This window comes from Pseudomonas sp. NPDC088368, from assembly GCF_044753445.1.
Taxonomy (GTDB): Bacteria; Pseudomonadota; Gammaproteobacteria; order Pseudomonadales; family Pseudomonadaceae; genus Aquipseudomonas; species Aquipseudomonas bambusae.
In genome coordinates this window covers 1-395,732 of record NZ_JBIVNG010000009.1, presented here as the reverse complement: position 1 = coordinate 395,732, position 395,732 = coordinate 1, and the positions used below count along the sequence as shown (strand labels likewise).

Genomic DNA, 395,732 nt, shown 5'->3' with positions numbered 1-395,732 from the left:
GGAATCTAGGCACGTCCGTGACACTTACTGGGTATGGAGGCGGCAAAATTAGCTCTCTCTCATAAGCTCGCTCACACACCGGCCAATAAGCCCTCTGCTGTCTTCGATTACCCGCAAAGAACTCCGTAAGTTACTGGCCATGTTCGGATCAGGTTTGGAATCGAGGCACTCTACCCAGTCGACAAGGTCTGAGAGCGCCTCGGCCATCGCATGCTGGTTTTTGAGCACCGCGTGAAGAAGAGTGGTAGTCGCAGAGTGTTCGAGCATCGCGGTCTCCAGCACAGGTCATGGTCATGAACGTTGAGCAAAAGCTTAAGTCCATCCCTGACTTGGCTTAGAGGCATTTCGCCATCCATCACCTTGGAGAAGTGGTTCGGTACGAACGTTCCAGATAACGAGGACATTTTTCGTCATAGCTTTACACCGACAAGCGCATGGAGGGAAAATTCTTCAAGCAGCGCCGGGCTTCAGTAGGATTTCGGCGCTTGCCAACGGATGGTATGAATGGGTGAAAAACCTTAATGATCCGAAGAAAAAGCAGCCCTACTTCACCACTCTCAAAGAGCAGTTTCCTATGCTCTTCGCTGGGCTAGCAGAGGTACATGACGGCCTGGATCCAGATGAGCGTGACAGCTTTGTGATCTTTACTGCTGGCTCTGATTAGGGAATGGGGATATCAACGATCGGAAGCCGCCTGTGCTGGCACCGCAGCTCGCGCGGGAATGGATCGATCCGAACACCTCGCCAGGACGCGCTACAAAGATTGCGGTAGGAGGATTCCGACCGACCGCGGATTTCCATTGGTACCCTGTTGGTAAGGCAGTGGGAAACGTCAAAAATCAAGGTCAAGAGTTGATCGCGCCTTTACCCAAACATGATGAACAATGACATATTGTTCATCATTAACCGCTGGTTGGACCAGCCTTCAAGTTGCACTACGCGGAGCGCCTACGCGAGTTTGACCGCTTCGCGAATAGTCCCAGCGATCAAAGATTGCTTGCGTCCTTGCGATGTTGGACATCGGGGGGGATGACGGCAAAGAGGCCTTGTATAACCCCGCACTGGATGCCTTTCGACTCCGATACTAGGTGCCAAACTGCCACTCGTGAGCGCTGTCGCGGGCACAAAGATTGAGAATCCATTCTTTCGGGCGCAGGCTATTCTATGAAGACTGTGGTACAAACAGGCCGCTTCGGGGTTCACTACCTACCCTTAGGCTACAGGGCCCGAGCGGTCTATACAGTGCTCGCTAACATCATTGTCGTATCATCGCGCTCCTCAGCCAACCATGCATGACAATATCTCCGCATTTGCTGAAGCTTTTTCTTGTCAATGAAATAGTTATTTTCGGTTGTTCGTTTTTTGGATAACCCTAGTGAATTCAAGAAGTTCGTAACCAGCGCATGGTTCGCCCTTGGTGTCTCATTCTTCGGTACGATACTCACTAGCTCCAAAGCGTGAAACCCATAGCTATTAGAGCGTATCAGCGCCGCAGCCTCATTTACGGCAGCCTCTGTAATAATTCTAGATTCATCATCAGGTACAAGACACTTCATTGCTGAATTTATGCATTTACGCCTTTCGAATACATATTTCTTGGACCCCCACTCCTGACGGATAACTTTGAGCATATACGGTAAAAACTCTTGATCAGTAAGGAAGTGAGACGCAGCATTATTCAGCATTGATCGCCAATTTCTTTTAAGAATAAACCTTACGTCCTCCTCTACTAAAGAAGATGGGGATAGCTTAGTAATGGCAAAAAAGTCCGTCAAATCTTGATTATGAACAGTTTTGAGATCGACAGCTTTCTCATCTGGAAACTTAGATAACTGGATCAAGATATCTTCAACATGAGCATTGACTTGGGCCTCAGCCTCTTTCTTCTCCTGCTGCTGACGCAGGAGGAGATTTGTAGCATCAGTAATCATATTAGTAACCGCTATCCCGCTTCGCTCCATATTCATGGAAAACCATTGCGGAAAATTATTAAACTCTCTAGCGAGCTTCTGTTCTGTCTTGATAGCAAAAGAATCGAACGTTTGAACGCCCGTACAGATACGCCTCGCCCAATGCGATGCAGCTGTGGTTACATACTTGTAATTTTTTTCTATACCTACAACTATATTCTTCGCAGTCCTGTCCCGAGCCGTCATTTGCAGAGCTTCGTCTATACCAATCACTCTGAAAAACATGAAGAAATGGTGTGAAAAATATGATTCAGTGATCCCAATTGAAGACTGCATAGCTGATGTGTAAACAATAACATCATAGCTACGCATTTCAGAATTGGGGATTTCGAAGAACCGCCGTACCGGCTCTGTAGAGACCGTCTCAGCAGTAATAAGCAAGACACGCTTGCCTTTTTTCAATGCGGAATCAGCCTGTACTATAGCTTCTTTCCGGCTATCAACGCCTATCAATAACGGCGCCGTGCCCTGTAGGGCTTCTGCTATTGCATGCTTGACCTGATGTGTTGTCCCGACCTCCGCGAACCTTTCACTGCCAGTATGGGTCTCAGAAATGTAGGTGATTTTCCTACCACTTCTCTTGATCACCTCCAGCACTTCATCGTTGATGCAGGCATCAGCAAGGATCACTAACCTCGTTTTCTGGATCAGCTCGATCAAGCGCTCCCACACTGCAATTTGGTCGCCTTCAAAGTTCTTGTTGGCCACATGCCTTAAAACTTGAGCCGCTTCATCGATCACCAGAACATCGCTATCAGACAAATGAGCTTGGAATCTTCTATGAGTGCACCTATTGACAATCAAAGAAAGACCTTGAAGGGCATCCTCATTGCCGCTGACCTCAGGGTCTGTGCATACCTTTAATATACCATCAAATGTATTGCCATTCAGAATAGAGTGCCTATGCGTCAAAAATGATGCTTTACCCCCAGAAGAATTACTATTCTCAAGAACCTGCTGAATGAATGATTTGGTCTTGCCTCTCCCCATATCCATCATAACGATATGGATGCCACCGTCCCGAAATGCTTGGTTGGCAGCGCCTCTCAACCTAAAGCCGACCTCAGATAAAGATAAATCATGTCCCAAGAAGACCCTGGACATGCCGCCAAAATCCAAAGACCGTGTCTCATGAAATTCATCGTAAAGCGCGTCTAATGCTTTATGCATCAGCTTAGTAACGGAAATGGCGGCGCTACCAAAAACGTTACTGATTCTCACCTCAGCCGCATTCCTAGTCAACATACTGGGTACGCTGGCTGCTAAACCTCGCGCATATCGCTCCAAGTTTATTTTAAAGCCTGCCGAATAGGCTTTCTCATCTAACTCCAGTTGATCCTTCGTGGAGCATCTCGGATAAATACATAATTCATTGTGAAATTTCACTGCCAACCCAACATCTTCTGATCGGGCGAGTGCGCACATTGCCTCATAATCATCAGGGGTGGCGCGAACCAACACCTTGTTTTGAAACAGCTCATTTTCTGAGTAATATCGGACTATTCCTTGTACATCGTTACCGACCACTTTCACACAACAGTATTCCGGAATTATCTCATCAGAACCAATCAACACTTTACTGTTTGACGAATCACTTTCGAATAGAATGTGTTCAAAACTGCTACCTGGGGAAACGACTTTCATAAACGGACCACTTTATTATTATTTTTAATGACAGCATCACAGGCTGCCTATCCTGAAAACAAGGATATCATGAAAATTAGTAATTTTGTGGCACGTCACGAAAAAATTACAAGAAGTCAATAACACTTTACATAAATTAGAAAATATTAACTAAACTAATATTATTCGTGCTTAATGATCTTGCGTCTTATTGTGATGCATGCACCTCGGAACGTGATCGATGCAGCGCAATGCGGAGTGAGGATCTTTCACAGCAGGCTTGAGCCGTAGCAGGAAGGAAACGCAGATGCAAAGGACTCCAGCAATCCACATATTATCAAGACCCTCCCCTTCGTGCCACATCAGCACAGGCTCATCGGATCTGAGTCACCACATAGCTCATCGAGCTATCCCAGCAGGCAACGCGGTCAGCAGCACGGAAAATCCCGCTTCATATCCCTTAAGACTATAAGGGTAGTGGAATCTCAACCAAGCGTCGCTGGCCGTAAGGCTATGGTTGGCCATTATTCTTAGCGACTCAGCTTAACGCATGCCTGGAGCCAAGCTCCAAGAATGTTACCAGCCGATTGAGCCCCTGACTCTCACTTTCCCCCTAACAAATTGGTTGTGGGAAGTGAGATTTGACGCCTGCACGCCCCGACAACGGTCAGCCCCCCTGGGGATCTTCTGCGAAGCAGGTAAGGCGCAATCATCTCCAACCGCGTAAGTACGGCGCATACCCTGGAGCCACGCTCCAGGAACGTCACCAGCGGATTGGGCCCTGCCTCTCACTTCCTCCTTAACAAATAAATTGTAGGAAGTGAGATTTGACGCATGCGGTCCCGATCATGATCAGCCCCCTGGGCATCTTCTGCGAAGCGGGTAAGGCGCAACCATCTCCAACCGCTGAGGCATGGCGCATACCCTGGAGCCACGCTCCAGGAACGTCACCAGCGGATTGGGCCCTTGCCTCTCACTTCCTCTCTAACAAATTGATTGCAGGAAGTGAGATTTGACATCTGCGGTCCCGATCAACGATCGGTCCCCTGGGTCCATTCTGCGGAGCAGGTAAGGGATTCTCTTGGAGCCTGACGCACCTCCTGAAGCTACACCGCTTGAATGTTACCAGCGGATTATGGCCCTCATCCTCACTTCCCGCGAACAAATTGATTGTGAGGAGTGAGGCTTGACGTGCGTCCCCTAACCCTTGGGGCACCCTCTGCGAAGCAGGTGATCGATCATCAGTCTACAACATGTTGATCATGTCGAACCTCCAGATCTCTCCTCGGCTACTTTATGACCATGGCAGTCCTATGCTAGTAGCTCTCATGCCTCGGCTCTGCAAAAACGAATCAAGGATCAAGAGGGCCGAATCTGAATCGCTCTGAACTGAACGGGGAGACGTACGAACCTCACATAACCGCCCGGTTAATGGACAAGGTCATCAGGCCCAACATACTCAAATCCAATCTGATTCATGGATCCACTAGGTCCGGCTATTACCAGTCCCGATGCTTCAGGATTCGGTGTCCAGTCTAATTCCCCCACCTTCGAGAAATCCGCAGCGAACACGCTACGGGGATTTTGACCAGGCAGCCCGAAGCGAAGCACGCTGTCAGTTGCAGGAGCCTCTGATACCCATACTACGTTAGAAAGGTAGGACTTGACCGACCACGGCGTTGCCGGAGCCGTTCTGGTTGGATGCACGAACTCTTGCCAAAGGGAATGGGATTCAACAGTCGGCCAGGAAGGCAGCAGGCTATGTTCTAGCACCGCCGTGGTTTGTAACCATGCATGAAGGCCATGGGCTGAATTAAAACTAGTATCGGGCAGGCCGACTGCTGCGATGGCGCCGATACGAGAGCTGAACCCGCTTTGTATTAGGATGGCGGCGGATATGTTCAAGGTGCCGGTTTCTAGCGCGACCACGGGGTGTGCCAATGGAAAGTCGCTCAAAGATAACTCCTCAGCGAAAGGATCAGCGGATACCTCAGCACGAACACGCACAGCCTCCATAGCCCAAGGCAGGTTATAAACGAAAGCCTGCTCGATAAACTGGATTGTCTCATCGTCCGCCCCCAGCAGAGCGGCTCCGCTCAGCCAATCTCTTAAGATCTGTTTCCAGTCGCCGTGGAGCTTGTTTGGAGCGAAAGGCGGGATCGCGAATGCAATAGCGGCAAACGATTCTATAGCCTGGACCGCAAGGTCCGCGTCGTCTTGCTCGATCGCGATATTCGCCTGGAGAAGATAAGCCTCAAGCTCATTCGCCTTTGCATCCAGCTCTTTACCAGTAGCCAATCCAACCCCAGCTAGGAAATATCCCCGCCGTTGAGCAGGGGTCGTCTCACGCCAGATAACTTCGGCTCGCTTTACGAGACCACTCTTCAGGGCAATCTGATTTGGCTCTGTTTGACGAGCTAGCCGGCGAACAAAAAGCGAGTGCTCCAATGCTGCTTCCAACTTCGACTCGATCTCATCGTTTTCAATTTCCTCATCGCCCAAAAGGCTCAACAGAGCTGTATCAAGGCTCATCAGATAAGCCCCCCATTTCAGTCGCTGAGCCTGCTGCTCTGAGTCCTGCTCCGCGGGTATCTGAGGGAAATCCCAAGCTCCTTGCCCTGCCACGTAGTCGAGTAGCGTATTGAGATCAAAAGTGCCTAATTTGGAGGCCATACGCACGAGCAACGACATGATCAATTGTAAGAGTCCGCTCTCCATTTCACGGCCCTTCTGGCTGGACACGAGCGCATTCCAATCACGGCGCCGATTTCTGTGATTGTCGAACATCGGGTACAGCACCAACCCTTCGATGTCGATATATGCACGTCCAGCCCTTCCAACAACATTACGAAACTCTGAGATATCGATGGGCTCCCGGGTGCGATTCAGCCCATGAAATATCAGGCTAGTGGCCGCCAGATTTAACCCTTGCGCCAGTGTGGGGGATGAGACAGTGATTTTCAGCACCCCCTCCCTCACCAATCTTTCCACCTCTTTGCGATAGCTCGTCGGCAGCGCACCATGGTGGATGGCCACACCTAGCTTCAGGCAGGCCAGGATGTCATGGTCAGAACCGAACCATTCTGTGCCCACTGTGAGAGCAGTTGATAGGACGTCAAGCGAGACACCCAAGACTGAGCCTATATGCCCTCTTTTGTGCATTTCGATAATCCGGCGGGCAAAAGGCATAACTGAACGCCGCTGAGGACAAAAAATTAAGACAGTCTGTCCATCATCGACAAGCCTCCAAGCTGAAGCTAGGCACAATTCTGTCTGATCGGAAGGAAACAATTTTCTTGCCTTGCCTATGCTTGGTTTCCTCGCAACTACAAACTTAGGGATGAATGGCTTTTCGTCACCCACTGTGAAATTCAGTCGGCCATGATCGCCCTTCCAGTCGATCTCGCCATACCTCAATCGAGTTGGTCGCCAGCTTTGCTTAATCAGCCCATTCTCGCTGTCCATGGTGAGCCATGCGGCAAAATCCTCCAATTGATCACCATCGGGCAGAATCGCTGAGAGGCAAACAATTCTTCTCTGACGGGCGTCGGAGCGACGTAGGAGCCGCTGAATTTGAGCCTCATACCTCACTTCGCGCTCCCCCAGTCCGATCATATGTCCTTCATCTAGGACTACAAGACCTACATCATCCAGCAGTGAAGGGTCATTTCGGAGGGCAAAGTCCAGCTTTTCAGGAGTGGCTACAACAACGTGGGCGCTCCTTAGGGTGTACGTATCCTCACCGCTGACCCCAATACTTCCGTAAAGGCTAGAGACAGATTTACCTAAAGGGGCGAACGTTCGCCTTAAGCTTATCTCGGTCTGGGCGGATAGTGCGCGAAGGGGCGTGATGAATACTATCCGTTTATTTTCAGCCAAGCAGGTCAAGATACAAAGTTCAGCAATCCGGGTCTTTCCAGCACTGGTGGGCAGCGATAGCACAAGATTAGCATTGCTGTCGGTTACTAGCGCTGAGGCCGCAAGCTGTGACGGCCAAAGTTCGATCTCCGATTTATTTCTTTTGTAAAGAGATGCAATGAAGATTTTACGTAGATTTGACCAGCTTCCCGCTGCATCTCCAGGAGGAGAAACAGCAGGTAAAACCTTATGAAAGCTGGTATCCCATAACCCTCGAAGGAGATAACCTGCAATCCGATGAACCCACCACTGGGAGACCTTGTTAAGTTCGCCAGCGACCTCCAAACCACGATCAAGCCGGGCACATGCTCCATCTACAAGCAAGGCATTCCCACTTTCCAAGGCCGTGATGAAAATGGACATAGCTGCCATAAAATTATCTTCTATCGCCAAATCTAACGCTTGGCTAAGCGAGCTAGTATCATCGTCTGATGAATCCGCATCAGCCACAACAAATTTTGACAACTCGGTGATTATAGCTTGCTCATCGCCACGCTTAGATGAGAACCAACTCGATATTTCTCGAGCTAGGCCGGATAAATCTCTTAGCATCAATTTGCACAGTACAAGCTCGCTTATCGTGAGATTAGGCTTGGCCATACCTTGGTGCAGCAGAGAGTACGCCCGAGCCGAAAATCTTCCTAAATGATAAGCTGACGCCGCGATAAGCAGATGAAAATCTTTGTCTTCAGATTCAGGGCCTTTGTAGAACACTGTCTCAATTGCCTCCGCGGCAATTTCAAATGCAATACGAGCAGTTTCTGGCTCACCTCGCAGATCTAGGAAACGAAGCGCGTGCGACAAAAGTGAATAGCCATAAGACAACAAGTCATCCGACAAATCAGAGCTAAAATTTGGTGCCTCGTCAGGTAGTACCCCTTTACGCCATATCATTCCGCGAGACTGGCCACGCGCTAAGAGTTTATTGCGAAAACCTTGCTGAGTCGCCTGGTGAAGATGGAGACTAATTTCTTCAAGAGTACTTGCCATTACTTTGACACCATTTCAAATACAGATCGGATAAATTCCTGGTGCTTGTTGACGGTCAAAGCAACATATTGTTGTCGGACGATGCCCTTATAGCCGTTCAAATTTACGGTTAACAGGTTGCTCGGATTCCCTCCCGAAAAAGTAAAAAGCATATGAGTAACTTGAGAGTGCTTCAGCCCACCAATGAGCTGAGCTTTATCCAGCGCATCGCGAAGATCAACGTCACAAGCTTCACCGAGTCTATCCGCGACAAACGATATCGCATGGGGAGATGGTAATTCATTATTGTAAGACAGAGCAGCACGAGCTTCACCGATCACTGACGAGGTCATGGAAGCACGGCTTTTCACTTCAGCTTTGAGGATATGTAGCCCCCCCTTAGCATCCAGACGAAAGGCCAGGACATCTTCGCCCCGCATCGACATTTCACGATGATCTTTCCAACGTAGCCGTTTTATACCCCGTTTGAAATGTGTTGACTCTAGTACATACGCATTGCAGAGAATCTCGCCCAGATCCCCTGAGCGAATGGCTTTGGTCATCGGAAGTTTGGTGTTCAGGTAGTCGGATGCGGCGGGCTTACCGAGTTTAGCTAGAAGACCTGCAAGCCTGGAGGGTACGACATAGAAGCTGGGGAGCGCATCAGCAACAATCTTCACCGCTTGAGGAATTTTGGGAGATTGAGCATCTAGGCGATGCAGCTTATGAGCAGCAACCGCCGACTCCGTCTCAACGCACCACTCAACGAACCTGGTCATTCTAGCCTCGCAGATCAAAAGGTGGCTGCGCCACCGTCCATGGTAGGGGGAAGGCAACTCCCCGGTGCCACCATCCTATACGGCGGCGAGAGAGAAAAACCAGTAGCAGCTGTAATTTTATCGCGTATATAAATACTCGATCGAGCACGTTATTCGCCGCACACTACATACACTTGCAACTTGGAAGGATGTATAATCTAAAAAAAACAACAATAAGTCCAAGCATGAACAACAAATCAAACAACATCATTCATCTCCAATACCAACCTCGTCGCCTACTAGAAACAAGGACACTTCAACAGCACGATGTGCGGTCGTTAAGAGCTTCAGCTCAAAATTTAGAGCCCCAAAAAAAACGTAAGCATCACGACTATCCAAGGATATCGATTTTGCTCTCCTCAGCCAACTCACCAATATCCGGCAATAGGTCAGTACTCACCGCATCAGAGCTTTCTTCGATCTCAGGTATCAGCTTGTCGTCTCTTCTGGTGTGGCAGTGGAGCAGAAAGTTTGAGAAGGTCCTGCCATTCTTAGGAAAAGGGACATCAGCCACATATAAACGATCAGACATCGAGAGCTTCTTGGTTCAAGGCCGCGCTTACTGGACGGTAGAATCCAATCGAATCGGAAAAGCCTACAAACCAGGTCGATCTGCCAACCGACCCGGTTGACGGTTTCGAAAAAGTGACTAAGTTATCTGAACACTTGTTCTGCATCGACATTATCGGTGCGAACTAAACGATATCATATCATTTTCAAATCTAGCAGCTTTGAGGCTATCTCATGATCTTGTCGATTTCAGGGGAAAAAGGTGGAAGTGGAAAGACTACTCTTGCTTGCAATCTAGCAATTTGGGCTACTAAGCGTGGGCATGACGTTTTGGTTGTGGACAGTGACACGCAGACTTCAGCGAGTCGTTTCTTCGATCGTCGAGAACAAAGAGGCTTGTCCAAGGTGCCCTGCATTCAGAAAACAGGCGACTTGTATTCCACATTAAGAGACCTTAACAACAGGTTTGAAGTCGTGATAGTCGACGTCGGTGGCAGGGACAGTCGAGAGCTGCGCACAGCAATGTTGGCAGCCGATGTGATGGTGGCACCATACCAAGCATCTCAACTCGATCTCGAAACACTCCCCTATTTCGAAGAGGTAATCGAGGGCGCGCTGGCAATAAATCCAAATATGAAGAGCATGGGAGTGATCACCAGATCGCCAAATTACCCATCGCAACGAGAGTTGATGGACGCAAGAAGAGCGATAACACAGCTCAAATGGATTGCGCCGCTGAACCAAGTCATCAAAGATCGAAAAATATATAGAGATGCGTTTATTGAAGGCAAGGGCGTTATTGAGATGGCAAACCATAAGGCACGGGCAGAAATAGAACTGCTAGGTCAGGAAATACTGCAACGCATAGCTCAATGAATCGTCCTAATCGATCTGATATCAAATCATATCATCCACAGTGGAGTTATAGCATGTCATTCGATCTGACACCCACCAAAATCAATCCATCTCCTGCTGACATCGAACGTTTTGCATCCAAGGCCAAAATCAATCCTCCGCACTTTCCAGAAAGTTTGAGCAGTGAGACAACCACGCCTACAAAAAGGACCGAATCTATTTTGTTCAGATGTTCAAAGTCTGTATTTGAGGATATTGAGTTTGTGTTCCAACACACAAATATTAAAAGCAAGCAGAAGCTATTGGAATCACTAATCATACCCGAGGTAAAAAAAATGGCGCGGCAAATCAGACTACAGCAGACTGCGGATCATTCCATCGCCCGCCCGCATGATAATCTTCCGTAGACTCCGCCTGCATAACGTGACGTCGCGCAATCGGTCTTCTACCATTAGGGTTTCAGTGGAGGATTCGTATGGATGCGGGACTTCTGGACAATGCCTTGGGCACGATGTGCTCACTCCTCGACGCTGAAGGCGAGTCAGAGGCAGCTCACATCCTGCGAGTTGCTACCGCCCGATGCGAGGAGGTTGGCTATGATAACCTCAATGGGGGGACTGAGCTGTGGGACGTCATCCTTTCATTAGATACCACTGAGTATGCGAAGCTTGGGAACAGGCGCGAAAACCTCATTGCGAAGCTTGATCGCATCTTAAAGGAAGTAACCTCCAGCATCACCGACAACTGGTACTCGATCAAAATAGTCCCCCTCATCAACGTTAGGCCGGACTGGCGTGCCGCAGGCCCAACACTATCAACTGAAGCTCGTCGCGATATTGCTGACACGTACCGTAGTGGAGTGACTTGGTCAGGTGCGTTAGACGACGTCTCGTTTTTGAAGCGGCTTTACGACCTCCAAAACTTGCCATCAAACGACTCCCGCTACTCGTCAGCAGAAGGGGACATTCATCAGCACCGCATCAACAACGATGACTGGGACGACTCGTGGATATTCGATGACTCGCGATTTGGGCTGATGACAGGCTCCCCCGACAATTTTTTAAGATTTGTGTGCGAAACCATCAACCCTCTAGTTCGACCTGATCAAGGTGAAGCCAGGTTAATCGCTGAGGGAATGAACAACCAACTGCGCAGAGAAGGCTGGGAACTCGTAGAGCAACATCGGATGGGGGGGCGCTGGCGATACGCTGCACGTCGAGCCACTCAGCACAGTAGCCGAGCAATCAGCCGTGCCAAATCAGCAGCCGATGTTCTCGACGCAGATCATATGGAAACAGAGATCGAACGCTTGGAACGCGCTATCGAATCTGATCCAGGTCTCGCCATCGGGACAGCTAAAGAACTCGTCGAGAGCTGCTGCAAGTCAATCCTAACAATCCGCGGCATTTCGTTCACCAGATCTGCTGACGTTGGAGATCTCACCAAGCTCTTAGCAAGGGCTTTGGATTTAGTCCCCGATGGTATCTCCGATCAAGCGAAGGGCGCAGACAACATCAAAAGCATTCTCAGGAGCCTTTCCGCAATCCCCCACCACCTCGCACTGCTTCGAGGCCTCTATGGCAGCGGGCACGGTCGGGATGGATCGCACAAAGGCCTTGAAGCCCGTCACGCGCGCCTTGCTGTGAACGCAGCAGTGAGCTTCATCGACTTCGTAACCGAGACTCACAGACAGCGAGGGAAGTGATTACGGAAGCACTAGACCGGTGCCGTACCACTCTGCGGAATACTGCCCTCTTCTCATCCTAGCGAGTAAAGATCTGTACGGAGTGTTTCGGAGGCTGTGAAAAGATTCCAGAAACGTACCAATCGCTTTACGTGGAGGAGGATGCTCTGAGCTTGAGAACCGATCTTGAAGTGTTTTTTAAGATTGCCAAAGTGGGGATTCGTGCTATGACCATAAGGCGCTATCGTGCAGGCGAAAAAAAACCCGATCATGGGATCGGGTTTTCTAGACCTGTGGGATCATAGTGGGATCACCACGATCAACCGCCTAGTCATCAAGGGGAAAGAAAAACGCTCAACCCCTTTGAATATGGCGGAGAGATAGGGATTTGAACCCTAGGTACTGTCGCCAGTACAACGGATTTCGAATCCGTCCCGTTCGGCCACTCCGGCATCTCTCCAACGGCGCGCATCATAACAGCTTGTTAAAAAAACGCGAACCTTTTTCTCAAAATTTTCGCGTTTTTTCAGTCGCTTGCGGCGTTTCAACTTTAGAGCGGGACGCCGAGGCGGTGGGCGACTTCTTCGTAGGCTTCGATGACGTCACCGAGGCCCTGGCGGAAGCGGTCCTTGTCCATTTTCTTCTTGGTGTCTTTGTCCCACAGGCGGCAGCCGTCCGGGCTGAATTCGTCACCCAGGACGATGGAGCCGTCGCTGAACACGCCGAATTCGAGTTTGAAGTCGACCAGCAGCAGGCCTGCGTCGTCGAACAGTTTGCTCAGGACGTCGTTGACCTTGAGGGACAGTTCTTTCATGCGCGCCAGTTGTTCAGCGGTGCCCCAGCCGAACGCGACGACGTGGGATTCGTTGATGAACGGGTCGCCCTTGGCGTCGTCCTTCAGGAACAGTTCGAAGGTGTACGGATTGAGCTTGATGCCCTCTTCGACGCCCAGGCGCTTGACCAGGCTGCCAGCGGCGTAGTTACGCACGACGCATTCGACCGGGATCATGTCGAGCTTCTTGACCAGCACTTCGTTGTCAGCCAGCAGTTTGTCGAACTGGGTCGGAATGCCGGCCGCTTCGAGTTTCTGCATGATGAAGGCGTTGAACTTGTTGTTCACCATGCCTTTGCGGTCGAGCTGTTCGATGCGCTTGCCGTCGAACGCCGAGGTGTCGTTGCGAAACAGCAGGATCAAGCGGTCAGCGTCGTCGGTCTTGTAAACCGATTTGGCTTTGCCGCGGTAGAGTTCTTCACGTTTTTCCATGATGGGCTCCGCTTGCGAAATACTTGGGCCAGGTGCCCATTGAGAGTGATGTACGGGACGTCAGGCGATTTCACGCCAGTCGAGCCCTGAATCCTGATCGGCCAATTGTAGCCAGTCCGGGTCGCACCCGAGGGTGTCGACGAAACATTGCCGGGCAAGCTGCGGCAGGTTGTTCTTGCTGCTCAGGTGGGCCAGCACGAGGTGTTGCAGGCCTTGCCATCCCAGCTCGTTTACCAGACCCGCGGCCTGGTGGTTGTTCAAATGCCCGTACTCCCCGCCGACCCGCTGTTTCAGGAAGTAGGGGTAGTGCCCGCGTGCGAGCAGGTCGCGACAGTGGTTGGACTCGATCATAAGGGCATCCAGTCCGCGATAGCTGTCGAGCACCGACGGACAGTACGACCCCAGATCGGTCAGCAGGCCAAACCGCTTGCGTCCGTTGTTGAACACGAACTGCGTCGGCTCCAGCGCATCGTGGGCCACGGCGACCACATCGATGCTCAGGTCGCCAATCTGCACGCCCTGCCCGCCCGCCAGCCTGATACCCGCGTCAACCGGCTTGCGCATGCCGCGCAAGGTGCCGTCGCTGAGGTAGACCGGCACGTCGTAGCGCCGAGACAGCAAACCCACGCCATGCACGTGATCGGCATGTTCGTGGGTCACCAGAATGGCGCTCAACTGTTGGCCGCTGACGCCCAGCCTGTCCAGCCGACGCTCGGTTTCCCGCAGGGAGAAACCGCAATCGACCAGCACGTATGTGTCGTTGCTCGCAACCAGCGTGCCGTTACCCCGGCTGCCGCTGCCCAGAACCGCGAAACGCACTTAACCGAGGTTGTCTTGAATGACGCTCAACACGCGACGGGCGACTTCGACCGGCGCGACGGTGTTGATGTTCTTCTCAACGGTCACTTGGACGTTGTCACCGACCTTGCTCAGGCGAACCTGATAACGGTCGGCGCGGGCTTCTTTCTGTTCCTTGGTCTCTTCACTGCCGAACATGCGGCCGAAGAAGCCTGGCTTGTTCTCAGGCTTGTCGGCCTTTTCTGCCAGGTTGATGTAGTACAGGCCCAGGCTGCGGTTGATGTCTTCAACGCGCCAGTCACCCTGATTCAAGGCACGGCCCACGCTGGACCATGCACGATCGAGGTCGGCGCCCAGGTTCAGGACCGGGTTGCCGCTGCCGTCTTCGCTCAGGGCGACACGGCTTGGGGTGTCGTAGTCACGTGCAGCCAGCAGGGAGACCGAACCGCCCTTCTCGGCGGTACGGGTCAGGCTGGCGAGCATGTCGTCGGTCAGGACCGAATCCAGGCCCACGTTGGTGCTGCGCGACGGGAACGCAGGGTCTTCACTGCTGCCGGCCGGGCGCTGAACGCTGACGATGTAGACTTCACTGGTGTTGCGCTGCACGCCCGGTTCGATGCGAACGCGCACGCGGGTTTCGGTGTTGGCACTGTCGCCCGAGCCGCCCATGCGCTTGGCCACAGCAGCGGACAGTTCGTCCATGCGCTGCCAGGTGGTGTTGAATTCACCGGTTTGCGGACGATCTTCGGCGATGCGGAAACCGTTGTCTTCGAAGTACTGGTGAGCCACAGGCCAGACTTCGGCCGGGGCGCGCTGGGCCAGAATCCAGCGGTTGTCGCCGCTCTTTTGCAGGGTGTAATCACCGGAATCCTGAACAGTGGACAGCGGCTGCGGGCGCGGTACGTTGAACTCACCCTTCTGCGTGTCGTCGGCCACGTTACGCGGGATCGGCAGCAGAGGGTCCAGGCGTTTGGCTTCCTGGACGCCTTCCGGCAGTTGCATCGGGGGTTTCTGGGTCGCTTCCAGGTAATCGCTGCTGCGATCACGGAAGTACCCGTCCTGGCCAAACAGCCAACTGCAACCGCTGGTGCTGGAGATGATCAGGGCTAGTGCGGAAAGTCCGGCCAGTCGCTTCATTGCGTAGTGCTTCCTCATTAAACCAATACGCCGGACTGGCGCAGGGCCTGACGTACCGGCTCGTGGCAGGACTCGCTGAGCCAGGTGAGCGGCAGACGGATACCGTCCGGCATCAAACCCATTTCGTGCAGAGCCCATTTCACAGGGATAGGGTTCGATTCGATGAACAGGGTCTTGTTCAGCGGCATCAGTTTTTCGTGGAGCGCGCGGGCGGTGGTGGCGTCACCGGCGATGGCGGCCTTGCACAGGTCGGCCATGTCGCGCGGGGCGACGTTGGCGGTCACGGAGATGTTGCCCTTGCCGCCGAGCAGGATCAGCTCGACTGCGGTGGCGTCGTCGCCCGAGTAGACCAGGAAATCGCTGTCGACACCGGCGAGGATGTCCTTGGCGCGCTGCATGTCGCCCGTGGCTTCCTTGATGGCGATGATGTTCTTGACCTTGGACAGACGGATCACGGTCTCGGCCTTCATGTCGCAGGAAGTGCGACCCGGCACGTTGTAGAGGATCTGCGGAATGTCCACGGCTTCGGCGATGTGCTTGAAGTGCTGGTACAGGCCTTCCTGGGTCGGCTTGTTGTAGTACGGCGTCACCAGCAGGCAGGCGTCGGCGCCAGCGTCTTTGGCGTTCTGGGTCAGCTCGACCGCTTCACGGGTGGAATTGGCGCCCGTGCCAGCGATGACCGGGATACGGCCCGCGACCTGTTTGACGACGTGACGGATCACTTCAATGTGCTCGTTGACGTCGAGCGTCGCGGATTCACCTGTCGTGCCGACGGCCACAATAGCGTTGGTGCCCTCTTTCAGGTGAAAGTCCACCAGTTTGCTCAGGCTGTCCCAGTCAAGACGCCCCTGTGCATCCATAGGTGTGACCAGTGCCACCATACTGCCCGCAATCATGCAAACCGCTCCTGCCGGAAAAAGAGAGCGGTAATGGTACTGGCGCCATGATCCTTGCACAAGGCGAGCATTCCCCTGAGCGACGGTTTTCGCTACCCTTCTGTCTTTGATCGGTACTGGTCATCTGCGCAGCTCGTTCGACTGATCGCTTTCGTCGTTACAAAACCCGCTCCAGCCCCGCTCTCGCTCGATGTGACTGGCTCACGTCGGCCGCGAACGGCAACGGCCCGGGTCGATGTTGCGAGTGTTTCGTTCGCCGGACCCGCCGCACAAGCCAAGAATGTACCGACCGCTCATCGCTTAGGAATGCTGCATGTCGTCCATCCCCACAGTTCGCGAACAATTCCTTGTCATCAGTGCCCTTGGCGCCAACCCAATGGAGCTGACCAACGTCCTGTGCCGCGCCAGTCATGAAAACCGTTGCTCGGTGGTCAGCTCGCGCCTCACTCGCCACGGCGAATGCAGTGCCCTGATCCTGCAGGTCTCCGGCAGCTGGGACGCACTGGCCCGCCTTGAGACCGGCCTGCCCAACCTGTCGAAGAAACACGCCTTCACCGTCAACGTGGTGCGCAGTGCGACCCTGGAGAGCCGTCCGGAAGCCCTGCCCTACGTGGCGTACGTCAGCTCGGCGTACCGTCCGGACATCATCAATGAGCTGTGCCAGTTCTTCATCGACCACAACGTCGAGCTGGAAAACCTGATCTGCGACACCTACCAGGCGCCGCAGACCGGAGGCACGATGCTAAACGCGACGTTCACCGTGACGCTGCCGGCCGGCACGCAAATCAGCTGGCTGCGCGATCAGTTCCTGGATTTCGCCGATGCCCTCAACCTCGACGCGCTGATCGAACCATGGCGCCCGCAAGCACCGATGTAAGGAAACCCCAATGGCTGTAGAACTGGACACCCCCGTTGCCGACTTTCAGGTTCAGGCCACCAGCGATCAGGCCGTCAGCCTGTCGGCGCTGAAGGGTCAGCAAGTGGTCATTTATTTCTACCCCAAAGACAGCACCCCCGGTTGCACTACCGAGGGCCAGGGCTTTCGTGATCAATACGCCGAATTCAAGGCGGCCAACACCGTGGTCTTCGGCGTGTCCCGCGACAGCTTGAAATCCCACGAAAACTTCAAGGCCAAGCAGGAATTCCCCTTCGAACTGATTTCGGACAAGGACGAATCGCTGTGCCAGCTGTTCGACGTGATCAAGCTGAAGAAGCTGTACGGCAAGGAATACCTGGGCGTTGATCGCAGCACATTCCTCATCGACAAGAACGGCGTGCTGCGCAAGGAATGGCGTGGCGTGAAAGTGCCGGGGCATGTGGATGCGGTGCTGGAAGCTGCGCAGGTGTTGAATAAAGGCTGAGGCACTACGCCAAACCTGTAGGAGCGCGCTTGCCCGCGAATGCGGTGTCTTTGCAGCAAATTCGTCTCTGACACAACCCATTCGCGGGCAAGCGCGCTCCTACAGGGCTAAACGCGAGGCCTTACAACAACGGCGCCACCGTCGGTTCATTTCGTGGCCATGCATCCAGAACGGCCTTGAACAGCGTCGCCAGCGGGATCGCGAAGAAAATCCCCCAGAATCCCCACAGCCCGCCAAACAGCAGTACCGCGCAGATGATCGCGACCGGGTGCAGGCTCACGGTTTGCGAAAACAGCAGCGGCACCAGCACGTTGCCGTCCAGGGTCTGAATGATCCCGTAGACCGCCATCAGGTAAATGAACTGATCGCTCCAGCCCCACTGAAACAGCGCAATGAAAGCCACGGGCACTGTCACCACGACCGCGCCGACATAAGGCACCACCACGGAAATCCCCACCAGCATCGCCAGCAGCGCCGAGTAATTGAGGCCCATCGTGACGAAGGCGATGTAAGTCACCGCGCCACAGATGAAGATCTCGATGACTTTTCCACGGATGTAATTAGCGATCTGCCGGTTCATTTCCTCGGCGACGCGGGTAATCAACGTACGCTCGCGAGGGAGATACCCGCGGAACCAGCGGCCAATCATCCGACGGTCCTTGAGGAAGAAGAACACCAGAATCGGCACCAGCACCAGATAGATCATCATGTTGACCAGCAACGGCAGGCTGGACAAAGAGAACGTCAACGCCCATTGACCAAACTTGCCGATTTCGCCACGGGCCGCTTCGATCGCCTGCAAGACTTGCTCATCTGAAACCAGATGCGGATAACGCTCCGGCAGCAGCAACAGCAGCGACTGCCACTTGGCGAGCATGCCCGGCAATTCGTTGAACAGGGTGATCAACTGATGCCAGAGCAACGGCACCAGCACCAGCAGAAACAGCGCCAGCGCGCCCATGAATAATGCGAAAACCAATCCCACCGCGCCGCCTTCCGGCATGCGCAAGCGTTCGAGCTGCACGACCATGCCTTGCATCAGAAACGCCAATACCAGCCCTGCCAGTACAGGTGCCAGCATGCCCCCCAAGGTCAGAACAACCGTGAACGCCAGAACCAACAGCACCGCCAGCACAACGGCCTCTTCATCCGAGAAGTAACGCTGCATCCAGTCGCGAAGCACTTTGAACATCGATGAACCTTTGAGGCAAAAGGGGAGTAAGCGAAGGGGTAAAAACGGTCAGGCCTTGCGTAACCAGTACCGATAAACGCCGTCAGCAGCCTCTTCATGCAATAGCGCATGGCCAGACAGCTTGGCGAAGGTGCGGAAGTCACGCTGCGAACCCGCATCGGTCGCGGTCACTTTGAGCACCGCGCCGCTCGCCAGACGGTTGAGTTCCATCTTGGCCTTGAGCAGTGGCAGCGGGCAATTCAGACCACTGGCGTCCAGCTCGGCATCGCTCGTCGCGGGGCGACCTACAGCGTCAGACATCTTTTCTCTCCGGGTAGACACATCAAATCGCACAGAAAATGGCGCTGGTTGAAGAATCTTCTTACAAGTTTGCAAGAATACCCCACTCTGGTCAGCAAGCCATTGAGCCAGCTACAGTAACGCCTTTCTGTCTCAGAGTTTCGTGCATGAATTTTCTGCGCCCCACACTGCTGACGCTCGCATGCCTGCTGGCGACCCCTGCGTTCGCGGACGACCTGCCCTCACTGGGCGACGCCAGCTCATCCATTGTTTCGCCGCAACAGGAGCACGACCTGGGCCGCGCATGGCTGGGGCTGCTTCGCGCGCAAGTGCCTCAATTGTCCGATCCGCAGTTGAAGGATTTCGTCGAGACGTCGGTCTACCGCCTCGCTGAAACCAGTCAGGTGCAGGATCGCCGGCTTGAATTCATCCTGATCAACACTCCCGAAATCAACGCCTTCGCCGCCCCCGGCGGGATCGTCGGCGTCAACGGCGGTCTGTTCCTGCACGCCGAAACCGAAGGCGAATACGCGGCGGTACTCGCGCACGAGCTGGCTCACTTGTCGCAACGCCACTTCGCCCGTGGCGTTCAGGCGCAACAGCGCATGCAGGTGCCGGTAATGGCCGCCATGCTCGCCGGTATCGTCATGGCCGTGGCAGGTGCCGGTGACGCGGGTATCGCTGCCATTGCCGGGACACAGGCTGCGGCGATTCAGGAACAAGCGCGTTTTTCCCGGCAAAACGAGGCCGAGGCTGATCGCATCGGCATCATGAATTTGGAGAAAGCCGGTTACGACCCGCGCAACATGCCGACCATGTTCGAGCGTCTGGCCCGTCAATACCGCTACGACGCCAAGCCGCCGGAATTTTTGATGAGTCACCCGGTGACCGAATCCCGTATCGCCGATACCCGCAACCGTGCCGAACAGGCCAAACCGGGGGGCAAGGAGGACAGCCTCACTTACCAGTTGATGCGCGCGCGGGTCGTGTTGATTTATGAAGAAACACCGGGCATGGCCGCCAAGCGCTTCCGTGCGCAAATGGCCGAAAACCCGAAAAACGACGCCGCCCGGTATGGCCTCGCATTGGCGCAAACCAAAGCCGGTCAATTGAACGAAGCGAGAGACAGCCTCAAGCCGCTGATAGAGAAGGCGCCGGACAACATCACGTACAACCTGGCCTTGATCAACCTGGACATCACCAACAACCGGTTCCCCGACGCGCAGCAGCGGGTGAACCGGATGCTGGACCTGTACCCGGACGATTACCCGCTGAATCAAGCCAAGGTGGATGTGCTGCTCAAACAGTCCAAAGCGCCGGAAGCGCTGAAAGCTCTTGAAACGCTGCTCAAAAGTCGCTCCGACGACCCGGACATCTGGAGTCAGGTGGCCGATGCCCGTGGTCTCTCGGGCAATACCATCGGTTCACATCAGGCCCGCGCCGAGTATTTCGCGTTGATGGGTGACTTCAAACAAGCCGTTCAGCAACTGGAATTCGCCAAACGTCGGGCGAACAACAACTTCCAGCTGGCCTCAAGGATCGACGCGCGGCAGCAGGAAATCATCGCGCAAGAAAAGGCCGTCAAAGAACTCATGAACTAGGGGGAAGCAGCGGCGAGTTCCGAGCTTCAAGCCGCAAGAAAAAGCAGATTCGCTGCGGTCTTGCTTCAGGCGAGGGACTCGAATCTTGCGCTGCTTTCTCTTGCAGCTTGTAGCTTGTAGCTCGTAGCTGCTTCTTACGCGTTGCCTGAGAGTTTGAGCCGCGCCGCTTGGGTGAAATCCAGCATCCGCTGCAACGGCCGGACGGCCTGGGGGATGATCGCCGGGTCGACGAAGATTTCGTTAGTGCCCTCGCGCAGGCATTGCAGGGTGCGCGCCAGGGTATTCATGGCCATCCACGGGCAGTGCGCGCAGCTGCGGCAGGCCGCGCCGTTACCGGCGGTGGGGGCTTCGATGAAGATTTTGTCCGGGCACAGCTGCTGCATCTTGTAGAAAATGCCGCGGTCGGTGGCCACGATAAAGGTCTTGTTCGGCAGGGTCTGTGCAGCCTTGATCAATTGGCTGGTCGAGCCCACTGCGTCGGCCAGGTCGATCACCGACTCCGGCGATTCCGGGTGCACCAGAATGGCCGCGTCCGGGTACAGCGCCTTCATGTCTTCCAGCTGACGCGATTTGAATTCTTCATGGACGATGCACGCACCGTCCCACAGCAGCATGTCGGCACCGGTTTCACGCTGGATGTAGCGCCCCAAGTGTTTGTCCGGTCCCCAGATGATCGTCTCGCCGTTGTCCATCAGGCTTTCGACGATTTCCAGCGCGCAGCTTGAGGTCACGACCCAGTCTGCACGGGCTTTGACCGCCGCCGAGGTGTTGGCATAGACCACGACCGTGCGCTCGGGGTGCTTGTCGCAGAACGCCGTGAATTCATCGACGCCACAGCCCAGGTCCAGCGAGCAGGTCGCTTCGAGGGTCGGCATTAGAATGCGTTTTTCAGGTGTCAGGATTTTCGCGGTTTCGCCCATGAAGCGCACACCGGCCACCAGCACGGTCTTGGCTGGATGGTTCTTGCCGAAGCGGGCCATTTCCAGCGAGTCGGACACACAACCGCCCGTCTCTTCGGCCAGCGCCTGAATCACCGGGTCGCAGTAATAGTGGGCGACCAACACGGCGTCCTGAGCCTTGAGTTCAGCGGCGATCAGGCGTCGGTACTCGGCTTCCTCTTCCGGGGTCAGGGGTTTGGGCTGTTTGGCGTCTAGATGCGCCTGCACCAGAAGGCGTTCGGAAATCTGTGTCATGTTCGCAGGACCTGAATGCGCGTAAGCGCGAACGTCGAGTTTACACCTGAACAACAGGCAACAAAGGGAGCGGAAAACCCTCACGGTCATGAAGTTTCCAGCCTTGTGCACGCGTCGTGGCGCATGCATCGGTGAGATCTCGCCGCGCACTTTCTCAGGCTCGACACCTTCGTCTGAAGGCCCCGGCAGGAGGTGGCGCAAAGCGGCGGCGAATGTATCACGTAACCTGTTGAGCGTTCACTTACCGACGGCCGCGCCTCAGCCCAGGCGCATCGACAGCTCGACCTCATCGGCGAACGGGATCGACAGATACCCCAGCTCCACCGAGCGCACCCGTGCCAGGTAATCCGGGGCGTAATCGGCGTTGTCAGCGATGATCAGCGCGCCGGGACGCAGGCGGCTTTCCACCAGGCTCAGGATTTCCGGGTACAGGGCCTTGGCGCCGTCGAGCAGCACCAGGTCGATGGAGTCCGGCAGGTCCTGGCCCAACGTTTTCAGGGCGTCGCCTTCGCGGATTTCCACCAGATCGAGCAGGCCACCTGCAACCAGGTTGTCCCGCGCCTGGGCGACCTTGGACGATTCGAACTCGCTGGTGATCAACAGACCGCCGCCGTTATCACGCAGGGCCGCCGCCAGGTGCAGGGTCGAAATGCCGAACGACGTGCCGAATTCGACCACCGTGCGGGCTTTGCAACTGCGCGCCAGCATGTACAGCAAGGCGCCGGTTTCGCGGGACACGGCCAGTGGGAAATCCTTGAGACGGCCATAGAACTCCAGGTAATCGGTTTTGCTGCGCATCAGACGCGAAAGATCTTCCTGGGACAGCGTGGACAGCTCCGAGCTGTTCCTCGGGGATTGCTCGTCGGCAGCGGCGAACAGGCGCTCCAACAGTGGTGCGACAGGGCGAGTGGTTAACGTATTCATGGGATTCTCCGGTGTGAACGATGCGCAAATCACATCGCCGGAATAGAATGCGAGCAATCACTCACATTTGATAATCGCATTCCGGAGCCGCCGTGACCGATCCCCGCAAACCTGCGATTTCCCTGCGCAAACAGCCCAAACAGGCCCGCTCCGAAGCGTCGGTATCGATCATTCTTGAGGCCGCTGTTCAGGTTTTGGCCAAAGAAGGCGCGACGCGCTTCACCACTGCCCGGGTGGCTGAGAAGGCCGGAGTGAGCATCGGGTCGCTCTATCAGTACTTTCCGAACAAGGCCGCGATTCTGTTCCGCCTGCAAAGTGACGAGTGGAAGCAAACCACCGACATGCTCAGCCGCCTGCTGGAGGACAGCGCCACGCCGCCTTTGCAGCGACTGCGAAACCTTGTCCACGCATTCCTCCGCTCGGAATGCGAAGAGGCCGATATGCGTGTGGCCCTTGATGACGCCGCCCCGCTCTATCGTCACGCCCCGGAAGCCCGCGAGACCCGGCAAAAAGGTGAGCAGGCGATTGTTCGATTCATGCAAGAGGTGTTGCCAGACGCGGATGAAGCCCATCGGCAACGCGTCGGGGAACTGATCACGGCCACGATGAGCAAAGTGGGCAAGGCGTTTTCACAAACGCCGAGAACCGAGGTGGAAATCGAGGCCTACGCGACGGCCATGTCCGACATGTTCTGCGCGTATCTGGAACGGTCGGGCTAACGCTCTCTACGCGTCGGGGGCGAATCGGAATTGCCCCTTGCCGCGCCGCTTGGCGTCGTACATCGCCGAGTCCGCCGCGCGCATCAGGTCTTCAATGGTGCTTCCGCTCTCCGGCAGGCAGGCGATGCCGATGCTGGCCCCCAGGCGGAAACGGGTCTGGTCGGCAGACACTTGGGTGATGAGTTTTTCGGCCACCGCCGCCGCGTCCTCGGGGCCATTCACGCCTTCGATGATGACCGTGAACTCGTCACCGCCGATCCTCGCTAGTCGGTCGTAGGGCCGCAGACAGCCTTGCAGTTGCTGGCTGACCCAACGCAGCGCGTCATCCCCCCGGTCGTGGCCAAATTGATCGTTGATCTGCTTGAAGCCATCGAGGTCCAGGTACAGCAGCGCGCTCATCTTGCCAGTCCGTTGATTGCGGGAAATGGCAGCCTGCAACGCTTGCACGAACCCACGGCGGTTGAGCAATCCCGTGAGTGCATCCGTGATGGTCATGACTTCGAGTTGGTGGTGAAGCTCGCGCACTGCCGACATGTCCAGTGCCAGCAGGGTCATTGCGTCCTGCCCTTGAGACAGGGGCGAACAGGACAGCGCGACCGGGATGCTTTGCTCTTCGCGATTGCGCAGATTCGCGTCGTGCAGCCGAAGCCTTTCGCCGCGCTGGAAATGGTCGAGCCACACCGAGGTCTGCCAGTCTTCGTCGTGGGGTGTTTCGATCCAGTCGAGCAAGGGCGTGCCTCGCAGTTCGTCATCCTGACACCCCAGCATGTGGGTGATCGCCGGATTGGCGAACTGGATGAGGCCGTCGCTGCCCACCACCATGATGCCCTCGGCCGTGTTGTCGAGAATCGAGGCATTGAACGCCCGCTCCCGCTCCAATTGCCGACTGGTTTGCAGCAATCCTCGACGGTAACGGTCGTGCTCCAGCAGCACCCGCGCCTTGTGGATCAGCATCGTCGGCTGCACCGGTTTGGTCATGAAATCGACCGCACCGGCCGAATAGCCCTGATCGAGCACCTCGTCGGTCTGGCGCATCCCGGAGATGAAAATGATGGGAGTGAAGCGGGTGTTGGGGTCTTCACGCATTCGGCGGGCGACTTCGAAGCCACTCATCCCCGGCATTTGCACGTCCATCAACACCAGGCCGATCTTGCCGGATGCCATGCACGCCAGCGCCTTGGCCCCGGAATCGACGCAACGAACGGTTCTGTCGAGCTCTTCAAGCAGCTCCTGCATTTCTTCCAGATTTTCCTCCTGGTCGTCGACCACCAGGATTTCCAGCGCCTCGTCCTGCATCTGCTCACCACCTCCCTGTCACCCAACGTGTGCTGGCCAAATCACTGTTTGGCTAGCATAGCTGGGAGAAACGGGGCAGGCGTCTGTTTCGTACGTTATCTGATGATCGTCGACAGGCGCTCAGTCGTGCACGACTTCACGGGTTCAGCAGCCCCCGTTGGATCAAGCTGCTGGCCGTCGCGACAATCGCCTCTTCACTGGAACGCGGCGACCAGCCCAACAGGCGGATCGCCTTTTCACTCGTGGCATTCATGTTTCGGCCTAACAAGGTTGCGATGCCTTTTTGGGACGGGTCCGTCTGGGCTTTTAAACGGACCACCCAGTTTGGAATCTCGACCATCGGCACATGGCTCGCAGCAGCGCCCATGCGACGGCGCAGCACCTTGGCAACGTCGAGCAACCACAGGCTTTCCCCCGAAATGGCCAGAAAACGCTCACCGTTTGCCAAAGGATGGGTCATGGCGAGCAGATGAAGGTCTGCCACATCACGCACATCGACGAATCCACAATTGACCTTCGGACAGGCGCGCTGCCCGTTGAGCATGTTGGTCACCAGCCGAATGGAGTGCGAGTAATCCGGCCCCAGCACGGGTCCGAGAACCGCCGTCGGATTAACCGCCGAGAGTTCAAGGCCACCACCTTCCCGGGCGATAAAGGCCCAGGCGGCGCGCTCGGAGAGGGTCTTGGATTTCTGGTACGGCCAGACGTCCGCGTCCAGATTGCTCCAGTCCTTTTCGTCGAAGGGTCGATTCAACGGGGGATGTCCAGCACAAATGGCCCCGAACGCTGAGGTCAGGACAACGCGCTTGACGCCCGCGTCCCGGGCTGCACGCAAGACTCTCAGGTTGCCGTCCACCGCTGGCCTGATCCAATCGTCCTCATTGGCGTGGTCACCTGAAGGCGTTGGCGAGGCGCCATGCAACACATAGCTGCAACCCGCTGCCGCCGCTGCCCAGCCTCGATCTTCATTCAGGTCGGCCGTTACGAACGTCAGTCGCTCCCCCGCCTCGATGCCGCCTGTCTTGAGGTACGCCCTGACTTCCGCTTCTCATTCCGGCGAGCGAATCGTCGTGCGCACGCGATACCCTTCTTTCAGCAAGGCCAAGATGCAGTGTTGCGCGATAAAGCCGGTTCCGCCCGTCACCAATACCCCTTGTTCTGTCATGTACGTCGTCTCGCGTGGTCACTTGGAAAGTGCGTCAGCATGGACACTCCACGGAGAACTTTGAATAATCAGAAATACGCCTTACTTGCGCGAGAGTACGAATATGCGGGCTGACCCTTTTTCCGAGATCCTCAGTTACACCCGTGCTGAATCCGTGGTGACGGGCGGATTCACGGCGGGTGGTCCGTGGGCGATCCGTTTCCCGGCGCCTGACAAGATCAAGTTTTTTGCAGTGATGCGGGGCTTTTGCTGGGTGCACATCGACGGGCACGCCGAGCCGGTCCACTTCGGAACCGGTGATGTCGGTTTGCTGACCGCCAAACGGTCCTTTGTATTGGCCAGCGATCTGACGGTCGAGCCCCTTGATGCCATGAGCCTGTTCGGCGGCAATGCCAGCAACCGGGCGCAACTGGGTGACGGAGAAGACTTCTGCCACATCGGTGGCCATGTGCTGCTGGACACGACCAGCGGGGGGTTATTGGCGGATGTGCTGCCACCGTGGATTCGCGTGCCGGCGACTTCGCCTCATGCGCAGGCGTTTAGCTGGTTGCTGGACAGCCTGATCAATGAGCGCGCCACCGAACAACCCGGCGCCCAACTGGTGTCGGCGCAGCTGGCACAACTGCTTTTTATCCAGATTCTGAGAGCCCATTTGCAGTCGGGGGACGCGATGCCGCCCAGCTGGATGGGGGCGCTTTCCGATAAACGCCTCGCGCCTGCACTGCAATTGATGCACGAGGACCCCGCTCGGTCGTGGGGTCTGGAGACGCTCGCGAAAGCCTGCGCCATGTCCCGAACCACGTTCGTCGAACGCTTCCGGACAGTGGTGGGCGTCACGCCGATCACTTACCTCACGCAATGGCGGATGCGCCTGGCCGAACGGACGTTGCGACAGGAAGACAGCCCCATCGCAGCCATCGCGGAGCAAGTGGGTTACGCCTCCGAAAGCGCATTCAGCAATGCTTTCAAACGCCTGACCGGCCGCTCACCCCGGAGTTACAGGAACAACGCACGAGAAGCCGGTGGGTGATGTTCTCGTGGCGAATGGCAAGCGACGGTTACCGATCAATCCGCAACCGATACTGGAAAGCGTCACCCCGGTAATACAGGTATTCGAAATCCAGCGGCTGTCCTTCAGCGGTATGGGTCAGCCGTTCGATGCGCATGATCGGCGCTTTAGTCTTGAGACCCAGCGCAGCGGCCATGTGCGCAGTGGCTTCAATGGCGTCGATGGCCAGGTCCGCATGGCCGAGGGAGATGTCGAGGTCGTTTTCCAGAATGAGGAAAATGTCCCGAGTTGCAAGGTCGGCCGATGCCAGTCGGCGCCCGACCGTCTCTGGCAGGTAAGTGATTTCCAGCGAGACGGGCTCACGATTGACCAATCGCACCCGTTGAATCTCCAACACCGTATCGCCTTCGCTCAACTGCAGTCGCTGGGCCACTGTCGCGTCGGCGGGCACGTAGTCGAAGCCGCACAACCGGTTCACGACTTCGTACCCTGAATCCGCCAGCGCCTCCGCCAGCCCTTTGAGAGACGAGACGTTCTGAAACGCTTTGGGCTTGGAGACGAAGGTGCCCTTGCCGTGGATTTTGAAGATCAACCCTTCCATCTGCAGATCGCCCAACGCCTGCCGCACCGTGATGCGACTGACGCCAAACGTGGCACCCAGTTCGCTTTCCGATCCCATGCGGCTGCCCGGCTGAAAAGTGCCGTCCAGAATGCGCGAGCGAAGGTATTCCTTCAGCTGCGTGTAGAGCGGCACGGGCGAGTCGTGGGTCAGTTTTGCGGTCGAGTCGAGGGTCATAGAGGTCTGGCTTAGAGGCGATAACGCTCAGCGGTCATGTTCGTCGGGCAGGGTGTCGGACGAACAGGCGTCAATACAAGCTGCGCTAGCCTACCCCAGCCGGGCAGGCTTTTTCATCCTTGACGCATCTGTCAGCCACATTCAGATCGGCATACCCGGCTTGATATCGAACGCCTTTTGAACCAGCTCGGAACGTTGTCCCAGCCCGTCGGTGCTCTTGCGTGTCCATGCGGAATCGAGCTGCTTACGCTGCTGATCAATGATTTCCTTGGGTTCCACGTTCCGGTAGCTGACGATCTCACCGGCGATCACACCGATCGTGGTTGCAAACACTGGCTCGTGGTCGTATTGCTCGTGGGGGAACGCGAGCTTGCTGTAATCGAAGAGGCGCTGCGAAGGGTCATCCTGCCAGTTTTTCCAAGTCTCAAACATCCGGTCATTGAAGCCCGTCAGGAACGGACCGGGATTGACCGTCGCGACCTCGATTCCGAACTCTTTCAGCTCTTGGCTCATGGCCTCGGCAATCGCTTCGACCGCGTGTTTGGAAGAGGCATAGGCGCCAGCGAACGGATCGGTGGTCAGTCCTGCGACCGAGGACATGAACACGATCTTGCCGCGCTTCTTGGCCACCATTTTTTTTACGATCATCTGCGTGAGCATCAAGGGGCCGATGACGTTGACTTCATACTGACGGCGCAGGTTTTCCGCCGGGATGTCAACCGTGGCGCCGCCTTCCGAAATACCCGCATTGTTCAGCAGTACATCGACGTCCCACTCGGCGGCGTTGCGGCGATCCCCTTCATGGGTGACGTCCAGTTTTTCAATTCGAAGCTGCACGCCTCTGCGCTTGGCCTCCTGTTCCAGCGCATGCACCTGCGCCACGATTTCCACACCGGCGATGACGGACAGCCCTTTGGCAGCCAGCCTCAGGGCCACTTCATAGCCAAATCCGGTGCCTGCGCCTGTTACGAGAATGGTCATAACGATTTCCTGTCGTGAGCGTGAGAGAACCGGAGCATCGGCGCCGCAATCAGCAGAATGGAAGTGATGTGCAGCCTTCGAATACTCGTGTTCTCAATGGGTTTGGAGCGGGTCCAAAATAACGCTTGCCAGACAGATGACCGTGAAAGGGCTGAATGGATTCACTGAATATGCGCTTGAGGGATGAATGGACGCGGGGAAAAGCTGATCAGAACAGCAGACAGGAAGGGACGTCACTCACTCGCCCCTAGCTGCCTCAGACACCAGGATCGCCCTAGTTGGCCGCGCGGATGGCTTCGTTCGAACCAGCCTGATCGCCCTCAAAAAAAGCGGTGCCCTCGATGTGGTAGACCGTCGGCTCTTCCGAGAAATACGCCTCCAGCCCCTGCATGAACAACCGGTGATCTTCACTTTCCTCGAAACCCGGTGTGTGGTCCTGAAGTGATCGCCAACGCACGATCAGGTTGAATCGCTCGGGGGTTTCGATGCCTGGCGCGAGCAGGTGACCTTCATAACCCTGTGCGCGGGTCAGCAACGGAGCGACCTCGGCAAATGCACGTTTGAAGGGTTCAGTGCGCTCTTTATGAACAGGTAGCAACGCAATCTCGTAAATCATGATGGGCCTCGACAATGACGTGAACGTTTACAAGCGGGGTTACGGGAGAAGCGATGGCTCGACGGCGATCGCGATTTTTCCGAGAACGCCGTTGTTGGGCGTCTCCAGCCGGGCATGGGCGAGGGAAATGTCGGCGAGCGAATAGACGGCACCGACATGCGGCCGCAATTGCCCCCGCTCGACCAACGCGCTCAGTTCATCGAGCTTGCCGCGATTCTGTCGTGTGAACACGAAGTGATAACTGGCGTTTTTGCCCCAGGCTTGAATGACGTTTTGGGGTTGGGAGATGTCCACAATCGAGACCACGCGGCCGAGCTGCGCCAGCACATCGGGGCTGCGCGACAAGGTGTTGCCGCCGATGGTGTCGAACACGACATCCACGCCGCGACCTTCCGTTTCGCGCAGGATGGCGTCGACGTAATCTTCCCGTTCGTAGTCGATGACCACATCGGCGCCGACACTGCGGGCGAACTCAGCGTTGGTCTCGCGCACGGTCGTGAACACCTTCGCCCCCACGGCTTTGGCCAGTTGGATTGCCACATGACCGACGCCTCCCGCACCGCCATGGATCAGGATGCTTTCTCCCACTCTGAGCGCGGCACGCACGACCAGCGCTTCCCACGCCGTGCCGCCCACCAGGCTCAGACTGGCCGCTTCGAGGTGACTGAGCGAGGCAGGTTTCTTGCCGATGATGCTTTCGGCAGCGACGTGGTATTCGGCGTAGCTCCCCGGCCCGTCGAAGATTTGTGGGGTGTACCAGACCTCGTCTCCTGGCGCGAAGGCGGTCACACCCGGCCCGACAGCTTCGACGACGCCCGAGACATCGTGTCCGGTGATGGCGGGCCGTGGCACCAGGTCGGCGTAGTCGCCACGGCGGACCTGGTAATCCAGCGGATTGATGGACGTCGCGTGTACCCGAACCAGGACCTGTCCCGCGTTCGGCACAGGCGTGGGCACGTCGCAGAGTTCGAATGAATCGGGTCCGCCAAAGGCGTTAAGGACCATCGCTTTCATGGTAATTCCTCATATCTATAAAAAGGGATATCGAGATATCTCGATATATCGGGGTAAAAAAAACCTACAAGTCTTTCCCTATGATCTCGGCCAGCGCGCTGATGGTTGCTTCATTCCGTTTGTAATACGTCCACTGACCGATGCGCCGGACTTCGACCAGACCCACGCGTTGCAGCGTGGCGAGATAACCGGACACGGTCGATTGCGAGAGCCCGATACCCTCTTGAATGCTGCTGACACAAACGCCCACCGTGTGAACGTCCCCTTCATCCTGCGGAGGGAAGTTCTTCTCGGGGTCCTTCAAACCTTTCAGGATTTGAAGACGCGTCGTGTTCGAGAGGGCTTTGAATATTTCGATCAGTTCCATGCCGCGAGGATATCGAGATTTACCAATATGTCAATACGTTTCAAAGTCAGCGACCTGAATCGCGGGAGATTGAGCTCGGACAATTACACCCCATGTCATTGTGGCCACCCGCCCCGCTTCGCTACAGTCCTCTCCCCATCACCTGCGCCACAGGTCACGCCATGCCCACCGCCCGCCTCGCTCAAAACGTGTCGAAAGAATTGGGCAGTCTGTTGCGCTATTGGCGGGGGGTGCGCGGCGTGAGCCAGTTGGACCTGTCGCTGGACGCCGGTATTTCGCAACGGCAGATCAGCTTCATCGAAAGCGGGCGCAGCGTGCCCGGTCGGCAGACGCTGCTGGACCTGGCGCAATCCCTTGAAGTGCCTTTGCGTGAACGCAATCTGCTGTTGCTGTCGTCAGGTTACGCGCCGATGTATTCGGAAGCGGGCTGGAGTGCTCAGGAGATGGCGCGGGTCAGCGCGGCGGCGAGTCGCGTGCTGCTGCAACACGAACCTTTCCCGGCGCTGATCATGGACCGCTACTGGAACGTGTTGCAGGTCAGCCCTTCGACGCTGCACTTTTTTAACAGCTTCATCGACATGCAGGCCCGCACCGGACCACGCAACATGCTGCACTTGATCTTCGACCCGCAGGGCCTGCGGCCGCACATTGCGGATTGGGAAAATGTAGCGCGCAGCCTGATCCAGCGGGTACGTCGCGAGTCGCTGGGTCAGGTGATCGACCCTCAGACCCGGCAGTTACTGGACGCGCTGTTCGGCTATCCCGACGTACGTGCCGAGTGGTTATCCCAAGGCTTCTCGGGAAGCGAATCCGGCTTGCCCGTGGTGCCACTGGGGTTCATTCATGGAGGCGCAGTGCTCAACTACTTTTCGATGGTGAGCACGGTTGGAACCCCGTTGACAGTGGCCTCTCAGGAGCTGCGCATCGAGTGCCTGTTTCCGGCCGATGACGCCACTGAAGCCCTGCATCTGCAGCTCATGAAAACCATGACCAATGAAGACGCGTTGTCATGACCTGACAGGTAATTGTTGGCTCTGAGCCCCGTCCCTAAGCTGGCCACGTTGTTTTCCAAACCACTGGCTCGACCTCACAGGACACGCTCATGACGCACTTTCCCGTTTACACCCTCGACACAGCACCCGAACTTTCCCGCCCCGCTTTGAACGGGCTGGCTCAGGCCTTTGGCCGGGTGCCCAACATTGCAGGCGCCATGGCCGGCTCCAGCCAATTGATCAATGGATTGGTGGGCGTCTTCGGGCAAGTGCACGGGGGCAGTTTCACCGAAGCGGAAATCCAGGTGCTGCTCTTGACCAATGCCGTGACCAACACGTCCGCATGGGCGGTAGCCTTTCATTCGTTTCTGGCACTCAAGGAAGGTTTGTCGGAGACCGATGTGCAAGCCATTCGTCAGCGCCGGTTGCCCCAGGACGCCCGACACGCCGCACTCTCGCGCCTCGCGCGGGCGCTGATCGAAAACCGTGGGCATCTCGATGACGAAGCGAAAACGGCCTTCATGTCGGCAGGCTTCAATGCATCGCTGTTGCTCGAAGTCATTCTGGTGGTAGCGGCCTCGACGATGACCAACTACACCGCCAGCGTCGCCCAACTGGCGCTGGACGAGTTCCTCGAACCCTACGCCTGGAGCGCGTGAGACACGCCCGACAACCGATGGCCTCGACCCTCCCGGTCGAGGCCATCGCTCACGGCTTCACGCTTTCACGTTGCTGCGCATTCCACAGTTCCAGATTCGATGTGACGAGGTCTTGCGGGAGGGAACTGGCGACCAGTTTCTGCATTTCCTCCTTGATCCTGTTTCGTAAGGGTTGGGGCAGACACTGGGAGTTGGGTGACAGCGCCAAGTACAGCCCTTCCCGGCTGATCGGTGGCTCAAGGGCCTCTACGGCATCCTTGACCCCCAGTTTTTTCGCCAGGGCCCAGCCGGGAAACTGTTCGAAAATCACGAAGTCGTTGCGTTTGAGGATGAGCTTCTGGAACGCCTGATTCGCCGTCGGCACTGCTTCAAGGGACAGGTGGGCCTTCGCGTAATCGTCGAACGCCTGTCCGTAGCTGTTGTTGACGAGGGTTCCACCGTTGCGCCCGATCAGATCCGCCCATTCGCGGTAGGGGAACCCGTCGTTGCGCCGGACCCAAATCATGCTGGACGTATACAGAAACGGTGGGTCGACGAAATTCAACGTCCGAGCCCGTTCGGTGGTGAGGAAATACCCGGCCAACATGTCAATGCGGCCCGACCTTACCTCTTCCTGCGCCCGTGACCAGGGGCCTCCGTACAGGACGTCGATGCGCATGCCCAATTGCGTGCCCAAATGCTGGATCAGGTCGGCGTTGGCGCCAATGAGTCGATGAGGGTTGGCTGGATCGCGCCATAGGTAAGGCGGGTATTCGGCATTGCCGGTGGCGGTCAGATGATCACAGGCATCCTCGCTGAACGCCACGCAGGGAATCAGCAGCAAGGCGGCTGTGACAGACATGAACCCGCAGATACGACGCCCTATCATCCTGAACCTCTAGAGGGAAAACCCGAAGGCACGCGGTGTGCCGCTGCCATGTGACGCTCTCGAAAAATGTGCCCCCATCGCACTTGCAACTCACGTGCCGCCGCTTTCCAGCGACGGACGTTTCGGGAGGACCTTAGCCTGTCATGGCGGGGGTCCGGACAATCCGTCTGGGAGCTTAGCTCACAAGCGAATCCAAAGCATGAAGCCTTCATGGGGGCACTGATGTAAGACCCTTGCATCTAGGCTGGGCACGATTCAGCTCGCCAGATCATCCGTTGACTGCTTCACGCGCTCAAACGCTGCCCGCCCCTGCCGCCTGAGTCAGCAGCCAGTCGCGAAACGCCTTGATCTTCGCCAGCTCCGCCACCTCGGGGCGATGGACGATGTAGTAGGCGAACGCCAACGGGCGACTGGTTTTGCCGAAGGGGCGGATGAGGCGTCCGGCATCAAGATCATCGCGCAGCATCACGCTGCGCCCCAGCGCCAGCCCTTGGCCGTCGATGGCGGCTTGTAGCACTGCTGCCGAGTTGTTGATGCGCAGGCCGTGCTCCGCGTTGGGGGTCTGGTAGCCCGCAGCGTCGAGCCAAGTACGCCACGTTGGATAAGTGGGGTCGCCTGCCATCGACAGGTCATGGATCAATGTGGCGTCGGCCAGTGTTTCCGCCGACAACCGACCTCGCTTGAGCAGCGGATACGTGGGCGCGCAGACCGGGTACATCTCTTCATCCATCAGCTTGATCTCGGTCAGCCCAGGCCAATGGCCCGTGCCGTAGCGCACGCCGATGTCCGTGCCTTCGGCGATGAAATCCACGGGCCTGAGATTTGTGTCCAGCAGGACATCGGTCTGCGGATGCGAGCGCTGAAAGTCCTCGATGCGCGGTAGCAGCCATTTGGCCGCGAATGCCGGGCTCACGGTCACCGTCAATCCGGTGTTGAGCGAGCCTTCCTGCAAGCGCGCCAACCCCATCCGCAAACGCTCGAATCCTTCACGAATGTCCGGTAAGGCCTCACGGGCGACATCAGTCGGGACCAGCCGCGTACTGCCGCTGGACGCTCGGTTGAAGAGCGACACACCGAGCCACGACTCCAGAGAACGCACCTGTTGGCCCACGGCCGCCGACGTGACGTGCAGCTCCGCCGCCGCCGCTGAAAAACTCTGATGCCGGGCAGCGGCTTCGAACGCTCTCAGGGCATTGAGGTAGATGGGGGTGTTCATGAGTGAAAGATTTTCTTTAATGATGAAGAAAGAATTCTGGTTTGTGAGGCCCGCGACCGAAGCGAAGAATAGCAGTCAGAACGCCGCATTCCCTAGCCGATCGAACGACATAAAACCCATTCGACAACTAGGACGGCTTTCACTCACTCGCCATCAGGAACGCTCATCATGAAAAGATTTACTTCTAAGGTCGCCATTATCACCGGCGGTGGTTCGGGCATCGGCGAAGAGGTCGCACAACGGCTGGTGGCCGAAGGCGCAAGCGTGGTTATTACCGGGCGTGACGCCGCCAAGCTGAAGAAGGCCGCCACCCAGATCGACCCCACCGGCCAGCGCGTCCGCACGCTGGCGGCCGACATCGCCAATCCCTCCACTGCAAAGGCCCTCGTGGCGCTGGCCACCGCCGAATTCGGCGGCGTAGATGTCCTGATCAACAACGCTGGCGTGTTCAATCCAAAACCGTTTCTGGAGCTGGATGAGCAAGAATACGACGGTTTTGTCGACATCATCCTCAAAGGCAAATTCTTCATGGCCCAGGCGGCCGCAAAGGCCATGCAACAACGCGGCGGTGGCGTCATCGTACAGACCGGTTCGCTGTGGGCATTGCAAGCCATCGGTGCCACACCGTCGGCGGCCTACTCGGCAGCCAACGCAGGCGTGCACGCCCTGACCCGCAACCTGGCCATTGAGCTGGCGGCCTCCAACATCCGCATCAACACTGTGGCCCCCGCCGTGGTGGAAACGCCGGTCTACAACACGTTCATGGACGACGATCAGGTCAAGGCCGTACTGCCGACCTTCAATGCCTTCCACCCGCTGGGCCGCAATGGTCAACCGGCGGACGTTGCTGAGGCGATCCTGTTCATGGCGTCCGAACAGGCGTCATGGATCACGGGGACTGTGTTGCCTGTCGATGGTGGCGTGACGGCTGGGCGCATTTGAAGAAGGACGCATCGCTGGAAAGGTCCTGATCGCCACGACTGAAAACGCCCAACGGTGCCGACCATCCACATGTAACCGGTCAGGTATCAGCAGTCAGTTCTCGGGCGCGTTCCAGCGTGGTCAGCAAAGCGGCCTTGTACCCATTCTCGCTGTCAAACAGCTGCTGTTCTGCACCTTCCTCCGGCCCATCGGGTGTCTTGCCACGGGCCGAGGTAGCAGCTGACCTGGATGGTCGGTCACAACGTAGGTACGGTGCCGCCGTCGATACGGTGCTCGGACCCGGAGATTGAGATGGCCCGCGGGGATGCCAGGAAGGCGATGAGATCAGCAACCTCTTGAGGCTTGGCTGGCCTGCCGAGCGGAATTCCGCCTATGGATTGCATAACGATTCGCTTGCCCCCTTCGTAGTCGGTTCCAGCCTGGGCAGCCAGCCGTTCCGCCAGCCTCACGGACGCCTCGGTTTCAATCCATCCCGGCGCGACACTCAGCACCCGCACCCCTTTGGGCATCACTTCTTTCGCCAGGGATTTGCTGTACGTGGTGAGTGCTGCCTTCGCAGCGGCGTAAGCCGTGGTGGATTCCGGCAGAGGCATGATCCGTTGGATCGAACTGACGTGGATGATGACACCCGACCCCTGGGTCAGCATGTCAGGCAACAAAGCGCGGTCCAGACGGACTGCGGACATCAAATTCAAGTTCAGTTCATTTAGCCAATGCTCGTCAGTGATGGCGGCAAAGCCACCTGCCGGGGTATTCGAACCGCCGAGCACATTGATCACGATATCGACACCGCCCCAATCCTGAAGTACGCACTCTGCGAGGTGAGCCACGCCTTCAGATGTTGTCAGATCTGCACGGATGTAGGTGACGCCTTCTTCTGGTCGTGTTGCCACGTCGCGGGCTGCTGTAGCCACCCGCGCACCCGCCTCAACCAGGTTCTGCACGACTGCTGCGCCAAGGCCCATCGTCCCGCCGGTGACCACCGCCCTCAGGCCATCAAGTTGAAGATCGAAGCTCATAGTGTGATCTCCAGGTTTGCGATGAGGCCGCGCTCAAGACGAAACGAGAACTTGAGGTCGATCGGGCTGCCTGGAAAGTTACCGGCCACGTGGCTGTGGACAGCATGAATATTGTCCTCCCTCTCAATCAAGAACGGCTCCATGGTACAGGTGTAAAGGGTTGATACCTCGGCCTTCCAGGCCTTGATGGCGTCGCGGCCACTGTGGGTCTGGCCTTTATCTTTCACTACGCCTTGCGGTGTGAAACAGCTGGCAACAGCCTTGGGGCCTTGCGTATCCGCCGCGAAATACGCGGCGATGGGATCGGGGAGAGAAAGTGCTGACATGGTGAACGCCTTGATTGGGATGGCTCACAGAATGCATCCTGACGACCCTTTCAAGAATCCACTACAATCCGCATTGTCTATGTAGGGAGTGATGCATAATGCGCGGATCAGAATTTGCTGAGCTAAAAGCATTTGTCGCCATCGTGGAGCGTCAAAGCTTCGCAAGGGCCGCGGAGCATCTTGGCCTGTCACCCTCCGCACTCAGCCAGACCATCCGACAACTCGAAGACCGAGTCGGCGCACGTCTACTCAATCGCACGACTCGAAGCGTCGCGCCATCGGCAAGTGGCGAGCAGCTCTTCAGACGCATAGCCCCCCTCTTTCAAGAGATCGCAGTGGCCGTTGCAGAAGTCAGCGAGGCAACCGGGCAGATGAGTGGCACGTTGCGCATCAATACGTTGGGAATCGCAGCGAGGACCATCATTGCTCCCCGGCTTTCACGCTTCCAGCAAGCGCACCCGGGTGTGGTACTCGACGTCGTGGTTGACGATGCGCTGGCCGATATCGTGACGGGCCGATTCGACGCGGGCATCCGCGTGGGTGGGCAGCTTGAAAAAGACATGGTCGCTGTTCGGCTCACACCCGACTTGAAGATGGTTGCGGTGGCGTCGCCCGACTACCTCGCGCGTCGAGGTATCCCCCACTCCCCCGCTGATTTACACGAACACGCGTGCATCAACTGGCGGCTTCAGGCGGACGGCAGATATTACCGCTGGGAATTCAAGAAACGGGACCAGCAATTCGAAGTCGCCGTAAAAGGCCCCGTCGTGACCAATCACCCTGATATCGGCGTAAGTGCTGCGCTACAGGGTCTGGGCATTGCCTACCATTTTGAGCAGGATGGCGTGGCTGAGCTATTGGCCCAGGGAAAGTTGGTACAAATCCTTGCGGACTGGTCGATCACGCGCCCGGGGCTGTATCTCTACTACTCGAACAGGCGGCACCGCCCAGCCGCCCTCGGTGCGTTCATTGATTGCCTGTTGGATCGAAAACCGTTCGATCTTCCCTGACCAGCCTCGTCTTGAAATCGCCAATTACACTGTGATGTGAGCCAGGCAATGACAGAAAACCACGGCGCTGTCCGCGCCCCGACCACTCTGCAAACAATTATTCGGCGGTCAGGTTACGAGGGCGATTTTTGCCGCTGATAACAACACCTTCAAACCCGTCTTGCTCCGGACTGTGGCGTCGATTCGATGCCAGGGTTTGACACGTTTTCAGCGGCACGACGCGCATTGAACAAACGATTGAGTTCACCCAGGCTAACGCTGCGAAACCGTTCCACCAGCACCGACTCCGCTTCCCGCAATGCGTCGTCGACTGCCAGGTTGACCACCTGTTCGATCATGCAATCGGGGTTGGAACGCTCATTGCCGATGGCGAACAGCGAGGGCTCTCCGACTGCCTTATAGATATCCAGTAGCGTGACCTGCTCAAGATCACAGGTGATCACCCAGCCCCCACCATGCCCCTTCTCCGAATGAACGTAACCGGCGTCACGCAGGCCAGACATCGTTCTGCGAACCACCACCGGGTTCGTTCCAAGCATCTCGGCAATGCGGTCCGACGTGACGGGGCCGTCGTGCCGCGCCATGTGCACCAGGATGTGTAGCATTCGCGAAAGGCGGCTGTCGTTGCGCATCGTGTGCTCCTATGTTTCCAATACTTGGCAGAAGGCCTCGACTCATGATACTTGTAAAGTTACATGAATTTCGAGGACCGCGTGATGCGTGAATTTGAGAATCCCGATCACTGGGACGTTGCAGCCAAGCACTATCAGAAAACGGCGCACCCTTTCACTGCGCATTTCGCAGAGGCGGCGCTCGCACGGATTTCGCTGACGCCTGAGAGCCGCGTGCTGGATGTCGCCACGGGCACCGGAGCACTCGCCTTGGCAGCCGCACGAACCGGCGCACAGGTACTGGCCACGGACTTTTCCCCCGCCATGGTGGCGTGTGTGAAAAGCGCCGGGCTGGCCAATGTAGAGGGCCGAGTCATGGACGGTCAGTCCCTCGATTTGCCCGATGCCAGCTTCGATGCGACGTTCTCGATCTTTGGTGTGATCATGTTCCCTGACTGGCGCAAAGGCCTGGCCGAAATGCAACGCGTCACCGCCATCGGCGGATATGGCATCGTCGCGACGTGGCAAGAAAGGGGGGCTGCGACGTTTCTGTTGTTGGGAAATGTCAGGCGAACACTTTTCCCGGATCGCCAAGGCATGGCGATGCCCGAGGCCGTAAAAGCGTTGAGCGACCCTTTGGATTTTGCTCGCGAATTGATCGCCGCCGGGTTTCGGGACCCTGTCATCGAAAGCGTAACCCATCCGTATCAATTGGACGTGAAGTCGCTCGACAACCCCGACACACTGTTTGGAATGTCGCCCGACTGGACGAGCCTGACCGTTACAGAGAAGGCCGCAGTGATTGCGCACGTCAGGGAAATGGCTGGCGATGACCCCGTCCTGCTCATTCCCTCTACGGCATTGATCGCAGTGGCGCAGCGCTGACGATCAGAAAGGGTTGAATGCTGGGACGAGCGTCGTTGCCCACAGCAACGCGTCAGGCGCGACCCACGTGGGGCTCTGGGCAACAACGCCGACCATCAATACCGGTCTGTTCGCGACGACTGTTCATGACAAGGACGTCCTCGCTGCAGGGAACGGCCCTGGGGCTACTTGCCTTTCAACGGTTGGTGCCATCCCAAGGCTCCTCACGGCAAAGCCGGTTCTGCCAGTACATCTTCCACCAACCGGGTGAGCTGCACCGCGTGATTGAAACCGACAACTTCGGATGTCCCATCCAGAATGTCATCCCGCAACATGCTGTAGAGCCCCGCCACGTTGACGGCACTGTCCGAGAGCGCGGCTAACGGCCCTTCCTCAATGGTTTCGCGCTCGCCATCAAGCGACACGGTGATACGACCAGCTTGCAAACCCCGAGGTGCCCCGCCGTCAAGGCGCAGCGTGCCGCCCTCCCCGACGACCTCTAGATAGAAAGGCGTGGCATGTTGGCGCCCTCCCGACACTTCAACAGAAAAAGGCACCCCAGAAGCCAATCGACCTTGCACCAGCAGATGATCGAATGTACGGCGCTCAACCCGCTGAGGCGGTTCGCCCAGTTGAATGAACGGATATTGGCGGGAGGTCAGTGCAGAAATGGACGCCAGCGCCCCACCCAGCGCCATTACCAGATCAAGGGTATGGGCGCCTTGAATGGTCACCATGTTGGCGAAATTTGAAGGGTCTTCCAGATAGGCAAATTGCGGCGGCACGTCCGGTCCGAAGCCTGCGGTGGATGAGAATGCCCTCAAGCTCAACACGCGTCCAATCGCGCCCTTCGCCAGCCAATGCTGCGCTTTTTGTACTGCCCGGCTGCCGCGCAGTTGCAGGCCAATCGCATGTTTGACACCTGCCACGCGAGCAGCGTCGGCGATCTCGCGGGCTTCACACACGCTGAGGCCCAGAGGCCACTCACTGTAGACATGCTTGCCAGCTGCAATCGCCGCCAGCAAAAGGTCGCGGTGGTCGGGGACGCGAGTGGCAACCGTGACGATGTCGACGTCGGGATCATTGATCAGCGCCAAGCCATTCGCATAGCCCTTGGAAACTGCCAAGGCACGTGCAGCCTCGTCGGCGGTTTGCTGGTGTGTCGTGGCCACGGCGACCAATCGCATGCCGTCAATCGCATTAATGGCTGGAACATGTGCCTCGTGGGCCCATCCCCCTTTCATGTTGACGCCGATGATCCCGATTTTGAGTTCACGTGACATAGATACCTCCGCTGACTAGATCTGTTGGGTACAAGCTACGTCACACCGCTGGTTTGATTAAGATGTCAAAAACACTCATACCTGAAACCAGGAGTTTCGAATGAGCGACCGTTTAACCAGCATGGCGGTGTTCGTGAAGGTCTGTGAACTTGGCACATTTAGCGCCGCCGCCGTCACACTCGGGCTCTCATCGCAAATGGTGGGTAAGCACATACGAGAGCTTGAGACTCGTATCGGAGCGCCATTGATTCGCCGTACCACGCGTCGTCAGCACCTCACTGACGTCGGTCAACGCTTTTACGATCGCTGTCTGGTCGTGCTGGCGGAGGTCAAGGCTGCGGAGGCAGTCGCTGAAGAATTGAATGCCTCACCGCGAGGGCGATTACGTGTCAGCGCCCCCGTCGGCTTCGGTGCATGCGAACTCGCTCCCGCGCTGATGCACTTTATGGAGCGTTACCCGGAAGTCGAGATCGAATTGGCATTGACCGATCGCTTTGTCGATCTCGTGAAGGAAAACTTTGACGCCGTACTTAGGCTCGGCCCCATCGCCGATAGCGCTCTCACCGTTCGGCAGATAGCCCGGCACGAGCAAGTCCTGTGCGCGGCCCCTTCGTATGTTGCGCGCAAAGGCGCCCCGTTGACACATGACGATTTGCATCAGCATGACTGTCTGAGCTTCGTGAACGCCTCAGGCTTGCCCTATGCGAATTGGGTCTTCAGCAAGAATGGCATCGAGCACGCTATCAAAGTGCACGGCCGTTTCCAGGTGAATGACGGGCGCGTCCTGACGGCGGCAGCGATTGCAGGGCGCGGGATCATTCTTCAGCCCAAGGCAGTGTTGCGAGAGCATCTGCAGCGCGGAACCCTGGTATCGCTTCTTGATGACTACGTGGCCCCCAGCAGAGACATGGCGCTGTTGTTCTCATCCGCAAGGCCGCAACCTCCCAAAATGCGTGCATTCATAGACTTCATCGTGGCCCACTTTCCATCCGATTGATTACGGCGATGCAAGGCGCATAACGCTCAGGTTGACTGAGTAGGCTACTCCGTACGCCGACCACAGCATCGGTCTCAGCGGGACGCGTGAACAACCAACCTCCCAGCGCCCTGTTGCCCGTGTTCAGAGCGCAGATTGACCGGACTTTCTCAGGCGTTCGGGGCCCTGAGCCCGAGTCAATGTCCCACCCTTTCACACTCAATGTGTGATCTCTCCCCCTCACCCTTCGTCAAGAACTCGACCCCGTGCTGTCGTCGGGGATTGATAACAAGGCCTTCCATGCAAACGCTGTTGAACGAGATTCTCGACGAAGTGCGCCCCTTGATCGGCAAGGGCAAAGTGGCTGATTACATTCCCGCGCTGGCCGATGTGCCAGCGCAGCAGTTGGGGATTGCCGTGTATGGCAACGATGGTAGCTATCACTGTGCGGGCGACGCGCTGGTGCAGTTTTCGGTGCAGAGCATTTCCAAGGTGTTCAGCCTGGTTCAGGCCATCGGCCATTCGGGTGAAGCCATTTGGGAGCGGCTGGGCCATGAGCCCTCGGGTCAGCCGTTCAATTCGCTGGTCCAGCTGGAGTTCGAGCGCGGGCGTCCGCGCAATCCGTTCATCAATGCGGGAGCGTTGGTGATTTGCGATATCAACCAGTCGCGCTTCGCCGCGCCGACGTTGTCGATGCGCGATTTCGTACGACGGTTATCGGGCAATCCCCACGTGCTGATGGATGCCCGTGTGGCCGACTCCGAATATCAGTTCCGCGCACGCAACGCGGCTATGGCGTATCTGATGCAGTCATTCGGCAACTTCCACAACGAAGTCGAGGCCGTGCTGCGCAGTTATTTCAGCTACTGCGCGCTGCGAATGAATTGCCTCGATCTGGCCCGAGCGTTCTGCTTCCTGGCCAACGACGGGTTTTGCAAGCACAGCGGCGAGCAGATTTTGACCCGACGCCAGACTCAACAAGTGAACTCGATCATGGCCACGAGCGGGCTGTATGACGAAGCCGGTAATTTCGCCTACCGCGTGGGACTGCCCGGTAAGAGTGGCGTGGGCGGCGGGATCGTGGCCATCGTGCCGGGGCAATTTACGGTCTGCGTGTGGTCGCCGGAACTCAACGCCGCGGGCAACTCCCTCGCCGGCATGGCTGCGCTGGAGTTGCTGAGTTCGCGGATCGGGTGGTCGGTGTTTTGAGTGACGGCTGGCCTCTCTCCGGAAAGGGATCAGGCCGGTATCTCCTGGCAGTCCTCCCTCACTTTCTCAGGCTGTCGTCCAGCCAAGGATTGCAGGTGTGGGCACGCTGAAAGGTAAGCCGGTCGGTGTGTGTGTGTTTGGCAGCCGCCGAATTGCCCACCCGTTTACCAGCCGGTGCGGACAGCGATTTTGCCAAAGTGTGCACCCGCCCCCATCCGTTCATAGGCAGCTTTCAATTGGTCCAACTCGAAGATTTGATCGACCACGGGCCTGATGCGGTGGGCAGAGATAGCCCCAATCGCCGACGCCAGGTCGGCGACAGAGCCGCCATTACTGCCCTGCACCCGGATTTCCTTGAAAATCACAGGCATCAGGTTGGCCGGCTGCGCAGCGCCGTCCAGAAAACCAATGGCCGCGACAGTCCCCCCATGGCGAACAGCGGCCAACGACCGCTCGAAGCCCTGACCTCCCACCGGGTCGATCACCAGATCCACGCCCTGCCCTCCCGTTCGATCCAAGACAAAACGGTCCCAGTCCGGGCTTTCTCGATAATTGAATGTTTCATCAGCCTTGAGCATTCGGGCGCGTTCCAGCTTCTCGTTGGACGACGAAGTAATGATGACCCGGGCGCCACGAGCCTTGGCCAGTTGCAGGGCAAAGATGGACACGCCCCCGGTGCCCAGCAAGGCCACCGTCGAACCCGGACCTATGTGGGCGGTGTCGAGCGCGCGCCAGGCTGTCATGGCGGCAATGGGCAGCGAGGCCGCTTCTTCCCAACTCAAGTGATCCGGAATTTTCACCACGGTTGCGGCATCCAGCTCCGCGATCTCCACCAGCGAGCCACGGACGGTGGCGCCCCTCATCGGACCGGCCAGTTCAGCCGTGGCGCGGCCTGCAATCCAGTGAGGCTTGATGTGGATGACCACACGATCCCCCGCCTTGACCTGCCAGACATCCTCGCCTACTGCCACCACCTCACCGGCGCCATCAGCCAAGGGAATATTCGGATACACCGCATCGGGGTACTGACCATGAACGACCGCGATGTCGGCGAAATTCAAGCTCGCGGCCTTGATGCGAACCAACACTCTTCCGCGCCCCGGTTGAGCAGGGTCGGCCAGTTCGACCGGCAAGAACGCATCAAGTGACGGGGCAGTTAACTGTATGGCTTTCATAAGGCTCTCCAGAAATGACAGGAGGACATTATGAAATGCTGCGTTTTGAGACAGAATACGAAGATCCTACCGTTCATAGATGTGAAAAATGCAGGAATCCTTTTTCTCCGATTTGAATGAGCTCTCGGCGTTTGTTGCCTTGGCCGACACCGGATCGTTTTCAGCGGCGGGTCGACAAATAGGTCGGGATGCCACCGCGGTGTCCCGCAGGTTGAGTGCGATGGAAGCCCGCCTGGGCGTGCGTCTCGCCGACCGCAGCACCCGCAAAGTGGCGCTCACTGAAGCCGGTCAACGCTATCTTGCGCGGATCAGGCCATTGCTCGACGGGCTCCAGTCTGCGGGCCGGGAAGCGGCAGAGCAGGTCGACGGCCAAGTACGCGGGCATCTGCGGATCTCGTTGCCTGGCAGTTTTGCCAGGCGCTGGATGACGCCGCTGATCGTGGGGTTCCTGCGTGCACATCCATTGGTCACGATCGAAGCCGATACGAGTAACCGCTTCGTTGACCTGATCGGCGAGCACTACGACCTGGCGATCCGACTCGGCGTATTAGCCGACTCTCGACTGGTTGCACGCAAGGTGGCAGAGCGTCGCCGGGTCATTTGCGCATCACCGGCCTTTCTGATGCGACATCCCCACCTTCAGGCGCCTCAAGACCTCGCCGGTATTCCCTGCCTGTGCAACACCCGCAACAGCAATCCCTACCGTTGGGCGTTCACTCAGCCAGGACAGCGTCGCGAAGTCGTATCCGTTCGCGGCCTTCTTGCTTCCGAGGAACCTGAACTGCTGATAGAAGCCGCACTGGAGGGACTGGGTGTTCTGCACTCGACACGCTGGTACGTCGATGCCCACCTCAGGGAAGGCAGCCTCGTGGAGGTCATTCCGGACTGGCAACTGGATGACCGGGGGGCCGTCTATGTGATCACGCCCGCAACCTCAGGCACGCCCAACAAAACGCGGGCGTTTTCGGACTGGGTAGCGCAACACTTGGCGAGCGAGCTGGGATGAGGCTAGTTGTGGCTGCGATGGCGTGAACAGAGCGATATCCCAATTCTCCAAGGCCCGACGGCTTCGACGATCGGATGAGGAATCCCGTCGGGCGCAGTGGATCAGAGTTGCGCCAGCCCGCCGTCGACGGCCACTTCGCTGGCAGTCATGAAGCTGCTGTCCGACGAGGCAAGAAACGCTGCGGCAGCGCCGATCTCTGCGGGATCAGCCATGCGCTGGAGCGGGGTCATCGACGCGTAGACTTTCTGGCCCTCTTCCCCCAGCGCAGCCTTGGCGAGTTCAGTGGCCGTCGCACCGGGTGACAAGACATTGACCCGGATGCCGGTGCCTTTGAGGTCTTCGGCCCAGGACCGCGCAAGGTTGCGCACGGCCGCTTTGCTGGCGCTGTAGGCGCTCATGGCCGGGGCGCCGGTGGTGCCCGCGCTCGACCCGGTCAGGATAATCGAACCGCCTTCGCCCATCAGCGGCAGCGCTTGCTGGACAGTGAAAATCGTCCCTTTCACATTGGTGTCGAAGGTGTCGTCAATGTGCTCGGCGGTAATACTGCCGAGGGGCAGCGGGCTACCTGCACCCGCATTGGCGAAGACGATGTCGAGGGAGCCGCGCTCGGCTTTCACGGCGGCGTAAAGCCGGTCAAGATCGGCAGGATCAGACACCGAGCCTTTCACGGCGCGGGCGTTTGGGCCAAGCTCGGCCACCGCCGCGTCGAGCGCGTCTTGCCGACGACCGAAGATGAACACGAAAGCGCCCTCCTCGATAAAGCGTTTTGCGGCGGCGCGGCCAATGCCGGTTGCGCCACCAGTGATCACTGCGGTTTTGCCATTCAATCGGGTCATGTCGTGCATCCTTCAATGAGTTTCTGCTCAAGCCGAGGAACGGCTCGCTTGGAAATCAGGATGCGGCGCTGATAACCTAACGACAAGTATGCACATTTTGGTAAGTACCTAAAAAATGACGACATCACCTGAAATCTGCGACACCGGATGTGGGCTCAACGCCACGCTGCGCGTCATCTCCGGCAAATGGAAACCGTTGGTCCTTTTTTTCCTGCGGGACGGCGCGAAGCGCTACGGCGAGTTGAAACGGCTGATACCGGGCGTGAGCGACAAAGTGCTGATCCAATCGCTAAAAGACCTGGAAGCCGATCGTGTGCTGGCGCGAACGGACTATCAGGAAGTGCCTCCACGTGTGGATTACACCTTGACGCCGCTCGGCCGGAGTCTGGCGCAGGCGATCATTCCGCTGTGTACGTGGGGGACCGAGAATGCGGCGGAGATGGCGCGGATTTTTGCGGAACAGGATGCCGTGTCGTAACGAAGTGCTGGGTGAGCGCACTTCGGATAACCGGGCACTCACACGCTCATCCGGCATTGCGGTGCGCAAGGAATCGGGATGAAGGGCGTGAGTGTTGTGAACGCCCTGCTCCACCCGTGGTGCATGGCCCGTCTGTGCCCCTGGCGGGCATCTGACCCCTCAGGCCTCTCCACTCGCCATTTGGTAACCACTGAGATAGCCTGTGCTGCATCGCTCAAGCCGCGTGCAGCAATGCCGGGGTGGCAGGAGCTAGGCCTCCAATCGCAGCCCAGGTTAACTATGCCCTTCTCCACATTAGAAATACCGCGTGAGTTTTCCGAGGAATCCGAGAAAGTGTTCGGTGAATTCCAGCGTGGCATGGGTTTCCCGATGACACCCAACTTCATGAAAATGCATGGGCACTCGCTGGCGGCGGCAAAGGGAACATGGGGTCTACTGCAAGGCGCGATGTTGAGCGGAAACTTGCCGCGTGCCCTTAAAGAAATGCTCGTTGCGGCTGTCTCGCATGACCGTCAGTGCATGTACTGCGAAGCTGCGCATCTGGCGTGTTGCAGAAGCCTCGGAATCGACACCGCCACGCTTCAAGCCCTGGTCGAGAATGTCGAGGATCTCACCCCGGAAAAGGTCCGGGACATCATCCTTTTTGCGGTGAAGTGTGCACGCAACCCCCAAGTCATGACGCAGGAGGACTACGCGTCGTTGCACAGCCATGGCTTGAACGATGAAGACATCATGGAGTTGATTTCAGTCATCGGCCTGGCCGTGTACCTGAACATTGTGGCGGATGCCACCGGTGTAGCTCCCGACGACATGTTTTTCCAGATCTGAGATGGAGATCAGGGAAGCCCTCACGCGTCAAAGCTTGTTGCTGGAATTCATATCCGAGTGTGTGAGCTTACAGACCGTCCCGGAACTGACGAAGCTGGTCACTACCCGACTGCACTGGATTTGCGACTACGACACCTGCACAACGCTGCTACCCGACTTAGACGGCCTGTCGCTGTGGTCACAAGACCGGAAAGTCGGAGCCGCCGCTCAGATAGACGATGAGTCCTGTCTGTCGAGACATGGAACCGCGCTCAGAGACGCTATGGCGAAAGGTTCGCCGACCGTGGCGCACTACGATGACAGCGACATGTCGGTCGCAGCGCTGCCTTTGGGCTCACGGACGGAAGTCCATGGCGCGTTGTGCATCGCCCGGGCGGCAAAAGGATTTTCGCAAGGGGACATTCGCCATCTTCTGCATGCTTGCAGCGCTCTCGGCGGTGCCTTGGTGCGCATCGCGGCCCTTGCCGCCGAACGCAAGGCCGAACAGGCCGTCAAACTGGCGGAGTCCGAGCTTCGTGCCGCCGCCGAGGACCGGATGCTTCTGGCAGAGCAAATGGTTGGCATCGTGAGTCACGACCTGCGTAATCCGCTATCGGCCATCCTGATGGGAACGAGCTTGATCGGTATGGGCGAGGCGATTCCCGCCAAGAAACAGCGGGTGCTGCAAAACGTACAGAGCGCCACGCGGCGGGCACAGCGCCTTGTCGAAGACCTGCTCGACTTCACTCAAGCACGTGTCGGTAACGGGCTAACCGTACATATGGCTGATGTAGATCTGGACGAGCTTATGACTTCAATTGTCGATGAGCTTCGGCTGAGCTTCCCGAACGTGGAGCATCATCCCCCGGATAACCTGTTGGGGTGGGCTTACCTCGACGCGGATCGAATTCATCAATCCCTTGGAAATCTGGTTGCCAACGCTGCCATGTACGGAACAGCAAGAAAGACTGTCCGTCTCAAATGCGAAGTCACCACAGGAGAACTCATTTTCTCTGTCAGCAATGAAGGCGAACCGATTCCGGAGGACATGCTTGCGTCCATGTTCGAACCCATGATTCGAGGACACCAAAACCAAAACGAGCAGCATGGAGTGGGGCTGGGGCTCTATATCGTTCGAGCCATTGCCCAAGGTCATCGTGGGACAGTTGATGTGACGTCGAGCGCGGAAAACGGGACCTGTTTTTCAGTGTGCATACCGATTAATCGCTGCGTTGATGAGCGCCCATGAAAGGCGACCTTGAATTGACAGCGGCCGAAAACGGCTCCGAAAAATAGGCGCAGTATCGTTAGCGAAGAGAACAAATAGCTCTAAAGCGTCGCTAGAATTTAGCGGGTGGAAGGTTCAGTAGCTGCCAGGTGTGAAAGACGTTGGTGTGTGGGCCTACTTACGAAGAAATGTCATACAGACCACGACGGCTCGATGTTGCAGTGCTCAAAATCATGCTGGCGGTTTGCATCATCAGATCGATGCTCCACGGTTTTTGCAAGAAGGCAACGAATGGGGGAAGGTCATCGCCGACCTCGCTTCCATATCCTGTTGTGACGATGACCGGCATGTCTGGCCAGCGCTCGCTCACCATAAAAGCAAGCTCCCTACCGTCCAACTGCCCAGGAAGCGTGAAATCCGTTACCAGCAGCACACACTCAATTTTGGATTGCATGAGGTGTATTAGAGCGTCGTCGGCGGTTACAAACGCCGCACATTCAGCCCCGACATCCGTGAACATATCGACGAGGATGCTTTGCATCAGCGAATCATCCTCCACGATCACCACCTTCCCGGTGATCGGGCTGTAGCCATGCGAATCAGAAATCATAGGACTCCGGCTCGGCGGGAGCATCTGCTGGCAATGCAGGATTGATGGGAAAAGACGATACGACGGACCCGATGGATACGGGTATAAATCTAAGTATCAGTGCTGAACCGCCTTTAGCAGGACGTCCAACTGGGACCAAGGATGCTCTGTAGTCTCAAAATGGGAGCAGCCTGATAAATGCTGGAAGCGTGTGTTCTTGTCCTTCTCTAACTGCACAACCTCACATTTCCTGCATGTCACAACACCCAGAGCCAGTCGCCAACGTAAACTCCAGGTGATCAGTTCATCATTGAGCGTCACCTGATGTCTCCAAGAAGCGGGGGTATTAGGTTGATGTCTTGCTGAGCGTAAGGTTCCAACGACGATGGCTACCGTGTCGAAATGTTCAGCGTTCGGCTCCAAATACTCTCTTATCAAGTGAGCAAATGATCGGGCTTTAGTCCTACAAGGGGGATGTGGCCGTTGCTCCAACGATGGCTAGGAGACCTCGGCGGATAGTGGCCAATGAGATCAGTAGCCATTTCTTTGAGCAGCGAAAAAACCAGAGCTGACCAGCGTCCGCTTTGGGTCGATACCTGCCACTCAGGGCGCCGCCCCAATTTCACGAGCACTCATGGTTACGTAACGGCTCTCTCAAAATCACTGAGCGCCTGATTGACCTTGTATCGAAGCATCAGCGATGCAGAAAGCTTAACCATAGCTTCGAACAAGACATGCCCTGATTCGATCTCACACTGACCAACGCAATGCCCCGCATATTCGCCAGGTTCGTATGCGTAAACTGTGTAGTAAACCCTACCAGCCTTTCGATTCAATCCCGCCGTGATATGCGTGACCGCCCCTTCCCTCACACCTGATCCAGGATGTGAAAACTCCAAGACGTCTTCAAACGGAATAAACATCGCCGATGCGGACATCACAAAGAGACTCACGATATCCAACGCTTCTTCAACGTTTTCAATCTCAGCCACCGACGCATGAGAGCAGTGTTGAACCACGTGGTTCTCAAAACCCACACGACAATCGCCCTCTGATGTTATCCATACGCCAGAACGGTAAGAGAGCGGACACTGTTCCGCTCTTTTATCAGTCGCCCCAGCAACGTGCCGGTGGTATTGCGCGCAAGCGTCTGAACAAAGGCGACGTGGCTTTCAACCCACCGCCAGGTCTTTGAAATCCACTTCTCCTTTTTTCCAGAACCCCGCCGCCTGTACATCTTCAGCGTTGAATCCCCGCTCCCTGAGCAGATGCTGGCGGATCTTTTTGACTACCCCAGACTCGCCACCCACCCAAGCCCCGCCGGACTGGTTGGGCAGCGGTGAACAGCGGATTGCTTCGTACATGGTCGAGGCAGTCTCGGGGTTTTCAGCATCGCGGAGCAGCCATCGGATCACGGCGTTGGGCCGTGCCGGAAACTCGAGGATTTCGCTTTCTTTGCTCACTTCAACGAAGACATGGAGCTCTTTCTCAGGCGTGGTTCGGGCCATGATTGCCTGAATAGCTGCGAGTGCAGACTCATCGCCAGCAAGCAACAGCCAGCTTCCGGCATTGTTTTCGACGAGGCCTCCTCGCGGCCCCGATACGGAAAGGCGGTCACCGACGCGGGCGTTGGCTGCCCATTGCGACATTGGCCCGCCACAGTGGAGCGCTATGTCGAAGGCCATGCGCCGACTCTCGGCATCCCACTCACGGACGCTATACGCTCTGCCAACAGGAACACCCTCATTGCTGCCTTCAAGGAATAGCTTTACCCAGTGGCCAGGCCTTCCATCCGGGTAGTCGAACAGGCTGACGCCAGTAACGACTATTCGCCGCAGCAGGGGTGAGACTTCCAGCACTTCTACCACTTTCACTGGGCGTAGTCGGGCATGATGACGCAGGGGGCGAGTTGTCACTTCCATGTCTGGTAGTGACGTAAGTGCGGGGATGGGTCGTGACTTCATAATCACTCCGCCGATGCGCAGGGCCATCCCACAGGCACCCAATAACGTGGCCATCACCTCTGGCAATTCAGCCGGGGTTGGCTTCCCATGCACCTGAGATTTTTTGCGCGAAAATGAGCTCAGCGCTCCCAATAACTCCAGTTCATTTTGCGAAATAAAAGGTGAGCCTGGGCCGAGGAGTTCAAAGTCGGGGTTGTGCTCCTGTATCAATTTCATCAGCCGCGCGAACGCAAAATGATGCGCAGGATTCACCCCAAGTTCTTCGAGCAAGAATCCCGCCTGCTGGGGTCCGGCGCTTTTCCAGTCCAAGGCGCGTAGCGCTCTGAGCAATTTGACTTCTAAGGGGGAACAGTGGCGCCTGGACAGTAAAGTTCGCTGTTTTCGACTCTCCATCGGATCATTCCTCAATCTTGATCAAGGTTTGGCGGGATGACGAATTCATAAAAGTCTCCTGCCGCTCGGGTTACCGCGTCATTGATTATTGAGGCTTGAGTTTCGCGCAATAGTCGCGGGCAAACTGCGATGCAATGCGCCCCGACCGCGATCCTCTTTGGGTGGCCCAGCGGTTCGCATGGGTATGTGCTTCTTCAAAGGCCTTCTCAGGTACCCCATAGGTCGTAAGCCATTGATTGACCGCATTGATGTATTCGTCAGGGGAGAAGCTGTAGAAGGTAATCCAGAGCCCGAAGCGTTCAGATAAGGAAATCTTTTCTTCAACTTCTTCTCCAGGGTGGAGAGCGCCGTCTTCGCCTCGGATTCTGGACAAGTTGTCCGATGCTTTTTCGGCAATCAGGTGGCGGCGGTTGGACGTCGCGTAGATCAAGGTATTCGTGGACTGTCCCGCAATCGAACCGTCCAGTACCGTTTTCAATCGCTTGTAGCCGATCTCTCCCTCTTCAAAGGACAGGTCGTCACAGAAGAGAATGAATTTACCGGGCTGACTACTGACCAGTTCGATCACCTCAGGCAGGTCACCGATGTTTTCCTTATCGATCTCGATCAAACGCAAGCCCTGGCCATGGAATTCATTCAGGCAGGCTTTGACTAGCGATGACTTGCCCGTGCCTCGGGAACCCGTGAGTAAGACGTTGTTGGCTGGTTGGCCGGAAATGAAATTCTGCGTGTTGTCTCTTATCAGCTGAGCCTGGCGATCCACGTTTTTCAACTGGCTGAAATCGATCAGGCCCGGATGTTTGACAGGCAGCAGTACCGCATGGCTGACGCCCCGATGGGCCCTGTATTGCCATTGCCAGGCGATGACGTCGGGTTGCAGCGAGAATTCCGCACTGGGTGGGTGAGCGCGTTCGAGCGAATCGGCAATGCGCTTGAGCTGGATCAGTATTTCCAGTGAGAGCTGGTTCTGAGAGTCGACGGGAGTGTTCACGATGATTAGCACGCAGGTAGGGCGATGAGGCCTTACATCATGCTAAGTTGGCGAATATCCGTCTAACGCATAAGGGGCATGCATCGTCGAGTTATGGACATTTCCATCTCTGAGATTGCTCGGCAGCATCCGGACCAGAGCATCTACACGCTGGCCCTCGATCTCGCCAGTGGCACCAACATCAACATCCACCAACATCCGGAGGGGCAGCTCCTTTTTGCACCAGCGGGCGTTCTGGCTGTGACGACAAACGCCGGTTGCTGGGTAGTGCCTGGTGGCCATGCTCTGTGGATTCCCGCCAACGAACCTCATTGGACGCGCACCATCGGCAATTCCAGGATCAGAACCGTCTATCTCAGTGACGAGCGCTCGGCGGGGTTGCCCGTTGCCTGCACGCTGATCGGCATATCGGCCTTACTCCAGGAGCTGATTTCTGCCGTCCTGCTCGTGACAGGGCACGGCTCACGGGAAAGTCGTAATCATCATTTGATGGCGCTGCTGGTCGAGGAACTTGTGGCAGCGCCCACGAGCGCAAGACTTTTGCCGATTCCCGGGAGCAACAGGCTAAAGGACTTGTGCCGGACAATTTCAGCTAACGCTGCCTTGGACTGGGGCCTGGCGGAGTGTGCGCGGTTTCTGGGTATCAACATGAAAACCGTACAGCGCTGGTTCCAGACCGACATGGGCATCAGCTTTGGGGAGTGGCGCAAGCAAATCAGGCTGTTCGTTGCCCTGGAAAACCTCGCGCTTGCGAAGAGCGTATTAGAAGTGTCCCTCGACGCTGGCTATTCCAGCCCCAGTGCTTTTTCGGCCATGTTTCGACGCGAGTTCGGTATGTCGCCCAGTGCTTTTCAGAAAATCTGAAACGCAACTGTGCTGAGTAGCGCTGGCGGCGTGCAGCCAGGCTCCGCGAAGCAATAGGTAAATGATCTGATGGGGCCCGGATGGCGTCGGCTTCCGGCCCAGAGTGTGTAAAAACGTCACGAGCGATGATGAGGCAAGGCAAAAACAGGCGAAAAACGGCCGGGGTCGCGACCGACTCTAGGTGTTCTAAATGAGCATTTTTCGCATGTTTTTAACGCAGCATCATCAAGCGCAGTAGTTTTTACACAGTCTGGGCCAGAAGCGGACATGAGAACTCATGTATCCTTGCCCCGTGTCGCCCTATCAGAGATAGCCCATTGTCCCTCCCTTCAGAATCCCACGGTCACCACGCCCCCTCTTCAGAAAAAGCAGCTGAAAAGTTGGCCGAAGATCTGCGAAGAGTGGTGGGCAATCTTGTCCGGGAAGTACGCAGTGGATCGCAAACACACTCCTCGGCACAGTCTGAAACCTTGGGTTTGCTTGACCGTCATGGCCCAGCGAGCATTAGTGCGATGGCTGCGCATCGTCATGTCAAGCATCAAAGCATGCGGCTGGTTATCGCCCACTTGGAGCAACAGCAGCTGGTGACACGACGTCCTGATCCGAGCGATGCCCGAACGCAACTCTTCGAGCTGACCCACCCAGGTCGAGCCGCGCTCGAACACAGCCGCCATCAGCGAAGTGACTGGCTGGCTCGCCAGCTCAAGGACAAGACCACCGCGTCCCAGCTGCAAACACTCGAAGCAGCGGTCAGAATTCTGGAGCAACTGCTTGCCGCAGGCTCGAACGATCAATCAGCCTGAGCGCAAAGTTGCAAGCACACTCGGCAATGAATTGATCCCCCAGTGCTCGACATATTGACCATTGCGGATGCGAACGATGTCGATGACATCAATGGATACTGCACGTCCCGTTGCCGGCATACCGATAAGCGACCCGGAGTGGCAGCCGGTAATGCGCTTTCGGGTCGTCACCTTGTCCTCTTCAGCGACCTGATCCAGCACCTCGACCTGGAGGTCGGACAGAGCCGGATGCAGAACATTGTGAAAGGTATGCCATAGACCTTCCCGCCCGCTGTCCTGCCCTGCCGCTGCTGAATGGTTAATGAAATCCTGCGCAACGAGCATTTCAAACTCGTGCCGGTTGCAGTTCTCGATAACCTGATGGTTGAAACGATGGACGATAGCTTTGTTCACTGCCGACATAACAACCCCTGACGCCTGAATGTCTGGAAACCCAAATATATACAGTTAGACTGTATATATCTAGAGCATCCACGAGCCGTGTTCACTGACACACGCCAGGTTTTGATCCATCGCTGCCAGTTACGACCTTGTGCTTTGGGTTTCGACCATAGAGCCCTCAACCAATGCCCGGATCTCTGCGAAGGCATCCGAAGCCAGACTGGCCGGGACGCCCCAATAATCAAAGATTCCCCCCTCATCCTGGTGCTGGCCGCAAGTCACGAAAACGCCAGTCCCAAAGCGCTGTTTCAGTCGACTCGCCAACCAGCCAACGAACCCGCTGTTGTCGATACCGTGAGGAAAATGGAAACGGAAGACGCCAAACAGCTCCTGCTCGGAGGCTCTGCAGGGGACCAACTGACTCCACACCTTGTCATCTCGAACGAGCGCCAGTGCATCGGGATGTACGGCTCCTGGGAAAGATGACAAAGGAAACTCCAAAAACGCATACGTGCCGGTAAAGAATCGGACGCGCGCCTGGGTCATGACGCGTAATAGCCGACGCTCCGCATCCTCAGTCGTTTCGTGCGATATGTTCACCATTTCCATATCTCCGCTCTGTGAAGCGCAATGCGCTTGCGTTGATTGACCCGAGCGATGTTAAGCAGGAAGATTTTCAAGATAAATGCCCGACATAGAACAACATTGACAACCAAAGGTTGTAGATATGGATAAGCTGAAAAGCATGGCCGCCTTCGTCGCAGCAGCAGAGGCAAGCTCTTTCTCCGCAGCAGCAGCACTGCTAGGCGTCACTCCGCAGCTGATTGCCAAACAGGTAGGAAACCTGGAATCACAACTAGGTCTCAAGCTCATCACCCGGACCACTCGCCGTCAAAGCTTGACCGCCCTGGGTGAAGAATATTATTCGCGTTGCAAGGCAATCCTGAAGGATGTTGAAGATGCTGAAGCGCTGGCACTGGCGGCAAACTCCACGCCGCGCGGGAAGATCAGAATCAGCGCACCGTATAATTACGGCTCACATCGGTTGATCCCGTTCCTCACCCAATACCTGACGCGCTACCCCGAAACGGAAATCGAACTTGAACTGACAGACAGGTTCGTGAACATCGTGGAAGAAGGATACGAAGTCGTTTTCCGGCTGGGCAAACCGCAATTAGCCGACAGCGCTGCGTTGGTGCAGCGCGGTTTGAAACCTTTCAGGATGTTCGCCTGCGCATCGCCTGCTTATCTATCGCGCAAAGGGACCCCGCTCCACCCCGAGCAACTCGTGAACCATGACTGTCTGGGCTATCTATTTTCCGATCGAATGACGGACAAAGTCTGGCGCTTCACCAAAAATATGCAGGCGTTCACAATCCCCATTACCAGCCGACTGAAGGTCAATAACACCCTGGCCAAGGTCAATGCAGCATTGTCGGATTTCGGCATCACGCTCTGTGTAGAAGACGTGCTCATGCCCTATGTGCAACGTGGAGAGCTGGTTGTACTTTTCGAGGACTTCGAAGGACCTACCTACCCCGTCAATCTGATCTACCCCGCCGACCGTCGTCCCTCAGCAAAGGTCAGACGCTTCATCGACGAAGTCGTCGATGCTCTCGGCGTGCCGCAAGGCAAGCGCAGCGAGGGCTGATACCGAGCCTGCGTTTTTAGCAACCTCACCTGCCGGTGATGATGGCTATCTTGGCAACGTGAGAGCCTGACGCCGTCAGTTCACGAGTTGCTGCGCCAGGTATGGCTGCCAATTCCAGCTATCGGCCACCAGCAGACGCTGGCCTGTAGCTTTTCAGGATATTCACAAAGCGCGACAGCCTCGCCAAGACTTCCAATACCAAGACGGCTAAAAATGCAAAAGAGGCCCGGAGGCCTCTTTTTTTAGTGCACTGTGGCGCCCGGATCCCGGCGCAATTCACTTCACAGGCGGCATGTCGATGTCGGTGTCGTTGATGCGGTTGAAGGTATTGGTGAAGATGGTCAGCGCGATCGTCAGCGAGATTTCCGCCAGTTGCGCATCGCTGTAACCCGCCTGGCGGATTGCGGCAACATCCGCATCGCTAAGCGTGCCGCTGGTTTTCTGCAGCTTCAGTACGAAGCTGACCAGCGCATCGCGCTTGCTCTCCCCTGTCGAAGCGCCTTGGCGGATCTGGGTCAGTACTTGGGATGGCAGGCCGGTCATCTTGCCCAACATCACGTGGGCCGCGACGCAATAGTCACAGCCGGTCTGTTCGCTGACCAGCAATTTGATGGTTTCCAGGTCCTGCTTGCTCAGGCTGCCATTGGCCAGCACGCCCTCGGCGTTGAGCACAGCGGACAGTGCATTCGGCACCAAATGGCCTAACGCGGCAAACAGATTAGGCACGGTACCGCCGGCGATTTTCCGGACTTCGGCATAGACGTCAGCGGTGGCGCCAGTGGCAGTTGCAACAGCGGGGATTACGATGCGGCTCATGGTGAAACTCCTGCTCGGTGGGTTAGATGGCTCCACTTTATCCAGCACCCATGATCTTGTAGAGACTAAAATCTCTCACTATAGTGCTCATAAGTATCAACTACGGACATTGCCATGACCGCTTCTTCCCGCCAGCAGGACTGGCTCAGCCGACTGCTGGAGATGATTACCGTCAAAGGACGCCTGGAACTACGGTGCGCATACGGGGCGCCGTGGCAGGTCGTGTATGAAGACTCGGAACCGGGAGAGATGCCTTATCACGTGGTGATGCGCGGGTCGGCCATTCTCGAAACGCCGGGCCTTGGCGCGCCGCAACGATTACAGGCGGGGGACGTGCTGCTGATGCTGCATGGCTCTGAACACGTATTGCATGACGGCAGCGGCATCACGCCGCCCAAGGCGAGCTACCGTGATGAGCTCAATCTGGTGGTCAGTGAAAACACCGGAGGCGGTGAGCCGCTGGAAATGCTCTGTGGCCGCTTCGTGATCCGGCCGCCCCACGACCGCTTCATCAGGGATTATTTGCCGGGCCGCTTGATCGTCCGCACGGCGAGCCAACCCGCTGACACGCAGACCCACACGCAACTGACTCATCTGCTGGCCGTGATGCGGCAAGAGTCACTGGTCGCAAGCCTGGGCGGCAATGCCATGCTGGACGCCCTGTCTACCGCGCTGTTCACCATGACCCTGCGCCTGGCCAGCGAATCGGTGGATACCCCGGTGGGCCTGCTGGCGATGGCCGGGCACCCCAGGCTGGCACCGGCACTCACCGCGATCTTCAACGACCCGGCCCGCGCCTGGACGCTGCCGGAGCTGGCGGACCTGTGCAACATGTCCCGGGCGACCCTGATCCGTCATTTCCAGGACAAAGTGGGCAAGTCGGCGAACACCATCCTTACCGACGTGCGCATGACCATGGCAGCCAATGAACTCACCTCCACTACGCTGCCTACCGAGGCGATTGCCGAAGCCGTCGGGTATCAATCCGTTGCCGCGTTTCGGCGTGCGTTTACCCAACGCATGGGCATGACCCCAGGCGACATTCGCAGGTCCAGACACCTGGCCGCGACTCCGTGAAGGGGCCATGAACGCAAAAAGCCAGGTGCCACACCGCTTCGGTGGCACCTGGCTTGTCAGGCAGGATGTGCAGTCAACCTCAGACGGATTTCACCTCACCCCCGTCGATTCGCAACGCCGATCCGGTCATCCACTTCGCAGGCGGCGACACCAGGAACGCCAGCAGGTCGGCAATCTCTTCGGGCTCACCAAATCTCGAAATCCCGGCGTTCTGCGGAAACCTGATCGTCGCTTCTTCAACGCTCATGCCATTGGCAGGTGCCCATTTTTCCAGAAAGGAACGGCGGCGCCCCGTCATCACCGGCCCCGGCAAGACACTGTTGACCTGGACGCCGTCCTGGATACCGCGATCAGCGAACGCCTTGGCCAACGCCACAATGGCAGCGTTGATGGTCGCGACCGCTGCATAGCCGGCTTTCGGCGTATCCGCCGAGTTGCCGGACATCAATACCACCGAACCTCGCGATGCCTTGAGCGCAGGCCACGCCGCCAGCGTCATCCGCCGTGCGCCGTGCAACTTGAGCTCGGCACCGTTGTGCCACTGCTCATCGGTCATTTCGAACAGATCGATCTGAGGCACAGCCCCGGCGATGTTCAACAGGGCGTCAATCCTGCCAAACCGGGCCAGGGTTTGTTCAACCACTTCTGACGGCACACCCGGCGCGGAGATATCAGCGTCCAGCACCAGCGTTTGCACACCGATCGCCTCAACCTGCCGGGCCGTGTCTTGCAGGTTTTCGCGGTTTCTCGCCACCAGAACCAGTGCCTCAAAATCCTTGGCCAGGCGAAGGGCCGTGGCGCGACCGATCCCCTGACTTGCACCCGTGACAATCGCTACAGACTTCACCATCGCAACTTCCTCATTCAATGCATTGGGTAGGGATCAATCGACAACCACGACCATTTTCCCGGCCGCTTCATTGGCCTCCATGACACGGTGAGCCTCATGGATTTCCTCGAATTTGAAGACTCGCGTCGGTTTGACGTCGAGCCTGCCGGCGGCTGCCTCCTGGGCGATGGCCTGCAGCGGCACATCGGCCAACGGGAAGCCCTCGGTGCCGAAGACGAAGCTGCCAAAGAAGGTCAGATAGACGCCACTGGACATCTGCAACAGCGGATTGAAATCGGCGATGGGCTCAAGCCCGCCCAACCAGCCTGCCAGGCACACGCGCCCACCCCGGCGAACGATCGCCAGCGAATCGATCACCGTGCTGTTGCCCACCAGATCGAGTACTGCATCGAAGGTTTTAGCGCCCTTGATACGAGCGGACAGCTGCGGACCTTCCAGTTCCACAGCCACCGCGCCGAGGTCCTTGAGCATCTGCGCACGGTGCTCGCTGCGGGTCGTGGCGACCACGCGCGCCCCTGCGTTCACCGCCAGTTTCACCGCTGCCTGGCCGAACGATGAGGTCGCACCTCGAATGAGAACGGTCTGGCCTTTCTCGATCTCCAAATTGCGGAAAAGACAGGTCCACGCCGTGGCGTAGGTTTCCGGGATCGCTGCCAGCTCGGCCCACGGCAGATCGGCGTCGATCAAGGCCACGTTTGAAACCGGTGCGCGAGTGTATTGCGCGTAACTGCCGTTAATGGTTCGGCCCAGCCCTCCCATCAAGGCAGCCACCTTCGCCCCGACCGGGAATTCGCCACCGGGACATGACTTCACGATCCCCACGCACTCAATGCCGCTGACCGGTGCCGCTTCCGCCCATTCACCCCGACGCATGTGCATCTCGGCGTGATTGATGCCGAACGCCTTGATCTGGATGACGACGTGCCCTTCATTGGCGGTGGGCTCCGGGATGTCTTGATAAACCAGGCTGTCCAGACCGCCGAATTTCTCTAGAACGATCGCTTTCATAAAATTCTCCTGTAGAGGCCGTTTAGGCACCTGATCCGATTGGCTGGGTGAACGTCGCGTGGTCGCGTGAGAGGGAGCCCAACGGCGGTCGCCATGGAGCACCGGCCGAGCAACCTCTCTACTGCTGGCTTGGAGGTTAGTAACAGCCTAGTAACTTGTCAAACTTATTTTGAATGGTTACTAATTTCAACACCTAGAGAGAAAGCGAGCATTCGCTGAGCACCCATTTGGACGGTCTGGCGATGTTCACCGCGGACGCCCCGGCGCTGGTTTTCTTGGATTCCGTGCTTCACTGGCTTCGCCAGTCAGACTCTTTCAACTAAAGCACCCGCGGCAAGAAACGTCGGTGGTGCAGCATGGCGGTGTGCCGCAATCGCGCCAAGGCGGCGGCGCACCGCGGGCGCAAGAAGTCGGACGCGGTGTGATGGGAAATCCTGAAACAGGGGAAAAATAAATAACCTTTATAAATGCTTATAACAGGTTACTAAGCGTTTGATTCGCTGACAGCCGTAAAGCCGCTCTTCTCGAGTCGCTGCCATGGGCGGCGCATTCGCCCTTCCTGGATCAAAAGCCCATTCCGTCAGCTACCGCCCGGATTGATCTTTTCTGAGGATTTGAGACTTTTGAGCATCTTTTAGATATCTATCAGGCTTAGGGGTATTAACGATACGCCCTACCATGGCGTCATTGACCACTACCTAACACTCGATGGAGTTTCCAATGTCACGTACCCACATCCCGTTCCTGGCGCCTGCCACTCAGGCTGCCCACCTCGCAGCGCCAGGGAGGACTCAAGCATGAATTATCTAATCAACGTTCTCGGGCGCTCGGGCCTCATGAAGCGCGATCTCGACTACCACTTGCTCCGCGCCGCGATGGTGGTCATCTTCGTCTGGTTTGGCTATGACAAATGGTTCGTTGCCGAGATCACCGACTTGCTGCCGCTGATCACCAACGGCCCGCTGATTTCATGGACCATTCCGGTACTGGGCGTCAAAGGCACCAGTGTCTTCCTGGGCACAACAGAATGGACATTTGGACTGCTGATCTTCCTGGGTTTCTGGAACAAGAAGCTTGGAATACTGGGCGCCCTCGGCTCCTGCGCCACCTTCATCGGAACCGTTACTATCATACCGTTCGCACCCGGAGCCTGGCATGAAGGCGCCGGCGGTTTCCCAGCGATGACGATCGTGGCCGCGTTTCTTCTGAAGGATCTGGTATTGCTCACAGTCTCGGTCTACCTGCTTAGGCAGGACGTTGCCCGGCAGTTGAAGGTGGCTGAGCAGGCCGCCTCCGCTGCATCAGATCGTTCAACACATTAGACGCTGGGTTCGAGTTTCATGGGCTTCTGAGAGAGCGGTTTAACCCGTAGCTTTTGTTCCACCACGACCCCAAACGCGGTCGCCGGATAAAACATATCTACTCAAGAGGATGATGAAATGAGCCTACGTACCTATGAACCTCTCACTGCCGATAACGCTGCCCTCATTCTGGTCGACCATCAGGTTGGCCTGATGACCGGCGTGCGCGACTACTCGACCGGCGAACTGAAGCACAACGTAGTGGCGCTCGCTAAAGCCGCCCAGGCGCTCAATTTGCCAATCGTGGTGACCACCACTGCACGGGACAGCATGTGGGGTCCGACCTTTCCCGAATTGGTAGACGCATTGCCCGGTATCGAAATCATTGACCGCTCCACGGTCAACGCTTATGACGACGAACGCGTGGCCAATGCCATTGAAGCCACCGGGCGCAAGAAGCTGATCTTCGCTGGCATCTCACTGGAGGTCTGCGCGGCGTTTCCGGCGATGACAGCTGTAGCGCGGGGCTACGACGCCTATGTGGCAGTCGACGCATCGGGGACGTTCAGCGACACCAAGCATCAAGTCGGTCTGTTGCGCATGATGCAGGCCGGTGTGATTCTTTCTGACTATGCGACCCTGATGGTCGAGATTCTCAAGGACAACGGCAGGCCTGAAGCAGGTCCCGTCTATGGCGCACTCGACATGCCGTGGGCAACTCTGGTCGGGCAAATTGCCTCGGCGTACCGCGGCTGAAACGTCCTGGCCCCATTACTGGAAACACCCGCAATATCCCGGCACAATCGCACCTCAGCGTCCAACCATACGAACGATGAGGTGACGAGTGCTGGATCTCAACGACTTCTTTTTCTTTGTTCATGTGGTCGACCGGGGCGGATTCACCGCCGCCGGTCGAACCCTGCAAATCCCCAAATCCACGCTCAGCCACCGCATCCAGCAACTGGAGACCAACCTGGGGGTACGCCTGCTCAACCGTACCTCTCGCAAGTTCGGGATGACCGACGCCGGTGCGGATTTTTATCATCATGCCGTGGCCATGCTGCGTGAGGCCGATCTGGCGGAGAGCACGATCAGGCATCGTCTGACCGAACCGACCGGCACGATTCGTTGCACGGCGGGCAATGCGACGATGCAGTTTGCGATGTCGGAGATCATCGCCGATTTCCTGGCTCAATACCCCAAAGTCAACATCGTTTCCCACGCGGCAGACCGGACCGTCGACATCGTTGGCGAAAACTACGATGTCGCCGTGCGTGCCCATTCCGGCCCCCTGCCCGACTCCGACCTGGTGCAGCGTACGCTCGCGCCTGCTCCGTGGTTTCTGTTTGGAGGTGCCAGCTACCTGGACGCCAAGGGTGAACCTCAGACTCCCCAGGATTTACACAAACACCCCGCACTGTTCATGGCCCGATCCGGCGTAGCGCCGGTGTGGCGCCTGCGCCATGCACACCAGGCGAATGAGGAGGTGGTCATTCCCCTGGAGCCGAGACTCCAAAGCGACGACATGACCGGCTTGCAGCACGCCGCTATCAGTGGCTTGGGCATCGTGGCGCTGCCAGGTTATGTCTGTCGGGCAGCGGTGCGCTCCGGGGCGTTGAGGCGTGTGCTGCCGGAATGGCTTGCTGGAGACTCCACGATCACTGCGCTCATTCCTTGCCGACAGGGGCTTCTCCCATCGGTGCGAGCTTTCCTCGACCATCTGGCTAAAGAGTTTCCGAAAAAAGTACTGATGTAGATCGTCCAAGGTCATGGACGTTGAGTCCTGAAACCGACGGCTTCTCGGGACTCGGGTTCACCTCTAGATTGGCTATCAACAAGACGCCAATCAGAGGGCCGGATCATGAATCATATCGCCACGCTTGAAACCGACGTGCTGCTCACCCAGCGACTGGGACAGGTCGTTTCGGGCGTCACTCACACCATCGGCGAAGGCTTTACAGCACTGCACTTTTCAGAAGAAATGTTTGCCTCCCGCATGGATCCCCTGCTGATGGTGGATCATTTCGTCATGACGGCACCCACCTTTGCCCCGCATCTCCACGCCGGCATTTCTGCCGTCACGGCGCTGTTCGAAGATTCACAAGGTGATTTTCTAAACCGTGACACCCTGGGACATAACCTCGCCCTTAAAGCTGGCGATCTCTACTGGCTGGCAGCCGCGAGCGGCGCGGCTCATGAGGAAACGCCGGCAGCAAATGCCCGCGTCCATGCCTTGCAACTGTTCGTCAATCTCCCAGCTCATCTCAAGCAAGCACCGGCCCGCACGCTTCACGTCACAGCCGAGCAAGTTCCTGTCATTCACGAGCAGGGGCATCGCGTGCGAGTGGTGCTGGGGCACAGTGGCGATGTTAAAGGGGCAGAGGGAACACCTGAGCCCCTGACATTGCTCGATGGATTTCTGCAAGCGAACGGTGCGTTCACTCATGTGCTACCGCAAGGCTTCCAGGCCTGGATCTACGCGGTCGACGGCACTTTGTCCCTTCGCTGCCAGACCGAAGAGCGCAGTATTCCTGCCGGTCACGCCACCACGGTAAATGCGGGTGCGCAGAGCGAACTCGCGATGAGCGCGAGCGAACCCTGCCACTTCGTCCTGATCGCCGGCAAGCCAATCGGGGAACCGTTCATCAAACGTGGCCCGCTGGTGATGACAACCGAGGAAGACATTCGCCGAACCCTCGCCAAATACGCCAAAGGTGGCTTCGGACAGATTCCGACCTGACGCGCACCTGACCAAAACGCTGACCCGTCGCGCGATCTTCTCACCGCGTGCATGGGAAACCTTTGCCCTCAATTTGAAGAAGGTGACCAAACATGACGCCTACCAACAGCCTCCACCTTGAGCCCGCTCGCGTTACTACGCTGCGTATTTCGCCTGATGAACATTTACGTGAAAGCGCTTTGCGTGAACATTTTGCTCGGTTTTGGGCCACGATTCCGGGCGAACCCAGAGCGGTGTACGACGCCTTTATCGGCGCCACGCCACTCGCGGCGGATACATCCCTGCGCGCCGTAAACACCGCGACCGTGAACGGGTGGTGGGTAATACCCACCGACGCCCTCCCCGGCCAGATCATGCTTTACCTGCATGGCGGCGGATACGTTCAAGGCAGCGCTCGTGCCTATCGCGGCTTTGTCAGTCAGATCGCTCAGCGGACACGAACGGCGGCGCTGGTAATCGACTACCCGCTCGCCCCGGAAAGCACCTTCATTCAAGCCACCGACGCCGCGCTGGCAGCATGGTACTGGTTGATTGATCAAGGTTACACACGGATCGCAATGGTGGGGGATTCCGCCGGAGGTGGTCTCGCACTGGCGACACTGGCCACCCTATCCAAATCTGCCGGAGCCATTGCTCCCCTGGCAGGCGTGGTCTTTTCACCTTGGGTCGACCTGACATTCAGCGGTGCCTCAATGACCGACCCGAATGTGAACGACCCACTCATCGGCTATGCGTATCTCCAGCAATGCGCCCGCCAATACCTCGCCGGAGCCGATCCAGCGGATCCGCGAGCTTCGCCATTGCTCGCTGCCCTCGACAGCTTGCCGCCGCTGTTGATCCAGGCCGGATCCGACGAGCGCCTTCTGGACGACTCACGCCAGTTCGCCGCACGTGCAAGCCAGGCAGGGACGCAGGTCGAGCTGGAAATCTGGGAAGGCTTGCATCACGTGTTTCAGCTTGACCTCGCTCACCTGCACAGCAGCGCAACAGCGCTTGATCGGGCCGGAAGCTTTCTATGTCGCGCCTTCGACGCGGCGTGACCTCATTCATCCATCAGAAATACGCTCTCAAACAAGGAGAAAGACCATGACAACCGAACAGACTCTGGATCAAACATTCGACGTCATCATCGTGGGCGGCGGTTCTGCCGGGGCGGTGCTTGCCAACCGTTTGAGCGAAGATCCGTCACGCAGGGTCCTGCTGCTGGAGGCCGGACACGCCTATGCCTCATCCGAGTATCCAGACGTGCTCGCCAACGCCAACCGGGTCGGCGGTGATCCGGCACACGACTGGGGGTATCACACCTCCGATCACCTGGGCCTGGGTCACGACGTCAACGCACTGCGAGGCAAGGTCCTGGGGGGAAGTTCAGCGGTAAACGCCGCAGTGGCCATGCGTGCCCGTGCTGCGGATTTCGAGAACTGGACGCGTAAAGGCATCAAAGGCTGGACGTTCGATGACGTTCTGCCGGTATACAAGTCGCTGGAAAACACCCCCTCCGGCGATGACGCCTGGCACGGTCGCTCAGGCCCGTTCCCGATTCGTCAACGCACGATGGAAGAAAACACCCCTTCGATGCAGGCCTTCACGCTCGCTTCGCAAGCGGTGGGTTTGAAGCGGATCAGCGACTTTAACGGCGCGGAGCAAAACGGTGTTTCGCCCTACCCGCTGAACGTGGTGGATGGCCAACGCATCAATACCGGCATGGCCTATCTTACTGATGACATTCGCCGTCGCCCGAACCTGGCGATTATGGGCAATGCGGAAGTGGACCTGGTCACCTTCGAGGGGCTGCAGGCCACCGGTGTTCGTCTCAACGACGGCCAGACATTAACCGCCCGGCAAATCATCCTGTCGGCCGGTGCATTCGGTAGCCCGGCCATTCTTCTGCGCTCGGGCATCGGTCCATCAGCCCACCTTGGCGAGCTGGGCATTCCCCTCATCGTCGATGCGCCAGTGGGCGAAACACTCAAGGAGCATCCGTTCTATTACAACGTCTACGCGCTGAAGCCGGCCACTAACTCGATGATCCCCGCTGCGGGAGCAATCATCTGGACGCGTTCCAGTGAAGCGGAAGGCGACGCGCTCGATCTTCATATTTCAGGAACGCATATTTTCGATCCCGCACAGAGCCCCACCGGCGGTGCAATCGTTCTAGCGTGCGCCGTCACTTTGCCCAAGTCAGTCGGCTCAGTGCGCCTGGCCAGTCGCGATCCGAATGTTGCCCCGGTGATTCGCTATAACTTCTTTCAGGACCCGAGCGACCTGCGTCGCATGATGGAAGCCGTCAAGCTGTCCCGACAAATTGGCAGAACCGCTCCGTTCAGCAACACGGTCGAATTTGAAATGACGCCGGGCCCAGACGTTCAGGATGACGAGGCGTTGAAGCAGGCAATCATTGCCTCGGTGGACGGCTACGCCCACCCGACGTCAACAGTACCCATGGGGCCCGCCGATGATCCCGCCGCCGTGGTGGACGAAAACGGCGCAGTGCGGGGAGTAAAGGGACTGCATGTGATCGACGCCTCGATCATGCCAGAGATCCCATCGGTCGCGACCAACGTGACCACCATCATGATTGCCGAGGCCATCAGCAAAAAGCTTTGACACCCACTCAGTGAGAGCTCGCCATCGCGATGGCACCAAGTCTCGCGGTGGCAAGAGTCACGCGCAATGACAGGAGACCTATCATGCTGATTAACGCCGTGAGTACCTTGCAGATCGAAGGGTTACCCGGAATGAATGCGCAAATGGAAAGGCTGCTTTCGGCGGTCGTTCCCACACTCAAACAATTACCAGGTTGTCTGGGTTACGAATTCTTCCGAAACCCCTGTCATCCGCATGAATGGATCATTACCGGGTGCTGGGCAAATCAACAGGCCATGCACCAGCACTTCGAAGCCCCCTCAACCAAAATATTGATATGGGCAATCGCCAGCAAAGCCTGCGCTGTTCGGTTTGCAAGTTTTGACAATACTTCAAACGACTTGGGGTCATCATATGAGCATTAAATCCTCCCTCCCGACGACGTTGCCCGATGCAGCCCAGGCGTTTGGCACGCCCTCTCCAGAAACTCACAAAGGAAACCTCAGTTACCTGCCCGTCGCGTTGTTTGGCTCGGTCATGGGTCTGACGGGGTTATCGTCGGCGTGGAAGCTTGCGTATGAACTCTATGGTCTGCCTTTGTGGGGGTCGCAAGTGATCGGCGCCTTGGCCATCGTCGCATTTCTGCTAATGGGCACAGGCTACGCGATCAAGGCGGCGACCGGACTCAAGACAGTTAGAGCTGAGTTCCAGCACCCCATCGCCGGAAACCTGTTCGGAACCCTTTTCATCAGTCTGCTGCTGATACCAATACCGTTATCCGATTACAACTTGCCCTTGGCACGGGGAATCTGGAGCGCTGGCACGCTTGGCATGATCTTCTTTGCTTGGTTGATCATTTCCCGATGGTTAAGCCAACGCCAGCAAACAGCCCATGCAACGCCTGCCTGGATTGTTCCTGTGGTCGGTCTGATCGATATCCCGCTCGCGGTGCCAGCGCTCCACATGCAGGGTTTGGATGATCTACTCATGTTCTCCTTGGCGCTGGGCCTGTTCTTCGCCATCCCATTGTTCACGTTGATCATGTCGCGCCTGATGTTCGAAGAGCCTGTCAGTGCCGCGCTGCAACCCTCGCTCATGATCCTGCTCGCACCGTTCGCGGTTGGATTCTCCGCTTACGTCACCGTCGTAGGTGGCGTTGATCGATTTGCGAGCGCCCTCTATATGCTCACGCTGTTCATGCTGACCGTTCTTGCCGGGCGGTTACGCTATCTGGCCATCAGCTGTCCGTTCCGCTTGTCCTGGTGGGCTGTGAGCTTCCCGTTAGCGGCTGCCACCGTTACCGCGCTGCGATACGCAGCCTACAAGCCCAACTTGTTCACACACTCCGTGGCACTCACCCTGCTGGCAAGCGTCACGTTGATTTTGTTGTGGATGGCTCTCAGAACGGCGGTAGCGACTCTGCAAGGAAACCTGAAAGCGTTGGCGGGATAAGACCGTGAGGCGGGTTTCCAGGATATCGGTCGCGAGAGGCAGCTTCCGGCCAGAAGCGGTCATTTAATTGCCCGCTTTTGTCAAAAAAATGATTCGCAGCCTGAACGTCAGCCAATGGCCGGAAGTAGTCAGCAGCCATCGTGTGAAATTCACTCCTCATGAATGCCTGCCGGAATAGCTACGATTGATCATCTTCACGGTAGGCAACAAGAAATTCGTCGGATGCAACGAAGTCTGCCGCCGCTCGTAAAGCGGCAGCCGAATCGCTGCCCATGACCGCTTCGACGCGTTCGTTGGCAGTGGCCCAATAAACCAATGCGCGCTGCCACAGTTCAATGCCGTCCTGGGTCAGAAGCGCACGCTTGGTTCGCTTGTCATGTTCGTCAACCTTTAGCACCACCCAACCGTCCCTGATCAGGGGCTTCAGAGCGTGCGTGAGTGCAGAGATCTGAATGGCGAGTTTGACTGCCAGATCCTGCAATGTCGGAGCCTGCCCATCGTTATCTGCCTCCATCCTCACGATCTCGGTCAACAGAGAGACTTGGGTGGATTTCAGGCCTAAAGGCGCTAAAGCCTCGTCATACAAATTTCCCAGACGCCGAGCAGCAAGCCGCAGCGCTGTGTTCGTACAGACAAGCGATTGATATAGATTTTCTTCGCCCGTCGCGATTCTGGAGGACCGGGAAATCGCCGGTAGCTTGCTAGAAATTTTCGTCATGTCTGAATAATGGTTGAGCACAACACCATTGACAAGCCCTGCCTTTCAAGCAGATGCTTGAGCCCTCAACTTGTTGCTTGAGTACTCAACCTTGGAGATCACTATGAATTCGTCAAAAAAGACCGCCGTCGTCACTGGCGCCTCATCGGGTATCGGAGCCGTCTATGCTGACCGCCTCGCAGCGCGCGGATTCGATCTGGTTCTCGTGGCTCGTCGGGAAGACCGCCTGAATGCACTCGCCAATGACTTGGCCGAGAAGCACGGTATCAACGTGCGCACTTTGGTTGCCGATCTGGAGAAAGAAGCAGATGTCGCCAGAGTAGAAGAGGTGCTCACCCGTGACGACAGCGTGCAGATGCTCGTGAACAACGCGGGCGTCGCCCGGCTAAGTGCGTTGGCGGACACATCCGTCGATGTGTCTCTGTCGCAGATCGCGTTGAATATCGTCTCGTTGACGCGTTTGACCCACGCGGTTTTGCCCGCCTTCGTTGCACGCAACCAAGGCACCATCATCAATATCGCTTCGGTGCTGGCGGTGCATTCGTGGGAGATCAGTTCGGTTTATAGCGGGACAAAATCCTACGTGCTGGCGTTCAGCCGAGGGATACAGGACGAGTTGGCAAAAGCCCAATCAAACGTGAAACTGCAAGTCGTGCTGCCCGCCTCAACCGCAACCGAGATCTGGTCTGAAAGCGTGTCGGGTATTCCGCTGTCAGCACTGAGTCAAGACACCATCATGAGTACCGAAAACTGCGTGGACGCCGCGCTCGCCGGTCTGGACCACGGCGAAAACATTACCTTTCCCTCTGTCGACGACGAGAACTTATGGCGTGAATACGACAGCGCTCGCGGTGCACTCTTCGCCGCGACACAAACTGGCAAGCCCGCGTCCCGCTACCGCCTTTCTTGATAGCCAGAGCAACGGATCTGATGGACGTCGCCATCAGATCCATGCGCGGAATGCGCGCTTGCGCACTCGCGCGACGTCATCCGGGTTACACCGCCAACGTCGCCGCAATGACCTCGGCAATGGATTGCTGTCGCAGGCCGGCCTTCGAGTCGCTTTGCTTCGCTTCCAGCAGCACGAATTCAGCATCAGGCAGCGCAGGCAAAAAGCCTTTGGGCGCTTCCACCATGCCCGGTGCGATCATCGCCGAGGCATTGAGGCAGCCAATGCCCAGTCCTGCTCCCACAGCAGCCTGTAGGCCCGCGACGCCTGAGGCGATATGGGCGATGACATGAGGCCGACGGTGCGTGTCGAGTTGCTGACGTACCAGCCGATGCAGCGAACAGGTCTCGGGCAGCAAGGCGAGTTCGACAGGCTTTTGCTCGCAGGCCATCTTTTGTCCGTTGGCCATGACCCAAATCAAACGCTCTGTGCGAAGCACCCTTACGTCGCTGGGTGTTCCGGACGCAGACCCGACAATCCGCATCACGATCGCCAGGTCAAGCGCACCGTTGCGGTGGGCGGCCATGACTTCATCGCTTTTGCCCACCTGCGTGCGAATCCGTAAGCCCGGATGCTGCTGCGCGATCCGGTTCAGCAATCCCATGAGATGACTCGGTCTGAAATAATCCGAAATGCCGAGGTTAAGTTCGCCTTCCAGCGGAATGCCGTGCATGTCGCGCCATGCCGCATCGGCCAACGCGAGGATGTTGCGCGCGTGATCCACCATGCGCTCGCCCACAGCGGTCGTCTGCACGCCCATTTTGCTGCGAACGAGGAGTTGCCCACCGGCGGCCTCTTCAAGCTTTCTTATTTGCTCGCTCAACGACGACTGCGAGAGAAACCGGGTGGAGACAGCCGCTGAAATACTGCCCGCATCAACGACCGCCACCAGCGTTCTTAACTGCTCGAAATCAAAACCGCGCATATTCATCCACCCGATAAACCGATGACAACCATCGCATCATACGGCTTTTCCAATGGAACGGGTGCACACAGAATGATCGGCATCCACCCACCGAAAGGACACCGTCATGCCTTCGATCACGCTCCAGCTGTCCGGCCCACGCAATCCCGATCTCGGTCAAAAAGCGATGGCGCTGATTAATCAGCTCACTGCCGACGTATTGGGCAAACAACCCCAACTCATGGCAACGACCGTCCAATACGTGGCCGATGAAGACTGGTTCATCGCCGGACAACCCTTGTCAGTGACGCGGGGAAGTGCGTTTCACCTCGTCATCAGCATCACCGACGAGACCAATACCAAACAGGAGAAAGCACTGTTTCTCGCGGAGGTTCATGCCGGGTTGAAGCGCTTGATGCCCGACCTGCACGACGTCTCCTATGTGCATCTCGTCGATGCACGCGCGGCGGCGTACGGCTATGGCGGGCGCACCCAGGAATGGCGCCATCAGCAAGCCGGCGTTTGATTGAGTTCGTTCATGGCGCAGATCGACACCTGCGCCATGAGCGAGATCAGACGCACGTTTCGAGCCTGCCAGTGAGGACATAGCACCGATGATTCAGCCGATGTCGGCCTTCATAGCGATGTCCCATGTTCCGGCGCCGTTTTTTGCCAGGCCGATCATCATCAGACCGAGCCACTCAAGGGACTGGGCCATGTGCAAGCCGCCGACGTCCAACGGACGCAGGCCGAGATGTTCGAGGAAGGTCGAGACACGCGCCTTGGCATCCGCATCGTCCGCCGCGATGAACGCGTCAAGGCCTGCCTCTTTGGCGAGCACGTGGCCAAAGAGGGTATTGAAGGCTTTGACGACGTACGCGCCAGCGGGGGCGCGCTTGGCAATCTCCTGCGCGCCGGAACTGCCGTGAGGCGTCACAAGACCTGAGAGATCGGGAGCGACCGGGTTGGTGATATCGATGATCACCTTGCCATCGAGGGCTTTCCCGAAGTCGGCCAACACCGCCACCGCATGGGCATAGGGCACGGCGAGAATGACGATGTCGCCCGTCGGCGCGGCGCCGTAGGTGCCTGCGATTGCCCCGGCTGCGAGCGTGTCGACTAGCGCCTGCGCCTTGGTGGGATCACGGCTGACGATCTCCAGGGTGTAGCCAGCCTTGGCGACACGACCGGCAATCGCCGTGGCCATGCCTCCCGAACCGATGATGCTGATGGTGCTCATGTGCGTTCTCCGCTCTGAAATGGCTTTCTCTGCTGGACGGGCTATCCCGCCGCGCATGTCGCCGCCGGGTGCAATGCGATCCGACGACGCGCCGTTGGCTAATCAAACGATCGGGAAGTAATGACCGTTATCAAGATCGGCGAAAAGTCCGGGCTGGGTGGGTTCCCAGCCAAGGCGTTCACGTGTGATGGCGTTCGACGTCGGTGTGTCGAGCGTGACCAGATTCGCGAGGAATCCAAAATAGCCAGGCAGCATCAGCTCGTCCGCGGGAATAGGCACGGCTGGCAGATTCAACCGGGTGCCAATGGCTTCGGCGATCTGGCGGTACGGGACAGCCACGTCGGCAATCGCATGCCAGCTTTTGCCCGCCGCGCCTTTTTCCAGCGCCAGGCGAAACACGGTGGCGAGGTCACGTGCGTGCACGGCTCCCCAACGATTCGCGCCGTCTCCGGGGTAACCGACGACGCCCTTCTCCTTGGCCAGCCCGATCAACAGCGGAAGAAAACCCGCGTGATCAGTGGCGCTGTGCATGATCTCGGGGATACGCACAATCGAGGACCGTATGCCTTGTTTGGCCAGACCGATCACTGTGGTTTCGACGATATTTCGAACCCGCAGGGTGTTCTTGTAAGGATCGCCGCCGGGAAGGGGCAAATCCTCTTCAGTGGCCGGTCGGCCCAAGCCTTCCCAACCGGGCGAACCGACACTGCCAGACACAACCAGCGGCTTTGCGCTTCCAGCCAGCGCTTCGCCATAGGCAAGCATGATCTCAAGCTCCGCCGCCGCAACAGCATTGATCCCGCCGGTTGGCATCAAGTCCTGTCGATGCGCGACGTGAATGACGCCGTCGGATGCGGCAGCCGCTTCCTTCAACCCGTCGAGATCTTCGAGATGACCGCGACGAACCTTGGCGCCGAGCGCTGAAACCTGCGCCGCAGCCTTATCGGACCGAGCCAGGGCAGTCACTTCATGGCCCGCGGCGATAAGGTCGCCAATGATGTACGGACCGGAATGGCCGGTGCCGCCGGTAACAAAAACGTGCATAAAGATGCTCCTGATGGAGGGTGAAGTGCGCGAAAACGTTCGGGATGTGCGCATCGCGCATTTGCGTTTTCAGCTCTCTGCTGTCAGCTCAAGTCAGCCACGGGATGTGATGGCCGTTGTCCAGATTTTTGATTGGATCGGGCTGAACGAGCGCTTGAATCGCGAGAATCATGCTGAACTGATCACTTGCATAAAGCAAGTGATCGACTGAAATTTTACTTGCTCTATGCAAGCGATGCTAAGATCCGCCGATGAAAACGACACGTACAGAGACCTTCAGGTCTCACTGCGCGGTGAATTACGGTGTGGAGATATTCGGCGACCGATGGTCGCTGCTGATCATCCGCGACATCGTCTTCACCGGGAAAAAGACCTATGGCCAATTCCTCAAATCCGAAGAGGGAATCGCCACTAACGTTCTGGCTTCTCGCCTGGCCTTCCTCGAAGAGCAGGGGGTTCTCTCCAAGGAGCCGAATCCCGACGACAAGCGCAAAGACTTCTACTCGCTGACCGAAAAGGGCATCGACCTCATCCCGATCCTGCTGAACATCGTTCTGTGGAGTGCGAAGCACGATTCACAATCCTACGTACGCCCAGGCTCGAAGCTCTTCGACCGCTTGAGCGAGAATCCCGCGCAGGCAAGCGAAGAGGTGAAAGCGCTGCTGCGTGCGGGCGGATGCATCTTTCCGTCGGGTGACAAATGAGCGGTGGGCGCGTGGCGCTCATGACTGCAGGTTCGCTTCTTTAGGCGACAGCACGCTGTGCAAGCGTGGGAAACAATTTATCAGGGGGTCGCGGCGACGAAAAACACCACCCGCGCCGCAGAGAAGAAACACCCGCCGGATGGCAAGATGCTCGTCAAACCGGCTCATCGAGATAGGGTTTCAACACGCCTTCAATCCAGCTCATGAACGCACGCACACGCTGGGAAAGATTGCGCCGATGGGCGACAACGAGCGAAGCGGGAAGCGGCTCGGGCCGAAGGTCGGGAAGCACCTCCACCAGATCGCCGTTTCTGATGTGGTGCGCCAGGGCCAGATAGCCCGCCTGGATAAGCCCAATACCCGCCAGCCCCGCTGCATGGTAGGTCTGCACGCTATTGACCTGCATCACGCCGGGCAGCGCCAGCGATCCATACCCCTCACCCTCCGGATACTCCCACCCCATCAATCGGGCGCCGAAAGTGGGGGTGTAGTGAATCATTTGGTGCCCCTGGCGCAGCAGATCGTCGAGGGTCTGCGGTGTGCCGTACGTCGCCAGGTAGTGAGGACTCGCCGCATTCATCATGCGCAAACGGCCCAGTGAACGGGCGATCAGCGTGTCGTCGAGGATCGGCCCGAGCCGGATCACGCAATCGAACCCTTCCTGAACGAGATCAACCCGCCGATCGGTGCTAGACAACTCCAGCTCCAATTCGGGATTCGCCTTGAGGAACTGCGGCAGCGCGGGGATGACCACGGTCCTCGCCAACTCGGTCGGCATGTCGACACGCAATCGCCCCCTCAAAGGAGCGCCGTTGCTGGCGAACATCGATTGCATGTCCTGCGCATCGGCCAGAAGGTCCCGAGCACGCGAATAGAAAGCGCGCCCGTCCTCGGTCAGTTGCACGCTGCGCGTCGTCCGGTGCAAAAGCGTGGCGCCCACCTCACGCTCCAGTTCGCGAATGACGGTCGAGACTCGCCCCTTCTGAATGCCCAGGCTGTCAGCGGCTCGGGTAAAGCTCATCAGTTCCGCGACGCGGGCAAAAATCAAAAGTGTCTGGAGATGGGGCATTGTTCACCGAAATGAGAACAGAGCGTTCACGAGGGCATGATTTATAGCGTATTTCTGACTCAGTAGAGTAGCGCTCACGTTGTCCATCCTTCCACTCAACGTTAGAGAGCGTCCCCATGAATTCCCCTTCCACACCTGTTAGAACCGCCGTCGTCTATCACTCCGGCTATGGCCACACTGCGCGCATGGCCAGCGCGGTAGCCGAAGGCGCAGGCACTGGCGCTGTGTTGTTGGCCATCGACTCCGAGGGCAACCTTTCCGACGATGCATGGCAGACCCTGGCCAGCGCGGATGCCATCGTTTTTGGCTCGCCGACGTACATGGGCGGCCCAAGCTGGCAGTTCAAAAAATTCGCGGATGCTTCCTCCAAACCCTGGTTCGAAGGCGCCTGGCAGAACAAGATTTTTGGCGGCTTCACCAACAGCGCGAGCCTCAACGGCGACAAGCTCAATACCCTTGAATACTTCGTCTTGCTCTCAGGGCAACACGGCGGGATTTGGGTCGGGCTGGACATCAAACCGGCGAACCTCAAGGCCTCGAAGCGCGACGACCCGAATCGCATGGGCTCGTACATCGCGCCTATGGCGCAGACGCCTGCCGATGCGTCCCCTGACGAAATGTCCTCAGGAGACCTTGAAACGGCACGCCTGTACGGCGCCCGGGTTGCGCTGATTGCCGGGCAATTTCAGCTTGGGAAATCCCGGCCGGCCTGATTCAGCTCACCTGAAAAACCACCTGTCCTCGTGGCAGGTGATGGCATTCGGAAAATGGTCATTACCCCAGTTTCGCTCGACGGTATTCATCGGGTGTTTCGCCCGTCAGTTTCCGGAACATGCCGATGAACGCAGAGGAACTGCTGTAGCCCAGATCAAAGGCTATCGCTTCGACAGACGCGCCTTTACTCAGTTGTTGGTAAGAGCACATCACCTTCAACCGCTGCTTCCACTGCGACAAAGACATCCCCAAGTCGCGCTGGCAACGCCGCATGAGCGTCCGTTCCGTTGCATTGACGAGACGGGCCCAATCGCCCAATGAACGTCCATCGGCCGGGTTGTCCTCCAACGCCTTGAGAATGGGCGCTAGCGCCGGGTCGGTCGAACCCGGCAAATACGTGGCGACTCGCGACGTCTGTCGCATCTTGTCCAGCAACACAAACAGCAACCGGCTTTCCTCACTCGTTTGCACCAATCCCGGCGGTGACATTCGAAGCTCCTCAAGCAGCGCCCGGATCAACGGCGTGATGGTCAACGCACATGCGATCTGCGGCAGCTGGTCACACAAAGACGCCGTGACGTACACCGAGCAATGGCAGGCCTCCTGATGGTTCAGCGCGTTGTGCTCGACGTTGGGCGGCAGCCAGACACCGAACTGCGGCGGCGCAATGATGTGCACCCCTTCGACCATGATTTCCATGACCCCGCTGAAGGAATAAACGAATTCGCCCCACGGGTGGTGGTGAAAAGGATAAGCCGTGGACACCGGCATGTGCGCCGAGCGGAAGTACACGGGCGCGGGAATTTCATCGGTGAAAGGTGCGCGGACCACGTGGACCGGAGGCTTGTTCATGGCATAGGCCCTGAGGCTGGTGGCGATTGTCCGTTTCATGGGATCGCTTGTCGTTCCGACGCTATGTACCGGATTCCGGGCTATCGCAGACTGGAATCGCACATCAGACCCGGCGCAGGCGGCAGAGATTCCTTCTTTGCCGACGAGGCGACTGAAGCCGCTCTCCGCTGGGTCTGAAACCTCCACACCACTCGCTTACAGGAAGGTGGATGATGTCTAACAACCCGCTGGCTTTACCAGAAACGTTCGATTTCCACGGCCAATCCGTTCGCTGGGGGCGCATGGGGCACGAGGGCCCTGCCGTCGTCATGGTGCACGGCACCCCGTTTTCCTCATACGTCTGGCGACGCATCGCGCCCCTGCTCGCCGAGCATTATCAAGTCTTCTACTACGACCTGCTGGGGTACGGCCAATCGGAGCAAAGGGAAGGTCAGGACGTTTCGCTGGGTATTCAAAACGACCTGCTCGCGGCGCTCTTGGCGCACTGGGAAGTCGAACGCCCTCATGTTGTGGCCCACGACTTCGGGGGTGCGACCAGCCTTCGCGCTCATCTCTTGAACAAGGCCGAGTATGCGAGCCTGACCCTGATCGACCCGGTCGCCATCGCGCCTTGGGGCACACCGCTAATCAGGCATGTGCGCCGCCATGAACAAGCGTTCAGCGAGGCACCGGCCTATGTCCACGAAGCGATTGTGAACGCTTACATCAAGGGCTCGACTCACCGTCCGCTTCACGCAGAGGATTTTCAGGCCTACGTGAAACCCTGGACTGGCGACGTCGGACAAGCCGCGTTTTACCGTCAGATCGTGCAAATGGACGAGCAGTACACCGACGAAATCGAACAGCGTTTCGGTGAAATCAGCTGCCCGGTCTTGCTGTTGTGGGGCGAGCAGGACGACTGGATTCCAATCGCACAAGGCGACGAGCTCGCGCGTCGGATTCCAGGGATCACCTACGTTCGTGTGCCGGGCGCCGGGCATCTGGTGCAGGAAGAAGCGCCGGAAGTCATCGTGGCTCAGCTCTTCAATTTCTTCCGGACGTGATACGCGCCCCTGTGGACTCGCTTGAATCGGAATGCCATGCCGCGAACGTACCGCGCCATGGCATTTCGGCCTTTGCGGAGGGCCAATGACCCGTAGCACCGGATATCGCGGTCATCGCCGTTGCTTGAGCGATTGACAGCCTGACGAAACGCTCGCTATAACTACACCGTTGTACGACGACAGACGAATAATCGTCGAGTCACCTCTAAAAATAAAAATGTCGGTCACCACAATGAATTCGACCTGCTTGCTTATCTCAGCCCAAACCCCGTCTACGGGTTCTCTCCCGGCCGTTTGCTGCCCCGGAAAACGCCACTCGCTCAAAAAAGTTTCACGCGCTCGACTGCGAAGTGGTTAGACCTCTGACCTCCCTATTGCGATTCCGAGACGCCGGTCACCGCGTGCTCGCTGAACCGGTCGCGAGATCATCACCCCTCCAAAAATAATAGTGATGCCATGAATCTGAACGAGTCCACCCATCCGCAAAGCGTCACCCGGGCGGCCACACGGTCTGTCGGCAAATACCGCTGGACGATCTGTGCGCTGCTGTTTTTCGCCACCACGGTCAACTACCTGGATCGCCAGGTGCTCAGCTTGCTGGCCCCGGACCTGTCGACGGAATTTGGCTGGAGCAACACTGACTACGCCAACATTGCCTCGGTCTTTCAGTTCGTCTACGCCATCGCGATGATCTTCGCCGGTCGTGTCGTCGACAAAATCGGCACCAAAACCGCCTACGTCGTGGCGATTGGCGTCTGGTCCACGGGCGCCGTGATGCACGCGTTCGCGGTGCCGTTGGGGCAAGGCATTGGCGCGATCACCACGGCACTGGGGTTCGCTGCAATTCCGGTGTCCATCGCCGGGTTCATGCTGTCGCGGGCCGTGCTGGCCATCGGCGAAGCGGGTAACTTCCCGATCGCGATCAAAGCCACGGCCGAATATTTCCCGAAGACCGAGCGCTCGTTCGCCACCGGGATTTTCAACTCCGGCGCGAACGTCGGTGCGATCGCCGCGCCGATCTGCGTGCCGCTAATCGCTGCGGCGTGGGGCTGGGAATCGGCGTTCATCGTGATCGGCCTGCTCGGTTTCGTCTGGCTGGGCATGTGGGTGGCCCTGTATGAAAAACCGGATCAGCAAAAACGCCTGACCGCCGAAGAGCTCGCCTACATTCGCGGCGACGAACCCGAACCTGTCCAGGCTGCCCCGGTGCCGGGCGCGCCTGCTAAGAAGGTCTCGTGGTTCAAACTTCTGACCTATCGCCAGACCTGGGCCTTCGCTTTCGGCAAGTTCATGACTGACGGTGTGTGGTGGTTCTTCCTGTTCTGGCTCCCGACCTACCTGTCCGCGCAATACAACATGAAAGGCGCGGCCATCGTGATGCCGCTGTTCGTGCTGTACAGCATGACCATGGTCGGCAGCATCGGCGGCGGCTGGTTCCCGAGTTACTTCATGGCGCGGGGCGACAAGCCGTACGACGGACGCATGAAAGCCATGCTGATCATCGCGCTGTTCCCGTTGCTGGTGCTGCTGGCGCAACCGTTCGGGTACATCAGTTTCTGGGTGCCCGTGCTGTTGATCGGCATCGGCGCGTCGGCGCATCAGGCGTGGTCGTGCAACATTTTCACCACGGTGTCCGACATGTTCCCCCAGAAAACCGTGGCATCGGTCGTGGGCATTGGCGGCATGGCCGGCGGCCTGGGTGGCGTGGTCATGACCAAGATCGGCGGTTGGGTCTTTGACTATTACAAGTCGATTAACGACATCCACACCGGCTACATGATCATGTTTGCCATCTGCGCCCTGGCCTATCTCGTGGCGTGGAGCGTGATGAAAGCGCTGGTGCCGCGCCACAAGGAAATCACCGATCTCTGATCCCTTAGCCAACAAACCTCACGGTTGCCTCCGTGCCTACACAGGGATGCGTTTCGCATCCCACGACAACAACAAGGAAATATCGATGACCAAGTTCAAAGTGCTGGTGGGTTTTGTGTGTCTGTTTTCGGGTTACGTTGCTGCCGCCCCTTCTGCCGATGAGCAGAACGTGGCCAAGGCGGTCGACAAAATGACGCAGGCGATGCTGCACAAGGACACCAAAACCCTGGCGGCCCTGACCTCCGACAAAGTCACCTATGGCCACTCCAGCGGCAAGGTTCAGAACAAGGATGAATTCATCGCCGACATCGAAACCGGCCGCAGCGGCTTCAAGACCCTGCAGATGCTGAACCAGAAAATCACCATGGACGGCGACGTTGCACTGGTCCGCAACCACTTCTCCGCCCAGGCCGTGAACAGCGGCGTGGAAGTCCCGACCGAAATCGAAAACTTCCAGATCTGGCAGAAGCAGAAGGGCCAGTGGCTGTTGATCGGTCGCCAGGCGTACAAGTTCTAATCCCGCCCAATCGGTTCATCGGTGTGGCGACATTTGATCGCCGCGCTGACAGGCCTTGCAAACCCTTTTTGTCCAGACGCTGTGACACGCCGTCACAGCGTCCAGCTCTGTTCCTCATTCTGCGACACAGATCTTCGCCTGATGCGACTACCGCGGTGTGTTCCGCAATCGCACAGTACAGCGGGCGGTGAGCTTGCGCTTTCATCAGGCGCCAGCCCAGCTCAACTCACCCGCCCCCAATAAGAACGAGGAACCGCACACATGTCGATGGACAATTTTCCGGTCGGGCTGCAGATGGATGTCTCCTATCCCGATTTCCAAGTCAGCCTGACTTTGCTTTCAAACACCCAGCTGAGTTTCGAAATCAAGGAAGGGCCTTTCGCAAAGATAGAGCTCGTCTCCATTCATGTCGTGCCACTGGGCAACAGTATGTTCGCCGTAAGCTGGCAGGAAAAAGACGGCGCAACTGTCACGAACGTTCAGGACTATGATCGCGGCCACGTCCACTCTCATGCCACGCTGGCAAACGGCGCGTTTCTGCGAATGACCGGCAAGATGACCATCACGCGCCCCGCTGACCGTTCCCTTGATGACAGCCCCACCCGCAATAAAGCGTTGGTGCTGGAGGCCATGACCTCATTGTTTCAACGTCGTGACGCGTCGGCGGTCCGTCGGTTCTATTCCTCCCGTTACATCCAGCACAACCCCACCATCCCCCAAGGTCGAGATGCCTTGGAGGCGCTCGTCAGCAACCTGTCGGACGCGGTTTATTACGAGCCGGGGCTGATGGTGGCGGAAGACAATATGGTCGCCATTCACGGGCGTATCCGTGGTTGGGCAGATGTTCCACAAGTGGTTGTCGATCTATTCAGGATTGAGGACGGAAAGCTGGCTGAACATTGGGACGTCTTGCAAAACGACGCACCGGCAACCGCAAGGCTCAGCGATATTTCGATGTTCGATCCCCACGAAGCCACCCATCAGGTTTGAGCACAGTCGAGCATCGCGCTCGCCCCATAACAAGTGAGAGGCGGTGTGGCGAACGGCCGTAGCGCTGTCCGCGCCACACTTACGATCCTCTTCATTTCCCGATGCAGTACCTGAATCAAGGGACAGAACATGCCACTCAACACCTCAGCAGTTATCCCTCCAGCACCAATACGAATCGGCTACAGCCTGTCGCTGACAGGACCACTCGCGGGCAATAGCAAGTCGGCTCGACTCGCTCATAAGATTTGGCAAGAGGACATCAATCAGCGCGGAGGGTTGCTTGGGCGTCTCGTCGAGCTCGTTTGCCACGATGACGAGGGGATTGGGTCGAACGTTCCTGGCATCTACCAGCGCATGGTCCATGAAGATAAGGTCGATCTGCTCCTCGGCGGCTACGGCACCAATACATTGTTAGCGGCCATGCCATTCATCATGGAACAGCAGCGCTTTTTCGTAGGATTGATGGGCTTGGGCGTCAATGACACGCTGGCCTATCCGAACTACTTTGCGGTGATTCCCACAGGACCCGATCCAGGTGCGGCGCTCACCGAAGGTTTTTTTGAATTGGCCGCGGCCCAGACGCCGCGCCCCTTGAGCGTGGGGCTCGTTTCCGCCGACGCGGAGTTCTCATTGAATCCTGTCGTCGGCGCAAAAGCGAACGCCGAGAAATACGGCTTCAAGATCGTCCACGAAGCGACTTATCCGCTGGCGACCAAGGACTTCAAATCCGTCATTGATGCCGCTGCTGAAAGTCGATGTGACGTGTTGTTCCTCTGCTCATACCTTGATGACTCGATCGGGTTGGTGCGCGCGATTCACGCACACGCCTTTCGGCCGAAGATGGTCGGAGGCGCCATGATTGGCCCTCAGAATACGTCGGTGAAGACCACGCTAGGCCCCCTGCTCAACGGCTTCGTCAATTACGAATACTGGCAGCCTGTTCCTGGGATGATGTATCCGGGCGTCTCGCAATTCCTTGATCGTTACCAGGCACGTGCAGCCAAGGCAGACACCGATCTTCTGGGGCACTACATGGCGCCGCTGGCCTATGCCCAGTTGCAGATCGTGGCCCAAGCGATCGAGGCGACCGGCGGGCTGGACGACGCCCGACTCTCGGAGTACTCACGCAACGCTACGTTCCAGACCGTCATGGGGCCGGTCAGATTTGGGAAAAGTGGGGAGTGGGTGCAGCCTCGGGTGCTGCAAATCCAATTCCAGGGCATAACGGGTCATGGGGTTCATCAATTCCAGAATGGTTCGAGACAAGTGGTTGTGTCTCCCCACCGCCTTACGTCCGGGCCGCTGTGTTTCCCGTATGTAGAGAGTCTTTAGGGTACCGATCGACGGGGTGGGGAGCGGGAGGACGGAAGACACTGCTGTCGCCCAAAAACTCACTGAAGCGCGACCGCAGCCAACGCTCCGCTGGATCATTGTCAGCTACGGCGCGCCACACCAGCGACAGATCGTAGGCGTTCAGTTCCAATGGCACAGGCTCTGCCCGCACCCCACAACAGGCAGACATGGCTTTAGCCACATAATCCGGCACCACTGCGATCAGATCGCTGCCTGCCAACAACACGGCCAGCGCGCTGAACTGTGGTACACAAAGTACAACTGATCGGGTGCGAGATAGTTGTTTCAACGCGTGCTCAACATCGCTGATCAACGTGTCCATGGATGCAACTGTCGCATGGGGTCGATAGCAGAACTCATCGAGTTCCAGACACTTTGTTTGTGAGTCCGCTCTTAATACCATTGGCGTGATCGAACGTAAGAACTTACGTTTAGACGTCGCGGGTAAATCACAGGTATGGCTGATACCGACTGATATTGCACCGCTCACCAGCAAGCTCGAAATCCGAGTGCAGTCCGTATGATGAATGACCAGTTTTACAGTCGGCGCCTCCCTCCTTAATGTTCGCAGGAACGCCGGCAAGAGCCCATATTCGACATCGTCAGACATTCCAATATGAAACGTCCTCGTACTCTCTGCAGGATTGAAAGCGGACACTTGGCTGAGTGTGAGGGCAATCGTGTCGAGCATCGGCGTGAACCGCTCAAACAGATCCAGCGCCCGCGCAGTGGGCTCCATGTGGCGCCCATTCCGGATAAACAAAGGGTCTGCAAACATCGCGCGCAGCCGCCCCAATGCATTACTCACGGCAGGCTGGCCGAGAAACAGTTTCTGCCCGACACGGCTGACGCTGCGTTCAAGCATCATGGCTTCAAAGATGACCAGAAGGTTCATATCAGCCCGGCGCAGGTCATTTCGACTCAGCATTACACTCTCTCGAACAGTAAACGGAAAACTGTCTGAAGCGTTTATTTCTGACAGCAGAACACTTATTGGCGTGTCTGGACATTAATGAGGCTAGACCTTAACTGTATTGTCCCTCATGATCATCGCCATCGGGCCGTTAGTTAAGTTGGCTGAACCCCTTGGTCTTTGCGGCATACTTCATGGGCAGTGAGGATGCGAAAGAACAGCATTCTGCTGTTCTTCATCTTGAAGCGGTAGCACCGTTTCGAGGTTTTCTGTGTCGCAAAACCGGGAACGATGAAGTGGACATTGAAGCACTAGAGACATTTGTGGAAGTGGCTGATGCCGGCGGCGTCTCACCCGCTGCACTCCGCCTGGGACTGTCTAAATCAATCGTCAGCCGTCGGTTGATTCGACTGGAAACTGAACTGGGTATCCAACTCCTTTCTCGCTCAACCCGGGGAGCATCGCTTACGGAAGCGGGAACAACCTTCAGGGACTACGCAGCCAGAGCCTGCGCAGAGATCGAGACGGCCAAAGACATGATCTTGCCCACAGGAGAGCTGCGTGGCCGTCTTCGCATTGCCGCTCCGCTTTCCTTCGGGCCCACACACCTCGCACCGGTGTTCGCCGAGCTGGGAAGGCGCCATCCACGCCTGCACATTCAAAGCTGTTACAGCGACCGATTGGTCGACATTATTTCGGGGGGATATGACTGTGCCATCCGGCTCGGATACCTTCAGGATTCAAGCCTGATCGCAAGGCGGGTAGGCCCGATCCTAGGGAAGTTGGTCGCCAGCCCTGAGTACGTCGAAGCCCATGGAGCGCCTGAAGACCCTGCGGACATCCAGGCGCATGAGGCCCTTTTGCAGGGGACCGAGTCCTGGCAATTCATGGATGCCGAGAGAATCGTGACGGTCCGCCCCCAAGGGAAATTCAAGGCAGACAACGGCATGGCGCTGGTGGCTGCCGCGTTGGCGGGGCTGGGCATCGCGATGGTGCCTGAGGGTTTGATCGAAGAGCATGTCGCCGCAGGAGCGTTGGTGCCAATCATGCAGCGCTATCCCGTCCGCGAAGCAGGCATCTTCGTGGTTCGGCCACCTGGCCAGCCCCCCACGCGAAAGATGCGGGTGCTCACCGATATGCTGATCGAATGCTTCAGTGAACGGACGAAAATCGGAAACCCGAAGCCGACCTGAAATGCGGCAAGCCGGGTTGAGTTTCAAAGGCGCCTTGTGTCTGGCATGGCCTCTTGGGGCCATGTCATGACAGAAGGCACGCACACGCACCCTGCCGCGTGCGGCTCACGCCAAAAGATCAGGGCGTCACAGTGCCCGCAAAGTGCGGCGACGTGCCGAAGTATTCGATCAACAACTCGGTAAGAATGCGGATTTTCTGGGCAGGGTGCTGACCCGGTGGACGGACCATGTACGCGCCCGCTGGCGGAGGCGGGAAACGCGTCATGATCGGCACCAATGCGCCGGACATCACGCTGTCATAGGTCAGGCAATCGGGCAGGTAGGCGATCCCCACGCCTGCGACCGCCGCCGCCACGAGCGCCACACCGTTGTCCGCTTTGAACCGCCCCTGCGGGCGAACCGTGACGATTTTATCGCCGTCCATGAAGTGCCAGGTTTCAGTGCCGGTCATCAGTGCCTGGTGATTGATGAGTTGGTCTGGCGTTTCGGGAGCGCCGTGGGCCTGGACGTAACCCGGACTCGCCAGCAGCTTGGCGTTGATCGGGCCGATGCCCCGAGCGATCAAGCTGGAATCCGGCAGGTAGCCGACGCGGATCGCGCAGTCGTAGCCCTCGGCGATGAGGTCGACGAACCGGTCGCTGTAGCAGGTCTGGATATGCAGCTGCGGGTGGCGCCGGGCCATTTCCGCCAGCACGGGCGCGAAGTGAGTGGGACCGAACGACAACGGCGCCGCCACGCGCAATCGGCCGCGCAGGCTGCCAGCGGGCAGGATCGCCTCTCGGGCCACATCCATTTCAGCGCACACCCGCGCAGCGTGCTCGCGAAACGTGGCCCCCGCTTCGGTGAGCACGGCGCCACGGGTGGAGCGCGTCAGCAATTGCACGCCCAGCTCCGTTTCAAGCCGCATCAGCCGACGACTGACGATGGACTTGGAGACGCCCAGACGAGTCGCGGCCGGTGAAACGCCTCCGGCATCAGCGATTTCCACAAAGGTTTGAAGCTCTTCGATGTCCACTTCAGCGTTCCTCTTTCTGCGACACAGCTAATCACCAGACGCGACTACCGGTTCAGGTATTGGAACAGCACAGTACAGGCCCCTGAACAGCGTCGCCACAAGCACGCGTTGACGGGGGATTGATCCCGCTTATAAAGACAAAGGATGCTGCAATGACTTTTCGTAACGGTCTCGCTTCACTTCTCCGTCCGGAAGATTCGGTACTGGTGCTGATCGACCATCAGCCGTACCAACTCACCAACCTCAACAGCCACGAGCCGCAAATGGTGGTCAATAACGCGACCGCACTCGCGAAAGCCGCCAAAGCCTTCGATGTGCCGACCATTCTGACCAGCGTCATCGCTGAGCGTGGCGGCTACATCTTTCCGCAAATCACCGACGTGTTCCCCGGCCAGGAAGTCATCGACCGGACGTTCATCAATACGTGGGAAGACCCGAAAGTGGTGGACGCGGTCAAAGCCACGGGCCGCAAGCAACTGATCATCGCGGGGCTGTGGACCGAAATCTGCGTGGCCATGCCGGTGATTCAGGCGCTCGGCGAAGGCTGGGACGTGACGGTGGTCACGGACGCGTCAGGCGCTGTTTCCGTCGAGGCGCATCAGGTCGCCATTCAACGCATGATCGCGGCGGGCGCGAACATGATGACGTGGCTGGCGGTGGCAGCGGAGTGGCAAAGGGATTGGGCCCGGCTTGAAACCGCCGCAGCCCTGACAGGTGTGCTGCAGCAACACGCGGCGGGCAGCGGCATCGCGTACTTGTGGGAGCAGCAGTTGCTCAACACCCCCGTCCCGACTTCCGCAGGCTAAATCGAGCCGGGATGAAGGACGAGGGGACGAAAGCCTGGCCAACGGGTGTTCGTGACCAAACCTTCATCCCTTCTCTGAGACGTCTGATCGGCAGGCGGTCATCGCGACGAAGCGATCTGATGCCTTGATCAGTAAACCGGTATGACGTGAGGCGCTTCGATTCTGGCTTTGAGCCGGTCAACGAACGATTGCGCCTCCTCCATGCTGCGGAACTTCACGGCGTAATCGTTGAGCATCACCAGCCAGTCCGGACCACACACAGCCTTTTTGATCGCAATAACCATGCACAGATCTCCTCTAGGTCGTTCATCAGCACTCGAAGAGAACCGGACATCGCAACGAAGGTCAGTAAGGGGGCAGCTGAGTATGGATGCTCTGTTTCGTTGCGCCAGTGAAGGTTGGGTAAATTCGACAGATGACCGGGCCTACCGAGACCAGCGGGTTGTCAGGTCGATGCGCATGTCGTGCTCCAGTCTGGCGCTTCCGGGGGCATGGGTGATCCGTACATGAAGGGCGTCGGGTTCGACCGTTTCAATGACACCGCCCAGGATGCCCTCGCCGAACCCGATCGGATCGCCCGTTTTCACCGTCTCGAAAACCGAGGACGACGTGCAACCAATCGTGGCGGGCGTCTTGATGCTCCCTGATCGGTCCACCACCGCAGGCCGTCCGCTGTGAAGGTCCCGGGTCAGCGTTAGCAGGTCGCCTTCCCTCAGTTTGATGCGCTGTCTGGACTTGCGAGTGAAATCCGTAACGCGCACCGATTTCTTGCGGCCGTCACGTTTCTTCAGGTTCAGCGTCACGCCGGGCACCACGTAGGCGGTTTTTTCCAGCGTCGCCCAGCAGCCGGTCTCGGTCACCTCGGTAATGCGCATCCGCCGCTTTGACTCCCGCGCATCGCTGAACCCAATGACGTCGCCCGCCACCAGCTTCGACAGCCATTTGCGGGGCAGTTGGATCGCCTTGACCCCGGCAACGACCGCGTGTTCACCGGCGTGCAGCCACACGCGAGCGGGCATGACCACACGGCCAAACACATCCCGCGTCGGCCGAATGCGCAGAACAGCGGGCGGCGGATCAATCGCGCCGGTTCGCAACATCGGGCCTGGCAGGTCCACAACCACGGTTCCATGCTTGATCATCCGAGGGCCGCGCTCAGGGAGCTGTCCCTTGAACAGAGGCTGGACCTGATCATGCGATGAGTGCTCACGCCTGTCGTCGAAAGTGAAGTCGGCAGACTGAATGGCAGTCATGGTTGGGTGGTCATCTGTTGGGGCTCAGAAAACGCAGTGCGAGAAATACGGCAAACGGCAGGGCGGATGGCTGATTTATCCACGTTTTTGTCTCAGCACGATGGGAGCGTCCACCGTAATCGGCGCAGGTGACAATTTTCTTACCAGTGCCCGAATGGGAGGTCGATTGCCCACCGATTTAGACCAATGGCTGCCTCTCGTTCAAACGCGGGGCGCACCCGCCTCGGAATACAGAGCGACGCGTGGCCTCCTCACATCTGTATCTGTTCGCACCCACCCGCCTCGGGCACTCTAGAAGCCGTCGCTTTTGTTTGCCCGATACTCACCGCCCGAGCCGCCCCTTACGTGAAGGAGTACGCATGTCACCCGACGTTCATCACTTCCTGCTGGTGTTCACCGCCTACATCGTCGGCGCCGCCAGCCCCGGACCGAGCAACATGCGCATCATGGGTGTCGCCATGCACCAAGGCAGGCGATCAGCACTGGCGCTCGCGGCTGGCGTGATCAGCGGGTCGTTTTTCTGGGGAACGATGGCGGCCACCGGGATTTCCGCCTTGCTGACCCAATACGCTCAAGCGCTCGTGCTCCTCAAGGTGGCAGGTGGGGCTTACCTGCTGTTTCTGGCGATCAAGGCGGCTCGATCCGCTCTGACCTCCGATGAGCGTATCGCCCGGGTAGCAACAGCGACCCCTTCCCTTTCCCCGTCGAAGCTTTACCAGCGCGGACTGCTCATGCACATCACCAACCCGAAAGCGCTGCTGGGCTGGGTGGCGACGATGACACTGGGGTTGGGTCCAGACGCATCGTCGACAACCGTCGCTATTATCCTCGCCGGTTGCGCGGTGCTGAGCGTCACCATTTTCTGCGGCTACGCCATCGCGTTTTCCACCGGCCCCATGGTTCGCGGCTATCGCAAGGCTCGCCGATGGATCGAAGGTACACTCGCCTTTGTGTATGGCGCGGCGGGGATGAAGCTGCTGTTTTCTCGCGTTTGAGGTCGTGCACTCCGACCTGTTCCCCCCACAAGAGCATGTGATGAAGATCGTCGTTGGCACCCCTACTGATGAGCTTGAGCTCGCCTTCATGCCGCCCTTCGACTGGACGCGGATGCTTCGCTTTTTTTCCGGTCGAGCGACAGGCGGCGTGGAAACCGTTCAGGACGACATTTATTACCGGACCCTCGACATTGCCGGGGATACCGGCCTGCTGAGCGTGCGTCGCGACCCGCGCCGCAACGTGCTGATCGTACGCATCGATGGCGAAGCCAGCCGCCACTTGGGCACGCTGACGCCACGCCTCTCCCGTCTGTTCGACTTGCACGCAGAGCCGGACGCCATCCGCGAGGGCTTGAGCCAGGACCCGTGGCTCGCCACGCTGCTTGACGCTGCGCCGGGCTTGCGAGTGCCAGGCGCCTGGTCCGGATTCGAATTGGTGGTGCGCACCATCGTCGGTCAGCAGGTCAGCGTGAAGGCGGCGACAACCATTGTCGGACGACTGGTCGAGCGAGCCGGAACCACCGCAAGCGCGCCGGTTCACCCTCATACACCTTGGCATTTCCCCACCCCACGTGCGCTGGCCGAGGTGAATATGGACAAGATCGGCATGCCCACCAAGCGAGTGGCAACGCTGCAGAACTTCGCCCGGGTGGTGGCGGATGGCGAACTGGACATCGACGACGAACTGGATGTCGAGACGCTGCGCAAACAACTGCTCGACTTGCCGGGCATCGGGCCCTGGACGGTTGAGTACGTTGCGATGCGCGTCTGGCGAGATGCAGACGCATGGCCAGCGACTGACCTGGTGTTGATGCAAGCCATCACTCGCCGACTGCCGGAGTTGATCCGTAAATCCGATCAACTGAAACACTCCCACGGCTGGCGTCCCTGGCGGGCTTACGTGGCCATGCACGTGTGGAATGAAATCGCCGATCAGGCAGGCATGGCCAAGGGCGGCTAAGGAACCCTTAGGAAGGACAGCACGGCAGCACTCAGTGACGTAGAATCTTCCCGGACATCTGATATCCAAGACGTTAACCCCACGCCGCGAGCGCTAGACCGTGTCTGACCAACCTGACCCAAAGCCCTCCATCGACCTGAGCCTTCAGGGAGGCACTTACTCGCCTTTTGCGCTGATCGAGCGTGAGCGCAAGGTCCTGGGCCAGATCGCGTCAGGTATCCCGCTCGCCGACGTGCTGAGCAACCTCCTGCTGGCGGTTGAATCACAGAGCACCAGCATGATGGCCTCGGTGCTGTTTCTCAGTGAAGATGGCCAGTACATGCTGCACGGCGCGGCGCCAAGCCTGCCGACCACGTACAACGAAGCGATTCATGGCATTGCCATCGGGGAAGGGATCGGTTCCTGCGGAACGGCCGCAGCGCGAGGCACGCCGGTGTATGTCGATGACATCGCCACCAGCCCGTTGTGGGAAGGCTACGCCGACATCGCGGTCTCCCACGGTTTGCGGGCCTGCTGGTCAATGCCCATCAAAGCGGCAGACGGCGTCGTGTTGGGCACGTTTGCGGTCTATTACGCCGAGCCGCGCTCACCGACGCCTAACGATATCGAGGCCATTTCGGTCATCGCCCAAACAGCGGCGCTGGCCATTGAGCGGCATCGCGCGGATCAACGACTGCGGCTCAGCCAGGACGAACTGCGTGACCTCAATTCCCAGCTGGAAACCGAGGTCAACGAGCGCGTTACCGAACGCAGCCGCACCTGGCTGCTCAGCCCTGACCTGCTGTCCGTGATCAACGCACAGGGCATGATCGAGGCGTCGAACCCGGCGTGGACCATTGCCTTGGGCTGGTCGCCGGAAGAGCTGAAGACGGCCTTTCTGTCCTTCGTGCACCCGGACGATCTCGGCGCCAGCCAAGCGGTTTTTACGCAAGCGATCAAAGGCCGTCCTGTCTCACGCTTTCAAAACCGCTATCGGCACCGCGACGGCAGTTACCGTTGGGTGGCGTGGGTCGCCGTGCTGGAAGACGGGAAAATCTATTGCAGCGGTCGCGATATCACGACAGAAAAGGAACAGGCCGCCAACCTCGCGATGCGGACACGGGAACGCGACCGGGCGTGGGGGTTGTCACAAGAATTGCTGGTCATCGCATCGCCCAACGGCACGCTCGACGAAGTCAACGCACGCTGGACCGAACAACTCGGCTGGTCAGAGCGGGAGCTGGTCGGCACCACGTTTTCCGACTACACCCACCCCGAAGATCTCCTGGCGGCGCTTGCGGCGTTCACCGGGATTTTCGACAAGCCGCTGATCACGCCGTACGAATTTCGATTGCGGCACAAGGACGGCACCTACAAGTGGTTCAGTTGGACAGGGACGTTTCAGGACGGTCGCGTCTACGCGGCTGGCCGACATGTGACCACCGAGAAGGAACAGGCAGAAGCGCTGCGCCAGTCGCAAAAAATGGAAGCCGTTGGGCAGCTGACAGGCGGCGTGGCCCATGACTTCAATAACCTGCTGACCGTCATCCGCTCGTCCACTGACCTGCTCATGCGACCGTCGCTTACCGACGAACGAAGAGTGCGCTACGTGACGGCCATTTCGGAAACCGTCGACCGTGCGGCGAAACTGACCGGGCAACTCCTCGCGTTCGCACGTCGGCAGGCGCTCCAGCCCGAAGTGTTCAGTGCGTGTGACAACGTCCGGGCGATCTCGGCCATGATGGACACCCTCACGGGCTCTCGCATCGATACGCTCATCGAACTCACCGATGCGCCTTGTTTCGTGGATGCCGACCCCAGCCAATTCGACACCGCGCTGGTCAACATGGTCGCCAACGCACGGGATGCCATGCAGGGTGAAGGCAAGCTCTCCATCGCCGTGCGCGCCGTTGAATCCATCCCTGCCATTCGGCTCCACCCCGCGTCGAACCAGCCTTTCGTCGCCGTGTCCATAACCGACACCGGCTCCGGCATTCCCGCGACTCAGCTGGAACAGATCTTCGAACCGTTCTACACCACCAAAGGCGTGGGTGAAGGCACGGGGTTGGGACTCAGTCAGGTGTTCGGGTTTGCCAAACAGTCTGGCGGCGAAATCGCAGTCGTCAGCGAACTGGGCAAAGGCACGACATTCACCCTCTACCTGCCCCGCGTCGACGCGCAGGATCGAACCGCCGAGCAAGCGCTGCCCCATGCGGCACTCGAAGACGGGCACGGCACTCGCGTTCTCGTGGTAGAGGACAACGTCGATGTCGGCACCTTTGCGGTCCAGGCCTTATCGGAGCTGGGCTACGTCCCGACACTGGCTCGCAGTGCTCATGAGGCGCTGACGGCATTGCAGGCGGCTCCCGATGCATTCGATGTCGTGTTTTCTGATGTCGTGATGCCGGGGATGACCGGCATGGAACTGGCCCATCAACTGCGGGAGCAATTCCCGGATGTTCCCGTTGTACTGACTTCCGGCTATAGCCACGTCCTGGCGCAGAACGGGTCGGCGGGTTTTGAACTGCTGCACAAACCGTACTCCATCGATCAGCTATCACGCGTGCTCTTGAAGGTGTCGGCCAGAAGCTGAGCAGCGCGCAGACTGAAGAACGTTGGGCTCGACATCGTCAAGCGCGCCAGCAAGGGTGTTTTGTTGGGCGCTTTTCTACCATGATGGTGCACGTTGCTGTCCTCATTCCCGTGCCAGGCCCATCGATGACCTCCACAACTCCCGTCTTGACCCCGTTCAGCCGTTATCAAAAATTCGTGGTTGGCCTGCTGGCGACTCTGCAGTTCGCCGTCATCATCGACTTCATGCTCATGGCTCCGCTGGGGGCGATGATTTTGCCCGCACTGAGCATGTCCGCTCGCCAGTTCGGCATGGTGGTCAGCGCCTACGCTTTCAGCGCCGGGCTGGCCGGTCTGGTCACCGCAGGCTTCGCTGACCGCTTCGATCGCAAGAAACTCCTGCTGTTCTTCTACGCCGGATTCGTCATCGGCACGCTCTGGTGCGGCTTGGCCGCCAGCTTCGAAACCCTGCTGCTGGCGCGCATCGTCACGGGCATCTTCGCCGGGGTGATCGGCTCGACCGTGTTGGCGATTGCTGCCGATCTGTTTCCCCCCGAATCCCGTGGCCGGGTGATGGGAGTGCTGCAAACCGCGTTCGCCGCCAGCCAGGTCCTCGGTCTGCCGGTCGGCCTGTACCTCGCCAACCACTGGGGCTGGCACGCGCCCTTCCTGCTGTTGGCCGCAATGGGCGCGGCCGGTGGCGTGGTGATTCAACTGGCGATGCGCCCCGTGACCGACCACCTCGCCATTCGCCAGGAGCACACTGCCTTTCGTCACCTGTTCAACACCTTGGCCGCGCCCAAGCATTGGGCAGCCTTCGCCGCCACCGCCCTGCTGACCACCGGCGGCTACATGTTGATGCCGTTCAGCAGCGCCTTCACGGTCAACAACCTGGGCATCGACATCGCCAGCCTGCCCTTCGTGTATCTGTTCACGGGCTTGAGCACCATCGTCACCGGTCCCTTGATCGGCCGCGCTGCCGATGCCTTCGGCAAGTTACGCGTGTTCTACGTCGGCAGCGCACTGACCATCATCATGGTGACGATCTACACACACCTCTCCAACGTGCCATTGCCGTGGGTAATCGTGGTCAACACCGTGCTGTTCGTGGGCATTTTTTCGAGGCTGATTCCCTTCCAGGCCATGGTCGCTGGCGTGCCCGATCCCTCTCATCGCGGCGCGTTCAACGCTGTGAGCGCTGCCATTCAACAGCTGTCGGGAGGCTTTGCCTCGATGCTCGCCGGACACATCGTCCTGATTGGCAGCGACGGCAAATTGCAGCATTTCGACTGGGTCGGCTACATCCTTTCAACGACCACGGTCGTGGCCGCGTACCTTGTCTGGCGGGTGCAGCGGGATTTGTCGGCACGCAACGCGTGAGGATGACTGAACTGCGCGGGTGAGCGGCGATCAGTATCGTGTCGATCCTGAGAGGTGCGCATGAAAGTAATCACGCTGGTGCATGGCCGAAGCACCCATCTGGCCAATCTGATCGAGGGTCTGGAATCGTCCAGCCTCGTCCCGGATGGCCTGTGGATCGTGCACATGAACGAGCCGCTGGGTGCATTCAACAGTCAACGGTTTCCGATCCACACGTTGCAGGTGAATGAACCCGGCGGCCTGCCATTGGCCAAGGCGCGCAACAGCGTGATGGCCATTGACCCGGCAGCGTCATGGGTCTTTCTCGACATAGACTGCATTCCCGCACACGACCTGCTGGCTCAGTACCGGGATGGGCTAAAGCGCGCCCCCGACGCACTGCACATGGGTCAGGTGCGCTACCTGCCCGAGGGCGCCAATCGCTCCGGTTGGGATGAAGCGGCGCTTTACGAGCGAGGCGTCGAACATCCGCTGGCGCAGTTTCGTGAGGGGCCAGGCAGCGACCTTCCCTATCACTTGTTCTGGTCGCTGAATTTTGCCTGCCACGGCAGCACGTTCGGGCGCATTGGCGGTTTCGACGCGGGCTATACGGGCTATGGCGGCGAAGACACCGACTTTGCGTTCCGGGCGCGCCAGGAAGGTGTGGCCCTGCTCGACAACCCGGCAACGGCGTTCCATCAATACCACCCCACGTACGACCCGCCGTTGAATCACTTCAAGGATATCGTCACCAATGCGCGGCGCTTTCACAGACGCTGGGGTGTCTGGCCAATGGAAGGCTGGTTGCGCGCATTTCAGGATCTAGGCCTGCTGCGCTGGGACGATGGACGCGTTGAGATTATTCGGATGCCCTCTGCTGAGCAGGTGGCTCAGGCCCTGAACCCTAAACGCCTCGGCTTCTGATCACCCGTTCCAGTGTGCCCTCAATGAAACGGGCGGCACGTGCCGCGGCGTCTGCATCGGCCCAATCGCGCCAGCGCTCTGGATCAAGCTTGAGCGCTTCATTCAACATGTCGGGCCAATCCGTTGCGGGCGGCCATCCCTGTTCCAGCCCAATCGCCACCTTCAATTCATTGAGGCGCCGGGCCTGATGCCGTTGCTCGTCAAACGGGCGGTCTTCGGCGATGGCGACGAACCGGCAACCGAGTGACGCCGCCTCCCCCACCAGGCTATCGCTGGCGCTGCCGATCACGATTTCAGCGCTGCGCATTTCCTCCAGCGGATCAGGCACGGGGCCAAGCCAATGCAGGTTTGGGAGCGGCACACCGGGCGTCAGACCGCCAGCTACTCGAAAATGTCGGTTGGGACACTGGCGCGCCACATCCTCGATCAACGCCGCCGACAAGCCTGTGCCGCCCTGCCCGGTGATGATCAACACCTGGCCACGTTTTGCGGTGGTTAACGGCTTACCCGCAAAGCGCGACAGCCAGCCGCTGTAGACGGTTTTGTCACGCAGCCACTGCGGCGTATCTTGGGCTTCCATGCTCTGCGGATAAGGCGCCAGCAACGCGCTCGCGCTCTCATAGGCCAAGCGGTGAGCAGCGTCGTCCCGCGCGCCGTGCTGCCGCACGTAAATGACCGGAACCGCACACAGTCTTGCGAACACGGCGATTTCCACCGACACATCGACCACCAACACGCAGGGCCAATGCGCCGCAAACCACTGTGCGAGCATCGCCATCCGCTCGCGCACACCGTCCACCGCCAGCGGCGCGTAATGCAGGACATCGAAACGCTCGACGGTCATGCCTTGCGCCGTATCGCCCGGCAAGTCCAATCGCTGAACACCAATGGGCAATTCGACAGGCAATTGTGAGCCGATCAGCGTCACTGGCACGTTCAGCGCCCCAGCGATGCGCGCCGCTCGCACGCCATGACCCGCGCCATGATGGTGGACGTAATAGCCGATTTGGGGTTCAAGCATGGTGCGCGGCCATTTCCGTGAGTAAGGCTTCGTAACGGTCCAGCATCAGGTCGTGATTCCACAAGGCTTCAGCCCGTGCCCGGCAGGCTGATCGCGATTTGCCGCGAGCGACCACCATGGCGTCGGCCAGCGCAGCCACGTCATTGGGCGGCACCAGACAGCCCACTTCGTCGCTGATCAAATCCGCCATCGCGCCGCGATTGAATGCAGCGACCGGCGTTCCGCAGGCCAGCGCCTCAGCGACCACCAGCCCGAACGGCTCGTCCCAGCACGGCGTCACCAGCGCCACCGCAGCGCCCGCCAGTTCGACCGCCAGTTCGGCGCGCTGCAAATGCCCCAGGTACTCGACACCCGGCCCCAACCGAGGCTCGATCTGCTCCTTGAAATAACGCTCATCCACCCGCTGTCCCGCCAGTCGCAAAGGGATGCTGGCTTTACGCGCCGCATCGATGGCCAGGTGCGCGCCCTTGTCAGGTACCAATCGCCCCGACCACAGCGCGTGCTCGCCCACCACTCCCGCAGGCCGCCAGTGTTGCAAATCAATGCCGTTGGGGATCAGCGCGCACTGCGAGACCACATCACGCCAGCTGCGCGCATTCGCCGCCGACATCGTGCTGAAACGGCCGGTCTGACGATCACCACTCAATGCATTGATCATTTCGAAAAACGGCGGCGTGTGAAGGACTGTCAGCATTGGCGTGCGAATCAATGACGCCATGGTCACCGGCACGTAATGCAGGCTGTTGTTGAAGATCACGTCGAAGCCGTAATCGTCGATCTTTTGCATCACCTTCAGGTAGGCATGATGCTCCGCGACGTAGGCGCTGCTCAGGCTGGGGTGGCGGCATTGCTCCTCATCCGGAACGGCCACTGCCTCCAGCTCAGGCGCACTGCCGCCTCTGGCGAACAGGGTTACGGCATGGCCACGCGCACGCAAACCGAGGGTCACGTCGTGAGTGAACGCCTCCAGCCCGCCCGCAAAAGGCTGGCGTATGGGAAATTTGATGTGGGTGAGAATGCCGATGCGCAGAGGCCGATGCCCACCGGCAGTGGGTACAAGGGGAATCTTTGCCTGATCACTGCGCCACATGCCACGCCTCCTGATGATTATTGATTCAGGCGACGCAGAACGGGATTGGTTCCACGGGAATGCTGCATGGGACCAGTGCGTGATCCGCGACGCCCGCAGCCCCGGCTAAAACGGTGGGCGTCAGGGGCGACGCTGAGGCGGCAGCATCCGATCCAGAAGACCATCCCGGCGCACCGCGACATGCCAGACCGTCCCGGCCACGTGCAGGATAATCAGCCCATAGACCGCGAACTGACACCACACATGCACCGTGTCGCCGAACTTGCCCAATGGCTCGTTGTGGGCAAACCCGGGCAGCGAAAGGATTCGGAAAAACGGCACATCCTGACCGTTGCCCGCCATCAGATAACCCGTGACCGGCATGATCAATAACACGACGTACAGCAAACCGTGGGTGAGCCCCGCGAGCATCCGGGTGACCCGATGGATGTCATCGGGATAAACCGGCGCGCGATGCCGCCAACGCCAGGTCAGGCGAATCAACACCATGAGAAACACGCTGATGCCCATCGACTCATGGGCCATGTACCAGAACACCCGCACCGGCCCCGGCGGGAAATTCTCCGCAACCCAGACAAACGGCAGCAGGAAACATAAGGCCGCAACAGTCAGCCAGTGCAGGGCCTGAGCGACACCGGTGTATCGGTCCATGAAAAAATCTCGACGTTCGGGGTGGCAGGAGGGCTGAAGGTTAGCTCACGGGTGCTTTTCTGACCGGACTCGGACACCACAATTGCTCATATGTATCAGATAAATGGCCTGCCCTTCCTACAAGGCGTACCACACCTCGAAGTGGTTGAAGCGAACCTTCGTGGACAACTCCGGCCTGAGCTTCACTATCATGGGCGCCGTTGCGCGCTAAATGCGCGTTTAAATATCGGACATTGCTCAAGGGCGATGGCTGCTGAAGTCGACGACACTTGCCCCTGACTGATGATCTGGGGATCGTAAGGCGCGTTGAGCACTCGGGCTACCCAGCGACAGTATTGTGCGCGGGTGGATGAAGCCCGGGTGATCCTGCAGAGCACCAGCGTGCCGCTCAAGACCATCGCTCCCCCGTGCGGGTTTCGCGACGCCCAGCCTATGCGCAACGTCTTCAATCGCAGGTTGGGGGTGACGCCACAGCAGTTCAGGTCGCATTTTGCGGTGATGATCTGAGCCGGGTGCGGGAGGCTTGTACAGGTACTCGGGCGACCAGTCGCTTAGTCGATCCAGTGCACCTTGGTGAAAGCCATAGAGGGGAGTTGAGCGGGAACTGATGTTCTCAAGCGCGCAGACCACGAACCTCGACACGCCGGGGGCATTAGAGGCTCAGGGCGTGTCGGAAAATCACAGGCAGTGCGAAGAAATCTGCTTCATCCAGCAGAAACGAGCTTCAGGCCAATGACGCCAGCCAAAATCAGGACGATGCACAGAACGCGTGCCGGAGCCATGCTATCGCCAAGCAACAGCATGCCAAACACGGCAGTACCGGCAGCGCCAATTCCAGTCCAGACTGCATAACCAGTGCCCACCGGTAAACTGCGCAGCGCCAGCGACAGCAAGACCACACTCGTCAATCCACTGACGATTGTAAACAACGTAGGTCCGATTCGGCTGAAACCTTCGGACAGCTTCATGCTCAGCGCGAACACGATTTCCAGCACCCCCGCAAGGCTCAATAGTACCCATGCCATATTCGATCACCGGTTGACGGATACGCCAGGCTGATGAGCCCAACGTATCGTTGAAGAGGGTTAAACCCGGTTTAGGTCAGGCATTGGCCGGTCGACGCCGAAACGACACACCGAAACGGTTGAAGGCGTTCATCAGCCCGATGGCATAGGTCAGATCAGCAATACCTTTTTCGCCAAACTCGGCGAGGGCTGCCTGATAGTCGGCTTCCGGCACACCCGTTTCGGCGACGCGCGTCACACTCTCCGCCCAAGCGAGGGCCACGCGCTCACGCTGATTGAACAACTTGCCAGACTCAGACCAGACCGGGACCAGCAGCAGCTTTTCGGCGCTGACACCCAGCTTCTGCAGATCGCGGGAATGCATGTCGATGCAGAACGCGCAACCATTGATCTGCGACACTCGCAGGTAAACAAGGTCAATCAATTCTTCGGACAACCCGCACTTCTGCAACGTGACGTAGACGCCCCCGAATGCCTTGTAACCTTCGGGCGATGCCAGGGAGTAATCGATACGGTCGCTCATCATGAATCCTCGTCGTGGGCCAAATTAGGGAGGCCCATCGTGGACTCACTTGGCACAGCTCAGAAGAGCCAAGAAACGTCTTTTACATGAGTCCATGATGATCGATATCTACCTGTTCATGGACCAGTGCGGATGTCGATTCATGGACCTTCAGAGTGGGTCGAGCACTTCGTACAGTACGTGCTCTTCCTTCCTCCACGAGTCCGAATCGACGATGAACATCTTGCATATCAGTTGCAGCTCACGTGGCCCAGCATCGGAGAGCTCCAGGTTGGCTCATGCCATTCTCGATCAATTACTGCTAGACCATCCGGCAGCACGGGTCATTACCCGATTGATAGGCGGCAATACCATTCCTCACGTTGACGCCCATTATGCAGCGTCCCAACAAGCCTCCAGTGACGTGGCGGCAGAAGGGTCGACAGCCCTATCCGATGCCCTGATCAAAGAACTTGAGCAGGCCGACATGCTGGTGATCAGCACGCCTATGCATAATTTTTCCCTGCCCTCGGCACTCAAAGCCTGGATTGATCATATTGCCCGCGTCCGTCGCACCTTCAATATCGGGCCCAACGGAAAGAGCGGGTTATTGACTGACCGGCCAGTGTTTATTGCCATCGCGGCGGGAGGACACTTTTCCGGGGAGCGGGCACGCCAGCCGGATTTCCTGAGGCCTTACTTGCGCTCAGTGCTGAACATGATCGGTCTGCACGACCTGCATTTCTTCACCGCTGAAGGTACTGCCATGGGGCCAGAGGCGCTCAACGACGCCCGAAACGGCGCAGAAAGAGCGCTGCAGCTACATTTCTCTACGTCTACCCCAGCCTGATACCCCGATCATGACCCAATCAGCCCAGCGTTTCTCACCACTGGATCCTTCGTCGACCGAACCCATTTATCGGCAGATCTACTGGCGTGTGCGCGCAGCGATTGCCGACGGAGTGTTACAGCCGGGCGAGCGGGTACCAGCGGTCCGGGCGTTGGCAAAGGAATTGGGCTTGGCCAGGGGAACGGTGGACAGCGCCTATGGATTACTCACCGCTGAAGGTTATCTGCAGTCGCGCGGCCAGGCGGGCACAGTGGTTGCCGAAGGCATCTACCCGACAGGACTTGACGGCGTGGTATCTCACAAGGCGACGCTCGGCGAATTATCAACGATCAGGAATACGCCGACAGTACTGCCATTCCAGATGGCACTGCCAGCACTGGACGCGTTTCCTCGTAAGCTTTGGGCGCAACTGAGCGCGCGTTGCGTACGCGCTACCCGTGTACAGGACATGGCGAATCCGTCGTTGTACGGATTGCCTTCACTGCGCATGGAAATTGCCCGCTATCTGCAAGTGGCGCGTGGAATCCATTGCACGCCCGACCAAGTGTTCATCACCTCTGGCTATCGAAATGCGATGACGTTGATTGCCCACGCGCTCCTCGAACCGGGTGACCGAGTCATTATCGAGGACCCAGGCTATGTCCCGACGCGCCAACTTTTGAAGCATCTGGGTATGCAAAGCGTGCCCGTTCAAGTTGATGGCGAAGGTCTGCAGGTCGCGCAGGTCTCGCAACTTGCGGCGGGTGCACGGGCTGCGGTGGTCACTCCCGCGCATCAAAGCCCACTGTGTATATCGCTCTCGTTGCCAAGGCGCATGGCCTTACTGGAATGGGCCAATCGTACACAGGCGTGGATCATCGAGGATGACTACGACGGCGAATATCGTTATGTCAGCCGACCGCTGCCGGCACTCAAGAGTCTGGACCGTGGAGGGCGCGTGATCTATGCGGGCACATTCAGCAAGGTTCTGTTTCCGGGCATCCGTATCGGCTATCTGGTTGTGCCAGATACCCAAGTCAAACGATTCGAACACATTGGCGAGGTCTTTCTCGGGAGCTGCCCTGAACTGACTCAAGCCATCGTCGCGACGTTCATGAGCGAAGGACACTTCTCGCGACATATCCAGCGCATGCGCAGTTTGTACAGCGAACGCCGCAGAGCCACGATTGAAGGCTTGCGCAGGGCTCTCGACCCTCATGTGAATATCGATCAGCAGCCGGGCGGCATGCACCTGATTCTGCGTCTGCCCGAACACCGGGATGACTCGGCGCTCGCGGAGCAACTGAATAATGCTGGCATCTACGCGGAAGCCATGAGCGACTGGCATATCGAACATAACGGCAGTCCGGGTCTTTTGCTGGGTTTCGCGAACATCCCGACGGAGCAAGACGCGGAACTTCTAGGGAGGCGAATACTGCAGTTTTTGTGACGTTGACTTCTTTATCTGCGCGAGTAGAGCGCGGGTTGCATTTATCGCGAGGGTAGATATGAGCTTCCAGAACATTGCAGTTTTTTCTGGCTCTAACTTTGGCTTTCATCCGGCCTATACCAAAGGCGCCCAGGCATTGGGGCGAGAAATAGCCCGCCGAGGGCTGCGCCTGATCTACGGGGGTAGCGACAAAGGACTGATGGGTGTGGTCGCTGACAGTGTACTCGCCGAGGGTGGTGAGGTGATTGGGATTATTACTCACCTGCTCCACGATTTGGGTCATCTGCATACAGGTCTGACGCATCACGAAGTGACACCGGATATGCGCAGTCGAAAAGCACGCATGAGCGAATACGCTGATGCTTTTATCGCGCTACCGGGAGGTCTGGGCACTTTCGAGGAATTGTTCGAGGTGGCGACCCTGACGCAGCTGGGAGAGCACCGCAAAGGCGTGGGTTGCCTCAACATCAATCGGTTTTTCGAGCCCGTCCGACACCTACTGGACCACGCGGTGGATGAAGGCTTCATGAAAATCGAGCATCGCGACATGCTCCTCTTCGATGAGGGGGCCGCGGAACTCCTTGATGCCCTCCTTCACTGGCAACCGCCGGTCACGGGCAAGTGGATTGCTCCCCAACCTTAAAAGAACCGGCAGCTCACTGATCAGTTATGGGATCGCCAGATGAATATGTCAGTAGGACCGCAGCTCAATGCGGTCATTATTCGTAATGAAAAGAATGCGCCCCCGAAACTCAGCGCTTATTTAACCAATCAAGTGCTGCAGGAAATGGGAGAAAACAAAGGCGTTCTGGACACGGAAGCACTCGAAAAAGCCGGACTGGGAACCAGTTTTTCAGCGTTCGACATGACCTCAATCACACCGTCAGAAATGGGGCTCGTGAGCAAAAATCTTTGCCTTGGGGCTGATCGACAAAACGACCGCCAACTTGCTCATCTCTGCAGGCACCGACCTTGACTCAGTGGGCAATCCGAGTGCGCCAAACTTAAAGATGAATGCACTTGATTATTTCGCGGCACGTATCGCCTTTCTCCGAACGGCAAGCGTAAACAACGATCACTACGGCTTTCAGGTGGTCCCGGATTACATCAAGACGGTGTATGTGCTTCAAAACCTTGACGACTATGCAAAGTCCCAGCAAGGCCGAGATGGTACTCATGGGGGTGGGATACACATTAGAGCCTGATGCCACTGGAGGCATTGATAAATGTGGGCATGTTGGAAAAACCTGCCGACGATTAGGTCCTGGCCGACTCCGTCTGTATCGGCACACGCGACGCCATCTCAAGACCCAAGCACATGTTTCAAACTGCGAGCTGAGAGATCGCCAAGCCTCAAAGCACGTCGGGAGACGTGCCTGAGTCGGGACTGAATGCGTTACATCAGGATGGGTATTTGGTAGAGAGATTGTCGGCCAAGCAGCTTAACGTGCACATCGATCACGCCTTCACTCAGTAGGCGACTCAGTGTTTACAAACGGCGGTACGTTAGCCAAAGCAAGTTTTCTGCACTGCGTGACGGAGGGCGGACGACGGGCAGCCAGAGGCTCCAGACCCTGCCGCTGCCCTGTTTTGAGAGCCCGCTCGATGGCCATCGCGACTCTGACATCCCGCCATCCTTCTTCACCGTCAGGTTCAGGTGCCTGATCATTGAGAATGCAGCTGGAGAAGTACGCAGTCTCCCCTGCGAACTGGTCGACCACAGGATGTACGTGCTCTTGAGTTTTACCGTCTAGGGTAGCTCGATAGCTTATCGCAACCCCCTCCCCGTAGCCGAAGCACGGCGATGCTTCGATCTCGCCGTTGGTGCACACCAGTTGAAATCGCTCAGTGTCGGGAAGGCTGTAGCTCACCGTGAAATGTGCAAGCCGGTCTTCCGGGAATCGTAGCGAGACCGTCACAGTGTCCCATGAGTCCAACACTGAACCTGGGGTATTCGCTCCCAGGGCCATTACCTCAATGGGTTCTGAATTGAAGAGCTGACGCACCATATTTAGCGGATACGGCCCCATATCCAAGACCGGCCCGGCGGCAAAGCCGTTTTGCGAGCGGTGATTGGTGACCTTAACAATCTGCGTAAAAGTGGAGGTGAATAACCGGGGCTCACCGAACTCTCCCTTCCGCACCCGCTCAATCATTTCAAGCGTGCCAGGCTCGGTATGCAGGCGATAGGCGACCATCAATTTGGCATTGGAACGGCTCGCTGCGGCGAGTATCTCCAGGCAATCGGCTTCGGTTGAAGCCATGGGCTTTTCCAAAAGAACATGGATGCCGGCGTTAAGCGCAGGGATCACATATTGGGTATGCAGGAAATTCGGAGTCGCGACGTAGACAGCGTCGATTTCACCGGAAGCCAGAAGCTCGGGATACTCTTCATACGAATAAGACTTCAGGCCATAGATCGATGCCAGATCCTGTGCTTTGACCGAATCCCCCGTGACCAAGGCTGTCATCACTGAGTTATCCGTCTGGCCAACACCCGGCATGAAAGCACCTTGAGAAATTGAACCGCCGGCCACCACGGCATACCGGATCTTTCCATCTGAGCTGGGCATCACATTCTCCTGTCGAGTCTCAACTGATCACACAGGGAGTGGGCAAGTCTGGCGCGGCAAGGTTCCATTTTTGTCAGCGGTCAGCCGGGAGCTTCCTTCAAAAATTGCGGACGACCGAAGGTGATCCGGTGATCTTTTGCTCGGAACGATACCGCGCTGAGTCGATCAACTTTATTGACTGACTGAACACCAGGACTTCCTGACTACGTTCGAGTATTCCTGCATCCGATCAGGTGGAGCACACATCATGCAAACCATGGATGACTTTAAAAATTCCAGAGCTGTGGCCAGCTTCATTTCCCGCCCAAGGCTTATGTTGGGAATGGTGATTTTCTGCGTCGGCGTGACCCTGTTGATGGTAGAGACCGCCTCAACTCTGTACCGCTAACCCCTGATATGTCCTGTCGCTCACTTTCAGTGTGGGAGCACGGACACTCAGCGCTTACCTCTTCAGAATGTACTCACCAAAGGAATCACTTATGCCGTCCAAACGACCCTTCGCTGCTTTGGCTCTCACCCTGTTTTGCGCAGTTTCGAGCGTTTCTTACGCGGATGATGATCCTAGCGTTACGCTGAATCGTCCTGGAACCGGGGATAGGGAATACAAAGTTGGCGATCCCGTGCCCGATGAGTACCAGCGTGAAAGTATGGAGGTCAAAGACTGGAAAAGCCGGCACCTGAAAGCGCCATCCGAACACGAGCAATGGGTGCAGATCAAAGGCAAATATGCGTTGATCAGTGTCCCTACGGGCACCATCAAGGAGATGGTGGACAGATGAAGAGATGGTACGCAAGCACGCGTTTCTAACGCGTCTTCGTGTGGCGACTGAGCTGGGTGGGCGGACTTGCAGCGTTTTACAATGAGGCTCGCTCAGCAAAAAAAGCCCGTGCATGACACGGGCAAAAACGCTTGGCTCAGGCTACGACCGGCCAGGCAATCCTCGTTTGAAGCGGTGAACAGATAAAGCGGTGTGCAAGCCACGCACACTGGCGTTGGCCTGAGATTCAAAACTGCGGGCGCAGCGACCCAACTCGCTGGATATGAGCGCTTCTACACCTTGAGCTTTGATGGATGAACTTCCAGATTCAATGGCCATGATTTTTTCCTGATCGAAGCAGTCAAGAGGCCGGCAGCAACCACTGCTGCTGCCGTCTTTTCAGCGCTTATAGCGCTGGGTCGATATCTTTCTCAGATCCCTGACCCAAGCCAGAACCCAGATCTGCACCTGTTACAGGGTCAGACGCGAGATTGGACTTGGTACGCTCCTTGAGCATGGTCAGGGTCACCGAATCATCTTCACTGAGCTCAACCGTCGCCGTGCCATCCCCACCATCGACCGCTGGATGGGGGTTCTCGACATACTCGAATTCCGCATCGCTGTTCCAGGGCCCGCGCACATTCGGCTCGCCGTTGGACATGCTGAAGTAGGTGCGGCTGAATTCAGGCATGCCGGGGAGCTTGCCCTGCGGAAAGTTCGGCTGAATCGAATGCAGCGCTTTTTCGAACGACAGCTGGTGGGCGATTTCCCGCGTCATCAAAAAGCCCAGCGCTTCTTTGATGCCCGGATCGGTGGTGACGTTGATCAATCGTTCATAGACGATCTTCGCCCGCGCCTCGGCTGCGATGTTGGAGCGAAAGTCTGCGGTGGGTTCACCGATGGTATCGATGTACGCCGCTGTCCAGGGCACCCCTGCGGAGTTCACCAGCGGCGCGCCTCCACCGTACAGCAGGCTGGTGATGTGCGAGTCGTTGCCAGCACCATTGATATCCCGGTAGAGCTCACCCTCAGCCTGGACGCCCTCGGCCAGCTTGCCTTTGCCGCCCTTGTTCAGCATCACAATAATGGAGCCGATGATTTCAAGGTGACTGAGCTCTTCAGTGGCGATGTCCAGCAACAGATCCTTACGGCCTGGATCTTCTTCCGCCAACGCCTGTGTGAAATATCGCGCCGCAGCGGCCAATTCGCCCTGAGCGCCGCCAAATTGCTCCAGCAGCAGGTTGGCCAAACCAGGGTTAGGTTCAGCAACACGTACCGTATATTGAAGTCGTTTGTTATGTAAGAACATGGTATTTCTCCCATCCATAGCTTTTTAGCGAAAAAGATCTTCGATTCAAAATCGCTCACGGTTTTTTTTGTAAATCTACATCGGGCAACGCTTACAACGCATAACGAGGACTCACATCCCCATTAGCACTCCATCGAAATAACAGTCTCTATCGACCAGCGGCGGTAAACTCTGCACCTCACTATCAATATAAATCCAAATAAACAGCTATTCACTTAATCACTGTCAATCTGATTGGATAGTTCAGTAAGTTACAAAGTGCTCAGTTGCGGGTGGTACTCTATTTATGATCATTAAGGCGCCGCGATGAATTTTGCGCCCTGTTAATTAATCGACCTGACACAAACGACGGACGTTCTGGAAACTAAAGGCATTACCGACCAGTGGTTAGAAATGCCCTATAAACTCACCACTTACGAAATAGGGTGAACGTTCGTGATGGTCATCACTCACAAGCGCATGGGCGCTCATGCCCATCATGTACATGTAATGGTGAGGAAAATAAAAATGGCGAACATACTGAATACCTGCGCACTGACTCTGCTAATCGGATTGAGCACGCAAGGCGCCTTCGCGGCGCAGGACAACGATGATTTTGTGGAAGATGCTTCCGCCAAAGGCGTGGCTGAAGTGGAGGCTGGCAAGCTGGCACAGGAGAAAGGAAGCGCTGCAGATGTAAAAAGCTTCGCGGACATGATGGTCAAAGACCATACCGCCGCGAACGCCAAGCTCAAGTCCATTGCTGACAAGAAAAACCTTGAGGTCTCTGACAGTGCCGAGCTGGTTGACAAAGCAAAGGCGATGATCCTGGAACTGCGTAGCGCCAAGTCGTTCGATCAGGCTTATGCCAATAACCAGGTTAAGGCCCACGAAGCGACGATTGCCCTGTTCGAGGAGGAATCTTCCAACGGCAAGGATGCAGATCTGAAAGCCTTCGCCACCGAGACCCTACCGAAGTTGAAAGCCCATCTGGAGCATGCCAAGGCCTTGGCAAAGGCTCATGGTGGTGATGCCGCGAACTGAGACCAGATGCGCCGCCCTCTAAAGCACGGCGCATTTCCTCAACGTAGAAAAATGATTTTGCCATGCTCACTGCTTGGATCGACTTGGTTAGTCAGGTCACCAAGGGAGGAGCTTCGATGCGCTGCCTCGGCACCTGAGGCTCAACAATCATGGTGGATGCTCGCGACAACCTCTCCGGTTCTTACTCATTGCGGCCACCGATCTTCAACAACCGCTGCATGAGCAGCGCGTTGCCAAGTGCGGCATCGCGAGCAGTATTGTCGAAAATACACCAGGTCGGCACGTCCTCCGCCATCGCCTCAATCCTCTTCGCAAGATCTTCAAGCCAAGGCGTCTCATAAGCGCTGTAGTAAATTCTAGGTGCCCCGTGCAGGCGCCAATAGCGAACTCCCGGCCAACCACCAGGCTGCGCACCATTACTCAATCTGGCAGGATCAGCCGCCACTTGTCCTATGTGTTGCTCGACCAGTAACTGATGGGCGTTCACCCAGGACTCATGACGCGGCTCGATCACTACATACCCGGAAAAGCGAGCTCTCAATGAGTCGAAGAAACGGCCTGCGACTCGGGCGTCGAATGAGAGTGAAGGTGGGAGCTGGATCAGGAGGCAGCCGAGCGCGCTACCCAGTGCAGCGATCTCCAACAAGAATTTATCAAGCAGCTCCGAGCAGTCCACGAGCCGGTTCTCATGGCTGATCGACTTAGGGATTTTCACTGAGAAGCGGAAATCGCTGCCTACGGATGATGCCCACTTCACGTAGGTTGCAGGCCTGTGTGGGCGGTAGAAGGAGCTGTTGATTTCTGCAGCGCCCAACCGTAATGCATAACGTTCCAGATGCGTACCTTCGCCTTCAAACTCAGGGGCGAATTCCCGTGCGAGCTTCCAGCCAGCGCACCCTACGTAAATGTCTGCGGTTTTCAGAACAGTACCTGTCGCGCGTCACGCATAAAGATCTCAACCGTCGTGGGGCCAATGACTTCGAATTCGTTGAGCCCGGACTCAAACTCGGATCGGTCTTTGCCGGCCTCAAGAACCTTGCGTGCTCGTCCTATGAGGCCCACCAAATCCTTGACCGACCTTCGGCTGAGCTGTTCTCGTTATATTCATTTGAACCGACGAACAGTCTTGAACGAAGGGTTTCATAGCCAGCTGATTTTTCTCACAAGGTCTCGGTTATCCGAAAGCGTGAACTTAACCGACGCGCTATAGCTCCGCTCTTTAGAGGCCACACTAAACAGCGGAGAAAACACAATGCGAGCGCTCACCTATCACGGTGCCCATGACGTCAAGGTAGACACTGTCCCCGACCCGATCATCGAGGCGCCAGATGACATCATCCTGCGGGTCACCGCCACGGCGATCTGCGGTTCCGACCTGCACCTGTATCGCGGCAAGATACCGACCGTGGAGCACGGCGATATCTTCGGCCATGAATTCATGGGCATCGTCGAAGAGACAGGCTCAGGCGTGACTGCCGTCCAGCCGGGGGATCGCGTTGTAATTCCGTTTGTTATTGCCTGCGGAGACTGCTTCTTTTGCCAGCTGGATCTGTTCGCGGCCTGTGAAACGACTAATACCGGTCGTGGCGCGATCATCAACAAGAAAGCCATCCCGCCGGGCGCGGCGCTGTTTGGCTTCAGCCATATGTACGGAGGGATTCCCGGGGGCCAGGCGGAGTATGTACGCGTGCCGAAAGCCAACACCGGGCCGTTCAAGGTTCCGGGCACATTGGCGGATGAGAAGGTTCTGTTCCTCTCGGACATCCTGCCCACTGCGTATCAGGCGGTCACCAACACCGGCATCGGCCAAGGCTCCAGCATCGCCATCTATGGCGCTGGCCCCGTCGGGCTCCTTTGCGCAGCGGTTGCCCGCATGCTGGGCGCCGAGCGCATCTTCATGGTCGACCATCACGCCTACCGGCTTGCTTACGCGCAGCAGACTTACAACGTGATCCCGGTCAATTTCGATGAAGACGACGACCCGGCTGACACCATCATCCGGCAAACCCCAGGCATGCGCGGAGTCGATGGCGTGGTCGACGCCGTCGGCTTTGAAGCCAAAGGCAGCACCACTGAAACCATACTTGCCACCCTGAAACTCGAAGGCAGCAGCGGCAAGGCGCTACGCCAATGTATCGCGGCAGTCAGGCGCGGAGGCACCGTCAGCGTGCCGGGCGTCTACTCCGGCTTCATTCACGGGTTCCTGTTTGGGGATGCGTTCGATAAGGGGCTGACATTCAAGATGGGGCAGACCCATGTTCAGCGTTTTCTGCCAGAGCTGCTTGAGCATATCGAACTGGGACACATCGCGCCTGAGGCGATCATCACTCACCGAATGTCATTGGAGCAGGCCGCTGAAGGCTACAAGATTTTCGACAAGAAGCAGGAAGACTGCCGCAAAGTCATTCTGACGCCTGGCGGAAACGACATCGTGGTGCCGGAACTTGAAACCGCTGCTCCATCAACAACTGTTCCCGCCGTCTGATCGGCATCGGAGGTGTGATATGGAACCAACATTACTGTGGGTCGCCATGGGCGTGATCGTGTTGCTGGTTGACCTCTGGGCAATCGCAAGCGTCTGGCGTACGACCAAATCGTCGAGCACAAAAATGGGCTGGGCGGTCGTGATCGTCGCACTACCGGTGATTGGGTTGGCGATATGGGGCATTGCGGGTCCACGAGGCGTCGCGCAGCCTCCGACCTCCAAAGAACACAGCAAAGGGTGATTCGCTATGGCGTCCGCTGAGGATCAATCTCAGCGGACAGCCCTACTGACTTGAATCAAATTCAGCATGAACATCAGGCCTTGTCTTCCTTGGGAATGCACGGGACCCAATTTTTGTCATCGATGCTGTTCGTGTGGATACAGAACCTGGTGAGGGCCATTACCCGTCTCATCTAACAACGTATGGCCCCATCGCGAGGCGGGCCTGTGCCCACCTCGTTAGAACGCTTGCGCCGACCAAAGCGTCATTTTTTCCGGAGCGCCTGGATTAACTCGGGTTTGGTCATTTTCGAGCGCCCAGACACATTGCGAGGTCGCGCCTCTGTCATAAGGCTCGCTTTACTTTGACGTTCCAGTGATGACACCCATCGAGCCCCGCTCGTCGCTACCAGAGCACTTCTGCCACGCACTCTGCCTCTGAACTCTATACGCGGATGAACTGCGTTTAGAACGGAGAATTGCCATGTCAGTTGATAACAACGGGCCAGCCGCTGCGTATCCCGGCCCAGATGAAAAAGCGCCTGATACCGGGGAAGGTCATGACTCGGGCCTGGAAAAAACCACTTCAGAGCCGAAACGGGATTCGCAGGAACGGCCAGCGGACTGGAATCCCCCACCGGGAAATCCCGGCTCAGATCAGGATGCCCAGACTAATCGTGGGAACGGTGGTGCGACAGACGCTCAGGATCTGGGCTTCGACCCCGACTCACCTGACGTGTCCGACCCCCAGATTGATCCGCCACACCCCGCGCGTACGAGTAACGACCCTGCTCCATGACCCTGTGAATGCCCTCATGGCTGATGGGCCATTTCTCAATCGACCATCAGCCCTTCAGTTCGAGCCAGCTTTTCCATCAGGGCAAATTTTCTGGTGGTCTGAAACCGGGTCCATCTAATCAGGTCAGGCTTTGCGCCATTCCACGTTTGTGATGCCCTGTTTCTCTGCTGCCGGACCCGGGCAAAGGCTCTTTAAGCGCAGAAGCAATGCGCTTGTCCGATACGACCGCCATTACGTATCCACTCGCCGTTTGATAACCACTGGGATACCCCAAACCTACGGACGTGATGCAACCTCGTCCATATGATGGAGCAAATCCAGCGGGTCTTCGTACACCCTCAATGCCCCTGCCCGCTCCAGCTCACTGATGTCATAGCCACCCGACAACAGACCGATGCCAGTGGCCTTGCAACGTCTGGCGGCGAGCATATCCCAGATGGCGTCGCCGATGACCAGGCACTCTTCAACGGGGACTTCCAGGCGTAGAGCGCCAGCGATGAACAGGTCTGGGTCAGGCTTGCCGTATTTCACGTCATCGCGAGTAATCAGTGAAACATCGTCCAGCTTCAAACCCAGCGCCTTGAGGTTGATCGCTGCCGTCTCGTTGCCGCCGCTGGTTGCGATGCACCACTTCGATCCGCTCTGATCGAGTGATTGGAGTAACTCAATGGCGCCCGGCAGCGCTGTGATCTGGTCCTGCAGCTCGCGGTACGCTTTGGCGTGAAGATCGCTGAGTCGTTTGGCCTGCTCGGCGGGAATCTCCAGGCCCGTTTCCCGAGCCAGCGACTTGAGCATCAGCCCTCCGCTCATGCCAATTTTTCGATGGATTCGCCACATTGCCAATGGGATTCCCTCGGCGTCCAGCGCTTGTTTCCAGGCTGCCACGTTCTGGTAAACGCTGTCTGTCAGTGTGCCATCCAGGTCAAAAATGAAGGAGGTGGTAGGGCTCATGGTCATGCTCCGATGCGATGGCGTACGTACGTATTCGAGATCCCATGCATCCCGGCGTTCCGCGTTTCTTTGGCAATGGGAGTCGTCCAGCACAGATTCAACCCGGAGTTTCCCGTGCTGGCGTGGGAGCAGAAGGGATCTTGAGGACGGTGACGATAATCGCGCGATTGATGAGGTCATAACGCCTAGGTCGACCCGCAGCAAACAGCAGGACGCCGAGCCGGTTCAAAAGACCGTTGTCGAGATCGAACGAAAAGTTGCAGACAGCCACCGAGAGGAATGAGGCCATTGAGCGTCAGGCTGCCCTAAACGACGCTCGTAGGGTCAATACAAATGAGCTGCGATGAAAGAAAAACAGACGGGATCATACTGGCGGCTGTACCACTCGCCGTATGGTTTTCAAGCCAACCAGGACTCTACTTCTGCACCACCATACTCACTCTTCCACTGTTTAAGCGTTTTGTGATTTCCCCCCTTGGTTTCAAGGGTCTCGCCATTGTGAGGATTTTTGTAGGTCTTCACAGAACGCGGTTTGCGCGAGGATTTTTCAGGCGTGGCAACAGCAGCGTTCTTTTTCGCGGAAGTGCGCGGCTCAAGAATGGTGACGATTTCACGCAGACTGTAGCCATATTCTTGTAAAAGAGCCTTGAGCTTCGTCTCGAACTCGATTTCCTGTTTCAAGCCGTTATCATTTTTCAACGTCTCCAACTCGGCAAGTTGAGTCGCCAATTGCTGTTCGAGTCTTCGGAATTCCGCGAGTCGTGACATGGTGTTCTCCTGGTGGCCTAATGGGCGGTTCATGGAGGTTGAGTCTTTTACATGAATATCGTTCCCGCAATCACGCCATCCTGACAGTCGCTACAAAGGATCAAGATAGGTCGCGGGTGAGAAGACGAGTAGTGACTACCGCCCGCCCCGGGGCGCAGGCCGAGCGGCATAAATCACGCTGAGACTTCGCTGGCTAGCCGCTTCAATAGCGCTTGAGCCGCTGCTTGTGATGAAGCGGGATTCTGTCCGGTGATGAGGTGTCCGTCTTCGACCACGTAATTTGCCCAATCAGCAGCCTTCGAGTATTGCCCACCTTTGGCCTTCAGCATGTCCTCGACGAGGAAGGGCACGATCTTAGTGAGCCCTACGGCCTCCTCTTCCGAATTAGTAAAGCCGGTGACGTTTTTGCCCTGCACCACAGGGTGACCATCAGGAGCATTGACGTTCTTCAATACACCCGGCGCGTGGCACACGGCGGCGATCGGTTTGTTGGCCGCATAAAACGCTTCGATCAGGGAAATGGAGTCGGTGTCTTCGGCCAAATCCCACAGCGGGCCATGGCCACCAGGGTAAAACACTGCATCGAAATCATAGGGGTCAACTTCGCCCAAGGGCACGGTATTGGCTAACAACCCCTGGGCCTCGCTATCGGCACGGAAACGTCGAGTGTGCTCGGTCTGGGCGTCCGGTTCATCACTTTTAGGGTCCAGCGGCGGCTGTCCACCCTTGGGAGAAGCCAGGGTAATTTCGGCCCCGGCATCCGCAAATGTGTAATACGGGGCTGCGAATTCCTCCAGCCAGAAGCCCGTCTTCTTGCCGGTATCACCCAGCTGGTCGTGAGAAGTGAGGATCATGAGAATTTTCATACGCGCCTGTCTCCTTGCGATATGGGCAGTACTGAATCGCACCGCATAGTTGTCAGAGACGTTCACCACGCAGACGTTCACGTCGAATGACCGGAGCTCGTTCGGCCGCGTCTGCAAAGGTTCGAGGATATGCATGGAGGCGACAGGTTCGGTCATGCTGCGCCAGTCACAGCTCCACGTACGTCCCAAGCCTTGCTCCAGATAAGGTTGGCGATCAATACCGGCGCAGGAACTGCTGAATGCGCTCGCCGCTTTCCTCACCGAAGAACGCTTCAGTGGAGCAATCCTTGACCACCACACCGTTTTCCATGAACACCACACGGTCCGCTGCCTCTTGAGCGAAACGCAGCTCGTGGGTGACCACCAGCATGGTCATGCCGCTGTTCGCCAGCTCGCGCATGACGCCTAGCACTTCGTCACGCAGCTCAGGGTCCAGGGCAGAAGTTGGCTCATCAAAGAAGATCACTTCAGGGTCCATGGATAACCCTCTTGCGATGGCGACACGCTGCTTCTGGCCACCTGAAAGTTTGGCGGGATAACTGTCCGCTTTGTCCGCGAGACCGACTTGATCCAACAAATGCCGCCCTCGTTCAAGCGCCTGTGCCTTTGAAACCTTTTTCACGCTGAGGAGCCCCTCCATGACGTTCTCAAGGGCCGTCATGTGCGGAAAAAGGTTGAAGGACTGGAAGACCATGGCGGTCTTTTGCCTAAGTAGCGCCACTTGCTTGCGCGTTGCCCGGTCGAATCGACCGCTGCGCGGTATCTCCACACGATACCCGCAGACCTCCAGCGTCCCGGCGTCCGGTTTTTCCAGAAGGTTGAGAGAGCGCAGCAAGGTTGTTTTGCCTGATCCCGACGGACCGAGGATGACCACGACTTGGCCGGCCTGAACCTCAAGGTCAACGTTTTTGAGTACGGCCAGATCACCAAATGACTTGCTCAGGCCAGTAACGCGTACAGTGCTTGTGTTCATCGCATGTGCCTCGTCCAACGGCCTTCCAGCCAGGTTTGCAGGATGGTCAACACCTGATTGATGAGCCAGTACATCGCGCCCACCATCAGGAACATTTCCATGTATCGGAAGGTGGAAGCACCGATCTGCTCAGCCACTCTGGTCATTTCCATGACCGTGATCGTGGAAGCAAGCGAGGTGTCCTTGATCAACGCGATGAGCCGACTGCCCATGGTGGGTAAGGCGATTCGAAACGCCTGCGGAATGATGATCCGGCGAAGACAGGTCCAGTAGCCCATGCTCATCGAACTGGCGGCCTCCCACTGCCCACTGTCGACCGCGATGATGCCGGCTCGAAAGGTTTCGCTCAGATAGGCCGCCGAGAACAGCGTCAGTGCGAGCAGGGCCGAAGGGATCGGAGTCATCACGATCCCGTAATGCGGCAAACCGAAATAGATCAACAGTATCTGCACCAACAGAGGCGTGCCGCGGAAGATCGAGACATAACTGAAGGCGATCATCCGAAACAGCCGCACCGGAGAAATCCGCATCAGGGCAATCATCAAACCCAAACCAGTACCTAGGACAAAGGCACCCAGGCCTAACCCAAGGGTCGTCACGATCGCCTTTTGCAGTAGGGGCAGCGCCCGTAGAAAGAGATCCCACATTATTTATTCCTCTGCCAGCTCAGCGAGAGCAGCCTTGATTCCACTGGTCATGTGATAATCCGGCCCGATCCACTCCCTGGCGACAGCGTCCACCGTGCCATCTGCAACCATCGACTCGACGGCTTTGCTGACCGCGTCGCGCAAACTGTCTCGACCCTTGGCCATGGCAGGAGCAGACAGCTGGTACGTCAGAGGCTCACCCACTGCCTTGATGGGCAGGTTATTGACCTTTTTGTACTTCTCTCCGCCGAACAATGAAGACAGCACTGCATCAACCCGTCCAATTGCCAGATCGTTGAACACCAGCCCGCCGTTCTCATAGGCCCGGATGTCGGACGTGGTCATGTGCTTGCGGGCCCAGGATTCATTGCTGGTCCCCGACGTCACACCGATCGAGTGCGCTGGCATGTCCTTGATGCTATGGATGTCCTGATTGTCGTCGCGCACGAAGATGTAGAACTCTTCCACGCCATACGGGCTCGCGAAGTCGACCTGTTTTCTGCGTTCATCTGTGGGCGTCAGGTCGTTCATGACGAGATCGTATTTGTCGGCCTTCAAGCCTTCGACGAAGCTTTTGAAGCTGTCAGCGATGAACTCCACTTTCGCCACGCCAATGCGCTTGGCAACCTCTTTGGCGATGGCAACGTCGTAGCCTGCTGGCTTGTTGTCCTGCCCCAGATAACTCCAGGGTGGACTGGCTTGGGTGTTAGCGATACGAATAACGCCTCGCTCTCGCAGGGTTTGCAGGGAGTCGTCAGCCATGGCAACCGAGCAAATGCCGAAAGACATGATCATTGCCAATGCGAAACGAATGCCGTTCTGTTTCATTGTTATCCATCCTCATTTGAGTGTGCGGCCGCAGGGGCTCGCGGGAGTAACGGCAGAAAATTCTGGTCTGGCCGCCGCGTCTGAAGCGCAGCGTGCCTATACGTCAACGTACCCGGGCGTATGCCTCCAAGGCTTCGGCCAGGTCGGCGATCAACATCGACTCGTCTTCAAGACCGATCGAGATGCGCACGATGGGTTGATCTGTTGGTGAAAATTGCCGTGCCTGTTGCTGGGACGCCGGGTAGTAGGCAATCAGGCTGTGGGTACCGCCCCAACTCGCGCCGATGGGGAACCGTTGCAGGGCATTGAAAAATGCGCCGAAGGCACTTTCGTCGGCAGCTGGTTCCAGGATGATCGAGAGCAAGCAGCCGCTGCCTTCGAACTGGTTCTTCCACAGGGTGTGACCCGGGTCGCTTTCCAGCGCGGGGAAAAGCACTTGTCGTACTAGAGGCTGAGCCTCCAGCCAACGCGCCACTGCCAATGCCTTTCGGCTTTGCTCACGCAGCCGCAGCTCGAACGTTTGAAGCCCGCGCTGGACCAGGAAACAATCCTCAGGGCTGGTAGCCTGACCAAAGATGCTTTGAGTTTCCCGCAGCACCGCGTAGCGTTCCGGATCGTTGAGACTGACGGTTCCCATCAGCAGATCGGAATGACCGCCGAAGTACTTGGTCGCTGCTTGAACCACGAAATCCACGCCATGCTCAATGGCTTTGAAATAAAGAGGGCTTGCCCAAGTGTTGTCCATCATGGTCAGCACGCCGTGCTTTTTGGCGATGGCGGTGATCGCACCAATGTCCTGCATTTCCATGGTGACGGTGCCCGGAGCTTCCATGCAGATCATGCGGGTGTTCGTGCGGATCAATGCTTCAATTCCGGCGTCGATAGTCGGTGGATAGAACTCCACCTCAACACCAAGATGAGCCAGCCACTGGCGACCGAAAGTCTTGAGCGAGCCGTAGCAGGAGTCCGAAATAAGCAGATGGTCGCCTGCACGAACGAAGCCCATGACAGTGGTAATCAGTGCAGACGCACCCGTCGGCATGATCACGCAGTGGCGGGCGTTTTCCAGATCAGCGACTTGACGCTCGAGCGCACGAGTGGTTGGCGTGCCGGTAATTCCATAGCTGTAGCCGTCTGGCTGTCGGCTCTTACGGCTGACGAAGTCTTCGAACGAATCGAACACTACGGTCGAACCGCGCCATACACCTGGAGAGAGGCTGGCATAAGGGCTGCCGGCAGGATCTACAAGTTTCATCTAGGTACGCCTTGTTGGGTCAGGGACAATGAATCCTATTGTTCAATAGACCTGCCTTAGCGACTACACCTAGAATTATTAACTCAATAAGTAAAGGTTATAGGTTACTGCATGGGTGTCCGAGAAATTGAAGTCTTTCGAGTGGTCATGAACGCAGGAAGCACCAGCAAGGCTGCCAACATGCTCGGTATCTCCCAACCTGCCGTCAGCCAGGCGATTCGCAAACTCGAAACATCTGCCGGTCTCGCTTTCTTTCACCGGATTCGTGGCCGTCTGGTGCCCACGCAGGAGGCGCACGCGTTGATGGTGGACGTGGACAAACTCTTCATCGGGATGGATGCGATCGAACATCGGATCAAGACCTTGAAGCAGTTCGGCACGGACCGCCTGGCCATTGCCGTGCATCCGGCACTTGGTAATGCATTCATGCCGAGGGCTCTAGCATCGTTCGATCTGGCAGGGCGAGATATGAGGGTGTCGCTACGGGTCCTTAGCTCGCGGGAGGTGCATCAGGACGTGTCATCCGGTCAATGCGATTTTGGCCTGATGGCCGACGAGATGCCGGTCATGGGGTTGGAGCATTCGCCTTTTCTGGAATCGCCGGGTGTCATGGCCATGCCACCTGATCACCCGCTTGCAAAGCTGCCGGTGATCACTCCGAACGATATCGGCAACCACGACTTCATCGCACTCAATCCAGAAGACAGCAGCCGTCGGCGAATGGAAGCGGCGCTGGCCCCCTATGGCGTGACGCCGAATATCAGGATTGAAACGCCCTATGCCCATACCGTCTGCGAGATGGCGTTGCGCGGTATCGGGTTCGGTTTCGCCAATCCTGTCGCCGTCGTCGACTACATCGACCGTGGCTTGGTCATCCGGCCGTTTTCCCTGAAGGTGAACTTCACGAGCATCTTGCTTTTCCGACCCGGAAAACCCTTGGCGGACAACGCGCGAAAGTTGATATCCGCGCTACGCATCCAACTGTCAAAGGATTTGAAGCTTGTGGAAAACCATATGGAAAAGTGAGGCTTCGGAGTCAAGGTTTAAGCGTGAGTGATTGCATGGACTTGACGAAACCCGTTGGGATGGCTATCCGAGCCGCTAACGCTTTCAAATGGCCCAGGAAGTCGAATCTGGATGCAGCCTGAAAACGCTTCGCGGTGGCCGGTGCACCGCTCGAGCGAGGCTTTTTTCCGGGTGAGTGAGATAGGCCTGACCAGATAACGCTGGGCCCAGGCGATCTCTGAAGACCATGCGGACATGGCTAGACGGACGTAATCGAGACGACCTCGATGTACTTGAATTTCTTACGGGCCGCTTTAATCGCATCAAGCTCCGCCTGCAGCTTACTGAGCGTGTCGGCTTCGAAGACGAAAATCTGTGTCTCGCCTTCAAATTCATTTCCGACTCGCAGGGTCACCTTGAGCTTGGGTACAAATGTCTGAGGTGGTTTACGTTTTTTCGCCGCTACGGGTGGGGCAATAACGATCGACGACGGCTCTTCCGGTGCAGCTACATGGACCGGAGCTTCTGAGACCCCAAACAAGGCCCTTCGCATCTCTTCTTCAGTTAACTCTGTATTCACGAATCTATGTCCTGTCGATGTGTTTTTATGTACTCCCGCACCGGGCAGCCCACTTGATCATTTTGTCTCAGTCACGATGGTTGAGACCTATCGCATCACGACAGTTTCGCGACTCAATGCTCCCCTGCCTGAATGGCCAACACGCCCGATCCTTCATGCTGGGCGTTTGCCGGACAATCGTCAGCTTGGCCTTCTTTGGAGGCTCCTCTCGAGGCACCTCTCGAACAGTGTCGTGGAAGGTTACGACGTTGTGCGCACCTGTCGGGATAAAGTTTTGATCATTGAAGACCGTTTGCCGAGCTTGGTTAACGAATGTGCCGGTGTTTGGCGATTGGAGGTCTAACGATGGGCCGGGCCGTATGACCGAACCGCTGCTCATCTCACCTGAATCTCGCCCCGAGCGAAGATTTTCAGCCACTTGTAACGCGCTTCCGCGATCAGGCTCAGATCGATTCAAGAGGATAAACCCGCTTACGGCGGCGATGCATCCTGCTACTGCATAGGTGGCGAACCTCTGAATGCCACGCTTCTGTTGAGTTCTAAGAATTCGTTCCGGAGCATCACCGAAATCTGCTTTCATCCATGCACCTATCTATTTCTTCCCGGCACGTCGGCAACGCTCCGAACAATACCGGACCTCGTCCCAACATCGCGCCCATTTTTTACGCCAAGTGAATGGCAGTCGGCAGCAGGCGCAGGTTTTGACCGGAAGCTCGCTCTTTTTCAACTGTGCTCCGTCCTGATTGCGTGCATCTAATTCAGGTTTCTAAACGTAGATTTGACGCCACCTCTGAAACCATGAGACGTACCCTGCACATGAGTAATCTCCTTGTAGCGTTCTGCTTCGCCAGCATGGTTGTTGGCTGGCTGCTGTCATGGACATTCATTATGCACGTTATGAAATGATCGCTGACCGGCTTTTCCATTGGCTGACTATCGCCGACGATCAGCTGCGTCTCTGAACACCAGACACAATTGGCTGCACTCGTCTTCTGTAATAGCGTTTGCCAGATGCAAGCCTTCAGCAAAGCCAAGTCCTTGACCTTCAAAGTAACCGAACGCGTAGTCGCTGCTCGCTTGAGCGATCTGTACCAGGTAGGTCGCGGCGTGGTGATCGAACGGCTTTGGCAGCTGCAACACGTGTAATTCAGTCAGGGCCAACTGGCACAAAAAGGCGCTGAAATGATCATCCAAGGTCCTGACTTATTGAGAAGAATGTCCAAACTTGTTGTTGATTCGTTTGGCAATGTCGAGATGATCTTCCTCCAAAGCAAAATGCCCGGTGTTGTAGTGAACTATTTCTGCGCTCGGCAGGATGTCCTTGATGGCGTCGGCACCGCGTGGGGCAAAGATCGGGTCACCGTCCCCCCAGACTACCAGCGTCGGTGGATGCGACGCGCGCAGGTAAGCCTGCCACTTTGGATATAGGGCGAGATTGGAGAGGATATCCAGCTGCAAGTCTGTCATGGCACGTCGCTTATCGGGGTCACTCAAGGCGAGCGCGTCGTTGACCCAAGCGTCAGGGTTTAGGGTGCCAGGATCGCGAGCGCCATGGCGGTAGAGGAACAGATCCGTTGCAACGCTCACCCTAGCCTGTGCGGCGTCCCGCTTTTCCACTGGTTTCAGAATACTGGCGGCCTGAATGGCTTGAAGCCGTGCAGGCTGCCAGCCGTCCAACGTCATGGGCGTGTTCTGAATGACCAATCCGCGCACCCAATCGGGATGAAGCGTCGCGATGCGCATCCCAACGGGGCCACCGAAATCTTGCATGTAGATCACGGCGCTTCCTATACCCATTCGCCGGACGAATGTATCCACTGTTTCGGCGAGCACATCGAACGTCAGCGGATGATCTCCTGATGCGGGAGCATCGCTATTACCCATCCCAGGATAGTCAGGTGCCAACACGTGAAAATGAGCGGCCAGCTCCGGAATCAGGTCACGGAACATATGGGATGACGACGGGAATCCGTGAAGCAGCAGAATGGTGGGATTGCGTAGGTCACCAGCCTCCCGGTAGAACATTTTTCCGCCGTCTAAGGTGACGTATCGGTATTCAGTCTGGGCAAAGGCTGCGCCAGGAGAGACTGACAGCGTCAGCAGCAACGTCAGATAGGTTGCCCACGTAAAAAATTCGCTCCGCATCTTTTGCTCCTTCAGGTTTGCCCGGACCGCACCGCCTAGCCTCAGGCTGTGTTAGCCACGCACTCACGGCGCCTTGCAGGATTAAGGGTATCATGTTACTTTAAAAACATACCTACTGATAGATAGGTAAATGCTACTACTAATAGCTGTCAACGGCGATGACGCATAGATGGGTGCGGAAACGGGCTAGCGTTAAGGGCATGTTCCACGCCTCGCAACGGCAAATGGGCTGACGTCGAAGCTTGAGCTGTTCTTTATTACAGATGCACCCATCAACTAGACGCTAATAAGCTCTTGCTGATCCGGAGTCTGTTCCTTATGGATTTAAGAAACGGGTCGAGCACGTTAACCCGACTTTGGGCGATATTTACGCTGCGTCAACATGTGGAGATAATATGAGTAATTCAGTTGGGCAGTCATTAACTTCGGTAACTATCAAGTCGCCTGGGCCCAGTTCAAGTTCAGGTTCAACACCTCGCAACTCTTATTTGACGAATCAACTATTGCAGGAAATTGGAACGAAGCAAGGCGTACTCGATACAGATGCCATGAAAAAGGCAGGCTTGGGATCTAGTTTTGCTGATTTCGACATGACCTCCATCACACCGGCTGAGTTAGGGCTGGTCAGCAAAAACCTGTATGCACTGGGGTTGATCGACAAGACCACCGCCAATCTCATGATCTCTGCAGGCACCAACCTCGATTCGGTCGGCAACCCGATGACACCTGATGTAAAAATGAACGCTCTCGACTACTTTGCAGCGCGCATAAACAATCTCCGTAGCGCGAGCGTCGACAATAATGAATATGGATTTCAAGTCGTACCGGATTATATAAATACGGTGTATGTCCTACAAAACCTCAACGACTTTGCCAAAGATGCACGCACTGACAGCGGTACCCAAAGTGCGCAGTCTCAAGGCATCAGCATTCATGTGTAGCCTATGCGTCAGCAAACGCTCCGTTTTCCTATCCGTCCAGAGCAGACCAGAGAAAATGCCCCCTGGCATGGCGTTAACTTCGCGCAGCTGTTCTTTATCGTAGTCGTCCAAAAGCCACACCCGCGATCCAACTGAGCAGCTGAAACACTACGAAGCTGCAGGCAGCGATGAGTACAAAGCGTTTGACCCAGCGCAATATCAGGTGGGTATCGAGCAGAAAAAAAGCACTCCTCGTCCAACGCCATGGCCTAGAAGACCGGCCAAACCTGCCTCCCTGGATAAAGGCATGACGTGATCCCCCTCTCAGCTCGAGCCGTCGCTCCCCCCCGCCAGCAGCGATGATTGCGTTGCCTGAGCCTGGGACAATCCCTGCCATAGTGGACCAAACGCCGATTCGACAGGGTCCAACAGCGATCACGGCCACAGAGGTTGTTGGTTCAGAATCAAAATGACTGACGCATGTAGAAAGCCTCAACTCGGAGCGCTACAGCCTTGAACAGGCGCTGCTACCGGCCGGAACGGGTTTGAGCCATGAGTTAACGTGGGACGGTCCAGGGACCTGGTGCCCCACTTTCGTTCAGACGAAAAAAAACCCGAGAATTCACACTTACGTGGACCTCTCGGGTTTCGAAGATGGTGGGTCGTGTGGGATTCGAACCTACGACCAATTGGTTAAAAGCCAACTGCTCTACCAACTGAGCTAACGACCCGCTTCGTGGTGGCGCGTATATTACTGATTTTTCTCAGTAATTCAACACCCTTTTTTAAAAAAATTAAAAATAGCGCGTCGGGTCGGTGATTCCGGCCGCTGCGAAGCCTTCTGCGCGCAGGCGGCAGCTGTCGCATTTACCGCAGGCGCGGCCTTGATCGTCCGCTTGATAGCAGGAAACCGTCAGCCCGTAATCGACGCCCAGACGCGTGCCTGCCTTGACGATGTCGGCTTTGCTCAGCATCTGCAACGGGGCTTGAATGGTAAAACCTTGCCCTTCTACGCCCGCCTTGGTCGCGAGGTTGGCCATGCGCTCGAAGGACTCGACGAATTCGGGGCGGCAATCCGGATAGCCAGAGTAATCGACAGCGTTGACGCCAATGAAGATGTCACGTGCGCCAAGGACTTCGGCCCAGCCCAATGCCAACGACAGAAAGACCGTGTTGCGCGCGGGTACGTAGGTGACAGGAATGCCTTCGCCAGGCGTTTCAGGCACGGCAATGCTGCTGTCGGTGAGGGCCGAGCCGCCGATGCCGTTCAGGTTCAGACCGATCACCTTGTGTTCGACCACGCCCAGGTCGCTGGCCACACGCTCTGCCGCTTGCAGCTCGGCACGATGACGCTGGCCATAGTCGAAGCTCATGGTGTAGCAGGTGTAGCCGTCGGCTTTCGCCATTGCGACCACGGTGGCCGAGTCCAGGCCGCCAGACAGCAGGATTACCGCGCGTTTCTTAGTCATTGTGTGCTCACTCATCTCAGCGCCCCGGCTCATCGTTCCAGAGGATTTTATGGAGCTGCAGCTGCAGGCGCACCGGCAGGTTATCGGCAACGATCCAGTCGGCGAGGTCTCGAACGTTCAGATCGCGATGCACCGGAGAAAACAGCACTTCCCCTGCTCGACGGTCCAGACCGTACTGGATGATCTTTGAGACCGCCCAGTCGTAGTCTTCCCGCGAGCAGATGACGAACTTGATCTGGTCGTTCGGGGTCAGGAGTTCGATATTTTCATAGCGATTGCGCGCCACTTCTTTCGAGCCGGGCGTTTTCAGATCGACCACGCGGCTGACGCGAGGGTCAACCTTGGAAATGTCCAGTGCGCCACTGGTCTCCAGCGACACTTCGTAGCCGGCATCGCACAACCGCTGAAGCAGCGGAATGGCGTTGGGTTGGGCCAGAGGCTCGCCGCCGGTCACACAGACGTAGCGCGGGCGGTAGCTGGCGACTTGCTCCATGAGCGAATCGAGGGTCTGAATCGTGCCACCCGTGAACGCGTATTCGCTGTCGCAATAACCGCAACGCAGGGGGCAACCGGTGAGGCGCACGAACACGGTAGGCAAGCCTGCCGTGCGCGTTTCACCCTGTAACGAGTAAAAAACTTCGGTGATGCGTAATGTGTCTTGCATAGGGGCCACGGGCGTAACGGCTAAACAGGCCATCCGCCTCCGTCAGGCACTTCTGTGCACCCTGCGCTCGCAGAATCCAGAGAAGCGTATTCAATACCGGAATTTCGGGTGCGAGATTCTAACGAAAAAAGCCGCGCAACGCGCGGCTTTCTTGAATCGAGGGTCAATCACCTGGTGTCAGAGGCGTTGAAGATCGCGCTGAGCCAGTTGTGCTGCCGACGTCCCAGGGTACTGGGCAACGACCTGCTGCAGAATGCCTTTGACCTTGTCGGTATGACCCAGGCGGCGCTCCACATCGGCGAGCTTGTACAACGAATCAGGCACCTTTGCGTGCTTTGGGTACAACTGACTCACTTTGGCGAAGGCCTGACCGGCACCTTGCAGATCGCCTTTGGCCAGATTTACTTCACCCAGCCAGTACTGGGCATTGCCCGCGTATTGGCTATTTGGGTATTTACGCAAAAAAGCAGAGAACGCTTGGCTGGCCTTGTCGAAATCCTTGGCCTTGATCAGGTCGAAAGCAGCGTCGTAGTAGAGCTTTTCTTTCGCCGGATCACCCGGTTCTGTACTGGTCTGAGGCGCCTGTGCGGCAGAGGCGCCACCAGCAGGTGCTACAGGGGCTCCGCCGGCGTTGACGCCACCGTCGGAAGCTGAATTATTGGCAGGTGCGGCAGGTGCGCCACCCGCTCCGATGCGAGAGTCGAGGTCCTTGTAACGATCCAGCGCTTCTTGCTTCATCTGCTGGATATCGTTCTGCTGGACTTCAACGATTCCGCGCAAGCGCGAAATTTCATCCTGCATTTGTTGCAGCTGCATGAACAGCTGACCTTGCGCCGAAGGCTGGGCCGTAGCCCCACCTCCGGCGTAGGCGCCCGCCGTACCATAACCCGATGGCGGATAACTGCTGCCAGCAGAGCCAGAGTTGTCATCGACCACAGGAACCGCACCCATCGCTGCAAGAGGAAGGGTGAGAGCCAAAACGGTTAAAGCACGGCGGCACGTTCGCATGTCAAATTACTTACGCAGTTCGACGCGACGGTTTTGAGCCCAGGATTGCTCGTCGTTGCCGGTAGCAACTGGACGCTCTTCACCGTAGGAAACCAGTTCCAGCTGAGCTGGCGATACGCCTTGCAGAACCAGGTAGCGTTGAACGGCTTTCGCACGACGCTCGCCCAGTGCCAGGTTGTATTCGCGAGTACCGCGTTCGTCAGTGTTACCTTCCAGAACAACGCGAGCGCCGTTAGCTTTCAGGTCTTTGGCGTGAACGTCCAGAGCGCGCATGGCCTCTGGTTTCAGGTCAGAACTGTCGTATTCGAAGTAGAAAGTGGTGATTGCGCGCAGAGCAGCTTCTTCGCTCAGGCTGCCGTCAACAGCACCAGTGTTAGCGCCGTAACCAGCGTTTGGATCTACAGCAGCGCCTTGACCGGCATTGTCGCCGCCTTTGGACGAGCAACCTACAGCTACAGCCATGGCCAGAGCCAGCGCAGCAAATTTACCAAACTTCAGCATTTCCATCGTGAAACTCCTAATGAACCCCAGTGTGTTAAAGTAAAACGTAAAGCGCCGCGTCAGTTCAGCTAAGGGGACCAGGAAGGTTCTCTGACTTCGCCTTGAGCGGTAGGAAGCGGGAGCCTTACGCGTCCGTTAATGGACACGAGCATCAAGACTCCCCGGCCCTGCTGGCGGGTGGCGTAGATTACCATGGTGCCGTTGGGCGCAACAGTAGGCGACTCATCAAGGTTGCTGTCTGTGAGGATTTTTACGCTACCGCGCTGCAAATCCTGAGCGGCTACCTTGAAGTTGGTGAAGCCATCTTGACGATGGATCATGACCAGAGTCTTTTCATCAGCCGACAATTTAGGGTTGGCGTTGTAGTTACCGATGAAAGTGACGCGTTCAGCGCCGCCACCATTAATGCTCGTTTTATAGATCTGTGGTTTGCCGCCACGATCGGAAGTGAAATAAATGGTCGAGCCGTCTTTACCGAAGAAAGGTTCGGTATCGATGGACGAATCATTCGTGACGCGCGAAAGCTGACGCGACGCCAGGTTCATCACATAAATCTCAGGGTTGCCGTCTTTCGACAAGACCATGGCCAGCTTGCTGCCGTCCGGAGACCAGGCCGGTGCGCCGTTCAGACCTTCGAAGTTGGTGATTTGCTCGCGACGACCCGTGTCGATGTGCTGAACGAAGATGCGCGGACGCTTCTGTTCGAACGACACGTAGGCGATACGCTTGCCGTCCGGCGCGAAACGTGGGGACAGGATCGGCTCACGGGATTGCAGCAGTGTCACTGCGCGAGCACCGTCGTAGTCCGAACGTTGCAGCGTGTAGCGGGTGTTGTTCGTACCGAAACGCTCAGCGGTGACGTACAGCATGCGAGTCGAGAACGCGCCTTTGATGCCAGTCAGCTTTTCAAACGACTGGTCAGCGATGTAGTGCGCCATGTCGCGCAGTTGATCGGTCGTACCTGACACATTACCGGTAAGCACTTGCTGCTCGGTCGCGACATTGAACAACGCGTACTGGACCTGCAAACGACCGCCCGCAGGCGAAATGCTGCCGACCATCACGTACTGGGCACCCAGCGCTTTCCAGTCGCGGAAGATGACTTCGCTGGCCTGACTCGGCTGGCTGATCATGTTTTCCTTTGGAATCGGCGTGTAATAGCCCGAATTCAGCATGTCGTTGCTGATGATCTGAGCCATGTCTTCAGGCAGCACGCTACCGCCTTGCAAGCCGAAAGGCACGATTGCAATCGGCGTGGCGCGGTCACTGCCGCTTGTGACCAGAATGTTCTTTTCGTCGGCAGCGGCGAAACCCGCTGCACAACAAAGAACGACAAGCAATCCTCGAAGAAGGTTAATCACAAGGCTAGATCCTCAGGTGTGAATGTCATCTTGAATGAACGGTAAGGCGCGAAATCCGAAGGTTTCAGCCCCTGCATCTCTGTCAAACGACCAATGTTCTTGACCGCTGCTACTGCCGAACTGTCGAACGGACCATCGCCGCTGGACTTGGCCACGGTCACGGAGCTGATCGTACCGTCCGGCAACATGGCGATCTGCAACACGACTGTCATGCCTTTGCGCGCTGAAGGGGGACGTGCCCAGCCTTCCGCAGCTCGCGAGCGAATCAAGTCATCGAAGCTGCCAGCGACTTCATCACCCTTCTCATCGGCCAGCGCCTGTTGGCGTTCCGGCTTGTCGGAGAGCAGGTCGGCCAGTGCTTGCGCCTTCTTGTCTTCCGCCGATTTACGGGCAGCGTCCTGTGCCTTCTTCTTGGCGTCGTCTGCAGCTTTCTTCTTGGCGTCCTCAGCCGCTTTTTTCTTCGCGTCTTCAGCAGCCTTTTTCTTCGCATCGTCAGCCGCCTGCTTTTTCGCGTCCTCGGCAGCCTGTTTCTTGGCTTCTTCCGCGGCGGCGCGCTTGGCGTCTTCCTCAGCTTTTTTCTTCGCGTCGTCTTCAGCTTTCTTCTTGGCTATATCAGCCAATTGTTTCTCTTCTGCTGCTTTCTTCGCATCGTCTGCTTTTTTGGCTTCAGCTTTCTTCGCGTCGTCGGCCTTTTTGGCGTCTTCCGCTTTCTTCGCTTCCTCAGCCTTTTGCTCTTCGGCCTTTTGAGCGGCATCGGCTTTCTTTTGTTCCGCCGCCTTTATCGCCTCTTGCTCAACTTTTTTCTGTTCCATCTGCTCGACTTCCGTTTGTCGCGCAGCGGATTTCTTTGCCTCGCCAGCAAGCTTCTGGTTGGTCTGGGTCGTCGCCTGACTTTTCGACTTGAGCTGATACAGCGTGGCCTGAACGATAGGTTTCGACTCAGGCAGCTCCGGCGTCATCGCGAAGCTCACGAACAACAGACCAAAAATCAGGACGTGCAGTGCCACAGCCCAGACGGAGGGCCAGAAGTAGCTTTCCGAGGCTGACGGCTCTCGAATCGGCTGCATCAGGGCGCCTCGGTAATCAGACCAACGTTCCCGACTCCGGCCTTCTGCAACCCGCCCATCGTGCCCATGACAGAGCCATAGTCGACGGATTTGTCACCGCGAATGAACACCTGAGTCTGCTTGCCGGCCTCACGACCTGCCGCGATGATTTTGGTCACGGCACTGGTCAGTTGCGGCAAGGTCATGGCCTTGTCCATCTGCTTGTCGGTGTCGACTTCGCTGCCAAGGTTCCAGTAATAGGATTTGTCAGCCTTGATCGAAATGGTCAGGACCTGATTGTTGTTGTCCTGCGGCAAAGCCTCGCTGGAGACCTTGGGCAGATCGACTTTCACGCCCTGGTTAATCATTGGAGCCGTCACCATGAAAATGACCAGCAGCACCAACATCACGTCGATGTACGGCACCACGTTCATTTCGGCGACCGGCTTGCGTTTGCTGCGTCGACCGCGAGCGATTAAAGCCATTGGGAAATACCTGCTTAGTCTTCGCTGGTGTGCACTTTACGGTGCAGGATGGCCTGGAACTCGTCGGCGAATGTGTAGTAACGGCCGATCAGGTTCTCGCCACGAGCGGCGAAACGGTTGTAGGCGATTACTGCAGGGATTGCTGCGAACAGGCCGATGGCGGTAGCGATCAGGGCTTCGGCGATACCCGGTGCAACGGTGGCCAGGGTGGCCTGTTGAGCAGTGGCCAGACCACGGAAAGAGTTCATGATCCCCCATACGGTCCCGAACAGACCGACGTACGGGCTGGTGGAACCCACAGTCGCCAGGAAAGGCAGGCTCTGCTCAAGCTTTTCTTCTTCACGGGAGATGGCAACGCGCATGGCACGGGCCACACCTTCCATAACGGCATCGGGATCGACACCTGGCTGCTGGCGCAGACGTGAGAACTCTTTGAAGCCGGCGCGGAAGATCTGCTCGACGCCCGAATCCGGGTCAGGGTTGCTGCCCGCTTGACGGTACAGTTTGGACAGGTCGATACCCGACCAGAAACGCTCCTCGAAGCTGTCCAGCGCACGGCGCCCAGCGCGCAGCATCGAGCTGCGCTGAAAAATCATGATCCACGAAGTGACCGATGCGGCCACCAGGATCAGCATTACCAACTGAACGACCACGCTGGCATTGCTGACCAAACTCCACATGGAGGTATGGTCGACGACGTTAGCTTCCACGCTGTATCTCCTGCTCTGAAAGTGTTCCCGCGCCACTCTGACCGGCGAAGGCCGCGCGCAGAGTTTCGGGAATGGCCCGGGGTTTAAAACTATCGGCGCGTACGCACGCCACTAAAAACTGCCCTTCGCAGAGCAGCACATCATCCGCGGCCCGCCTGACATGCTGATGAAAGCGCAGACTGGCTCGGTTCAATTCGATCACTTCGGCGCTGACCAGGAGTTCGTCGTCCAGCCGAGCCGGTTGGTGATAACGCGCCTCACTGGAGTGCACGACAAACAACAGGTTCTCGTCACCGGCCATTGCGGATTGAGCAAAGCCCAATGCCCGCAGCCGCTCGGTCCGAGCCCGCTCCATGAATTTCAGGTAATTGACGTAGTAGACGATGCCGCCCGCATCGGTGTCTTCGTAATAAACGCGACAGCGATGTGCGAACGACTGACCCCCGTTTTGCGCGCGCATACTCTAGTGCTTACTCCTGTGGTTGCCAATCCGGCCAGGCAACTGTTTTTCATCGTTTTTCACCGGCAGGCACAAGGCACATTGCCGTGACAGCCCGTCTGACCACCAAACCCCGGAATAAATCGGTGAATCACACATTTATTCGTCGGTATCGTCCGCCAACTCATCCGTGACTGACCGCTCCCCCATTCTGGAGGGGATGTTCAGACCGAAGTGCAGGTACGCATGCCGCGTGACCATGCGACCGCGAGGTGTGCGCATCATATAGCCTTGCTGGATCAAATAGGGCTCCAGCACGTCCTCGATGGTGTGTCTTTCTTCGCTGATGGCGGCGGCGAGGTTGTCGACGCCCACCGGGCCACCATCAAACTTTTCGATCATGGTCAATAACAGACGACGGTCCTGATGATCGAAGCCACGCTCATCGACGTCCAGCAGGTTCAGCGCGAGATCGGCGATGGCCTTGGTGATCTCCCCTTTGGCGCGCACTTCGGCAAAATCCCGCACCCGGCGCAACAGCCGGTTCGCGATTCGAGGCGTGCCCCGCGCGCGACGGGCGATTTCGAAGGCCCCCTCGTCTTCGATGTGCAAACCAAGGATGCCCGCCGAACGGGAGACGATGGTCGCGAGGTCTGCGGTGCTATAGAACTCAAGACGCTGGACGATGCCGAAACGGTCACGCAGCGGATTGGTCAGCATGCCCGCGCGGGTGGTGGCGCCCACGAGGGTGAACGGCGGGAGGTCGAGCTTGATCGAGCGCGCCGCAGGGCCTTCGCCGATCATGATGTCCAGTTGAAAGTCTTCCATCGCAGGGTACAAAACCTCCTCGACGATGGGCGACAGACGGTGGATTTCATCGATGAACAGCACGTCGTGGGGTTCAAGATTGGTGAGGATCGCTGCCAGATCACCCGGCCGTTCGAGCACAGGCCCCGACGTGCTCTTGATGGACACACCCATTTCCTGAGCGATGATGTTGGCCAGCGTGGTTTTACCCAGGCCCGGCGGACCGAAGATCAGCGTGTGATCGAGCGCTTCGTTCCGTCCACGCGCGGCCTGGATGAACAGTTCCATTTGCTCGCGCACGGTGGGCTGACCAATGTAATCGGCCAGGCTCAGCGGCCGGATGGCGCGATCCAGTTGCTCGTCACGGTCGCGGCCAGTGGCGGCGATCAGGCGGTCGGCTTCGATCACTTACAACATCCCCTTGAGTGCGCGGCGAATCAGATCTTCACTGCTCAAATTCTTGTCTTTGATGGCGGTAATCGCCTTGCTGGCTTCTTGAGGCTTATAGCCCAACGACACCAAGGCGCTAATAGCGTCCGACTCAGCTGTAGCGACCTGCAACGGCGCGCCCGGCCCTTCAGACACCAGCGCGAACGTGCCCGGCAACGCATCCCAAGCCTTGAAACGGTCCTTGAGCTCAACAAGCAGACGTTCCGCTGTTTTTTTGCCGACACCCGGGACACGGGTCAACGCTGACGTGTCTTGAGCCTGAACACATCGAACCAACTCATCGACTTCCAGCGTCGACATCAACGCCAGCGCCAGCTTGGGGCCTACCCCGTTCAATCTGATCAACTCCCGAAACATCTCGCGATCACGCTTCTCGTAGAAGCCGAACAGCAGGTGGGCGTCTTCACGAACGACCAGGTGAGTGTGCAGCGTCACCGTTTCGCCCACATGAGGCAGACGATAAAGGGTTGTCATGGGGACTTCGATCTCGTAGCCCACGCCCCCAACATCGAGTACCAGATGCGGCGGTTGTTTCTCGACCAACGCACCGCGCAAACGTCCAATCACGTATCAGATCCTTTCCAGTAGCCGGTCACTGCGAGGAGCAGGGTGAAACCCTGATCGCCATCTTTGCAGGACTCAGAAGAGCTGCAAGTGAACATTTATATGTGAATGATGCCATCAGAGCCGCAGACGGCCACCCCGGCTCCGTGCCGTATTCAGGCCATGAGGGATCAGACTGGAACGAGTGTGAGCGTGGCACAAGGCGATCGCCAGGGCATCCGAAGCGTCTACCTGTGGCTTTTGGGTCAATTTCAACAAGTGCATGACCATCATCATCACCTGATCCTTGTTCGCCCCACCCGTACCGGCAACGGCCTGCTTGACCTGCGTGGCTGAATATTCAGCGATTTCCAGGGTTTCTTCGGCGGCGGCAACGATGGCGGCCCCTCGGGCCTGGCCGAGCTTGAGCGCGGAGTCGGCATTGCGAGCCATAAAAACCTTTTCGATACCCATGGTGACGGGACCATAGGTCTGAATCACCTCGCGCACCCCACGATAGACGATCTGAAGCCGTTCATGCAGCAAGCCGCTGCCCGTACGGATACAGCCCGAGGCCACGTATTCGCATCCCCGTCCAGTGTCACGCACCACACCGAAGCCGGTGATTCGCGAACCGGGGTCGATACCTAGAATAAGAGTCATAACGCCTGCAGCTTGAGAAGTGACGCGTACGTTTGAACGCAGCATAAAGGCAGAAGCCGGAGGCCGATAGCGATGAACGAATCAGCGCTTCGTGCCTCCGGCCTCATGACCCGGCCAATGTGAAGATCAGCCAAGCTGCTCCATCACGTCGTCCGGAATTTCTGCGTTGGAATAGACGTTCTGAACGTCATCCAGGTCTTCGAGCATATCGATCAGTTTGAGCACCTTCTCCGCCATTTCAAGATCCAGCACGGCGCTGGTGGTCGGCTGCATCACGATCTCCGCGTCTGCTGCCTTGAACCCCGCCGCTTCAAGGGCGTTTCGCACGGCATAAAAACCGGCAAATGACGTGAATACATCAATGGAGCCGTCTTCATGGGTCACGACGTCATCGGCGTCGGCTTCCATCGCGGCTTCCATCAGCGCATCTTCGTCGATACCCGACGCGAAGGAAATTTGTCCCTTGCGTTCAAACAGGTACGACACCGAACCGTCGGTGCCCAAGTTGCCGCCACACTTACTGAATGCATGACGCACCGCTGCTGCCGTGCGATTGCGGTTGTCTGTCATGGTTTCGACCATAACCGCCACACCGCCAGCGCCGTAGCCTTCATAACCCAGCTCGACCATGTCGTCGGCATCGGCAGCGCCCGCACCGCGAGCGATCGCACGGTCGATGATGTCGCGGCTCATGTTCGCACCCAGCGCCTTGTCCTGAGCCAGACGCAAGCGAGGATTCGATGCCGGATCACCACCACCTTGACGGGCAGCGACGGTCAGCTCACGAATCCACTTGGTGAAAATCTTGCCTTTCTTGGCGTCCTGACGCTCTTTGCGGTGCTTGATGTTCGCCCACTTGGAATGACCAGCCATAACACGCTCCAAACCTTGAAACACGCCCGCTCCCGCTCGATCACACGAACGGCAGCGCTTCACTCGAATTTGTGCCCCAAAGGGCAAGGGAGTCAGGGTGAATCGAACTAGCGATCCACCCTGCCCTTTTCGTTACTCGGCCTTTGGCGTTTCGCGCAAGCGGATGTGCAGCTCGCGCAGTGCCTTGGCATCGACAACGCCTGGTGCCTGAGTCATGACGTCCGCTGCACTCTGGGTTTTCGGGAAGGCAATGACTTCACGAATCGACTGCGCACCTGTCATCAGCATGACCAGACGATCAAGACCGAATGCGAGGCCACCGTGCGGCGGTGCACCGTATTTCAGAGCATCGAGCAGGAAGCCGAACTTCTCTTGCTGCTCGTCTTCGGAAATGCCCAACAGACGGAAGACCGCTTGCTGCATTTCTTTGCGGTGGATACGGATCGAACCGCCGCCCAGCTCCGTGCCGTTCAATACCATGTCGTAAGCACGCGATAGGGCAGTGGCCGGATTGGCTTCCAGCTCTTCAGGCGAGCACTTCGGCGCGGTGAACGGGTGGTGCAACGCCGTGAAGCTTCCGTCGTCGTTCTCTTCGAACATCGGGAAATCGACGACCCACATCGGGGCCCACTCACAGGTCAGCAGGTTCAGGTCGTGACCCAGCTTGATACGCAGGGCACCCAGCGCTTCGCTGACGACTTTGAACTTGTCGGCGCCGAAGAACACGATGTCGCCGTCGACCGCGCCAACGCGATCCAGGATCACGTTCAGGCTGGCTTCCGGGATGTTCTTGACGATAGGCGACTGCAGGCCTTCGACGCCTTTGGCGCGCTCGTTGACCTTGATGTAGGCCAAGCCTTTCGCGCCATAGATACCGACGAACTTGGTGTAGTCATCGATCTTGCTGCGCGGCATGCTCGCGCCGCCTGGAACGCGCAGCGCGGTCACGCGGCATTTCGGGTCGTTGGCAGGACCGCTGAAGACCTTGAATTCGACGTCCTTGAGCTGATCGGCCACGTCCACCAGTTCCAGCGGGTTGCGCAGGTCTGGCTTGTCGGAACCGTAGCGGCGCATGGCTTCTTCGAAGGTCATGTGCGGGAAGTCACCAAACTCCAGGTCCAGCACTTCCTTGAACAGCTTGCGAATCATGCTTTCGGTGAGACCAATAATGTCTTCCTCGTTGAGGAAGCTGGTCTCGATGTCGATCTGAGTGAACTCAGGCTGACGGTCGGCACGCAGGTCTTCGTCACGGAAACATTTGGCGATCTGGTAGTAGCGGTCGAAGCCAGCGACCATCAGCAGTTGCTTGAACAGCTGAGGCGACTGCGGCAGGGCAAAGAAGCTGCCTGCGTGGGTACGGCTTGGCACCAGATAATCACGTGCACCCTCAGGAGTGGCACGTGTCAGGATCGGGGTTTCAACGTCGAGGAAGCCGTTGCCATCCAGGAAGCCGCGGATGCTGGACGTGATGCGCGAACGCAGACGCAGCTTCTCGGCCATCTCAGGGCGACGCAGATCGATGAAACGATAGCGCAGGCGGGTTTCTTCGCCGACGTCGGAATATTCGTTCAACGGGAACGGCGGGGTTTCCGACTCGTTCAGCACTTCCAGCTCGTAACCCAGCACTTCGATGGCACCGGAGGCCATGTTCGGGTTGACGGCACCCGCTGGACGAGCGCGGACTTTGCCGGTCAGCTTGACGACGTATTCGCTGCGGACACGGTCGGCAATTGCGAAGGTGTCGGCGCGATCAGGATCGAAGACCACCTGGGCCAGACCTTCACGATCGCGGATGTCGAGGAAAATCACCCCTCCGTGGTCACGACGACGGTGGACCCATCCGCAAAGGGTAATTTCCTGGCCTTCCAGGCTTTCGTTCAGTTGGCCGCAATAATGGCTGCGCATCATGATCGTGTATTCACTTCTCGTAATTCGGAATTCGGTGGAGCTCTCGCCCGTCGCCAGTGGGCAATGGTGCAGGAGCCTTGGCATGCAGTTCAACCCGACGGTCTGTCCCTGCCTTCCTTAGTAAGGCGGGGGATTATATAGGGTTAATCAAGGCTGTGCAGCCGCGCAGGCGGATAGAGATCAAGATGTCGTCCGGAGCGCGGTATTTTGGCTGCCGGACGACTGTCGCAAGGAGTGCGCCCGCGGAGGACGCACCCGCAGAGAATGAGCGCCCTGGAGATCAGGCAGACGATAACTGGAAGCCTTCGGCCTTCAACAGATGCGTCACACACACCACGCGAATCAAACCACTGAAGTTCTTCACCCCGCCATAACGTAGGTGAACTTCCCGATCAACGTAGGACAGAACCGCGTTGATCGAACAACTATTGCAACTGGCTATCTCGGAAAGGACATTCCAGTACACACCCTCCAGCCGCAAACAAGTTGCAAGCCCATTGAGCCTCACCGACCTCGATTGCGGTTGCGCCAGATCCATATTGAAGCCCTCAACGAACGGATCATTCGGAACTCTGAAACATCGATGCACATCCTGTACCTCCCTTACGGTGTTTTGACTCATGAAATACCCCTTGATGCTATTTCGAACGCAACGATAGAAACATTTGAAATCAAATAACTGACATGCCTATCAAGCCCTATTCATAGGGGGTTCGCCAGCGGAAGCAGCACTTATGAGGTGTAGGACATCACCACAAACTTGGAGCGAAATTTGAGAAGCTTTAATTCGAGGGTGAGCGCCGACAACAGCAGGTATTAGATATATATATTTCTGCACCTTTGACAACTTATCCAGCATCGCACAAAAAACCGGCGGCCGAAATCCCAGACAGCAAAACTTAATCGATTCAGCGCACGTCATTCGCGCCTAACCCCTTAAGAAGTTCACGCACCGATCTAAAAAACTGGCGGAATAAAAGCGAACCAGGAGGGAAGCGAGTGGTGATTTACACCACTCGCGGACGCGGCTTACTTGACGTCAAGCATCGCGCGCAACATCCACGCGGTTTTTTCGTGGACTTGCATACGCTGGGTCAACAGATCGGCGGTAGGCTCATCGCTCACTTTGTCGAGAAGAGGAAAAATCCCACGAGCTGTACGCGTAACGGCCTCTTGACCACTGACCAATGAGCGAATCATGTCCTCTGCGGAGGGAACGCCTTCTTCTTCCTTGATTGAGGAAAGACGTGCATAGGTCGTGTAGGTGCCTGGCGCCGGGAAACCCAGAGCACGAATACGTTCGGCGATCAAATCCACCGCCAGTGCGAGCTCGTTGTACTGCTCTTCGAACATCAGATGGAGAGTACGGAACATCGGCCCGGTGACGTTCCAGTGAAAATTATGGGTTTTCAAATACAGTACATAAGTGTCTGCCAACAGACGGGAAAGGCCGTCTACGATGGACTTGCGGTCTTCTTCGCTGATTCCGATGTCGATTGCCATGCTACGTCCTCTTTATATGATGGTCGTTTTTAAAAAGTCTGTTCGCCACTCTAGCAAGACACGCGCAGCCGTGCAGCCACCTTGGCGCATAGCAACTCTGTAAAAACGGAATTCGTGTCCACGACCCAGACAGCTCTGAAACAAGCCTTTGACCAACGGCGACGATTCGAAGACAAATCGCCATCATCTTCTGCGATCAATGGCGCTAAGCGCTTGATTTGAGTAGCTCTGCGCTTTGCTGTTAAATACAGACGTGCCGCTACCGCCCGACTATCAGGTGGTAGCGCACAGGCTGAATCGGCATTCGTGCATCACGTCTCCTTTTTTTCAGAAGCGTACCGGAAGCCGCCAGCCTCATATCGTGATCCTTCTTAATGTGAGTCATCAAAATGTTGAAAATAGTCCACCTGCTAACGGGCGCAGCTGCCCTGCTGCTTTCATTCATACCCAGCCTGCGTAGTGAAGCGTTGTCTTCTTACCTGTCTCAACCCGACGCACTGTATCTAGCCCTTTTTGGCCTGATCAACCTCGTCATTGCTCCGGTGATCCCTTACTGGAACCGAGGCCCGCGTCATCAACTGCAAAATCTGGTCAGCGCCTTGCTGGTGCTAGCGGTCGTGCTACAAATCCTGACACTGCTGGTTCCACTTGAAACCATCGCAGGCCAACCTGCCGTTCTGGTCAGCTTGCTGGCCCTGGTAGTCGCGGTGGCCATTCACCTGGGGGTCAGCTTCTACAGGTCATCACCCTCCGCTGCGCAACAGCCGCACGAACCCGGCCAGCGCGATACCGGCACTGTGAAGTGGTTTAACACCTCTAAAGGCTTCGGCTTTATTTCCCGCGATTCCGGCGACGATATTTTCGTGCATTTTCGCGCCATCCGCGGCGAAGGCCATCGCGTGTTGGTCGAAGGTCAGCGGGTTGAGTTTTCGGTGATGAACCGGGACAAGGGCCTACAGGCGGAAGACGTCATTGCCGCACTGCCCCGCCGCTAACCACTGGCATAAAAAACCGCGCTCCAGGGCGCGGTTTTTTTTGCTCTTAATAATGAGGGGGAGGCGCTTCTTCCTCGAATGTGTCGAATTGCCCACCCATCTCTTCCTGACGCTTGATCAAGGCCGCCATCTGCAGCTGCATGCGTTCAAGACTGCGCTGCTGAGTCACCAACACATCGTTCAGCGCCTGAATCGTGTCATCCTGAAACGCCAGGCGGCTTTCCAGATCCATCACCCGGTCTTCAAGCGTCACGGGGCACCTCCAAGAAGGAAAGATCATGTGCGAGCGCCGCTTTCAACCGGGCGATCACGCCAGTTGCCTGCTCATGGGTATAAGGTACGCCGGGGTGCTTGCCCCAAACAGGGGCTGGCCAGGCAACATCACTCTTACGGCGTACGATCACGTGCATGTGCAGCTGACTGACAACGTTTCCCAGCGCAGCGACGTTCATCTTGTCAGCATCGAATAGCTGTTGAAGCGTTCTGGACAACGCCGTCGTCTCTTTCCACAACAGTGATTGTTCGTCATCTGACAACTGAAACACTTCACTTATATCCGCTCTGCGCGGGACCAGGATGAACCAGGGATATTGCGCGTCATTCGACAGCAGCAACCGACACAGGGGAAAGTCCCCTACCGGTAAGGTGTCCTGCAATAAACGTTGATCCAGAACAAACACGCATAAACTCCTGATCGCCGGGTTAGCTTTTAGTGTGCCGGAGTTACCCAACCCACCTTTCGATACCGCGCAGGATACTCGGGAATACTGCGCGAATCACGCCAGCTAGCGCTTCCCGCTCACTTTGCGGGATTGCTGTTGATTTTGAATCACCCTCGCCGCCCGAAAGCCCCGCACCTGCATTGGTCGCTTCAGCTTGCCGCGCACTGATAAGAGGCACCCTTCCCACCGTGCGAAGGTGTCCCTCAATCCAATAAAACAAGGGGGGAAGCCTTCCAATTCAAGCGCTTGACCAAATGGGCTCACCCGCTACGCTGACTTTCTGGTCGAGCCGTCATGGCACCGAGGACGCACGTACTAAATTCAGGCGAGGTTTCGCGCCAACGCACCAAAACGACTCACTCTGCGGACAGTTTTTGTAAGGCTTATCCGCGTTTTACCCACTTCATGACGGTAACAGGTAACGCCAGTGACATTTTCAGGCGGTAACCTCATGTGATCATCAACCACAAGCGTATTTTTTGTAATTTTTTAAGCCTTTTAAAACAATAGGTTACAAGGCAAATCGTAAGTATTTGCGTGCCCATGGACATTTTTTTCACAGGAAGGGGAACTTTGAGCATGGTTGTTGCTTTGTCACACACAGGATCGAAAAGTCAGGCGGTGAAGATCTGAAGCGTCGGTCAAGATGAGAATGGCGAGCATGCTTCTGGGGGCGTTCGACGGGACGGGATGGCTCTGACTGCAGAGGGGGCATTCCGACAGTCGAAAAGTACTGCGGTAGTTGTACGTCTTACAGACAAGGAGCTGTTCAGTAGCGACATGGACAGAGCTGTTTTGCGACATGGCCGTAAAGAATTTGAAAGGATAGGTTTGTAACTATCGCCAATAATGTCAGCGTGATATAAGTTTCGCCGACACCAAAAAGAAAGAGCCGTTCAGATAAAAAAACAGGTGAACGGCGGTACTCTTCTTAAAACCAAAGGAGCAAAGTCACGATGAGAGTGATGAAGTGGAGCGCAATCGCACTGGCAGTTACTGCGGCCAGCACCCAATTGGCATCGGCTGCGGCATTCGTAAGCGACCAGTCCGAAGCCACTGGTTTTGTTGAAGGTAGCAAGCTGGACGTCAAAGCCCGCAACTACTACTACAACCGCAACAAAACAGGCGGCGCCGTAGACGACAAAGACTGGACCCAAGGTTTCTGGGGCAACTTCAGCTCCGGTTACACCCAAGGCCTGATCGGTGTTGGTATCGACGCATTCGGTTACGCTGGCTTCAAGCTGGACGGCTCCGACAAATACTCCGGTTCGGGCAACCTGTCGACTGACGCAGATGGCCACAACCATGACAGCTTCGGCAAAGCCGGTGGCGCTGTTAAGTTCCGCGTTTCGAAAACCGAACTGAAAGTCGGTGATATGCAACCTCAGAACCCAGTGTTCGCAGTAGGCGGTTCCCGTCTGTTGCCACAAACTGCCAGCGGTCTGACCTTGCAGAGCAGCGAAATCAAGGGTCTCGACGTTGAAGCTGGTCGTTTCTACTCCGGCACTAGCCAGGACGAAACCAACCGTGACGGCGAAATCTGGGCAACCTACGCTGGCGTGACCTCCAAGTCCGCTACTTTCGGCGGCGGTAAATACGCGGTTACCGACAACCTGGGTGTTGCGTTCTACTACAACAAACTGGAAGACGTGTGGAATCAGTACTACGGCAACGTGAACTACGCCCTGCCGTTGACCGATGACCAGTCCCTGGCCTTCGACTTCAACTACTACAACACCTCGGATACCGGCAGCAAAAAGGCTGGCGATATCACGAACAACACGTTCTCGCTGTCCGCTGCCTACTCTTTCCTGGCAGCTCACACTGTGACCGTGGCCTTCCAGAAAGTTAACGGCAATACGCCGTTCGACTACATCGGTATCGGCGACAACAACCGCGGTGGCGACTCGATCTTCCTGGCCAACTCCATCCAGTATTCCGACTTTAACGGTCCTGGTGAGAAATCCTGGCAAGCTCGCTACGACCTGAACATGGCTCCGTACGGCGTACCTGGTCTGAGCTTCATGACCCGTTACATCAACGGTAAAGACATCGACGGCACCAAGATCGACGCTGGCAGCCCATACCAGGCTTACGGTTATGGTCCAGATGGCAAACACCACGAGACCAACTTCGAGGCCAAGTACGTTGTTCAGACCGGTCCTGCGAAAGACCTGTCGTTCCGTATCCGTCAAGCATGGCACCGTGCAAACGGCGACCAGGCCGAAGGCAACGTGGACGAGTTCCGTCTGATCGTCGACTACCCGATTTCGGTTCTGTAATAGAACTGTCTGACAGTCGTCGTAGAAAAGCCCGGCCTAGCGCCGGGCTTTTTCATTTGAGCGAAAGGCTTAATCCAAGCCGCGCTGCTGCCCTCTCGCCCTGTACTCGACCGTATCACCCCCGTACAATGCCAGGTCATTTCCCAGTCACAGCAACCGACAACGGCCGACCATGCGTACCAGTCAATATTTGCTCGCCACACAAAAAGAAACGCCAAACGATGCGGTCGTGATCAGCCACCAGCTGATGCTTCGTGCCGGCATGATTCGCAAGCTCGCCTCGGGTCTTTACACCTGGCTGCCCATGGGTCTGCGTGTATTGCGCAAGGTTGAGGCGGTCGTTCGTGAAGAAATGAACGCTGCCGGTGCACTGGAAGTCCTGATGCCCGGTATCCAGCCCGCCGAGTTGTGGCAGGAATCCGGTCGCTGGGAGCAGTACGGCCCTGAGCTGCTGCGCCTTAAAGACCGACACGATCGTGATTTCTGCGCCGGCCCGACCCACGAAGAAGTCATCACCGACCTGGCTCGCAACGAGTTGAGCAGCTATAAACAGCTGCCGATCAACATGTACCAGATCCAGACCAAATTCCGTGACGAAATCCGCCCACGCTTCGGTTTGATGCGCGGCCGTGAATTCATCATGAAAGACGCCTACTCGTTCCACGCGACCCAGGACTCCCTGCAGGAAACCTACGACCGCATGCACCAGGCGTACAGCAACGTATTCTCTCGCCTGGGTCTGGACTTCCGCCCAGTGGTGGCTGACAACGGCTCGATCGGCGGTGCCGGTTCCCATGAGTTCCACGTTCTCGCCGAATCCGGCGAAGACGACATCGTGTTCAGCGACAGCTCCGATTACGCAGCCAATATCGAGAAGGCGGAAGCGGTTCCGCGCGAGAAATCCCGTGCCGCAGCCACTGAAGAGCTGCGCCTGGTGGACACACCGAACGCCAAGACCATCGCTGCGCTGGTCGAGCAGTTCGGTCTGGCCATCGAAAAAACCGTGAAGACACTGGTGGTTCACGCCGCCGAAGAAGGCAAGTTGATTGCACTGATCGTCCGGGGCGACCACGAGCTCAATGAAATCAAGGCGTCGAACCACCCGTTGGTGGCCAGTCCTCTGGTCATGGCCAGCGAAGCTGAGCTGCGTGATGCCATCGGTGCAGGCGCGGGCTCGCTCGGCCCGTTGAACCTGCCACTTCCTATCATCATCGACCGCTCGGTTGAATTGATGAGTGACTTCGGCATCGGCGCGAACATCGACGACAAGCACTATTTCGGCGTGAACTGGGAACGGGATCTGCCTGTTCCGGAAGTCGCGGACCTGCGCAATGTCGTTGAAGGCGACCCAAGCCCGGATGGCCAGGGCACGCTGATCATCAAGCGCGGTATCGAAGTGGGTCACATCTTCCAGCTGGGCACCAAATACAGCGACGCGATGAAGTGCCAGGTGCTGGGCGAAAACGGCAAACCGGTCACCCTCGCCATGGGCTGCTACGGCATCGGCGTCTCTCGCGTGGTGGCGGCTGCCATCGAACAGAACAATGACGAAAACGGCATTATCTGGAGCGATGCACTGGCGCCTTTCCAGGTTGCACTGGTTCCGCTGCGTTACGAAACCGAAGCGGTGCGTGAAGCCACCGACAAGCTGTACGCCGAACTGACCGCCGCAGGCTTCGAAGTGCTGCTGGACGACCGTGACAAGAAAACCAGCCCGGGCATCAAATTCGCGGACATGGAGCTGATCGGTATTCCCCATCGCATCGTGGTCAGTGACCGCGGTCTGGCCGAAGGCAACCTGGAATATAAAAGCCGCACCGAGCCTGAAGCTCAGGCCCTGCCAGTTGCTGACGTGCTGTCCTTCATCAAAGGCCGTATCAATCGCTGAGCCGACGGCGCGCCCGCTTTATTGGGGCGTGCTTTCAGCGGCCTGTTCTGCCTCACCTGCACCAAGAGATCTCATGTTCAAGCGAAGTTCCACAAGCCTCGCGGGCGCCGCGTTGTGCGGCAGCCTGCTCGTCAGCGGTTGCGCCAATCATTTGTCTCAACGCAGTGAGCACGAAGAGCGCATTGACCGCAAACTGCTCGATCACAGTTTTCAAATCGACGTGGGCGAGCCCAAGACCTTAGAGCTACCGCAACGTCGAATCCGGATTCACGAACTCAAAACTTTCGACATCACCGAATACGACGTGACCCGTCATTACGATCGCTATACCCCGTATCAGCCTTGGCGTGAGATCTACGAGATCCCGTTGGGGGCCGTGGCGATCGTCGCTGGGGTCGGCGCCAACGTGGTGAACGTACTGACATTCGGCAGCCTGCCGGACAGCGTCACGAAGGATTGGCTCAGTTACGGGATTGCGGGCATCAACCCGTTCATGAACGCGCCCTCCCACGGTCGGGCTCAACAGAACCTGGCCGGTATTGACGAGGTGCAGCGGGATCATCGGGTCGAGCACACCAGCTTGCCCTGGAGTGAGAGCCCGGTTGAGATCAAGTCGAGCAAGGACACCAACGAGCTGAATACCGACCGTAACGGTGTGCTGCGTATTAATCTGCTGGACAGCCCGTTCGCCGAGCAGGATCTGAGCCACGTGACGCAATTGGGTCTGAAGGTTCAGGACGACGCGTCCAATGTGCAAGCTGTAGCCAGTTTGCCATTGAGCAAATCCTTGCGCGGCAAGTTGATCGAAGCGCACGGTTTGATCTACGACGACCTGGAAGATGACGAAGTGAGCCAGTGGGTGCACCGGGTCAAGCGTCTGTCTGAACTGGGTCTGGAAGAAGAAGCCAGCGATCTGGAACAGTCACTGATCGAAATGACTCGCAACGATCCACAGTTGCAGCACGAGTTTCTGCGCTCGTTGGCCAAGGATGCCGGCCGACTGGTTGCGGTACCGGCAGGCCGCGAATAACCCTGGGATCAGTCGAACAGTTGCAGTTGTTCATGGGCGCTTCGCAAGTCATGCAAGCGCACTCCAACTCCCAGCAATCGCACCGGTTTGTCGCCGCGTGCAAACGCCTGAGTCAGCAGTTGTTCGTAACTTTCCAGATCCCTGCCCGCCCCCGCCTGTTCGAGGGTGGTCTGCGTGAAGTCGTGAAATTTTACTTTCACGAACGGCTTGCCTGGCCGGTACAGCGTATCAATCCGGGCGATGCGCCCATTGAGGTTTTCCAACAGCGCCGGAAGCTTTTCCAGACAACTGGCCAGATCGGGAAGATCGGTATCGTAGGTGTTTTCCACACTTACAGACTGTCGACGACTGTCATTCTGGACCGGGCGCTCATCTATGCCGTGGGCCAGATTCCAAAGCCGTTCACCGAATGAGCCAAACTCGCGCACCAGCGCCAGCTTGCTCCAGCCACGCAGGTCCGCACAACTGATGATCCCTGACCGCCCGAGCTTGTCAGCGGTCACCTTCCCCACCCCGTGCAGCTTGGACACCGGCAACTCCGCGACAAAATCCTCTACCTGATCCGGCGTGATGACGAACAAGCCGTTGGGTTTCCGCCAATCACTGGCAATTTTGGCCAGGAATTTATTGGGCGCCACGCCAGCAGACACAGTGATGTGCAGTTGGTTGGAAACTCGCCGACGAATATCCTGGGCGATTCGGGTCGCGCTGCCACCGAAATGACTGCACTCGGAAACATCCAGATAGGCCTCGTCCAACGACAGCGGTTCGATCAGGTCCGTGTAATCGCGAAAGATCGTGTGAATTTCCTTTGATGCTTCTTTATAGGCGTCCATTCGCGGCTTGACGATGGTCAGGTCGGGGCACAGCGTTAGCGCATGTCGCGAAGACATCGCGGAACGGACGCCATACGCCCGTGCCTCGTAGTTGCACGTCGCAATGACACCACGTCGGTCTGCCGAACCGCCCACGGCCAGCGGCTTGCCCGCGAGGTTGGGTTCGTCGCGCATCTCAATGGCGGCATAGAAGCAGTCACAGTCGATATGGATGATTTTGCGCTGCGGCATGACGTGGGGTCGTAGGAAAACGGTCCGCCAGTATCTCACTGACGCATCCGTCTGACACTCATTGCACCACCGTTCGCAAAAATGTGACTGGGTCGAGTCAGACAGCAATGGGGCTGATACGCCCGGCTGGCCTGCCCCTGCTGTGCAATTTGAGCGAGGCGCCCACGCTAAGCTTTTGAAGAAAAAGCACTTTTTTCCGCCACACGCTTGACACCTTGGCGTTCCTCTGTAGAATGCCGCCTCACAGACGCGGGATGGAGCAGTCTGGTAGCTCGTCGGGCTCATAACCCGAAGGTCGTCGGTTCAAATCCGGCTCCCGCAACCAAACATCAAAAAAGCCACTCAACAGAGTGGCTTTTTTGTGCGCGTGAGAAAATCATCCGCGTTCATCTTAGTGAAATATCTTTCATCAATGATGGCGCCCTGACCTGCGGCGCCGTCGAGATAAAAACCTTGTCTGACCGCGAGTTAGGCATGCCGCGGTGAAATTGTGGTTATTTTGTCGATCCTGGAGTTTAAAGGTTGACACCTCGTCGATCGGCTGTAGAATGCCGCCTCACAGACGCGGGATGGAGCAGTCTGGTAGCTCGTCGGGCTCATAACCCGAAGGTCGTCGGTTCAAATCCGGCTCCCGCAACCAACGTTATAAAGAAGGCTACTCGAAAGAGTGGCCTTTTTTTTGCCCTGACGAAAAGGGCCGAACAGCATAGGTATTTGGCTGTCACATCACATTGTCATAGCCGATTGGTCTTTATCGGTTTGTTACCGTATGTTGCCGGTCGCGACAGAATTTGTGCCTTTTGCCGATACGTTTAGGAACAACCGAAACTAGACTCAAGGGTCACGAGACGTCGCTGCCGTATTCGCCCGTTAGACGTTGAAGCGCTAACATCCTGAATTATTTTTTGCGTAGGGATTGGTAACTTGGCTGTATACCCCCATTCTGTCGCGCACGATCCAAGGAGTGATTGATGCGCGCCAACCCGTCCGACTCAAATGAAGCAGTCCCGGAAACCCCTCCGGCTCCTCCTGCCCGACTGCGTGTTCGCGAACTGGTGAGCAAATATCGTCAACCTATCGGGCTGGCTGTCACCATTATCCTGTTCGCCCTCGCATTGATCGCCTGTCGGCACATGCTGACTGAACTCGACATTTATGCGCTGCAAGATTCGCTCCTTAGCGTGCCAATGCCCTCTCTGGCAGGCGCTGTTCTGGCAACGGTCATCGGTTTTACCATTTTGCTGGGCTATGAATGGTCCGCCAGTAAATACGCCAATGTGGAACTGCCACCCAAGTCGTTGGTGATGGGCGGGTTCTGTGCCTTCGCCATCGGCAATGCGGTCGGTCTTTCGATGCTCTCCGGCGGTTCTGTGAGGTATCGCCTGTACTCTCGCTTGGGACTGGGCGCAGGCGAAGTGGCGCACATGACGCTATTTGCCAGCCTCTCGCTCGGGTGCGCGCTTCCGCCATTGGCGGCATTGGCCATGTTAAGCGACCTGCCAGCCGCCTCCCTCGCGCTGCATTTGTCTGTCCCGGTACTGGCGACGATCGCCGTCGCTGTCCTCGCGCTGAGCCTGATCATCGGGGTGGCGGTCTATCGTCGCCGTCTCCCGGAACAGACCATCCCGCACAACCTGCTGGTGCGCGCGGGCCGTCGCACTCTGCGTCTGCCGGGTCTGCGCCTGACGCTGATGCAACTGGTGATTACGGCGCTGGACGTCGCCGCGGCGGCTGCAGTTTTGTATCTGCTGCTGCCGTCCGCGCCGCCTTTTGGTGCATTTCTATTGGTGTACCTGCTGGCACTGGCCGCAGGCGTGCTCAGCCATGTTCCCGGTGGCGTGGGCGTGTTCGAAGCGATCCTGCTCGCCGCTTTTGCTGATGAATTGGGCGCGGCTCCCCTCGCAGCGGCGCTGCTCCTGTATCGCCTGATCTACGTGGTCCTGCCGCTGTTGATCGCGTGTCTGGTGCTGCTGTTCAGCGAGGCCAAGCGCTTCCTGTTCGCGCGTCAGGCCATGCGCGTCGCTTCAGGCCTTGGCGCACCGATCCTGGCCTTGTTGGTGTTTCTCTCGGGCGTCGTGCTGCTGTTTTCTGGTGCGACCCCTGAAATCGACACACGACTGGAAAGCCTGGGCTTTCTGATCCCGCATCGGCTTATCGACGCGTCTCACTTCGGTGCCAGCCTGATCGGCGTGCTCTGCCTGTTGCTCGCCCAAGGCCTGCGCCGGCGACTGTCAGCGGCCTGGATGTTGACCACTATTCTGCTGTTCGTGGGTTCGATCCTGTCGATTCTCAAAGGCTTCGACTGGGCGGAAGCCAGCCTTCTTCTGCTGACGGCATGTCTGCTCGCTATATTCCGTCGCTCGTTCTACCGACCGAGCCGCTTGTTCGAACTGCCTTTTTCGCCCCTGTATCTGGTGGCGAGCATCTGCGTGCTGGGGGCTTCGTTCTGGCTGCTGCTGTTCGCCTATCAAGACGTGCCCTACAGCCATCAGCTGTGGTGGCAATTCACCCTCGACGCCGATGCCCCGCGCGGTTTGCGATCGGCACTTGGGAGCGCGGTGCTGCTGGTGATCGTCTCTCTGACGTGGTTACTGCGGACGGCTCGCCCACAAATCGATCTGCCAGATGAAGCACAACTGGCCAAGGCCGCCGAGATCATCAAAGCGTCCAATCAGCCTGACGGCGGGTTGGTGCTAACAGGCGACAAGGCTGTCTTGCTGCACCCGGATGGCAACGCGTTTCTCATGTACGCCCACCGCGGCCGCAGTCTGGTGGCGTTGTATGACCCCATCGGCCCGACCCAACAACGCGCCGAGCTGATCTGGCAATTCCGCGATCTCTGCGACGTGCACCACGCCCGGCCTGTGTTTTATCAGGTGCGTGCCGAGAACCTGCCGTTCTACATGGACATCGGTCTGACGGCGATCAAGTTAGGCGAAGAGGCCCGGGTCAACCTGCACGCGTTCGACATCGAAGCCAAAGGCAAAGAGATGAAGGACCTGCGCTACACCTGGAATCGGGGTGGTCGCGACGGTCTGTCACTGGAAATCTATGAAGTCGGCCAAGCGCCAATGGATGAGCTGAAAGTGATTTCCGATGCCTGGCTCACGGGCAAGAACGTGCGGGAAAAAGGGTTCTCGCTGGGCCGCTTCAGCCTGGATTACCTCAAGCATTTCCGCATTGCCATCGTTCACTTCCAAGGCAAGCCGGTGGCGTTTTCGAACCTGCTGGAAACATCCCGACAGGATCTCGCCAGTCTGGACTTGATGCGCTCGCACCCCGACGCGCCGAAGCTGACCATGGAATTCATGATGGTCGGCCTGATTCTTCATTATAAAAAGGAAGGCTACGCCCGCTTCAGCCTGGGTATGGTGCCGTTGTCAGGTCTGCAACCTCGGCGTGGGGCGCCCTTGACCCAGCGTTTGGGTTCGATGGTGTTCAGTCGCGGCGAGCAACTCTACAACTTCCAAGGCCTGCGTCGTTTCAAAGACAAATTCCAGCCTGACTGGGAACCTCGTTATATGGCAGTGCCCGCAGGACTCGATCCGCTGGTGGCACTGGCAGACACTGCCGCCCTTATCGCGGGCGGCCTGACTGGATTGGTGAAACGCTAATGATTCAACGCTACTGGCGCTTTTTGCTCGCAGCCCTGGTAATTCTGGTGGTGGCATTAGGATTCTGGCTGTGGAACCGCCCGCCCGCTCAGCCCACGCTGGAACGCATCACGCTTGGAGATGGTTCGGCCCTGATCCGTGCAACCCCGTCCACCAAGATCAAGACGCGCGTCGCCCTGGCTGCAACGACAGAAGATTCGCTGACCGATAAGCAAGTCCTCGCCTTGAGCTACGACGCCTCGGCGCAAGTCATTCAAGTGATCTTGCCGAAAGACGATTGCCTGCTGCAGGAGAAGGCCTTTAGCAGCGCGCTGCAAAACCTTGATGGCACACCGGACGTGGTCGCAGGGATCAGCGCGGGCGGCTCGGTCGCCTGGAACTGGTTGGCAGGTCAGAACAACGACAAGGCCCAGGCCATCTCGGTGAACTTCGTGCTCAATCAGCCGGACTGCAAGGTTCCGCCGCCTAAAGCCGCCGCCCATGGCAAATGGACCGTGGCGTGGAACGATGGCCCGGATGACGAGACCGCGGTCTTTGTGCGTGATACGCCTAACGCCGAAACCAAAATCAGCGACTACGACATCAAGTACCCGCAGATTCTGAACACTGAAGTCCGTCATCTGCTGATTGCCGATGACGCCAACGGCGGTCTCAACATTCCGGTGGTGGAAGTGCCTTCGAGCCAGCCATCGGATACGGTCACCCTGTTCCTCTCGGGGGATGGTGGCTGGCGCGACCTGGACAAGGATGTCGCTGGCGACATGGCTAAGTCCGGCGGCTATCCGGTGGTCGGCATCGACACACTGCGCTATTACTGGGAACACAAGTCGCCAGAACAGACCGCGACCGACCTGAGCGAACTGATGGCCCACTACCGGCAAAAATGGGGTGCCAAGCATTTCGTACTCGCGGGGTATTCGTTCGGCGCTGACGTGTTGCCAGCGATCTACAACCGCTTGCCGGAAGACGACAAAGGGCGGGTGGACGGCATCATCCTGCTTGCCTTCGCCCGCAGCGGCAGCTTCGAAATCGCCGTCGAAGGCTGGCTCGGTGCCTCCGGCAAAGAAGCGGCGACCGGTCCGGAAATGGCGAAGCTGCCAGGCGACAAGGTGCTGTGCGTGTACGGCGTGGAAGAGAAGGACGAGAGCGGCTGTACCGAAGCCACTGCCCCCGGCGAGAAGATCCAGCTGCCAGGCGGTCACCACTTCGACGAGAACTACCCTTCCCTGGCTAAACGTCTGATCGCAGTCATCGACAAGTGGAAAGGCAAGGAAGCGCCACCGACGGCTGCCAACGAGTAATCCAGGGCGCAAAAAAATCCCCGCACTCGAAAGACTGCGGGGATTTTTTATGGCCGACGGAGGCCCTCATGATTCAGCGACGGGCCCCATGAGTGGTGCCAATCATCTGTGGGAGCGAATTCATTCGCGATTGGCCAGCGCAGCCGATACACCTCTGTCGCCTGTCCCATTTTTCGCGAATGAATTCGCTCCCACAGGCGTACAGCGTCGGTTTTTTTGCACCGCAGCGCTGCACTCACCTTTGATGGCTTACATCTCCACCTGCGTACCCAGTTCGATCACACGGTTGTACGGCAGCTTGAAGAAGCGCAGGTTGCCGTTGGCGTTCTTCAACATGAACGCGAACAAGCCTTCGCGCCAGCGCGCCATGCCGGCCAGTTTGGTCGAGACCACGGTTTCACGACTGAGGAAGTAGGTGGTGCGCATCGGGCTGAAGTCCAGATCCGGCAGGTGACACAGCTTCAGCGCGGCAGGCACGTCGGGCTCGTCAATGAAGCCGAAGTGCAGAATGACCCGGAAGAAGCCTTCACCATACGCTTCGACTTCGAAACGTTGCGCGGCCGGAACCCTCGGGGTGTCTTCGTAGACGACGGTCAGTAGAACGACCTGCTCATGCAGCACTTGGTTATGCAACAAGTTGTGCAGCAATGCGTGAGGAACCGCGTCCGGACGTGCGGTGAGGAACACGGCGGTACCCTGCACGCGATGTGGCGGCTGCACGCGGATACTGCTGATGAAGATCGGCAGTGGCAGCCCGCCTTCGTCGATACGGTCCACCAGCAGCTGCTTGCCGCGCTTCCACGTGGTCATGAGGATGAACAGCGCAATACCCGCCAGGAACGGGAACGCGCCCCCCTGCACCACTTTCGGCACGTTGGCGGCGAAGAACAGGCCGTCGACGAACAGACAGCCCAACAGAATCGGGATCGCTACCAGCGGCGACCACTTCCACGCCAGCAGCATCACCGACGACACCAGAATGGTGGTGCACAGCATGGTCCCGGTCACGGCCACGCCGTAGGCCGATGCCAGCGCGCCGGACGATTCGAAGCCCAGCACCAGCAGGATCACACCCACCATCAGCGACCAGTTCACCGCGCCGATGTAAATCTGGCCTTGGGCATCGCTGGACGTGTGCTGGATATACATGCGCGGGATGTAGCCCAGTTGAATGGCCTGGAGCGTCATGGAGAATGCGCCGGAAATCACCGCCTGCGAGGCGATAATGGTGGCCAGCGTCGACAGACCGATCAATGGCAACAGCGCCCAACTCGGCGCCAACAGGTAGAACGGGTTACGCACGGCCTCGGGGTCCTCGATCACGAGGGCACCCTGGCCGAAATAGTTGAGAACCAGCGCCGGCAGCACCAGACCGAACCAGGCACGGGAAATCGGCTTGCGACCGAAGTGGCCCATGTCCGCGTACAACGCTTCAGCACCGGTCAGCGCCAGCACCACAGCGCCGAGAACGGCCACACCAATGCCGGGATGATCGATAAAGAACCGCACGGCCCAAGCCGGGTTCACCGCGTGCAGCACTTCGGGCTGCTGAACGATGCCATGAATGCCCAACACGCCAAGGGTGACGAACCACAGGACCATGATCGGGCCGAACATCACGCCGATCCGCGCCGTACCGTGACGTTGAATGAGAAAGAGAGCCACCAGCACGATCAATGCGATGGGCACGACCCAATGGTCAAGCCCGTCGAATGCCAGCTCCATCCCCTCGACCGCTGACAATACCGAGATGGCCGGAGTGATCATGCTGTCGCCGTAGAACAAAGCAGCGCCAAACAGACCAAACACGATCATCGTCGCTTGCAGCTTCGGGAATTTGGCGGAGGCGCGCCGGGCCAGCGCCGTCAGCGCCATGATGCCGCCCTCGCCGTCGTTATCAGCGCGCAGCACCAAGGCCATGTACTTGAACGAAACGACCCACACCAGCGCCCAGAAAATCAGCGAGAGAATCCCCAGCACCGAATCGTGGCCAGCTTGCACGCCATACCCGCCGACGAAGACTTCTTTGATCGTGTACAACGGGCTCGTACCGATATCGCCGTACGCCACCCCCACCGCTCCCACCAGCAGACTCAACGGCTTGACCGACGAATGCCCGGCCTCTGCCTGACTCGTTGCGTGACCCATTTACCACTCCTGAAACCATGACCCAAGCACCGCGGCGCGCTGCTGTCAGATTGACCCGCAGCGCACCTGTAAATTCCGATTCACCCGGCCGACAAGGGCCACCGGGTTCGACGCCGCGAAGCATAGCGCAGCACTCGTCGTAATTCTCGGTATAACGCTGGTCAATCGCCGGAGTCATCGCTAGAATTGCGCACTTTTTGATCAGAGGCGCACCAAGCGCCCAGTCAATGCCCAGGCCACACGCCGGGGCGTACCTACGCCGAGGTTAGTCAATGTCCACCGTCCCCACGTCTGCCGCCCCCAAGGTCGGCTTTGTCAGCCTTGGTTGCCCGAAGGCTCTGGTCGATTCCGAACGCATCCTTACCCAGCTGCGCATGGAAGGCTATCAGGTCGTGCCGACCTACGAAGACGCCGACGTGGTGGTGGTCAACACCTGCGGTTTCATCGACAGCGCCAAGGCCGAATCCCTGGACACCATTGGTGAGGCCCTCGCGGAAAACGGCAAGGTGATCGTCACCGGTTGCATGGGCGTGGACGAAAGCGTCATCCGCAACGTGCACCCGAGCGTACTGGCCGTGACCGGTCCGCAGCAGTACGAGCAAGTGGTCAACGCCGTGCACGACGCTGCGCCGCCGAAGCTCGATCACAATCCGCTCATTGACCTGGTGCCGCCGCAAGGCATCAAGCTGACGCCGCGCCACTACGCGTACCTCAAGATTTCCGAAGGCTGTAACCACAGTTGCAGCTTCTGCATCATCCCGTCGATGCGCGGCAAGCTGGTCAGCCGCCCGGTGGGCGATGTGCTCGATGAAGCCCAGCGTCTGGTCAAGGCAGGCGTGAAAGAACTGCTGGTGATCTCTCAGGACACCAGCGCCTACGGCGTTGACATCAAATACCGCACCGGTTTCTGGAACGGCCAACCGGTCAAGACCCGCATGACCGAGCTCTGCCAGGCACTCAGCTCGCTGGGCGTCTGGGTGCGTCTGCATTACGTCTACCCGTACCCGCACGTCGATGAAATCATCCCGCTGATGGCTGAGGGCAAGATCCTGCCGTACCTGGACATCCCGTTCCAGCACGCCAGCCCGAAAATCCTCAAGCTGATGAAGCGCCCGGCCTTCGAAGACAAGACCCTGGCGCGCATCAAGAAATGGCGCGAGCAGTGCCCGGACCTGATCATCCGTTCGACGTTCATCGTCGGCTTCCCGGGCGAGACTGAAGAAGACTTCCAATACCTGCTGGACTGGCTGACAGAAGCGCAGCTGGACCGCGTAGGCTGCTTCCAGTACTCGCCGGTCGAGGGTGCGCCTGCCAACCTGCTTGACGCCCCGATCGTACCGGACGACGTCAAACAGGATCGCTGGGACCGCTTCATGGCACACCAGCAAGCCATCAGCGCTGCACGGCTGCAAATGAAGATCGGCAAGGAAATCGAAGTGTTGATCGACGAAGTGGACGAACAGGGCTTCGTGGGCCGTTCGTTCTTCGACGCGCCCGAAATCGACGGGAACGTGTTCGTGGAAAGCGACCGCGACCTCAAGCCGGGCGACAAGGTCCTGTGCCGCGTGGTCGATGCCGACGAATACGACCTGTGGGCCGAGCCTGTCTAAGCCCCTCCGCGCTCCCTGCCTCATACACAACCCCGCCCTTCAAACGGCGGGGTTTGTTTTTTCTGGCTATCGTCACCACATCAGGAAAACGACAAGAAGAGGAGAAGAGGCAACATGACCCACCACTCGGTCATTTACCTGCCGAAAAAGCACGACTACGCCGAATTGACCCGCGTCTGGGAAGCTTCGGTTCGCGCCACCCATGATTTTCTGCCGGAAAATTACATCACGCTGCTCAGGAATCTTCTGGAGACCCAGTACCTGGACGCCGTGAACCTGTTCTGCACCCGCGACTCCCAGTTGCACATCACCGGCTTTGGCGGCACCACCCCCGGCAAGCTGGAGATGCTGTTCATTGCGCCGGAGTATCGAGGGATGGGGCTGGGCAAAAAGCTGCTGGATTACGCCATCGAGCATTTTCAGGTGACTGAACTCGACGTGAACGAACAGAATCCGCAAGCGTTGGGGTTTTATGAGAAGCAGGGATTCGAGGTCGTAGGACGCTCGGAAGTGGATGGGCTGGGACGCCCTTATCCGATGTTGCGGATGCGCAAGCCAAAGGAATCCCGCGGGTCAGGCGTCAGATAATTCTGACGCCCAACGCACGAGAGGTACTACGGTCATCAATCTTTTTTCGCGCCGGAACTGATGGTGCCGAAACGCTTATTAAAGCCTGCGATACGGCCTTCCGTCGTGGTTTTACGCGTCTGCCCGGTGTACATCGGGTGCGAAGCGCTGGACACGTCCAGAGCGACATACGGGTAAATGTTACCGTCGCTGTGCTTCTGCGTGCGGTCAGTGTCGACCGTGGAACCGATCAAGAAAAACACGTCGGCAGCGGTGTCGTGGAACAGGACCTGACGGTACTCGGGGTGAATGTTCGGCTTCATGGCGCTCTCCAAATGTAAGTGATCATGTAATACGTTATACAGTAACAATTACCAAAAGTTCAATCGCAACTTTTTTGTAACGGTTACAACTTTCGTCTTTGCTGAGGCCGCCAGTGCCGCTAAGGTTCGCGCCGCTGTCAAAAGCACCGCCCCGATACTGCCTCGGGAATGGAATAGATGAGTTACCAGGAGGTTGTGTAATGCCCATGATTGATCGCTATGAACTGTCCCTTCCCGGCCACATGCGGCTGATCGATGCACGAAGCGCGCTGAATTATCTGGAGCGCTTTATTCATGATGCCGATGGCCCGATCGACAGCAAGGTGCTGGCTGACAAGCTGGAGCCACTGGTCGAAGCGCTTCACGACGCGTCTGATGAAACGCGTCCGGTGGACGGAAGGGATGCGTTCGCGAGAGAAGTCTGCAGGCTGAACTACATCATGCTGTCCCTTCAGGAGCAGGAAGTCTTGCAAGAGATACGCAGCTGCACCGAAGAAGGGAGAGAAGAAATCTACGCGATGATCAGCGAAATTCAGGATCGTATGGCACAGCCTGATCCTCAGTAATCGCGTTCGAGCTTATCCCACTCGTCACGCCTATAACCCGCAGAGGAGACATTGAAAGCAACGAGGCGCGCCATTGCAGCGCGCCTTGCCTAAATCATGCCGCTTCCTGAAAGTCCATCTCGGGCGGCTGACGGCGGAAACCGCCTGTGAGCCACGCCAGGTAGATGCAACCCAGCGCCAGCCAGCTCAGGCCCAGGATAAGCGCCATCTTATCCAGGCTGACCATCAGCCAAAGACACGCCACCGCACCGATGAGTGGAAAAATTAAAAACAGCACGAACTCACGTAAACCGCGGTTCTTGGCGCCGATCCAGTAGTGGAAGATCACCGATACGTTGACGAGTGTGAAAGCCAGAAAAGCGCCAAAGTTGATGAAGGAAGTGGATGTCGTTACGTCCAGTTTCAGCGCCATCAGCGCCACCACGCCACACAACACGATGCTGTTGACCGGTGTGCCGAAGCGCTCACTGACGCGGCCAAAGAAAGAAGTCGAGAGCACGCCGTCCCGGCCCATCGCGTACAGCAACCGCGATCCGCTCGCCTGAGCAGCCAGGCCCGACGCGAACTGTCCAACCACCATGCCAATCATGAAGAAGCTGACGAAGAGGTCACCGCCGATGTTCTTCGCGATCTCGTAGGCCGCTGAGTCCGAGTTTTCGAACACGATGGAGGGATGCGCCAGTTGTACGAAGTAAGAAACGACGATGAAGATCAAGCCACCAATCAGCGTGATGAGCATGATGGCCCGGGGAATGGTGCGAACCGGGTCTTTGGTTTCTTCGGTGAGCGTACTCACGGCGTCGAAGCCCAGGAAGGAGTAACAGGCAATGGCCGACCCGCCCATGATCAGGGGCAACTTCATGTCCCCCGAGATAAATGGGGACAATGTCCAAAGAGGCGTACTCGCGTCTCCGGCGATGTAGTGAATGCACAGCACCACAAACGCTACCAACACCAGCATCTGGATGAGCATCAACAACGCGCTGACTTTATTGGCCAACTTCAAGCCAACGATGTTGATGACGCTGGTGATGATAATGAAGGCGAGTACCCAGACCGCCTGAGGCACTGACGGAAACGCAGACCCCAGGTAAGCGGCGCCGATGAGCCAAATCGCCATCGGAAGGAAGAGATAATCGAGCAGAACGGCCCAGCCAGCGAGGAAGCCCAGTTTGGGACTGATGGCCTTTCGCACGTAGCTATAGGCTGATCCCGCCACTGGATACGCAGCGGCCATGTGGCCATAGCTCAAGGCGGTAAAAAACATCGGAATCAACGCGGCCAGATAAGCTGCCGGCACCATGCCGTTGGTTGATGTGGCGAGAATGCCGAATGTTGCCAGAACGACGGTAGGGGTCATGTAGGCGATGCCAAAAAGCACCACCGCCCCCAATGAGAGAGTGCGTTGCAGACGAGCCATGAGCTGTTACTCCGGGATTATTGGTTTTATGGCAGAGAAAACTTCGGCGGAACAAAAACGTTATTTTTATCGGTGGACACTCATCGCTCTCACCTCGGAGTGAGAGCGATGAACGATTGAAGCCAGGCTCAGGGGATCAAGAGCTCCCGTAGACCGTTGGCATGCTCGATCACGTCGCCAGGAAGGCGTATGCGCTGATCATCCAGGTACCGATAGTCCTGACGCGCCGCCTGCAGTTGGCTGAAGTCGAGTTCAAGACTGAATTGGGATTCTTCACGCCCAGCTTCATGCAGAAGCGTGCCGAAGGGGTTGACCAACGCACTTCCACCCGCGAACACCAGACTGCCCGTACCCGCTTCTACGCGGTTGACCATAATTGCCAGCGTCTGATTCTCCTGCGCCCGCGCCATGATGGCGGTGCGGTGGACAGGACCGTAAGGGTCCATGTTGCCGTTGGTGACGATCAGGAGATCAACGCCCAATTGGGCCAGAGCCCGTGCCGTTTCCGGGAACTCGATGTCGTAGCAAATCAGCAGTCCTACGCGCACGCCGTTCCACTCACAGGTGGCGTAACGGTCGCCCGGAAGGAACACATTGCGCTCGGACGGCCATAAGTGGGTCTTGCGATAGCGAAGCGCGATTCCCTCGGGCGTGATCAGCAAGGTGGTGTTGTAGAACCGGCCTTCATCGTTTTCTGCAAAGCCAATGGCAACCGCGATATTTCGGGCGCGGGCGGCATCCTGCACCGCTTGCACGGTCGGACCGCTCACCGGTTCAGCAACGACAGCCACCGTATCCACGGTGGGAAAACCCATCAGGTACGTCTCTGGAAACACCACCAGTTGGGTGTCCGGATCGCAAGCGTTTATCGCTGCAAGGGCACGTTGCAAGTTATGGGCTGTGTCACTGTCCCGGCCCGACAATTGGGCAAATTCGACCTTCATGGGTTCTCCTTATCGAGTCACGCTGCCGATCCGGCGAAAAATGCTGGCCTGATCATTGGCTCTGCGGGCAGTATGCGCATCAGCATGTGTTACGGGGTATTACGCAGCTGTAGTAACCCAATAGGGGTAGTTCAATGACCATCGCACTTCAGGACATCGCCTGGCATCGCTCCGTCGCGCAGTTGATCGAAGCGCTGGACCGGCCGAATTTCTGGGCGCAACTGGTGCGCCTGCTCGATCAATACGTCAGTTTCGATAGTTGGGTAGTGCTGCAATTCAGCGCTGGCCAACGGCCTCTGGTCTTTGCCGAATCCCCCGGCGAGGACGGCAGCCCCGACCAGTTGTTTCAGGACTACCTCAAAGGTTTGTACCTGCTCGACCCCTTCTACATCGCCAGCCGCGAGCGCTCGCAAAGCGGCCTGTTTCGCCTGGCCGAGGTGGCGCCTGAACACTTCGAGTTGACCGAGTATTACCAGCGCTATTTTCGCTTGAACGTCGTGGCCGACGAGATCCAGTTCAACTGCCAGCTCGATGGCGACCGCACCCTTTGCCTGTCTCTCGGTTCGAAGCAACGCTTCAGCGCCGAACAGATCGCCCTGCTGTCGATGATTCAGCCGTGGGTCATTGCGCTGCTGCGTCAACGGCTGCCTTTGGAGTTGACAGAGCCGGTGTCGGACCACGAACCACCTGCCGCGCAACTGCCAGTCACTGACTGGCGCACGCAGTTGGAAGCGTCGGTCCTACAGAGCCGGGGCGCGCAATTGACGGCCCGGGAACTGGATGTGGGGCGCCTGATGCTCAGCGGCTGCTCCAGCAAGGAAATTGCGCGCAAATTGGATATATCCGCCGAAACCGTGCGCGTACACAAGAAACATATCTACAGCAAACTGGGGATCAAATCGCAATCCGAGCTGTTTTCGATTTTCCTTCAGGCCCAAAGCGCTTGAAGCAAAGCAAAGTCTTGCCGAACGAAGGCGCGGTACAGCGCTACCCCAATCACCGTGGAAAGACCTAAAGGATCGCCTATGAGCCTGTCCCTTCTAAGCCGTTACGCTTTTTTTGTCGGCTGCGTGCTGTTTACACTTTTGAGTCTCCCATTCCTGCATCACGAATGGCTGTGGCCCTTCACCCTCGTCACCGCGTTGCTCAGCCTGGTCGGTATTTTTGACCTGATTCAGGTGCCGCACTCGGTCCGTCGCAATTACCCGATCCTGGGCAATATCCGCTATGCCGTTGAAACCATTCGCCCGGAAATTCGCCAGTATCTGCTGGAGTCCGACAGCGACGCCCTGCCCTTTTCCCGCGCACAACGCTCACTGGTTTACGCCCGCGCCAAGAACGAATCGGCAGACAAGCCGTTCGGCACGCTGATCGACGTGTACCAGCCGGGTTTCGAGTTCATCAGCCACTCCATGCGCCCCGCACCCTTATCCGATCCGAACCAGTTCCGTGTCACGGTGGGCGGCCCGCAGTGCACGCAGCCGTACTCGGCGTCGATTTTCAACATCTCCGCGATGAGCTTCGGTTCGCTCAGCGCCAACGCCATTCGCGCGCTGAACAAAGGCGCCAAGCTGGGCAACTTCGCCCACGACACAGGCGAGGGCAGCATCAGCCCGTATCACCGTGAAAACGGTGGCGACCTGACGTGGGAGCTGGGCAGCGGCTATTTCGGCTGCCGCACGGAGGATGGTCGCTTCGACCCCGAGAAGTTCGCCAAACAAGCACAGGACCCGCAGGTACGGATGATCGAAATCAAGATGAGCCAAGGCGCGAAACCGGGCCACGGCGGCATCTTGCCGAAACACAAGGTCACCCGAGAAATCGCCGACACCCGCGGCATTCCCATGGGCGAAGACTGCATCTCCCCGTCGCGCCACAGCGCGTTTTCCACCCCGTTCGAGATGATGCAATTCATCGCTCAATTGCGTGAGCTGTCAGGCGGCAAACCGGTGGGATTCAAGTTCTGCCTGGGCCATCCGTGGGAATTCATGGGCATTGCCAAAGCGATGCTGGAAACCGGCATCCTCCCTGACTTCATCGTCGTCGACGGTACGGAAGGCGGGACAGGCGCGGCACCGGTGGAATTCACCGACCACATGGGCGTGCCGATGCGCGAAGGGCTGCTGTTCGTGCATAACACGCTGGTGGGCCTGAACCTGCGGGACAAGATCAAGCTCGGCGCCAGCGGCAAGATCGTCAGCGCCTTCGACATCGCCAGCGTGTTGTCCATCGGCGCTGACTGGGCCAACTCGGCGCGGGGGTTCATGTTCGCCATCGGCTGTATTCAGTCCCAAAGCTGCCACACCAACAAGTGCCCAACCGGGGTCGCGACCCAAGACCCGCTGCGCCAGCGTGCCCTCGTCGTGCCCGACAAGGCGCAGCGCGTTTACAACTTCCACCGCAGCACCCTGCACGCTTTGGCGGAGATGATCGCCGCTGCGGGGCTGGACTCGCCGTCGCAACTGGAAGCCAGACACCTGGTTCGCCGCCAGTCCGCCACGGAAGTGAAATTGTTCTCCGAATCTCACGTGTTCCTGAAACCGGGCCAGCTGCTTAACGGCATCGTCGACGACAGCTTCTATTCCCGCATGTGGCGCATGGCAAGGCCAGACAGCTTCGAGGCGAACGAGATCTAAAACCGCTCAAGGCGTCGGACAGGGTCTTGAGCCACCCTGCCTGACGTCGTAGAGCCGCAGCCGGTTATCGCCTCTGATCTGGGTGTCCGCCCATCGCCATTGACAGGGAAGCGTCAGCTGAAAATCGGTGGCATCAGCGCCATCCACCAGCCAGACACGAGCGGTGCCTGCCGGAAGGTGACTGAGGCTTTCGAGATAGAAATCGTCCTGGCCGGAAGCGTAAGGCGCCTTGAACCGGCAATACACCACGCACTCCGCTCCGCTTCCCTGTACCCGAGGCGCATACAGCAACGGTTTACCGGCGTGACGGCTGTAGTAAACAAGGCTTGGATACCAAAAGTAATTCAAGACAACGACTTGATCAGTCGGCTGGTAGCGGTGGTCGATCCATTCGGCGATCAGGTTGATACGCTCTTGAGTCTCATGGCCGTCGGCGTTGGTGGTGTCGTACTCCCCGTACAAGTTGCGCATGCCGAACGCCTCAATGCCGATCAATATGAGGCACCCGATCACCGCCAGCCCCGTCCGTGTGCGGGCCACGTCGTCCAGCGCAATTCCCACGACAATGGGCAATGCGAGCGCTGAAAACAAAAAGTAACGGGCGACGAACAGTGGCAACTGCCATGACACGACGAAAATCACCAGCAGTGGCGCCCACAGGTAGATCACCAACAGCAAGCTCAGGCGTTCGGGCCGCGTATCGCGCAGCAAACAGAAGATGCAGATACCTGCCAGCACCGGCACCGGCGCCCAGCGGGCCAGAGCAGGCCACTGCGCGCCATTCACCAGCGTCAGGTACTGCCAGAGCGCCGACGGGATTGCCGACAGCGTGACGGGATGAATCCAGCCAAGATTGCTGGACTGACCGAGTTGAGCAACGAACACTGGAAGCCAGGGCAGAAACAACAACGCAATCGTCAAATTGGCTAGCCACCATGCCGGCCGCAGAATGAGTCGAGGGGCTGTCTCATTGGGCATAGGGCGCATGGCCAGCAAGCACAACCAATGCGACAGTACGCCGAGAATCGCAAAGTAATGGGTGTATAGCCCGGCCGTAATCAATAGCGCGTAAATCACCAGAGGCATGTACCGCGACGGCGCTTTCATCCAGTACACCAGTGCGATCGTCGCCCCCGTCATCCACACGGCTAACAGCGCATACATGCGAACTTCATGACTGTATCGGACCGCGATGGGAAGCATGACGAGCAGAATCCCGGCGAAAACTGCAGCGCGACGAGTGCTCACCAGACGGGTCAGCCACATCCCCATGCCCACCGTCAGCACACTCGCGAAAGCGTTCAAGCCACGCATGGCAATCAGGCCGTCGCCCAACAACGCGATCCATCCCTTGAGCACGAGATAGTAAAGCGGGGGGTGCACGTCAGAGACCGAAATCGACCAGAGTTCGCCCAGCGAATGCGTGCTCATCACCCTGCTGAACGCTTCGTCATACCAGAGCGCAGCCCAGTCCAGCTGATACAGGCGCACTGCTGCAGCGGCAATCAAAATCACCCCCCACAGGCAGGCGTCGCGCAGGTCGCTGGAGTCGGAACGTCTCACCACGACGCCGTCATCCATTTGCGTCCTCATGCCTGATGATCTGCTTCACCACATACCGCGGCCGATGCTTGCTCTCCAGGTAAATCCTGCCGATGTACTCGCCCATAATGCCGATGCCGATCAGTTGTACACCGCCGAGAAAAAGGATCGACACCATCAGCGAGGAATACCCAGGCACTGGATTGCCTTTGAGGGCGAAATTCAGGATCAGGTACAGCGCATACCCCAAGGTGACCAGCGAGATGACGCAGCCCAGATAGGTCCACACGCGCAACGGGACCGTGCTAAACGACGTGATGCCATCCAACGCCAGATTCCACAGCTTCCAGACATTGAACGTGCTGCTGCCTGCGGCCCTTGGCGCGCGATCGTATTCGACTGTAACCGTATCGAATCCGGCCCATGACAACAGGCCTTTCATGAACATCTGCTGTTCGGGCATGCCTTTGATGACCTCGACGACTTTGCGATCCAGCAGCCTGAAATCACCTACATTTTCATCGATTCGCGTCGCTGAAATTCGACGCAGAATTTTGTAGAACAGCGCCGCAGAGCAGCGTTTGAAAACGCTGTCCGTGCTGCGATGCCGACGTTTGGCGAGGACCACTTCCGCGCCGTCACCCCACGCTTCGATCAGTTGAGCGATGACGCTGATCGGGTCCTGAAGATCGACGTCTACCGGAATCACTGCGTCGCCCGTGGCGTGTTCGATGCCTGCGAACATCGCCGCCTCTTTGCCGAAGTTGCGCGACAACGTCAGCAGCACGACGAGAGGGTCGCGCTGGGCAATGCGCTTCGCGATCCGGTTTGTCTGATCCTGGCTGCCGTCGTCGATGAACACGATTTCGACCGTCCAACGCCGCAGTTGCACATCCTCGCGGACCGTCTGGTAAAACAGGCCGATGGAACGTTCCTCGTTGTACAGCGGCACCACCAGCGAGACGTTCACAGGATGCGGTCCTGGAACACCACGTGGCGCGCGAAGGTATACCCCAACACCAGGCTCACGGCACAGAACACGACCAGCGTCACCACCGGTGCCCATGCCAACCCATCGCCCAAAGCGCCGATGCTCAGACTCACGACGCCCATGAATGCGCAGTACAGCCAATAACGGCGCCATGAGCGGTAGCTGTCGAAGGTGAAGCGGGCGTTGAGGAGAAAGGACATCGTAACGGCGGCAAGAAACCCGACCAGATTGCTGCGGGTCTGCGTCATGCCCCAAAGCGAGTGGCAGATCATAAAAATCAAGGCGTGAACGCCCGTATTGATTGTCCCGACCAAGCAATAGCGTGCCATCCCGTGCAGTGTCGTCATGATCGGCCGTCCGTGTTCGATACCGTCCTGGCCACTGCAGACCCGCACCGGCTGCGAGTCATGAACCTCCGTTTCTCAAGTGAAGCTTCTGCGGCGGTCAGCCGCATGACCGGTGGTCGGGTTCATGTTTTGGGGCCAGGCGCTCTGGTCCTTCGTCTGAGCTGTGCTGAAAACATTCTGTAATACCCGCCCTTTGCATTTCATGCCCGAAAGCGCCACCCTGCGCGCCGCCGATCAGCCCCCACTGGCGGTGCGGAACCAAGGCCAGGCATGGCCCTCTTCTTTAAACAGACTTTCAAAGAGCTCACCGTCATGACGAACGGACGCGACCATCGAATCGACTTCTTTCGAGGTCTGGCGCTGATCTTCATTTTTTGGGATCACGTACCGGAAAACCCCTTCGCGCAATTGACCCTGCGCAACTTCGGCTTCAGCGATGCGGCGGAGGTCTTCGTTTTTCTGGCGGGTTACGCCGCTGTGCTGGCCTATGGAAAAGTCGCTCAGCGTGACGGTTACGTGGTCGCGTGCATCCGCATCTTGCGCCGAACGTGGGTGTTGTACGTGGCGCATATCTTTCTGCTGACGCTGCTGATGGGGATCGTCTTCGTCGCCAACAACCATGTCGACACCCGTGACATGGTGCGCGAGATGGGGCTTGAGTATTTCGTCAGCAACCCTCAGCAGGCCTTGGCGGACGAACTGCTGCTGCGCTTCAAACCCAACCTGACCGACCCCTTGCCGCTGTACATCCTGCTGATGGGCACATTGCCGCTGGTGTTGCCGATCATGCTGCGCAATGCAGCTGTCGCGGTCGGCCTGTCGATTGCCCTGTACATGATGGTGCCGCTGTTCGGGTGGAACCTGCGCGCTTACGAGGGCGGCGGTTACTGGTACTTCAACCCCGTGGCGTGGCAACTGATTTTCGTCCTTGGCGGCGCGTTTGCGATGTACACGCAGCGGCCGTCGACCCCTGCCCTTCAACCGCGCCCACTCTGGCGTCAGCCGCTGTTTCTGATCGCAGGGGTCTACCTGCTGATCGCTGGCACCATCACCTTTCTGTGGAAGTTTCCCGTGATTCACGACGCTCTGCTGCCCAAGGCCTTTACCGACCTTATCTACCCGATCAGCAAAACCGACCTGTCGCCCCTGCGTTTGCTGCACTTCGTCGCGCTGGTGTACGTCGTGGCGAAAGCGCTGCCGTCCTCGCAGGCCTGGCTGAACAACTGGCCCGCCCAACAAACCTGCCGCATGGGCCGCTACTCACTGGAAATCTTCTGCCTGGGCGTACTCCTCGCGCCGTTGGCTGACGGCATCAACGCCCTGGCCGGTGACGTCTGGCAGATGCGCGTGATCACTGCATGGGTGGGGTTGGGCCTGATGCTGTTGCTGTCCAACTGGCTGGAACTGAACAAGCGCCTGGGCACTCCGAAAGTGCCTCAGGTGGCGGGGGTCTGACTTCGGGCGTGCGTAGGATCAGATACACGCCCGTTTACAAATTCCGCCCCCTCCCCGCCCAGCGTCTAAGCTTGTAGTCAGGTGCGATTAACAGGTTTAACCGGGCCAGCGATATGGGCGCTTTATGGCATTCCGATGCGAAGAAGGCTGCAGTCACGGCTGACAGTCAGGGGAACGTTCCAGAACCAACACGCCCGAGCCACTGGCGTCATGTGTGGCGAGTGCTGTTGCTTCTGTTGCTGGCGGGATTGGTGATCCTGGGATTTGCCGTCGCTTCGGAAGTGCGCAGTTCGAGGCTTCAGGCGCGAGAGTTCACCCGGTTGGCCCACGACCTCAAATACACGGTTGAGCCTGGCGCCAGCGATGCGATTCTCTATCCCGGCGACGGCCCGTTCGACAAACGCCTGGGCTATTCATCGCTGGGCGAATTCCTGCCCAAACTGCTCAAGCGCGATTACCGCATCACGGAACAGTCGCAATTTTCCCCTGATCTGCTCGCCTACGCCAAACGCGGCTTTTTCGTGCCTTACGAAGAAAAAAGCCAATCCGGCCTGACCATCGCCGACTGCCGAGGCGATGCGCTGTATCAGTTCACCTACCCCCAACAGCTGTACCCGACTTTCGCGTCGATCCCACCGGTGGTGGTCAATAGTCTGCTGTTCATCGAAAACCGCGACCTGCTCGACCCTCGGCAGCCCCTCGCCAACCCTGCCGTGGACTGGCCGCGCTTCCTCAAGGCCGCCGTGTCGCAAGTGGCGAAGATAGTCGGATTGCCAGGCCAGTCGGCGGGGGGGAGTACGCTGGCCACGCAACTGGAAAAATACCGCCACTCGCCGGATGGCCTGACCCAGTCGGGCGGCGAAAAGATTCGTCAGATGGTCTCTGCCAGCGTTCGCGCCTATCAGCCAGGTTCGGAAACGCTGGCAGCCCGCCAGCGTGTGGTCCGTGACTACCTCAACAGCGTGCCGCTGTCCGCTGTTCCGGGGCATGGCGAAGTGCATGGCATGGCCGAGGGACTGCGCGTCTGGTACGACGCCGATTTTGACCGCACCAACACACTGCTGGCTTCCCCCGCCAAAGACGCGAAGACCCTCGCCGCGCAGGGCTTGGCCCTGCGTGAAGTGCTGTCTTTGGTGATCGCGCAACGCAGGCCTTCGCATTATCTGGCCAAGGGTCGCAAGGAATTGGCCGACCTGACCGACAGCCATATCCGTCTGCTGGCGCAGAACAAAGTGATCGACCAGGCCCTCGCTGACGCTGCGCTGAATGCCACCGTGACCTATCGCGATTGGGTGCAGCAGCCGACCGTGCAGCCCATCGAAACCAACAAGGGCATTACCGTGGCGCGCACGCGTCTTTCCAACATGCTCAATCGTCCGCTGTACGATCTGGATCGCCTCGATCTGTCAGCGACGAGCACCCTGCAAAACGACCTGCAAGCCAGCGTCGGCCAATATTTGCGTGACCTTGCCAACCCGGAATATGCGGCAAAGTTGGGGTTACTCGGTGAGCATCTGCTGACCCCGGCCAGCACGCAAGCCGTGCGCTACAGCTTCACGCTGTTCGAGCGCGACCTTGATGGCTCGCGGGTGCGAGTGCAGACCGACAGCACCGATCAGCCGTTCGACATCAACGAAGGCAGCAAGCTGGAGCTAGGCTCTACAGCAAAGATGCGCGTGCTGACGACCTATCTGCAAATCATCACCGAACTGCACGACAAGTACGCGGGCATGAGCAACGCCGAGCTTAAGAAAGTGCCGGTCGAAGAACCTGATCGACTAAGCCGCTGGGCCTTGGATTATCTGATGCAGAACCCGGATCGTGACCTGTCGAAAATGCTCGCCGCCGCGCTTGACCGCAAATACTCGGCCAGCCCCGGCGAGAATTTCTTCACGGGCGGCGGTATGCATCACTTCAATAATTTTCGGCGCGAAGACAACGAGCGGAACCCGACCCTGCGCGACGCGCTGCGGGAGTCGATCAACTTGCCGTTCATTCGGCTGATGCGGGACGTGGTGCGCTACGTCACTTATCAAGGGCCGAACAACAGCGCGGTATTGATGAAGGACGACAGCGACCCCCGCCGTCAGGAATACCTGGCAGACTTCGCCGACCGCGAAGGCACGTCTTTTTTGCTGCGGTTCTGGAAACGCTACAAAAACAAAACCACGCAAGACCGCCTCGATACCTTCCTTGACGGCGTGCACCCCTCGGCCAGTCGCATGGCCGCCGTGCACCGCTACCTGCTGCCCAACGCCAGCCAAAGTGCGTTCAACGCCTTCGTTCGTGCTCACACCGTCGCAGATAAATCTCAGCCACCCGTTACCGAGAAACGGCTGGACGAACTGTATTTCGCCTACGGACCGGGCAAGTTCGACCTGCCGGATCAGGGCTATATCGCCCGCGTTCACCCGCTGGATCTGTGGCTGGTGGGCTACCTGCTGCAAAACCCCGACGCGAAGTTCAAGGATGCGGTCGCCGCCAGCCGGTTCGAGCGCCAAGAGGTGTACAGCTGGCTGTTCAAGAGCCGTCACAAAAGTGCCCGCGACAGCCGTATCCGGACGATGCTGGAGATCGAAGCGTTCCTCGACATTCATCAGCGCTGGCAAAAACTGGGCTACCCCTTCGACCATTTGGTGCCGTCGCTGGCCACCGCGATTGGCAGCTCGGGGGATCGTCCGGCCGCGCTGGCGGAGCTGATCGGCATCATTCAGAACGACGGCATTCGCCTGCCGGTGCTGCGTATCGACAGCCTGCATTTCGCCGCCGACACGCCTTACGAAACCCTGCTCAACAACAACCCGGAACTGGGCAAACGCGTGTTGCCGTCAGAGGTGGCGACGGCCATGCGCGAGGCGTTGTCGCAGGTGGTGGATGCCGGGACTGCACGGCGCGTGTCGGGCAGCTTCAAGACTGAGAATGGCACGGCACTGGCCATGGGCGGCAAGACCGGGACGGGTGACAACCGCATCGAAAGCTTTGGTTCGGGCGGCCGGATTCTGGCGTCGAAGGCGATCAACCGCACGGCCACGTTCGTGTTCTACATCGGCGACAACCACTTCGGCACCTTGACGGCCTACGTGCCGGGACGCGCCGCCGAGACCTTCAAATTCACCTCCGCCTTGCCGGTGCAGGTGCTCAAGGGCATGGCGCCGATTCTCAACCGCTACCTTGAACCGGGAACGTATACCCAGTGCAAGGCACCGCCTGCGGCGCAGATGGCGAGCACCCATTAAGCCCCCGCCCACGGATGGCCCCTGTAGGAGCGAATTTATTCGCGATTGGCCGGTACATCCGACACATCTCCATCGACGATAAGGACGCCTCGCGAATGAATTCGCTCCTACAGAGGTGGCCCATTTCGCAGTACCCCATTCGTAGCGCAAGCTTTAATCAGATGAGAACCGTTCGTCTTAACCCCTCTTGCAGATACATTAAGATATATCTTAAGGTATATCTAACACGTAACAAGAGACGACAAACGATGAGAGACCACTCACACCACCACCCCCATCATCATCGCCCTCACTTCGGTGAACACGGCGACGGTCGCGATGGATTCGAACAACGCACTGGCCGGGAACGCGGCGGACGCGGCCCTCGGGTGTTTGCCCCGGGCGATCTGAAATTGCTGCTGTTGGCGTTGATTGCCGATCAGCCCTGCCACGGTTATGACCTGATCCGCCAGATCGAAGGCCTGTTCGATGGCGCCTACAGCCCGAGTCCGGGCGTGATTTATCCGACGCTGACCTTCTTCGAAGAAAGCGAATGGGTCATCGGTGACGCCCAAGGCGGCAAGAAGCGCTACCGGATCACCGAAGCCGGCCAGCAGTTTCTGGTCGAGCAGGCGGTCGCCCTCGACGGCGTGAAGATGCGCATCCAGGTCAGCAAACGTTCGCTGCGTGGGCACGATCGTCCGCCAGAAATTCACGAGGCTGTTCACAATCTGCGTCACGCCCTGCAAATGCACCATGGTCGCTGGACCCCGGAAGAAATCATCCGCGTGCGCGACCTGTTGAACGAAACCGCAAAAGCCGTCGCCGATGGGCCCCACACTGCTTCGGAGAAATCCGTATGAATGCACCGCAATCGATCCATCGCGTCAGCCACGAAATCAAGCGCCGCAAACTCCAAGTGCTGCGCGTCGCCGACATCACCCCCCGCATGCGCCGTGTCACCCTGCATGGCCCGGAACTGACCGGTTTCATCAGCCTCGGCACGGACGATCATGTGAAATTGCTGTTCGCGACGACGCCGGAAGAACAGGCGGCGCTGGACAACTTCGCTCCCGGACCAAGTGCATCAGACGGCCCGCGACCTGCGATGCGCGATTACACGCCTCGTCGTTACGACGCCGAAACGGGCGAGCTGGACATCGATTTCGTGCTGCACGGCGATGGCCCTGCCGCGACCTGGGCGGCTCAGGCTGAAGCGGGACAGTTTCTGTACATCGCGGGTCCACGGGGCTCGATGATCGTGCCGGACATGTTCGACAGCTATCTGCTGATCGGCGACGAAACCGCCCTCCCCGCCATCGCCCGCCGTCTTGAAGAACTGGCGAGCAATCGTCGGGCGCTGGTGGTGGTTGAGATAGAAGACAAGGCTGAGCGGCAGGCGTTGGTGAGCAAGGCGCAGGTCGAGGTGATTTGGGTGGTACGGGGCGAGCAAGACCTGCTTGAGGTCACACGCCAACTGACCCTGCCCGAAGGTGATCTATACGCCTGGGTCGCAACGGAATCGACTCTGTCGCGCAAGGTTCGCCGGGTGTTGCTCGACGAGTTCAAGCTCGATGAAGCGGCGGTGAAAGCTGCGGGTTACTGGCGTCTGGAAGGGTCGGACGAGGAATAACCCTCCCCCCTTTACAAGCCTTGCAAGCGTGAACTCGCTCGCGATAGCGCCGTATCTGACACGTTGATCGTGGATGACGCACTGCTATCGCGAGCAACGCGGAGGCCTGCAGGATTCAGGGCGTTCTCATGCCCGCGACCTGTCGATCAACCAAATCACCCCGCCAATGCCCACAAACCCCGCCAAGACTCCGAACGCATTGATCAACGCGCGCTCGATCCCCAACGTGCCAATGTCCAGAAACGGGTAGAGGTAGTCACCGAACATGTTCCCGCGAAACAGCAGGTAACCAAAGTACAGCGTCGGGTACAGCATCCACATCAACACATGCTTCAGGCGCAACTCACCCTTGCTGACGTACAGCCACCAATAGCCGAGAAACGCGAGCGGCATGACGTCGTGCAACAACTCGTCGGCAAGCTTTTGCCAGCCTTCCGGGCTCCACAAATGCCGCAGCAACACGTTGTAGGCGATGCTCACCAGGAGAATGCTGGTGGTGATGCCCGCGCACACGGCAGGCGATCTGAAAAACCGGTGCCCGCTTGAATGCCGGTCCGTGATGGCGCAGGTCAAGGCGGTCGCCACCAGCGTGTTTGTCAGCACGGTGAAAAAACTGAAGAACTTCACCAAACCGCCGATCAGACTCGCCTGATCGGTCCATCGCCCCCAAAGAATCAGGTACAGCTGCACCGCCAGCGCGAACCAGCCGAGGAGCGCGGCGACGGTCGCGTAACGACGCTGACCGCGCGTGAGGTGCAACGTGGAGCTGTGCATTTTTTGATCGGTCCTGGAAGGTGAAAGCGCTCGATCACCAACGTTTGGTGCGCGCCAGTTTCACGTACAAGGATTCGACCTTCTCCCGCGCCCAAGGTGTCTTGCGCAAAAACGTCAGGCTCGACTTGATGCTCGGATCGCTTTTAAAGCAACGGATATCAATTCGCTCCGCCAGTCCCGACCATTCGTAATGCTCGACCAGCCTGTTGAGGATCTGCTCCAGCGTCACGCCATGCAGCGGGTTGTCGTTGGGTGTGGTCATGGCGGGCCTATGTGTCATCGGTGGGAGAGACGTGTTCGCGAGGTGCGCACCTTAGCGGAGCGGGCAATCGGTGTGAAGCGATCGTGCCGATAATTGAGCTACCGTTAAAGAGCGGCTATCTGTTGTCGTCCCAACGGACAGGGATATTCAAGGCAAAACCCTATCCAGGACGGAAACCATGACAGAAATGCTGATTTTAGTGGACGCCGATGACCATGAAACAGGGCACGGTGAAAAACTTAAGGTCCATCGTGAAGGCCAGCTCCACCGTGCCTTTTCCCTGTTTATTTTCGATATGAAAGGGCGTTTGTTATTGCAGCGACGCGCCAAGGGCAAATACCACTCGGGCCATCTCTGGACCAATACCCGTTGCGGCCATCCGCGGGCGGGTGAAAGCACAGATAGGGCCGCGACAAGACGTCTTGATGAAGAAATGGGCTTCAGTTGCGATGTAACGAAAGTTGCCACTTTCACGTATCACGCCGCTGTGTCCAACGACCTCATCGAGCATGAGTTCGACCATCTCTACGTGGGTGGCTACAGCGGCGAAGTGTTGCTCAATCCTGAAGAAGCCTCTGACTGGCAATGGATTGAACTGGATAGGCTCTTTACCTGGATGGAACAGGAACCGGAGCAGTTCACACCCTGGATCATCAGGATCATCAAGGGTCCCCATACTCCATTCGGGCCTGAATGGCTGAGAAGACACGCTGAGCAGTACACCTTCGATCACCTGATTCGTCTCCAGGCAAAACTGCTGATGCGTGTGTCGAAAACTTACGCGTTGGCGATTCCGCAGTTGCCCGCGCCGCTTGCTTGGGTGGTGACCTACGCTTACCTCCTTCTGCGGATCACCGACACGATTGAAGATGAACCCGCCCTCTCCCCGCAACAGATACGCACGTACGAGGCTGCGTTTGTCGCGGCGGTGAAAGGTCAGGGAGATGCCCGGCGTTTGCGGGATGAAGTCGCGGCTTTGCTGACCGAACAGACGGTTCCGGCCGAACACGCACTGATGCGGCAAATGCCATTGATGCTGGAAGTGCATCACCAATGGAGCCCGGCCCAACGAAAACATTTGCTCACGTGTCTGGAAATCATAACGCGGGGTATGGATGAGTTTTGCGACGTTGTGAGCGTCGAAGGACTTGAAACGTGCGACGACCTGGATCGCTATTGCTACTGCGTAGCCGGCTCGGTCGGCGAAATGTTGACCGAGCTTTTTATCGATTTCGATCCAACACTTCTGCCACGCCGTGACGAGCTGCTTCGCTTGTCGGTGTCCTTTGGTGCAGCGCTGCAACTCGCCAACATCATCAAGGATCTATGGGAAGACCGGGAAAGGGGTATGTGCTGGTGCCCCAAAGACCTGTTCGCCAAGCATGGCGTTCAGTTGTCGACCGTGCAGGCCGGGCAGCCCGATTTTGCTTTCGCTCGTGCGCTGAATGAACTCATCGGTACGACCCACGAGCACCTGCAACAGGCACTGAGTTACGTGCTATGCATCCCTTCACGACATACCGGTATTCGCCGTTTTGTATCGTGCACCCTCGGCCTGGCGTTGCTGGTGCTGGTCAAGGCGCACTCGAATCCTTTTTTCACTCCGGCGAGGAAGTAACGCCCACGCCTGCCGACGTAGCGCGGCTCATGCGTTTGATCCACCGGCGTCAGTTGCCTGATAAATACCTGCGGGCGCTTTTTTTGCGGGCATCTCTGGGACTTCCCTTCACGCCACTGGCCGCAAAATAACATGTGCTATCCCAGGAAAAATCAATCGAGCGCCCGCTCATACGAGTTGGCGTAAAGGCATTTCCTCCATCTCTGATACCAAAGTGATTGCATTTTTATTGTTATGTTATAACACTAACAGGCTGAACGCTTGAGTCTCACCCTGCCAAGGAAAATGCAGCATGTCCCGCTTCTCCAAATCCTCATTCTGGCGACTGACGCCGCTGGCCACTTCGTTGCTCATCGCTTCCCCGGTGTACGCCATCGAACTGGAACAACAAACCATCACCGCCAACCCGCTGGGCAGCGACCAGTTGGCATCGCCCAGCACTGTATTGACCGGCGATGAGCTGACGCTGCAACAGAAAGGCAGCCTCGGCGAAACCCTGAACAAGCAGCCAGGCGTGTCGTCGTCGTATTTCGGGCCGGGCGCCAGTCGGCCGATCATTCGCGGGCAGGACGGCGACCGGATTCGTCTGCTGCGTAACGGCGTCGGTGCGCTGGACGCGTCATCGCTGTCCTACGATCACGCGGTGCCGTTGGACCCGGTCAACGTTGACCGTATCGAAATCGTGCGCGGCCCGGCTGCCCTGCTCTATGGCGGCAGTGCCATCGGCGGCGTGGTCAACACGTTTGACAATCGCATCCCCACCGAAGCCATCGAAGGCATTCAGGGCGCGGGCGAATTGCGCTACGGCGGCGCCGACACCACGCGCAGCAGCGCGGGCAAGCTGGAAGCGGGCAACGGCACGTTCGCCTTGCACCTGGACGCGAACGCGCGCGAATTCAACGACCTGAAAATCCCCGGTTACGCCCGCACCGCCGATGAACGTGCTCGTGACCCGGATGGCGGCGACAAGAAGCACCGACTCGGCAACAGCGACGGGCGTCAGGACGGCGGTGCTGTCGGCGGTTCCTACACGTGGGACGACGGTTACGCGGGGCTTTCCTACAGCAATTACGACTCCAACTACGGATCGCCCGCCGAACAAGACGTGCGCATCCGCATGAAGCAGGACCACTACGCCTTCGCTTCAGAAATCCGCAACCTGTCGGGACCGTTCAGCTCGTTGAAGCTCGACGCCGGTTATACCGAATACAAACACATGGAGATCGAGGACGGCGAAGTCGGCACCACGTTCAAGAACAAGGGCTACGAAGCCCGGGTCGAAGCGCGCCATCAGCCGATTGGCCCGCTCAACGGGGTGATAGGTGCCCAAGTAACGCGCACAGAATTCTCGGCGCTAGGCGAAGAAGCTTTCGTGCCCCAGACCGATACCGATGCGGGTGCGCTGTTCATTCTCGAAGAGCTGCAAGCCACTGATCGTCTGAAGCTGAGTCTGGGCGGTCGCCTGGAGCACACCACTGTCGACCCGGACGGCAAAGGCAACGAACGTTTCGCCAACGCGGATCGCTCCAGCAGCTTCACGGCAGGCAGCCTGTCTTCTGGCGCGGTCTACACCCTGACGCCGATCTGGTCGCTGGCCGCGACCTTGGGCTACACCGAGCGCGCCCCGACGTTCTACGAGCTTTACGCCAACGGCGCCCACGTCGCAACCGGTACTTATGAAGTCGGCGATGCCGGTCTGTCGAAAGAGAAGGCGGTCTCCAGCGACTTGGCGCTGCGCTTTGACAACGGCACGCACAAAGGCAGCGTTGGTGTGTTCTACAGCCACTTCTCCAATTACATCGGCTTGCTGGGAACAGGTCGTACGCTGAACGACGACGGCGAGGAAGATGCCGACGGGATTCCGGAATACACCTATTCCGGCGTGCGGGCGCGCTTTGCAGGATTCGAGGCACAGGACCACTGGAAACTGGGCGAAAGCCGTTACGGAAAATTCGCCTTGGAGTTGTCGGGCGATTACACCCGCGCCACCAACCTCGACACCGGCGAAGCCCTGCCCCGTATCGCCCCTCTGCGCCTGAACAGCGGCCTGCTGTGGGAACTGGACAAGTGGCAGGCGCGCATTGATGTCGAACATGCGGCGTCTCAAGGTCGCGTGCCGGACAACGAAACCGGCACCGACGGCTACACCACCCTCGGCGCGAGCGCAGGTTACACATTCAACGTTGGCGGCAGTCAGTGGCTGGCGTTCGTCAACGGCGAAAACCTGACCAACCAGACCGTGCGCTACGCCAGCTCGATCCTGCGCGACATCGCACCGGCGCAAGGCCGAAGCATTGAAGTGGGGTTGCGCACGACGTTCTGATAGTCGAGCGCTGACATTCAAACGACATAGAACCTGTGAGAGCGAATTTATTCGCGATGGGTCAGTGCAGACGACACGTAGGTATCGCCTGTCCGATCTTTCGCGAATGAATTCGCTCCCACAGTTGGTCTCGCGTCAGGCCCCAAATCTGGCGGAGTACGCGGAACCTGTGAGTCCTGTATTCGGCACGGCTGCATAAAAATCTCAAAAAAACTTATCTGTACGCTTACTGCAAGGGTTGACCACACTCATCTGATCCGCAAGGTCCGCTAAACCCTCACCCCATATAAGGGACAGCGCTACCTCACTCCTGCACCACTGTTACGCCAATCGTAACTATTCATGTCGCAAATCCGTCTTTTTAAAAATTCGTTAGCCCCCTATCATCGCGCCACTCATAAAGCTGAAACGTTTAATCCGTCGATCTGTCAATCAATGCCACGCGACGTATTGACGCAGCAACTGCCTGCGCCGCACTCACATCACCAAGAAGAACTCATCGCCCATGCCTGCTCATTCGAAACGTTGCCCCCGTCTTCGCCCCTTTCATCATCACCACGCATTGGGGCTTGCGGCCCTGAGCCTGGCGACGTGCGCTCAAGCAACGCCTGCGTTCGACAGCGAGTCGCCGTGGATGCTGGGGGATTGGGGAGGCAAGCGCACCGAGCTGTCGCGACAGGGTTATGACTTCAAGCTGGACGCGGTGGTAGAAGTCGGCTCGAACCTGCACGGCGGCTACGATCACGACGAGGCGACCCGCTACGCCGACCAGTTCGCCCTCGGCGCGCACATGGACCTGCAAAAGATCTTCGACTGGCACGACGCCGAATTCCAGGTCACGCTGACCAACCGTAACGGCGACAACATCAGCAACGACCGCGTTGGCGACCCGCGCGTGGGCACAATCTCGTCGTCTCAGGAAGTCTGGGGCCGGGGCAATATCACGCGCCTCACGGACCTCTGGTATCAGCAGAAATTTTTCGACCAGAAACTGAGCGTCAAGGTCGGCCGTTTCAACGAAGGGGAAGACTTCAACACCTTCCCCTGCGATTTCCAGAACCTGGCGCTGTGCGGCTCGCAGGTCGGCAACTGGGGCGGCGGCATCTGGTACAACTGGCCCGTCGGCCAATGGGCGATGCGGGTCAAATACCAGCTCACCCACGAACTCTTCGTGCAAGTCGGCGCGTTCGAACAGAACCCGTCGAACCTGGAAAACGACAACGCCTTCAAGCTCAGTGGCAGCGGCACTCAGGGCGCCGTTCTCCCGGTCGAGCTGGTCTGGTCGCCGAATGTCAACGACCTGCCGGGCGAATACCGCCTCGGTTACTACTACAGCACCGCCGACAGCACCGACGTCTACAAAGACAGCCGTGGTCGCTATGCCGCGCTAAGCGGCGAAAATTACGCCTCGTCGTCGAGCAAACACGGCCTATGGCTGACCCTGCGCCAGCAAGTGACGAGCCAGGCCAGCGACAACAGCCGTGGCCTGAGCCTGTTCGCCAACGGCACCCTCCATGACAAAAAGACCAACATGATCGACAACTACGTCGCGTTGGGCGCCACCTACACCGGCCCGTTCGACGCGCGTCCCAAGGACGACCTCGGTCTGGCGGTCGGCCGCATCCACGTTAACCCGGCGTACCGCAAGAACACCCATCTGCTCAATCAGGCCAACGAGGTCAGCGGCTACAACGACCCGGCCTTCTTGCCTGTGCAAGACACCGAATACAACGCCGAACTGTATTACGGCGTGCATGTCGCCAACTGGCTGACCGTGCGGCCCAACCTGCAATTCATCCGCCATCCGGGCGGCGTGAATCAGGTAGACGACGCGCTGGTGGCCGGTCTGAAGATCCAATCCTCGTTCTGATTGGCCTCTTTAATCTTTCTGTATCCCTGTTGAGGAACTAGCGTTAAGGCCTTGGCTTCCAAGCCACAACGCTACAACGGATTTAGCGTCAACCACTTAATCGTTACGGAGTACGACACTATGAGCACTGACGGTGCTTTCGGTAAGGGTCGCCTGCTGCCGAGCTTGCTCGGGCTGGTGATTCTGATCATGGGCCTGGCCTTGCTGGCCGGGGGTATCAAGCTGCTGACACTGGGGGGGTCGCTGTACTACCTGCTGACCGGGATCGGCTTCATCATCACCGGCATTCTGCTGATTCAGGGCGGTCGCTCGGCACTGGGTCTGTTCGCGCTGGTGTTGTTCGCGAGCACGGTCTGGGCCTTGTGGGAAGTTGGCCTGGATTGGTGGCAGCTGGTGCCACGTCTGTCGCTGTGGTTCGTGCTCGGCATCGTGATGCTGCTGCCATGGTTCCGTCGCCCGGTCCTGCGTGGCCAGCCGGGTGGTCTACCGACCGTGGCGCTGAGCATCGCTGTCGTCCTGGCCGGCCTGACCGCCATCGCCAGCCAGTTCACCAGCCCCGGTGAAATCAAAGGCACGCTGGACCGCGATGACGCGGGCGTGGCGTACGACCCGCAGCCGATGCCCGATGGCGACTGGCAGGCGTATGGTCGCTCCGAACACGGCAATCGCTACTCGCCGCTGAAGCAGATCACCCCTGCAAACGTCGGCAAGCTGCAGGAAGCCTGGCGCATTCGCACGGGTGATCTGCCCAGCGCTGAAGACCCGGTCGAGCTGACCAACGAGAACACGCCGCTGAAGGTCAACGGCATGGTCTACGCCTGCACCCCGCACAGCAAAGTGCTGGCGCTGGACCCGGACACCGGCAAGACCATCTGGTCGTACGACCCGCAGATTTCCAAGGAAGGCGCGAAGAACTTCACCGGTTGGGCGCACATGACCTGCCGTGGCGTCTCGTACTATGACGAAGCGGCCTACGCTAAATCCGACGTCGGCGCCCCAGCCGCAGCGCTGTCAGCTGCTGGCACCGCGATTGCTGCGTCCTGCCCGCGTCGTCTGTACCTGCCAACGGCCGACGCCCGCCTGATCGCGCTGAACGCGGACACCGGTAAAGTCTGCGAAGACTTCGCCAACAAAGGTGCCATTGACCTGCGCGCCAACATCGGCCCGTTCACCGCCGGGGGTTACTACTCCACCTCGCCTGCGGCGATCACGCGCAACCTGATCATCATCGGCGGCCACGTGACCGACAACGAGTCTACCAACGAGCCATCGGGTGTGATTCGCGCCTACGACGTGCACGACGGCAAGCTGGTGTGGAACTGGGACCCAAATAACCCGGACGCCACGGCCCCTATCGCGGCCGATCAGTTCTACTCGCGCAACGCCCCGAACATGTGGTCGCTGGCCAGTGTCGACGAGAAATCGGGCCTGGTCTTCCTGCCGCTGGGCAACCAGATGCCTGACCAATACGGGGGTGACCGCACCCCTGGCGCCGAGAAATTCAGCGCCGGTCTGGTCGCGCTGGACGTCAACACCGGCAAAGTGCGCTGGAATTACCAGTTCACCCATCACGACCTGTGGGACATGGACGTACCGAGCCAGCCAACGCTGATCAACCTGAAAACCAAGGACGGCGTGAAGCCGGCCGTGATTCAGCCGACCAAGCAAGGCAGCCTGTACGTACTGGACCGTCGCGACGGCACCCCTATTGTGCCCATCGACGAAGTCCCGGCGCCGACCGGTGCCGCGCAAGGCGACCATACCTCGCCGACCCAGGCCCGTTCGCAACTGAACATGCTGCCGCCTGAGCTGACCGAGAAATCCATGTGGGGCGCGACCGCGTTCGACCAGATGCTCTGCCGCATTCAGTTCAAGGAGCTGCGTTACGAAGGTCAGTACACGCCGCCGTCCGAACAGGGCAGCATCATCTACCCGGGCAACGTTGGCGTGTTCAACTGGGGCGCCGTGTCGGTCGACCCGGTGCGCCAGCTGATGTTCACCAGTCCGAACTACATGGCTTTCGTCTCCAAGCTGGTGCCACGTGCCAAGGTGGAAGCGGGCAGCAAGCGCGAAAGCGAAACCAGCGGCGTGCAGCCGAACACCGGCGCGCCATACGCCGTGATCATGCACCCGTTGATGTCGCAGATCGGCATGCCGTGCCAGGCGCCATCGTGGGGTAACGTCGCTGCGGTGGACCTGACCACCAACCAAGTCGTCTGGAAACACAAAAACGGCACCAGCCGCGACAACACTCCAGTGCCGATTGGCCTGCCAGTGGGTGTGCCAAGCATGGGCGGTTCGATGGTCACGGCGGGCGGTGTCGGCTTCTTGGCCGGTACGCTCGACCAATACCTGCGCGCCTACGACGTGAAAACCGGCAAAGAGCTGTTCGCCGGGCGTCTGCCAGCGGGCGGCCAAGCGACCCCGATGACCTACACCGGCAAGGATGGCAAGCAATACGTGCTGATCGTTGCGGGCGGCCACGGTTCGCTGGGCACCCGAATGGGCGATTACATCATTGCCTACAAGCTGCCGGAGTGATCGGTTAGCGCAGCCATGATGTGAATGAAAAAGGCGGTCATCGAGAGGTGACCGCTTTTTTTGTTCAAGCGAGGCCTTGGTGCGGTTCAAGCTTTTAATTCTGGCCGAAGGAATGCTGAGGTGGCGCTATTTAGTCTTTTGATTCTGGCCGAAGGCCGTAGGAGTTGGCTTGCCTACGATCTGGCGCGCAGCGCCAGCAAAATTTAGCCTTTGGTTGTGTCAGAAAGACCATATTCTGCGGGTTTACGACTGCTGCGCAGCCGATCGTAGGCAAGCCAACTCCTACGGCCTTCGGCCAGAAACGGTACTTCGTCGGACGTGAAATCCTCTACTTCTCGATCACTTCTCCACGCTGGGGCGCCAATCGGGCGATCAACCGATTCTGTGTCGGCACCGGAATATGCTGCTCATCCATTGCGTCGATCAAATTCTCCACCAGTGCATTGAAATCGCTCCGACTGATGTTCATGCCTTTATGGACTTCAGGCAGCGCATCCCCCGAATAGGTACACGGCCCACCGGCCTCCATGCAGAACTTCTCCACCAGTTTGTCCCGCGCGCGAACGATGTCGACCTTCGCGAAATACTTGTAGATCCGATCATCCTGGGCGACATGCAACAGCATCCCCTCGACGATCCTTTGAATCCCGGCACGCTCACCCAACGCGTGATAGAGGCTGTCATCCTTGGGCGGTTGTTGAGCGCACCCAACCAGCAGGGCCAGTCCCCACATCCCCATCCACTGCAAAAGCCGCCTCATCAGAAGCTCCCCTGCACAGACAGGTAGGTGCCGTTCTGATTATCCAGCGTGGCGATTTCGCCCAGACGCGCGTAGGCCAGCACCACCGATACGTGCTTGTTCGGGAACCAGCCGACAAAGGCGTCGGCCCAATCGCTCTCACCGGCAAACGACAGGTTGTCCGGCTTCTCGCGGTACTCCACGCCCACTGCCCAGCGCGGGTTGAAGAGCATGACCACTGAGCCTTCCTTCAAAACACTGCGGGTGTCGCGCCGGTCGCCGCCGAACCCCAGCAGACCGGTTTCATTGGCCCGGCTGTAACGCACGCCACCGTTGACCACCACGTTGTAGCCAAACGCTGCGCCCATGAACAATCGGCTGGCAGTCAAATAGCCTTCCACGTCGGAATCGCGTTTCGCTCCGACCAGGCTGGGGATCAGGAAATCGTTCTGATGCTTGTATTCGAGGCCCAACGAGACTTGCGGCAGTTGGTCGTAGATCAAGTCCCCGAACAGGCGCACCTTGACCCCGAAAATGTCTTGGGTGAGGTTGTCTTCGGGCAGGCTGAGTTTGTGGACCAGCGAGCCCAGGTCAAATCGCTGATGGGCGTAGGACACTTCCACGCGATTGCCGTAGGACGCTGCCATACCCGCGACGTCCAGCGTGTAGTCCGGAAGGTTGATATGGGTGCCGAACAGGTTCGCCCCCCATTCGCCTTTCTCGTCGTAATTGCCAAGCACCGCCCACGGGATGATCCCGCCGCCCGCCGCGCCTTCGATGCTGCTCGCACCCCCGGTCGCAATCAGGCGCCCCTGCTCGGCCTCGACCACCGGCGCAATCATGCCACCGGTACCGCCCACCACACTTGCTAACACCACAGGGCTGAAAACAGCCGAGAGACGACGTGTCATAACCTTGAACCCGATCAGTGAATCATCATGCTGGGTGAACTGTGAGCCTTGGCAATCCAGGCCTCGAATGCCACCGCTGTGAGCGGGCGGCTGATCAAATAACCCTGTGCCGTATCGCAGTGCCACCGCTCCAACAGCCGCAGGCTGTGTTCGTACTCGACACCTTCAGCCACCACCTTCAGCCCCAGGTTGTGGCTCATTTCGATGGTGGAACGGACGATCACCGCGTCCTCGCTCGTCTCATCGAGATTGCGCACGAAGGACTGGTCGATCTTCAGTTCCTGCACCGGCAGCCGCTTGAGGTGCGCCAGTGAAGAGTAGCCGGTGCCGAAGTCATCCACCGACAGACTGATGCCGCATTCGCGCAGGCGATTGAGCACCTTCAAGGCATGCTCTGGCTCGCGCATCACGGCGCTTTCGGTGATCTCGAATATCAGTTGTTCGGCGGGTACGCGGTACAGCTTGAGCAGATCCGACACACGGTCCGCCAGATCACCACTGAGCAGGTCGTCCGCCGAAATGTTCACCGACAGCTGCACGTGCAGCCCGCGGCGCCCCCATTCTGCCAACTGACGCATCGCTTCCTCGATTACCCAACTGGTCAACAGCTGAATGCTGCCAGTGCGTTCGGCCAGAACGATGAACTCCGCCGGCGAGACGTTTCCGAACTGCGGATGCTGCCAGCGCAGCAGGGCCTCGGCCTGACGCGTGCGACCGTTGCGGATGTCCAGTTTGGGCTGGTAATGCAGCATCAGCTCGCCGTTGCGCGGGGCATGGCGCAGGTCGCGAATCAGGCTGATCTGACGCTGATGCGCCAGGTCGCGGCCGTCTTCGTAGACTTGCAGACGACCCGGCATCTGCGTGGCGTCCTGACGTGCAATAGCGGCGCGCCTGACCAGTTCGGACGGCGAGTCACCGTTGGCGGGATACGCCGCAATACCGATGCAGGCGTCCAGCGAAATGTCGTGATCGTGAATGCGTTGCGGTTTCAGGAGCAGACGCTGCAAGCGGTCGGCCACGGCAACCGCGCTGTCCACTTCGGCATTGTGGACCAGCAACAGAAATTCATTGCCCGACAAACGCGCCACGGTATCGCCGGGGCGCAGCGGCAGTTGCAGTTGCTCGCCCATCACTTGCAGCAACTGCTCGATGCCTTCCGGGCCGATGCTGTCGTTGATCGCACGGAAATTCTCGATCCCCAGGTAGAGCAGAGCCACGGCCCGCTCGGCCGCAATCGCACTGCCCAGACGCTCCATCACCAGCGCCCGGTTGGGCAGGCCGGTCAAGCCATCGTGCAGCGCGTTGTGCGCCAGTTGCTGCTCACGTTCGGCGATGCCGCTTTGCATCGAATTGATCGCGCCCGCCAGCAAACCCAGTTCATCACTGCGTTCAAGAGTCACCGGCGTGCCGTAGTCGCCTTCGCCAATGCGCTCGGCGGCCAGGGCCAGGGCACGAACCGGATGCGACACGCTGCGCGCCAGCAATAACGCGCCAATCAGCGAGCCGGCCAACGCCACGAGGGTGATCCAGAACAGCTTTTCATCCAGCGGCGCGAAAGCTTGCATGGCCTGATCGAGCGGGCTTTGCAGCAGCGCCACGACCTGATCGCCATTACTGTCGCCCGTGTTGCTCAATTCCAGACGTTTGCTGAGAAAGCTTTGATTGCCGTGTTCGGTCATGACCATCTGGCCGCGATCGGTGCTGAGCATCACCCCGCGAAGGCTGTCGTACAAAGGCTGCGGCTGGGTGCTGATGATCTGCCCCGGCAACTGATGCACCACCGACAGAAACGACACTTGCAGACCGCTGAGCGAGCGCAGTTCCTGGGCGAGGTCATCATCCATGCTGAAACCCATGACCACGCGAGCAATGGGCAGCGGCGCCATGACGGTGCTTTCGACCAGCAAGTGCGGTTTGCCCTGCAGCGGCACGATCAGCATCGACTGGTTATGGGACTTCAGGTCGCGCAACGCCTGGGTGTACGGAAACGGTGAGCCTTCGGGAATCTGCTCGACCGTGCTGGAGAGCACCTTGCCGTCCATGCCCAGCAGGAACATGTCATTGGCGTTGATGCGTGCGCCGTGGTTCTGCAGGACCGAGCGAATGGTCGCCGAGTCCGCCGACGCCACCGCATCGCGGAAACCGAAATCGCTGGACAGCAGTTGCACGGCGTCGCGCAACCGTTTGCCGCGCATCTCCAACAAACCCTCGAACACCCGCGTACCCACGTCCAGTTGAGCCTGGGCCTGTTTGCGCACAGCGTCCTGCGTCGCGGCCCGGACGGCCACAAACACGGCGCTGACCACGATCAACAACAGCAGGATCAGCACGCCGGCAATGCGTGCCTGAAAGCTAATTCGTCGTTTCATTCATGGGCGGCTTTATGAAAGGCATCGCCGAACGCGCTGGGCGGTGGCGTTGCAGGCATGTCATCACCCTTGGGCTGCACGGTAACGCTGAAACGCTTGTGCAGACCCGCGGCCGGAATGTCGATTTCGCCTCCTGGCACAGGCTGCATGTCAGGCGCCTGTGGATGCCACAGCGTCGCCACATAGTGGCCTGCAGGCATTTGGTCGAGAGTCAGCGTGCCTTTGTCATTGCTCACGCCGAACCAGGGATCGTCAGTCACGTAAACATAGCCGAGCATCCAGTCGTGGATGTTGCAGCCCAGTACGACTACGCCAGGCTTGTCGAACAGCACGGGCTCAGACGGCGTGCCGCCATACAGACGCAATTCGAAACGTTTGGCGGGGGAAAAGGAGTACACCTGGTGACGAATGTCGTCGCTGTTGGGGAATTTGATCTGCGTGCCGGTGCGCACTGCCAAGACATGCGGCGCGAAGCGCTGGTCGCGTTGGTCCATGTCGGCCTTGGGCGCAGGATCGGGTTTGCCCGCCGGGCCTTGAAGGGTCAGCACCACATCGCTCAGCGATTTGCCCTGCGCGTCGACGAATTCGGCAGTCAGGGTGGCGGCGTAGGCAGCCGAGCCAAAAAAAAGAGAGGCAGCCACCAGCAACGATGAGACAACAGGCTTCATACGCAGAATCCAGAACGCTTGGTCGGTGAAAGAAAAGCGCCGGCCCTGGCAATACATTGCTACGTCCCCACGAGCTTAACCGGCGCTTACCGGAAGATCACGCGATAAAAACAGGCACAACGCCATCATACATGGCTAACCGATGAAAGGCATAAATCGCACAGATCTTCCAATCGAACTCCATATTCAATGCTATCGACCATAACTATTGAAACCTGAGCCCGACCGCCCCATCTAAGCCTCATCTCCATTCATGCAGGTGCCCCATGAGCGACCAGCAAGCAGACAGCACTCATTCGTCCGATGATGACCACGAACACGAAGTCATCGGCTCAGATCGCAAAAGCCTCGCCCTGCCCGGCCAGAACCTTCCGGACCAGGTCTACATCATCCCGATTCACAACCGCCCGTTCTTCCCGGCACAAGTCCTGCCTGTCATCGTCAACGAAGAGCCGTGGGCTGAAACCCTGGAGCTGGTGAGCAAATCCGATCACCACTCGCTCGCCCTGTTCTTCATGGACACGCCCCCCGACGACCCGCGCCATTTCGACACCAAGGCCCTGCCCGAATACGGCACGCTGGTGAAGGTGCACCACGCCAGCCGCGAAAACGGCAAGCTGCAATTCGTCGCCCAGGGCCTGAGCCGTGTGCGCATCAAGACCTGGCTCAAGCACCACCGCCCGCCGTTTCTGGTGGAAGTCGAATACCCGCACCAGCCCAACGAGCCGACCGACGAGGTCAAGGCTTACGGGATGGCGCTGATCAACGCGATCAAAGAACTGCTGCCGCTCAACCCGCTGTACAGCGAAGAACTGAAGAATTACCTCAACCGCTTCAGCCCCAACGACCCGTCGCCGCTGACCGACTTCGCCGCTGCCCTGACGTCTGCCAAAGGCAACGAGCTGCAGGAAGTGCTGGATTGCGTGCCTGTGCTCAAGCGCATGGAAAAAGTCCTGCCGATGCTGCGCAAGGAAGTCGAAGTCGCGCGCCTGCAGAAAGAAATCTCCGCCGAAGTGAACCGCAAGATCGGGGAGCACCAGCGCGAGTTTTTCCTGAAAGAACAGCTCAAAGTCATTCAGCAAGAGCTGGGCCTGACCAAAGACGACCGCAGCGCCGACATCGAACAGTTCGAGCAGCGTCTGGAAGGCAAGACATTGCCGCCTCAAGCCCGCAAACGCATTGACGAAGAGCTGAACAAACTCTCGGTGCTGGAAACCGGCTCGCCGGAATACGCCGTCACCCGCAACTACCTCGATTGGGCCAGCTCGGTGCCGTGGGGTGTTTTTGGCGAAGACAAGCTGGACCTGAAACACGCACGCAAAGTGCTTGATCAGCACCACGCCGGGCTTGATGACATTAAAAGCCGCATCCTCGAATTCCTCGCGGTCGGTGCTTACAAGGGTGAGATCGCAGGCTCCATCGTGCTGTTGGTCGGCCCGCCGGGCGTGGGTAAAACCAGCGTCGGCAAGTCGATCGCCGAATCTCTGGGGCGTCCGTTCTACCGTTTCAGCGTCGGCGGCATGCGCGACGAGGCCGAAATCAAGGGCCACCGCCGTACCTACATCGGCGCCCAACCGGGCAAGCTGGTGCAGGCGCTGAAAGACATGGAAGTGATGAACCCGGTCATCATGCTCGACGAAATCGACAAGATGGGTCAGAGCTATCAAGGCGACCCGGCGTCGGCGCTGCTGGAAACCCTCGACCCGGAACAGAACGTCGAATTCCTCGACCACTATCTGGACCTGCGTCTGGACCTGTCGAAAGTGCTGTTCGTCTGCACCGCCAACACCCTCGACTCAATCCCCGGCCCGCTGCTCGACCGGATGGAAGTGATTCGCCTGTCGGGTTATATCACCGAAGAAAAACTCGCCATCGCCAAGCGCCACTTGTGGCCGAAACAGTTGGATAAGGCCGGTGTCTCGAAAAACAGCCTGACCATCAGCGACAGCGCCCTGCGCGCCGTGATTGATGGCTACGCCCGCGAAGCCGGTGTGCGGCAGTTGGAAAAACAGCTGGGCAAACTGGTGCGCAAGGCCGTGGTCAAGCTGCTGGACAACCCGGACACCGTGGTCAAGATCGGCCCGAAAGACCTGGAAGCCTCGCTTGGCATGGCGGTGTTCCGCAACGAGCAAGTGCTGTCGGGCACCGGCGTCATTACCGGGCTGGCCTGGACCAGCATGGGCGGCGCGACCCTGCCGATCGAAGCGACCCGCATCCACACCCTCAATCGCGGCTTCAAGTTGACCGGGCAACTGGGCGATGTGATGAAGGAATCTGCGGAAATCGCCTACAGCTATGTCAGTTCCAATCTGGCGAAATTTGGCGGTGACAAAGGCTTCTTCGATGAAGCGTTCGTTCACCTGCACGTGCCGGAAGGCGCCACGCCAAAAGACGGTCCTAGCGCGGGCGTGACCATGGCCAGTGCCCTGCTCTCGCTGGCTCGCAACCAGGCACCGAAAAAAGGCGTGGCCATGACCGGCGAGCTGACCCTCACTGGGCACGTGTTGCCGATTGGCGGGGTTCGGGAAAAAGTGATCGCGGCGCGTCGGCAGAAGATCTTCGAACTAATCCTGCCCGAGGCCAACCGCGGCAACTTCGAAGAACTCCCCGATTACCTCAAGGAAGGCATCACCGCGCACTTCGCCAAACGCTTCTCGGACGTGGCGAAGGTGCTGTTCTAAGCCACACACCCTGTGACGGCGCCCGCTCCCGGAGGTTTGACTCATGACCGGTGGGAGCGAATTCTTTCGCGATCCGTTCTTTCAGGCGATGCATGCGTATCGTCTGTTCGGGCCTCTCGCGAATGAATTCGCTCCTACCGGACGTGGACCGCCAGCAAGATCGTGGACTTCCCATCCCTGTCATTAGCATCCTCCCAGTCTTCGGTTATGCTCAGCCCCATGTCGCCTACGACCGGAGCCCTCATGACCCTTGCCCGCCTGCTTGTCCCACTCAGCCTGGCCCTGCTGGCCGCCTGCGCCCAGCAACCGAAACAGATCGTCTCCCTTGAAGACCAGAAAGACTGCCCGATCACCCTCACGACCGGCCAGACCCTCATGCTCATGCTCCCCAGCAATCCCACCACCGGCCATCGCTGGTTGATGCAGAACCCCGCCCCCTCAATCCTCAACGCGCTCGGCCCGGAAGTCTTCAACACCCCGGAAGCGGTCAACATGGTCGGCACCTCGGGACAGTCGGTCTGGCGTTACAAGGCCGCCAATGCGGGGACGGGCCATTTGATGATGGTGTATCAACAGCCCTGGGCGCCGGAAGTACGGCCGGAGCGCACGTTCGATTGCGCGATCACGGTGAAATGACTCTTCAAACCGAACGATGAGTTGAGGTTTCGGCATCGCGACACAATCGCTAAAATGCCGCACTTTTCGTTTTCCCTTCGGAACCGCCGTGAGCCAAGAACCCGACCGCCTATTCGCCCAACCGCTGGCCCAAGTGCCCGATTTCGCGTTCAACGAAGACGTGGTGCGGGTGTTCCCGGACATGATCAAGCGTTCGGTGCCCGGCTACCCGACCATCGTCGAGAACGTCGGTGTGCTCGCGGCGCAGTTCGCGCAGCCTCACAGCGTGCTGTACGACCTCGGCAGTTCCCTCGGTGCGGTCACGCAGTCCTTGCGCCGCCACGTGCGCACCGAAGACTGCCGCGTCATTGCCATCGACAACTCCACGGCCATGGTCGAACGCTGCCGCGAATACCTCAACGCGCAGGACTCCATGTTCCAGGAGCTGCTGCCGGTCGACGTGATCGAAGGCGACATTCTCGCCCTTGAATTCCAGCCCGCCTCGGTCGTGGCGCTGAATTTTACCCTGCAATTCATTGCCCCCGAGCAACGTCTGGAACTGCTGCGTCGCATTCGCCAGGCGCTGGTGCCAGGCGGCGCGCTGATCCTCTCGGAAAAACTGCGTTTCAACGACGGCGAAGAACATGATCTGCTGACCGACCTGCACGTGGCGTTCAAACGCGCCAACGGCTACAGCGAGCTGGAAATCGCCCAAAAACGCAGCGCCATCGAAAACGTGATGAAACCCGACAGCCTCGACCAGCATCGCGAACGCCTGTTGGCCGCCGGTTTCTCCAAAGTCGTGCCGTGGTTCCAGTGCCTTAACTTCGCCTCGTTGATTGCCCTCCCATGATTGATCTCGCACCGCTCGTTCGCCGTCTGGCGGGCACACCTTTGTACGGCTGGGCCCAAGGCCTACAGGCGCAACTTGACGCGAAAATGGAGAAAGGCCACGGCGATCTGGAACGCTGGCAAGGCGCTCTGAACGCACTGCCCGACCTGATCCCGAACCGCGTCGAGCTCAAGAATGATTTCACCCTGGAAGCCGATTGCGACGACGCCACCCGCGAGCAGACCCGAGCGGCCTTGATGGGCCTGTCGCCGTGGCGCAAAGGGCCGTTCGACGTGTTCGGCGTGCACATCGACACCGAATGGCGCTCGGACTGGAAATGGTCGCGGGTCTCGCCGCATCTGGATCTGGTCGGCAAGCGGGTGCTGGATGTCGGCTGCGGCAACGGCTATTACCAATGGCGCATGCTCGGCGCCGGGGCGGACAGCGTGATCGGCGTTGACCCGAACTGGCTGTTTTTTTGCCAGTTCCAGGCGATGCAGCGTTACTTGCCTGATCTGCCTGCCTGGCATCTGCCCTTCGCGCTGGAAGACCTGCCTGCGCGGCTGGAAGGCTTCGACACGGTGTTTTCGATGGGCGTGCTGTATCACCGCAAATCGCCCATCGACCATTTGCTGGCACTGAAGGATTGCCTGGTGAAGGGTGGCGAGCTGGTGCTGGAAACCATGGTCGTCGAAGGTGATGTGCACCAGGTGCTGGTCCCGGAAGACCGCTACTCGCAGATGCGCAACGTGTGGTTCCTGCCCTCGGTGCCTGCGCTGGAACTGTGGCTGCGCCGCGCCGGGTTTGTCGATGTGCGCTGTGTGGACGTGAGCACCACCACCGTTGAAGAACAGCGCAGTACCGAATGGATGAAGTATCAATCCCTCAGCGACTTCCTCGATCCGAACGATCCAGGCAAGACCGTGGAAGGCCTTCCCGCGCCGCGTCGGGCGGTGATCGTTGGGCGCAAGGCCTGACAGAGCACCGCTCCTTTATAAACCCAAAGCCACTGTGGGAGCGAATTCATTAGCGAAAGAGGGTTCGGTCAATGAAGATGCATTGCCCGTACCGCCGCCTCGCGAATGAATTCGCTCCCACAGGTATCGTGGTGTTTCAATAGCTCCCCGTGTGTATCAGCCCTTGGCAGCCGCCGCCAGAATCAACGCCTTCATCTCCGACACCGCCGACTTGAACCCCACGAACAACGCGTGGGCCACCAGCGCGTGACCGATGTTCAGCTCGTTGATGCCCTTGATCGCGGCCACCGCTTCCACGTTGTGGTAATGCAGGCCATGGCCCGCGTTGACGATCAGGCCCTGCTGGATGCCAAACGCCACGCCGTCCGCAATACGCTGCAACTCTTCCGCCAGCTCAGTCGGCGTTTCCGCATCGGCGTAACGTCCAGTGTGCAGCTCAATGGCGGGCGCCCCCACGCGAGCGGACGCTTCAATCTGGCGCTCGTCGGCGTCGATGAACAACGACACCTCACTGCCAATGGCCGAAAGACGCTCAACCGCTGCCTTGATCCGAGCTTCCTGACCCGCAACATCGAGCCCGCCTTCGGTGGTCAGTTCCTGACGGGTCTCCGGGACCAGGCAAATGTGCGCCGGACGAATGCGCTCGGCGAACGCCATCATCTCTTCGGTGACGCCCATCTCGAAATTCATGCGGGTCTGCAACACATCCTTGAGCAGCAGTACGTCGCGCTCCTGAATGTGACGACGGTCTTCACGCAGGTGAACGGTGATGCCATCCGCCCCCGCCTCTTCGGCATCCAGCGCGGCCTTCACCGGGTCGGGATAGCGGGTACCACGGGCCTGACGCAGGGTTGCCACGTGGTCAATGTTCACGCCGAGCAGAATGCGGGTGCTGTGGGTCACTTTGGTCTCCTGAAACGTGATACGGACAGGCAACAGGCCTGTCGCTGAATAAAAAGTCGTGTTGCTAGGGTTTGCGGAACAGCTCTCGACTCACCAGCGGGCGACCGCCCAGGTGCACGGCAAGCGCCTGACGCATCAGCCGTTTGGCAGCGGACAATGCACCCGGCGCGGTCCAGTCTGCTTCGGACATCGCCAACAGCTCGGCGCCCTGAAACAGACCGGGCTGAAACAGATACACCCGCTCAAGCCCGGCATCCACTTGCAGGCGGTACATGCCGTCGGCGGCCAGCGGGTCGCCATTGAGGTCCGCGTCGAGGGCAAAACCGTAACCCAAGTCGTCCAACAGGCGCCACTCGAAAGATCGTAGTAAGGGTTCGAGCGCCCGACCTTCCGCCAGTGCCACCAGTGTCGCGGCGTAATGCTCGAACACGCCGGGATGGGGGTCTTCGGCGGGCAACAGGCGAATCAGCAGTTCATTGAGATAAAGACCGCTGAACAATGCGTCGCCTTCCAGCCAGGCCGCAATACCCGCACCTTCCATGCGCCCGACATTCTTCAGCTCGCCACGCCCGCGAAACTCGACTTCCAGCGGCACGAACGGCCGCGCCAGCGAGCCCGCCTTGCCTTTGGCGCTGCGCAACACGGCACGCAAACGCCCCTGCGGCGTAATGAAGTCCACCAGTGCGCTGTTTTCGCGATAGGCCCGGCTGTGCAGCACATAGGCGCGTTGGCCGACGGGTGGGGTTTGGGACATTAAGATCTCATTGGGCTAATACGTATTTACCAACGCCGCAAACTACTGTGGGAGCGAATTTATTCGCGAATGGCCGGCACATCCAACACATGTCTATCGGATGGACCCGCGTCTCGCGAATGAATTCGCTCCCACAATGTTTAACGTCAACGCCTGAGCAGGCGTTACGCAGCCAACCCGTTACAGGTCGCCGTAACCCAACGAACGCAACGCGCGCTCGTCATCGGACCAGCCGCCTTTGACCTTGACCCACAGGTTGAGCATCACTTTGGAATCGAACAGCACTTCCATATCGCGACGGGCATCGGAACCGATGCGCTTGATGCGCTCGCCCTTGTCGCCAATGATGATTTTCTTCTGGCCATCACGCTCGACGAGAATCAGCGCATGGATGTGCAAGGTCTTGCCCTGCTGCTTGAATTCTTCGATCTCGACCGTGATCTGATACGGCAGCTCGGCACCCAGCTGACGCATGATTTTCTCACGCACCAATTCGGCGGCCAGGAAACGGCTGCTGCGGTCGGTAATCTGGTCTTCCGGGAAAAAATGATCGTTTTCGGGCAACTGCTCGGCGATGACTTTTTCCAGCGCGTCGAGGTTATGCCCCTGCTGTGCGGAAATCGGGATGATCTGCGCGTTCGGCAGTTGCTCCTGCAACCAGGACAGGTGCGGCATCAGATCAGCCTTGTCCTCGATGCGGTCGGTCTTGTTCAACGCGACGATCAGCGGGCCCGTCACGTATTGCACGCGCTCCAGCACCATTTGGTCCTCGTCGGTCCACTTGGTGCGGTCCACCACGAAGATCACCACGTCGACGTCTTTCAACGCCGCCGAAGCGGTTTTGTTCATGTAGCGGTTGAGCGCCTTGTCACTGTTCTTGTGCATGCCGGGGGTATCGACATAGATCGCCTGCACGGCGCCTTCGGTCTTGATGCCCAGCATGTTGTGACGAGTGGTCTGGGGCTTGCGCGAGGTGATCGCCAGTTTCTGGCCAAGGATGTGGTTCAACAGCGTCGACTTACCCACGTTTGGCCGGCCAACGATGGCGACATAGCCACAGCGTGTTGCAATTGAATCAGTCATTGCCATTCTCCACACCCAGGGCAATAAGGGCTGCGGCCGCCGCTACCTGTTCGGCAATGCGACGGCTGACACCTTGTCCCCGGCTTTTTTCGTTCAGTAAGGTGATCTCGCATTCGACGAAAAACGTCCGGCAATGCGGCTCGCCCTGAATATCCACCACTTCGTAGCGCGGCAATTCACAGGCGCGGGACTGGAGGAATTCCTGCAGTCGGGTTTTCGGGTCTTTGTTGGTGTCCACCAGCGTCAGGCTGTCGAACTCGCTGGCCAGCCAGGACAGCACGCGTTCGCGCGCCATGTCCATGCCGGAATCCAGATAGATCGCGCCGATCAACGCTTCGAGGGCGTCGGCCAGAATCGATTCGCGACGAAAACCGCCACTTTTCAATTCCCCGGACCCCAGTCGCAGGTATTCACCCAGATCGAAACCGCGGGCCAGCAAGGCGAGGGTCTCGCCCTTCACCAGACGTGCGCGCAAACGGGACAACTGACCTTCGCGGGCCTGCGGAAAACGCTCGAACAGCGCCTCGCCTGCCACGAAGTTGAGGATGGCATCACCGAGGAATTCCAGACGCTCGTTGTTGCGCCCGGCAAAACTGCGGTGGGTCAATGCCAGGACCATCAATTCCTGGTCCTTGAAGGTATAGCCGAGCTGACGCTCCAGGCGACTCAATGACACGCTCACGGTTTACCCACGCTGAATTCGCGGTCGAACTTGACCACCAGATCGATGTTCTGGATCAGTGGCTCACGCTGTTCGTATTTCAAATGGGCGAGGAACCTGTTGTTCTCCGTCGTCACGCTTAACGCCTTGTTCAAATCCAAATCCCGAATGTTGTTGACCTGCATGCCTTTGGCCACATAGTCATAAAACTCGCTGCTGTTGTTGATATCCGCGGTCTTGTCCGTCCCCGCGGCCTCGATGATCTTTTTCAGCGACATGTAATCGAGGTAATGCGGCACCAGCTTGGCTGCAGTACTCGCGGCAAATGCAACGAGGGCCAGCAATACCAGCCACCCAATGAACGACAAGCCTTTTTGCGAACCGGCAGAAGTCATGTTTGCCCTCAAGAATAGTCCGTCCTTGCTGTCAGCAAGGTGAGCCCTGCAGCATAGCTCGCTGAAATGACATACGGCGCTGTGTCAGACAGCGCCGCATAAGTGTCACTTGATCAAGCCGACCCGTGAGAAATTCGGGAAGTGGCTCAGTTTCGGCTCCGGCCAGCTCATCCAGACGGCAAAGGCCTTACCGACGATGTTCTTGTCGGGCACCATGCCCAGCTCGTCCTTGGGAATATTGGGGTCATCCCAGTAACGGCTGTCGTTGGAGTTGTCGCGGTTGTCACCCATCATGAAGTAGTGACCCGCCGGCACCGTCCACTCGTGGTCAGGTGGCGCGCGGTAACGGCTCATCTCCTGACGGATCTGGTGCTCCACCGCGCCCAGTTTTTCGTCATACAACTCGGCGCTGCCCAGCGTTCCTGGCTCTGAGCCGATGAGTTGCTTGGCGACCAACTGTCCATTGATGAACAACTGCTTGTCGTTGGTGTAGCGAATCACGTCGCCCGGCAGGCCGATGACACGCTTGATGTAGTTGACGTTCGGGTCGCTTGGGTAGCGGAACACCATCACATCGCCCCGCTGCGGGTCACTCACCGGGATCACCTTGAGGTCGATCACCGGCAGGCGAATGCCGTAGGAGAACTTGTTGACCAGTATGAAATCGCCCACATCGAGCGTCGGCTTCATCGAACCCGACGGGATCTGGAACGGCTCGACCAGAAACGAGCGCAGCACCAGCACGATAAACAGCACTGGAAAGAACGATTTGCCGTACTCGACGAGCAACGGCTCCTTGTTCAACTGCTCGACGACAGCGACATCCGGCTGGCTCACGCTGCCCTGATAATTCGCTATCGCAGTCCGCCGACGCGGCGCCAGTATGATCAGATCGAACAAGGCCAACAGACCGCAAACGAATACGGCAATGACCAACAACAGCGGGAAATTTAGTGACATAGGGCCTGACTATTCCAACCTGAGCACTGCAAGGAAGGCTTCCTGTGGAATCTCCACGTTACCGACCTGCTTCATGCGTTTCTTACCGGCCTTCTGCTTTTCAAGCAGTTTTTTCTTACGGCTTACGTCACCACCGTAACACTTGGCCAGTACGTTCTTTCTGAGCGCCTTGACGGTTGTACGCGCGATAATCTGGCCACCGATGGCGGCCTGGATTGCCACGTCGAACATCTGACGAGGAATCAGTTCTTTCATCTTTTCAGTCAACGCCCGGCCTTTATAAGCGGCGTTGTCCCGGTGCACGATCAGCGCCAGCGCGTCGACCTTGTCACCGTTGATCAGAACATCCAGCTTCACGAGGCTCGCCGACTGATAACGGTCGAAATGATAGTCCAGCGAGGCGTAACCGCGACTGGTGGACTTCAAACGGTCGAAGAAGTCCAGTACCACTTCGTTCATTGGCAGATCGTAGGTCACCTGCACCTGTGTACCGAGGAACAGCATGTCGTGCTGAACGCCACGCTTCTCGATGCACAGTGTGATGACGTTCCCCAGGTGCTCTTGAGGCACAAGGATGTTCGCCCGCACGATAGGCTCACGCATGTCTTCGATCGCGGAAAGATCCGGCAACTTCGACGGGTTATCGACGTAAATGGTTTCACCGGTCTTGAGCAGCAGCTCGAAGATTACGGTCGGCGCAGTGGTGATCAGGTCCAGGTCGTATTCGCGCTCCAGGCGCTCCTGAATGATCTCCATGTGCAGCATGCCGAGGAAGCCGCAGCGGAAGCCGAAGCCCAGTGCGTCAGAGCTTTCCGGGGTGTATTGCAGCGACGAGTCGTTCAGCGTCAGTTTCTGCAACGCTTCGCGGAAATCCTCGAAGTCGTCGGAGCTGACCGGGAACAGACCGGCGTAAACCTGGGGCTGAATGCGCTTGAAGCCGGGCAGCACTTCCACGTCCGGCGTCGAGCTCAAGGTCAGCGTGTCACCCACCGGCGCACCGTGAATGTCCTTGATACCAGCAATGATGAAGCCCACTTCACCGGCTTTCAGGTCAGCGGTCGCGGTATGTTTCGGGTTGAACACGCCCACGCTGTCGACCAGATGCATCTTGCCGGTGGACTTGACGAGGATCTTGTCGCCCTTCTTGACGCGGCCATGACGTACGCGCACAAGGGAGACAACGCCCAGATAGTTGTCGAACCAGGAGTCGATGATCAGCGCTTGCAGCGGGTCTTCGATGTTACCGGTCGGCGCAGGGATGGTCTTGACCAGACGCTCCAGCACTTCGTCGACGCCCATGCCACTCTTGGCGCTACAGGCCACGGCGTCTGTGGCATCGATGCCGATGATCTTCTCGATTTCGTCCTTGACGCGGTCCGGATCGGCCTGCGGCAAGTCCATTTTGTTCAGGACCGGCATAACTTCCAGGCCCTGTTCGATGGCGGTGTAGCAGTTGGCGACGGACTGCGCTTCCACGCCCTGACCGGCATCGACCACCAGCAGCGCGCCCTCACAGGCGGCCAGCGAACGGCTGACTTCATAGGTGAAGTCGACGTGGCCGGGGGTGTCGATGAAGTTCAGTTGGTAGGTGATGCCGTCCTGCGCCTTGTAATAAAGGGTGACACTGTGGGCCTTGATCGTGATGCCGCGCTCACGCTCCAGATCCATGGAGTCAAGCACCTGGGCTTCCATCTCACGTTCGGTGAGGCCACCGCACATTTGAATGAAACGATCAGCCAGCGTCGACTTGCCATGGTCAATGTGGGCGATGATGGAGAAATTGCGGATATGACTCAAATCACTCACGGATCAACACTCGAAAAAGGTTGCAGGCAGACTGCCCGCCGAAAAATAGCCGGGAATTGTACCTGAAGGAAGGCTGGGGCGTCACGTTGCACACGAGGACAGAGAGCCTTCCGACAGCGGGATACAAAAAAGGAGCGGCCAGGCCGCTCCTTTTCCCTGTCTGGCTGATTATTCCGCCAGTTTGAATGTGATGAACGTCGCACGGCCCTGACGCAGCACCCGCATCGACACCGAACGATTCTTCGGCAGGTCCTTGGCCACGTCGGTGAACTGCTTGGCCGAGGTGATGGCCTGGTTATTCAGGTGAGTGATCACGTCGCCCGTCTGGAGGCCGATGAGCGAAGCAGGACCGTCCTGAACATCCTTGATGGCAACGCCGCCTTTCAGGTCCATCGACTTCAGCTGCTCGGCGGTCAGGTCAATGACCGAAACGCCCAGACGGTTGCTGTTGCGCTCGACACCTGACTCGGAAGCGCCCATCTCCTCGCCTTCTGCTGGCAGCGCGCCAACGGTCACGGTGAGTTTCTGACGCTTGCCGTCGCGGATCACTTCCAGTTCGGCTTTGCTGCCGTCTTTCAGGTTGCCGATGAGGTGTGGCAAGTCTGCGGACATGACGATCGGCGTACCGTTGGCGCTGAGAATCACGTCACCGACCTGCAGACCGGCTTTGGCGGCAGGACCGTCATCCAGCACCTGCGCGACCAGGGCACCGGCCGGCTTGTCCAGACCGAACGACTCGGCCAGGTCCTTGTTCACTTCCTGAATCACAACGCCCAGCCAGCCGCGATTGACCTTGCCGTTAGCCTTGAGCTGGTTGGCAACGTCCATGGCCACGTCGATCGGGATCGCGAAGGACAGGCCCATGAAACCGCCGGAACGGGTGAAAATCTGCGAGTTGATCCCCACGACCTCACCGGCCATGTTGAACAGCGGACCACCCGAGTTGCCGGGGTTGATCGCTACGTCCGTCTGAATGAACGGCACATAGGTGTCATTCGGCAGGCTGCGGCCCTTGGCGCTGACAATGCCTTTGGTGACCGAGTGGTCGAAACCGAACGGCGAGCCAATGGCCAGCACCCACTCGCCCACTTTCAGCTTGTCCGAGTTACCGAGCTTGACGGTCGGCAAGTCTTTGCCATCGATCTTCAGGACGGCCACGTCAGTACGGGGGTCGGTGCCGATCAGCTTTGCTTTCATTTCGCTGCGATCCGAAAGGCGCACCAGAATTTCGTCGGCACCGTCGATCACGTGGTTGTTGGTCAGGATGAAGCCGTCGGCGGAGATGATGAAGCCCGAGCCCAGGGACTGCGCTTCACGTTGACGATCGCCTTTGCCCGAGCCTGATCCTGGCGGACGCGAACCCGGCGGCATGCTGCGCTCAAGGAACTCGCGGAGCATCGGCGGCAGGCCTTCCAGATCAGGCATCTGCCCCTTCGCCACGGAGCGGTCCGGCAGTTTCTGGCGGGTACTGATGTTGACGACGGCAGGCGAAGCCTGCTCCACCAAAGATGTAAAGTCCGGCAGGGCTTCTGCCTGCGCAGTGAGGACCTGACCGAGCATCAGCACGGCGGCCATCCAGGACAGATAAGTTTTCAAGCGTGGTATCGACATACGGCTCCCGTTCACAACGAGCATGGTTAAGCGGTACGAACCCAACAGGTTCGAGGAGCATCTGCATCTGGCAGTGTTGCTCAGAGCATCACTCTCAGCCAGTTTTACGCTCTTTCAGCTTTCTGAAAGCTGAAACAACAAAAGGCCAGAGCCAAGAGGCTGTGACCTATAGAAAAAAAAGAGTGGGATTGCAACCTGCAAAGCTGACCAAACATTTCAGCGTCTCGATCAAAGCCCGCGTTTGCGTGGCTGGCGGATGATAACGCCCTGCATGAAACCTTTTTCATGCAGGGCATACACCGGTTGGAGTCAGTTCTTGCTGGTCGCCCCGGACGCCTTGCTGCCAGCAGAGGAGGTGGCAGGATCATTGCGCATCGACAGGGCAATACGCTCGGCCGTACCGATCGGGATTTCGCCCACTACAGTCACCATTGCGTCACCCTTGGGGGTGGTCAAGCGACGTGAGACAGCGACAGTCGGGCCTAATTGGGTGCGAATGTCAGTCACCGCCGCGCCACTCACGGGCTCGATGAATACCGAGAAGCGGGCCAAGCCGTCGTCATACATGAGACTGGTGACCAGCGTCTTGGAGTCCGGATCTTTACGCGCAGCGGCGTTGCTGAGCTCAAAGCCGGGCGGCAACCAGTCGGAATGCCACGCGACTTGCTGCTTTTGCGGCTCCGGTTTGGTTTTCGCCACCGTAACGGTTTTGCAATCAGCGCTGGGCTGAAGCATCTGGTCCGTCAATGGGTCTGCCGAATTGAGCTCGGTAAACTGGAAACGCTCCAGCAGTTGCCCTTTGTCGCTCAACAACAGCGATTTGAGAGGCAATCCGGTCTGGTTATCCAGGTGCAGCTCGATGCCATAGCGATGCTGATCGCGGGGCGTCAACGTGACGACTGTGGCCGGACGTCCCGCGACACGGGAGCTTCCAGCCACCTTCATGTCATACCACGCCGACAGCTTTGCAGCATCGAAGGCGTGAGCAGGGGAGTCAGGGAGGTTCGACACGCCCGCCTCAAGGGTACCGCTGACGCATTGGGTTACCCCATCGACGCGCAGCACCTCTTGAGCGGAACCATCGAGCTGAAGCAAATGCTCACTGACCTTGCCATCGGCAACGCGATGCCAAATCCGGTGAGTAGAGAAACTTCCATTGCGTTCGTAAACGAAGGTGCCTTGAAAGCTTTGCTGCTGTTCTGCCTGCGCAAGACGCTTGAGCTGGTCTTGCGCATCATCGGCATGAACGGGAAGGACCAGCCATCCACCAAGCAGAAGCGGCACTAGAGGGATGGCGCGCATGATCCTCCTTAACGGTTTTCCAGGCTGGCGGCGCGTGCGTATGGCAGTGCGCTTTCAGTGCCTTTCAACGCAGCTTGCTGAGCATGTTGACGCAGATACCCAGGCAGACGCTGATCGTGCCAGCCAGCCTGATTCTGCAACACTCCGCTGGCCATCGGGCCCGGGGCTTGCTCGCTTTCGGTGTAACCCGCCAGCACCGCAGGGCCTTTTACTTGAGGCATTGCGATGTTGGTCGGCTGTGCCGATTGCTGCGCCAGTTGTGCACCAGCGATCTCGTCCTGGTTGTAAAGACGCACGCCAGCCAGCACGGCGACAGTGACCGAAGCGGCTACCGCCAAGCGTCCCAACGTACGCCAAGGACCACGACCGGCCTTCAGCGGGCTGACTTCGTCGGCAATCGCGGCGGAAACAGCAGCCGAGATGTCCAGATGAGGCATCAGCAGTTCTTTATGCATTGCCGCACGAGCAATTTGATAACGCGACCATGTGGCACGTGTATCCGCATCGTCGATTGCGTTGAGCACCCGACGTAATTCCAATTCGTCCGCTTCGTTATCCATCACCGCGGACAGCGATTCCTGCAGGGCTTCACGACTCATGGCGGTTCCTCTCATATGGCTATCGCCGCTGTCTCAGGTTTCCTGCAACAAAGGCTGCAGGGCTTTATCAATGGCTTCCCGAGCGCGGAAAATGCGAGAGCGCACGGTACCAACCGGACACTGCATCACGCTCGCAATGTCTTCGTAACTCAGACCGTCAAACTCACGCAAAGTTAGAGCTGTACGCAAATCTTCTGGCAGTAGCTGGATGGTCCGATGGACGGTGCCTTCGATCTCATCCCTTAACAATGCACGTTCCGGCGACTCGATGTCCTTGAGGCCATGATCGCCGTCGTAGAACTCCGCGTCTTCAGATCTGACATCGCTGTCCGGCGGTCGCCGACCTCGCGACACCAGATAATTCTTCGCCGTGTTAATGGCGATGCGGTACAGCCACGTATAAAACGCACTGTCGCCGCGGAAGTTCCCAAGCGCACGGTAAGCCTTGATAAAAGCCTCTTGCGCGACATCCTGGGCTTCGTGGGTGTCGTGAACGAACCTCACGATCAACCCAAGAATCTTGTGCTGATATTTCACCACTAGCAGATCAAAGGCTCGCTTGTCGCCGCGCTGTACGCGTTCGACCAGTTGCTGATCCTCTTCCTGGGTTAGCATGAACACTCCTCATAGAGCTCAAAGGAGTGTCGCAGAGGCTGCTTCACAGGCTTGCAAACATAGACTCGGGCTTTTCGCAAAAGTTCTCCCCCCTTCAAGCAAGTTTCCGGCGAGCGTCGGTAGCCCGCACGAAAAACGCAGCTCGAACCAGGTCGGCTGCGTGAATAATCTTGTCGTCGAAAGCGCTTGCGCGGAGGGATGAACCCTCTTTGCGCTACGCCGACGCTGTCCCTTTATCGGCAACCCTCTATTGAACGTGGGGCTTCATGAAAAGTTCCCATATTTCGTTGAGGGCTGTAAGACACGCACCGCAGGTTTGTAGGATCCAATTCGAACGCAGCGCTGACATTGAATTCGCCCGCCAAACGGTATGCACGGTGCCGCGGAGTAGCGCACAATCCGCCCCCGCTGTGATTCACAATTGCCATAAAATCCCAGCCATTGTGCCGTTACCACTCCTTACATACTAGTGGCCATATAGAAGCCGAGATAAGAAGAAATGAGCCGACACTTTCAGCACGACGTTTTGGTGATCGGCAGCGGTGCCGCCGGATTGAGCTTGGCGTTGACCCTGCCCGATCATTTGCGCATCGCGGTCTTGAGCAAAGGCAATCTGGCCAATGGCTCGACTTTTTGGGCGCAAGGCGGCGTGGCGGCGGTGCTGGACAACACAGACACCGTTCAATCCCACGTTGAAGACACTCTTAATGCCGGGGGCGGCCTGTGCAATGAGGAAGCGGTGCGATTCACCGTTGAACACAGCCGTGAGGCCATTCAGTGGCTGATCGACATAGGCGTACCCTTCACCCGCGACGATCAGTCGGCCGTCGTGGATGGCGGTTTCGAGTTTCACCTGACCCGCGAAGGCGGCCACAGCCATCGCCGGATCATTCACGCCGCTGACGCGACCGGCGCTGCTATTTTTCGCACCCTGCTGGCACAAGCACAGGCGCGGCCGAACATTGAATTGCTGGAACAGCGGGTCGCCGTCGACCTGATCACCGAGCGTCGATTGGGGCAGGATGGCGAGCGCTGCCTGGGCGCCTACGTGCTGGATCGCGCCACTGGCGAAGTCGATACGCACAGCGCGCGCTTCACGATTCTGGCATCAGGCGGTGCGGCGAAGGTTTATCTCTACACCAGCAACCCTGACGGCGCCTGCGGTGACGGCATCGCCATGGCGTGGCGTTCGGGTTGCCGGGTTGGCAATCTGGAATTCAATCAGTTTCACCCGACCTGCCTTTATCACCCGCAGGCCAAGAGTTTTCTGGTAACCGAGGCCCTGCGTGGCGAAGGGGCGTTTTTAAAGTTGCCGAATGGCGAACGCTTCATGCAGCGGTTCGACGAGCGCGCCGAGCTGGCCCCACGAGACATCGTCGCACGGGCGATTGACCATGAAATGAAACGTCTGGGGGTCGACTGCGTTTATCTCGACATCAGCCACAAGCCCGAAGATTTCATCAAATCTCACTTCCCGACTGTTTATGAACGGTGTCTGGAATTCGGTATCGACATCACCCACGAACCCATTCCAGTGGTGCCAGCCGCGCATTACACCTGCGGCGGCGTCGTGGTTGACCAGCACGGCCGCACCGACGTGCCGGGGTTATATGCCATCGGCGAAACCAGCTTCACCGGACTGCACGGCGCCAACCGAATGGCCAGCAATTCGCTGCTGGAATGCTTCGTCTACGCCCGCTCGGCGGCGAACGACATCATCACGCAGCTTGGGGCTATCAAGCAGCCAGCGGACTTGCCGTTCTGGGACGCGAGTCAGGTGACGGACTCGGACGAGGACGTGATCATCGCCCACAACTGGGATGAGCTGCGCCGCTTCATGTGGGACTACGTCGGTATCGTGCGCACCAACAAGCGCTTACAGCGCGCCCAGCACCGGGTGCGATTGCTGTTGGACGAAATCGACGAGTTCTACAGCAATTACAAAGTCAGTCGAGACCTGATCGAGCTCCGCAACCTGGCCCAAGTCGCCGAACTGATGATTGCCTCGGCCATGGCGCGCAAGGAAAGCCGCGGGCTGCATTACACGCTGGATTACCCGGACATGCTGCCCGAGGCCGTGGACACTATTCTGGTGCCGCCCACCTTCGCCGACTGAATTTCAAGCGCAAACGCAGGCGTCGGTGGGTGTCCGGCGCCAGACTGTCGCTGGGAATGCACAGGCTCCTGACCCACATACGACTCAGCCAGCCACCGCCCGGCAGGCGAAACCTCAGCACGATCATGTGAGGTAACGCGAGACTGTCCGGACGCAACTGAACTGGCTGCCAACCTACCCGCTCGTTCCATAAATGCCATCCGGTGTCGTCCCGACGCAGCCCGGTGAACGCTCGGGCACCGCTCAACAGAATCGACGTCGGCACGCAATGAAAGCCATGAAGCACGCACAGCAACGCGCCTAGCAAAATGGCCCAAACGGGGAGACTCAGGAAAAAGAGGCAGATCAACGCGAGCGCCTGAGCGCCGAGGTATGCCGTCAGCAAGGCCCGAGAGCGTTGCCAACGGCATTCGAAGCAATCACTTCGGCTGGACACGGTCCAGAATCATGCGAACCATGCGCTGCAACTCCGGATCTTCCGATTCCCCGCGCTGCATGAACCAGACGAACATGTCCTGGTCCTCGCACGTCAGCAGACGGACATAGAGCGCACGGTCAACGTCGTTGAGCGATGGATAGACTTCTCTGACAAACGGCACTAGCAGCACATCCAGTTCGAGCATGCCGCGGCGGCTATGCCAGAAGAGGCGGTTGAGTTCAATTTCTTCGACCATGGGGCGCTCCTCGAATTTGGCGGCGAGTATACAGGGGAGCCCGCGAGCGGCGAACCCGCGTTTAGTCGCAATGCATTGCATATACCCATAAACGAGACAGGGCACTATGATGGTGCCCCAGACTTTTACCCCTGCGATGAACCATGGCCGATTCAGCTTTTTTCTGCCCACTCTCCCACGAAGGTGTACTGGCCGTTCGCGGCGTGGACGCCAGCAAATTCCTGCAGGGCCAATTGACCTGCAACATGGACTATCAGAGCGAGGCGACTGCCACGCTGGGTGCCCGCTGCACGCAAAAAGGGCGTATGCAGTCCAGCTTCCGCATTCTGTTGGAGGGTGATGGCGTGCTGCTGGCCATGGCCAGCGAGTTGATCGAACCGCAGCTGCTCGACCTGAGAAAATACGCCGTTTTCTCCAAATCCAAGTTAAATGACGAAAGCGCCGCCTGGGTTCGTTTCGGCCTGCGCCATGCCGACAACGCGCTGGTCAGCCTGGGCCTGGATTTGCCTGAGACGACCGATTCGGTAGTGCGTGCCAATGACCTGATCGCCATTCGCGTCTCCTCTGGCCGCGCCGAACTCTGGGTTCGTGCTGATCAGGCGTCGGAGGTACGCGGTCGTCTGGCGGAACAACTGTCCGAAGGTTCGCTCAATGACTGGCTGCTGGGTCAGATTCGCGCCGGTATCGGGCAAGTGTTCGCGCAGACTCGGGAAGAATTCATCCCGCAGATGATCAACCTGCAGGCTGTGGGTGGCGTCAGCTTCAAGAAAGGTTGCTACACCGGCCAGGAAATCGTGGCGCGGATGCAGTACCTGGGCAAACTCAAGCGACGCCAATATCACCTGTCGCTTGAGGGCAGCGAAGTGCCCGAGCCAGGCGTTGCGCTGTTTTCTCCGGTTCACGCCAGCGCAGTCGGTAACGTGGTCATGGCGGCTCGATCAGCCTCGGGCATCGAGCTGCTGGCCGTCTTGCAGGCGGACGCCGTGGAAGACGGCAATATCCGTCTTGGCACAGCGGACGGTATTGCGTTGCAGCTCGGCGAACTCCCGTACACTTTGGATGCCAAACTGGAGACACAGCGTTGAGCCGTCGTTGTCTGCCCCTCGCCGTCGCGTTTACGGGGTGCTGACCGGAATGCCTTATCCAGAGATCCAATATGAGTAGTATGGCTGACGAGGTGCAGAGGGATCTGATCCGGGCGATCGACAAGGACGCCCTGTTTCTGCCGACGCTTCCTGAAGTTGCGCTGAAGATTCGGCTGGCTGCCGAAGATTCGGAAATCAGCATCATTGCCTTGAGCAAGGTCATCGGTAGCGATACCGCCCTTTCCGCTCGCCTGATCAAAGTCGTCAACAGTCCATTGCTGCGCCCCAGCTTCGAGGTCAGCGACGTGCTGACCGCGGTCCGCCGGTTGGGGGTTAACTACAGTTGCAACCTGGCGATCGGCCTTGTGGTGGAGCAGATGTTTCACGCCAAGTCCGAAGTGGTTGAAACCAAAATGCGTGACATCTGGAAACTGAGCCTGCAAGTTGCCGGGGTCAGCAACCTCTTGAGTCATCAGCGAGGTCATTTGAAGGCTGACAAGGCCACCCTCGCCGGCTTGATTCACCTCATTGGCGTATTGCCGATCCTGACTTATGCCGAAGACAACTTCGAGCTGCTGGCCGACGCCGTGAGCCTCAATCATGTGATTGAACGCATTCACCCGATCATTGGCGAGCGACTGCTGCGGTCGTGGGACTTTCCAGAGGCGTTGGCCATCGTGCCGCGACAGTTCCAGAATTTCGGCCGGATATCAGAACAGGCCGATTACGTGGATTTGGTCCAGGTCGCGACCGTGCACGTGCATGAAGCCACCAGCCGTCCCTACCCCAATCTGGATGTGCAGAACATGCCAGCCGTCAAACAGCTGGGGCTGAACATGGCCGATGGCGGGTTGATCGGGCAGATGAACGACGCAATGACGCTGCTTTACTAGCCGCTAATCGACCTGCGGGACAAAGACTTGTGGGAGCGAGTAGATTCGCCCCCACAGAGCCGTATCGAGACAGACGTTCAGCGTGTTTCAAGCTCTGACGTCGCGAACGTCACTCGCACTTTCAAGCCCCGCTCTACCCCGTCATGCAACGTGATCTGCGCCAAGTGCGCTCGACAGATCTCGCCGACAATCGCCAACCCCAAGCCTGATCCCGCGCTTTGCTGATTGCGCCGATAAAAGCGCTCGAATACCCGGTCACGCTCGTGCAGCGGTATGCCGGGGCCATCGTCTTCGACCTCCAGCACGCAGGGCGAATGCACACGAAGCACCACATTGCCTCCCGGCGGCGTATGCGCGAGCGCGTTATCGACCAGGTTACTCAACAGCTCGTTGAGCAACGTGGGCTCACCTTTCATCCACACCGGCTCGTCGGCTTCCAGCGCCAGCGCAACACCTCGCTTGTGTGCCAGCGGTGCCATCGCCATGCCCAGTTCCCGAGCCAATTGGCTGAGGTCGAGCAGCTGGGCTCCACCTTCTGCAATGGCCCGGGCACCGTTTTCGATCCGCGCCAGCGATAACAATTGATTCGCCAAATGGGTCAGCTTGTCAGTGCCGGACGCGGCGCTTTCCAGCGTGCTGCGCCAGGCAGCGGGTTCCTGATCTCGTAGCCCCAATTCAACTCTGGCCTTGAGCGCGGCCAGCGGGGTTCGCAACTCATGGGCGGCATCGGCGATGAACTGCGCCTGACGCTCGAATTGCATGCGCAGCCGCTCGGTGAAGTGATTGAGCGAACTCACCAACGGACGCAGTTCATGCTGCACCTGCACCATTGGCAATGAACGCAGGTCGTCGGGCTGACGCTCTTCCACGGCCGTGCGCAGCCGGTCCAGCGGGCGTAATGCGGCACTGACCGTGAACCACACCAGCAGCAGCGCGCCGCTGCCAAGCATGCCGAGACGCAGCAAGGTGTCGGCCATCAAACCTCGGGCCATGTTGACCCGCTGCTCTTCGGTTTCGGCCACGCGGATTTCGGCAATGCCGTTCATGTTCGGCTCACTGACCGCTTTGAGGAGGCTCACCACGCGCACATCTTGCCCCTGATAACGCGCGCTGTAGAACTTGGCCAGGGCGGGATAATCGTCGGTACGCGGCGTGCCGGGCGGCGGTGCGGGCAGGTTTTCATAACCGGAAATCAGCTTTTGGTTGATGTCGTTGACCTGATAGTAAATGCGTCCCGCACTGTCATAGGCGAAGGTGTCGAGGGCAACGTAAGGCACGTCGGCACTGAGGGAGCCGTCGCGCTCGGACAACCCCGCCGCGATGGTCCGCGCCGAGGCCAGCAACGTCCGGTCGTAGGCCGTGTCAGCCGCTTCGCGCCCGTTCCAGTAAGCGCTCATGCCACTGGCGATCATTAGCACCACCAGCAGCAAACCCAGGTTCCACAGCAGGCGCCAGCGCAGGCTGTTTTCCGCTGAAGGAAACGGGTTAAGCATCGCGGCTTTCCAGCAGATAGCCCAGCCCACGGAAGGTCACGATGGCAATCGGATGCCCGTCGAGCTTCTTGCGCAGGCGGTGAACGTAAATCTCGATGGCGTCGGCACTCGCCTCTTCATCCAGGCCAAAGACCTGCGCGGCGAGTTGTTCCTTGCTCATGACCCGGCCGGGTCGGGCGATCAGCGCTTCGAGCACAGATTGCTCGCGGGAAGTCAGGGTCATGGCGTCGTCACCCAGAGTGAAACGCCGCGTGTCGAGATCGTAGACCAACACCCCGCAACGCTGCTGACGTTCGCCGCCCAGGACGCTGCGCCGCAGCAGGGCTTTTACCCGCGCTTCGAGCTCGGACAATTCGAAAGGTTTAGCGAGGTAATCGTCGGCCCCCAGGTTCAGGCCGTGCACACGATCCTTGACGTCGCTGCGGGCGGTGAGCATCAGCACCGGGGTGTTTTTGCCCCGCGCGCGCAGTTTGGCCAGCACTTCAAAACCGTCCATGCGCGGCAGGCCGACGTCGAGAATTGCCACGGCGTATTCCTCGCTGCTCAGCGCCAGGTCAGCGGCCACGCCGTCGTGCAACACGTCCACGGTCAGCCCGCTGCCCTTGAGCGCCAGCGCGACGCTTTCAGCCAGTTGCAAATGGTCTTCGACGAGCAGGACACGCATGGATGTCTTCCCTTGAGGCGTTGAATGGTGGCGGAGTTTACAGGCGCAGCACCCGGTGTGGAGATGCGAAATGTCTGAAAATCCGCCGATGAAAATGGAAACACAATCATCGAAAGGTTCATGAAAGGTAGTTGAAAGGTTGCTGAAAGCTTCGCTGATTAGGATTCGGTCACGCCTCGTTACGATTGCACCTCGCGCTGCCTTCGTAACGCTGGGTCGTGACGAAAAACGCCTCGATGCGTTTTCAACAATAAAAACAATATCGGAGTCATCGGTGATGCCATCACTGCACATCCCGGCCATTGCGCCGCCTGAACACCGTCCTGTTTTGAGTACACTTCGCCGCTTGGCGCAGTGCATCGTCACGTCCCCGTTTTTGCTGTTCGCAGGCCCGTCACGCTGCGAAACGATTGCCTGATCGACTCACACCCAAAAACAACAACTCCGCCGGAGACTGACCATGAACCTATCACTGCGCCGTATCAGCGTCGCCGCCAGCTGCATGCTGGTGGCCACTCAATTGTGGGCTGCCGAGCCTGGCCGCCCTGAATGCATCGCCCCGGCTTCGCCCGGTGGCGGCTTTGACTTGACCTGCAAACTGGTGCAAAGCGCGCTGGTCAACGAGAAGCTGCTGAGCAAACCGATGCGCGTGACCTACATGCCGGGCGGCGTGGGCGCAGTGGCGTATAACGCGGTAGTCGCTCAGCGCCCCGCCGACGCGGGCACGCTGGTGGCGTGGTCGAGCGGCTCGTTGCTGAACCTGGCGCAAGGCAAATTCGGTCGTTTCGATGAAAACGCCGTGCGCTGGCTCGCGGCCGTCGGCACCAGCTACGGCGCCATCGCCGTGAAAGCCGATTCGCCTTACAAGAACCTCGACGATCTGGTCAAAGCGCTGAAAGCCGACCCGAGCAAAGTGGTGATCGGCTCTGGCGGCACCGTCGGCAGCCAGGACTGGATGCAAACTGCGCTGATCGCCAAGGCCGCAGGTATCAACCCGCGTGACCTGCGCTACGTGGCCCTGGAAGGCGGCGGTGAAATCGCCACGGCCCTGCTCGGCGGCCACATCCAGGTCGGCTCCACCGACATTTCCGACTCCATGCCGCACATCCTCAGCGGCGACATGCGCCTGCTGGCCGTGTTCTCCGAGCAGCGTCTGGACGAGCCGGAGATGAAGAACATCCCCACCGCCAAAGAGCAAGGCTACGACATCGTCTGGCCCGTGGTGCGCGGCTTCTACCTCGGGCCAAAAGTGACCGACGAGGAATACAACTGGTGGAAAGCTTCCTTCGACAAGCTGCTGGCTTCCGAAGATTTCGCCAAGCTGCGCGATCAGCGTGAACTGTTCCCCTTCGCCATGACCGGCCCCGAGCTGGACACCTACGTGAAGAAGCAGGTCGCCGACTACAAAATGCTGGCCAAGGAATTCGGCCTGATTCAGTGATTGAACCCCCACGACTGGTTCTCCATTGACTGACTACGTGTCGCGCCGCCTGCGCGGTGGCGCGACCAGGAGCTTCCTATGGTCTTGCAACGACTGTTTGCCTTCGTGCTGCTGTTGGCCTGTATTGGCCTGGCGCTGATGGCCTGGCCTTATCAGGCCCCGTTTTCCTACGAACCCGTTGGCCCGCGAGCGTTTCCGCTGCTCATGTTAGGGCTGATGGGCCTCTCGCTGCTGTACATGTTGATTCGCCCAACCCCGATCAAGCACTCCGAAGATGAGCCACCGCTGGATCGCCCGACCCTGATCAAGATTTCTATTTGCACGGTGCTGTTGCTGGTGTTCGCCGGTCTGTTCGAGCCGCTGGGCTTCGTGCTCAGCAGCATCCTGATCGGCATCCCCATGGCCCGGCTGTACGGCGGTCGCTGGCTGCCGAGCATCGTCATCACCACGCTGATGAGCATCTTGCTGTACGTGCTCTTCGACAAAGTGATGGATGTGCCTCTGCCCCTCGGCCTGCTCGACGTTCTGGAGAACTGATATGGACACTCTCGGTTACCTCGGCCAGGGCTTCGGCGTCGCATTGACCCCGTACAACCTGGTCACCGCCCTTTCCGGCACCCTGATCGGCACCATCGTCGGCCTGCTGCCGGGCCTTGGCCCGATCAACGGCGTGGCACTGCTGATTCCCATCGCGTTCGCCCTCGGCCTGCCGCCTGAGTCAGCCCTGATCCTCCTGGCAGCGGTTTATCTGGGCTGCGAATACGGCGGCCGCATCAGCTCGATTTTGCTGAACATCCCTGGTGAAGCGTCCACCGTGATGACCGCGCTGGACGGCTACCCGATGGCTCGTCAGGGCCTGGCCGGCGTGGCGTTGTCGCTGTCGGCGTGGAGTTCGTTCATCGGCGCGTTCATCGCCACCTGCGGCATGGTGATGTTTGCCCCGCTGCTGGCCAAATGGGCGATTGCCTTTGGGCCTGCGGAATATTTCGTGCTGATGGTCTTCGCCATCGTCTGCTTGGGCGGCATGGCCGGTGATCGACCGTTGAAGACCTTCGTCGCCGCGCTGATCGGCCTGTTCCTGTCGAGCATCGGCATCGACGCCAACAGCGGTGTGTACCGCTTTACCGGCGACAACATCCATTTGGCTGACGGTATTCAGTTCGTCGTGCTGGTGCTGGGCCTGTTCTCGATCAGCGAGATCCTGCTGTTGCTGGAGAAAACCCATCGCGGCCAGGAAGCGGTAAAAGCCACCGGGCGCATGATGTTCAACTTCAAGGAAGCGGCGTCGGTGTTTACCGTCAACATCCGTTGCGGCCTGATGGGCTTCATCATGGGCGTGTTGCCGGGTGCCGGTGCGACGCTGGCCAGCGCGGTGACCTACATGACCGAGAAACGCATCGCAGGCGCGAGCGGAAAATTCGGACAAGGCGACATGCGCGGTCTGGCAGCCCCTGAAACTGCCATCGGCGCAACTGCCTGTGGCGCGTTGGTGCCGATGCTGACCCTGGGCGTCCCGGGTTCAGGCACCACCGCCGTGATGATCGGCGCGCTGTCGCTGTACAACATCACGCCGGGCCCGCTGCTGTTCCAACAGCAACCGGACATCGTCTGGGGCCTGATCGCATCGTTGTTCATCGCCAACATCATGCTGGTGATCCTCAACATTCCGATGATCCGCATCTTCACCCGCATCCTGGCCGTGCCGAACTGGGCGCTGGTGCCAGTCATTGCGATCATCACGGGGATCGGTGTCTACGCCGTTCACGCCACCACATTCGACCTGTTCCTGATGGTCGGCATCGGCATCTTCGGTTACATCCTGCGCAAGCTGGACTTCCCGCTGTCGCCGATCCTGCTGGGCTTCATCCTCGGCGGACTGATGGAGCAGAACCTGCGTCGCGCGCTGTCGATCTCCAACGGCTCGCTGGAGATTCTGTGGTCCAGCCCGATCACCCTCGGCGTGTGGGTCGTGACCGCGTTCATGCTGGTGCTGCCGCTGATCCGCATTTGGCGCAAGCGCAGCGTTCAGCGTCGCGCACTGGCCGATGTCTGACCGGCCGTTCAAAACGTGGTGGGGTACGCCGCTGGTCGGCCTGCTGGGGGGCTACCTCGCCAGTCAGGTCGGCTGGCCGTTGCCCTGGATGGTCGGCTCGCTGCTGGCGATCATCCTGGTCCGCTGCCTCACCCCGTGGCAGTTGGCTGAAATCCCCGGCGGCCGCAAATGCGGCCAATGGGTGGTCGGCATCGGCATCGGCCTGCACTTCACTCCTGTCGTCATCGAACAAGTCCTCTCGCATTTCGGCCTGATCTTCATTGGCGCGTTGGTGACCAGCATTTCCAGCGTGGTCGGCGTATGGCTGATGCTGCGTACCGGGGAGGACCGCGCCACAGCGTTCTTTTCCAGCATGCCTGGGGGGTCGGGCGAGATGGTCAACCTCGGCGCGCGTAATGGCGCAACCCTCAGCAACGTCGCGGCGGGGCAGAGCCTGCGGGTCTTGGCGGTCGTGCTGTGCGTACCGGCGATCTTCAAATACCTGATGGGTAACGGCGGACCGCCCGCGCACGCAACGGTGGTGGACTGGACCTGGCTGGCGCTGCTGTTCCCGGTCGGCGCATTGGTCGCGTGGGGCTGGCAACGCTTGAAGCAGCCCAACCCGTGGCTATTCGGCCCGTTGCTGGTGAGTGCAATCGTCAGCGTCAGCTTCGACCTGCACATTGGGTTGCCCAATGGTGGCAGTCAGATCGGCCAGTGGCTGATCGGCAGCGGGCTGGGTTGCCATTTCAACCGAGCCTTCTTCCGTCGTGCGCCCTCCTTCATGGGACGCACCCTGATCGGCACGGCGCTGACCATGAGCATTGCGGCACTGTGCGCATGGATACTGAGTGCCGCGACGCACCTTGATCTGCGTTCGCTGACCTTGGGCATGATGCCCGGCGGGATTGCGGAAATGAGCCTGACGGCTGAGGTGCTTCAGCTGTCGGTGCCGCTGGTGACGGCCATGCAGGTGATGCGGCTGTTGTTTGTGCTGTTCCTGGCGGAGCCGTTGTATCGATATTGGAATCGGCAGGCTGCCCCGTAGCCTCACATGCCCACCGGGACAGAGTTTGTTAACATCCGGACCTTCGCCAGAGGTGACCCATGCACATTCAAAAACTCCAGATAGAGAACCTTCGCTCGTTCAAAGAAGCCGAGATCGAATTCAATCTGCCTGAGACGAAGGGCGTGCAGTTTCCAAATGTGAACGTGTTGCTGGGCGACAACGGACTGGGCAAGACCAGCGTCTTGCGAGCGGTAGCACTGGCAACGCTGGGACCTTTGCTCAGCGGCTCCTCTGGTTTCGTTTCTGAAGGCCTCGTACGGCGTCCACCTGCCAGAAAGGCTGGCAAGGTCAATCTGGACCGTCCGGAACCGGCAGAGCTAACGGCAACCGTCCGTTCGACCGAGAGCGAACTGTCGGACGCGGGCGACTGGCCAATGCCCAGCCACTTTTCGATGACGACACACATTCGCACGCTGAGCTCTACTGAAAAGCTCGACTGGTCGGTCTCTCCCAATTCCACGGCGGAATCAGCCGAAAACCTTCAATTTGATGAGGCTAGCCCAGCATTTTTCGTCGTGGGCTATGGCGCCACGCGCCGGGTTGAAGCCTCGTCTCAAGTCGATGGCAGTGCGCGGATGAAGTCCAGGCTGCGGCGTTATGAACGGGTCGCGGGCTTGTTCGAAGAGCACATGTCGCTGATGCCGCTTTCCTATTGGCTGCCTGCTTTTGCCGAGCAGAGCAAAGGGCGTTACAAGCAAGTGATCACCCTGATCAACAAGCTGCTGCCCGACCATTGCCAGATTCAGCCTGCGGCATCGCGGACCCGAGACGGGTTTGAGCATTTGTTTGAAATGAACGGCATCGCCCTGCCGTTCCGTGCGCTGTCGGACGGATTCCGTGGGTACATCGGCTGGATCGGCGACATGCTGTTTCACATCTGCCAGGGTGTCAGGTCCGGTGAGCGGTTGAATCAGACACGAGGGGTGGTAATGGTCGATGAAATCGACCTGCATTTGCACCCCGAGTGGCAACGCACGGTGGTGCCTACGCTTGCCGCAGCGCTGCCCAACATCCAGTTCATTCTGACGACCCACAGCCCGCTGGTCGTGGGGTCGCTGTCGTCGAACAATCTTTATGTACTGGAATACGATCAAGAGGAAGCGGCGAGTGTGATCAAACGCCTGCCGGAAATCGTTCAGGGCAAAAACTCTGATCAGATCCTGCTTTCCCCTTATTTCGGGCTGGACACCACGCGCTCAGCCCTGGCCGCCGAAACCCTCAGTGAGTTGGCCAGACGCGCGGAGGCAGGAGACCCGGACGCGGCGCTCAATTATCTGAAAGTTATGTCCCGTGGGATGGCCGCGAAACGAGGAGATACCCGTTCAGCCTCAAAAACCAGTGGGTTGCCTGCTGCGGCCATCAACCGGGCGCTCAAAAAAACGACGGAATCCAAAGAGTGATCCGCTACCCCATCACCGAACAGGAACTGATAGCACGCATCAACCTGCTCTCCCCCAAATGGATGGGCGCGGCGGCGGAACGGACTCAAGCATTTGTCGACGCGGGTCAGTACCTGGACGGCAATGACTTCTGGGGCACGATCAAGCAGGTCTACATCGAGTTGCAACATGAAAAATGTGCGTACTGCGAAACCAGGCTTCAAGGCTCTGCACTGGCGAGCAAGGTGCATGAAGTCGAGCATTATCGCCCCAAGTCGAGCGTCAAGGCATGGCCAAACCGAGCGATTGCCCGCTGGAAAGACTTCACCCATGACTGGCCAACCGGAGCGGCCAGTGCCATAGGGTATTTCCGCCTCGCCTACCATCACCTGAATTACGCGATCGCCTGTACCCGCTGCAATTCGACGCTGAAGGCCAACTACTTTCCGGTTCGTGGCCCCCGTGACTTCAACAGCCAGTCACCCCAAACCATGCAGAGTGAGGCTGCGCTGCTGCTTTACCCGATATCGTCGGTAGACCCCGATGATCCCGAGGACATCATCACCTTCGACGGGGTACTCGCCATACCGGCGCACCCACAAGGCCCCGCCTATGAGCGCGCGATAACCAACATTGAGTTCTTTCAGCTCAACAGCCAGGATTTGACATCCAGACGCGCCGATTGCCTGCGCGGGCTCTGTCTTGCACTTGACCCCAGCGGTTCTGACGCCTATCAACGCAAAAAAATGAAAGTCGCGGAGGCCCTGTGCAGCCCGAAAAGCGCATTTAGTGCCTGTTCCAGAGCCTTCCGTACACTATGGTCGGCGGATCCTGCAAGGGCCCAACGGATCGCAGAACTCTTATTCGAAGACCTCGACGACTGACAAAGGCCTTACACAACCGCGGGTAATCGCCATTCAATGGGTGTGAGGCCATTCTGCTGCAGATACTTGTTGGCCATCCCGAAATGCCCACAACCGAGGAAGCCTTTGTAGGCCGATAGCGGCGACGGGTGGACGGAGGTCAGGATCAGGTGCTTGGACGCGTCGATCAGCTTCTTCTTGCTCTGGGCGTGAGACCCCCACAGCAGGAACACCAGATGCGGCTGATGGGCGCTGACGGTTTCGATGATCTTGTCAGTGAAGTGCTGCCAGCCTTTACCCGCGTGTGATGCTGCGTTGGCCCGTTCGACAGTCAAGGTGGTGTTGAGCATCAGCACGCCTTGATCCGCCCACGACTGCAAGTAGCCGTGGTTGGGAATGTCGATGTTCAGGTCGCGTTTCAGCTCTTTATAGATGTTGACCAGCGACGGCGGCGCAGGCACGCCCGGTTGGACCGAGAAGCACAAGCCGTGGGCCTGATTCGGCCCGTGGTAAGGGTCTTGGCCGAGGATGACCACTTTCACGGCGTCCAGCGGCGTCGAATTCAGCGCATTGAAGATCAGCGGGCCTGGCGGATAAATCTCTTTACCTGCCGCGTGCTCCTGGCGCAGAAACTCGCGCAGTTCGCCCATGTAGGGCTTCTCGAATTCTTCGCGCAGAGCCTGTTTCCAACTGGGCTCCAGCTTGATGCGATCGTGGTCAGTCATGTTCATATCCGGAAAATCAATGCGCGGACTTTAGGGGCTATGACCAATTATTTCCAGCGCAGCGCATCGGGGGTTTCCTACACTCCACTGCATCGACCCTGTGCAACTTCCCGCCATCCGGGAGACTCACAGCCTTGATTGACAGCTGTCCCACGAACAAGAGGTCACGATGAATCTGCAATTCGAAGAGCTGACCGGAACCGACGGCGCCCGCTTGGGCATCGCCACGCTGGATGCGGAAAAATCACTGAACGCGCTGTCCCTGCCCATGATTCTTGCCCTGCAGGATCGCCTCGACGCATGGGCCAGCGACCCACAAATCGTCTGTGTGTTGCTGCGCGGCAACGGCGCGAAAGCTTTCTGTGCGGGCGGCGACGTCCGTGCGCTGGTCGAAGCGGCTCACGGCAAGCCGGGAAAAGTCCCGCCCCTGGCGGCGCAATTCTTTGCAGCGGAATACCGACTGGATTACGCGCTGCACACCTACCCGAAACCGGTCATCTGTTGGGGCCATGGCTACGTGTTGGGCGGCGGCATGGGCTTGCTGCAGGGCGCCAGCATTCGCGTGGTCACGCCGAGCAGCCGACTCGCCATGCCCGAGATCAACATCGGCCTGTACCCGGATGTCGGCGCCAGTTGGTTTCTGTCGCGGCTGCCCGGAAAGCTGGGCCTGTTTCTGGGGCTGACGGGGTCGCACATCAACGGCCGTGACGCGCTGGACCTAGACCTTGCAGACCGTTTTCTATTGGACGATCAGCAGGAAGAAATGATCGATCGCCTGTTGCAATTGAACTGGCAGGAACAGACCGCCGTTCAGCTCAACAGCTTGTTCAAGGCGCTCCAGCAGGAGGCGACAGAGCAATTGCCTCCCGCGCAATGGCTACCCCGTCGGCAGCAGATCGACGAATGGCTGGATGTAGGCGACGCGATCTGTGCGTGGAATGCGCTCAAGCATCAATTGCATTCGCCGGATGCGCTACTGGCGAAGGCTGCGAAGACGCTGACCGAAGGCTGTCCGATGACGGTGTTGTTGGTGTGGGAACAGATCCAGCGTGCGCGGCACATGTCGCTGGCTGAAGTCTTTCAGATGGAATACAGCATGAGCCTCAATTGCTGTCGTCATCCCGAGTTTGCCGAAGGCGTGCGCGCGCGATTGATCGACAAGGATCACACGCCTCACTGGCACTGGCAGGACATCGCCAGCATTCCGCTGGCGGTGGTGGAGGCACATTTCGAAAAGGCGTGGGAAGGACGGCATCCGCTGGCGGATCTGTCCGAATACTAAAAAGACAGCGACGAGCGGGGAGTTTTTAGAGCGGCAAGAAAAAAGCACGGCCACCTTCGACCGTGCTTGAAGCTTGAGGCTTGTGGCTGCTCTTACCGACTGCCACCACTTTGGCTGTCATGCCCGCCTCGGCCAAAACCGCCGTCGCGATGGAAGTTGCCACCGCCACCCGGTCTGCCAGGGCCCGGGCCGCCTCCGGGGTTGCCATGCCAGCCTCCACCACCGGGTCTTGGACCGGAAGGCGGGGGTGGTGGGCGATAACCTGAACCACCGCCATGGTAGCCTCCGCCGCCACCATTCCAGTGCCCGCCGCCGTAACCGGGGCGTCCGCCGTAGCCTGGACGCCCGCCATAACCTGGACCTGGGCCGTAGTAGCGCGGTGGCGGCGCGTAATAGCGAGGCGCCGAGTAATAACGCGGCGAGTAATAGATAGAGGGGCCGTAGCCTCCCGAATAGCCACTCGGGCCTACTGCCCGATAGCCGTCATACACGTATCCGCTGCTGTAAACGGGCTGCGTGTAGGTTTCCTGTTCGTAATAGCCTCCTCCGTAACAACCTGCGAGAGACAACGTCATCAACACGGTAAGCAAGCTTCGTCGATACATAGCGGCCTCCTGGACCGCGATAGAGCTCAAACCAGCGGCGCTGGTCGGCGTTCTCGATATTACTAGGAGAACATTTGGTCTGACAGCGAAAAGGGCATGCAGTGCCCTTTTCGCGTCACCATCTGACGAAGTGTCGTGCAGGTTTTATAGGATTTTTATCACCCGACGTGAAATCCGAACCGCTGGGCATTGACCCGAAACTTATTTCAGCTCAGAAAAAGCGCAAGCGTTTTTTTCCGGACTATCGCATTGATAGATAACAACACCAAACGGCCCCTCTGTGCGTTTCCAGGCGGACGTATTTTCCAGCTGAACAGCAATCTCGGAACTTTCACCTGGGCGATAACGCAGATCGATTCGCTCACCACCTTCGGTCATGTAAGCGCATTTGCCAAACGTACCATTTGATTCGTTTTTTCCAGAGTAAACCGTCGCCATTTCGAAACGTTTGATTGGCTTAGGATCTGGGGTCGACAGGACACCCACCCACTCACCCTTCCCGCTTGCCGTAGGGGCAGTAAAGATGCCCGCCGTATGCTGAATATCAATAGAGCCGGGACAGGATTCATTGACTGCAGCTATGGAAACGCCCGATAGGCTCATCATCAAGGCTGCGCAGACATATTGGTATTTCATAATTAACCTTCCTGGTAAAAGTAGTGTTCCTTGGGATAACGGCTGCCTTCATGCCAGGCGTCGTCCGTTGCAAACTAAAGCTTAATGGCAGCCGATACTTTTTCAATCTACAAATGAGTAGGATATTTCCTATAACTGCCGTGAAATTTCGCCACCTTTTAATAACTTCGTACTAGACAGTCTCACTTCTTTAGCTGTGCCTTGTATAGATCGCTCTAATTTCGATGGAGGTTAGCGTTGGTCAGCAGTCGCGCTTTGGGTCCGTGGGATTTGCCAGGACAGGCTGCAAACCGCTGACGCCCCATGGCGCAACGGCATGGCATCAGGCTAGCATGTCTCGCCTAGTGGACCCCTTATTCAATCGGACTGGTCATGCCCCTTCGTTCCACGCTCCATTCACAACGCTCCCTGCTGTTGACGTTGGTGATTCTCTTGGGGAGCGGTTTTCTGGCGACGTCGCTGCTCAGCTACATCGCCTCGCGCAATGCCATCCGCGACAGCATCGTCAATACCGAGCTGCCGCTGACGTCCGACACGGTTTATTCCGAGATTCAGAAAGACCTCGTCCGCCCGGTGTTGATCTCGTCGATGATGGCGCGCGACACGTTTGTGCGCGATTGGGTGGTGGCTGGGGAAAAAGACCCGCAGCAAATGACCCGCTATCTGAAAGAGGTGATGGACCACTACGGCGCCTACACCTCGTTTTTCGTCTCAAATCACAGCCTGACTTATTACCAGGCCAAAGGCGTGTTGAAAAAAATCCGACCGGATGAACCCCGCGATGCGTGGTATTACCGGGTGCGCGACATGGCTGAGCCGTACGAAATCAACGTCGATCCAGACCTTGCGAACAAGGACAACCTGACCTTTTTCATCAATTACAAGGTGTTCGATTACAGCGATAACTTCATCGGGGCCACAGGCGTCGGTCTGACGGTGGACGCCGTGATCAAGCTGATGGATCGCTATCAGGAGCGTTACCAGCGCAGCGTGTATTTCGTCGATGCGTTCGGGCGACTGGTGCTGACAGGGGCCGGGGGTGGGCCGCAGGGTGCGAAGATTGGTCAGGTGCTGCGCGAACTTCCAGACCTCAAGGACCTGCTGAATCAGATGCCCAAACCGGTGAGCGGCAGCTATCAATATGACTCGCTGGGCGACGCCCATTTTCTCAACGTGCGTTACATCCCGGAGCTGAACTGGTACCTGTTCGTCGACAAGCGTGAAGACGGCGCTTTGACCGACATCCGCCAGTCCCTTTATCTCAATCTGCTGATCTGTCTGGCCGTGATGCTGCTGGTCTTGGTACTACTTAACCGGGTGGTTCGCCGCTTTCAGGTACGCATCGAGACACAAGCCATGGTCGACAGCCTGACAGGCCTGCCCAATCGTCGGGGCTTCGACCGGATCGCGATGAGTGCCATTGCCGAATGCCGCCGCGATCAAAAGGCGCTGTCGGCGATGCTGCTGGACCTGGATCATTTCAAGCGGCTGAACGACACCCACGGCCATCTCGCAGGCGACGAAGTGTTGTCTGGCTTTGCCGACGATGTCAGGCGCTGCTTGCGAGACAGTGACATCATTTGCCGATGGGGTGGCGAGGAGTTCATCATCCTGCTCAAGGACACCAGCAGCAGCGGTGCCCAACGCGTCGCCGAGAAAATTCGCTTGTTGGCGGAGCAGCATACCTATGTGTTCACAGGTTCCGCCCTGCAAGTCACGGTGAGTTTGGGCCTGACCGAGCCGCACCCCGACGACACCCTGCAAAGCCTGATTGCCCGTGCCGACCAGGCGCTTTACAGCGCCAAGCAGAGCGGACGCAATCGGGTCTGTACCGAAGAGGCCGAACCGGCATGACCGTTGTATCGAACGGCGCTGACATTTGCCCTGTCTGCGGCCAGAGCAATCGCTGCACGCTGGCCGATCCCCGGACGGCAAGTCGTGCCTGTTGGTGTTTCACAGAAACGATCGATCCCGCCGTGCTGGCGGCGTTGCCTAACGACATTAGGAACAAGGCCTGCCTGTGCCCGCGCTGCGCCGGATTAGTCGAAGAAGCCATGCCGACACAACCTCGATAGCCTCCACCCATCTCCGTCAGCGGCGCTACCGTCTCGCGAATGAATTCGCTCCTACAATTGAGCGTGAGTCAGCCCCCCACTTCGTCGCGCCGCAAAAATACCTGTAGGAGCGAATTCATTCGCGAGGCGGTGTCATCGCTGATACAGATAGGTCGGATGTACGGATTCTTTCGCGAATAAATTCGCTGCCTCAGGTTCAGCATCAGGCCCGTCTGACATAACATGCCCTCCTTTTTATGCACGCCGACTCGCCATGCGCCTCGACCGCTTCCTCAGCAACCTCCCCCGCTTCAGTCGCAAGGACGTGCGCCTGGCCCTGCTCGCGGGTCGGGTCAGGGTCGATGGGCTGATCACCAAGGACCCGTTGCACGAGGTGCGTGAATTCAGTCACGTGATGGTCGACGACGACACCCTGCAAATCGGCAAGTCCGCCCGCTATTTCATGCTGCACAAGCCGCCCGGTTGCGTCAGCGCCACGACCGACCCGCAGCACCCCACCGTTCTGGACCTGCTGCATGAACCCGACAAGCATGACCTGCACATTGCCGGGCGTCTGGACTTCAATACGTCGGGCCTGATGCTGATCACCAATGACGGCCAATGGTCGCGCCGCCTGACCCAGCCCACCACCAAACTGCCCAAGGTCTATTACGTCGAAACCGAACAAGCCATTAGCGAGCACTACGTCGAGAAATTCATTGAGGGCGTTTACTTCGCCTTCGAAGACCTGACGACCCTTCCAGCGGATCTGGTCATCCTCGACGCTCATCACGCGCGACTGAGCATCATGGAAGGCCGCTACCATCAGGTGAAGCGCATGTTCGGCTTTTTCGACAACAAGGTCGTGGGTTTGCATCGCGAGAGCATGGGGCCGCTCGTGCTCGATCCCCTGTTACGACCCGGCGAGTACCGCCCACTGGCAGCTGAAGAGATTCAGCTCATCTGACGTCTTTCGACCGCCCGGCAGATCGTGTAGGACAATTCCCGAACGGCACTTGCGGGTTCCCGGATCGGCTGCTTGAATCCAACCGTCGGTCCGCATGTGACCGGAGAGTCACGCACGTATTCCAAGAAACCTTTTGTCGGCTCCAGGCGCCTCAGGCACCGGGTCGGCAAACCGCCCGCCAATAACAACACCTGTCGGCCAGACCGTTCCGGACTGACATGGGCCCCCTTTCAAGGCATTGCCTACCTGTCACGAAACTCGTGCAACGTGGTTGCGCGCACACCTGTTTTAACGTCAGGAGACATGGATATGAGGCCAGAAATCGCTGTGCTTGATATACAGGGCCAGTTTCGGGTTTACACGGAGTTCTATCGCGCAGATGCCGCCGAAAAGACCATTGTCATGGTCAACGGCTCACTGGCCACGACAGCATCTTTCGCTCAAACCGTCCGCAATCTGCATCCGCAATTCAACGTCGTGCTCTACGACCAACCTTATGCGGGAAAATCCAAGCCTCACAACGTCCATGAAAAACCGCTGACCAAGGAAGTCGAAGGCCAGATCCTGCTAGAGCTGATCGACCACTTCAATGCCGAACACGTCATGTCGTTTTCTTGGGGTGGCGCAGCGGCACTGGTGGCATTGGCGCACCGGCCCAAGCGTATCGAGAAGGCCGTCATCAGCTCGTTCTCGCCGGTCATCAACGAGCACATGCACGACTACCTAACGCGGGGTCAGCAGCATTTGGGCGCGTTCGACCGATACGAAGTCGGTACGCTGATCAACAGCACCATCGGCAAGCACCTGCCGTCGCTGTTCAAGCGCTTCAACTATCGGCACGTCAGCTCGTTGGACCTGCATGAGTATGCGCAGATGCACCATCACATCAATCATGTGTTGGACACCACCACCCACGGCCAGATCAAAGCCGCCAAGCGCATCAATGTGCCGGTTCTGTTCATGAACGGCGAGTGGGACGAATACACCGCAGCGCCTGACGCCCGGCTGTTCGCGAACCACATCCGCGACTGCCACTTCACCACGATCAACAACGCGGGGCATTTTCTGGACATGGAAAACAAAGCGGCGTGCCTGGAATCCCAGAACGCGCTGATGAGCTTCCTTACCCCGGCCCCAGAACCCGCCCGCCTACGTTACCGACAGGTGCAGTCGAACCATGCATTTGCCATTTGACCGTGAAGGTCTCCGGGATCGGATTCATTCGCCATCAACCGTTCTGCACGACTGGTGAATGAATCCCGAACCTTTGCGCAATGCCCGTCTATTTCCGCTACAAGGCATTTAACGCTTCAATTCAATGCCCGCTTCTGGTACAAAGTCAGCCGCTGAAAGCGTCAAAAGCGGGTGTCGTATAATGGCATTACTCCAGCTTCCCAAGCTGATAACGAGGGTTCGATTCCCTTCACCCGCTCCAGCCTCCTTCTCTCCCTAGCTCCAACCCGGTTAACGGGTCATACCGACACCCTTCTTGCCTACATATCCACACGCTTTGGTCAGCGATTGCGCACAGCCCCTGCTGAAATCAGCGGCGCAGCTGTTGGCGATGCCACTTCACGTGACTCTCTGGCCATGACCGCACAAATCAGTGTGACGGCCGCTCCTACCATCGCGAAGATAGCCACCGCTGTGTAGTCGTTGTACTTGGCCAGCAATGCAGTTGCGATCAAAGGCGTTGGCGCACCGGCTGCGAGCGCACCGAGCTGAAAACCCAGCGTGACGCCGCTGTAACGCACTTCCGGGCTGAACATCTCTGCAAACCAGGCGGCCATGGGCGAGAACACGGCGGCGTGTGCAATCGACAGCACCATGACTTCCGCCAGCAGGATCAACAGTGGATTGCCCGTCCCGACCAGGAAGAAAAACGGAAACGGCGCGGCCACAGCCACCAGCGCACCGAAGATCACCACGGGTCGTCTGCCGACCTTATCGGACAGCGCGCCGAAGAACGGGTTGGTTAACAGCTCCAGTGCGGCCGCCAACAGGATGGCGTAGAGCACCGTCTGACGCGGCAGGCCGAGGTGACCACTCATGTACATCAAGCCGAACGTTGTGAAAACGTAGTAAAGAATGTTGTCGGCAAAACGCAGCCCCGCCGACAGTAGAATCGCGCGGGGAAACCGGCGGATCGCTTCAAGGATCGGCAGTTTGACGCGGGTGTCGGCGTCGAGCACGTTACGGAACGCAGGCGGCTCTTCGATGCGCAAGCGGATGAGCAGCCCTACGACGACCAACACTGCACTGAACACGAACGGCACGCGCCAGCCCCATTCAAGAAACTCGGATTCCGGCAGTCGGCTCGCCAACTCCATCCCGGCGGTTGCCAGACAAAGACCGGCCGGCAGGCCCATCTGCGGAAAACTGCCGTAGAACCCCCGTTTGCCGGGCGGTGCGTGTTCGACCGCGATCAACGCCGCACCACCCCACTCCCCGCCCACGGCCAGGCCCTGTACGACACGCAGCAGAATCAACAGCACGGGGGCAGCGAGGCCGATGGAATGGTAGGACGGTACGAGACCGATGAACGTGGTAGAGATGCCCATCGCCAAGAGTGTCGCGACGAGCACGAATTTGCGCCCGATGCGATCACCCAAATGGCCTGCGATGATGCCGCCGAACGGGCGAGCGATGAAGCCGACGGCGAATGTTCCGAAGGCCAGCAGCGTCCCGTTGAGGGGGTCACTGGCGGGGAAGAACAACTTGCCGAAGACCAGCGCGGAAGTGATGCCATAAAGAAAGAAGTCGTACCATTCGATGGTGCTTCCGATGAAGCTGGCGAGGGCAATGGTTGACATTTTGGGCGACGTTTTTTTCGCCGCCACAGAGTCTGGACTGTTCATTGTTTCTCCTTACGCATGTGCATGCATCGATGTATTTATTGTTGTGATTGCTGCCGGTGCGTCCCTGCACCTTGCTGTGAAGCGTCAAGCGTAGGGTGGGTCCGGGAGTTGCTTGCCACCCCGGATGATGTACTTGGCGACATACTCGAGAAGGCCGGTTTCGATACGCTCTTCCGGCACACCCGCCAACTCGCTGAACAGCGCGCTGACGCGCTTGACCAGAGCGACCTTGGCTTCTTCAGAACGCCCCGCGCGGATGTTGCACATGATGAGGGTATCGGCGCCTGGTTCGCCGCCCACATAGCTGCTCTCAGAAGCAAGATCATTGAAGATCACGCTGATGATTGGCAGGGGCGATTTGATGATTTCATTCACCGCGAGGGTGATGGCTTTGGCGACTCTGCGCTTGACGTCAACGTCGAGCCCGGCGCGAGTGTTGCAAACGATGATCGGCATTTTTTCAGTCCTCATTTTTATTATTCAAGCGTTCAAGCGATAGATTGCATACGAATGCAATCCACTTGAAGTCACTATAGATGCACCTGCATCTGATGTATATGCACCAGTGTAGGGAAATTTATCTACCAGCAGACGAAAGGCATCCGCGCAAAAATCGGGTTGCTTTATCGGGCGCGACATCGCCCTCAGTGCTATAGAATGGATGCATATACATTCCCGTTGCCGGGTGGAGATATTCATCGATGTTCACCGAATGCTATTGCACCCAGTTCAGGCGCTCCGCCAATGCGCTGACCAGCATCTACGATGAAGCCCTGCGGCCTGCAGGGCTGAAGATCACTCAGCTCACACTGTTGCGCGGACTGGATCGTCTGAAGGAGGCGACCTATAACGAGGTCGCCGCGGAGCTTTCGCTGGACAAAACGACTATCTCACGCAACCTCAAACTGCTGATCGAGGCTGGCTGGGTCCAGACTTCCAGCGAAGGGGATGCCCGCTACAAACGCGCCAGCCTGACCGATGAAGGCAGGCACGTCTTACGGGACGCGGAGCCGTATTGGCTCACTGCACAAACCCAGATCGAGAAAGAGCTCAGACAATATTTAAACGGACCTGCCCAGGCAGTCCTGCTGCAAGCCCTGGAAACCCTTCAACACGTCGGCAACTGACACGAAACCCCGCCTCGCAAGGCAGTCCTCATCAATGGCACAGCGCGTTGAGCCTGTGTCATACGATTGTCGTGGGCGTCTCAATCCGCTGATGTTGAGTCGAACATAAAAAACGAGGGTACTCAGACAGCCTCGAACAATCTCTTTATCAGATACCAGCGTTCAGTTCTTTTCGCTTATTCAGATACCCACTCCGGGCGTAGGGTGGTTGTATCTGAACTCAACAGGCGACGAAGATGGAAAAGGCTCACGCATTCTCCCAAGCTGAAACGGCTCAAGATCGTTCCCATAACGCCAGATGGGGCATCGCGGCGGGATTTCTCGCGACGCTGGTCGGGATCGGTCTGGCGCGCTTCGCCTATACGCCCCTGTTGCCAGCCATCATTGATGCGGGCTGGTTCGATGCGTCCAAGGCCGCCTATCTGGGCGCTGCCAATCTCGCGGGTTATTTGATCGGCGCGCTGACAGGTCGAGTGATGGCAGACAAATCGTCCACAGCCTTCACGCTCAGGGCCATGATGCTACTCGCCAGTGTTGCGTTTCTGGCCTGTGCCTTTCCGATTTCCTACCTCTGGTTTTTTGCCTGGCGACTGCTGTCGGGCATTTCTGGCGGCGCCTTGATGGTGTTGGCGGCGCCCGCAGTGCTTGCGCATGTTTCACCCGCCAAAAGAGGGCTGGCAGGCGGGCTCATTTTCATGGGGGTCGGGGTCGGTATCGCGGCGTCGGGCACACTCGTGCCGCTCTTATTGCAGCAAGGCCTGAAGCAGACGTGGCTGGGGCTGGGCCTGATTTGTCTGGTGTTCACGGCGCTCGCCTGGAAGGGTTGGCCGACGCACGAAGCGGCGCCGGCCAATGCGACTCATCATCCTCGCCAATCGAAAAACACCACGCTGAGAGCCTTGTACGCCGAGTACGCCCTCAACGCGGCAGGTTGGGTGCCGCACATGATTTTCCTGGTTGCGTTCGTGGCCCATGGACTGAACAAAGGGCTGGAAACGGGCGCGCAATATTGGGTGCTGTTCGGCATCGGCGCGACCCTTGGGCCTTTGCTCGCCGGCGTGTTGGCGGACCGGGTAGGCTTCGGTCTGGCGCTGCGCCTGTCGTTCATTCTGGAAGGGGTGTGCGTGTGCATTCCCGCGCTGGGGCTCGGCACACCCTGGCTGATGGCGTCGAGTGTCGTGGTCGGCGCTTTCGTGACCGGCACGGTGCCATTGGTATTGGGCCGTGTGCACGAATTGCTCGTACACCACCCGGCTCAGCAAGCTGCAGCGTGGCGCACCGCAACGGTGGGGTTTGCCCTGTTTCAGGCTGTGGCGGCGTACGGTTTTTCGTACCTGTTCACCTACAGCGGGAGCAACTACGCGCTGCTGTTCGTGATCGGTACAGGGGCCATTGCACTGGCGCTCTTGATCGACATCGTGGCAGCGCGCAGCCCGGTTGAAACCGCTCGTTGAGTATCACGCGAGCTGCCGAATGTTCGACCCTCGCGCCTGCCCTTCTGTGTGCACGCTGTCGAGAAAGGTCACCAGCGCGCTGGAAAAGTGGCCATCGAGACGTCGCACAAACACAGTCTCGACCTGCGCGAAGGCGGGCGGAATTTCGTGAACCGCGACCAGACCCTCCTGCCATGCGTGGGCGGCCACACCTCTTGGAAGCAGCGTGATCCCTACTCCCGCTGACACACAGGCGATGATCGCATCGATCGATCCGAACTCAAGCGGCTCCGGCGCGACCATGCCCAGGCTCGCCAACAGCGCATCCAGCCGCTGGCGATAAGAGCACCCCACGCGGAACACCACCGTTTTCAAGTGCGAGATAGCGGCGACGCTCTCAAGCGTGCGAACCGCGCGGGCGGTCACCAGTACCAGTTCCTCATTGAACACGGTGTCGGCCTGCAATTCCGGGTGGCTAACCGGCCCGGCCACGAACGCGCCTTCGAGCTTGCAGTCGACAACGTCTTGAATCAGGCTGCTGGTCGTTCCGGTGCGCACCACAGGACGAACGTCAGGCCAGGCCTTGGCGAAGCGCGCGATGAGCAATGGCAAACGAAGTGCAAGGGTGGTTTCCAGCGTGCCAATTTCCAACACGCCGGTGGGCTTGCCGTCGTCCCGGGCGGCGGCCGACGCGTCGGACAGCAACTTCGCAAGCCTGGCGGCATACGGCAAAACACGGCGCCCTGCCGGGGTGATCTGAACGCCCTTGGCGCTGCGTTGAAACAGCGAAACGCCCAGTTCGTCTTCCAGCGAGCGAATTCTCGACGAGACATTCGATTGCACGGTGTTCAACTCCACCGCCGCCTTGTTCATGCTGCCATGCCGGGCGACGGCGTCGACGACCTTCAGATCAATCACGTCCACATGCTCACCTGCTATCTCGATTAGTACGAACCTGGCCGCTCGGCCATTTGTTTTCGAGATTATGCGGGATGAACCTCGCTGACAAGAAAGCGCGAACGTTTGACCCATCGGGGAGTACCGGTCAAACGCCCGCGCCGTTGCCTTGCCGTGATCAGAACGAGAAATCGGCGCTCAACATCAGCCCGCGTCCCGCGCCCGGCACACCGTAGCCGCGGCCGTTGTAGGTGGACCAGTAGTGTTTGTCGAACAGGTTGTTTACGTTCATCCGCACATCGAGATCGCGGGTGGCCTGCCAACTGACCATCGCGTCGTGCACCACGTAGTCCGGCACAGTCGTCTCGCCGTTGCGGGTCAGCACAGCGCCTTGGCCACGGTAGATTTTTACCTCATCGACGTAGCGCACGCCGTAGCTGACCGACAGGTCCAGCGGCAGTTTGTACGTGGTCCAGAGATTCAGGGCATTTTGCGGAGTGTTCGCCAGCTCCAGCCCTTCTTCCGAACCATTGTAGCCTTTGACCAGCTTGCTGTTCTCGTGAATGTAGCCGCCGTACACCGACCAGTTGCGGGTGATGTTGCCTGTGCCGGACAGCTCCAGACCGCGCACGCGCTCTTCGCCGCCGGTGAACGCAGTGCCTTCGTCGTCATCGATGAACGTCAATTGACGCTTGGTCTCAAACACATCGCCCGTCAGCTCCAGCGCGCCGTCGTACAGCTCCCACTTGGTGCCAAGTTCGTAGGTCTTGCCGCGATCGCCCTTGGTCGACGCGATGCTGCCGGTCTGCGCCACGGCCAGCACGCCGGACGGCTGTTTGGCGTTGGCGTAGCTGATGTAGAAGCTGCCGTTGAGCACCGGTTTATAGACCAGCGCCGTGTGCACGCTGGTGAGTTTTTCCGACTGATCGGAATGGCCCAGGTCGGTGAACGCTGCTGTCTGGCTGGCGCGGCTTTCGTTGTCCGTCACGCGGGTGTCGAAGTGATCCTGACGCGCCGCCAGGTGCAGTTGCCAGTTGTCGTTGAACTTGAGCGTGTCGAGGACGTAGAACGCCTTGTCCGTCTGCTCGACCGATTGCTTGGCCGAGGTGTAGGTGTTGGCACTGAACGGATAACGCGACCAGTCGTTGCTTGCCACCGGCAGACTGCCCATACGGGCGCGGTCAGCCGCCGTCAGAGCGCCGGTTTTCGAATCCAGTGTCTGCTTGCTCAGGTCGAACCCGCCCACCAGCGTGTGGCCGATGCCAAAGGTGTCGACCTTCCAGATCAGATTGGTCTGGTTGCTGTAGGTCTCGTTGGTCTGACTGCGACCCGGTGTGTTGACGTTGCGACGGAAGATGCCGTTGCCTGCCTGAATGCCAGGCGCGCCCGCAGTTGTGTCGCCACCCGGCGTGGTGATGAAGTAATCGTGGTCCAGGTGGAAATAGGTGAACTGGGTGTCCACGCTCAGCGCATCGTTGAAGTCATGGACGAACTTCATGTTCAGACGATGGGATTCGTTGTCTTCGTAGTTCAGATTGCGCCAGCCCCAGTAACTGTTCCAGCTCGCGCCCCCGGCACGGCTCGGACTGCTGCCGTTGGTGCCGTTGACGGTGGGAATGCCGTAGTCCGGGTTGCTGTTGTCGTGGATGTATTCGTAACCGACGGTGAACCGCGTGTCCGTGCCCAGGCCCAACGCCAACGAAGGCGCAAAGCCGTAACGCTCGTCGCTGACCCAGTCACGGCCATCGACGCCGGAATTGTTGCCCATGATGTTCAGCCGGAACGCAGCCCCTTCTCCCAGACCGTCCAAGGTGTGGTTGACGTCCAACGAGCCGCGACGGTAATCCGCCGTGCCGACGCCCGCGCTGACGTGGTTGAAGTCGTCAAGTACGGGCGCCTTGGTCACCAGATTGACCGCCCCGCCTGTCGCCCCCACGCCCCATCCTGCCGAGCTGGAGCCTTTGAGGACTTCCACGGATTCTGTGTTGAAGAAATCGTTACGCGAATATTTGGCCGGGTCGCGCACGCCGTCGCGGTAGATGTTGCCGTCGGCATTGAAACCGCGAATGGTCAGGCTGTCCCCCACCCCACCGCCGCCTTCACCTGAGTTGAACGTAATCCCCGGCACATTGCGCAGCGCGTCTTTCAGGCTCTGGGCGTTCTGCTCTTTAAGCACCTGTGACGAGACCACCGTGACGCTTTGCGGCGTGTCCAGCAGCGGCTCGGTCGACTTGGACGAACTGAGTTTCGCGGCGTTATACGGCGCATCGGACTGGCTGTCGATGCTGGTCGCCGGCAGGGTCAAATCTCCCGCTGTCGGGCTGGCAGCCTGATCCTGCCCCCCCGCCCAGCTCGACATCGGCAACGCCATGAACGTCGCCAGGCCCATCAACGGCGCCAGCGTGGGAGAACGGGAAGACGCAAGCGACAGACTGACGCTGCGCTGGAGATTGAGTTTTGTTGGGGAGGACATCGGTCGGCCTTCATGAAAGATAATAAATCGCATTCACAACAGCGAAAGTCTATCAACCGAGGCTTGGCGGATTTTCAGGGATTTGTAATGGAGATGCGTGGGATGGGGTGTTGATACAAAGCATTACATTTCGCCTATCGGGCTATCGTCTCGGTTGAATTGCTGATGCTTGGCGAATCGCCTTGAATCTCCCAAAACGGGAGAAAGCTGAACAATGCGGATTATTGCTAAAAGCTCATTAGTCAGATTCTGGCATGAGCCTGGAAAAGATGATTCGAGATCGTCCCTCGAAAGCTGGCACGACGAAACTGCGAGAGCTGAATGGCGAACCTCGCAAGACGTCAAAGATCATTTTGGCACTGCCCGCATCTGCGGTAACAATCGAGTGGTCTTCAACATCAGCGGCAATAAATACCGCTTTGTGACAGAAATGCAGCACCGGGCTGGCATCGTCTGGGTGAAATTCATCGGGACTCATAAGCGGTATGACGAGATTGATGTGGAGACAATCAATGAATATTAAGCCTATTCGTAATGACGACGATCTGCGCCAAGCGCTTACCCGGCTCGGGGTGGTATTTCAGGCTGAGGAGGGAACGCCTGAGGCGGATGAAATGGAGATCCTCGTCACGCTGATCGAGGTATATGAAAACAAGCAGTATCCGATATCCGATCCATGTCAGTGACCCGGTTGAAGCCATTAAATTTCGAATGGAACAACAGGGGCTCACACCGCGAGATCTTGAACCCTACATAGGGCCTAGCGGGCGGGTCTCTGAAGTGTTGAATCGCAAGCGGAGCCTCAGTTTGGGGATGATCAAACGCCTCCATGACGGGCTGAACATCCCTTATGAAAGCCTGTTTGCAGGCTTTGCGTGAAAGCCTCAAAGGTGGAGCCCGACTTTCGAGGGGCTCCCGATGTGCAGGCCGACTTAGTGCTTCGTCTCTCCCTCCGCTCCCGCCCCTTTCTTCTCGGTTATGTCATCCGCGTCGGCACTCGGCGCCGACCTTTCTTTGTACACAGGCAACGAGGCCGCGTAGGCCATGGCCTCCTCGCGCGTATCGAATGAGCCAAGCCGATCGTGATGGGTGCAAACCCGCCACGGCCCGTTGTTAACGTTGATGACGTCGTAACCGTTGAGGTGCGTTTTGAGTACCGTGCTTTGCATGGGAACCTCCCTCTCGTTCAGAGAGTATTGTTGAGTGATCAACCAGCGATTCAGGGTTTCAAAGGGATTTCTTCGTCTTTTTCCGACAGGCTTTTCCCGTCGTCCGGATGTTTCCAGGTTTGGGGTGGAGGGGTATCGCGCTTTTTATCGTCTGTGTTTTCAACCCGCTCGAACTCGTGCGCCTGTCGTTCGGCCTCGCTGCCACGGGCCGTTTCCATAGGATTGGGGTTGGGGCCGGGGCTTTGCGCGGCGGGGGTATTCACTGGATCGGTTGTCATGTGCACCTCTCAGCGAACCGGATGTGGGGTTCATGGAGTTAGAGAAGCCGAGGTTGGGCGGGTTCGAACTTTCTGCCGAGCGGTGGGTTGAGGGAAGCTTGGAGGGATGCGCCGTTGACAAGCCCGGCCTGTGTTCCTATAAGTCCACTCCGTTCTGACCCCGGTCAGCACCTGCTCACCTGACAGCGAAGCGAGACGATGGAACTCACCGATTTTGATGCCGAACTGGCCGACTGGAGCCAGTTGCAGACAGACCATCCCTGCACAGGATTGCTGCTGGGCAACGGCGCCAGTCTGGCCGTGTGGAAAAACTTCGCCTATGACTCGTTATTCGAACTGGCCCAGACGACCCGGAACAAGCCCCTGAGTCCCACCGAACTGGCGCTGTTCAAATCGATGGAGACCGAAAACTTCGAACCGGTGCTCAGTGGCCTCAAGGTCGCGATGCGGGTGAACGCGGCCCTGACCATTGGCTCGTCGTCACCTCGCAATCGCTATTTCGCGATCAAGGAAGCGCTGATCCACGGCATCCGCTCGGCGCACATCCCGTGGCGTTTGATGGAGCCATCTACCATCGCCCACATCAGCCAGGCCCTGAGCCAGTACACCACCGTCTACTCGACCAACTACGATCTATTGGCCTACTGGGCGGTGATGCACGGCGCCCAGCCATTCGACGACCTGTTCGACGAAGACGCCGAATTCAACCTGCACCGAACCGACAGCCACGCCACCCGCATCCTCTACCTGCACGGCGGGATGCATCTGGTGAAAAACTTCGATGGCACCGCGCGGAAATTGCAGTCATCGGAAAGCACGCTGCTGGGTAGCTTCGCCGTCAACGCGCTGGACGATGTGCCCTTATTCGTCTGCGAAGGCCGTAGCGAAGACAAGATGAAGATCATCCGTGGCTCGGATTACCTGTCCTACTGCCACGCGCAACTGGCCCGGCATCAGGGTGACTTATGCCTCTTTGGCCATACGCTGGGCAAACAGGATAGGCACATCCTCAATGCCATCCTGCAAGCGAGACCGAAAACCCTCGCCATCTCCGTGCTGCCCCGCAGTGAAGCGTTCATTCAGCACCGCAAGCGGCATTACAGGGCGCTGTTCGAAGGGCAGAACATTGAATTGAAGTTTTTTGATGCAACGAGCCATCCACTGGGGAAACCGGAATTGTCGGTGCCGGTGGCTCGGTTGAAAGAAACGGTGGAGTTGAAGAAGGGGTGATTCGTTCAGATCGCCTCCTTCATAACGGAAGATAGGCTCTGATACCGCCAATGACCGCGTCGAGGTCATTTCGACTCAATCGTGGGACGTAATACTCTCTTCCTTTACGTGTCTTCCGATGAACCTTGTCGAGCCGGTCAAAGCTGACGGTGTAAATCATGTCGCACTTCACCCATAACTGTTTTGTGCCGTCCGAAACCAGTGGGTTCTCTCGCAGGAGATGGTGCCAATCCAACTCTGTCTCCGGAGATGTCGTAGATATGGGAACGACTGTGCAAAGTCGACGACGATGCCTACTGGCCTGAGACACCACAATGACCTTTCTAACTTTGACCATTTCAGGGGGCACGACCCCCCTCGTAAAATCGCACACCAGCACGTCACCCTGTTTGGGCAGGTAATACAGAGGCATCCTTTTCTCCAGCCAAAGCAAAGCCGCCCGAAGGCGGCTTCTATCGACACGCCGCAGAGCTTGCATCGCTCCAGCTGCGCCGCTGGGTCAATCTCCGAAGAGAGATCCAGACTCCTTTCAGCTTTCGCTGATGACGAACGAATTATGAGCAGCTAAATGCAGCGTTTCAAGGCTCGGGCAAAAACTCAGAATCATCCCACTCGCATCGGTAGCTATCTCTTACATCGCCACCTTCAGCGGTGCTCGTATTCCCATCCTCTGCACGCTAAAGCAACGTGCTTGGGAATCAGTGCCGCACCGCTGCTGTAAGCGGTAATGGTCCGGCGGGTAAAGCCCAGCTCGACCGCAGCTGCGGAGAGCGACAGGTTGTTCTTTGCCATCCAATGCTTGAAATCGCGGGTGGGCATCACTTCACCGGATTGTTCGAGCGCCAAGCGATGCAGCGTCGACACAGCCAGTTCAAGGTCATCTCCCCAGGTGACATCAAATCCCCACTCACCCACTGCGACCTGGTCGAATCGCTCGGGGTTCTTCAGCGCTGCCATAGCAGGAAACTGATCCAGGATCGCCGACAAGTCGATGGTGTGACGCTTACCGTTGTTCCAGTCGACGGTAAGTGATTGTTTGCCTGTAACAGGTCGAACGGCAGCAATACGTAATTTGCTTGGCATATCAGGTTCTCCGGTTTTGCTCAAACCACACTCGCCATAACTCGGCGGTGTGGCTACGAGCCCACATCAATGCAGCTTTCAGAGCTTTGGGTTCGGCACCTTTACCGAGCACTCTCAAGCCATCGATCTGTACTAGCGACTCTCCATCCGGCGTCTGCACGTGAAAATGCCGCGGGGCGTGGTCGTCCGGATAAATCTTGATCTTCCAGTTACGGTCGGTTTGTACAGTAGCCATGAGGGCGGATACTAGAGAAATTTTTTCCCTACCGCAAACCTTGGATGACTTCGCAAACAAAAACCGGACCTCAAAAGGTCCGGTCATTCACCGCTCAAACCACACCGCTCCCAATCTTCCCAACCGCGCACGCTTACTCGTTACTTTCCGACAACGCTCCCACGACGACGGCATTGCCCTGCGCCTTTTTCCCAACGCTGGCGGCCACTGATTCGGTCGATAGCCGAACACTGCTGAGCGCGGCAAGGCGGTCGCTGCTCGTCGATTTGACGATGCTACCTGACCATTGAGCCACTACGGTCGCCATCCATGCGAACACGAACACTACGACACCTTGCAACGCCCACTTTCCGATGACCGACACGATGGTTCTCCTGGCTGGTTTTCTATGGCAGCAATTTGACCCTCAAACTGTTGCAGGAAGATGGCATTCAATTTCTGCACCAAGATTCACGCTGGGAAGCGGGCCGTTGAAAAAATCCTCACAAACGGCGCTTCCCCCGTGAAACCAAAGTGTACGGTTGATTCTGTCGCCAGCTGTTAAGGGGAAAAACGTGCGATCTGTGGCTGAATGAATGCCTTCTTTTCATTTATAACAACAAGGCACGATTCAGCATGTCTTCTCGCGAAAACACCGGCATGATCCTCGGATTGGTCGGGGTGGTGATTTTCAGCCTTACCCTGCCCATGACCCGCATCGTCGTTCAGGAAATCCACCCGCTGCTCAATGGCCTGGGCCGAGCGCTCGTCGCGGCGATCCCGGCAGCCGCCCTTTTGCTGTGGCGGCGGGAAAAGCTGCCGACCTTCGCGCAATTCAAGGCACTGCTGGTCGTCGCGCTGGGTGTGATCATCGGCTTTCCGGTCCTGTCGGCATGGGCGATGAAGACGCTGCCAGCATCCCACGGTGCTTTGGTAAACGGACTGCAGCCATTGCTGGTCGCCATCTACGCGGCGTGGCTGTCCCATGAACGCCCCTCCCGTGCATTCTGGATCTGTGCGGCGATGGGCAGCGTGTTGGTGTTGGGCTACGCGCTGATCAGCGGTGCCGGGAATCTGCAAGCCGGGGATTTGTTGATGGTCGGCGCTGTGGCAGTGGGGGGACTGGGTTATGCCGAGGGGGGGCGACTGGCCAAGCAGATGGGCGGATGGCAGGTCATCTGCTGGGCGCTGGTGATTTCAATCCCGGTGCTGATCATCCCCGTCGGCTACCTGGCGTCTCAGCACCAAGGGGCCATTTCCATGGGCACCTGGTGGGCATTTGGTTATGTATCGCTGTTCTCGCAGTTCATCGGTTTCTTCGCCTGGTATGCCGGGTTGGCAATGGGCGGGATAGCACGGGTGAGTCAGATCCAGTTGGTGCAGCTGTTCTTCACCATGGCCTTTTCGGCGCTGTTTTTCGGTGAGCACATCGACCCGATAACGTGGTTCTTTGCCGCTGGCGTTGTCGTGACATTGGCCATCGGACGCAAGACCGCCGTCATCGCGCCGAAACCCGTGGTCGCCACCCGAGTCTAGCCGAGCAGGCCATCTGCCTGGAGCAACGTCTCCAGGCACTGCTCCTGAATGTTGTAGAACGCCTTCAATTCCCGAATCTTCGCCAGCAACTCGACAGGGTCCGCTGGCGTGGCGCGTTTAACCGCCAGAATCATCTTGTTCTTGTTGGTGTGTTCCAACGAAATGAACTCGAATACCTTGGTTTCATAGCCGCAGGCTTCCAGCAACAACGCCCGTAAGGCGTCGGTGACCATCTCCGCCTGCTGGCCCATGTGCAAACCGTATTGCAGCATCGGCTTGAGTAGGCTTGGGCTCTGGATCTGCAGCCGGATCTGTTTGTGGCAGCACGGCGAACACATGATGATCGACGCACCGGAGCGAATACCCGTGTGAATCGCGTAATCGGTGGCGATATCGCAGGCATGCAACGCGATCATCACGTCCAGCTCTCCGGGCACGACCGAACGCACGTCACCGCACTTGAAGACCAGCCCTGGGTACTCAAGGCGTGCGGCGGCGTTGTTGCACAAGGTGACCATGTCTTCACGCAGTTCGACGCCAGTCACCTCGCCCTCTGCTTGCAAGGTATTGCGCAGGTAATCGTGAATGGCAAACGTCAGATAGCCCTTCCCTGAACCGAAGTCAGCCACCGTCACCGGCTTGTCGAGCTCGATGGGCGATGTCGTCAGGGCGTGGGAAAACACCTCGATGAATTTGTTGATCTGCTTCCATTTGCGCGACATGGCCGGAATCAGCTCATGCTGTTTATTGGTGACACCCAAGTCGGTGAGAAACGGACGGCTCAACTCCAGATAGCGCTTCTTCTCGCGATCGTGCTCGGCGGAGGGCGCTTCACGCTGCTGCCGGGACGTGTTGCGAAACAGCGTACTTTTGCCTTTCTTGCTGAATTCCAGCTGCACTTCGTCAGTCAGCGACAGCAAATGCGCGTTCTTGAAGGCCTCGGGCAGCAGATTGGCGATCAGTGCCTGGGCTTCAGTCAGAGGGTGATTCTTGGTGATGTCGCGGGTCTTGTATCGATAGACGAAGGACAGGCATGGCTGATCCTTGATCGTGGTCGGCTTGATGATGATCCGCTGCAGATCGGCCTCGCTGCCGACATACTTGGCCAGCACCAGCTTGATCAGCGAGTTCTGCGTCAGGCAGGTGTCGAGCAGGCTCAGGAACTGGGCGCGGTGATCCTGCGCAGACAAGACGGCGGGGGCAGTAGCGGACATCGGGTGAAGCCTCGGGAAGCGAAAAATGCAAGGCCGTCATTTTAGGCGGGTACGGGGTTGAGGTGGATATAAATATTTACCACCTCATGCCCGCATGATCGGATCAGACTACTCCAGCACCACTAACCGATTCGGCAATTCATTGCGCGCCTGCGTCACCGGCACCTGATCGCTCAACACCTCACCGCAGGACCGTATGCACCCCAAAAACCCGTCGAGAATCCGGCCCTCGCTGACTTGCCGCGTGAACACGTCGACCATCGACCGCCAGACCATGTCGTCCACGTGCCGGGCGATCCCGTCGTCCACGATGATCTCGACGTAGCGCTCGGCCTCGCTGACGAAGATCAAGACCCCGGTGCCGTTGAGCGTCGCATGAAGGTTCTGCTCCAGAAACTGCCGCCTGGCCAGGCTGCCCGCACGCCAATGCCGAACCGACACCGGGACCAGTCGCGTGCTGATAGCGGGCAATCGGCACAGCAATGCGACCACGATGAAGGTCGCAATCTGGGTCAACAGCAGCTCATTGGCGTTAAGCCAGCCTGGATAAAAATTGATCAACCCCGGCAGCAATAGCGCGACCAGCCCCGCCCAAATCAACGGGGCATACGCGTAATCGTCAGCACTGGCGGCCAGCACCGTCACCAGTTCAGCATCCGTGTCGTGCTCGACCGCCTCAATCGCCTTTGCGACTTGCCGTTGCTCGTCTTCCGTCAGTAATGCCATGGGTCATGCCTTATAGAGAGCCATCGACTACCAGCCACCGGAGGCGCCGCCCCCACCAAAACTGCCACCACCTCCGTTCATGCCGCCGGAGCCCGAGCCGCGAGAACTTGAGCCCCCCGATCCGAAGCCGCCTGAACCGCTCGAACCGATGAATCCAATGCCCCCGCCCCAACGGATGCTGATATACGCCGCCGCCACGAACAGCACGAAGAACAGCAGGCTCATGCGCCAGTCGGTCACGTCATCCCCGCCTGTCGCGCCCACCACCGGCTCGGCGAGCGGGTCACCGCCCAGGACCTGAACGATAGCCTCCGTGCCTTTATTGATGCCGCCGACAAAATCACCCTGTTTGAACGCCGGGGTGATGATCTGGTTGATGATCACCGACGACTGCGCATCGGTCAGACGATCTTCCAGGCCGTACCCGACCTCGATCCGCACCTTGCGCTCTTCCTTGGCGACGATCAGCAGCGCGCCGTTGTCTTTGCCCTGCTGGCCGATGCCCCAGTAGCGCCCCAGCTGATAGCCATAGTCCTCGATCGTGCTGCCTTGAAGATTGGGCACCGTGACCACCACGACCTGCTCGGTGGTCAACTCTTCGTGCGCCCGCAGCATCTGGGACAGATGCTCTCTGCCGGGGTTGTCGATCATGTCCGCTGTGTCGACCACGCGGCCGCTCAACGGTGGAAACTTGATCTCGGCGACGCTCTGCTGGGCGAACACACCCACCAGCATTGCCAGTAATGCCACCGCGACGCCCCGCCGCGCCCACTGCATCAGAATTTCACTTGCGGGGCCTTATCGGCGTCCGCAGCAGTGGCTTCGAAGTTGGGACGAATCGGCAAATCGCTGTACATCACCGAATGCCAGATGCGACCGGGGAAGGTGCGAATTTCCGTGTTGTATTTCTCGACGGCAGCGATGAAATCACGACGGGCCACGGCAATGCGGTTTTCCGTGCCTTCGAGCTGCGACTGCAATGAGAGGAAGTTCTGGTTGGATTTCAAATCCGGATAGCGCTCGGAGACCACCATCAACCGGCTTAACGCGCCGGTGAGCTGACCTTGGGCGTCCTGGAACTGCTTGAGTTTGGCCGGATCATTCAACGTGCTGGCATCCACCTGAATCGACGTCGCCTTGGCCCGCGCTTCGATCACCGCGGTCAGGGTGTCCTGCTCCTGTTTCGCGTAGCCCTTCACGGTCTCCACCAGGTTGGGAATCAGATCAGCTCGACGCTGGTACTGGTTCTGCACTTGCGCCCAGGCCGATTTGACCTGTTCGTCGTAGGTCGGAATGTTGTTGATGCCACACCCCGCCAGCAGGGTGCTCAGCAGCATCAGCAATGCCAGTGACAAATTGTAACGACTGCCCCTAATGTGCCCATAACGCTCGATTTGCATGGCCTGCGCGCTCCTTGGTATGCCTTCATTGGTCGTCCCGTCAGACATGACTTTAGCCAAATCAGACGATCCCCGGCATAATCTTGGCCCATTACGTCGTCAGGCTCTGGATTGCCGGGCTGCAATCGGATAAAACTCGCTGCGCTACTGATGCCCTGATGCGCCAGGAGTTCAGCGACCGCCTCGTCCTGATGACAATAAAAACCAAAGGTTTCACTCCAAAACAAAGGCCACCCGGTATTTCGCGCGAGTTGCCGGTCCACGCCTTGAGAAAATCATTCATGAATAAGCTGTGTTTACTGAGTCTTGTCATCGGTCTGGCCAGTCAGTCCGCCTGGGCTGAAACCGCCGTCAAACCCGCCAGTAATGCCTCCACGCTGCAAGCCAAGAATGCGTTCATCGCCAATCTGATGAAGCAGATGACGCTGGACGAGAAAATCGGCCAATTGCGCCTCATCAGCATCGGGCCGGAAATGCCTAAGTCGGAAATCGTCAAGGAAATCGCGGCGGGACGTATCGGCGGGACGTTCAACTCCGTGGTACTGCCAGACAACCGCGCGATGCAAGATGCCGCAGTGCTTCACAGCCGCACGAAAATCCCGATGTTCTTCGCCTTCGACGTGGTCCACGGCCAGCGCACCATTTTCCCGATCAGCCTGGGGTTGGCATCGACCTGGGACATGGACGCCGTAACCCGAGCCGGTCGCGTTTCGGCTATCGAAGCCGCCGCCGATGGCGTGGACATGACCTTCGCGCCCATGGTCGACATCACCCGTGACGCCCGGTGGGGCCGCAGTTCAGAAGGTTTCGGCGAAGACACCTACCTGGTCTCGCGCCTCTCGGCCACCATGACCCGCGCCTTCCAGGGCACCAGTACCCAGGCGCCGAACAGCATCATGGCGGCGGTCAAACACTTCGCGTTGTATGGCGCGGTCGAAGGCGGCCGCGACTACAACACCGTGGACATGAGCCCGGTGCGCATGCAACAGGACTACCTGCCACCGTACCGCGCCGCGATTGATGCGGGCGCCGGTGGCGTGATGGTCGCGCTGAACTCGATCAACGGCGTGCCCTCCACCGCCAACGCATGGCTGCTGCAAGACGTGCTGCGCAAGGACTGGGGTTTCAAAGGTGTGACCGTCAGCGACCACGGCGCCATCAAGGAACTGATCGATCACGGCGTCGCCAAGGATTTCCGCGAAGCCGCGAAGCTGGCGATCAAGGCTGGCGTCGACCTGAGCATGAACGACAAGGCGTACGGCGAAGAATTACCCGCGCTGGTGAAGAGCGGCGAAGTGTCGGTTCAGGAAGTTGACAATGCCGTGCGTGAAGTCCTCGGCGCGAAATGGGAAATGGGCCTGTTCGCCAACCCGTACCTGCGCATTGGCGCCGCAGTCGACGACCCGGTCGACCGCGATGCCGAAAACCGCCTGCACCGCGCCGAGGCTCGTGACGTTGCGCGTCGCAGCGTGGTCCTGCTGAAGAACGACAACGGCACCCTGCCCCTGAAGAAACAAGGCACGATCGCCGTGGTCGGCCCACTGGCGAAAAGCTCGCTGGACATGCTCGGCAGCTGGTCGGCTGCGGGCCTGGCCCGTCAGACCGTCAGCGCTTACGACGGTCTGGCCAATGCCGTCGGCGACAAGGCCAAGCTGCTTTACGCACCGGGTACCAATGTCACGGACAATCAGGAAGCCATCGCTTACCTGGACAAAATGGACGACCAGATTCACATCGACGGACGTCCTGAGCAGGACATGATCGATGAAGCGGTCAAGGTCGCTCAGCAGTCGGATGTGGTGGTTGCCATGGTCGGTGAGTCCCGCAACATGTCCCATGAGGCCGCAAGCCGAGTGGACTTGGTGCTCCCGGGCCGTCAACGCGACCTGATCAAAGCGCTCAAGGCCACCGGCAAACCACTGGTTATCGTGCTCATGAATGGCCGTCCGCTGGCGCTGGGTGAAGAAAACAAACAGGCCGATGCGATGGTCGAGAGCTGGTTCCTCGGCACCGAAGGCGGCAACGCGCTGGCAGACGTGCTGTTCGGTGACTACAACCCGTCGGGCAAACTGCCGATGACGTTCCCGCGTTCCGTGGGTCAGGTCCCTGCGTACTACAACCATCTGAACACTGGCCGTCCGTATCGCCCGAACGATTCGAACTACACGTCGAACTACTTCGAAGAGCCGACCAGCCCGCTGTTCCCGTTCGGTTACGGTCTGAGCTACACCCAGTTCAGCGTTTCGGAGATCGTGCTGTCGATCAACAAGATGACCCGAAAAGACAAGCTGACCGCCACGGTTCAGGTGAAGAATACCGGCAAGGTCGCGGGCGAAACCGTGGTCCAGCTGTATCTGCGTGACGTGGCAGCGTCGTTGAGCCGTCCGGTGAAAGAGCTGAAGAATTTCCAGAAAATCATGCTGAAGCCAGGCGAAGAAAAAGCCGTGAGCTTCACGCTGACCGAGGAAGACTTGAAGTTCTTCAACCCGTCGCTGAAATACGCTGCTGAGGCAGGTGACTTCAAGCTGATGATCGGTCTTGACTCCGAAGACGTGAAAGAGACCACTTTCACCCTGCAATAGACCTGTTGCCTGCCGCCCCCAACTGTAGGAGCCGGCTTGCTGGCGACCGCGTCAAATCAGTCGACAATGCATCGACTGATACACCGCCTTCGCCAGCTGCCCAGCGCCTACCATGAAGCGACCTCTACGGGGTCTTGCCATGCCTCGCTCCGCCCGTCTTCTCTTATCGACCATCCTGATTCTCGCAGGCGCAGTCATTGCCGCGACGCTGGCCATGCATCAGGCGCAACGCCACTCACTGGAAGACGACGCCGCACGGGCGCAAGGCCAGCTGTCGCTTTACGCCAACACCTTGCAAACCCTGATCGAGCGCTATCGCGCCCTGCCCGCCGTTCTGGCGCTGGACCCGCAACTGCGCGATGCGCTCAAAGGCCCTGTCAGCCCTGAAACCACTCAGACCCTCAACCTCAAGCTGGAACAGATCAACGGCGCGGCACGATCCTCCACGCTGGAGCTGCTTGACCGCAACGGCTTGGCCATCGGCGCCAGCAACTGGCGGCTGCCCAGCAGCTACGTCGGCCACAATTATGGCCTTCGCCCCTACTTCACCCAGACCAAGGCCAATGGTGTCGGGCGTTTCTACGCCGTGGGCGTGACCAGCGGCATTCCAGGTTATTTCTTGTCGAGTGCTGTCTACGACGATGAAGAGCAGTTCATCGGTGCAATGGTTGTCAAACTTGAGTTCCCGGACCTTGAACACACTTGGGCGCAAGGCGACGATCTGCTGTTGGTCAGCGACGCCAAAGGCATCGTGTTCATCGCCAATCAGCCAGGCTGGCGCTATCGCGCGCTTCGACCGCTGTCCGAGCGGGACCGCGCCGAATTGACCCGCACGCGCCAGTACGACAAACAGCCGCTGTCGCCCCTTATCCATGAGCCCCTGCGTGAGTTCAACGACAACAGCCACCTGAGCCGGATCGTCGGCCCCCATGGCGCGGAAGATTTTCTCTGGCAATCCCTGCCGCTGCAGCCCGAAGGCTGGACGCTGCACCTGCTGCGCAAACCCCAACCCGCGACTGAAGACGTCCGCAACGCTGCGCTAGCCGCTGCGGGCATCTGGCTGACTTTGGTGTTTCTGGGGCTGTTCCTCTATCAACGCTGGCGCCTTGCTCGTCTTCGGCAACGCAGCCGCGAAGAGCTGGAGCAACTGGTGGACGAGCGCACCCGCGACTTACACACCGCGCAGGACGGTTTGGTGCAATCGACCAAACTGGCGGCGCTGGGCCAGATGTCGGCCGCGCTGGCTCACGAAATCAATCAGCCCCTCACCGCGCAGCGCATGCAACTGGCGACGCTGCGTCTGTTGCTGGACCACGGCCGGGTCGATGACGCTTACAAGGCGCTTGCCCCGCTCGACCAGCAATTGACGCGCATGGCCGCCCTCACGGGCCATCTCAAGACCTTCGCCCGCAAAAGCCCCAGCGGACTGCGCGAACGGGTGGACTTGGCGTGCGTGGTTGATCAGGCGATGCTGTTGCTGGATGCGCGCATTCGTGAGGAACGCGTCAGTTGCGTACTGGACATGAACCGGCCGGCCTGGGTGCGCGGCGACGCGATTCGTCTGGAGCAGGTGCTGATCAACCTGTTGCGCAACGCGCTGGACGCCATGAGCGATAAACCGCTCAAGCGTCTGGAAATCCGCATCGAGGATGCGAATGGCCAGTGGCATGTGTCCGTTTCCGACAGCGGCGGCGGGATTGCCGATGAGCATCTGGCGAATATTTTCGACCCGTTCTTCACCACCAAACCGGTCGGCGACGGCCTTGGTCTGGGCCTCGCCGTGTCTTACGCCATCGTGCACGAGCTCGGCGGTCGCCTGTGCGCCGAAAACCGCAACAATGGCGCTCAGTTCTCCTTTTCCCTGACACAGGCCCCGGAGGCCGAACCCGCATGTTGAACTCGGTGATTGTGGTCGATGACGAGGCACCCATTCGCGAAGCTGTCGAACAATGGCTGTCATTGTCCGGTTTCGAGGTGCAGCTCTTCAGCCGCGCCGAAGATTGCCTCGCCACGTTGCCCGCGCATTTTCCAGGCGTGATTCTGAGCGACGTGCGGATGCCCGGCATGGGGGGTCTGCAATTGCTCGCTGAATTACAGACCCGTGATGCCGACCTGCCCGTGATTCTGCTCACGGGTCATGGCGACGTGCCGATGGCGGTCGAGGCCATGCGCGATGGCGCGTACGACTTTCTGGAAAAGCCCTTCACCCCCGAAACGCTGCTGAGCAGCCTGCGTCGTGCATTGGAGAAACGCGCCCTGGTCCTGGAAAACCGCCGCCTGCATGAACAGGCAGACACCCGAACGCGACTCGACGCTACGCTGCTGGGCCTGTCACCAATGATGCAGACCTTACGACGGCAGGTGCAGGATCTGGCCCAACTCCCGGTCAACGTGTTGATCCGCGGCGAAACCGGCAGCGGTAAGGAAATGGTCGCTCGTTGCCTGCATGATTTCGGGCCCCGGGCGAAGAAACCGTTCGTGGCGGTCAATTGCGCGGCTATTCCCGAGCAGTTGTTCGAAGCCGAGCTGTTCGGTCACGAAAGCGGCGCCTTCACCGGCGCTCAGGGCAAACGCATCGGCAAGCTGGAATACGCCGACGGCGGCACGCTGTTTCTCGACGAAATCGAAAGCATGCCGCTGGCCCAGCAGGTGAAATTGCTGCGGGTGATTCAGGACCGGCGTCTTGAGCGGCTCGGATCGAACCTGAGCATCGACGTCGATCTGCGGATCATCGCCGCGACCAAACCTGACCTGCTGGACGAGGCCCGCGCCGGGCGTTTTCGTGAAGACCTGGCGTATCGCCTGAACATTGCCGAACTCCGTCTGCCGCCGCTGCGCGAACGGCGCGAAGACATTCCGCTGCTATTCGGGCATTTCTCTCGGCAATCGGCAGAAAGACTGGGCCGCCCCGTGCCGACCTTGAGTGGTGGCCAGTTGAGCCATCTGCTGAACCACGACTGGCCGGGCAACGTGCGTGAGCTTGCCAACGCGGCCGAGCGGCAAGTGCTGGGGCTGGAGAATCCGGCCTCCGTTGATTTGCCAGTGGGTCAGTCGCTCGTGGATCAACAAGAAGCGTTTGAAGCCCATTGTTTGCGCTCGGCGTTGAGTCGGCACAAGGGCGATATCAAGGCCGTGCTGAACGAACTGCAACTGCCCCGCCGCACCCTGAACGAAAAGATGCAGCGCCATGGGTTGGTGCGGGAGGATTTCCTGCCCACTGACAACGCATAGCCCTGTAGGAGCCGGCTTGCTGGCGAAGGCGGCCGGTCAGTGATATCGCCTTCACCCGACACGCCGCTTTCGCCAGCAAGCCGGCTCCTACAATGGATACGGGCAACCCGGTATCGGCGATTTTCCGCGCATGCCCGGATAGGTAATAAGCGGATTTCCGCTCATCACAAACCTGCCACCCCCTCTAAACCGGGCCTTCAGAGCCTTGGCACATCTCCTGCTATCACAGTCGCCAGACCGCATCACTGCGCTCCCTCTAAAAACAATGACTTGCAGGAAAACCCATGGCTATCCCCAACACTGCCTCAAACGGCGCCACCGCCGCACCTGCTGCCGAAAAAACCACCGGAAGTCGCCTGAAATCCATTTTCAGCGGTTCGGTCGGCAACATGGTCGAGTGGTATGACTGGTACGTCTACGCCGCTTTTTCCCTCTATTTCGCCAAAGTCTTCTTCCCCAAGGGCGACACCACCGCTCAATTGCTCAACACGGCTGCGATCTTCGCCGTCGGCTTCTTGATGCGACCGATCGGCGGCTGGCTGATGGGCCTCTACGCGGATCGCAAAGGCCGCAAAGCAGCGCTGATGGCCTCGGTGCTGCTGATGTGCTTCGGCTCGCTGATCATTGCCTTGACGCCCGGCTATGAAACCATCGGCGTCGGCGCCCCCATCCTCCTGGTGCTCGCCCGATTGCTGCAAGGCCTCTCGGTCGGCGGCGAATACGGGACCTCGGCTACGTACCTCAGCGAGATGGCGACCAAGAAAAGCCGCGGTTTCTATTCCAGCTTCCAGTACGTGACGCTGATCTCCGGTCAGCTCATCGCGCTGGGCGTGCTGATCGTGCTGCAACAGACCCTCACCACCGAGCAGTTGAACGCATGGGGCTGGCGTATTCCGTTCGCCATCGGCGCGCTGTGTGCCGTGGTCGCGCTGTTCCTGCGTCGCGGCATGGAAGAAACCGAGTCCTTCACTCAGAAGAAGGAAGCGCCAAAAGAAAGCCTGATGCGCACACTGATGCGTCATCCGAAAGAGCTGATGACCGTGGTCGGCCTGACCATGGGCGGCACGCTCGCCTTCTACACCTACACCACCTACATGCAGAAATACCTGGTGAACACGGTCGGCATGAGCATCACCGACTCGACCACTATCTCTGCGGCCACGCTGTTCCTGTTCATGGTGCTGCAACCCGTGATCGGCGCGCTGTCTGACAAGATAGGCCGCCGCCCGATCCTGATCGCGTTCGGTGTGCTCGGTACGCTGTGTACGGTGCCGATTCTTACCACTTTGCACACCATTCAGACGTGGTGGGGCGCGTTCTTCCTGATCATGGCGGCGCTGATCATTGTCAGTGGCTACACCTCGATCAACGCCGTGGTGAAAGCCGAGCTGTTCCCGACCGAGATTCGTGCGCTGGGTGTGGGCCTGCCTTACGCGCTGACCGTGTCGATCTTCGGCGGCACTGCCGAATACATCGCGCTGTGGTTCAAGAGCATCGGCATGGAAACCGGTTATTACTGGTACGTCACGGCCTGCATCGCCTGCTCGCTGCTGGTGTACGTGTTCATGAAAGACACCCGCAAACACTCGCGGATCGAGACCGACTGACCCGTACGCTGCTCTTGAGCAGCACGGTTTCTCGCACCCTACAACAGGGGCAACCACGGCAGTGGCTGCCCCTTTTTTTGCTGTCATGGCAGCTAAGTCGCTGAATCATCAGTGGCTTTTCCCAGTATCAATTTCAGCGATGATTGGTACTAACGCTGTTAACTTTTTATTAATCCAGAGCCGAGTAAAGTTAACTCCATACCGAGTTACCACTCAATTAAATCGATCTGGAGCAACTACCATGAAAACTAAAAAACTGATCTTCGGCCTCGCTTTCTCTCTCTTGGCTTCGAGCGCTTTTGCACTTCCAGCTGTTGATGCAAACAAACACGTGAACGCACCTGTTGTTGCTGAAAACGGTTCGTCGCATACCAACATCGGCCGTGTCGCTGCTGATGGCGCAGATCACGTAGGTGCCAACCGCGTGGCCGCTGACGGCGCTGACCACGTAGGTGCCAACCGTGTGGCTGCTGACGGCGCTGACCACGTGGGTGCAAATCGTCTGGCCGCTGATGGCGCTGACCATGCTGGTGCAAACCGTATAGCTGCTGATGGCGCTGACCATGTTGGTGCAAATCGTCTGGCCGCTGATGGCGCTGATCACGTAGGTGCAAATCGCCTGAGCTGATCAAAAAGCAGTTCCCTACCAGCCCGGCTCCTGCCGGGCTTGATTTTTTCAGCTCGCTCACTTTCCCTCAAACCCGCGTACTCAGGGCCTTCCTGTTCGGCTGAGGTCATTTCTTGTTTCAGCCCGCGCGCTGCCGACATAAACCTCGTGAATGTCGACGAATAATGCAAGCCCACCAACGAAAAAAAACCGAATCACGAAACCCAATATCAGTCAAGAGTCAAATCTGTCTGTTTCTACAGAAATTGCCACATCATGGATCAGAAACCGCTGGAGCGCTTTAAAACCGGGCGCTGCGCCCTACTATCATTTTTGGCGATGGTCGTTAGCAAGCTTGTTAACTTCTACTTAATGCAGGCGCGCGTAGAATTAGCTCCATACCCAAGTTAAAGAAAATTTGAACTTACACCTGGAGTCAACATCATGAAAACTTCGAACCTTATTTTTGGCCTTAGTCTTTCCATTCTGGCATCGAGCGCATTTGCTCTGCCTGTTTCTTCTGATCAACACGCGATTACCAGCGGTACTGTTGTGGCTGAAGGCGGCTCTTCTCACACTAATGCGTCGCACACCGGTACTTATCGCCAAGCGTCCGATGGTGCTGACCATATCGGCGCAAATCGTCTGGCCTCCGACGGTGCTGACCGCGTAGGCAACAATCGCCAGGCTGCCGACGGTTCCGACCACGTAGGTGCCAACCGCCTCGCTTCTGACGGTGCTGATCGCGTCGGCAATAACCGCCAGGCCGCTGATGGTTCGGACCACGTAGGTGCCAACCGCCTCGCCTCTGACGGTGCTGACCGCGTCGGCAATAACCGCCAGGCCGCTGATGGTTCGGACCACGTGGGCGCCAACCGCCTGGCCTCTGATGGTGCCGACCGCGTAGGCGCCAACCGCGTCAGCTGATACCGGATTCACGTTTTACGTTCCACCTCCCGAACTCCCTTTGTAGCCCGACTGATGTCGGGCTTTTTTTTGCCTGCGACCCGCCCGGGGATGGCGTCCCGATTCAATGCCTTGCACTATGACGCCTCGACTCAAAGGGCTGGCAGCCACCATGTCCCGGCCTCATTACTCCTCAGGACTTCGCCATGTCAGACGAGATTCACTTCTACGAACCCGCGAACGGCCACGGTCTTCGCCACGACCCTTTCAACGCCATTGTCGGTCCGCGCCCTATCGGCTGGATCTCGTCGCAAGACGCAGCAGGCAAACTCAACCTCGCCCCCTACAGTTTTTTCAACGCGTTCAATTACGTGCCACCGATCGTTGGTTTCTGCAGCATCGGTCGTAAGGACAGCCTGAACAACGTTGAACAGACCGGCGAATTCGTCTGGAACCTGGTCACTCGCCCGCTCGCCGAGCAGATGAACCAGAGCTGCGCGCCGGTGGCGTCAGACGTCAACGAATTCGAATTGGCAAACCTGACCGCCGAGCCTTCGCGCATTGTTTCGGTGCCTCGCGTGAAAGAGACGCCGGTGGCGTTCGAATGCAAAGTGACGCAGATCATCCAGCTGCAGCGGGCCGACAAGGAAGTGGTGCCGAGCTGGTTGATTCTGGGAGAGGTGGTGGCGATTCACATCGCCAAGCGACTGCTGAAAGACGGTGTGTACGACACGCTGGCCGGGGAGCCGATCTTGCGTGGGGGTGGCCCTGCGGATTATTTCCAGCTGGGCCCGGAGTCGCTGTTCAAGATGTACCGGCCAAAAGCCTGATCAATCCTGCGCGAACATCAGTTCGCCTTCGGACGTCACGTCGATCAGCCGCTCCAGTTCTTCGACAGCGGCTTGATCGGCAGCCAGTGCGGTCTTGAATTTCTGCTCGTCCAACACGCGATGAAACGTTGGTGCACCGCCCGCGCCCAATCCCTTCACCGCAATCGCTGCGCTATAGCCACCCTCGCCCGGAACGGCGGCGGAAACGGCTTCGTGATGCTGAAATTCTTTGCGTGCCATGTAAGGGAAGTCCTGCCTTGAAAAGGGAAAGGCGAGGATTTTAAACGTTTGGATTGGAATCTGCGCAGGACAAATGGGGAGCGGTGATCACCCCGCCATCCGCACACCCGGCGACACATAGGCCGCCTGGGCCTGGGCCGCAGTCACGCTGGCGAAGGTCTGAAAATCGAGACTACGGACCAACCGTTCAACCATGAGATCAGAGAAGATTTTCAGCTCCGGCGCCGAAAACCAGTCATTCATCGCCGACCTGTCCGCCCAAGTGCCACTGAGCACCCAGATGTCAGGTTCGGTCATGGAATGTTGCAGGGTGAAACTCAGGCAGCCTGCGGTGCGGGAGGTGGGGCCGATCAATGCGCTCAGACGTGCGCCCAGTTGCGCACTGTTTCCGGCACTGGCGCGCAGGGATACAAGATGGCTCACGACGGAAGTGCTGTGCATGGTCTGTGCTCCTTTGGAACAGCCGCGATCGGAATAGACGTAGCGGCTGGAAGTGAAGATTAGTGGGCACAGCGCAGGAGCCGTTAGCCAATTACTGCCCGGTTATTGCCTGATTCTGCGCGGATGTACGTATAAGGAGGCGCCGGGAGGCCACAATCACACGCGCCTGCGAACGGACTTTCAAGCAATTCGCCCCGATGAACAGGGCCCTTCGTCGCACAACGGATGAAGCCACGGCAGAATCAGGCAATCATCCGACAGAATCCGCCTAACGCTCGCGCTTGCACAAAAATAAGCTGTGCTGCATCGACGCTTCGCCAGAGGACTTTCCCATGCTGCCCACTGCCGCCATTCCTGGATTGCCGGACCGCCTGCCTGAAGCCCGACCTGCGCCTGAATTGAGCACGCAGATGGAGCAACAGCGTGCCGAGTTGGCGGAACTGATCCGTCGTCACGCGCCCCGTGATGGCAGCTTTCAGACGGTGATCAAATCGCTGTTCATGGTGCGTCACGACCAGCCCACGCAGTCGGTACCGGGGCTGGTGCAGCCCGCGTTGTGCATCATGGCTCAAGGCCGAAAAGACGTGACCCTCGGCGGCGAACTGTTCACCTACGACCCCCTGAATTATCTAGTGCTGTCGGTCGCGCTGCCGATCAGTGGCAAGGTCATTTATGCCACGCCGGAAGAGCCCCACTTGGCCATGCGTCTGGACATCGACCCGGCCGACATCAACGCCTTGATTGCCGAGGCCGGGCCGATGAGCGTGCCGACCCGTCCCAGCGGTCGTGGGATGTATGTGGAGCGCATCGATTCGTCGTTGCTGGACGCGGTGATTCGCCTGATTCGCCTGCTGGACACCCCAAAGGACATCCCGATGTTGGCGCCGCTGATCACGCGGGAGATTCTTTACCGCTTGCTGCGTGGGAGCGAAGGCTATCGGCTGTACGAAATCGCGATTTCCAACTGTCAGACCCATCGCGTTTCTCAGGCAATCACTTGGTTGAACGCTCATTTTCATCAGCCGTTGCGCATTGAAGAATTGGCGCGAGAGGTCAACCTCAGCGTTTCAACCTTGCACCACCGCTTCAAGGCCGTCACCGCCATGAGCCCGTTGCAGTATCAGAAGCAATTGAGGTTGCAGGAAGCCCGTCGCCTGATGTTGGCGGACGGGCTGGAAGCGTCGGCGGCGGGTTATCGGGTGGGCTATGAAAGCCCGTCCCAATTCAGCCGCGAGTACAGCCGTCTGTTTGGCGCACCCCCGTTGCGGGACTTGGCGCGCCTGCGCAAAACGGTGTGATCAAACCGCCCGCACGACGTGTTTGATCTCCTGAAACGCCTGCATGCCCCATGGCCCCAATTCGCGCCCCAGACTGCTCTGCTTGTACCCGCCCCACGACGTCTGCGGGAAGATCACCTGCGGCGCGTTGATCCAGACCATACCGGCGTGCAATGCGTTAGCCACGCGGTCGGCGGTTTCGCTGTTGCCACTGACCACGCTGGCCACCAGCCCGAATTGACTGTCGTTGGCCAGCGCGATCGCCTCGGCTTCGGAACTGAACCCGCGCACGCACAGCACGGGACCGAATATCTCCTCCCGCCACAGCGCGCTGTCCAGCGGCACGTCCGTGAACACCGCAGGCTCCAGGAAGTAACCGCGCGTCAGATCGTCGGGACGCTGGCCGCCGCACAGCAGATGAGCCCCTGACACTTTGCCCACCTCGATGTGATTGAGCACCCGCCGGTATTGCGCCTGATTCACCAGTGGCCCCATCTCCGTGCCGTCGTCCTGCGGACCGCCGACCTTGATCGACCGCGCTTTGGCGACGATGCGTTCCAGAAACGGCGTCAGCAGTTCTTGCGCCACCAACACCCGACTGGTGGCCGAACACATCTGACCGGCATTGAAATAACCGCCACCACTGGCCAGTTCGACCGCCAGGTCCAGATCCGCGTCCGCCATGACCAGCAACGAAGATTTGCCGCCCAACTCCAGGCTGACGCCCTTGATGGTCTCCGCCGCCCGCTGCATCACCTGAACCCCCACCGCATTGCTGCCCGTGAACGAGACTTTGGCGATGCCGGGATGCGCGGACATTGGCGCGCCGACGGACAGCCCGGTGCCACAGACCACGTTGAACACGCCCGTTGGCAGGCCGCTGTCAGCGATGATTTGCGCCAGCTCCAGCTCGGCGAGTGGGGTGACTTCCGAAGGTTTGATCACGACGCAGCAGCCAGCGGCGAGCGCCGGGGCGAGTTTCCACGCGGTGGTGACCATCGGGAAATTCCACGGCACGATCAAGCCCACCACGCCGCACGGCTCACGGCGCAAACGTGCTGTGAAATCGTCGGTGGGCAACTCCACCGAACGGTTCTGCTGACCGTCAGAGGCCTCGGCCAGATCGGCGTAATAGCTGAACGTGGCGATCACGTCGTCCACATCAATGGCGGCCTCGAAGCCTGGCTTGCCGTTGTTGCTCGATTGCAATTGCATCAAGCGTTCGCGACGAGCCGTCACCCCGTTGGCGATCTTGCGCAGAATCATCGCCCGCGCCGCGCCGGTGGTTTTCGACCAGGCTCCGAACGCTGCCTGAGCGGCCTGCACCGCTTGGTTCACGGCATTGGCGTCGCCGCCCGTGACGATGGCCAGCCGCTCTTCATTCGACGGATTGATCACCGTCAGTTGTTCGCCACCAGAACGCCATTTGCCATCGATGTACAGACCTGCCAAAACCGGATTCAACACAGTCGCCTCACTCATGATGCTTTCAAGCCATTCATCCAGCCGCGCTGGTCGATTTCGATGACGGTCGGCCCCTGACGGTCGTTCGCCGCGAGCAATGCCGCCTTCAAGGATCCTACGTCGTTCACCGCTTCGGCCGCGCAGCCCAAGGCCTTGGCGACCCCAATGAAATCGGGGGTGTAGATGTCCACGCCGACCGGCTCGATGGCCCTATTGACCATGTATTTCTTGATCTCTTCGTAGCCTTGGTTATTCCACAGCAGGACGATGATCGGCGTGCGCGCTTCGACCGCGCTGGCCAGTTCCGACAGGGTGAACTGCAAACCGCCGTCGCCAATCAGACAGGCCACCGGGTTGCGCTCACCAGCGTCCTGACTGCCGAGCCAGGCGCCGACCGCTGCGGGCAGGGCGTAGCCGAGGGTGCCGTAGCCCGTGGACGAGTTGAACCAGCGGCGCGGTTTGTCCAGGTCCAGGGTCAGGTTGCCGGTGTAGACCGGCTGGGTGGAGTCGCCAACAATGATGACCTCAGGCAGCACCTCAAGCACCGTGTTCAGGAACAGCGTCTGCCCACGGGTCGCTTCATCCCACGACGCATCGAGCGTGGCCTTCAAGGCTGCGGCGCGTTTATGGCCCCAATCGCTGGCACGTTCGGTCAACGGTTCTTGGGCGAGTGCGGCCACCAAGGCTTCAGCAGCCGTCTGCGCGTCAGACACCAGCGCGACCTTCGGCGGAAAATTGCGCACGGTCTGGTCAGGGTCGATGTCGATGCGCAGCAACGTGCCGGGGATCTTGAAGTGGCCCTGGAAGGTGATGTCGTAGTCGGTTTCAGCCAGCTCAGTGCCGATGGCCAGCACGACGTCGGCGCCTTCGATGATTTCGCGGGTCGGGTCGAGGGATTGCGTCGAGCCGATCAGCAGCGGGTGGTCCGACGGCAGCATGCCTTTGGCGTTGATGGTCAAGGCCACCGGCGCGTCGAGGGTTTCCGCCAGTTGAGTCAGCGCGGCGGCCGCGTCGATGGCACCGCCACCGGCCAGAATCAATGGGCGCCTGGCATTGGCCAGCAGAGTCGCCATCTGCTTGATCGCAGCGGGCGCCGGACCCGCGCGGGTGATCGACACTGGCTGGCTGTCAAGCAGGTGATCGGCGTTCTCCACCAGCACGTCCAGTGGGATTTCGATGTGCACCGGACGCGGTCGTCCCGCCTGAAACAGCGCAAAGGCGCGCGCCAGCACCGACGGCAGCTCGGACGCTGACATCAGGGTATGCGAGAACGCGGCAACGCCTGCGACTAACGCGCCTTGGGCTGGCAATTCATGCAGCTTGCCACGGCCGCCGCCCAACTGGCTGCGGGACTGAACGCTGGAAATCACCAGCATCGGGATCGAGTCGGCATAGGCCTGACCCATCGCCGTGGAGATATTGGTCATGCCGGGGCCTGTGATAATGAAGCACACGCCCGGTTTTCCGCTTGTGCGTGCATAACCGTCAGCCATAAACCCGGCCCCCTGCTCGTGGCGCGGTGTGACGTGGTTGATCGAAGAGCTGGCCAGACCGCGATACAACTCCACGGTGTGAACGCCGGGAATGCCGAACACCTGCTCGACCCCGTAGCCCTCCAGTAACTTGACCAATACCTCGCCGCACGTCGCCATGTATCAGGACCTTTTCTTCGTTGTTAAACATCGTCGTGAATGCAGCTCTCCAGGCTTGCGCCGGGGGCCACACAGTGGCGTCATTGGACCGTGAGGCCATATCGGTGACAACGCAAAAAATGTCATGCTTAGCCATGTCCTCAAATCATGGCTGCACTGACTCATGAAACGTTTGCCGCCCCTGCCCGCGCTTCACACCTTTCTCATCACGGCGCGTTGCTGCAATTTCACGCGGGCCGCTGAAGCGCTGCACATCACTCAAGGTGCCGTCAGTCGGCAGATTTCCGGGCTGGAGAGCCATTTGGGGCATCGCCTGTTTCATCGCGAGGCGCGAGGGTTGAGTCTGACGACGGAGGGCCGAGCTTTCTTGCCCCGTATCGAGCAGGTGTTCGGGTTGATCGAAACCGCGGTGGACGAACTCGGTACCGAACAACGCCCCCTGCAATTGAAAGCCCCGACCTGCATCACCCGCTGGCTGCTGCCCCGACTGATGCAGTGGCAAAAAGAACGGCCCGATGCCCCTGTTGAACTGACCACGACGATTGCCCATGGCGTGGATTTTCGCCGGGAACGCTTTGATGCAGCGGTCGTTTACGGTGGCCAACCCGACGATTCAATGCACGTTCATCCGCTGTTCGACGAACAACTCACCCCGGTCTGCGCCCCGTCTCTTTTGAAAGGGTCCTATCCCTTGAAGCAGTTCAGCGATCTGGAACAACACATGCTGCTGCACCCAACGCTGGATGAGCAGGACTGGGGACAATGGCTCAAAGCGGCGGGCACGCGGCTGAGCAATGTCGGCAAGGGGCAGCATTTCGACACGATGGACCTGGCGATGACAGTCGCGTCTCAAGGCTCGGGCGTGGCAATGGGCGACTGGTCACTTATCGGCGAGGACCTGAGTGCGGGGCGGCTCGCGACGCCGTTCGATCTGAAGGTTAAAACCGGTGCGTCGTACTTTTTCGTCTTCCCGAAACGCACCGAGCCCACGCCGCCGATACGCGAACTGCTGGATTGGCTTCAGGCCCAAGCCTTGGCGCGATAGAAAGTTCCATAATCATATGGCCACTACGGGAGTACGCCCGATAAAAACATACAATCCCCGATGAGTGCACTGCACGGCCCAGAGCGGCCTACACTCACCTTGTCCGACAAAAATAATTTTTATCCGGATCGAGGTACGCGTCATGAAAACCACGCTGAAAAGACAATGCGTTTATGTCGTCGCTGTCGCCACCGTCCTGAGCATTTATGCCGCAGGCGCGTACCGAATCGAACAACTGAGGCAATCCCCGCGCATGGCGGTGGTCTGCACCTTCGGGCATTGCGTACCGACGGATGCCAGCTTCAGCGCCCTTCGCTGAATCTCCAAATCTCAGGCTTGAGTGAATCGATTAAGCCAACTATCGATTAGCAAGCTATCGGATTAGACTGGACCCACTTTTCCCGCCGAGCCTTCGGCGGGTCAACTTGCCAGTTCGAGTCTCTTTCCGTGACCAGCCTCAATCAGACCCGCCCGGACATTCGCAGCATTCTCTTCGCGCTGATGATGGCTGTGTTTCTCAGCGCCCTCGACCAGACCATCGTGGCGGTCTCGATGCCCGCCATCTCTGCCCAATTCATGGATTTTGACCTGCTCGCCTGGGTCATTTCGGCCTACATGGTCGCGTTGACCGTTGCGGTTCCCATCTACGGCAAACTCGGCGACCTCTACGGCCGTCGTCGCCTGATGCTGTTCGGGTTGGGGCTGTTCACGCTGGCCTCGCTGTTCTGCGCGATGGCACAAAGCATGGAGCAACTGGTGTTGGCGCGGGTGCTTCAGGGTATTGGTGCGGGCGGGATGGTGTCGGTAAGTCAGGCGATCATCGGCGACATCGTGCCCCCACGCGAGCGGGGTCGCTATCAAGGTTACTTCAGCGGCATGTACGCTGCCGCCAGCGTCGCCGGTCCTGTGCTGGGTGGGTTCATGACCGAGTACCTGTCATGGCGCTGGGTGTTCATCATCAACCTGCCGCTGGGTTTTCTCGCCTGGTGGGTCGCACGCCAGACACTGGTGGGGCTGCCGGTCCCGCAGCGCAAACCCGTCATTGATTATCTGGGCACGATCCTGATGATCGTCGGCCTGACCGCGCTGTTGCTCGGCATCACGGAAATCGGCCAAGGTCACAGTTGGCGCGATCAGCATGTGCTGGCGCAATTGGGCGTGGCGTTGCTGGCGCTGGTGATTTTCGTGACGTACGAACGCCGCACCCGTGAGCCACTGCTGCCGATGCACCTGTTCGCCAACCGCAGCGCGGTGCTCTGCTGGTGCACGATTTTCTTCACCAGCTTTCAGGCGATTTCGCTGATCGTGCTGCTGCCACTGCGCTTTCAGACCGTCACGGGAGGCGGTGCGGACAGCGCGGCCCTTCACCTGATGCCGCTGGCCATCGGCATGCCCATGGGCGCTTATTTCGGCGGGCGTCGCACCTCGCTGACCGGGCGCTACAAGCCAATGATTCTGGCGGGGGCCTTGCTGATGCCGCTGGCCATTCTCGGCATCGCGTTCACGCCACCGCAATCGGCGATCTTGACCGGCCTGTTCATGGTGCTGACCGGGATCGCCAGCGGTCTGCAATTCCCGACGTCATTGGTCGGCACGCAGAACTCAGTGGAGATGAAAGACATGGGCGTCGCGACCAGCACCACAAACCTGTTCCGCTCTCTCGGCGGTGCCGTGGGCGTGGCCAGCATGTCGGCGCTGCTGCTGGCCATGTTGACGGGCTCGGGGCTGGGCGGGATCGACGGCGGTTCACTGACCTCAGAAGGTGGCTCGGGCAACCTGTTGATGGACAGCCTGCACGCGGTTAGCGGCCCGGCGCTGGAGCTGTTGCGTGGGCAATTGTCGATGACCTTCCAGCACCTGTTGATGGCCAGCGCCGGGGTGTCGGTCTTGGGACTCGCTGCCGCGCTGGCGATGCCGAACAACCTGCTGCGCGGGCGCGACGACAAGGATCGGTGAGGCGCGATCGCCAGCACGCCATAAACCCTAGGGGTTTGGCGACTCACTCAACCGCTGTAATACCCCACCGCCACCAGAAAATCCCCCACTTTGCGCATGTATGCGTGCTTGTGCTCGATCTTCCCGGTCACCGGGTTGCGCCAGCGGTATTCGTACTCGCCCTCGGGCTGCTTCTTGAGCATCTCCAGCATCGGCCGCCCGACGGGTTTACCTTCTGGATCTTTGATCTTGCTGAAATCGGTATTGACCAGCCGCAGGTTGGTGCCATGGGCGACGTAGCGCTTGGTGTCTACATTCACCACGAAGACGTAAAGATCATCCTGCAAGAACCCGCCCTTGAGGCTGTTAATGGCCTGAACAGTCCCGTCCTGGTCCTGCTCCAACGCTTTGGAGGCCTTGTCCAGTAACGCCCTGGCTTGTTCCGGCGCGGCGCGGGGCAGGTAATAACCCACCGCCAGAATGCGATTGCCGACCCGCTGGAAATACACGCGCTTGCGCTCGACCTTGCCGTCGCGCCAGTTCTGCCAGCGGTATTCGGCTTGCTGGATGCCCGCGCTCTCGGGCGTCTGCAGCACCTCCTTGAAGCCTTTTTGCAGGTCGGGGTCCAGCACTGAAGAGATGTCGCGACCGATCAACACCACGGAAGGACCGCCGCTGGCGAGCATCACCCCGTTAGTGTCCGTCACGAAGACGTACCGCTCACCGTCGACGAACTCGCCCTGTCGGCTGAATTCGGCCAAGGCCTTGTCGCCGACCTGCCGATAGTGCGTCACAGCCTTCTCCAGCAAGGCTTTGGCAGACGCCGCTTCCTGCGCATCGTCACCCGCCATGACCTGACTCATCCCGATGCAGGCAAACGCCGCGAAAAGGAGGGTTTTCCACGTTCTACGTTTAGAAACGACTGGCATCGTGCGCATCCCGTTCTTGTTGGTTTGCGAGCAAGCTTAGTCGGGAGATGGCAATAGGAAAGCATTCGTCCGCTGGATCGGATCAGGCTGTCGTTAAGCTGAATGCGCACAGGGATTTACGTAAAGGCTGGGTAAACCACCTGTTCAACCCTCATGAAGAAATGTATAGATGCAGGCTAAGCGCCACACGGTTATAGTCACTGGCCGGAGCCCACGGCCAGCGTGCCCTGCACGAATTCCGGCGTTTGCGTCTTTTAGTCCTGCCCTGAGGCCAGCGCGGGAACGGCGTCCCGCAAGGCAGGGCTGTAGCGGAGCATGTCCAGAACGGTATCGACTAGACGCTCGGCGTCCTGAAACAGCGGAAAGCTGTCCGGCACCAGCAACCACTGGCCCAGAATGCCGTGGATATAAGCATGCAGACAGATGGCCCCTCGGCGGGGGTTGAGATCGGCGGGCAATTGCCCCTTGCGGGAGGCGTTGCTCAGCGCGAGCGCGATACGTTCGTTGGCATCGAGCCAGACGAATTGGCGCTGACGCCGCATGTCACACATTTCATCGGTGAATTCGAATTTATGAAACAGAATTTCATTGATGCGGCGGGTTTTCGGGTCTTTGGCAACTTGCTGAAACAAATGAACCAGAAGCTTTCGCGTCCAGCCCAAAGGGTCCATTTCGTCCGCGCTTTCGCTGGCGCGGGCCATTTCCTCCAGCGGTTCATGCAGGCTGTCGAGCATCGCCTGCACCAGATCCGCCTTGTTGCTGAAATGCCAGTAAATCGCCCCGCGAGTCACGCCAGCCAGCGCTGCAATGTCCGCCAGGGTCGTGCGTGCAACGCCTCGCTCGAAAAACGCCTGCTCGGCCGCTTCCAGAATCTGCCTGCGCGTTTCCTGAGCTTCTTCTTTCGTGCGACGAACCATGGCAGTAAAACCTCAATGAAAATGCTTCAGCCTCTTCGGGGGAGCGCCTTGACCAGCACGCCGAGCGGCCTTTGTATTGTTTTTCAATCCGGCAACAAAGCGACCGATTCGCAAGAAACCGGCAATCTTCGGGCAAAAAAGCCTTGGCAGCATCGCCAGCACTTCCGGTCGTCCCGGACCTACAATCGATCCCCTTGGTGCGTTTATCAGTCGCAGCCACGGGTGTTTACAAACAACCGTGAACGTAAGTATATTCATTAGCTTGCTACTTATCCAGCCGGAAACTTTCTATACGCCCTTTCCACTTCTCATGAGCCCAGGCTCCTGACCCGAGGATCTTCATGCAATTCAAGCCAGCTGTTACCGTACTGGTCACTGCCGCCGCCCTGGCATCGCTGCTCAGCGGATGTAGTAAAAAGGAAGAAGCGGCTGCGGCTGCACCACCGCCTCCTCAGGTCGGCGTAGTGACCATTCAAGCCCAGCCTTACACGCTGGTTTCCGACTTGCCCGGACGCACCACCGCCTATCGCGTGGCTGAAGTCCGTCCTCAGGTCAACGGCATCATTCTCAAGCGGCAGTTCACTGAAGGCACAGACGTCAAAGCCGGTCAGCAGCTGTATCAAATCGACCCTGCGGTGTACGAAGCCAACCTGAACAGCGCCAAGGCGACCTACGACGCCACCAGTTCCCTGGCAGGCCGCTATAAGCAGCTGATCAACGAGCAAGCCGTCAGCCGTCAGGAATACGACACCGCCGTGGGCAATGCGCGCGAAGCGCAAGCCGCTGTGCAGACCGCCGAAATCAACCTGCGCTACACGAAAGTGTACGCGCCGATTTCCGGCCGTATCGGCCGTTCGCTGGTGACGGAAGGCGCATTGGTCAGCAATGGCCAGGCCGACGCGATGGCGACCATTCAACAGCTCGATCCGATCTACGTGGACGTCATTCAGTCTTCGTCCGAGATGCTGCGCCTGCGTCGCGAACTGGAAAGCGGCAAGCTGCAGAAAGCCGGTGACAACGCCGCCAAGGTCAAGCTGACCCTGGAAGACAACAGCCAGTACCCGGCTGACGGCAAGCTGGAATTCTCCGAAGTGTCGGTCGACCAGACCACGGGCTCCGTGACCCTGCGTGCCGTGTTCCCGAACCCGAACCACACCCTGCTGCCCGGTATGTTCGTGCATGCACGTCTGCAATCCGGTGTGAATGAACAGGCGATTCTGGTGCCGCAACAAGGCATCACTCGCGACCTGAAAGGCACGCCGACCGCACTGATCGTGAATCAGGACAACAAGGTCGAACTGCGCACCCTCGTGGCCAGCCGCACGAGCGGCGCCGACTGGGTCGTGGACAAGGGCCTGAGCCCTGGCGATCGCGTCATCACCGAAGGCCTGCAGTACGTCAAGCCGGGCGCCCAAGTCACCGTAGCGGACGCGACCAACGTCAAGCCAGCTGCCGCCCCGGCTCCCGCTCAAGGGAGTAAATGATTCATGTCGAAGTTTTTCATCGACCGACCGATTTTCGCGTGGGTGATTGCCCTCGTGATCATGCTGGTCGGGGCTTTATCGATCCTCAACTTGCCGATCAACCAGTACCCGGCCATTGCGCCACCGGCCATCGCGATTCAGGTGACCTACCCAGGTGCGTCCGCACAGACCGTGCAGGACACCGTGGTTCAGGTGATCGAGCAGCAGATGAACGGCATCGACAACCTGCGCTATATCTCGTCGGAAAGTAACTCTGATGGCAGCATGACCATCACGGTGACCTTCAACCAGGGCACCAACCCCGACATCGCGCAGGTTCAGGTTCAGAACAAGCTCAACCTCGCCACCCCGCTGTTGCCTCAAGAAGTGCAACAACAGGGTCTGCGCGTGACCAAGGCTGTGAAGAACTTCCTGTTGGTGATCGGTCTGGTGTCGGAAGACGGCAGCATGGGCAAGGAAGACTTGTCCAACTACATCGTTTCCAACATTCAGGACCAGATCGCCCGTACACCGGGCGTGGGTGACTTCCAGGTCTTCGGTGCCCAGTACGCGATGCGCATCTGGCTCGACCCGGACAAGCTGAACAATTACCAGTTGACCCCGGTTGACGTGAAAACCGCCATCACGGCGCAAAACGTTCAGGTGTCTTCCGGTCAGATCGGTGGATTGCCAGCCGTCAAAGGTCAGCAACTCAACGCCACCATCATCGGCAAAACGCGCCTGCAGACCGCTGAGCAATTCGGCAACATTTTGCTCAAGGTCAATCAGGACGGTTCGCAAGTTCGCCTGAAAGACGTCGCCAGCATCGGTCTGGGCGGCGAGAACTACAGCGTCGACGCACAGTTCAACGGTAAACCGGCTTCCGGTCTGGCGATCAAGCTGGCGACCGGTGCCAACGCGCTGGACACCTCCAAAGCGATCCGCGACACCATCGGGCGTCTGGAGCCGTTTTTCCCGCCTGGCATGAAAGCGGTTTACCCGTACGACACGACCCCGGTGGTCAAGGAATCCATCACCGGCGTGGTCCACACGCTGGGTGAGGCGATCATCCTTGTGTTCCTGGTGATGTACCTGTTCCTGCAAAACTTCCGCGCCACGATCATCACCACGCTGACGGTGCCGGTCGTATTGCTCGGGACGTTCGGCATCCTGGCCGCAGCCGGTTTTACCATCAACACCCTCACCATGTTCGGCATGGTGTTGGCCATCGGCTTGCTCGTGGACGACGCCATCGTTGTGGTGGAGAACGTCGAGCGGGTGATGGCCGAGGAGCACTTATCGCCTCGGGATGCCACACGCAAATCGATGGAGCAGATCCAGGGCGCCCTGGTCGGTATCGCGATGGTGCTGTCGGCGGTTCTGCTGCCAATGGCCTTTTTTGGCGGTTCCACAGGTGTGATCTATCGGCAGTTCTCGATTACCGTCGTGTCTGCGATGGCGCTCTCGGTACTGGTCGCGCTGGTCTTCACCCCTGCCCTCTGCGCCACCCTGCTCAAGCCGATCGACGCCGACAAACACGGTCAGCCGCGCAAAGGTTTCTTCGGCTGGTTCAACCGTACGTTCGACCGTGGCGTTCTCAGCTACGAGCGCGGTGTCGGTAACATCATTCGCCACAAAATCCCGGCGTTCCTGGTCTACCTGGCGATCTTCGCGGGCATGATCTGGATGTTCACCCGCATCCCGACCGCGTTCCTGCCGGAAGAAGACCAAGGCGTGATCTTCGCTCAGGTGCAGACGCCTCCGGGCTCGACCGCCGAGCGGACACAGAACACGCTGGACAAGATGCGCGAGTTCTTGCTGACCGACCCGGGCGTGAAATCCGTGTTCTCCGTCAACGGCTTCAACTTCGCAGGCCGTGGTCAGAGTTCAGGTCTGGCGTTCGTGTTGCTCAAGCCGTGGGAAGAGCGTGACTCGTCCAACAGCGTGTTCGAGGTGGCCAAGCGTGCTCAAGGCCACTTCTTCGGCTTCCGCGATGCAATGTCCTTTGCCGTCGTTCCTCCTGCGGTACTGGAGCTGGGTAACGCCACCGGTTTCGACCTCTATTTGCAGGATCAGGCAGGTCTGGGCCATGACAAGCTCATGCAGGCACGTAACCAGCTGCTGGGGCTGGCTTCGCAGAGCAAGATTCTCGCAGGCGTACGCCCCAACGGCCTGACTGACGAACCGCAGTACCAACTGGTCATCGATGACGAGAAAGCTCGCGCCCTGGGCGTGACGCAAACCGACATAAACACCACCCTGTCGGTGGCGATGGGCGGCAACTACGTCAACGACTTCATCGACCGTGGTCGGGTGAAAAAGGTGTACATCATGGGTAATCCGAAATCCCGGATGAGCCCTGAAGACTTGAAGAAGTGGTACGTGCGTAACGCCAGCGGCACCATGGTTCCGTTCGACGCCTTTGCCGGTGGCGAGTGGGTATTCGGTTCGCCAAAACTGTCGCGTTACAACGGTGTTCCCGCCGAAGAGATTCTGGGTACACCGGCGCCTGGCTACAGTACCGGTCAGGCGATGGCGGAAATCGAGAAACTCGCGCAGCAACTGCCACAAGGCATCGGGTATTCCTGGACCGGTCTGTCGTTCGAAGAACGGCTCTCCGGCTCGCAGGCCCCGGCGCTGTACGCGATCTCGGTCCTCGTGGTCTTCCTGTGTCTGGCAGCGCTGTACGAGAGCTGGTCGATTCCGATCGCCGTTCTGCTCGTCGTTCCGCTGGGTGTCATCGGTGCGCTGATGGCCACCAGCCTGCGCGGTCTGTCGAACGATGTGTTCTTCCAGGTCGGACTCTTGGTCACGGTGGGTCTGGCGGCGAAGAACGCGATCCTCATCGTGGAATTCGCCAAGGAACTGCATGAGCAAGGCAAATCCCTTGCGGATGCGGCGATCGAAGCCTGCCGGATGCGTCTTCGTCCGATCGTGATGACCTCCATGGCGTTCATCCTCGGCGTCGTGCCGCTGACGATCTCTACCGGCGCGGGCTCGGGCAGCCAGCACTCGATCGGTACAGGCGTGATTGGCGGTATGATTACCGCCACCATTCTGGCGATCTTCTGGGTACCGCTGTTCTTCGTATCGGTATCCGGTTTGTTCAAGAGTAAACAGAAACACATCCCACACGATGAGGCTGGCCAATGAGCAAGTCCCTGATCTCTCTGGCAGTCACCGCGTTCGTGCTGAGCGGCTGCTCGTTGATCCCCGATTACAAGCAGCCTGCAGCACCGGTGGCCGCCCAGTATCCGCAAGGCCCGGCGTATTCGCCGGCCGACGCAGCCAACCAGGCGGCCGCCGAACAGGGCTGGCGCCAGTTCTTCCACGACCCGGCATTGCAGCAGTTGATCCAGACGTCGCTGAGCAACAACCGCGATCTCCGCGTCGCGGCGTTGAACATCGACGCCTACCGGGCGCAGTACCGCATCCAGCGTGCGGACCTGTTCCCGGCCGTCGCCGCCGATGCCTCCGGTACACGTCAGCGCGTGCCGGGCGACCTGTCGCAAAGCGGTCAGGCCGGGATCACCAGCCAGTATTCGGTGGGCCTGGGCGTCAGTGCCTATGAACTCGACCTGTTCGGCCGTGTTCGCAGCCTGAGCGAGCAAGCGCTGGAAACCTACTTCGCCAGCGAAGAGGCCCGTCGCAGCACACAGATCAGTCTGGTCGCCAACGTCGCCAACGCGTATCTGACCTGGCAGGCCGACAAGGAGCTGCTGAAGCTGACCCAGGACACCCTCGGTGCCTTCGAAGAAAGCTTCCGCCTGACCTCGCGCAGCAACGAAGTCGGTGTCGCATCGGCCCTGGACCTGGCGCAGTCGCGGACCTCGGTGGAAAGCGCTCGCGTGAAATTGGCGCAGTATCAGCGTCTGGTCGCACAGGACGAGAACAACCTCGTTCTGCTGCTGGGCACCGGTCTGCCAGCCAACCTGCCTGCATCGCAACCGTTGAGCGCTGACATGCTCAACGAGATGCCAGCCGGTCTGCCTTCTGAGCTGCTGCAACGCCGCCCGGACATTCTCCAGGCAGAACACCAACTGAAAGCGGCCAACGCCAACATCGGTGCCGCACGCGCGGCGTTCTTCCCGAGCATCAGCCTGACGGCCAGTGCCGGGACTGCGAGTGGCGATCTCAGCGGTCTGTTCAAGGGCGGCTCAGGCACATGGCTGTTCCAGCCGCAGATCAACCTGCCGATCTTCAACGCCGGCAGCCTGCGGGCAAGCCTGGACTACTCGAAGATTCAGAAGGACATCGGCGTCGCCAACTACGAGAAGGCGATTCAGACAGGCTTCCAGGAAGTCTCCGATGGTTTGGCGGCACGCAAGACCTTCACCGATCAGCTCAAGGCGCAGAACGATTTCGTCAACGCCAACCAGGACTACTACCGTCTGGCAGAGCGCCGTTATCGCATCGGGATCGACAGCAACCTGACCTTCCTCGACGCCCAGCGTCAGTTGTTCAGCGCGCAGCAATCGTTGATCACCGACCGTCTGTCGCAGCTCAGCAGCGAGGTCAACCTGTACCGCGCGTTGGGTGGCGGCTGGTACGAACAGACCCCGACCGGTCAGAAACAGCCGACCTCGGGCGACGTGCCGGAAATGCGAATGTTCTGATTCAGCGCTCGAAAAAAACCCACCGTACGGCTATCGTCCGGTGGGTTTTTTTATGCCTGTCAGGCGACTGATGGGTCGCCGATCCACCGCCTTCGCCAGCAAACCGGCTCCTACAGGAATGGTGTCAGGCATCGGGGTGTCAAACGCCCCTCTCGTTCAACTCAGCAAAAACTCGGTCACACGTAACGTAAACGTCTGGCCCAGCTCAACGCTGGAAAGATGCGCCGCGTAGTAATCCGACAGTTGCGAACCGGGAATATGGTTCTGCAGAAAATGCCCGTCAGCGACCGTTGTCACCGGGTCATGGCTGCCGCAAATGATCAGCGTATCGACCGTGATCGATCCCAACTGCTTGCGGAAATCCGCATCACGCACCGCTGCACAGCAGGCCGCATACCCGACCGGCGAAGTCGCCGCCAGCACGTTCGTTACTGTCGTCACCTCATCCGCGTGATCACGGGCGAAATCCGGAGTAAACCAACGCTCTACCGCGCCAGCGCCCAGCTCTTTCATCGCCGCTTCACCGCCCTTCTCGACCGTTTCGATACGGGGACCCCACGTCTCGGGTCCACCAATCTTTGCCGCCGTGTTGCACAGCACCAGCTTAAGCAACCGCCCACTGGCGTGAATGCCCAGCCACTGACCGATCAGCCCGCCCATCGACAGGCCACAGAAATGTGCGCGCTCGATCTTCAAGGCATCGAGCAGGTCGAGCACATCACGGCCCAATTGCTCGATCGAATAAGGCCCGTGGCTCACCACGGACTGACCATGGCCTCGCGTGTCGTAACGCAGAACCCGAAACGATTTGCTGAAGGAAGCGACCTGCGCATCCCACATATGCAGGTCAGTTCCCAGCGAATTGGACAGGACAAGGACCGGCGCACCCGCAGGTCCCTCGATCTCGTAATGCATCTGACCGCTTTGAAGTTGTACCACTGCCATGACAGCTCCCTTAATCGAGCACTTCGCGAGAAAGTCGTTGAAAGAGTATGGACAACGCGCGCCCGGTGAGGGGCGCGCGAAATCCGATCAATGGTCTTCGTGGAGGTAATCCGGCTTTTTAGGCAGACGCAGGCTGAACAGGAAGGCAATTGCCATCATCCCTGTCACGTACCAGTAGAAGATGTTCTCCGAGCCCATGTTCTTGAAGCTCAGTGCCACGAACTCAGCCGAACCACCGAAGATGGCGTTGGCAACGGCGTAGGCCAGCCCCACGCCCAAGGCACGAACGTGGACCGGGAACATCTCGGCTTTCACCAGCCCGCTGATCGAGGTGTAGAAGCTGACGATGGCCAGCGCGAGGGTGATCAGCACGAAGGCCACAACCGGGCTGGTGGTCGTCTTCAGGGTCATCAGGATGGGTACGGTGCAGATCGTGCCCAGCGCACCGAACCACATCATCGATGCACGACGACCGATCTTGTCGGCGAGCATGCCGAACAGCGGCTGCATGCACATGTAGAAGAACAGCGCGCACGTCATGATGTAACTGGCCGTCTTGGCGTCCATGTGCATCGTGTTCACCAGGTATTTCTGCATGTACGTGGTGAAGGTGTAGAAAATCAGCGAGCCGCCAGCGGTGTAGCCCAGCACGGTGATGAAGGCGCGAGTGTGATTGCGGAACAACGCGCTCATACTGCCAGCGTCTTTGTCCTGACGTACTTCAGCGGTCGTGGTTTCTTTCAACGAACGGCGCAGCAGCAGCGAGATCACGGCAGCGATGGCGCCGACCACGAACGGAATCCGCCAGCCGTAGGCTTTCAGCTCATCGGCACTCAGGAATTGCTGCAGGATAACCACGGTCAGCACGGCCAGCAGTTGGCCGCCAATCAGGGTCACGTACTGGAACGAGCCGAAGAAACCCCGCTGCCCCCGCAACGCGACTTCACTCATGTAGGTCGCCGTGGTGCCGTATTCGCCACCCACCGACAGGCCCTGAAACAGGCGTGCGACCAGCAGCAGGAACGGCGCCCAGGCGCCAATGGCGGCATACGTCGGCAGGCAGGCGATGACCAGCGAGCCACCGCACATCATCAGTACGGAAATCATCATCGAGTTTTTGCGGCCGTGTTTATCGGCGACTCGGCCAAACAGCCAGCCCCCGATCGGACGCATCAGGAAGCCTGCCGCAAATACGCCAGCAGTGTTCAACAGTTGCACGGTGGGATCGTCGGACGGGAAGAAAGCCGGTGCGAAGTAGATCGCGCAGAAGGCGTAGACATAGAAGTCGAACCATTCGACGAGGTTGCCCGAAGAGGCACCCACGATCGCGAAAATCCGCTTGCTCCTTTCTTCTCCGGTGTAGTGAGTCGTTGTCATTATTGTTTCCCCAATTTCTATAAAGACCAGCCACAAAGCAGGATTCTACGACATAACCTGAAACACTAAGACTTAAGCAGTAACACTTAGACATCACAAGGACAACCGCCCAAGCCGTCGTCTGCCTTTAGTGAAGGCAAACAACGGCTCGGGCGATGGGTTTCAGGCGTGTGTCGCTTATCGTTCTATTGCCAGGGCCAGGCCCTGTCCTACGCCGACGCACATCGTTGCCAGTCCTTTGCTGCCGCCGGTTTTTTCCAATTGATGCAACGCTGTCAGCACCAGACGCGCCCCGCTCATGCCCAACGGATGGCCAAGGGAGATGGCGCCGCCGTTCGGGTTGACCTTGGGTGAGTCGTCTGCAATGCCTAGCTCGCGCATGACCGCCAGGCCTTGGCTTGCGAACGCTTCGTTCAGTTCGATGACATCGAAATCCGAGACGGCCAACCCAAGGCGCTCAACCAGCTTGCGCACTGCGGGCACAGGTCCGATGCCCATCACGCGAGGTTCAACGCCCGCGCTGGCCATGCCCAGTACACGCGCCCGTGGCGTCAGGCCGTGCTTCTTGACCGCATCGGCCGAGGCGAGAATCAGTGCCACCGCGCCGTCGTTCAGCCCTGCCGCATTTCCCGCCGTGACGGTTTTGCCAGCGCCATTGACGGGCTTGAGTTTGCTCAACGCGTCGAGGTTGGTGTCGGCGCGAGGATGTTCGTCTTTGTCGACGACGGTTTCGCCCTTTTTGTGAGCAATGCGTACCGGCACGATTTCTTCGGCAAAAAAACCGCTGGCCTGCGCGGCTGCGGCGCGTTGCTGACTGCGCAGCGCAAAGGCGTCCTGATCTTCGCGAGAGACGTTGAAGTCCTCCGCGACGTTGTCACCGGTCTGCGGCATCGTCTCCACGCCGTACTGATCTTTCATTTGCGGGTTGACGAAGCGCCAGCCGAGGGTCGTGTCTTCAAGCTTCTGCCCGCGACCGAATGCTGTTTCAGCCTTGCCCATCACGAACGGGGCGCGGGACATGGATTCAACGCCGCCTGCAATGGCCAGCTCCATTTCACCGGACGCAATCGCCCGAAACGCCGAACCCACTGCATCCAGCCCCGACGCACACAGACGATTCAACGTGACGCCAGGCACCGAAACCGGCAGGCCCGCCAGTAACGCCGCCATGCGGGCCACATTGCGGTTGTCCTCACCGGCCTGGTTGGCGCAACCGAGGAAAACCTCGTCGAGCGCGTTCCAGTCCACAGAGGGGTTGCGTTCCATCAAGGCTTTGATCGGCAATGCTGCCAGATCGTCGGTGCGGACCGTCGCCAACGCGCCGCCGAAACGGCCAATCGGGGTACGGATCGCGTCGCAGATAAATACGTCACGCATCAGGTTTCTCCACATGCGTCATGATCGGCGCGCAGAGAGGCGCGCAAGTGACGGTCAGGTTATGCCTGAGCATGGAGAGGGGGCAATTCGGTAATCGACTAACCGTTCGATAATCGAACAGTTAAAAGCGGTGCCCAGATCAGGTAAACAGCTGTGTACTCAGATTCCGGCTGGCATCGAGCATGATGGGAAGGAATTTCTGCTCAAGTTCGTTGCGGGTGACCCGCCCGGCGCTGGTACTGACGTTAAGCGCTGCCAGCACTTGACCCGAAGCGTCATAGACAGGCACCGCAATCGAGCGCAAACCCTGTTCCAGCTCTTGATCGACAATGCACCAACCTTGCTGACGCACTTGTTGAAGACATTCAAGCAACGCTTCAGGGGTGTGCAGCGTGCGGCTGGTCTTGGGCTGAAGGTCCGCGTGATCGAGGTATTCCTGCAGCGAAACGTCGTCCAGCGCGGCCAACAGAATCCTGCCCATTGAGGTGCAATAGGCAGGCAGACGCCCTCCCACGGCCAAGTCCACGGAGATAAGACGCTGGGTCGTCGCCGAACGCGCGATATAGAGAATGTCATCACCTTCAAGGGTCGCCATGTTGCAGGCCTCATGCAACTGGCTGCTCATCTTGTCGAGATACGGCTGCGAAGAGACAGCCAGCGGCGTGGAAGACAGATAGGCATGACCCAGGGTCAACACCTTTGGCAGCAGCGAATAGGTTCGGCCATCGGTGGTTGCGTATCCCAGCTTGATCAGCGTGTGCAGACAGCGTCTGACGGCAGCACGGGGAATCTCGGTGCGATGACTGATCTGGGCTATCGTCAGGTGGCGTTTGCGCTCTTGAAAGGCATGAATCACCGCCAGCCCGCGGGCCAGCGAGGTCATGAAATCCGGATCACCTGTGAAGGCCTGAATCCGCTTGGCCGGTGACGCCACGATTGGCGGGGCCAGCGAAGCAAAGGAATTGCGCAGTTGATCGTTCATCTTCACACCGTTCGTCGTGGCCTTGCAGGCCTTCTATAGCGCCACTCTCGCCTCTTTTGTGTGCAACGGCAAGGGCGCTTTGGGCGATTATCGAACGACTGACCGATAATCGCAATTGACCACTGGCCCGGTTGCTTATACCTTTCACACGCCACCATGTGGCTTCTTGGAAATACTGGTCAGGTACCCACTGAGAAGTCCCAGGCACGGCCTTGCTACCCGCAAGGCCGTTTTTATCTCCGCTCTGTCCCTATCGCGTTCAATTGTAAGCATCCGAATACAATTGCGTTTATCGGCGCCTGCGCATTGTCATGGAATTACGTCGTCAGAATTCTGTCTCAAGCGTTCGCTCTTATGCTTAACAAAGTTAGCCCATACATTTGCTGGCAAGAACTTCGGAATCTTCGTACACAAAAACAGTATTTATCCTCTCTTATTGAATTACAGCGCCCTCCACCGTTGACTCTTGTGATCTTCTTGGAGATAGTAACGGCAATTGACGTGCTATAACGCCAAGGCGTGGGTGACGTCCGCAGCCCCATCGGGCGTGGATCCAATCAACACGCCGCTCGCACTACCCGAGTGCAGCGCCGGCGATAGACAGGCCAGAAGCCTGGTCAATTCGCCAGCCGACTGGCACCACCAAAAAATGAATGTCGCTACGACAGTTTTTTCGTTCTGGTGTGCGTAGCCGCAGGTGGCGGAAGTGCTTAATACTTTCGTTGAGAGCTGATCGCGAACGTTTGCCCGTCACCGATCAGTCCATGACGTTCAACACTTCCGGACACTGCGTTAACGCCAGAATCAAACTTGACACCCTCAGGTAATAACGTGACCAAAGATGAACTGCGCGCAGAACTAGAGCGCCAGGAACAACGTTACAAGGATGTATACGGTGGCGAAGTGACCACTTACGCCGCCCAACCCGAGCCGGAACGCAAGCCATGGCGCAAGCGCGCCAGCTTGCTTGATCAGGCGTTCAAGCAAGAACTTCAGAAGATGGAAAGCGAGCTCAAGGAAGAACCTTGAACCGCTCCTCTGGGCACGCTTCTTGACGAGGTGATGCCTGAGCACCCAGTTGATCGTTCCCCGTTTGGGCTAAGGTTGTAGCGAGTGCCGTTGCATCTCGCTTCCTGACAGGAAGTCAACGGGGGTGGCTGGACAGAATTTTCGTTGCAGGTTGCTACCAGTTGGCAGCGCGCCTATCGATATGTTTTTTTTCTGTCATAATCCCGCCCCCTTAATACCGGGTCAGAAAACCTTCCATGATCGATTTATTCAGCGGACTGGATGCCTGGGTGATTGTGAGCCTGCTGCTCGCTCTGGCGTTTGTCCTCACCTTCGAGTTCATCAATGGCTTTCACGACACCGCCAACGCGGTGGCGACAGTCATTTACACGAAGGCCATGCCGCCTCATCTGGCCGTGTTCTTCTCGGGTGTATTCAACTTTCTCGGGGTTCTCCTGGGCGGTGTCGGCGTGGCCTATGCCATCGTCCACCTGCTCCCGGTCGAGTTGCTGATCAACGTCAATACCGGTCATGGCCTGGCCATGGTGTTTTCGCTGCTGGCCGCGGCGATTACCTGGAATCTCGGAACCTGGTATTTCGGTATTCCTGCATCGAGCTCCCACACGCTGATCGGCTCGATCCTCGGCGTGGGTCTGGCCAACGCGCTGATCAACCACATCCCGTTGGGCGAAGGCGTTAACTGGCAGAAAGCGATCGATATTGGCGCCTCGCTGGTGTTCTCGCCGCTGATGGGTTTCATCGTCGCAGCCCTGGTGCTGATCGGTCTGAAAGCGTGGCGTCCGTTGTCGAAAATGCACAAGACGCCAGAACAGCGCCGCACCGTCGATGACAAAAAGCATCCGCCCTTCTGGAACCGTCTGGTATTGGTGATTTCGGCCATGGCTGTGAGCTTCGTGCACGGCTCCAACGACGGCCAGAAAGGCATCGGCCTGATCATGCTGGTGCTGATCGGAATCGTCCCTGCCCAATTCGTCCTGGACCTGAGCACGACCACTTACCAGATCGAACGCACCCGCGACGCCACTTTGCACCTGAGCCAGTTCTATCAGCGCAACAACGCGACCCTGGGCGAGTACCTCGCACTGGGCAAATCGACTTCGGGCGATCTGCCGGAGCGCTTTAGCTGCAACCCGGAGCAAACCGAGCCGACCATCGACGCGCTGCTGAACACCCTTAAAGGCGTGACCGACTATCACAGCCTCGCCCCTGAGCACCGCATCGAAGTCCGCCGTTATCTGCTGTGCCTCGACGACACCGCGCGCAAGGTCGGCAAACTTCCAGCGCTCGACGCCCGTGAAAAATCCGATCTGGAAAAACTGCGCAAGGACCTGACCACCACCACGGAATACGCCCCGTTCTGGGTGATTCTGGCCGTGGCACTGGCTTTGGGTATCGGCACCATGGTGGGCTGGAAACGCGTGGTACTGACCATCGGCGAGAAGATCGGCAAACAGGGCATGACTTATGCCCAAGGCATGTCAGCTCAGATCACCACCGCCAGCGCCATCGCCCTGGCCAACGTGTTCAGTCTGCCCGTCTCGACTACACACATTCTGTCGTCCGGTGTGGCCGGGACCATGGTGGCGAACAAGAGCGGCCTGCAAGGTGGCACCGTTCGCAACATTCTGCTGGCCTGGGTGCTGACTCTGCCCGCCACCGTCGCGCTGTCGGCGGGCCTGTTCTGGCTAGCGTCCAAGGCGCTGGCGTAACCAGGACTTGATAGAAATGAAAATGCCCACTCATGCAGTGGGCATTTCGTTTTCCGCAGTGACCTAAAGGCTTAACGCCGTTTCTTGCTTCCACCCAGCAACGACCCCATCAAGCCGCGCACCAACTCCCGGCCGATCTGATTCGCGGCCTGTCGCATCGCGCTCTTGACCGCCTGCCCCGCCAATCCCCCCAGAAACCCGTCCGCCATGTCCGCCAATCCGCCTTCCGACTTTTCCTCAGTCGCAGCGGGATGCGCCGGATCGACCGCAGGCCCCTTGCGGGCCAGTAACATCTCATAGGCAGACTCGCGATCCACTGGCTTGTCATAGCGTCCGGCCAGCGGCGACTGAGCGATCAGCCCTGCCCGCTCCGACTCGGTCAACGGGCCGATTCTCGATTGCGGCGGCGCCACCAGGACCCGTCTGACGATCTCCGGCGTGCCTTTTTCCTGCAACGTCCCGACCAACGCTTCGCCAATGCCCAGTTCAATGAGCACCGTTAACGCATCGAACTCGGGATTGGGACGAAACCCGTCAGCCACCGCCTTGAGGGATTTCTGCTCCTTGCTGGTGAATGCTCGAAGGCCGTGCTGAATGCGCAAACCGAGTTGCGCCAGGATGTTGTCCGGCAGGTCCCCCGGCGACTGTGTGACGAAATACACGCCCACCCCTTTGGAGCGAATCAACCGCACCACCTGCTCAAGTCGGTCTTGCAAGGCTTTGGGCGTGTCCGCGAACAACAAGTGCGCCTCGTCGAAAAACAGGGCAAGCAAGGGCTTATCGGCATCGCCACGTTCCGGAAGTTGCTCGAACAATTCGGCCAGCAGCCATAACAGAAACGTCGCGTACACCTTTGGCGCCTCGTGCACCAAACGGCTGGCGTCCAGCAAATGAATGCGCCCTCGCCCATCACTTGCTGGCTGCAGGATGTCTTCCAATTGCAAAGCGGGCTCGCCAAACAAAGCTTCGGCACCCTGTTGTTCCAGCACGGCCAACCGACGCAACAGCGCCTGGCTGGAGCCGGTGGTCATCAACGCACTGTCTTCGCCCAGTGCTGCCGGTTGTTCACGCAGGTAATTGAGCAGCGCTTTGAGGTCTTTGATATCCAGGAGCAACAAGCCCTCTCTGTCAGCCACCTTGAACGCTGCGTACAAGGCCGATTGCTGGCTGTCAGTCAGCTCAAGCAGACTTCCGAGCAGCAGTGGGCCCATTTCCGACAGCGTTGTGCGCAGAGGATGACCCGACTGCCCCTGTACATCCCACAGCGTGACGGGGTATGCCTGAGGTGAATGGTTCAACCACGGCATACCGGCGATGCGTTCGGCGATCTTGCCCTGAGGATTGCCCGCCGCCCCCAGGCCGCACAGATCGCCTTTGATATCGGCCGCGAACACGGCCACGCCCGCATCACTGAACGCTTCTGCCAGGCGCTGCAAAGTCACGGTCTTCCCGGTGCCTGTCGCGCCCGCCACCAGCCCATGACGATTGGCCAGACGCAACGCCTGCCCAATGGACTGACCGTCCAGCCCGGCGCCGATAAGAATGTCTTGAGAATCCGGCATGTCTTCACCCAGAGATCGCATTGTTTTTGTGCAGAGAAACCGAGGCGACGTACTCGCTTCTTCTGCTTCGAAGATTGCCAACCCGAGTCAGCCCCTTCACTCTAGTTCACCCAACGAGGCCATCGGTGCTCACCGAACACCCGCCCGTGCCAGCGGTCAATCCAGGACGAAAAATGGAGGATACGCCCAAGATGCTCAATGCAGCCCGACCCGACGCCAAGGCGCGCACTCTTAGGCTATCCCTTTTGCGCAGCCATTTTGTGCGACGCCCCGACAGGTTCTGCGCGTGAAGCGACTCTTTTGGCTGGCAGCCGTGCTGGTCCTCGCCCTGCTGATTCCGCTGTTCATGGGCGGCATGGACATGTTCCATCGCTTGCGCAACTTCCCGCTTCCGCTGTTTCTGGCGATGTTCGGCATGGTGCTGGTGGGTTGGTGCGCGAACACCATGCGCTTACGTTTATTGCTCGGCGAGAGCGCCAACGGGTTGGGGATGCGCAAGAGTCTGGGCGTGGTCATGGCCACCGAATTCGCCTACAGCGCCACGCCGGGTGGCAGCGGCGCACCGCTCACCCTCGTAGCGTTGCTGTCACGCTGCGGCATTGGCCCGGCCAAAAGTACGGCAGCCTTTGCCACCGACCAGCTCAATGACTTGGTGTTTTTTCTGCTCGCCCTGATCGGCATCCTCATCTATGCGGTATTCCACAAACTCAGTGAAAACCTGGAATGGATGCTCATCGCCAGCGCCCTGCTGATCGGGGCCGGGCTGTGTGTCTGTGCAGGATTCGCTCGATATCACCGCCGGATCATTTTGTTCAACGGCAGATTGCTCAAGCGCCTCAAACGCAAGAACGCTTCGCGCATCCGGTGGGCCCGCAAGCTTCTGCATTTTCGCGACGCGCTGGCTGAAACCTGGAAGATGCCCCATCGCGTGCTGTTCAAGGTATTCCTGCTGACGTGCGTGCATTGGGGGTTGCGCTATAGCGTGCTGTACCTGGCGTTGCTCGGGCTCGGCGTCGACATCGACTGGGCCTGGACGTTTCTGGTCCAGATGCTGTCGTTGAGCGCGGGGCAATTCAGCCTCTCGCCGGGTGGCGCCGGGGCGGCGGAATTAACGTCAGCGGCGTTGTTAGCGCCCATGGTGGGAAAATCGACCGCAGCCGCGGCGATTCTGATCTGGCGAATCGTGACCTATTACTTTTATCTCGTCGCAGGCGGTCCGGTTTTCTTGCTGATGGTCGGCAAGCCGTTGCTCATGAAACTATTGCGGATCAAGACGCCTTGATTCGTCTTCGGCGTCGGGCTTGACCTGCTCCCAGAGTTGCTCAGCACCCTCGAACTCGGTGCCGTCATCAGGCGACAAAGCGTCGGGGTCATAGCGGCTGAGGCAGCCTTCGCCAAGTGTCGGTGGGGCTTTGGAGGTGGCTTTGTCGAGTGGATTGACCATTGCAGCAACCCTTCAGGCTTCGGGGGATGGGTTCTGTGGGGGCGAATTCATCGCGAAAGATCTTCCAGACGATAGAGATGTATCGCCCTGGCAGACCCCTCGCGAATGATTTCGCTCCCTCAAAGAGTAGCGCCGTTCGAGTTTAGTCAAACACCACAGTCTTGTTGTCGTGCACCAGCACGCGGTCTTCGAGGTGAGCGCGCAAGCCGCGAGCCAACACCATCTTTTCCACGTCACGGCCGAAACGCACCATGTTCTCGATGCTGTCGCGATGGGTGACACGCACGACGTCCTGCTCGATGATCGGGCCCGCGTCCAGCTCCTCCGTCACGTAGTGGCAGGTCGCACCAATCAGCTTCACACCGCGCAGCGATGCCTGGTGATAAGGCTTGGCGCCCACGAACGATGGCAGGAAGCTGTGGTGAATGTTGATCACCTGATGCGCATACTCGCGGCACAGTTGCGGCGGCAGAATCTGCATGTAGCGCGCCAGCACCACGACATCGGCGTCGTGCTGTTTGACCAGACGCGAGACTTCGGCGAACGCTGGCTCCTTGTCTTTTGGGTCCACTGGCACGTGGTAATAAGGAATGTCGTGCCACTCGACCATACTGCGCAGGTCCTGGTGATTGGAGATCACGCAGGCGATCTCGCAGTCCAGTTCGTCGCTGTGCCAACGGTGCAGCAGGTCGGCCAGGCAATGGGATTCACGGCTCGCCATGAGTACGACGCGCTTCTTTTGGTCCGAATCGGTGATGCGCCAGTCCATGCCAAATTCTTCGGCGATAGGCGTGAACGCGTCACGGAAACCTTCCAGATCGAACGGCAAGGTATCGGCACGGATTTCATGGCGCATGAAAAACCAGCCGCTGAGGTTGTCAGAGTGATGACTCGCTTCAGTAATCCAGCCGTTGTAGGTCGCCAGAAAGTTACTGACTTTGGCAACGATGCCGACACGGTCCGGGCAAGCAATCACCAGACGAAAAGTGCGCATGAGGGGAAACTCCAGAACTTCGCAAAGGCGGCTATTCTAGCGATTACCCGCCCGCTGTGCAGCAGCCCCCTTGCACTGATTTCACAGCCCCCGAAACCCATGCCGATCAGCGGTAATGGGTAGCTGTTCCTGCGCTGCACAGCCCGACACGAAACTCGGCGTCAATAAACCTACTAAATAGCCCCGGTATTTTACGCCACCTGGCCACGACACTTGTTTGATGGTGCGTGCATGTGAGTGGGCTATTTCAAAATGCGACAGGTAAAACATTTCTTAAATGTTTACTTGGGCAAATACTGTGACTATTATTGCGTCATTACACCCTGCCCATCACGACACAGGTAGCCCTCATGTCCCTGATCAACGAATACCGCGCAACAGAAGAAGCCATCAAAGAACTGCAAGCTCGTCTGCAAAATCTGCAACAGGACGACAAACTGCAAAAGGAACTTGAGTTCGAAGGCAAACTGCGCACCCTGATGGGCGAATATCAAAAATCCCTGCGCGACATCATCGCGCTGCTGGATCCAGATTCCAAGTTGAAAGCACCACGTGGCGGCGCCGCAGTCAAAACTACCGGCACCAAGCGTGCGCGCAAGGTCAAGCAATACAAGAACCCGCATAACGGTGAAATCATCGAAACCAAAGGTGGCAACCACAAGACGCTGAAAGAGTGGAAAGCCAAGTGGGGCGGTGACGAGGTTGAAAGCTGGGCAACTCTGCTGGGCTAATAGCTCACGTATTGCAACAGCCGTTGTGCAGTGATGTGCGACCCAAAAACGCCAGCGAAAGCTGGCGTTTTTTATGGCAGGTTTTTTATCTCAACTGCGCGCTCAGATTCCCAGTCGGTGCTTGAGTTGTATCGAATAATCCTGCCACTCGGACAGCACCTTGAGCTGCTCCGGCGATGCTTTCAACGACAGCTCTATCAACGCCTTGGTAAAGGCTTTCAGGGTATTGGGCGCTCCTGCCTGGGGATTGATGAGACGCTCCTGGCAAAACCCCAGCCAGCGCTGCTGTTCGGTGACCGTCAGGGTCTCGGCAAAGTTGCGAGCCCGGTAGCGAAATAACAACTCGGGAAGTCGCGGATCATCGAAGGGCCACGGGTCGCTCGCTAGTTGTTGTGGCTCTGCCATGCGAACCTGTTCGCAAAGACGGCGATCCCTGTCGTTAATAAATCCATCATATAACTGTTGTTCCGGGTCTTCGCTGACAGCGAAATCATCACTGGCATAAACCTCTTTCAACTTTTCCAGCCAGATCGCCTGACCTTCGCTCAGCTGATGAACGCGCTCTTTGTAGACGCTCAGATCGATGTGCAGGCGCTGACGGTCTTCCTCACGCAAGACACTCAATGGGGCGACTACCGGGCATTTGTTTATATGCAGTAGTTTAAGGGGAACCGGAAATTGCCCCTCCAGTAAATCCTCGCGACGGGTATATAAACGCTGACGCAGGGTCTGTGCGTCTTCGTCCAGTAACGGGCGGTGATCGTGAAACAGGTCACAGACAATCAGCGCGTTGCGGTTGGTGGGGTGCCACGCCAACGGGAGTACTACACCCAGGTAACTACGCGCCGCCGAAAAACGTCCCGATATATGCACCAGCGGTTGCAGCAAACGAATCTGCTCCTGCACCTTGTGTTTACTGCGCAACTGAAAAAGATAGTCGTAAAGCTTGGGTTGCTTGTCACGGATGAGCCGCGCCAGTGCAATGGTGGCGCGAACATCGGAAAGCGCGTCGTGGGCCTGCCCGTGGTCGATACCATTTGCAGCGGTCAGCCACTCAAGTTTGAGCGTGACGCGTCCTTCCTCTTCCGGCCAGACAATGCCCTCCGGACGCAACGCATAGGCCGTGCGCACGACATCGATCAGATCCCAACGGCTATTGCCCCCCTGCCACTCCCGACCGTAAGGATCAAAAAAGTTACGGTACAGGCTGTAACGCGTCATTTCGTCGTCGAACCGCAAGGTGTTATAGCCAGCACCGCACGTACCCGGCAGCGACAGTTCGGCATGCACGCGGGTCATGAAGTCGGCCTCACACATACCCTTTTCCGCCAGACGCGCCGGTGTGATGCCCGTGACCAGACACGCAGCCGGGTGCGGAAGGATGTCATCGCTGGGCTGACAGTAAAGATTGACCGGCTCGGATATCTCGTTGAGTTGATCGTCCGTGCGAATCCCCGCCACCTGGAGCGGCCGGTCGTTGCGCGGATTGATGCCGGTGGTTTCGTAGTCGTACCAGAAAATGCTGGAAGTCACGGGCTGATCCTGAGCAGAAGACCGGCGAAGTCTACCAGATCGACTTCCACGCCCTGCCCACCCTAAGGCCGGTCAGAAGTGTTTAAGGACATTTCCCACACGATGCTTCCGAATCATCCGGTTGCTTAGGACTGCCGTGCTGGCTAGCATCAGGCTTTATTTTCTGGCGTACCCCCACCGACAATGTCCTCTTCGCACGCTTGGCCAAGGAATGCTGCGCAGCCTGCTCCACTGGACACCCGCATCCGCCTCGAAACCCCGGAAGGCATCGACCTTGTGTTGAGACCGGCTGGGCTGCTGTCGCGTTCACTGGCGTTCGCGTTTGACCTGCTGATTCGCGGCGTCCTGCTGGTGGGGCTGTTTTTCTTGCTCGACGCCTTCGGGGAGTTCGGCACCGGGTTGTTCGTGCTGGCGCTGTTTCTCATCAATTGGTGGTACATGGTGCTGTTCGAAGTCCTGCACCAGGGCCGCACACCTGGCAAACAGCTCATGGGGCTGCGCGTGGTCCATGATGACGGCACGCCGGTCGGTTGGTCTGCTTCGCTGCTGCGCAATCTGTTGCGATTCGTCGACATGCTGCCCTTCGGCTACAGCGTGGGCGCGTTCGCCTGCCTTCAGCACCCCCTCTTCAAACGGCTCGGTGATCTGGCGGCAGGTACGCTGGTGATTTACCGCGACGCGTCGATTTCCCGTCCCTCACTGCCCGACGTTCCCGCCGTCGCCGCGCCCTTGATCCTGACACTTGAAGAACAGCGGGCGGTGCTGTCCTTTGCTGAACGACAGCATGACCTCTCCCCTGCTCGCAGCCAGGAACTGGCGGCGATACTCGTTCCCGTCCTGCAGATGCCCACGCACCTCCCGCCCGAACACGCCGTGACTCAGGTGAACGGCATCGCTCGCAGCCTGGCGGGTTCGGCATGAAACAGAGCCAGTTCGAACAACGCCATCAGAGTGACTGGCAACGTTTCGCGGAACGTCTGGATGCGCTAGAACGCAGTCGGCGCAAGAACCAAGCGGGCGACGGTTTCGCCGAAGCGTACCGGCAAATCTGCCAGCAACTGGCGCTGGCTCAGGAGCGTGGCTACAGCAGCTACCTGATCGACCCGTTGCAGCAATTGGCAATGCGCGGGCACCAACAACTGTACCGCCATCGCAGCCAGTTCGCCGCGCAGCTGCTGAGCTTCGTGCTAGCGGACTTCCCTCGTCTGGTGCGTTCGGAGTGGCGGCTGGTGGTCTTGGCGGGCGCTCTTTTCTTCGGCAGCCTGATCCTCATGGGTGTGCTGGTCTACGCCTGGCCGGACCTGATCTACAGCGTAGTCAGCCCCGCTCAGGTCGGAGAAATGGAAAGCATGTACGACCCGGCAGCGCGGCGTATCGGCCAGGCGGCGGAACGTGCATCGAGCACCGACTGGCTGATGTTCGGCTACTACATCATGCACAACATCGGCATCGCGTTTCAGACCTTCGCCAGCGGTTTGCTGTTCGGACTGGGCAGCCTGTTTTTCCTGTTCTTCAACGGCCTGATGATCGGCGCGGTCGCGGGACACCTCACTGATGTGGGCTTTGGCGAGACCTTCTGGCCGTTCGTCGTGGGTCACGGCGCCTTCGAGCTGACCGCCATCGCGCTGGCAGGTGCCGCCGGATTGAAGCTCGGCTGGGCGTTGCTGGCGCCCGGCCCGCTGCGTCGAGGCGAAGCCTTGCGAGTGGCGGCCAAAACCAGCGTGCGCCTGATCGGGGGCGTCATGCTGTTCTTGCTCATTGCCGCCTTTATAGAGGCGTACTGGTCGTCCATGACATGGCCTCAGCCCACGACCAAATACCTGGTAGGCGCTGTGCTGTGGGCGCTGGTTTCCGCTTACCTGATCTTCGCCGGACGCACTGCCCATGCGCCTGACTGAAGCCCGCGTCGCCATACGCCCGCGCAACCCTTGGGAAGCCGTCGACCTCGGCGTGCTGTTGGCACGTGAGCATCGGCGTTTGCTGATGACGAGTTGGGCGATCGTCACGCTGCCACTCTTCGCGCTGCTGACAGCCCTGCTCTGGGATTACCCTTCCATCGCTGTCCTGCTGTTCTGGTGGTTGAAGCCCGCGTACGAACGACTGCCGCTGCTGATCCTGTCACAAGCGCTGTTCGGCACGCCGCCCACCCTTAAAGAAGCGCTGAAAGCCTGGCCGCGCGCGCTTAAACCCCAACTGCTTGCCAGCCTCACCTGGCGGCGATTCAGCCTCAGTCGCAGCTTCAATCTACCGGTGCAGCAACTGGAAGGACTGGACGGTCTTCAGCGAGCACAACGCATCGCGGTGCTGGGCGAGAAAAATCTGCGTGTCGTACGCTGCCTGACCTCCTTGGGCAGCACACTCGAAATGTGCTTCTGGATAGGTCTGATGCTGCTGTTCTATGCGCTCATCCCTCAGCAGGTCGAACTGGACTGGTCATGGCGCAGCCTGTTGGACATTGAGGGCAACTGGAACTGGCTGGAACATTTGACCAATGGTTTCTATGCTTTGGTCCTGGTGCTGTGGGGCCCGATTTACGTGTCATGCGGTTTTACCCTGTACCTCAACCGTCGGACGACACTGGAATCCTGGGACATCGAACTGGCCTTCCGCCGCTTGCGGCAACGGGTGATCGGCAGCGCCTACGTGCTGTTGGTGGGCGTCTCTCTGGTCTTCGGTTTTTCACCCTCCCCCGCGATGGCGACCGAGCCCGTTGACGAATCGAGTTACAGCTGTCCTTTGCCGCCATTGGATCTGCCTCAGACGGAAGAACAGGTCGCAGCACCTGACACGCCGCGACTGCTGAATCAACCACTGACCAGCGAAGCGTCCCAAGCCGCGATCAAAGCGGTGCTGGACAATCCGCCCTTCAAGAATCCGAAGGCTGTGACGGGCTGGCGTCTGGCCGATCAAAAGCACGGCACAAAAACTGGCAAAAATGGCGATACTCCGCAATGGCTGGTAAAGCTGGTGATGAATCTGCTCAATATCGGCAAAACCCTGTCGACGGTGTTTCAGGTGCTGTTGTGGACATTGGTCGCGCTGATCGTCGCGTGGGTCGTTTGGCGCTATCGGGCATGGTTCGGCACCTTTGTCAGCAAGGGCAAACCCGTCCTGCGCCCTCGACGTGATGCGCCCCGGCAACTGTTTGGCCTGCAAGTGAACGCAGAAAGCCTGCCGAACGATGTTGCAGCGGCAGCGGAAAAACTCTGGGTGCAATCCCCCCGCGAAGCCCTGAGCCTGTTGTATCGCGCGCTGCTGAGCCGATTGATCAACGACTATCAATTGCCGCTGAAAAACGCCGATACGGAAGGTCAGGTGCTGGAACGCGTCACGGCACTGAATCAGCCGCCGCTGCACGCCTTTAGCCATGAACTGACACGCCACTGGCAGAACCTCGCCTACGGCCATCAACTTCCTCCAAGCGATGTGCAGAAAGCGCTCTGTGAAGACTGGCGGCGACTGTTCGCGCACGGGGTTACATCATGAGCCGTGGCACGTGGCTGCTTGTCATCGGTGTGGTGGTGCTTGGCATCGTCGGCGCCGCCGTGCCGCTGTTCAAGCAACTCGAACACTATGAGGAAGTTGTCGACCAAGGGCCATCGCCTGAAGTGCGGGCCAACCCTTATCTGGCCGCCGAAACGTTTCTGCGTCAGCGCGGGCTTACCGTCAGCGTCACTCAAGCGCTCACCACGCTTCCCGACATCAAGGGGAAGCCACAGACCCTGATGTTGCTGGACACCCGCGAAAAGATGACACCTGCTGAAGTGACGCGCCTGCTGACCTGGGTGCGCGCGGGTGGACGGCTGCTGTTCGTCGCCGAACAGTTGTGGGATGAGAAGAAGGGCCGAAGCGGCGACCTGTTGCTCGACCAACTGCAAATCCGCCAGTTCATGACCCGCGATGTGCGCGAGCAGGATCGACGGCGCGAGCGTGAGCAGATCAAGCCGATCATTCCGCTGACCACGCCTGATATCAAGGCGCCGGACACGCCGTGGCCAGAACTGACCCGGCTTTACGTACAAAACGAAAACGAACCGGCCTACATGAGCTTCGACCCGGCCTTCCATCTGGACGATCCTCAGGATCATGCACAGTCATGGGCCAACAGCGCCGATGCCACGCACATGCTGCAGGTGGTCTACGGCAGTGGCCTGATCACGGTCCTCACCGACGCCGACCTGTGGAAAACCCGCGCCATTGGTAAATACGACAACGCCTGGCTGATGTGGTATTTGAGCCAGGACAGCGTCGTGACCCTGCTGCTGCGCACCGATCATGAAGACGTGTTCGGCCTGCTGTGGAAGTACTTCCCCCAAGCGCTCTTCGCGCTGGCCCTGTGCATCGGTGCCGGGCTGTGGCACAGCGGCATGCGGCAAGGTCCATTGCTGCCGGAACCCTCTCGTGCCCGACGTCAACTCGGCGAGCATTTACGCGCCAGCGCCGACTTCATTCTGCGGCGCAAGGGACAACATGCGTTGCTACGAGCCTTGCAGCAGGACATCCTGCGCCGCGCCCGACAACGTCATCCCGGCTTCGAAGCGCTGCCGGTGACCGAACAATGGCAATGGCTGGCACGCATCACCCGACAGCCCACTAGTGCCATCGGTCAAGCCCTGCGTCCGCGCCTTGAAGAGCGTCTGTCGAGCCCCGAATTCACCCGTCAGGTTGCCTACCTGCAAACCCTCAGGAATGCCTTATGAGCGATCATCCGACACCGCCGTCGAGCAGCGTAGACACCGTTCCGGAACATGCCGAACCCGCCGCCACACTGGAACACGCGGAGGGGAAAACCACCGACGCGCAAGTACCTCCCGCCAGCCATCCGGCGCAGCAGCGACAGCGCGCCATCCATCTTGCCCAGGCAGTCCGGCATGAACTGCAGAAAGCCGTGATCGGCCAGAATGCGGTGATCGATGACGTCCTCACGGCCTTGATCGGCGGCGGCCACGTGTTGCTCGAAGGCGTTCCCGGTCTCGGCAAGACCTTACTCGTCCGCGCCCTTGCCCGCTGCTTCGGTGGCGAGTTCGCCCGCATTCAGTTCACCCCCGACCTGATGCCCAGCGATGTCACCGGCCATGCCGTCTACGACATGCAGACCGAGCAGTTCAAGCTGCGCAAGGGGCCGCTGTTCACCAACCTGCTGCTGGCGGACGAGATCAACCGCGCCCCCGCCAAAACCCAGGCCGCGTTGCTGGAAGCCATGCAGGAGCGGCAGGTGACCCTCGAAGGTCGCGCCCTGCCTGTGCCGCAACCGTTCATGGTGCTGGCGACACAAAACCCCATCGAACAGGAAGGCACCTACCCGCTGCCCGAAGCCGAGCTTGACCGGTTCATGCTCAAGCTGCGCATGGATTACCCCCAGGCCGAGCAGGAGCTGGACATGGTGCGCCAGGTCACGCGTTCCACCCGCTCGGACATGCTCGACGTCCAGCCGCTGCGAACCTTGATGCAGGCCAAGGACGTTCAGGCGCTGCAACGCATTGCCAGCGATTTGCCCGTCGACGAACAAGTGCTGGATTACGCCGTACGCCTGGCAAGAGCCACCCGTACGTGGCCGGGATTGACCTTGGGCGCAGGCCCGCGAGCGTCGATTGCACTGGTCCGCGGCGGTCGGGCCCGGGCCTTGCTGCGCGGCGGTGAGTTCGTGATTCCCGATGACATCAAAGGCTGCGCACTGGCTGTCTTGCGCCATCGGGTCAGGCTGTCGCCGGAACTGGACATCGAAGGTCTCTCGGTGGATCAAGTGCTCAAACAGTTGCTGGATCAGGTGGCGGCGCCGCGCCAATGAAACAGCTGCTCAAGCCCTCGACACGCCTGTTGTGGTGGCTGGCCGTCCTGGCCGCCGTCGCTTTGCTGCTGGGTGTGTTTCAGGCGTTGGGGCGCGGACCAGTCGCCAAGCTCGACGGGCTGTTCTGGGCAGTGGTTAGCGTGATGGGTGTGTTGATCGCGCTGGACGCCTTCTGGCTCTGGCGGCTGCCCTCGCCTCGCCTGCAACGCCACGTACCGGGCAGTCTGGCGCTGGGGCGCTGGAGCGAGGTGCGCGTGGAACTCGAACACGACTTTCTGCGCAGCGTGCCACTGACCCTGTTCGACCATGGCCCTCAAGGGTCCGGCAATCAGTACGAAACCGAATATCTGCCTCAAGACATCGTTCTGCGCCCGCAGCGCAAAGCGCAATTGACCTACCGCCTTCGTCCCACCAGCCGCGGACACTTCGCCTTCGAACGCATCGAAATTCAGCTACGTAGCCCGCTGCGCCTGTGGCTGTCGCGACGCTATGTGCCTGTCAGCAATGCCGCCAGGGTCTACCCGGATTTTGCCCGGCTGCACAACGGCCAGTTGCTGGCAGTGGACAACTGGCTCAGTCAGATCGGTATTCGTCAGCGCCAGCGTCGGGGGTTGGGGCTGGAATTCAATCAACTGCGCGAGTTTCGAGAGGGCGACAGCCTGAGGCAGATCGACTGGAAAGCCACGGCGCGCCAACGCACGCCGATTGCCAGGGAGTACCAGGACGAGCGCGATCAGCAGATTGTCTTCCTGCTCGATTGCGGACGCCGAATGCGCAGCCAGGACGGCGAGTTGACGCATTTCGACCATGCCCTCAACGCCTGCCTGTTGCTGGGTTACGTCGCGCTTCGACAAGGTGATGCCGTCGGCGTCTCGACCTTCGCCGCTGACGCGAATCGGCATCTGTCACCGGTCAAGGGCGCGGCGCAGCTCAATGTGTTACTGAACCACGTTTACGATCTCAACAGCACCCAGCGGCCTGCCGACTACAGCGCCGCCGTCCGACAATTACTGATCCGGCAAAAGCGTCGCGCCCTGGTCGTTTTGGTGACCAACTTGCGGGATGAGGACGACGAAGAGTTGCTCGGCGCCGTCAAACAGCTGAGCCGCCATCACCGGGTGCTGATCGCCAGCCTTCGGGAAAACGTGCTGGACGAACAACGACACGCCCCCGTGCAGACCTGGCAACAGGCCCTCGATTACTGCGGCACGGTGGAGTTTCTCAACGCACGAGCGAGCTTGCATGAGCGTTTGACCGCCCATGGTATTCCCGTGCTGGATGTGCGGCCCGGCGAATTGGGGCCGCAATTGGTGAGTCGCTATTTAAGCTGGAAGAAGGCAGGTACGTTATAAGCGCGCTCTGGTCAGGCGGACGCCTCCAGCGGGTAAAAGCTGAAATAACGCTGCAACGCCTGAATCAGGTCGTAATACTCGGGAGGCGCAGCCTGGAGCTTGAAGCCCGAGTCGTAGACACCCGGCGTTTCATCTTCCTGACACCACAAGCAACTGGCGTTGATGTCGATGTTGTACAGCCCGTTCTTCCCGTCCGGCACTTTCAGGCGCAACTGGAAATCCGCGCCCACCAGAATGGGAAGATCGCTGATCAACATCAGGCCTTGTTCTGAAACGTTTCCCAGGCAACCCAGCGGCTTATCGGTATACCGATTGAATACCTGAAGGTAATACGGGAGCTGGTGACGCTCGATTCGTCTTTCGTTGAGCATTGGACAAAGGTCCTCGAATGACCATTGAGCATGGCCTTGCTAATGCAAAGGGGTCCGGTCGCACGTGAACGGCACAGACGACGACACGCTCGAACCCACCTGTTCATTACAACAGGGACGTCATCTGACTCACCAGCCATAACCGAAGTCACTGATCCGATTATTCGATTTCGCGCTAACCACCGGTTCAAGTGATCAATGCGTTCGAATATCAGAGTGCCCTTCGCCACTCCTGTGATGAAATCTTTAGGTCCCTACCGATTCCAGACTAGCTGAAGCTTTGGCAAAGGCCACCCAAAAAGAAGACCGTCTATCCAAGCGGGTGTAATTACAGTGAAGCAGGTCTCGGAATGGCGGCAGGCGCCATGTTGTCATGACCCAACTGGTGCAACGTATCAATCCGCGCTTTGGCCCGGAACGCGTATTCGCTATAGGGATACTGGGTCAGGATGAACTGGTACGTTTGAATGGCATCGACGTACATTTTCTGGCGTTCAAGGCACTGTCCGCGCAGCATGGATACTTCCGGCTGCACGTAGCGACGGGCGCGGCTTTCGCGGTCAACTTTCGACAGGTTGTACATCACCGCATCGCAATCGCCCTGGGCGTACGCACGGTTGGCATTGTTCAAATGGCTGTTCATCGCCCAGCGCGTACAACCGCTCAAGGCCGCCAGCGCCACTAATATCATCACGATTCGCATGAGAGTCTCCTGTGCTCAGCATTGTATCGGCGCCTCACAGAATTTCTTCAAGTGCGATTTGCTCGCCGATGGCCTGTAGGGACTGGGCCAATCGCACATTGAAGAGACAACACGTAGTGCAAAGGAACAATGACTACAGCGCAATACAGTAGTAGCCTTCCGCTGCGCTTCATTTAAGGAGTTTGTGCATGTCCGTTCGCCGCACCAAAATCGTAGCCACACTAGGCCCAGCCAGTAATTCGCCAGAAGTCATCGAGAAGCTGATTCTTGCGGGCCTGGACGTTGCCCGCCTCAACTTCTCCCACGGCACGCCCGACGAGCACAAGGCTCGCGCGAAGCTGATTCGTGACATCGCCGCCAAGAACGGCCGCTTCGTCGCGTTGCTGGGGGATTTGCAAGGCCCGAAAATTCGTATCGCCAAATTCGCCAACAAGAAGATCGAGCTGAAAGTCGGGGACAAATTCACCTTCTCCACCAGCCATCCTCTGACGGACGGCAACCAGGAAGTCGTGGGTATCGACTACCCCGACCTGGTCAAGGACTGCGGCGTAGGTGACGAACTGCTGCTCGACGACGGACGAGTGGTCATGCGTGTCGACACGCAAACCGCCGACGCCCTGCACTGCACCGTGACCATCGGTGGCCCGCTGTCGGACCACAAAGGCATCAACCGTCGCGGTGGCGGCCTGACCGCACCGGCGCTGACCGAAAAAGACAAGCAAGACATCAAGCTCGCCGCTGAAATGGACCTGGACTACCTGGCCGTTTCCTTCCCGCGCGACGCCGCTGACATGGAATACGCCCGCAAGCTGCGTGACGAGTCGGGCGGTACCGCCTGGCTGGTGGCGAAGATCGAACGCGCCGAAGCCGTTGCCAATGATGAAACCCTCGACGCCCTGATCCGCGCCAGTGACGCCGTCATGGTGGCCCGTGGTGACCTCGGCGTTGAAATCGGCGACGCCGAGCTGGTGGGCATCCAGAAGAAAATCATCCTGCACGCACGTCGCCACAACAAAGCGGTGATCGTGGCCACGCAGATGATGGAATCGATGATTTCAAGCCCCATGCCGACCCGCGCCGAAGTGTCCGACGTGGCCAACGCCGTGCTCGACTACACCGACGCCGTGATGCTGTCCGCCGAAAGTGCTGCCGGTTCCTACCCTGTCGAAGCCGTCGAGGCCATGGCGCGCATCTGCGTCGGTGCCGAACGTCACCCGACCGGCAAGACCTCCAGCCACCGCATCGGTCACTCGTTCACGCGTTGCGACGAGAGCATCGCGCTGGCGGCCATGTACACCGCCAACCACTTCCCGGGCGTGAAAGCGATCATCGCGTTGACCGAAAGCGGCTACACCCCGCTGATCATGTCGCGCATCCGCTCGTCGGTGCCGATCTACGCGTTCTCCCCGCACCGTGGCACTCAGGCTCGCGCCGCCATGTTCCGTGGCGTTTACACCATTCCGTTCGACCCGGCTTCTTTGCCTGCGGGTCAGGTCAGCCAATCGGCTGTGGACGAACTGGTCAAACGCGGTCTGGTCGAGCAAGGCGACTGGGTCATCCTGACCAAAGGTGACAGCTACCACACCATCGGTGGCACCAATGGCATGAAGATCCTGCACGTTGGCGACCCTATCGTTTAAGACGCCGCCGCCATGAAAAAGCCCCACCTGTGTGATGCAGGTGGGGCTTTTCTTTGGCACGAGGATTGGCGTGATTGCACGGCTCTCCAGTGCCCGTTCACAACCTTAAGTCGTGTCGCTTGAGTAGCCGAGTATTGGACAAAACTTTAGGTTTACGGTCTACGTGACGCCTCTCAGAAAATGTTATGGGTTCATAGGCCGTTGTATTGGGCTCTGCACTTTTATATGACTGACGCGTGTAATGCTGCTCGGTCATGTCCTCCCACGGGGTCTGAGGAACATCAGACTTTTCAAGAAGCTCCAGAAAAAAAACTTCTTCGGGTTTGCCCTCATAATCACTCGCAACCCACTCAAGCCCCAACTTTGAGGTGTTCCGAAAGATCCAGGTAAGTCTGGCCAGTGCCGTTTTTCTAGCGGCTGGCGACTGCGATCGAGTCCGGTCGACCTCCTCAGGAGACTCCGTCAGCAGCCCAAAATAAGTGGGCGTGTCGCTGTCCTCCCAACCCTCTTCACCAGCAAGATTTTTCCTCCAAAACCCCATAATCTTTGGTTGCTTATCCGGAGTTTCATAACTTTTGAGTTTCTTTGCGACATCTACCTCGTGTTGATGATCTGCCAGAAAACGGCTCCAGCTATTAAGAAGGCCCTCAGCCTGGGCACTTGTACCCGTGAAAGTATCGCGCTCCTCCGCCAGGAAGGCTCTGACAGTCTTGCGTTCTACCGCAGCTCCGGTTCTTAGCCGATCCATCGTGCGCGGAAAATCGTCCCAGAAATCCCCGCCGGTAATGCCAATGGCGTTATTCAGGCTGTCGATCATGATCAGGTTGAGCTCGCTCATGCCGGGTAGAACGTTTCGCACTGTTGGAGAGAGCGCCTGGCGTACGCCGTGAAACCCGTAGAGCAACGCCACCCTCGGCACCCGCCCATCCGGATCGGTCATCGTGACCGGGTTATTCCTGACGAACCGATACCGGTTCAGTCCGTCGACATCGCCACCGGGGTCGGGGTTGATCCATCGCGCCAGCCACGGTGCGTAGTAGCGCATGCCGTAGTAGTAGAGCCCGGTAGCGTCTCTCTCCTTGCCTGCAAAGCGACGGGACTTGAAGCTGTAGCCCCTTGCATTGGCCTGAACCCACCAAGCCGTCACGCCATAGGGATAGTAACTTTCCTGGCTGATCAACACCCCGGCATCATCAAGCTCCAGCATCGCCGAGTTCAGATGATCGGCCAGCAAGTAACGAGCGGCGCTTTCATGAACGCCATCGGGTGTGCCCCGCTCCCACCGTTCCCAGCACAGGGTGGTTCTGCCAACTTGAAGGTGTACGCGATGCCACGCTTTGTCGCCCGCCGAATCAACGTGCAGTTCCAGGTCCGGCAGATAACGCACTTCTCGCGTGCGCAGATGACGGGCGCCTTGTGACAGCTGGACTTTGCGTACTCGCTGCCCTGCGCTGTTGTAGAGATATAGCTCGCAATCGTCAGCAGCAGACTCCCTTGTCACAGGTGTCACCTGCCGTAGCTGGTTGCGCGCCCCCCATTCCAGACGCTGGCCGCGCAGCAGTTCAAGTTGATTGCCGTTGCTATCGAAGCCTTCAGCGATGTCCGGCTCCCCCGGCACCCAGTCGTCTTGAACCTGCAAGCTGCGGTTGCTCGATAACGAGGTGACAGTGCGCCGCGTAAATGAATGGCCACCGACGTGAGTCAACGTCTGCAGATTGCCCGCTGCGTCGTAAGCGTACTGTTCGCGGTAATTGGCCAGTTGTCCTGGATCTGCCTGCACCCTGTAGGACGCTGTCAGCCCCTGCCAGCTTTCGGATCGAACCGACTCAAAGCCCGTGGCCTCAATCAGTTGAGACAACGAGTCATAAACATAGGTGTTTGTGTGATCGATCTGCTGATTACGGAAGAACGCCGTCGATTGCGCAAGATCCTCAATGGCCGTCACATTGCCGAGCGGATCGTACTGATAGCTCAGATGCTGAATTGCAGGCCTGCCAGGCAGTACAGACTCAAGCAGCAATAAGCGACCATCGCGAGGGCAGTAAGCCGCAGAGGTCACGATCCCGTTGCCGGCGGTTTCGCGCTCTATCTGACCCAATGCGTTGATACCCACTTGGCTCACGACAGATCGAGGCTCAGCACCCGGCACCTGCAACCAGGCTTCGCGGACATGGCCATCGACCCCATGCGCAAAGCTTTGAGTGTTCAGTCGCGCATCCGTCAATTGCAGTTGCTCGGCCAATGCGTTGTCGAGCCGACGGGTGATCCCAACTTGCGGTTCAAGCAACGCATCGCGGGATGTGATCTCCAGCGGCCAGTCGGGGTCGTCCAGCTCTGCCAGAAATCGCCATTGCTCGACGATGGCTTTTCCGGTCAAACCGTAGTCCGACACCGACAAACTGCCTGCCATGTCGTCATGGCGGGTCAGACACCCACAACCGTTGTGCCCATGTTCATCAGCACCGCCGTAGGCCATGCGTTCAACCACTCGCCAAATCCCTTCAGGTGATTGCTCACTGACGACCACAGGCCTGAGCAGCTCATCAAAGAGGGTATGACGCACATTCCCCCGCCCGTCCCAACGAATGCACGGTTCGCCGGCTGGCCCTGAGAGATTGATCTGCCAGCCGGAATCGACACTGCGCGAGGCCAGTCCGGCCCCTGACAAGCTAAGGTCATCGATCCGATTCTCGATGATGCCCGAGGCCTGTCCCAGCCGTGAGTCCTGACTGGCAACGTGACGCCCTGCGGTGTCGAAGCGCTGGCGGGTCGCACGCACCTGAGTGATGGCGTCGGGGATGTCTCGATAGAACTCAACCGTTCCAACAATCAGGCCTCGGGGATCCTGGACCGCCAGACGCGGCGTTGCGATATGCACGGACGACAATGAATGCATGTTGACCTCCCTTGTCATGGCGCTGGCACAGCCACCTGTGTGCGACTCCGCAAGTGGCTTCTTTCATACGCCCTTTGCCAAGGAGGTTCTACTGTCAGAAATGACAGTAAACTGCACCACCGCTCACGCCGCACTCAACCGATCATCCCTTCTTCAGAAATACATCCGCCAGCAGCTGGCCCCTTGGCAAACCGGCGATGAACAGGCGTTTGGAGAACAGCTCGACGCTGGCGGGCGATCCGCAAACGAGGGCAACGGTTTGTCGTGAGCCGAGGCGCATGCCTGCAAGCGTGGTTTGAGCCTGCTCGGCATTGACCAGCTCAACCTGTATCTGGCTATGTTCCTGCGCAAGAGCCTCAAGCGCGTCAGCAAAATAATGCTCACGCGCCACGTGCATGACCCGAATCGGCCCTTGATGCCCAGCGTTCAACGCTTCGCGCAAAATCCCCCACAAAGGCCCCAACCCGGTCCCGGCAGCAAAAAGCCAGAGCGGCCGTGCTTGCCAGTCAGGGTCGTAATGCAAGGCCCCACCCCGCAGTTCGCCCAGTCGGATGACGTCGCCCGGCATCAGGGTGCGAGCAACGTCAGCGAAAGCGCCGGGTTTGCTGCAATCGATATGAAACTCCAGCGCAGCGTCTTCGCCCGGCACGCTCGCCAGCGAATAAGGGCGCGCAATGCCGCTCGCGGTCCACAGGACCAGATGCTGCCCGGCGCGATAGCGCAAGGGCCGCTCGGGTTCAAGGCGAAGGCGCAAGACCGAGGGGATTAACCAGTCCGCCCCGCTGACCCGAGCCGGTGAACCGTCGCGTGTCGGGTCGAAGATTTCAACGTCCAGATCGTCCACGACCCGACACTGACACGCCAGACGCCAGCCCTGCTCGCGCTTGCGCGCGTCCAGTGCCTCAGGCAGCGCATCGTGTGGCTCACCCCGGACACAGCGCACGATACAGGCGTGACAACTGCCCGCTCGGCAACTGTAAGGAACGGACAGCCCTGCCCCGTTCAGCGCGTCGAGCAGGTTGCTTCCAGAAGCGACCGACCACTGTCGGTCACCCGCACGCAGCTCAGGCATCGACAGGTTCCCACGCGCCATAACAACGGTTTCGACCCTGATGTTTAGCGCGATAGAGCGCCTGATCGGCACGTTGCAGCGCGCGGTCCATGTCATCGTCACGTTCGACCAGCGTCATCCCGACCGACAGGCTCAGCGCCAAGCCCGGTAACTCGGGGATGACTACCTGCTCGAAGGCCAGCCGCACCCGTTCGCAACATTCCACTAACTGCTGACGGGTGCAGCGCGGAATCAACAGCACGAACTCCTCACCGCCGTAGCGCGCCAGTATGTCGTCCGAGCGCAGGCATTCGGTCGCGGTCGCGGCAAACACCTGCAACACCCGATCACCTGCGGCATGGCCCAAGACGTCGTTGACCCGCTTGAAATGATCCATGTCGATCAGGGCCAACCCTTCTGTATAAGAGCCATCCATCGCTTCCAGCTCGCGAGTGGCCAGACGCAGAAAATGGCGGCGGTTGAACAGATTGGTCAGTTCATCGGTAGAGGCCAGTTCCTCCAGCTGAAACATCATGCCGCGCAAGGTTTCCTGGTGGGCCTGCAACGTGATGCGGTGCTGGTGCATGCGCTGTCGCGAACTCTGCACGAAGCGCGCATACAGGCAGAGCCACGCCAGCACGATGAACAGTGCACAGGTTTGCAAGGCGGCCAGACCCGTATCGCTCAGCTCATCCTGAAAGGCGTCCCACAGGTTAAGCCCGATAAAGCCCGACAAGGCGAGGATCGCGCAGCGCGTAAAGACTTTTGGCGGGAGATGAAACAGGCCGAACAGCAGAACCAGCACATAGAGCACCAAAAACGTGCCTCGCGCCGAGGCCAGGTGCGCCAATAGAAAGGTTTGCCAGCCTAGCCCCATCAGCACCTGAAACTCGGTCAGGCTGGGGTCTTTGAAGCGTTTGTTGTACTCGCCAAAAAACACCAGGCTCATGATGCCCTGAGATAACAGCACCAGCACGGTCGCGAACCAAAGGCTGAAAAAGTCCGCGTCATAGTAACCGGCGCAATAGGCTACCCAGACCAGCACGATCAGCAAGACGTACGTGCCCGCCGCCAGTGCAAAACGCTTGAACCGAAGGCGCTGGATAGATCCGTCTATGTGAGGTTGATTCATCATCGGCTAAAGGTCGTCCTGTCCGGCGAGGCCGATGTGCGTTACATCGCGGGCCGGTCGTGCCCCGGCTACAACGCTGGAGGCACTTCGTCATCTGGCAAGGGTGCCAATGTAGAGGAATCCGAACCATTCGCCAACGTATGTGGAATAAGCGGCAGTAACCGCCATAGGGTTCCCTGTCTGTCGTCACCGCCTGATCTCAAAGAGACGTGGGCAATTCAAAAATGGAAATACCCAGTGATACATGCAGGCGAAGATATACATATGTACCTCAATTTGCCCACCGGGCACCGGCTACTCTTGAGTCATCTACACCACAACCAAGGATGGTTAAACATGAAACCTGTCACCGATACAAACTGGATCACCAAATTCGGTATCCACGTCACCTCCAACGCCAACAAAGTATTCGCCAACGGTCGCCACCAGTTGGAAATATCCGTCTCCGTCACGCCTAAAGCGGGTGTAGACATCACAGATGAACAACTGGACAGCATCCGGCTGGTCACGCTTGACGACAATGGTGCCTATCAGGATTTAAGTGGTGAGCTACACATGTCCACCGAGCGTGACGCACGCTTCGAGTACTTCGCCGACACCGGCTCTGCACCGGCGGCTCTGCTTGAAGCCAACGCGCGCAGACGCAGATTTTATGTCTCGTCGACCCGTTCGGGGGGGACGCTGGACGTCATCTATGCCGCGATCACCAAAGATGAGTCGACGCACTACGTCAGCCACACCAGCTTATTCAATACCTCAGTCACCATTGAAACGCTTACACCTTTGAACCTGACCCGCGATGACTTCTCCTTTAAGGACGAAGACAACCACTATCAGGAAATTGGTGCCACCGAGTGGAACTACGATGTCTACCAACTCGTTATCAAAGGGCGTCAGCTGAAGCTGGTGGATGCGATCCCCTATGGCCCAAAATCGGGTGAAGCCTATTTTCAAAATGTCCTGGAAGAAGACCCCGGCTGGGATTTTGATGGCTTGACGCCCCATATCTCCAAAAGCTTCACGCACATCGGTTACGAAGTGAGCGATCAGACCGAGTTTCCAGTGCCTAACGCCGTACTTTCGGTCAACAGACTTCCAAACAGCATGCTGTTCATCCGGATTTTGACCTATGGAACCACGCGACTCCAAGGCGTCACTTCCACGGACACGCGTTGGGGTTTGCTCGACCAATACGGCAATGAACACAAGATCAAGATGACACAAAGAAATGATGGCCAGTACATCGACTTCGTCATGATCGAATAACTCCCTGCTCACTCCCGGCGTGCGTGTTCTGCAATCAACACCGCGGCCCACGCACGCCCGAATTTCTACGTCTATTTAAGAGTGATGAACCTATGTCTTCAGACACACTTCACACCCAAGCCACCAACTTCATGGACTTCATCAAGACCGGCGTCGACGCGCGTACCGGTCAGTTCACCCTGGCTTTTCAGCTTCCTGTCATTCCCGCCAATAATCTCGCTGGCCCGACGCTTTCGCCAACCCTGTCTTTCAGCGTTTTGGGCTCTACTCGCAACCGAGGCTTTGGCTTCGGTTGGTCATTGGACCTCAGCGAAATCAACCTGCATCAGGATGCGCCTTCGTTACGCCTGTCATCGGGGGAGAGCTTCGCCATTGACATCGATAACTCCGACATATCGCCTGGAAACGAACTGCGCCTGTATGACGCCAAACTCAAATCCATGGTCGTGACATGTCAGAGCGACACAGTTTTCCGGATCGACCATAAATCCGGCCAGACGGAATTCCTCACCCAGCAACAAGACAGTGCCCGCTATCTGGTCAGCGAAATTCGCAGCCCGGAAGGTCGTCGGCTGTTCGTCGAGTGGTCAGCTTTTGCCAACGAAGACTTCATGCTCGATAGCATTCGGGACGAGTCCAGCACGTTGTTACAAGTAGAAAGCGATGAGGGCGAAGTCCGTTTCGTCGTCCCTGCCGACCAGGCCAGGACAATACGCCTGCAAATGGCCAACGACGCCCTCAGCGATGTCTATCTGCCAGGCATAGAAACGCCGTTCAACGTGATTTATGACCATCATGGACTGAACGAATCGACCCACTTGTTGCTCCCGACCTCGCTCACCAGCCCATTGGGGGCATCGGATGCCGTGACGTGGGGGACGGGCGAATACAGTCATCAACTGCCTGAAGGTGCGCCATTTCCAACCTTACCTCGCGTCGTCGAATGGAAGCACTCGGCGGGCCCATCGAATACCGAATTGACCCGATCTTATGAATGGTCCGGCGTGCATAACTTTCTGGGTTATGGGAGCGACCAGGCCTTCGACTGGCAGCAAGGCCGGGACAACCTCTATGAAGTCGAGCAGGATTACGATTACGAGGTGGTGGAAACCCAGACCGATCCAGAAGGCAAAACCCTCTCGACCATCACCCGCACCTGGAACCGCTTCCACCTGCTGACCTCGGAAGTCGTCAAGCGAGGGGAGTGCGAAGTCCACACTCAAACCACCTTTGGCATCCAGGCCGATACGAGTTGGACAGACCAACCTGCCTGGTGCCAGCTTCCCCACGTACAGACCGTCACGTATACCGATGAACGCGGCGCGCAACGCAGCGCAACGACTGAATACCGCTACGACGAATCCGGCAATCTGGTGTTTACCCGCTCCCCCGCCGGCATCGAAGAACACAGCGAGTACTATCCGGCAGAAGGCGCTGAGGGTTGCCCGGCCAATGCGCTGGGCATGATCCGGTATCTCAAGAAGAAAACCGTAAAACCTGCACCACTCGAAGATGGAGGTCATGGCGGCGCGAGCGAAGTCTCCACGGCCTACACGTACACCTCGCTGAATTCGCTGATCGAAGGCGAACCGGCTCTCGTGCTGGTGGAAAGCGAGCACACCCGTGACGAGACCCTCGCCCGGCTGATGGAAACCACCGTGCAGACCTACGTCTCGGAAGGCGATGGTTACGCGCGACTGAAACGCACCGTGACGACACTCAACGACAAAGCCACCACGACCCACTACCGCTACGAACTGACCGGCGATGAACTGAGCACACACGTCAGCATCACAGGCTTCGAAGAGACAGAAACCGTGCGCCAGAGCCAGGACAGCGCACGCTCCCTGACGACTGGGCAAATGACCCGGGACCGCTCTCTGGCGGGCGTGCTGAGCCGTTATGAGTACGACGAACTGGGGCGCGTCACACTGGCGGTTACCGCCGACGACAGCCGCTATAAAGCCACGCGTACCACCACCTATCACGTCGGTGACAAGGTCGCGTTGGCCGCACGAACCGGTGACGAAAAACCGGTCATGATCGAACACACCCATGCCACCGGCCAACGCCGCCGTCAGTGGCTCGATGGCGAAGGCCGCACCGTTCGAGCCGAACTGGAAGACCTCGACCATGCGCCGGGTGAATTTCGGGAGATCGTACGCACGGTGTTTGACGTCGAGGGCCGAGTGATCAGCGAAACCCAGACCGACTGGCTACGCGATGAAAACGATCCCGCCTCGGTGAGCGCGCTGTCTCTCACCACGGCCACCGAGTACGACGACTGGGGCCAGATCCGCTGCGTCACGACACCCGATGGTGTGCAAACGCACACCGAACATAATCCGGCGAAACTGACCGTCAAACAGTGGCAGGCGAATGGCGACACAAAGGGGCCAAGCAATGTCAGCCTGTTCAACGCCGCAGGCAGCGTGATTCAGGAACAGCTGTATGACACGGGCGATACGCTGATCCGCACCACCCGGTGGGCTCGGGACGGACTGGACAGAGTGTTCGAGACTCGCGTTCAGATCGAAGGTGAAAACGACCGTGTCACCCTCCAGCGCCTCGACTTCTACGGTCGTCTCCTTGAGCAGACACTGCCGGATGGCACGGTCGTCAACTGGACCTACGCGCAGCACAGCGATGATAACCATCCAGAGTCCGTTGCCGTGACCGCGCCGGAGGCGTGACCGGAATCGACATCCCTTTACGTTCAGTCGGGGAGGTGCCACTGGCATCGACCCCGTCCTTCCAAGGATCGGAAACCATGAACACACCCATCATCATAGGTCGGCAGACCTTCGACGGCCTGGGCCGTCAGCTCACCGTAGAGGTCGGGGGGCATACCACACGCTTTAATTACATCAATGAACAGCTCGCCCCGTCGGGTAACACCCTGGCCGACGGCCGAGAAATCGCCTTCACCTACGAAAAAAACCTCAATCATCAACTGCTGAGCGTTCTGGGGCAGGATGAAACGCCCGTGCAGATGGCGTATCAGGCAGACATCGGCCAACTCGCCAGCGCCAGCGGAGAGCGGGGCGTTCAGTCGTTCGCTTACACCCCGTCAGGGCAAGCCTTGAGCGATAAGTGGGTCATCGACGACACACCCCACACCACCCACTGGAAATATTCAGTCGCGGGTCTGCTGCAAGGTTTTGACGACGCGCAAGGCATCGCGCATCGACGCGAATTCGATGAGGCCGGTCGTGTGAAGCTGACCCGAGTGGGCAGCATCGAAACGCGCTACGCCTACGACGGACTCTCTCGTCTGATCAGTGTCGAGGTGTCGGACCCTGACAGCGCGCGCACCCTGACCACGTCCATCACTTACGACACGCTCGGACGGGAACACACCCGGACATTCGCCATCACCCCCGACCCTGACGCTGAAGACGGTGCACCTCGTGTCGTGACTCAGACGCTGGGCTATTCGGCACGGGACCAGGTCATCTCGCGCACCTGGAACGACGGCGAGCACGTCGGGGAAGAAACGTTCGAATACGATAACCGTGACCGGCTGGTGCATTACACCGCCAATGCACAATCGGCCCCCCAAGATCCCTATGGCAACCGGATCGTCGAGCAGGTCTTCACCTTCAATGCGCTGAATGGCTACGAAACGGTGCTCAACACGTTTGCCGACGACTCCCAGGATGAAGCCGTCTTCAGCTACGCCGAAGGTGATCCGACGAAAGTGGTGGGCGTCACGCACACTCATGAGTCCTGGCCATCCTCGGTCACGCTGACGTATGACGATTGTGGCCGGGTCATTGGCGACAGCCTGGGTCGCAGCATGAAATGGGACACCCAGGGCCGCCTGACTGAAGTGAGCCACGAAGGCCGCACCTGCGCCTATAGTTACGATCCCCGAGGGCGACTGGTTGACCGGCAGATTGACGATACGTTGACCCGCAGCTTCTTCAGCGCCGACCAGCTCACGCATGAACAGACGGGTGAAGACAGCCTGCAGCTCATCGGCGACGACCACTCGTTGTTCGCGGTGAACAAGGTCACCGAAGGAATGCGCAAGACCACCCTTCTCGGCACCGACGGTCAGGGCACCGTGCGCATGGAAGCCGACAGCGCCATTCGAACCCTGGGGTACACCGCGCACGGTGCTCAAGCCCTGGATGCAGCGCAAGTGCCGTTCGGTTTTGCGGGAGAACGACGCGAGCCGCTGACCGGCTGGTACATCCCCGGCGGGCACCGCCCGTACGATCCAGTGCTGATGTGTTTCCTGGCGCCGGACAACGAAAGCCCCTTTGGTGCGGGTGGGATCAATCCCTACGCCTACTGCGCCGGCGATCCGGTCAATCGTGTCGATCCCGATGGGCACAGTTGGGTGAGTTATGCACTGGCGGGGGCGGGCCTTGCCCTCTCGGCGATGGCTCTCATTCCCGGCCTTCAGGCAGCGCTGCCAATTGCGGGTGCGTTATTCAGCGCGACCTCGACGCTGTCGACTGCGCAGATCGCCTGCCTTGCCGCTGCGACACTGGATGTCGTGTCCCTCGCCACAGGCGTCGCGAGTCTCGCGCTGGAGATCAGCGGGCATGGGGGATCGGCTGCAGGGATTCTGGGGGGTATCTCGCTGGTCACCGGTCTGGCCGGTGCAGGAATAGGTATGAAGATGCACAGCTTGCGAAATGCGGGCGCGCAGCAACGGGCGATGGACCTAAAAGGCGGGTGGTCCATTCCAAAGCCGCATCGGCTGGGCAATAGCGAAATGATCTACCAAGGGACGTCGAGAGCGGTCGACGTGGGATTCATCGAAACCTACCGAGGAACGAACCAGGCGGCGCTGCTCACCCATGGGGACCCGCTCCGTGCCCTGTTGATGGGGCCGGATGGCAAGGTCGCAAGGGCAGCGGACATTGCCAGGGATTTCATCGCGCCGCGGCTGAAAGCGCTGAATTACCCAGCGGATGAAACCTTTGTACTGCTGTCGTGCTGGGGTGGCAAGAACGGTGCAGCACTGGAGATTGCCAAGGAGCTGGGGCGCCCCGTTCAAGGGTTCACTGAAAAGACCTTCGTCAAAGGTTTCGCCAATCTTCAGCTCGGAGGCAACGTGGCCAATACTCCGCTGGAAGCAGTGCCCTACCTCGAACGTTTGCGAGCCACGGGCAATCCTTTCAAGGCCTGGAAGACTTCATTCAGGGAAGCGGGAGCAAAGATTTTTCACCCTGACGGAACGATAACCGCTGCGTTGTAGGACGCGTTGATGCTGCGGCTGCCGTCCGTCCCACTCACCCGACGGCAGCTGCAGCTCGTCGAGCGGCGCCATGAAACCTTTTCCACGGATTGGAAACCATGAATACACCCATGATCATAGGTCGGCAGACCTTCGACGGCCTGGGCCGGCATCTCACAGTCAATGTCGGCGGGCATATCACGAACTTTCACTATCGCCCAGGGCAGGTCCCTCCTTCGGCGAACACCCTGGCCGACGGCAAGCGCATCGAATTCACCTACGAACCGCATCTGAGCAATCAACTGCTGAGCGTTAGCCCTGAAGGCGAGTCCGCTCAATTGCTCGGCTATCACCCGCTGGGGATGCCGGCTTCGGCCAGCGGAGCGCTGGGCAGCGAGTCGTTTGCGTTTACTGCTTCGGGTCAACCACGCAACGACACCTGGGCCATCGATGACGAGGAGCACGTCACCCATTGGCATCATTCGCTCGGCGGTCGTCTGCAGGGCTTTGACGATGCACAGGGACTTCCCCATCGTCGCCACTTCGATTCCCGAGGACTACTGGAGGAAATATCCGCAGGCCATCTCACCAGCCGCTACCGTTACGACGCGCTGTCGCGCCTGACCCACATTGATGTCGACGACCCGGAGAGCGCGCGCACGCTTGGCACCGTGCTGACCTACGACAGCCTGGGTCGCGAGCACACCCGCACACTCACTGCCACAACACAGGACGCTGACGGCCAGAGCATCACCCGGACACTGAAACAGTCTCTGGGGTATTCCGCGCTCGACCAGATCACGTCTCGGTATTGGAGCGATGGCACGCGCGAGGGCGAAGAAACGTTCGCCTACGACGACCGCAAACGCCTTGCTCAATACACTGCCGATCCCGAGATCGCCCCGAGCGACCCCTTCGGCCATCCCATCGTCGAGCAGCGTTTTCTTTACAACGCGCTCAACGGCCATGAGTCCGTCTTGACGACGTACGCGGATGGCAGCACCAACGAGACGCTGTTCAGTTACGCCGAATGCGACCCCACGCGACTGACCAGAGTCACTCACACCCACCCTGCCTGGCCCTCCGAAGTCGAGCTGACCTACGACGCCTGCGGTCGGGTGATCAGCGACAGCCTGGGGCGGAGCATGACGTGGAATGCCCAAGGCCGTTTGACCGGAGTGACTCGCGAAAGCCGCGCCTGCACGTACGGCTATACCGCCCGCGGCCACCTCACGGACCGGTTGCTGGATAGCACACTGAGCCGCTGTTTTTTCAGTGGCGAATCACTGACCCATGAGACGACGGGCGATAGCAGCCTGCAATTTTTTTCGGGGACTCAAGGGGTGTTCGCCATTGGCAAAGTGGCGGATGGTGTTCGTCACACGACGCTGACGGGGGTCGATGCTCAAGGCAGTGTGCGCCTTGAGGCAGATGCCGCCGTGCGTATTCGTCAGTACAACGCTTATGGGGTCGAGCCTGAAAACGCCGAGAGCACGCTGATCGGTTTTGCCGGCCAACGCCTTGAACCGCTCACCGGCTGGCAGATCCTGGGCGATTACCGGCCATACGATCCGGTGCTGATGTGCTTCCTCAGCCCAGACAGCGAAAGCCCGTTTGGCCGGGGCGGGCTCAACCCGTATGTTTACTGTGCGGGAGACCCGGTCAATCGTATCGACCCGGACGGACACAGTTGGGTGAACTACGCGCTGGCAGGGGTGGGGCTGGCGGTTGGAATCGCAGGCACCATTGCCAGTTTGGGCGCGGCTTCGGCGCTCATCACACCTATCGCCATGTTTGGCTTTAAAGCGCTGACGCCAAGCGCAGTGATGATCATCAGCGCAGGCATTCTGAACGTGGCCTCGGTGGGCACAGGCGCCGCCGCCCTGGGCATTGAAATGACCGGAGGCGACAAGCGCGCGGCCAACATACTGGGCTGGGTATCGCTGGGCACTGGCATCGCCGCCAGTGCACTGACCGCCATAGGGCACGCCAGCGCCAGGATCGCTGCGAAACAAGCGATGCAGCGACGCGACAGTTCTATCCTCTTCGAACGCAGGCTTGGAAACCACGATGTCTCTTTTCACAAACAGTTGTGGGGAGACAAATTCACGGGGTTCGAAACCCACGGTTCTCCCGAAGGCTATTTGATGAATTCACGTGGCTTCTATGACACGGCCGCCAATGTCGCCCAACTGGACATCGCCCCACACCTGGTCAACATGGACCCGAACAGGCCGTTCGTACTGCTTGCCTGTCAGGGAGGCTCCAGCGGTGCGGCACAAGAAGTCGCCAACGTCCTGCGCAGGCCCGTGGTGGGGTTTCATGAGAATATTTATGTCGGCACCGTCGAGTGGATGAAACAGTCGGCGAACTTCGTGACGAAAGAAGGCGTCAGAACGCCGCTTGCACTTCAACAGATTCCCCATTTGAAAGGATTGACAGGGGTGCACGGACCTCACTACTTCGCCCATGGCGTCGAGTATGAACTCGCCTCTTTTCAGCTCTATAAGCCGGTTTAGTCATCGTTTTTGCAATCACGCAGCGAGCCGAGGGTAGCGATCTCAGGGTTGCTCCCCTCCACGACCGTTCGGCGCCCCCTGCCCTTCACGACTAACGTTTACCCTGCGGCAGGGTGTCGCGCCGAGTGCCACGCGGTATACTGCCGCGCCTTTTTCCTGCCGCTGCGCCTGAGCGGTAGCCGAGCCGATGGCCGTTCGCACGCAGGTCCGTGCCTGTTTGCGCAAACCGCCCTATAAATGTTCCCGCCTGATTCGAGGAGAACACCATGACCGTGATCAAGCAGGATGACCTGATTCAGAGCGTCGCCGACGCCCTGCAGTTCATCTCCTATTACCACCCCGTCGATTTCATCCAGGCCATGCACGAGGCCTACCTGCGCGAAGAATCGCCCGCCGCGCGCGACTCCATGGCTCAGATCCTCATCAACTCGCGCATGTGCGCCACCGGCCACCGTCCGATCTGCCAGGACACCGGCATCGTGACCGTATTCGTTCGTGTGGGCATGGACGTGCGCTGGGATGGCGCCACCATGAGCCTGGACGACATGATCAACCAGGGCGTGCGCCAAGCCTACAACCTGCCAGAAAACGTCCTGCGCGCTTCGATCCTTGCCGACCCGGCGGGCGCTCGCAAGAACACCAAGGACAACACCCCGGCGGTCATCCATTACTCCATCGTTCCGGGTAATACCGTGGAAGTGGACGTGGCGGCGAAAGGCGGCGGCTCGGAAAACAAATCGAAGATGGCGATGCTCAACCCATCCGATTCGATCGTCGACTGGGTGCTGAAAACCGTTCCGACCATGGGCGCTGGCTGGTGCCCGCCTGGCATGCTCGGCATCGGCATCGGCGGCACCGCCGAGAAAGCTGCGGTCATGGCCAAGGAAGTCCTGATGGAATCGATCGACATCCACGAGCTGAAAACCCGTGGCCCGTCGAACCGTCTGGAAGAAATGCGCCTGGAGCTGTTCGAGAAGGTCAACCAACTGGGCATCGGTGCCCAGGGGCTCGGCGGTCTGACCACCGTGCTCGACGTCAAGATCATGGACTACCCGACCCACGCAGCGTCCCTGCCGGTCTGCATGATCCCGAACTGCGCCGCCACCCGTCACGCGCATTTCGTGCTCGACGGCTCCGGCCCTGCTTCGCTGGAAGCGCCACCGCTGGACGCCTACCCGGAAATCGTCTGGGAAGCCGGCCCGTCGGCCCGTCGCGTCAACCTCGACACCCTGACCCCGGAAGACGTGCAGAGCTGGAAGCCGGGCGAAACCGTGCTGCTCAACGGCAAGATGCTCACCGGTCGCGACGCGGCGCACAAGCGCATGGTCGAGATGCTGAACAAGGGCGAAACCCTGCCGGTGGACCTGAAAGGTCGCTTCATCTATTACGTCGGCCCGGTTGATCCGGTCGGTGACGAAGTGGTCGGCCCAGCCGGTCCTACCACCGCCACCCGTATGGACAAGTTCACCCGTCAGATCCTTGAGCAAACCGGCCTGTTGGGCATGATCGGCAAATCCGAGCGCGGCCCGACCGCCATCGACGCGATCAAGGACAACAAAGCCGTTTACTTGATGGCCGTCGGCGGTGCTGCTTACCTCGTCGCTCAGGCGATCAAGAAATCCCAGGTCCTGGCCTTCCCGGAACTGGGCATGGAAGCGATCTACGAGTTCGACGTCAAAGACATGCCGGTCACTGTCGCGGTCGACAGCAAAGGCGAGTCGGTTCACATCACAGGTCCCGCCATCTGGCAGAAAAAGATCAGTGAGAGCCTGGCAGTCGAAGTGCAGTAAGCGCTTCGCTGGCAGTCACGAAAAGCCCGGCCTTTGTGCCGGGCTTTTTCGTTTCTGGACGGCTCACCGCTGAAACGGATTCTTCCGCTTGCGAGGCGAGCCGTCGTCCAGCAACGGTAGCCCCTGCTCTGCCCTGCGCAGGTTGACCTCTTCCGCCGTGTCGTTCTCATCCTCGTTGATGGTGTACCAGCCTTCATAGGTGATCCGCCGCATCCATCCCCTGGCGGTCAGGGTGACAGTCGGACGTCCCAGCGGGTCGTAAAACTGTTTATCGTGATACCAATGCGCGCGGACGCTACCATCATCGACGTAGCCTTGGGTATTGGTGAAGTAAGGACGATAGACCCTCACCGCCAGCCCTTTGTTGTTGTACTCGACTCGCTCGCTCACCCGCCAGCGGGGGTCGGCGTCGACCTCAATCAATTGACCGTCATCCCCAACGCTGAGTTGTGCGTCGACTACCTGATACGCCTTGCCGGGCTCAACCAATTGTCGGGTTTGCAACGCTCTGCCGAAGCCATCGACAGAGGCCAGGGTCATGCGCAATTGCCGCTCGGGGTCGTTGGGGTAACGATCCCACTGCATGGCCAGGCTGTGAACCGGCACGTGGTCATTGGCCCAACTGAACGCGTCGTAATAATGGACCGTAGCGAAGTCGATCGACGACGGGTGTTCGATGGCGGCAGCCGGTTTTGCGTCCTCCAGAACGATGTCGACCAGCGATTGGAAACCGACGGCCTCGCCCAATTCTGTCCCGTAAAAACTCGTCATACGCGGCACGCCGAACCCGTCGTACAACGCCTCTTGAGAGTTGCGGTTGGGGTCCACGATTTTGACCGGCTGCATGGCGTGGTAGCTATAGGTGGCGGACGTCACGCAGCCATCCGGCGCCGTCACTGTCTTCACCATCAAACTGTAGGGGTCGTACTCGACAGTGGTCAGACCATGGCTGGCCGTGGGTTTGAAGGCCTCGACCCGATAGAAATGCTCGCCGTCAGCGTAGGTGTTGAACCCTCGCTTGACAGACCACAGCGTGCGCGACGGCTCGTCCGGCAGGAAGCAGGCCATCTTGTGATAACGGAGCTCAATCAGCTTGGCGGTCAGCTCATCGGGCGTCATCACCCGGTCGTAGGCGGTCAGTGCGTGGTCATCCAGCTCAGCCAGTTCGACGGCATCGGTCAGTGCTTGAAAACCCGCCTCCCCTTCACCCGCATTGACGTAGCACTGTTTGCTGAGCGACACCAGGGTACGAGGCAACGAAGCGAACCATCCCGTCTCGTCACTGAAACGCTCGTAGCTGATGTCGTCGGCGCTGACGCTGGACGTCTCGGCAACCATCGCATTGGCCCGACTCAGGTAAGGCAACCCCAATCGCCAAGTGTGCGCGGCGTCCAGATGAATCGGCTGGGCGCGTGTTTCCGTCAGATAAAAATTCTGCTGCGCCTCATCGTGTGCAGCCTGCCACCAACGTTGTTGATGCTCGTCCTCGAACGGTGGCGGGTCGCCCGCTGATCGGCGACGCCCGTAGTTGACGCCCGCACCATGGGTCAGCACGCCGTACTGATCCCATTTCAGATTGATGACCCGCTGGCACATCGGATCGTCTGCACGCCCTTCGTACTGGTAGCTGATCGACTCCAACAACAAGGACACCTGACGGGCATAGGGCTGATGCTCACTCACAGGTGCAAGCTGACGCACCAGATAGCGTGACGTCTGAACAGAATATGGCACCGCATGGGGCGCATCGCTTTCAAGACCGAACACCTCGACCCTGAGCAGCGCCCCGGCGAGGGAGCGGGCCATTTCTCGCAGATCGTCGTCCGAGGGAGACGGGATGATCTGATCGATGCCATTAGTAAAGCTGGTGAGCAAATCGTTGCCCAACACCACGGCATCCTTGTCACTTTCGTCAAACCCGGTAGGGGTCCTGACCGGATACCGTCCGCTGTGATACCACGTCTTTGTCAGCACCGGCGCCGTGAAACCTTCTTCCTGCTGAGCGACCTGTGAGGTTTCACTGTCGGTCTGACATACCAGTCCAAAACCCCTGAATTCACGCTCATGCCCATCGTAATAGCCTTGGCGAAACCGGAAACGCTGGCTCAATTCATTGCCCGTGACTTCGTCCCGCTGAGTCTGTCGGATCACCACGTGCAGCGCGAAAGGTACGCCCGACTCGACCGCCAGGCCGGCCTCGCGCAACTCGTTCTTCTCGTCCAGCCATTCCTGAGCAGAACTGCGGTACTCCACGGTCCCCGAGGCACCCATGCCATTTCGAGAGCCTTGCAACAGATACGGCTTGATCGGCGGATGGTCGTAGCGCCAGTGTTTCGTCTGCATGTGCGGAACCGTCAGCACCAGACTCGAACACCCCACGCCCTGAAGATCGGCCATGCGCACCTGGCAAAGATGATCGTAACGAACCCCGTCTGGCCAGGGTTGCGTGACCGGCTCGGCAAAGCGATTGCCCGACTGGTTCATGAACAGTTGAAACCCATCGGACCTCAGGTACACAAAGTCCACGGCACCGGAGCCGTCCATGTCCGCCAGCCGAACGCTTCCTGCATCGAACTCGTCATAGGCGAAAGGCAGCGTCGCGAACACCTGCCCCTTGCCAAACCGCCCTCTTCCCAGATTCGCCCAGACACGCACTTCATTGTGACGAATGCGCACAAGGTGTTGCTGACCGCTGCCCAGCATGTCGGCGAACGCGACCAGCTCTGCGGCGCTGTCACTGAGCAGCGGCAGGGCATCGTCCGGCGTGTCATGGGCAATATCGTCACCCTTTGAAAACCCGCTCGCCCGCTGACTGGCGTAAAGGCGAACACTGCGCGGGCCGATCAGCGCCAGATCAGACAAACCCTCGCCCACCAGATCCGCTAATTGTCCCTGTGGATGAAAGAACTCTGATGGAAACGCGGAGAACGGTGTGAATTGCGCCCAGCTACGGTCGGGATTCAAGGTGAAGAACCCGGCCATGCCCGGCTGCGCCACGACCCAGTCCAGGCGCCCATCACCGGTCATGTCGGCGAGAGATTGCCGAATTGTGGTTGTTGAATCCGCCACGGGATTGTTGGGCAGTAGTCGCCAAGGGCCATATTTAACAGCGTCCGGGTCGTCAGCGTCGGTGTCACGCTCAGGCTCCCGATACATCCACCCTTTGTCCGATCGATACAGAACGCCCGATAAGCTTTCTCCGTACAGATCCACCAGTTGATAGGGTTGCCCGTCATCCAGACCCGGCATGGCGTCGAACGGCGAGAACGTCCCCTCCGCGACATCAAAATCCTGATAAGAAAACACCATTGGCGGCCGACGGCTGAGAGCGGGCTGAATCCGCTCCCCCCATGCCAGGCTCTCCACCGACGCCAGCACGTTGGCGCCTTGCTGAAGATCCTCATAGTTGAATTTCTGCGCGCTGACGAGCGTCGGGGTGTCTGCGTCCAACTCATCCGGGAAGTGGTGAAACATCAATACGTAATGGGCGATACGCAGGTTCCCCAGTTCAAACCCGTAGCTGAACGACGAGTGAAAATCAACGCGCCCTTCCCAAGGCTTGTCCTCGGCATAGGCCAGCGTGTCATTGGCAAACGTCCGCTCGCCATAATCGACGACCAGTTCGAAATGCCATTTCAGCTCGGCCAGCTGTTGGGGTTGCCACAGGTAGAGGTCGGGATGAGCGTTGAAATTGCCGTAACGCACTCGCCACAGGTAACGCTGGGCGCGGAAATCACGTCCAGGCCCCGGCGTTGTTTCGTCAACGAGCCCCTGTAAATTCTCGGCCTTGTATTCGTACAGAGCGTGTTCACCGAGGGGGTTCATGGTTTCTTCGAGCAGCCACTCCGCGACATGGGCCGGATTGGCAGGGTCACGCAGTCGGGAGTCGGGGTTTCGCCCGTAAATCGCAAGCGTGCCGTCAGCGCCATGGATCAGCCAGAACCCCGCAGGGTCGCTCTCGTGGCGCCAATGCTCTATCCGGGCAAATGCACCTTCCATACGGGCAAAATAGAGAACCACCTGATAAGTGTGGTCCAGCGTGAGACCGCCGTACTTGCTGACATCGGTTTCGAGCAACGCACCGTTGGCATCGCGTTGCGCGAGCAGCACCCCACCGTCGGGGCCGAGCATGACGTCCTCATCGGTGTAAAGCGGCACGCCCTTGCTCGCACGCCGCGAGATGGCCCCCACGTTCAAGTGCCAACCCAGTCCGAACAGGCCATTGCCCACTGAACTCTGGTAACTGAGCCCCAGCCCGGGGGCATGACCACGCCCCGCCGTGATCGGCAGCGGGATGTCCAGCGATGCGCTACCGGTTGCACCGACCGCGCCCCAGCCCTTGCCGATACTCTGAATGGCACCACCTCCCTTGGGCAACGAAGGTGTGGAAACGCTGACGTATTGTTCCTGATCGGCCATGACCGTGCTCCTTTCGATCCTTGAACAGCGGCATCACGCGGACGAACGTCGTGATGGCATCGCTGCTTTTCAGATTAGGAGGCACGGGGAGAAGGATTTAGAACTTATCGCGATGGGACTTATCGCGAATACCAACCCTCGCCTCGTGATCAACCACTTAAGGGTATCGATTCGGTGGTCGCGGCATGAGTACGCACGAGGCTCAAGGGTGTGACCAACGCTCGGTGCTGGCTGAGGTAGCGCATACAACTGACCCGCAGGAACGATGCGAAATTCACCACTTCACCACGATAATCCATGACCTCTTCATACAATTTGCTGATCAATTGATTGGTGGTGATGCCGTCATGCCCGGCAATCTCGGCGAGGATATCCCAGAACTGATTTTCCAGCCGAAGCGTCGTTACCACGCCACAAATGCGCAATGAGCGCGAGCGAGACTCGTAGAGGATCGGATCGGCTTTTACGTAGAGTTCGCACATGGTCAAACCTCCGTCTTACAAAATGATTTGGGTGCCAAGCACCTTCAAAAACGCCGCCAGCCACGCCGGGTGCGCAGGCCAGGCGGGTCCGGTCACCAGATTGCCGTCGGTGTGGGCTTCGTCCATGCCGATCTCGACAAATTCTCCACCCGCCAACCGGACCTCAGGAGCACACGCGGGATACGCGCTCAGCGACTTGCCCTTCAACACTCCGGTTTCGGCCAGCAGTTGCGGACCATGGCAGACCGCAGCGATGGGCTTGTTGTCGCGCCCAAACTCGCGCACCAACTCAAGCACCCTCTGGTTAAGCCGCAGGTATTCCGGGGAGCGCCCGCCCGGTACCAGCAACGCGTCATAGTCGGCGGAGTTCACGCTGTCGAAATCGAAGTTCAAGCCAAAGTTATGCCCGCGCTTTTCGCTGTAGGTCTGATCGCCTTCGAAGTCATGGATCGCCGTGCGGATCACGTCACCCTTTTTCTTGCCGGGGCAGACGGCGTGGACGGTGTGACCGACCATCTGCAGCGCCTGAAATGGCACCATCACTTCGTAGTCTTCGACGTAATCGCCGACCAGCATCAGGATTTTTTTCGCAGCCATCATCAATCCCCTTCTGTTTTTGTGACGTCGAGTATTCGCGCAGTCCTTCAGTTCTGGGTAACAGCCTAGTACTACAGCGCAAGCGCGACACATCCGGCAGATGTATGACCGGCGCGCCGTTGGTCGCGAGTCCCGCTCGCCCGGTCAAACGGCTTCTAACCTTGAATAATCAGCCGACAAGGACGTCATGAGCATGGGTCTCCATTCCTTTAGTCCCCATTTGCACGCCATCGAGCCTCGCGGATTGTTGGCTCGTGAAGTGGCTTGGCATCGAATCGATCAGATTGATGAGGCTCAGGCTCGTGTAACGCGTCATGTGTGGGATGAGGCCGGACGCTCGGTGGCCGATTGGGACCCTCGTTTGTGGGAAAAGGCTGCGACGGCGAACCTCAGGAAGACACCTTCGTTGTCCGGTCAGACCTTGCTCGATGAAAGCGTCGATGCGGGTTGGCGGTTGGAGCTGTCTGGCGCTGACGGACAATCGGTCGAGCGTTGGGATGGTCGAGGAAGCTACAGCCGCACCGATTACGATGAGTGTCTGCGGGCTGTTTCGGTGACTGAAAACTTGATCGATGCGCAGCCGAACGTGGTCGAACGGTACACCTACGGAGACCCTTCTGCGTTGTCCGCTGAACATAATCAATGCGGCCGACTGATTCGTCATGACGACCCGGCAGGCACTCTGTGCGCGCAAGAATTCGGCTTGGCGGGCGGTGTGCTGATCGAGAACCGAAGGTTTCTGCAGACAGACGAGCAGCCCGACTGGCCCCTTGATTCAGGCCAACGAGATGCGTTGCTGGAGCCTGGCATTGAGCACACCACCACGACTGTTTTCGATGCCGCTGCGTCACTCGTTTGTCAGACCGACGCTGTAGGCAATCGCACTGAACATCTCTATAACGTTGGCGGGTTCCTGTGGGAAACACGCCTGAAACTGGCAAACGCACAGACCTTTCAGACGCTCATCAGCGATCTGCACTACAACCCAACTGGCCAACTGGAAAGCGAGCATCTGGGTAACGGCGTCATCAGCGAAAAAACCTACGAGCCGCAAAGCGGACGGCTCACACGCATCTTCTCTTCAAGAGCCGGCAATACCGTCCTGCAGGATTTGAACTACCGCTACGACCCGGTGGGCAACGTCGTCGAAATCGAGGACGCCGCCCAAGCAACGCGCTTTTTCACCAACCAACGCATCGACCCCGTGAGTCGCTATCGCTACGACACGCTGTATCAGTTGATTGAAGCGACCGGTCGCGAAGTGTCTACCGGCGCCAGCCATGGCCCCGCCCTGCCGACGCTGCAAAACCTGGCTCAAGACCCCAACCAACTGAGCAATTACACCCAGCGTTACGACTACGACGCAGGGGGTAATCTGCGGGAAATGCGCCATGTCGGGGCGCAGTCATTCACTCGAACAATGCTTGTAGCCCCAGACAGCAATCGAAGTCTGCCTGAAGGCGATGTCGATCCGGATTTTGACAAGGGCTTCGATGCCAACGGCAATCTGCAACAGCTCATTCGGGGGCAGGATTTGTACTGGGATGTGCGCAATCAACTGCGCAGTGTCAGGGCTGTAGAAAGAGAAAACGGTAGCAACGATGAGGAGCGCTACGTTTATGACGGCAGCGGCCAACGCGGCCGGAAAATTCGCAGCACGTTAGCCAAGTCGAGAATTTTGGTTGGCGAGGTGCGATACCTCCCAAGCCTTGAGCTTCGAACTGAGGCGTCGGGAGAAACACTGCAAGTCAGCATGATACAGACAGGCGGAAATAACGTTCGCGTGCTGCACTGGCCCAACGAAAAGCCGGAAGGGATCGCCAATAATCAGATCCGCTACAGCCTGAACGATCACTTGGGTTCCAGCACCTTGAAACTTGACGATAAAGGCGAGCTCATCAGCCAGGAGAGTTACTACCCGTTCGGCGGCACGTCCTGGTGGGCGGCACGAAGTGCGGTTGAGGCGAAATACAAAACCATTCGCTATTCGGGTAAAGAGCGCGATGCCTCAGGGCTTTATTACTACGGGTTCCGGTATTACGCGCCATGGTTGCAGCGCTGGCTGGCGCCCGACGGCATTGAGTCTGTAGATGGTCTTAACCTCTACCAAATGGTTGCCAATTGCCCAATGATCTACATTGACCGTTTCGGTCAAGCAAAAGAGAACAGCACCCTCCCCTTTACCGACGTTGACCCCTCCGACACCTGGAGTAAAAAATTCAACATCAGCGAAGAAAAAGGGAATCTGATCAAGAGCGTATACACGCATGAAATGCGAGACAGGCATACAATCGTGTCAAAATACCATCCGCCAGGCCATCCTTTACCCAATCTCTTCATCAACAAATTTGAGCCGGATGTCTGGACGTTTAAAAACAACACTAAACCCATCAAAGAGACCACTAACCTCTATGCCAATGACATCGCGACCTTCCAATATTTCAAAGTAGCGAGCGCTGAAGGGTTTCTAGGAGCATTGCCGTCTCTCATTATAAGAAACAACATTTCCAATATGGGCGTTAAAAAAATGGCACGGCAATACGAAAGCGACACACCCGAATTCACTCAGGCTTTTTTAACACAAACACAAAACGGCAAAAGCACTCAGAGAATCCTAGATCATTTTGGCTTGCGCGCTTTAAAGATAGAACACTCGCTCAACGATATAGGAATGCTGGACATTCATATTCACGTCGAGAAAAAAACCAGTCTTCCAACGGCCGTGAATACGTCTCTAGAGCGTGAGAAAAGCTTATCCAGCGAATTTTTCAAAGGGCTAAAAATACGAAGATCATCATTAGATCAAACCACGCCAGTGAGGACTCGAAAATCGCCAACGAGACGAAATTCGGATACGCGTTAAGTCAGGGAAATCAGTCCTGCATTAACCCCGCCGATCCAGCGCATTCACCACCAACCGGTCGACCCACCCCCACAGCCGCTGCTGAACCCGGCGCCACAGCGGTCGGCGCTGCCAATCCTCAAGGCTCACTGCGCTGCTCACCAGAAAGTCCCGCTCGAAGCTCTCCTGCACGGCCAGCGTCAGCGCCGGGTCCAATGCTTCAAGATTCGCTTCCAGATTGAAACGCAAATTCCAGTGGTCGAAATTGCACGAGCCGATGCTGACCCAGTCATCCACCAGCACCATTTTCAAGTGCAGGAAGCACGGCTGGTATTCGAAGATTTTTACCCCGGCCTTGAGTAGACGTGGGTAGTAGCGGTGCCCCGCGTAACGCACCGACGGGTGATCCGTGCGCGGGCCGGTGAGCAGCAGGCGCACATCAACGCCTCGGGAGGCTGCCCGGCGCAAGGCGCGGCGGACTTTCCAGGTGGGCAGAAAATACGGGGTCGCCAGCCATATACGCTTTCTGCTGGTGTTCAGCGAACGGATCAGCGATTGCAAAATGTCGCGGTGTTGCCGTGAATCAGCGTACGCCACACGGCCCAGCCCCTCTCCGCTGACCGGGGCTTTAGGCAAGCGCGGCAGGCCGAAGTTTTCAGCCGGTCGCCACGCGCGGCGGCGAGGATTCGCGTGGAACTGACGGTCGAACAACGCTTGCCAATCCAGCACCATCGGGCCGCGAATTTCCACCATGACTTCGTGCCACTCGCTGGCGTCTTGATCGGGGCGCCAGAACTCGTCAGTGACCCCGGTGCCGCCGACCACCGCGAGTTCCTTGTCTACCAGCAGCAGTTTGCGGTGGTCGCGGTAAAAATTGCGAATGCCGCGCCGCCAATGCACGCGGTTGTAGAAACGCAGGATCACGCCCGCTTCGGTCAGGCGCGTGCGCAGACTGAGGGTAAAGGCCAGCGACCCGAAGTCATCGAACAGGCAGCGCACAATGACGCCACGTTTCGCGGCATTCACCAGCGCCTGCACCACCGCTTCGGCGCAGGCGCCCGCTTCCACCAGATACAGCTCCAGCTCGACTTGCTGCTGAGCGTTTTCGATGGTCGTGATCATGCGGGGGAAGAACGCGGGGCCGTCGATCATCAGGTTGAACCGGTTGTCTTTACGCCACGGAAAGATCGCGCCTCTCATGCTCAGCGCGCCGTGAAGATCAGCACGGCGCCGACGGGCACCGAGAAGCTGATGGCGGAAAGATTCGCGACGCTGCGCAATGCATCCAGGCCCGGCAACAGCCCAAAGTCCTCGGCGTGCAACACCAGAGGCTCAAGCGTCACCACCTGAAAGCGTCGCTCATCCAGCCGGGTCGCCAGCAATTGAGCGCTGTAGCGTTGCGATTGGCCGTGCAACTGCACCCTCAACGGCAGGCGAAGTTCGAGCTGCGCGCCGGGTGCAAGGGCGTTGATGGGTCGCATGTCCAGTTGCGCCGTGATAGTCGCCTCGGGAAATTGCTTGATGTCGAAGAGCTGCTTGCGCAGTCGCTCATCGCGCAGAGGAATGCCGGTGCTGACAGAATCCAGCTCGACCTCAAGCTCGGCCACCCCCTTGGTGTCGACCTTTCCGTGAAGGTTGAGGAAGCGGTGAACTTCGGAGATATCTGCATTTTTGGTGGAAATGAACGACAGTCGCGACGACTCGTTATCCAGATACCAATTCGCCTGCGCAGGCAGCGCCAGAACGGCGAGCGAGGCCAGCAGCAGGCGGGGGAAAGTGGGCATGAGAACTCCAGCGGCGCGATTGAGGCAACCTTATCCGGCTGTCTGACCGCAGGCAAACGGGGATGTTCGCCCTCACGACCCGGGAGGCAGCAATCGACAGCCCTGATGCGCTCCTTGCCACTGCGCACTGCTCTCACGGCCCATGCCGGTGGCGGTGATGCGCTTGTCGCTCAGGCTTTCGGTCAGCGTGCTCGGCAGCCACTGTTTCACGTAGCCCTGACAATAGTCCGCGGGGTGGTTCATCACATACCGGCACGAACAATATTCCTTGGCGGTGTAGGCGCTGATGATGGTCGGGAACGCCTCTAACTGAACGCGCCAGGGCCAGATCATGGCCAGCAAAAACAGCAGGATCAGGATGGCGGCACTGCTGAACCGGCGACGCCGCAGTAAGCCTTTGCGCGCGCTCATTGGACGCCCTCCCCGGTGACGGCTTTCAGGGCCCGTTTGAGCAACTCATCGTGATCGTAACTGCCGTCGCGGTCGTCGGCGTAACGCACGATCACGAGGCCAGCGCTTGGGATCACGTACAGCGCCTGTCCCCAATGTCCGAGCCCGGCGAAGGTGTCGGGCGGCGCGTCGGGCCAGGGGCCGGGTTGGCCGCCTGCTGTTTTGTTCAACCACCAATGGCCGCCGGGGGCTTCGTGAGTGGCCGTCTGTGAAGCGAACGGCGTGAGGTTGAAATCGACCCATGCCTTGGGCAGCAACTGACGATTTTGCCAACGACCCCCTTGCTGCATCAGCCGGCCGATGCGCGCCAGATCCCGGGCCGTCATGTAAGCGTAAGACGAGCCGACGAAGGTGCCAGTGGCGTCGGTTTCCCAGACGGCACTTTTAATGCCCAAGGGGTCAAACAGCGCGGTCCAGGGATAATCCGGGTAAGCGGCGTCGCCGACCATGCCTTTCAGCGCGGCGGCCAGAACGGTGCTGTCGCCGCTTGAATAGCGATAGGACGTGCCGGGGGCGCTGGCGACACCATGCTCGGCGGTGAAACGCGCCATATCGCCGCGCCCACGGGTGTAGAGCATCGCGACCACTGACGAGTTGAGCGGCGCGTATTCGTAATCCTCCTGCCAGTCCAGGCCCGAGGCCCAGTGCAGCAGGTCCTGAATCTTGATGTCCGGGTGAGTATTGAACGGCGGGTAAAACCTGGCCACTGGATCGCTGAGCGTGAAGCGGTTTTCACTGAACGCCACACCGAGCACCGTCGCGAGAATGCTCTTGCTGATCGACCAGGTCAGGTGCGGCGTCTCGGCCTTGGTGACGCCCGCATAGCGCTCGTAGACCACCTCGCCGTTGCGAATGATCAACAACGCGTCGGTGCGAATGCCCTTGCGCGTTTGCTCGTCGCGGGGCGGGAAGGCATACGCCTCAAGATCATTGAGCGCCACGCTTGGGGCCAAGGGACGCGCGGGCCATTGCTCATCAGGCCACGTTTCGGCAGCGGCCTGGCAGGCGATCAGAAAAAGGAAAAGCGTGAACAGCAGACGGCGCATGAACGGGTCTCGAATGCAGGATCAGCACACTGTAGACGGCAATCGTGACAGCTGATGCTGGGTGCGATCAGGTCTTGCCGACAAAGGAAAATCCAGGTCACGCCGCAGCCTGTTTCTGCCGAAGGCGTGGGAGTTGGCTTGCCTACGATCTGTCGCGCAGCGGCAGCAAACTCTGTGTATGCGGCCTGTCTGACACAACCAAGGTTTCCGGTTTCGCTACTGCTGCGCAGCAGATCGTAGGCAAGCCAACTCCCACGGCCTTCGGCCAGAATCATAGGCGGTTGCGGGACACCGCCCCGTCGCCGTCTTCGGCCAGATCAAGGCGAATCGCGCACGCCATACCATTGCCCGCCCCCTGTCACGCAACCATCACCAAAGCTTAATAGTCATGACATCGGCCCTCCCTAGCCTGCATTCGTACAGCAATGCTTCGAATAATCAGTCGACCGGCCTGGACCAAGGCTGGCCCACGGAGACGCCACATGACTCAGATTGCCAGCATTCGAGACACCTCCTCCGACCGTCGCCTGCAGGCCGAACGCCTGATCGGGCCTCACGCCATGCAGGAAGCACAGGCGTTGCGATTCAGTGTGTTCAGCGGCGAATTCAACGCCAAACTCAAGGGCGCTGAACTGGGCCTCGACATCGACGATTACGACGTACATTGCATGCACATCGGCGTGCGCGACCTCAACAGCGGTCGCCTTGTCGCCACCACCCGCCTGCTGGACCACAAGGCTGCCAACACTCTGGGCCGGTTCTACAGCGAAGAAGAATTCAGCCTCCACGGCCTCGGCCATCTGCAAGGCCCGATCCTCGAACTGGGTCGCACCTGCGTCGATCCGGCCTACCGAAACGGCGGCACCATCGCCGTGCTGTGGAGCGAGCTGGCCGAAGTCCTCAACGAAGGCGGCTACAGCTACCTCATGGGCTGCGCGAGCATCCCGATGCAAGACGGCGGCATTCAGGCCCACGCCATCATGCAACGTTTGCGCGAGCGTTATCTGAGCACCGAGCACCTGCGTGCAGAGCCAAAAAATCCGCTGCCGAACCTCGACCTGCCGAACAACGTGATCTGCGAAATGCCGCCGCTGCTTAAGGCCTACATGCGCCTGGGTGCGAAGATCTGCGGCGAGCCGTGCTGGGACGAGGATTTCCAGGTCGCCGACGTGTTCATCCTGCTCAAGCGCGACGAGCTGTGCCCGCGCTACGCTCGCCACTTCAAGGCAGCCGTGTGATGAGCACGCTGCGCAGTCATGCGCGAGTCATCCGCGTGCTGGGGGTCATCGCCCTGGGCCTGACTATCGCAGGCACCTTCGCCCTGATGGAACGCCTGCGCATTGGCAACTCCATGGCGCGTCGTCAGCGCTGGACCAGTTGGTTCATGGCGCGCCTGACCGGTGCCCTGCCGTTCCGCGTCAAGGTCAGCGGCCACTTGCCCGGCCAGCCGATGCTGTGGGTCTGCAACCATGTGTCGTGGACCGACATTGCCCTGCTGGGCCAACTCGCCCCGCTGTCGTTTTTGTCCAAGGCTGAAGTGCGCACCTGGCCCGTGGCGGGTTGGCTGGCGCTGAAAGCGGGCACGCTGTTCATTCGTCGCGGGTCGGGCGACAGCAAGCTGATCCAGAAACAAATGGGCCACCACCTGCAGGGCAATCATTCGCTGGTGATCTTCCCCGAGGGCACCACCACCGATGGCCGCAGCCTGCGCACCTTCCACGGTCGCTTGCTGTCGAGTGCAATCGAGACTGGCGTGGCGATTCAACCGGTCGCGATTCAGTACCTGCGTGATGGCAAGCCGGATCAGATCGCGCCATTCATTGGCGATGACGACCTGCTGTCGCACCTGCGTCGCCTGTTCGCCAACGAAGTCAGCGACGTACACATCCAGTTGCTGACGCCGATTGAGTCTCAAGGCAAGGAACGCGCAGCACTGGCGTTTGAAGCTCAGCAGGCGGTGCAGACGGCACTGTTTGGTGAAGCCACTCAGTCCGGCGATGTCGCCAAGCCCGCCGAAGCACGCCCTGCCGCCAGAGCTGCCTGAGCGAACGCTTGCAGCTCGGGGTAGAAAGCACAGAAATCGTCGCTCAACGGCCGATAAAGCGCCTGCAGCTCCTGCATGGCGCCGGCCAGGGCCTCGGGGCGTGACAGGCGTCGGGCAATCCCGGCCAGCGCATCGCCCACCACCTCGAAGTCCACGTACGAACCCAACCAATCCTGCGCCGCCATTCTCGGAGCAATGTAGGCGAGGCGCTCCGGCAAGTTCGGCTCATCGGCCAGCACCCGGTACACCTTGTCAGTGAAGACGGGCAGCGGCACGTCCGAATACTGCGCCCAATCCCGCGCCAGGCAGTGATCGAAAAACACGTCCAGCACAATCCCCGCGTAACGCCTGCGCTCCGCCGGGAATCGGCCCATCGCCTGCTTGATGACGGGATGGCCGTCGGTGTACACGTCGATGCGTCGATGCAGTCGGATAGCGTCTTCAATGTCCGCAGGAAACCGTCCCGGCAACAGTCCTTTGACGAAATCGCCATACAGGCTGCCGAGCAGTTGCGCAGGCGTCTGACCGCCGAGATGGAGGTGTGCGAGGTAATTCATCGGAAGAATGTAACAGACATCAACACGATCCCTATAGCAGCTGCACGCCCCCAGATATAACAGCGATCTCCACTGTGGGAGCGAATTCATTCGCGAAGGGGCCGGTGCAGACAAGCAGAATCAGCGACTGAACGATTTTTCGCGAATGAATTCGCTCCCACAAATGCACTGCGGTATGCCTGCTTTTGCCAGCACCGTCCCCCTGCTAGCAGTCGCGAGATCAGGGATACGCACCATATCGTTATAACCCGATATACCGATTCGCGCGGTCCTTAGCACCCTTTCATATTTGTATATCGCGATGCACAGATATAAAGTTCGCCCCATCGCGATATACCGCTATACGCGGATTGAGAACGACATGCCTATCGACCTCGACGACATTATAAAAGCCCTGTCGCACCCGGTGCGGCGTCAGATTCTTTCCTGGCTGAAAGACCCTGAAACCTGCTTTCCGGACCAGCAACACACCTTCGACGGCGGCGTCTGTGCCGGTCAGATCGACCAGCGCGCAGGCCTTTCGCAATCGACCGTTTCTGCCCATTTGGCGACGCTGCAACGTGCCGGGCTGATCACCAGCAAAAAGCACGGTCAGTGGCATTTTTTCAAACGTAACGAAGACGCCATTCAGGCGTTTTTGCAGGAGCTGACGCGTCAGCTCTGAACACTTTCAGGAGACGCCCCGTGCCTCTTTCGCTACTTATTCTGGCCCTGAGCGCCTTCGCCATCGGGACGACCGAGTTCGTCATCATGGGCCTGTTGCCCGACGTCGCCGCTGACTTGGGCGTAAGCATTCCCGGTGCGGGCTGGCTCGTGACGGGTTACGCATTGGGTGTCGCCATCGGCGCGCCGTTCATGGCGATGGCCACTTCGCGGTTACCACGCAAAGCGGCGCTGGTAATCCTCATGGGCATCTTCATCATCGGCAACCTGCTCTGCGCCGTCGCCACTGATTACAACGTGCTGATGTTCGCCCGCGTCGTGACTGCTCTGTGTCACGGTGCGTTCTTCGGCATCGGCTCCGTGGTCGCTGCCGGTCTGGTGCCCGCCAATCGCCGCGCTTCCGCCGTCGCCTTGATGTTCACCGGCCTGACCCTGGCCAACGTGCTGGGTGTGCCGCTGGGTACGGCACTGGGTCAACAGGCGGGTTGGCGCTCGACGTTCTACGCGGTGACCGTGATCGGCGTGATCGCGTTCATCGGCCTGATCCGCTTCCTGCCTGCCAAACGTGACGAAGAAAAACTCGACATGCGTGCCGAACTGGCAGTGCTCAAGGGCGCCGGTATCTGGCTTTCGCTGAGCATGACCGCTTTGTTCGCTGCGTCCGTATTTGCCCTGTTTACTTACGTCGCACCGTTGCTGGGTGAAATCACCGGGGTATCGCCACATGGCGTGACCTGGACACTCATGCTGATCGGCCTGGGCCTGACCCTCGGCAACATCATCGGCGGCAAGCTGGCGGATCGTCGTTTGGCCGCCACGCTGATCGGCGTGTTCATCACCATGGCCGTGGTCTCGACTGTCCTGAGCTGGACCAGCGTCGCGCTGATTCCGGCCGAAATCACATTGTTCCTCTGGGCCGTCGCCTGTTTTGCCGCTGTGCCTGCGTTGCAGATCAACGTCGTGACCTTCGGCAAGGACGCTCCAAATCTGGTCTCCACCCTGAACATCGGCGCTTTCAACGTCGGCAACGCCTTGGGCGCCTGGGTCGGCGGCAGTGTCATCGCCCACGGTTTTGGCCTCACCAGCGTGCCCTTGGCCGCTGGCGCCCTGGCGGTGCTGGCCCTGGTGGTGACTCTGATCAATTTCCGTCAGCGCGGCGATGCCGAGCTGGCTGCTGTGGCGAACTGAGCCTCTAGAGTCAGCGCTTCAGCGACATGCGTTAAAAGACTGCGGATTCAACCTTTACAGACTTCACTGAGGATACCTTCCGATGACCACGATTTTTGACCCGATCAAGATCGGCGAACTCGATCTGAACAACCGCATCGTCATGGCCCCGCTGACCCGCTGCCGCGCCGACGAAGGCCGCGTGCCCAACGCGATGATGGCCGAGTATTACGTGCAGCGCGCCTCGGCTGGTCTGATCATCACCGAAGCCACCTCGGTCACCGCGATGGGCGTCGGTTATCCCGATACGCCGGGCATCTGGTCCAACGATCAGGTCCGTGGCTGGAGCAACATCACCAAAGCCGTTCACGCGGCGGGCGGCAAGATCGTGTTGCAACTGTGGCACGTGGGCCGTGTTTCCCACCCGATCTACCTGAACGGTGAAGCGCCGGTCGCACCGAGCGCCGTTCAACAGAAAGGCCACGTCAGCCTGGTTCGCCCGCTGGCCGACTACCCGACGCCACGTGCGCTGGAACTGGCTGAAATCGAAGACGTCGTCGAGGCCTACCGCGTGGGCGCAGAGAACGCCAAGGCTGCCGGTTTTGACGGCGTGGAAATCCACGGCGCCAACGGTTACCTGCTCGACCAGTTCCTGCAAAGCAGCACCAACAAGCGCACCGACATTTACGGTGGCTCGGTGGAAAACCGTGCACGCCTGATGCTGGAAGTGACCGACGCTGTTGTAGAAGTCTGGGGCGCTGGCCGCGTAGGCATGCACCTCTCGCCACGCGCCGACCTGCACGACATGGGCGACGACAACCTGACCGAGACCTTCACCTACGTCGCGACGGAGCTCGGCAAACGCGGGATCGCCTTCCTGTGTGCCCGCGAACGCGAACTCGACGACAGCCTGTCGCCGCGCCTGAAACAAGCGTTTGGCGGGGTGTTCATCGCCAACGAGAAATTCACCAAAGACAGCGCCAACGAATGGCTGGAGGGTGGCAAGGCCGACGCCGTTGCATTCGGCGTGCCGTTCATCGCCAACCCTGACCTGCCTGCGCGTCTGGCGAAGGATGCGCCGCTGAACGAGCCGCATCCAGAGACGTTCTACGCCAAAGGGCCGGTGGGTTATATCGACTATCCGGCGTTGTAAGGCTTCAAGGTCTCAGGGCTTTGAATCGATACTTTGATGCCCTGCGGGCCTATCGCGGGCAAGCGCGATAGGCCCGCAGGGCATCAAAACCAAGGTCCCAAGCCAACCCGCTACTGCGCCCGCGAATTGATCTGCTGCGACAACGTCTGAATCTGGCTCTGCAACGTGTTCAGATTGCGGGTCATCTGCCCTCGGAACGCATCGAATTCCTGGGTGCTCGCCCCCGACGACGTTGCCTGCGCCGGACGGTTGTCCTGCTCGCTCTTGAGCACAATCATGTCCTGCTCCAGACGCTCGATGGTCTGACTGTTGTTGCTCTTCTTCAGATTCGCCACGTCCGCGCTCAAACTCTTGAGCTGCGAATCCAGACGATCCTGATCAGCCTGCGCCGACTTGCCATCCGGCATCGCGGCTTTTAGTGCCGCCAACTCCGTGGTCACGGCCTTGAGCTGATCCTGCAATTGCTGGTTCGTGGCCTGTTGCTGCGTCGCTTGCGTGGCGATGGTTTCCAGACGCTTGTCCAGACCGCCCTGCACCCCGGCCGCGCCCTGCTGCTGTTTGCTCTGCTCGGCGAGTTGATCCTGCAGCGCCTTGATTTCAGCTTTCAGCGCTTCACCGCCGCTGTTGGCGACCGACTCAGTGGCTACCACCTTGCCGGAAATGTCCTGCAACCGCCCCGCCGCTTCCTCACTGATCCGCGCGAAGCTTTCTTGCGTGGCGACCAGTTGCTGCTCCATCAACGAGACCTGCTGAAAACTCCACCAGCCCAGGCCGCAGAACGCGATGAACAGCGCGCCAATCAACGCCCATAACGCGCCCGTACCCGGCGTTTTCACCTTCACCACTGGCGTGGTGCGCGAGTACACCGTGGTGCGCTCGCGAGCGCCCGCCGTGGTCGGAATAAAATCGTCGTCATCATCTTTGGCGCTGAGGCTCGGGACGTCATCGACGTCGTCATACGGATCTTTGCGCATGCGTTTCCCTTTGAAATCCGTTGAATCTTGAAGGGCGGATTCGCTCCGCCGAACGTTAGGACCATCCGAACCGCCGGGTGTTTTACAGCTCGGCGCCGTGTTGGGCCTTCCACCAGCCACAGAACTCGTCCAGCGCGGTCCAGACGCTGACCTTGGGCTGGTAATCCAGATAATACTGGGCGCGGCTGATATCAAGCGTGAAATCTCGACTCATCACCTGCATTCCGATTCTCGACAGCGTCGGTTCAGGTCGGCCGGGCCAAAGCAGGCACGCAGCCTCGTTGATCGCGGCGGCGCTGTATGCCAGGCCGTACGAGCGATAACGGGTGACAGGCGGCAACTCCATCTGGCGCATCACGTAATTGACCACGTCCCAGATCGGAATCGGCGTGCCATTACTGATGTTGTAGGCCTTGCCCAGCGCCGACCCCGTCGCCAGCAGACTGCTGAGCAGGGCTTCGTTGAGGTTCTGGATGCTGGTGAAGTCGACCTTGTTCAGCCCATTGCCGATGATCGACAGGCGCTTCTTGCGCTGCATTTGCATCAGGCGCGGGAAAATGCTGGTGTCGCCCGCCCCCGTGACGAAACGGGGCCGCAGCGCGATCACTTCGAGGCCGAACTCTTCGGCGCCGAATACTTTCTGCTCGGCCAGGTATTTGGTGCCCGCGTAGTGATTGTGGAACCGTTTCGGCACCTGCTCCTCGCGGATGTTCAGGTGCGCGTGGCCGTCGAAATAAATAGAAGGCGATGACAGGTGGACCAGCCGCCGCACCTGCTGCTTGAGGCAGGCCTCGACCACGTTTTCAGTGACTTGCACGTTGCCCTGATGGAAGTCCTGACGACGCCCCCAGTTGCCCACCGCTCCGGCGCAATGCACCACGGCTTCAACGTCGTCGCACAAAGCTTGCACCAGTTCCGGGTCGTTCAGGTCGCCCTGAATGAACTCCGCACCCCGACGTACCAGGTGCTCGACGCCTTGCGCACGACGGCCGTTGACCCGAACGCTCAACCCCTGCTCCAGCGCAAAACGCGCGAAGCGTCCGCCGATGAAGCCGCTCGCGCCGGTGACCAGAATCTTCATTTACCGCTCCATCTCATCTATACATTTCGCACCGAGCGCCGCCGTGACGGCGTCGGACGGTCAATTGTAGGTCCCGCTTATCCAACACCGGCAGTGACGCTCAATCCGCTGCCAGCGGCACTAACCATTGCCCGGCTTTTTTAGCGAGGTGATCGGTCAGCTGCGTCAGCAATTGCCCGCCACTGCGCCAATGATGCCAGTACAACGGCACATCGATGCAGCGATCCCTCAACAATTCCACCAGTTTTCCGCTGGCCAGTTGCTCACGCACCTGCAATTCCGGCACCAGCCCCCAGCCCATTCCGGCCTCGGTCATGCGCATGAAACCCTCCGACGACGGGCAGAGGTGATGCTGGAAACCACCCTCGACGCCCAGCGATTCGAGATAACGGTGCTGCAGGAAATCATCCGGGCCGAACACCAGCGCCGGAGTCTGCGCCAACCCCTGCGGGGTCACGCCGTTCGGAAAATGCCGGGCGATGAAGGCGGGGCTGGCCAACGCACGATAGCGCATGGCGCCCAACAGCAAACTGCGTGCCCCGGCCACCGGCCGCTCGCTGCCGCACAGACACGCCGCCACTTCCCCGGCGCGCATGCGTTTGAGGCCCACTTCCTGATCTTCGACCACCAGTTCAGTCAGCAGATGATGCTCGCTGCAAAAGTCCCCCACCGCCTGCGCCCACCACGTTGCCAGGCTGTCGGCGTTGAGCGCGATGCGCAGACGTTCGGGGGCGCCACCCTCGTCCAGCGCCGGGACCAAGGTCTGCAAGTCGCGTTCGAGCAAGCGCACCTGCTGCACATGGTTGAGCAAGCGCCGACCGATTTCGGTGGGTGTCGGGGGCGTGGCCCGCACTAACACCGGCTGCCCCACACGCGCCTCCAACAGTTTGATCCGCTGGGAAACCGCCGATTGCGACAACCCCAACACCTGCGCTGCACGTTCAAACCCGGCCTGTTCGACGACGGCCGCCAACGCGGAAAGCAATTTGTAATCGAACATCACTTTTCCTAATGAGTGATCAGGATTATTGGTTTTTCTTATACAGCCTCAGCGCCGACAATCGCCACATCTTCTTAGCCTCACCGTCATCCCGGAGCACCTCATCATGTGGCAAAGCTACCTCAACGGACTGCTGGTCGCGTTCGGCCTGATCATGGCCATCGGCACCCAGAATGCATACGTGCTGGCGCAAAGTCTGCGTCGCGAGCATCACCTGTCCGTGGCCGTGCTGTGCATCTTGTGTGATGTGGTCCTTGTGGCGGCCGGGGTCTTCGGGCTTGCGAACGTGCTGGCTCATAACCCGACGTTGCTGGCCGTGGCGCGCTGGGGCGGCGTGGTGTTTCTGCTGTGGTATGGCGCCAAGGCCTTGCGTCGTGCGCTGTCGCCCCAGAGCTTGCAGGAAGGCGACGCCAATGGTCAGCGCTCACGTCGCGCCGTACTGCTGACCGCGCTCGCGGTGACCCTGCTCAACCCGCACGTTTACCTCGACACCGTGCTGCTGATCGGCTCCCTCGGCGCGCAACAGACCGAACCGAGCGCCTACGTGGCCGGTGCCGCCAGCGCGTCGCTGCTGTGGTTCTCTACCCTCGCCATCGGTGCCGCCTGGCTCGCCCCCTGGCTGGCCCGCCCCGCCACCTGGCGCCTGCTTGACTTGATGGTTGCGGTGATGATGTTCAGCGTGGCGGTGCAACTGATTCGCTCGGCGTGATGCCGTCATGCCCCGATTGTGGTCCCATTTGTGGCCGAAACCGGTGGGAGTTGGCTTGCCTACGATCTGTTGCGCAGCGACAGCAAAATCCGACAGCTCGGTTGTGTCAGGCACACCGGATGCACAGATTCTGCTGCCGCTTCACGCCAGATCGTAGGCAAGCCAACTCCCACGGCCTTCGGCCAGAATCAAGACGCGAACCTTGCCACAGATCCGCTTCCAGCCGATTCCATGGGAACCTCTATCCCACACAGTTGTTGCGTGGTTATGGGCCGGGGCCGGTGCTATGATCCAGCCCCTACGCCGCAAAGAGTAAAAACTCGCCGGCGTATTTTGTCTGGCCGTCCGTGATCGGCCTTGCGCTAACCGCAACCTGACCTGATTAGGAGAATTACCATGGCTTTCGAATTGCCGCCGCTGCCGTACGCACACGATGCTCTGGCACCGCACATCTCCAAGGAAACGCTGGAATATCACCACGACAAACACCACAACACCTATGTCGTGAACCTGAACAACCTGGTCCCAGGCACCGAGTTCGAAGGCAAGACGCTGGAAGAAATCGTCAAATCTTCTTCGGGCGGTATCTTCAACAACGCAGCCCAGGTCTGGAACCACACCTTCTACTGGAACTGCCTGGCGCCTAACGCTGGCGGCCAACCGACCGGCGCTCTGGCTGATGCCATCAACGCTGCGTTCGGCTCGTTCGACAAGTTCAAAGAAGAATTCAGCAAGACTTCCATTGGCACCTTCGGCTCCGGCTGGGGCTGGCTGGTGAAGAAGGCTGACGGCTCCCTGGCACTGGCCAGCACCATCGGCGCCGGTAACCCGCTGACCAGCGGCGACACCCCGCTGCTGACCTGCGACGTCTGGGAACACGCTTACTACATCGACTACCGTAACCTGCGTCCAAAATATGTTGAGGCGTTCTGGAACCTGGTGAACTGGAAGTTCGTTGCTGAGCAGTTCGAAGGCAAGGCTTTCACTGCCTGATTACGGCATCGAACGCTGTTTTGAAGAAAAACCCGGCCTGTCCGGGTTTTTTTTCGCCTTCTGTTCGTCCTTTATGTATTGTCAGAAAACGATAGCGGACTAATATCAGTTTCCGCCGGAAATCGACGAAGCGAGGCTCAAGTTCCGCCTCCTGTTTACCGACACAGTGTTGATAGCCTTACTTGCCTGCATGTGAATCGTTATCCAAATGAAACAGGTCAGAGGTGTATCAAGACCTTGACCCGAAGGTCTGCATTGCCAATGCTTGCAAGCAGTCGCCCAGCATGGATGAAGGAATGCCCATTTGAAGCTGGAACTCAAAAACAGCTTGTCGGTGAAGCTGCTGCGTGTGGTGTTGTTGTCGGCGCTGGTCGTGGGCGTTGTGCTCAGCTGCGCGCAGATCGTGTACGACGCCTACAAAACGCGCCAGGCGGTTGCCACTGACGCCGAGCGGATTCTCGACATGTTCCGGGACCCGTCGACTCAGGCTGTCTATAGCCTGGACCGGGAAATGGGCATGCAGGTCATTGAAGGCTTGTTCCAGGACAAGGCCGTGCGCATGGCTTCCATTGGCCATCCCAACGAGACGCTGCTCGCGGAAAAAACCCGCGACCTCAAACCCTCTCCCACGCGCTGGCTGACCGACCCGATTCTCGGCCAGGAGCGCAGCTTCACCACCCAATTGGTTGGCCGCAGCCCGTACAGCGAATACTACGGCGACCTGCGTATCACGCTGGACACCGCGACTTACGGCGAAGGCTTTCTGATCAATTCGATGATCATTTTCATCTCTGGCGTGCTGCGAGCGCTGGCCATGGGCCTCGTGCTGTATCTCGTCTATCACTGGCTGCTGACCAAGCCGCTGTCGCGCATCATCGAACACCTGACCAGCATCAACCCCGACCGCCCCAGTGAGCACCAGTTGCCGCTGCTCAAGGGCCACGAGAAAAACGAGCTGGGCATCTGGGTCAACACCGCCAACGAATTGCTGGCGTCTATCGAACGCAATACCCATCTGCGTCACGAAGCAGAATCCAGCCTGCTGCGCATGGCGCAATACGACTTTCTGACCGGCCTCCCCAATCGCCAGCAATTGCAGCAGCAACTGGACAAGATTCTGATCGACGCCGGCAAGGTGCAGCATCGCGTCGCAGTGCTGTGCGTCGGTTTGGACGATTTCAAAGGCATCAACGAACAATTCAGCTATCAGGCCGGCGACCAACTGCTGCTGGCTTTGGCTGACCGTCTGCGCAGCCACAGCGGCCGCCTCGGCGCGCTGGCACGGCTGGGGGGCGACCAGTTCGCGCTGGTTCAGGCCGACATCGAGCAGCCTTACGAAGCGGCCGAACTGGCGCAGAACATCCTCGATGACCTGGAGGCGCCGTTTTCCGTGGACGGGGAAGAAATCCGCCTGCGCGCCACCATCGGCATCACGCTGTTCCCGGAAGATGGCGACAGCACCGAAAAGCTGCTGCAGAAAGCCGAACAGACCATGACCCTGGCCAAGACCCGTTCGCGTAATCGCTACCAGTTCTATATCGCCAGCGTGGACAGCGAGATGCGCCGCCGTCGCGAGCTGGAAAAAGACCTGCGCGAAGCCTTGGTCCGCAACCAGTTTCACCTCGTTTACCAGCCGCAGATCAGCTACCGCGATCAACGGGTGGTGGGCGTGGAAGCACTGATTCGCTGGACGCATCCCGAGCATGGCTTCGTACCGCCCGACCAGTTCATCCCGCTGGCCGAGCAGAATGGCACCATCATTGCCATCGGCGAATGGGTGCTGGACCAAGCCTGTAAACAACTGCGCGAATGGCACGACCAAGGCTTCACCGACCTGCGCATGGCGGTCAACCTGTCGACCGTTCAACTGCATCACTCCGAACTGCCGCGCGTGGTCAACAATCTGCTACAGATCTACCGCCTGCCGCCGCGCAGTCTTGAGCTGGAAGTCACCGAAACCGGCCTGATGGAAGACATCAGCACCGCTGCCCAACACCTGCTCAGCCTGCGCCGCTCTGGCGCGCTGATCGCCATTGATGACTTCGGCACCGGCTATTCGTCCCTGAGTTACCTCAAGAGCTTGCCGCTGGACAAGATCAAGATCGACAAGAGCTTCGTTCAGGACCTGATCGACGACGATGACGACGCGACGATCGTGCGCGCCATTATCCAGCTCGGCAAAAGCCTCGGCATGCAGGTCATCGCCGAAGGCGTGGAAACCACCGAGCAAGAGGCTTACATCATTTCCGAGGGCTGCCACGAAGGTCAGGGCTATTTCTACAGCAAGCCGTTGCCTGCCCGTGAGTTGCTGTCGTATCTGAAGCAAGCGCATCGCACCCATATGGGCGTGCTCTAACCACCCGCACGCTGCCTGAGTCAGGCTTGCCGGCGGTGAGCCCCTCAAGATCGTCGCCGCTGGCAAGCCATGCGGCAACAGAGTTGGGCTCAAATTCTGTAACAGCTTGAAATACCTCCTCCGTCGGCTCTGGGCATTTTGCCTTTACACCGAATGCAAATCTTTCGCATCATTGCGCGGATTTGCTGGCGCTCGCCACCGTTCACACACCTCTCGACGCAGGATTCCGTCATGATTCGTACGCCCCTGGCAACTGCCAGTCTGCTGGCCATCGCTATCGCTTTGGCCGGTTGTGACCAAGGCAAGGACAAGCCCGCTGCCGCCGCTCCGACTCCCGCACCCGCCGCTGCCGCCCCAGCAGCACCTGCTGCCCAACCGGCTGCTGCGCCCGCGCAGACCAGCGATGCCGCAGCCAAGGCCGTGGTGGCCAACTACGCAAACATCGTATTTGCCGCGTTCAGCGACGCCGAATCCACTGCGAAGAAACTGAGCACTGCCGTCGACGCCTTCCTTGCCTCCCCGAACGACCAGACCCTGAAAGCCGCTCGCGACGCGTGGCTTGCAGCGCGTGTGCCTTACATGCAGACCGAAGTGTTCCGCTTCGGCAACACCATCATCGACGACTGGGAGGGTCAGGTGAACGCCTGGCCGCTGGACGAAGGTCTGATCGACTACGTCGCCAAGGATTACCAGCATGCCTTGGGCAACCCTGGCGCGACGGCGAATATCATCGCCAATACCTCGATTCAGGTCGGCGAGGACAAAGTCGACGTGACTGAAATCACCCCTGAGAAACTGGCCAGCCTGAACGAACTGGGCGGCGCCGAGGCCAACGTTGCCACGGGTTATCACGCCATTGAATTCCTGCTCTGGGGCCAGGACCTGCACGGCAACGGCCCGGGCGCCGGTGAGCGGCCTGCCAGCGATTACATCGAGGGCAACGGCGGCACGGGCGGTCACAACGACCGTCGTCGCGCCTACCTGAAGGCCGCCACCGATCTGCTGGTGAGCGATCTGGAAGAGATGGTCGGCAACTGGAAGCCGGGCGTCGCCGACAACTACCGCGCCACGCTGGAAGCCGAATCGGGCGAAAGCGGGTTGCGCAAGATGCTGTTCGGCATGGGCAGCCTGTCCCTGGGCGAACTGGCGGGCGAGCGCATGAAGGTTGCACTGGAAGCCAACTCCAGCGAAGACGAGCACGACTGCTTCAGCGACAACACCCACCACTCGCACTTCTACAACGGGCTGGGTATTCGCAATGTATATCTGGGCGAATACACCCGCGTAGACGGCAGCAAGGTCAGCGGTCCCAGCCTGTCGTCGCTGGTAGGAAAAGCCGATGCAGCAACCGACACCACGCTGCGCGCCGATCTGGACGACACCCAGGCCAAGCTGCAAGTGATCGTCGATCACGCCAACAAGGGCGAGCATTTCGATCAACTGATCGCCGCAGGCAATACCGCAGGCAATCAGGTCGTTCGCGACGCCATCGCGGCACTGGTCAAGCAGACCGGCGCCATCGAACAGGCCGCAGGCAAGCTAGGCATCACCGATTTGAACCCTGACAACGCCGATCACGAGTTCTGATCGACGCAAAAGAAGCGCTCTTCGGGGCGCGTCTGAATGAACGTCAAATGAAGGCCAATCCACCCTCGGATTGGCCTTTTTTTGTGCATCATAAAAAGCGTAAAACCCCTGCAAATAAAGGGCTTATGAGGACCGATCTGTAAGTTTTGTAGGTCTTTTCCTGTTCATTATTTGTCGGATTGAACACCCTGAATTCGCCACCGATCATGCGCACTTCCTTGACCCCATCCCATCCAGGAGGAGACAGACAGTGCCCAAGAGAAACAATAAAAGGCGCCGCGTCAGCAAGCTCAAAACCAACAACTACGGAATCCATTTGCTGGTCGGCATCAAAGGGCCCCGTGCCTGGAAAGTGACGATCTATCGCGATGGCAAGACCCTCAACCGACTGTTCTCATTCTCACGCTATGGCGGCCGTGAAGAGGCCCGCAAGGCGGCTGACGCCTGTCGGGACGAATTGCTGCTCACGTACCTGCCCAAGCTCAGCCGCGACATCCGCCAACGCATCATCGCCACCAACACCAGCGGCTATCCCGGTGTGCATTACCGCTGCTACACCGGCATCGCCTATTGGGTCGCCCGCACCACCTTGCGCAACGGCAGCAGCGTGACCAAGTCGTTCAGGGTCGAACACTACGGCTATGAACGTGCCAAGGAACTGGCAATTCGCGAACGAGAACGCCAACTCGACAGCATCGGCGACTACCGATGTTTCAAAGTGATCGAAGGTGAAAAACGCATGATGCAGCTTCTGGTGGAGAACCCTTCACTGGATATTTCAGGCTTCTGACGAGGCCGTCTGGTCAGACACCCGCTCTGCCAGCAAATTGGTTACAACACGTTTCGAGAGGCGCTTACAAACGCTAATCCCTCTTATTCCTCACAGACGGGGCTGGTAAGCTTGCTCGCCCCGATTTCCACCCCTTTTGCAGGATCTGTATGACTGCGCGGTTCCGTTTTTCGTTTTTCCTGCTGATGGCCTGGGCCCTTGGCGGGTGCGATGACGCCCCGCGTTTCACGTCTGCGGAACCCGGTGAGGCGTTGTCCGGTGGCGCGACCACAGTCAACAAGAGCGACCGCAACGCGTTTTCGCTGCCGTCCGCCAATCTTTCGCCCAGCCGACGCCTGGACTTCAGCGTCGGTAACAGTTTCTTTCGCAACCCGTGGGTCATCGCGCCATCGACAACCACCGCGCGGGACGGCCTCGGGCCGCTGTTCAACACCAACGCCTGCCAGAACTGCCACATCAAGGACGGCCGCGGTCATCCGCCCGAGCCGGGCGCTGATAACGCCGTGTCGATGCTGGTGCGCCTGTCGATTCCCGATGCGCCCGCCTATGCCGAACACATCAAACGGCTGGGCCTGACGCCCGAGCCGGTCTACGGCACACAACTGCAAGACATGGCGATACCCGGCGTCACCCCCGAGGCCAAGGTGCGCGTCGAATACGACTCGATGATCGTGCATTTTCGCGACGGCACCCCCGCTCACCTGCGTCGCCCGACGCTGCGAATCACCCAACTCGGTTACGGGCCGATGCACCCTCAAACCCGAGCGTCCGCACGCATCGCGCCGCCGATGATCGGACTGGGTCTGCTCGAAGCCATTCCCGACGCGGCGATCCTGGCCAACGCCAACCCTGATGACAAGAACGGCACCGGCATCACCGGCACGCCCAACTGGGTGTGGGACGACGCGCAGCAAAAGCCCGTATTGGGGCGTTTCGGCTGGAAGGCCGCACAGCCCACCGTCAATCAACAGAACGCCCACGCGCTGGCCGGGGACATGGGCCTGACGTCCCACCTGGAACCTGCTGACGATTGCACCCCTTCTCAAATCGCCTGCCAGAGAGCACCCAGCGGTGAAGGCCCGAACGGCGAACCGGAAGTCAGCGACAACATTTTGCGGCTGATCACTTTCTACGCCCGCAACCTGGGAGTTCCGGCCCGTCGCGACGTCGGCGATGCGCAGGTGTTGCAAGGCAAGAATCTGTTCTTCAAGGCCGGGTGTCAGCAATGCCACACGCCGCAGTTCACCACCGCTGCCGATGCGGCCGAACCCGAGCTGGCCAATCAGGTGATTCGCCCCTACACCGACCTCTTGCTGCACGACATGGGCGAAGGACTGGCCGACAACCTCAGTGAATTTCAGGCCACCGGCCAGCAGTGGCGAACGCCGCCGCTGTGGGGCATCGGTCTGACTCAGACCGTCAACGGCCACACGCAATTTCTCCACGACGGGCGCGCCCGCGATCTGATGGAAGCGGTGCTGTGGCATGGCGGCGAAGCCTTACCCGCGCAGCGTCACGTGCTGGCCTTCGACGCCCAACAGCGCGCTGCGCTGCTGGCGTTCCTGAATTCTTTATAAACGCAATTTTCAAACGATAAGGAGCCGGACATGTTCCGTCCCAAGCTGTTGTTCACCAGCCTCGCCGCGCTCGCGCTGGGTGCCTGCACGCCATCGGACCCACAGGCCGTGACGTCCGCTGCCATCGCCAAGCAAGTGATCCTGCCGACCTACAGCCGCTGGGTCGATGCCGACCGGCAACTGGCCGTGAGCGCGCTGGCGTTCTGCGAAGGCAAATCCGACCTGGACACCGCCCGCGCCGACTTCCTTCACGCGCAAAAAGCCTGGGCCGAATTGCAACCACTGCTGATCGGGCCGCTCGCCGAAGGTAACCGTTCGTGGCAGGTCCAGTTCTGGCCAGACAAGAAGAACCTGGTCGGGCGTCAGGTCGAGCAACTGGTCACCGCGCAGCCGCAGATCAGCGCCGACGCCCTGTCCAAATCCAGCGTCGTGGTTCAAGGCCTTTCGGCCTACGAATACATTTTGTTCGACGCTGAGATCGACATGGCGACCGCCGAACAGAAAGCTCGTTACTGCCCGCTGCTCACTGCCATTGGCGAACGCCAGAAGTCGCTGGCCGAAGACATCCTCACCAGCTGGAACAGCACCGACGGCATGCTCGCGCAGTTGAGCAAGTTTCCGAACCAGCGCTACGCCGACTCTCATGAAGCCATTGCCGAATTACTGCGCGTGCAGGTCACAGCCCTCGACACCTTGAAGAAGAAACTCGGCACGCCGCTGGGCCGTCAATCCAAGGGTGTGCCACAGCCGTTCCAGGCGGAGGCATGGCGCAGCAAGGCGTCGTTGAGCAGCCTGCAAGCGAGCCTGGCGAGCGCCGAAACCGTGTGGGCGGGCGTGGACAACAAGGGCCTGCGTGGCCTGCTGACTGCCGAACAAAAGCCATTGGCCGACAAGATCGATGCGGCGTATGCCGAGAGCCGCAAACAGTTGGCCGCCCTGAAACCGCCGTTGGCAGATCTGCTGGCCTCCGAGCAAGGCCGTCAGCAGTTGAACGCGTTCTACGACAGCCTCAACGCGGTTCATCGCCTGCACGAAGGCGAGCTGGCCAAGGCGTTGGGCATTCAACTGGGTTTCAATGCCAACGATGGTGACTGATATGTTGCGACGTCAGGCCCTTGCCCTCGGCAGCCTTGTGCTCAGCGCCTGCACGCTGGGCGGCTGGACGCTGTTCAAGAAGAAGGGCGAAAGCCCGCTGCTGCTCTCTGCCCGTGACGATGCAAACGGCCAGCACTATGCCGTGGGCTATCGCGTGGACGGCACGCAGGTGTTCGCCACCCACGTCGCCCAGCGTTGCCACGACATCATCAATCACCCTGAGCTGCCCATCGCGCTGTTCGTTGCCCGACGTCCCGGCACCGAAAGTTATTTGATCGACCTGCGCGACGGACGTCTGTTGCAGACCCTCACGTCCCGACCGAACCGACACTTCTACGGCCACGCCGTGGTCCACAAAAGCGGCGACTGGCTGTACGCCACCGAAAACGACACCACCGATCCGGGGCGCGGTGTGTTGGGGGTCTATCGGTTCGTTGGCGAACGTCTGGAACACGCGGGCGAAATCTCCACCCACGGCATCGGGCCGCATCAGGTCTCATGGATGCCCGACGGCGAAACGCTGGCGGTGGCCAACGGCGGGATTCGCACCGAAGCGGAAAGCCGCGTCGAGATGAACCTCGATGCCATGGAGCCGAGCCTTGTGCTGATGAAACGGGACGGCACGCTCTTGAGCAAGGAAACCTTGTCGCAGCAGATGAACAGCGTGCGGCACATGGCGATTGCCACCGACGGCACGATTGTGGCGGGTCAACAGTTCATGGGGCCCTCTCACGAATCCGCAGAACTGCTGGCAATCAAACGACCGGGGCAGCCGTTTCAGGCGTTTCCGGTGGCTGATCAACAGCTGCAAGCCATGGCGCATTACACGGCCAGCGTGGCAATCCACAACGATTTGCGTCTCGTAGCCTTAACGGCGCCGCGTGGCAATCGTTTCTTCATATGGGACCTGGACAACGGCACCGTGAAGCTCGATGCACCGCTTCCCGATTGTGCTGGGGTCGGGGCGGTGAAGGACGGGTTTGTCGTCACGTCCGGCCAAGGGCGTTGCCGGTTCTATGATTGCCGTCAAAGCACACTGGTGCCCCAGCCGTTGGAGCTGCCAGCGGGGTTGTGGGACAACCATTTGCATTTGGTTTAGGGATTGGCTCGCGGGCCATACATGGATGCCCTTTCGGGCCCATCGCGGGCAAGGTGGAGCGCCACCCCGGTCGCTCCTACATTTCTTGCAACGTGCCATGGCCTGATGGACCGCGTTGGTAGGCTTGGTGCTCTACGCAACATCGTGTGGTTCAGCCCAAAGGCTGCGAGCTCGGTCCATCAGAATGCGGTACGTTGCAACAAGTGTAGGAGCGACCGGGGTGGCGCTCCACCTTGCCCGCGATAGGCCCGAAGGGCTTCAAAATAAGGAAGTGGAATATGTTGCGTCGCCGCATGTTGATCATGCTGGGAATAGTGTTGATCGTGGTCCTGGCCCTGGGCGGGTACAAGGCGTTTTCGGTCTACAAACAGATCCAGCAATTTACCGCCCCAAAACCTCCGATCAACGTGGCGGTCGCCGTCGTGACCGAGCAGGCGTGGCAGAATCGCCTGCCCGCCATCGGCAGCCTCAAAGCCTTGCAGGGCGTGAACCTGAGCCTCGAAGTGGCGGGCACGGTCAAGGCGTTGCAATTCGAATCCGGACAAAAGGTCAAGGCCGGTCAACCGTTGCTGCAACTCGACAGCGACGTGGAAAAAGCCCTGCTGGGCACCGCCGAAGCCGACCTCGGGCTGGCCCAGGTGGATTACGGGCGCGGCAGCAAGCTGGTGGGCGATGCGGCGATCTCCAAAGGCGATTTCGATAAGCTCGCCGCCACCCAGAAAAAAGCCGCCGCGACGGTCGCACAACTCAACGCCTCGTTGGCCAAGAAACGCATTCTCGCGCCCTTCAGCGGCACCATCGGCATCCGTCAGGTGGACGTCGGCGACTACCTCGCCAGCGGCACCGTCATTGCCACGTTACAAGACTTGAGCAGCCTCTACGTCGATTTCTTCGTGCCCGAACAGGTCCTGCCGAAACTGGCCCTCGGACAGCAGGTGCAGGTCAGCGTCGGGGCCTACCCCGGCAGCACGTTCAACGCCAGCCTCAGCGCCATCAATCCCAAGGTGGAAGACGCCACGCGCAATGTGCAGGTCCGCGCTAGCCTGCCCAATCCCGACAGCAAGCTACTGCCCGGCATGTTCGCCAATCTGCAAGTGCTGCTCGGCCAAGACACCCGCGAATTGGTCGTGCCGGAAAGCACCATCACCTACACGCTGTACGGCAACTCGGTGTTCGTCATCGTCCCGAAAAAGAACGCCGACGGGCAACCGGAGAAGACCGCCAAAGGAGAGCAGCAACTGGCCGTGGAGCGGCGCTTCGTCGAAACCGGCGAGCGGCGCGGCGGCCTGGTGATCATCCGCAAAGGTTTGAAAACGGGCGAGCAAGTGGTGACCGGTGGCCAGCTGAAACTGGACAACGGCGCGAGCGTCGCCATCAGTGCCGATCCGGCAGCCCCCGTCGAACAGAGCGGCCAACCCAAGGTTGACTGACCCTGGTTGATCGTCGAAGGAGCTTGCATGGCATTTACAGACCCGTTCATCCGTCGCCCCGTCCTCGCCAGCGTGATCAGCCTGCTGATCGTGCTGCTGGGGTTCCAGGCGTTCAGCAAACTGACCATCCGCCAGTACCCGCAGATGGAAAACGCCTTGATCACCGTGACCACGGCGTACCCCGGTGCCAACGCCGAAACCATTCAGGGCTACATCACACAACCGTTGCAGCAAAGTCTTGCAAGCGCGGAAGGCATCGACTACATGACCTCGGTCAGTCGTCAGAACTTCTCGGTGATTTCCATCTACGCGCGTATCGGCTCCAACAGCGACCGCCTCTACACCGAGCTGCTGGCCAAGGCCAACGAGGTGAAGAACAAGCTGCCCCAGGACGCCGAAGACCCGGTGCTGACCAAAGAGGCGGCCGACGCCTCGGCGCTGATGTACATCAGTTTCTACAGCGCGGAGCTGAACAACCCGCAAATCACCGATTACCTGTCGCGGGTCATTCAGCCGAAGCTGGCGACCTTGCCGGGCATGGCGCAGGCGGAGATCCTCGGCAATCAGGTGTTCGCCATGCGCTTGTGGCTGGACCCCGTGAAACTCGCGGGCTTCGGCCTCACAGCCAACGACGTCACCGACGCCGTGCGCAAGTACAACTTTCTCTCTGCGGCGGGCGAAGTGAAAGGCGAATACGTGGTCACCAGCGTCAACGCCACTACCGACCTGAAATCCCCGGAAACCTTCGCGGCCATCCCGCTCAAGACCGTGGGCGACAGTCGCGTGCTGCTGGGTGACGTGGCGCGGGTGGAAATGGGTGCGGAAAACTACGACACCGTCAGCTCGTTCGACGGCACGCCCTCGGTCTACATCGGCATCAAAGGCACACCCAGCTCCAACCCGCTGGACGTGATCAAGGAAGTGCGACGGATCATGCCGGAGCTGGAAAGCCAGTTGCCGCCGAGCCTGAAAGCCTCCATCGCCTACGACGCCACGCTGTTCATTCAGGCGTCGATCCACGAGGTGGTGAAAACCCTGATCGAAGCGGTGTTGATCGTCATCGTCGTGGTGTTCCTGTTTCTCGGGGCTTTGCGTTCGGTGCTGATCCCGGTGGTGACGATTCCGCTGTCAATGATCGGCGTGCTGTTCTTCATGCAGATGATGGGCTACTCGATCAACCTGCTGACGCTGCTGGCCATGGTGCTGGCGATTGGCTTGGTGGTGGACGACGCCATCGTGGTGGTGGAGAACATCCATCGCCACATCGAAGAAGGCAAAACGCCGCTCAACGCTGCGCTGGAGGGGGCTCGGGAAATCGCCATGCCGGTGGTCTCGATGACCATCACGTTGGCGGCGGTATACGCACCGATTGGTTTTCTGGAGGGGCTGACCGGGGCGCTGTTCAAGGAGTTCGCGCTGACCCTCGCGGGCGCGGTGGTGATTTCCGGCGTGGTCGCGCTGACCCTCTCGCCGATGATGTGCGCCGTGCTGTTGCGCCACGACGAAAACCCCAGCGGGCTCGCCCACAAGCTCGATCAGATTTTCGACGGCCTGAAAGTGCGCTATCAGCGGGTGCTGCACGGCACGTTGAACACCCGACCAGTGGTGATCGTCTTCGCGGTGCTGGTGCTGTGCCTGATCCCGGTCTTCCTCAAGTTCAGCCAGTCGCAACTGGCGCCGGACGAAGATCAGGGCATCATTTTCATGATGGCGACGTCGCCCCAGCCGACCAACCTTGACTATATGAACACGTACACGGACCAGTTCATCAGCATCTTCAAGGCGTTTCCGGAGTATTACTCGTCGTTCCAGATCAACGGTTTCAACGGCGTGCAGACCGGCGTCGGCGGTTTCCTGCTCAAGCCGTGGGATGAACGCAGCCGCACGCAAATGCAGCTCTTGCCCGAAGTGCAGGCAAAGCTCGAAAGCATCACCGGTTTGCAGATTTTCGGCTTCAACCTGCCATCGCTGCCGGGCACCGGTGAGGGGCTGCCGTTTCAGTTCGTGATCAACACGCCCAATGATTACGCCGCCCTGCTTGAGGTCGTGAACCGGATCAAGAAACGGGCGACCGAGTCCGGCAAGTTCGCGTTTCTGGACCTTGATCTGGCCTTTGACAAGCCGGAAGTAGTGGTCGACATTGACCGCGCCAAGGCCGCGCAGATGGGCGTGTCGATGCAGGATCTGGGCGGCAGCCTGGCGACGTTGCTGGGCGAGGCGGAAATCAACCGTTTCACTATCGACGGTCGCAGTTACAAGGTCATCGCTCAGGTGGAGCGGGCCTATCGCGACAACCCGCAATGGCTGTCCAACTACTACGTGAAAAACGCCGAAGGCACGATGCTGCCGCTGTCGACGTTGATCACCGTCAGCGACCGCGCACGACCGCGTCAGCTCAACCAGTTCCAGCAGCTGAACTCAGCGATCATCTCGGGCTTCCCGCTGGTGAGCATGGGGGAAGCCATCGAGACGGTCCGGCAGATCGCCAGCGAAGAAGCCCCGGCCGGTTTTGCCTACGACTACGCAGGGGCATCGCGGCAGTTCGTGCAGGAAGGCAACGCGCTGTGGGTGACGTTCGGGCTGGCACTGGCGATCATCTTCCTGGTGCTGGCGGCGCAGTTCGAGAGCTTCCGCGACCCGCTGGTGATTCTGGTGACGGTGCCGCTGTCGATCTGTGGGGCGCTGATTCCGTTGTTCCTCGGGATTTCGACACTGAACATCTATACGCAGGTCGGACTGGTGACGCTGATCGGTTTGATCAGCAAACACGGTATTCTGATCGTGGAGTTCGCCAACCAATTGCGGCGTGACAAGGGGTCGAGCGCGCGCGAGGCCGTGGAGGAAGCGGCGGCAATTCGTTTGCGTCCAGTGTTGATGACAACCGCGGCGATGGTGTTCGGCATGGTGCCGCTGATCCTCGCAACTGGCGCCGGTGCGGTGAGCCGTTTTGACATCGGCCTGGTGATCGCGACGGGGATGTCGGTAGGAACGTTGTTCACCCTGTTTGTGCTGCCGTGTGTCTATACGGTGCTGGCGGGAAAGGAGGACGCGAAGGCACCCGCGTAAATAGCCAAAGCAGAAAAAAAGCCCCGAATGATCGGGGCTTTTCAGTCAGAGGGTGATTTCAATGCTGCGGCCCCGTCCCTTGTGCCAAACCGAACATCAGCAACAGCAGGTCGTGATCCGGGCGTACGGGCGAAGCGGCCTTCGCCACCCGCGGCAAAGGGCAGCGCCCCTCACCGTGTACCGCGCTCAGAATCTGGGCCTTGGGTTGCTCCCAGGCAGCCATGGCGATGGACGTGATGCCCAGCGCCCCGACCAAAAACAAACCTCGCGCCAGTTCTAACTTCATCGATCTAAACCTTTGATGGGGCTGCCAAACGCCGTCTCGTAAAAGTAGACGAGCTTGCTCCAATCCGCTGATGCAAACGACGAATGGCGACGCAGTTGTTTCATGTCGTGTTGTGCGGCGCCGTAGGCGGTCAGACGCTGACGGCACTTCTCCAGATCGATCAGCGCGACTTCGGGCCTGGCATTGGCGCCCTCGCCCACCACACGCACAAAAACGTGCTTGATATAGATGCAACTGTGTTGCCAGCGCCCTTTATGCATGCGCGCCAGATTGACAGCCAGTTCCTTGAGCATCTGCTCGTAAACAGCCTCGCCGTACTGCTCGCGCCCACCGGCCTTGAGCCAGTTCTCGAACTCGTCGAACCCGTCCAGCGACGCCGTCACCAACAGCGCACGCCATTCGTTGTTCTCGTCACGTTCGGCGCCACAGAACACCATGCGCGGGACGCTGACGTTCAGTTGTCGCAGCCCTTCCAGCGCGTCCCGCTCGCGCAACACCGTCGGACGGCCGAACGGATGCCGCCAACTGCGGTAGATGTGACCGACTTGCCGTTTGACGTACAGCAGCCGACCGTTCTCCGAAACGACGCGTTGCACGCCACTCTCACCACCACGGCGGACATTGGGTTCTTCCACCCAGTCACCTTTGGTATTCCAGAAATAGGCGAAACGGTCCTTGGCGGGAAGGGTCAACTCTGCTGCAAAATCCACGGCCATCCTGTTACCTCTTACGTAATAGATACACACGCCACATGGCGTACAACGGCAGGAAATCCAAGCGTTCCTGAACGCGAAATCCTGCCTTCTCGAATTCGGCTTCCACTGTGGCTGCCGGTAACACGAAGCGGTTCTGGTAGCCCTCCTGCTGGCGGGTACTTTCTGCACGCTTGCGCTTCCAGGCTTTGAAATTGCCGTCCACCCAGAGTGAAATGATCACGCTGTCGCGGGTCACACGATGAAACTCTTTCAACAACACCGCTCTGTCTTCGGCCTTGCCGATGTGATGCATCAGGCGCATGCAGAAAATGCTGTCGACGGCGTTATCTGGCATGTCGATGGCGAATGCAGATGTCTGCAAGGGTCGTACCCGTTTCACCACGTCGGCCGGTTGTGACTCGCACGCCGTCTTCACCATCGAGGCCGAATTGTCGGCGCCGATGATCACCCGATTGGCTTTTTCAGCCAGCACGGGCCAGAAACGACCCGCGCCACAGGGAAGGTCCAGCACAAGACCCGGTTCTCCCGCGAGGGCCAGCGCATGCCTTGCCAGCTGTTTGTCGCGACGATCTGACAACCGCCGCGCTAATCCGTCCCGATGTTTGTGCAAATATTTTCTGGCGTGTGCGTCGTCGTATTTGCGCGAGAAATCTAATTCTATCCGCTTGCTCATGGCTGTATCTCCGTAAGGTGATGCAGCCAAAATTAAGTGGATTTACGTCATCGTCAGGTCACCATGATGTGAAAAAAACGTGCCTTTCTGTGCGCAAATGTTACGAGGTTTTTCCAGAAGATGGGCTAGCATAGGGCCATAACTCGCCAAATCGCAGCAACATTTACATTGTCTATATATTGCTGCGCAATTATTCATCTGACGCGATCAGCCTTTTGCCTTGCCGAAATCGACGCTGAAACGGCAGCCGTTCGGCTCCATCGTATCGAGGCTGACGGTCCAGCCCTGGTTCTCGCAGATGCGCTGCACCAGTGACAAACCGAGCCCCAGCCCTTCACCGCGTTTTTCGCTTCCGCGCACGAATGGCTGGAACATTGCCTCGCGTTTTTCCTCGGGAATACCGACGCCGGAATCCTCCACCGTGAAGCCGTTGGGCAACAACGTCAGACGAATGAACCCATGGTCGGTGTAATGCAGCGCGTTGCGCAGGAGGTTACCCATGACCGCATACAGAAACGTCGCGTTATGAGGCGTCTGCGAGGCGGCCTCAGGGTGATACTCCAGCAGCAACCCCTTCGCCTCGATTGGCTCACGCCACAGCGTCAGCAGCTGTTGCGCGGCACCCTGCAGCGACAGCTGGGGATTCATGCCAGCGTCGTCACGCTGTGTGCGGGCCAGCATGAGGAACGTCTGGACCAGGTCGCGCATTTCTTCGCACGCACGCCCCACCCGCTCGACCTGCGCACGGGCGCGTTGATCGAGGGCCGGATTTTCAAGCAGCAGTTCGCAGGAACTGGCGAGCACCATCAGCGGCGTGCGCAATTCATGGCTGACGTCGCTGGTGAACATCCGCTCGCGGGTCAAGGCATCGCGCAGACGCCCCAACGTGGCGTCGAAGGCCACGGCCAGTTCACCGACTTCGTCGGCGGCGTAATCAGGGGCTAGCGGCGGGGCGAGCCCCAGCAGTTGATCACGATGACGCACCTGACGCGCCAATCTCACAACCGGCGCCATCACCCGACGCGCCAACACCCAGCCGAGGAAAATCGCTAACGCCAGTGCCAGTACGAAGCCCACCAGCACAACGGCGAACAGCACGCGCTCGCGCTCTTCGAAGTCGCTCTGGTCTTGCAGCAGTACGTAATGGCGGCCGTCGACCACTTCGACCATCGCGTGATACGACAGCGGCCCTCGGAACACCTCGTGAAAACCGGGCTCCAGATGACGCAGGTCCTTGGGCAACTCGAAATCCCCCGGGCCGCCGCTGAAATAGAACAGCTGATCGGGCTCGGGCCGGTGGCTCCAGTCCTCGACGCTGTCCATCAACAACAGGCGCGTCAGGTCGCCGCCCAAGCCTGCCGAAATCAGCTTCTCTTCAACCAGGTGCACCGTCGCGACAATGCCCATGGCGAACGAGCCGGCCACCAGCGCGCTCATCAGCGCAAAGGCGATGATGATCCGCTGGGCAAGGCTCTGCTTAAACTCCATCGCGGCCCTCGGCCAGGCGATAACCGACGCCATGCACCGTTTGCAGCAGCGGCTTGTCGAACGGTTTGTCAATCACCTGGCGCAATTGGTGAACGTGGCTGCGCAGGCTGTCGCTGTCCGGGCAATCATCGCCCCACAACGCTTCTTCAAGGACTTCGCGTCGCAGCACGTGAGGGCTTTTCTGCATCAGCACGGCCAGCAGTTTCAGCCCGACGGGGTTGAGTTTGAGCATCCGGCCTTCGCGGGTCACTTCGAGGGTGTCGAGGTCGTAGATCAGGTCCGCGACCTGCAAGGTCCGGCGACCACCGCCCTGCGCCCGCCGCAGTACGGCTTCGATGCGTGCGGCCAGTTCAGAGAGCGCGAACGGCTTGAGCAGGTAATCGTCGGCGCCGGAGCGGAAGCCCTGAAGACGGTCGTCGAGCTGATCCCGGGCCGTGAGCATGATCACCGGTGTGTCGCGGCGGGCGTCTTCGCGCAGGCGTTTGCACAGGGTATAGCCGTCGATGCCCGGCAGCATGATGTCCAGCACAATCAGGTCGTAGTGTTCGGTTGCAGCGAGGTGCAGCCCGGACAGCCCGTCTTGCGCGCAATCGACGGTGTAGCCCTTCAGGCCCAGATAGTCCGCCAAGTTGGCGAGGATGTCGCGGTTGTCTTCAACCAGCAGAATTCTCATGGGTGCATGTCTCTATATGCGGTTGTCGGCATGACCCGGACGGTATCGAAATACTTGAGTAATGGGTCAGAGTTGGCGGCAGCTTAAGGCCAAGTTCGCTCAAGGGCCAGCGCCACTGCACATAACGTTTTTTTCACTCCTGATTCACAGCTCGGCGACAGGCCAGCGCACAGACTCCCAAACGCTTTCGGTCCACCCTCGTTTTTTCCTTGCCATCACACGGGATTCACCATGTCTGAAGTCTTCGAACGGCCCGCCTCGCGCCCGATCAACCTGTGGGTTTATCTCGGCATTCCGGCTGTGACCGCCATTGCCTTGCTGTTGCTGGAGCTGACATCCCTGGACATGGACATTGCCAAGCTGGCGTACGACCCGGCCGCGGGCGGGTTCATTGGCAAGCACAGCTATTTTCTGGAAAACGTCCTGCATGATCGCGCCAAGCAGGTGGTGATTGCGCTGGGGGTGCTGTCGTTCGTGGGGTTTATCGCGTCGTTCTTCGTGGGACGGCTGAAACCCTGGAAACGGGAGCTGGGCTGCATGGTCCTGTCGATGGCGCTGTCGACCAGCTTCGTCACGCCCGTCAAGGTGGTGACCTCGGTGCAATGCCCATGGAGCCTGACGGAGTTCGGTGGTCAGGAAACTTACAGCGAGCTGCTCAGCCCTCGCCCTCCTACCGATAAGCCAGGCCGTTGCTGGCCCGGTGGTCACGCTGCGACAGGCTTCACGCTGTTCGCGCTGTTCTTCGTTTTCCGTGATCGCAAGCCGCGTCTGGCCAAGGCGGGTTTGATCTTCGCCTTTGGATTGGGAACGGTGTTCTCAGTGGGGCGGATGCTGCAGGGCGCCCACTTCTTTTCCCATAACATCTGGACGGCAGTGTTCTGCTGGTTGATTTGCCTAGGGGCCTATTACGCGGTGTTGTACCGACCGATGGGCAAGAAAGAAAAAGTGGTCGAAGGGGTAGGGGTTTCTGGGTAGGTAGGCTCTGAATTCTTACTCTGATGCCCTTCGGGCCTGATCGCGGGCATCAGAGTTGCGATCTAAAGCCAAACACCCATAAAAAACCCCGCCGAAGCGGGGTTTTTGTGCATCCGGGTAAGGCTGGCTTACATCATGCCGCCCATACCACCCATGCCGCCCATGTCTGGCATGCCGCCGCCAGCTGGTTTGTCTTCTGCCACGTCAGCGATCATCGCTTCGGTGGTGATCATCAGACTGGCAATCGAGGACGCCGCTTGCAGAGCAGAGCGAGTCACTTTGGCCGGGTCCAGGATACCCATTTCGATCATGTCGCCGTATTCGCCGGAAGCCGCGTTGTAACCGAAGTTACCCGAACCCTGCTTGACCTTGTCGACCACAACGCTTGGCTCGTCGCCGGAGTTGGCAACGATCTGACGCAGTGGCGCTTCAACAGCGCGACGCAGCAGCGCGATACCGACGTTCTGATCAGCGTTGTCGCCGCGCAGTTCGGAGATCGCTTGCAGCGAACGAACCAGCGCAACACCACCGCCAGGCACCACGCCTTCTTCGACGGCCGCACGGGTTGCGTGCAGGGCGTCTTCAACGCGGGCTTTCTTCTCTTTCATTTCAACTTCGGAACCAGCACCGACCTTGATCACTGCAACGCCGCCCGACAGCTTGGCCAGACGCTCTTGCAGTTTCTCTTTGTCGTAGTCCGAAGAAGTGTCGCCGATTTGCTGACGGATCTGAGCGATACGACCGTCGATGTCGGTACGAACGCCAGCACCGTCGATGATGGTGGTGTTTTCTTTGTTCAGCACAACGCGCTTGGCATTACCCAGGTGTTCCAGGGTAGTGGTTTCCAGGCTCAGGCCGATTTCTTCGGAGATCACGGTGCCGCCGGTCAGGACAGCGATGTCCTGCAGCATGGCCTTGCGACGGTCGCCGAAGCCTGGTGCCTTGACGGCAGCGACTTTGACGATGCCACGCATGTTGTTCACAACCAGCGTCGCCAAGGCTTCGCCTTCAACGTCTTCGGCAACGATCAGCAGTGGACGGCCAGCTTTTGCAACGGCTTCCAGGACTGGCAGCATTTCGCGGATGTTGGAGATCTTTTTGTCGACCAGCAGCAACAGCGGGCTGTCCAGCTCGGCCACCATAGTGTCCGGCTTGTTGATGAAGTACGGGGACAGGTAGCCGCGGTCGAACTGCATGCCTTCGACGACGGACAGCTCGTTTTCCAGACCCGTGCCTTCTTCAACGGTGATAACGCCGTCTTTGGTCACTTTTTCCATGGCTTCGGCAATGATGTCGCCGATGGAGTTGTCAGAGTTGGCCGAGATAGTGCCGACCTGAGCGATGGCTTTGGTGTCGGTGCAAGGCTTGGACAGCTTCTTCAGCTCAGCAACGATGGCGATGGTCGCCTTGTCGATGCCGCGCTTCAGGTCCATCGGGTTCATGCCGGCAGCGACGGCTTTCAGGCCCTCATTGACGATGGCTTGAGCCAGAACGGTCGCGGTGGTGGTGCCGTCGCCAGCGTCGTCGTTCGCACGGGAGGCAACGTCTTTGACCAGCTGCGCGCCCATGTTTTCGAAACGGTCTTTCAGTTCGATTTCTTTGGCGACCGATACACCGTCTTTGGTGATCAGCGGAGCGCCGAAGCTTTTCTCGATAATGACGTTACGGCCTTTCGGGCCCAAGGTCGCTTTGACGGCGTCGGCCAGGACGTTTACACCAGCCAGCATCTTTTTACGGCCAGCGTCGCCGAATTTAACTTCTTTAGCAGCCATGATCGTTATTCCTTAAATACTTTGTAGTAACGGGAAATGCGGGGTATCAACTCAGCCTTCGACGACCGCGAGAATTTCGTTCTCGCTCATCACCAGCAGGTCTTCGCCGTCTACTTTCACAGTGTTGCTGCCGGAGTAAGGGCCGAACACCACTTTGTCACCCACTTTCACGGCCAGCGCACGTACTTCACCGTTGTCCAGGACGCGGCCAGTACCGACGGCGATGATTTCGCCACGGTTTGGTTTCTCGGCAGCCGAACCCGGCAGAACGATACCGCCAGCAGTCTTGGTTTCTTCTTCGCTGCGACGGATTACGACGCGGTCATGCAGAGGACGAAGCTTCATTGTCGATCTCCTAATTATGGTTTTTGAACGCCCGATGTTGGCACCGGGTGGTTAAAGCATCCGGGCTTGCCGGTTGCGGTTCGCAGGCGAACCGCAGAATACGGTCTGACGAAATGCGCCAGAAACCTTGCGGTGACCCATACATAAGGGCGAGCAAGCTGATTACAAGGCTCACCCGAGAAATTTTTTAAGCAGAACGCGGTCACGAAAATGCACACGGCACCCGAAGGTGCCGTGGCGATGGAGAACGAAATCACTTTTTATCGACTGGCTCGTACTCGCCTTCGATGACCTCTCCTTCGATCACCTCAGGTTGCCGGGCGCCCGGACGGCCAGCACCCGGGTGCATCGAACCCGCAGAACGCAAATCGTCGGCGAACGCACGCTGGCGACTGGCCGACGCCTCGGCACGCTGGCGCACCTTGCTCACCAGCAGCCGACGGGTAAACGGCATCAGGCAGATAAGCCCCAGCACGTCACTGATAAAACCGGGCAGAACCAGCAGGCCGCCGCCGACCGTCATCATCAGACCGTCCATCATCTGCTGCGCGGGCAATTCGCCCCGCGCCAGACTTTCACGAGCCCTCATGGCTGTCGCGAAGCCCGCGACCCGTACCACGAAAATCCCGAGCATGGACCCGGCAACGACCAGCAGGAAGGTCGGCAAAAAGCCGATCGACATCCCGACTTTCACCAGCACGAACAGCTCAAGCACCGGAAAAAGCAACAAAAGCAGTAGAAAAGCGCGCATCAAATAGTTTCCTCAACGGAAGTAGGCTTCCAGTAGACACTAGGTGAAGTCGCAAAGTCGTTAATTCAAGCTTCTTCGGCTTCAACGGTCGGCCATTTTTCAGCGTGAGCCAGTTGAACCAAGGCTTGGCGGACTTGTGTCGGCGTATTACAAGGTTCAGCGAACGGCAACCAGTACAGGCTCTGCCCGATGCGCAGGTGCATGCCTTCGCTGTCGATGCCCACCAGAACAGCCGGTTCGGTATGGGGCAACCCGGCCAGCTCGACGTAATGGGCGATGGCCTTGGTGTGGTCATCGTTCATGTGCTCGACCATGCCGGTTTCTGCCGCACCTGCGAACGGGTTGGCCAGCGCCACGTCGTCCAGCCAGTGAATCGCGCCAAAGCCGCCGATGTAGCGATAGCGCACAGGGTTCAGCACCCAGAAATCGAAATCGTGGGCGCGGTGGTAGCTTTCCGACTCGGGAAAATAGCGGTAATAGCGCTGGGCGGCGGCGTCGATGGCGGCTTCGTCGGTGAGTTTCTGCCCTTCGGCCATGACCGTCACGCGGCCCACGGACTGCACGTCTTCGGCTTCGCGCTCGCCCACGATCATCGAGCACTTGGGATCGAGTTGCAGGTTGTGGGTGTGCTGAGCGATGCGACTGATCAGGATCAGCGGGCGACCCTGGTCGTCCAGGCAGTACGGCACCACGGAGCCAAACGGGTAACCGGGCATCGACTTGGAATGTGTCGAGAGCACGCCGCGATATTCCTTCAGCAACAATGCTCGGGCTTGCCGGTTGGCTTTGGTGCTCATGGTGGGGCTCCTGAAATCAAAATACAGAGGGCGCGCAGCGATGCGCAGCGGATGAGCCACACGATAATCGTTATCGCTGAAGGGTGCCAGATTGAGGAGACGTGACGATTTTGCGGGTTTTTTGCGTAATTTTTTTCAGGAGCGCTCAGGACCTGTAGGAGCGAATTCATTCGCGAGACGGCGGCCCAGCCGACACATTTGCATCGCCTGCACACTCTTTCCCGAATGAATTCGCTCCTACAGGGTTCGCACCCCGATACACGGAGCCCGTCAGCTATATATAGAAACCGTTACCAGGCCACACCGAAACCGGCGGTATACCGGGTCTTGTCCAAGTCACCATCGTCGGAGCCGCTGATGATGTTCTTCTCGGCCTTGACGTTGAGCGACGCCCACTCGGTGACCTTGTAGCGCAGGCCCACTTCGGTATCGAGGCTGTAGTCCGCAACGCCGCTGATGGGTTTGCCGACTTCGCCGTTGGTGAAGAACTCGACTTTCTTGCCGATCAGGTAGCGGTTGTAGTCCCACGTGCCGGAGATCGAATAGAAATTGTCTTTCTCGCCGTTTGAATATTCGTAATCCGTGCGGTTCAGCAGCGTGCCGACCTTGAACGCACCGAGTTCGTCATCCCAAAACTGATAACCCGGACCCGTACCCACTGTGCGCTGACTGCGCAAATCCTCGATGCCGTCGTGTTTGTAAGTCACACGACCGTCCCAGAACCACTTGTCCGTAATAAAGCGGTCGAGGGAGTACTCGGCGCTCCAGTTGTTGGTCGTGGTGAGTTCGTCCTGGGTTTCGCGGTTGTACTCGCCTTTGGCGTTATGACGCCAGCGGCCATGACTCGCGGTGGTCTTGAAGTCGATGTTGTAGTCGTCGGTGTCCTTGTCCGCGCGCTGGAAGTCGAGGGCCGCATCAATGTTGCCCTTCCACACCAGATCGGTCACCACCGGCTTGGGCTTCATGATCTGCTGGATGCTCGCGAGGTCCACGGTCTTCGGCGCATCGCCGTTCGCCAACGTGACCTTGCCATCGTCGGCGGCATGCAGCGACTTGGAAATCTCGCCGGTATACGCGTCCTGCTTCACCAGCAGATGCTGATCGCTTTCCAGCGTCTTGACTTCTTTCCAGTCCAGCGGAATATCGCCTGCATATTTGGTATTGAGCAGCAGCTTCCCGCCGTCGAAGACCTTGATGGTCCCGGTCAGCTTGTCACCGTTCTTCAACCAGACGGTATCGGCGAGCAAAGGGGTGGAAGCGCTGGTAATGGCTAGGCACAACAGGGTTCTGGACAACATAAGCAACGACAGGGCTCTGGTTGGCGGAAAATCGGGCATTATCCCTCGGGACAACATCGAGGCAATCCGTGGACCGCCGGCACAGGTATCACTGACCGTAGGAAATTTCCTGAGTTCCTTTACGAAAATTCCCACTGGTCCTTTAAACAGGAACGAATACGTGAACGAACACACCTCCCTCTCGGCAGACCCCACCGGCATGACTTCTTTAGAGGCCCGGCGGACGGCGCTCTACCTCACCTTGCATCAAGTACCGGAAGGCAAGGTGGTGAGTTACGGCCAGTTGGGCGATCTGGCGGGTTTAGGACGAGCGGCACGTTTCGTGGGGCGAACCTTGAGCCAGCTACCAGACGGCAGCACCCTGCCCTGGCATCGCGTTGTCGGCGCAGGCGGAAAGCTCAGTTTGATGGCGGGAACGGTGTCCGGCGAAGAGCAGCGGGCGCGTTTGCGGGCGGAAGGCGTGACCATCCGTAACAATCGTGTGGATATGGAGCGTCATGGCTGGCGTCCGACAGAGCACAACGGTTAGAGTGCGCGCTTTGTTTACGTAAACTGAGGCAGATTCCAGCCCATGCCCCGCAAAACCTGGCGCGCCGCGCTCGCCGTCTATGCCAGTCCCTCGACATTCGTGCTGTTGTTGCTCGGCTTCGCAGCGGGCATGCCCTACATGTTGGTGTTCTCCACCCTCTCGGTCTGGCTGCGTGAAGCCGGTGTCGCCCGTGAAACCATTGGCTACGCGAGCCTGATTGGCCTGGCGTATGCCTTTAAATGGGTGTGGTCGCCGCTGCTCGATCAATGGCGCCTGCCATTACTGGGCAAACTGGGCCGCCGACGCTCCTGGCTGGTGCTCTCTCAGACGCTGGTGACCCTGGGCCTGATCGGCATGGGTTTCTGTGACCCGCAGCAGCATCTCTCCTGGCTGATCGCGATCGCCGTGCTCGTGGCGTTTTCGTCCGCGACCCAAGACATCGCCATTGACGCCTATCGTCTCGAAATCGCCTCCGAAAGCCAGCAAGCCACGCTGGCCGCCAGTTACATGGCGGGCTATCGCGTCGCTGCTCTGCTGGCGACTGCGGGTGCGCTGTATTTCGCGGAAGGTTTCGGCTCCACCGGCTTTGCGTACAAACATTCGGCCTGGACCGGCACTTACGTGCTGTTTGGCCTGCTGATGCTGCCTGCGCTCATCACCACGCTGATCATGCGCGAACCCGCCGTTCCGCTTCGCACGCAGCTGTCAGCGGCTCGCTACGGCTTTGCGCATCAACTGGCCTCGGTGTTCGTGCTGATCATCCTGCTGGTGTCCGTCCCGGCGATGTTCACCCAGCTGTACAACACCGATTTCGCCAGCGTGCTGTTCAAGGACGCCACGTGGAAGACCCTGTTGATGGAAGACCGCGCTTTCCTGCGCGCCATCCTCTACACCCTGCTGACCGCCGCGTGCCTGTCGTCGATGGGCCGTCGCGGCCTGGCGCCGGTGCTGACGCCGATCAACGACTTCATCCTGCGTTATCGCTGGCAGGCGTTCCTGCTGCTTGGCCTGATCGCCACCTATCGCATGTCCGACACGGTGATGGGCGTCATGGCCAACGTGTTCTACATCGACCAGGGCTTCACCAAGGACCAGATTGCCAGCGTCAGCAAGATTTTCGGTCTGGTGATGACGCTGGTGGGCGCGGCGTTTGGCGGTCTGGCCATCGTGCGCTTCGGCATCTTGCCGATCCTGTTCATCGGCGGTGCGACGTCAGCGGCGACCAACCTGCTGTTCCTGATGCTGGCCGACATGGGCCCGAACCTGAAGATGCTGATCGTCACGATCTCGCTGGACAACTTCAGCTCGGGCCTGGCGACTTCGGCGTTCGTGGCGTACCTGTCGAGCCTGACCAACCTCAAGTTCTCGGCCACCCAATACGCCCTCCTCAGCTCGATCATGCTGCTGTTGCCGCGTTTGATCGGCGGGTATTCCGGGGTCATGGTCGAGAAGCTGGGGTATCACAACTTCTTCCTTGCCACTGCCGTGATGGGCGTCCCGACTTTGTTCATGATTGCCCTGCATTGGGCGCAGGAGCTGCGCAAGGAAAAGCCAGAGGAAGAAGAGAAGCCCGCCGAGGCGCCAGCTCCCGAGCGGCCATAACAGCTCACCTGGCTCAGCCCCCACACCTAGCGACATACACTGCTTCTGCCCAACGCGCATGGTAACTGGCCTTCACCGCTTCTGGCCGGAGGCCGTAGGAGCTGGCTTGCCTGCGATCTGGCGCGAAGCGGCAGCAAATTCGGTATATGAGGTGTGCGTGATACAACGAAGGTGTTCGGTTTTACTGCCGCTTCGCAGCAGATCGCAGGCAAGCCAGCTCCTACGCCTTCGGCAGAAGCAGTACGGCGTCAACTCAAGAGTCGTGTATCAACTCCCATGGACAGAGCCCAACAAAAAGCCCCGATCGCTCACGCGTCGGGGCTTTTGTCTTTCAGCGGTGGGTATCAACGCTGAGCGGTCACTTCCTGCTGCTGGTCTTGCACCACACGAATCACCCGTTGCGGAAACGGGATGTCGATGTTGGCGGCACGCAGACGGTCGCGAATCTCGGCGTTGAAGCGGTTCGACACTTCACCGAAGTCGCCGGTCTTGGTCCAGACCCGCAGCGACACCGTGATCGAGCTGTCACCCAATGCGGCGACGACAGCCTGGGGTGCCGGGTCTTGCAACACGCGCGGGTCGTCCGCCATTTCCATCAACACACCCAGCGCCTGCTTGAGGTCGGCTTCGTAGTCGATGCCCACGTCGAAGGTGATCTTGCGGGTCGGCTGACGGTTGGTGTTGGTGATGATGCCGTTGGACAGGTTGCCGTTGGGCAGGATGACCGTCTTGTTATCGCCGGTGCGAATGATCGTGTGGAAGATCTGAATGCTGTCCACCGTACCCGCAACACCCTGCGCCTCGATCCAGTCGCCAATACGGAACGGACGGAACAGCAGAATCAGCACCCCGCCCGCGAAGTTGGCCAGGCTGCCTTGCAGGGCCAGACCAATGGCCAGACCCGCAGCACCGATAGCAGCCACGAACGAGGTGGTTTCGACTCCGATCATCGAGGCGACGCTGACGATCAGCAGGACCTTCAGAATGATGTTGCCCAGGCTGCTGATGAAGCCCTGCAACGCCAGGTCCACATGACGCAGCGCCAGCAGCGCGCCGACCTTCGAGGTGAGCCTGTTGATCAGCCACCACCCCACCAGCAACACGACGACGGCCAGCAGCACGCGGCTGCCGTACTGCATGACCATGGGAATCCAGGCTTGGGAAGCCTTGACCAGATGATCCACCTGGCCGTTCAAATCCAGATCCATTGATTGCTCCTTGTGGGCATGAAACGAAAGACTGAGGCGACAACACTTTCGGGCGGCGTCGCCTCACGTGACCTGCATTCGGACGCGCACAAACCTTTCAGGTTCCTGCGCGGCCGTAAAATGCACAGCCGGAGCTGAAGAAGGATCAGTCGCGGAAGTTGTTGAATTGCAGCGGCATGCCGAACTCGTGGCCGCGCAGGGCCGCGATGGCTTCCTGCAGATCGTCACGTTTCTTGCCGGTCACACGCACTTGCTCGCCCTGAATGGCGGCTTGCACCTTGAGTTTAGCGTCCTTGATGTGAGCGACGATTTTCTTCGCCAACTCTTTGTCGATGCCTTCCTTGAGGGTGGCTTCCTGTTTCATCAGCTTGCCGGACGCGTAGGCATCCTTCACTTCCAGGCACTGCACGTCGATCTTGCGCTTGACGAGGGACAGTTTGAGGATCTGGATCATCGCCTCCAGTTGAAACTCGGCCTCGGCGGTCAGGTTCACGGTGAGTTCCTTTTCCTTGAACTCGAAACTGCCTTTGCCTTTGAGGTCGAAACGACGATCCAATTCCTTGATCGCGCCATCGACGGCATTCGTGACTTCGTGCTTATCCAGTTCGGACACTACGTCGAACGAGGGCATGTAGATTCTCCAATTGATACGGCGCGGCTCGACATGTTGAAGGAGCACGCCTGACTTGACGGTATGAAAGCCCGGTCATTATAACGAGACTTTTCCCACCTTCATGCGAGCTTGCGATGTCGTTTTGGTTTTTCCCTCTTCGACATTCCTCGTCCCGTGATGTGGAGGGTCTTCATAGGGCGCTCATCGCAAGTGCGCCACGCCTTCCAGACCCGACACAATCTCCCTGTGGGAGCGAATTCATTCGCGAGACGGCCTTACAGACGACACATCTACGTCGCCCGTCCTGTTCTTCGCGAATGAATTCGCTCCCACAGGGTCCCGTTCAACGTTCAACCAAAGCGTTTGTTCATGCCCAGTGAGAGTGCTGTGAATTCGATCCCCTGGCACATCCTCGGCGCAGGCAGCCTCGGCAGCCTGTGGGCCTCCCGACTGTTTCGCGCTGGCCTGCCGGTGCGTGTGATCCTTCGGGATGCAGCGCGTCTGGAGGCCTATCAGGCTAAAGGTGGCCTGACACTGAGCGAACACGGCCAGCGCCAGCGGTTCGAGGTGCCTGCGCAAACACTGGGCGACCCGGAGCCCATTCACCATCTGTTGGTGGCGTGCAAGGCCTACGACGCCGAACGGGCAGTGGCCAGTATCGCCGCCCGACTCGCGTCTGGCGCCAAAGTGCTGTTGCTGCAAAACGGTCTGGGCAGTCAGCAAGCAGTGGCCGATCTTCTGCCTCACGCGCGCTGCATCTTCATCTCCAGCACCGAAGGTGCCTTTCGTGATGAAGACTTCAGCGTGGTATTCGCCGGGCAAGGTTTCAACTGGCTTGGCGATGGTCGCTCAAGTGACGCGCCTGACTGGCTGGCAACGCTCGCGCGCGCCGGGATTCCGGGCGAATGGACCCCGGATATCCTCCCGCGGCTGTGGCGCAAGTTGGCGCTCAATTGCGCCATCAATCCGTTGACCGTTTTGTATGACTGCCGGAACGGTGAGTTGCGGCATCACGCCAACGAGGTGAAGGGGCTGTGCGACGAGATGGTCGTGGTGTTGCAGCGCTGCGGTCAGTCGCTAGCCGCGGAGGGACTGCATGAAGAGGTTAACCGGGTGATCACAGCCACAGCGGCCAATTATTCGTCCATGTATCAGGATGTCGCGCAAGGACGCCGGACTGAGATCAGTTATTTGCTGGGATACGCGTGCAACGCTGCGATGCAGCACGGCATAGACGCTCCCCGGTTGAACGCCCTTCGCCAGCGACTGGTACGGCATTTGGCGTCCAGAGGTCTGCCCGGCGACTGAGCCCGACCTGTGGGAGCGAATTCATTCGCGAAAATCTGTCAGGCACCGGAGAGGTATCGCCTGTACCTCCCCTTCGCGAATGAATTCGCTCCCACAGGTTCGTCCATAGTTTGCGCTGCGGGTTTGCTCCTGCCCTGAACAGCGCTAACCTGCCTGTTCCTCATCTGTCAGTGACCCTGCCCCATGCCATTGCGCCAGCGCCTCGAAAACCTGCCGGTCGGCCAGAAGCTCCTGGCGGCCCTGCTGGTCTTGCTGACCACCGTTCTGCTGGTCGCCAACCTGACGTTCATCAGCGCGGCCTATTACATCTCTCAAGAGGCGATGGCACCCCAGGCCCTTCAGACGATTGGTCGATTGATCAGCAACCCCAGCCTGTCGGAACAGGCGCTCTCCTCCCCCTACAACGCCCAGGCGTTGCTCAAGGAACTGAAAAACTACGGCCCGTTGCGCGCTGCAGCGGTGTACGACAGCTCGGGCACCCGCCTCTCGCAAGTGCAACAAGGCGACAAACTGCGACTGCCTGACCACTACCGCAACCTCGAAAGCTGGCGCATCACCGAGTTTCGCAACACCCAGGTGATCCCGATCCCCAAACAGGGCCAGTCGCCGGGTCATTTGCTGCTGGTGGCGAGCAGCGAGCTGCCGACCGCGTTCTACACCGGCACGCTGACGGCCAGCCTGGGCATTCTGATTTTCAGTATTTTGCTGTGGGCGGGCGTGGCGCGGCAGATTCGCCGTTTCATCACCGAACCGATCTATCAACTCGAAGAGCTCTCGCGTCGGGTCACCCGCGAAGAGAACTACGCCTTGCGCGCCGGGCCCGGCAATCAGGATGAAATTGGCTCGCTGGCTGAAGCGTTCAACACCATGTTGTCGCGCATGGAGGCTCGGGAACAGCAGCTCAAGCGCGCCCGCGATGACTCCCAGGAAGCCTACGATCAGGCGCAAGGGCTGGCTGAAGAAACCCGCCACACCAACCGCAAGCTGGAACTGGAAGTCCAGGTTCGCAGCAAGATCGAGAAAAAACTCACCGGCTTTCAGAATTATCTGAACAGCATCATCGACTCCATGCCGTCAGCGCTCATCGCCCTGGACGAACAGCTCTACGTCACGCAGTGGAATCAGGAAGCGGGCGCCCTCTCCGGCACGCCATTGGACGAAGCCCTTAACCAGCCGATCTTTCTGGCGTTTCCGCCGATGAAGGCGTTTTTGCCGCAGATCAAGCAGACGGTCGAGCGCCACACCGTGACCAAGATCGAGCGCGTCACGTGGGTCAAAGGCGACCTTACCCGGCACTTCGCGCTGACGTTCTACCCGCTGACCGGGGGCGCCGGGCGCGGCGCGGTGATCCGGATCGATGACATCACCCAGCGTCTGTCCCTGGAAGACATGATGGTGCAGTCCGAGAAAATGCTCTCGGTGGGCGGTCTGGCCGCAGGCATGGCCCATGAAATCAACAACCCCCTCGGCGCGATCATGCACAACGTGCAGAACATTCGTCGGCGCCTCTCCCCCGAGCTGCCGAAGAATCTGCAACAGGCCGAGCAGGAAGGCATCGAACTGGCGACGGTGAATCAGTACCTCAGCGCGCGGGAAGTGCCGCAGTTGCTGGACGGAATTCAGCAGGCCGGGGCCCGGGCGGCCAAGATCGTCAGCCACATGCTGAGCTTCAGCCGTCGCAGCAATAGGCAAATGGCGCCGTGCGACCTGCCTGCGCTGATCGATCAGGCCGTGGAGATCGCCAGCAACGACTTCGACCTGACCATCGGTTTCGACTTCAAGGGCCAGAACATTCTGCGTCAGTTCGACCCCAACCTCGGCCCCGTTCCGGGCACTGCCAACGAGCTCGAGCAGGTGCTGCTCAATCTGTTGAAAAACGCCGCGCAGGCTATCCATCAACGTGAACACGAAACTGAGCCCGGCCGCATCATTTTGCGCACCCGTCTGAACCCGCCATGGGCGGAGATTCAGGTGGAAGACAATGGCGTCGGCATGCCGGAGAGCGTGCGCAAGCGCATCTTCGAGCCGTTCTTCACCACGAAGGAAGTCGGCCAGGGCACAGGGCTGGGCCTCTCGGTGTCGTACTTCATCATCACCAACAATCACAAGGGCCAGATGGAGGTGCACTCCACGCTCGGCCAAGGCACCTGTTTCACGCTGCGCCTGCCGCTGGTGGGCAACCCGATGAACGTGCCCGCCCCACAGATCATTGGTCAGAACGACCGGGAGTAAGACCATGGGATTTCGCTTGTCGAAGATTTACACACGCACCGGCGACAAGGGCGAAACCGGCCTGGGCGACGGCCGTCGGGTGCCAAAGGATCACCCGCGCGTTGAAGCCATTGGCGAGGTCGACACGCTGAACAGCCAACTCGGCCTGTTGCTGGCGAGCCTCGAGGGAGTGGTCTCTACGGTACCTGAGATGCAGGGCATCATCGACGTATTGGCCCCGTGTCAGCACCGTTTATTTGACCTTGGGGGCGAGCTGGCAATGCCGGAATACCAGGCGTTGAATGCGGCGGAGGTCGAGCGACTGGAAACAGCGATCGATCAGTGGAACGAGGAAGTGGGGCCGTTGGAGAATTTCATTCTGCCGGGTGGGTCCGCGCTGATCGCTCAGGCCCATGTGTGCAGAAGCCTGGCCCGCAGTGCCGAGCGTCGATGCCAGCACTTGAACGCTGTCGAATCACTGGCCGGGGTGGGGTTGGCGTACATCAATCGGTTATCGGATTTGCTGTTCGTCGCGGCGCGGATCATTGCGAAACGTCAGGGGGTGGCGGAGATTTTGTGGCAGCCTGCCAAAAAGCCAGAATAAGAAACTTTCGCCGAGATGAACGCGATCCTCTGTAGGAGCCGGCTTGCTGGCTCCTACAGGTGGTGCGACAGGCAGGCATTTTCAGGCAGGCCGAAAACTCGCTCACTCAAACCCCTTCGGCCAGAATGCCCGAATCCCCGCCACGCCCTGCGCGCCGCGTTCCCACGCCTGTTGACGCTCCGCCGGACCGACACCACCCAGCAGATAAACCGGTTTGCTGAACCCCTCGATCAAGGCCCGGGCCTGTTCCCAACCCAAAGGCTGGGCGTCGGGGTGGGTTTGCGTGGGCTGAACGGGCGACAGGGTGACGAAATCCACGCCCATCTGTTCGGCCAGGGACAGCTCTTCAGCGTTGTGGCACGACGCCGCCAGCCATCGCTCTTCCGGGAACGGACGGCCCTTGCTGGCGTATTTGCGCAGTTGTTCGCTGGTCAGGTGCCAACCTGCGGCGGGAAAGTCGCCCAGCCACTCCAGCGGGCCTTTGAGCATCAATTGCGCCTTGCCCGCGCACAGTCCGACAGCATCCACCGCGACATCGCGGTATTTGGGGTCATAACCGTTCGGGGCGCGCAGTTGAATCAGCTTGATGCCGTCTGCAATCGCCTTTTGCATGCCTTTCAGCAGTTGAGGCGTTTCCAGTGCGTCCGGCGTGATCAGGTATTCGCCTGGCAACCGGGCGGCAGCGACGATTGGCTGGTTCGCCGCAGGGAATTCGTAGCTGGCCAGCTCCCGGTTGGACACCCAGGCCAATGGCTGACCCTCGGCGCCGTGGGGCTCGCCGGTAAAAGACGAGACTTCCCAAACGTCCAGCAACACCTGTTTGTCCGGGTAGTCATGTTTGATCTTGATCAGTGGCCGCGCTTTGGCGACCACGATGCCCAGCTCTTCTTTCAACTCACGAGACAAAGCCGCTTCGACGGTTTCGTCAGGCTCGACCTTGCCACCGGGAAACTCCCACAAGCCGCCCTGGTGCTGCTTGTCAGCGCGCCGGGCAATGAGAGTCTTGCCGTCGGTGCCGCGAATGACCGCGGCGGCTACATGGATGCGTTTCACGTTAAAGCTTCCTCTAAAACCTGACGGTGCGGACGTGAGCCGGGCAGTTCTGCCAAATACGCACACGAATCACTGTGGGAGCGAATTCATTCGCGAAACGCTTTAACAACCGATACATCTCTGGCGCCTGACACATTATTCGCGAATGAATTCGCTCCCACAGGTGAGAACAGCGTCGTGCAGAAACCACTGCGTACGACGCGACTCACTCAATCAGGTGCGGTATTCCGCATTGATTTTCACGTACTCGTGGGACAGGTCGGTGGTCCAGATGGTTTCGCTGCAATCACCACGGCCCAGCTCGATGCGGATGGTGATTTCCTCCTCAGCCATCACCGCCGAGCCTTGCTCTTCGGTGTAGGTCGTGGCACGAGCGCCCTGGCTGGCGATGCACACGCCGCTGAGAAACACGTCGATCTTGCTCACGTCCAGATTCGGCACGCCCGCACGGCCCACGGCGGCCAGGATGCGGCCCCAGTTCGGGTCGGAAGCGAACAACGCGGTCTTGATCAGCGGCGAGTGGGCGACGGTGTAGCCGACGTCCAGGCACTCTTGATGGTTGCCGCCGCCGTTGACTTCCACAGTCACGAACTTGGTCGCGCCTTCGCCATCACGCACGATCGCCTGAGCGACGTCCATGCAGACTTCGAACACAGCCTTCTTCAGGGCTTCGAACAGCGGACCTTTGGCTTCGGTGACTTCGGGCAGGTTGGCCTGACCGGTGGCGATCAGCATGCAGCAGTCGTTGGTCGAGGTGTCGCCATCGATGGTGATGCGGTTGAACGACTTGTTCGCGCCGTCACGGACCAGGTCCTGCAGCACGCTTTGCGACACTTTGGCGTCGGTAGCGATGTAGCCCAGCATGGTCGCCATATTCGGACGAATCATGCCCGCGCCCTTGCTGATGCCGGTCACGGTGACGGTCACGCCGTCGATCTGGAACTGGCGGCTGGCGCCTTTTGGCAGGGTGTCGGTGGTCATGATGCCGGTGGCCGCAGCCGCCCAGTTATCCACAGACAGGTCATCCAGCGCGGCTTGCAGCGCGCCTTCGATCTTTTCCACTGGCAGCGGCTCGCCGATCACGCCGGTCGAAAACGGCAGCACGGCACTGGCATCGACGCCAGTGATCTCGGCCAGTTTGGCGGTGGTGCGCTCGGCAGCGCGCAGGCCCGGCTCACCGGTGCCCGCGTTGGCGTTGCCGGTGTTGGTCAGCAGGTAGCGCACGGCGCCGCCCACACGTTGCTTGGACAGGATCACCGGCGCGGCGCAAAACGCGTTCAGTGTGAAGACGCCTGCGACGCTGGAGCCTTCGGCGCAGCGCATGACGACAATGTCTTTGCGCCCAGGGCGCTTGATACCGGCAGAGGAGATACCGAGTTCAAAACCGGGAACCGGGTGCAACGTCGGCAGAGGACCAAGACCAACAGCCATGAAATGCGCTCCTTGAAAAGTAGTCATGCCGCCCCCGGCGTTCCCGGTGCGGCGCAATCGATTGAAAAACGCCGCGACGGCTGGGCCGGTCGCGGCGTGGTATTGCGTCAAAGCCTAATTTCCAGGCGCTGTGAAAACGTAGCGAGCGCAGGCAAGACAAGGAAAAAACAGGCGAGGACCGGCCGGGGTCGCGCTCGACTTTACTGCTTCTCAGCAAGCAGTCCGAGCCTGTTTTTGACGCAGTATTGTCAAGCGCAGTAGTTTTCACAGTGCCTGGTTAGTTGATCTGGCCGTGGCAATGCTTGAACTTCTTGCCCGAACCGCACCAGCACAGCTCGTTGCGACCCAGTTTCTGGTCATTGCGAACCGGCGACAGCGCGGCAGCGGCGACAGCGACGTCGTCACCCTCTTCGCCCACCAGTGCGATTGGCTGATCCAGCCCCGGTGCTTCGGCGTGCTGGAATTGCATGCGCTGCGCCAGTTCTTCGGCTTCGCGACGCAGGCGCGCCTCTTCCTCCGCCGGGTCTTCGCGGCGAACCTGGACGTGAGACAGCACACGAATGGTGTCGCGCTTGATCGAATCCAGCAGTTCCTGGAACAGGGTGAAGGACTCGCGCTTGTATTCCTGCTTCGGGTTCTTCTGAGCGTAGCCGCGCAGGTGGATACCGTGACGCAGGTGATCCATAGTCGACAGGTGGTCTTTCCACAGGTCGTCCAGCACGCGCAGCAGAATCTGCTTCTCGAAGGTGCGCAGGGCTTCGGCACTGGCCTGGTCTTCCTTCTCGTTGTAAGCCGACATGATGGCTTCCAGCAGTTTCGGACGCAGGTTTTCTTCGTGGAGGTGATCGTCTTCATCCAGCCACTGCTGAATCGGCAGCTTCACACCGAAATCGCTGTTCAGCGCGGCTTCCAGACCGGCGACGTCCCACTGCTCTGGCAGGGATTGCGGCGGAATGTGTGCGCTGATGGTGGCGTCGAGGACTTCTTCGCGGAACTCGGCAATGGTGTCACCAATGTTCACCGCAGCCAGCAGGCTGTTGCGCATGTGGTAGATCACTTTACGCTGTTCGTTGGAGACGTCATCGAACTCCAGCAATTGCTTACGAATGTCGAAGTTGCGGCCTTCGACCTTGCGTTGGGCCTTCTCGATGGCGTTGGTCACCATGCGGTGCTCGATCGCCTCACCGGACTGCATGCCCAGCGCTTTCATGAAGTTCTTCACCCGGTCAGAGGCGAAGATGCGCATCAGGCTGTCTTCCAGCGACAGGTAGAAACGACTCGAACCGGTGTCGCCCTGACGACCGGCGCGACCGCGCAGCTGGTTGTCGATACGACGGGATTCATGACGCTCGGACGCGATCACGTGCAGACCGCCCGCTTGAATCACTTGCTGATGGCGCTTCTGCCAGTCGGCCTTGATCTGCGCGACTTGCTCAGCGGTCGGGTCTTCCAGGCTGGCGACTTCAACTTCCCAGTTACCGCCCAACAGGATGTCGGTACCACGACCGGCCATGTTGGTGGCGATGGTCAGGGCACCCGGACGACCGGCCTGCGCGATGATTTCTGCTTCTTTTTCGTGGAACTTGGCGTTCAAAACCTTGTGATCGATGCCTTCTTTCTTGAGCAGGTTGGACATGTGCTCAGAAGTTTCGATGGTCGCTGTACCTACCAGCACCGGACGCTGTTCGGCCAGACAGGCCTTGATGTCGGTGATGATCGCCTGGTATTTCTCCTCGGCGGTCAGGTACACCAGGTCGTTGAAGTCTTTACGCGCCAAGGGTTTGTTTGGCGGAATGACCATCACGGCCAAGGCGTAGATCTGGTGAAATTCGAACGCTTCGGTGTCGGCTGTACCGGTCATGCCGGACAGTTTGTTGTACAGACGGAAGTAGTTCTGGAACGTGGTCGAGGCCAGGGTCTGGCTTTCGGCCTGAATGTTCAGGTGTTCTTTGGCTTCGATGGCCTGGTGCAGACCTTCCGACAGACGACGACCCGGCATGGTACGACCGGTGTGTTCGTCGACCAGCAGAATGCCGCCGTCCTGAACGATGTATTCGACGTTGCGATGGAACAGTTTGTGCGCACGCAGACCGGCGTACACGTGGGTCAGCAGGCCCAGGTTATGCGCCGAATACAGGCTCTCGCCTTCGGCCAGCAAACCGACTTCGGTGAGCATTTCTTCGATGAACTGGTGACCGGACTCGTTCAACTCCACCTGACGGGATTTCTCGTCGATGGTGTAGTGGCCCTGCTTTGTCACCACGCCTTCCACTTCCTCGATGTGTTGTTCGAGTTTAGGGATCAGCTTGTTGATTTCGGTGTAGAGCTTGGAGCTGTCTTCGGCCTGGCCGGAGATGATCAGCGGGGTACGGGCTTCGTCGATGAGGATCGAGTCCACTTCGTCGATCACGGCGAAATTCAGCTCGCGCTGGAATTTGTCTTCCAGGCTGAACGCCATGTTGTCGCGCAGGTAGTCGAAGCCGAATTCGTTGTTGGTGCCGTAGGTGATATCGGAACCATACGCAGCACGCTTTTCTTCAGGCGGCTGAAAAGGCGTCACGACACCTACGGTCAGACCGAGGAATTCGTACAACGGACGCATCCAGTTGGCGTCCCGACGGGCCAGGTAGTCGTTGACGGTGACAACGTGCACGCCCTTGCTGGACAGCGCATTGAGGTACACCGCCAGTGTCGCCACCAGGGTTTTACCTTCACCGGTACGCATCTCGGCGATCATGCCTTCGTGCAGCGTCATGCCGCCGAGCAATTGAACGTCGAAATGACGCATCCCCATGACGCGTTTACCGGCTTCGCGGCAGACCGCAAAGGCTTCAGGCAGGAGCTTATCGAGGGTCTCACCTTTGGCGAAGCGGGCCTTGAATTCTTCGGTCTTGGCGCGCAGTTGCTCGTCCGAAAGGGCCACCATTTGCTCTTCGAAGCTGTTAACGGACTGGACCGTCTTGAGCAGGCGCTTCACTTCGCGCTCGTTTTTGCTTCCGAAAAGTTTTTTTAACAAAGGTGCAAACATATCGACAGGATCTTCCACACATAGGGATGGAGGGCGGCCCCGTGAGTCGCCCGTGCAGCCCTCATGGCCGCATGCGAACGAGCATTCTACCCGGAAATGGTGGTGAGGAAAGTGGCGTTATTCCACGATGCTGGCACAGCAATGTTACGGGGCAGAAGTACAATAGGGGCATTTCTTCGGACTTCAACCCGTGCGGGACAGAAGTTTGATTAATGTTTCTTCACGAATCGGCCGGCAGAACAAGGGTGGGATCGGCACTTACAGGGCCAGCGACTGCTTTCTGATAACATCACGGACTTGTAACCACAGGCGACTTTCATGGCCTTTCGTCCCTTGCAGGCTCGCGCTCCGGCTGTGCTTTTGCGCGAAGCCAGACCGCTCAAAGCCATTTTTAATCATGCCCAGCGATTGGCCCATTTGCAGCGTCTGCTGGAAAGCCAGTTGCAACCCGCTGCGCGCGAGCATTGCCATGTGGCGTCATGGCGAGAAGGGACATTGCTGCTGGTCGTCACGGACGGTCACTGGGCGACGCGGTTGCGGTATCAACAGAAGCGGCTGCAACGGCAATTGGTTGTCTTCAAGGAATTCGCCAACCTCACGCGATTGCAGTTGAAAGTGCAGCCCGCGACGATCCATCGGGCACCGGTCGGGCCTTCACGGGATTTGTCGGTGGCCGCCGCCGATGCGATCAATGAGACGGCTGAAGGGATCAGTGACCCGAAACTCAAAGCGGCGCTCGAACGATTGGCGGCGCATGCCCGGCCTAAAGATTCGGTTTGATCGCCCCGGACCTGACGGTCCCCAAAAAGCCATAAAAAAAGGCCACCTGATCAGGTGGCCTTAAATATTGAAACTGAGAAAAAGAGACTGTTACACCGCCGCTACAGGGCGCATGTACGAGATCGGTGCGGTACTGGCATCAGCAAAGGTCACCACTTCCCAAGCATCTTCCTGTGCGATCAACGCACGCAGCAGACGATTGTTCAGACCGTGGCCAGATTTGAAGCCCTGGTACTCGCCGATCAAACTGTTGCCCAGCAGATACAGGTCACCGATGGCATCCAGAATCTTGTGTTTAACGAATTCGTCCTCATACCGCAGGCCGTCTTCGTTCAACACGCCGTCCTTGTCCACGACGATCGCGTTTTCAACGCTGCCGCCCAGTGCAAGGTTGTGTTTGCGCAAGTACTCGATGTCTTTCATGAAACCGAAGGTACGCGCACGGCTCACTTCTTTTACGAACGAAGTGCTGGAAAAGTCGACGCTCGCCGTCTGTGTCCGGTTCTTCAGGTACGGGTGATCGAAATCGATTTCGAAGCTCACCTTGAAACCTTCGAAAGGCACGAACTTGGCGTATTTGCCGTCTTCCTCTACGCAGACTTCTTTCAGAATGCGTATGAATTTCTTCGGTGCGTCCTGTTCTTCCAAGCCAGCTGACTGGATCAGGAATACGAAGGGACCTGCGCTGCCGTCCATGATTGGAACTTCGGAGGCAGAGAGTTCAACGTAGGCGTTATCGATGCCGAGGCCGGCCATGGCCGACAGCAAGTGCTCAACCGTATCGACCTTCACGTCGCCATTGAACAGCGTTGTGGAAAGCGTGGTGTCGCCCACATTCAGCGCGTGTGCGTTGATCTGGACAACCGGCTCGAGGTCGGTACGGAAAAACACAATGCCAGCGTTCACAGGTGCAGGTTTGAGGGTCAGGTAAACCTTTTCCCCCGAGTGCAGGCCGATACCTGTGGCACGGATAATATTCTTCAGGGTGCGTTGTTTAATCATGGCATTGGCCGCTTCAGCGCATATCGCGAATTAGTATCAACAAAGGCTGGCGATGATAGCAGACCTCGCCTTTGCTGAACACCAATCACCCTTATACCCCTGATAGAACTCATCAATCAGCCTGACGACGCAGGAACGCTGGAATATCCAGGTAATCCAGATCGTCTTGCGGATTCATTTTTGCCGCAGCAGTGGCGCCTGCGTGAGCCTGATTGCGCATCACGGTAGGACGGTCCAGATCGCGGTAATTCACCGAAGGCTGCTCCTGGCGGACGGCTTGTTGCTGCACAGGTGCGGCTTGAGCGGTCTGCATGGTGTTGTCGATGACCTTCACAGGCTTCTCGATTTTTGCACCCAGGCCAGTGGCAACCACGGTCACGTGCAGCTCGTCGCGCATGTCCGGATCGATAACGGTACCGACCTTGACCATGGCGTGCTCGGAGGCGAACGCTTCGATGATGCTACCCACGTCGGAGTACTCACCCAGAGACAGGTCAGGACCGGCGGTGATGTTGACCAGAATGCCGCGGGCACCCTGCAGGTTCACGTCTTCGAGCAGCGGGTTGCGGATTGCGGCTTCGGTGGCTTCACGCGCACGGTTCGGACCGCTGGCAGCGCCAGTGCCCATCATCGCCATGCCCATTTCGGACATCACGGTGCGTACGTCGGCGAAGTCGACGTTGATCATGCCTGGGCGCTTGATGATGTCGGAGATACCGCGAACGGCACCGGCCAGTACATCGTCTGCCTTGGCGAAAGCCGACAAGAGGCTTGCGTCTTTACCCAGGATGGTCAGCAGCTTCTCGTTGGGAATGGTGATCAACGAGTCGACGCTTTCGGACAGCGCGCGGATGCCTTCATCGGCGATCTGCATGCGCTTGCGGCCTTCGAACGGGAACGGACGGGTCACGACCGCAACGGTCAGGATGCCCATTTCCTTGGCCACTTCGGCGATGATCGGGGCTGCACCGGTACCGGTACCGCCACCCATGCCGGTGGTGATGAAGACCATGTTGGTGCCCTGCAGAACTTCCGCAATGCGCTCACGATCTTCCAGTGCCGCCTGACGACCGACTTCAGGATTGGCACCTGCACCCAGGCCCTTGGTCACACCGGTACCCAGTTGCAGAATGGTACGTGCGCCAATGTTCTTCAGTGCTTGAGCATCGGTGTTGGCGCAGATGAACTCGACGCCTTCGATGTTGCTCTTGACCATGTGATTGACCGCGTTGCCGCCGCCGCCACCAACGCCGATAACTTTAATTACCGGGCTTTGTGGGATGTTGTCTACGAGCTCGAACATGTTCCCTCTCCTTCAGTTCTCTAGTTTTATGTCGCCTGTTGCCTGCCTACCACTTTTTGAATCTTAGAAATTCCCCTGGACCCAGCGCTTGAGACGCTCAAACACGGGTGCCTTAGGTTCATCGCTATAACTGCTACCGGAATTGGAAAGGCCTGACAGCGAGATCCCGTCGGACTGCTTTTGCAGTCCGTACAGCAGCAAGCCAACACCGGTGGAGTAAATCGGGTTGCGAACGACGTCCGCCAGACCCTTGATGCTGTGCGGCACGCCAAGGCGCACCGGCATGTGGAAGATTTCCTCGGCCAGTTCGACCGCGCCTTCCATTTTCGAGGTACCACCGGTCAGCACGATGCCGGCCGGAATCAGGTCTTCGTAGCCACTGCGGCGCAGTTCGGCCTGAATCAGGGTGAACAGCTCGTCGTAGCGAGGCTCGACGACTTCGGCCAACGCCTGACGGGACAGTTCGCGAGGTGGACGGTCGCCCACGCTCGGCACTTTGATGGTTTCACCGGCGCCGGCCAGTTTGGCCAAGGCGCAGGCGTAACGGATCTTGATCTCTTCGGCGTACTGCGTCGGGGTGCGCAGGGCCATGGCGATGTCGTTGGTGACTTGATCGCCCGCAATCGGGATCACAGCGGTGTGACGGATCGCGCCTTCGGTGAAGATCGCGATGTCGGTGGTGCCGCCACCGATGTCCACCAGGCAAACGCCCAGCTCTTTCTCGTCGTCGGTCAGCACCGAGTACGCCGAGGCCAACTGCTCAAGGATGATATCGTCGACTTCCAGGCCGCAGCGACGCACGCACTTCTCAATGTTCTGAGCGGCGTTCACGGCGCAGGTCACGACGTGCACTTTCGCTTCCAGACGTACGCCCGACATGCCCAGAGGCTCACGAACGCCTTCCTGGTTATCGATCACGTAATCCTGCGGCAGGGTGTGCAGGACGCGCTGGTCCGCCGGGATCGCCACCGCCTGAGCGGCATCGAGGACGCGCTCCAGGTCAGCCGAACTCACCTCGCGGTCGCGGATCGCCACGATACCGTGGGAATTCAGGCTGCGAATGTGGTTGCCCGCGACACCGACGAACGCCGAGTGAATGCGGCAGCCCGCCATCAGCTGCGCTTCTTCCACTGCGCGCTGAATCGACTGCACGGTCGACTCGATGTTCACCACCACGCCCTTCTTCAGGCCACGGGACGGGTGGGTGCCGATACCGACGATTTCCAGCGTGCCATCAGCCGCGACTTCGCCTACCAGCGCCACCACTTTGGAGGTGCCGATATCCAATCCGACGATCATTTTGCCGCTTTGCACGTTTGCCATGGGTCCTGCCTCTTATCAATTCTTCGCGACGGCGGGTTTGTCCGTCGTTGGCGCTGGCGCCTGCTCACGCCACCCAACGGCCAGGCCGTTGTTGTAACGCAGGTCTACTCGCGCAATGTTCGTGATCTGTTCTTTCAGCGTTTTTTCGTAGATGGCGATAAAGCGGCGCATCTTCTCAACCAGGTTGCCTCGTCCCAGCAGCAGTTCCAGGCCGGGACCTGCATTGCCTGCGCCGGTGGTAAGGAACCAACTGCCTCGTTCGCGCAATTCCAGGCGAGCGATGGAGAAGCCCAGCGGGCGCAACATCTGGCTCAGCACCTGGTACTGCTGCATCACCTGCTGTTGAGCCCGTTGAGGCCCGAACAACTGCGGAAGGTGTTCGTAGTTGGCCAGCTCACGCGGGGTGAACGCCTGACCCTGGTTGTTCAGCAGGGCCGAATCGCCCCAGCGCGCAACCGGCAATTGTTCTTCGAGGCGAATCACCACCTGATCCGGCCACACACGACGCACTTCGGCGTGGGCGATCCAGGGCATCTGTTCCAGCTCGGTTCGCATCCCGGCCAGGTCGATGTTGAAGAAACTGGTGGCCACGTAAGGCGCGATGCGCTGCTGAACGGCTTGCTGGCTGATGTAGCTCAGGTCGCCCTGAACGTTGATCCGCGAGATCGGCCGGTCGGCGTACGGCAATAGACGCTGCGCTGCTTCGTAAGTGCCGAAACCCAGCACCACCAGCAGGACGGGCCACATCAGGCCGCGCAGAAAACCGAAATTCGGCTTCGGCATGCGCGCCGACAGAGGCTCCTTGGCCACCATCCGGCTGGCACCGCGCGGCACCGGCTTGCGGCCAGGAGTGGATTGCTGATGACGTACCGTTGCGCCGAGCATGACTTACCCCCGCACCTGGACACTGTCGGCCAGAATCGCCAACACCAACTGTTTAAAATCGAGCCCTGCGGCATTCGCTGCCATCGGGACCAGGCTGTGGTCGGTCATGCCGGGCACGGTGTTGACTTCCAGCAGCCAGAACTGGCCATTGGCGTCCTGCATGACGTCGGTGCGTGCCCATCCGGCAACACCCACGGCTTCGCAGGCACGTGCGGTCAGCGCCTTGAGTTCCTGTTCTTGGGTTGCGTCGAGGCCACATGGAATCCGGTACTGGGTATCGGAAGCCAGGTACTTGGCGTCGTAATCGTAAAAAGTGTGGGGAGTGCCCAGGCCGATCGGGGGCAAGACTTGCCCACGCAGCGTCGCGACAGTGAACTCTGGACCTTGAATCCATTGTTCGACCAACACGTTTGAATCGTAGGTACTGGCGGCATTCCAGGCGGCGATCAATTCGTCGACGCGGGTCACCTTGGCCATACCGATACTGGAGCCTTCATGAGCGGGTTTGACGATCAAAGGAAAGCCCAGTTCCGTCGCCGCAGAAATACAGTCTGATTCGCTCGCCAGCACCGCGTGACGCGGGGTCGGCAGGCCTAGGCTCTGCCAGACCTGCTTGGTGCGCAACTTGTCCATCGCCAGTGCAGACGCCAGCACGCCGCTGCCGGTGTACGGGATCTCCAGGCACTCGAGCAGGCCCTGCATGGTGCCGTCTTCGCCGCCGCGACCGTGCAGCACGATGAACGCGCGGTCGATGGTCTCGCTGGCCAGTCTCTGAAGGAAATCGTCGCCCACATCGATCCCGAAGGCATCGACGCCCGCACTCAGCAGCGCTTCAAGCACTGCGTTGCCGGATTTGAGGGAAACCTCCCGCTCTGCACTCTTGCCGCCAAAAAGCACGGCAACGCGGCCGAAGCTTTTTGGCTCAAGGGTCGAGAGCAGGGAGACGGGCGCGGCGGCTGTCATTTCAGCTTACCTTCGGTTGAGGCCACGATGGCACCCGCAAACAGCGGGCTCTTGAGCAATTGCGGTGCGAGACCGCCGATGTCACCGGCGCCCTGGCACAGCAGGATGTCGCCCGCGCGCAGCAGCGGCTTGACCAGCGGGGCCAGCTCAACGCCCCGCTCGATGTAGATCGGGTCCAACTGACCACGCTGGCGAATGCTGTGGGCCAGTTGACGGCTGTCCGCGCCCGGAATCGGCTCTTCGCCCGCCGGGTAGACTTCCATCAACAGCAGGACGTTGGCGTCATTGAGCACCTGCACGAAATCGTCGTACAGATCGCGAGTACGGCTGTAACGGTGCGGCTGGTAAACCATGACCAGACGACGATCCGGCCAGCCACCGCGTACGGCATTGATGACAGCAGCGACTTCACGCGGGTGGTGACCATAGTCGTCCACCAGCATCACGTTGCCACCTTCCACCGGCAGTTCGCCGTAGACCTGGAAGCGACGGCCCACGCCCTGGAAGCCCGACAGGCCCTGAACGATGGCTTCGTCAGTGATGCCTTCGTCCGTCGCGATGGCGATGGTCGCCAGCGAGTTGAGGACGTTGTGGTTGCCCGGCATGTTCACCGACACCTCCAGCGGCTCGCGGTCGCGGCGCAGAACGGTGAAATGCGTGCGCATGCCTTCCTGACGCACGTTGATCGCGCGCACGTCGGCGTCTTCGTTGAAGCCATAGGTCATGACCGGGCGCTTCACCGCCGGCAAGATATCGCGCACGACCGGGTCATCGGTGCAGACCACGGCCAGACCGTAGAACGGCAGGTTGTGCAGGAACTCGACGAAGGTTTTCTTCAGTTTGTTGAAGTCGCCTTCGTAGGTCGCCATGTGGTCGGCGTCGATGTTGGTGACCACGGCCACCAGCGGCTGCAGGTGCAGGAAGCTGGCGTCGCTTTCGTCGGCTTCGGCGATCAGATAACGGCTGGTGCCGAGCTGGGCATTGGTGCCCGCAGCGTTCAGTCGGCCACCGATCACGAAAGTCGGGTCGAGACCACCGGCCGCGAACACCGAAGCGATCAGGCTGGTGGTGGTGGTTTTGCCGTGGGTGCCGGCGACCGCGATGCCATGGCGATAGCGCATCAGTTCGGCCAGCATCTCGGCACGTGGTACCACAGGGATACGACGCTCAAGGGCAGTCGCCACTTCCGGGTTAGAGGTGTTGACGGCACTGGACACCACCAGCACGTCTGCCGCTGCCGAGTTTTCAGCGCGGTGGCCAATAAAGATGTGCGCGCCGAACGATTCGAGGCGCTCGGTCACCGGGGAGGCCTTGAGGTCAGAACCAGAGACTTCGTAACCCAGGTTCAGCAACACCTCGGCGATCCCGCACATGCCCACACCGCCGATGCCGACGAAATGGATGCGACGGATGCGGCGCATTTCCGGTTGTGGCATGGCGCGTTGGTTCTCAACCATGGGCCACCTCCAGGCAGACATCGACGACGGTGTTGGTGGCATCCGGCTTGGCCAGTTGGCGAGCCGTGGTAGCCATGCGCTTCAATTGTTCGGGTTGCATCAAAACCTCTGTCAGGCGAGCGGCCATCTCGGCCGCGCCAGTTGTTCTTTGTGGCATCACGAAGGCAGCGCCTTCACGGGCCAGATAGTCGGCGTTACGCGACTGGTGGTCGTCGATCGCATGGGGCAGCGGCACCAGCAACGACGGCAGGCCAGCGGCCGCCAATTCACTGATGGTCAGCGCTCCCGCGCGGCAAACCACCAGATCCGCCCAGCCATAGGCTTGGGCCATGTCTTTGATGAACGGGGCGACCTGCGCCTCGACACCCGCTGCGCGATAACGCTCGGCGGTGATTTCATCGTGTTTCTTGCCCGCCTGATGGAACACTTCAGGCCGCAGTTCCGCTGGCACTTGAGCCAGCGCTTCTGGCAACAACTTGTTCAGTGGCTCGGCGCCGAGGCTTCCGCCCAGCACCAGCAACCGGGGTTTGCGTCCGGCCAGCGCTTGACGCGGTGTTTCGAAAAACAGCTCGGCACGCACCGGGTTGCCGGTGGTGCGACGCTTGGCCGAGGCTGCGAACGTCTGCGGGAACGCTTCACACACGCGAGCGGCGAACGAGGCCAGGCTGCGGTTGGCGGTTCCGGCCACGGCGTTTTGCTCGTGAATGATCAACGGCACACCCGCGAGTTTCGCGGCGAGGCCACCGGGGCCCGTCACGTAACCCCCAAAACCGACGACGCAAACGGGCTTCAACTCACGCACCACTTTGCGCGCCTGCAACAACGCCTTGATCAGCATGAACGGCGCCTTGAGCAACGACAGACGGCCCTTGCCCCGCAAACCGGTGACATTGATCAGGTGCAGTTGGAGACCGGCCGCAGGCACCAGTTCGTTTTCGATGCCGCGCGGCGTACCGAGCCAGTGCACGGTGTAGCCACGGGCCTGGAATTCGCGTGCGCAGGCCAGCGCCGGGAACACGTGCCCGCCGGTGCCGCCTGCCATGATCAAGACATTACCGACGGCCATGGTTTGGCTCCTCGGCGAAATCGCTCTCACTGAATTCGGCTTCTTCGCTGCCCATGTTATTGCGCGATTCCCACTCGATGCGCAGCAACAGGCCCAGACTCGCGCAGCAGATAATCAACGAGCTGCCGCCGTAACTGAGGAATGGCAAGGTCAGACCCTTGGTCGGCAGCAGGCCGACGTTCACGCCGATGTTGATCAGAAACTGACCAATCCACAGGAACGCCAGGCCGTAGGCGGTGTACGCGGCGAAGAACTGCTTGGCGCGCTCGGCCCACATGCCGATGTACATCGCACGAATACTCACGAACATGAACAGCGCCACGGTGGCCAGCGACCCCACGACGCCCAGCTCTTCGGCCAACACCGAGAACACGAAGTCGGTGTGCGCTTCCGGCAGGTAAAACTGCTTCTGCACGCTGTTGCCCAGACCAACGCCAAACCACTCGCCGCGACCGAAGGCGATGAGCGCCTGAGTCAGCTGGTAACCAGAGCCGAACTGATCCGACCACGGGTCGGTAAAGGTGATCAGACGCGCCATCCGATAAGGCTGCGCTTGCACCAGCACGAACACCGCGCCAACGGCCAACGCCACCATCAGACTGAAGCGGAACAGGCCGACGCCGCCGAGGAACAGCATCGCCGCTGCCGCCCCCATCATCACGACGGTGGCGCCGAAGTCAGGCTCCATCAGCAGCAGGCCCGCCATCGGCAGCAACACAATGAAAGGCTTGAAGAAGCCCATCCAGCTTTCGCGCACTTCTGTCTGACGACGAATCAGGTAACCGGCGAGGAAAATCACCACGAACACTTTGGCGATTTCCGACGGCTGCACGTTGAACATGCCGAAGCCGATCCAACGCATCGAGCCGTTCACCTCACGCCCGATGCCGGGCACGATCACCATGATCAGCAGGCCGAAGGCGCCGATCAGCATGAGCCAGCCAAGGCGTTGCCAAGTCGCGACCGGAATCATCATGGTGGCGACGCAGGCGCCGAGGCCCAGCACCAGATAAATCAGGTGACGGGTCATCATGTACAACGCGTTGCCCGACTGCACGGCGGCCACTTCCGACGACGCGGAAGTGATCATCACCAGGCCCAGGCCCAGCAGCGCAAGGCAGCCAGCGAGCATCGGGAAATCGACGTCCACGCCACGACCGCTGATGATCGGCGACGGGTAAGGCTTGATCACGCCAAAGATCATGACAAGTCCCTCACGGCCTGGGCGAACATCTGTCCGCGGACTTCAAAGTTCTTGAACATGTCAAAGCTTGCGCAGGCAGGGGCCAGCAGCACGGCGTCCCCTTCCTGAGCCCATTCGGCAGCACGTTGCACAGCTTCTTCCAAAGTTTTAATGCGTAGCAGAGGCACCGAGTCGCCCAGCGCGGAGGCGATCAGTTCAGCGTCGCGTCCAATCAGGACAACGGCGCGGCAATGGGCGGCCACCGGGGCTTTCAGTCCGGAGAAGTCCGCACCCTTGCCTTCGCCGCCTGCGATCAAGATCAGCTTGCCGGGAATGTCTTCGCCCAATCCTTCGATGGCGGCCAGAGCGGCGCCGACGTTGGTAGCTTTGGAATCGTCGTAATAGCTGACGCCCTGACGTTCACGCAGCCACTGACAACGGTGCACCAGGCCGCCGAAACTGCGCAGGGCCTGAAGCATTGGCTCGAATGGCAAACCGGCGGCATGGCCGAGGGCCAGGGCCGACAGCGCGTTCGCCTGATTGTGCGCACCACGGATTTTCAGCTCGCTGACCGGCATCAGGTTCTCGAACTGGAACGCCAGGTACTTTTCGCCGTTCTCTTCTCGCAGACCGAAGCCATTGATGTCAGGTCTGTTCAGACCAAAGGTCCAGCAGGACACCCCTTCGCCGATCAATGGTCGCGAGAGCGCGTCCTGACGGTTCACCACGACTTGCCGTGCGCCCCGGAAAATCCGGTGTTTGGCCAAGTGGTAGGCAGGCAGGCCGCTGTAACGGTCCATGTGGTCTTCGCTGACGTTCAGTACGGTGGCGACTTCGGCGCCGAGGTGATCGGTGGTTTCCAGCTGGAAACTCGACAGCTCAAGAACGTACAACTCGACGTCGTCGCTGAGCAGGTCCAGCGCGGGTGTGCCGAGGTTGCCGCCGACCGCCACACGCTTGCCTGCCGCCGCCGCCATTTCACCGACCAGCGTGGTCACGGTGCTTTTCGCGTTGGAGCCGCTGATGGCGACGATGGGGGCTTTCGCGTTACGCGCGAACAGTTCGATGTCACCGGACAGTTTCACGCCACGGGCTGCCGCCTGCTGCAAAGCAGGGGTCGCGAGCGCCAGCCCGGGGCTCACGTACAACTCGTCGGCGCGGCAGAGGAATTCCACATCCAGCTCGCCACAGCGCACTTCAACCTGCGGATAGTCGCGACGCAGGGTCGCCAGCTCCGGAGGATTCTCCCGCGTATCGGCGACGGCAAACGCCACGCCCCGGTTCGCCAGGAAGCGAACCAGGGACATGCCGCTCTTGCCGAGACCGACAACAATGCGGAAGTGAGAAGAAGCGATCAGTGACACTCTGCTTACCTCAGTTTCAACGTGGCAAGGCCGATCAACACGAGAATCACGGTGATGATCCAGAAACGGACGATCACGCGCGGCTCGGGCCAGCCCTTGAGTTCAAAGTGGTGATGAATCGGCGCCATGCGGAAAACGCGGCGGCCGGTCAATTTAAAGGATGCGACCTGAATGACCACTGACAGGGTCTCCATCACGAACACACCGCCCATGATGAACAGCACGATTTCCTGACGAACGATCACAGCGATGGTGCCCAGGGCCGCGCCCAGCGCTAATGCGCCGACGTCGCCCATGAAGACTTGTGCCGGGTAGGTGTTGAACCAGAGGAAGCCAAGGCCTGCACCGATCAGCGCGCCGCAGAACACGATCAGCTCGCCCGCGCCCGGCACATAAGGGATCAGCAGGTATTCCGCGAATTTCACGTTACCCGACAAGTAGCAGAAGATGCCCAGCGCGCCGCCGACCATGACCGTTGGCATGATGGCCAGACCATCGAGGCCGTCGGTCAGGTTGACCGCGTTGCTGGAGCCGACGATCACAAAGTAGGTCAGGACCACGAAGCCGATGCCCAGCGGAATGCTGAAGTCTTTCAGCATCGGGATCAGCAGCGTGGTCTCGACCGGCGATTGCGCAGTCATATAAAGGAAGATCGCCGCGCCGAGGCCAAACACGGACTGCCAGAAGTATTTCCAGCGGCTTGGCAGGCCTTTCGAGTTCTTCTCGATCACCTTGCGGTAGTCATCGACCCAGCCGATGCCGCCGAACAGCAGCGTCACGATCAACACCACCCACACGTAGCGGTTGGTCAGGTCGGCCCACAGCAGCGTCGCGATGCCGATGGCGGACAGAATCAGCGCGCCACCCATGGTCGGGGTGCCAGACTTGGAGAGGTGAGATTGGGGACCGTCGTTGCGGACGGATTGGCCGATCTGTTTGTTCTGCAGGGCACGGATCATCCATGGACCGAGGCACAGCGAAAGTGACAGTGCAGTGAGCACGCCAAGAATCCCGCGCAGGGTCAGGTACTGGAAGACCGCGAAGCCTTTGTAGAACTGTTGCAGATACTCGGCCAGCAGCAGCAGCATTAATGTTTCTCCAGACTGTTGCCACACAGCGCGGCGACGACGTTTTCCATCGCGGCACTGCGGGAACCTTTGATCAAAAGGGTGGTGTTCGTGTCTTGCTCGGCGCCCAGCGCCGCGATCAGGTCAGCCTGACTTACAAAATGGCGGGCATCCTGCCCGAAAGCCTTCACGGCATGGGCCATCAGCGGACCGACGGCATACAGCGCGTCGACCTTGCCGGCCGCGTACACGCCGACGTCACGGTGGCCCTGCTCCGCCCAGTCGCCTAGCTCACCAATGTCACCCAGCACCAGCACTTTGCGGCCCGGGAACGTGGTGAGGATGTCGGTGGCCGCTGCAACCGAGGTCGGATTGGCGTTGTAGGTGTCGTCGATCACGCGCATACCGTTGGTCGCCAATTGCGCAACGGTACGGCCCTTGACCGGCTGGACGTTATTGAGACCGGTGACGATGCCGGGCAGCGAAACGCCCAGGGCATGCGCCGCTGCCGCCGCTGCCAACGCGTTGGCCACGTTGTGTGCGCCCAGCAGATTCAGTTGCACGTGTGCCGAGCCGCTTGGGCTGTGCAGGGTGAAGGTCGGGCAGCCACGGGCGTCGATGCCGAGGTCGCTGGCATAGAAATCAGCGTCACGGCTGTGCATCGAGAAGCTCAATACGTTGCGCTCACCTGCACGGGCGACCCAGATGCCGAAGGCTTTGTCATCCCGGTTCAGCACGGCGGTGCCGCGACTGTTCAGCCCTTCGATGATCTCGCCTTTGGCTTCGACGATCTTGTCTGGGCCGCCGAACTCACCAACGTGAGCAGTCCCGGCATTGGTCAACACCGATACATGCGGTTGGGTCAGGCTGACAGTCAGCGCGATTTCGCCCACATGATTCGCGCCCAGCTCGATCACGGCGGCGTCGAACTCTGGCGCCAACGCCAGCAACGTCAGCGGAACACCCAATTCATTGTTCAGGTTGCCCTTGGTCGCCAGCACCGGGCCACGCGTGCGCAGGATGCTTGAGAGCATTTCCTTGACCGTGGTCTTGCCGCTGGAGCCGGTGATCGCAGCCACTGGCTTGTCGACAAAAGCGTTGCGATTCATCGCCCCCAACTGCGCCAGTGCCTGACGGGTGTCGCGGACGATCAGTTGCGGCAACGAACTGCCTGCAATTTCACGCTCGACCAACGCGCCGACTGCGCCTTTGGCGGCGACCTGATCGAGATAATCATGGCCATCGAAACGCGGACCGGTCAGCGCAACGAACAGTTGGCCCGGCTCGATGGCACGGCTGTCGATACTGACGCCGTTGAAGCTCACGTCGTCGCCGACACGTCGGGCGTCGAGCGGCAGGAGCAGTTCGCTGAACGAAAGTGGCTTATGCATGTGCAGCCCCCCATGCGTCCAGTGCCTTGGCGGCTTCTTCAAGATCGGAAAACGGATGACGCTGGTCATCGATTTCCTGGTAATCCTCGTGGCCCTTGCCCGCCAGCACGATGACGTCGGCGGCGTCGGCCTGGGCAATGATTTGTGCGATGGCCTGACCGCGACCGGCAACGAATTCGACTTTATCTGCAGCGCTGAAACCGGCGCGGATGTCGTCAAAAATACGCGCGGGGTCTTCCGTGCGTGGATTGTCGTCGGTGACCAACACTTTGTCGGCCAGACGCTCAACCACTTCGGCCATCAGCGGACGCTTGCCGCGATCGCGGTCACCGCCGCAGCCGAACAGGCAGGTCAGTTGGCCTTTCGCGTGTGGGCGCAGGGCGTCGAGCACTTTTTCGAGCGCGTCCGGGGTGTGGGCGTAATCGACCACTACCAGCGGACGGGTGCCGCCGCCCAAGCGCTGCATACGACCGACCGGACCTTCGAGGCCCGGCAGCACTTTAAGAATCTCGTCCAGCGGGTAATCCAGCCCCATCAGCGCGCCGACCGCAGCCAGCACGTTGCTCAGGTTGAAACGGCCCAGCAGGCTGCTGCGCAAGACGTGGTCGCCCTGCGGCGTTACCAGCGTGGCGCGAACACCGTCGTCATCGAAGTGAGCATCGCGGCAGAACAGGTACGCGCTGCTGTCTTCCTGGCTGTAGGTGATCAGGCGCGAATCATGCGGCTTGGCGGCCAGTTCGCGACCAAACGCGTCGTCGAGGTTGATCACGCGGCAACGCAGGTCATTCCAGGCGAACAACTTTGCCTTGGCCGCGCCATACGCTTCCATGGTGCCGTGGTAATCCAGGTGATCGCGGGACAAGTTGGTCATCACTGCCACGTCGAACGCCAGCGCGGTCACACGGCCCTGATCCAGACCGTGGGACGACACTTCCATGGCCAGCGCCTTGGCACCGGCTTTTTTCAGGTCGTAAATGGTCGACTGCACGGAAATCGGATCAGGTGTGGTGTGAATCCCGCTTTTCAACTCGCTATAGAAGCCGGTGCCCAGCGTACCGATCAGACCGCAATGCTCGCCCAGCTTGTCGAGCGCCTGGGCGATCAGTTGGGTGACGCTGGTCTTACCATTGGTGCCGGTCACACCGACTACGTTCATGCTGCGGCTCGGGTCGCCGTAGAAACGACCGGCAATGTCCGACAGCTGCGCCGCCAGCCCTTTGACCGGAATCATCGGGATGTCAGTGATCGGCAGCACCTTGGCGCCTTCCACTTCATAGGCCACAGCCGTAGCACCGTGAGCGATGGCGTCGGTGATGTGATCGCGCCCATCGACCTTCAAGCCCGGAATCGCCAGAAACAGATCGCCCGGACGCACCTTGCGGCTGTCCAGTGTCAGCTCACGAATCAGCAGGTCGCGGTCGCTTTGGGCGAAGATTTTGCTCAGGTTAAAAGGCATCAGCCGCGCCCTCCCTTGACCGGGACGACCAGCGGCGCCGCGTTGGCTTGCTGCTCAGGCGGGACCGGCGCGAGGTTGTCCGGACGCACGTTCATCAGACGCAACGTGCCCGACATGACTTTGCTGAACACGGGCGCGGAAACCAGACCACCGAAGTAGCCGCCTTTGCTCGGCTCGTCGATCACCACCACGATGGCGTAACGCGGATTGCTCATCGGGCCGAAACCTGCGAACAGCGAGCGGTAGGAGTTTTCGGCGTAGCCCTTGGTTCCGACCGACGTCTTACGTGCAGTACCGGACTTGCCCGCGACGTGATACGACGGCACGCGAGCACGGTAAACGCCACGCGGGTCCTCGATCACCTGTTGCAGCATGCCTTGCAGGGTCTTGGCGGTCGCTTCTGGAATCGCTTGAACCGAGTCCGATGGCTTGTCGGTTTTCAGGATGGTCAGCGGGACGATCTTGCCGTTGTTGGCCAGCGCTGAATATGCGTGCACCAGCTGCAGCGCGGTCACCGACAGGCCGTAGCCGTAGGACAGCGTTGCGGTTTCAGCCTTGCGCCACTCCCGATAATTCGGCAGGTTGCCGACACGTTCGCCCGGGAAGCCCAGGCCGGTGTACTGGCCCAGACCTACACGTTGCATGGCGCGGAAGATCGCTTCGCCGCCGACGTCGAACGCGACCTTACTCATGCCGACGTTACTGGAGTTGATCAGGATGCCGGTCAGGTCGAGGATCGGGCCTTCGGTCTTGGTCACGTCACGAATGGTGTATTTGCCGATCTGCAGGGTGCCCGGGTACACCTCCACCTTGTCGCTGGGTTTCCAGCGGCCACTGTCGAGGGCGGCGGTCATGGAGATCGGTTTCATGGTCGAACCAGGTTCGAACACGTCGATGATCGCGCGGTTACGCATGGCGGCCGGGACCATGGTGCGACGGTTGTTCGGGTTGTAGGTCGGCTGATTGACCATCGCCAGCACTTCGCCGGTCTTCACGTCCATGATCACCAGGCTGCCAGCCTTGGCGTCGTTTTCCTGAATCGCGTTGCGCAGCTCGCGGGTCGCCAGATATTGCAGACGCAGATCAATAGACAAAGCCAAGGTCTTCCCGGCCTTGGCGTTTTTCTTCACTTGCAGGTCCTTGATGAGCCTGCCGCGCCGATCCTTGATCACTTGGCGCCGACCTGGCACACCGGCCAGCCAGTCGTCATAGGCCAGCTCGACACCTTCACGACCGTGGTCGTCGAGGTCGGTGAAACCGACCATGTGTGCAGTGACATCGCCCGCCGGGTAGAAACGACGGAATTCTTCCTTGCCGTACACACCCGGTACTTTCAGGTCGAGCACTGACTGGCCCTGCTCCGGAGTCAGCCCGCGAACCAGGTAGATGAATTCTTTAGTGGCCTGCTCGTTCAGCCGGTCAGCCATGGCCTTCGGGTCTTGACCCAGTACCTGCGCCAGTTGCGGCCATTTGCTCTTGTCAGCCTGCATTTCGGACGGGTTGGCCCAAATGGTGGTCACCGGCGTACTGACGGCCAGAGGCTCGCCGTTACGGTCGGTGATCAGGCCACGGTGCGCAGGAATCGAAACGTTACGCAGGCTGCGCGCATCGCCCTGCTCAATGAGGAAGCGATGATCGATGACCTGCAGGTCGACGATGCGATAGGCAATTGCCGCCACCAGCACCGACAACAGACCGACCACGACGCGGAACCGCCAAGGGTAGAGTGCCCCTTCGAGTTTCATCATGGCGACACCATCCGGATATCGGCGGCGTTCGGGATACGCATTTTCAGTTGATCGGTCGCCAGCGCTTCGATGCGGCTATGAGCGGTCCAGGTGCTTTGTTCCAGAATCAGACGACCCCATTCGGCCTGCGCTTTATCACGGACGCTCAGTTCGGAATACAGCGAGTTCAGCAACTGACGGTTCCAGTGCGCGCTGTAGGCAACGGCGATCGCCGACACGAGGACGGCAATGAACAGCAGCAGCATGAAGAAGCTGCCGCCTGGCAATGGCTTGAAGAAACCGCGGCTCACCGGAGTTTCTCCGCAACGCGCATGACAGCACTGCGCGAACGTGGGTTGGCGCGGGTCTCTTCATCGGAGGCGAACTGCGCCTTGCCGATCAATTTGATGCGCGGTTCGAAGGCCTGATGACGGATCGGCAAGTTGCGCGGCATGTTGTCTGCCTCGCCCTTGACCAGTTTGCGCATGAACAGTTTGACGATGCGGTCTTCCAGCGAATGGAAGCTGATCACTGCCAGACGGCCGCCCACTTCCAGCGCTTCCAGCGCGGCATCGAGGCCAGCTTCCAGATCGCCCAGTTCGTTGTTGACGTGAATGCGCAGCCCTTGGAAAGCACGGGTGGCCGGGTTCTTACCCTTTTCCCACGCCGGGTTGGCGACTTTCAGCACTTCGGCCAGGTCGCCGGTGCGTTCAAAGGGTTGGGCTTCGCGACGTGCGACGACAGCGCCTGCCATACGCTTGGCAAAACGCTCTTCGCCGTATTCCTTGAACACACGGGCGATTTCTTCGGCCGGTGCGGTGTTGACGAATTCGGCGGCGCTGACCCCTCGGGACGGGTCCATACGCATGTCGAGCGGGCCGTCATTCATGAAACTGAAGCCGCGCTCAGGGTCGTCAAGTTGAGGCGAGGAAACGCCGAGGTCCAGCAGAATGCCGCTGACTTTTCCGGCAATGCCCCGTTCCAGAGCTTCCGAACCCAGCTCGGCAAAGCTGCGCTGCACAATGACAAAGCGGCCGTCTTCGGCCGCCAGCGCTTGCCCGGTGGCAATCGCTTGAGGATCTTTATCGAATCCGAGGAGCCGTCCATCCGGCCCGAGGTTCTGGAGGATGAGACGGCTGTGCCCGCCCCGTCCAAATGTCCCGTCCAGATAGCAGCCATCAGCGCGCACCGCGAGAGCCTCGACGGCTTCTTCGAGCAGTACGGTGATGTGGGTAAAGCCGCTATTCATAGTCACAGGATCAAATCACGCAGTTCATCAGGCATCGCGCCCGGTTTTTGAATGGCCGCGAGGTCCGCATCAGCAAGTGCGTTCCACGCGTCCTCATCCCACAGTTGAAACTTGTTCAGTTGGCCGACCAGCATCACGCGCTTGTCGAGCTTGGCGTACTCGCGCAAACGCGGCGGTACCAGAAAACGCCCACTGCCATCGAGTTCCAGATCCACTGCATTCCCGATCAACAGTCGCTGCAGACGACGGTTCTCTTCACGGAATGTCGCCAACTCACGCAATTTGGCTTCGATCAATTCCCATTCAGGGAGTGGATAGATGCACAAGCATGGGTCGACGGTATCAATGGTCACGATCAATTGGCCGGCACTACGCGAATCCAACTCGTCACGGTACCGGCTCGGCATAGCGAGACGGCCCTTTGCGTCGAGATTGATTGCGTTTGCACCACGGAACACAGGCGCTTTCTCCGAATATTATCGTTTTGCGGTCAAAAAACCCACTTCACGCCACTTTCCGCCACTTGCGCACACTATAGGAATGCGCCCACCACACCGTCAAGGCGACTTCTTAAGGAAAACCCTTACAGGACGGAGATTTACGACGGGTAACAGATGAGTTTTGAGGAAATTCGGAATGGTCTGACAGATAAATCCGAGGGAACTCAAAAAGATGAGGTTCGAAGTTAATGTGATTTATGAGGTTTAAGATTTTTTCGGTATTACGAGGAGGGGTTGTACGAGAGAAAAATGCAGGAAGTGGGGAAAGGTGGAGAGTCGATCTGTAAGCCGGGTTCTGTCGAGGACAGTCATTCCTCTACGATGGCCATCACTGGACATCTTTAGCAACCTACCCGGTTCCAGCGCGGGCCACGCCTTGGAACCCTATTTGGTCTTGCTCCGAGTGGGGTTTACCTAGCCACGAACTGTTGCCAGACGTGCGGTGCGCTCTTACCGCACCTTTTCACCCTTACCGGCACCGAAGTGCTTAGGCGGTTATTTTCTGTGGCACTTTCCGTAGGCTCGCGCCCCCCAGGCGTTACCTGGCACTCCGCCCTATGGAGCCCGGACTTTCCTCCCCCCTTCATTGCGGAACAATGAAAGGCAGCGACTGTCCAATCGACTCTCCGCCGCCAAGGTTAATGGCAGGGCGGCACAAGAACAAGCTTTAATAAGCCTCTCGCCTATTTATGTGACAGGCTGACGGGTACCCCTTACTCCCCTTTTTGCTTCTCCAGCGCCACCTGATACAGAAGGTTCTTGCGCACGCCAGTGATTTCCGCAGCCAGCGCCGCTGCACGCTTGAGGGGCATTTCCTCCAGCAGTAGATCCAGCACGCGGCGAGCTTCGGCACCAATCGCATCTTCGCCTTCCGGCTCGCTCCAGCCCGCCACCAAAACCACGCACTCACCGCGCTGCTGATTGCTGTCGCCTTCCACGAACGCGCGAAGCTCACCCAATGGCAGACCTTTCAGTGTCTCAAAGGTTTTGGTCAATTCACGCCCCAGCACTGCCGGACGGTCTGCGCCGAAGATTTCTTCAAGGTCTTGCAGACATTCAAGAATTCGGTGCGGCGCTTCATAGAAGATGACGGTACGCGGTTCTTCTTTCAGCAATTCGAGCCGGGCCTTGCGCCCCACCGACTTGGCCGGAAGAAAGCCTTCGAAGATAAAACGGTCGGACGGCAGCCCCGCCGCCGACAGTGCCGCGATCAACGCGCATGCCCCTGGCACCGGGACAACTTGAATCCCCGCCGCACGGGCCTGACGCACGAGGTGATAACCCGGGTCTGAGATCAGCGGGGTACCCGCATCGGAAATCAGCGCCACATCATCGCCTGCTTGCAAACGCGCAATGAAACGGCTGCCTTCGTCCCGCTCGTTGTGTTCGTGGCACGCGGCCAAGGGGGTCGAAATGCCAAAATGCTGCATCAGTCGTAATGAATGCCGGGTATCTTCAGCGGCAATCAGAGACACCTCGCGCAGCACCTTCAAGGCTCGCACGCTCATGTCATCCAGGTTGCCGATCGGCGTGGCCACCACATAAAGCGAGCCTGTAGTGGAATTCAAAGCACCCGGAGCAGTCAAAGCGCACACCTCATGTTCAGTCAAAGCCTGCATTGTACAGGTTAAGGCGATGCAAACAGGGAGATTGAAAAATGGACCGAGGTATTCGCCAAGCGCTTCCTGTCGTCGCTGTGAATCAGGGAAAAAACACTGACTGAAACGCCCGGTTGCGCTTCAAGGCGACTCATATCGCGGCATTAACGCCGACAACATCGCGCCCCGGCCAGTGCTTGGGTACAATTCCACGCTTATTTGCTTGAGTATCAGGAACACACACATGATCGCTTGCCTGCGGCTGTTCTCTGCCCTCTGCCTGGCTGCCTTATTGGCCGCTTGTGCCGGTTCGCCCTCCTCCAGTCTTGGCGAACTGCCACGCACACCCGACGCCAGCATCGAGCAGTTGCTCGAACAAGCCGCTGCGGCGAAAACGCCTGATCAGGCCGCGCTCTTGCGACTGACCGCCGCCGACCTGGCCGCACGCCAGAACAACCCCGGCCGCGCTGCCAGCATTCTCGAACAGGTCCAACTGGACCAGCTCAAGACCGACAAGCAAATCTACGCCAACACCCTGTCTGCCGAACTGGCGCTGGGCCGCAGTCAGCCAAAGGCTGCACTGACCGCCCTGAACCACCCGAGCATGCAGCATCTCGGCGAAATGCCGGTCGATCTACAAACCCGCACCCACACCGTTCGCGCCCGCGCCCTCGAAGCTGACGGCCAGAGCCTCGCAGCCGCCAGCGAACGTGTGTTCATGGGCCCGCTATTGCAAGGCGATGCCCTGAGCGCCAACAACGACGCAATCTGGGCGCTGGTCGCAGCCTTGCCTCCTGAGCAACTGCAAAGCACCGCCAACGATGACATGGGCGGCTGGCTGAGCCTGGCTCGCGCGGTCAAAGGTGCGGGCACGCTGGAACAGCAACAGGCGGCCATCGACAACTGGAAGGCACAGAACCCGCAGCACCCTGCCGCCCGCCAATTGCCAACCACCCTCGCCCAATTGCGCGAGCTGAAAAGCGAGCCATTGACCAAGATTGCCCTGCTGCTGCCGCAGGACGGTCCGCTGGCTTCGGTATCCCGCGCCCTGCGTGACGGCTTCATGGCGGCTCACTATCAAGCGCAACAGGCCGGTCAGAAGCCGCCTGCGATTGAAGTCTTCGACAGCTCCCGCGTGACCTCCATGGACGCGTTCTACGCCCAGGCCAAGGCTGCTGGCGTTCAACTGGTGGTGGGTCCGCTGGAAAAGCCGCTGGTCAAACAACTGAGCGCTCACCCACAACTGCCGATCACCACCCTCGCCCTGAACTACAGCGATTCCGGCGCCCAGGGCCCGGCCGAGCTGTTCCAGTTCGGCCTCGCCGCCGAAGACGAAGCCCGCGAGGTTTCCCGTCGCGCCTGGGCCGATGGCAAGCGCAGCGCCGTGGCCATGGTGCCGAAAGGCGAATGGGGCGATCGCGTACTCGATGCTTTCCGTCAGAGCTGGCAAGCCAAGGGCGGCACCCTGCTGGGCGTTGAACGCATCGATCAACCGGTACAACTGGCTCAGCAAGTCGCCGACCTGTTCCAACTGCGTAACAGCGAAGGTCGCGCCCAGCGCCTGCAAAGCACCACCGGTGCCCAGGCCGCCGCTCAGCCGACCCGCCGTCAGGACGTCGACTTCATGTTCCTGGCCGCCACACCGCAACAGGCGCAACAGATCAAACCGACCATGGTTTTCCAGTACGCAGGTGACGTGCCCGTCTACGCCACGTCGCACCTGTTCACCAACAGCAATGATCAGGCGATGTACAACGACCTGGCCGGTGTGCGCTTCTGCGAAACCCCTTGGCTGCTGAACGCGAATGACCCACTGCGTCAACAAGTCACCGCGCAATGGCCACAGGCAGCGGGTAGCCTTGGTCGCTTGTACGCCATGGGCATCGACGCCTATCGCCTGGCGCCTCGTCTTACCCAGCTGAAAACCCTGCCGGAAAGCCGCATCGACGGCCTGTCGGGCAGCCTGGCCATCGGTCAGGGTCAGCGTATCGAGCGTCAGTTGCCGTGGGCTCAATTCGTCGATGGCAAGGTCCAGCGCCTGCCGGACACCGCGCCTTGACCTCAGGCAACCCGCGACAGACCGCCGGGCGCGAGGCCGAAGCCTACGCCCTGCGGCACCTGCAGCAACACGGTTTACAGCTGATCACGCAGAACTGGTCATGCAAACGCGGCGAGCTTGATCTGGTCATGCTCGACGGCGATACAGTAGTATTCGTCGAAGTTCGCTATCGGCGCCACGCCGGATGGGGTGGCGCACTGGAGAGCGTCGATGTTCGCAAGCAGGGAAAGCTCACACTGGCCGCACAGTGGTTTCTGCAAAGCGAGTCGAAATGGGCCGATTCCCCGTGCCGCTTCGACGTCGTGGCAATCAATGGCGACCCAGGCACGGCACCTGCACTGAACTGGCTACAGAACGCGTTCGACAGTTGACGGGGCGCCCAGGCCCAGCATCAGCACGCTCACCGACACACATAACCCACACCGTTTTTTTTGCTTTTTGCTTTGCGGGCCGCACAGTTTTGTGCCGGGATGCCGATGACCTGAGTCAGACGCCGCCCGACCAGCCGCCCCTATTAAGGTTTTCATTGATGGACATGCAATCCCGAATTCGCCAGCTTTTTCAGGCCAGCATCGATACCAAGCAACAGGCGATGGACGTTCTTGCACCCTACATCGAACAAGCCAGCCAGGTGATGGTCACCGCCCTGCTCAGCGACAGCAAGATCCTGGCGTGTGGCAACGGCGGCTCGGCCGGGGACGCACAGCACTTTTCGTCCGAACTGCTCAACCGATTCGAGCGTGAGCGACCGAGCCTGCCAGCCATCGCGCTGACCACGGACACCTCGACCATCACCTCGATCGCCAACGATTACAGCTACAACGAGATTTTCTCGAAACAGATCCGCGCCCTGGGCCAGTCCAATGACGTCTTGCTGGCCATCTCCACCAGCGGCAATTCCGCCAACATCATTCAGGCCATTCAGGCCGCACATGATCGGGAAATGATTGTCGTGGCCCTGACCGGTCGCGACGGCGGCGACGTGGCCTCGCTGCTGCTGCCTGAGGATGTGGAAATCCGCGTCCCGGCCAAAGTCACCGCACGCATTCAGGAAGTTCACCTGTTGGTGATCCACTGCCTGTGCTATTTGATCGACAGCCAAATTTTCGGGAGTGAAGAATGATATCCAAACGCCTCAGCTTGCTGGCCCTGACGCTCTGCCTGGGCATCAGCGGATGCAGCTCGGTGATCAACGCCAGCCGCGAAGCCCCGATCGACGACGACCGCGGCACCCGCACCTTCGGCAGCAAGATCGACGACTCGCTGATCGAAACCAAGGTCGCGGTGAACATCGCCAAGGCCAACCCGGACCTGGACAACGCCTCGCACATCGTCGTGACCAGCTTCAACGGCGTCGTGCTGCTGGCCGGCCAGACCCCGCGTGCCGACCTCAAGCAGTTGGCCGAACAAACCGCCAGCCAGGTGCAGAAGGTCAAGAAGGTCAACAACGAGCTGCAAGTCATCGAGCCTTCCTCGGTGCTGGCCCGCAGCAACGACGCGTGGCTGACCAGCAAAATCAAGACGCAGATGCTGACCGACAGCGCCATCCCCGGCTCGCGCATCAAGGTCGTGACCGAGAACGGCATCGTCTACCTGCTCGGCCTGCTGACCCAGGCCGAAGCCACCCGCGCCACCAACTTGGTGCAGGGCGTGAGCGGCGTGCAGAAGATCGTGAAGTTGTTTGAGTACATTGATTAAGAACACCTTTGCTGCCGGGGCCGAGACACGGCCTCGCTTCTGCCCGAAGGGCGTAGGAGCTGGCTTGCCTGCGATCTGCCGCATAGCGGCAGTACATCCGCAACACGCGGTGTGTCAGGCATAACCGAGGGGCTGATTTTACTGCTGCTGCGCACCAGATCGCAGGCAAGGTGGAGCGCCACCCCGGCAGCTCCTACGGCCTGCGGCCAGAAGCAAAAGTGCATGCGTGCGCATCCACACAAACGGCGACAAAAAAAGGCGATCCCTCGGGATCGCCTTTTTCATGACCACGCAGTCAACTCACTTGACCACTTTCAGACTCGGCCGGCCGGTCGGGCGTGGCGGCTCGTCGTCCGGTGGCGGCATGTCGTCATCCACGTCCAAGTCTTCGTCATCATCCACGGCAGGCTCCAGGTCGAAGACCATGCCCTGCCCGTTTTCCCGAGCATAGATGCCCATCACGGCGGAAACCGGCACGTACAAGCTGTGTGGGACACCGCCGAAGCGGCCTTCAAAGCTCACCGCGTCGTTGTCCATGTGCAAATGACGCACGGCACTTGGCGAAATGTTGAGGACGATCTGACCGTCGTTGGCGAAGCCTTGCGGGACTTGCACCGCCGGGTATTCGGCGTTGACCAGAATGTGCGGCGTACAATCGTTATCCACGATCCACTCGTAGAGCGCGCGGATCAGATAGGGGCGACTGGAGTTCATCGAACGGTTCCTTAGGCCTTAGCGCATGTCGCGTTCGGCACCAGACAGACTTGCCTGGAATGCCTCGCGCGCGAATTGGCGCTCCATATAATCAAGCAGCGGCTTGGCGGGCCGCGGCAATTCGATACCCAGAATCGGCAGGCGCCAGAGTATGGGCAATAGACAGCAGTCGACCAGACTTTGCTCGTCACTGAGGAAAAAAGGCTTTTCCGCAAACAGTGGCGACACGCCGGTCAGACTTTCGCGCAGCTCCTTGCGCGCCTGAACACGGGCAGCTTCTTTGCTGCGAGGGTCCAGAATGATATCCACCAGCCCACACCAGTCGCGCTGAATGCGGTGAATCAGCAGACGGCTGTTGGCGCGGGCGACGGGGTACACCGGCAGTAAAGGCGGATGCGGGTAACGCTCATCCAGGTATTCCATCACGACAGTCGACTCGTACAGCGCCAGGTCCCGGTCGACCAGCGTGGGTACGCTGCCGTACGGATTGACTTCGATCAACTTGGCAGGCTGGGTACCTCCCGCGACATCGATGATCTCGGCGCTGACACCTTTCTCGGCGAGCACGATGCGCACGCGATGGGAATAGTGGTCGGCGGGGTCGGAGTAACAGGCCAACCGGTTGGTCACGCCCATGGCGGTCCTCCTCGCTTGTTGAATTTTCGAAAGCACAAAAAACGAACGCGCCCTGAAGGCGCCTCCGGCAACATCCACAAACAGCAGGTGTTCGTCGCGGGCGACAAGATAGCTCATTTACTCAAAGTAAATTCTGCAATCTTTCGCCCGCCACTATACCCGCTCTGTGGCCATTACCCGAATGAGGCGCCTCAGGGCGCGTGACAGCCGTCGCCAGATTGGCCTGCCGTCAGTGCACGTCCTTCCAGTATTCGCGTTTGAGCAGGTACGCAAAGACGAACAGGACCGCGAGATAGAGCAGCACATAAGTCCCGATGCGCTGATGCTGAAGCTTGACCGGGTTGGCCGAGTACGCGAGGAAGGTCACCAGGTTTTTCACTTTTTCGTCGAATTGCTCCTCGGTCAGCGTACCGGTCTTGGGCACGATGGTCAGTTGATCGCAGGCTTCGTGAGTCAGCGGCGAGCCGGTGAGCGGGTCGTATTGTTTCTTGCCGTCTTCGACCGCCTGCACCTGCTTGCAACCGATCACCTGACGCCCCTGCAACCCGACGAGCACGTTAGGCATGCCCACGTTCGGGAAGACCTTGTTGTTCACGCCCCAAGGCCTTGCAGGGTCCTCATAGAAGGAACGCAGGTAGCCGTAGAGCCAGTCAGTGCCCCTCACCCGCGCCACAAGGGTCAGATCGGGCGGAGCGGCGCCGAACCAGACCTTGGCGTCAGCAGGCTGCATCCCTGCCACCATGTGGTCGCCGATTTTCGCCCCCGTGAACACCAGCTTGTCGAGCATAAGCTCATGAGGAATGCCCAAGTCATCGGCCACCCGCTCGTAGCGCTGGAACTTGGCGCTGTGGCAGCCCATGCAGTAATTGACGAACGTCCGCGCCCCGTCTTGCATCGCGACCTTGTCGGAGACATCGATATCGACGCTTTCCAGGTCTGGCCCGTGCTCACCCGCGAACGACACGAGAGGCAAGGCCGCCAGGAGAAAAACAGCCAGTAGCTTTTTCATCAGCCTGTCACCCTTTCCGGAACCGGCCTGGTCCTCTCCATCCGCGTGTAGAACGGCATCAGAATGAAGTAGGCGAAGTACACGAACGTACACACCTGAGACAGCAAGGCGCGACCCGGACTGGGCGGAAGCACCCCCAGAATGCCAAGGATGACGAACGCGACGCAGAACAACACCAGCCAGACCCGGCTCAGCCAGCCCTTGTAACGCATGGATTTGACCGGGCTTCGGTCCAGCCACGGCAAAACGAACAGCACGGCAATCGCTGCGCCCATGGCCATGACCCCCATCAGCTTGTCAGGGATCGCCCGCAAAATGGCGTAGAACGGGGTGAAGTACCAGACCGGTGCGATGTGTTCCGGCGTCTTGAACGCATTGGCCTGTTCGAAGTTGGGTTTTTCGAGGAAGTACCCGCCCATCTCGGGAAAGAAGAACACGATCGAACAGAAAATAAACAGAAAGACCACGACCCCGACGATGTCCTTGACGGTGTAGTACGGGTGAAACGCGATGCCGTCCAGCGGCTTGCCGTTTTCGTCCTTGTATTTCTTGATGTCGACGCCGTCCGGGTTGTTCGAGCCGACCTCGTGCAGCGCCAGAATGTGCAGCACCACCAGCCCGAGAATCACGATGGGCAGCGCCACCACATGCAAGGCAAAGAACCGGTTGAGGGTGATGCCGGAAATCAGGTAGTCACCGCGAATCCACTGGGTCAGGTCATTGCCAATCACCGGAATCGCACCGAACAGCGAGATGATCACCTGCGCGCCCCAGTACGACATCTGCCCCCAGGGCAGCAGATAGCCCATGAACGCTTCGGCCATCAGCGCCAGGTAAATCAACATCCCGAAGATCCATACCAGCTCTCGGGGCTTCTGATACGAGCCATAGAGCAATCCGCGAAACATGTGCAGGTAGACGACGATGAAGAACGCCGAGGCGCCCGTGGAGTGAAGCAGACGCAGGATGGAGCCGTATTCAACGTCGCGCATGATGTATTCGACGGACGCGAACGCTTCTTCGGCCGAGGGCGTGTAGCTCATCGTCAACCAGACGCCGGTCACGATCTGATTGACCAGCACCAGCAGGGCCAGCGAGCCGAAAAAATAGAAGAAGTTGAAGTTCTTGGGGGCGTAATACTTGCTGAGGTGGTCTTCCCACATTGACGTCGCAGGAAACCGTGCATCGATCCAGTCCATGAATTTGCTCATTACGCTTTCTCCTGATCGACACCAATGACGATGATTGAGTCCGACTCGTAGGAATGCGGCGGCACTGGCAAATTCAGCGGTGCAGGTTGCGCCTTGTAGACGCGTCCGGCCAGGTCGTAATGGGAGCCGTGACAAGGGCAGAAATAACCGCCCACCCAGTCCTTGCCCAGGTCAGCCGGGGCGATTTCCGGGCGAAAGGTCGGAGAACAACCGAGGTGGGTGCAAATCCCGATCAGTAACAGCATTTCCGGCTTGATCGAGCGAACGACCGGGTCAACATAAGCGGGCTGGGTTGAATTTTTGGATTCCGGGTCAGACAGCTGATCGGTGAGCTTGCCCAGATTGCTGAGGATTTCAGGGGTGCGGTGGACGATGAACACGGGCTGCCCACGCCACTCCGCGATCATTTGCTGACCCGGCTCAATCTTGCTGACGTTGACCTTGACGGGCGCGCCTGCCGCCTTGGCCTTCGCGCTGGGGAACCATGACCCCACGAACGGGACCGCAGCTCCAACCGCTCCTGCGGCGCCCACCACAGAGGTGGCTGCGACGAGGAAGCGACGCCGGCCTGCATTCACGCCGTCATTGCTCATTCCGTCCTCTCCCATCAGCTTGTAGAAGCCCGCTTGGTCAGGCTTCCCTGTGCATTATTATCTAGCTGCCAAACGTCCTGCCGATGGGTAACCAACGCCCCCTCCAGGTCAAAAGGGGATTACCTTTCGGTTTAAACCGGGAGGCCTTGTATAACGCGGCGCCCACGGTTGATTCGTCTCGTCACACTGAATAATAGACGTCCATAAAAAAACGCCCAGTTCCTTGAGGAAACTGGGCGTTCTTTTTGAACGAAAGCGAATTAACGCTTCGAGTACTGCGGACGCTTACGCGCTTTACGCAGACCGACTTTCTTACGTTCAACTTCACGAGCATCGCGAGTCACGAAGCCTGCTTTGCGCAGTGCGCTACGCAGGGTTTCGTCGTAGGACATCAGAGCGCGGGTGATACCGTGGCGGATTGCGCCAGCTTGACCACTCACACCGCCGCCGATGACGGTGACGTAGATGTCGAATTTTTCAACAGTCTCGGTCAGTTCCAGCGGCTGACGAACTACCATGCGGGCAGTTTCGCGGCCGAAGAACGAATCCAGCGAGCGGTTGTTGATGGAGATGTTACCGGTACCTGGACGCAGGAAAACGCGTGCGGTTGCGGTCTTGCGACGGCCAGTGCCGTAATTTTGAGTCGCCGACATAATGAACTATTCCGTTAAAACTTCAGTTCTTGGGGCTGCTGAGCAGTATGAGGGTGTGCAGCGCCCGCATAGACTTTCAGCTTACGATACATGTCGCGACCCAGCGGGTTCTTGGGCAGCATGCCTTTGACCGCGGTCTCGATCACGCGCTCAGGAGCTTTGGCGATCAGCTTTTCAAAGTTGATCGACTTGATCCCGCCCGGGAAACCGGAGTGAGAGTAGTAGATCTTGTCGGTGGTCTTGGCACCAGTGACGCGGATTTGCTCAGCGTTGATCACGACGATGTAGTCGCCAGTGTCGACGTGCGGAGTGTATTCCGGCTTGTGTTTGCCACGCAGACGGCTCGCGATCTCAGTGGCCAGACGACCCAGGGTCTGACCAGCAGCATCGACGACGAACCAGTCGCGCTTTACTGTTTCCGGTTTAGCGGTAAAAGTTTTCATTCTTTATAGCCTCAAAGGCCGCCCTGAAAAATAGACGGCGGAGCATACTCATTAGTACGGTCTTTGACAAGTCAAAGGCCGCCGGGCACGAACGCTATAGGGGGCTCGGGTCAGCGCGTTCGATCGCAGCGGTGTCTGTGTGGCGGGGCATCACTCCCACGACAAAGAGACGCGGAATTATCCAGATTGCGAAAAAAATTTCAACCTGCTTTTATGGCTGTTTTCTAAAGGAGAGCCAGATGGACTATCGCAAACTGGGCAGAACCGACCTGAATGTCAGCGCTATCTGCCTCGGCACGATGACCTGGGGCGAGCAAAACAGCGAGTCCGAGGCCTTCGCCCAGATCCAGCGGGCCAAAGATGCCGGTATCAATTTCATGGATACCGCCGAGATGTACCCGGTCCCACCCAAGAAAGAAACCTACGCCAGCACCGAAATCATCATCGGTAACTGGTTCAAGAAAAGCGGTGATCGCGCCGACTGGATCCTCGCCAGCAAGATTGCCGGTCCCGGAAACGGCATCGATTACGTGCGTGACGGCCATCTGAAATTCAACCGTGACCACATCGTGGCCGCCGTGGATGCCAGCCTGAAACGCCTGCAAACCGACTATCTGGACCTGTATCAACTGCACTGGCCGGAGCGCAGCACCAACTTCTTCGGCAAATTGGGCTACACCCACAGCGATGAAACCTTCACCCCGCTGCTGGAAACCCTTCAGGTGCTTGACGAGCAGGTGAAAGCGGGCAAGATCCGCCACGTCGGCCTGTCCAATGAAACGCCGTGGGGCACGATGAAGTACCTGGCAGAATCCGACGCTCATGGTCTGGCGCGCCCGGTGTCCCTCCAGAACCCGTACAACTTGCTCAACCGCAGCTTTGAAGTAGGTCTGGCAGAGGTTGCCATTCGCGAGCAATGCGGTCTGTTGGCCTATTCGCCGCTGGCGTTTGGTTTGCTGTCGGGCAAATACGCCAACGGCGCCCGCCCACCGAAAGGCCGCCTGAGCCTCTACAGCCGTTTCACCCGCTACTTCAACCCGCAATCGGAGGCGGCCTGCGCCCGCTACGTCGCACTGGCCCGTGAGCATGGTCTGGACCCGGCGCAAATGGCGCTGGCGTTTGTGACCAGCCGTGCGTTCGTGACCAGCAACATCATCGGCGCCACTACGCTGGAGCAGCTGGACAGCAATCTGGCGAGCGCGGAACTGGTGCTGTCGGAAGAAGTGTTGGCGGGGATCGAGGCGATTCACAAGGATCAGCCGAACCCTGCGCCGTAAGCTCACTCGCAGACGCTGACTAACCACTGTGGGAGCGAATTCATTCGCGAGAGGCCTGTGCATCCGATACTCATCTGTTGGATGTACCACCGAATCGCGAATGAATTCGCTCCCACAGGGTTTCACAGCAACCGTTCCACCCGAGCCCGCTTACCCCGCAGTTACAAAGACCGCGCAATGATTTCCTTCATGATTTCGTTGGTTCCCGCGTAAATCCGCTGCACCCGCGCATCCGCCCACGCCCGTGCGATCGGGTATTCCCACATGAAGCCGTAACCGCCGTGCAGCTGCACGCATTCGTCGAGCACCTTGCACTGCAGGTCTGTGGCCCAGTACTTGGCCATCGCCGCCGTAGGAACGTCCAGCTTGCCTTCCAGGTGCAATTCCAGACAGCGATCAACGAAGACCCGGCCGATCTGCACTTCGGTGGCAATTTCCGCCAGCTTGAATCGGGTGTTCTGAAAATCGGCAATCGCCTGTCCGAACGCTTTGCGCTCCCGGGTGTAGTCCAGCGTCCACTGCAACGCCGCCTCGGCCGAGGCAATCGCGCCAATGGCCACGGTCAGACGCTCTTGGGGCAACTCCTGCATCAGGTACGCGAAGCCCATTCCCGGCTGGCCCAGCAGATTTTCCTTGGGCACGCGGACGTCCTGAAAGAACAGCTCCGACGTGTCCTGAGCCTTCATGCCGACTTTTTCCAGGCGCTTGCCCTTCTCGAAGCCTGGCGTGCCCGCCTCTACCAGAAACAAACTGGTGCCCTTCGCACCCGCTTTGGGATCGGTTTTGGCGACGACGATCACCAGGTCCGCGAGAAAACCGTTGGTGATGAAGGTCTTGGAGCCGTTGATGACGTACTCGTCGCCGTCCAGCACCGCCGTGGTCTTCACCCCTTGCAGGTCAGAGCCCGCGCCCGGTTCGGTCATCGCGATGGCCGTCACGATCTCGCCCGAGACCATCTTCGGTAAATATTTCAGCTTCAAGGCCTCGCTGCCGTAATGCAGGAGATAGGGCGCGACGATGTCCGAATGCAGGGAAAATCCGATACCGGTCAGGCCGAGTCGGTAGATTTCTTCGATCACGACCGTGGTGTAGAGAAAGTCAGCGGCCATGCCGCCGTATTCCTCAGGCAGGTGCGAGCACAACATGCCCTGCTCTCCCGCGCGGTTCCAGAGCGTGCGGTCAATGTGTCCTTGCTTCTCCCATTGCGCGTGAAACGGCGCGGCTTCCTGTTCCAGAAACTTGCGGACGCTGTCGCGGAAAAGCTCATGCTCGGAGCTGAAGAGTGTTCTTGGAAGCATGGGACACCTTGGCGTGAGGGATTGTCGGACAGGGTTGCTGCGAGAGCGTATGCCGTGTCGATTGACGACGACACTGGACACATCCGACAAAAAATAAGACGATCACGCCGTTGCTTGACCACTTTCCCATATAAGAACAACAGATTATGTCTATTCAACAAAACGTGCCGTTGCGGCGCGTCAGCATCCTCGCGATCGACGGGATCTTCGCCTCCACACTGACCCAGGCCAAGGACTTCTTCCATCTGGCCAGCCTGCGCTACGGCAAACAGCTGGGCCAAGGCCTCAAAGCCGCGTTTGAAACCCGCCTCGTCAGCCCCGACGGGCAACAGGTGCGCAGCTTCAGTGAAGTCGTGCTGCCCGTGGACGGCGCGCTCGAAAACGCCGACATCATCATCCTCCCCGCCTTCGTCGACAATTTCGACACCTTGCGCGCTCGCTACCCGCAGATTTTGCCGTGGCTTCGGGAGCAACATGCCCGGGGCGCCGTGCTGTGCGGTGAAGCCAGCGGTGTGTTCTGGCTGGCTGAATCTGGCCTGCTGGATGGCAAGGAGGCCACCACCTACTGGCGTTTCTTCAATGAGTTCGCCGAGCGTTTCCCGAACGTCTTGCTCAATCAGGAAAAGCACCTGACCGACGCCGACAACCTGTATTGCGCAGGCGGCACGATTTCGGCGTGCGATCTGTACATCTATCTGATCGAGCGCTTCTGCGGCGCCAACGTGGCACAGACCGTGGCCCGCGACATTCTGTACGAAGTGCAGCGCAGCTACTCACCGGGTCGGATGGGGTTTGGCGGGCAGAAGCTGCATCAGGACGTGATCATCCTGCAAATTCAGCACTGGCTCGAAGAGCATTTCGCCGACAAATTCCGTTTCGAAGACGTGGCGCGGGAACACGGCATGAGCATTCGCAACTTCATGCGCCGCTTCCAGACCGCTACCGGCGACAAGCCGCTGCACTACCTGCAACGCCTGCGCATCGAAACGGCGAAAGGGCTGCTGTCGGGTTCGCGCAAGAGCATCAAGACCATCAGCTACGAAGTCGGCTACGACGACGCAAGCTTCTTCGCACGGCTGTTCCGGCAACATACCGAGCTGTCGCCGAATCAGTATCGGCAGCAGTTCCAGCAGGCGGCCTAAAAGCAGCTTCAAGCTGCGAGCTTCAAGCTGCAAGAGGGATCAGCAGTGGGTTCGCCGAATCTGTCCGGCCAATCGACGGTAGCGTCCGAAAATCGCTACCGTCGGCATGACAGACGATTACAGAAGAATCACCGCGCCCTCTTGCAGCTTGCAGCTCAAAACTCGCCGCTGCTCCTAAGGTTTGTGCGCCCGAGACAGGAATTCGTGGGACTGCATTTCCAGCAGACGGCTCAGCGTGCGCTGGAATTCGAAATTCAGGCGTCCGCCGGTGTACAGGTCTTTCAGCTCGACTTCGGCCGAAATGATCAACTTGACGTTGCGGTCGTAGAACTCGTCGACCATGTTGATGAAGCGGCGGGCGATGTCGTCGGTGGCGACGCTCATCTGCTCGACGCCGCTCAGCAACACAGCGTGGAAGATCTTGCCGAGTTCGATGTAGTCGTTCTGGCTACGCGGGCCGTCACACAACTCGCGGAAATCGAACCAGGCAACGTCGTCGCAGGTGCGCAACGCTTTGATCTGGCGGTTTTCGATGATCAACACATCGTTTTCGACAGCCTTGGTGCATTCCGGGGTCAGCGCGCGGAAGCTTTTGCGCATGCTGTCCTGGGCCGCTTCGTTCAACGGGAAGTGAAACAGCTCGGCCTGCTCCAGGTGGCGCAGACGATAGTCCACGCCGCTGTCGACGTTGACGATGTCGGTGTTCTGCTTGATCAGCGCGATGGCAGGCAGGAAACGCGCACGTTGCAGACCGTCCTTATAAAGACCGTCCGGCACGATGTTCGAGGTGGCCACGAGCGTTACGCCGTTCTTGAACAGCTCTTCCATCAGCGTGCCGAGGATCATGGCGTCGGTGATGTCGGAGACGAAGAATTCGTCGAAGCAGATGACCCGAGCCTCGCCTGCGAACTGCTTGGCGATCAGGGTCAGCGGGTTCTTCTCGCCCTTGAGGTTCTTCATTTCTTCGTGCACACGCTTCATGAAGCGGTGGAAGTGCGTGCGCATCTTGTCTTGAAACGGCAGCGCTTCGAAGAAGGTGTCGACCAGGTACGTCTTGCCACGGCCAACGCCGCCCCAGAAATACAGGCCCTTGATCACCGTGACTTCTTTCTTGCCGAACAGCTTGCCGAACAGGCCAGGCTTGTTTTCATGTGCTGCGACCAGATCGTCGTACAGACGCTGCAGATGGCGCACAGCGTTTTCCTGAGCGGCATCGTGGAAGAATTCAGGTTTCTTGAGGTCGTTCTGATAGCTTTCTAGGGGGGTCATGGTCTTTAGCTAGGGAGCAAAAACGGGCCGCCACTGTAGCGATGGCCCGCTGTAATGGCAATTAATCCTGTTGTGGCGTCAGGGCCAGTTTCAGGCTCTCGACCGCAGCGTCGCGGGCAGTGGCGTCGGCGAAGCTCGGGCTGTCGGCAACGCACGCGCCATCCAGCCATACCGTGAAGCCGTTGCCTTCTGTCCGAATGTCCAGCGCGGCGCCTTGTTGCAGCTGTTTGGTCACCGCGCCCGCAGCCTTGCCGTCTGCAAAATTGCGCGACAGCAGCAGTTGCTCGCCATCGGCGGCCAACAGGCGGAAACGGAAGCTGCCGTCGTCTTCACGGAAACTGACGAAGCGGGCGCCCTTGCTGGCTTTTTTCTTGGTGGCCGCAACGGTTTGCGTGGTCTCGCGGAAAGAACGCAGGCCCACCGCTTCACGCAATTCGCCCAGGAACGGCGTGGCAATACGACGAGCCTTCTGAGCACCGGCCAACAGAATGTCTTCCAGATCCGCCGGGCGTTCAATCAGACGGTGGTAGTTCTCACGGGCCTCGCCCAGCTCGCTGTCGAGCAACTGGAACAGACGCTGCTTGGCGTCGCCCCAGCCCAGGCCTTGCAGCAGGTCGGCCCGAAATTCGTCGCTCTGGGCCTTGTTGGCGAACGCCTGGTACAAGGTGAACAGGTGCGAGTTGTCCGGGTCCTTGGCTTCGCCCGGCAGGCGCGAGTCGGTGACGATGCGCGAGATCGCGTCCTTCATCTCCTTCGCATTGCTGAACAGCGGGATGGTGTTGTCGTAGCTCTTCGACATCTTGCGACCGTCGAGGCCCGGCAAAGTCGCCACGCTTTCCTCGATCAGCGCTTCCGGCATGACGAAGAACTCCTTGCCCTGACCGAACAGGTGGTTGAAACGCTGACCGATGTCACGGGCCATTTCAACGTGCTGAATCTGGTCACGCCCCACTGGCACTTGATGGGCGTTGAACATCAGGATGTCGGCCGCCATCAGCACCGGGTAGCTGAACAGGCCCATGGTGATGCCCGCATCCGGGTCTTCACCGGCTTCGACGTTCTTGTCCACCGACGCCTTGTAAGCATGGGCGCGGTTGAGCAGGCCTTTACCCGCCACGCAGGTCAGCAGCCAGGTCAGTTCCGGGATTTCCGGGATGTCAGACTGGCGATAGAAGGTCACGCGATCGACATCCAGACCGGCCGCCAGCCAGGTCGCGGCGATTTCCAGGCGCGAGCGCTGGATGCGCAGCGGGTCGTCGCATTTGATCAGCGCGTGGTAGTCGGCCAGGAAGTAGAACGAATCGGCGTCGTTCTGGCGGCTGGCGACAATGGCCGGGCGAATGGCTCCGGCGTAGTTGCCCAAGTGGGGGGTACCGGTGGTGGTGATTCCGGTCAGGATACGAGTGGTCATGGCGGGTCGCTTATTCTGGGTGCAGCAATCAGTTCGAAAGGCGCGGCAGGACCAGATCCTTGAGATCGGTCAGCTTGCCGTGAAAAAAGTGTCCGCATTCTGCCACTTTCAGCAGCTCATGGGGACGTGAGAGTGCGTCAGACCAGGCATATACGAGTTGTGGGTCAACCACTTCGTCGGTTTCCGGCTGAATCAGGGTCAGTGGCCCTTTTTGCGGGAGGGCGCTCGGGTCGGCGATGCGCATGACAGCAGGCGCAACCATGAACAGATGGCTCAGGGTTTCGCCCTTGGCTTCAAGGCGCCCGCCGAGGGTGGCCGCGACGAAACCGCCGAAGGAAAACCCGAACAGCGTCATGGGCAGGTCCGGATGTTTTTCGCGAAACCAAGTGGCAGCGGCTTCAGCATCATCGACTTCGCCCTGCCCCATGTCCGAACTGCCAGCGCTGGCGCCAACGCCCCGATAATTGAAACGCAAGGTAATGTATCCCGCGTCGCGGGCGGTACGTTGCAGGGTCGAGACGACTTTATTGAGCATCGTGCCGCCCTGAACCGGGTTAGGATGGCAGATCAGCGCCAGGCCCTTGGCCCCTTCCAGGTCAAGGTACAGGGCTTCGAGTTGGCCCACCGGGCCGTCGATGAATACAGGGGTTTCACGCATGAGCAAGAATGAACTCCGTGACCTTCAATTGGGTCGACTCGTCTAGCTGATTGTCTGTGGCTGGCATGTCGGCGACGCGTCGCCGCTATACAGCGCAGGTTCGAGCCGTTAACGTAAAGCAAAGCCGTTTATAGAGGAAGGACTCGTGGATTACTCGCTCTTAGTTTGGTTGCTGCCGACTATCGCCCTGATCGTTGGTGTCGCCATCGGTTTCTTCGTGGCGCGTGCGCTGCCCAATGCCGCGCCTAACAGCACTCAGCGCCAGCTGGATGACGTTCAGGAGCGTTTCGACACGTATCAGAACGAGGTGGTCACTCACTTCAACAGCACGGCTAACCTGGTGCAAAAGCTGTCCCAGAGCTATCAGGATGTTCAGGAACATTTGGCCGAAGGCGCGAACCGTCTGGCCACCGACGACATCACTCGTCAACGTCTGCTCGCTGCGCTGCACCCGGATGCACTGCAAGCGCCTCGCGATCGCCTGACACCGCCGCGCACTGCCGCAGAGCCTCCACGTGACTACGCGCCAAAAGCGCCGAACACACCGGGCATGCTGGACGAGCATTACGGTCTGAAAAAGTAAGCGAGTCTGCAATCACGAGCCCGCCCCTGAGGTGATCAGGGGCGGGCTTTTTTATGGGCTTTCGGAAATGCCCTACGCATTCACCGGACCCGGCCGGTTCCGACGTTTCGCAATAACCCCTAAGCTCGCCCCCGGTTTTCGGGAGGGATCATGGACATCATCAAAACAGTCGCGGCATGCGTCGCGCTGACAGGTTGCGTTTCAGCGGATTGCGTCAGGGATTGCTACATCACAGAGCAACGGGAGTATGAGACGAAGTGGGGACAGCTGTGCGAGAAGCTCACATTTGATCAGCGGTGTGAGGGGCGCTCGCCTTCGCGGTTGGCGTTGTGAACACGACCATTCGCTTTTGATTCTGGCCGAAGGCCGTAGGAGCAAGCTTGCTCGCGATCTGGCGCGCAGCGGCAGCAAAATCTGCTGGCTCAATGTTCCTGAAACACCGCATCGACCGGATTGACGACTGCTTCGCAGCCGATCGCAGGCAAGCCAGCTTGTATGGTAAGACTCGAAGGGGTGGGTGGGACCAAAAGCCAGCTTCTGACTGTTAGCAGCAGTACAGACCGTGGGA

Annotated in this window: 365 protein-coding genes, 5 tRNA genes, 1 other RNA gene and 5 pseudogenes; 170 read left to right on the top strand and 206 right to left on the bottom strand. The window is 58.8% G+C overall.

Annotated elements, in window-relative coordinates; translation table 11 throughout:
• The first annotated feature begins 508 nt into the window (after nucleotides 1-508).
• Nucleotides 509-664 carry a hypothetical protein gene (locus ACIQAL_RS21700; RefSeq protein ID WP_401149287.1) on the top strand — a complete coding sequence of 52 codons (156 nt, stop codon included), beginning with the start codon at nucleotides 509-511 and terminating at the stop codon, nucleotides 662-664.
• A gap of 571 nt (nucleotides 665-1,235) precedes the next feature.
• Here ACIQAL_RS21700 and ACIQAL_RS21695 read toward each other — a convergent pair.
• The 4 genes from ACIQAL_RS21695 to ACIQAL_RS21680 all read right to left on the bottom strand — a co-directional run bounded on the left by ACIQAL_RS21695 (nucleotide 1,236) and on the right by ACIQAL_RS21680 (nucleotide 9,830).
• The gene (locus tag ACIQAL_RS21695) at nucleotides 1,236-3,614 is read right to left on the bottom strand and encodes a DEAD/DEAH box helicase family protein (RefSeq protein WP_401149285.1); all 2,379 of its coding nucleotides are present in this window, start codon (nucleotides 3,612-3,614) and stop codon (nucleotides 1,236-1,238) included.
• Between the two features lie 1,407 nt (nucleotides 3,615-5,021).
• The gene (locus tag ACIQAL_RS21690) at nucleotides 5,022-8,501 is read right to left on the bottom strand and encodes a DEAD/DEAH box helicase (RefSeq protein ID WP_401149283.1); all 3,480 of its coding nucleotides are present in this window, start codon (nucleotides 8,499-8,501) and stop codon (nucleotides 5,022-5,024) included.
• Nucleotides 8,501-9,259: a Hachiman antiphage defense system protein HamA gene (locus ACIQAL_RS21685; RefSeq protein WP_401149282.1), complete on the bottom strand. Its 759-nt coding sequence runs from the start codon at nucleotides 9,257-9,259 to the stop codon at nucleotides 8,501-8,503. The genes ACIQAL_RS21690 and ACIQAL_RS21685 overlap by 1 nt, the downstream gene beginning before the upstream one ends.
• Before the next feature lie 370 nt (nucleotides 9,260-9,629).
• Nucleotides 9,630-9,830 (bottom strand): hypothetical protein, encoded by a 201-nt coding sequence (locus ACIQAL_RS21680; protein ID WP_401149280.1) that lies wholly within the window; start codon nucleotides 9,828-9,830, stop codon nucleotides 9,630-9,632.
• A gap of 212 nt (nucleotides 9,831-10,042) precedes the next feature.
• Here ACIQAL_RS21680 and ACIQAL_RS21675 point away from each other — a divergent pair, with 212 nt between their 5' ends.
• The 3 genes from ACIQAL_RS21675 to ACIQAL_RS21665 all read left to right on the top strand — a co-directional run bounded on the left by ACIQAL_RS21675 (nucleotide 10,043) and on the right by ACIQAL_RS21665 (nucleotide 12,368).
• Nucleotides 10,043-10,684: a division plane positioning ATPase MipZ gene (locus tag ACIQAL_RS21675; protein WP_401149279.1), complete on the top strand. Its 642-nt coding sequence runs from the start codon at nucleotides 10,043-10,045 to the stop codon at nucleotides 10,682-10,684.
• A gap of 53 nt (nucleotides 10,685-10,737) precedes the next feature.
• Nucleotides 10,738-11,070 carry a hypothetical protein gene (locus ACIQAL_RS21670; protein WP_401149277.1) on the top strand — a complete coding sequence of 111 codons (333 nt, stop codon included), beginning with the start codon at nucleotides 10,738-10,740 and terminating at the stop codon, nucleotides 11,068-11,070.
• Nucleotides 11,071-11,138: 68 nt separating this feature from the next.
• Nucleotides 11,139-12,368, top strand: a complete 1,230-nt coding sequence (locus tag ACIQAL_RS21665) for an abortive infection family protein (protein WP_401149274.1) — start codon at nucleotides 11,139-11,141, stop codon at nucleotides 12,366-12,368.
• Nucleotides 12,369-12,717: 349 nt separating this feature from the next.
• On the opposite strand, the gene ACIQAL_RS21660 is transcribed toward ACIQAL_RS21665, so the two are convergent.
• The 5 genes from ACIQAL_RS21660 to dapA all read right to left on the bottom strand — a co-directional run bounded on the left by ACIQAL_RS21660 (nucleotide 12,718) and on the right by dapA (nucleotide 16,442).
• Nucleotides 12,718-12,807, bottom strand: a tRNA-Ser gene (locus ACIQAL_RS21660).
• Between the two features lie 90 nt (nucleotides 12,808-12,897).
• Nucleotides 12,898-13,611, bottom strand: a complete 714-nt coding sequence (gene purC / locus ACIQAL_RS21655) for a phosphoribosylaminoimidazolesuccinocarboxamide synthase (protein ID WP_166596357.1) — start codon at nucleotides 13,609-13,611, stop codon at nucleotides 12,898-12,900.
• 60 nt (nucleotides 13,612-13,671) lie between these two features.
• Complete coding sequence (locus ACIQAL_RS21650; RefSeq protein WP_401149271.1) at nucleotides 13,672-14,430, bottom strand: MBL fold metallo-hydrolase; 759 nt, start codon at nucleotides 14,428-14,430, stop codon at nucleotides 13,672-13,674.
• Nucleotides 14,431-15,546, bottom strand: coding sequence for an outer membrane protein assembly factor BamC (gene bamC / locus ACIQAL_RS21645; protein ID WP_401149268.1), 1,116 nt, complete (start codon nucleotides 15,544-15,546; stop codon nucleotides 14,431-14,433). It lies immediately after the preceding gene.
• 17 nt (nucleotides 15,547-15,563) lie between these two features.
• Nucleotides 15,564-16,442, bottom strand: coding sequence for a 4-hydroxy-tetrahydrodipicolinate synthase (gene dapA, locus ACIQAL_RS21640; protein WP_166596354.1), 879 nt, complete (start codon nucleotides 16,440-16,442; stop codon nucleotides 15,564-15,566).
• A gap of 313 nt (nucleotides 16,443-16,755) precedes the next feature.
• On the opposite strand from dapA, the gene ACIQAL_RS21635 reads away from it, so the two are divergent.
• Complete coding sequence (locus tag ACIQAL_RS21635) at nucleotides 16,756-17,319, top strand: glycine cleavage system protein R (protein ID WP_401149264.1); 564 nt, start codon at nucleotides 16,756-16,758, stop codon at nucleotides 17,317-17,319.
• Nucleotides 17,320-17,329: 10 nt separating this feature from the next.
• On the top strand, nucleotides 17,330-17,803 hold the full coding sequence (locus ACIQAL_RS21630) for a peroxiredoxin (RefSeq protein WP_401149262.1): 474 nt from the start codon (nucleotides 17,330-17,332) through the stop codon (nucleotides 17,801-17,803).
• A 121-nt stretch (nucleotides 17,804-17,924) separates the two neighbouring features.
• On the opposite strand, the gene ACIQAL_RS21625 is transcribed toward ACIQAL_RS21630, so the two are convergent.
• Nucleotides 17,925-18,995 (bottom strand): AI-2E family transporter, encoded by a 1,071-nt coding sequence (locus ACIQAL_RS21625; RefSeq protein WP_166596351.1) that lies wholly within the window; start codon nucleotides 18,993-18,995, stop codon nucleotides 17,925-17,927.
• 48 nt (nucleotides 18,996-19,043) lie between these two features.
• A complete protein-coding gene (locus ACIQAL_RS21620) occupies nucleotides 19,044-19,295 on the bottom strand; it encodes a sulfurtransferase TusA family protein (RefSeq protein WP_166596350.1) in 252 nt (83 codons plus the stop codon).
• A 146-nt stretch (nucleotides 19,296-19,441) separates the two neighbouring features.
• On the opposite strand from ACIQAL_RS21620, the gene ACIQAL_RS21615 reads away from it, so the two are divergent.
• Nucleotides 19,442-20,875 (top strand): M48 family metalloprotease, encoded by a 1,434-nt coding sequence (locus tag ACIQAL_RS21615; RefSeq protein WP_166596349.1) that lies wholly within the window; start codon nucleotides 19,442-19,444, stop codon nucleotides 20,873-20,875.
• A 134-nt stretch (nucleotides 20,876-21,009) separates the two neighbouring features.
• Here ACIQAL_RS21615 and nadA read toward each other — a convergent pair whose 3' ends face one another.
• Both nadA and ACIQAL_RS21605 read right to left on the bottom strand, forming a co-directional pair.
• Nucleotides 21,010-22,068, bottom strand: coding sequence for a quinolinate synthase NadA (nadA, locus tag ACIQAL_RS21610; protein WP_401149258.1), 1,059 nt, complete (start codon nucleotides 22,066-22,068; stop codon nucleotides 21,010-21,012).
• Between the two features lie 258 nt (nucleotides 22,069-22,326).
• Nucleotides 22,327-22,992, bottom strand: a complete 666-nt coding sequence (locus ACIQAL_RS21605; protein WP_401149255.1) for an O-methyltransferase — start codon at nucleotides 22,990-22,992, stop codon at nucleotides 22,327-22,329.
• 92 nt (nucleotides 22,993-23,084) lie between these two features.
• Here ACIQAL_RS21605 and ACIQAL_RS21600 point away from each other — a divergent pair, with 92 nt between their 5' ends.
• Entirely contained in the window at nucleotides 23,085-23,711 is a 627-nt protein-coding gene (locus ACIQAL_RS21600; protein ID WP_401149253.1) for a TetR family transcriptional regulator, read from the top strand.
• Nucleotides 23,712-23,717: 6 nt separating this feature from the next.
• On the opposite strand, the gene ACIQAL_RS21595 is transcribed toward ACIQAL_RS21600, so the two are convergent.
• Together ACIQAL_RS21595 and ACIQAL_RS21590 are read right to left on the bottom strand one after the other, a co-directional pair.
• A complete protein-coding gene (locus ACIQAL_RS21595; protein ID WP_401149250.1) occupies nucleotides 23,718-25,007 on the bottom strand; it encodes a diguanylate cyclase domain-containing protein in 1,290 nt (429 codons plus the stop codon).
• A gap of 136 nt (nucleotides 25,008-25,143) precedes the next feature.
• A pseudogene (locus ACIQAL_RS21590) lies at nucleotides 25,144-26,172 on the bottom strand (SDR family oxidoreductase).
• Between the two features lie 103 nt (nucleotides 26,173-26,275).
• On the opposite strand from ACIQAL_RS21590, the gene ACIQAL_RS21585 reads away from it, so the two are divergent.
• A complete protein-coding gene (locus ACIQAL_RS21585; protein ID WP_401149248.1) occupies nucleotides 26,276-27,202 on the top strand; it encodes an AraC family transcriptional regulator in 927 nt (308 codons plus the stop codon).
• A 28-nt stretch (nucleotides 27,203-27,230) separates the two neighbouring features.
• Here ACIQAL_RS21585 and ACIQAL_RS21580 read toward each other — a convergent pair whose 3' ends face one another.
• The 5 genes from ACIQAL_RS21580 to ACIQAL_RS21560 all read right to left on the bottom strand — a co-directional run bounded on the left by ACIQAL_RS21580 (nucleotide 27,231) and on the right by ACIQAL_RS21560 (nucleotide 30,955).
• A complete protein-coding gene (locus ACIQAL_RS21580) occupies nucleotides 27,231-27,977 on the bottom strand; it encodes a GntR family transcriptional regulator (RefSeq protein WP_401149245.1) in 747 nt (248 codons plus the stop codon).
• Between the two features lie 141 nt (nucleotides 27,978-28,118).
• On the bottom strand, nucleotides 28,119-28,958 hold the full coding sequence (locus tag ACIQAL_RS21575; RefSeq protein ID WP_401149243.1) for an SDR family oxidoreductase: 840 nt from the start codon (nucleotides 28,956-28,958) through the stop codon (nucleotides 28,119-28,121).
• A gap of 274 nt (nucleotides 28,959-29,232) precedes the next feature.
• The gene (locus tag ACIQAL_RS21570; protein ID WP_401149240.1) at nucleotides 29,233-29,574 is read right to left on the bottom strand and encodes an antibiotic biosynthesis monooxygenase family protein; all 342 of its coding nucleotides are present in this window, start codon (nucleotides 29,572-29,574) and stop codon (nucleotides 29,233-29,235) included.
• A 39-nt stretch (nucleotides 29,575-29,613) separates the two neighbouring features.
• Nucleotides 29,614-30,588 carry a zinc-dependent alcohol dehydrogenase family protein gene (locus ACIQAL_RS21565; protein WP_401149237.1) on the bottom strand — a complete coding sequence of 325 codons (975 nt, stop codon included), beginning with the start codon at nucleotides 30,586-30,588 and terminating at the stop codon, nucleotides 29,614-29,616.
• Between the two features lie 64 nt (nucleotides 30,589-30,652).
• Nucleotides 30,653-30,955 carry a helix-turn-helix transcriptional regulator gene (locus tag ACIQAL_RS21560; protein ID WP_166596341.1) on the bottom strand — a complete coding sequence of 101 codons (303 nt, stop codon included), beginning with the start codon at nucleotides 30,953-30,955 and terminating at the stop codon, nucleotides 30,653-30,655.
• 161 nt (nucleotides 30,956-31,116) lie between these two features.
• On the opposite strand from ACIQAL_RS21560, the gene ACIQAL_RS21555 reads away from it, so the two are divergent.
• Both ACIQAL_RS21555 and ACIQAL_RS21550 read left to right on the top strand, forming a co-directional pair.
• Nucleotides 31,117-31,968, top strand: a complete 852-nt coding sequence (locus ACIQAL_RS21555; protein WP_401149234.1) for a helix-turn-helix domain-containing protein — start codon at nucleotides 31,117-31,119, stop codon at nucleotides 31,966-31,968.
• Nucleotides 31,969-32,057: 89 nt separating this feature from the next.
• A complete protein-coding gene (locus ACIQAL_RS21550; RefSeq protein WP_401149231.1) occupies nucleotides 32,058-32,606 on the top strand; it encodes a carboxymuconolactone decarboxylase family protein in 549 nt (182 codons plus the stop codon).
• A 49-nt stretch (nucleotides 32,607-32,655) separates the two neighbouring features.
• Here the strand turns inward: ACIQAL_RS21550 and ACIQAL_RS21545 are convergent, their stop codons facing one another.
• Both ACIQAL_RS21545 and gcvA read right to left on the bottom strand, forming a co-directional pair.
• The gene (locus tag ACIQAL_RS21545; protein ID WP_401149230.1) at nucleotides 32,656-33,447 is read right to left on the bottom strand and encodes a substrate-binding periplasmic protein; all 792 of its coding nucleotides are present in this window, start codon (nucleotides 33,445-33,447) and stop codon (nucleotides 32,656-32,658) included.
• A gap of 319 nt (nucleotides 33,448-33,766) precedes the next feature.
• Complete coding sequence (gene gcvA / locus ACIQAL_RS21540; RefSeq protein ID WP_401149228.1) at nucleotides 33,767-34,690, bottom strand: transcriptional regulator GcvA; 924 nt, start codon at nucleotides 34,688-34,690, stop codon at nucleotides 33,767-33,769.
• 168 nt (nucleotides 34,691-34,858) lie between these two features.
• Here gcvA and ACIQAL_RS21535 point away from each other — a divergent pair, with 168 nt between their 5' ends.
• On the top strand, nucleotides 34,859-35,632 hold the full coding sequence (locus ACIQAL_RS21535) for an SDR family NAD(P)-dependent oxidoreductase (RefSeq protein WP_401149226.1): 774 nt from the start codon (nucleotides 34,859-34,861) through the stop codon (nucleotides 35,630-35,632).
• 236 nt (nucleotides 35,633-35,868) lie between these two features.
• On the opposite strand, the gene ACIQAL_RS21530 is transcribed toward ACIQAL_RS21535, so the two are convergent.
• Both ACIQAL_RS21530 and ACIQAL_RS21525 read right to left on the bottom strand, forming a co-directional pair.
• Nucleotides 35,869-36,651 carry an SDR family oxidoreductase gene (locus ACIQAL_RS21530; RefSeq protein WP_401149224.1) on the bottom strand — a complete coding sequence of 261 codons (783 nt, stop codon included), beginning with the start codon at nucleotides 36,649-36,651 and terminating at the stop codon, nucleotides 35,869-35,871.
• Entirely contained in the window at nucleotides 36,648-36,977 is a 330-nt protein-coding gene (locus ACIQAL_RS21525; RefSeq protein WP_401149222.1) for a nuclear transport factor 2 family protein, read from the bottom strand. The genes ACIQAL_RS21530 and ACIQAL_RS21525 overlap by 4 nt, the downstream gene beginning before the upstream one ends.
• A gap of 98 nt (nucleotides 36,978-37,075) precedes the next feature.
• Between ACIQAL_RS21525 and ACIQAL_RS21520 the strand changes: the two genes are divergently transcribed.
• Nucleotides 37,076-37,987, top strand: a complete 912-nt coding sequence (locus ACIQAL_RS21520; RefSeq protein WP_401149220.1) for a LysR family transcriptional regulator — start codon at nucleotides 37,076-37,078, stop codon at nucleotides 37,985-37,987.
• A gap of 149 nt (nucleotides 37,988-38,136) precedes the next feature.
• Here ACIQAL_RS21520 and ACIQAL_RS21515 read toward each other — a convergent pair whose 3' ends face one another.
• A complete protein-coding gene (locus ACIQAL_RS21515) occupies nucleotides 38,137-38,619 on the bottom strand; it encodes an Rrf2 family transcriptional regulator (protein WP_401149217.1) in 483 nt (160 codons plus the stop codon).
• Nucleotides 38,620-38,703: 84 nt separating this feature from the next.
• On the opposite strand from ACIQAL_RS21515, the gene ACIQAL_RS21510 reads away from it, so the two are divergent.
• Entirely contained in the window at nucleotides 38,704-39,483 is a 780-nt protein-coding gene (locus tag ACIQAL_RS21510; protein ID WP_401149215.1) for a class I SAM-dependent methyltransferase, read from the top strand.
• Between the two features lie 203 nt (nucleotides 39,484-39,686).
• Here ACIQAL_RS21510 and ACIQAL_RS21505 read toward each other — a convergent pair whose 3' ends face one another.
• On the bottom strand, nucleotides 39,687-40,745 hold the full coding sequence (locus ACIQAL_RS21505) for a Gfo/Idh/MocA family protein (RefSeq protein WP_401149213.1): 1,059 nt from the start codon (nucleotides 40,743-40,745) through the stop codon (nucleotides 39,687-39,689).
• A 100-nt stretch (nucleotides 40,746-40,845) separates the two neighbouring features.
• Here ACIQAL_RS21505 and ACIQAL_RS21500 point away from each other — a divergent pair, with 100 nt between their 5' ends.
• The gene (locus ACIQAL_RS21500) at nucleotides 40,846-41,742 is read left to right on the top strand and encodes a LysR family transcriptional regulator (RefSeq protein ID WP_401149210.1); all 897 of its coding nucleotides are present in this window, start codon (nucleotides 40,846-40,848) and stop codon (nucleotides 41,740-41,742) included.
• Between the two features lie 279 nt (nucleotides 41,743-42,021).
• A complete protein-coding gene (glsB, locus tag ACIQAL_RS21495; protein ID WP_401149208.1) occupies nucleotides 42,022-42,930 on the top strand; it encodes a glutaminase B in 909 nt (302 codons plus the stop codon).
• A 164-nt stretch (nucleotides 42,931-43,094) separates the two neighbouring features.
• On the opposite strand, the gene ACIQAL_RS21490 is transcribed toward glsB, so the two are convergent.
• A complete protein-coding gene (locus tag ACIQAL_RS21490; protein WP_401149205.1) occupies nucleotides 43,095-44,105 on the bottom strand; it encodes an NAD(P)-dependent alcohol dehydrogenase in 1,011 nt (336 codons plus the stop codon).
• A gap of 88 nt (nucleotides 44,106-44,193) precedes the next feature.
• Here ACIQAL_RS21490 and ACIQAL_RS21485 point away from each other — a divergent pair, with 88 nt between their 5' ends.
• Nucleotides 44,194-45,111 (top strand): LysR family transcriptional regulator, encoded by a 918-nt coding sequence (locus tag ACIQAL_RS21485; RefSeq protein ID WP_341962785.1) that lies wholly within the window; start codon nucleotides 44,194-44,196, stop codon nucleotides 45,109-45,111.
• 101 nt (nucleotides 45,112-45,212) lie between these two features.
• Here ACIQAL_RS21485 and ACIQAL_RS21480 read toward each other — a convergent pair whose 3' ends face one another.
• Nucleotides 45,213-45,947 carry an SDR family NAD(P)-dependent oxidoreductase gene (locus ACIQAL_RS21480; protein WP_401149202.1) on the bottom strand — a complete coding sequence of 245 codons (735 nt, stop codon included), beginning with the start codon at nucleotides 45,945-45,947 and terminating at the stop codon, nucleotides 45,213-45,215.
• A 115-nt stretch (nucleotides 45,948-46,062) separates the two neighbouring features.
• Between ACIQAL_RS21480 and ACIQAL_RS21475 the strand changes: the two genes are divergently transcribed.
• From ACIQAL_RS21475 to ACIQAL_RS21465, 3 genes are all read left to right on the top strand, one after another.
• Complete coding sequence (locus tag ACIQAL_RS21475) at nucleotides 46,063-46,425, top strand: winged helix-turn-helix transcriptional regulator (protein ID WP_401149199.1); 363 nt, start codon at nucleotides 46,063-46,065, stop codon at nucleotides 46,423-46,425.
• A gap of 279 nt (nucleotides 46,426-46,704) precedes the next feature.
• Nucleotides 46,705-47,253, top strand: a complete 549-nt coding sequence (locus ACIQAL_RS21470; protein WP_401149196.1) for a carboxymuconolactone decarboxylase family protein — start codon at nucleotides 46,705-46,707, stop codon at nucleotides 47,251-47,253.
• A gap of 1 nt (nucleotide 47,254) precedes the next feature.
• Complete coding sequence (locus ACIQAL_RS21465; protein ID WP_401149194.1) at nucleotides 47,255-48,481, top strand: sensor histidine kinase; 1,227 nt, start codon at nucleotides 47,255-47,257, stop codon at nucleotides 48,479-48,481.
• 157 nt (nucleotides 48,482-48,638) lie between these two features.
• Here the strand turns inward: ACIQAL_RS21465 and ACIQAL_RS21460 are convergent, their stop codons facing one another.
• From ACIQAL_RS21460 to ACIQAL_RS21445, 4 genes are all read right to left on the bottom strand, one after another.
• The gene (locus tag ACIQAL_RS21460) at nucleotides 48,639-49,070 is read right to left on the bottom strand and encodes a response regulator (RefSeq protein WP_401149192.1); all 432 of its coding nucleotides are present in this window, start codon (nucleotides 49,068-49,070) and stop codon (nucleotides 48,639-48,641) included.
• 617 nt (nucleotides 49,071-49,687) lie between these two features.
• Entirely contained in the window at nucleotides 49,688-50,086 is a 399-nt protein-coding gene (locus ACIQAL_RS21455; protein WP_401149189.1) for a hypothetical protein, read from the bottom strand.
• A 135-nt stretch (nucleotides 50,087-50,221) separates the two neighbouring features.
• Nucleotides 50,222-51,283, bottom strand: coding sequence for a siderophore-interacting protein (locus tag ACIQAL_RS21450; RefSeq protein WP_401149188.1), 1,062 nt, complete (start codon nucleotides 51,281-51,283; stop codon nucleotides 50,222-50,224).
• Nucleotides 51,284-51,491: 208 nt separating this feature from the next.
• The gene (locus tag ACIQAL_RS21445) at nucleotides 51,492-52,397 is read right to left on the bottom strand and encodes an ATP-binding protein (protein WP_401149186.1); all 906 of its coding nucleotides are present in this window, start codon (nucleotides 52,395-52,397) and stop codon (nucleotides 51,492-51,494) included.
• 93 nt (nucleotides 52,398-52,490) lie between these two features.
• Between ACIQAL_RS21445 and ACIQAL_RS21440 the strand changes: the two genes are divergently transcribed.
• Both ACIQAL_RS21440 and ACIQAL_RS21435 read left to right on the top strand, forming a co-directional pair.
• Nucleotides 52,491-53,261, top strand: a complete 771-nt coding sequence (locus tag ACIQAL_RS21440; RefSeq protein WP_401149183.1) for an AraC family transcriptional regulator — start codon at nucleotides 52,491-52,493, stop codon at nucleotides 53,259-53,261.
• A gap of 317 nt (nucleotides 53,262-53,578) precedes the next feature.
• Nucleotides 53,579-54,064 (top strand): MarR family winged helix-turn-helix transcriptional regulator, encoded by a 486-nt coding sequence (locus ACIQAL_RS21435; protein ID WP_401149181.1) that lies wholly within the window; start codon nucleotides 53,579-53,581, stop codon nucleotides 54,062-54,064.
• Here ACIQAL_RS21435 and ACIQAL_RS21430 read toward each other — a convergent pair.
• Nucleotides 54,056-54,466, bottom strand: coding sequence for an ester cyclase (locus ACIQAL_RS21430; protein WP_401149178.1), 411 nt, complete (start codon nucleotides 54,464-54,466; stop codon nucleotides 54,056-54,058). The two genes, ACIQAL_RS21435 and ACIQAL_RS21430, sit on opposite strands and share 9 nt — an antisense overlap.
• 120 nt (nucleotides 54,467-54,586) lie before the next feature.
• The gene (locus ACIQAL_RS21425) at nucleotides 54,587-55,054 is read right to left on the bottom strand and encodes a DUF6196 family protein (RefSeq protein ID WP_401149175.1); all 468 of its coding nucleotides are present in this window, start codon (nucleotides 55,052-55,054) and stop codon (nucleotides 54,587-54,589) included.
• Nucleotides 55,055-55,172: 118 nt separating this feature from the next.
• On the opposite strand from ACIQAL_RS21425, the gene ACIQAL_RS21420 reads away from it, so the two are divergent.
• On the top strand, nucleotides 55,173-56,096 hold the full coding sequence (locus ACIQAL_RS21420) for a LysR substrate-binding domain-containing protein (RefSeq protein ID WP_401149172.1): 924 nt from the start codon (nucleotides 55,173-55,175) through the stop codon (nucleotides 56,094-56,096).
• A gap of 276 nt (nucleotides 56,097-56,372) precedes the next feature.
• Here the strand turns inward: ACIQAL_RS21420 and ACIQAL_RS21415 are convergent, their stop codons facing one another.
• Nucleotides 56,373-56,912 carry a carboxymuconolactone decarboxylase family protein gene (locus ACIQAL_RS21415; RefSeq protein WP_401149169.1) on the bottom strand — a complete coding sequence of 180 codons (540 nt, stop codon included), beginning with the start codon at nucleotides 56,910-56,912 and terminating at the stop codon, nucleotides 56,373-56,375.
• A gap of 114 nt (nucleotides 56,913-57,026) precedes the next feature.
• Between ACIQAL_RS21415 and ACIQAL_RS21410 the strand changes: the two genes are divergently transcribed.
• The gene (locus tag ACIQAL_RS21410) at nucleotides 57,027-57,989 is read left to right on the top strand and encodes a cupin domain-containing protein (RefSeq protein ID WP_401149165.1); all 963 of its coding nucleotides are present in this window, start codon (nucleotides 57,027-57,029) and stop codon (nucleotides 57,987-57,989) included.
• Nucleotides 57,990-58,068: 79 nt separating this feature from the next.
• Here ACIQAL_RS21410 and ACIQAL_RS21405 read toward each other — a convergent pair whose 3' ends face one another.
• Together ACIQAL_RS21405 and ACIQAL_RS21400 are read right to left on the bottom strand one after the other, a co-directional pair.
• Nucleotides 58,069-58,839 (bottom strand): SDR family oxidoreductase, encoded by a 771-nt coding sequence (locus tag ACIQAL_RS21405; protein WP_401149162.1) that lies wholly within the window; start codon nucleotides 58,837-58,839, stop codon nucleotides 58,069-58,071.
• Nucleotides 58,840-58,872: 33 nt separating this feature from the next.
• On the bottom strand, nucleotides 58,873-59,847 hold the full coding sequence (locus tag ACIQAL_RS21400) for a zinc-binding alcohol dehydrogenase family protein (RefSeq protein WP_401149160.1): 975 nt from the start codon (nucleotides 59,845-59,847) through the stop codon (nucleotides 58,873-58,875).
• A 338-nt stretch (nucleotides 59,848-60,185) separates the two neighbouring features.
• Between ACIQAL_RS21400 and ACIQAL_RS21395 the strand changes: the two are divergent.
• The 9 genes and pseudogenes from ACIQAL_RS21395 to ACIQAL_RS21355 form a co-directional block, all read left to right on the top strand.
• A pseudogene (locus ACIQAL_RS21395) lies at nucleotides 60,186-60,272 on the top strand (CGNR zinc finger domain-containing protein); the annotation flags it as partial.
• Between the two features lie 372 nt (nucleotides 60,273-60,644).
• Entirely contained in the window at nucleotides 60,645-61,169 is a 525-nt protein-coding gene (locus ACIQAL_RS21390) for a YkgB family protein (protein WP_401149157.1), read from the top strand.
• Between the two features lie 117 nt (nucleotides 61,170-61,286).
• On the top strand, nucleotides 61,287-61,904 hold the full coding sequence (locus ACIQAL_RS21385; protein ID WP_341962772.1) for an isochorismatase family protein: 618 nt from the start codon (nucleotides 61,287-61,289) through the stop codon (nucleotides 61,902-61,904).
• A gap of 88 nt (nucleotides 61,905-61,992) precedes the next feature.
• On the top strand, nucleotides 61,993-62,904 hold the full coding sequence (locus ACIQAL_RS21380; RefSeq protein WP_401149154.1) for a LysR substrate-binding domain-containing protein: 912 nt from the start codon (nucleotides 61,993-61,995) through the stop codon (nucleotides 62,902-62,904).
• 105 nt (nucleotides 62,905-63,009) lie between these two features.
• Complete coding sequence (locus tag ACIQAL_RS21375; RefSeq protein ID WP_401149151.1) at nucleotides 63,010-63,888, top strand: pirin family protein; 879 nt, start codon at nucleotides 63,010-63,012, stop codon at nucleotides 63,886-63,888.
• A gap of 92 nt (nucleotides 63,889-63,980) precedes the next feature.
• Nucleotides 63,981-64,928 (top strand): alpha/beta hydrolase, encoded by a 948-nt coding sequence (locus ACIQAL_RS21370; protein ID WP_401149150.1) that lies wholly within the window; start codon nucleotides 63,981-63,983, stop codon nucleotides 64,926-64,928.
• On the top strand, nucleotides 64,846-66,495 hold the full coding sequence (locus ACIQAL_RS21365; RefSeq protein WP_401149147.1) for a GMC family oxidoreductase: 1,650 nt from the start codon (nucleotides 64,846-64,848) through the stop codon (nucleotides 66,493-66,495). Before ACIQAL_RS21370 ends, ACIQAL_RS21365 begins: the two co-directional genes overlap by 83 nt.
• Before the next feature lie 83 nt (nucleotides 66,496-66,578).
• Nucleotides 66,579-66,899 (top strand): putative quinol monooxygenase, encoded by a 321-nt coding sequence (locus tag ACIQAL_RS21360; protein WP_401149144.1) that lies wholly within the window; start codon nucleotides 66,579-66,581, stop codon nucleotides 66,897-66,899.
• A complete protein-coding gene (locus tag ACIQAL_RS21355; protein ID WP_401149141.1) occupies nucleotides 66,889-67,926 on the top strand; it encodes an SLAC1 anion channel family protein in 1,038 nt (345 codons plus the stop codon). The genes ACIQAL_RS21360 and ACIQAL_RS21355 overlap by 11 nt, the downstream gene beginning before the upstream one ends.
• 178 nt (nucleotides 67,927-68,104) lie before the next feature.
• On the opposite strand, the gene ACIQAL_RS21350 is transcribed toward ACIQAL_RS21355, so the two are convergent.
• Complete coding sequence (locus tag ACIQAL_RS21350; protein ID WP_401149139.1) at nucleotides 68,105-68,644, bottom strand: MarR family winged helix-turn-helix transcriptional regulator; 540 nt, start codon at nucleotides 68,642-68,644, stop codon at nucleotides 68,105-68,107.
• A 103-nt stretch (nucleotides 68,645-68,747) separates the two neighbouring features.
• Here ACIQAL_RS21350 and ACIQAL_RS21345 point away from each other — a divergent pair, with 103 nt between their 5' ends.
• Nucleotides 68,748-69,554, top strand: coding sequence for an SDR family NAD(P)-dependent oxidoreductase (locus ACIQAL_RS21345; RefSeq protein ID WP_401149137.1), 807 nt, complete (start codon nucleotides 68,748-68,750; stop codon nucleotides 69,552-69,554).
• Nucleotides 69,555-69,639: 85 nt separating this feature from the next.
• On the opposite strand, the gene ACIQAL_RS21340 is transcribed toward ACIQAL_RS21345, so the two are convergent.
• Nucleotides 69,640-70,518: a LysR family transcriptional regulator gene (locus ACIQAL_RS21340; protein WP_401149135.1), complete on the bottom strand. Its 879-nt coding sequence runs from the start codon at nucleotides 70,516-70,518 to the stop codon at nucleotides 69,640-69,642.
• Between the two features lie 106 nt (nucleotides 70,519-70,624).
• Here ACIQAL_RS21340 and ACIQAL_RS21335 point away from each other — a divergent pair, with 106 nt between their 5' ends.
• Entirely contained in the window at nucleotides 70,625-71,023 is a 399-nt protein-coding gene (locus ACIQAL_RS21335; protein ID WP_401149132.1) for a 4-oxalocrotonate tautomerase family protein, read from the top strand.
• A gap of 93 nt (nucleotides 71,024-71,116) precedes the next feature.
• Here the strand turns inward: ACIQAL_RS21335 and ACIQAL_RS21330 are convergent, their stop codons facing one another.
• Together ACIQAL_RS21330 and ACIQAL_RS21325 are read right to left on the bottom strand one after the other, a co-directional pair.
• Nucleotides 71,117-71,737, bottom strand: a complete 621-nt coding sequence (locus ACIQAL_RS21330; protein ID WP_401149130.1) for an NADPH-dependent F420 reductase — start codon at nucleotides 71,735-71,737, stop codon at nucleotides 71,117-71,119.
• A 102-nt stretch (nucleotides 71,738-71,839) separates the two neighbouring features.
• Complete coding sequence (locus ACIQAL_RS21325) at nucleotides 71,840-72,781, bottom strand: SDR family oxidoreductase (RefSeq protein WP_401149128.1); 942 nt, start codon at nucleotides 72,779-72,781, stop codon at nucleotides 71,840-71,842.
• Nucleotides 72,782-72,785: 4 nt separating this feature from the next.
• Here ACIQAL_RS21325 and ACIQAL_RS21320 point away from each other — a divergent pair, with 4 nt between their 5' ends.
• Both ACIQAL_RS21320 and ACIQAL_RS21315 read left to right on the top strand, forming a co-directional pair.
• Nucleotides 72,786-72,992, top strand: a complete 207-nt coding sequence (locus ACIQAL_RS21320; protein WP_401149126.1) for a hypothetical protein — start codon at nucleotides 72,786-72,788, stop codon at nucleotides 72,990-72,992.
• Between the two features lie 40 nt (nucleotides 72,993-73,032).
• A complete protein-coding gene (locus tag ACIQAL_RS21315) occupies nucleotides 73,033-73,485 on the top strand; it encodes a winged helix-turn-helix transcriptional regulator (RefSeq protein WP_401149124.1) in 453 nt (150 codons plus the stop codon).
• A gap of 154 nt (nucleotides 73,486-73,639) precedes the next feature.
• Here the strand turns inward: ACIQAL_RS21315 and ACIQAL_RS21310 are convergent, their stop codons facing one another.
• Nucleotides 73,640-74,533, bottom strand: a complete 894-nt coding sequence (locus ACIQAL_RS21310; protein WP_401149123.1) for a LysR family transcriptional regulator — start codon at nucleotides 74,531-74,533, stop codon at nucleotides 73,640-73,642.
• A 137-nt stretch (nucleotides 74,534-74,670) separates the two neighbouring features.
• On the opposite strand from ACIQAL_RS21310, the gene ACIQAL_RS21305 reads away from it, so the two are divergent.
• On the top strand, nucleotides 74,671-75,267 hold the full coding sequence (locus tag ACIQAL_RS21305) for a flavodoxin family protein (protein ID WP_401149120.1): 597 nt from the start codon (nucleotides 74,671-74,673) through the stop codon (nucleotides 75,265-75,267).
• Between the two features lie 61 nt (nucleotides 75,268-75,328).
• Here ACIQAL_RS21305 and ACIQAL_RS21300 read toward each other — a convergent pair whose 3' ends face one another.
• Nucleotides 75,329-76,120 (bottom strand): AraC family transcriptional regulator, encoded by a 792-nt coding sequence (locus ACIQAL_RS21300; RefSeq protein ID WP_401149320.1) that lies wholly within the window; start codon nucleotides 76,118-76,120, stop codon nucleotides 75,329-75,331.
• 212 nt (nucleotides 76,121-76,332) lie between these two features.
• Here ACIQAL_RS21300 and ACIQAL_RS21295 point away from each other — a divergent pair, with 212 nt between their 5' ends.
• The 5 genes from ACIQAL_RS21295 (at nucleotide 76,333) to ACIQAL_RS21275 (ending at nucleotide 81,874) form a co-directional block, all read left to right on the top strand.
• Nucleotides 76,333-77,163 carry an alpha/beta fold hydrolase gene (locus ACIQAL_RS21295; RefSeq protein WP_401149118.1) on the top strand — a complete coding sequence of 277 codons (831 nt, stop codon included), beginning with the start codon at nucleotides 76,333-76,335 and terminating at the stop codon, nucleotides 77,161-77,163.
• A 456-nt stretch (nucleotides 77,164-77,619) separates the two neighbouring features.
• Nucleotides 77,620-79,035 carry an MFS transporter gene (locus tag ACIQAL_RS21290; protein WP_401149115.1) on the top strand — a complete coding sequence of 472 codons (1,416 nt, stop codon included), beginning with the start codon at nucleotides 77,620-77,622 and terminating at the stop codon, nucleotides 79,033-79,035.
• 85 nt (nucleotides 79,036-79,120) lie between these two features.
• Nucleotides 79,121-79,552 (top strand): nuclear transport factor 2 family protein, encoded by a 432-nt coding sequence (locus ACIQAL_RS21285; protein ID WP_166596303.1) that lies wholly within the window; start codon nucleotides 79,121-79,123, stop codon nucleotides 79,550-79,552.
• Nucleotides 79,553-79,813: 261 nt separating this feature from the next.
• Nucleotides 79,814-80,542 carry a MoaF-related domain-containing protein gene (locus tag ACIQAL_RS21280; protein ID WP_401149112.1) on the top strand — a complete coding sequence of 243 codons (729 nt, stop codon included), beginning with the start codon at nucleotides 79,814-79,816 and terminating at the stop codon, nucleotides 80,540-80,542.
• A gap of 129 nt (nucleotides 80,543-80,671) precedes the next feature.
• Complete coding sequence (locus ACIQAL_RS21275) at nucleotides 80,672-81,874, top strand: amino acid ABC transporter substrate-binding protein (RefSeq protein ID WP_401149110.1); 1,203 nt, start codon at nucleotides 80,672-80,674, stop codon at nucleotides 81,872-81,874.
• Here the strand turns inward: ACIQAL_RS21275 and ACIQAL_RS21270 are convergent.
• The gene (locus tag ACIQAL_RS21270) at nucleotides 81,831-82,823 is read right to left on the bottom strand and encodes a LysR substrate-binding domain-containing protein (protein ID WP_401149107.1); all 993 of its coding nucleotides are present in this window, start codon (nucleotides 82,821-82,823) and stop codon (nucleotides 81,831-81,833) included. The genes ACIQAL_RS21275 and ACIQAL_RS21270 overlap by 44 nt on opposite strands.
• 281 nt (nucleotides 82,824-83,104) lie before the next feature.
• Between ACIQAL_RS21270 and ACIQAL_RS21265 the strand changes: the two genes are divergently transcribed.
• Complete coding sequence (locus ACIQAL_RS21265) at nucleotides 83,105-84,001, top strand: LysR family transcriptional regulator (RefSeq protein ID WP_401149318.1); 897 nt, start codon at nucleotides 83,105-83,107, stop codon at nucleotides 83,999-84,001.
• A gap of 118 nt (nucleotides 84,002-84,119) precedes the next feature.
• On the opposite strand, the gene ACIQAL_RS21260 is transcribed toward ACIQAL_RS21265, so the two are convergent.
• Nucleotides 84,120-85,016 carry a LysR family transcriptional regulator gene (locus ACIQAL_RS21260; RefSeq protein ID WP_401149105.1) on the bottom strand — a complete coding sequence of 299 codons (897 nt, stop codon included), beginning with the start codon at nucleotides 85,014-85,016 and terminating at the stop codon, nucleotides 84,120-84,122.
• 152 nt (nucleotides 85,017-85,168) lie between these two features.
• Between ACIQAL_RS21260 and ACIQAL_RS21255 the strand changes: the two genes are divergently transcribed.
• Nucleotides 85,169-85,822: a hydrolase gene (locus ACIQAL_RS21255; protein WP_166596297.1), complete on the top strand. Its 654-nt coding sequence runs from the start codon at nucleotides 85,169-85,171 to the stop codon at nucleotides 85,820-85,822.
• 128 nt (nucleotides 85,823-85,950) lie between these two features.
• Here the strand turns inward: ACIQAL_RS21255 and ACIQAL_RS21250 are convergent, their stop codons facing one another.
• Nucleotides 85,951-86,106, bottom strand: a complete 156-nt coding sequence (locus ACIQAL_RS21250; RefSeq protein ID WP_166596296.1) for a hypothetical protein — start codon at nucleotides 86,104-86,106, stop codon at nucleotides 85,951-85,953.
• Nucleotides 86,107-86,247: 141 nt separating this feature from the next.
• Nucleotides 86,248-87,075: a hypothetical protein gene (locus ACIQAL_RS21245; protein ID WP_401149102.1), complete on the bottom strand. Its 828-nt coding sequence runs from the start codon at nucleotides 87,073-87,075 to the stop codon at nucleotides 86,248-86,250.
• A 359-nt stretch (nucleotides 87,076-87,434) separates the two neighbouring features.
• Between ACIQAL_RS21245 and ACIQAL_RS21240 the strand changes: the two genes are divergently transcribed.
• The 5 genes from ACIQAL_RS21240 (at nucleotide 87,435) to ACIQAL_RS21220 (ending at nucleotide 93,864) form a co-directional block, all read left to right on the top strand.
• Nucleotides 87,435-88,070 carry a LysE family translocator gene (locus ACIQAL_RS21240; protein ID WP_401149099.1) on the top strand — a complete coding sequence of 212 codons (636 nt, stop codon included), beginning with the start codon at nucleotides 87,435-87,437 and terminating at the stop codon, nucleotides 88,068-88,070.
• A 40-nt stretch (nucleotides 88,071-88,110) separates the two neighbouring features.
• Complete coding sequence (locus ACIQAL_RS21235; RefSeq protein ID WP_401149096.1) at nucleotides 88,111-89,031, top strand: DNA-3-methyladenine glycosylase family protein; 921 nt, start codon at nucleotides 88,111-88,113, stop codon at nucleotides 89,029-89,031.
• A 100-nt stretch (nucleotides 89,032-89,131) separates the two neighbouring features.
• Nucleotides 89,132-91,603, top strand: a complete 2,472-nt coding sequence (locus ACIQAL_RS21230) for a PAS domain-containing protein (RefSeq protein WP_401149093.1) — start codon at nucleotides 89,132-89,134, stop codon at nucleotides 91,601-91,603.
• Between the two features lie 125 nt (nucleotides 91,604-91,728).
• Nucleotides 91,729-92,961: an MFS transporter gene (locus ACIQAL_RS21225; protein WP_341962688.1), complete on the top strand. Its 1,233-nt coding sequence runs from the start codon at nucleotides 91,729-91,731 to the stop codon at nucleotides 92,959-92,961.
• 60 nt (nucleotides 92,962-93,021) lie between these two features.
• Nucleotides 93,022-93,864: a glycosyltransferase family 2 protein gene (locus tag ACIQAL_RS21220; protein ID WP_401149089.1), complete on the top strand. Its 843-nt coding sequence runs from the start codon at nucleotides 93,022-93,024 to the stop codon at nucleotides 93,862-93,864.
• Here ACIQAL_RS21220 and ACIQAL_RS21215 read toward each other — a convergent pair.
• The 3 genes from ACIQAL_RS21215 to ACIQAL_RS21205 form a co-directional block, all read right to left on the bottom strand.
• A complete protein-coding gene (locus ACIQAL_RS21215) occupies nucleotides 93,845-94,885 on the bottom strand; it encodes a hypothetical protein (RefSeq protein ID WP_401149087.1) in 1,041 nt (346 codons plus the stop codon). The genes ACIQAL_RS21220 and ACIQAL_RS21215 overlap by 20 nt on opposite strands.
• Nucleotides 94,878-95,975, bottom strand: a complete 1,098-nt coding sequence (locus ACIQAL_RS21210) for a glycosyltransferase family 4 protein (RefSeq protein WP_401149084.1) — start codon at nucleotides 95,973-95,975, stop codon at nucleotides 94,878-94,880. Before ACIQAL_RS21210 ends, ACIQAL_RS21215 begins: the two co-directional genes overlap by 8 nt.
• A 120-nt stretch (nucleotides 95,976-96,095) precedes the next feature.
• A complete protein-coding gene (locus tag ACIQAL_RS21205) occupies nucleotides 96,096-96,626 on the bottom strand; it encodes a cytochrome b (protein WP_401149082.1) in 531 nt (176 codons plus the stop codon).
• A 339-nt stretch (nucleotides 96,627-96,965) separates the two neighbouring features.
• Between ACIQAL_RS21205 and ACIQAL_RS21200 the strand changes: the two are divergent.
• Nucleotides 96,966-97,133, top strand: a pseudogene (locus ACIQAL_RS21200) (helix-turn-helix domain-containing protein); the annotation flags it as partial.
• A 197-nt stretch (nucleotides 97,134-97,330) separates the two neighbouring features.
• On the opposite strand, the gene ACIQAL_RS21195 reads toward ACIQAL_RS21200, so the two are convergent.
• On the bottom strand, nucleotides 97,331-97,651 hold the full coding sequence (locus ACIQAL_RS21195; protein ID WP_401149080.1) for a DMT family transporter: 321 nt from the start codon (nucleotides 97,649-97,651) through the stop codon (nucleotides 97,331-97,333).
• Between the two features lie 76 nt (nucleotides 97,652-97,727).
• A complete protein-coding gene (locus tag ACIQAL_RS21190; RefSeq protein WP_401149078.1) occupies nucleotides 97,728-98,174 on the bottom strand; it encodes a carboxymuconolactone decarboxylase family protein in 447 nt (148 codons plus the stop codon).
• Nucleotides 98,175-98,388: 214 nt separating this feature from the next.
• Here ACIQAL_RS21190 and ACIQAL_RS21185 point away from each other — a divergent pair, with 214 nt between their 5' ends.
• Genes ACIQAL_RS21185 through ACIQAL_RS21170 form a run of 4 tightly spaced genes read left to right on the top strand, consistent with a single transcriptional unit; the run spans nucleotide 98,389 to nucleotide 101,408 of the window.
• On the top strand, nucleotides 98,389-99,003 hold the full coding sequence (locus ACIQAL_RS21185) for an FMN-dependent NADH-azoreductase (RefSeq protein WP_401149075.1): 615 nt from the start codon (nucleotides 98,389-98,391) through the stop codon (nucleotides 99,001-99,003).
• Between the two features lie 10 nt (nucleotides 99,004-99,013).
• Entirely contained in the window at nucleotides 99,014-100,432 is a 1,419-nt protein-coding gene (locus tag ACIQAL_RS21180) for a PLP-dependent aminotransferase family protein (protein WP_401149072.1), read from the top strand.
• A gap of 58 nt (nucleotides 100,433-100,490) precedes the next feature.
• Entirely contained in the window at nucleotides 100,491-101,075 is a 585-nt protein-coding gene (locus ACIQAL_RS21175) for a TIGR00730 family Rossman fold protein (protein WP_401149069.1), read from the top strand.
• 39 nt (nucleotides 101,076-101,114) lie between these two features.
• Nucleotides 101,115-101,408 (top strand): hypothetical protein, encoded by a 294-nt coding sequence (locus ACIQAL_RS21170; RefSeq protein WP_401149067.1) that lies wholly within the window; start codon nucleotides 101,115-101,117, stop codon nucleotides 101,406-101,408.
• Nucleotides 101,409-101,898: 490 nt separating this feature from the next.
• Here ACIQAL_RS21170 and ACIQAL_RS21165 read toward each other — a convergent pair whose 3' ends face one another.
• Complete coding sequence (locus ACIQAL_RS21165; RefSeq protein WP_401149064.1) at nucleotides 101,899-103,005, bottom strand: Gfo/Idh/MocA family protein; 1,107 nt, start codon at nucleotides 103,003-103,005, stop codon at nucleotides 101,899-101,901.
• A 247-nt stretch (nucleotides 103,006-103,252) separates the two neighbouring features.
• Between ACIQAL_RS21165 and ACIQAL_RS21160 the strand changes: the two genes are divergently transcribed.
• Entirely contained in the window at nucleotides 103,253-103,393 is a 141-nt protein-coding gene (locus tag ACIQAL_RS21160) for a hypothetical protein (RefSeq protein WP_401149062.1), read from the top strand.
• A gap of 91 nt (nucleotides 103,394-103,484) precedes the next feature.
• Nucleotides 103,485-103,784: an RcnB family protein gene (locus tag ACIQAL_RS21155; protein ID WP_401149059.1), complete on the top strand. Its 300-nt coding sequence runs from the start codon at nucleotides 103,485-103,487 to the stop codon at nucleotides 103,782-103,784.
• Between the two features lie 141 nt (nucleotides 103,785-103,925).
• Here the strand turns inward: ACIQAL_RS21155 and ACIQAL_RS21150 are convergent, their stop codons facing one another.
• Together ACIQAL_RS21150 and ACIQAL_RS21145 are read right to left on the bottom strand one after the other, a co-directional pair.
• Nucleotides 103,926-104,102, bottom strand: a complete 177-nt coding sequence (locus ACIQAL_RS21150; protein ID WP_401149057.1) for a hypothetical protein — start codon at nucleotides 104,100-104,102, stop codon at nucleotides 103,926-103,928.
• A gap of 67 nt (nucleotides 104,103-104,169) precedes the next feature.
• The gene (locus ACIQAL_RS21145; RefSeq protein WP_166596284.1) at nucleotides 104,170-105,072 is read right to left on the bottom strand and encodes a manganese catalase family protein; all 903 of its coding nucleotides are present in this window, start codon (nucleotides 105,070-105,072) and stop codon (nucleotides 104,170-104,172) included.
• Nucleotides 105,073-105,579: 507 nt separating this feature from the next.
• Here ACIQAL_RS21145 and ACIQAL_RS21140 point away from each other — a divergent pair.
• A complete protein-coding gene (locus tag ACIQAL_RS21140) occupies nucleotides 105,580-106,095 on the top strand; it encodes a DUF4142 domain-containing protein (protein WP_401149315.1) in 516 nt (171 codons plus the stop codon).
• Between the two features lie 181 nt (nucleotides 106,096-106,276).
• On the opposite strand, the gene ACIQAL_RS21135 is transcribed toward ACIQAL_RS21140, so the two are convergent.
• The gene (locus ACIQAL_RS21135) at nucleotides 106,277-106,930 is read right to left on the bottom strand and encodes a DUF72 domain-containing protein (RefSeq protein WP_401149312.1); all 654 of its coding nucleotides are present in this window, start codon (nucleotides 106,928-106,930) and stop codon (nucleotides 106,277-106,279) included.
• Nucleotides 106,931-107,347: 417 nt separating this feature from the next.
• On the opposite strand from ACIQAL_RS21135, the gene ACIQAL_RS21130 reads away from it, so the two are divergent.
• From ACIQAL_RS21130 to ACIQAL_RS21120, 3 genes are all read left to right on the top strand, one after another.
• Entirely contained in the window at nucleotides 107,348-108,580 is a 1,233-nt protein-coding gene (locus ACIQAL_RS21130) for a zinc-dependent alcohol dehydrogenase (RefSeq protein ID WP_401149054.1), read from the top strand.
• A gap of 19 nt (nucleotides 108,581-108,599) precedes the next feature.
• On the top strand, nucleotides 108,600-108,821 hold the full coding sequence (locus ACIQAL_RS21125) for a PLD nuclease N-terminal domain-containing protein (protein WP_401149051.1): 222 nt from the start codon (nucleotides 108,600-108,602) through the stop codon (nucleotides 108,819-108,821).
• Between the two features lie 462 nt (nucleotides 108,822-109,283).
• Nucleotides 109,284-109,598 carry a DUF6021 family protein gene (locus ACIQAL_RS21120; RefSeq protein WP_401149050.1) on the top strand — a complete coding sequence of 105 codons (315 nt, stop codon included), beginning with the start codon at nucleotides 109,284-109,286 and terminating at the stop codon, nucleotides 109,596-109,598.
• A gap of 276 nt (nucleotides 109,599-109,874) precedes the next feature.
• Here ACIQAL_RS21120 and ACIQAL_RS21115 read toward each other — a convergent pair whose 3' ends face one another.
• The 7 genes from ACIQAL_RS21115 to ACIQAL_RS21085 form a co-directional block, all read right to left on the bottom strand.
• Nucleotides 109,875-110,549, bottom strand: coding sequence for an HAD family hydrolase (locus ACIQAL_RS21115; protein ID WP_401149048.1), 675 nt, complete (start codon nucleotides 110,547-110,549; stop codon nucleotides 109,875-109,877).
• Between the two features lie 399 nt (nucleotides 110,550-110,948).
• Entirely contained in the window at nucleotides 110,949-111,317 is a 369-nt protein-coding gene (locus tag ACIQAL_RS21110) for a histone-like nucleoid-structuring protein, MvaT/MvaU family (protein ID WP_401149046.1), read from the bottom strand.
• Between the two features lie 173 nt (nucleotides 111,318-111,490).
• On the bottom strand, nucleotides 111,491-112,183 hold the full coding sequence (locus ACIQAL_RS21105) for a type 1 glutamine amidotransferase domain-containing protein (RefSeq protein WP_401149309.1): 693 nt from the start codon (nucleotides 112,181-112,183) through the stop codon (nucleotides 111,491-111,493).
• 214 nt (nucleotides 112,184-112,397) lie between these two features.
• On the bottom strand, nucleotides 112,398-113,156 hold the full coding sequence (locus tag ACIQAL_RS21100; RefSeq protein ID WP_401149044.1) for an amino acid ABC transporter ATP-binding protein: 759 nt from the start codon (nucleotides 113,154-113,156) through the stop codon (nucleotides 112,398-112,400).
• The gene (locus tag ACIQAL_RS21095) at nucleotides 113,153-113,803 is read right to left on the bottom strand and encodes an amino acid ABC transporter permease (RefSeq protein ID WP_401149043.1); all 651 of its coding nucleotides are present in this window, start codon (nucleotides 113,801-113,803) and stop codon (nucleotides 113,153-113,155) included. Before ACIQAL_RS21095 ends, ACIQAL_RS21100 begins: the two co-directional genes overlap by 4 nt.
• 3 nt (nucleotides 113,804-113,806) lie before the next feature.
• Complete coding sequence (locus ACIQAL_RS21090) at nucleotides 113,807-114,631, bottom strand: transporter substrate-binding domain-containing protein (RefSeq protein WP_401149040.1); 825 nt, start codon at nucleotides 114,629-114,631, stop codon at nucleotides 113,807-113,809.
• Nucleotides 114,632-114,734: 103 nt separating this feature from the next.
• Nucleotides 114,735-115,886 carry a PLP-dependent aspartate aminotransferase family protein gene (locus tag ACIQAL_RS21085; RefSeq protein ID WP_166596273.1) on the bottom strand — a complete coding sequence of 384 codons (1,152 nt, stop codon included), beginning with the start codon at nucleotides 115,884-115,886 and terminating at the stop codon, nucleotides 114,735-114,737.
• Nucleotides 115,887-115,997: 111 nt separating this feature from the next.
• Between ACIQAL_RS21085 and ACIQAL_RS21080 the strand changes: the two genes are divergently transcribed.
• Entirely contained in the window at nucleotides 115,998-116,912 is a 915-nt protein-coding gene (locus ACIQAL_RS21080) for a LysR substrate-binding domain-containing protein (protein WP_401149036.1), read from the top strand.
• A 238-nt stretch (nucleotides 116,913-117,150) separates the two neighbouring features.
• On the opposite strand, the gene ACIQAL_RS21075 is transcribed toward ACIQAL_RS21080, so the two are convergent.
• The 4 genes from ACIQAL_RS21075 to ACIQAL_RS21060 all read right to left on the bottom strand — a co-directional run bounded on the left by ACIQAL_RS21075 (nucleotide 117,151) and on the right by ACIQAL_RS21060 (nucleotide 119,616).
• Nucleotides 117,151-117,471, bottom strand: a complete 321-nt coding sequence (locus ACIQAL_RS21075) for a hypothetical protein (protein ID WP_401149033.1) — start codon at nucleotides 117,469-117,471, stop codon at nucleotides 117,151-117,153.
• Between the two features lie 592 nt (nucleotides 117,472-118,063).
• Nucleotides 118,064-118,198 (bottom strand): DUF2256 domain-containing protein, encoded by a 135-nt coding sequence (locus ACIQAL_RS21070; RefSeq protein ID WP_401149031.1) that lies wholly within the window; start codon nucleotides 118,196-118,198, stop codon nucleotides 118,064-118,066.
• 206 nt (nucleotides 118,199-118,404) lie between these two features.
• Nucleotides 118,405-118,611 (bottom strand): hypothetical protein, encoded by a 207-nt coding sequence (locus tag ACIQAL_RS21065; RefSeq protein WP_401149029.1) that lies wholly within the window; start codon nucleotides 118,609-118,611, stop codon nucleotides 118,405-118,407.
• Nucleotides 118,612-118,674: 63 nt separating this feature from the next.
• On the bottom strand, nucleotides 118,675-119,616 hold the full coding sequence (locus ACIQAL_RS21060; protein WP_401149027.1) for an alpha/beta fold hydrolase: 942 nt from the start codon (nucleotides 119,614-119,616) through the stop codon (nucleotides 118,675-118,677).
• A 395-nt stretch (nucleotides 119,617-120,011) separates the two neighbouring features.
• Between ACIQAL_RS21060 and ACIQAL_RS21055 the strand changes: the two genes are divergently transcribed.
• Nucleotides 120,012-120,557 carry a hypothetical protein gene (locus tag ACIQAL_RS21055; RefSeq protein ID WP_401149024.1) on the top strand — a complete coding sequence of 182 codons (546 nt, stop codon included), beginning with the start codon at nucleotides 120,012-120,014 and terminating at the stop codon, nucleotides 120,555-120,557.
• A 634-nt stretch (nucleotides 120,558-121,191) separates the two neighbouring features.
• On the opposite strand, the gene ACIQAL_RS21050 is transcribed toward ACIQAL_RS21055, so the two are convergent.
• The 17 genes from ACIQAL_RS21050 to ACIQAL_RS20970 form a co-directional block, all read right to left on the bottom strand.
• Nucleotides 121,192-121,267: transfer RNA gene (locus ACIQAL_RS21050), tRNA-Lys, on the bottom strand.
• A gap of 63 nt (nucleotides 121,268-121,330) precedes the next feature.
• Nucleotides 121,331-122,005, bottom strand: a complete 675-nt coding sequence (gene queC, locus ACIQAL_RS21045) for a 7-cyano-7-deazaguanine synthase QueC (protein WP_401149021.1) — start codon at nucleotides 122,003-122,005, stop codon at nucleotides 121,331-121,333.
• Nucleotides 122,006-122,021: 16 nt separating this feature from the next.
• Nucleotides 122,022-122,669, bottom strand: coding sequence for a 7-carboxy-7-deazaguanine synthase QueE (queE, locus tag ACIQAL_RS21040; RefSeq protein ID WP_108120958.1), 648 nt, complete (start codon nucleotides 122,667-122,669; stop codon nucleotides 122,022-122,024).
• A gap of 177 nt (nucleotides 122,670-122,846) precedes the next feature.
• Entirely contained in the window at nucleotides 122,847-123,677 is an 831-nt protein-coding gene (ybgF, locus tag ACIQAL_RS21035; RefSeq protein ID WP_341962550.1) for a tol-pal system protein YbgF, read from the bottom strand.
• Nucleotides 123,678-123,683: 6 nt separating this feature from the next.
• Nucleotides 123,684-124,184: a peptidoglycan-associated lipoprotein Pal gene (pal, locus tag ACIQAL_RS21030; RefSeq protein WP_074752666.1), complete on the bottom strand. Its 501-nt coding sequence runs from the start codon at nucleotides 124,182-124,184 to the stop codon at nucleotides 123,684-123,686.
• Nucleotides 124,185-124,246: 62 nt separating this feature from the next.
• Entirely contained in the window at nucleotides 124,247-125,539 is a 1,293-nt protein-coding gene (gene tolB, locus ACIQAL_RS21025; protein ID WP_401149018.1) for a Tol-Pal system beta propeller repeat protein TolB, read from the bottom strand.
• Nucleotides 125,536-126,606, bottom strand: a complete 1,071-nt coding sequence (tolA, locus tag ACIQAL_RS21020) for a cell envelope integrity protein TolA (RefSeq protein ID WP_341962548.1) — start codon at nucleotides 126,604-126,606, stop codon at nucleotides 125,536-125,538. The genes tolB and tolA overlap by 4 nt, the downstream gene beginning before the upstream one ends.
• Nucleotides 126,606-127,070, bottom strand: coding sequence for a protein TolR (tolR, locus tag ACIQAL_RS21015; protein WP_166596264.1), 465 nt, complete (start codon nucleotides 127,068-127,070; stop codon nucleotides 126,606-126,608). The genes tolA and tolR overlap by 1 nt, the downstream gene beginning before the upstream one ends.
• A gap of 14 nt (nucleotides 127,071-127,084) precedes the next feature.
• Nucleotides 127,085-127,780 carry a protein TolQ gene (gene tolQ / locus ACIQAL_RS21010; RefSeq protein ID WP_110947339.1) on the bottom strand — a complete coding sequence of 232 codons (696 nt, stop codon included), beginning with the start codon at nucleotides 127,778-127,780 and terminating at the stop codon, nucleotides 127,085-127,087.
• The gene (gene ybgC / locus ACIQAL_RS21005; protein WP_341962545.1) at nucleotides 127,770-128,240 is read right to left on the bottom strand and encodes a tol-pal system-associated acyl-CoA thioesterase; all 471 of its coding nucleotides are present in this window, start codon (nucleotides 128,238-128,240) and stop codon (nucleotides 127,770-127,772) included. Before ybgC ends, tolQ begins: the two co-directional genes overlap by 11 nt.
• A gap of 138 nt (nucleotides 128,241-128,378) precedes the next feature.
• Entirely contained in the window at nucleotides 128,379-129,434 is a 1,056-nt protein-coding gene (ruvB, locus tag ACIQAL_RS21000) for a Holliday junction branch migration DNA helicase RuvB (protein ID WP_401149013.1), read from the bottom strand.
• Nucleotides 129,435-130,043 (bottom strand): Holliday junction branch migration protein RuvA, encoded by a 609-nt coding sequence (gene ruvA, locus ACIQAL_RS20995; protein ID WP_166596261.1) that lies wholly within the window; start codon nucleotides 130,041-130,043, stop codon nucleotides 129,435-129,437.
• Between the two features lie 114 nt (nucleotides 130,044-130,157).
• The gene (ruvC, locus tag ACIQAL_RS20990) at nucleotides 130,158-130,682 is read right to left on the bottom strand and encodes a crossover junction endodeoxyribonuclease RuvC (RefSeq protein WP_401149009.1); all 525 of its coding nucleotides are present in this window, start codon (nucleotides 130,680-130,682) and stop codon (nucleotides 130,158-130,160) included.
• A 126-nt stretch (nucleotides 130,683-130,808) separates the two neighbouring features.
• Nucleotides 130,809-131,555, bottom strand: coding sequence for a YebC/PmpR family DNA-binding transcriptional regulator (locus ACIQAL_RS20985; protein WP_401149006.1), 747 nt, complete (start codon nucleotides 131,553-131,555; stop codon nucleotides 130,809-130,811).
• Between the two features lie 132 nt (nucleotides 131,556-131,687).
• Nucleotides 131,688-133,463, bottom strand: a complete 1,776-nt coding sequence (aspS, locus tag ACIQAL_RS20980; protein ID WP_401149003.1) for an aspartate--tRNA ligase — start codon at nucleotides 133,461-133,463, stop codon at nucleotides 131,688-131,690.
• 280 nt (nucleotides 133,464-133,743) lie between these two features.
• Complete coding sequence (locus ACIQAL_RS20975; protein WP_401149000.1) at nucleotides 133,744-134,085, bottom strand: ribbon-helix-helix domain-containing protein; 342 nt, start codon at nucleotides 134,083-134,085, stop codon at nucleotides 133,744-133,746.
• A 407-nt stretch (nucleotides 134,086-134,492) separates the two neighbouring features.
• Nucleotides 134,493-134,966: a Dps family protein gene (locus ACIQAL_RS20970; protein ID WP_166596256.1), complete on the bottom strand. Its 474-nt coding sequence runs from the start codon at nucleotides 134,964-134,966 to the stop codon at nucleotides 134,493-134,495.
• A 389-nt stretch (nucleotides 134,967-135,355) separates the two neighbouring features.
• Here ACIQAL_RS20970 and ACIQAL_RS20965 point away from each other — a divergent pair.
• Together ACIQAL_RS20965 and ACIQAL_RS20960 are read left to right on the top strand one after the other, a co-directional pair.
• Nucleotides 135,356-135,631: pseudogene (locus tag ACIQAL_RS20965) on the top strand (cold shock domain-containing protein membrane protein); the annotation flags it as partial.
• Nucleotides 135,632-135,763: 132 nt separating this feature from the next.
• Nucleotides 135,764-135,961: a cold shock domain-containing protein gene (locus ACIQAL_RS20960; protein WP_238591726.1), complete on the top strand. Its 198-nt coding sequence runs from the start codon at nucleotides 135,764-135,766 to the stop codon at nucleotides 135,959-135,961.
• 46 nt (nucleotides 135,962-136,007) lie between these two features.
• Here the strand turns inward: ACIQAL_RS20960 and ACIQAL_RS20955 are convergent, their stop codons facing one another.
• Nucleotides 136,008-136,214 carry a SlyX family protein gene (locus ACIQAL_RS20955; RefSeq protein WP_401148997.1) on the bottom strand — a complete coding sequence of 69 codons (207 nt, stop codon included), beginning with the start codon at nucleotides 136,212-136,214 and terminating at the stop codon, nucleotides 136,008-136,010.
• The gene (locus ACIQAL_RS20950) at nucleotides 136,204-136,641 is read right to left on the bottom strand and encodes an HIT family protein (RefSeq protein ID WP_401148994.1); all 438 of its coding nucleotides are present in this window, start codon (nucleotides 136,639-136,641) and stop codon (nucleotides 136,204-136,206) included. Before ACIQAL_RS20950 ends, ACIQAL_RS20955 begins: the two co-directional genes overlap by 11 nt.
• A 998-nt stretch (nucleotides 136,642-137,639) precedes the next feature.
• Here ACIQAL_RS20950 and ACIQAL_RS20945 point away from each other — a divergent pair.
• The 3 genes from ACIQAL_RS20945 to ACIQAL_RS20935 all read left to right on the top strand — a co-directional run bounded on the left by ACIQAL_RS20945 (nucleotide 137,640) and on the right by ACIQAL_RS20935 (nucleotide 141,883).
• The gene (locus ACIQAL_RS20945; protein ID WP_341962536.1) at nucleotides 137,640-138,965 is read left to right on the top strand and encodes an OprD family porin; all 1,326 of its coding nucleotides are present in this window, start codon (nucleotides 137,640-137,642) and stop codon (nucleotides 138,963-138,965) included.
• Between the two features lie 172 nt (nucleotides 138,966-139,137).
• Nucleotides 139,138-140,853 carry a proline--tRNA ligase gene (locus tag ACIQAL_RS20940; RefSeq protein WP_401148992.1) on the top strand — a complete coding sequence of 572 codons (1,716 nt, stop codon included), beginning with the start codon at nucleotides 139,138-139,140 and terminating at the stop codon, nucleotides 140,851-140,853.
• Nucleotides 140,854-140,926: 73 nt separating this feature from the next.
• Nucleotides 140,927-141,883 (top strand): hypothetical protein, encoded by a 957-nt coding sequence (locus tag ACIQAL_RS20935; RefSeq protein ID WP_401148989.1) that lies wholly within the window; start codon nucleotides 140,927-140,929, stop codon nucleotides 141,881-141,883.
• A gap of 8 nt (nucleotides 141,884-141,891) precedes the next feature.
• Here the strand turns inward: ACIQAL_RS20935 and dinB are convergent, their stop codons facing one another.
• On the bottom strand, nucleotides 141,892-142,950 hold the full coding sequence (dinB, locus tag ACIQAL_RS20930; protein WP_401148986.1) for a DNA polymerase IV: 1,059 nt from the start codon (nucleotides 142,948-142,950) through the stop codon (nucleotides 141,892-141,894).
• 248 nt (nucleotides 142,951-143,198) lie between these two features.
• On the opposite strand from dinB, the gene ACIQAL_RS20925 reads away from it, so the two are divergent.
• From ACIQAL_RS20925 to ACIQAL_RS20910, 4 genes are all read left to right on the top strand, one after another.
• Nucleotides 143,199-143,275, top strand: a tRNA-Met gene (locus ACIQAL_RS20925).
• A gap of 238 nt (nucleotides 143,276-143,513) precedes the next feature.
• A tRNA-Met gene (locus tag ACIQAL_RS20920) sits at nucleotides 143,514-143,590 on the top strand.
• 331 nt (nucleotides 143,591-143,921) lie between these two features.
• Nucleotides 143,922-146,564 (top strand): bifunctional lysylphosphatidylglycerol flippase/synthetase MprF, encoded by a 2,643-nt coding sequence (mprF, locus tag ACIQAL_RS20915; protein WP_341962533.1) that lies wholly within the window; start codon nucleotides 143,922-143,924, stop codon nucleotides 146,562-146,564.
• Complete coding sequence (locus ACIQAL_RS20910) at nucleotides 146,564-147,865, top strand: AcvB/VirJ family lysyl-phosphatidylglycerol hydrolase (RefSeq protein ID WP_401148982.1); 1,302 nt, start codon at nucleotides 146,564-146,566, stop codon at nucleotides 147,863-147,865. Before mprF ends, ACIQAL_RS20910 begins: the two co-directional genes overlap by 1 nt.
• A gap of 249 nt (nucleotides 147,866-148,114) precedes the next feature.
• On the opposite strand, the gene ACIQAL_RS20905 is transcribed toward ACIQAL_RS20910, so the two are convergent.
• Nucleotides 148,115-150,013 carry a potassium transporter Kup gene (locus tag ACIQAL_RS20905; protein WP_166596246.1) on the bottom strand — a complete coding sequence of 633 codons (1,899 nt, stop codon included), beginning with the start codon at nucleotides 150,011-150,013 and terminating at the stop codon, nucleotides 148,115-148,117.
• A gap of 272 nt (nucleotides 150,014-150,285) precedes the next feature.
• On the opposite strand from ACIQAL_RS20905, the gene rimO reads away from it, so the two are divergent.
• On the top strand, nucleotides 150,286-151,623 hold the full coding sequence (rimO, locus tag ACIQAL_RS20900) for a 30S ribosomal protein S12 methylthiotransferase RimO (protein WP_401148979.1): 1,338 nt from the start codon (nucleotides 150,286-150,288) through the stop codon (nucleotides 151,621-151,623).
• A gap of 114 nt (nucleotides 151,624-151,737) precedes the next feature.
• Nucleotides 151,738-152,211, top strand: coding sequence for a GNAT family N-acetyltransferase (locus ACIQAL_RS20895; protein ID WP_401148976.1), 474 nt, complete (start codon nucleotides 151,738-151,740; stop codon nucleotides 152,209-152,211).
• A 35-nt stretch (nucleotides 152,212-152,246) separates the two neighbouring features.
• Here ACIQAL_RS20895 and ACIQAL_RS20890 read toward each other — a convergent pair whose 3' ends face one another.
• The gene (locus ACIQAL_RS20890; protein WP_401148974.1) at nucleotides 152,247-152,513 is read right to left on the bottom strand and encodes a type B 50S ribosomal protein L31; all 267 of its coding nucleotides are present in this window, start codon (nucleotides 152,511-152,513) and stop codon (nucleotides 152,247-152,249) included.
• Between the two features lie 200 nt (nucleotides 152,514-152,713).
• Between ACIQAL_RS20890 and ACIQAL_RS20885 the strand changes: the two genes are divergently transcribed.
• A complete protein-coding gene (locus ACIQAL_RS20885) occupies nucleotides 152,714-153,079 on the top strand; it encodes a hypothetical protein (RefSeq protein ID WP_166596242.1) in 366 nt (121 codons plus the stop codon).
• Between the two features lie 94 nt (nucleotides 153,080-153,173).
• Here ACIQAL_RS20885 and ACIQAL_RS20880 read toward each other — a convergent pair whose 3' ends face one another.
• Nucleotides 153,174-154,499: an APC family permease gene (locus ACIQAL_RS20880; protein ID WP_401148971.1), complete on the bottom strand. Its 1,326-nt coding sequence runs from the start codon at nucleotides 154,497-154,499 to the stop codon at nucleotides 153,174-153,176.
• A 128-nt stretch (nucleotides 154,500-154,627) separates the two neighbouring features.
• Complete coding sequence (locus ACIQAL_RS20875) at nucleotides 154,628-155,443, bottom strand: carbon-nitrogen hydrolase family protein (RefSeq protein WP_401148969.1); 816 nt, start codon at nucleotides 155,441-155,443, stop codon at nucleotides 154,628-154,630.
• A 134-nt stretch (nucleotides 155,444-155,577) separates the two neighbouring features.
• On the opposite strand from ACIQAL_RS20875, the gene ACIQAL_RS20870 reads away from it, so the two are divergent.
• Nucleotides 155,578-156,390: a response regulator transcription factor gene (locus ACIQAL_RS20870; RefSeq protein ID WP_401148967.1), complete on the top strand. Its 813-nt coding sequence runs from the start codon at nucleotides 155,578-155,580 to the stop codon at nucleotides 156,388-156,390.
• Nucleotides 156,391-156,468: 78 nt separating this feature from the next.
• Nucleotides 156,469-158,079 carry an FMN-binding glutamate synthase family protein gene (locus tag ACIQAL_RS20865; RefSeq protein WP_401148964.1) on the top strand — a complete coding sequence of 537 codons (1,611 nt, stop codon included), beginning with the start codon at nucleotides 156,469-156,471 and terminating at the stop codon, nucleotides 158,077-158,079.
• Between the two features lie 6 nt (nucleotides 158,080-158,085).
• Here ACIQAL_RS20865 and ACIQAL_RS20860 read toward each other — a convergent pair whose 3' ends face one another.
• From ACIQAL_RS20860 to ACIQAL_RS20850, 3 genes are read right to left on the bottom strand one after another with little or no spacing between them, the layout of a single operon-like run.
• Nucleotides 158,086-159,660, bottom strand: a complete 1,575-nt coding sequence (locus tag ACIQAL_RS20860) for a hypothetical protein (protein ID WP_401148962.1) — start codon at nucleotides 159,658-159,660, stop codon at nucleotides 158,086-158,088.
• Nucleotides 159,653-160,591, bottom strand: a complete 939-nt coding sequence (locus tag ACIQAL_RS20855) for a glycosyltransferase family 2 protein (RefSeq protein ID WP_401148959.1) — start codon at nucleotides 160,589-160,591, stop codon at nucleotides 159,653-159,655. The genes ACIQAL_RS20860 and ACIQAL_RS20855 overlap by 8 nt, the downstream gene beginning before the upstream one ends.
• Entirely contained in the window at nucleotides 160,588-160,959 is a 372-nt protein-coding gene (locus ACIQAL_RS20850) for a GtrA family protein (RefSeq protein ID WP_401148957.1), read from the bottom strand. The genes ACIQAL_RS20855 and ACIQAL_RS20850 overlap by 4 nt, the downstream gene beginning before the upstream one ends.
• A gap of 312 nt (nucleotides 160,960-161,271) precedes the next feature.
• Between ACIQAL_RS20850 and ACIQAL_RS20845 the strand changes: the two genes are divergently transcribed.
• The 4 genes from ACIQAL_RS20845 (at nucleotide 161,272) to ACIQAL_RS20830 (ending at nucleotide 167,262) form a co-directional block, all read left to right on the top strand.
• Nucleotides 161,272-162,414, top strand: coding sequence for an OpgC domain-containing protein (locus ACIQAL_RS20845; RefSeq protein WP_401148954.1), 1,143 nt, complete (start codon nucleotides 161,272-161,274; stop codon nucleotides 162,412-162,414).
• A gap of 113 nt (nucleotides 162,415-162,527) precedes the next feature.
• On the top strand, nucleotides 162,528-165,650 hold the full coding sequence (locus ACIQAL_RS20840) for a transglycosylase domain-containing protein (protein ID WP_401148951.1): 3,123 nt from the start codon (nucleotides 162,528-162,530) through the stop codon (nucleotides 165,648-165,650).
• Between the two features lie 248 nt (nucleotides 165,651-165,898).
• Nucleotides 165,899-166,492 carry a PadR family transcriptional regulator gene (locus tag ACIQAL_RS20835; RefSeq protein WP_401148949.1) on the top strand — a complete coding sequence of 198 codons (594 nt, stop codon included), beginning with the start codon at nucleotides 165,899-165,901 and terminating at the stop codon, nucleotides 166,490-166,492.
• Nucleotides 166,489-167,262: a siderophore-interacting protein gene (locus ACIQAL_RS20830; protein WP_401148946.1), complete on the top strand. Its 774-nt coding sequence runs from the start codon at nucleotides 166,489-166,491 to the stop codon at nucleotides 167,260-167,262. Before ACIQAL_RS20835 ends, ACIQAL_RS20830 begins: the two co-directional genes overlap by 4 nt.
• Before the next feature lie 126 nt (nucleotides 167,263-167,388).
• On the opposite strand, the gene ACIQAL_RS20825 is transcribed toward ACIQAL_RS20830, so the two are convergent.
• Entirely contained in the window at nucleotides 167,389-168,036 is a 648-nt protein-coding gene (locus tag ACIQAL_RS20825) for a Pr6Pr family membrane protein (RefSeq protein WP_401148944.1), read from the bottom strand.
• 34 nt (nucleotides 168,037-168,070) lie between these two features.
• Nucleotides 168,071-168,298 (bottom strand): VF530 family DNA-binding protein, encoded by a 228-nt coding sequence (locus ACIQAL_RS20820; RefSeq protein WP_166596230.1) that lies wholly within the window; start codon nucleotides 168,296-168,298, stop codon nucleotides 168,071-168,073.
• A gap of 178 nt (nucleotides 168,299-168,476) precedes the next feature.
• On the opposite strand from ACIQAL_RS20820, the gene idi reads away from it, so the two are divergent.
• From idi to ACIQAL_RS20800, 4 genes are all read left to right on the top strand, one after another.
• The gene (gene idi, locus ACIQAL_RS20815; protein WP_401148941.1) at nucleotides 168,477-169,916 is read left to right on the top strand and encodes an isopentenyl-diphosphate Delta-isomerase; all 1,440 of its coding nucleotides are present in this window, start codon (nucleotides 168,477-168,479) and stop codon (nucleotides 169,914-169,916) included.
• A 292-nt stretch (nucleotides 169,917-170,208) separates the two neighbouring features.
• Nucleotides 170,209-172,239, top strand: a complete 2,031-nt coding sequence (locus ACIQAL_RS20810; protein WP_401148939.1) for a TonB-dependent receptor — start codon at nucleotides 170,209-170,211, stop codon at nucleotides 172,237-172,239.
• Between the two features lie 505 nt (nucleotides 172,240-172,744).
• Nucleotides 172,745-174,109 carry a carbohydrate porin gene (locus ACIQAL_RS20805; protein WP_401148936.1) on the top strand — a complete coding sequence of 455 codons (1,365 nt, stop codon included), beginning with the start codon at nucleotides 172,745-172,747 and terminating at the stop codon, nucleotides 174,107-174,109.
• A 120-nt stretch (nucleotides 174,110-174,229) separates the two neighbouring features.
• On the top strand, nucleotides 174,230-176,650 hold the full coding sequence (locus ACIQAL_RS20800; protein WP_401148934.1) for a glucose/quinate/shikimate family membrane-bound PQQ-dependent dehydrogenase: 2,421 nt from the start codon (nucleotides 174,230-174,232) through the stop codon (nucleotides 176,648-176,650).
• Nucleotides 176,651-176,978: 328 nt separating this feature from the next.
• Here ACIQAL_RS20800 and ACIQAL_RS20795 read toward each other — a convergent pair whose 3' ends face one another.
• The 4 genes from ACIQAL_RS20795 to ACIQAL_RS20780 form a co-directional block, all read right to left on the bottom strand.
• Nucleotides 176,979-177,410 carry a group 1 truncated hemoglobin gene (locus ACIQAL_RS20795; RefSeq protein WP_401148931.1) on the bottom strand — a complete coding sequence of 144 codons (432 nt, stop codon included), beginning with the start codon at nucleotides 177,408-177,410 and terminating at the stop codon, nucleotides 176,979-176,981.
• Nucleotides 177,410-178,231, bottom strand: coding sequence for a DUF3034 family protein (locus tag ACIQAL_RS20790; protein WP_401149305.1), 822 nt, complete (start codon nucleotides 178,229-178,231; stop codon nucleotides 177,410-177,412). The genes ACIQAL_RS20795 and ACIQAL_RS20790 overlap by 1 nt, the downstream gene beginning before the upstream one ends.
• Nucleotides 178,232-178,314: 83 nt before the next feature.
• Nucleotides 178,315-180,669 carry a putative bifunctional diguanylate cyclase/phosphodiesterase gene (locus ACIQAL_RS20785; RefSeq protein ID WP_401148929.1) on the bottom strand — a complete coding sequence of 785 codons (2,355 nt, stop codon included), beginning with the start codon at nucleotides 180,667-180,669 and terminating at the stop codon, nucleotides 178,315-178,317.
• Nucleotides 180,666-181,337: a methylamine utilization protein gene (locus ACIQAL_RS20780; protein WP_401148926.1), complete on the bottom strand. Its 672-nt coding sequence runs from the start codon at nucleotides 181,335-181,337 to the stop codon at nucleotides 180,666-180,668. Before ACIQAL_RS20780 ends, ACIQAL_RS20785 begins: the two co-directional genes overlap by 4 nt.
• A 266-nt stretch (nucleotides 181,338-181,603) precedes the next feature.
• Between ACIQAL_RS20780 and lon the strand changes: the two genes are divergently transcribed.
• The 4 genes from lon (at nucleotide 181,604) to cmoB (ending at nucleotide 186,442) form a co-directional block, all read left to right on the top strand.
• Nucleotides 181,604-184,018, top strand: coding sequence for an endopeptidase La (gene lon / locus ACIQAL_RS20775; RefSeq protein WP_166596222.1), 2,415 nt, complete (start codon nucleotides 181,604-181,606; stop codon nucleotides 184,016-184,018).
• 243 nt (nucleotides 184,019-184,261) lie between these two features.
• On the top strand, nucleotides 184,262-184,654 hold the full coding sequence (locus ACIQAL_RS20770) for a protease inhibitor I42 family protein (protein WP_341962485.1): 393 nt from the start codon (nucleotides 184,262-184,264) through the stop codon (nucleotides 184,652-184,654).
• An 88-nt stretch (nucleotides 184,655-184,742) separates the two neighbouring features.
• Nucleotides 184,743-185,486: a carboxy-S-adenosyl-L-methionine synthase CmoA gene (gene cmoA / locus ACIQAL_RS20765; RefSeq protein ID WP_401148922.1), complete on the top strand. Its 744-nt coding sequence runs from the start codon at nucleotides 184,743-184,745 to the stop codon at nucleotides 185,484-185,486.
• Complete coding sequence (gene cmoB, locus ACIQAL_RS20760) at nucleotides 185,483-186,442, top strand: tRNA 5-methoxyuridine(34)/uridine 5-oxyacetic acid(34) synthase CmoB (RefSeq protein ID WP_401148919.1); 960 nt, start codon at nucleotides 185,483-185,485, stop codon at nucleotides 186,440-186,442. The genes cmoA and cmoB overlap by 4 nt, the downstream gene beginning before the upstream one ends.
• A gap of 156 nt (nucleotides 186,443-186,598) precedes the next feature.
• Here cmoB and pdxJ read toward each other — a convergent pair whose 3' ends face one another.
• From pdxJ to rpoE, 11 genes are all read right to left on the bottom strand, one after another.
• Nucleotides 186,599-187,345, bottom strand: coding sequence for a pyridoxine 5'-phosphate synthase (gene pdxJ, locus ACIQAL_RS20755; RefSeq protein ID WP_401148916.1), 747 nt, complete (start codon nucleotides 187,343-187,345; stop codon nucleotides 186,599-186,601).
• A gap of 64 nt (nucleotides 187,346-187,409) precedes the next feature.
• On the bottom strand, nucleotides 187,410-188,099 hold the full coding sequence (recO, locus tag ACIQAL_RS20750) for a DNA repair protein RecO (RefSeq protein WP_401148913.1): 690 nt from the start codon (nucleotides 188,097-188,099) through the stop codon (nucleotides 187,410-187,412).
• Between the two features lie 180 nt (nucleotides 188,100-188,279).
• Nucleotides 188,280-189,182: a GTPase Era gene (gene era / locus ACIQAL_RS20745; protein WP_166596216.1), complete on the bottom strand. Its 903-nt coding sequence runs from the start codon at nucleotides 189,180-189,182 to the stop codon at nucleotides 188,280-188,282.
• Nucleotides 189,175-189,864, bottom strand: a complete 690-nt coding sequence (gene rnc, locus ACIQAL_RS20740) for a ribonuclease III (protein WP_166596215.1) — start codon at nucleotides 189,862-189,864, stop codon at nucleotides 189,175-189,177. Before rnc ends, era begins: the two co-directional genes overlap by 8 nt.
• A complete protein-coding gene (locus ACIQAL_RS20735; RefSeq protein ID WP_166596214.1) occupies nucleotides 189,861-190,238 on the bottom strand; it encodes a DUF4845 domain-containing protein in 378 nt (125 codons plus the stop codon). Before ACIQAL_RS20735 ends, rnc begins: the two co-directional genes overlap by 4 nt.
• A 105-nt stretch (nucleotides 190,239-190,343) precedes the next feature.
• Nucleotides 190,344-191,198 (bottom strand): signal peptidase I, encoded by an 855-nt coding sequence (gene lepB, locus ACIQAL_RS20730; RefSeq protein WP_166596213.1) that lies wholly within the window; start codon nucleotides 191,196-191,198, stop codon nucleotides 190,344-190,346.
• Nucleotides 191,199-191,207: 9 nt separating this feature from the next.
• A complete protein-coding gene (gene lepA / locus ACIQAL_RS20725) occupies nucleotides 191,208-193,004 on the bottom strand; it encodes a translation elongation factor 4 (protein WP_166596212.1) in 1,797 nt (598 codons plus the stop codon).
• Between the two features lie 168 nt (nucleotides 193,005-193,172).
• A complete protein-coding gene (locus tag ACIQAL_RS20720) occupies nucleotides 193,173-194,609 on the bottom strand; it encodes a DegQ family serine endoprotease (RefSeq protein ID WP_341964483.1) in 1,437 nt (478 codons plus the stop codon).
• A 315-nt stretch (nucleotides 194,610-194,924) separates the two neighbouring features.
• Nucleotides 194,925-195,917 carry a MucB/RseB C-terminal domain-containing protein gene (locus ACIQAL_RS20715; protein WP_401148907.1) on the bottom strand — a complete coding sequence of 331 codons (993 nt, stop codon included), beginning with the start codon at nucleotides 195,915-195,917 and terminating at the stop codon, nucleotides 194,925-194,927.
• Between the two features lie 8 nt (nucleotides 195,918-195,925).
• Nucleotides 195,926-196,516, bottom strand: a complete 591-nt coding sequence (locus ACIQAL_RS20710; protein WP_166596209.1) for an anti sigma-E factor RseA C-terminal domain-containing protein — start codon at nucleotides 196,514-196,516, stop codon at nucleotides 195,926-195,928.
• 33 nt (nucleotides 196,517-196,549) lie between these two features.
• Complete coding sequence (gene rpoE, locus ACIQAL_RS20705) at nucleotides 196,550-197,131, bottom strand: RNA polymerase sigma factor RpoE (protein WP_037014368.1); 582 nt, start codon at nucleotides 197,129-197,131, stop codon at nucleotides 196,550-196,552.
• 499 nt (nucleotides 197,132-197,630) lie between these two features.
• On the opposite strand from rpoE, the gene nadB reads away from it, so the two are divergent.
• Nucleotides 197,631-199,247: an L-aspartate oxidase gene (nadB, locus tag ACIQAL_RS20700; RefSeq protein WP_401148904.1), complete on the top strand. Its 1,617-nt coding sequence runs from the start codon at nucleotides 197,631-197,633 to the stop codon at nucleotides 199,245-199,247.
• Here nadB and ACIQAL_RS20695 read toward each other — a convergent pair.
• Together ACIQAL_RS20695 and ACIQAL_RS20690 are read right to left on the bottom strand one after the other, a co-directional pair.
• Nucleotides 199,216-199,683 carry a protein YgfX gene (locus ACIQAL_RS20695; protein WP_401148902.1) on the bottom strand — a complete coding sequence of 156 codons (468 nt, stop codon included), beginning with the start codon at nucleotides 199,681-199,683 and terminating at the stop codon, nucleotides 199,216-199,218. The genes nadB and ACIQAL_RS20695 overlap by 32 nt on opposite strands.
• Nucleotides 199,667-199,921 carry a succinate dehydrogenase assembly factor 2 gene (locus tag ACIQAL_RS20690; protein WP_110950141.1) on the bottom strand — a complete coding sequence of 85 codons (255 nt, stop codon included), beginning with the start codon at nucleotides 199,919-199,921 and terminating at the stop codon, nucleotides 199,667-199,669. The genes ACIQAL_RS20695 and ACIQAL_RS20690 overlap by 17 nt, the downstream gene beginning before the upstream one ends.
• 143 nt (nucleotides 199,922-200,064) lie before the next feature.
• Here ACIQAL_RS20690 and ACIQAL_RS20685 point away from each other — a divergent pair, with 143 nt between their 5' ends.
• Both ACIQAL_RS20685 and ACIQAL_RS20680 read left to right on the top strand, forming a co-directional pair.
• On the top strand, nucleotides 200,065-201,006 hold the full coding sequence (locus ACIQAL_RS20685) for a YgfZ/GcvT domain-containing protein (protein WP_401148898.1): 942 nt from the start codon (nucleotides 200,065-200,067) through the stop codon (nucleotides 201,004-201,006).
• 71 nt (nucleotides 201,007-201,077) lie between these two features.
• Nucleotides 201,078-201,899: an HDOD domain-containing protein gene (locus tag ACIQAL_RS20680; protein ID WP_166596205.1), complete on the top strand. Its 822-nt coding sequence runs from the start codon at nucleotides 201,078-201,080 to the stop codon at nucleotides 201,897-201,899.
• 77 nt (nucleotides 201,900-201,976) lie between these two features.
• On the opposite strand, the gene ACIQAL_RS20675 is transcribed toward ACIQAL_RS20680, so the two are convergent.
• Both ACIQAL_RS20675 and ACIQAL_RS20670 read right to left on the bottom strand, forming a co-directional pair.
• Nucleotides 201,977-203,392: a sensor histidine kinase gene (locus ACIQAL_RS20675; RefSeq protein WP_401148896.1), complete on the bottom strand. Its 1,416-nt coding sequence runs from the start codon at nucleotides 203,390-203,392 to the stop codon at nucleotides 201,977-201,979.
• Nucleotides 203,385-204,056 carry a response regulator gene (locus tag ACIQAL_RS20670; protein ID WP_341962460.1) on the bottom strand — a complete coding sequence of 224 codons (672 nt, stop codon included), beginning with the start codon at nucleotides 204,054-204,056 and terminating at the stop codon, nucleotides 203,385-203,387. Before ACIQAL_RS20670 ends, ACIQAL_RS20675 begins: the two co-directional genes overlap by 8 nt.
• A 454-nt stretch (nucleotides 204,057-204,510) precedes the next feature.
• On the opposite strand from ACIQAL_RS20670, the gene ACIQAL_RS20665 reads away from it, so the two are divergent.
• The 6 genes from ACIQAL_RS20665 (at nucleotide 204,511) to ACIQAL_RS20640 (ending at nucleotide 210,861) form a co-directional block, all read left to right on the top strand.
• Nucleotides 204,511-205,497: a Bug family tripartite tricarboxylate transporter substrate binding protein gene (locus tag ACIQAL_RS20665; protein ID WP_401149302.1), complete on the top strand. Its 987-nt coding sequence runs from the start codon at nucleotides 204,511-204,513 to the stop codon at nucleotides 205,495-205,497.
• Nucleotides 205,498-205,575: 78 nt separating this feature from the next.
• Nucleotides 205,576-206,034: a tripartite tricarboxylate transporter TctB family protein gene (locus tag ACIQAL_RS20660; RefSeq protein WP_401148893.1), complete on the top strand. Its 459-nt coding sequence runs from the start codon at nucleotides 205,576-205,578 to the stop codon at nucleotides 206,032-206,034.
• A 1-nt stretch (nucleotide 206,035) separates the two neighbouring features.
• Nucleotides 206,036-207,550: a tripartite tricarboxylate transporter permease gene (locus tag ACIQAL_RS20655; RefSeq protein WP_166596201.1), complete on the top strand. Its 1,515-nt coding sequence runs from the start codon at nucleotides 206,036-206,038 to the stop codon at nucleotides 207,548-207,550.
• Nucleotides 207,543-208,577 carry an AbrB family transcriptional regulator gene (locus ACIQAL_RS20650; RefSeq protein ID WP_401148889.1) on the top strand — a complete coding sequence of 345 codons (1,035 nt, stop codon included), beginning with the start codon at nucleotides 207,543-207,545 and terminating at the stop codon, nucleotides 208,575-208,577. The genes ACIQAL_RS20655 and ACIQAL_RS20650 overlap by 8 nt, the downstream gene beginning before the upstream one ends.
• A 59-nt stretch (nucleotides 208,578-208,636) precedes the next feature.
• The gene (locus tag ACIQAL_RS20645; protein WP_401148886.1) at nucleotides 208,637-209,998 is read left to right on the top strand and encodes an AAA family ATPase; all 1,362 of its coding nucleotides are present in this window, start codon (nucleotides 208,637-208,639) and stop codon (nucleotides 209,996-209,998) included.
• Entirely contained in the window at nucleotides 209,995-210,861 is an 867-nt protein-coding gene (locus tag ACIQAL_RS20640; protein ID WP_401148883.1) for a hypothetical protein, read from the top strand. The genes ACIQAL_RS20645 and ACIQAL_RS20640 overlap by 4 nt, the downstream gene beginning before the upstream one ends.
• A gap of 8 nt (nucleotides 210,862-210,869) precedes the next feature.
• On the opposite strand, the gene ung is transcribed toward ACIQAL_RS20640, so the two are convergent.
• Nucleotides 210,870-211,565 (bottom strand): uracil-DNA glycosylase, encoded by a 696-nt coding sequence (gene ung / locus ACIQAL_RS20635; protein WP_401148881.1) that lies wholly within the window; start codon nucleotides 211,563-211,565, stop codon nucleotides 210,870-210,872.
• A gap of 169 nt (nucleotides 211,566-211,734) precedes the next feature.
• Between ung and ACIQAL_RS20630 the strand changes: the two genes are divergently transcribed.
• Entirely contained in the window at nucleotides 211,735-212,847 is a 1,113-nt protein-coding gene (locus ACIQAL_RS20630; protein WP_401148878.1) for an enoyl-CoA hydratase/isomerase family protein, read from the top strand.
• A gap of 92 nt (nucleotides 212,848-212,939) precedes the next feature.
• Here ACIQAL_RS20630 and ACIQAL_RS20625 read toward each other — a convergent pair whose 3' ends face one another.
• On the bottom strand, nucleotides 212,940-213,452 hold the full coding sequence (locus ACIQAL_RS20625; RefSeq protein WP_401148875.1) for a hypothetical protein: 513 nt from the start codon (nucleotides 213,450-213,452) through the stop codon (nucleotides 212,940-212,942).
• Nucleotides 213,453-213,653: 201 nt separating this feature from the next.
• A complete protein-coding gene (locus ACIQAL_RS20620) occupies nucleotides 213,654-214,088 on the bottom strand; it encodes a DUF3757 domain-containing protein (RefSeq protein ID WP_401148873.1) in 435 nt (144 codons plus the stop codon).
• A gap of 372 nt (nucleotides 214,089-214,460) precedes the next feature.
• Here ACIQAL_RS20620 and ACIQAL_RS20615 point away from each other — a divergent pair, with 372 nt between their 5' ends.
• The 5 genes from ACIQAL_RS20615 to ACIQAL_RS20595 all read left to right on the top strand — a co-directional run bounded on the left by ACIQAL_RS20615 (nucleotide 214,461) and on the right by ACIQAL_RS20595 (nucleotide 218,544).
• Complete coding sequence (locus ACIQAL_RS20615) at nucleotides 214,461-215,942, top strand: diguanylate cyclase (protein ID WP_401148870.1); 1,482 nt, start codon at nucleotides 214,461-214,463, stop codon at nucleotides 215,940-215,942.
• Nucleotides 215,939-216,163 (top strand): cysteine-rich CWC family protein, encoded by a 225-nt coding sequence (locus ACIQAL_RS20610; protein WP_401148868.1) that lies wholly within the window; start codon nucleotides 215,939-215,941, stop codon nucleotides 216,161-216,163. The genes ACIQAL_RS20615 and ACIQAL_RS20610 overlap by 4 nt, the downstream gene beginning before the upstream one ends.
• 253 nt (nucleotides 216,164-216,416) lie before the next feature.
• Nucleotides 216,417-217,109, top strand: a complete 693-nt coding sequence (locus ACIQAL_RS20605; RefSeq protein ID WP_401148865.1) for a pseudouridine synthase — start codon at nucleotides 216,417-216,419, stop codon at nucleotides 217,107-217,109.
• Nucleotides 217,110-217,418: 309 nt separating this feature from the next.
• Nucleotides 217,419-218,303 carry an alpha/beta fold hydrolase gene (locus tag ACIQAL_RS20600; protein ID WP_401148862.1) on the top strand — a complete coding sequence of 295 codons (885 nt, stop codon included), beginning with the start codon at nucleotides 217,419-217,421 and terminating at the stop codon, nucleotides 218,301-218,303.
• Between the two features lie 167 nt (nucleotides 218,304-218,470).
• A tRNA-Gly gene (locus ACIQAL_RS20595) sits at nucleotides 218,471-218,544 on the top strand.
• A 79-nt stretch (nucleotides 218,545-218,623) separates the two neighbouring features.
• On the opposite strand, the gene ACIQAL_RS20590 is transcribed toward ACIQAL_RS20595, so the two are convergent.
• Together ACIQAL_RS20590 and ACIQAL_RS20585 are read right to left on the bottom strand one after the other, a co-directional pair.
• Entirely contained in the window at nucleotides 218,624-219,967 is a 1,344-nt protein-coding gene (locus ACIQAL_RS20590; protein WP_401148860.1) for an MFS transporter, read from the bottom strand.
• A gap of 84 nt (nucleotides 219,968-220,051) precedes the next feature.
• The gene (locus ACIQAL_RS20585; RefSeq protein WP_401148859.1) at nucleotides 220,052-220,423 is read right to left on the bottom strand and encodes a tautomerase family protein; all 372 of its coding nucleotides are present in this window, start codon (nucleotides 220,421-220,423) and stop codon (nucleotides 220,052-220,054) included.
• A 245-nt stretch (nucleotides 220,424-220,668) separates the two neighbouring features.
• Between ACIQAL_RS20585 and ACIQAL_RS20580 the strand changes: the two genes are divergently transcribed.
• Together ACIQAL_RS20580 and ACIQAL_RS20575 are read left to right on the top strand one after the other, a co-directional pair.
• Nucleotides 220,669-221,094, top strand: a complete 426-nt coding sequence (locus ACIQAL_RS20580) for a MarR family winged helix-turn-helix transcriptional regulator (RefSeq protein ID WP_401148856.1) — start codon at nucleotides 220,669-220,671, stop codon at nucleotides 221,092-221,094.
• Between the two features lie 236 nt (nucleotides 221,095-221,330).
• Nucleotides 221,331-222,548 (top strand): YbfB/YjiJ family MFS transporter, encoded by a 1,218-nt coding sequence (locus ACIQAL_RS20575; RefSeq protein WP_401148853.1) that lies wholly within the window; start codon nucleotides 221,331-221,333, stop codon nucleotides 222,546-222,548.
• Between the two features lie 3 nt (nucleotides 222,549-222,551).
• Here ACIQAL_RS20575 and ACIQAL_RS20570 read toward each other — a convergent pair whose 3' ends face one another.
• Complete coding sequence (locus ACIQAL_RS20570; RefSeq protein ID WP_401148850.1) at nucleotides 222,552-223,451, bottom strand: LysR substrate-binding domain-containing protein; 900 nt, start codon at nucleotides 223,449-223,451, stop codon at nucleotides 222,552-222,554.
• 151 nt (nucleotides 223,452-223,602) lie between these two features.
• On the bottom strand, nucleotides 223,603-225,897 hold the full coding sequence (locus ACIQAL_RS20565) for a TonB-dependent receptor (protein WP_401148847.1): 2,295 nt from the start codon (nucleotides 225,895-225,897) through the stop codon (nucleotides 223,603-223,605).
• Between the two features lie 214 nt (nucleotides 225,898-226,111).
• Here ACIQAL_RS20565 and ACIQAL_RS20560 point away from each other — a divergent pair, with 214 nt between their 5' ends.
• Together ACIQAL_RS20560 and ACIQAL_RS20555 are read left to right on the top strand one after the other, a co-directional pair.
• Nucleotides 226,112-226,420, top strand: coding sequence for a type II toxin-antitoxin system HigB family toxin (locus tag ACIQAL_RS20560; protein ID WP_401148844.1), 309 nt, complete (start codon nucleotides 226,112-226,114; stop codon nucleotides 226,418-226,420).
• Nucleotides 226,410-226,776: pseudogene (locus ACIQAL_RS20555) on the top strand (type II toxin-antitoxin system HigA family antitoxin). Before ACIQAL_RS20560 ends, ACIQAL_RS20555 begins: the two are co-directional and overlap by 11 nt.
• Before the next feature lie 53 nt (nucleotides 226,777-226,829).
• Here the strand turns inward: ACIQAL_RS20555 and ACIQAL_RS20550 are convergent.
• Both ACIQAL_RS20550 and ACIQAL_RS20545 read right to left on the bottom strand, forming a co-directional pair.
• The gene (locus ACIQAL_RS20550) at nucleotides 226,830-227,066 is read right to left on the bottom strand and encodes a DUF2188 domain-containing protein (RefSeq protein ID WP_401148841.1); all 237 of its coding nucleotides are present in this window, start codon (nucleotides 227,064-227,066) and stop codon (nucleotides 226,830-226,832) included.
• A 50-nt stretch (nucleotides 227,067-227,116) separates the two neighbouring features.
• A complete protein-coding gene (locus tag ACIQAL_RS20545) occupies nucleotides 227,117-227,344 on the bottom strand; it encodes a hypothetical protein (RefSeq protein ID WP_401149323.1) in 228 nt (75 codons plus the stop codon).
• A 198-nt stretch (nucleotides 227,345-227,542) separates the two neighbouring features.
• On the opposite strand from ACIQAL_RS20545, the gene ACIQAL_RS20540 reads away from it, so the two are divergent.
• The gene (locus tag ACIQAL_RS20540) at nucleotides 227,543-228,574 is read left to right on the top strand and encodes a DUF4917 family protein (protein ID WP_401148838.1); all 1,032 of its coding nucleotides are present in this window, start codon (nucleotides 227,543-227,545) and stop codon (nucleotides 228,572-228,574) included.
• Nucleotides 228,575-228,593: 19 nt separating this feature from the next.
• Here the strand turns inward: ACIQAL_RS20540 and ACIQAL_RS20535 are convergent, their stop codons facing one another.
• The 4 genes from ACIQAL_RS20535 to ACIQAL_RS20520 form a co-directional block, all read right to left on the bottom strand.
• Nucleotides 228,594-228,986 (bottom strand): type II toxin-antitoxin system PemK/MazF family toxin, encoded by a 393-nt coding sequence (locus ACIQAL_RS20535; protein ID WP_401148836.1) that lies wholly within the window; start codon nucleotides 228,984-228,986, stop codon nucleotides 228,594-228,596.
• Nucleotides 228,987-229,219: 233 nt separating this feature from the next.
• Nucleotides 229,220-229,657: a DUF2442 domain-containing protein gene (locus ACIQAL_RS20530; RefSeq protein ID WP_401148834.1), complete on the bottom strand. Its 438-nt coding sequence runs from the start codon at nucleotides 229,655-229,657 to the stop codon at nucleotides 229,220-229,222.
• A gap of 1 nt (nucleotide 229,658) precedes the next feature.
• Nucleotides 229,659-229,979 carry a DUF4160 domain-containing protein gene (locus ACIQAL_RS20525; RefSeq protein ID WP_401148832.1) on the bottom strand — a complete coding sequence of 107 codons (321 nt, stop codon included), beginning with the start codon at nucleotides 229,977-229,979 and terminating at the stop codon, nucleotides 229,659-229,661.
• Between the two features lie 46 nt (nucleotides 229,980-230,025).
• Nucleotides 230,026-230,256: a hypothetical protein gene (locus ACIQAL_RS20520; protein ID WP_401148831.1), complete on the bottom strand. Its 231-nt coding sequence runs from the start codon at nucleotides 230,254-230,256 to the stop codon at nucleotides 230,026-230,028.
• Between the two features lie 251 nt (nucleotides 230,257-230,507).
• Here ACIQAL_RS20520 and ACIQAL_RS20515 point away from each other — a divergent pair, with 251 nt between their 5' ends.
• A complete protein-coding gene (locus ACIQAL_RS20515) occupies nucleotides 230,508-231,407 on the top strand; it encodes a DMT family transporter (RefSeq protein ID WP_166596584.1) in 900 nt (299 codons plus the stop codon).
• Here the strand turns inward: ACIQAL_RS20515 and ACIQAL_RS20510 are convergent.
• From ACIQAL_RS20510 to ACIQAL_RS20495, 4 genes are all read right to left on the bottom strand, one after another.
• A complete protein-coding gene (locus ACIQAL_RS20510; protein ID WP_401148829.1) occupies nucleotides 231,404-232,621 on the bottom strand; it encodes a class I SAM-dependent methyltransferase in 1,218 nt (405 codons plus the stop codon). The two genes, ACIQAL_RS20515 and ACIQAL_RS20510, sit on opposite strands and share 4 nt — an antisense overlap.
• 108 nt (nucleotides 232,622-232,729) lie before the next feature.
• Complete coding sequence (locus tag ACIQAL_RS20505; RefSeq protein ID WP_401148827.1) at nucleotides 232,730-233,347, bottom strand: TPM domain-containing protein; 618 nt, start codon at nucleotides 233,345-233,347, stop codon at nucleotides 232,730-232,732.
• Between the two features lie 27 nt (nucleotides 233,348-233,374).
• A complete protein-coding gene (locus tag ACIQAL_RS20500; protein WP_401148824.1) occupies nucleotides 233,375-234,124 on the bottom strand; it encodes a TPM domain-containing protein in 750 nt (249 codons plus the stop codon).
• Nucleotides 234,124-234,747 carry a LemA family protein gene (locus ACIQAL_RS20495; RefSeq protein WP_166596580.1) on the bottom strand — a complete coding sequence of 208 codons (624 nt, stop codon included), beginning with the start codon at nucleotides 234,745-234,747 and terminating at the stop codon, nucleotides 234,124-234,126. Before ACIQAL_RS20495 ends, ACIQAL_RS20500 begins: the two co-directional genes overlap by 1 nt.
• Nucleotides 234,748-235,028: 281 nt before the next feature.
• On the opposite strand from ACIQAL_RS20495, the gene bglX reads away from it, so the two are divergent.
• The 7 genes from bglX to ACIQAL_RS20460 all read left to right on the top strand — a co-directional run bounded on the left by bglX (nucleotide 235,029) and on the right by ACIQAL_RS20460 (nucleotide 244,510).
• A complete protein-coding gene (bglX, locus tag ACIQAL_RS20490; protein WP_401148821.1) occupies nucleotides 235,029-237,329 on the top strand; it encodes a beta-glucosidase BglX in 2,301 nt (766 codons plus the stop codon).
• Nucleotides 237,330-237,468: 139 nt separating this feature from the next.
• Nucleotides 237,469-239,226 carry an ATP-binding protein gene (locus ACIQAL_RS20485; protein ID WP_401148819.1) on the top strand — a complete coding sequence of 586 codons (1,758 nt, stop codon included), beginning with the start codon at nucleotides 237,469-237,471 and terminating at the stop codon, nucleotides 239,224-239,226.
• The gene (locus tag ACIQAL_RS20480) at nucleotides 239,220-240,560 is read left to right on the top strand and encodes a sigma-54-dependent transcriptional regulator (protein ID WP_401148816.1); all 1,341 of its coding nucleotides are present in this window, start codon (nucleotides 239,220-239,222) and stop codon (nucleotides 240,558-240,560) included. The genes ACIQAL_RS20485 and ACIQAL_RS20480 overlap by 7 nt, the downstream gene beginning before the upstream one ends.
• A 284-nt stretch (nucleotides 240,561-240,844) precedes the next feature.
• A complete protein-coding gene (locus ACIQAL_RS20475) occupies nucleotides 240,845-242,167 on the top strand; it encodes an MFS transporter (protein WP_401148814.1) in 1,323 nt (440 codons plus the stop codon).
• A gap of 241 nt (nucleotides 242,168-242,408) precedes the next feature.
• The gene (locus ACIQAL_RS20470) at nucleotides 242,409-242,795 is read left to right on the top strand and encodes a hypothetical protein (protein ID WP_401149299.1); all 387 of its coding nucleotides are present in this window, start codon (nucleotides 242,409-242,411) and stop codon (nucleotides 242,793-242,795) included.
• Nucleotides 242,796-243,218: 423 nt separating this feature from the next.
• Nucleotides 243,219-243,701, top strand: a complete 483-nt coding sequence (locus tag ACIQAL_RS20465; RefSeq protein WP_401148812.1) for a hypothetical protein — start codon at nucleotides 243,219-243,221, stop codon at nucleotides 243,699-243,701.
• Nucleotides 243,702-243,886: 185 nt separating this feature from the next.
• Nucleotides 243,887-244,510, top strand: a complete 624-nt coding sequence (locus ACIQAL_RS20460; protein WP_401148809.1) for a flavin reductase family protein — start codon at nucleotides 243,887-243,889, stop codon at nucleotides 244,508-244,510.
• Here the strand turns inward: ACIQAL_RS20460 and ACIQAL_RS20455 are convergent, their stop codons facing one another.
• Together ACIQAL_RS20455 and ACIQAL_RS20450 are read right to left on the bottom strand one after the other, a co-directional pair.
• Entirely contained in the window at nucleotides 244,511-244,750 is a 240-nt protein-coding gene (locus ACIQAL_RS20455) for a hypothetical protein (RefSeq protein ID WP_166596572.1), read from the bottom strand.
• Nucleotides 244,751-244,837: 87 nt separating this feature from the next.
• Complete coding sequence (locus ACIQAL_RS20450) at nucleotides 244,838-245,191, bottom strand: antibiotic biosynthesis monooxygenase family protein (protein ID WP_401148806.1); 354 nt, start codon at nucleotides 245,189-245,191, stop codon at nucleotides 244,838-244,840.
• A gap of 410 nt (nucleotides 245,192-245,601) precedes the next feature.
• Here ACIQAL_RS20450 and ACIQAL_RS20445 point away from each other — a divergent pair, with 410 nt between their 5' ends.
• Nucleotides 245,602-246,489 carry an AraC family transcriptional regulator gene (locus ACIQAL_RS20445; RefSeq protein WP_341964480.1) on the top strand — a complete coding sequence of 296 codons (888 nt, stop codon included), beginning with the start codon at nucleotides 245,602-245,604 and terminating at the stop codon, nucleotides 246,487-246,489.
• Here the strand turns inward: ACIQAL_RS20445 and ACIQAL_RS20440 are convergent, their stop codons facing one another.
• On the bottom strand, nucleotides 246,490-247,950 hold the full coding sequence (locus tag ACIQAL_RS20440) for an aldehyde dehydrogenase family protein (protein WP_401148804.1): 1,461 nt from the start codon (nucleotides 247,948-247,950) through the stop codon (nucleotides 246,490-246,492).
• Nucleotides 247,947-249,584 (bottom strand): 5-guanidino-2-oxopentanoate decarboxylase, encoded by a 1,638-nt coding sequence (locus tag ACIQAL_RS20435; RefSeq protein WP_401148801.1) that lies wholly within the window; start codon nucleotides 249,582-249,584, stop codon nucleotides 247,947-247,949. Before ACIQAL_RS20435 ends, ACIQAL_RS20440 begins: the two co-directional genes overlap by 4 nt.
• A 163-nt stretch (nucleotides 249,585-249,747) precedes the next feature.
• On the opposite strand from ACIQAL_RS20435, the gene ACIQAL_RS20430 reads away from it, so the two are divergent.
• From ACIQAL_RS20430 to ACIQAL_RS20420, 3 genes are all read left to right on the top strand, one after another.
• A complete protein-coding gene (locus ACIQAL_RS20430) occupies nucleotides 249,748-250,629 on the top strand; it encodes a LysR substrate-binding domain-containing protein (protein WP_401148798.1) in 882 nt (293 codons plus the stop codon).
• Nucleotides 250,630-250,771: 142 nt separating this feature from the next.
• Entirely contained in the window at nucleotides 250,772-250,948 is a 177-nt protein-coding gene (locus tag ACIQAL_RS20425; protein WP_166596567.1) for a hypothetical protein, read from the top strand.
• A gap of 128 nt (nucleotides 250,949-251,076) precedes the next feature.
• Nucleotides 251,077-252,585: an MDR family MFS transporter gene (locus tag ACIQAL_RS20420; protein WP_401148796.1), complete on the top strand. Its 1,509-nt coding sequence runs from the start codon at nucleotides 251,077-251,079 to the stop codon at nucleotides 252,583-252,585.
• A 47-nt stretch (nucleotides 252,586-252,632) separates the two neighbouring features.
• Here the strand turns inward: ACIQAL_RS20420 and ACIQAL_RS20415 are convergent, their stop codons facing one another.
• Together ACIQAL_RS20415 and ACIQAL_RS20410 are read right to left on the bottom strand one after the other, a co-directional pair.
• Nucleotides 252,633-253,427, bottom strand: a complete 795-nt coding sequence (locus ACIQAL_RS20415) for a cache domain-containing protein (protein ID WP_401149296.1) — start codon at nucleotides 253,425-253,427, stop codon at nucleotides 252,633-252,635.
• A gap of 320 nt (nucleotides 253,428-253,747) precedes the next feature.
• Nucleotides 253,748-254,410 carry a TetR family transcriptional regulator gene (locus ACIQAL_RS20410; protein ID WP_166596564.1) on the bottom strand — a complete coding sequence of 221 codons (663 nt, stop codon included), beginning with the start codon at nucleotides 254,408-254,410 and terminating at the stop codon, nucleotides 253,748-253,750.
• A 341-nt stretch (nucleotides 254,411-254,751) separates the two neighbouring features.
• Between ACIQAL_RS20410 and ACIQAL_RS20405 the strand changes: the two genes are divergently transcribed.
• From ACIQAL_RS20405 to ACIQAL_RS20395, 3 genes are read left to right on the top strand one after another with little or no spacing between them, the layout of a single operon-like run.
• Nucleotides 254,752-255,894 (top strand): efflux RND transporter periplasmic adaptor subunit, encoded by a 1,143-nt coding sequence (locus tag ACIQAL_RS20405; protein ID WP_166596563.1) that lies wholly within the window; start codon nucleotides 254,752-254,754, stop codon nucleotides 255,892-255,894.
• 3 nt (nucleotides 255,895-255,897) lie between these two features.
• The gene (locus tag ACIQAL_RS20400) at nucleotides 255,898-259,026 is read left to right on the top strand and encodes an efflux RND transporter permease subunit (RefSeq protein WP_401148793.1); all 3,129 of its coding nucleotides are present in this window, start codon (nucleotides 255,898-255,900) and stop codon (nucleotides 259,024-259,026) included.
• A complete protein-coding gene (locus tag ACIQAL_RS20395) occupies nucleotides 259,023-260,489 on the top strand; it encodes an AdeC/AdeK/OprM family multidrug efflux complex outer membrane factor (RefSeq protein ID WP_166596561.1) in 1,467 nt (488 codons plus the stop codon). The genes ACIQAL_RS20400 and ACIQAL_RS20395 overlap by 4 nt, the downstream gene beginning before the upstream one ends.
• 156 nt (nucleotides 260,490-260,645) lie before the next feature.
• Here the strand turns inward: ACIQAL_RS20395 and pcaD are convergent, their stop codons facing one another.
• The 4 genes from pcaD to pcaR form a co-directional block, all read right to left on the bottom strand.
• The gene (pcaD, locus tag ACIQAL_RS20390) at nucleotides 260,646-261,434 is read right to left on the bottom strand and encodes a 3-oxoadipate enol-lactonase (RefSeq protein ID WP_401148790.1); all 789 of its coding nucleotides are present in this window, start codon (nucleotides 261,432-261,434) and stop codon (nucleotides 260,646-260,648) included.
• An 87-nt stretch (nucleotides 261,435-261,521) separates the two neighbouring features.
• The gene (locus tag ACIQAL_RS20385) at nucleotides 261,522-262,811 is read right to left on the bottom strand and encodes an MFS family transporter (RefSeq protein ID WP_341962402.1); all 1,290 of its coding nucleotides are present in this window, start codon (nucleotides 262,809-262,811) and stop codon (nucleotides 261,522-261,524) included.
• Nucleotides 262,812-262,988: 177 nt separating this feature from the next.
• On the bottom strand, nucleotides 262,989-264,191 hold the full coding sequence (gene pcaF, locus ACIQAL_RS20380; protein ID WP_401149294.1) for a 3-oxoadipyl-CoA thiolase: 1,203 nt from the start codon (nucleotides 264,189-264,191) through the stop codon (nucleotides 262,989-262,991).
• Nucleotides 264,192-264,327: 136 nt separating this feature from the next.
• Complete coding sequence (gene pcaR / locus ACIQAL_RS20375) at nucleotides 264,328-265,170, bottom strand: pca regulon transcriptional regulator PcaR (RefSeq protein ID WP_166596557.1); 843 nt, start codon at nucleotides 265,168-265,170, stop codon at nucleotides 264,328-264,330.
• 831 nt (nucleotides 265,171-266,001) lie between these two features.
• Between pcaR and ACIQAL_RS20370 the strand changes: the two genes are divergently transcribed.
• On the top strand, nucleotides 266,002-266,199 hold the full coding sequence (locus ACIQAL_RS20370) for a hypothetical protein (protein WP_341962400.1): 198 nt from the start codon (nucleotides 266,002-266,004) through the stop codon (nucleotides 266,197-266,199).
• Nucleotides 266,200-266,435: 236 nt separating this feature from the next.
• Nucleotides 266,436-267,908 (top strand): inorganic phosphate transporter, encoded by a 1,473-nt coding sequence (locus ACIQAL_RS20365; RefSeq protein WP_341962399.1) that lies wholly within the window; start codon nucleotides 266,436-266,438, stop codon nucleotides 267,906-267,908.
• A 71-nt stretch (nucleotides 267,909-267,979) separates the two neighbouring features.
• On the opposite strand, the gene ACIQAL_RS20360 is transcribed toward ACIQAL_RS20365, so the two are convergent.
• Nucleotides 267,980-269,470, bottom strand: coding sequence for a helicase HerA-like domain-containing protein (locus tag ACIQAL_RS20360; protein WP_401148787.1), 1,491 nt, complete (start codon nucleotides 269,468-269,470; stop codon nucleotides 267,980-267,982).
• A gap of 286 nt (nucleotides 269,471-269,756) precedes the next feature.
• On the opposite strand from ACIQAL_RS20360, the gene ACIQAL_RS20355 reads away from it, so the two are divergent.
• Nucleotides 269,757-270,752: a lysylphosphatidylglycerol synthase transmembrane domain-containing protein gene (locus tag ACIQAL_RS20355; protein WP_166596554.1), complete on the top strand. Its 996-nt coding sequence runs from the start codon at nucleotides 269,757-269,759 to the stop codon at nucleotides 270,750-270,752.
• On the opposite strand, the gene ACIQAL_RS20350 is transcribed toward ACIQAL_RS20355, so the two are convergent.
• A complete protein-coding gene (locus tag ACIQAL_RS20350; protein WP_166596553.1) occupies nucleotides 270,729-270,914 on the bottom strand; it encodes a hypothetical protein in 186 nt (61 codons plus the stop codon). The genes ACIQAL_RS20355 and ACIQAL_RS20350 overlap by 24 nt on opposite strands.
• Nucleotides 270,915-271,056: 142 nt before the next feature.
• Nucleotides 271,057-271,908, bottom strand: a complete 852-nt coding sequence (purU, locus tag ACIQAL_RS20345) for a formyltetrahydrofolate deformylase (protein WP_401148784.1) — start codon at nucleotides 271,906-271,908, stop codon at nucleotides 271,057-271,059.
• A 350-nt stretch (nucleotides 271,909-272,258) separates the two neighbouring features.
• Here purU and mvaT point away from each other — a divergent pair, with 350 nt between their 5' ends.
• Nucleotides 272,259-272,639: a histone-like nucleoid-structuring protein MvaT gene (gene mvaT / locus ACIQAL_RS20340; RefSeq protein ID WP_296180015.1), complete on the top strand. Its 381-nt coding sequence runs from the start codon at nucleotides 272,259-272,261 to the stop codon at nucleotides 272,637-272,639.
• Nucleotides 272,640-272,741: 102 nt separating this feature from the next.
• Here the strand turns inward: mvaT and sbcB are convergent, their stop codons facing one another.
• A complete protein-coding gene (gene sbcB / locus ACIQAL_RS20335) occupies nucleotides 272,742-274,172 on the bottom strand; it encodes an exodeoxyribonuclease I (protein ID WP_401148781.1) in 1,431 nt (476 codons plus the stop codon).
• Nucleotides 274,173-274,355: 183 nt separating this feature from the next.
• On the opposite strand from sbcB, the gene ACIQAL_RS20330 reads away from it, so the two are divergent.
• The 6 genes from ACIQAL_RS20330 to ACIQAL_RS20305 are packed head-to-tail and all read left to right on the top strand — an operon-like array spanning nucleotide 274,356 to nucleotide 281,312.
• Entirely contained in the window at nucleotides 274,356-275,093 is a 738-nt protein-coding gene (locus ACIQAL_RS20330) for an RDD family protein (RefSeq protein WP_401148778.1), read from the top strand.
• A complete protein-coding gene (locus tag ACIQAL_RS20325; RefSeq protein WP_401148776.1) occupies nucleotides 275,090-276,070 on the top strand; it encodes a stage II sporulation protein M in 981 nt (326 codons plus the stop codon). Before ACIQAL_RS20330 ends, ACIQAL_RS20325 begins: the two co-directional genes overlap by 4 nt.
• The gene (locus ACIQAL_RS20320; RefSeq protein WP_401148773.1) at nucleotides 276,057-277,658 is read left to right on the top strand and encodes a DUF4129 domain-containing protein; all 1,602 of its coding nucleotides are present in this window, start codon (nucleotides 276,057-276,059) and stop codon (nucleotides 277,656-277,658) included. Before ACIQAL_RS20325 ends, ACIQAL_RS20320 begins: the two co-directional genes overlap by 14 nt.
• Nucleotides 277,655-278,872 (top strand): DUF4350 domain-containing protein, encoded by a 1,218-nt coding sequence (locus ACIQAL_RS20315; protein WP_401148770.1) that lies wholly within the window; start codon nucleotides 277,655-277,657, stop codon nucleotides 278,870-278,872. Before ACIQAL_RS20320 ends, ACIQAL_RS20315 begins: the two co-directional genes overlap by 4 nt.
• Complete coding sequence (locus ACIQAL_RS20310) at nucleotides 278,869-279,960, top strand: AAA family ATPase (RefSeq protein ID WP_401148767.1); 1,092 nt, start codon at nucleotides 278,869-278,871, stop codon at nucleotides 279,958-279,960. The genes ACIQAL_RS20315 and ACIQAL_RS20310 overlap by 4 nt, the downstream gene beginning before the upstream one ends.
• Nucleotides 279,957-281,312 carry a DUF58 domain-containing protein gene (locus tag ACIQAL_RS20305; protein WP_401148764.1) on the top strand — a complete coding sequence of 452 codons (1,356 nt, stop codon included), beginning with the start codon at nucleotides 279,957-279,959 and terminating at the stop codon, nucleotides 281,310-281,312. Before ACIQAL_RS20310 ends, ACIQAL_RS20305 begins: the two co-directional genes overlap by 4 nt.
• Before the next feature lie 11 nt (nucleotides 281,313-281,323).
• Here ACIQAL_RS20305 and ACIQAL_RS20300 read toward each other — a convergent pair whose 3' ends face one another.
• On the bottom strand, nucleotides 281,324-281,683 hold the full coding sequence (locus ACIQAL_RS20300; protein ID WP_166596544.1) for a PilZ domain-containing protein: 360 nt from the start codon (nucleotides 281,681-281,683) through the stop codon (nucleotides 281,324-281,326).
• A gap of 328 nt (nucleotides 281,684-282,011) precedes the next feature.
• Complete coding sequence (locus ACIQAL_RS20295; RefSeq protein WP_166596543.1) at nucleotides 282,012-282,386, bottom strand: tol-pal system YbgF family protein; 375 nt, start codon at nucleotides 282,384-282,386, stop codon at nucleotides 282,012-282,014.
• A gap of 188 nt (nucleotides 282,387-282,574) precedes the next feature.
• On the opposite strand from ACIQAL_RS20295, the gene pyk reads away from it, so the two are divergent.
• Complete coding sequence (gene pyk, locus ACIQAL_RS20290; protein WP_166596542.1) at nucleotides 282,575-284,026, top strand: pyruvate kinase; 1,452 nt, start codon at nucleotides 282,575-282,577, stop codon at nucleotides 284,024-284,026.
• A gap of 97 nt (nucleotides 284,027-284,123) precedes the next feature.
• Here pyk and ACIQAL_RS20285 read toward each other — a convergent pair whose 3' ends face one another.
• From ACIQAL_RS20285 to ACIQAL_RS20275, 3 genes are all read right to left on the bottom strand, one after another.
• Nucleotides 284,124-286,922 carry an RHS repeat-associated core domain-containing protein gene (locus ACIQAL_RS20285; protein WP_401148759.1) on the bottom strand — a complete coding sequence of 933 codons (2,799 nt, stop codon included), beginning with the start codon at nucleotides 286,920-286,922 and terminating at the stop codon, nucleotides 284,124-284,126.
• Between the two features lie 142 nt (nucleotides 286,923-287,064).
• Complete coding sequence (locus tag ACIQAL_RS20280; RefSeq protein WP_401148756.1) at nucleotides 287,065-287,994, bottom strand: iron-sulfur-binding ferredoxin reductase; 930 nt, start codon at nucleotides 287,992-287,994, stop codon at nucleotides 287,065-287,067.
• On the bottom strand, nucleotides 287,987-289,108 hold the full coding sequence (locus tag ACIQAL_RS20275) for a diguanylate cyclase (protein ID WP_401148753.1): 1,122 nt from the start codon (nucleotides 289,106-289,108) through the stop codon (nucleotides 287,987-287,989). Before ACIQAL_RS20275 ends, ACIQAL_RS20280 begins: the two co-directional genes overlap by 8 nt.
• 333 nt (nucleotides 289,109-289,441) lie before the next feature.
• Here ACIQAL_RS20275 and ACIQAL_RS20270 point away from each other — a divergent pair, with 333 nt between their 5' ends.
• From ACIQAL_RS20270 to ACIQAL_RS20250, 5 genes are all read left to right on the top strand, one after another.
• Nucleotides 289,442-290,371, top strand: coding sequence for a hypothetical protein (locus tag ACIQAL_RS20270; protein WP_401148750.1), 930 nt, complete (start codon nucleotides 289,442-289,444; stop codon nucleotides 290,369-290,371).
• A gap of 92 nt (nucleotides 290,372-290,463) precedes the next feature.
• Nucleotides 290,464-293,064, top strand: coding sequence for an RHS repeat domain-containing protein (locus ACIQAL_RS20265; protein WP_401148748.1), 2,601 nt, complete (start codon nucleotides 290,464-290,466; stop codon nucleotides 293,062-293,064).
• A 77-nt stretch (nucleotides 293,065-293,141) separates the two neighbouring features.
• Nucleotides 293,142-295,586 carry an RHS repeat-associated core domain-containing protein gene (locus ACIQAL_RS20260; RefSeq protein WP_401148745.1) on the top strand — a complete coding sequence of 815 codons (2,445 nt, stop codon included), beginning with the start codon at nucleotides 293,142-293,144 and terminating at the stop codon, nucleotides 295,584-295,586.
• A gap of 98 nt (nucleotides 295,587-295,684) precedes the next feature.
• A complete protein-coding gene (locus ACIQAL_RS20255; protein ID WP_401148743.1) occupies nucleotides 295,685-298,084 on the top strand; it encodes an RHS repeat domain-containing protein in 2,400 nt (799 codons plus the stop codon).
• Between the two features lie 266 nt (nucleotides 298,085-298,350).
• Nucleotides 298,351-299,874, top strand: a complete 1,524-nt coding sequence (locus ACIQAL_RS20250) for a fumarate hydratase (protein WP_401148741.1) — start codon at nucleotides 298,351-298,353, stop codon at nucleotides 299,872-299,874.
• 63 nt (nucleotides 299,875-299,937) lie between these two features.
• Here the strand turns inward: ACIQAL_RS20250 and ACIQAL_RS20245 are convergent, their stop codons facing one another.
• The 3 genes from ACIQAL_RS20245 to ACIQAL_RS20235 form a co-directional block, all read right to left on the bottom strand.
• Complete coding sequence (locus ACIQAL_RS20245) at nucleotides 299,938-304,293, bottom strand: SpvB/TcaC N-terminal domain-containing protein (protein ID WP_401148739.1); 4,356 nt, start codon at nucleotides 304,291-304,293, stop codon at nucleotides 299,938-299,940.
• A gap of 149 nt (nucleotides 304,294-304,442) precedes the next feature.
• Nucleotides 304,443-304,775 (bottom strand): ribbon-helix-helix domain-containing protein, encoded by a 333-nt coding sequence (locus ACIQAL_RS20240; protein WP_401148736.1) that lies wholly within the window; start codon nucleotides 304,773-304,775, stop codon nucleotides 304,443-304,445.
• A gap of 15 nt (nucleotides 304,776-304,790) precedes the next feature.
• Nucleotides 304,791-305,375 (bottom strand): DJ-1/PfpI family protein, encoded by a 585-nt coding sequence (locus tag ACIQAL_RS20235; protein WP_401148734.1) that lies wholly within the window; start codon nucleotides 305,373-305,375, stop codon nucleotides 304,791-304,793.
• A gap of 190 nt (nucleotides 305,376-305,565) precedes the next feature.
• Between ACIQAL_RS20235 and ACIQAL_RS20230 the strand changes: the two genes are divergently transcribed.
• Nucleotides 305,566-308,235, top strand: a complete 2,670-nt coding sequence (locus ACIQAL_RS20230; RefSeq protein WP_401148732.1) for an RHS repeat domain-containing protein — start codon at nucleotides 305,566-305,568, stop codon at nucleotides 308,233-308,235.
• A 21-nt stretch (nucleotides 308,236-308,256) separates the two neighbouring features.
• On the opposite strand, the gene ACIQAL_RS20225 is transcribed toward ACIQAL_RS20230, so the two are convergent.
• The 4 genes from ACIQAL_RS20225 to ACIQAL_RS20210 all read right to left on the bottom strand — a co-directional run bounded on the left by ACIQAL_RS20225 (nucleotide 308,257) and on the right by ACIQAL_RS20210 (nucleotide 311,494).
• Nucleotides 308,257-309,414: a phosphatidylserine/phosphatidylglycerophosphate/cardiolipin synthase family protein gene (locus tag ACIQAL_RS20225; protein ID WP_401148729.1), complete on the bottom strand. Its 1,158-nt coding sequence runs from the start codon at nucleotides 309,412-309,414 to the stop codon at nucleotides 308,257-308,259.
• A 2-nt stretch (nucleotides 309,415-309,416) separates the two neighbouring features.
• Nucleotides 309,417-309,998, bottom strand: coding sequence for a YceI family protein (locus ACIQAL_RS20220; protein WP_166596528.1), 582 nt, complete (start codon nucleotides 309,996-309,998; stop codon nucleotides 309,417-309,419).
• Between the two features lie 72 nt (nucleotides 309,999-310,070).
• On the bottom strand, nucleotides 310,071-310,409 hold the full coding sequence (locus tag ACIQAL_RS20215) for an amidase (protein WP_401148726.1): 339 nt from the start codon (nucleotides 310,407-310,409) through the stop codon (nucleotides 310,071-310,073).
• Entirely contained in the window at nucleotides 310,406-311,494 is a 1,089-nt protein-coding gene (locus ACIQAL_RS20210; RefSeq protein WP_401148724.1) for a serine hydrolase domain-containing protein, read from the bottom strand. Before ACIQAL_RS20210 ends, ACIQAL_RS20215 begins: the two co-directional genes overlap by 4 nt.
• A 482-nt stretch (nucleotides 311,495-311,976) precedes the next feature.
• Between ACIQAL_RS20210 and olsB the strand changes: the two genes are divergently transcribed.
• Nucleotides 311,977-312,732 (top strand): L-ornithine N(alpha)-acyltransferase, encoded by a 756-nt coding sequence (gene olsB, locus ACIQAL_RS20205; protein WP_401148721.1) that lies wholly within the window; start codon nucleotides 311,977-311,979, stop codon nucleotides 312,730-312,732.
• Complete coding sequence (locus ACIQAL_RS20200) at nucleotides 312,732-313,538, top strand: lysophospholipid acyltransferase family protein (protein ID WP_401148718.1); 807 nt, start codon at nucleotides 312,732-312,734, stop codon at nucleotides 313,536-313,538. Before olsB ends, ACIQAL_RS20200 begins: the two co-directional genes overlap by 1 nt.
• Here the strand turns inward: ACIQAL_RS20200 and ACIQAL_RS20195 are convergent.
• Nucleotides 313,481-314,095, bottom strand: a complete 615-nt coding sequence (locus ACIQAL_RS20195) for an ACP phosphodiesterase (protein WP_401148715.1) — start codon at nucleotides 314,093-314,095, stop codon at nucleotides 313,481-313,483. The genes ACIQAL_RS20200 and ACIQAL_RS20195 overlap by 58 nt on opposite strands.
• A 361-nt stretch (nucleotides 314,096-314,456) precedes the next feature.
• Between ACIQAL_RS20195 and ACIQAL_RS20190 the strand changes: the two genes are divergently transcribed.
• The 3 genes from ACIQAL_RS20190 to ACIQAL_RS20180 all read left to right on the top strand — a co-directional run bounded on the left by ACIQAL_RS20190 (nucleotide 314,457) and on the right by ACIQAL_RS20180 (nucleotide 317,078).
• The gene (locus ACIQAL_RS20190) at nucleotides 314,457-314,759 is read left to right on the top strand and encodes a helix-turn-helix transcriptional regulator (protein ID WP_166596522.1); all 303 of its coding nucleotides are present in this window, start codon (nucleotides 314,457-314,459) and stop codon (nucleotides 314,757-314,759) included.
• A 20-nt stretch (nucleotides 314,760-314,779) separates the two neighbouring features.
• Nucleotides 314,780-315,946, top strand: coding sequence for an MFS transporter (locus tag ACIQAL_RS20185; RefSeq protein WP_401148712.1), 1,167 nt, complete (start codon nucleotides 314,780-314,782; stop codon nucleotides 315,944-315,946).
• Between the two features lie 82 nt (nucleotides 315,947-316,028).
• Nucleotides 316,029-317,078 (top strand): alkene reductase, encoded by a 1,050-nt coding sequence (locus ACIQAL_RS20180; RefSeq protein ID WP_401148709.1) that lies wholly within the window; start codon nucleotides 316,029-316,031, stop codon nucleotides 317,076-317,078.
• Nucleotides 317,079-317,188: 110 nt separating this feature from the next.
• Here the strand turns inward: ACIQAL_RS20180 and ACIQAL_RS20175 are convergent, their stop codons facing one another.
• From ACIQAL_RS20175 to ACIQAL_RS20165, 3 genes are all read right to left on the bottom strand, one after another.
• Nucleotides 317,189-318,052 carry an ATPase gene (locus ACIQAL_RS20175; RefSeq protein WP_401148706.1) on the bottom strand — a complete coding sequence of 288 codons (864 nt, stop codon included), beginning with the start codon at nucleotides 318,050-318,052 and terminating at the stop codon, nucleotides 317,189-317,191.
• An 82-nt stretch (nucleotides 318,053-318,134) separates the two neighbouring features.
• Entirely contained in the window at nucleotides 318,135-319,133 is a 999-nt protein-coding gene (locus ACIQAL_RS20170) for an NAD-dependent epimerase/dehydratase family protein (RefSeq protein WP_401148703.1), read from the bottom strand.
• 100 nt (nucleotides 319,134-319,233) lie between these two features.
• Nucleotides 319,234-320,133 (bottom strand): LysR family transcriptional regulator ArgP, encoded by a 900-nt coding sequence (locus ACIQAL_RS20165; protein ID WP_401148700.1) that lies wholly within the window; start codon nucleotides 320,131-320,133, stop codon nucleotides 319,234-319,236.
• 106 nt (nucleotides 320,134-320,239) lie between these two features.
• Between ACIQAL_RS20165 and ACIQAL_RS20160 the strand changes: the two genes are divergently transcribed.
• From ACIQAL_RS20160 to ACIQAL_RS20115, 10 genes are all read left to right on the top strand, one after another.
• Nucleotides 320,240-320,842, top strand: coding sequence for a LysE/ArgO family amino acid transporter (locus ACIQAL_RS20160; protein ID WP_401148698.1), 603 nt, complete (start codon nucleotides 320,240-320,242; stop codon nucleotides 320,840-320,842).
• A gap of 396 nt (nucleotides 320,843-321,238) precedes the next feature.
• A complete protein-coding gene (locus ACIQAL_RS20155; protein WP_062384041.1) occupies nucleotides 321,239-321,835 on the top strand; it encodes a superoxide dismutase in 597 nt (198 codons plus the stop codon).
• 304 nt (nucleotides 321,836-322,139) lie between these two features.
• Nucleotides 322,140-324,191, top strand: a complete 2,052-nt coding sequence (locus ACIQAL_RS20150) for an EAL domain-containing protein (RefSeq protein ID WP_341962355.1) — start codon at nucleotides 322,140-322,142, stop codon at nucleotides 324,189-324,191.
• Between the two features lie 231 nt (nucleotides 324,192-324,422).
• Complete coding sequence (locus ACIQAL_RS20145; RefSeq protein ID WP_401148695.1) at nucleotides 324,423-325,778, top strand: imelysin family protein; 1,356 nt, start codon at nucleotides 324,423-324,425, stop codon at nucleotides 325,776-325,778.
• A gap of 250 nt (nucleotides 325,779-326,028) precedes the next feature.
• A complete protein-coding gene (locus ACIQAL_RS20140) occupies nucleotides 326,029-326,568 on the top strand; it encodes an AP2/ERF family transcription factor (RefSeq protein ID WP_166596512.1) in 540 nt (179 codons plus the stop codon).
• Between the two features lie 149 nt (nucleotides 326,569-326,717).
• On the top strand, nucleotides 326,718-328,145 hold the full coding sequence (locus tag ACIQAL_RS20135; protein ID WP_401148692.1) for a di-heme oxidoredictase family protein: 1,428 nt from the start codon (nucleotides 326,718-326,720) through the stop codon (nucleotides 328,143-328,145).
• A 30-nt stretch (nucleotides 328,146-328,175) separates the two neighbouring features.
• The gene (locus ACIQAL_RS20130) at nucleotides 328,176-329,240 is read left to right on the top strand and encodes an imelysin family protein (protein ID WP_401148689.1); all 1,065 of its coding nucleotides are present in this window, start codon (nucleotides 328,176-328,178) and stop codon (nucleotides 329,238-329,240) included.
• A gap of 1 nt (nucleotide 329,241) precedes the next feature.
• Entirely contained in the window at nucleotides 329,242-330,339 is a 1,098-nt protein-coding gene (locus tag ACIQAL_RS20125; protein ID WP_401148686.1) for a DUF1513 domain-containing protein, read from the top strand.
• A 278-nt stretch (nucleotides 330,340-330,617) separates the two neighbouring features.
• Nucleotides 330,618-331,769 (top strand): efflux RND transporter periplasmic adaptor subunit, encoded by a 1,152-nt coding sequence (locus tag ACIQAL_RS20120; protein WP_401148683.1) that lies wholly within the window; start codon nucleotides 330,618-330,620, stop codon nucleotides 331,767-331,769.
• Nucleotides 331,770-331,796: 27 nt separating this feature from the next.
• Nucleotides 331,797-334,835 (top strand): multidrug efflux RND transporter permease subunit, encoded by a 3,039-nt coding sequence (locus ACIQAL_RS20115; RefSeq protein WP_401148680.1) that lies wholly within the window; start codon nucleotides 331,797-331,799, stop codon nucleotides 334,833-334,835.
• Between the two features lie 58 nt (nucleotides 334,836-334,893).
• Here the strand turns inward: ACIQAL_RS20115 and ACIQAL_RS20110 are convergent, their stop codons facing one another.
• The 5 genes from ACIQAL_RS20110 to colR form a co-directional block, all read right to left on the bottom strand.
• Nucleotides 334,894-335,121 (bottom strand): hypothetical protein, encoded by a 228-nt coding sequence (locus tag ACIQAL_RS20110; protein ID WP_166596506.1) that lies wholly within the window; start codon nucleotides 335,119-335,121, stop codon nucleotides 334,894-334,896.
• Entirely contained in the window at nucleotides 335,118-335,837 is a 720-nt protein-coding gene (locus ACIQAL_RS20105) for a lipopolysaccharide kinase InaA family protein (RefSeq protein ID WP_401148676.1), read from the bottom strand. The genes ACIQAL_RS20110 and ACIQAL_RS20105 overlap by 4 nt, the downstream gene beginning before the upstream one ends.
• Before the next feature lie 4 nt (nucleotides 335,838-335,841).
• Nucleotides 335,842-336,510: a class I SAM-dependent methyltransferase gene (locus ACIQAL_RS20100; protein WP_341962339.1), complete on the bottom strand. Its 669-nt coding sequence runs from the start codon at nucleotides 336,508-336,510 to the stop codon at nucleotides 335,842-335,844.
• 207 nt (nucleotides 336,511-336,717) lie between these two features.
• Nucleotides 336,718-337,998, bottom strand: a complete 1,281-nt coding sequence (locus tag ACIQAL_RS20095) for a HAMP domain-containing sensor histidine kinase (RefSeq protein WP_166596503.1) — start codon at nucleotides 337,996-337,998, stop codon at nucleotides 336,718-336,720.
• The gene (gene colR / locus ACIQAL_RS20090) at nucleotides 337,988-338,671 is read right to left on the bottom strand and encodes a two-component system response regulator ColR (protein ID WP_166596502.1); all 684 of its coding nucleotides are present in this window, start codon (nucleotides 338,669-338,671) and stop codon (nucleotides 337,988-337,990) included. The genes ACIQAL_RS20095 and colR overlap by 11 nt, the downstream gene beginning before the upstream one ends.
• 231 nt (nucleotides 338,672-338,902) lie before the next feature.
• Here colR and ACIQAL_RS20085 point away from each other — a divergent pair, with 231 nt between their 5' ends.
• A complete protein-coding gene (locus tag ACIQAL_RS20085) occupies nucleotides 338,903-339,646 on the top strand; it encodes a phosphatase PAP2 family protein (protein ID WP_401148674.1) in 744 nt (247 codons plus the stop codon).
• A gap of 128 nt (nucleotides 339,647-339,774) precedes the next feature.
• Here ACIQAL_RS20085 and groL read toward each other — a convergent pair whose 3' ends face one another.
• The 5 genes from groL to ACIQAL_RS20060 form a co-directional block, all read right to left on the bottom strand.
• Entirely contained in the window at nucleotides 339,775-341,418 is a 1,644-nt protein-coding gene (gene groL, locus ACIQAL_RS20080; protein ID WP_166596500.1) for a chaperonin GroEL, read from the bottom strand.
• A gap of 51 nt (nucleotides 341,419-341,469) precedes the next feature.
• On the bottom strand, nucleotides 341,470-341,763 hold the full coding sequence (locus ACIQAL_RS20075; RefSeq protein WP_133749662.1) for a co-chaperone GroES: 294 nt from the start codon (nucleotides 341,761-341,763) through the stop codon (nucleotides 341,470-341,472).
• A gap of 253 nt (nucleotides 341,764-342,016) precedes the next feature.
• Complete coding sequence (locus ACIQAL_RS20070) at nucleotides 342,017-342,514, bottom strand: FxsA family protein (RefSeq protein ID WP_401148670.1); 498 nt, start codon at nucleotides 342,512-342,514, stop codon at nucleotides 342,017-342,019.
• A 65-nt stretch (nucleotides 342,515-342,579) separates the two neighbouring features.
• The gene (locus ACIQAL_RS20065; protein WP_401148668.1) at nucleotides 342,580-343,311 is read right to left on the bottom strand and encodes a HugZ family protein; all 732 of its coding nucleotides are present in this window, start codon (nucleotides 343,309-343,311) and stop codon (nucleotides 342,580-342,582) included.
• Nucleotides 343,312-343,601: 290 nt separating this feature from the next.
• Entirely contained in the window at nucleotides 343,602-344,609 is a 1,008-nt protein-coding gene (locus ACIQAL_RS20060) for a DUF481 domain-containing protein (protein WP_166596497.1), read from the bottom strand.
• A 199-nt stretch (nucleotides 344,610-344,808) separates the two neighbouring features.
• On the opposite strand from ACIQAL_RS20060, the gene ACIQAL_RS20055 reads away from it, so the two are divergent.
• Both ACIQAL_RS20055 and ACIQAL_RS20050 read left to right on the top strand, forming a co-directional pair.
• A complete protein-coding gene (locus ACIQAL_RS20055) occupies nucleotides 344,809-345,138 on the top strand; it encodes an MGMT family protein (RefSeq protein ID WP_166596594.1) in 330 nt (109 codons plus the stop codon).
• Nucleotides 345,139-345,180: 42 nt separating this feature from the next.
• Entirely contained in the window at nucleotides 345,181-346,740 is a 1,560-nt protein-coding gene (locus ACIQAL_RS20050; RefSeq protein ID WP_401148665.1) for an AmpG family muropeptide MFS transporter, read from the top strand.
• A gap of 344 nt (nucleotides 346,741-347,084) precedes the next feature.
• On the opposite strand, the gene ACIQAL_RS20045 is transcribed toward ACIQAL_RS20050, so the two are convergent.
• Nucleotides 347,085-347,942, bottom strand: a complete 858-nt coding sequence (locus ACIQAL_RS20045; RefSeq protein ID WP_401149293.1) for a mechanosensitive ion channel family protein — start codon at nucleotides 347,940-347,942, stop codon at nucleotides 347,085-347,087.
• 151 nt (nucleotides 347,943-348,093) lie between these two features.
• On the bottom strand, nucleotides 348,094-348,579 hold the full coding sequence (locus ACIQAL_RS20040) for a YajQ family cyclic di-GMP-binding protein (RefSeq protein ID WP_341962329.1): 486 nt from the start codon (nucleotides 348,577-348,579) through the stop codon (nucleotides 348,094-348,096).
• 369 nt (nucleotides 348,580-348,948) lie between these two features.
• Here ACIQAL_RS20040 and ACIQAL_RS20035 point away from each other — a divergent pair, with 369 nt between their 5' ends.
• The 3 genes from ACIQAL_RS20035 to ACIQAL_RS20025 all read left to right on the top strand — a co-directional run bounded on the left by ACIQAL_RS20035 (nucleotide 348,949) and on the right by ACIQAL_RS20025 (nucleotide 352,684).
• Nucleotides 348,949-349,869: a putative 2-dehydropantoate 2-reductase gene (locus tag ACIQAL_RS20035; protein ID WP_401148662.1), complete on the top strand. Its 921-nt coding sequence runs from the start codon at nucleotides 348,949-348,951 to the stop codon at nucleotides 349,867-349,869.
• 183 nt (nucleotides 349,870-350,052) lie between these two features.
• Entirely contained in the window at nucleotides 350,053-352,101 is a 2,049-nt protein-coding gene (locus ACIQAL_RS20030; protein WP_401148660.1) for an ATP-binding protein, read from the top strand.
• Between the two features lie 4 nt (nucleotides 352,102-352,105).
• Complete coding sequence (locus ACIQAL_RS20025) at nucleotides 352,106-352,684, top strand: cob(I)yrinic acid a,c-diamide adenosyltransferase (protein WP_401148658.1); 579 nt, start codon at nucleotides 352,106-352,108, stop codon at nucleotides 352,682-352,684.
• Nucleotides 352,685-352,786: 102 nt separating this feature from the next.
• Here the strand turns inward: ACIQAL_RS20025 and ACIQAL_RS20020 are convergent, their stop codons facing one another.
• From ACIQAL_RS20020 to secA, 3 genes are all read right to left on the bottom strand, one after another.
• Nucleotides 352,787-353,737, bottom strand: coding sequence for a Nudix family hydrolase (locus tag ACIQAL_RS20020; protein WP_401148656.1), 951 nt, complete (start codon nucleotides 353,735-353,737; stop codon nucleotides 352,787-352,789).
• 213 nt (nucleotides 353,738-353,950) lie between these two features.
• A complete protein-coding gene (argJ, locus tag ACIQAL_RS20015) occupies nucleotides 353,951-355,168 on the bottom strand; it encodes a bifunctional glutamate N-acetyltransferase/amino-acid acetyltransferase ArgJ (RefSeq protein ID WP_401148654.1) in 1,218 nt (405 codons plus the stop codon).
• Nucleotides 355,169-355,445: 277 nt separating this feature from the next.
• On the bottom strand, nucleotides 355,446-358,196 hold the full coding sequence (gene secA, locus ACIQAL_RS20010) for a preprotein translocase subunit SecA (RefSeq protein WP_401148651.1): 2,751 nt from the start codon (nucleotides 358,194-358,196) through the stop codon (nucleotides 355,446-355,448).
• A gap of 318 nt (nucleotides 358,197-358,514) precedes the next feature.
• Here secA and ACIQAL_RS20005 point away from each other — a divergent pair, with 318 nt between their 5' ends.
• On the top strand, nucleotides 358,515-358,976 hold the full coding sequence (locus ACIQAL_RS20005; protein ID WP_166596488.1) for a DUF721 domain-containing protein: 462 nt from the start codon (nucleotides 358,515-358,517) through the stop codon (nucleotides 358,974-358,976).
• A 90-nt stretch (nucleotides 358,977-359,066) separates the two neighbouring features.
• On the opposite strand, the gene lpxC is transcribed toward ACIQAL_RS20005, so the two are convergent.
• The 18 genes from lpxC to rsmI form a co-directional block, all read right to left on the bottom strand.
• Nucleotides 359,067-359,978, bottom strand: a complete 912-nt coding sequence (gene lpxC, locus ACIQAL_RS20000; RefSeq protein WP_166596487.1) for a UDP-3-O-acyl-N-acetylglucosamine deacetylase — start codon at nucleotides 359,976-359,978, stop codon at nucleotides 359,067-359,069.
• 112 nt (nucleotides 359,979-360,090) lie between these two features.
• Entirely contained in the window at nucleotides 360,091-361,281 is a 1,191-nt protein-coding gene (gene ftsZ / locus ACIQAL_RS19995; RefSeq protein WP_062384185.1) for a cell division protein FtsZ, read from the bottom strand.
• A 63-nt stretch (nucleotides 361,282-361,344) separates the two neighbouring features.
• On the bottom strand, nucleotides 361,345-362,604 hold the full coding sequence (gene ftsA / locus ACIQAL_RS19990) for a cell division protein FtsA (RefSeq protein ID WP_166596486.1): 1,260 nt from the start codon (nucleotides 362,602-362,604) through the stop codon (nucleotides 361,345-361,347).
• A 15-nt stretch (nucleotides 362,605-362,619) separates the two neighbouring features.
• Complete coding sequence (locus ACIQAL_RS19985) at nucleotides 362,620-363,489, bottom strand: cell division protein FtsQ/DivIB (RefSeq protein WP_166596485.1); 870 nt, start codon at nucleotides 363,487-363,489, stop codon at nucleotides 362,620-362,622.
• Nucleotides 363,490-363,492: 3 nt separating this feature from the next.
• The gene (locus ACIQAL_RS19980; protein WP_401148646.1) at nucleotides 363,493-364,452 is read right to left on the bottom strand and encodes a D-alanine--D-alanine ligase; all 960 of its coding nucleotides are present in this window, start codon (nucleotides 364,450-364,452) and stop codon (nucleotides 363,493-363,495) included.
• Entirely contained in the window at nucleotides 364,449-365,909 is a 1,461-nt protein-coding gene (murC, locus tag ACIQAL_RS19975) for a UDP-N-acetylmuramate--L-alanine ligase (RefSeq protein WP_401148643.1), read from the bottom strand. The genes ACIQAL_RS19980 and murC overlap by 4 nt, the downstream gene beginning before the upstream one ends.
• On the bottom strand, nucleotides 365,902-366,975 hold the full coding sequence (murG, locus tag ACIQAL_RS19970; RefSeq protein WP_341962320.1) for an undecaprenyldiphospho-muramoylpentapeptide beta-N-acetylglucosaminyltransferase: 1,074 nt from the start codon (nucleotides 366,973-366,975) through the stop codon (nucleotides 365,902-365,904). The genes murC and murG overlap by 8 nt, the downstream gene beginning before the upstream one ends.
• A complete protein-coding gene (ftsW, locus tag ACIQAL_RS19965) occupies nucleotides 366,962-368,179 on the bottom strand; it encodes a putative lipid II flippase FtsW (protein ID WP_166596481.1) in 1,218 nt (405 codons plus the stop codon). Before ftsW ends, murG begins: the two co-directional genes overlap by 14 nt.
• The gene (gene murD / locus ACIQAL_RS19960) at nucleotides 368,176-369,522 is read right to left on the bottom strand and encodes a UDP-N-acetylmuramoyl-L-alanine--D-glutamate ligase (RefSeq protein WP_401148639.1); all 1,347 of its coding nucleotides are present in this window, start codon (nucleotides 369,520-369,522) and stop codon (nucleotides 368,176-368,178) included. Before murD ends, ftsW begins: the two co-directional genes overlap by 4 nt.
• A 5-nt stretch (nucleotides 369,523-369,527) precedes the next feature.
• Entirely contained in the window at nucleotides 369,528-370,610 is a 1,083-nt protein-coding gene (gene mraY / locus ACIQAL_RS19955; protein WP_296188429.1) for a phospho-N-acetylmuramoyl-pentapeptide-transferase, read from the bottom strand.
• On the bottom strand, nucleotides 370,610-371,980 hold the full coding sequence (gene murF, locus ACIQAL_RS19950) for a UDP-N-acetylmuramoyl-tripeptide--D-alanyl-D-alanine ligase (protein WP_401148637.1): 1,371 nt from the start codon (nucleotides 371,978-371,980) through the stop codon (nucleotides 370,610-370,612). The genes mraY and murF overlap by 1 nt, the downstream gene beginning before the upstream one ends.
• Nucleotides 371,973-373,436: a UDP-N-acetylmuramoyl-L-alanyl-D-glutamate--2,6-diaminopimelate ligase gene (locus ACIQAL_RS19945; RefSeq protein WP_401148634.1), complete on the bottom strand. Its 1,464-nt coding sequence runs from the start codon at nucleotides 373,434-373,436 to the stop codon at nucleotides 371,973-371,975. The genes murF and ACIQAL_RS19945 overlap by 8 nt, the downstream gene beginning before the upstream one ends.
• Nucleotides 373,436-375,184 (bottom strand): peptidoglycan D,D-transpeptidase FtsI family protein, encoded by a 1,749-nt coding sequence (locus ACIQAL_RS19940; protein WP_401148631.1) that lies wholly within the window; start codon nucleotides 375,182-375,184, stop codon nucleotides 373,436-373,438. Before ACIQAL_RS19940 ends, ACIQAL_RS19945 begins: the two co-directional genes overlap by 1 nt.
• Nucleotides 375,181-375,474, bottom strand: a complete 294-nt coding sequence (gene ftsL / locus ACIQAL_RS19935; protein ID WP_296188437.1) for a cell division protein FtsL — start codon at nucleotides 375,472-375,474, stop codon at nucleotides 375,181-375,183. Before ftsL ends, ACIQAL_RS19940 begins: the two co-directional genes overlap by 4 nt.
• A complete protein-coding gene (gene rsmH, locus ACIQAL_RS19930; RefSeq protein WP_401149290.1) occupies nucleotides 375,471-376,412 on the bottom strand; it encodes a 16S rRNA (cytosine(1402)-N(4))-methyltransferase RsmH in 942 nt (313 codons plus the stop codon). The genes ftsL and rsmH overlap by 4 nt, the downstream gene beginning before the upstream one ends.
• A 2-nt stretch (nucleotides 376,413-376,414) precedes the next feature.
• Nucleotides 376,415-376,870 (bottom strand): division/cell wall cluster transcriptional repressor MraZ, encoded by a 456-nt coding sequence (gene mraZ / locus ACIQAL_RS19925; protein WP_037017349.1) that lies wholly within the window; start codon nucleotides 376,868-376,870, stop codon nucleotides 376,415-376,417.
• 310 nt (nucleotides 376,871-377,180) lie between these two features.
• An RNA gene (gene rnpB / locus ACIQAL_RS19920) (RNase P RNA component class A) lies at nucleotides 377,181-377,538 on the bottom strand.
• 87 nt (nucleotides 377,539-377,625) lie between these two features.
• Nucleotides 377,626-378,531 (bottom strand): 16S rRNA (cytidine(1402)-2'-O)-methyltransferase, encoded by a 906-nt coding sequence (rsmI, locus tag ACIQAL_RS19915; protein ID WP_166596473.1) that lies wholly within the window; start codon nucleotides 378,529-378,531, stop codon nucleotides 377,626-377,628.
• 223 nt (nucleotides 378,532-378,754) lie between these two features.
• Here rsmI and ACIQAL_RS19910 point away from each other — a divergent pair, with 223 nt between their 5' ends.
• From ACIQAL_RS19910 to ACIQAL_RS19895, 4 genes are all read left to right on the top strand, one after another.
• The gene (locus ACIQAL_RS19910) at nucleotides 378,755-380,569 is read left to right on the top strand and encodes a penicillin-binding protein activator (protein ID WP_401148628.1); all 1,815 of its coding nucleotides are present in this window, start codon (nucleotides 378,755-378,757) and stop codon (nucleotides 380,567-380,569) included.
• Nucleotides 380,566-380,940 (top strand): YraN family protein, encoded by a 375-nt coding sequence (locus tag ACIQAL_RS19905; protein WP_401148626.1) that lies wholly within the window; start codon nucleotides 380,566-380,568, stop codon nucleotides 380,938-380,940. Before ACIQAL_RS19910 ends, ACIQAL_RS19905 begins: the two co-directional genes overlap by 4 nt.
• A gap of 158 nt (nucleotides 380,941-381,098) precedes the next feature.
• On the top strand, nucleotides 381,099-381,692 hold the full coding sequence (locus ACIQAL_RS19900) for a phosphoheptose isomerase (protein ID WP_401148625.1): 594 nt from the start codon (nucleotides 381,099-381,101) through the stop codon (nucleotides 381,690-381,692).
• Nucleotides 381,689-382,267, top strand: a complete 579-nt coding sequence (locus tag ACIQAL_RS19895) for a BON domain-containing protein (protein ID WP_166596469.1) — start codon at nucleotides 381,689-381,691, stop codon at nucleotides 382,265-382,267. Before ACIQAL_RS19900 ends, ACIQAL_RS19895 begins: the two co-directional genes overlap by 4 nt.
• A gap of 300 nt (nucleotides 382,268-382,567) precedes the next feature.
• Here ACIQAL_RS19895 and ACIQAL_RS19890 read toward each other — a convergent pair whose 3' ends face one another.
• The 7 genes from ACIQAL_RS19890 to rplM all read right to left on the bottom strand — a co-directional run bounded on the left by ACIQAL_RS19890 (nucleotide 382,568) and on the right by rplM (nucleotide 387,526).
• On the bottom strand, nucleotides 382,568-382,981 hold the full coding sequence (locus tag ACIQAL_RS19890; RefSeq protein ID WP_093461845.1) for a ClpXP protease specificity-enhancing factor: 414 nt from the start codon (nucleotides 382,979-382,981) through the stop codon (nucleotides 382,568-382,570).
• Nucleotides 382,982-382,999: 18 nt separating this feature from the next.
• Nucleotides 383,000-383,617 (bottom strand): glutathione S-transferase N-terminal domain-containing protein, encoded by a 618-nt coding sequence (locus ACIQAL_RS19885; protein WP_166596468.1) that lies wholly within the window; start codon nucleotides 383,615-383,617, stop codon nucleotides 383,000-383,002.
• Nucleotides 383,618-383,846: 229 nt separating this feature from the next.
• Nucleotides 383,847-384,626: a cytochrome c1 gene (locus tag ACIQAL_RS19880; protein ID WP_341962310.1), complete on the bottom strand. Its 780-nt coding sequence runs from the start codon at nucleotides 384,624-384,626 to the stop codon at nucleotides 383,847-383,849.
• Nucleotides 384,626-385,837, bottom strand: coding sequence for a cytochrome bc complex cytochrome b subunit (locus tag ACIQAL_RS19875; protein ID WP_166596466.1), 1,212 nt, complete (start codon nucleotides 385,835-385,837; stop codon nucleotides 384,626-384,628). Before ACIQAL_RS19875 ends, ACIQAL_RS19880 begins: the two co-directional genes overlap by 1 nt.
• Nucleotides 385,837-386,430, bottom strand: coding sequence for a ubiquinol-cytochrome c reductase iron-sulfur subunit (gene petA, locus ACIQAL_RS19870; RefSeq protein ID WP_166596465.1), 594 nt, complete (start codon nucleotides 386,428-386,430; stop codon nucleotides 385,837-385,839). Before petA ends, ACIQAL_RS19875 begins: the two co-directional genes overlap by 1 nt.
• A 260-nt stretch (nucleotides 386,431-386,690) precedes the next feature.
• On the bottom strand, nucleotides 386,691-387,083 hold the full coding sequence (rpsI, locus tag ACIQAL_RS19865) for a 30S ribosomal protein S9 (RefSeq protein ID WP_166596464.1): 393 nt from the start codon (nucleotides 387,081-387,083) through the stop codon (nucleotides 386,691-386,693).
• Between the two features lie 14 nt (nucleotides 387,084-387,097).
• Entirely contained in the window at nucleotides 387,098-387,526 is a 429-nt protein-coding gene (gene rplM, locus ACIQAL_RS19860) for a 50S ribosomal protein L13 (protein WP_019693576.1), read from the bottom strand.
• 239 nt (nucleotides 387,527-387,765) lie between these two features.
• Here rplM and ACIQAL_RS19855 point away from each other — a divergent pair, with 239 nt between their 5' ends.
• On the top strand, nucleotides 387,766-388,803 hold the full coding sequence (locus ACIQAL_RS19855; RefSeq protein WP_401148619.1) for an NADP(H)-dependent aldo-keto reductase: 1,038 nt from the start codon (nucleotides 387,766-387,768) through the stop codon (nucleotides 388,801-388,803).
• 161 nt (nucleotides 388,804-388,964) lie between these two features.
• Here the strand turns inward: ACIQAL_RS19855 and ACIQAL_RS19850 are convergent, their stop codons facing one another.
• Nucleotides 388,965-390,101, bottom strand: a complete 1,137-nt coding sequence (locus ACIQAL_RS19850) for an acyl-CoA dehydrogenase family protein (protein WP_401148617.1) — start codon at nucleotides 390,099-390,101, stop codon at nucleotides 388,965-388,967.
• 245 nt (nucleotides 390,102-390,346) lie between these two features.
• On the opposite strand from ACIQAL_RS19850, the gene ACIQAL_RS19845 reads away from it, so the two are divergent.
• Complete coding sequence (locus tag ACIQAL_RS19845) at nucleotides 390,347-391,243, top strand: GlxA family transcriptional regulator (protein WP_341964475.1); 897 nt, start codon at nucleotides 390,347-390,349, stop codon at nucleotides 391,241-391,243.
• Between the two features lie 174 nt (nucleotides 391,244-391,417).
• Here ACIQAL_RS19845 and zapE read toward each other — a convergent pair whose 3' ends face one another.
• The 3 genes from zapE to ACIQAL_RS19830 form a co-directional block, all read right to left on the bottom strand.
• Nucleotides 391,418-392,512 carry a cell division protein ZapE gene (zapE, locus tag ACIQAL_RS19840; RefSeq protein ID WP_401148615.1) on the bottom strand — a complete coding sequence of 365 codons (1,095 nt, stop codon included), beginning with the start codon at nucleotides 392,510-392,512 and terminating at the stop codon, nucleotides 391,418-391,420.
• Between the two features lie 61 nt (nucleotides 392,513-392,573).
• A complete protein-coding gene (locus tag ACIQAL_RS19835) occupies nucleotides 392,574-393,923 on the bottom strand; it encodes a tryptophan--tRNA ligase (protein ID WP_401148613.1) in 1,350 nt (449 codons plus the stop codon).
• A gap of 28 nt (nucleotides 393,924-393,951) precedes the next feature.
• Entirely contained in the window at nucleotides 393,952-394,581 is a 630-nt protein-coding gene (locus ACIQAL_RS19830) for an alpha/beta hydrolase (protein WP_401148611.1), read from the bottom strand.
• A 145-nt stretch (nucleotides 394,582-394,726) separates the two neighbouring features.
• Here ACIQAL_RS19830 and ACIQAL_RS19825 point away from each other — a divergent pair, with 145 nt between their 5' ends.
• On the top strand, nucleotides 394,727-395,164 hold the full coding sequence (locus ACIQAL_RS19825; RefSeq protein ID WP_166596457.1) for a ZapG family protein: 438 nt from the start codon (nucleotides 394,727-394,729) through the stop codon (nucleotides 395,162-395,164).
• Nucleotides 395,165-395,732: the final 568 nt, after the last annotated feature.

Bases quoted from the DNA above. Each gene is read 5' to 3' on its own strand.
- ACIQAL_RS21695 (WP_401149285.1), bottom strand. From the start codon at position 3,614: ATGAAAGTCGTTTCCCCAGGTAGCAGTTTTGAACACATTCTATTCGAA.
- ACIQAL_RS21690 (WP_401149283.1), bottom strand. From the start codon at position 8,501: ATGGCAAGTACTCTTGAAGAAATTAGTCTCCATCTTCACCAGGCGACT.
- ACIQAL_RS21685 (WP_401149282.1), bottom strand. From the start codon at position 9,259: ATGACCAGGTTCGTTGAGTGGTGCGTTGAGACGGAGTCGGCGGTTGCT.
- ACIQAL_RS21680 (WP_401149280.1), bottom strand. From the start codon at position 9,830: ATGTCTGATCGTTTATATGTGGCTGATGTCCCTTTTCCTAAGAATGGC.
- ACIQAL_RS21675 (WP_401149279.1), top strand. From the start codon at position 10,043: ATGATCTTGTCGATTTCAGGGGAAAAAGGTGGAAGTGGAAAGACTACT.
- ACIQAL_RS21670 (WP_401149277.1), top strand. From the start codon at position 10,738: ATGTCATTCGATCTGACACCCACCAAAATCAATCCATCTCCTGCTGAC.
- ACIQAL_RS21665 (WP_401149274.1), top strand. From the start codon at position 11,139: ATGGATGCGGGACTTCTGGACAATGCCTTGGGCACGATGTGCTCACTC.
- purC (WP_166596357.1), bottom strand. From the start codon at position 13,611: ATGGAAAAACGTGAAGAACTCTACCGCGGCAAAGCCAAATCGGTTTAC.
- bamC (WP_401149268.1), bottom strand. From the start codon at position 15,546: ATGAAGCGACTGGCCGGACTTTCCGCACTAGCCCTGATCATCTCCAGC.
- dapA (WP_166596354.1), bottom strand. From the start codon at position 16,442: ATGATTGCGGGCAGTATGGTGGCACTGGTCACACCTATGGATGCACAG.
- ACIQAL_RS21635 (WP_401149264.1), top strand. From the start codon at position 16,756: ATGTCGTCCATCCCCACAGTTCGCGAACAATTCCTTGTCATCAGTGCC.
- ACIQAL_RS21630 (WP_401149262.1), top strand. From the start codon at position 17,330: ATGGCTGTAGAACTGGACACCCCCGTTGCCGACTTTCAGGTTCAGGCC.
- ACIQAL_RS21625 (WP_166596351.1), bottom strand. From the start codon at position 18,995: ATGTTCAAAGTGCTTCGCGACTGGATGCAGCGTTACTTCTCGGATGAA.
- ACIQAL_RS21620 (WP_166596350.1), bottom strand. From the start codon at position 19,295: ATGTCTGACGCTGTAGGTCGCCCCGCGACGAGCGATGCCGAGCTGGAC.
- ACIQAL_RS21615 (WP_166596349.1), top strand. From the start codon at position 19,442: ATGAATTTTCTGCGCCCCACACTGCTGACGCTCGCATGCCTGCTGGCG.
- nadA (WP_401149258.1), bottom strand. From the start codon at position 22,068: ATGACACAGATTTCCGAACGCCTTCTGGTGCAGGCGCATCTAGACGCC.
- ACIQAL_RS21605 (WP_401149255.1), bottom strand. From the start codon at position 22,992: ATGAATACGTTAACCACTCGCCCTGTCGCACCACTGTTGGAGCGCCTG.
- ACIQAL_RS21595 (WP_401149250.1), bottom strand. From the start codon at position 25,007: ATGCAGGACGAGGCGCTGGAAATCCTGGTGGTCGACGACCAGGAGGAA.
- ACIQAL_RS21585 (WP_401149248.1), top strand. From the start codon at position 26,276: ATGCGGGCTGACCCTTTTTCCGAGATCCTCAGTTACACCCGTGCTGAA.
- ACIQAL_RS21580 (WP_401149245.1), bottom strand. From the start codon at position 27,977: ATGACCCTCGACTCGACCGCAAAACTGACCCACGACTCGCCCGTGCCG.
- ACIQAL_RS21575 (WP_401149243.1), bottom strand. From the start codon at position 28,958: ATGACCATTCTCGTAACAGGCGCAGGCACCGGATTTGGCTATGAAGTG.
- ACIQAL_RS21570 (WP_401149240.1), bottom strand. From the start codon at position 29,574: ATGATTTACGAGATTGCGTTGCTACCTGTTCATAAAGAGCGCACTGAA.
- ACIQAL_RS21565 (WP_401149237.1), bottom strand. From the start codon at position 30,588: ATGAAAGCGATGGTCCTTAACGCCTTTGGCGGACCCGATTCATTCGAA.
- ACIQAL_RS21560 (WP_166596341.1), bottom strand. From the start codon at position 30,955: ATGGAACTGATCGAAATATTCAAAGCCCTCTCGAACACGACGCGTCTT.
- ACIQAL_RS21555 (WP_401149234.1), top strand. From the start codon at position 31,117: ATGCCCACCGCCCGCCTCGCTCAAAACGTGTCGAAAGAATTGGGCAGT.
- ACIQAL_RS21550 (WP_401149231.1), top strand. From the start codon at position 32,058: ATGACGCACTTTCCCGTTTACACCCTCGACACAGCACCCGAACTTTCC.
- ACIQAL_RS21545 (WP_401149230.1), bottom strand. From the start codon at position 33,447: ATGTCTGTCACAGCCGCCTTGCTGCTGATTCCCTGCGTGGCGTTCAGC.
- gcvA (WP_401149228.1), bottom strand. From the start codon at position 34,690: ATGAACACCCCCATCTACCTCAATGCCCTGAGAGCGTTCGAAGCCGCT.
- ACIQAL_RS21535 (WP_401149226.1), top strand. From the start codon at position 34,859: ATGAAAAGATTTACTTCTAAGGTCGCCATTATCACCGGCGGTGGTTCG.
- ACIQAL_RS21530 (WP_401149224.1), bottom strand. From the start codon at position 36,651: ATGAGCTTCGATCTTCAACTTGATGGCCTGAGGGCGGTGGTCACCGGC.
- ACIQAL_RS21525 (WP_401149222.1), bottom strand. From the start codon at position 36,977: ATGTCAGCACTTTCTCTCCCCGATCCCATCGCCGCGTATTTCGCGGCG.
- ACIQAL_RS21520 (WP_401149220.1), top strand. From the start codon at position 37,076: ATGCGCGGATCAGAATTTGCTGAGCTAAAAGCATTTGTCGCCATCGTG.
- ACIQAL_RS21515 (WP_401149217.1), bottom strand. From the start codon at position 38,619: ATGCGCAACGACAGCCGCCTTTCGCGAATGCTACACATCCTGGTGCAC.
- ACIQAL_RS21510 (WP_401149215.1), top strand. From the start codon at position 38,704: ATGCGTGAATTTGAGAATCCCGATCACTGGGACGTTGCAGCCAAGCAC.
- ACIQAL_RS21505 (WP_401149213.1), bottom strand. From the start codon at position 40,745: ATGTCACGTGAACTCAAAATCGGGATCATCGGCGTCAACATGAAAGGG.
- ACIQAL_RS21500 (WP_401149210.1), top strand. From the start codon at position 40,846: ATGAGCGACCGTTTAACCAGCATGGCGGTGTTCGTGAAGGTCTGTGAA.
- glsB (WP_401149208.1), top strand. From the start codon at position 42,022: ATGCAAACGCTGTTGAACGAGATTCTCGACGAAGTGCGCCCCTTGATC.
- ACIQAL_RS21490 (WP_401149205.1), bottom strand. From the start codon at position 44,105: ATGAAAGCCATACAGTTAACTGCCCCGTCACTTGATGCGTTCTTGCCG.
- ACIQAL_RS21485 (WP_341962785.1), top strand. From the start codon at position 44,194: ATGCAGGAATCCTTTTTCTCCGATTTGAATGAGCTCTCGGCGTTTGTT.
- ACIQAL_RS21480 (WP_401149202.1), bottom strand. From the start codon at position 45,947: ATGACCCGATTGAATGGCAAAACCGCAGTGATCACTGGTGGCGCAACC.
- ACIQAL_RS21475 (WP_401149199.1), top strand. From the start codon at position 46,063: ATGACGACATCACCTGAAATCTGCGACACCGGATGTGGGCTCAACGCC.
- ACIQAL_RS21470 (WP_401149196.1), top strand. From the start codon at position 46,705: ATGCCCTTCTCCACATTAGAAATACCGCGTGAGTTTTCCGAGGAATCC.
- ACIQAL_RS21465 (WP_401149194.1), top strand. From the start codon at position 47,255: ATGGAGATCAGGGAAGCCCTCACGCGTCAAAGCTTGTTGCTGGAATTC.
- ACIQAL_RS21460 (WP_401149192.1), bottom strand. From the start codon at position 49,070: ATGATTTCTGATTCGCATGGCTACAGCCCGATCACCGGGAAGGTGGTG.
- ACIQAL_RS21440 (WP_401149183.1), top strand. From the start codon at position 52,491: ATGGACATTTCCATCTCTGAGATTGCTCGGCAGCATCCGGACCAGAGC.
- ACIQAL_RS21430 (WP_401149178.1), bottom strand. From the start codon at position 54,466: ATGTCGGCAGTGAACAAAGCTATCGTCCATCGTTTCAACCATCAGGTT.
- ACIQAL_RS21425 (WP_401149175.1), bottom strand. From the start codon at position 55,054: ATGGAAATGGTGAACATATCGCACGAAACGACTGAGGATGCGGAGCGT.
- ACIQAL_RS21420 (WP_401149172.1), top strand. From the start codon at position 55,173: ATGGATAAGCTGAAAAGCATGGCCGCCTTCGTCGCAGCAGCAGAGGCA.
- ACIQAL_RS21415 (WP_401149169.1), bottom strand. From the start codon at position 56,912: ATGAGCCGCATCGTAATCCCCGCTGTTGCAACTGCCACTGGCGCCACC.
- ACIQAL_RS21410 (WP_401149165.1), top strand. From the start codon at position 57,027: ATGACCGCTTCTTCCCGCCAGCAGGACTGGCTCAGCCGACTGCTGGAG.
- ACIQAL_RS21405 (WP_401149162.1), bottom strand. From the start codon at position 58,839: ATGGTGAAGTCTGTAGCGATTGTCACGGGTGCAAGTCAGGGGATCGGT.
- ACIQAL_RS21400 (WP_401149160.1), bottom strand. From the start codon at position 59,847: ATGAAAGCGATCGTTCTAGAGAAATTCGGCGGTCTGGACAGCCTGGTT.
- ACIQAL_RS21390 (WP_401149157.1), top strand. From the start codon at position 60,645: ATGAATTATCTAATCAACGTTCTCGGGCGCTCGGGCCTCATGAAGCGC.
- ACIQAL_RS21385 (WP_341962772.1), top strand. From the start codon at position 61,287: ATGAGCCTACGTACCTATGAACCTCTCACTGCCGATAACGCTGCCCTC.
- ACIQAL_RS21375 (WP_401149151.1), top strand. From the start codon at position 63,010: ATGAATCATATCGCCACGCTTGAAACCGACGTGCTGCTCACCCAGCGA.
- ACIQAL_RS21370 (WP_401149150.1), top strand. From the start codon at position 63,981: ATGACGCCTACCAACAGCCTCCACCTTGAGCCCGCTCGCGTTACTACG.
- ACIQAL_RS21360 (WP_401149144.1), top strand. From the start codon at position 66,579: ATGCTGATTAACGCCGTGAGTACCTTGCAGATCGAAGGGTTACCCGGA.
- ACIQAL_RS21355 (WP_401149141.1), top strand. From the start codon at position 66,889: ATGAGCATTAAATCCTCCCTCCCGACGACGTTGCCCGATGCAGCCCAG.
- ACIQAL_RS21350 (WP_401149139.1), bottom strand. From the start codon at position 68,644: ATGACGAAAATTTCTAGCAAGCTACCGGCGATTTCCCGGTCCTCCAGA.
- ACIQAL_RS21345 (WP_401149137.1), top strand. From the start codon at position 68,748: ATGAATTCGTCAAAAAAGACCGCCGTCGTCACTGGCGCCTCATCGGGT.
- ACIQAL_RS21340 (WP_401149135.1), bottom strand. From the start codon at position 70,518: ATGCGCGGTTTTGATTTCGAGCAGTTAAGAACGCTGGTGGCGGTCGTT.
- ACIQAL_RS21335 (WP_401149132.1), top strand. From the start codon at position 70,625: ATGCCTTCGATCACGCTCCAGCTGTCCGGCCCACGCAATCCCGATCTC.
- ACIQAL_RS21330 (WP_401149130.1), bottom strand. From the start codon at position 71,737: ATGAGCACCATCAGCATCATCGGTTCGGGAGGCATGGCCACGGCGATT.
- ACIQAL_RS21325 (WP_401149128.1), bottom strand. From the start codon at position 72,781: ATGCACGTTTTTGTTACCGGCGGCACCGGCCATTCCGGTCCGTACATC.
- ACIQAL_RS21320 (WP_401149126.1), top strand. From the start codon at position 72,786: ATGCTCCTGATGGAGGGTGAAGTGCGCGAAAACGTTCGGGATGTGCGC.
- ACIQAL_RS21315 (WP_401149124.1), top strand. From the start codon at position 73,033: ATGAAAACGACACGTACAGAGACCTTCAGGTCTCACTGCGCGGTGAAT.
- ACIQAL_RS21305 (WP_401149120.1), top strand. From the start codon at position 74,671: ATGAATTCCCCTTCCACACCTGTTAGAACCGCCGTCGTCTATCACTCC.
- ACIQAL_RS21300 (WP_401149320.1), bottom strand. From the start codon at position 76,120: ATGAACAAGCCTCCGGTCCACGTGGTCCGCGCACCTTTCACCGATGAA.
- ACIQAL_RS21295 (WP_401149118.1), top strand. From the start codon at position 76,333: ATGTCTAACAACCCGCTGGCTTTACCAGAAACGTTCGATTTCCACGGC.
- ACIQAL_RS21290 (WP_401149115.1), top strand. From the start codon at position 77,620: ATGAATCTGAACGAGTCCACCCATCCGCAAAGCGTCACCCGGGCGGCC.
- ACIQAL_RS21285 (WP_166596303.1), top strand. From the start codon at position 79,121: ATGACCAAGTTCAAAGTGCTGGTGGGTTTTGTGTGTCTGTTTTCGGGT.
- ACIQAL_RS21280 (WP_401149112.1), top strand. From the start codon at position 79,814: ATGTCGATGGACAATTTTCCGGTCGGGCTGCAGATGGATGTCTCCTAT.
- ACIQAL_RS21275 (WP_401149110.1), top strand. From the start codon at position 80,672: ATGCCACTCAACACCTCAGCAGTTATCCCTCCAGCACCAATACGAATC.
- ACIQAL_RS21270 (WP_401149107.1), bottom strand. From the start codon at position 82,823: ATGCTGAGTCGAAATGACCTGCGCCGGGCTGATATGAACCTTCTGGTC.
- ACIQAL_RS21255 (WP_166596297.1), top strand. From the start codon at position 85,169: ATGACTTTTCGTAACGGTCTCGCTTCACTTCTCCGTCCGGAAGATTCG.
- ACIQAL_RS21250 (WP_166596296.1), bottom strand. From the start codon at position 86,106: ATGGTTATTGCGATCAAAAAGGCTGTGTGTGGTCCGGACTGGCTGGTG.
- ACIQAL_RS21245 (WP_401149102.1), bottom strand. From the start codon at position 87,075: ATGACTGCCATTCAGTCTGCCGACTTCACTTTCGACGACAGGCGTGAG.
- ACIQAL_RS21240 (WP_401149099.1), top strand. From the start codon at position 87,435: ATGTCACCCGACGTTCATCACTTCCTGCTGGTGTTCACCGCCTACATC.
- ACIQAL_RS21235 (WP_401149096.1), top strand. From the start codon at position 88,111: ATGAAGATCGTCGTTGGCACCCCTACTGATGAGCTTGAGCTCGCCTTC.
- ACIQAL_RS21225 (WP_341962688.1), top strand. From the start codon at position 91,729: ATGACCTCCACAACTCCCGTCTTGACCCCGTTCAGCCGTTATCAAAAA.
- ACIQAL_RS21220 (WP_401149089.1), top strand. From the start codon at position 93,022: ATGAAAGTAATCACGCTGGTGCATGGCCGAAGCACCCATCTGGCCAAT.
- ACIQAL_RS21215 (WP_401149087.1), bottom strand. From the start codon at position 94,885: ATGCTTGAACCCCAAATCGGCTATTACGTCCACCATCATGGCGCGGGT.
- ACIQAL_RS21210 (WP_401149084.1), bottom strand. From the start codon at position 95,975: ATGTGGCGCAGTGATCAGGCAAAGATTCCCCTTGTACCCACTGCCGGT.
- ACIQAL_RS21205 (WP_401149082.1), bottom strand. From the start codon at position 96,626: ATGGACCGATACACCGGTGTCGCTCAGGCCCTGCACTGGCTGACTGTT.
- ACIQAL_RS21195 (WP_401149080.1), bottom strand. From the start codon at position 97,651: ATGGCATGGGTACTATTGAGCCTTGCGGGGGTGCTGGAAATCGTGTTC.
- ACIQAL_RS21190 (WP_401149078.1), bottom strand. From the start codon at position 98,174: ATGAGCGACCGTATCGATTACTCCCTGGCATCGCCCGAAGGTTACAAG.
- ACIQAL_RS21185 (WP_401149075.1), top strand. From the start codon at position 98,389: ATGAACATCTTGCATATCAGTTGCAGCTCACGTGGCCCAGCATCGGAG.
- ACIQAL_RS21180 (WP_401149072.1), top strand. From the start codon at position 99,014: ATGACCCAATCAGCCCAGCGTTTCTCACCACTGGATCCTTCGTCGACC.
- ACIQAL_RS21175 (WP_401149069.1), top strand. From the start codon at position 100,491: ATGAGCTTCCAGAACATTGCAGTTTTTTCTGGCTCTAACTTTGGCTTT.
- ACIQAL_RS21170 (WP_401149067.1), top strand. From the start codon at position 101,115: ATGAATATGTCAGTAGGACCGCAGCTCAATGCGGTCATTATTCGTAAT.
- ACIQAL_RS21165 (WP_401149064.1), bottom strand. From the start codon at position 103,005: ATGCCCAGCTCAGATGGAAAGATCCGGTATGCCGTGGTGGCCGGCGGT.
- ACIQAL_RS21160 (WP_401149062.1), top strand. From the start codon at position 103,253: ATGCAAACCATGGATGACTTTAAAAATTCCAGAGCTGTGGCCAGCTTC.
- ACIQAL_RS21155 (WP_401149059.1), top strand. From the start codon at position 103,485: ATGCCGTCCAAACGACCCTTCGCTGCTTTGGCTCTCACCCTGTTTTGC.
- ACIQAL_RS21150 (WP_401149057.1), bottom strand. From the start codon at position 104,102: ATGGCCATTGAATCTGGAAGTTCATCCATCAAAGCTCAAGGTGTAGAA.
- ACIQAL_RS21145 (WP_166596284.1), bottom strand. From the start codon at position 105,072: ATGTTCTTACATAACAAACGACTTCAATATACGGTACGTGTTGCTGAA.
- ACIQAL_RS21140 (WP_401149315.1), top strand. From the start codon at position 105,580: ATGGCGAACATACTGAATACCTGCGCACTGACTCTGCTAATCGGATTG.
- ACIQAL_RS21130 (WP_401149054.1), top strand. From the start codon at position 107,348: ATGCGAGCGCTCACCTATCACGGTGCCCATGACGTCAAGGTAGACACT.
- ACIQAL_RS21125 (WP_401149051.1), top strand. From the start codon at position 108,600: ATGGAACCAACATTACTGTGGGTCGCCATGGGCGTGATCGTGTTGCTG.
- ACIQAL_RS21120 (WP_401149050.1), top strand. From the start codon at position 109,284: ATGTCAGTTGATAACAACGGGCCAGCCGCTGCGTATCCCGGCCCAGAT.
- ACIQAL_RS21115 (WP_401149048.1), bottom strand. From the start codon at position 110,549: ATGAGCCCTACCACCTCCTTCATTTTTGACCTGGATGGCACACTGACA.
- ACIQAL_RS21110 (WP_401149046.1), bottom strand. From the start codon at position 111,317: ATGTCACGACTCGCGGAATTCCGAAGACTCGAACAGCAATTGGCGACT.
- ACIQAL_RS21105 (WP_401149309.1), bottom strand. From the start codon at position 112,183: ATGAAAATTCTCATGATCCTCACTTCTCACGACCAGCTGGGTGATACC.
- ACIQAL_RS21100 (WP_401149044.1), bottom strand. From the start codon at position 113,156: ATGAACACAAGCACTGTACGCGTTACTGGCCTGAGCAAGTCATTTGGT.
- ACIQAL_RS21095 (WP_401149043.1), bottom strand. From the start codon at position 113,803: ATGTGGGATCTCTTTCTACGGGCGCTGCCCCTACTGCAAAAGGCGATC.
- ACIQAL_RS21090 (WP_401149040.1), bottom strand. From the start codon at position 114,631: ATGAAACAGAACGGCATTCGTTTCGCATTGGCAATGATCATGTCTTTC.
- ACIQAL_RS21085 (WP_166596273.1), bottom strand. From the start codon at position 115,886: ATGAAACTTGTAGATCCTGCCGGCAGCCCTTATGCCAGCCTCTCTCCA.
- ACIQAL_RS21080 (WP_401149036.1), top strand. From the start codon at position 115,998: ATGGGTGTCCGAGAAATTGAAGTCTTTCGAGTGGTCATGAACGCAGGA.
- ACIQAL_RS21060 (WP_401149027.1), bottom strand. From the start codon at position 119,616: ATGCGGAGCGAATTTTTTACGTGGGCAACCTATCTGACGTTGCTGCTG.
- ACIQAL_RS21055 (WP_401149024.1), top strand. From the start codon at position 120,012: ATGAGTAATTCAGTTGGGCAGTCATTAACTTCGGTAACTATCAAGTCG.
- queC (WP_401149021.1), bottom strand. From the start codon at position 122,005: ATGACTAAGAAACGCGCGGTAATCCTGCTGTCTGGCGGCCTGGACTCG.
- queE (WP_108120958.1), bottom strand. From the start codon at position 122,669: ATGCAAGACACATTACGCATCACCGAAGTTTTTTACTCGTTACAGGGT.
- ybgF (WP_341962550.1), bottom strand. From the start codon at position 123,677: ATGCGAACGTGCCGCCGTGCTTTAACCGTTTTGGCTCTCACCCTTCCT.
- pal (WP_074752666.1), bottom strand. From the start codon at position 124,184: ATGGAAATGCTGAAGTTTGGTAAATTTGCTGCGCTGGCTCTGGCCATG.
- tolA (WP_341962548.1), bottom strand. From the start codon at position 126,606: ATGCAGCCGATTCGAGAGCCGTCAGCCTCGGAAAGCTACTTCTGGCCC.
- tolR (WP_166596264.1), bottom strand. From the start codon at position 127,070: ATGGCTTTAATCGCTCGCGGTCGACGCAGCAAACGCAAGCCGGTCGCC.
- ybgC (WP_341962545.1), bottom strand. From the start codon at position 128,240: ATGCGCGCGCAAAACGGGGGTCAGTCGTTCGCACATCGCTGTCGCGTT.
- ruvC (WP_401149009.1), bottom strand. From the start codon at position 130,682: ATGACTCTTATTCTAGGTATCGACCCCGGTTCGCGAATCACCGGCTTC.
- ACIQAL_RS20985 (WP_401149006.1), bottom strand. From the start codon at position 131,555: ATGGCTGGTCATTCCAAGTGGGCGAACATCAAGCACCGCAAAGAGCGT.
- aspS (WP_401149003.1), bottom strand. From the start codon at position 133,463: ATGATGCGCAGCCATTATTGCGGCCAACTGAACGAAAGCCTGGAAGGC.
- ACIQAL_RS20975 (WP_401149000.1), bottom strand. From the start codon at position 134,085: ATGAGTCAAAACACCGTAAGGGAGGTACAGGATGTGCATCGATGTTTC.
- ACIQAL_RS20970 (WP_166596256.1), bottom strand. From the start codon at position 134,966: ATGGCAATCGACATCGGAATCAGCGAAGAAGACCGCAAGTCCATCGTA.
- ACIQAL_RS20945 (WP_341962536.1), top strand. From the start codon at position 137,640: ATGAGAGTGATGAAGTGGAGCGCAATCGCACTGGCAGTTACTGCGGCC.
- ACIQAL_RS20940 (WP_401148992.1), top strand. From the start codon at position 139,138: ATGCGTACCAGTCAATATTTGCTCGCCACACAAAAAGAAACGCCAAAC.
- ACIQAL_RS20935 (WP_401148989.1), top strand. From the start codon at position 140,927: ATGTTCAAGCGAAGTTCCACAAGCCTCGCGGGCGCCGCGTTGTGCGGC.
- dinB (WP_401148986.1), bottom strand. From the start codon at position 142,950: ATGCCGCAGCGCAAAATCATCCATATCGACTGTGACTGCTTCTATGCC.
- mprF (WP_341962533.1), top strand. From the start codon at position 143,922: ATGCGCGCCAACCCGTCCGACTCAAATGAAGCAGTCCCGGAAACCCCT.
- ACIQAL_RS20910 (WP_401148982.1), top strand. From the start codon at position 146,564: ATGATTCAACGCTACTGGCGCTTTTTGCTCGCAGCCCTGGTAATTCTG.
- ACIQAL_RS20905 (WP_166596246.1), bottom strand. From the start codon at position 150,013: ATGGGTCACGCAACGAGTCAGGCAGAGGCCGGGCATTCGTCGGTCAAG.
- rimO (WP_401148979.1), top strand. From the start codon at position 150,286: ATGTCCACCGTCCCCACGTCTGCCGCCCCCAAGGTCGGCTTTGTCAGC.
- ACIQAL_RS20895 (WP_401148976.1), top strand. From the start codon at position 151,738: ATGACCCACCACTCGGTCATTTACCTGCCGAAAAAGCACGACTACGCC.
- ACIQAL_RS20890 (WP_401148974.1), bottom strand. From the start codon at position 152,513: ATGAAGCCGAACATTCACCCCGAGTACCGTCAGGTCCTGTTCCACGAC.
- ACIQAL_RS20885 (WP_166596242.1), top strand. From the start codon at position 152,714: ATGCCCATGATTGATCGCTATGAACTGTCCCTTCCCGGCCACATGCGG.
- ACIQAL_RS20880 (WP_401148971.1), bottom strand. From the start codon at position 154,499: ATGGCTCGTCTGCAACGCACTCTCTCATTGGGGGCGGTGGTGCTTTTT.
- ACIQAL_RS20875 (WP_401148969.1), bottom strand. From the start codon at position 155,443: ATGAAGGTCGAATTTGCCCAATTGTCGGGCCGGGACAGTGACACAGCC.
- ACIQAL_RS20870 (WP_401148967.1), top strand. From the start codon at position 155,578: ATGACCATCGCACTTCAGGACATCGCCTGGCATCGCTCCGTCGCGCAG.
- ACIQAL_RS20865 (WP_401148964.1), top strand. From the start codon at position 156,469: ATGAGCCTGTCCCTTCTAAGCCGTTACGCTTTTTTTGTCGGCTGCGTG.
- ACIQAL_RS20860 (WP_401148962.1), bottom strand. From the start codon at position 159,660: ATGGATGACGGCGTCGTGGTGAGACGTTCCGACTCCAGCGACCTGCGC.
- ACIQAL_RS20850 (WP_401148957.1), bottom strand. From the start codon at position 160,959: ATGACGACACTGCACGGGATGGCACGCTATTGCTTGGTCGGGACAATC.
- ACIQAL_RS20845 (WP_401148954.1), top strand. From the start codon at position 161,272: ATGACGAACGGACGCGACCATCGAATCGACTTCTTTCGAGGTCTGGCG.
- ACIQAL_RS20840 (WP_401148951.1), top strand. From the start codon at position 162,528: ATGGGCGCTTTATGGCATTCCGATGCGAAGAAGGCTGCAGTCACGGCT.
- ACIQAL_RS20835 (WP_401148949.1), top strand. From the start codon at position 165,899: ATGAGAGACCACTCACACCACCACCCCCATCATCATCGCCCTCACTTC.
- ACIQAL_RS20830 (WP_401148946.1), top strand. From the start codon at position 166,489: ATGAATGCACCGCAATCGATCCATCGCGTCAGCCACGAAATCAAGCGC.
- ACIQAL_RS20825 (WP_401148944.1), bottom strand. From the start codon at position 168,036: ATGCACAGCTCCACGTTGCACCTCACGCGCGGTCAGCGTCGTTACGCG.
- ACIQAL_RS20820 (WP_166596230.1), bottom strand. From the start codon at position 168,298: ATGACCACACCCAACGACAACCCGCTGCATGGCGTGACGCTGGAGCAG.
- idi (WP_401148941.1), top strand. From the start codon at position 168,477: ATGACAGAAATGCTGATTTTAGTGGACGCCGATGACCATGAAACAGGG.
- ACIQAL_RS20810 (WP_401148939.1), top strand. From the start codon at position 170,209: ATGTCCCGCTTCTCCAAATCCTCATTCTGGCGACTGACGCCGCTGGCC.
- ACIQAL_RS20805 (WP_401148936.1), top strand. From the start codon at position 172,745: ATGCCTGCTCATTCGAAACGTTGCCCCCGTCTTCGCCCCTTTCATCAT.
- ACIQAL_RS20800 (WP_401148934.1), top strand. From the start codon at position 174,230: ATGAGCACTGACGGTGCTTTCGGTAAGGGTCGCCTGCTGCCGAGCTTG.
- ACIQAL_RS20795 (WP_401148931.1), bottom strand. From the start codon at position 177,410: ATGAGGCGGCTTTTGCAGTGGATGGGGATGTGGGGACTGGCCCTGCTG.
- ACIQAL_RS20790 (WP_401149305.1), bottom strand. From the start codon at position 178,231: ATGATTGCGCCGGTGGTCGAGGCCGAGCAGGGGCGCCTGATTGCGACC.
- ACIQAL_RS20785 (WP_401148929.1), bottom strand. From the start codon at position 180,669: ATGAAACGACGAATTAGCTTTCAGGCACGCATTGCCGGCGTGCTGATC.
- ACIQAL_RS20780 (WP_401148926.1), bottom strand. From the start codon at position 181,337: ATGAAGCCTGTTGTCTCATCGTTGCTGGTGGCTGCCTCTCTTTTTTTT.
- lon (WP_166596222.1), top strand. From the start codon at position 181,604: ATGAGCGACCAGCAAGCAGACAGCACTCATTCGTCCGATGATGACCAC.
- ACIQAL_RS20770 (WP_341962485.1), top strand. From the start codon at position 184,262: ATGACCCTTGCCCGCCTGCTTGTCCCACTCAGCCTGGCCCTGCTGGCC.
- cmoB (WP_401148919.1), top strand. From the start codon at position 185,483: ATGATTGATCTCGCACCGCTCGTTCGCCGTCTGGCGGGCACACCTTTG.
- recO (WP_401148913.1), bottom strand. From the start codon at position 188,099: ATGTCCCAAACCCCACCCGTCGGCCAACGCGCCTATGTGCTGCACAGC.
- era (WP_166596216.1), bottom strand. From the start codon at position 189,182: ATGACTGATTCAATTGCAACACGCTGTGGCTATGTCGCCATCGTTGGC.
- ACIQAL_RS20735 (WP_166596214.1), bottom strand. From the start codon at position 190,238: ATGACTTCTGCCGGTTCGCAAAAAGGCTTGTCGTTCATTGGGTGGCTG.
- lepB (WP_166596213.1), bottom strand. From the start codon at position 191,198: ATGTCACTAAATTTCCCGCTGTTGTTGGTCATTGCCGTATTCGTTTGC.
- ACIQAL_RS20715 (WP_401148907.1), bottom strand. From the start codon at position 195,917: ATGCGCGCCATCCCTCTAGTGCCGCTTCTGCTTGGTGGATGGCTGGTC.
- ACIQAL_RS20710 (WP_166596209.1), bottom strand. From the start codon at position 196,516: ATGAGTCGTGAAGCCCTGCAGGAATCGCTGTCCGCGGTGATGGATAAC.
- rpoE (WP_037014368.1), bottom strand. From the start codon at position 197,131: ATGCTAACCCAGGAAGAGGATCAGCAACTGGTCGAACGCGTACAGCGC.
- nadB (WP_401148904.1), top strand. From the start codon at position 197,631: ATGAGCCGACACTTTCAGCACGACGTTTTGGTGATCGGCAGCGGTGCC.
- ACIQAL_RS20690 (WP_110950141.1), bottom strand. From the start codon at position 199,921: ATGGTCGAAGAAATTGAACTCAACCGCCTCTTCTGGCATAGCCGCCGC.
- ACIQAL_RS20685 (WP_401148898.1), top strand. From the start codon at position 200,065: ATGGCCGATTCAGCTTTTTTCTGCCCACTCTCCCACGAAGGTGTACTG.
- ACIQAL_RS20680 (WP_166596205.1), top strand. From the start codon at position 201,078: ATGAGTAGTATGGCTGACGAGGTGCAGAGGGATCTGATCCGGGCGATC.
- ACIQAL_RS20675 (WP_401148896.1), bottom strand. From the start codon at position 203,392: ATGCTTAACCCGTTTCCTTCAGCGGAAAACAGCCTGCGCTGGCGCCTG.
- ACIQAL_RS20670 (WP_341962460.1), bottom strand. From the start codon at position 204,056: ATGCGTGTCCTGCTCGTCGAAGACCATTTGCAACTGGCTGAAAGCGTC.
- ACIQAL_RS20660 (WP_401148893.1), top strand. From the start codon at position 205,576: ATGGTCTTGCAACGACTGTTTGCCTTCGTGCTGCTGTTGGCCTGTATT.
- ACIQAL_RS20655 (WP_166596201.1), top strand. From the start codon at position 206,036: ATGGACACTCTCGGTTACCTCGGCCAGGGCTTCGGCGTCGCATTGACC.
- ACIQAL_RS20650 (WP_401148889.1), top strand. From the start codon at position 207,543: ATGTCTGACCGGCCGTTCAAAACGTGGTGGGGTACGCCGCTGGTCGGC.
- ACIQAL_RS20645 (WP_401148886.1), top strand. From the start codon at position 208,637: ATGCACATTCAAAAACTCCAGATAGAGAACCTTCGCTCGTTCAAAGAA.
- ung (WP_401148881.1), bottom strand. From the start codon at position 211,565: ATGACTGACCACGATCGCATCAAGCTGGAGCCCAGTTGGAAACAGGCT.
- ACIQAL_RS20630 (WP_401148878.1), top strand. From the start codon at position 211,735: ATGAATCTGCAATTCGAAGAGCTGACCGGAACCGACGGCGCCCGCTTG.
- ACIQAL_RS20625 (WP_401148875.1), bottom strand. From the start codon at position 213,452: ATGTATCGACGAAGCTTGCTTACCGTGTTGATGACGTTGTCTCTCGCA.
- ACIQAL_RS20620 (WP_401148873.1), bottom strand. From the start codon at position 214,088: ATGAAATACCAATATGTCTGCGCAGCCTTGATGATGAGCCTATCGGGC.
- ACIQAL_RS20615 (WP_401148870.1), top strand. From the start codon at position 214,461: ATGCCCCTTCGTTCCACGCTCCATTCACAACGCTCCCTGCTGTTGACG.
- ACIQAL_RS20610 (WP_401148868.1), top strand. From the start codon at position 215,939: ATGACCGTTGTATCGAACGGCGCTGACATTTGCCCTGTCTGCGGCCAG.
- ACIQAL_RS20605 (WP_401148865.1), top strand. From the start codon at position 216,417: ATGCGCCTCGACCGCTTCCTCAGCAACCTCCCCCGCTTCAGTCGCAAG.
- ACIQAL_RS20600 (WP_401148862.1), top strand. From the start codon at position 217,419: ATGAGGCCAGAAATCGCTGTGCTTGATATACAGGGCCAGTTTCGGGTT.
- ACIQAL_RS20590 (WP_401148860.1), bottom strand. From the start codon at position 219,967: ATGAACAGTCCAGACTCTGTGGCGGCGAAAAAAACGTCGCCCAAAATG.
- ACIQAL_RS20585 (WP_401148859.1), bottom strand. From the start codon at position 220,423: ATGCCGATCATCGTTTGCAACACTCGCGCCGGGCTCGACGTTGACGTC.
- ACIQAL_RS20580 (WP_401148856.1), top strand. From the start codon at position 220,669: ATGTTCACCGAATGCTATTGCACCCAGTTCAGGCGCTCCGCCAATGCG.
- ACIQAL_RS20575 (WP_401148853.1), top strand. From the start codon at position 221,331: ATGGAAAAGGCTCACGCATTCTCCCAAGCTGAAACGGCTCAAGATCGT.
- ACIQAL_RS20565 (WP_401148847.1), bottom strand. From the start codon at position 225,897: ATGTCCTCCCCAACAAAACTCAATCTCCAGCGCAGCGTCAGTCTGTCG.
- ACIQAL_RS20560 (WP_401148844.1), top strand. From the start codon at position 226,112: ATGCGGATTATTGCTAAAAGCTCATTAGTCAGATTCTGGCATGAGCCT.
- ACIQAL_RS20550 (WP_401148841.1), bottom strand. From the start codon at position 227,066: ATGCAAAGCACGGTACTCAAAACGCACCTCAACGGTTACGACGTCATC.
- ACIQAL_RS20545 (WP_401149323.1), bottom strand. From the start codon at position 227,344: ATGACAACCGATCCAGTGAATACCCCCGCCGCGCAAAGCCCCGGCCCC.
- ACIQAL_RS20540 (WP_401148838.1), top strand. From the start codon at position 227,543: ATGGAACTCACCGATTTTGATGCCGAACTGGCCGACTGGAGCCAGTTG.
- ACIQAL_RS20535 (WP_401148836.1), bottom strand. From the start codon at position 228,986: ATGCCTCTGTATTACCTGCCCAAACAGGGTGACGTGCTGGTGTGCGAT.
- ACIQAL_RS20530 (WP_401148834.1), bottom strand. From the start codon at position 229,657: ATGCCAAGCAAATTACGTATTGCTGCCGTTCGACCTGTTACAGGCAAA.
- ACIQAL_RS20525 (WP_401148832.1), bottom strand. From the start codon at position 229,979: ATGACCGGACCTTTTGAGGTCCGGTTTTTGTTTGCGAAGTCATCCAAG.
- ACIQAL_RS20515 (WP_166596584.1), top strand. From the start codon at position 230,508: ATGTCTTCTCGCGAAAACACCGGCATGATCCTCGGATTGGTCGGGGTG.
- ACIQAL_RS20510 (WP_401148829.1), bottom strand. From the start codon at position 232,621: ATGTCCGCTACTGCCCCCGCCGTCTTGTCTGCGCAGGATCACCGCGCC.
- ACIQAL_RS20505 (WP_401148827.1), bottom strand. From the start codon at position 233,347: ATGGCATTACTGACGGAAGACGAGCAACGGCAAGTCGCAAAGGCGATT.
- ACIQAL_RS20500 (WP_401148824.1), bottom strand. From the start codon at position 234,124: ATGCAGTGGGCGCGGCGGGGCGTCGCGGTGGCATTACTGGCAATGCTG.
- ACIQAL_RS20495 (WP_166596580.1), bottom strand. From the start codon at position 234,747: ATGCAAATCGAGCGTTATGGGCACATTAGGGGCAGTCGTTACAATTTG.
- bglX (WP_401148821.1), top strand. From the start codon at position 235,029: ATGAATAAGCTGTGTTTACTGAGTCTTGTCATCGGTCTGGCCAGTCAG.
- ACIQAL_RS20485 (WP_401148819.1), top strand. From the start codon at position 237,469: ATGCCTCGCTCCGCCCGTCTTCTCTTATCGACCATCCTGATTCTCGCA.
- ACIQAL_RS20480 (WP_401148816.1), top strand. From the start codon at position 239,220: ATGTTGAACTCGGTGATTGTGGTCGATGACGAGGCACCCATTCGCGAA.
- ACIQAL_RS20475 (WP_401148814.1), top strand. From the start codon at position 240,845: ATGGCTATCCCCAACACTGCCTCAAACGGCGCCACCGCCGCACCTGCT.
- ACIQAL_RS20470 (WP_401149299.1), top strand. From the start codon at position 242,409: ATGAAAACTAAAAAACTGATCTTCGGCCTCGCTTTCTCTCTCTTGGCT.
- ACIQAL_RS20465 (WP_401148812.1), top strand. From the start codon at position 243,219: ATGAAAACTTCGAACCTTATTTTTGGCCTTAGTCTTTCCATTCTGGCA.
- ACIQAL_RS20460 (WP_401148809.1), top strand. From the start codon at position 243,887: ATGTCAGACGAGATTCACTTCTACGAACCCGCGAACGGCCACGGTCTT.
- ACIQAL_RS20455 (WP_166596572.1), bottom strand. From the start codon at position 244,750: ATGGCACGCAAAGAATTTCAGCATCACGAAGCCGTTTCCGCCGCCGTT.
- ACIQAL_RS20450 (WP_401148806.1), bottom strand. From the start codon at position 245,191: ATGCACAGCACTTCCGTCGTGAGCCATCTTGTATCCCTGCGCGCCAGT.
- ACIQAL_RS20445 (WP_341964480.1), top strand. From the start codon at position 245,602: ATGGAGCAACAGCGTGCCGAGTTGGCGGAACTGATCCGTCGTCACGCG.
- ACIQAL_RS20440 (WP_401148804.1), bottom strand. From the start codon at position 247,950: ATGAGTGAGGCGACTGTGTTGAATCCGGTTTTGGCAGGTCTGTACATC.
- ACIQAL_RS20435 (WP_401148801.1), bottom strand. From the start codon at position 249,584: ATGGCGACGTGCGGCGAGGTATTGGTCAAGTTACTGGAGGGCTACGGG.
- ACIQAL_RS20430 (WP_401148798.1), top strand. From the start codon at position 249,748: ATGAAACGTTTGCCGCCCCTGCCCGCGCTTCACACCTTTCTCATCACG.
- ACIQAL_RS20425 (WP_166596567.1), top strand. From the start codon at position 250,772: ATGAAAACCACGCTGAAAAGACAATGCGTTTATGTCGTCGCTGTCGCC.
- ACIQAL_RS20415 (WP_401149296.1), bottom strand. From the start codon at position 253,427: ATGAGTCAGGTCATGGCGGGTGACGATGCGCAGGAAGCGGCGTCTGCC.
- ACIQAL_RS20410 (WP_166596564.1), bottom strand. From the start codon at position 254,410: ATGGTTCGTCGCACGAAAGAAGAAGCTCAGGAAACGCGCAGGCAGATT.
- ACIQAL_RS20405 (WP_166596563.1), top strand. From the start codon at position 254,752: ATGCAATTCAAGCCAGCTGTTACCGTACTGGTCACTGCCGCCGCCCTG.
- ACIQAL_RS20400 (WP_401148793.1), top strand. From the start codon at position 255,898: ATGTCGAAGTTTTTCATCGACCGACCGATTTTCGCGTGGGTGATTGCC.
- ACIQAL_RS20395 (WP_166596561.1), top strand. From the start codon at position 259,023: ATGAGCAAGTCCCTGATCTCTCTGGCAGTCACCGCGTTCGTGCTGAGC.
- pcaD (WP_401148790.1), bottom strand. From the start codon at position 261,434: ATGGCAGTGGTACAACTTCAAAGCGGTCAGATGCATTACGAGATCGAG.
- ACIQAL_RS20385 (WP_341962402.1), bottom strand. From the start codon at position 262,811: ATGACAACGACTCACTACACCGGAGAAGAAAGGAGCAAGCGGATTTTC.
- pcaR (WP_166596557.1), bottom strand. From the start codon at position 265,170: ATGAACGATCAACTGCGCAATTCCTTTGCTTCGCTGGCCCCGCCAATC.
- ACIQAL_RS20365 (WP_341962399.1), top strand. From the start codon at position 266,436: ATGATCGATTTATTCAGCGGACTGGATGCCTGGGTGATTGTGAGCCTG.
- ACIQAL_RS20360 (WP_401148787.1), bottom strand. From the start codon at position 269,470: ATGCCGGATTCTCAAGACATTCTTATCGGCGCCGGGCTGGACGGTCAG.
- ACIQAL_RS20350 (WP_166596553.1), bottom strand. From the start codon at position 270,914: ATGGTCAATCCACTCGACAAAGCCACCTCCAAAGCCCCACCGACACTT.
- purU (WP_401148784.1), bottom strand. From the start codon at position 271,908: ATGCGCACTTTTCGTCTGGTGATTGCTTGCCCGGACCGTGTCGGCATC.
- mvaT (WP_296180015.1), top strand. From the start codon at position 272,259: ATGTCCCTGATCAACGAATACCGCGCAACAGAAGAAGCCATCAAAGAA.
- ACIQAL_RS20330 (WP_401148778.1), top strand. From the start codon at position 274,356: ATGTCCTCTTCGCACGCTTGGCCAAGGAATGCTGCGCAGCCTGCTCCA.
- ACIQAL_RS20325 (WP_401148776.1), top strand. From the start codon at position 275,090: ATGAAACAGAGCCAGTTCGAACAACGCCATCAGAGTGACTGGCAACGT.
- ACIQAL_RS20320 (WP_401148773.1), top strand. From the start codon at position 276,057: ATGCGCCTGACTGAAGCCCGCGTCGCCATACGCCCGCGCAACCCTTGG.
- ACIQAL_RS20315 (WP_401148770.1), top strand. From the start codon at position 277,655: ATGAGCCGTGGCACGTGGCTGCTTGTCATCGGTGTGGTGGTGCTTGGC.
- ACIQAL_RS20310 (WP_401148767.1), top strand. From the start codon at position 278,869: ATGAGCGATCATCCGACACCGCCGTCGAGCAGCGTAGACACCGTTCCG.
- ACIQAL_RS20305 (WP_401148764.1), top strand. From the start codon at position 279,957: ATGAAACAGCTGCTCAAGCCCTCGACACGCCTGTTGTGGTGGCTGGCC.
- ACIQAL_RS20300 (WP_166596544.1), bottom strand. From the start codon at position 281,683: ATGCTCAACGAAAGACGAATCGAGCGTCACCAGCTCCCGTATTACCTT.
- ACIQAL_RS20295 (WP_166596543.1), bottom strand. From the start codon at position 282,386: ATGCGAATCGTGATGATATTAGTGGCGCTGGCGGCCTTGAGCGGTTGT.
- pyk (WP_166596542.1), top strand. From the start codon at position 282,575: ATGTCCGTTCGCCGCACCAAAATCGTAGCCACACTAGGCCCAGCCAGT.
- ACIQAL_RS20285 (WP_401148759.1), bottom strand. From the start codon at position 286,922: ATGCATTCATTGTCGTCCGTGCATATCGCAACGCCGCGTCTGGCGGTC.
- ACIQAL_RS20280 (WP_401148756.1), bottom strand. From the start codon at position 287,994: ATGCCTGAGCTGCGTGCGGGTGACCGACAGTGGTCGGTCGCTTCTGGA.
- ACIQAL_RS20275 (WP_401148753.1), bottom strand. From the start codon at position 289,108: ATGATGAATCAACCTCACATAGACGGATCTATCCAGCGCCTTCGGTTC.
- ACIQAL_RS20270 (WP_401148750.1), top strand. From the start codon at position 289,442: ATGAAACCTGTCACCGATACAAACTGGATCACCAAATTCGGTATCCAC.
- ACIQAL_RS20265 (WP_401148748.1), top strand. From the start codon at position 290,464: ATGTCTTCAGACACACTTCACACCCAAGCCACCAACTTCATGGACTTC.
- ACIQAL_RS20260 (WP_401148745.1), top strand. From the start codon at position 293,142: ATGAACACACCCATCATCATAGGTCGGCAGACCTTCGACGGCCTGGGC.
- ACIQAL_RS20255 (WP_401148743.1), top strand. From the start codon at position 295,685: ATGAATACACCCATGATCATAGGTCGGCAGACCTTCGACGGCCTGGGC.
- ACIQAL_RS20250 (WP_401148741.1), top strand. From the start codon at position 298,351: ATGACCGTGATCAAGCAGGATGACCTGATTCAGAGCGTCGCCGACGCC.
- ACIQAL_RS20245 (WP_401148739.1), bottom strand. From the start codon at position 304,293: ATGGCCGATCAGGAACAATACGTCAGCGTTTCCACACCTTCGTTGCCC.
- ACIQAL_RS20240 (WP_401148736.1), bottom strand. From the start codon at position 304,775: ATGTGCGAACTCTACGTAAAAGCCGATCCGATCCTCTACGAGTCTCGC.
- ACIQAL_RS20235 (WP_401148734.1), bottom strand. From the start codon at position 305,375: ATGATGGCTGCGAAAAAAATCCTGATGCTGGTCGGCGATTACGTCGAA.
- ACIQAL_RS20230 (WP_401148732.1), top strand. From the start codon at position 305,566: ATGGGTCTCCATTCCTTTAGTCCCCATTTGCACGCCATCGAGCCTCGC.
- ACIQAL_RS20225 (WP_401148729.1), bottom strand. From the start codon at position 309,414: ATGAGAGGCGCGATCTTTCCGTGGCGTAAAGACAACCGGTTCAACCTG.
- ACIQAL_RS20220 (WP_166596528.1), bottom strand. From the start codon at position 309,998: ATGCCCACTTTCCCCCGCCTGCTGCTGGCCTCGCTCGCCGTTCTGGCG.
- ACIQAL_RS20215 (WP_401148726.1), bottom strand. From the start codon at position 310,409: ATGAGCGCGCGCAAAGGCTTACTGCGGCGTCGCCGGTTCAGCAGTGCC.
- ACIQAL_RS20210 (WP_401148724.1), bottom strand. From the start codon at position 311,494: ATGCGCCGTCTGCTGTTCACGCTTTTCCTTTTTCTGATCGCCTGCCAG.
- olsB (WP_401148721.1), top strand. From the start codon at position 311,977: ATGACTCAGATTGCCAGCATTCGAGACACCTCCTCCGACCGTCGCCTG.
- ACIQAL_RS20200 (WP_401148718.1), top strand. From the start codon at position 312,732: ATGAGCACGCTGCGCAGTCATGCGCGAGTCATCCGCGTGCTGGGGGTC.
- ACIQAL_RS20195 (WP_401148715.1), bottom strand. From the start codon at position 314,095: ATGAATTACCTCGCACACCTCCATCTCGGCGGTCAGACGCCTGCGCAA.
- ACIQAL_RS20190 (WP_166596522.1), top strand. From the start codon at position 314,457: ATGCCTATCGACCTCGACGACATTATAAAAGCCCTGTCGCACCCGGTG.
- ACIQAL_RS20180 (WP_401148709.1), top strand. From the start codon at position 316,029: ATGACCACGATTTTTGACCCGATCAAGATCGGCGAACTCGATCTGAAC.
- ACIQAL_RS20175 (WP_401148706.1), bottom strand. From the start codon at position 318,052: ATGCGCAAAGATCCGTATGACGACGTCGATGACGTCCCGAGCCTCAGC.
- ACIQAL_RS20170 (WP_401148703.1), bottom strand. From the start codon at position 319,133: ATGAAGATTCTGGTCACCGGCGCGAGCGGCTTCATCGGCGGACGCTTC.
- ACIQAL_RS20165 (WP_401148700.1), bottom strand. From the start codon at position 320,133: ATGTTCGATTACAAATTGCTTTCCGCGTTGGCGGCCGTCGTCGAACAG.
- ACIQAL_RS20160 (WP_401148698.1), top strand. From the start codon at position 320,240: ATGTGGCAAAGCTACCTCAACGGACTGCTGGTCGCGTTCGGCCTGATC.
- ACIQAL_RS20155 (WP_062384041.1), top strand. From the start codon at position 321,239: ATGGCTTTCGAATTGCCGCCGCTGCCGTACGCACACGATGCTCTGGCA.
- ACIQAL_RS20145 (WP_401148695.1), top strand. From the start codon at position 324,423: ATGATTCGTACGCCCCTGGCAACTGCCAGTCTGCTGGCCATCGCTATC.
- ACIQAL_RS20135 (WP_401148692.1), top strand. From the start codon at position 326,718: ATGACTGCGCGGTTCCGTTTTTCGTTTTTCCTGCTGATGGCCTGGGCC.
- ACIQAL_RS20130 (WP_401148689.1), top strand. From the start codon at position 328,176: ATGTTCCGTCCCAAGCTGTTGTTCACCAGCCTCGCCGCGCTCGCGCTG.
- ACIQAL_RS20125 (WP_401148686.1), top strand. From the start codon at position 329,242: ATGTTGCGACGTCAGGCCCTTGCCCTCGGCAGCCTTGTGCTCAGCGCC.
- ACIQAL_RS20120 (WP_401148683.1), top strand. From the start codon at position 330,618: ATGTTGCGTCGCCGCATGTTGATCATGCTGGGAATAGTGTTGATCGTG.
- ACIQAL_RS20115 (WP_401148680.1), top strand. From the start codon at position 331,797: ATGGCATTTACAGACCCGTTCATCCGTCGCCCCGTCCTCGCCAGCGTG.
- ACIQAL_RS20110 (WP_166596506.1), bottom strand. From the start codon at position 335,121: ATGAAGTTAGAACTGGCGCGAGGTTTGTTTTTGGTCGGGGCGCTGGGC.
- ACIQAL_RS20105 (WP_401148676.1), bottom strand. From the start codon at position 335,837: ATGGCCGTGGATTTTGCAGCAGAGTTGACCCTTCCCGCCAAGGACCGT.
- ACIQAL_RS20100 (WP_341962339.1), bottom strand. From the start codon at position 336,510: ATGAGCAAGCGGATAGAATTAGATTTCTCGCGCAAATACGACGACGCA.
- ACIQAL_RS20095 (WP_166596503.1), bottom strand. From the start codon at position 337,998: ATGGAGTTTAAGCAGAGCCTTGCCCAGCGGATCATCATCGCCTTTGCG.
- colR (WP_166596502.1), bottom strand. From the start codon at position 338,671: ATGAGAATTCTGCTGGTTGAAGACAACCGCGACATCCTCGCCAACTTG.
- ACIQAL_RS20085 (WP_401148674.1), top strand. From the start codon at position 338,903: ATGTCTGAAGTCTTCGAACGGCCCGCCTCGCGCCCGATCAACCTGTGG.
- groL (WP_166596500.1), bottom strand. From the start codon at position 341,418: ATGGCTGCTAAAGAAGTTAAATTCGGCGACGCTGGCCGTAAAAAGATG.
- ACIQAL_RS20075 (WP_133749662.1), bottom strand. From the start codon at position 341,763: ATGAAGCTTCGTCCTCTGCATGACCGCGTCGTAATCCGTCGCAGCGAA.
- ACIQAL_RS20070 (WP_401148670.1), bottom strand. From the start codon at position 342,514: ATGCGCGCTTTTCTACTGCTTTTGTTGCTTTTTCCGGTGCTTGAGCTG.
- ACIQAL_RS20065 (WP_401148668.1), bottom strand. From the start codon at position 343,311: ATGAGCACCAAAGCCAACCGGCAAGCCCGAGCATTGTTGCTGAAGGAA.
- ACIQAL_RS20060 (WP_166596497.1), bottom strand. From the start codon at position 344,609: ATGTTGTCCAGAACCCTGTTGTGCCTAGCCATTACCAGCGCTTCCACC.
- ACIQAL_RS20055 (WP_166596594.1), top strand. From the start codon at position 344,809: ATGACTTCTTTAGAGGCCCGGCGGACGGCGCTCTACCTCACCTTGCAT.
- ACIQAL_RS20050 (WP_401148665.1), top strand. From the start codon at position 345,181: ATGCCCCGCAAAACCTGGCGCGCCGCGCTCGCCGTCTATGCCAGTCCC.
- ACIQAL_RS20040 (WP_341962329.1), bottom strand. From the start codon at position 348,579: ATGCCCTCGTTCGACGTAGTGTCCGAACTGGATAAGCACGAAGTCACG.
- ACIQAL_RS20030 (WP_401148660.1), top strand. From the start codon at position 350,053: ATGCCATTGCGCCAGCGCCTCGAAAACCTGCCGGTCGGCCAGAAGCTC.
- ACIQAL_RS20025 (WP_401148658.1), top strand. From the start codon at position 352,106: ATGGGATTTCGCTTGTCGAAGATTTACACACGCACCGGCGACAAGGGC.
- argJ (WP_401148654.1), bottom strand. From the start codon at position 355,168: ATGGCTGTTGGTCTTGGTCCTCTGCCGACGTTGCACCCGGTTCCCGGT.
- secA (WP_401148651.1), bottom strand. From the start codon at position 358,196: ATGTTTGCACCTTTGTTAAAAAAACTTTTCGGAAGCAAAAACGAGCGC.
- ACIQAL_RS20005 (WP_166596488.1), top strand. From the start codon at position 358,515: ATGGCCTTTCGTCCCTTGCAGGCTCGCGCTCCGGCTGTGCTTTTGCGC.
- lpxC (WP_166596487.1), bottom strand. From the start codon at position 359,978: ATGATTAAACAACGCACCCTGAAGAATATTATCCGTGCCACAGGTATC.
- ftsZ (WP_062384185.1), bottom strand. From the start codon at position 361,281: ATGTTCGAGCTCGTAGACAACATCCCACAAAGCCCGGTAATTAAAGTT.
- ftsA (WP_166596486.1), bottom strand. From the start codon at position 362,604: ATGGCAAACGTGCAAAGCGGCAAAATGATCGTCGGATTGGATATCGGC.
- ACIQAL_RS19985 (WP_166596485.1), bottom strand. From the start codon at position 363,489: ATGCTCGGCGCAACGGTACGTCATCAGCAATCCACTCCTGGCCGCAAG.
- ACIQAL_RS19980 (WP_401148646.1), bottom strand. From the start codon at position 364,452: ATGACAGCCGCCGCGCCCGTCTCCCTGCTCTCGACCCTTGAGCCAAAA.
- murC (WP_401148643.1), bottom strand. From the start codon at position 365,909: ATGGTTGAGAACCAACGCGCCATGCCACAACCGGAAATGCGCCGCATC.
- murG (WP_341962320.1), bottom strand. From the start codon at position 366,975: ATGGCCGTCGGTAATGTCTTGATCATGGCAGGCGGCACCGGCGGGCAC.
- ftsW (WP_166596481.1), bottom strand. From the start codon at position 368,179: ATGATCTTTGGCGTGATCAAGCCTTACCCGTCGCCGATCATCAGCGGT.
- mraY (WP_296188429.1), bottom strand. From the start codon at position 370,610: ATGCTGCTGCTGCTGGCCGAGTATCTGCAACAGTTCTACAAAGGCTTC.
- murF (WP_401148637.1), bottom strand. From the start codon at position 371,980: ATGCATAAGCCACTTTCGTTCAGCGAACTGCTCCTGCCGCTCGACGCC.
- ACIQAL_RS19945 (WP_401148634.1), bottom strand. From the start codon at position 373,436: ATGCCTTTTAACCTGAGCAAAATCTTCGCCCAAAGCGACCGCGACCTG.
- ACIQAL_RS19940 (WP_401148631.1), bottom strand. From the start codon at position 375,184: ATGATGAAACTCGAAGGGGCACTCTACCCTTGGCGGTTCCGCGTCGTG.
- rsmH (WP_401149290.1), bottom strand. From the start codon at position 376,412: ATGAATAGCGGCTTTACCCACATCACCGTACTGCTCGAAGAAGCCGTC.
- rsmI (WP_166596473.1), bottom strand. From the start codon at position 378,531: ATGCAGGCTTTGACTGAACATGAGGTGTGCGCTTTGACTGCTCCGGGT.
- ACIQAL_RS19910 (WP_401148628.1), top strand. From the start codon at position 378,755: ATGATCGCTTGCCTGCGGCTGTTCTCTGCCCTCTGCCTGGCTGCCTTA.
- ACIQAL_RS19900 (WP_401148625.1), top strand. From the start codon at position 381,099: ATGGACATGCAATCCCGAATTCGCCAGCTTTTTCAGGCCAGCATCGAT.
- ACIQAL_RS19895 (WP_166596469.1), top strand. From the start codon at position 381,689: ATGATATCCAAACGCCTCAGCTTGCTGGCCCTGACGCTCTGCCTGGGC.
- ACIQAL_RS19890 (WP_093461845.1), bottom strand. From the start codon at position 382,981: ATGAACTCCAGTCGCCCCTATCTGATCCGCGCGCTCTACGAGTGGATC.
- ACIQAL_RS19885 (WP_166596468.1), bottom strand. From the start codon at position 383,617: ATGGGCGTGACCAACCGGTTGGCCTGTTACTCCGACCCCGCCGACCAC.
- ACIQAL_RS19880 (WP_341962310.1), bottom strand. From the start codon at position 384,626: ATGAAAAAGCTACTGGCTGTTTTTCTCCTGGCGGCCTTGCCTCTCGTG.
- ACIQAL_RS19875 (WP_166596466.1), bottom strand. From the start codon at position 385,837: ATGAGCAAATTCATGGACTGGATCGATGCACGGTTTCCTGCGACGTCA.
- petA (WP_166596465.1), bottom strand. From the start codon at position 386,430: ATGAGCAATGACGGCGTGAATGCAGGCCGGCGTCGCTTCCTCGTCGCA.
- rpsI (WP_166596464.1), bottom strand. From the start codon at position 387,083: ATGTCGGCGACTCAAAATTACGGCACTGGCCGTCGCAAGACCGCAACC.
- rplM (WP_019693576.1), bottom strand. From the start codon at position 387,526: ATGAAAACTTTTACCGCTAAACCGGAAACAGTAAAGCGCGACTGGTTC.
- ACIQAL_RS19855 (WP_401148619.1), top strand. From the start codon at position 387,766: ATGGACTATCGCAAACTGGGCAGAACCGACCTGAATGTCAGCGCTATC.
- ACIQAL_RS19850 (WP_401148617.1), bottom strand. From the start codon at position 390,101: ATGCTTCCAAGAACACTCTTCAGCTCCGAGCATGAGCTTTTCCGCGAC.
- zapE (WP_401148615.1), bottom strand. From the start codon at position 392,512: ATGACCCCCCTAGAAAGCTATCAGAACGACCTCAAGAAACCTGAATTC.
- ACIQAL_RS19835 (WP_401148613.1), bottom strand. From the start codon at position 393,923: ATGACCACTCGTATCCTGACCGGAATCACCACCACCGGTACCCCCCAC.
- ACIQAL_RS19830 (WP_401148611.1), bottom strand. From the start codon at position 394,581: ATGCGTGAAACCCCTGTATTCATCGACGGCCCGGTGGGCCAACTCGAA.